This window comes from Pantoea sp. BRR-3P (genome assembly GCF_039621635.1).
Classification (GTDB): Bacteria; Pseudomonadota; Gammaproteobacteria; order Enterobacterales; family Enterobacteriaceae; genus Pantoea; species Pantoea floridensis.
Window position 1 is genome coordinate 2,471,971 of record NZ_CP155066.1, and the last position, 461,373, is coordinate 2,933,343.

Genomic DNA, 461,373 nt, shown 5'->3' on the forward strand with positions numbered 1-461,373 from the left:
GGATAACGCTTACCGCTCATGGGCACCTCTCTTTAAGTCATTTTAAATGACCCTGAGGTGTCTGTTAAACCCGTGGCGATTCACTACGAAAAGTTTGGTAGCTTCACAATAAACAATATGGGTAGAAACAAAATATGCGTTTCCCAGCTTCTAGTGGCGGTTTTGTGGCCCCATCTCTACTGTGTTAGCTCGCTATTTATATAATTTACATATGTAACCATACTGCTATATCAGATCAACATGACGGGCTGAATTGATGCCAGAGTGATGTGAGAGGTGAAAATTCAAATATTTTTAAATCACATCCTTGTCATAAAAAGTAATGTGTAGCAACATAGTCTATCCCCACTTTGACCAAATTAACAATGAAACTTAACATTCCCATCTCATTGACTTTGCTTAGGTTTTTTTTGATTCCATTTTTTGTAATTACAAATTACATGGATTCAGCATGGTCAACGGCTATGACAGCCATAATTTTTCTTGTCGCTTCAGCCACAGACTGGCTTGATGGTTTCCTAGCTCGGAAGCTCAATCAGACTACAAAGTTTGGTGCGTTTCTCGACCCAGTAGCTGATAAGGTTCTTATCACCATCGCCTTAGTTCTCATAGCCGAACATTTTCACTCATGGTGGGTCACCATCCCTGCAGCAATCATAATCGCCCGTGAGATTATTATCTCAGCACTCAGGGAGTGGATGGCTGAACTTGGAGAGCGAAGCTCGGTTAAGGTTTCAAGGGCAGGTAAGGTTAAAACATCATTGCAAATGATATGCCTGACTGCGCTACTGTGGCGAAGTGGGTTAACCATAACATCAATCGGGATAATTGCCTTGTATGCTTCAACTGCTTTAACGATATATTCAATGTATGATTATCTTAGTTCTGCTAAAAACATGCTTATAGCCCGTTAAAATTAAACCGTGATTATTTTTAATAATATCAAGATGAGATTTCAAAATGCTTAGCCTGTTTATTTCACTAATTTTTCTGGCCATTTCACTACTTTTGGCAAGGAAGCTTTTATCACAAAAATTGACAGAAAAAATCTTTATCATTGCGTTGTATACGATAATATTATTCATTAGCTTTTTTTATGTTGGAGCCAACTACTTTACAGGGGCGGGGATAAACGAATCTGTTGTTTACACTCTTCTTAGTGACCTGAAAGGGGCTGGCGTTCAAAAATACATCTTACCATTCTCAATTATATTGATCACGTTCCTGTGCATGGTTTTCATGATGTGGAAGTCGGTGAATGTAAAAAAAATCATTCCAGAAAAAGCAAATAGAAAAGATTTACTTAAGATATTCATCTTAATTTTGGCATCGATAATTATCAACCCGGGAGTCGTTGGGCTATATAAAATTATCAACTCAAGACTTCACGAATCAAAAGATTTTTCAGAGTATTATGTTGATCCTTCAAACCAGACAAAGAAACCAACTAAAAATGTAATTTATATCTATGGCGAAAGTCTGGAAAGAACTTACTTTGATAAATCATGGTTTCCTAACTTGACCGATGATCTTTCATCTATAAAAGAACAGTCATACGATTTTAATAACACTATTCAATTACCAGGTACAGATTATACTATCGCAGGGATTGTCTCATCACAATGTGGCATCCCATTATTCGCTCCTTTCTCTGGAAACTCGTCTGACTCTCTGGCTTCGTTCTTCCCCGGAACAACCTGCCTTGGAGATATACTTAAAAAGTCAGGTTATGAACTCTACTTTTATCAAGGTGCAGATCTTGATTTTGGAGGAAAAAGATTATTCTTTGATAATCATGGGTTTAACCATGTTTTTGGCCGCCAAGAATTAGCCGCCAGTGTGGCTGACCGTTCTTATGTGAATGATTGGGGCTGGTATGACGATACTATTTTGGAACTAGCTTTCAAGCAGTATCAGGAACTTTCAAAATCAAACAAGCCATTTGGTCTTTTCTTGTTGACTGTAGATACTCACCATCCTGACGGATTTGTTAACAAATCATGCAGCAAAGATGAGTACATGTACAATGCGAAACTCAATTCATCTATGTCAGCAGTTTTCTGCTCACAGGAACAAATAGCCAAATTCATTAACAAAGTCAGATCGTCTCCAGAGTTTAAAAACACTATTATTGTTGTGACCTCCGACCATCTGGCCATGAACAATACAGCCCATGACGCGTTGATTTCTCATCCTCGCAGAAACCTGTTCATGCTTATTGACAGCGATGGCATTGCGCGGAAAGTTGATTTAAGCAAAGAGAGAAGCAGTCTCGATAACGGTGCAACGGTTCTTGATGCTATGGGGGGGGATTCACTGATCGGCCTTGGAAGAAGCTCCTTTAAAACTGAAACTCTTTATGAGAAGTTCCCAGATATGACTGAAAAGGTCAACTCATGGAAAAACTCAGTAATTGCCTTGTGGGGTTTCCCGAAATCAATAAAAAATTTCGTGATTAATAAGAATGCAATGCAGATTGAACTTCCTGAGACTTCTTTTAAACTTCCGGTTCTTCTGAAAATCACCAAGGATTCAATAGAACCTTACTTTGACAGAGATGTAAGCGTACCATTGACTACGCAACTCTCTGAGTTTGATAAGGGAACCCAGTTTTTATGGGTTGATGATTGCTTCAAGATAACACATGTATTCACTGATAAAATAGAGCCTGGATTGTGCGTCGCTTATGGCAAAAATGACGGCGGAATCTTCCTGAGCAAAATCGATAATGATAATAATCAATTCACCTATGATTTATCAAAGGCTACAAATTCTGAAACTAGCTTTAAAGATCGAATGTCTCAACTGCAAACCCCATTAAGCGAACTGCGGTATCCGGGCAAAAAAATTGACTTTAGTTACCCCGGTATGCCCGAGTATGTAAAAAATATGACTGGCTTATCTCATCGAGAAGATTGGGGAAGATGGAGTGATGCTTCTAAAGGTAAGTCCGTTATCATCCAGACAAAACGCCCTCTCCCAGAGAACGTGAGCATAGAGTTAGAAGCAAGCGCCTATAAAGATGGTGAAAGAGGATTGGTCGATATCAAGGTGGGGAGTGAAACAAAACGAGTAGATTTCAAAACAATCGGAAACATACAAGGATTATCGTTTGCTAATAATCAGCACTCTAATGAGATAGAAATTACGCCTGTGCACCCCTCATCTCCTCTTTCAAACGGTGAGAGTGGAGATGCCAGAGTTTTGGGTATAGGGTTGAGAAATTTAGTTGTTAACAATCTTGATTTAAGATGAAAAACGATTGAGGCTTTGAATTTTGCTGTTTTATACCGGTTAGGTCTTGTAATATGTGCCGCAATGATTAGTTATTAGAAGTTCAGGCCCGGTCATCCCGGGCCTCAAATGTCTTGCAATTAATTTGATTAAGCTTACGGTAAATTAGGCCATTAAATACCAGCAACTTTGGACGCATGTGTTTTCATTAAAAAATTCGTTTTTTTACGCTGCCAGATATGGTTCTTAGCTTTCTGCATCCTCTTCAAAACCAACCGAAAACTGAAATAGTGCAATAGCTTTAAGGCCTAGGTCATAAGATTGCTCTTTATATTTTGAGAAATTGAAATGACTTCCTCTCTGTTAGGCTCTGAAGGAACTGTTATTATCGAATTACCATTCGAGTGAGTAGCATCCATTATCTTTCTGCTACCGCATCATTCAAGAGCGCCAACCATTTTTCATCAGATGTTCCAACACCGTATTTTGGCTTGTTATCATCTGATTAGAATCCTAATTTAGAGGAAGAAAAATATTTCATCATTAAATATCGATCGCAATTGGCCTGCCCCCAGTATTAGATACAACTTTCAGTTAGTAATGTCGGTTGGTTTTTCTTAATATTTCCCGTTTCGCCAGCATGCTGCAAATTCAAACGGTGTCTGGTAATTCAGCGATGAATGAGGTCTGGACTCGTTATAGTCCTGCCGTCAGTCATTAATGATATTCCGGGCATGAAGAATATTGCTGAACCAGTGCTCATTCAGGCATTCATCCCGATAGAGTCCGTTAGAACTCTCAATAAATCCGTTCTGTGTTGGCTTACTCGGCTGGATAAGTCGCAGTTCTACGCCATGCTCAAAAGCCCACTGTTCGAGCGCACGGCAGGTAAATTCCAGGACCTGATCGGTTCTTATCATTGCCGGATAGCCACGAAACAGCGCAATGCCGTCCAGAATACGCACGACCTGAACGCCTGAAATACCGAAAGCGGCGGTTATCGTCAGACACTCCTTCGTGAAATCATCCACGCAGGTAAAGCACTTAATCCGGCGGCCGCTGGCAAGTGCATCCAGGACAAAATCCATCGACCATGTCAGGTTCGGCGCATCCGGGCGAAGAAGCGGAAGCCACTCAGTCGCCAGACCCTTACGGCGTCGCCTGCGTTTTACACCGAGACCGTTAAGGTGATAGATGCGGTAAACCCGCTTGTGGTTGACGTGAAGGCCCTCCCGGCGCAATAACTGCCAGATACGCCGGTAACCAAATCGGCGACGTTCAAGTGCCAGCTCTGTGATACGCAGAGATAGCTGTGCGTCAGCAGCCGGACTCTGAGCCGAATAACGGCAGGTTGAAAGGGACAGATCAGCCAGTCTGCAGGCACGGCGTTGCGACAGACCCGTTGTCTCACACATGATTTTCACGGTTTCCCGCTTCTGGTCTGTCGTCAGAACTTTCGGCCCAAAGCCACCTGAAGCGCCTCCTTATACAGTATGGCTTTAGCGAGCAGCTTCCTGAGGCGGGCGTTCTACTCTTCAAGTGACTTGAGCCGCTTCACTTTAGGGACTTCCATGCCGCCTAACTCCTTGCGCCTAGTATATAAAGGTAGCATCTGAAATAGCATGCTTGCGGCAGAGTTCCCGGCCCCCCGTCTTGTGTACAGTCCGGGGAGATCGTGAACACTTGTTCGGGGACATGGTAGGCACTTACAACTAAGGCATAAGAACCCGTTTATGGAGTCGCTTATGCCCTAGGATGCGAGAGATACCATGTCATTACGTACTGAGTTTATTCTGCTCGCCTCGCAAGGCGGGGCGAACATCCGCAAGTGTCAATAACGGTTTATAAGTGATTCACTTTTCACCAACACTAACGGTCCAATATTGATCCACCGTTTTACTCAGGATTAGCCTCAGCTATTACTCCGGCTTTCCTTTTCTGATTCGCCAGGATGATGCACGTGTGCGTGCCCGTATTCGGGTAATCAGTAAGCGGCTGAGTGGAAAGTGTGGCGATCAACTTCCTGTGCAGGATTGCCCATGTGAAGGCGAGGCAGCGTGCTGGGCTAATCGCGACTGGCATGAAACCAAATTAACTCTGTGACATGTCACAGCTATTACACCTGTTGCAGCAGGTACGCGTGGAGGGAATGTGATTATGCAGAACGACATTATTTCTGATGCTGATATCGAAAAAATAACCGGCTACAAGATTCCGTCAAAGCAATGCCATTGCCTTAAGCAGGCGGGTATTTTCTTTGTTGTAAGACGTGATGGAAGACCAAGAACCACCTGGCAGCATTTCAACTATCCGATTACACATCGGAAGATTGCTGATCAGGAGACCTATGAACCAAAGTTCGGTGCTCTCGATTAATGGCAAGAACACGTAAAAACACAGCAGATGCTTGGATGCCACCCCGCGTGTATCGCGGCAGGTCAGCATTCGAGTTTCATCCCAAAAATGGGGGCTATTCGCTTGTGCGGCTTCGATGCACCTCAGTCAAAAGTTTGGGCGGCATATGAAGCGCTCATTAATGAGATACCAGATGACAAGCTTTTAACGTCATTGGCTGAGCGCTTCTTCAAGTCTGCTGATTTCTTCGAACTGGCTAGGGAAACACAAAAAGACTATCTGAAATATTCTAAACACGTTCTTGCCGTTTTCGGCGCAATGCCATCAGATGCAATCAAGCCTGAGCACATAAGGAAATATATGGATAAGCGCGGCTTAAAAAGCCGTGTACAAGCTAACCGCGAGAAAGCTTTTATGTCACGCATGTACCGCTGGGGATATGAGTGCGGCATGGTTAAAGGGAATCCGACTAAAGGCGTTAAAAAGTTCAAGGAAGAATCCCGAGATCGGTACGTTACCGACGCTGAATATAAAGCTCTTTATTCATGTGCTCCAGACATCGTTAAAATTGCGATGGGGTTAGCGTATCTATGCTGCGCCAGACAGGCAGATGTTTTGTCTATGAAAAAGAGCCAGATTATGGAAGAAGGTATTCTGATCAAGCAGAGTAAAACTAGTGTTGCACAAATAAAAGGCTGGTCCCCTCGCCTTACAGCGGTCATCGGAATGGCTTCACAACTTCCACTTAAGCCTGGAATGAGCAGCATTTTTATAATCCACCAGCCAAACGGTTCAGGATATACGCGTGATGGTTTCAACAACCGATGGAGTGCAGCGCGTGAAGAGGCCCGTATTAAATTCCCAGAACTGCTTTTCGATTTCACCTTCCACGATCTGAAAGCAAAAGGTGTGTCTGACCTTGAGGGTGATATTTATGAGAAGAGAGCCATCACCGGGCATAAGAACGTCGAACAAACAGCAGCATATGACCGTAAGATCGTTGTAGTTCCGGTTGTCGGTGGGCAGAAAAAGAGCGTCTGATATTAGGAAGCGATATTAGGAAGAAAGCAGCAGGCACAAAAAAACCGCCCTTGGGCGGTTACGACATTACTGCTTATTGTATTGCTTTTATTAGGTTTTTTACTACTTCGAATATGGTGCCCGGGGCGGGACTTGAACCCGCACAGCCATAAGCCGAGGGATTTTAAAGACCTTAATAGAAGCAATGATTTCAATAAGTTAAGAAAAATCAGCACTTTCCTAAGGTCAATATGGGGTTACTTGGGTCAATGTGGATGAATGTAGTCATTTAACTTAACGTGATACAATAAACCATTCCTAACTTCAGCTTATTCTTATCGCACCAAAGTTTAAGTCTAGGGAACTGACTATCTACTACTCCATATTCATCGAAATCAAGAACGTAGGTGGTCCTATGTATAGTAAACAAACTATTTTGGTTAATAGCAAAGTAAGTGGTAGAGATTAATTCTTCAACTATTTCATCAAGCTCATATCCTGCTTGTTTACATAATAATCTATTTTCATCATTAATCGCATACCCGTCTGATTTAAAAGATAAACGTTGAACAATGTAAATTGCGGCCTTAGATATTCTAAATGGTTCATATTTAATCGGTACTAATGATCTTAACTTCTTAGCTGATAATTCAAAAGATCTATAATGCCAACCTAAATGTTCATCCTTGCGAACAACCTTTGCAAAAATTAATGGTGCTAAGTTTTCAGCCTGATCATCATCTCCCCACGGCATATTCGCTCCACAAAAAACTGAGATCTTGCTCCATATAAGCTCTAGCATAATTCGAAGTGGATTATCTCTGCATGAAGCTATTACGACCCAGTCATCTTTATTATTTTGCATTGAAAATGAATAAGGAAGACCATTTATTTTAACCAAAGAGAATTCATTCGATATTATTAGTGTCGGTAGGCTATTCATACCACGAATCATAGTAACTGAATCGCCTTTTTTTTCCTCTTGAGCGCGCTTCTTCTCAGTTAGCTGTTTTAGATAATTTTCCTCATCTAAATAATCAACGAAAACATCCCTAAGCCCTTTTTCAGTTTTATAGCCACCATATCCATGAATTATGGTTACAGGCGCGAGTTGTTCGACCACTAACGAGTAAAAGAGCACTTGATGCTGCTCCGGTAAAGAATAAATATCATCGTAGCATTGTGGACCCGCTATGCCGGTAAGCTTGGAAAATATTTCAGAGGCAACATCTATGTTGGGCCTCTCCTCCATGGCATCCATTTTTTTTGAAAAATACTCACTGTACTTCTTCCTCAATACGGCCAAATGCTCGTATGCATCAGTGAAATCATCTTTACTAAGATTTTTTTTAACTTCGAAAATAGCTAGTACGTTTTCAATGTCACATATGTATTCATCTGTTATGCCATATCTCTCGGCCTCACCTCTGATTAGCATGCAGTCAATTTGGTTTGGTATGAGCTCATCTCCAACCCTTATGAACCCACTAACAACATTGAGCTGCAATCCCTTGGGGATTGCAAAATTCTGATTAATACCTTGTTTAGTAATTTCCTCATAAGCTTTACCCAAAGTAGGCATATGAGGCATGCTCTGCTTGTTCAGCTTATCTTGTTCAACACGAACGAAAATACTCAATAATTCGGTTGCTTCATTTATCATTTTTAAGCACTCTGTCAAAGGGATTGAGTTGTATAGCTGCCTCAAGATGTTCAGGTGAAAAATGACTATATCTCATTGTCATTTGTATAGTTGAATGTCCCAAGATCTGCTGAAGAATTAATATATTTCCACCATTCATCATAAAGTGACTTGCAAACGTATGTCTCAAAACATGGGTGCGTTGACCGTCCGGCAATTCAATATTTGCTCTTTCGATCGCAAAGCCGAATGCATCATAAGCATTGTCAAATAGTCGACCACGAATTTTGGGAATTAATGCATGAAGTTCTTTCGATATTGGAATAGTGCGATTCTTTTTACTTTTCGTATTGGTATATGTGATTCGAAATGGCATAACTTGAGATTGCCTCAACTGCTCGGCTTCACTCCAACGGGCGCCGGTTGCGAGGCAAATACGTACAATAATGCCAAGATCTTTATTTGATGATGCGTCACACTCATGGAGTAATCTTTTAATATCCTCCGCGTATAAGAATGACAGTTCGTTCTCACTCTCCCGAAAGAGACGCACACCATCGAGTGGATTATCGCCTTTCCAACGCCCTAGCCTTTTTAATTCATTGAACACTGCACGTAAGTAAGCGTGTTCACGGTTTACTGTGGCTTCTTTCGGTAGTTTCTTGATACCATGCTTTGGATTGGCGGTGAAGTCTCCCGCCAATCGCTGCTTACGATAGCCCGCAAACATTTCTTGGTTGAGTGTGAAAGCATCTGGATCACCCAAGTTATGACAGAGTGATTTCAATTTTTGCAGCCTTGCATCGCCATCGGTCAAAGACCTTCCGTGTAATTCATACCAATCATTAACTAACTCACTAAGCCGAACCGCGCGGGCTTCCGCCTCAATCGTGTTTATGCTGGATTCGCTGTTTTTAGCGAGCTGCTCTCGCTCGTAACGTAAAGCCTCGCCACGAGTTGCAAAGCTTTTGCGAATTCGCTTACTTCCTCTGCCCGCCGAGTAAAAATCACAAACCCACTTTCCGTTTTCGGCTTTTCTAACAGACATACAGTTTCCTCAAAAAACAAATGAGGACTTTTTACTGTATATAAAAACAGTGGTCAATGTTTGATTTCTGGCTTTTAAACATGACCACATAATGAGCATCAAGCGGAATGCTGACGCCAATGTTCTTCGCTAATGATCTTCAAAGAGTGTCCCTTTTCACGGTACTCGATGGCTTTTTCTATTTTTCGGCCATAGCTTTGATAGCGCCAATCTCTTGAACTCAAAGTTCCTATAATCAGGTAGTCTAATTTTTGAGTGATGTCATCGATTACAATTCCGCCTGCCGCTTCAATTTCAGCGGCACATGAGGAACGCGATCCGCAAAGAAACTTTCCTGTAAGACAAACTACAGAGCCTTTGATTTTTAACTCATCCACATGTTCAAGCGGTGAACGAATTGAAAGACCGTCAACCGATCCAGTGGCTAAATCGCAGCCCGTAAAGGCTATCATGGCCTCTTTCAGTTCTTCTCTTTCATCAGGTGTTACAACACCATCAGCCAAGATGTTCTCAATCAGAAGATAAAGGTCTTTACCGGGGAAGTTTGTTTTTAACAAACCATTATTGGATAACCACCAACGAAGATAGCGGATCTCATCTTCCGATAACTCATGATTGGCTAACATGCCTTTACACAGACCTTCAAGAAGGTGTTTATCAGATTCGGTTGAATAGAAGTCAACGTCAGGGGTATCGAGAAGGTTTTGTTGAATATTTAGTAAGTCATCTTTGAATTGCTTCAGTTCAGCTTCTTCGATGATGCCATCTTCTAAAATGGCTGCAATTTTATCCCGAATAACCTGGACGCAATAATTTTCGCTGATTGCTTCAGCTTCCAATAACCAAGTATCAAGGTAAAGTAATTCTTTGGCATCAACCTGTCCGTCACATGTCATACCCTCTATGATATTGACTAGATTTGCCAGTAACTTATCTCTGTTGCGTGTGTAGTTATAAACACTGAGTTTTCTGTCCATAGCCCCCCCAATTACATTTTATGTTTGATACTTCCTATAACCTTCGCGATTAATTTAACTTCATCAACAGGCCAATCCACACCTTCGATACGCCAGTGATTGCCCGGCGTTCTCTGCAACGTTTCGCATCGCACAACATCAGCGCGCTGAGTGATCCATATTCCATCGGTCGGTTTGGCAAAATCTTTATCGACCAAATAAAACGTGCTGACTTCCGGCACCTGAATGACTTCAACCTTCTTGTGACCTGACGGCAATAAAGAAGCCTGTATTGAAACCGGCTCCCGCAGCTGCAGATGCCCAGAATCGATAGAACTAAATGGCAGGTTTTCAACTTTAGAGGACTGTTGTTCACTTTCGCGAACAACAGCGATTGCTGGCTCACCTTTTCCCGTGGCAAGCCATTCAAGTGAAACTCCAGTATCTAAGGCGCATTGCACTACGGCTTCACCGGCAAAGTATTCACGGCGAATCCATGTACTGACCGTGCCATGACCAACACCAATCTTTTCGACTAATTCTCTCTGCGTGGAAAAACCGTAGGCTTTCAATAATCTATCAACTAAAGCTTGCCCGCCTGAAAATTCCATTCAACTTTTCCACCATGTGAACGTTGACTGATTCAAATTTGAAATGTAACGTAGTCAATATTGAATCAACGAACGCAATTACCCGCATTTACCTTAACGAACAAGGATGCACGATGAATTCTCCACTTTCAATTACCTTGAGCAGCCCTTATTTGTCGCTGCCGGAATTCGCAAAAGTGACCGGAATACCTTACGAAACCTGCCGCCTGATGGTGAAAGATGGTCGCCTACCAATCAGGTCAAAAGCTCGCAAGATGGAAAAAGTGCTCATCAACATGATCGCTTTAACGAAAGAAGCTGACTTTCAGTCACGTTAACATTCAACTTTGCCAATGATTGTGTTCGGCAGTGAGGAATTTGACTATGTTTGATTTCAAAGTTTCTACCCATAACTATTACGACGATGCATGCCGCAAGTTCGCGCTAACGCACAACTTGGAAGACGTTGCGCAGCAGGCAGGCATGCGAGCACAAACGCTGCGTAACAAGCTGAATCCCGATCAGCCTCATCAGCTCACCGTACAAGAAGTGTTAGTGCTTACCGATGTTACCGAAGACGCGACGCTCATTGATGGCTTACTTGCGCAAATCCAGTGCTTGCCTTGCGTGCCGGTCAACGAAGTTGCCAACGACAAACTACCGCTGTATGTGATGAAAGCCACCGCTGAGGTTGGGCAGTTAGCGGCTGGCGCAATCTCCACTGAGCAATTGAGCGCTAGCTGCAAACGTAGTCTGCTGCAAAACGTTAACAGCGGTATTCGTTGTTTAACTCTCGCCGCACTGGCCGTCCAGGCGCGCATACAGGCTAACCCGGCTTTGTCTTCAACTGTCGATGCGATCAGCGGTCTTGGCGCGTCATTTGGCGTGGTCTGAGGTGCAGTCATGATTTCTTTTGCTGCACAGCTCAAAAGACGCAGCCCGTCAATGTCCTACGGACATGGCTGGATTTTAGGTGACAACGGTAAGCGCTGGCATCCGGTTAAAGAAGTTTCAAGCGCACCACAAATTCAAGCAACACCCAAGAGAGGCAAATCATGGCTATCGAAGGCGATTCAATGCTTGTCGAATTGAGCGCCGGTCAACGTGTCGCGGCACTCAACCACGTCGCCTTGTTGCGCTCGCAATTTAAGGGCGGCGACAGTGAAAAGGATTTAACGCGATTCTTCGACTCAATGCGTGATGTAAGAGACAGCAACTATCAGGACAATAAGCGCGCGCTGAGCGCCATCTTTTTCCTGGCAAATATTGGCAAAGACCGACACAGCGCCGATTTTAGCGAATTAAGCACCGATGAAAAAACCGCCGTCATACGTGCAATGAACCAATTAAAAGCCGTCGTGAGTTTATTCCCCAAGCGAATGACGCTTTCTAACTAAATAACCCAAAGCAATTAACTGGCGTAAACCCGCCGGGATTCTCTTTGCCCAAAAACAGGAAATTACATGCAACGTAAATTATTGGAAGCCACACAAACTGAGTCGTACATCGAACTCGACATGATGCTCAATGACGCGCGAAAAGAGGAACGTCGCAACCGAGCAGAATTAATGATCTCACGCCTCAATGTGCTTGCCTGGACTATTCGCCGTGAGGAAATGTCATGTGTTGAGGCTGCTGAGTTGTTACAGCAAGAAGTTGAAAAACTGCAGACACAAATCGCGGAGGCGCACTAATGGCCGATTCAATGGATATAGTGCAGCAGCGCACCGAGGAAATGCTCGAACGTAACATCGCGCTCATCGTTAACCGCGCCCCTGCGATTAACGCTTCTTTCTGCGAAGACTGTGACGCCCCAATTCCTGAATTGCGGCGGCGCGCCTATCTTGGCGTTACTCGCTGCGTTTCTTGTCAGGAGATTGAAGAGCAGCGCGTAAAACATCTGCAGGCCAATGCCTGATGACAGAGACATATGCTTACCCGTGGAATGCCCCACGGGAAGCCATTGCCAGCCCCTATCCTACTTATAAGGAACTGCGAAGCCGCGACCAGTTGATTGCGGCTTTGGCGCATGCTGAGCAGTTACTCGCTCAGCAGCCAACGCTGATTCAGCTCGATGTCAGGCGACGCGTCGCCGAACTGGAAAAATCACAGGGCATTGCCCGTGCCAATGCGTACTTAACGAAGACTTTTGTTGAGCGCACATTGCCACGCGTCGAATGTGTAAATGCAAAGTATCGGCTCGACGAAATGAAGGCCGGCACGTTTAATTTGCTGACAGAAAATGCCACTAAGGATGTCGGTGCGGCGAGAGCGTGTGGCGCACTATGGGAGTTAATGCGTCGTTTTAACCGCTTGCCGGATATGGCTCGCGCCGATGTTGATTTGCTGGCTGGCGACATTGCCAACTTTGCCCTGGCTGAGCTGGTACAGGCGCATGCTCAATCTGACAACGAATCAGATTATAAATACACGCACCGCATTTACATGACCGCCGCCACCATCACTCGCGAGTTTAATCAGACACCGCCATTGTGGGAAAAAGTCACATCACGCCTATTCGATCCGGAAGAAGTCACCCCCGCGATCTTGCGCATGCAAACCGAGAAATGGTGGAAAGGCCGCCTGCGTCGTATCGCGGCGTCCTGGCGTGAACATCTGCAAATCGCTCTCGCCAACGTCAGCAAAAAACATACACCCTATGCCAGCAATATGACGGTGTCAGAGTGGCGCGAGCAAAAACGCCGCACGCGAGAGTTTCTTAAAGGGCTAGAGCTGGAGAATGAGGAAACCGGCGAGAGGATCAGCTTAATCGACAAGTTTGATTCCAGCGTGTCCAATCCCGCCATTAAGCGCTGCGAATTGATGAACCGCATTCGCGGATTTGAAAATATCTGCAACGAGATGGGCTTTGTCGGCGAGTTTTATACGGTTACCGCCCCTTCTCGCTACCACGCCACTATCAAGACCGGTCATCGTAACCGCAAGTGGAATGGTGCCAGCCCGGCAGACACGCAGCGTTATCTGTGCAACGTGTGGCAGAAAATACGCGCCAAGCTGCATCGCGAAGAAATCCGCATCTTCGGCATTCGTGTTGCCGAACCCCATCACGATGCAACTCCACATTGGCACATGCTGATGTTTATGCTGCCTGAAAATGTTGATCGCGTGCGTGAGGTGATCAGCGACTATGCATGGCGCGAAGATGGCACTGAACTAACTACCGAAAAGGCCCGCAGAGCGCGCTTTCATGCGGAAGCCATCGATCCCGATAAAGGCAGTGCCACCGGCTACGTGGCGAAATACATCTCAAAGAATATCGATGCCGACGCCATACTGGCGTCAACGGAATCGACGGTAAACCTGTCGTTGGCGTCTAAGGTCGATATTGCCGAGGCGGCTGACATCGTTACCAACATGCAGACCGCTTTCAAAATCCCGATGGCGGAGATCCAGCGTGTTTCCGACGTAATGACGAAGGGTTTCACCAAGTCAAATACCAACCTGCTTGAGCTGGGCGAGGCAATGAAATACGTCGCACCGGTTGCGCGTGCGGCTGGTGCCGGCATTGAAGACACCACCGCCATGCTTGGTGTGATGGCAGATAACGGCATCAAGGGTTCGATGGCGGGAACCGGTGGAAGCGCAGTATTTAGCAGATTACAGGCCCCTGTCGGGCAAGCCCCCGCAGCGCTAAAAGAGTTGGGTATTAAAACCCGTGACAGCAAAGGCAACATGCTGCCGGTGTTTGGCATCCTGAAAAGCATTGATGCCTCATTCAAAAAGAATCGGCTCGGCACAGCGCAGCAGGCGGAATACATCAAAACCATTTTTGGCGAAGAAGCGATGAAAGGTGCTATCAACCTTATCGACGCAGCCGGGAACGGTAAGCTTGATGAAAAGCGCGGCTACCTCATGAACGCAGGCGGAGCCGCTAAACAGGTGGCAAATGTTCAGGTTGATAATCTTGATGGCGATCTGCTCAACCTCTCATCGGCTTGGGAAGACGTGCGCATAGAAGTGTTTGAGCAGCAAGACAAATCCCTTCGCAAGCTGACGACCACCGCCAACAAATGGCTTATTACCGCTGGCAATTGGGTGAAAGCCAATCCTGAACTTACAACCAAAATTGTCATGCTGACGGGCGCAGCTACAGCGCTTGTCGCGGGGCTGGGATTGATTGGTCTGGTTGCATGGCCGGTCGTTGCAGGGATCAACGCATTGATTGCAGGCGCAGCTTTACTTGGAACAGCATTCAGTATCGCTGGCGGCGCTATAACAGCGGCGCTTGGTTTAATCACGCTGCCGGTCGTAGCTGTCGTGGCGGTCATCGTGGCCGGTGCATTGATGATTCGTAAATACTGGGAGCCTATCAGCGCATTTATGGCAGGCGTTGCAGAAGGGTTTACCACTGCATTGGGGCCAATCAGCGAATCCTTTGGCACCCTCAAGCCGCCATTTGAATGGCTCGGCGGCAAGGTCAAAGAACTATGGGGGTGGTTTGGAAAGCTGCTTGACCCGGTTAAGTCCACGCAGACGGAGCTGGCCTCTGCCGGGGAGATGGGCAAAAAATTCGGCAACATGCTGGCCGAGGCTTTGAAAATTCCCAGCCATGCGCTCGACCAGCTACGGAGCGGCATTGATTGGGTGCTGGAAAAGCTCGGCATCATCGATACGAAATCTGATGGCCTTAAAGACAAGGTGCCTTCACCCGATCCAATGGCTACCGGTGGCGCTGGCGTAATTACGGGCGGCTTGCAATACAGCCTGGCAACGGGCGGTGCGCCTTATCGACCCGTGTCGGCACCGTCCGCAGGCGGCGGATTTACCGACCGCAGCCAGAACAGTTACCAGTATGAAATCAACATGCATGAAGGCATGAGCAAAGACGATGCGCTGGCACTTATGGCGCAGCATCAGGCGCGTGAGCAGCGTAACCGACAGGCGCAGAATCGCAGCAAAATGAGTTGGGAGGATTAAGCGATGATGATGATCTACGGCATGATGCCGTTTATGCGACAGACGCTGCCTTATGGCGAGTTGCAGCAGAACATCGATTATCGCTGGCCGACTAACAACCGCGTTGGTCAGCGACCGGCGGCGCAGTTTATTGGGCCGGGTGATGAGAAAATTACGCTGTCGGGCGAGCTTCGCCCGGAAATTACCGGCGGCGCTGTATCACTGATGACCGTCAGACTACTTGCCGATCAGGGAATGGCATGGCCGTTGATTGGTGGCAGCGGCATGATTTACGGCATGTATGTTATAGAAAGCATTTCCAATACCCACAGCGAATTTTTCCCCAACGGTGCCGCCAGTAAAATCATGTTCACCCTTAGCCTTCTGCGCGTGGATGAATCCCTTACCTCGATGTTTGGTGATCTGAAAAAGCAGGCAGATGGACTGATTAGCGGAGTAGGCAATCTGCCAAGGCAGATAACATCGACGATCGATAATGTTAAGTCCGCTGCCGGCAGTCTCATTTCACAGGCGGGAGGGCTTATCGGATGACGGGTATCAGTGGCCTGCCGGTGCAGATGGGCGCGCGGTTAACACCTGATTTTATGCTTACGGTAAATTCAAAGGATGTCACAACGAACATACGGGATCGCCTGATATCGCTCACGCTGACCGATAACCGTGGCTTTGAGGCTGACCAGCTCGACGTCGAGCTGGATGACGCAGACGGTCAACTGGCAATGCCGGTACGCGGTGCTGTAGTAACGCTGTTTCTCGGCTGGAAAGGACAAGCGCTTATCGGTAAAGGCAGTTTTACCGTTGATGAGGTTGAGCACCACGGCGCGCCGGACACCATGACGATTCGCGCCCGCAGTGCTGATTTTCGCGGCTCGCTGAATTCCCGCCGTGAAGTTTCCTACCACGAAACAACCCTGGGCGATATTGTCACGCAGATTGCCGGTCGCAATAAACTTAAACCCATGCTGGCCGATGGCTTTGCCGGGATTGCGGTGGCGCATATTGACCAGACACAAGAGACCGACGCCAAATTCCTGACGCGCCTTGCCACGCTCTATGGAGCGGTGGCCGCAGTAAAAGCCGGTCGCCTGTTATTTATCCGACCGGGTAATGGCGTCACCATTAGCGGCAAACCCATCCCACAAATGACCATCACACGTAACGATGGTGATCGGCATACTTTCAGCATCGCTGACCGTGGCGCTTATAGCGGCGTATCGGCAAGCTGGCTTCACACCAAAGACCCAAAGCCAAAGAAAGTGAAGCTGCAGCGTAAAATGAAAGTGCGCCAGCTTCGCGCGCTTGAACATCCCGCAGCAAAGAAATCGAAAACAAAAGTTGTTAAGCCACCGGAAGCAAAAGAAGGTGATTATCTGGCAGGCAGCGAAGACAACGTGTTTACGCTTACGACAGTCTATTCCAGCAAAGCAACGGCGATGCGCGCCGCTAAAGCTAAGTGGGAAAAACTACAACGTGGCGTCGCTGAATTTTCGCTTACGCTGGCAATGGGGCGAGCTGATCTCTATCCCGAGACACCGGTCAAAGTGAGCGGCTTTAAATCGGTGATCGATGCGCAGCCTTGGCTCATTAGTAAAGTGACGCATAGCCTGAGCAACAACGGCTACACCACACAACTCGATTTTGAGGTGTTACTTAATGACGTTGAGTATGACTCGTTCACAAATGACTAGTTATTAGTTTGCAAATGCCTACTGTCATGGTCAAAATAGTAATCGGTACTCTTAATTATTCATTCAGGTAGCGCTTATATGATGCATTGTCCGCTTTGCCAGAACGCAGCACACACCAAATCGAGCCGTTATATCTCGAAGGAAACGAAGGAACGTTATCATCAGTGCCAAAATATAAACTGCAGTTGCACATTCAAATCACATGAAACTGTGGCACAGATAATCGTTTCACCAGGTCAGATCAAATCTGTCCCACCGCATCCACAGCGCGGAAGTCAGCAAATTTCCTGGTGGTAAAATTAAGCCCGCAAAGCGGGTTTTCTTTTGTCTGTTGAATGGGAAATTATGGGGGCAAAAAGTGCCGTAGACGCAATGTAGTCATTTTGTAGTCATTCGCAGCTAAGCTGCAAATTCCATGCACAAAAAAACCGCCTGGCGGCGGTTACGACATTGCTTATACTGCTTTGTTTTAATTAGGTATTTTGAATATGGTGCCCGGGGCGGGACTTGAACCCGCACAGCCATAAGCCGAGGGATTTTAAATCCCTTGTGTCTACCGATTTCACCACCCGGGCAGGGTGTAAATTGGAGGCGCGTCCCGGAGTCGAACCGAGGTAGACGGATTTGCAATCCGTTGCATGGCCACTCTGCCAACGCGCCTTTAATCTGATATGTAATCCGTTGGATACGAACTACTAAATTTGGAGCGGGAAACGAGACTCGAACTCGCGACCCCGACCTTGGCAAGGTCGTGCTCTACCAACTGAGCTATTCCCGCATAATCTCTGTATTTGAGTTTGCGACTGCATTGCTAACTCAACTACTCGATCCTGTTCTTTCTTCATCAAACCTGCTGATTTCATTCAGCTTCTTGCAGGCCAGCTGCCGTTCGATGCGATGCATTCTACTTATCTGACGCAATGAGTCAATAGAATTATCCACACACTGCGTCCGTTTGCTGCTTTTTAAATCGCATCGATCAGCTATCGAGCAAATCGCCACGTGCCGCGCTTAAATACTGGAACATTGACCAGAAAGTCAGCACCGCTGCGATATACAGCGCAACCACACCCACGCCGACTACCGTCGCCTCCGGACGCCACAGTAAGGCAAACAGTGAGAACATTTGCGCGGTGGTTTTTACCTTACCGATCCAGGAAACCGCCACACTGCTGCGTTTGCCAATCTCAGCCATCCACTCACGCAGCGCAGAGATAATAATTTCACGGGCAATCATGGTTGCCGCTGGCAAAGTGATCCACCATGCGTGGAAATGCTCAGCCACCAGCACCAGGGCAATTGCCACCAGCACTTTATCCGCCACCGGATCGAGGAATGCACCAAACCGTGTTGTTTGCTTCCAGCGGCGAGCTAAAAAACCATCAAACCAGTCAGTTACCGCAGCGATGACGAAGATCAGTGCAGTGGCAAAGGGAGCCCATTGAAATGGCAAATAGAACGCCAGGACAAAGAAGGGAATAAGTACGACTCGAAACAGGGTAAGACACGTCGGAATGTTAAATTGCATATGCCAGTAACTGTCTGGTGTGAGTAGGATTTCATGTATGTTCCTACATTGCCCACCCTGTTTCAATGTTAGTGTTTCAGTGAGTAGTATATTTTTTCTGCCAGAGCGACAGAAATCCCCGGTACTTTGGCTATCTCTTCCACGCTGGCATTCATTAGCGGTTGCAGCCCACCCATATACTTAAGCAGCTGTTGGCGCCGTTTTGGTCCCACTCCTTCAATGCTTTCCAGCGCACTGGTGTTCTTCACTTTGGCGCGTTTTTTCCGATGACCTGAAATCGCATGATTGTGAGAGTCGTCACGAATATGCTGGATCACATGCAGCGCTGGCGAGTCCGGAGGTAAAGAAACGCCCTCACCTTCCGCTTCAAAGAACAGGGTTTCTAATCCCGCCTTACGATCGCTGCCTTTGGCAACACCGAGTAAAATGGGACGATCTTTATCCCAGGGTACATTGAGCTCGGCAAACACCTGTTTCGCCTGGGCCAGCTGACCTTTACCGCCGTCGATGATAATGACGTCGGGGATTTTATCCTCTTCCAGCGCTTTACCGTAACGACGCCGTAGCACCTGATTCATCGCCGCATAATCATCGCCCGGCGTAATGCCTTCAATGTTATAACGACGATAATCCGAGCGCAGCGGGCCATCGCGGTTGAATACCACACATGAAGCGATAGTCTGCTCGCCCATGGTATGGCTGATGTCGAAGCACTCCATCCGATTGATGCTGTCGAGCTCAAGGAATGTCGCCAGCGCCGCCAGACGCTGCTGAATAGTAGAGTGTTGTGACAGTTTGGTGGTCAACGCTGTCGCCGCGTTGGTGCGCGCCAGCTTAAGATAGCGCGCGCGGTCACCACGCGGTTTACTCTGAATATTGACTTTGCGTCCCGCCAGGGCGCTGAGCGACTCGGCCAGCAATTCGCGCTCGGGCAGGTAAAAGTCCAGCAGGATTTCAGCCGGTAAGGTGCGCGCTTCGCTGCCTTGCAAATAGAATTGGCCGACAAAAGTTTGCACCACTTCCGTGAGTTCAGTATCCGCTGGCACTTTAGGAAAATAGCTGCGGCTGCCGAGCACTTTGCCCTGGCGAATAAACAGCACGTGCAGGCAGGCCATGCCGGCATCAAATGACACGCCCATCACGTCAAGGTCATCACCTTGATTGGAAACAAACTGCCGCTCGGTAACACGCCGCACGGCCTGAATTTGATCGCGCAAACGGCCCGCATCTTCAAAACGCAACGCCTGGCTGGCGTCTTCCATACGTTTAACCAGCTGATTAATCACCTGATCATCTTTGCCCGCAAGGAACAGCCGCACATAATCGGTTTGCTGCGCATACTCCTCTTCGCTCACCAGGCCCGCAACACAAGGCCCCAGGCAACGCCCAATCTGATATTGCAGACAGGGCCGCGAACGGTTGCGATAAACACTGTTTTCGCATTGGCGAATAGGGAAAACTTTTTGCAGCAGCGCCAGTGTTTCCCGCACCGCGTAGCCGTTGGGGAATGGCCCAAAGTATTCACCTTTGGCATGCTTCGCACCGCGATGCATCGCCAGACGTGGATGGCTATCGCCGCTGAGAAAAATATAGGGGTAAGACTTGTCATCGCGCAGCAATACGTTATAGCGCGGCTGATAGAGCTTAATGTAATTATGCTCGAGCAGCAGTGCTTCCGTTTCAGTGTGCGTTACGGTGACGTCAATATTCTGGATGTTACTGACCAGCACTTCCGTTTTGCGACTGCCCACCTGCGTCCGGAAGTAGCTGGTCAGGCGCTTTTTGAGGTCTTTGGCTTTACCAACATAGATCACCGTGCCGGCCGCATCGTACATGCGATAGACGCCGGGTTGACTGGTCACGGTGCTGAGAAAGGCTTTGGGATTGAAAACGTCACTCACTACTGATTAATGGCTCCGCATTGAACAGGCCATGTCGAATGGCCAAATGCGTTAACTCTACGTCACCGCTGATGTTTAACTTGCTGAACATACGATAACGGTAACTGTTAACGGTTTTCGGGCTGAGATTAAGCTGTTCGGAAATCTCCGTCACTTTCTGCCCGCGGGTAATCATCAGCATAATCTGCAATTCCCTTTCCGACAAACAGCTAAACGGTGATTCGGCTTTTTGTGGCTCAATCTGGCTCAGCGCCATCTGTTGAGCAATATCTGAGGCGATGTAACGCTGCCCCGCATGTACTGAGCGAATTGCACTCACCACTTCCTGCGGCGCAGCGCCTTTACTCAGGTAACCTGCAGCACCCGCCTGCATGACTTTAGCGGGTAGAGGATTTTCGGTATGAATGGTCAGCATGATGATGCGGATATCAGGGTTGTAGCGCACGATTTTACGCGTTGCTTCAAGTCCGCCGATACCGGGCATGTTCATATCCATTAACACGACGTCAACCGGATTGTTGCGGCACCATTTCACGGCGTCTTCGCCACAGGCCACCTCACCTGCAATGACAAGTCCCTTCATATCTTCCAGAATGCGGCGAATACCGGCGCGTACCAGTTCATGGTCATCAACAAGAAGCAGGCTGATCAACGGGACGTACTCCGCAGGTTAGTGAAGGGAAATATATTATTGGTGAAACATCTTACCGGGTTTCAGGTGGAAAAAACATCTATCACACCAGATAAATCTCAAATGAAATGATGCAAATCAATTACATTGGGCTGTTAAAGGCATTTAAGGAAAAATGCATTAGCATGCGCAAATTATGAAGTAAAATTGTGACTAATATCATTATGTTATAATTTATAGCTCGATTTTATTGCTTTCTTCTGTTTGCCGAATAAATAACGGCTTCTCCCCCTTTTCAATAGCGGCAAAATAGCACCAGGTCCAATTAAACCCCACGCGTAGTTTTACCGTTTCGTCTGCATTAAATTCGTTGAACAACCCTATGATATACTCTCTTCTTTACGCACAGGAAGAATGTGTCCCCATTGAGTAACACCACCAAGGAGCCAATTATGAGTGATGAAGATTTTGCAACTTCACGTGAGACACAAGCGCTGGCAGACGAAGTCGCCTGTCTGAAGATGATGGTGACATTAATTCTGAAGGGAATGGGTCAAGCCGATGCCGGTAAGGTGATCATCAACATGGAGCGTTATGTACAGGCCTCTTTAGGCGATAAGCCTCAGGCGGAAGTGTTTAACAACACCATTCGTCAGATCAAAACCGCTTACCGCCAATAAGCAGTATGCCCCGCGCGCGATGCGCGGGGTGTTTAACTGTGTGATTGCCAGTTCACCGATACGCCCAGCGACGGCAACACTTCTTCCGGGCTAAAGCGTCTTGTACCGCGGTATTTCTCCGCCAGTGCCGGTTGGTCAACCGGAATGCGAATAGCAAAAAGATTATCTTCTGATTGGATCAAGCCCGGAGACAGCGGCTCGTACACCACTTGATGCTGTTCAAACATCTTCTCCAGCATCGGCGTTGCCGAGCTGATTAAATACTCCATCCCGCTCAACTCGGCTAACTGTACCGAGTGCCACAAAATGCTTAACGGCAGCTCCGCATCCACTTCAAGGCGCGCCGAAAAGCGCGACATTTCCCACACTTTCTCCTGATCAAAGGGTAGAACAAACCCTTCTGGCACTTCAGGCTCATGCCATGGCAGCAGGCGTGCACAGCCGCATATCCCCTGACGCGCGTTCCAGGCGATCAGCCAGGTCACATCCGAACGATCAAAACGATCGTATTCCTGCCCAGGCGTACTTAATCTTGGTGGAATCGACCACCCTTCGCCGCGCGCAAAAACGCTATACCGATACGTTCCAAGTTCTGCCAATAGTGAGGACGGCATATCCTTAAGCTGTGTTTGAATTACTTTCATCATGCGCCTCTGACATCCCCATGTATGCAATGATTTATTTGAGCCAGCCTGGCAACATTGCGCGCAGGGTAGACAACTGACTGTGGAGAAGGAACTACTAAAATTGGTAGTTGCCTTTTCGCTAAATCAGGCCAATCGCTGCCGCATAACAGGCAATCTGCGTTTTATTGGAAACATTAAAACGCTTTTGCATATTCTTTTGGTGAAAATTCACCGTATGTTCAGATATTGCTAAAATAAGTGAAATTTCCGCAGAGGTTTTTCCTTCTGCCGTCCATTTCAGGATTTCCAGCTCACGCTGACTAAAATCACTCGATAAAACGACCATTGAATTGTCGTTAAGACGCTCTAACACGCGCAAACTCAGTTCCGCCAGAAGATGCAGTTTTACTTCTAGCTGTAGGCGCAAATGCTGAGTCTTACTGTGAAACTGTGATGCAATAGATAATATACCAATGGTTCGATTTGGTGCCATTGCTGAGCAGGAAAAGCCACTTAGCAAACCTGCAGCGTTGGCTTCAGCCCATAAATTACCCGCATTGGTAAATAAATCGTGCGTCCACTCCACTCCTCTGCCCGGTCTCTGGCAGAGTAATAACACCGGATCGACCGCATAATAGTTCTCAGTTTCGTAGCGTTTCACCCAGCTTTCGGGATACGTACTAAACAAAAAGAGTCGTGGTCGGGTAAACGGCACCGGATGCTGGACCAAAAAAGCAAAGTAATCAAAACCCAGCATTTCAATCTGGGTTTGTAAAAGTGATTTCAATTGCATCACTTCTGTCACTGCCTGAAATTCATTTTCCATTTCGCCTCGCCAGGCGAAATAATTATCGGTCGTCATTATTGCCTTAGCGCTGTTTCACGCTTTCACGCCTTGTAATTTGTTCGGGTTAACGCAAAAAATAAATTAACTAGAGTAAAAATATTGATTGAAAAGAGAGCAAACCTGTAAGCAATGAGTAAAACCCTATTATTGTCAACGCGTTAACATCAGAAAAAGGAATCAGCTCACGCTATTTGTAAGCGAGCTCACAACTTTAATTCCTTATCAGATTAGAATAGGATTTTTCTGAAGTAGTTTCAATCACCCTATTCATCGAAAATGAACATCCAACCGATAAATTTCAGCATCGTCATTAACTAAAATTATCAAAGGTCGGAGCAGATTCTTTTGCTGAGAAAGGGGGTTATACAGAGAATGAGTTTCAACTTAATCTTAATTCCACTTATTTCTGCGGATGAGGTAAGGCAGCATCGCACGGTGTGATTTATCTCAATCTAATTTGCGGCTACGCTTATTACTTGAGAACAGTGTTGTGTATCACCCGTTGCAAGGGGAGACAATGCCGCTGGGTACGAAAGGCGCTTTGTCACAGGTAGTTGGGAAAATCAGCGGAACAGACTATGTTGAACCAGTTGGCATTACCTTTCCTTGTGTTGGGCGGTTGCACTGCCCTAATGATTCTTAAAGACCTTTTTCGCCATCCCCATCCGGTTGCGGTTATGAATATCATTTGGCCCTTAACCGGTTTGTATATGCCTTTTATTGGATGGCTTGCCTGGTGGTATCTGGGCCGCAAACCTTCTCATCAGCTGAAAATTGCGCTGCTGATCCCACGTAAAATGCAAAAAACGACGAACTGGCAAACCATTTTTATTTCCACCTCGTTAACCGCAGCGGCTTGTATATTCGGCGATATAATGACAATCCCGATAGTCACGCTGCTGAAACACTTTGCAATTACACCTGCCCTTTGGATGCAAGCAATTATTTGCGTGATAGTTTCATTGTTTATTGGATTACTTTTCCAGTTTCTCGCCATTCGCCAACGTGAAAAACATTCATTTTATAGCGCCTTATTGCTCGCTCTGAAAACCGAAGTTTTCCCTGTGCTGATATACCAGTTAGGGATTTTTTTCTTTATGGCATTGGCTCTGAAATTCGTTCTTGCGCAGCAGATTAACCCGCTGCTGATCGTATTCTGGTTTATGCTGCAACTGGCGATAATGATTGGCTTTCTTTTCTCATGGCCAGCTAATCATTTTCTGATAAAACGTGGACTTAATCCCGTTGTGTAACTAACGGCAATAACCGGTCCCGCGCATGCCAAGATGGAAGTGACTGGCATGCGCGGCGTTGTAATCAGGCCCCAGCGCATTGCCGAATGTCGCGCAACCATTGCGCCACAGCGCATGCAATCCTGCAGCAGCATCCTCTGGCTGCTGCCAGTTCTTACCTACCTGTAACCAGCGACCGTTCGCCAATTGAAAGCCGGTAACATCCCAGGCATCGGCGCTGGCGTGCTCACTTAATCTTCCTTCCTGTCGATGATAAATATTACGGCAGGCATAACTCCCTACGTGGGAAATCCGTTTCAGCGGACTGGTGATACCTGCCTGGCGCAAAGCGTTCTGGCTATTAATCACGAACAGCGTGCTGGTCACCGCCATCGGGCAGCTAGCAAGAAAGCTACTGCTAAGGGTGACGTCACCGTAACCGCTAATACGCAGCGGCTGTTCAATGGGGCAATCACCTTGCATTGGCGGCACCGCGCGGAATTGCACCAGCCGCTGTTCGCTGGCCTGCCGCATCACCGCCATACAGGCAGCCGGATCATTACTTAACCTCTTTAGCTTGTAGCGCGTCATCCAACCTGGCGGATCGGTTACGTTAAGCGGCGTAAAGGGATTCCACTGCGGCGGCAGATGGATCTTCAACCACGGTAAACTGAGCCAGCCGCAAACAGCCAGCAATGCCACGGCGAACAGAGCGCGCACAGTGCCTCACTTTTCCTGACGAAATGAATAAACAAGTGTAGAGGTCGCGTGGCAGGAGAGCGGCGTAAATGTCTTACTTGTTGAAGATTTACGCAAAATGACGCTGCTTTATACCCTGTAAATATTTGCTGACAGAGCAAAGCTCGTAAAAGGTCACAAAAGGTAAAAAACCATTACCGAAACAGCCTGGCTTTCCACTATCTTATGCCCCTTGCCCTTACAAAGGCACATACCTTATCAGCCAAAAGAGCTGACACAACATCCCGACAGGAAAGAAAAACTTATGGTTGATCAATCGAAAGAGGCGCTAGTTGAGGCCGAACAGCCGGATAAGCTCCAGCGTAACCTGCATAATCGTCACATCCAGTTAATCGCTATCGGTGGTGCCATCGGCACCGGGCTATTTATGGGGTCGGGTAAAACTATCAGCCTGGCCGGCCCTTCGATCATTTTTGTCTATATGATCATCGGTTTTATGTTGTTCTTCGTCATGCGCGCCATGGGCGAACTGCTGCTCTCCAACCTCGAGTACAAATCCTTCAGCGATTTTGCCGCCGATTTACTCGGACCGTGGGCGGGATATTTTACCGGCTGGACCTACTGGTTCTGTTGGGTGGTGACCGGCATCGCCGACGTGGTGGCGATCAGCGCCTATTTCCAGCTATGGTTCCCGGATTTCTCCATCTGGATGAGCGCCCTGCTGTGCGTCTTTGTCTTCCTGGCGTTGAATATCGCCACGGTGAAGTTATTCGGTGAGATGGAGTTCTGGTTCGCGATTATCAAAATCGTCGCCATTGTCGCGTTGATCATTACCGGTGTTGTGCTGGTGAGCATGCATTATCCCTCCCCGAACGGCGGCACCGCCTCATTGAGCAATATCTGGGATCACGGCGGCATGTTCCCGAAAGGGCTGAGCGGTTTCTTTGCCGGTTTTCAGATTGCGGTTTTTGCTTTTGTTGGTATTGAACTCGTAGGTACCGCCGCGGCTGAAACTAAAGATCCGCATAAAGTCTTACCGCGTGCCATCAACGCTATTCCGCTGCGTATCATTATGTTTTACGTGCTGGCGCTGATGGTAATCATGGCGGTAACACCGTGGAATCAGGTGTTGCCGAATCGCAGCCCGTTCGTTGAGATGTTTGTGCTGATTGGCCTGCCTGCCGCGGCCAGCATCGTTAACTTCGTGGTGCTGACATCTGCGGCCTCGTCCGCGAACAGCGGCATCTTCTCTACCAGCCGTATGCTGTATGGCCTGGCAGAACAGGGCGTGGCGCATAAAGCCTTTGGCCGCCTCTCGGCGCGTGCGGTGCCGACGACCGGTCTGTTCTTCTCCTGCCTGTGCCTGCTGGCGGGCGTGGCGCTGATTTATCTGATTCCGGATGTGATGACCGTATTTACCATGGTCACCACGGTGTCGGCCATTCTGTTTATGTTTGTCTGGACCATCATCCTGTGCAGCTATCTGGCATACCGTAAGCAGCATCCGCAGCGTCATGCGGAATCGAAATTCAAAATGCCGCTGGGTAAATTTATGTGCTGGGTCTGCATGGCGTTCTTTGCCTTTGTACTGGTGCTGCTCACGTTGCAGGAAGATACCCGTCAGGCGCTGATGGTGACGCCGCTGTGGTTTGTGATTCTGACGATGGGATGGTTGTTGCGTCGTCGTAAGGCTTGATTTTCACAGCCAAAGGCCCGGTGATTTCACCGGGCCTTTCTCGTTATAACCTCTCTAGCAATTTTCGCCACGCTTCGCCTAAAGCGGGACGCAGCGAAGGTTCACGCTGTGGCGCCACCTCAGGCGACTGCGGCGATCCCAGATTGAAGGTGAAGGTGTAATTCGGTTCTTCCCCCATGCGCAAATCGCTAATCAACGTTCGCTCGCCCTGCTGCTGCATCGCGTAGAAACCATGGCTAAACCACGCCACGCGTTCGGCGTGCCATTGGCCTTTAAACGGGACAAACAATTCAGGTTGACGATCGTGCCAGCTTATGTGCAGCGGGCGACCCGGTGATAACAGCGACCAATACGCTTCGCCATAACGATCCGGCGTCATAATCACCGTGCGCCACACCAGCGTATTAAACGCCGTCGGCGTCACCAGAACCTGCTCAGGCTGCACCGCTTGTTGCGCCAAATCCTGCTCAATGTGCTGCGTGGCGATGTGTTGTGCCACCATGCTCCAGCCGAGATACAGCGTACTCACTAATAATCCCATCCGATTCCAGCGCAAGCCCACGGCATCACGTCGCCACAGGGCGATCAGCAGTGCAATTAACAATGGCAAGGTATAGAGCGGATCGACGATATACATGCTGCCAATAGCATAGGGGAAATCGGTAAGCGGCAGACCCAGCTGGGTGCCGTAAACGGTAGTAAGATCCAGCAGTGGATGCGTCACCAGCGCCAGCCAGATTGCCAGCGTCCAGCCGCGCCAGTGAGTTCGACTGCGCATCGCGCCCGCCACCAGCCAGCCGAGAAGCGGCGCGATTAAGGTGAGAAATATCAGCGCATGACTTTCGGTGCGATGCAGCGTCATATTGCGGATGGCATCGCCGTGATCGATAAACACATCGAGGTCCGGCAACGTGCCGGCGATCGCGCCCACCAGCGCCGCCTGCCAAACCGGCACGCGTTTGCCCATCACGGCGACGGTAACTGCCGCACCTAACGTCAGCTGCGATAAGGAATCCATGCTCTCTCCTTGAAAAAGCGGGATCAGCGCACGCGGATCCCTTCAATAATCATGCGCTGTACATTCTCCAGCGTCTGTTCAAAGAACGCCGCATCGTGCAACGTTTGGCCAGTAATCGCTTCCACCTGCGAGGCGAAATCCGCGTAGTGCTGAGTCGTGGCCCACAGTAGGAAAAACAGGTGCTGTGGCTGCACGCCCGCCAGGCGACCTTCGGCGATCCACTGCTCGATAATCGCCGCCTTCTCATCCACCAGCGCCTTTAAATCACCGGCCAGTTCACCTTTCAGCAACGGCGCACCCTGCAACATTTCCAGACAGAACAGGCGCGAGGCCTGCGGGTGATCGCGCGAGACTTCCAGTTTGAGGCGAATATATTGGCGAATTGCCGTCAGCGGATCGTGATCGTGCTGCAGCGCACGCAGCGGTGCCAGCCACACATCGAGGATCTCTTTCAGGACCGCCACATACAGCACTTCTTTCGACGGAAAGTAATACAGCAGATTGGTTTTGGAGACATCGGCACGCTCGGCCACTTTATCCAGGCTGGTGCCGTGAATGCCGAATTGCGAGAAGAAGGCTAAGGCCGCTTCGAGTATGGCCGCCCGTTTTGCGGCGACCGCACGCGAGCGGCGTCCTGGTTTTTTTTCATCGCTTTTCACACTGTTACCTCATCCGTACTGCGTAAATGCATCATAACAAAGGCCTCCTTTCCTGCCTAATCGCCCATCTGCACCTTTTTTGACCATGCGGCGCATGAAAAACGTGCAGAAGTTTTTGACCAAACGGTCTGTTTTGGACCAATCACTCCAGTTTAAAACCGCCAATATTTTTAACACATTGTTGTATAAGCCTTTTAAAAATGTGGCACAGCCTTTGCAGAATTGTGACCGAGCGCCGCCCGTAGGATGCGTGCAGGAAGCAGCGCAGCGCGTGAAGCAATCCCCGTCTAATGCAGAGAGGTTTCACATGAAAATTGGCGTCTTTATCCCGATTGGTAATAACGGCTGGCTGATCTCCACCCATGCGCCGCAATACAAGCCAACCTTTGAGCTGAACAAAGCGATTGTGCTGAAAGCAGAGCATTATCATTTCGACTTTGCGCTTTCGATGATCAAGCTACGCGGCTTTGGCGGTAAAACCGAGTTTTGGGATCACAACCTCGAATCCTTCACGCTGATGGCGGGCCTCGCGGCAGTGACCTCACGTATTGAGATCTACGCAACCGCCGCCACGCTGACGTTACCGCCAGCGATTGTCGCGCGTATGGCATCCACCATTGATTCCATCTCGAATGGCCGCTTTGGCGTCAACCTTGTCACCGGCTGGCAGAAGCCGGAATACGAGCAGATGGGCCTGTGGCCGGGCGATGCCTACTTCTCCAGCCGCTACCAATATCTAACCGAATACGTCACCGTGCTGCGCGATTTATGGGGCACCGGCCAGAGCGATTTCAAAGGCGAATTCTTTACCATGAACGATTGCCGCGTCAGCCCGCAGCCGCAAAAACCGATGAAGGTAATCTGTGCCGGGCAGAGCGATGCTGGCATGGCGTTCTCGGCGCAGCATGCCGATTACAACTTCTGCTTCGGCAAAGGCGTCAACACACCAACCGCCTTCGCACCTACCGCCGCGCGCATGAAACAGGCCGCCGATAAAGCCGGTCGTGATGTCGGTTCCTATGTGCTGTTTATGATTATCGCCGCCGAAAGCGACGACGCCGCACGCGCCAAATGGGAGCACTACAAAGCCGGTGCCGATGAAGAGGCGCTCGCCTGGCTCACCACCCAAAGCCAGCAGGACACCAAATCCGGCAGCGACACCAACGTGCGCCAGATGGCCGATCCCACCTCCGCCGTCAACATCAATATGGGCACATTAGTCGGCTCTTACGCCAATGTGGCACGAATGTTGGATGAAGTTGCATTAGTCGATGGCACGCAAGGCGTGCTGTTGACCTTCGACGACTTCCTGCAAGGCATCGAAGATTTCGGTGAACGTATCCAACCATTAATGCAGTGCCGCCACAATTTGATTGCATCCCAGCAGGAGGTTGCCTGATGAGTACCGTTGTTTGCGCCCATACCGAAAGTTTACCGAACATCACTTTGCCTGCGCGCCCTGAAGCTATCGCGTTGCCGCCGGCGCAAAGTGCGCTAATTGTGGTGGATATGCAGAACGCCTACGCCACCGAAGGAGGCTATCTCGACCTGGCGGGCTTTGATGTCTCTGCCACTAAACCGGTAATTGCCAAAATTCACCAGGCAGTGACCGCCGCGCGCGCCGCCGGTATACAGATCATCTGGTTCCAGAATGGCTGGGACGATCAATACGTGGAGGCTGGCGATGCCGGTTCCCCCAATTTCCACAAATCCAACGCGCTGAAGACCATGCGCAAACGTCCGGAACTGCAGGGCACGCTGCTGTCGAAAGGCGGCTGGGATTATGCGCTGGTGGATGAACTGGTACCGCAGGCCGGCGACATCGTGCTGCCGAAACCGCGCTACAGCGGCTTTTTCAATACGCCGCTCGACAGCATGCTGCGCAGCCGCGGCATTCGCCATTTGGTGTTTACCGGCATCGCCACCAATGTCTGCGTGGAATCGACGCTGCGCGACGGCTTCTTCCTTGAGTATTTCGGCGTGGTGCTGGAAGACGCGACTTATCAAGCGGGTCCGGCGTTCGCCCAGCAGGCCGCAATTTTTAATATCGAAACGTTTTTTGGCTGGGTAAGCGATACCGATACGTTCTGTGAAGCGCTAAAAAGCTAATGCGCCGTTGCACCTGCAAACCGATAAAAAGAGGATTTCGCCATGCCTAAGAGTGTGATTATTCCGCCCGGCAGCGGTACGCCGATTGCCCCGTTCGTGCCCGGCACCTTAGCCGATGGCGTGGTGTATGTTTCCGGCACCTTGCCGTTCGATGCCAGCAACAATGTGGTGCACGTGGGTGATGCAGCGGCGCAAACGCGCCACGTGCTGGAAACCATCAAAAAGGTGATTGAAACCGCTGGCGGCACCATGGACGACGTGACGTTCAACTCGATATTTCTCACCGACTGGAGCAACTACGCGGCGATAAACCAGATTTATGCCGAATACTTTCCCGGCGATAAACCGGCGCGCTTCTGTATCCAATGCGGACTGGTGAAGCCAGATGCCTTGATCGAAATCGCCACGGTTGCCCACATCGGCAAGCAGGAGGCCTGATGCATCTGGAGATCCAGGGTTTAACCGATAAAGATGCGCCGACGCTCGTGCTCTCTTCGGGCTTAGGCGGCGTAGCCGGTTTTTGGCAGCCGCAGCTGGCAGCACTGACGCCGCATTATCGCGTAGTCACCTACGATCAGCGCGGCACCGGCCGCAGCGCGGCTACGTTACCGGATGGCTACAGCATGGCGATGATGGCGGCGGAACTGGCCGACGCGCTGGAACAACGGGGCATTGAATATTACGACATTATCGGTCATGCGCTTGGCGGTTTGATTGGCCTGCAGCTGGCACTGAATTTCCCCTCGCGCGTGGGCCGCGTGGTGGTGATCAACGGCTGGCTGTCGCTGGATGCGCATACGCAGCGCTGCTTCCAGGTGCGTCAGGATCTGTTGATGAACGTCGGTGTTGAAGCCTTTGTACGCGCGCAGCCGCTGTTCCTGTATCCCGCTGAATGGCTGGCGCGTAATCAGGCGCGTATTGCGGCGGAAGATGCGCACCATGTGGCCCATTTTCAGGGCATGGAAAATCTGCTGCGCCGTTTACACGCGCTTAAAAGCGCCGATTTCCGTGCGCAGGCGGCGCGGATCGCGCAGCCGGTATTGGCGATTTGCAGTCAGGACGACCTGCTGGTGCCGTGGAGCTGCTCGCCACAGCTGGCGCAAGCCTTGCCCAACGGCAGCCTGATTGAGATGGCCTGGGGCGGTCACGCCATGAGCGTGACGGATGCCGACAACTTTAACGCGCTGCTGTTGCGCTGGCTGGCCGATACGGCTACGCCTGCCCAACGTGCGGCCAGCTAATCACAGGAGCCGCTGATGAGCGTGCACGAACTACCTATTTTACCCCTTGTGGAGCGCGATGCGTTTCGTAACGCCATGGCGTGCTTAGGCGCAGCGGTGAATATCATCACCACCGATGGCCCCGCCGGACGCGCCGGTTTTACCGCTTCAGCGGTGTGCAGCGTAACCGATACACCGCCAACGTTGCTGGTATGCCTGAATCGATCGGCATCGGTTTGGCCGATTTTTCGCGATAACGGTTATCTGTGCGTCAACACGCTGGCCGCCGGGCATGAAGCACTCTCGACGCTGTTTGGTGGCAAAACGCCGATGGGAGAACGCTTCGCGGCAGCCGAGTGGCATACGCTCGCCAGCGGTTCCCCGCTGTTAGAGGGCGCGCTGGTGTCGTTCGACTGCAAGGTCGCGCAGGTGGTGAGCGTTGGCACACACGACATTCTGTTTTGCGAAGTGCAGGCGCTGGTGCGCAACGATGAGACGCACGGCCTGGCATGGTTTGACCGTGGATATCATCACCTTTTACGGCAGGATGCCCGCTAACGCCGCACTGTGCGGCCCGCTTTCACTGACACCCTGGAGATGACGATGGCGAGTTCCTGGTTCCCCCGCTGGCAGAAAAAGTCAGCCTTGACCGATGATGGGCTGATCGCGCCGGATGAAACGCTGCCGTTGGCGCAGACGGTCATCCTTGGCCTGCAGCATGCTGTGGCAATGTTTGGCGCAACGGTATTGATGCCGTTGCTAATGGGACTTGACCCCAATCTGGCGATTCTGGTTTCCGGTATCGGTACGCTGCTGTTTTTTGTCGTCACTGGCGGTCGCGTACCCAGCTATCTCGGCTCCAGCGCGGCGTTTGTGGGCGTGATTATTGCGGTAACCGGCTTTAACGGCCAGGGGCTCAATCCCAATCTGGCGCTGGCACTCGGTGGCGTAATCGCCTGCGGCGCGCTCTATACGCTGATTGGTCTGGTGGTGATGAAAGTCGGCACCGGCTGGATAGAACGCCTGATGCCGCCGGTGGTGACCGGTGCGGTGGTAATGGCAATTGGCCTCAATCTGGCACCGATTGCGGTACACGGCGTATCCGGCTCGATGTTCGACAGCTGGATGGCGGTGATGACGGTGCTGTGCATTGGGCTAGTGGCGGTGTTTACGCGCGGCATGATCCAGCGCCTGCTGATTCTGGTAGGACTGATTGTAGCGTGGGCGATCTACACGCTGCTGACCAACGTGCTGGGTTTCGGCAAACCGGTGGATTTTAGCGGTCTCGCCAATGCGGCGTGGTTTGGTCTGCCGCATACCACCGCGCCGATCTTTGATATGCAGGCCATCGTGATGATTGCGCCCATAGCGATTATTCTGGTGGCGGAAAATCTTGGACACATCAAAGCCGTGGCAGGCATGACCGGACGCAACCTCGATCCGTGGATGGGCCGCGCATTCGTCGGCGATGGATTAGCAACCATGCTATCCGGCTCGATGGGCGGCAGTGGCGTGACGACGTATGCCGAAAATATCGGCGTGATGGCGGTGACCAAAGTCTATTCGACCTTAGCTTTCGTCGCGGCGGCGGTGATTGCGCTGGTCCTCGGCTTTTCACCAAAATTTGGCGCGTTGATTCACACCATTCCCGGTCCGGTGATTGGTGGCGCATCGATTGTGGTGTTTGGTTTGATTGCGGTAGCAGGCGCGCGTATTTGGGTGCAGAACCACGTCGACTTCAATCAGAACGGCAATTTGATCATGGTGGCGACCACGCTGGTGTTGGGTGCCGGTGATTTTGCGCTGAAGATTGGTAGCTTCACTATTGGCGGTATTGGCACCGCGACCTTTGGTGCCATCATTCTTAACGCGATTTTGCAACGCCGCGGCGCCGCATTGGCGAACCAGGCGGCACGGCAACATCCTTAAGGTTCGAGCGGTGCCTCATCGGGCACCGCTTTCTTCCGACGGATACGCAGCTCGCTGACGATGACCCCGCACACAATCAGTGCCGCGCCCAGCAGCGCAGCGGCAGGCAAACGCTCCCCTGCGATACGTCCTACTACGCCCGCCCAAACCGGCTCCCCGGCATAAATCACCGTAGCACGCGTTGGCGATACGCTACGCTGCGCCCAGTTCATCGTCACCTGGATTAATGCGCTGGCCGCACCTAAGCCCAGCGCGCTGAGCAGCAGTGGCATTGACATGGCAGGAACCGATTCACCATTCGGGATCATCAAGACGAAGGCACAGGCGGATGCGACCATCAGCTGGATCAGCGTCACCCGACGTACATCGACTTGTCCGGCATAGCGGCTAATCAGGATGATCTCGGCTGCGATAGCCAGCGTGCTGAGTAAGGTGGCGATTTCACCTGCATTTAACGTTAGGCTACCATCCTGCGGACCGGCTACCAGCACCAGACCGGTAAATGCCAGTAAAATCCCCAGCCACGCCATCAACCCTGGTGGACGACGCAGGAACACCCACTGCAACAGCGGCACTACCGGCACATACAGCGCGGTGAGAAACGCCGATTGACTACTGGAGATGGTCTGCATGCCCCAGGTTTGCAGCCCATAGCCGCCGGCAATCGCCACGCCGATCAGCGCGCCAGCTTTAATTTCCAGCCAGGTGACCTGCTTAAGATAGCGACGGAAGAAAAACGCCAGCAGTAGCGAAGCCGTGGCAAAACGCAGCCCTACGAAGAAAAACGGACCGGAATGCGCCATCGCTCGATGCACCACCAAAAAGGTGCCACCCCAAACCATGGTAATAAAAATGAGCACCAGCTCCTGACGCGAAATACGTAAGCTGAAACGAGAGGATGAAACGGACATAACGCACCAAAAGAGTGAATTGGCGGTCAGTTTGCTTAGAGAGAATGGAAATTGCAATGATTGTTACCGCCGGGCAAACCCGGCGGTTGGGGGAATGGTGAACAGACGCGCTATTTTTTGCTGCGACTGCGTCCCCCCTTTTCACCTGCTTCAGAGGCGCGTTGCGGGTCGTTTCTAAAATTACCCCCGCTGTTTTTGCCGCCTTTACGACCTGCCTCTGCGGCTCTTTCACGATCTTCTGCGAAATTGCCTGATCCTCCACGATGTTGCGCCATCATTTCCTCCAGGATTGAGCATTCAGGTTGAGGACTTTTCACAATGCCGCTGCGAAAAGCAGGGTGAGGATATACCGCTCACCTGTTTAAAGAATAGCCAATAGCATGATAAATCCCGCCCCGTATTCATACTTTGAAACACATAATTCACTCATTTATCTGCTAAAAGCCAAATTTACCGCCGCGTTACAAGCAGTTAGACGCGCATTATTGGCGTCTGGTCATCCTCTGTACAGCAGCCTACGCAGGCTCTTCTATACTTCTGAGTACTCATCACCCCAGCAGGATGAAAACAATGGCAAAAATTTTAGTGCTCTACTATTCGATGTACGGACACATTGAAACCATGGCGCAGGCCGTGGCGGAAGGCGCAAAGCGCGTAAGCGGTTCAGACGTTACCATTCTACGCGTGCCGGAAAGTATGGACGCGGAGCGTTTTGCCCAGGTTGGCGGCAAAGTCAATCAGGCGGCTCGTGAAGCTGTGCCGGAAGATCTAACGCAGTACGATGCCATTATCGTTGGCACCCCTACCCGCTTCGGCAATATGGCGGGTCAGATGCGCAATTTCTGGGACCGCACCGGTGGGCTATGGGCCTCGGGCGCACTGTACGGCAAAATCGCCAGCGTCTTCGCCTCAACAGGCACTGGCGGCGGACAGGAACAAACCATCACCTCGGTGTGGACCACCCTTGCCCACCACGGCATGGTTATTGTTCCCATCGGCTATGGCACCAAAGAACTTTTTGACATCTCGCACGTGCGTGGTGGCACGCCTTATGGCGCAACCACGCTTGCCGGCGGAGATGGATCACGTCAACCCTCGGCGGAAGAATTGGATATAGCCCGTTACCAGGGCCAACACGTCGCCGAACTGGCGGTAAAGCTGCAAGGATAAAATCCACAACAGGAGACTTTTATGACAACAGAACAGTCGAAAGAGCATCACGTGGGCGAGTGGGCTTCGCTGCGCCATACATCGCGCGAAATTGCTGAAGCCATTTTTGAGGTAGCCAACTACGACGAACGTTTGGCAGAGCAGATCTGGAGTCAGCAAGGCAGTGATGACGTGCTGATTCGCGCTTTCAAAAAGACCGACCAGGATGTTCTGACCTGGGACGACAAAACCGTTGAGCGCAAAAACGTTTGAATTCTGGGCGGGCAATGTCCCGCCTTCGTTATCTTTACATCTCCAGGGAGTCCTGTATGTCAGCCTATCAAAGTATCAATCCGGCCAACAACCAACTGTTAAAAGCGTGGAACGAGCACGATGATGCCTATGCACAGCAGGCACTGAAAACCGCTGATGAGCTTTTTCATTCCGCGTGGAGCAAAGGCGATATTCAGCCCCGGCTGCAGGTATTGCATCGTTTAGCCGATTTGATCGATCAACGCGCTGAAGAACTCGCCACGATTGCCAGTAAAGAGATGGGCAAACTTATTGGGCAGAGCCGCGGGGAAGTGAAAATCTGTTCACAGATCGCCCGCTACTACGCCGACCATGCCGCCACGTTTTTACAGCCGCAACCCTATCAAAGTGAAGTCGGTGATGCCTGGCTTGAATATCATCCGATTGGTGTGATTGTTGCCGTCGAACCGTGGAATTTTCCTTATTACCAGCTGATGCGTGTACTGGCACCGAATCTGGCGCTGGGTAACCCGGTGCTGGCGAAACATGCCAACATTGTGCCGCACTGCGCTGATGTGTTTGAGAAACTGGTAACCGAAGCCGGAGCACCCCAAGGTGCTTGGACTAACCTGTTTATCTCTACCGATCAGGTGGCGGATTTGATTGCCGACCATCGCGTACAAGGTGTGGCGCTAACCGGCTCCGAACGTGCTGGCAGCGCGGTAGCTGAGCAAGCGGGTAAACACCTGAAAAAATCAACGCTGGAACTGGGCGGTAACGATGTGTTCGTGGTGCTGGACGATGCCGATATTGATGAAGCGGTTCGCCAGGGCGCACAGGGCCGCCTCAGCAACTGCGGCCAGGTGTGTACTGCGGCCAAACGCTTTATTCTGCATGAGAAAATTGCGGACACCTTTATTGCGAAATTCAGCGCCGCCCTGCAGTCCGCCACGCCGGGTGACCCGCTGGATGAGAAAACCACGCTGGGTCCACTTTCCTCGAAAGATGCGCGCGATCGCCTGGTAAAACAGGTGGATGACGCGGTGAAACATGGCGCGCGCGTGGAGTTTGGCGGCCGTGCGATTGAAGGTGTTGGCTGTTATTACCAGCCCACGGTCCTTACTGGGTTAACACCGGAAAATCCAGCTTACTATCAAGAGTTCTTTGGTCCAGTGGCCCAAGTGTATGTTGTGGCAGACGATCGCGCCGCGGTAGCGCTGGCTAATGACTCTAATTACGGCCTCGGGGGTTCAGTGTGGACGAAGGACATCACCCGCGGCCGTAAAATGGCCTCACAAATTGAAACCGGCATGGTATTCATCAATTCACAGAGTGATACCTCTGCCGAGCTACCATTTGGCGGGGTAAAACGTTCAGGCTATGGACGCGAACTGTCAGATCTAGGCATCAAAGAGTTTGCCAACCAAAAGCTGGTGGTCGTGGCTGGCTAAATTAATCAGCATAAAAAACCCCGCCGAGGCGGGGTTTTCTTTTGGTATCAACTTTAGTTACTGGTTGTCGGTGCCGGTTTGGCTGGTTCTGCCGGCTTGGCTGGCGTCGCATCCGCTTGTGCTTTCTGCGCTGCGGCGGCATCGGCTTTAGCTTTGTCATCCGCCGCTTTTTGAGCAGTGGCTTTCTCTGCTTTAGCCTTATCGTCAGCTGCTTTATCGGCTTTCACTTTTTCTTCTGCCGCTTTGGCCTCAGCTGCTTTTTGTGCCGCTTCTTTATCCGCCGCCGCTTTGTCTGCTGCTGCTTTGTCAGCCGCGGCCTGGTCTTTCTGCTTCGCGTCATCATTAGCAGCTGCTGGTGCAGGCTGTTCCGCCGGCGCTGGGGCCGCAGCGGGTTGCAGCGGTGTACCTTGCAGTGCACCATTCAATGCGCCAGAGAATTGATCCCAGCTGCAATAGCCGTTGGCATCCGTTTCACAACCTGCCAGTTGTAGCGTGACACGCTTTGGTGGATTCTTCAGGCTCAACACATCGGCATCGCGCAGCTGATCGGCGGTTTGATACACGTACTCAATTTTCAGCAGATCTTTATTGTTTTTCGCATCGTGCCAACGCTCAAACACAACCTGACCGCCAATTGGCGTTTTCTCATCGTTGCCCGGCAGCTCATAGGGCTTCACCTGCAGCGCGCTGAGTAAAGAGGCAATGTTGGAATCATGCCCAACCATCAGCGTCACTTTGGGCGCATTGGCTTTGTCCTGATCGACTAACTGGCTGCGGATATAATCCACCAGCGGTGCGGCCACTTCGCGCGCCACTTCAGGGGAGGCAAATAGCGCATCCTGATAACCGTTTTTGATCGCCGCCAGCTCTTTCCACTGCTCAGGTGTTTTAATCTGTCCCCACGCCACCTGATCGGCCGGGAAGCCTTCGTAATATTGCAGCGTGAACGCATCCACCAGCGAATTGCCGACCTTCAGCGGTCCATTCACGTTGGGCTCTTTACCGTTATCCGCGCTGAAAGTGTTATCACCGCTGCTCAAATCACACTGCTTTTTGCCATTACAGGCCGGTGCAGATTTGTAATCAACGATTTTTTCCAGACGCTGGAAAGCCGGCTTAAGCGCCAGTTTTTCATTCGCGGCTGTCATCGCCGCCAGCGCTTTCTTATTGAACTCATCGCTGCCGTCGGTAACCACGGGATTGAAGATAGGATCCATGGTGCCCATCGCATCCTGATGCGTAACCGCGATGTCACATCCAGGGAAAGCGCCGGTGATAAAGTACTGCGCGGTAGCAACAGTGCGCTGCAGGCTGTTAGCGTACACAAAGACATTGCTGCTATCTGGGCACGTGCCATTCTGTACCAGGCCCTGCTGCGCCAGCCACTGTCGGGTGTAATTACCCATGTAAACTTCCAGCACGCCACCTTTGGTGGTTAACTCACCACCCGCAACATCCCATTGCGGCCAGCTTTTTTTAGTGGATTGCTCCAGCACGCTACCGTTATTCGCTAACGGTGCACGCAGATTATGACGGCTTAACATCAGCACCTGCTGGAGTTGCATATCTCCATCCGCCGCGTAGGCGGACATGCCCATCGGGAGCGCAGCGATAACTGACAACGCGCAAAGACTCAGTTTCTTGATCATTGTGCCTATTCCATAATTCATCAGTGAAACACTCTGGCTTTCAAACGATTAGCTCGCCAAAGAGCGAATTACCGCACAGTGTAACCCAGCTTGCATCGGAAAATCGCCAGATGTTTGCAAAAACCGTGAATGGAATATAGCAGTAAACGCGCGTGCCGTCGGGCAACGGCAGCAGATTGAAAAGCAACGCGATGTTTTTCGGAATCTATGAACGCAGAAAAGCAAAAAGCCCGCATTGCTGCGGGCTTCTTTAATATGGCGGAGGGACAGAGATTCGAACTCTGGGATGGTTTCCCATCGACGGTTTTCAAGACCGTTGCCTTAAGCCACTCGGCCATCCCTCCGGATTGTTTTTTTGTTGCGTCACTCTGCAAGAGTGAGTGGCGGAGAGACAGAGATTCGAACTCTGGGATGGTTTCCCATCGACGGTTTTCAAGACCGTTGCCTTAAGCCACTCGGCCATCTCTCCGCAACGAGGCGCACTATAAACACCCCCCCGATAGATGTAAAGCCCGTATTGAATCGTTCGGCTGAAAAACAGCCAAATTCTATTTTTTCGGCGTCAAATTCGCCATTCTGCTCAGTGAAACAGCAATTTATCGCGTAAAGATGGGTAAAACGCCTTTTCTCTCTTTGAGACGCTGCGTATCCTCTTGCCATATTTGGTGTTTCTCTCTTTAAGGAGCGCGTGATGGAAAGAGTTATTAGCTCGTCGCAGCAGTCGTTAATCAGCACCCACAAAGTGCTGCGCAATACTTATCTCCTGCTCGGCTTTACGCTGGCATTCTCTGCAGTGACCGCCACGCTCAGTACGGTGTTTGCCCTGCCTTCACCGGGCTTAATTCTGATGCTGGTTGGTTTTTATGGCTTGATGTTCCTGACGCATCGCCTGGCCAACAGCCCAGCAGGTATTCTCGCGGCCTTCGCCTTCACCGGTTTTCTCGGTTACTGCCTTGGCCCGATCCTCAGCTCGTTCCTTACCGCAGGCATGGGTGATGTGATTGCCATGGCGCTGGGGGGGACCGCGCTGGTGTTCTTCGGTTGCTCAGCCTATGTGCTGACGACCCGCCGCGATATGTCTTTCCTCGGCGGCATGATGATGGCGGGCTTTGTGGTACTGCTGGTAGCCGTGGTTGCCAACATTTTCCTGCAGCTGCCTGCGCTGCATCTGGCCATTAGCGCCCTGTTCATCCTGTTCTCTGCTGGCGCCATCCTGTGGGAAACCAGCAACATTATTCAGGGTGGCGAAACCAACTATATTCGCGCGACCGTGAGCCTGTATGTATCGCTGTACAATATCTTTGTTAGCCTGTTGAGCCTGTTGGGCTTCGCTAACCGCGATTAAATTAGCGCAACCGTTGTTAAAACCCCGCTTCGGCGGGGTTTTTGCTTTTTGTGGCCGGGCGAACTTACAATGTGCCGATTAACGTAATGAGGAACAACTGTGATTTTTGCCGGTAAAGAGATTGCCACTGACGCGGAAGGCTATTTGAAAAATAGCGCGGACTGGAGCGAGCCGCTCGCCGCCGCTATTGCGGAGCAGGAAGCGATCGTGATGAGTGAAGCGCATTGGGAAGTTGTGCACTTTGTCAGGGCGTTTTATCAGGAATTTAATACCTCACCCGCAGTGCGCATGCTGGTAAAGGCTATGGCGCAAAGATATGGCGAGGAGAAAGGTAACAGCCGCTACCTGTTCCGCCTGTTTCCGGAAGGTCCAGCAAAACAAGCCACCAAAATCGCGGGATTGCCAAAACCGGCTAAGTGCCTGTAATCAACCGGTAGTAAAACGGGTGGGGTGCTCTGTCGGCTGATGCGGCTCCACCAGCACTTTATCCACGCGCGCGCTGCGCGGCCCACCTGCTTTTAACCAGCTGATTAATGCATCGACCTGCTGCGCTTCACCGGCAGCCAAAACCTCAACGCTGCCATCCGCCAGATTGCGTGCATAACCGTTAACATTCAATGCCCTGGCCTGGGTTTGTGTGTGATAGCGAAATCCCACGCCCTGCACGATGCCATGCACCCAAATTTTACAGCATGTGGTTGCCATTACGTTCTCCCCTCACCTTGCGTTGCAATTTGCCGCCATCCGCCGGAAAATGGCGCCTCTTTTTTTCAGGTAAGCATAGCAAACTATGACCGTTCGATTGATTCTCGCAAAGGGACGTGAAAAATCCCTGCTCCGCCGCCATCCATGGGTGTTCTCGGGTGCCGTTGCACGTATGGAAGGTAAAGCCCAGTCTGGTGAAACCATTGATGTCTGCGATAGCAATGGCAAGTGGCTGGCTCGCGCCGCGTATTCTCCGCAATCACAAATTCGCGCACGCGTCTGGAGCTGGCAGCAGGATGAGTCAATCGACATCACCTTCTTCGTGCGCCGCTTTGAGCAAGCGCAGCTGTGGCGTGACTGGCTGGCAAAACGCGATGGGTTGGATAGCTATCGCCTGATCGCCGGTGAGTCTGATGGTATGCCAGGCGTTACCATCGATCGTTTCGGCAACTTCCTCGTGTTGCAGCTGTTGTCAGCCGGCGCCGAGTATCAGCGTCCGGCCATTGTCTCAGCGTTGCAACAGTGCTTCCCGGATTGTGCTATATACGATCGTTCGGATGTCGCGGTACGTAAAAAAGAGGGACTGGAACTGGCGCAAGGGCCGGTTTCAGGTGAACTGCCGCCACCGCTGCTGCCTATCACCGAGCACGGTATGAAGTTGCTGGTAGATATACAGGGCGGTCATAAAACCGGTTATTACCTCGACCAACGTGATAGCCGTTATGCCACGCGTGGCTACTCTGAAAACGCCCGCGTGCTGAATTGCTTCTCCTACACCGGCGGTTTTGCGGTTTCTGCGTTGATGGGCGGCTGCCGCGAGGTGATCAGCGTTGATACGTCGCAGGATGCGCTCGACGTGGCGAAACAAAACGTTGAGCTGAATGGCCTCGATGTGTCGCGCGCGCAGTTCGTGCGTGACGATGTATTTAAACTGCTGCGCCGCTATCGCGACAGCGGGGAGAAGTTTGACGTAATCGTCATGGATCCGCCGAAATTTGTCGAAAACAAGAACCAGCTGATGGGGGCATGTCGCGGTTATAAAGATATCAACATGCTGGCAATTCAGCTGTTGAATCCCGGTGGCGTGCTGCTGACGTTCTCTTGCTCTGGCCTGATGCCGACCGATTTATTCCAGAAAATCATCGCCGATGCCGCCGTAGATGCTGGTCGTGATGTACAATTTATAGAGCAGTTCCGTCAGGCAGCCGACCATCCAGTGATCGCCAGCTATCCTGAAGGGCTTTATCTGAAAGGTTTTGCCTGCCGCGTGCTGTGACTTGAAAACGCTGTTCCTGCCTCCATATCGGTAGCAGGGCAGTCTTTTGGGAGGTCACAATGATTACGACTAAATTTGGAATTGGACAGCAAGTCCGGCATCGTCTCTCCGGGGTGCTCGGCGTTATCGTGGATGTCGATCCGGAGTTTTCGCTTGATGAGCCAGAAGTCGATGATGTTGCTTCTAGCGAAGCATTACGCGCCGCGCCCTGGTATCACGTGGTGATGGAAGATGAAGAAGGCGATCAGGTGCATACTTACGTCGCTGAGGTGCAGCTCGCGGGTGAAACCTCGTTCGAGCATCCTGAACAACCCTCAATGGATGAGTTAGCCGCTTCTATTCGGCAGCAGCTGCAGGCACCAAGCCTGCGACATTAACGAAAGCGGCGACTCAGGTCGCCGTTTCTACTTAATGCGTTATCCCCAGTCGCGGTATTTCAATCTTAGGACAGCGGTCCATCACTACCGTCATTCCGGCATCCTGCGCTAAAACCGCGGCTTGTTCATTTATTACGCCCAGCTGCAGCCATAAGGTATCCGCACCAATGGCGATCGCTTCCTGCGCCACGCCCCATGCCGCTTCGGCATTGCGAAACACATCAACCATATCCACTTTTCCTGGAACCTCTGCCAGCGTGGCATACGCCGTTTGGCCAAGCAGCTGCTTCCCAGCCAGTTTCGGACTCACTGGAATCACCTCATAGCCCTGATCGAGCAGATATTTCATTACGCCATAGCTTGGTCGGTCGGGGCGATCGCTGGCGCCTACCAATGCGATACGTTTAGTTTTGGTTAGCACATCGCGGATTGTTTGATCATTCATCTTTTTCCTCCTGGTTCATTCGCTTAAGTGTAGATGGCAATGCGATCTTCACTGCAAGCGCCTTGCATGAGAAGTTTGCGCAGCAGCACGAATAAATATGTTAAAATGTAAATTAACTGCCATAATGTAATAATTTGCTACACATAATCGATTTATCCCCCCTGCTGCCGGGAGTTGAAATGAAGCTGTCTTGGACTGTTACGAGTTTACTCGTGTTGCTCGTATCGGCGTCTTGCCATGCCATCACCCTTAAGCTCAATCCTGAGATTGAACTGCTGGTGCTGGATGGACGTAAAATTTCGGGTTCGCTGTTAAAAGGTGCAGGAAGTCTTGAGCTAGAACGAGGACAGCATCAATTTCTCTTTCGGGTTGAAAAACCAGCGGCAGATACCACTCACTTTCAGTCAGTGCCAATGATTGTCACTTTTACCGCCAATGCTCATTCCGTTGCGATTCGCTTACCGGCACTGAATAATCGTCACGAACGCAACGTCTTTGATAAAACACTCAACTTCCAGCTAATTGATGAAAGTGGCAATGAAATTACAAGTCTGCGCGATCGTTTACCGCGGGAAAGTGATAACGATTTCGAAAAGGCGATGCTGAACTATAACCGCGATGCACATACCGCCTCCGTGCCGCGTTTTGCCGTTCATTCGTTAACTATCACCGCAGAGCAGTCGGATCTTGACTATGCCTGGCAGGACGCCAGCGATTTGCCCGCATTGCAGGGCTGGTTTAAGCGTTTTGATGCTGCCACACGTCTGCGTTTTATTAGCTGGATGAAAACCTTACGCACAAGTTGATAGTAATGAAACGCCAGGGGTAAACTCCTGCATTAACAAATAATGCATGAGAAGAATCAGGAAGCCCTATGGAGCAAACCGTTCGTACCCTTAACGTTCAAAAACATATCGCCCTCGTTGCGCACGATCACTGTAAAGCCTCGCTGCTGGAATGGGTGCAATTCAACCAAAATACGCTGCAAACCCATGTCCTGTACGCTACCGGCACCACGGGAAATCTGATTAATCGTCATACGGGATTGGACGTCAACGCCATGCTGAGCGGCCCGATGGGCGGCGATCAGCAGGTAGGCGCGTTGATCTCGGAAGGGAAAATTGATGTGCTGATTTTCTTCTGGGATCCGCTCAATGCGGTACCGCACGATCCGGATGTAAAAGCGCTGCTTCGCCTGGCGACCGTCTGGAACATCCCTGTCGCTACTAATCGCACCACCGCCAATTTTATTATCCAGTCGCCAATGTTTGCGGAGCAGGTTGAGATCCAAATTCCAGACTATCAGCGTTACCTCGCCGATCGCCTGAAATCATAATCATCAGGCCTTACGACTTTGCGGCACGCCCAATTCGCGGAAGTGTTCAACAAAGACTGAGGGACGATCTTTATCGAACATCAACCACACCTGTTGGCGTGCGCGCGTCATCGCCACATACGCCAGACGCCGCTCCTCCGCATCCGGGAAATCTTCCGGCTGCGGTAGTAACCCCTGTTCCATGATCGATTCCCGCGCTTCGGCCGGAAAACCGTCACGTCCCTGCTGCAAACCAAGCACAATCACGAAATCCGCCTGCTGTCCTTTACTGGCATGCATCGTCATAAAATCGATCTGCAGTTTCGGCCAGCGTGTTTTGGCTTTATCCAGGATAGCCGGTCGCAAATGATGATAGCGCGCCAGCAGCAGCACCCGCTCATGAGGTTTTGCATAACCACTAAGCTTATCGAACAGCGGCTCAAGTTGATCCTGCGGTAATAGCGTCACCGATTTCTTATTGCCTTTACTCAGACTGTTAAGCGGCTTGCGCAGCTGGTGCGGGTTTTGCTGGACGAAACGATTCGCAATTTCACCAATGCGATCGTTAAAACGATATGTGGTATCGAGTATGCAGCGATCCCCTTCACCAAAATAGTGATGAAACGCTGTCGTCAGGCTCATCTCTGCGCCACTGAAGCGATATATGGCCTGCCAGTCATCGCCCACGGCAAACAAGCTGGTTCGTTTGTTTTGCTGGCGTAAAGCCGTCAGTAATGCAGCACGCTGCGGTGAGATGTCCTGGAATTCATCCACCATAATATGCTTCCACGGGCTGATGAAACGGCCTTTTTCCAGAATGGCGATTGCCTGATGGATCAGCCCGGAAAAATCGACTGCGCCTTCCTCTTTCAGGGCGCTTTTCCAGGCTTTAAGCAGGGGTGCCATCAGCTTAACGCGCTTACTAAAGCTGTCGCGCTGTTCTTCTGACACATCCGCAATCATCGCTGCCTGCGCGCCGCCATGCATACGCATTAACCCGAGCCAGCGCTCCATGCGTGAGGCTACACGCTGCGCCAGTTTGTCGTCCTGCCAAAACGGTCCTTCGGGGATCTCCCACTCAAGCTCATCCTGCAACCACTGGCGCCAACCGCTGGCCTGCGCTTTTTTGCTATTGCACTGCTCACGCCAGGTTTCTATCAGCAGATGCCGCCGCGCCTTGCTGTCGCTTTCCAGCTTACTGATTACCGGCTGTTTATTACTGCCTTCGCGGATGATATGTAGCGCCAACGCATGGAAGGTACGCGCCTGAATCGCGCTCTCGCCCAGACGCGTCTGAATGCGGTCATTCATCTCTTCAGCCGCCTGACGCCCAAACGCCAGCAGCAAAATTTGATCCGGTTGCGCTAGCTTTCGTTGCAGCAGCCAACCCGCTCGCGCCACCAGCACAGATGTTTTACCGCTACCCGCACCCGCCAGCACCAGCAGTGCATCTTCGCCATTTACCACGGCTTCACACTGCGAGGAATTCAGCGGCGTGGTTTCTACCGTGGAGAAAAATTCGTGATAATCCTTGAGGATCCTGGCGGTCCATTCGCGATTGCGCTGGCGAATGGCCGTTTCACCTTGATCCAGCCATTGCTGACAGAAGTGCCAGCGGTCACGGCAATTATCGAATTCTGCAATGCGAGCAAGAGGTAGCGGTAACGCGGAAAACTGCCGCATGATGCTCTCTTTTACCGTATTCAGCTCACTGCGTTTCAACCAGCGGTCCTGCTGGATGAAAGCATGGATTTCCTGTTCCAGCGCGACAAGCACCTCAGCGCTCACGTCGCTCATCTCCAGGCTCCACTGCTGCCATGCGTGCTGTAAATAGTGGAAAAAGCGCTGCGTTTCCTGCCACTCGGTGCCGTGCAGGCGAACAACTTTCTCATCTGGCAACTGAAATTCCAGCTCGCCCCACACCATGCCACGCTTGCAGGCAATACTGATTAACTGGTTAAACGGGATCAAATATTCATGGCGATCGCCACTGACTTCCACGCCAGCAGCCAGCAGTCGAACCCGATTATAGGGATGCTGTGCCAGACGCTTACCCATTGATGTTGCTTTCAGTTCCATTCCCGCACCGTCATATGGAATTCGATTATCGCGCAGTTTACCTGTCAGACACTTGACGCTCCAGCCTTAAAAAGCGCTAAACTTGGCGCCACATATTGCGGATTGCAAAAGGAAAATCGCGTTATGCGTACTGTTTTAAATATACTGAATTTTATTCTCGGTGGTTTTTTCACCACATTGAGTTGGCTATTTGCCACCTTAATCAGCATTGTGTTGATTTTTACGCTGCCGCTGACGCGCTCCTGCTGGGAAATTACCAAATTATCGCTGCTGCCATTCGGCAACGAAGCGGTACATGTTGATGTACTGCGTCCTGACAGCAAAAGCCATGTGATGAACACCGGCGGCACTTTCCTGAATATTTTCTGGTTAATACTGTTTGGCTGGTGGCTATGTCTGGCCCACATCTCAGCCGGTATTGTGCAATGCCTGACTATCATTGGCATTCCTGTTGGCATCGCCAATTTTAAAATTGCTGCAATTGCGCTGTGGCCAGTGGGCCGTCGCGTGGTATCGGTAGAAGAAGCGCAGGCAGCGCGTGAAGCCAATGCGCGTCGTCGCTACTGAGGCCGTTCAATGATGCATAACGCCTTGCCGGGCTGGCGCCGCTATTTTTTCAATAGCAGCTTACGCTATCTGCTACGCATCTTTTTTGCCTTGACCGGATGTGCGGCGGTGCCGTGGTGGCTGCACCAAATTGAGTGGACGATTCCGCTGACGCTCGGCGTGGTAGCGGCGGCTCTGGCCGACCTTGACGACCGCTGGATTGGGCGCGTTCGCAATCTTTTGATTACGCTTATCTGTTTCTGCATCGCGTCGGTCTCGGTCGAACTTCTGTTCCCGCATCCGTGGGCATTTGGGTTAGGCCTGGCGCTTTCCAGCTGGGGCTTTATTTTGCTCGGCGCACTGGGGCAACGCTATGCCACTATCGCCTTCGGCGCACTGCTGATTGCAGTCTATACCATGCTCGGTATAGGACTGTTTCCGCAGTGGTGGCTGCAACCTTCGCTGCTACTGATTGGCGCCCTCTGGTATAACTTACTGACGTTTATCGGTCATTTGATGTTTCCGGTGCGTCCAGTACAGGAACAACTGGCGGGAAGCTTTTCCCAACTGGCACGCTATCTCGAAGCCAAAGCAAACTTGTTCGACCCCGACGGCGGCGAACAGGATGATGCCACACTTGTCGCTACGGCAATGGTGAACAGCCAATTAGTCGCGCAGCTCAATCTCACGAAAACGACTATTCAAAGCCGGCTACGAGGCGATCGTGGGTCGCGTAGTACACGTCGAAGCCTGCACTACTATTTTGTCGCTCAGGATATCCATGAACGGGCCAGCTCTTCACATCTGCAATATCACCTGCTGCGTGATAACTGGCGCTATAACGAAGTGCTGTTCCGCTTCCAGCGATTGATGAATATGCAGGCGCAGGCGTGCCGAAAACTGGCGGAGACGATTTTACTGCGTCAATCCTGGCATCATGACAGCCACTTTGAACGGGCCTTCCAGCGGCTGGAAACCGCTCTGCAGCGTCTGCAGCAAAATGAGCCACAGGATCCCCATATTCGCGCGTTGTTTTGGCTGCTGCGTAATTTGCGCGCCATTGATGCGCAGCTGGCATCCATTGAATCGGAACAACTGCTTACTGAGCCCGCAATCCAGAGCGATAACCATCTCTCACGCGAAGGTCTTAGCGGCTGGGCGGATATTCGCTTACGTTTAAGCCGTCATCTCAGCCCCCACTCCGCGCTGTTTCGCCACGCAGTGCGAATGTCACTGGTACTTTGTGTTGGCTATGCATTTATTCAAATCACCGGCGTAGAGCGTGGTTACTGGATTTTGCTTACCAGCCTGTTCGTCTGCCAGCCCAATTACCATGCCACTCGCAGACGGCTTGCCCTACGTATTGGCGGCACGCTAGCAGGTATTGCCATCGGCCTTCCCGTGTTGTGGCTGGTCCCCTCCATTGAGGGTCAGCTGGTATTGATTGTGTTGAGTGGTGTTCTCTTCTTCGCCTTTCGACAGATTCAATACGCGCAAGCCACTCTATTTATCACCTTGCTGGTCCTGCTCTGTTTTAATTTGCTGGGTGAAGGATTTGAAGTGGCATTGCCACGCGTGGTGGATACTTTACTCGGCTGTGGTTTAGCCTGGCTAGCCGTGGCCTTTGTATGGCCGGATTGGCGTTTCCGCAAAATTACTGCGGTGGCCGATCGGACATTGGATGCGAACTGCCGTTATCTTGATGCGATAATGGAGCAATATCACCAGGGTAAGGACAATCGTCTGGCTTATCGCGTGGCGCGCCGTGATGCCCACAATGCTGATGCAGAACTTGCATCGGTGGTATCAAACATCAGTAGCGAACTTAAGCTTCAGCAACCGCTCCGTGAAAACGCATTTCGACTGCTGTGCCTGAATCACTCCTTCCTGAGTTATATTTCGGCGCTTGGAGCACATCGAGATCGTTTGGCGGATAGAACATTACTTACCTTACTGGATGACGCGGTCTGCTTTATTGAAGATGTGCTGCAGGTAGAACGCGTCACAGATTCACAGGCCACAGACATGCAGCAGGCCCTGATGCAGCGCTTAGGCGAGTTGAAGACCAGCTCAGATGGACGTGCACCATTAGTCGTCCAACAATTAGGTTTGTTGATCGCACTGCTGCCAGAGATTGCACGTCTGCGCCGTTCACTTATTAACCACTAAGGTTGCAGATGCTCCGCCGCCGCATGTTGGCGGAGCGTTTTTAGATACCAAGCATAAAGTTCCTCCCTGATTGCGCTTGGCAATGCCGCTTCATGGTGTCCTGAAATCGCGCCCTCTAATGCCAGTAGCGTTTTCAAGCCAATATGCTTATTCACCGCCCTTAACTTCAGCCAGCTTTGGCGTGACCCTATTTCACACAGAAGTCTTACCGAGCTGATACCGACTTTATGCAGCATCAACTCCAACCGCAGGCTAAGATTGGGCAAATCTTTCAAGCGCAATGAGACTAATTTGCTCGCGGCTTCATCCTGAGCGGCACGTAGAGAGCTTGCAGACAATTGCAGTAATTGTTCTGGGTCTTGCCATAGCAGCTTATCGACTTTGAAATAGCTCAGTGTTACCGGCATCCCGCGCTTACGATAGACCAGCGGTTCCAGAGAACGCTTCGCGTTATAGTGATGGAGTGCCTCACTGGCACGTAAATAGAGTGCATCCTCATTGATATAGGCGAAAACCACCTTCTCAACGGTAAGCGCATAACCACCAAATTGCGTACGGGACTCAATTTTACCTAATGCTGCTAACTGCGCTTTAGATTGCTCAACAACCGGATTATTTCTTTTCATAACGCCCCCTCATTTCAGTCCATGCACGGGAAATTTCCTAGAAAAGCTCTCAGATTCATTTGCTTAGAAGATAAAAAAAACGATTTAGCTGTTCAATGAATAAAAGCAGAAGCGAGGGATCTTGTGCAGAAATTGCGAGGCATTATCAGAAAATGAGGTTGATCTTTATCCAGGAAGCCATTACTGTATATTCATACAGTTCATTACTGAGTGATTAAAATATGCGTACTCATTTCTCTGGCCCTGCTGATCGTTCTCATCGTTTTGCTTCTTCAAGCTTAGCGCAGCCTTCGCTGGGTGGAATCACTGAACTGCGATCCAGCGAACAACCTGGAATGATGCAACTCATGCTTCTACCGGTACTAAAACAGTTGAGTGAGCAATCACGTTGGCAGCTATGGCTAACTCCTGCGCAAAAGCCGAATCGTAGCTGGATGCAACAGTCAGGATTACCGTTAGAAAAGAGTATGCATATTACTGAATCTGAGCGATTCAATACGGTAGAAAGTATGGTTAAAGCGCTGCGCACGGGCAATTATAGCGTGGTATTAGCCTGGATTCCGTACGAATTAAGTGATGAAGAGCGTGCAGAATTGGAAAAAGCAGCTGCAGAAGGTGATGCTCTTGGGCTCATTTTGCGTCCGCAGGGGCATCAATATGCTCATTCCAGACAACCTAAAGCAGCAAAAATTCCGTCAGATTTGTTTCATTAAGTAAATCCAGGAATTTTCTCAGCATTTTTTTTGCAGAAGTTGAAGCTAAGCCACTGATTCTTTTCCCGCCAGCTATGACAATGGCTTAGCTGCTTTTTTTCATTTCAGTACCGAAGATTTTGCCACGTCATTTGTTAAAATGTGTGTATAAATCCCTGTTTTTTTACTGCTCGACCTCACATCATACTTGTAACTTTCCAATCTCGTTGTAGACTTTAGCTCGCCAGGGTGCTCAATAACCTCCGTTTTTTCGGTAGAGTCAAAAGCGAGCGTTTAGACCCGGCGAAGGATTAACACAAAGAGCAACCTTTTTGCTCATTGCCTATTTGGATGATAACGAGGCGCAAAAATGAAAAAGACAGCTATCGCAATTGCAGTGGCACTGGCTGGCTTCGCTACCGTAGCGCAGGCCGCTCCTAAAGATAACACCTGGTACACCGGTGCTAAACTGGGCTGGTCTCAGTATCACGATACTGGTTACTACGGTAACGGTTACGAGAACAACGACGGTCCAACCCACGAATCTCAGCTGGGAGCTGGTGCATTCGCAGGTTACCAAGCTAACCCGTACCTGGGCTTCGAGCTGGGTTACGACTGGTTGGGCCGTATGCCTAACAAAGGTAACGTGACCAATGGCGCGTTCAAAGCACAAGGCGTTCAGCTGGCTGCTAAATTGAGCTACCCAATCACTGAAGATTTCGACGTGTACACCCGTCTGGGTGGCATGGTATGGCGTGCAGACTCTACTCAGAGCACCGATGGCGTTCGTCACAGCGATCACGACACCGGCGTTTCTCCGCTGGCTGCTGTTGGTGTTGAATACGCACTGACCAAAAACTGGGCGACTCGCCTGGACTACCAGTGGGTTAACAACATCGGTGACGCAGGTACCGTTGGTGCGCGTCCTGACAACAGCATGCTGAGCGTCGGCGTTTCTTACCGCTTCGGTCAGGATGAAGATGCAGCACCAGTTGTAGCTCCGGCTCCAGCTCCAGCTCCAGTTGTTGAAACCAAGCGTTTCACCCTGAAGTCTGACGTGCTGTTCACCTTCAACAAAGCAACCCTGAAGCCAGAAGGCCAGCAGGCTCTGGATCAGCTGTACAGCCAGCTGAGCTCAATGGATCCGAAAGACGGTTCTGTTGTCGTACTGGGCTTCACCGATCGCATCGGTTCAGAGCAGTACAACCAGAAACTGTCTGAGAAACGCGCTCAGTCTGTAGTCGATTACCTGGTATCAAAAGGTATCCCGTCTAACAAGATCTCTGCACGTGGTATGGGCAAATCTAACCCAGTTACTGGCAACACCTGTGACAGCGTGAAAGGCCGCAATGCCCTGATCGACTGCCTGGCGCCAGACCGTCGCGTTGAAATCGACGTGAAAGGTATCAAAGACGTTGTAACTCAGCCACAGGCTTAAGTTATCGCGCAATAAAAACCCCGCTTCGGCGGGGTTTTTTTATGCTGCAATTTTGCGATATCGAAAGCTTTTTTATTCGCTGTCCGATCCGCCTTTTCCCAGAATCGCCTGCAAATCCTGCTTCAACGTCGACATCTGGCTGGCATACTTCTCTTTGCGTTCAGCATCTTCAATTAATTGCACAATCGTTTCTGAAAGCGTACTACTGCGACGCTGCGCTAATCCCGCCAGACGTTGCCATACCAAATATTCCAGGTCGATCGATTTTTTACGCGTGTGCTGATGCTCGGCATTAAAGTGACGTTTGCGGCGTGCACGGATCGTCTGCTTGAGACGATTCTCCAAATCGGGGTGAATATGCTGGGCGATCCACTCATTAACCTCAACCGGGCTATTCTCCATTCCCAGCAGCATATCGACCGCGGCTTGCGCAGCACTTAATTCAAGATGACGAGTGATCAATTCACCCTCCCGATGCTTTTTCACCAGGTATTTCCACTTCCATCCACTTTCAAGATTTTCGAGTTGCTGGTATTTCATCGGAATCTCATCGTGATCACGTAACAAACTAAGAATAACAGCTTTTTTCCTGGATGCAGCAAGGAAAAACATGTTGTATCCGTCACAATCCGGCCCGGAACTCCGCCGTGATTAACCAGGTCGATTCCTGTATAATCGCGCTTTTCCTAAATCAGACTAATGCGAATATTTTGACCAGCACTCAAATTACGTGGCAAGCCCTGCAGCCGGATAGCGACCGCTACCAATCCATTTTCTCAAACGTCTCACTGGAAGATTGCGATAGTCTTGCCGCGGTTCAGCCGCGTCTGCTGAATGCGCTGGCGCATTTGCATCATCAAACGCTGGGTTTTCCACTGCTGTTGCTGCGCAGTCAGGAAAACAGCGACTATCTTGCTTGCATCGCGGATGCGGCACAACGTTTTCAGCCTGAAGAGCTCTCGCTGTACGGTGGTGACTACCATGTTATGGGCGATACCGTCAGCTTACTTGCTCCCAGCGATATCAATCGTCCGTTCACCAGCCAGGGCGGCGTACATTTCGCCGACTGGATTGAATCTGAGCAGCTGTTTGGCTGTGTGCGTCAGTATAAAGATCGTGTTCAACCTGAACCCGGCTTGTTGCACCGCGCGAATGGCGGCACGTTAATCCTTGCCGTCAACACCTTGCTGGCCCAGCCGCTGCTGTGGTTGCGCCTGCGTAAGTGTATTGAACAAGGCCGCTTCGATTGGTATTCGCAGGATGAGCGGCAACCGTTACCGGTGGCGATCCCGCCACTCCCGTTGCAACTGCGCCTGATCTTGTGCGGCGATCGTGATGCGCTGGCCGCTTTCCAGGAACTGGATGTTGAAGTGCATGAGATGGCACTTTATAGCGAGTTTGAAGAGAGCCTGCAGGTGCTGGACGAAGAGGACATGACGTCGTGGTGCCAATGGACGTTAACTCAAGCCGAACAAGCGAATTTAGCATCGCCTGAAGCCGATTTCTGGCCGGTGTTAATTACGGAAGCGGCCCGTATGACAGGCGATCAAGACACCTTGCCGTTGTGCCCGCGCTGGCTGCGTCGCCAGCTGCAGGAAGCCGCACTGCACGGCGAGAGCCTGAACGGCGAAGCGTTAAAAGACGCGCTTGAAGCACGCCAGTGGCGTGAGAGCTTCCTTGCCGATCGCATGCGCGATGAGATTCTGCTCAATCAGATCATGATTGAAACCGAAGGCGAAGTCGTTGGGCAAATTAATGGGCTTTCGGTTGTTGAGTTTCCTGGCCATCCACGTCCGTGGGGCGAACCGTCACGCATTACCTGTGTGGTTCATCCTGGCGATGGTGAATTTACTGATGTGGAACGCAAAGCTGAACTGGGCGGCAACATCCATGCGAAAGGCATGATGATTATGCAAGCCTATCTGATCGCCGAACTGGAACTTGAGCAGCAACTGCCCTTCTCCGCATCGCTGGTGTTTGAGCAATCTTATTCAGAAGTAGATGGCGATAGCGCTTCGCTTGCCGAGCTGTGCGCATTAATTAGTGCGTTGGCCAATCAGCCGGTCAATCAGCAAATTGCGGTGACCGGCTCAGTCGATCAGTTTGGTAATGTACAACCGGTTGGTGGCCTCAACGAAAAAATTGAAGGCTTCTTCCACATCTGTCACTCACGTGAACTGACGGGCAAACAAGGCGTGATTTTCCCAGCCAGTAACGCTCGCCACCTTAGTCTAAACCAGGAAGTGGTAGAGGCAGTTAAGGCGGGCCAATTCCATCTCTGGGCGATTGAAAGCGTGGATGAAGCACTGCCACTGCTGACTGGCATTGCCTGGCAGAGTGAAAGTGGAGAGTCGCTGCTTAGCGCGATTCAGGAGCGCATTACACAGCTGAATCAGCAGGAAGCACGCCTGCGTCCGTGGCCATTACGTTGGCTCAACTGGTTTAACCACAGCTGATTACATTGCTCAGCGTACAACTGTTCGCTAATATTCGGGCTTCACTAAAAGAAGGCATATTGAGAACATGGTAGATAAACGCGAATCCTATAGTAAAGAAGACCTGGTTGCCTCGGGTCGCGGCGAACTGTTTGGCGAAAATGGACCGCCGCTTCCATCTAACAACATGTTGATGATGGACCGCGTGGTTAAAATGACCGAGGACGGCGGCAAATTCGACAAAGGTTTTGTCGAAGCCGAACTGGATATCCGCCCTGACCTGTGGTTCTTTGATTGCCACTTCATCGGTGATCCGGTAATGCCAGGCTGCCTGGGCCTTGATGCCATGTGGCAGCTGGTAGGCTTTTACCTTGGCTGGCTGGGTGCAGAAGGGAAAGGACGCGCATTAGGCGTGGGTGAAGTAAAATTCACCGGACAAGTCCTGCCAACCGCCAAAAAAGTGACTTACAAAATTCACTTCAAGCGCGTTATCAATCGCAAGCTGGTAATGGGTGTGGCAGATGGGGAAGTCTTCGTCGACGGAAATTTGATCTATTCCGCGACAGATTTGAAAGTGGGTCTGTTCAAAGATACCTCCGCTTTCTAATCCTCCAAACGAAAACCTCCGCGCGTAGCGGAGGTTTCTTCTTTAACGATAGACATTCGACAATGTTAGGTCACTGCCGACCTGTCCTCCATGGCTTGACGCCAACCTCCCAACCAGTGAGACCGCGCATCGATCGTTTGATGGGGGCATAGCTCTTTTGAGCGGCCCGTAATACCCGCTTGATAGCCGCGAGAATGTGCTCGTTCCAGGCGGTCTCTCTTCTGTCTCTTCATGCCTCGTTTCCCTCATTTTAGGTCTGGTGGAATCTGGGTGGAAAGAAAGAGTGGCGATATAATGTTCAACCACAGTAATGTTCTAACCCGACGCAGAAGAAAGGTCAATGCGCAAAATTCACGCCAATGTCATGTTTTTGACGTCAAATCGACATGTAAAATTGTCAGTTAATTGTATATCTGGCTGATTCGGCAATAAAAAAGCCCCTGATTTGACTGCGATCACACTGCAGCAAATCAAGGACTTATCATAAGTATCGAACAAATCTTAATTTAGCGAAACGATACTATTGGCGATTTGTTGCGCCGTTTGCTGCCAACCCATAGCCAGAGTACGCACCAATGCGTCATAGCCATCTTCAGATTGTGGCAGTGTCAGATTAAAGCCATGTTTGATTAGACGTCCTTGATGCTGCAGCAGCCACTCGCCACTGACGACGACTTGTCCATCATAACGCCCCTGAAATCCAGTAACGTTAACTGAGAGCGTATCGTGCGTTTCGCCCAAAGGCGAACCGGCAACCAGGCGGCCGGGCAGCGCTTTGCTGAGATTGCTAATCAACGTTTGCTGGAGCTGCTGATCGAGCGGGCTAGCCCACAGGTTATTGGCCGCGATCACGTACTTCACATCGCTCGTCTGGTAAACCAGACCGTTGCCCGCCATGTAATCCGGCACTGTCACCTGCTCAACCCAAATCATCGGTTGATTACCAGACGATGCACTGTCAACGCGCGCCACATCGCTGCCCGCAGGCAGCTGATAATAGGTATTTTCAATGGTGCTGCTGCAGCCTGCCAGCAGCAGCAGCGCACCGATAATCAGCCCTTTTTTCACTGTTTCGCCCTCTTTGGCTGTGGATCCTGGCCCGGTTTGGCTTCAAACACCAGCGCGTTACTTTTGGTATTCAGCGTTTTCAATACCGGCTGCAACTCACGCAGTACCTGATCGAGTCGCTGCATATCGCCCACCAGCTTGCTATAGGCTGGCGATCCCGGCTGCAGCCCCTTCATGCTGCGGTTGAGTTCACGCAAGGTTTGCTGCATATCTGCCGGCAGCGTCTTCATCGCTGGATTGGCCGTGATTTGATTGAGGTTATCCAACGTTTTCTGCAGCTGCTGCAGTGTGCGCTGGCTCTCTTTCAACGTCCCGGTCGCTTCGTTAAGCAGAGGATTGAGTGGCAAGCCGTTAATCTTATCCAGTGCCGCCATCAGTTTCTGCTGAATCTGCGCCAGACCACCGCTAACGGTTGGGATCACTTCTAAACCTGCGACAGCATTTGGCCCTTTATAGGCTGGGGCGTTGTCGTAGAAATCAAGATCGACGAACAGTGCACCTGACAAAAGATTGCCGGTTTTCAGCGTGGCACGCAGGCCGCGTTTTTTGCCTTCCTGCAGATGCTGCTCGAGATTGAAATCGCCACCCAGACGATTAACAAAGCGATCCGGCTCAATACGAATCAGCACCGGCACACGGTAGTCATTATTCAGCGCCTGGTTAACCCCAGGAATCATATACGGTACCTGCGACACCGTACCCAGGCGAATACCGCGGAACTCAACCGGTGCCCCCACCTGCAAACCGCGAATCGAATCGGTGAAGAACAGCAGGAAATCGGTATGACTGGTATACAGCGAATCCTGAATACTGCGTTGATCGTCGAACAGATGATATTCCGCTTTGTTCTCCGCAGCTCGACCCAATTCAGCGCCGTCCGGCACGTCAAAGCTGACGCCCCCGCTAAACAGCGTGGTGAGCGATCCCATTTCCACTCGCATACCGGACGCGGACATATCCACCGCAATACCACTGTCTTTCCAGAAACGGACATTGGTGGTGATCAGTCGATCGTATGGCGCAGCAATAAACAGCTGATAGGTCATCATGCGTTTATCGGTATCAAAGTTACTGGTCTCTACCGAGCCGACGCGATAGCCACGGAACAGCACCGGATCGCCCGCATTAAGCTGACCGGCTTTTTTACTGTCAAGCGTCACGCGAATGCCTTTGGCATCCGGCGGTGCTAAAGGTGGCGCATCCAGCAGCTGGTAGCGTTCAGGTTTATCACCTTTGGAACCCGGCTGCAGCTCAATATAGGCGCCAGAGAGTAGCGTGCCGAGACCGGTAACGCCTTCGCGTCCAATCTGCGGCTTCACCACCCAAAATGCGCTGTCACCTTGCAGCAGTTTTTCCATGCCGGAGTTAAGTCGCGCTTTAATTTCTACGTGATGCAGATCGTCGGTGAGCACCGCGCTCTCCACCACGCCAACATTAACGCTGCGGCTTTTAATCGTGGTTTTGCCGGCCTCAATACCTTCAGCATTCTCGGTAATCAGCGTCACTTCCGGGCCTTGATGGCTGAAGTGATAAAATAGAATCCATCCGCCGATTAACAGCGTAACGATGGGTACAATCCAGACTGGTGACCAGCGTTTAATCTGGTCGACTTTAGCAGTCTCGTGATGGTTGTCCGTCAAGACGCGGCTCCTTACGTTCAGTTTCCCGTTGTCGATCCCAAAGCAGGCGCGGATCAAAGGCCATTGCTGCAAACATGGTGAGAATCACCACCATAGCAAACAGCAGCGCGCCCGGCGCAGGATACACACTCATCAGCCTTCCCATGCGCACCAGCGCAGAGAGAACGGCGATTACAAACACATCAATCATTGACCAGCGGCCAACAAATTCAACCACCTCATAAACCAGGTGCATTTTTTCATCGTCACGCCCGCCTCGTCCGCTGCCGTGCCAGCACAGCCAGGCAATCGCTAGCATTTTCAGCGACGGCACCATAATACTGGCGATAAAGATCACCAGCGCTACCGGCCAGGATCCATCGCTCCACAACAAAATTACCCCGGCCATAATGTTCGAGGGATATTGCGAGCCGAGCGTTTCGGTCACCATGATCGGCATAATATTGGAGGGAATGTAAAGCATCACCGAGGTGATGAGCAGCGCCAACGTCCATTGCAAACTGTGCTTGCGGCGCGCATGCGCTTTCACCCCACAACGTGGGCAAGCAAGTTGATCAGCAGGCAAAATGGCAGTACAGCATGGACAGCTGCGCAAACCTTGCTTCAGGCCGCTAATACCGGCCTGCGGCAACGTTGATAACGGCGGCATAGGATCGATGCGCTGCCAAACCCAACGGCGATCGACACATTGAAACGCGCGCAAATGCAGCACGCAGAACAAACACCATGGCCAGAAACTGCTGCCAAGGCCGATCTCGCCATACGCCATCAGCTTAACGAAGCTGACCAACACGCCTGCCATAAAAATTTCAGCCATGCCCCAGCTACGCAGCTGGAACAAAATACGCGCAAGGCCAAGTCGCAGGTTATGCGGCATGCGTACGTTATTCACCAGCAGGATAATGGTGATCATGCAGAAGGCAGGAATTCCCTGTACAAACAGCAGAAACAGCGTTGCCAGGCTGCGATAATCTTCGCGTTCCATCACCTGCGGGATTTCAAGCAGCGATATCTGGCTGCTTAATCCCGCCACGTGCATATTGATGAAAGGAAACAGATTGGCCAGCACCAGCATAAATAACGCTGAGATGGCGTAACCGGTAGGTCGTCTGCGCGGCTCCTGCCAGTTGGCCAACAGCGTTGTATGGCAACGCGGGCAACGCGCACGGCTGCCTACCGGTACTGCGGGCAGCTTTACTGTTAAATCACACTGTGGACAGAGACTCCACTGATGCGCCTGATCCGCTGCACACATGCTGACTCCTTCCAATTATGCGCCGTTCTTCAGCGCTTCCAGCTCTTCCCAACGCTCAAACGCCACTTCCAGTTCCTGTTCTGTCTGCGCTAACGCATCCAGCACCGGTTGGGTTTTATCATGTGGCTGGCTGAAGAAGTCCGGGTGACTCATTTTGGCTTGCAGCTCACCGATGCGTGTTTCCAGCTGTTCCAGCTTTTGTGGCAGCTGTTCCAGTTCCCGTGCCAGGTTATAGCTTAGCTTGCTGGCGGGACGTTTGGCGGCATCATTTTTCTCTACCGATTTGGCCGCCGGGGCTGATTTTGCTGGCGCGGATTTTAGCTGTTTGTAGGCAGCGCGCTGCTGTTGCGCATCGTGATAGCCACCTACAAAGGTGCCGATCTCGCCGTTGCCCTCAAAAATCCAGCACTCAGTTACGGTGTTGTCAACGAATTGACGATCGTGGCTCACCAGCATCACGGTGCCCTGATAACCATCCACCAGCTCTTCCAGCAGTTCCAGCGTTTCGACGTCGAGGTCGTTGGTCGGTTCATCGAGGATCAGCAGGTTGCTTGGCTTCAGGAACAGACGCGCCAGCAGCAGACGGTTACGCTCACCACCGGACAACGCACGCACCGGCGTCATGGCGCGTTTCGGATGGAACAGGAAGTCTTGCAGATAGCCAAGCACGTGACGCGGTTTACCGTTAACCATCACTTCCTGCTTACCTTCAGCGAGGTTATCCATGACGGTACGATCCGGATCCAGCTCAGCACGGTGCTGGTCGAAGTAAGCAATTTCCAACTTGGTGCCACAATGCACGCGGCCGCTATCGGCCTTCAACTGATCCAGCATCAGGCGCAGCAAGGTGGTTTTACCGCAACCGTTCGGGCCAATCAGGGCGATTTTGTCGCCGCGCTGTACCTGAGTAGAGAAGTCTTTTACCAGGATTTTGCCACCCACGCTGTAATTGACATCTTCCATCTCGAATACGATTTTGCCTGAACGGGCTGCTTCGCCGACTTGCATGTTGGCTTTGCCCATCACTTCACGGCGCGCCGAACGCTCGTTACGCAGCGCTTTCAGGGCGCGCACGCGGCCTTCGTTACGCGTACGACGCGCTTTGATGCCCTGGCGGATCCACACTTCTTCCTGCGCCAATTTGCGATCAAACTCGGCGTTCTGCATCTCTTCCACGCGCAGCGCTTCTTCTTTGCCGGTCAGGAACAGATCGTAATTGCCCGGCCATGAAACCAGCTTGCCGCGATCGAGATCGACAATACGCGTCGCCATGTTGCGGATAAACGAACGGTCATGCGAGATAAAGACAATGCTGCCGGTGAAAGTCTTTAAAAAAGTTTCCAGCCAGTCGATGGTTTCGATATCAAGGTGGTTAGTGGGCTCGTCAAGCATCAGTACGCGCGGGTTGCTCACCAACGCACGACCGAGTGCTGCTTTACGAAGCCAGCCGCCTGAGAGCGAAGACAACTCGGTATCGGCATCAAGACCAATCTGCTGTAACACATCATTGATGCGGCTATCCAGCTGCCACAGATTCTGATGATCGAGAATGGTTTGCAGGCGGCCCATTTCGTTAAGATTCTTCTCGCTCGGGTCTTCCATCACCAGATGGGAAATAGCGTGATAAGCCTTGAGATGTTCAGCCTGCTCGGCCACGCCTTCTGCGACGAAGTCGTAAACAGAACCGGTAATATTACGCGGCGGATCCTGTTGCAGACGCGCCACCACCAAATCCTGCTCATAAATGATGCGGCCGTCATCCAGCGGCTGTTCGCCGTTGATAATTTTCATCAGCGTCGATTTACCGGCGCCGTTACGACCTACCAGACAGACGCGTTCGCCTTCTTCGATATGCAGCTCGGTGTTATCCAACAGCGGCGCATCGCTGAATGAGAGGTAAGCGCCATGGATACTGATCAGTGACATAAAACTTATTCCTTACCGGCGTGGCTAACCAGCCAGCAGTTGTGAATTTGACGGTTGCGCGCGAAATCCTGCGACAGCGTTTTTTGGGTAATTTCCTGCGCCTGCAGACCCAGACGAGCTAAACCGTCGAGATCCATTTTGAAGCCGCGCTTATTGTTAGAGAACATAATGGTGCCACCGCGACGCAGCAGACGTTTCAGATTCTGCATCAGCATCATATGGTCGCGCTGCACGTCGAAATCATCTTCCATGCGCTTAGAGTTAGAAAACGTCGGCGGATCGATAAATATTAAATCGAACTGCTCATCACTCTCACGCAGCCAGCTTAGACAATCTGCGTGCATCAGCCGATGCTGACGTCCGGTCAACCCGTTCAGACGCAGGTTGCGCTCAGCCCACTCCAGATAGGTGCGCGACATATCCACCGTGGTGGTGGTCTTCGCCCCGCCCAGGCCGGCGTGTACGCTGGCGGTGCCGGTATAAGCAAACAGGTTAAGGAAATCTTTGCCTGCGCTCATTTTACCCAGCATCTGGCGCGCGATACGGTGATCGAGGAACAGGCCAGTATCCAGATAATCGGTGAGATTAACCAGCAGGCGCGCATCAAATTCCTGCACTTCGAAGAAATCGCCCTTCTCGCCCAGCTTTTGATACTGACTTTTGCCTTTCTGACGCTCGCGCGTTTTCATCACCAGACGATTGGCCGGAATCTCCAGCACGCTCAGCGTGGCGCTGATGACATCGAATAAACGCTGACGCGCTTTGTTCGCATCCACGGTTTTCGGCGGCGCGTATTCCTGAATCACCACCCAATCGGCGTAGCGATCGACCGCCACGTTGTACTCGGGCAGATCGGCATCATACAGACGGTAGCAGTCGATATTCGACTGACGCGCCCACTTTTCCAGCTTCTTCAGGTTCTTACGCAGACGATTAGCAAAATCTTCGGCAATCTGCGCGCTGCCTTCGCCACTGGTTGCGGCCAGCTGATAATTTTTCTGCACACACTCCAGCGGGCCATTTTTGGCTTTGAACTGGCGATCGGCGCGCAGTTGCAGGCAGCTTAATAGCTCGGGCGATGCGCTGAATAAGGACAGATTCCAGCCGCCAAAATTCTGCTTCATGATGCGGCCAAGCTGGCTATGCAGCGCGATCAGCGCCGGTTCACTTTCCAGACGCTCACCGTATGGCGGGTTGCTCAATACCGTACCGGTAATGTCCTGCCCGGCCAGCGGATTTTTCAGCTTGATCACGTCCTGCTGCGTGAAGGTGAACAGCTCGAACACGCCTGCACGACGAGCATTGGCACGCGCGGACTCCAGCACGCGGCTGTCGTTGTCATAACCAAAGAAACGGGCCGTCGCGGCAGCGGTTCCCACGCGAGCACGCTCTTTTGCTGCAGCGTGAACGTCTTGCCATATCGCCTGATTGTGTTTTTTCCAGCGATGAAAGCCCCAATGGGTACGCAGTAAGCCTGGCGCACGATCGCAGGCGATCAGCGCTGCTTCCAGCAGCAGCGTGCCGGAGCCACACATCGGATCGACCAGTGGCGTGCTGCTCTGCCAGCCGGAACGCATTACGATTGCCGCGGCTAACGTTTCTTTCAGCGGGGCGGCGCCCGTTTGCTGGCGGTAGCCACGCTGATGCAGTGAATCACCGCTTAGATCCAGGGCGATACTGACGCGATCTTTATTCAGCCACGCATTGATACGAATGCCCGGCTGCTCACGGTCGACGCTTGGACGTTCCAGCCCCTGACGCGTAAAGCTATCGACGATGGCATCTTTAATGCGCAGCGCGCCAAACTGGCTATTGCGGATCACCTCGTTGGTACCGCTAAAATGGATGGCAAAACTGGTGTTGCTATCGAACATGTCGGTCCACGGAATACTTTGCGCACCCACGTAGAGATCGAGATCGCTCCAGACGCCAAATTCTCCCAGCGGCAGCAAAATGCGCGAAGCCAAACGGCTCCACAGCAGGCTTTGGTACATTACGCGGTCGTCGGCCTGAAAGTGGACGCCGCCCTGCACCACCTGCAAATCCTGCGCACCCAGCGCGTCCAGCTCACTTTTCAACAGCTCTTCGAGCCCACGCGCCGTACTGGCAAACAGAGAATTCATATCGTCACTTCTTACTCTTGCTTAAATTGCTGCGCATTATAGCGAATCAGCGTGCTATGTCATAAAGTTAGCTTCTTTTTGCCGAATACCTTTACCGGGAACGCTATGATCACGTTATCTCGCCTTTTTATTCATCCCGTTAAATCAATGCGCGGCCTGCAGCTGTCGCATGCGCAGGTGCTGGAGAGCGGTCTGGCCTTTGATCGCATCTTCATGGTGACTGAACTGGATGGAACCTTTGTGACCGCGCGTCAATATCCAGAAATGGTGCGCTTCACGCCTGCGCTGCTGCCGGACGGCCTGTTTCTTCAGGCACCCGATGGAACACAAGCGCTGATCCGCTTTGCCGACTTTACTCCTGAGCAGGCGCCAACCGAAGTGTGGGGCAACCATTTCACCGCGCGTATCGCGCCCGACGAGATAAATAGCTGGTTAAGTGCGTTCTTCCCGCGTCCGGTGCAGCTGCGCTGGACCGGTGTAGAACCCACGCGTCGAGTGAAGCGATTTGATCATGTGCCGCTGAGTTTTGCCGACGGTTTTCCCTTCCTGCTGGTGAATATGGCGTCGCTGCAGGATCTGCAACAGCGCTGCCCGGCCAGCGTGCGCGTTGAGCAGTTCCGCCCCAATTTGGTGGTTAGCGGCGCGGCGGCATGGGAAGAGGACAGCTGGAAACGCCTGCAAATTGGCGAGATCGTCTTTGAGATGCCCAAGCCGTGCAGTCGCTGCGTGTTCACCACCGTGGGTACCGAAAGCGGACGCAAACATCCTGATGGCGAACCGCTCACCACGTTGCAAGGTTTTCGTAGCGCGCAGGATGGCAGCGGGGATATTGATTTCGGCCTGAATTTGATTGCGATGAATAGCGGCATTATTCGCGTGGGCGATACGGTCACGATTCTGCAGCAACAGTCGCCACGTGCTTACGGCTCAGGCGCCGTGGTTGAGACGCTGGCGCCAACCACCACTAGCCACCGCGCAGTCACTATTGATTATCAGGGCACTGCCTTTAACGGTGATAATCAGCAGGTGTTGCTGGAACAATTGGAGATGCAGGGATTTCGTATTCCCTACTCTTGCCGCGCCGGTATTTGCGGCAGCTGCAAAGTCACACTGGTTGCAGGTGAAGTGAAGGCGTTAAAGAAAAGCGCGGTGCGTGCCGATGGCACCATTCTAAGCTGCAGCTGTATTCCCGCTGGCGATATCGAACTGGCCTGAAGTAATTAAACCGCCCGCGCAAAGTGGGCGGTTTGTTCCTGCTGCTGCGGACGCAAACGATCGTTCATGATCTTAATCGCATCACCTAGCTGCATGCCCTTCCCTGCCACGGTTAACGCGTTTTGCGCTAATAAGCACAGCGCCGCATTCTCACCGCTTTCAACCACAAATAACTGCGCCTGTTCACCGCTATCCGCCAGGGTTACAGCAACCATTTCGCCCGCAGCAGGCTGCCAGCTGTGCGCATGATTGGTAAAATGCCAGCTTTTCGGCATTAAGGGTTTAAGAAAACGGCTCGCCACCAGCGCATTTAATACTAATTCAGCACGCTGATCGCCTTTTAATCCACTCTGACGGCAACGCTCTTCAAAGGTAAAATAGAGCGCGGCGTCATCAACGCAGAAACCGCTGACATTAAACGCATCGGGCGTAAGCATTTTGCGTGAGAAGCGCGAGCGAAATAACATGCCATCGGCTAAATCCAGCATCATACGGTCATGCTCTGCGTCAAAATACCAACGCCAGTTGTCATCAGGTTTGATTTTCATGATCTGCCCTGTAGTTTTTCGCTGCGCTAAATAGCGCTAAATTAGAAAAAGTAAATCTGAGAAAAGGCTGAAAAATACACCAGCAGGACAAAATATAAACGAGCCGAAGGGATAAATAAACCCCTCGGCGCAGTAAAGTGGGAAATGTCTTAGAGGTGAGTCACGATATCTTTAATTAAACCCGGGCCTTTATAAATGAATCCGGAGTATATCTGCACCAACGTTGCACCTGCGGCGATTTTCTCGCGTGCTGCAACCAGGGAATCAATACCGCCGACGCCAATAATAGGTAAGCGGCCCTGAAGCTCTTGCGACAAGCGGCGAATCACTTCAGTGCTGCGCGACTGGACCGGACGACCACTTAATCCTCCCATCTCCTCAGCATATTTCAGACCAGTCACCAGCGAGCGATCGAGCGTCGTATTGGTGGCAATCACGCCATCAATTTCATGGCGCACTAAACTGTCGGCAACCTGAATCAATTCTTCTTCTGAAAGATCCGGCGCGATCTTTACTGCCACCGGCACATATTTAAGATGGCGTTCTTGCAGCTCTTTTTGTTTTAATTTGATAGCAGAAAGAAGATCGTCCAGCGCTTCGCCATATTGCAACGTGCGTAATCCTGGGGTGTTTGGCGAGGAAATATTGATGGCGATATAACCAGCATGGGCATACACCTTTTCCATGCAGATGAGATAATCGTCTTTGCCCTTCTCTACCGGCGTGTCTTTATTCTTGCCAATATTAATCCCAAGAACGCCTTTAAAGCGCGACTTTTTAACGTTCTCAATCAGATGATCAACACCGTGATTATTAAAGCCCATGCGATTAATAATCCCCTCGGCGGCAACCAGGCGGAACATGCGTGGCTTATCGTTACCAGGCTGCGCCAGGGGTGTCACCGTACCGACTTCGACAAAACCAAAGCCCATGGCGCCGAAGGCATCAATGCATTCGGCATTCTTGTCGAGACCGGCGGCTAAGCCGAGCGCATTCGGGAACGTCAATCCCATGCAGGTAACCGGACGTGATGGCAGCGACTGGCGAATCAGCCCTTCAAGCGGCGTACCGCTGATAAACCGCAGCTGCTGAAAGGTGAGTTCGTGCGCTCGCTCAGGATCAAGCTTAAACAGCGCCGGCCGGACGATAGGATATAACATGCACTCTCCTCAATGACGGGAACCAGGGAAGTCGGGGTGCACGGGAATTTGTGCGCCAGAATGGTAAGGTGCTCTGGCGCAAAAGTAAATTCTATTGAGAGACGGAGAGTTGATCGAAATCAGCGCTTGCCGGTATAGCGCGCCAGCAAACTGCGGCTGGCTTTCAAACCGTTGTACAACGTTGGGTAATACCACTGCAATTTCATGCGCCTGCTTTCACCCGTCACCTTGCGGATCAGCTGATCAATCGTGACGCGCCACGCCTGCGGAACTTCAATGTTATTTTTGCGCATTTCAATCAGACAGCCATACATCACCGGTTCGTAGTAACGATCAAGGAGTGACTCATCTGCGGGCAAGCCCCACTGCTGCATAAAGCTCTCGCTGTTGCCGCGCGCAATGAAGTAATTCTCCACCCAGGAAAAGGTCGCTTTGCGCTGCGACAAAGACGTGACCATAAAGCGTTTGAAGTAATAGCTTTCACTGGAGAGCACCACCGTGTTCGCCTGCATATAGAGTGCAAACATATAAGGCGCATCTTCATGGTTCTGAATTGGCAGAAAGTGCACGCCCACACGCTTAATCAGAGCGCGTGAAACGATGCTGCTCCACAGCACGCGATGTGCCGACTGGTTGGCAATCATTTTGCGCAGCGTTGCGCTGCCACCCGCGAAGGCGCCGCTAATACGGCGCTGATGAAACAGCTGATAATCGCGCTGCTCAACCGGTAGATCAGTGAACATTTTGGCACCAAAGCAGAACATCTCCATCTCTGGATGTTGCACGAGGGCGTTACGGAAATCGGCGAACAGCGTGTTGCCAACGAAATCATCCGCATCCATAAAGTAGATGAAGTCACCGCTAGCGATCTCCAGCCCGCGATTACGTGCGGCGCTTACTCCCCCGCGCTCTGCTTGCAGCAGAACGATTTCAGGATGTTTGGCGGCCATGGCGCGCAGCAGCTCAACACTGTTATCGGTTGAACCGTCATCAATGACGATGATCTGCTCGGGTGGCGAGGATTGTCCAAGCAGTGACGCCATCGCTTCCGTCAGCCAGGGTGCGCAGTTCCAGTTCGGGACAATAACCGTGATGGTTGCAGCGGATGCAGCGTGATTCCGTGCGATCATTCTCTTTCCTCAACGTTAAAGCCTTTATTAAACGGTCGCGGCAAACGCTTGATGACCAAACTATGAAGCAGACAGCATACGGCAAGGTTGACCATGCCAATCAGTCCCAGCCACAGCAAATTGAGCCAGCGGTTTTGGTCCCAGGCAATCGGTAGCAGGGTTGCCAGGCCGGCGATAACGCCCGCCACCAGCCAAATCAGCAACACATCGCGCGTCAACCAGGTGAAATGGATACCCGGTGCAAAGCGACGATGTACCAACCACGCCCAGCCAAACAGATAAAAGACGTTCTGACCCAGCCAGAGCCAACCCGTGCCGTGCGCACCATAGTGAATGGCCGCCCAGATATTCAGCGGCACCAGCACAACGGCAAAACAGGAGAAACCTTTGATATGCAGCTTAAGATTGCCATTAACGTATTGCAGATGATAAAGCAGACCGCAAATCGCCTGCACGCCGCTCCCTATCGCATACAAGCTGAGAACAAACGACATCTCAGTGACAACCTGAGTATTCTGCGTCCAGGCCCAAAGCAGAGGGGCGGAGAAACAGGCAATCGTAATGCTAAGCGGCGCCATAAAGATGGACACCGCCTGCGTGGTATAGCGATAGAGGATTAGCGATTGTGAATCGCCCTCTTTTTTGGTTTTCATGCCCGTCATACGCGGCACAATGGCCTGCATGATCGGGCTGCTCAACAGAATAATGCCGGTTGCCGCCGTAGCGACCACGGTAAAGGATCCGTATTCACTCAGCGGCAGGGTTTTCGATAAAACCAGGCGATCTATCTGCGAAATAAACGTCCACACTGCGCTGGCATAAGCGGCGCTCAGTGCAAAACGAATAAAAGGTTTTAACACCTCTTTAAGGTCTGAACGTTTCTCTTTACGCGCGGATGCCGGCACCAATTGGAGGCACTTGTAGATAAGACATGCCGCCTCGGCAATCGAGACCAGCAGCTGCCATATAAAGAAGCTCAACACCGGGTTGGAGAATAATTGAATCACTAGCACTGCGCCAAAGGTGCGCAATGTCACGATGATCAGGTTGACACCATTCAGCCACACCTGATGTTCAAAGCCGACAATGACGCTGCGATAAGGACTGGTCCGCCAGCGTATCGCGGCAGTAATCACCATAATTGCAACCGCAGTAACCACATCACCTGAAGGCAGGTGCTGTGCGTCCAGCCAGTTGTGTGCAATCCACGGTGTTGCTAGCCAGCCAATGACCACCAGTACAAGCGTTGAGAGCAGGAAGAATTTTGACAGCGCGGCAAACAGCGGAGGGAACCAAATGAATTCGGCTTGATTAGCGCGATAACGCGCCGCTTCCCGCATTAAGGTGGTTGAAACACCTGCGTCTAATAGCTGAAGCCAGGTTAATAAAATCGAAAAAAATCCGACTAAACCGTAAGCCTCCATGCCCAAATGTTGAATATAGAGCGGTACAACCAGAATACCCGATAGCGTCAGGTAAATCTGACCAACATAGTTGGCAATCGCGTTACGTTTTATTGACATAAGTATGGCGGCGTCTAAAAATTAGCTGAAAAACCAAGACTGACACAGAACAACATAGCTGCCTACCAGACTTAATCTTAAATTTATCAGTGGTGCTGAGGCGAGTAACTAATCTTAGTTTACAAGCCGTAAATCGCTTATTTCGGTTATCCCGAAAAAACAGGCCACCTTTTTATTATAAAAATGTGGCCTGCATATGAGGTAAACATCATCTGTAACAGAGTTTGCAGAAGTGACGATCTTTTTTACATACAGATGCAATTAACGCTATTCACTTTCTGCCTCCACCATTATTTGTTACTGATGGAATAATCACGAATCAGGCGGCGCGTTTCAACTCTTTCGTCACTTTTAAATTTTGCAGCATGATAAATATTTGCGGCCGATTGATTAACAACCACTCTTTAATATTTGCTGGCTCATGCTGCCCACCCATAAAGCGAATGGCATTAATAACATATTCGGGTACAGGCGTACCGTTATAAAGCGAGAGATAAATCATCAACCGGAAAGAGTGCATGAGATAGTCTTTCTCCAGCGCTTTGCTGGCCGGCGATGTATCAAGTGCATGCTTGAGCGTACTGAAGGCATGCATAAAGGCGTTATAGCGCTGCAGGAAGTACTCTTCACTCTTGCGGCTGTTGGTTAATGAACCGTTTCGCACCCGCTGGTAGTAATAAACATGCTTACTCACCCATGCATGACGAGCGCGGACAAATGCAGACAGCGTGTATTTGTGATCTTCGTGGACGCGGTCGACAAAGCGTAAATCATACTGGGTTACCACACTCTTTTTCAGCGCATAGTTCCACGCTGCGGAAGTGTACGAGCCATTACGCAGCAGGCTTGAGAGGACGTTTTGCGGCGGCTGCAGACCAAAAACCTCGTGGCGCACTTTGGGCCGGATGCGCTCACGGTGTCCATCTTCAAACATCTGTGAGCTAAAGCAGAACAGGTCAATTTCCGGATGTGCCTGATAAACCTGCTGCAGTTCAGCCAGGAAACCGTCGGCGACGATATCATCGGGATCACAGAAGAATACAAATTCTCCGAGTGCTGCATCTAACCCGATATCACGCGCTTTACCGGCTCCGCCATTACGTGTGGTAATAATTTTTACCTGCGGTAGATGCCCATAGTGCTGCTCCACCAAAGCCAGCGTGCCATCGGTAGAACCATCATTAACAATAATGATCTCACTGGATGCACCCTTTTGCTTCAATAACGAATCCACACACTCGACAATATAATTCTCTACGTTGTAGGTAGGGATAATGATGGATAATAGGATTTTAGCCATAAACCTTTCCTGGAGTAGATAGAAAAAAGCAAGTCTTAAGCTGCCGACATCACGGCATAAAACATTACGCCAATTATTTAAACGCAATATAAACGGCAAGAGTTTTGATTTCGCTCTCAGTTAAGCAGATTGTTATTTTAAATCACAGGACCAATCATAATTAAGAAAAATAAATCAATGCAGATACATTACCCCCTCTAAACACTTCGCTTTGATTTCGTAAAAAAACATTACCACTCTTAAGCTTTGTGTCATCTCAGCGAATAATGACACACATTTTTTCACGGAAAATCTTACGAGGGTTTACTCAATAAAAAATAAAGAGATAGCCTTTGCGACACTTTTTTTGCCTGGAAGATAAAAGCGTCGTTTAAAAACGCGTTCTTCAATTGATTTAACACTGTTTTTTAACGTTGCTCAGCCACATTTGCTATTGAATCTATTTCGCTGTCCGATACAAGACGAATTTGACCAAACGTAACCGCAGTTACAATTACATCTGACGTGCAGTTCAGGGTTAAGCGTAACGGTAAAACGGTTTTTAAATCATGGTTTGTAATCAATGCTAATGGACTTAACGGCGGTTTTTAAGACTAATCGTAAATGCGTATGCGCTGAAAACTGACTTGTTTTTATCCCCTCTTATTCTTTTTGCATTTTCCACCTTTTGATTGCCGGATAAATCATTTAAGCCATCCCCCCTGCTCTGACAGTATTGAACCTATCAGTTCTGAATATCAGATAATCAATAACTTTCAGTTATAAGGAGTGACCATGCGGGTTATTACGCTGGCGGGCAGCCCTCGCTTCCCTTCACGCTCTACTGCGCTGCTAAGCCTTTGCCAGCACGCGCTGGAAGCACGCGGTGTTGAGGTGATCCCGTGGAATATTCACAACTTTCAGCCTGAAGATTTGCTCTACGCGCGTTTTGATTCTCCAGCATTAGCTGCTCTAAAAGCCGATTTAGCGCTGGCGGACGGCTTAATCGTCGCCACACCTATTTATAAAGCATCATTTTCAGGGGCGCTGAAAACGCTGCTCGACTTGCTACCTGAGCGCGCGCTGGAGCATAAAGTGGTGCTGCCACTGGCCAGCGGCGGCAGCGCTTCCCATTTGCTCGCGGTTGATTACGCGCTTAAGCCGGTGCTCAACGCGCTCAAGGCGCAGGAAGTTCTGCACGGCGTATTTGCAACGGATGTGCAGATTACCCATTACGATCGTCAACCACAGTTAGATCCGCTGCTGTCACAACGTATAGATGAAGCGTTAGATACGTTCTGGCACGCGCTGCATCGTCGCCACCAACCCTATGCACAAGCGGTATAAAGGAAGCGTTATGAAACGGATAGTAACGGGCTGGCTGATGCCAGCGATGGTCGCTCTGCTCTCTTTAAGCATTACTGCACACGCCGCTGATGCTCCCGAGCAACTGCGCATCGGTTATCAGAAAGGTTCAGTGAGCATGGTATTAGCGAAAAGCCATAAGCTACTGGAGCAGCGTTTTCCACACACGCAAATTAAATGGGTGGAATTCCCGGCTGGCCCGCAGATGCTGGAAGCGCTCAACGTCGACAGTATTGATTTAGGCAGTACCGGCGATATTCCACCGCTGTTTGCGCAGGCCGCCGGTGCGGATCTACTTTACGTCGGTTCCGAGCCGCCTAAACCGCAGGCAGAAGTGATTCTGGTGCCAAAGGACAGCCCGATTCACAGCGTAGCCGACCTCAAAGGCCGCAAAGTGGCATTCCAGAAAGGCTCCAGCTCGCACAACCTGCTGTTGCGCGCACTTGAGCAAGCTGGGCTGAGTTTTAAAGACATTCAGCCAACCTATCTGACTCCCGCCGACGCGCGCGCCGCGTTCCAGCAAGGTGACGTGGATGCCTGGGCGATTTGGGATCCCTACTACTCGGCTGCCCTGCTGCAAGGCAACGTACGCGTGCTGGTTGACGGCAGCAAACTCAATCAAACCGGCTCCTTCTATTTAGCGACGCGCAAATACACCGAGGCGAACGGGGCATTCGTACAGCACGTGTTGAATACCTTCAGCGATGCCGATGCATTAACCCGCAGCCAACGCGACCAAAGTATTGATTTACTGGCACAGGCGATGGGCTTGCCGAAACCGGTCATTGCCAGCTATCTCGACCATCGTCCGCCTACCACTATTACGCCGGTCAGCGCCCATACCGCGCAGGCCCAACAGCAAACGGCCGATCTGTTTTATGCCAATCATCTGATGCCGGTGAAAGTGAATATCGCTGACCGCATCTGGCAGCCACAATCTGCCCAGCCGAAAGGAAATTAATCATGAGCGTATCCGTATTTTGGTTTCTCCCGACTCACGGCGATGGTCACTATCTTGGCACCGCGGAAGGCGCGCGCCCGGTTGATCATGGTTACCTGCAACAGATTGCCCAAGCGGCAGATCGTCTCGGCTTCGGCGGGGTGCTGATTCCCACCGGCCGCTCCTGTGAAGATGCCTGGCTGGTGGCGGCTTCATTAATCCCGGTCACCCAGCGTCTGCGTTTCCTGGTGGCGCTGCGCCCGGGGGTGATTTCGCCGACTCAGGCGGCGCGTCAGGCGGCCACGCTCGATCGGCTGTCGAATGGCCGTGCGCTGTTTAATCTGGTGACCGGCGGCGATCCGGAAGAGCTTGCTGGCGATGGCGTGTTTCTCGATCACCGTGAACGCTATGAAGAGTCTGCCGAATTTACTCGCGTCTGGCGTCGCGTCTCGGAAGGTGAAACCGTCGATTACGATGGCAAGCACGTCAAAGTGCGCGGTGCGCGCCTGATGTTTAAGCCGGTGCAGCAACCGCGTCCGCCGCTGTGGTTTGGCGGATCGTCGGATGCGGCACAGGATCTGGCCGCCGAGCAGGTGGATGTTTATCTCACCTGGGGCGAGCCGCCGGCGTTAGTAAAGGAGAAGATTGAACAAGTGCGTGCTAAAGCCGCCGCGCAGGGCCGCACCGTACGCTTCGGCATTCGCCTGCATGTGATTGTGCGTGAAACCAATGAAGAAGCCTGGCAAGCAGCGGACCGCCTGATTGCCCATCTCGACGATGCCACCATTGCCAAAGCGCAAGCCGCATTTGCGCGTACCGATTCGGTTGGACAGCAGCGCATGGCCGCACTTCACGGTGGCCGGCGCGATAAGCTGGAGATCAGCCCGAATCTGTGGGCCGGTGTTGGCCTGGTTCGTGGCGGCGCAGGCACGGCGCTGGTGGGCGATGGCCCAACCGTGGCGGCGCGCATGCAGGAGTACAGCGATCTCGGCATCGAAACCTTTATTCTCTCTGGCTATCCGCATCTGGAAGAAGCTTATCGCGTGGGTGAGCTGCTGTTCCCGCACCTCGATCTGGCGATTCCGCAAGTGCCACAGCCGCGTGTGGTGCAGGCGCACGGCGAAGCGGTAGCCCATGATTTCACGCCGCAAAAAGTGTCGCAGAGCTAAAGGAGCCGAGGATGGCAAACGTAAAAAAACAGCTGGGTAATGCCGTGCTGCCCTGGGTGTTGCCGGTGGTGCTGATCGCGTTGTGGCAATTGGCATCGCAGGTGGGTTGGCTGTCGACGCGTATTCTGCCGTCGCCGGAAAATATCCTCATCACCTTCTGGAAACTGACGGTGAGCGGTGAGCTGTGGCAGAACCTGGCCATCAGCAGCTGGCGCGCCGCCATTGGTTTTGCCATCGGCGGTTCCATTGGTTTGATTCTGGGATTAATCACCGGTACATCACGTGTGGGTGAACGCCTGTTGGATACTTCCGTACAGATGCTGCGTAACGTGCCGCATCTGGCGCTGATCCCGCTGGTCATTTTGTGGTTCGGCATCGACGAATCCGCCAAAATTTTTCTCGTGGCGCTCGGCACCCTGTTTCCAATTTACCTGAACACGTATCACGGTATTCGTAATATTGACCGTGGCCTGGTGGAGATGGCGCGTAGCTATGGTTTATCCGGCTGGAGCCTGTTCATTCAGGTCATTCTGCCGGGTGCGCTACCTTCTATTATGGTTGGCGTTCGTTTTGCTCTTGGCCTGATGTGGTTGACGCTGATTGTGGCCGAAACCATTTCAGCCAACTCCGGCATCGGTTATCTGGCGATGAATGCCCGCGAATTCCTGCAAACCGACGTGGTGGTGGTAGCCATCATTCTCTATGCCCTGCTCGGCAAATTGGCCGACGTCGCGGCACAACTGCTTGAGCGCGTGTGGCTGCGCTGGCATCCGGCTTACCAATTAAAGGAGAACGCATGAGCAACGCAACCCTAAATCCGGCGCGTTTGAATCGCGGTACGCCGGTTGGTGTGAATGGTGTCAGCAAGCAATATGGCGATCGCACCATCCTGAACAATATTGATCTGCATATTCCGTCCGGGCAATTTGTCGCGGTGGTGGGTCGCAGCGGCTGCGGTAAAAGTACCCTGCTGCGCCTATTAGCTGGCCTGGAATCGACTACGCGCGGTGCGCTGCTGGCGGGCAACGCGCCGTTATCGCAAGCACGTGAAGATACGCGTTTGATGTTCCAGGATTCACGTCTGCTGCCGTGGAAAAAGGTGATTGATAACGTTGGGCTCGGGCTAAAAGGTCGCGAATGGCGAGCCGCCGCCCTGGAAGCGCTGGAGGCCGTTGGCCTTGCCGATCGTGCTAACGAGTGGCCGGCAGCATTGTCCGGTGGCCAGAAACAGCGCGTGGCGCTGGCGCGTGCGTTGATTCATCGTCCCGGTTTGCTGCTGCTTGATGAGCCGCTGGGGGCGCTGGATGCGTTAACGCGTATTGAAATGCAGGGCTTGATTGAGTCCTTGTGGCAGCAGCATAACTTTACCGTGCTGCTGGTGACGCACGATGTCAGCGAAGCCGTCGCCATCGCCGATCGCGTTTTGCTGATTGAAGAAGGAAAGATTGGTCTGGATTTGATCGTCGACTTGCCGCGTCCGCGCCGTCGCGGCTCTGCGCGTCTGGCGGAACTCGAAGCCGAAGTGCTGGATCGCGTGATGAAACGGGGTTCATCAGAGCAGCCGTTGAAGTTTGCGCAGCAGAGTTGAAAAAGGTGCGCATAAATGCGCACCCGGTAAAATCCGCGTAGGGTCGCCATTCATGGCGACCACTATGATTAAGCGTTCAATGCCTTAGTGATCTTCTCGTACAAATCACCCGACAGCTTATCCAGCCCTTTCAACGTCTCCAGCGCCTTACGCATTAGCGCCTGACGATCGGCATCGTAACGTTTCAGACGAATTAATGGCTCGATCATGCGCGCAGCAACTTGTGGATTGCGCGTATTGAGATCGGTCAACATCTCCACCAGGAACTGATAACCGCTGCCATCTTTGGCGTGGAATGCCGCCGGATTAGCGGAAGCAAATGCACCAATCAGCGAACGAATACGGTTCGGGTTGCCCATGGTGAACGAGCGGTGATGCAGCAGTTCGCGCACCTTGCTCAGCACGTCCGCCGCCGGGCTGGTGGCTTGCAGCACAAACCATTTGTCCATCACCAAACCATCCTGATGCCAGCGCTCGTCGTAAGCGGCCAGCAGCGTATCGCGGCATGGCAGATTTGCAGCAACTGCCGCGGCCAGCGCTGCTAACGCATCGGTCATGTTGTTCGCCTGCTGATATTGCGCCTGCACCAATTTGTCCGCTTGGGCAGCATCGGCAAAGGCCAGATAACCGAGGCAGACGTTTTTCAACGTGCGCTTGCCAATTTCTGCATGCTCAATTTTGTATTCACTGCTTTGGTTGGCCAGATAGAGCGCAAAGAACTCGTCATTTAACTCAGTGGCGAGCGTACGCACCAGCGCATCGCGCACCGCAGCAATGGCCAGGGGATCGATGACATCAAACAGTTCCGCAATTTCATTCTCAGACGGCAGCGAAAGAATCAACGCTTTCAGCGCCGGATCGCCCTGCTCATCCAGCAGCACCGCACGGAATGCATCGGCGACATGCAGCGGCAGCGACAGCGGCTGGCCCTGCTGATGACGTGCGACGTTCAGGCGAATGTAGGTTGCCAGCAGGCTTTGCGCCGCATCCCAGCGGGCAAAATCGTTGCGTGCGTGACGCATCAGGAAGGTGAGCTGCGCGTCGCTCCATTTATAGTCAAGCTTCACCGGCGCGGAGAATTCGCGCAGCAGTGAGGGCACCGGCTGGAAATAGACTTTGTCGAAGATGAAAGTCTGGAACTCTTCGGTAACATTCAGCACATGATGCACCGGATGACCGTTGTGCTGCAGCGGGATCACCTTGCCTTCATTATCATACAGCTCGATATCCAGCGGAATGTGCAGCGGCAGCTTCTCTTTCTGCTCGGCGGTGGCTGGCGTACGTTGCGTGACGTGCAGCGTGTACTGCTCAAGCTCAGGATTGTAGTCATCGCGCACCGTCAGGATCGGCGTACCCGCCTGGCTATACCAGCGGCGGAACTGAGAAAGATCAACGTTGGAGGCATCTTCCATCGACTGCACGAAATCATCACAGGTTGCAGCGCTACCATCATGGCGTTCGAAGTACAGCTGCATCCCTTTCTGGAAATTCTCTTCGCCCAGCAGAGTGTGCATCATGCGGATCACTTCCGAACCTTTCTCGTACACCGTTAAGGTATAGAAGTTGTTCATCTCGATCACCTGATCCGGGCGGATCGGATGCGCCATCGGGCTGGCATCTTCCGCAAACTGCGCGCCGCGCATCACACGTACGTTATCGATACGATTAACCGCGCGTGAGCCCAGGTCTGAACTGAACTCCTGATCGCGGAACACCGTTAGCCCTTCTTTCAGGCTAAGCTGGAACCAGTCGCGGCAGGTCACGCGGTTACCGGTCCAGTTATGGAAATATTCGTGACCGATAACCGCTTCAATACCGAGATAATCTTTGTCGGTGGCCGTTTCGGCTTTTGCCAGCACGTATTTAGAGTTAAAGACGTTGAGGCCTTTATTCTCCATCGCACCCATGTTGAAGAAATCCACCGCGACGATCATAAAGATGTCGAGGTCATACTCAAGATTGAAGCGCTCTTCATCCCACTTCATGCTGGCTTTCAGTGACGTCATCGCCCAGTCGGCGCGATCGAGATTGCCGCGGTCGACAAAGATTTCCAGCGCCACATCGCGGCCCGAACGGGTGGTAAAACTGTCGCGTAGTACGTCAAAATCTCCGGCCACCAGCGCAAACAGGTAGCAGGGTTTCGGGAAAGGATCCTGACACTTCACCCAATGGCGGCCATCTTCATGGCGTCCGCTCTCCAGCTTATTGCCGTTTGACAGCAAATAAGGATAGCGTGCGGCATCCGCAATAATGGTGGTGGTGAAACGCGCCAGCACATCCGGGCGGTCAAGATACCAGGTAATATGGCGGAAACCTTCCGCTTCACACTGCGTGCAAAGCGCCTCGCCGGACTGGTATAACCCTTCCAGCGCGGTATTTTTATCCGGGTGGATGTCATTAATGATGGTCAGCGTAAAATTGTCCGGCAGCTGGCTAATGAACAACGCGCCCTCTTCCTGGCGGTAATGCGGCCACGGATTGCCATCCACTGCCAGCGATACCAGCGTGAGATCTTCACCATCCAGACGCAGATCCGCATCCGCCGCGCCAAGTCGCTTCACCTGGCTCACTGCGGTAACGCGCGTTGCGGCGGCATCCAGATCAAAAGTCAGGTCGATATCGGTAATGGTGTAATCCGGCGCACGGTAATCGTGGCGATATTTAATTTGCGGCTGTTGCGTCATAAATCCTTCTCGCATCTTTTAATCGTTAATATGTTGACCCGTCAAAGTCTAAGCGGGTTGTGCCTTCGTTGCCACGTACAATGCGTGCGTTCGTTGAAAAGGCTACAATTCATTAACAATGGCACAAATGACCCTCGACCTGCCACCCGCAATTATGGTGTGATCGCGGTCATTACTGTTTTATACTCCTGCGTCTTTATGACTTTGTTGAACACCGGGCTCTGCTCCGCGGAAGAGGATGCTGAAACGCACCATGACTGGACATGCTTCCCCGATTTTAACCACGCTGCTTGATACCGATGCGTACAAGCTTCATATGCAGCAGGCCGTATATCATCGCTATTACGATGTCCCGGTGACGGCTGAATTTCGCTGCCGTGGCGATGAACTGCTGGGCTTCTATGCGGACGAGATCCGTGAACAGATTGAAACCCTGCAAGCGCTCGCACTGAGTGACGATGAATACCACTACCTCAGCGGTCTCCCTTTCTTTCAAGCCGATTACGTTAACTGGCTGCGCCAGTTCCGCCTCGATCCTTCGCAGGTTAATGTGCGTAACGATCATGGCCGGCTGACGATTCAGATTCATGGCCCATGGCGCGAAGTCATCCTGTGGGAAGTCCCGCTGCTGGCGTTGATCAGTGAAGTCGTGCATCGTCATCGTACCCCGCAAATGGGCGTGGAGCAGGCGGTGTCGCATTTGCAGCGCAAGCTGGTGGATTTCCGTGAGCAGGTAGGCGATTTGGATATGTCGCGCTTCCAGCTGATGGATTTCGGCACGCGACGCCGCTACTCCAAAGCAGTGCAGGAAGCGATAGTTAGCACGCTGAAAACCGAATTTCCGTGGCTGGTGGGGACCAGTAACTACGATTTGGCACGTCGCCTGCAGCTTAATCCGGTGGGTACGCAAGCGCATGAGTGGTTCCAGGCGCATCAGCAAATCAGCCCGGTGCTGGCGAATAGCCAACGCGCCGCGCTGCAATCCTGGCTGGATGAGTATGACGATCAATTGGGCATCGCGCTGACCGACTGCATCACCATGGATGCCTTCTTGCGCGATTTTGGTCCAGGCTTTGCCCATCGTTATCAAGGCCTGCGCCATGACTCCGGCGATCCGGTGGAATGGGGTGAAAAAGCCATTGCGCACTATCAGCGTTTGGATATTGATCCGAAAAGTAAAACGCTGGTGTTCTCAGATAATCTTAATCTGGATAAAGCGCTGGCGCTCTATCGCCACTTTGGTCAACGTGCGAATGTGGTGTTCGGCATCGGTACGCGCCTGACGTGCGACATTCCCGGCGTTACGCCTCTGAACATCGTGATTAAACTGGTGAGCTGCAATGGCAAACCGGTGGCAAAGCTTTCCGACAGCCCCGGCAAAACCATTTGTCAGGATAAAGCCTTTGTACGCGCCCTGCGTAAGGCCTTCGATCTCCCGTTGGTCAAAAGAGCCAGCTAATTCTTAATGCAGGGTGCTTGCACCCTGCTCCTCGTCAACAAATCTCCCTTTCTCCTGCCAATTTTGCTTGTTTCCTGTTGGCTCGCAAGTAACATATCAAAACCCCGGAAAAGGGGCTTTTTATCAACCTCCTTATATAAAGAGAGAAATTTATGAGCGTAGTGCCTGTAGCGGATGTACTGCACGGCCGTGTCGCGGTTGACAGTGAAGTCACCGTACGTGGTTGGGTGCGTACCCGAAGAGATTCAAAAGCCGGTCTTTCCTTTATCGCCGTTTATGACGGTTCCTGCTTTAATCCCGTTCAGGCTGTCGTCAATAATTCTCTGAATAATTATCAGGACGAAGTCCTGCGTCTGACCACCGGTTGCTCGGTAATCATTACCGGCAAAGTGGTGGAATCCCCGGGCGAAGGCCAGGCGTTTGAACTGCAGGCGACCCAGGTTGAGGTCACCGGCTGGGTTGATGATCCGGATACCTATCCGATGGCGGCCAAACGTCACAGCATCGAATATCTGCGTGAAGTCGCCCATTTACGCCCGCGTACTAACCTCGTGGGAGCCGTGGCGCGCGTGCGTCATACGCTGGCGCAGGCGCTACATCGCTTCTTCCATGAAAACGGCTATTTCTGGGTGTCGACCCCGCTGATCACCGCATCGGACACCGAAGGCGCAGGCGAGATGTTCCGCGTTTCCACGCTGGATCTGGAGAACCTGCCGCGCGACCCGCAGGGAAAAATTGATTTCGACAAAGATTTCTTCGGCAAAGAAGCCTTCCTGACCGTATCGGGTCAGCTCAACGCTGAGACCTATGCCTGCGCGCTCTCCAAGGTGTACACCTTCGGTCCGACTTTCCGTGCGGAAAACTCCAATACCAGCCGTCACCTGGCGGAATTCTGGATGCTGGAACCGGAAGTCGCTTTTGCCACGCTGGATGATGCGGCCGCGCTGGCTGAAGCCATGCTGAAGTACGTATTCCAGGCCGTGCTGAATGAACGCGCCGATGATATGGCGTTCTTTGCTGAGCGTGTAGACAAAGATGCGGTTGCCCGTCTGGAACGTTTCGTTCAGACCGACTTTGCGCAGGTGGATTACACCGATGCGGTAGAGATTCTCCTGCAGAGCGGCCAGACCTTCGAGAACCCGGTTTCATGGGGTGTGGATTTGTCATCCGAGCACGAACGTTATCTGGCAGAGCAGCACTTCAAAGCGCCGGTCGTTGTGAAAAACTACCCGAAAGACATCAAAGCCTTCTACATGCGTATGAACGACGATGGCAAAACCGTAGCGGCGATGGATGTGCTGGCGCCGGGTATCGGCGAAATCATCGGTGGTTCACAACGTGAAGAGCGTCTGGATGTGCTAGATGCGCGACTGGCAGAAATGGGCCTCAATAAAGAAGATTATTGGTGGTATCGTGACCTGCGTCGTTACGGCACCGTGCCACATGCTGGCTTTGGATTAGGTTTCGAACGATTAATCGCCTATGTCACCGGCGTACAAAATGTAAGGGATGTTATCCCCTTCCCACGTACTCCACGCAATGCGAATTTCTAAATTTCGCGATTAATTATAAGTAATTCATATATATAAAGAGGTCGGCTTAGCCGGCCTTTTTTTATTTTTGTAAATTTAGAGTTCTCTCACAAAGTTCCCGGATTTTTACAAATTGTCATACAATTTTTCCTTTTGATACTTAATTGCGAGATTTGAATCATCTTCGGGCTAGAATTAGCAACCCCGTGATGGAAAGATGCGTGCAGACACAGGAGACATCAAACTTCTCTCAAGGTTCTGTAAAGATTTCTTGGCAGCAGTGGCAGATGTCCAAATAACTCCAATGAGGGTAATAAAAAATGATGAAGCGCAACATTCTTGCAGTGGTTATCCCAGCTCTGTTAGCTGCTGGTGCAGCAAACGCAGCAGAAATTTATAACAAAGACGGCAACAAGCTGGACCTGTACGGTAAAGTTGATGCGCGCCACACTTTCTCCGATGACGCTAATAATGATGGCGATGCAACGTATGTTCGCTTCGGCTTCAAGGGTGAAACTCAGATCAACGACCAGCTGACCGGTTACGGCCAGTGGGAATACAACGTTCAGGCTAACAACACCGAAGGCGCTGACGCGCAAGACGGCAACAAAACCCGTCTGGGCTTCGCGGGCCTGAAATTTGGTGATGCAGGTTCATTCGACTACGGTCGTAACTATGGCGTTATCTATGACGCAATGTCTTACACTGACCAGCTGCCAGTGTTCGGTGATGATACCCTGTATCAAGACAACGACAACTTCATGATTGGTCGCTCAAGTGGCCTGGCTACCTACCGTAACAGCAACTTCTTCGGTCTGGTTAACGGCCTGAGCTTCGCTGCACAGTACCAAGGCAAAAACGAAGGTTCTCGTGATCCACTGGCGCAGAACGGCGACGGCTGGGGTACTTCTGTAGCGTATGACACCGGTATGGGTATCAGCGCTGTCGGTTCTTACTTCTCTTCTGACCGTACCAACGCTCAGATTGCAGATGGCAACGGCGACAAGGCTGACGCATACGGTTTCGGTCTGAAATATGACGCGAACAACGTATACCTGGCAGCATTCTACGGTGAATCACGTAACACCACCGCTTACGGTAGCTTCGCTCGTCAGACTGCTAACAAAACACAGAACTTCGAAGTGGTTGCACAGTACCAGTTCGACTTCGGTCTGCGTCCATCCATCGCTTACCTGCAGTCAAAAGGCAAGCAGCTGAATGGCAACACTAACACCGACAACGGTGCAACCTTTGCTGGTGGCGATGCTGACCTGGTTAAATACATCGAAGTGGGTACCTACTACTACTTCAACAAAAACATGTCTGCGTATGTTGACTACAAAATCAACCTGCTGGACGACAACGATTACACTCGCGCTCAGAACGTGAGCACCGACGACGTTGTTGGCGTTGGTCTGGTATACCAGTTCTAATCACTCGATTAGCAATGCGGATTACCTAAAAACGGAGCCTTCGGGCTCCGTTTTGCTATTCAGTGATCGGCTTCTCAATTAGCGCCACTACTTTATACACGGGAGTTATTTCTTTTTTATTTCAGCGGTTGGAAATCTTCTCGTCTGACGCTAACCTGATAGCTCATTTCGCTAAAGTTCACCCAAACGGAACTGACTCATGTTTGAATCGATCTCTGCCGCACCCGCCGATCCTATTCTTGGACTGGCTGACCTTTTTCGCGCCGATGACCGCCCGAATAAAATCAACCTTGGTATTGGCGTCTATAAAGATGAAACCGGTAAAACGCCGGTGCTTACCAGCGTTAAGAAAGCCGAGCAGTATCTGCTGGAAAACGAAACCACCAAGAACTACCTGAGCATTGATGGTCTGGCAGATTTCGCGCGGTGTACACAGGAGCTACTGTTCGGAAAAGAGAGCTCGCTGATTTCTGACGGGCGCGCCACAACAGCACAGACGCCAGGCGGCACCGGTGCCCTGCGCGTTGCAGCCGATTTTCTGGCGAATCAAACCAGCGTAAAACGCGTTTGGGTGAGCAACCCTAGCTGGCCAAACCATAAGAATGTGTTCAACGCTGCCGGTCTGGAAGTGTGCGAATACCACTATTACGACGCAGCAAGCCATAGCCTTGATTTCGATGGCATGGTGGCATCACTGCAGGAAGCCAAAGCGGGCGACGTGGTGCTGTTCCACGGCTGCTGCCATAACCCAACCGGCGTTGATCCTTCTGCAGAGCAGTGGCAGCAACTGGCGCAGCTGTCGCAAGAGAAAGGCTGGCTACCGCTGTTCGATTTCGCTTACCAGGGTTTCGCTCGTGGTCTGGATGAAGATGCGGAAGGCTTGCGTATTTTTGCCGCCTCTCACCAGGAACTGATTGTTGCCAGCTCCTTCTCGAAGAACTTTGGTTTATACAACGAGCGCGTAGGCGCGTTAACGTTAGTTGCAGCTAACAGCGACATCGCAAAAACGGCGTTCAGCCAGGTGAAATACACCATTCGCGCCAACTATTCAAACCCGCCTTCACACGGTGCGGCAGTGGTGGCGACAATCCTCAGCAATGAGGCATTGCGTACTATCTGGATTCAAGAGCTAACCGATATGCGTCAGCGTATCCAGCGTATGCGTCAGCTGTTTGTGAACACGCTAGCGGAGAAAGGTGCTAAGCAAGACTTTAGCTTTATCATCAAGCAAAACGGTATGTTCTCGTTCAGCGGCCTGACCAAAGATCAGGTGGTACGTTTACGTGAGGAGTTCGGCGTTTACGCCGTGAACTCCGGTCGCGTTAACGTGGCGGGAATGACGCCAGACAATATGTCTGCGCTATGTGAGGCGATTGTCGCGGTGCTGTAATCCTTTTCAGCGAAAAAAATGGGCCATATTGGCCCATTTTTTATTGCAGGAACGGATTGCTGATACGTTCACGGCCGAGCGTTGAGATAGGTCCATGACCCGGCACGAAGGTGACGTCATCGCCGAGCGGCAGCAGCTTGGTTTTAATCGCGTCGATCAAATCGCTGTGGCTACCCTGTGGAAAATCGGTACGTCCCACGCCACCGTTGAAAATCACATCGCCTGAAATGAGCAGACGCCCCGCGCGATCCAGCAACACAATATGCCCCGGCGTATGACCCGGACAAAGCAGCACTTCCAGTGTGATGTTGCCCAGCTGCACGGTTTCGCCCTCTTCCAGCCAGCGATCGGGAGTAAGCGGTGCGCATTCAGGTAAACCAAACATACGGCTTTGAGTGGGCAGATTATCCAGCCAGAAGGCGTCAAGCGGGTGCGGGCCGACAATCGGCACCTGGTAATGTGCGGCGAGTTCAGCAGCAGCACCTACGTGATCGAGATGTCCATGCGTAAGCAGGATCTGTGACGGCGTTAAACCGCGTTCTGCCAGCACAGCTTTAATGGTTTCCGCATCACCGCCGGGATCGACTAAGGCCGCTTGTTGGGTTTCGTCATCCCAAATCACTGAGCAGTTCTGGGAAAAGGCGGTAACCGGAATAATTTGGTAATTCATAGCGCTCCATGACCGACACACGCAGCGCTGCCGGTATCAGGACCAGTGCCTTGCAGGCCCGGTATCTATGTGTACGAAGTTGCTGCGCGGGTAATATCCTACACCACCAGCGCGCATAGATAACGCCGCTTTGCGAACATTGCTCAATGAAATCCCTTCAATATGGAAATCCATCGCTTGTCCTTTGGTGTGATAACTATGCTTGGCGACGCCCGGCCCTGATTCACGCAACATATTATTGGTTGCCAGCGTGCGATATCCCGAAATGAGCTGCACCGGTTTACGCGTATCAAGCAGCGCCTGCAGGCGATAAAGCTGATCAAAAAGATGGGGATCGATGTTCTTCACCTGATTAGCACGATAATCGCGGAAGAAGTGATTTAAGCGGACTAACTCATCCTTGTCATAACGCTTACCGTTGAAAAACTCAGTTTTAAGGGTTTCACCGGTGTGAAGGTTACTAAGCGTCAATACTCGAGGGCGGGAGGTGGAAAGCGAAGCCAGTGCGGAGCCAGGAAGCAGTGATAAGCCTGCTGCTGCCCCTCCAATCAGGAGTAATCGACGACGTTGAGAATCAAAATTAGCCATGAAGCGGAGTTACCTAATCTAAAGCGGATAAAATATGTGCGAAAAGTACACAAGGCCGAACATTAACCGCAGCCAAAATCTCAGTCAACCCGGAATACGGCTCAGAATGAGCAAAACCCGCGCGAAGTCAAATTTTCGCCACGGGTTTTGAAGAGTTTACGCCGCTAAGAAAACAGCCAAATCAAGCACTAGAGCAGCAGTTGCCCCGCTTTTTTGAGTGCCTGACTGCCTGAACGGGCAGGATTATCATAATTGTAAATATCTGTACGATATTGCGGTTGCCCATCATCTGCCACCCAGGCGGTTAAATAGTAAAGGTTGACCGGAATGCGATGACGAATCGGCACATAGCGAGTATCACCCTGTTTCAGCGTGTCTGAAATACGACCATCATTCCAGCCGACATCCTGCAGCAGAAGGTCGGCCAATTCCGAGGCTTTATTAACGCGTACGCAGCCCGAGCTAAGCGCACGAATATCACGCTGGAACAGCGCATGATTTGGCGTATCGTGCAGATAAATGGCATCCGAACTAGGCATATTGAACTTGTAACGTCCCAGTGAGTTGGTCGCGCCCGGCGCCTGACGAATGCGGTAAGGGAAATTCGCGGCTGACACCATGTGCCAATCAATCATCGACGGATCGATCACCTCGGCGTCCGCACTCCAGCCCGACAGCAAGGTATAGCCATGCTTATACAGATAAGAGGGGTCCTGCTTCACCTTCGGCACAATATCCTGACGCACCAGCGTTGTCGGCACGTTCCACGGCGGGTTAAGCACCACATTATTCAGTGCGCTGCGCATTAGCGGCGTTTTACGATCGGGACGACCTACAATCACCCGTGACGACAGGATAGTGGCACCATTGTTGTAGTAGGTGAGTGAATAGTTGGGAATATTCACCATGATGCCATTATGCATATCATCCGGCAGTAGTCGCAGGCGCTGGATATTCAGCGCCAGTAGCGATGCTCGCATCTGTGGTGGCACATTCAGCCACTCACGTGTGCGCGGGCCAATCGCGCCATCATCGGCCAATCCCTGCCAGTGCTGGAAGCGTTTCACCCCTTCCACTAGCGCGGTGTCATACACGTTGGGGCCGGATGCTGTCGGATCTGCAGCAACATTATTGGCCACTTCGGGTGTTGTGGCGAGCGCCGAACCGGCATCAATATCATCAAAGTTTGCGGCAGACGGACTGACCGCCACCGGCTGATTGCTTTGCCCCACCGGAACGGGCGCCGTAGGCACCGCATCTTCCGCCGGCGTTGGTGTCGTACTGTGGCTGGCGGTTAACATGCCGGTACGTTGCAAAATCTCGCGCAGCGCAGGCACGTCATTACTGATTTGCCCCGGGCGCAGCGTAGCGCTGTCGCGTAGTTGCGGCCACGGACGATTATCAGTTAGTAACATTTTCAACGCGTTGTGCATGGGCGCATATTGTGGATGCTGCGGCTGCAGTGAAACGACAAATGTACGGCTGTTACCGGCATTGACCGCATTCTGCCATTGGTTAATAGCCGCCAGCGTTGGCATGGTCAACTTATAGGGCACATTGCTGTAAAGCCAGGTTTCACCCTGCGTTGGTACATTCGCTACAAATTGCAGGTAGCCCAGCATGGCATCGCTGAGCACGATATCGCGCGCTAAGCCTTTAATATTGGGATTCGTTAACCGCTCCACCCACCGGGTAAACTGCGGCTGTACACCGGAGAGTGCGACTTCCGCCAGCTGCTGCTGGAAAACCTGCACTGCCTGCTGGTCTTGCCATAACGGCGCCATATCGCGCGCCGCATAAATGCCCGCAAGGCCAGGTAAATAGAAAGGTTGTTCAGTTGGGCTAAACGCCTGCTGGATCTGCTGCTGGCTCGCAGCAACCGAGAGGGTATTGTGCGTTGACTTCGGCAACGTTGAGGTGATCGCCGCATAGCTTACTGCTAACGGAGACAACAGCAGTGATAAACCGAGTGCTACTGCAGCACGACTCATTTTGATCTTATTGTTTAGCAACATCCCTGCCCCCTTCTCACCAAAGACACGGCGCCCTGTAATCGCCATGTACAGCCACACTCTTAATATTGAGTATACGAATAAAAAACGGCATCTGCCTCTGAGTGCAAATGCCGCTTACAGATTAAACGTAGTGCCGTTTTTTAACCAGATTCAGCGCTAGGTATTTTCGGTTTGCAGTCCTATTCCCGTATTTTCCTGTTTCACTGGCGAAGGATCTGCCGAGAAGCCGCGCAGTCCCACCACATGCACATGTTCAGTGTTGTTAAATACCTTACGCACCAGCTTATAGGTGGTGCCTTTCTCAGGACTGATATTTTCTGGTGCAGCAATCACCAGCTGCATCTCGAGTCGTTCGCAGAGTTCAAACAGCGTGGCGATAGAGCGTGCGTCAAGGCGTGCCGCTTCATCGAGGAACAGCAGGCGGCAGGGTGAAATATCTTTGCCACGCAGGCGACGCGACTCTTCTTCCCAGCTCTGCACCACCATCACCAGAATTGACATCCCGGTACCGATCGCTTCACCGGTCGAGAGCGCCCCACTTTCTGCACGCAGCCAGCCATCCGAACCACGGTTGACCTCTACTTCCATCTCCAGATAGTTGCGGTAATCAAGCAGCTCTTCACCGATGGTCTGCGGCGTACGCTGCCCCATATCGATCTGCGGATTCAGACGTTGATAGAGTTTCGCCAGCGCTTCCGAGAAGGTGAGGCGATTGCTGGTGAACAGATCCTGATGCTGCTCATGCTCTTCCGACAGCGTATCCAGCAGCGTGGAGTGCGCTTCACGTACGTTCACGTTGAGACGCACGCTGCGTACCTGGCCAAAGCTCACGGCCTGCAAGCCTTGGTTCAGCTGACGAATACGGTTCTGCTCGCGCTGGATGGTTTTACGAATGATGTTCGCCGCGCTGCGTGAGCTGATTGCCAGCGTCTGTTCGCGCGCCGTCAGCTCTTCCGTCAGACGATTCAGCTCAATCTCCATCTGCTCAATCGCTTCAACCGGATCGTCGGTACGAATGATGTCTTGACGAATACGCTCGCGCAGATGCTGATACACCGCAATAAAGAACTGAATCTTGCGTTCAGGACGCTTCGGATCTTCTGACATACGCAGCACATCGCGCAGATGTTCGTTATCCGCCACCGCCAGACGCAGTGCACCGAGCGCCTTATCCGACATGGATCGCAGCTCATCACCGCTGAGGTACGCCAGTTCACGACGATGCAGACGACGCTCAACGCCGTTCTCTTTAACCATGCGCAGCACCGTACACCAGCCCGCTTTGGCGCTCACCACCTGCTCACGAATCTGGTGATAGTCGCGCTCCAGCTTGCGCAGTTTCTTCTGCAAACTCTCCATTTCGGCTTCACAGAAGGTGATCTGTTTTTCCAGCTGGTTACGACGCGCACGGTTGTGGCTCAGCGCGGTATACAGCTCATCACGACGAATACGCGCCCGCTCTTCCGCACTGGCATCTGCATGCACACCAATGTCCTGCATCTCTTGCTGCAGCTCTTTTAGCATGTCGCGTTTAGCATCGTAAGAGCTTTTCAGCGATGCCAATACCTGCGAATACTGCGTCAGCTGCGCCTGATGTCCGCGCAGACGTTCGCGCGCGCGGCTGCGCTCGCCTTCCGCCTGCTCCAGACGCTGACGCAACTGTTCATTGAGATCGGTATTACCGCCTAACATTCCCGCTGAACTTTCGTAGCTGAAGTGCGCCCGACGCTGCACCACTTCTGTCAGCGCAAAGGCCTGCTGGCGCGCATCACGCTGCTGCTGCTGGGCTTGCTGATAATCACGCTGCAGCTGATCATGCTGCTGCGGATCGCTCTGCAATACCGAAATCAGCGGCTCCAGCTTGCTGAGTTTGCTGCCATGCTGATGCAGGAAACGCGCGGCTTCCTGCGCTTCTTCCACGCGCTCACGGATCTCTTCACAACGGTCGCCGAGCGTGTCGTCGAGCAGCAGATTAACGCGCGGCAACAGGCGGTTCAGCTGGCTGACGCCCTCTTTTGCCTGCTCAAACTGCGCGCGCTGCTGTTGATTGTCGTTTTCATGCTGCGCCAAAGCCCGCTCTAACTCGCCGCGACGGCTGTTGAGTTGACGAATCAGCGCTTCGGGATCTTCATCAAAGGCCACCGCTAAATGGCTACCAATAAAGCGGCTAAAGGATTGGTGCAGACGCTGAGTTTTCTGTACGTCAAACGACAGCGTGGCATAACGCTCAGCCAGCTGTTCACGTTCATTGTTCAGCAGTTCCAGCTGATTTTCACGCGCCGCACGGCCAAACAGCGGCACTTTCGGGAAGCGGGAGTAGCGCCATTGCCGCTCCGCCACTTTGACGACCACCGCTTTTTCCAGCTCTTCAACGCTGAATACGCTATCGTCAAACGCCTGCGGATCACCCTCAATCAGATAGAGATCTTCCGGGCACTCGTCTAAACCATCGAGCAGTTCGCGCACCAGCGACAGATCCGGCACCACAATGGCGTGACGCGAAGGACCATACAACGCGGAGAAGTAAGGCGCGTCATCCAGCGTGACATCATCATAAATTTCAGAGAGCAGCACGCCGCCAAAACGTTCCGCCAGCTGCGTCAGGCGCGCGTCTTCCGCACCGCCCGGTTGGCTCAGGCGTTCAATCTGCTGCTCAACTTCACGCTTACGCGCCGCCAGTTCATCGCGCTCAACGGTGGTTTCACGCTCACGCTCCAGCAGCTGCTGCATAAATTCAGTGATTTGCTGGCTGCTGGTCAGCTCCTGGCCGGTCTGCTCGCTGAGTTGGGTGAGGATCTCCTGCGCCGCCAGCCAGTGCGGTGCACGCGCGGTAAGCGCGGTAATCCGTTCACGCAGCTGCTCCAGCTCCTGACGCATCAACATGCGGCGTTCGCCAGCATCCGATACGCTCTCATTCAGCTGTTCAATCTGCGCTTCAAGCTCACGCTGCAAACCTTCCAGCGCATCCGCATCGTATTGCTGTCCCTGACGTTTACAAAAATCCGCCAGTAAACGTTCGGCATCGTGCTGCTCGCGCAGACGCGTTTCTAATTCATTGAGGCGTAAACGCAGCGAGGAGAGTTGTTCGGCATGGTGGCGCTGATTGCCCGCGTCACGCAGTAATTCGCGCCCTACCTGCCACGCATCCTGACGACTCACGTCACCCGCGATGCTGGTCACTAATGCTAACGCCTGTTCAAACTGGCTGTGTGCCGCTTCAGCAACGCTCAGTTTTTGTTCCAGACGCAACAGTTGCTCGGTGGCTTCCTCTTCACGCGCCTGGAAGGTCTCCTGCCATTCAGCGGCGTTATCAATGCTGAGGTCAGGCAGCTGGCACTGCGTACGCGCTTTTTCCAGCGCCTGTAAGGCCTGCTGATATTGAATAGCACGCGTTTGCTGTACGTCGAGCGCCTGCTGGAAGTCGGCGAGCTGGCTTTTCAGCTCATCCACTTCAATTTCAGCCGCTTCGGCACGCGCTTCATTCTCTTCCTGCACGTCACGCGCTTCGGCAACAACTTCGTTCTGCTCTTCAAGGCGGTAAGTCAGCTCTTCCAGATCGGCATCGTAACGCTCGATTTTCTCCTGCTGACGCATCGCGGTTTGCACCAGATTCAGGTGATCGCTGGCGCCCTGATAATCGGTTTCCAGATCGCTCTCGGCGCCGTTGTGTTCAGAGAGTTCTCGCGCCATTTCAATATGGCGATACTGCTCGGAGATCAGCTGATTGCGACTGGTGAACAGCTCATTACGCAGCTGCAGCGCGCCGTCGAGATGAATACGTCGCTCGTTGGCGTGGCGCATATAGTCGGCCGAAACATAGCTGGTGGCTTCCGAGATCAGATGCTTAAACAGATCGCGATCTGACTGCGTGACGCGGATGGCTTCGAGCGTCATGCGGTTTTCGCGCAGCGCCGCTTCCATATCCTGGAAGGCTTTGCGTACGCCGCCGTTTTCCGGCAGCAGGTAGTCGCGCAGCGAGCGGGTAATGGCGCTAGAGATACCACCATAGAGTGAGGCTTCGATCAGGCGATAGAACTTGCTGCGATCGCTAGCGTTACGCAGGCGACGCGGCACCACGCCAAGCTCGAACAGCACCGCATGATAGTCGGTTACGGAGTTGTACTGTTTGAATTGCACGCCTTCCTGCGATTCAACGCGTTCCTTCACTTCCGACAGCGGTAACACTCGCGCCTGACGGCTATTAAGGATTTCAGTCAGCATATCGGTCGGCTGCGAATCGGTCGGCAAACCGTGAATACTGAACGGTTTGATATCGACTTTTTTATCGCGTCCCGCCACTTGTTGCAGACGCACGCCCACTATCACGCGCTGGTGGCGGGAGTTGACCACATCCAGCACTGAATAGCAGACGCCGGCACGCAGTTTGCCGTGCAGACCTTTATCGCGAGAACCCGATGTTGCACCGGCTTCGGTGGTGTTACGGAAGTGCAGCAGCGTTAAGTCTGGGATCATCGCCGTGACGAAGGCGGCCATAGTGGTGGATTTGCCGGCACCGTTACCGCCCGACAGCGTGGTCACCAATTCATCAAGATCAAAGGTACGGGCAAAGAAGCCGTTCCAGTTGATCAGCGTTAGCGAACGAAATTTACCGCGTTCAATCATGCTTGCTCATCCTCCGCGTTATCACTCGCGTCGCTTTCAGCGTCAATATCATTATCCGCTTCATCGTTTTCTGCCGCAGCTGGCGCACTTTCCAGCGTCATCGCTTCGCCGTCACGAATCAGGCGCAGCTGCGCTTCACGCGCATCGTCACCGCTACGCACGTCAGCGCCAAAGCGGAATACCGATTCGGTGATGCGGAATTTGCTGCTGTCGTTGCCCATAAACCACACCATGCCGAGGCGGCGAAGGCGGCTGAGCGAGGCGCGCATTTTTTCCTGCAGCTTGGCGCGATCGAGATCGGAACCCGTGGAACGCTGGTTTACCAGCTTGAGCAGTTTGCTCTCATCCGCCAGCGACAGCAGTTCGTCGTACAGCTCCTGCTGGGTAAAAATCCCCTCATTCGCCAATCGTTCCGGGCTGAGATAGAGATAACAAAGAATTTTGCCCACCATCATGTCCAGTTCGGAGAGCACCGAGCGTGGAATCAGCGTGGTAGAACGCGGACGCAGGTAGAAAAAGCCTTCCGGCGCGCGGATCAGCTCCACGTTGTAGCGCGCGTAAAACTCTTCAAGATATTCCTGGTAATCCATCAGAAAAGCGTGATTATCCAGCTCTTCAATACCAATGTGGCGACCCGCGCGTAACTGGCTATCAAGCGCCGGGAAAATCGGGTTTGCCAGGGCCAACGCCAGTTTAACTGGCATCACTTGTTCAATATTTGTCGATGACATGTGCCTGCACCTTGGCTCCGTAATCATTAATGGCCTGCCATTGCGCGGGCAGACCGGCTAAATCAGCTTCGGCCACGCCGAGTCGTACTGCTTGATCAATGACGATACGCGCCAGATCAAAATGACGCGCGCGTGGATACTGCGACAGGTAGTCGCGCATCACCGTGGCAAGATGGAGTGGCTTCTGCTCCAGCTTGTAGATCTGCAGCGCCTCTTCGATCATCGCGGCCAGCTGTTCGCGAATCTCATTAAACTCTTCATATTCCATTTCCGGCGGCAGCTCGCCCATCACTTCGTCATTACGCAGTGTCATCTCTTCGTCGCGCATATCATAAAGACGATCGGCATTGGCGTATGTCAGCGCCCACGGCTGGTCGAAATAGTTTTGCACCGACAGGCGCAAACGCTGCGCAAAAACGCGGTTTTTATCCATGTCGATGGCGGTACGAATAAATTTATGTACGTGGCGGTCGTAACCGATCCACAGATCGATAGCCTGCTGACCCCAGCTGATGATGCGATCCAGCTTGTTTTGCAGATCAAACACCAGCTTATCGACAAAGCCGAGATCGGGGCTGCTGAGAGTGGCGTCCTGAATGCGCAGTAGATTGGCCTGCAGTTTATCACCCGCGGCTTCCAGCGTATCCTGCAGCTCGCGCAGGGTACCGGAGGTTTCTGACAGCAACATTTCACAGCTGGAGATCGCCGCGCGCCAATCTTTGTTGAGCAGATCGGCGATATCGGTTTTCACCGCCTGCTGCTGCTCATCCATCAGGCGTTGCGTCATATCGATGCTATCGAAGATTTCCGCTACCGAATATTTGAGCGGCGCAAAGACGTTGCGATGCCAGTGGAATTCGTCGCCATCTTCTTCGGCGGCATCGGCGGCGCGTTTCAGCTCCTGCGCCACGATCGACAGCTGCATCGAGAGACGCAGCGTAGAGAACTCACGCTGACGAATGTAATAGTCGGTAATGCCAATGGCCAGCGGCGTCAGGCGATAGATAGCGTGCCCTTCCGTCAACTCGCTGGTAAAGCGGTTGAGCAAGCGCTGGCGCACCATGTCATTGATGGCGTTGTTAGCGCGCACCTGCACGGTTTCGTGGGTTTGCTCGAAAGCCTTGCTAACGTGACGAAACGCGTCAATCAGCTCGCCTTCACTCATTTCGCCGTCCATGCGCTCACCGTTTAAGGTGGCGATAGCCAGCAAAAAGGCCAGACGTTCTACCGGCAACGCAAGCGAAAAGTCGTTCTTGCGCGCCCATGCCACCAATTCGGGGACCGTCTGGGAAAATTCGCTCATAGTTGATCCTTCTAGCTGGGTTTGCGCGCGGTCACGTGGATATAGCGCCCTAAACTTAAAAAGGGCTCCTGGCGACAGAAACGCCGTTCCATCTCAATGATTTCCTCAACGCTCTTCCCTGCGCCGGGTTGCGGCTTCATGTAATCGCAGAAGACGCGAATGCCCGCACGTCGTTCAATTTCAAATCCGCAGTGTGTTAGCCAGCGCGTCACATCATCAGGATCGCGTGGGAAATCCGGCGACAAAGTACGCTTTTTGCGTTTGCTCATATTGGCGCGCATATAGCCGAAATTGCCGAGCGTCAGGGTGCGGAAGGTTAAGCCGTGTGCGTTATAAAACATCAGTGACAGTACGCCGCCGGGCTTTAATGTATGCCATAACGCCTGCAGCACCTCTTCTGGCTGCGCGACCCATTCCAACACCGCGTGAAACAATACCAGATCAACCTGCGTATCCAAATGTTCGCCCACCTGCTGGGCGCTAATTTGTTTGAATTGCATGTTGTGGCTCACACCCGCGTTATGCGCATGGGCTTCCGCCAGCTTCAACATCTCGGCAGAGAGATCGCATAGCAGCACCTGATGACCGCGCGCGGCCAAGCCGCTGGAGATTTGTCCAACGCCCCCACCGGCATCCAGCACCGAAAGCGGCCCGGCGGGCAACGTTGGCAGCAGAGCTTCCAGCTCGTCCCAAACAATCGCCTGCCGTACCTGACCTTTGCGCGTGCCATAAATGTTCTGTGAGAATTTGTCCGCCAGATCGTCAAAGTTACGATCCTGCATGATGATGGCTCCGCTTTGCTGCATTCAACTTGTGCTATTTTGTCACAGGCTCATCAAGAATGAACCTTTCATGCCGCAGTAACTGTCTGGCTGCTGTTTTTTCGGACAAAAGGAGCAATATTCAATGTTTTTCGCATTAAAAAAAGTCATTGGTGGGATGTTGCTACCCTTGCCGCTGCTGTTATTACTGATGGCAGCGGGACTTTTGCTGCTCTGGTTCAGCCGCTGGCAAAAAAGCGGTAAAATCTTCATCTCTTGCAGCTGGCTGCTGCTGTTGCTGCTGAGCCTGCAACCGGTGGCCGATCGCCTGCTGTCGCCGCTGGAAACGCACTATGCGACCTGGAACGGTCATGAGCCGGTTGATTATATCGTGGTGCTGGGTGGCGGCTACACCTTCAATCCGAATTGGGCGCCGAGTTCCAACTTAATCAGCAATAGCCTGCCGCGCGTGGCCGAAGGTGTTCGCCAGTGGCGACGCTATCCGCAGGCAAAAATGATCTTTACAGGTGCGGCCGCAGGAGAGAATCCACGCAGCAGCGCCAGCGTTGCCGCTGAAGTGGCAGAAAGTCTTGGCGTGCCGCGCAGCGCGATAATCCAACTGGATCAGCCCCGAGATACCCTTGGCGAAGCGCGGGCGGTGAAACAAACCATTGGCGAACATCCCTTTCTGCTCGTGACCTCTGCCAATCATTTGCCACGCGCAATGCAGTTCTTCCAAAGCGCCGGCATGAATCCGCTCGCAGCACCGGCTAATCAACTGGCGGTAACCTCGCCATTGAACTGGTGGGAACGCGCAATCCCGTCGCCATTGTGGCTTGGCCACAGTGAGCGCGCGATCTATGAATCGCTGGGGCAAATCTGGCAGAAACTGCGCGGTGACGAGCTCAGCTCAACCCAACCAGGGGAGTAATTGCGTGCGCGCGTGATCGAAGCGCGGACGGTCAAACTGTCCGCTACTCACCAGCGTGTCGACGCAATCCCACAGCTGATATAACCAGCGTCGCCAGATAAACCCTTCTGCAACAGGCGCACGCTGTAAATAGTGTTGCAATAATGACGCTTCGGCTCCGCTATCCGCCAGCCGCATCAGCTCATATTCGCGCGGAGCCCAGAGAATATTGCCAGGCTGCATCATCGCAATCAGCTGATCGCTATGTGCATCTTTTAGCATGCTGGCGAGGCGAAGGTTGCCGTGAATTAACACGCACGGATCGTCAAATCCATTAAAAAAACGCGGCAATAGTTGGCGACTGCGGAACAAAATCTGCCGATCTTCCAGCGTGAAAAAGGGCGGCGTCAGATATCCTAGCGTCGACCACAGCACATCAACTCGCTGGCGATACCATGCAGGCCAGGTATTTTCTTGTACGCTGTCGACGCTGCCGACTAAACCCTGACTGTCGATGCGGTGCCAGGCCAGCACGCCTTCCACAATTTGTTCGCATAATTGCTCCCAGCGCGCGGCGTTGCGCGTTGGGGCTTCCGCCGATACGCCATTAAAACGCGCCATTAGCAGCATCTCATGCGCGGGTTTTTGCTGGCTAAGCACCAATCCAAATACCGCAGGCACGGCGATCAAGCCATCATGGCCCAGCATCGTGAGTTTCTTCGCTTCCAGCGCGGCGCGTCCCTGATGACGAAAATACTTCGCCACCAGCGGCATCGGCTTGCCGGCGTTATCGTAAAGCGCGTACAGCCGCGTATGCGCCTGCTCGCTAATAGTTTCGAGGCGGCTGATGCTTTCACCCAGCACCAGCGCCAGTTCTGAACGGAGCTGTTCCATGCGATATCCTCCGAAGTCAAAAGGCTAGAATATGCTGGAGGTGATGGTGGCGAGAAACTTAGCGCCAGATCAAACTTTAAGGCCAGCGAGAGCCGCTGGCCGGTCGGAGATTAACCTTGCATCGCGAGGCGAACCCGCTCAAGGTCTTCCGGCGTATCCACCCCAACACTGGGTATGGCTTTTGCCACCGCGACGTGAATTTTCTCACCGTACCATAGCACCCGCAGCTGTTCGAGTAGCTCAATGTGCTCTAACGGACAAGGTTCCCATGCTATATAGCGACGAATAAAACCGGCGCGATAGGCGTAAATACCAATGTGCCGTAGTAACGTGTCGCCAATCTGCTCACGCGAATGGGCATAACGTTCACGATCCCATGGAATGGTGGCTCGCGAGAAGTACAGCGCGTAACCTTTAGCATCCATGACGACCTTAACGGCGTTAGGATTGAATGCCTCTTCCGCATCGATAATCGGTACCGCCAGCGTTGCCATGCCCGCCTCGGACTGTGCCAAATTGGTGGCCACCTGGCGTACTATTTCCGCCGGGATCATTGGCTCGTCGCCCTGAACATTGACGATAATGGTATCGTCAGCAAACTGATACTTCTCAACGACTTCGGCCAGACGTTCGGTACCCGATTGATGATCCACGCGCGTCATGCAGACTTCGCCACCCGCTGCCGTTACGGCCGCAGCCACATCAGGATGATCGGTCGCGACAATCACCCGATCGGCTCCCGATTCACGGGCGCGTTCCATTACGTGCAGCACCATGGGTTTGCCCTGAATATCCACCAGCGGTTTACCCGGCAGGCGTGTTGAGGCGAAACGCGCCGGAATAATGGCAACAAAACTCATGGATGGATCTCTTCAACAGAGAGCGTACGAGCTTCTACTTCGAGCAGTACCGGAATCCCGTCACGTACCGGGAAAGCCAGGCCATCAGGTTTACAGATCAGCTCTTGCTGCTCTTTGTTGAAATACAGTTTTCCGTTGCAAACCGGGCAGGCAACGATTTCGAGTAAACGATGATCCATTATCTTCTCCTTCAGGACCGATTCAGACGATTAGCATATCATAATAGCGTGTGCGAAATGGGCGTACCGACGCCCGTATCTCAACGGCTTCAGCATCCAATCAACCAGCGGCTTGACCACGCTGCCAGCAATTCAGCAGGCGCATTTTCGATAATCACTTCTGTAGCACCTTGCCACTGAGCAAAGCGATTAATGGCCTTCTTTACGTCATTAAGAAAGGTGTTGCTCAGGCGCACACCCGGCTCCAGCCAGAATGCGCGAATGACCAACTGCTGTGCCTGGCGCTCCATTTTGGCATCGATGCGAGCCTTCAGTGCCCCGCGATGCAATACCGGCAATACAAAATAGCCATACTTGCGCTTCTCGGCGGGCGTGTAACACTCAATACGGTAATCAAAATTAAACAGTTCTAGCGCGCGCCGCCGATCCCAAACCACCGGATCAAACGGCGAGAGCAGGACGGTATGCGTTGCCGACAGCGGCTTTTCCAGCAACGGAAGCAGTGTTTGGTGCAGCCACATTTCCCCGAGCTGCTCCACCTCAACGCGAACTATCTCCCCACGCGCTGCAGTTTCCGCCAGCCACGCTTTTAGCGGCGCACGTTTAAGACGATAATAATCCGCTAACCAACTGACGCGAAAAATGCCAAGACTGCGCGCGCTGTGATGCAACATCTGTATTACCGCTTCCTCTTCGCTTAACGCATGCTGTTCATCAATCCAGTCTGGCATCACGCGGCTATGCAGATCGTAAACCCGCTGGAAATTGCGTCGCTCCACCACCATCAGCTCACCGGCGCTAAATAAGTTTTCTAAATGCCGTTTGTGAGGCTTCCACGCCCACCAGCCGGGTTTGGTTTGTTTATCATGGCTAAAGTCGGCGGCGCGTACCGGACCATTAGCTGCAATGTGCGCCAGTAGCTCAGCAATTTCCTGCTGATGTTCATCTACCCATTGCGCGCTGTACTTCCAGCCAAGTCGTTGTGGCTGCAACATACGATGGCGAAGCAAGGGGTAATCTTCGAAGGGGATAAAGCAGGCTTCATGCGCCCAGTACTCAAACAACTCACCGGCTGCCAGCGCCTCCTCCAGCCAATGGGCAGGATAAGCGCCAAGACGGCTATACAGCACCAGATAAGGGCTACGCGCTACAACATTTATTGTGTCAATCTGCAGCAAGGACATCTGGCGCACGGTAGCGTGAATATCGGTGAAACGTGCGCGCCGGCCCAAAGGACGTAACAGTCCCTGGGCAGCCAGGTGCAAATGGCGAGCGGTTTGTAATGACAGGGAAGCAGTGAGGTTCATAACTCTTTTCCCATTGCGAAGATTAGTGCGAGCGGGCGTAGCGCGCCATCGAACAGAGTTGGACGATATCGTCTAACAAGGTTGAAACGGTTGCACCTTGCAAATGAGCATCTACTGGCAGGTACCACCAATTAGGTTGGGCAAACTGACGGCATTTCACCGCATCTTTTTCCGTCATGAGCAGGCATTGTTTAGCATCTGTCAGCCGGGATAATTCGTCTTCGCTGTATGCGTGATGGTCGGCAAAGGCGATTTCTGCTACCGCCTTGATGCCTTGCTGTTTGAGCGTATTGAAGAAGCGAGGAGGATGTCCAATGCCAGCCATTGCCACGATTTCAGGTAATTGGTCCAGTGATGCGGTGGCACCACTCACGAGATTTATTGCCTGGCCCGGCCGCAATGTCATAGCGATTTCGTCGCCTTGCGCCTCCCCACCGTTAACGATCACCGCATTGACTTCCCGGAGCCGAGAGGCGCGCTCTCGCATTGGCCCAGCCGGTAACCACCAGCCATTACCAAAGCGGCGCATACCATCCACCACCACAATTTCGCGATCGCGCTGCAATGCATAGTGCTGCAGGCCATCATCGGTAATGATGACGTCCAAATCGTGTACAGCAAGCAAGCCTTCCACAGCCAGCCGACGCTGGGGTGCAACGGCAACTGGCGCCTGAGTACGCTGCGCGATCAATACCGGTTCATCCCCGGCTAATGCCGTAGAGGTCTCCCCCGTTACCAGTAGTGGATAACGAGCTGCCTTACCACCGTAACCACGCGACACTACGCCAGCGCGTAACCCGCGTTGTTGTAATGCCTGCACCAGCCAGATCACCACCGGTGTTTTACCATTACCACCCGCGGTAAGATTACCGACTACCACAACGGGGCATGGCGCACGCCAGCTTTTGCGCCAGCCGCGTTGAAAGCTGAGGCGAATCAGCCAGGTGATCGCCCCATACAATACACTCAACGGCCAGAGCAGCAGCCATAACGGTGAGCGCCCGCTCCAGATGCGTTCAATCATTGACCGAACTGCAGCTTGTGAAGTTGCGCATACGCGCCCTTCTGTTCTAACAGCACACTGTGCGTGCCGCGTTCCACGATGCGACCATCTTCCACAACGACGATTTCATCGGCTTTTTCGATGGTCGACAGGCGATGCGCAATAACAAGCGATGTACGATTTTTTTGCAGCTCATCCAGCGCGGCCTGAATCGCACGTTCTGATTCGGTATCGAGCGCGGAGGTTGCCTCATCAAGAATCAAAATTGGGCAGTCACGCAGCAATGCACGGGCAATGGCAATGCGCTGGCGCTGTCCCCCTGAGAGCAGCACACCATTTTCACCGATCACTGTATCCAGACCATTATCCATCTTTTTGATGAAGTCCATGGCATGTGCCATGGTTGCGGCCTGTTCAATCTGTTCACGGGTGTACTGACCGTTGCGGGCATAGGCGATGTTGTTGGCAATGGTATCGTTGAAAAGATGCACATTCTGAGAAACCAGAGCCACCTGATTACGCAATGAGCGCAGCGTATATTCACGCAGATCGTGACCATCAAGCAGAATTTCACCGCTATCAATATCATAAAAACGCGTCAGCAAACTGGCCATAGTGGATTTACCAGAACCTGAACGGCCCACCAGCGCCACTGTTTTGCCAGCAGGCAGCGACAGATTAATATCGCGCAGCGCGGGGATTTCACGCCCTGGATAAGTAAAGGTCACATTCCGGAATTCAACATCACCATGAGCACGTTCTATTTCACGTTTACCTTCGTCAATTTCCTGTTCGCTGTCGAGAATCGAGAACAGGGTCTGACAAGCTGCCATACCGCGCTGGAACTGCGCGTTTACGTTGGTTAACGACTTAAGCGGTCGCATCAGCGCAATCATGGAAGAAAACACCACGGTAATGGTACCGGCGGTGAGCGTATCCATTACGCTTGGGAAGCTTGCTGCATATAACACGAAAGCAAGCGCCAGCGATGCAATCAGCTGAATAACAGGGTCAGAGATAGAAGATGCAGACACCAGTTTCATGCCCTGCTGACGCATTTTATTGCTCACCTGAGAAAAACGGTTGGCTTCCACTTCCTGGCCACCAAAGATCAATACTTCTTTATGACCTTTCAGCATTTGCTCGGCACTGGTGGTGACTTGTCCCATCGTGTTCTGCATATTTTTGCTGATGCTGCGGAAGCGTTTGGAAACAGTACGAATCGCAAAGGAGACAATTGGAGCTAACACGATGAGAATCAGTGAAAGTTGCCAACTGTAGTAAAACATCATGATGAACAGGCCGATGATCGAAGCACCTTCACGCACGACCGTGACCAGTGCGCTCGAAGAAGATGAGGCAACCTGTTCAGAATCATAGGTAATGCGTGACAGCAAGGTACCCGTTGATTGCTGGTCAAAAAATGTTACCGGCATGCCCATCATATGGCCGAATAAACGACGGCGCATGTTCATTACCACATTGCCGGAAACCCAGGATATGCAGTAGCTTGAGATATAGCTGGTTACGCCACGGACCAACATCAGGCCGATCACCACCAGCGGCATCCACAGCATTACGGATCTGTCAGCTTTACCGAAGCCGTCATCCAGTAAAGGTTTCAACAGAGAGAGCATCAGGGTGTCGCCTGCCGCATTGAGTATCAGCGCCACTGCTGACACATAGAGGCCAGCCTTGTGGGGCGCAATCATCGGCCAGAGTCGGCGGAATGTCTGCCACGTTGAGAGATCTTTATCTTGATGCATTATTTATTCACGCTGTTTGAAATAGCCGCTCATTCTACCTGGAATCACGTTTGACGCCAAACCACTGATGATACCAACGAGGCTTTATTTGTTCTCTTAACCCCTTAATTTGCCAATGCCCCTGCCTGACACTGATATGAATCTGCCCAGATTGAGCGGTGTCAAACCACATGTAACCCTGCTGAAGATAGCGCTGGACTACGGCTTGTGCCGGCATACGCCAGGCGTTATAACGTGCCACCGAAGCAAATGCCGCCTGCCCTGCAACATTACGTAACAGTAATGGTCCCGAAGATGTGCGACTGCCATGATGAGGAACCTGTAACAACGTCGCTTTCAGCGACTCTTTTTCCAGCGCGACAATTTTTCTCTCCGCTTCTAACTCAATATCTCCCGTGAGTAAAAGACTCACTCGTCCATCGTCGACGCGTACCACGCATGAATCATTATTTTGCCCTTCCGTTTGATTAACTAGCGGCCATATGGCGGTGAATTGCAATTTACCCCATTGCCATTGCTGCCCGCGATGGCAAGGCATATGCCCCGCTTCTGACAAGGCGCTACGAATTTCTATGCTCGGATTAGCGCTAACGAGTGAGTGTAGTCCACCGCGGTGATCCAGATGCTTGTGGCTTAATATCAGTGAATGCAGCTTGCGGCCGTGATAGTGCAGCCACGGCAGAATAACGCGCGCCCCCGCATCATCCTGCTTCCAACCGGGGCCAGTGTCATACAGCATCACGTCATCACCCTGCGTAATGGCAATCGCTAAACCGTGGCCTACATCAATCATGTCGATTTGCCAATCATCACGCTGTGTATTACTACGCCAAAGGAAAAGGACGACGGTCAAACTAATACAAGGCATTATGCTGCGATAAATCAACCCGCTACGCCAGAACAGCAATCCCCCCCAAATCAGCATGAGAGCGGGTAACGTATCGCTCCATGCCCACCAGCCCGCAGGTAACCACTGTAATCCTTGCATCACTTTACTTACCGAAAAATCGGCCAGGTGCCACAACCCATTCGAAATCGATGGCAAAGGAAAGAGCATGGCCAACAATATCAATGGCACCGTGATAAAAGAGACGACGGGGACCGCGATAAGATTCGCGATCAGAGCACTTAGGCTAATTCCCTGGAACAGAAAAATCTGTAACGGTGCCATCAGGATCATCATGCCTAACTGGAGGTGCAGCAGTTGCAGAGGTAACCATCGTCGCTTACTGCGAAAATGATGCGCTAAAGCAAACCACTGATACCATGCAATCAACATTGCCACCGCAAGTGCCGATAACCAAAAGCTTTCTGATAACACGGTTAGCGGATCAAGCCACAGTAATCCCGCAATGCAGAGCGTCCAAACTTGCCATCCACTCATTTGCCAACCGGCAGCACGGATTGCTATCCAGAGCATGAGGGCTAGCAACGCGCGCTGTGCCGGGGCATGGTTGCCGGAGATCCAGCCATAAGTTACTGCGGTAAAAGCGCTGACTGCTAGCGGAAACAAATAGCTCATTAAATGTGCCGGTAGGATCCCCTGTATGACACGCGCCAACAGCCACCCCACGCTAGCCGCAAGCGCGATATGCATGCCAGAGATTGCCATCAAATGAGCCGTTCCGGTTTCACGCAGCAGCCGTCGCTGCTCATCGGTCATATTGTCACGTATACCAAACGCGAGGGCCTGCACAATTGCAGGTTGCTGTAATGCAGAAAAAGCAGGCAAGTGATAATTGATTAAGCGCGTTCGCCAACTACAAGTTAGCGATTCTGGCCGCTGGCTGATAATTCGACCTTGCAGCGGTATATGGTTGGATAATGCAAAGCGCTGAATATCGAACTCGCCTTCGTTTAGCCTGCCGTGAATAGCACGTAATCGCAGCCTCATCTGCCAGCGTTGACCGGCGCAGAATGGTTGTTCCGCCGCGGCATAGTTAAGTGAGGCATATATTGGCGGAAACTGATAACGCTCGCCGACACGAATGATTTGTACGGTTAACTGCTGCTTTTCTTCGCGAACGTCGGTGATACGTACTGTTGCGTCTACAGGGGCAGCAGCCAAATACTCGATGGTATTGATAATATGCCGGGCTTCCATCAGCGCCCAAGCCAGCATTAATAAGCCAACGCCGGCCAGACGTAACCATTGCTGCGGCATCAGTCCGAGCAGAACAGCAAATCCCACGGTGGCGATTATTACGCTGGTTTGCGGTATATGCGGCAATACTCCTAATGGCAACGCTGCCACTATCATTATTCTGGCCAGCACTATCCAGCTCATCTGCATTGTTACTCTCCTTGAGAAGAGTAAGAGTTTGCATCGCAGGCGAACATTTAGCTTTGGTGAAAAAGTGGCTTACAGAGAGGGATTCAGAAGTTTTTCAGATATTACATTTGCTGCAACAGCATTTTGGGAGCTAAAGCACACGCCTGGTTACAGTCAAAAAAAACGACACTCAAAAGTGTCGTTTTATCGTTCGGTAACGGCTTAGCCGTAGATGTTCGCACGGTCACGCAATTCTTTGCCCGGCTTAAAGTGGGGAACGTATTTACCTTCCAAATCCACTTTATCACCCGTTTTCGGGTTACGCCCGGTACGTGGTGCACGGTAATGCAAAGAAAAGCTGCCGAATCCCCGGATTTCAATGCGCTCGCCCTGTGCCAACGTAGTGGCCATGTGCTCAAGCATCTCTTTGACTGCATCCTCAACGACTTTCGCCGGAATATGAGTGTGCTGGCCAGCAAGTCTTTCAATCAGTTCTGACTTGGTCATGTAACCTCCGGTTAATCCTTGTTTGGAAAGGTATGACAGCTTTTACCGAAACCGGACGATTTGCATCGTCCGGTGCTTTAGGTCGATTACTCGCCTTTAGCCGCTTTGAACGCTTCAGCCATTGCGCTAGAGAAGTTGCTGCCTTCATCCTGTTTAGTGTTAACAGTGTTGATAGCTTCTTTCTCATCAGCCTGGTCTTTAGCACGAACAGACAGGCTTACAACGCGGTTCTTACGGTCAACGCCGGTGAATTTCGCTTCAACGTCGTCACCAACACTCAGAACCAGAGTTGCGTCTTCGATGCGGTCCAGAGAAGCTTCAGAAGCGCGCAGGTAACCCTCTACGCCGTCAGCTAATTCTACTGTAGCACCTTTCGCGTCAACTGCAGTGACTTTACCCGTCACGATAGCGCCTTTCTTGTTCAGGGTGATGTAGTTGTTGAATGGATCTTCAGCCAACTGCTTCACGCCCAGAGAGATGCGCTCGCGCTCTGCATCAACCTGCAGTACAACGGCAGCGATTTCGTCGCCTTTTTTGTACTCACGAACGGCTTCTTCGCCAGTCGCGTTCCAGGAGATGTCAGACAGGTGAACCAGACCGTCGATGCCACCGTCCAAGCCGATGAAGATACCGAAGTCAGTGATTGACTTGATTTTACCTTCAACACGATCGCCTTTGTTGTGGGTCTCTGCGAACAGCTGCCATGGGTTAGATTTGCACTGCTTCAGACCCAGGGAGATACGACGACGTTCTTCATCGATGTCCAGAACCATTACTTCAACCACGTCGCCTACGTTAACAACTTTAGACGGATGGATGTTTTTGTTGGTCCAGTCCATTTCTGAAACGTGTACCAGACCTTCAACGCCTTCTTCGATTTCAACGAAGCAGCCGTAATCAGTCAGATTGGTTACACGACCGGTCAGCTTGGTGCCTTCCGGATAACGCTTAGCGATAGCTACCCATGGATCTTCGCCCAGCTGTTTCAGGCCCAGAGATACGCGGGTACGCTCGCGGTCGAACTTCAGCACTTTAACAGTGATTTCGTCGCCCACGTTGACGATTTCGCTCGGATGCTTAACGCGTTTCCAAGCCATATCGGTAATGTGCAGCAGGCCGTCAACACCACCCAGATCCACGAATGCACCGTAGTCAGTGAGGTTCTTAACGATACCTTTAACTTCCATGCCTTCCTGCAGGTTTTCCAGCAGCTGATCACGCTCAGCGCTGTTCTCAGATTCGATAACCGCGCGACGTGAAACCACGACGTTGTTACGTTTCTGATCAAGCTTGATTACTTTGAATTCAAGCTCTTTGCCTTCCAGGTGCAGTGTGTCGCGAACCGGACGAACGTCTACCAGTGAACCTGGCAGGAACGCACGAATACCGTTCAGCTCAACTGTGAAGCCACCTTTAACTTTGCCGTTGATAACACCGGTAACAGTTTCAGCGTCTTCGTAAGCTTTTTCCAGCGTGATCCAAGCTTCATGACGTTTAGCTTTCTCACGGGACAGCAGGGTTTCACCGAAGCCGTCTTCTACTGCGTCCAGCGCAACGTCAACTTCGTCGCCCACCTGGATTTCCAGTTCGCCGGCTGCGTTCTTGAACTGCTCTGCAGGAATAGCAGATTCAGATTTCAGACCCGCATCAACCAGAACTACGTCTTTGTCGATAGAGACAACAACGCCACGAACGATGGAACCCGGACGGGTTTCGATTTCTTTCAGGGACTCTTCAAAGAGTTGAGCAAAAGATTCAGTCATATTGATAATCTTAGGATTCTTCAATTTAACGTCCACCTGACTTCATTGTCGGATGGGGTTGTTTCACATGCCCTGCACCGGGTCCTTGGTACAGGGTTACAGCAATTCATTTGCCGACGATTAAATGCCTAATTTACTTTTGGCATAATCAAGTGCCTTTTCAATCACTTGCTCGATAGACATACTGGTTGAATCCAGTACCAAAGCATCTGTGGCAGGCACTAAAGGCGCGATTGCGCGACTACGATCGCGGTCATCACGTTCCTTTATCTCGGATAAAAGGCGATCAAAGTTAACATTAAAGCCCTTCTCCTGCAACTGTAGCATACGGCGGTGCGCGCGCTCTTCCGAGCTGGCGTCGAGGAAGATTTTCACTGGAGCATCAGGGAAAACCACCGTGCCCATGTCTCTTCCATCGGCGATTAAACCGGGCTCTTCGCGGAAGGCTCGTTGGCGGCGCAAAAGCGCTTCACGTACACGTGGAAAAGCGGCAACCCGCGATGCGGTATTACTCACTTCTTGCGTACGTATTTCACCAGTGACATCTTCACCTTCCAATACAACCTGCATTTCACCCTCTACCGATAAAAAACGCACGTCGAGGTGCGCAGCCATCGGCACCAATGCTTCTTCAGATTCGATATCAACCTGATGGTGAAGGGCAGCCAGCGCCAAAACGCGATAAATGGCGCCTGAATCCAGCAAGTGCCACTGCAACGACTCCGCCATCGCTTTACATAATGTCCCTTTACCCGCGCCACTTGGCCCATCGATGGTAATAACCGGGGCGATTGCCGTCATTGTTCTCTCCTGTTGCTGCGTGCTTATTGTCAGCCTTCTTGGCCGCCTTGGATTGCGCGGCATTATACGCTGCCTGCGAGAGGTTCGTTACCCTTTAGCTTAGACAGCGCTAGAAATATAGACAGATTCAGAGAAATTTCCGCCTGATAAGGCCAGGTGAGAACAAAGAAGCCCGGTACGATGCACCGGGCTGGGTCATTAAGAAGCGTGGCTAATTTTCGCCAGCTGCTGGAAATAGTCCGGGAAGGTTTTCGCCGTACAGCCGGGATCAAGGATCGTTACCGGCGTATCGGAAAGCGCGACAAGAGCGAAACACATTGCCATCCGGTGATCGTTATACGTACCGATGTCCGCATGCTGCAGTTGTTCAGGTGGTGTAACGCGAATAAAATCGTGTCCCTCTTCCACTTCAGCGCCGACTTTACGCAATTCAGTAGCCATGGCAGCCAGACGATCGGTCTCTTTCACGCGCCAGTTATAAATGTTACGCATCAGGGTGGTGCCTTGAGCGAACAAAGCGGTCGTGGCAATAGTCATCGCCGCATCGGGAATATGGTTCATATCCATGTCGATAGCGTTAAGTGAACCACGTGTGCAAGAGATGTAGTCATCTCCCCATTCAATCACTGCGCCCATTTTTTCAAGTACATCTGCAAAACGGATGTCACCTTGAACGCTGTTGCGACCAATGCCCGTCACGCGCACCGTACCACCTTTAATGGCTGCCGCAGCGAGAAAATATGAGGCTGAAGACGCATCACCTTCCACAAGGTATTCACCCGGCGACAGGTACTGCTGTTGTCCCTGAACGACAAATCGCTGATAGTTTTGGTTATCAACATCTACGCCGAAACTACGCATCAGATGCAGCGTGATGTCGATATAGGGCTTGGAAACCAAATCGCCTTTGATGGAGATAATAGTATCTTGCTCTGCCAGCGGTGCAGTCATCAGCAATGCGGTTAGGAACTGGCTGGAAACACTGCCATCTACGCTAACTTCACCGCCCACAAATCCACCATTGAGACGCACGGGTGGATAGTCGGTCTGCTCCAGATAATCGATATTCGCCCCACCCTGACGCAGTGCGTCAACCAGATGGCCAATCGGGCGTTCTTTCATACGCGGTTCGCCAGTCAACACTACCGATTGCTGGCCCAAACACAGCGCAGCCGCCAATGGGCGCATTGCCGTTCCTGCATTACCGAGAAATAGCTCGAGCGATTTTTCTGCTTGCAAAGGTCCAGCGTTACCTACAACTTCACACACCGTGCGATCGGCTGAGAGAGTGAATTGGACACCTAACGCATGTAGCGCGTTCAGCATATGTTTGACGTCATCGCTATCAAGCAAATTGGTCAGGCGCGTAGTGCCTTTTGCAAGTGCAGCCAGCAAAAGTGCGCGGTTAGAAACACTTTTGGAACCCGGCAAATTTACCGTGCCGTCAACGCGAGTAATCGGTTGTAGAGTCAGGGAGTCCTGCATGTGAAACCAAATCTCCAGAAAATACGAGACCCCATCGTGTGACGGGGCCTGATACCAGTCAGACTGGCATGAAAAGAGGGATTAACCGTGGCGACGTTCGAAGTCGACCATAAATTCAGTCAGTGTTTTAACGCCTTCCAACGGCATCGCATTGTAGATCGATGCACGCATACCGCCAACCACGCGATGGCCTTTCAACGCGTGCAGACCGGCGTTGAGAGACTCCTCAAGAAACACTTTATCCAGAGCCGAATCCGCAAGCTGGAATGGCACGTTCATACGCGAGCGGTTTTCGGTTGCGACATCGTTGCGATAAAACGTACTGTTATCAATCACGCCATATAAAAGATCGGCTTTAGATTGATTCAGCTTGTCCATCTCAGCAACACCGCCCTTCTCTTTCAGCCATTTAAATACCAGCCCAGAGAGATACCACGCAAAAGTCGGCGGGGTATTAAACATTGATTCGTTTTCAGCTAGTACTTTGTAATCAAGAATTGAGGGCACATAACGCTGTGCTTTACCTAGCAGATCCTCACGCACAACGACTAGCGTCAAACCCGCCGGACCGATATTTTTTTGCGCACCGGCATAGATAACGCCGTAGCGGCTGATATCAATTGGACGCGATAAAATAGTTGAAGAGAGATCCGCAACCACAACTTTATCGCCAAAATCGGGTTCTTCATCAATAGCAATACCATCAATGGTTTCGTTCGGGCAGAAATGAACATAAGCCGCATCATCGTTCAACTGCCATTCGCGCATAGGCAACAGAGCGCGTTTACCGTTACGCGTGGTTTTTACATCAATAGTATTGGGTACGCAGAATTTTTCGGCTTCTTTGATGGCACTATGAGCCCAGTAACCGCCGTCGATGTAATCCGCAGTTTTGGCGTCACCCAGTAAGTTTCCTGGGATCGCCGCGAACTGCGCACGCGCACCGCCGTGGCAGAACAAAACTTTGTAGTTGGCTGGGATCTTTAGCAGATCGCGAAAATCTTGTTCGGCCGCTTCCGCGACAGCAATAAACTCTTTACTGCGGTGACTTATTTCCATCACCGAGGTGCCTAATCCATGCCAGTTTGTCAGTTCTTGTTCTGCGCGACGGAGCACTTCCACCGGCAGCATAGCCGGACCGGAGCTAAAATTATAAACCTGCGTCATTTCCCCTCACCACTGTCATATCGAACGGTTATGAATACTTCCCCGGTTTTATCATTGCCTCCGAATGGCTGCAATCATTAATCCGGCAGCGATCACATTTCCAGAGCCGGCTCCACCGCAGCTTATGTCATAAATGCATTAAGCTTTGGAATTTTGTGAGGCGGCTTCCTGAAGTCAAAATCAGAAGGGCAGATGGCGTATACGCCATCATCATGCCGAGATAAATTTGGCGGACTGAATAGCGAAGCATGCGTAAAACCCGTATTATTGCGCGCTTTACGCCCACCCCATTGACTTGAGAGAGCGCCATCATGACGCAAACGTTTATCCCCGGTAAAGACGCCGCATTGGAAGATTCCATTGCCCGCTTTCAGCAGAAACTGCAAGACCTGGGTTTCAACATTGAAGAAGCTTCCTGGCTGAACCCGGTACCACACGTCTGGTCAGTGCACATTCGCGATCGCGATTGCCCGCTGTGCTTTACGAACGGCAAAGGTGCCAGCAAAAAAGCGGCACTGGCTTCAGCGCTGGGCGAATATTTTGAGCGCCTCTCAACTAACTATTTCTTCGCGGATTTTTGGTTGGGTAAATCTATTGCGAACGGTGACTTCGTTCACTATCCAAATGAAAAATGGTTCCCGCTCACGCAAGATGACAGCTTGCCGGAAGGCATTCTGGATGCGCGTCTGCGCAAGTTCTACGATCCTGAAGAGAGTCTGGGTGCATCAGAACTGATTGATCTGCAATCGGGCAACAACGAGCGCGGTATTTGCGGCCTGCCTTTTACCCGCCAATCAGATCAGCAAACCGTTTATATTCCGATGAACATCATCGGTAATCTGTACGTTTCGAATGGTATGTCTGCGGGTAACACCGCCAATGAAGCGCGCGTGCAAGGGCTGTCTGAAGTGTTTGAGCGCCATATCAAGAATCGTATTATCGCAGAATCCATTAGTCTGCCAGAGATTCCTGAAGCGGTGATGCAACGCTATCCGGGCGTGATTGAAGCGATAGAACGTCTTGAAGCTGAAGGTTTCCCCATCTTCTCCTATGACGCTTCGTTGGGTGGCAAATATCCGGTTATTTGCGTTGTGCTATTTAATCCCAAAAACGGCACCTGCTTCGCCTCGTTCGGTGCACATCCAGACTTCGGCGTTGCGCTGGAGCGTACCGTAACTGAACTATTGCAGGGTCGTGGTCTGAAAGATCTCGATGTCTTTACGCCACCTACTTTTGATGATGAAGAAGTTGCAGAGCACGCGAATCTCGAAACGCATTTCATCGATTCCAGCGGCCTGATTTCCTGGGATCTGTTTAAAGACGATGCGGATTATCCCTTTGTCGACTGGAGCTTTGCGGGTACAACTCAGGAAGAGTTCGATACACTAATGGCAATCTTCCGTGCGGAAGATAAAGAAGTGTATATCGCTGATTACGAGCATTTGAGCGTTTACGCCTGTCGCATCATCGTGCCTGGCATGTCCGATATCTATCCTGCTGAGGATCTTTTATTAGCTAATAACAGCATGGGCGCATCGCTGCGTGAGACCTTGCTCGCATTACCAGAAAGCCAATGGGAACCTGAAGCCTACCTCGAGCTTATCGAGCAGTTGGATGAAGAAGGTCACGATGATTTTACCCGCGTGCGCGAGTTATTAGGTCTGGCATCGGGCAAAGACAATGGCTGGTACACACTGCGTATTGGTGAGTTAAAAGCGATGCTGGCTCTGGCCGGTGGTGATTTGGACCAGGCGTTGATTTGGACTGAATGGACAATGGAATTCAATCAGTCGATCTTCAGCGAAGAGCGCGCTAACTATTACCGTTGCCTGCAAACTCTGCTGCTGCTGGCGATGGAAGAAGAACGCGATCCGCTTCAATATCATCGCGCCTTTATTCGTATGTATGGCGAATCAGCTGTTGATGCGGCTTCCGCGGCAATCAGCGGCGAAGCACCATTCTATGGATTGCAAGCTGTAGACCTGGATTTGAAAGCGTTCCCTGCGCATCAATCACTGTTAGCAGCTTATGAAAAACTGCAGGCCGCTAAGCGTCGTTATTGGTCACAAAAATAATCATCATTATTTAATTTTTAAACATGCTGATTAGCTCAAACGTAAATGGCACTGAAAGAAATCAGTGCCATTTTTATATAATGCAAATTCAGCAGCCGTTTTGTCGAAAAATAAATAACAATTGAGCTTTATTTATTAATGTAATTTAACAATTCACAGTAAGAAATAGATAGTCATTCAACTTATTTCGCATAAATTAAAAATTATTTATTCATTTATATTCAGGTGCTTAACTAAAAATTTCACTCCAAAACGTTTCGCTTACTACCTACCCTTCTGGCAAATATGATCCATGTCAATTTCTGACCTATACTCCTTTGTTAGTATCTTTACAGGCAATTTTTGGAGAGCGTTAGTGTGAAAGCTGACAACCCTTTTAATTCATTATTACCGGCAGCCATGGCGAAAGTTGCAGAAGAGGCCGGCATTTATAAAGCAACAAAACACCCTTTAACCACTTTCTTCCTGGCCATCACTGCTGGCGTATTTATTTCAATTGCTTTTGTTTTCTACATCACTGCGACAACCGGTAGTGGAGCGATACCCTATGGTGTAGCCAAGCTCATCGGCGGTGTGTGTTTTTCATTAGGTTTAATGTTGGTCGTTGTATGCGGTGCGGATCTCTTCACCTCGACCGTACTGATCGTGGTGGCTAAAGCTAGCGGACGTATTACCTGGCTGCAACTGGGTCGACATTGGTTAAACGTCTATGTCGGCAACCTGTTTGGCGCGTTGTTCTTCGTGGCACTAATTTGGTTCGCTGGTGAACACATGGTGGCGAATGGAGCCTGGGGCTTAAATGTTCTGCAAACGGCCGACCATAAAATGCATCACACCTTTATTGAAGCTGTCTGTCTTGGTACGCTGGCTAACCTATTGGTTTGTCTGGCTGTCTGGATGAGTTATTCCGGCCGCAGCTTAATGGATAAGATGTTCGCGATGATCTTACCCGTCGCGATGTTTGTTGCTTCTGGCTTCGAACACAGTATCGCCAACATGTTCCTGATTCCGATGGCCATTGTTATTCGTGATTTTGCCAGCCCTGAGTTCTGGCAAATGGCCGGGGCAAGTGCAGCACAATTTCCAGCACTCAGTATTAGCGATTTTATTCTTAACAACCTCATTCCAGTGACCATCGGCAACATTATTGGCGGAGGATTGCTCGTCGGTTTGACCTACTGGGTAATTTATCTGCGCGGCAATGAGTCGGTGCATTAATTAATTGATACGGGCGTGCTGAGTTAGCGCGCCATCGTCAAAGTCTCCCTAAATAAGGCAGGTATATCATGTCCGAACTGAATGAAAAAATGGCGTCAGCCTGGGAAGGATTTAGCGCCGGCGAATGGCAGAATAGTGTCAACGTCCGTGATTTTATCCAGAAAAACTATACACCGTATGAAGGCGATGAGTCCTTCCTGGCCGGTGCGACTCCGGCAACCACTAAATTGTGGGATAGCGTGCTTGAAGGCATCAAAATTGAGAACCGCACCCATGCTCCGGTTGATTTTGATACCGACCTGGCATCAACCATTACTTCTCACGACGCCGGTTACATTAACAAATCGCTGGAAAAAATCGTCGGTCTGCAAACTGAAGCGCCTCTTAAACGTGCCATCATACCGTTTGGCGGCATCAAAATGGTTGAAGGTTCTTGTAAGGTTTATGGCCGCGAGCTGGACCCAGCGCTGAAAAAAGTCTTTACAGATTATCGTAAAACCCATAACCAGGGTGTTTTCGATGTTTATACTCCAGATATCATGCGCTGCCGTAAATCAGGTGTATTGACCGGCTTGCCAGATGCTTATGGCCGTGGCCGTATCATTGGTGACTATCGTCGCGTTGCGCTGTACGGCATCGACTACCTGATGAAAGATAAGGTAGCGCAGTTCAATTCACTGCAAAGTGACATGGAGAATGGCGTTAATCTGGAAGCCACCATCCGTTTGCGTGAAGAGATCTCTGAACAGCATCGTGCGCTGGGCCAGATTAAAGAGATGGCGGCAAAATATGGTTCGGATATCTCTCTGCCAGCCACGAACGCACAAGAAGCAGTACAGTGGACCTATTACGGCTACCTGGCGGCAGTGAAATCGCAGAACGGTGCGGCAATGTCCTTTGGTCGCGTATCCACTTTCCTTGATGTTTACATCGATCGCGATATTCAAGCAGGTAAGCTCACCGAAGAAGCTGCACAGGAACTGATTGACCATCTGGTGATGAAACTGCGTATGGTGCGTTTCCTGCGTACCCCTGAATACGATGAGCTGTTCTCAGGTGACCCAATCTGGGCGACAGAATCGCTGGCAGGCATGGGCGTAGATGGCCGTACGCTGGTCACCAAAAGTACCTTCCGTTTCCTGAACACGCTGTACACTATGGGTCCATCTCCGGAACCTAACATGACCATTCTGTGGTCAGAAAAACTGCCGGTTAACTTTAAAAAATACGCAGCAAAAGTCTCCATCGATACCTCTTCATTGCAGTATGAAAATGATGACCTGATGCGTCCTGATTTTGATAACGATGACTATGCTATCGCCTGCTGTGTGAGCCCGATGATTGTCGGCAAACAGATGCAATTCTTCGGTGCGCGTGCCAACCTGGCAAAAACACTGCTGTACGCAATCAACGGCGGTGTGGATGAGAAACTGAAAATGCAGGTTGGCCCGAAAGAAGCGCCAATCACTGACGAAGTGCTCGATTACGATACCGTAATGGCTCGCCTGGATCATTTCATGGATTGGCTGGCGAAACAGTACGTCACTTCCCTGAACATCATTCACTACATGCACGATAAGTACAGCTATGAAGCTTCACTCATGGCGCTGCATGACCGCGACGTCTATCGCACCATGGCCTGTGGTATCGCTGGCCTATCGGTTGCGGCTGATTCCCTGTCTGCAATTAAGTATGCCAAAGTTAAAACCATCCGTGATGCTGATGGCTTAGCGGTAGACTTCGAAATTGAAGGCGAATATCCGCAGTTCGGTAACAATGACTCGCGTGTTGATGACATGGCTTGCGATCTGGTTGAGCGTTTCATGAAGAAAATTCAGAAACTGCAAACCTACCGTAACGCGGTTCCAACCCAGTCGGTACTGACCATTACTTCTAACGTGGTTTACGGCAAGAAAACCGGTAATACCCCAGATGGCCGCCGTGCTGGTGCGCCATTCGGACCAGGTGCTAACCCAATGCATGGTCGTGACCAGAAAGGTGCCGTTGCATCACTGACTTCAGTCGCGAAACTGCCGTTCGCTTACGCTAAAGACGGTATCTCTTATACCTTCTCCATCGTGCCAAATGCGCTGGGTAAAGATGATAACGTGCGTAAAACCAACCTTGCTGGCCTGATGGATGGTTATTTCCATCACGAAGCCAACATTGAGGGCGGCCAGCACCTTAACGTCAACGTGATGAACCGTGAGATGTTGCTGGATGCAATGGAACATCCTGAGAACTATCCTCAGTTAACCATCCGTGTATCTGGTTACGCTGTTCGCTTCAACTCGCTCACTAAAGAGCAGCAGAAAGATGTAATTACTCGTACTTTCACTCAGTCGTTGTAATCGCTTTTCGCTAAGATTAAAGGCTCCTGCGGGGGCCTTTTCTTCACAAGTCTGTTTTGCCAGCTTGCTTGTTCCGGCAATCTGGCAAAATCGACTTTCACTTTAAGCACAACAAAGATTGTGCTGCCTGATACTCAGGCTTACCTGGAGAATACATCGCAATGTCAACCATCGGTCGTATCCACTCTTTTGAATCCTGCGGTACCGTTGACGGCCCAGGCATACGGTTTATCACCTTTTTCCAGGGCTGTCTGATGCGCTGCCTTTACTGCCATAATCGCGATACCTGGGATACGCATGGCGGTAAGGAAATCACCGTTGATGAGTTGATGAAGGATGTCCTCTCCTATCGTCACTTTATGAATGCATCAGGCGGTGGCGTTACGGCATCAGGTGGTGAGGCGATTTTACAAGCCGAATTTGTACGAGACTGGTTTCGCGCCTGCCAGGCAGAAGGGATCCATACTTGCCTGGACACGAATGGCTTTGTTCGCCGTTACGACCCGGTAATTGATGAACTTCTGGAAGCCACTGATTTAGTGATGCTCGACCTGAAACAGATTAACGATGATGTGCATCAGATTCTGGTCGGTGTTTCCAATCATCGCACGCTGGATTTTGCACGTTATTTGCAGAAGAAGGGTAAGCGCACCTGGATTCGTTTTGTCGTCGTACCCGGTTACTCCGATGATGATGATTCTGTTCACCGTCTGGGCGAGTTCACCAAAGATATGGATAACATCGAAAAGATTGAACTCCTTCCCTACCACGAATTAGGCAAACACAAATGGATTGCCATGGGTGAAGAGTACAAGTTAGACGGCGTTAAGCCGCCGAGCAAAGAAACTATGGAGCGAGTAAAGAATATTCTCGCCAGCTACGGTCACGAAGTGATGTACTAAACGTAAAATAAAAGGGGAGCCACATTGGCTCCCCTTTTTAATATGTTGATTACGTTACGCATGGGCAACGGGCGTTGCCTGATGATCGGCCTTACGCAACAGCATAACCAAATAAACCAGCGCGACAGCAGCAATCATCACAAACAGTAGACGATCAGAGTAATTCTGCATCAGTAGCGCGGTCATCCCGGGTCCCACTAAGCTTCCTACGGTATAGCTGAAGAGTAAGGCCTGATTCATCGCCACCAGCTCATGGTGGGCCACAGTTTCACATGCCCATGACATCGCCACCGGATAGAGCGTAAAACCAGCAAGACCGAGTACGAACAGCGCTGGTGCCATCGCGGCACCGCTAAGCATGGCGATAGCCCCCAAAATGACCACAAAAACCTGCACGCGCAGTACCATCAGACGTCCGAAACGGTCGGCAAGACGTCCAACCGGCCATTGGCCAATAATGCCTGAGCTGACTAGCAGCGCCATCCAATAACCGACGGTAGCATCGCTCATGCCCTGATGAGACAGATAAAGTGGCATCAGGCCATATAAAGAACCCAGAACGATACCGGAAATGATGCAGCCATTAATTCCTAAACGAGAACTGCGACGGCGCAGCATAATCCAGATGCGCCCAGTTGATGCCTCTTCGGTTGCCGCAGTGACAGTAACCTGTACAAAAACCACCGGTAATACAGCACAGATAATCAGAGCAGTAACCCACGGAATAACATGCAGCAGCTCTGTAGAGACACGGCTGACCAGCAACTGGCCAGCGACAGTCCCCAGATAGTAGATGATCATGTAAGCAGCGAGCAGTTGGCCCCGATTACGTACGGTACCGCTGCACAACAAAGCACTTTCCACGACAACCCAAATCAATGCACAACCTACACCTGCGGTGAAACGCAGCATCGTCCAGCTGTAGAACCCATCAAGCAGTACCATACCCATGGTCGCCAAGGCAAACAGAACACTGGCCAGATAGAAGCAGCGATTAAAACCATAACGATTGATCAACCAGCCAGCCAACAGAGTGCCCAGCAAATTACCGGTGTAATACGATGAGCTCGCCATACCGACTTGCCAGGTTGGCAGCAGATCGTGAGTAAGCCATAGCGGTACCAGCGTATTGAGCACAGCGATAGACACCGTCATAAGCATTAAGCCACAGAGCAGCAAAACGACGGGGCGCGACCAGGTTGACATAGGGAGTAAAACCAAAAGAGATGAAGATAATTGCGCGCAGTTTGCCATCCGCTAATGTAAAGTCAACGTGCAAAAAATAGTCGCAGCACGATTTGCTGCGGAACAATTTATTTTTCTTATCTTCAGCAGGTTAGAAGAGATAAGAACGGTCTTGAGTGGATATCTATCTACTTGAATTTAGTGTTTTTAGCCATTGGCATGCAAATAATGTCGATAACGTTTATTTGTGATTAATTTCGACTAAAAAATAATTATTTTACCGCTTAAGTTATAAAAAAACCCGGCATTGCCGGGTTTGTATATCAGAGTGTTAATTAGCCTACAAATTCCAGGCCACCCATGTAGGGGCGCAACACTTCAGGTACCTCAATACGGCCATCAGCTTGCTGATAATTTTCCAGCACCGCAACCAAGGTACGGCCAACCGCTAAGCCTGAACCGTTAAGGGTATGCAACAAACGTGGCTTTTTGTCGGTTTTACTGCGGCAGCGCGCCTGCATACGGCGCGCCTGGAAATCACCCATGTTGGAACATGATGAGATTTCGCGATAGGTATCCTGCGCAGGTAACCACACTTCCAGGTCGTATGTTTTGGCTGAACCAAAGCCCATATCACCCGTACATAGCAACACTTTGCGGTAAGGTAGATTCAGCAGCTGCAGCACTTTCTCTGCATGGCCGACTAGCTCTTCGAGTGCATCCATTGAGGTTTCAGGCGCAACAATCTGCACCATCTCAACTTTGTCGAACTGGTGCATACGAATTAAACCACGCGTATCGCGTCCGTATGAGCCCGCTTCTGAACGGAAGCATGGCGTGTGCGCGGTGAGTTTAATTGGCAGCGCTTCTTCCTCAACAATCTCATCACGCACCAGATTAGTCAGTGGCACTTCCGCCGTTGGGATCAGAGCATAATTACTGCTTCCCGCTTCTTCACCCAAAGGTTTGGTATGGAACAGGTCTTCACCAAACTTGGGCAACTGCCCGGTACCAAATAACGTTTCCTGATTCACCAGATACGGAACATAGGTTTCGAGATAACCGTGCTGCTGCGTATGAAGATCCAGCATAAATTGGCTCAGCGCACGATGCAGACGCGCGATTTGCCCTTGCATCACAATGAAACGTGAGCCGGTCAGTTTTACCGCTGCGGCAAAATCCAGGCCTTTGGCGGCCTCACCCAGCTCGACGTGATCTTTTACCGGGAAATCAAACTGACGCGGCTGTCCCCAACGGCTGATTTCCTGATTCTCACTGTCATCTTTACCCAGTGGAACTTCATCAACCGGCAAATTTGGCAACGCGAGAGCAAAATCACGAATTTCATTCTGCAGGACATCCAGTTCTGCTTTAGCCGCATCCAGGCGTTCGCCCAGTGCGTTCACTTCCTGACGCAGCGGCTCGATATCTTCCCCACGTGCTTTGGCCTGACCGATGGATTTGGATCGGGAGTTACGCTCAGCCTGTAGATTTTCAGTTTCTACCTGCAAGACTTTACGACGCTCTTCGAGCGAACGTAACGTTTCCACATCCAGTTTGAATCCTCGGCGTGCCAGTTTTTCTGCGACTGCGTCTGGCTCATTACGCAGCAGGTTGGGATCGAGCATGCTAATCCTGTGTAATAAAAGGTTGATTGAATGAAAGGCGGGACGCATCCCTATGGAATGCAATGAAATCCTTGCTCACCTTACCGTAAGGTGTTTATCAGCGGTAGCGTTTTATCGGGCTATTTTGATCCTGCTCAGCGAGCCAGGCGAGTTTTTCACCAATTTTTCCTTCAAGCCCGCGATTGGTAGGTTGGTAATATCGCGTCTTAGCCATTTCAGGTGGAAAATAGACTTCCCCGGCCGCATAGGCGTTGGTTTCATCATGTGCGTAGCGATACTCTTTGCCCAGTCCCATCTCTTTCATCAACTTGGTTGGAGCATTGCGTAAATGTTCCGGCACATCATAATCTGGAAATTCGCGCGCATCACGCATCGCTGCTTTGAAAGCGGTGTAAACGGCATTACTTTTGGGGGCGCTGGCGAGGTAAACAATAGCTTGTGCAATAGCTCGCTCGCCTTCAGCAGGACCAACGCGAGTGAAGCAATCCCAGGCAGCAAGCGCAACCTGCATGCCTCGTGGATCGGCGTTGCCGACATCTTCCGAAGCGATAGCCAGCAAACGACGTGCGACATACAGAGGATCGCCACCTGCAGTGATGATACGGGCATACCAATAAAGCGCAGCATCCGGTGCAGAGCCACGAACAGATTTATGCAAGGCGGAAATCAAATCGTAGAAACGGTCGCCTTTATTATCAAAGCGCGCCGCCCTTTCACCTGATACTTCATTGAGCAGTTGTGGCGTTAGTTCACGCTGGCCTTGCGCATTGTTCTCTGCCATATCCGCCATCATTTCCAGCGTGTTCAACGCACGCCGTGCATCACCGTTCACCAGCTCGGCAATCATGCGACGCGTATTATCCGGTAGCAGAATATCGCTCTTACCGTAACCGCGATCGTCATCTTGCATGGCTTGCAGCAAAACCTGCTCAATGTCGGCCGTGGTAAGAGATTTGAGTAAATATACGCGCGCACGCGAAAGCAGCGCCGAGTTCAGCTCAAATGAGGGGTTTTCTGTCGTGGCACCAATAAAGGTTATCGTGCCGTCTTCGATGTGTGGAAGGAAAGCATCCTGCTGGCTTTTATTGAAGCGATGCACTTCATCGACAAACAGAATAGTACGCCGTCCCACCTGTCGATTTTGACGTGCTCGCTCAATGGCTTCACGTATCTCTTTGACACCAGAGGTCACGGCAGAGATGCGCTCCACATCGGCTTTGCCATAATGACCAATAATTTCTGCGAGCGTTGTTTTACCTGTCCCTGGTGGTCCCCATAAAATCATTGAATGCAGATGTCCTGCCTCAATGGCGCGCGGCAGTGGTTTGCCAGGCGCCAGCAGATGCTGCTGCCCAATATATTGTTGCAACGTAGCCGGCCGCATGCGTGCGGCCAGCGGTTGAAACTCATTTGATGGGGCAAAATCCAGAGACAGATTACTCACCATTACCTCATTGTCGTTGATCGTCCACCGTTACTCCTTTTGGCGGAGTAAAGGTGAATTTATCCGGGCTAATTGCGCCATTATTCTGACTTTTTAGCTGATAATCGCTGTGCTGACCATCTTGCTCAACAGCACTGAACTTATTGATTGTGCCGGAGGAGGTAACATTGATAGTGAACTGCTTAAGATTGCCGTCACTACTTTTTGGAGTCAGCTCGAAGTTATCGCCTTTCTGCGAGATATTGTATTGCTTCCAGTCACTTGGCTGATTACGAGCAATAAGCATAAACGGGGTATTACTCGCGGCATTTTGCAGCAGGCTGACACTCGCTTGCTCAACGAATGGATTATAGAACCACAGGTTCTTACCATCAGAAATAATTACGCTTTCGTCTGGCGCAGTCATGTGCCAGTTAAACAGACTCGGGCGTTTGACCCAAAGTTCGCCTTCACCGTCCTGCACATTCGCACCGCTGCCATCAGTCACTTTCTGACTAAAGCTGGCGTGGAAGCTGTTCACTTTATTCAGACGCTGTTGTAAATCGCTAGACGCATCCGCCAAAGCTGAAGCGGAAACAAAACTGGCCAATAGGCCGCAGGCAATAACGCGTAATTTCATCTGATTCGATTCCTTATTCATTGTTTCCCGACACTTACAATATTAAACGTAGTTGCCGCCTTGTCTCTTCGACAGGAGAAAAAGCCGAAAGCTCCCGAAAATATGGGGATCGACCAACAGATAAACAATGGGCCAGCATTAACTGGCCCATGAGCAAACAACTGTATGCAGAAATTACATCTCGTGTGGCGGCGGCGAAAGCACTTCGCGGTTACCATTGTGTCCTGGTTCAGAAACAATGCCTTGCGCTTCCATCTGCTCGATGATGCGCGCTGCACGGTTATAACCAATGCGGAATTGGCGCTGAACTCCGGAGATTGATGCACGCCGTTTTTCCACCACGAAAGAGACGGCCTGGTCGAACAGCGGATCTAACTCTTCATCGCCCATCATCCCACCCGCAGCGCCCTCGCTCTCTTCACCGGCGGTGATACTCTCGATGTACTGCGGACGACCACGTGCTTTCCAGTCCTGAACCACTGCATGCACTTCCTGATCGCGTACAAACGCACCGTGCACACGCACAGGCATGGAGGAGTTAGGCGGCATGTAGAGCATGTCACCCATCCCCAACAGTGATTCCGCGCCACCCTGATCAAGAATGGTGCGTGAATCAATCTTACTGGAAACTGTAAAGGCAATACGTGTTGGAATGTTGGCTTTGATCAGACCGGTGATGACGTCAACTGAAGGACGCTGCGTCGCCAGCACCAGGTGAATACCCGCCGCACGCGCTTTCTGTGCCAGACGAGCAATCAACTCCTCGACTTTCTTACCCACGGCCATCATCAGATCGGCAAATTCATCGACCAACACCACAATGTACGGCAGTTTTTCCAGTACCGGTGGCGTGGTATCCATACTATCGCCCGGCTTCCAGAATGGATCGGGGATTGGTCGGCCCATCGCTGCAGCTTGCTCAATCTTTTCGTTGTAACCCGCAAGGTTACGCACGCCCAATGCTGACATCAGCTTATAGCGACGCTCCATCTCACCTACACTCCAGCGCAGCGCATTCGCCGCATCTTTCATATCGGTAACGACTTCGGTCAGCAGATGCGGAATGCCTTCATAGACTGACAACTCCAGCATTTTGGGGTCGATCATGATAAAGCGCACCTCTTCCGGGGTAGCTTTATACAACATACTGATGATCATGGTGTTAACGCCCACTGATTTACCGGAACCGGTAGTACCAGCAACCAGTAAGTGAGGCATTTTCGCCAAATCAGCCACGACCGGCTGGCCAGCGATGTCTTTACCCAACACCACCGCAAGCGGAGAAGGATTTTCACGGAACTTAGGGCAATCCAGCACTTCGCGCAGATAAACGGTTTGACGATGTTTATTAGGTAACTCAAGCCCAACGTAAGGTTTACCGGGGATCACTTCCACTACGCGTACTGCGACGGCAGAGAGTGAGCGGGCCAGGTCTCGCGACAGATTTGAGATGCGTGAAGCCTTAACGCCCGGCGCCAAATCGAGTTCGAAACGGGTAATAACTGGGCCCGGTGAAATACCAACGACTTCGGCCTTCACACGATAATCGGCCAGTCGCGCTTCAACCAAACGCGCCGTTTGCTCGAGCGCAAACATATCAACGGGTTCTTCCTCTGATGGCGGCGGCGTGAGCAAATCCAATGTTGGCAGCGGCGTAGACGGTCTTTCCAGCGGCTGCTCATGGCGAACCAGGAACGGGTGGAACAAACTGTCCTGAACCGGCGCGGCAGGTTTTACGGGGGCCGCCGGCGCAGAATACGCTTCCTGCTCGGGCGAAGACCAGGGGCTGCTTTCTTCACTCAATGAAGGCATCGGTTTAGGTTGTGACGGCTCAGGTTGCTGCCAATGCGCTGGCTCTTCAGCCTCTGGAGCTGCAGAAAGCGTGAACAGCGGCTCGCTTGGGCTATCATCAACCAAATCTTTCATTGGTGAGAAATCAAAGGCAGAAGACGTATCCAGATTAAAGACTGGAGTCTCCTTTTCCGCAGGTTCGTTATAGCGTTGCTGCTGCTGATCGGCAAACTGACGAGCAAGTTGCGCTTGCTGCAACGCATCTTCATCTTCGGGCTCAGCCACATTCTGCCAGCTTTCACCATAACGATTCTGCTGCTGAGACTGGAAGGCCTCACGCAATTGCGCTTCCTGTAACGCAACATCATCCTCATGCGACGTCGCGCTATAGCTGGCCGTCACCTCAGGCTGCTGCTGTTCAGCTTCTTTTGCCTGCTCTTCCGCCATACGTTGTGAAGGCAGCTTAATACCATACGACGCCAATTCACGACGCGTTGGTAATTTGACTTTGTTCGGACGCGGCAATTCTGGGCCAATGCCCTGCTTCACTTGCGGGTTGTAATCACGCTCGGGCACGATATCAAATGCTGGCGAGTAGGCCGAAGTTGATGACGCCGTTTTTATCGCCCCCGCGGCCAATGATGCGGCAGCGGCGGTATTTAATGGCGCTGAAGACGGGGCTGCATCCTGCCAGTTTCCCATGCTTGGGCCTTCGTCATCCTCTGCAGGTGAAAAGGGTGAAGGCACCGGTTCATTTGGCACTTCGAAGCGATAACGCGGTGTCGAGGATTGCACGACCGGTTCCGGTGTCGCAGTAACGGGCTCGGGAGCAAAAGTCGACGCTGGCACGGGTTCAACAGAACGTGGTACAGGCGCAGGTTCTACGGACGCGCTGTTCCCTGGCTGCGCGGCTGCTGGCGCTTGTTGTGCGGCTTGCGTGGTGACAGCAATTGCAGCGGCAGTTGCGGCACTGGCTTTGGCCAGCAGCGGATCATCACCTAAAGCTTCTGTAACGGGTTCGCTAATTTTGCGGGGTTTCGCCAACAATACATCATCGTCTGCGCTTTCAAACTGAGCTGCAGGCAATGAAACCGGCACATCATCAGACTGCTCCTCGTCGTCATACTCCTCTTCCTGCCACGGTTCTTCATGTCGTGAGCGATTACTGGCAAACGTCAGAACGCCCATCACGACACCGCCGATTCTTTCAGCGATAGTCAGCCAGGACCAACCGGTATACAGCGTGATGCCTGCCGCCCATACACACAGCAGCGTCAGCGTGCCGCCCGCTGAACTAAACCAAGGTGCCATGGCATTGCTTACCAGGCTGCCAATAACGCCGCCTGAGGCAAAATACCAGATGTCATCGACGTTCAGCGCAGCAAGACCGCAAGTCGTCACGACTAATGCCAGCACACCAATCAGGCGCAGACCAACGGCAAAGTAGTCGATGTAATCCTGGCGGTCACGCTGACGGAAAGTGATCCAACAAAGACCAATAATGACCGGAGGAATGGCGTAGGCCATCACGCCGAAAATGAATAACAGCGTATCTGCCAGCCATGCGCCGACGCTGCCACCCAGATTATGGATGGGCTCGTGCCATGCGGTTTGTGACCAGCTTGGATCTGAAGGGTTAAAACTAACCAGCGACACCATCAAATAGATGGCGAACAAGGCCACAAGAATGAGCAACGCTTCCAGTAGACGACGTCCACTGCTCAGCGGTTGTAACGAAACATCTTTATCTTCTGTATATTCCTGGCTCAAGAGAACTCTCCAGGTGCCTGTAAATTAAGAAGGCAACAACGTCGGGCATGCCCGACGCTGGTCCTGTATGAATTCACAGGAGTGTACCGAAATCCTGCAAGCTTTGCACCTGCCCTGCACTACCGGGTTTTGATCACCAGACGATTGCTCTGTTTGACCTCTTCCATCACCACGTAGGTACGGGTGTCGTTTACGCCCGGCAGGCGTAGCAAGGTTTCGCCCAGCAGCTTACGATAGGCGGACATATCAGGTACGCGCGTTTTCAGCAGGTAGTCAAAGTCACCTGAAACCAGGTGACACTCTTGAGTTTCCTCAAGTTTTTGCACTGCGGCGTTAAATTGTTCAAACACATCAGGCGCGCCACGATTCAGAGTAATCTCAACGAATACCAGCAGTGAAGCGTCCAGATAATGTGGGTTGAGCTGAGCGGTGTAACCCAGAATGAAGCCCTGACGCTCCAGGCGACGCACGCGCTCAAGACAAGGTGTCGGCGATAATCCAACCCGTTTCGATAGCTCGACATTGGAAATACGACCGTCTTTCTGCAGCTCATTCAGAATATTTCTGTCGATACGATCTAAATCTTTTCCGGGGCGTTTCTTATTGTCTACCATTATTATTGTCTCTCTTAATTCCTTCCCTTTACCTGCCACACCCTGAAAACGCTCATTGTTCAGGGCCTTACTGAAGTGAAGACATTAAGCCTGTGCAGTGATGCATCCATCCGTATGACGCATGTTGTCTGTCCACACCATGCGTCATTACCAATGTCAGGCTGAGTTTATTCGGCTAAAAAGCCCAAAACAGAAAGGAAATTCTGTTTCGAATCGCTAAATATTCTCTGCTTCTCCCAATGTTTTCGCAAAAGCGCAGGCGATTGTCAAAGTAAAACATCCAAATTCAGTACAAGATGCCAGATAGAGATCTGGGTTGCTGTTTTTAAATGAGAATTTTTATGCTGCTGCACCACTAATTGCCGAGCATTGCCCCCTTTTAGCGCAACGCGCGTGCAGAATCTCCGCTCATCGTCTACGCCATTTGCAGTGATTGTTAACAAAATTGCTGAAACCTTTTTTTGCAGCGTTAATTTCCCTACAATCAAAAACTATGTTGTCAAAAATATTGAGGAACGTATGAGTACGGCCAAACACAGTAAGCTGCTCATTCTGGGCTCCGGTCCTGCCGGTTATACCGCTGCGGTTTATGCAGCGCGCGCTAATCTGAACCCGGTTTTAATTACCGGACTGGAAAAAGGCGGCCAGCTCACCACCACTACCGACGTAGAAAACTGGCCGGGCGATCCCAACGACCTGACGGGGCCAGCGCTGATGGAACGCATGCAAGAGCATGCCGAAAAGTTCAACACCGAGATCATTTTTGACCATATTCATACCGTTGATCTACAGAACCGCCCGTTCCGTCTGGTGGGAGATAGCGGAGAATACACAGCGGACGCGTTGATCATTGCGACAGGCGCATCAGCACGCTATCTCGGCTTACCGTCTGAAGAGGCCTTCAAAGGTAAAGGCGTCTCAGCCTGCGCCACCTGCGATGGTTTCTTCTATCGCAATCAGAAAGTTGCCGTGATAGGCGGGGGTAACACCGCGGTTGAGGAAGCCCTCTATCTGGCAAATATCGCTGCTGAAGTACATCTGATTCACCGGCGCGATAGCTTCCGCGCCGAAAAAATTCTCATCGATCGTCTGATGGAAAAAGTACGCAGTGGCAATATCGTTTTGCACACCAACCGTACACTCGACGAAGTGGTTGGCGATCAAATGGGCGTAACGGGGGTAAAACTGCTGTCGACGCAAGGCGAGGCATCAGAGTCCCTCGACGTCGCGGGACTCTTTGTCGCCATCGGCCACAGCCCAAATACTGCGATTTTTGATGGTCAGCTGGATTTAGAAAATGGCTATATCAAAGTGCAGTCCGGCTTGCACGGCAATGCCACGCAAACCAGTATTCCTGGGGTGTTCGCTGCCGGTGATGTTATGGACCATATCTATCGTCAGGCGATCACTTCCGCTGGCACCGGTTGTATGGCAGCACTGGATGCCGAACGTTTCCTCGATGGCTTGGTTAAAAACGATAAGTAAGTTGTTAATAACCTGATCATAATCGCTACGAGGCGGCCAGTTTTGGTCGCCTTTTTTGTTACCTGCATGCTACAGTTCAGGCGCCCGACATTGCTGGGTTTTCATCCGGGATTCACATCTCTTTTGAGTTACCAAACGGCATCGCATGAACAAATCACGGCAACAAGAACTTCTCCGCTGGCTTCGTCAGCAACGGCATCATGGTGCGCGCAGCTTACGCGTGGCTTCACTGTTGGGTTTTGCTGGCGCATTAGTGATTATCGCGCAAGCCTGGCTACTGGCGTCGCTTTTACAAAATCTGATTGTGGCGCAACAGCCTCGCGCAACGCTTCTCAACGATTTCCTGCTATTACTGCTGTGCTTTGTTCTACGAGCAGGTTTGCACTATGCACGCGAAATGGCAGGGCATCGTGCTGGCGTCGCGATTCGTCGTGCGCTACGTCAGCAGGTGCTGGATCGGCTCAGTGCATTAGGTCCTGCCTGGATACAGGGCAAGCCCGCTGGTAGCTGGGCTACACTGCTGCTCGAACAAATCGAAGAGATGCAGGAATATTACGCGCGCTATTTGCCGCAAATGTCACTCGCTGTCTTTATTCCGCTGGCCATTTTGATTGCCCTATTCCCAATCAATTGGGCAGCCGGGCTGATTCTACTCGTGACCGCACCGCTCATTCCGCTGTTTATGGCAATGGTCGGTATGGGGGCAGCGGATGCGAATCGTCGTAACTTCCTGGCCCTGGCAAGGCTTAGCGGCGATTTCTACGATCGTTTGCGGGGTCGTGAAACGCTGCGCCTGTTCCATCGTGCCGCCGCCGAAGAACAGGCAATCGCCAATAGCACTACAGATTTCCGCCAGCGCACCATGGAAGTGTTGCGCCTGGCTTTCCTCTCTTCCGCCGTGCTGGAGTTTTTCGCTTCTCTGGCGATAGCGGTCGTGGCGGTCTATTTCGGCTTCTCCTATCTTGGCGAATTAAATTTTGGTCATTACAGTACCGGCGTTACGCTCTTTGCCGGATTCCTGGCGTTGATTTTGGCACCGGAGTTTTTCCAACCCTTGCGCGATTTAGGCACCTTCTATCACGCTAAAGCCCAGGCGATTGGTGGAGCAGATGCGCTGGATCAGTTTCTCCGCGAAAGCCCCGATGCCGCTACTGAACAAGATTCGACTGTGCTTTCCCTCGCTGCACCGCTGGTGATACAGGCGAAGAATTTGGTCGTGATGACCGCCAGAGGTGAAGCATTATCGCAGCCGCTGAATTTCACCCTTGCTGCCGGTAAGCGTGTCGCTTTGGTAGGACAAAGCGGTGCCGGGAAAACGGCGTTGATGTACGTACTGCTCGGCTTCCTGCCTTACCAGGGTTCTCTGTGGATAAATGGTCAGGAACTGCGGGAGATCAATCGCGATAGCTGGCAACACCATCTCGCATGGGTAGGACAAAATCCGCATTTACCTGCCTTAACGCTGCGTGAAAACTTGCTGCTGAACAACCATGTGGATGACGTCACGCTTAAAGCTGTGCTTCAGAAAGCGGGAGTAACTGAGTTTTTAGACCGTCTGCCACAAGGATTAGATACCGTTCTGGGCGATGGAGGAATTGGCCTTTCCGTTGGTCAGGCGCAGCGTGTTGCTGTTGCGCGTGCGCTACTTAAACCCGCGCAACTATTGCTGCTTGATGAGCCCGGATCTGGCCTTGATAGTCAAAGTGAACAACACGTTATCAACGCATTACACGAGGCGGCAACACAACAGACCACGCTCATGATCACCCATCAACTTAACGATCTGGAGAACTGGGACGAAGTGTGGGTCATGCAGGCGGGGCAGTTGATCCAGCAAGGTCATTGGCAGCAGTTGATTGCACAGGATGGACCGTTACGCCAAATGGTTAAACATCGTCTGAAGGAGATCGCATGATGAACAGCTTATTGCCCTTTCTGCGTCTTTTTCGTCGTCACCCGTGGCGACTGGGACTTGGCATTATTCTCGCGATCGTCACCTTACTCGCTAGCATTGGACTACTAACGCTATCAGGCTGGTTTCTCGCCGCATCTTCCCTGGCGGGTGTCGCTGGACTTTACAGCTTCAATTACATGCTGCCTGCCGCAGGCGTGCGAGGCGCGGCTATCACGCGGACGGCAGCACGCTATTTTGAGCGTTTGGTAAGCCATGATGCCACCTTCCGCGTACTACAACATTTACGGGTATTCACCTTCAGCAAACTTATTGCGTTGGCACCTGAACAGTTAGCGCGTTTTCGTCAGGGTGAATTACTGAACCGCTTCGTCAGCGATGTGGATACGCTGGATCACCTTTATCTGCGGGTGATCTCCCCCCTGGTTGGCGCAGCCGTCGTCATCGTGGTCGTCACCTGCGGTTTAGCCCTGCTGGATGTCCCGTTAGCACTGCTGTTGGGAGGCGTCATGCTACTTACGCTGCTACTTATGCCACCGCTTTTCTGGCGTTTAGGTACGGCATCTGGACATCAAATTGCGCAACATCAATCCCGCTGGCGCATGCAATTAACACATTGGCTTACCGGATTATCTGAGCTGAAGATCTATGGCGCAGCGCAGCTATGGCGCAAACATCTCAATCTAGAAGAGTTCCGCTGGCAACAGGCACAACGCCGGCAGCATCGTTTGCAGGCGCTGGCGCAAAGTCTGTTAATGCTGATCAGTGGAGCTACGGTCACGCTTCTGCTGTGGATTTCTGCCAACGGCGTAGGCGATAATTCTGCTCCAGGTGCACTGATTGCGCTGTTTGTATTCTGTGGATTAGCGGCCTTTGAAGCCCTTGCACCGGTTGCCGCCGCCTTTCTGCCTCTGGCGCAGGTGAGCGGCGCTGCACAGCGCGTGCAGGAGATCATTGAACAACCCGCAGCCATTCGTTTCCCCAGCGTTAAGGTTGAAAGCGCTGCGGGTATTCACTTAAAACTGGAAAACATCTGCTTCAGCTATCCGCAACGTCCAGAACCCGTATTACAGCATTTCTCCTTATCACTTCGTGCTGGCGAACATGTGGCACTCCTTGGGCCGACTGGCTGCGGCAAATCGAGTCTGTTAGCCCTGATTACCCGAGGATGGGAAGCACAACGAGGCTCAATCACGTTGAATGACATCGCGCTGGCTGATTGGGATGAAGCAACGTTGCGAAGCCGCATTAGCGTCGTTACGCAGCGCGTACATTTGTTCAGCCAAACATTGCGCGATAATTTGTTGCTGGCCAAACCAAACGCCACTGATGAGCAGTTAGTTGAGGTGCTGCATCACGTTGGTTTGCCACAGCTTGTCGAACAGAGCGAAGGTTTGAATGCATGGATGGGTGATGGCGGCCGACCGCTATCCGGCGGCGAAATGCGTCGCCTGGCGATTGCTCGTGCATTGCTGCACGATGGCGATTTATGGTTACTCGATGAGCCCACCGAAGGTTTGGATGCCAGCACCGAACAGCAGATTCTTGCGCTGTTGCGGCACGTGAGCAGCGGTAAAACGTTGATTATGGTGACGCATCGCTTGACCGGTTTAGACGCAATGGATCGTATTTGCGTGATGGATCAGGGGCAGATTGTTGAATCCGGTACCCACGCCGAATTAATCTCAAAAGCAGGCCGCTACTGGCGTTTCCATCAGCGCTTTACGCTATAGTCTTAGCCAACAGCACTGAGTGTGATTAATGCAATGAGACTGATACAGCTTTCACGGGATTCATTAAATTTCCCCCCCCCTGAAATGGCACTGCGCGAGCCAAATGGATTATTGGCGATGGGCGGCGATCTCTCCCCTGCCCGTTTAATGAATGCTTATCAGCGTGGCATTTTCCCGTGGTTTTCTCCTGGCGATCCCATACTTTGGTGGTCGCCGGATCCTCGCGCAGTGATGTTGCCGGAATCATTCCATCTCAGCCGCAGTATGGCGCGCTTCCATAAGCGATCGCCTTATCGTGTCACCATGAATCATGCCTTTCCTCAGGTGCTGGAAGGCTGCGCCAGCAATCGCCAGGAAGGTACCTGGATCACTTTTGAAGTGAAACGCGCCTGGTTACGTTTATACGAATTAGGCCATGCGCATTCGATTGAGGTGTGGAACGATCAGCAACTGGTAGGTGGCATGTATGGATTGGCGCTGGGACAAATCTTTTGCGGCGAGTCGATGTTTAGCCGCCAGGAAAATGCCTCAAAAACTGCGCTTTGGGTGTTCTCGCAGCATTTTCTTGCTCATCATGGGCGGTTAATAGATTGCCAGGTACTGAATCCGCATACTGCCTCGCTGGGAGCGGTTGAAATCCCCCGTGTCGATTACTTACAGTACGTGCAAACGCTGGCGTGGCAACCCGTTTTAGATCATTGCTGGCAAACACAAACCCTTTTTTGACATTGCTCCCAGATGTTTTGCACACAATTCCCGACAAAAGTGATACAATAAGCGAGTTTGGTATGTCGTCCGCGCTTCGCTGTGGCGAGCCGGAATTGCCAGGTTGGGAATCTCACACATTTCCCGAAGCTGTTTTGATTGTGCACCTGATGCCGATTGCTACAGATTCTTAGCCCGCTAATCCCCCGCAGACGTCAAAAAACACCCTAATTTATCCGTACTGCACGCGCAACGGCGCGACGCACGGCGAAGCGTTGGCAAAATCATCAACGGTTCTTTACATAAATCATGGAATTCGGCATTATCTTGCCGGTTCAACAGTTTGGTAGTACACCCAGAGGATTCGATGGCCAAAGAAGACAATATTGAAATGCAAGGTACCGTACTGGATACGTTACCGAACACCATGTTCCGCGTAGAGCTTGAAAACGGGCACGTGGTTACCGCTCATATCTCCGGTAAAATGCGCAAAAACTACATCCGCATCCTGACGGGCGACAAAGTGACTGTCGAGTTGACCCCGTACGACCTGAGCAAAGGCCGCATTGTCTTCCGTAGTCGCTAAGTAACTGTTCACACCTCGCGTTGGTTACCTTTATTTAGCGCGAAAAAAAGGCCGGATTCGCATCCGGCCTTTTTCATATCTACGCCACAATCAGTGAACGGTACCTTCGGTTTTACGTTTTTCCGCACTCAGGAAATGATAAGTAAGCTGGTTTTTCTCTTTATCCAGCGCGACTGACACCGATCCACCATCAACCAGCGAACCAAACAGCAGTTCATTCGCCAACGGTTTCTTCAGATTTTCCTGGACGGCACGTGCCATCGGACGCGCACCCATCGCTTTGTCATAACCTTTATCAGCCAGCCAATCTCGCGCATCATCACTCACTTCAAGCGATACGCCCTTAGCATCCAGCTGGGCCTGCAACTCGACGATAAATTTGTCCACTACCTGATGAATCACCTCCTGTGACAGGTGACGGAACCAAATAATGTTATCGAGACGGTTGCGGAACTCTGGCGTAAAGATCTTTTTAATCTCTTCCATCGCGTCTGTGCTGTTGTCCTGATGAATCAGGCCAATCGACTTACGTTCCGTTTCACGCACGCCAGCATTGGTGGTCATCACTAGCACCACGTTGCGGAAATCTGCTTTGCGGCCGTTGTTATCGGTCAGCATACCGTTGTCCATCACCTGCAGCAGCAGGTTGAACACATCCGGGTGTGCTTTCTCGATTTCATCCAGCAACACCACAGCATGTGGATGCTTAATCACCGCATCGGTCAGCAAACCACCCTGATCGAAGCCGACGTAACCCGGAGGTGCACCGATCAAACGGCTAACGGTGTGACGCTCCATATACTCGGACATATCAAAACGCAGCAGCTCAATGCCCAGCGCTTTTGCCAGCTGAACCGTGACTTCGGTTTTACCCACACCCGTAGGTCCAGCAAACAGGAACGAACCCACCGGCTTACGATCCTGCCCCAAGCCTGCTCGGCTCATTTTGATTGCTTCAGTTAGTGCTTCAATCGCATTATCCTGACCAAACACCAGCATCTTCAGGCGATCACCGAGGTTTTTCAGCGTATCACGATCGGTTTGTGACACGCTCTGCTCGGGAATACGTGCAATACGCGCCACCACCGTTTCAATATCAGAGACATTGACCGTTTTCTTACGCTTACTCACCGGCACCAAACGCGCACGCGCACCAGCTTCATCAATCACGTCAATTGCCTTATCGGGCAGATGACGATCGTTGATATATTTCACCGCCAGCTCCACCGCCGCACGCACCGCTTTCGCGGTATAGCGCACGTCATGATGCGCTTCGTACTTCGGCTTCAGACCATTGAGGATCTGCACGGTCTCTTCCACAGAAGGCTCGGTGATATCGATCTTCTGGAAACGACGCGCCAGCGCACGATCTTTCTCAAAGATGTTGCTGAACTCCTGATAAGTAGTTGAACCCATCACGCGGATTTTACCGCTGGAGAGCAATGGCTTGATCAGGTTTGCCGCATCCACCTGGCCACCCGATGCCGCACCGGCACCGATAATGGTATGGATTTCGTCAATAAACAGGATGCTATTGCTGTCCTGTTCCAGCTGTTTCAGCAGCGCTTTGAAGCGTTTTTCAAAATCACCCCGATATTTAGTACCGGCCAGCAGCGAGCCGATGTCGAGAGAGTAAATGGTGCACTCTTTCATCACCTCAGGCACGTCGCCCTGCACAATACGCCAGGCAAGACCTTCAGCAATCGCGGTTTTACCTACGCCCGATTCGCCCACCAGCAGCGGGTTATTCTTACGACGACGGCATAATACCTGTACGGCACGCTCCAGCTCTTTATCGCGGCCGATCAGCGGATCGATTCCGCCGACACGAGCAAGCTGATTAAGATTGGTGGTGAAGTTTTCCATACGATCCTCCCCGCCTGCTTGCTCTTCGTTAACCGGATTCTCCGCATTGTTCTGCGGCTGGCCGGGTTCATCTTTACGCGTACCATGGGAGATGAAGTTCACCACATCGAGACGGCTCACTTCGTGTTTCCGTAGCAGATAAGCCGCTTGTGACTCCTGCTCGCTGAAAATCGCGACCAGCACATTGGCGCCGGCGACTTCGCTGCGACCGGAGGACTGGACGTGGAATACTGCACGCTGCAGCACACGCTGGAAGCTGAGCGTAGGTTGGGTATCGCGCTCCTCTTCAGTGGCTGGCAGCACCGGTGTGGTTTGTTCGATGAAGGCTTCGAGTTCCTGACGCAGAGCCACGATATCCACCGAACAGGCTTCCAGTGCCTCTCTGGCCGACGGGTTACTGAGCAATGCCAGCAACAGATGCTCGACGGTCATAAACTCATGACGGTGCTCGCGCGCTCTGGCGAAAGCCATGTTTAAACTGAGTTCCAGTTCTTGATTGAGCATTTGGCACCTCCCACAATTATCGCTCTGACAACCTATTTCCTATATGGAGATGGTCTCAGGCTTTTTCTAGCGTACACAGCAACGGATGTTCATTATCTCGTGCGTAATTGTTCACCTGGGCTACTTTGGTCTCCGCCACTTCTGCAGTGAATACACCACAGATTGCTTTTCCATGGTAGTGAACTTTCAACATCAGCTGCGTTGCACGTTCAATATCATAAGAAAAGAACTTTTGCAGAACGTCAATAACAAATTCCATAGGTGTATAATCGTCATTATTCAGAATGACTTTATACATTGAAGGCGGCTTTAACCCTTCGCGTACTTTATCTTCGGCGAGATGTTCAAAATTAAGCCAGTCGTTTGTGTTTGCCATAATGTTCCGTCGAAATTCTGCGTTACGGTTGTGCACATTTCTGCGCCCATTCCTAAAGTTTAACATGCCTGTCAAGCCGGCTTTTACTTGCTAAAAAGTGGCCCTAAAAGCACATGCGCGACCTGTATCACAAAATTTGCAATAGCGTTAACTGCCTCAAATTTTGATGAATTTATCCCCATCCGCCAGGGCCGTTTGCTTGACGATAAGGTCCGTTTCTCTACATTCTACTAACACAAGCTGATTGAGTTTTAAACAAGCTCGACTCACAGCTTCAATGACCTCACCTACTTATCAAAATGTCTTGCGAGGGAAGTAAAAGCATGGAGACGGGTACAGTAAAATGGTTCAACAACGCCAAAGGCTTCGGTTTTATCTGTCCGATTAGCGGCGGCGACGATATCTTCGCACACTACTCCACGATCCAGATGGAGGGATACAGAACGCTGAAAGCTGGCCAGCAGGTTCAGTTTGATGTCCATGAAGGACCAAAAGGCAATCACGCCAGCTTGATAGTGCCCTGTGAAGCCACGCAAGCCGCGGTCGCTTAACGCGCATGCTGTTTCACGTATTCTGACCACTCCCGAAAAAAAATGCCAGCCGCAGACGCTGGCATTTTTATTTGGCGAACTCCGCCTTCCTTAATCTGCTCGACCACGCGCTAACCACATTACGCGGGAAAACAACTGTTCAAGCAGAGGCGGGATGGCGCCAGGCCCACGTTCTGCCGCGGCCATGGCAACGGCAATCGCTAACTCAGGCTTTGAGCTGTGTTGAATCGCTTTAGTAATAATACGCCGCGGATTCATGGGGACGTTTAACGGCAGGTGCGCCATTTGATGATAAATATCGCTAAAACCCTGCTTGTAGAGAAAATGTTCAATGTCCGGTGCCGGAAATTGTGTGAGATGTTCCTCTTCGCGACCGTGCGAAGGGAGCTGACTGCGGGCGGTAGCAGCATATTTGCTGCCCGCCTGATCTCCATCGGTGAGAACATGCCAGGCGATGCCCATTCGTTGGGCAAACTTCAGTAAAGGCTTAAGACCCGACTGCGCAAACTCAATCACTTTTACGCCTTCCGCCGCAAAGTGATAGCCGTGTTGCCGTGCCAGTTCATTAATGATCCACACTTCCGTTTCGCCCTCCACCAAAAGCCAGCAGCGGGCAAAGAGCGCGGAGGGACGATTAACACGAATATGAAAACCGATGCGACGACTCTCTTCAGCACTCAAGCCTTCAGGACCAATGCGCCATGCCGCCACGCGGGTAGGTTCACGCACCAGGCGACACACGTTCTCCAGCGGTACTTGCGAAAGCAGTTCACCCGAGTTGGTGGTCGCAATTTTTTGGAGTGGCATCAGCTCCAGTAAATTCCACGCCACTGACAGCATAATAGGATGCAGCCGCGTTTCAGGATCTTCCACCAACAGCAGCGGGTGCGCACCCGCGGGCAGCGCCTCGTTACCGTGTGCCTGAATAAGTAATGAAAACATGCGCAGCAAAATCACCTGACGGCTCCGCGATTCCGTGCCCGCAATAAGATGGTTGAGCTTGTCGAGTGAGCGCCAACCCTGGCTCCCCTCCCGCATTTCCGGGGCAACCCTTACCGCGCTACTACTTGATTGCTGCACCAGAAAATAGTGCTCCAGCAGTTGCTGCATGGTGTGTAATCCCTGCCGAAGAAGATCATCACTGAGAGTCTGCGGCCGCACGACCAAATCTCGCGTCAGTTTTTCCACTTCCTGCGCTAACGCTGTCAGCGTTGTGGCACGATATTCAGCGTCGTGTTCAGTATGCCGGGCCCGGCGGCCAAACCGCGCATCACGTAACCGCAGCACCGGATAATAAGCGCGCAGGTGTGCCAGCGCTGCGTCGGTGCCCGGCATGGGTAACACATCACCGCGTTGATCGATAAAACGCCACGAGGTTTTTACCCCCTGATCCTGACGTTTAGCGCGCGTACTAAAACGGATAAAGCGTCCCTGCTCATCGCGCTGCCAGAAGGGCTGAAACACAGCGTCTTCCTCGTTGCTCTGGGCGCGAAAACAAAATATCAGCTGCAACTGCCGCATGCGGGCATCCACATCGCCAGGCGGGAAATGAAAGTCGTGCTCGGTGAATTGATAAGGTTCAGCGGCCGGTGCCAGCAATAGCGTCAGCGCGTCCAGCAGGCTCGATTTACCCCAGGCATTTTCCCCAATCAACAAATTGGTAGCGGTGAGCGGCAATGACAGCCGATTAATACCGCGAAAACCGTGAATTTCGATATGTTCCAGAATCATCATACAATCCATCCGCTGCTTTGCCTGAGCATGGTCCGCCGCGTGGCGTTGGTCAAGTCAGTACCGGGGGAAAAGGTTTACACTTCAACTGTTTTTCGCTAGCGTGGCAACCCTTCACACATGGATAGAAACCCAACATGTACGGATTGATCATCATCCTTTTGCCGCTGATTCTCGGCTACCTGCTGCCGCTGCGGAATACCACCCTTTTGCACGCCGTCGCCCGCACATTAAGTGCGCTGGTGTATATCATTCTGTTCTTCATGGGCACCAGCCTGGCCTTTCTGGATAACCTCAGCAGCAATTTGCTCACTATTTTCCACATCGCGCTCGTCAGCATGATGAGCATTCTTGCCTGTTCGCTGCTGGCTTTGTGGCTACTGGAACGACGCTGGCCGTGGCATCATCAGCACAAACCCCAGACGCTGCCGTCGCGCCTGCATATGGCACTGGAATCACTCAAGCTTTGCGCATCGGTGCTGGCGGGTTTTCTTCTGGGGTTGAGCCAATGGGATCCGCTGCGTCACGCCACCACCATCAGCGAATATGCTTTAATGCTGATGCTGTTGCTGGTCGGTATTCAACTGCGCAGCAGCGGTATGACGCTGCGTCAAATCACCCTTAACCGTCGCGGGATGGTGGTGGCAATGGTGTCGCTATGCAGCGCGCTGTTTGGCGGCATCCTTGCCGCATTTCTGCTGGATTTGCCGATCAAAACCGGTCTGGCGCTGGCGAGCGGTTTTGGCTGGTATTCGCTTTCAGGGATTTTGATCAGCGAATCGTTCGGCCCGGTGGTGGGTAGTGCGGCCTTCTTTAACGATCTATTACGTGAACTGATCACCATAATATTCATCCCGCTGTTGATCACCCGCCAGCGCAGCATGACGCTGGGACTGAGCGGCGCAACCTCAATGGATTTCACCCTGCCAATCCTGCAACGCACCGGTGGTATAGAAATTGTCCCGGCTGCGATTGTGCACGGTTTTATTATGAGCCTGCTGGCCCCTATCCTGATTGCGCTTTTCTCAGCCTGAATAGTGAAGCGCATTTTTTCACGGCTGCGCCCCAGCGACATCGTCTACGCTTTCTGACTGACACGTTTCCGCCATCGGCATGGATGGCTCAACACCAGAAAGGAGCAAACGATGAAGCAAACTGTGGCCTCACTGCTGGCGAAAACACTCGAAAGCGCTGGCGTAAAACGCATCTGGGGCGTCACCGGTGACTCGCTCAACGGGCTAAGCGATAGCCTGAATCGTATGGGAACCATCGAATGGATGCCCACACGCCATGAAGAAGTAGCCGCCTTTGCGGCCGGCGCTGAAGCGCAAATCAGCGGTGAACTGGCGGTGTGCGCCGGTTCCTGTGGTCCGGGCAACCTGCATTTAATTAATGGTTTGTTTGATTGTCACCGCAACCACGTCCCGGTGCTGGCGATTGCCGCGCATATTCCCTCCAGCGAAATTGGTAGCGGCTACTTCCAGGAAACCCATCCGCAAGAGCTGTTCCGCGAGTGTAGTCATTACTGTGAACTGGTCTCCAATCCAGAGCAGCTGCCGCAGGTGCTGGGTATTGCGATGCGTAAAGCGATTCTCAATCGCGGCGTGTCGGTGATTGTGATCCCCGGCGATGTCGCGCTGCAGCCTGCGCCGGAAAGCGCACGTAGCGAATGGTATCCGCCTCAGCTGCCGCATGTGGTGCCGTCCGCCAGCGAAGTGGCGCGCTTAGCCGAAACGCTGAACGCGGCGGAAAATATCACCCTGCTGTGCGGCAGCGGTTGCGCCGGTGCGCACGCTGAAGTGGTTAAGCTGGCGGAAACGCTGAAAGCGCCGGTGGTGCATGCAATGCGCGGTAAAGAGCACATTGAATACGATAATCCTTATGATGTCGGCATGACCGGCCTGATCGGCTTTTCGTCCGGCTTCCACGCGATGATGAACGCCAACACGCTGGTGCTGCTTGGAACACAATTCCCCTACCGCGCGTTCTATCCTGCGGATGCCAAAATCATTCAGATTGACATCAATCCTGGCAGTCTCGGCTCGCACAGCCATGTCGATATGGCACTCGTCGGCGATATCAAAACGACCCTGCATGCACTGCAACCGCAGCTCACCAGCAAAACCGATCGTCAGCATCTGGACAAAGCACTGGAGCATTATGTCGATGCGCGTAAAGGGCTCGACGAGCTGGCAACCGCCAACGATAAACTGCCGATTCACCCGCAGTATCTGGCACAGCAAATCAGTGAATATGCCGATGATGACGCCATCTTTACCTGCGACGTGGGTACGCCTACCGTGTGGGCAGCGCGCTATCTGAAGATGAACGGTAAGCGTCGCCTGATTGGCTCGTTCAATCACGGTTCAATGGCCAACGCCATGCCCCAGGCATTAGGCGCACAAGCGCTGAATAAGCAGCGTCAGGTGGTTGCGCTATGCGGGGACGGTGGATTTAGCATGCTAATGGGTGATTTCATTTCAGTGGCACAGCTGAAACTGCCGGTGAAACTGGTGATTTTCAATAACAGCGTGCTGGGCTTTGTGGCGATGGAGATGAAAGCCGGTGGCTATCTCACCGATGGCACCGATCTGGAGAACCCGGATTTTGCCGCCATTGCCGCCGCCTGCGGCATTAAAGGTATCCGTGTGGAGAAAGCCTCCGAACTGAACGGCGCGCTGCAGGAAGCCTTTGCCCATGATGGTCCGGTGCTGATTGACGCGATTACCGCGAAGGAAGAGTTGTCGATGCCGCCGCAGATCAAAGCCGAACAGGCCAAGGGATTCAGCCTGTACATGATGCGCGCCATTCTGAATGGGCGCGGTGATGAGATCGTGGAGCTAGCGAAAACCAACTGGTTAAGGTAAAACAATTCAAGCCAAATATGATGATAACGCGGGCGCTTCGCCCGCTTTTTTATTTCAGGAGAGCGACGTGATCGATTTACGCAGTGATACCGTAACCCGCCCCAGTGCCGCCATGCTGGATGCCATGATGGCGGCCGAAACCGGCGATGATGTCTACCGTGATGATCCTACCGTTCACGCACTGGAAGTTGAAGCCGCACGTTTGAGCGGCAAAGCCGCTGCCCTGTTCTTCCCAACCGGTACGCAAGCGAATCTGGTTGCGCTGCTGTGTCACTGCCAGCGCGGAGATGAATACATCGTTGGCCAGCAGGCGCACAACTACAAATATGAAGCCGGTGGCGCAGCGGTACTTGGCAGCATTCAGCCCCAGCCGATTTTGCACGCTGAAGATGGATCACTGCCGCTGGCCGACGTGGCTGCCGCCATCAAACCCGATGATTTCCACTTCGCCCGTACGCGCCTGTTGAGCCTGGAAAATACCCATCACGGTAAAGTACTGCCGCTGAGCTATCTGGAGCAGGCGTGGAAATTCACCCGCGAGCGTAAGCTGGCGCTGCACATTGATGGCGCCCGTATTTTTAACGCCGTGGTGGCGCAGAATGTTGCGCTGGAAGCGATTGCGCGCTATTGCGACACCTTAACTATTTGCCTGTCAAAAGGCCTTGGTACGCCGATCGGTTCGCTGCTGTGTGGCAGTGAAGCCTATATTGAAGAAGCGCGCCGCTGGCGCAAAATGACCGGCGGCGGCATGCGTCAATCCGGCATTCTGGCCGCAGCGGGGCTGTATGCATTAAAGCATAATGTGGCGCGTCTTAAGGACGATCATGATAACGCTGCGTGGCTGGGCGAGCAGCTAAGCGCCATCGGCGTTGAGGTGGTCAATCAGCACACCAATATGCTGTTTGTGAAAGTGCCGGCAGAGAACGTTGAAGCACTGAAGAGCTGGATGCAATCGGGCGACGTGCTCATCAGCGTCGGGCCGGTAACGCGCATCGTGACGCATCTGGATGTCAGCCGTGAGGATCTGCAACGGCTGGTGGCGCACTGGCAGGCATTCCTGCAGCAGTAAATCCTGGTACGCATCAATGCTGCAAGGGTCGCCAATGATGGCGCCCCTTGCACTACATCACTGCGCCGCACCGTACTTCGCTAATAACGCGCGGGCAATCGCCAGAGTTTCGGCATCGGCGCTACCGCGATAATCACGCGGGCGGAAATGCATCTGAAACGCCGCAATCAGCTTGCGCTGCATCTGTGGCGTTGTCGCTGCCGAGACATCGTAACCATAGCGCTGCAGCGCATCCAGTAATTCTGCTTGATCCACTGCGTCTTCCGCTGCACGACCATACAGATAACGCTTTACCGTTCCGGGCTCTGGCCAGGCACCCAGGCCATGTTCCGCCAGCTGCTGCCAGGGAAAAAGTGGCCCCGGATCTTGCTTGCGCTGCGGCGCAATATCGCTGTGACCCACCACATTTTCCGGCGTGATACCATAGCGCTGGGTAATATCTTGCACCAGCGCTACCAGCGCACTGATTTGCGTCGGAGTGAAAGGCTGCCACTGTAACCCCGTTAGGGTACGGCGGTAGCCGCTATTAACCATTTCAATGCCAATCGAGGTGTCATTGATGCGCGTTGCGCCGCGCCAGAAGCTGGGCCCCGCATGCCAGGCTAACTGGCTCTCCGGCACCAGTTGCCAGATCACGCCCTGGCCTTTTTTCTGCGGAGGATGCTGCGGAATCAGGTAATGCGCGCTAACTTCACGATCGGTCAGCGTTGCCAGTGAACTGGAAAAATCCTCAGCGGTGTAATGAATGACCACCACTTTAATGCGCGGCCGCGCGCCCTGGGCTGGATGAGCGGTATCCACCCAATACCCGTGACGCGCTTCAATCGATGAGTGACAAGCGCTCAACAATAGCGCCATCACCAGCAGGACCACTCCGCGCATTAGCGAATAATCACGGCTGTGCCGGTAACGCTCACCATCAACATGCTGCCTTCTTTACCTACCGTTTCGTAGTCAATATCGATACCTACCACCGCATTGGCGCCAAGCGCTTTGGCCTGCTCTTCCAGCTCTTGAAAGGCGATCTGCCGCGCTTTGCGCAACTCTTTTTCGTAAGCCCCCGAGCGCCCACCCACGATATCGCGGATACCCGCGAAGAAGTCGCGGAAGATATTGGCCCCCAGAATCGCTTCCCCAGCGACGACACCGCAATATTCACTGATGCTGTGCCCTTCCAGCGTTGGCGTAGTGGAAAACTTCATCAACTTCTCCTTTTCTGAATCAGCGAGTTATAGCTCTTACGGCGTAAAAGCAAGGCTATACTCTATGCTAAAAATGGCGCTTTGCCAGTGAACAATAAGGAAATCGAGATGAGAACCCATGCCTTTGCGCTGCTTATTCCCGCGGCGTTGCTGCTAAGTGCTTGTACCACCGTTGAACCGGTCATTAAGGATAATGGCCCGCGCACCGCGGCCTGTATTGATGGCGGCCCGGATAGCGTGGCGCAGCAGTTCTACGATTTACGCGTCAGCCAGCCAACGCAGGGCTTACCGGATAGCACCCAGCTGGCGAAATACCGCCCTTACCTGAGCGATCGTTTGTATCAGAAACTGCTGAGTGCCAGCAGCCAGAACCCGAAACCGGCGGCGTGGACCAGCGGCGACCTGTTCTCCAGCCTCGCGCAAGGCCCGACGTCGGCCGATGTGGCCAGCGCCTCTTCCATTCCTAATCGCGACGCGCGCAATATCCCGCTGCGCGTGGATTTGAGTCGCGACGATAAAAAGTGGCATGACGAAGTACTGATGATCCACGAAGGCACCTGCTGGGTGGTTGATGACGTGCGTTATGTCAGTGATGTACCGCACGTCAATGGCGGTTCATTGACGCAGCTGCTGGAAGCGAAAAAGTAGTCGTTCACTTTTCCAGCACTCAGTTCTAATGATTAGCGCGCCGCATCCTTGCGGCGCTTTTTGTTTATATTTTGTGAACTACATTCGCCTCCTCAGCCCTTACCCGCCGTGAGTGGCGCGATAATGTGCTACGCTTTGGGAGTTTTACTGCTGTTAAATAAATTTTAACCCACCGCAATTGCATAACTATTCTGGTGACGTTAAGATTCACGACACTAATTACTATTCATTTTTTGCGCATGAGTATTCAACTAAACGCCATAAACTGTTTTTACGGTGCCCACCAGGCACTGTTCGATATCAACCTGGCTTGTCCGCAGGGAGAAACGCTGGTGTTGCTCGGCCCGAGTGGCGCGGGTAAAAGTTCGCTCCTGCGCGTCCTTAATTTGCTGGAGCAGCCGCGCTCCGGCAGCCTGCACATTGCCGGTAACCAATTTGATTTCGCCAAGCCACCTTCTGACAGCGCCATTCGTGAACTGCGCCAGAATGTCGGCATGGTGTTTCAGCAATACAATCTGTGGCCGCACCTTACCGTGGTGCAAAACCTGATTGAAGCGCCCTGCCGCGTGCTCGGCCTCAGCAAGGATGCCGCGCGTGCGCGTGCTGAAAAGCTGCTGGATCGCCTGCGTCTGACGCCCTATGCAGATCGCTTTCCGCTGCACCTTTCTGGCGGTCAGCAGCAGCGCGTCGCCATTGCGCGTGCGCTGATGATGGAGCCGCAGGTGCTGCTGTTCGATGAGCCAACTGCCGCGCTCGACCCGGAAATCACCGCCCAGATCGTGAGCATTATTCGTGAGCTGGCACAGACCAACATCACGCAAGTGATCGTGACACATGAAGTGGAAGTGGCGCGTAAAACCGCCAGCCGCGTGGTGTACATGGAAAACGGTCATATTGTTGAGCAAGGCGATGCCAGCCACTTTACACAGCCGCAAACCGACGCGTTTGCTAATTATCTTTCGCATTAAGTCAGGATGCTTCTAATGAAAAAAGTTGTACTTGCTGCATTACTTGCTGGTCTGAGCCTGAGCGCTTCTGCTGCGCAGACGCTGCGTTTCGCTACTGAGGCTTCTTATCCTCCCTTTGAGTTTGTCGATACCGATAACAAAATTCAGGGCTTTGACGTCGATCTGGCGAACGCGCTATGTAAAGAGATGGATGCCACCTGCACCTTCACTAACCAGGCCTTCGACAGCCTGATTCCGAGCCTGAAATTTCGTCGTTTTGACGCGGTAATGGCCGGAATGGACATCACGCCAGACCGCGAAAAACAAGTGCTGTTCTCCAAGCCTTACTACGATAACTCTGCCATCTTCATCGCGCAGAAAGGCAAAGTGGCAGACGTAGCCGCGCTGAAAGGCAAACGTGTTGGCGTGCAGAATGGCACCACGCATCAGAAATACCTGTCTGACAAGCACAGCGACATCACCGTCGTTCCTTACGACAGCTACCAGAATGCGGTGCTGGACCTGAAAAATGGTCGTATCGATGCCGTCTTCGGTGATACTGCCGTCGTGAATGAGTGGCTGAAACAGAACACCAATCTTGCACCGCTGGGTGAGAAAGTCACCGACAAAGAGTACTTCGGCACCGGACTGGGCATTGCCGTACGTCAGGGCAACACTGAGCTGCAGGGCAAGTTCAACGCCGCGCTTGAGAAGATCAAAGCGGACGGCACCTACAAAACCATCTACAGCAAATGGTTCCAGCAGTAATTTCAAATGAATGAAATGATTCCACTCGCAAGCGCCGCCGGCATGACCGTCGGCCTTGCCGTTTGTGCACTGATCGCCGGCCTTGTGCTGGCGATGATTTTTGCTGGCTGGGAATCGATGCGCTGGAAACCGCTGGCGTGGATTGGTACTGGCCTGGTGACACTGATTCGTGGCCTGCCGGAAATTCTGGTGGTGCTGTTTATCTATTTCGGTGCATCACAGCTGCTGCTCACCCTGTCCGATGGCTTCCACATTAATCTTGGCCTGTTCAACATCCCGGTGCAGGTGCAGATCGAGAACTTCGACGTCAGTCCCTTCCTGTGTGGCGTGATTGCGCTGGCGATGCTCTATTCCGCCTATGCGTCACAAACCCTGCGCGGCGCGCTTAAAGCGGTGCCGGTAGGACAATGGGAATCGGGCCAGGCGCTGGGCATGAAAAAATCGGCAATTTTTCTGCGCCTGATTATGCCGCAGATGTGGCGTCACGCCTTACCTGGCCTCGGTAACCAATGGCTGGTGCTGCTGAAAGATACGGCGTTAGTCTCGCTGATCAGCGTTAACGATTTGATGCTGCAAACCAAAAGCATTGCCACGCGCACGCAAGAACCTTTTACCTGGTATTTGGTGGCGGCGGCGATTTATTTGATTATTACCCTGTTCAGTCAGGCAGTGCTGCGCCGTATTGAATTGCGCACCACGCGTTTCGAGCGGGGGGCCTAACGCATGCTGGATTATTTACCCGAGCTGCTTAAAGGGCTGCATACCAGCCTAACGCTGACCGTGGCCTCGTTGATTGCTGCGCTGGTGCTGTCCGTGCTGTGCACCATTGTACTGGCACTCAAAGTCCCGGTACTGAATTGGCTGGTGAAAGGCTATATCACGCTGTTTACCGGCACGCCGCTGCTGGTACAGATCTTCCTGATTTATTACGGACCCGGACAGTTCCCCAGCATCCAGAATATTCCGTGGCTGTGGCATCTGCTGTCGCAACCCTGGCTGTGTGCGCTGCTGGCGCTGTCGCTTAACAGTGCCGCCTACACCACCCAGCTGTTTTACGGTGCGGTGCGCGCCATTCCATCCGGTCAATGGCAATCCTGCGCTGCGCTGGGAATGAATCGCAAAGACACGCTGCGTATTCTGCTGCCGTACGCCTTCAAGCGCGCCCTTTCGTCTTATTCCAACGAAGTGGTGCTGGTGTTTAAAAGTACTTCACTGGCCTACACCATTACGCTGATGGAAGTGATGGGGCACGGGCAGCTGCTGTATGGCCGCACCTACGATATCTCGGTGTACGCTGCCGCGGGCCTGATCTATCTGGTGGTTAACGGTTTGCTGACGCTGATGATGCGCCTGGTAGAGAAGCGCGCGCTGGCGTTTGAACGTCGCAACTGATGTACCAAGCGGGTGCAAATTAACGCACCCGCCCAATGATATCTTTAAGCAAAAATATTGCATACAAATTCATTTACTGGCATCGTGTAACCCGTTCCGTCTCTGGCATGGTTTACAGGAGTTATATAATGAAAAAATGGATCGTTGCTGCTGCACTGGCAACTCTGGCAATGAATGCTTATGCGGCCGAAAAAATCCGCTTTGCCTCTTCCGCAACTTACCCGCCATTTGAATCCCTCGATCATGACAACCAGATTGTGGGTTTTGATATCGATCTGGCAAAAGCCTTGTGCCAGCAAATGAAAGCGGATTGCACCTTCACCAACAACGCCTTTGATAGCCTGATTCCGTCGCTGAAATTCCGCCGCTATGACGCAGTAATTTCAGGTATGGATATCACTGCCGATCGCAGCAAGCAGGTCGATTTCACCCAGCCTTATTATGCTAACTCCGCCATCGTTATTGCCCATAAAGGTCAGTTCACAGACTTCAGCCAGCTGAAAGGCAAGCGCGTCGGCGTGGAGAACGGCACCACGCATCAGAAATACCTGCTGGAGAAACACACTGAAGTGATCGCGGTGGCCTATGACAGCTATCAAAATGCGATTCTCGATTTGAAAAATGGTCGCCTGAATGGCGTGTTTGGTGATACGGCGGTGGTCAATCAGTGGCTAAAGGCCAATGACGATCTCAGTGCGGTGGGCGAGCACATCACCGATACCGACTTCTTCGGCACCGGCTTAGGCATTGCGGTACGTAAAGGCAACGAACCGCTGCTGAACGAGCTGAATAGTGCGTTAGTCGCGCTGAAGGCCAACGGCACCTGGCAGCAGATCAATCAGAAGTGGTTCCCGGAATAAGCGTTATTTGCTGAGCAAACACAGCACTTCAAAATGCGCGGTATGCGGAAACATATCGAACAGCTGCACGCGGCTAATGCCGTAATCCGCCAGACGCGCGATATCCTGCGCCATGCTGGCCGGATTGCAGCTGGAATAAAGAATGTAATCGGGTGCCATCTCAGTAAGATAAGCACACAACTCTGCACCAATGCCGCGACGCGGCGGATTGACCAGCACCAGCTGCGGCACGGCTTCGCGTGATGTCGCAAACTGCGTTGAATCCAGTGCGGCAAAACTCACCTTCTCCAGACCCAATTGCTGCGCCGACTGCTGCGCGCAGGCAATGGCTTCGGCGCTGATTTCGATGCCGGTCAGCTGCATCTCAGACGTGGCGCAGTGCAAACCAAATCCGCCGACGCCACAAAACAGATCCCACATACTGCTCACCGGCAGCTGTGCGACCCAATCACGTGCGGTGGCATACAGATCCGCGGCAACATGGGGATTGGTCTGGAAGAAGCTTTGCGGGCGAATATAGAGCGGCACCTGATTAAATTTTTCCACCAGCGCCTGATCTGGCGTCAGCGCAATCTCTTCATCCCCTTCAAGAATCGCCATATGCACCGGCTGAATATTGGCAGAGATGACTTTCAGCTGCGGCAACTGCTGCTGCAGCCAGGGCAGTGCCGCACGCAACTGCGCCAGCTTACTGGTGGAGCGCAGTACAAAACGCAACATCATGCCGCCCTGCGTGCTTTCGGTCAGCAGCAGAAACTTCAGCTCACCGCGTTTGCGCGCTACGTTGTAGGGTGTTAAACCCGCACGCGCGATAAAGGGTTTGAGTACCTCAAACACCGCGCTAAAGCTAGCGGGATAGAGCGGACAGGCGCACAGATCAACCGGTTCACCGTCGCGCGCCACCATGCCGAGAATGGGCCGCTCAACGCTGCCACTGACCACCATTTTGGCTTTATTACGAAACCCCTGCTGCCCGGATGCCACCGGCGGCAGCCATTCGGCGACTGGCCTTTCCGCCAGCAGCTGCTCCAGTAACGACTGCTTATCATTGAGCTGTTGCGGGTAGGGTTTTTCCAGCCACTGGCAAGAGCGACAGCGGCCGGCATCATAAAGCGCGCAATGCATAGCTTGGCCTGTATTCAGAATCGGGAGAAAAAATGGGGGGCGATTGTATCACCGGTTTCGGAAAAAAGCGCGGCTGCTGGCAGGCACAAACAGCAGCAGCAGAACCAGCACCTCCGGCAGCTTTTGCAGCAGGGTGTGATGAATAATCTGCGCATTGCTTTCGCCGGGAATGCTAAAAATCTCCGGGTAGATCCACCCCACGGAGGCCATCAACATATAGATCAGCACAACGATTTGCGTGGCAACATAGCCCCAGCGTCCGCGGTTGCTGCCGCGCATCAGCGTAAAGGCACAGCGCAGTTCAAACAGGAAAATCAGCTGGCTGGCGATAAAAATCAGCGTGGAGTCCCAGGCTTGTGCGCTACGATGCACAAAGTTGGCGAGTTCGTCGAAACCCAGTTCGTTAGCCAGCATCAACACGCTGAGGCAGCGGGTAATGATGATGGCGCAGCCCGCAACCATCACTGGCACCGGCGTGGTGTTAATCATTGAACCGTTTTTCAGGGTTTCCGACATGGTTTAGCTCCGTCACCATAATAAAACGGGCCGAAATAATCAGCCCGTTCTTATGGTGGCAAATGTTACGATGTTCAGCCACGTTTTGCTTTCTGAATATCGCGTAATCGCTGCTTTTCTTCGTGCGCCATAAAGCGCCAGGCGATAAAACCGACTAAACCGACGACAAACAGAATCAGCGAAGCTAAGGCGTTGATTTCCGGATTCACACCACGACGTACGGTGGCGAAGATCGCCATCGGTAACGTGGTAGCGCCTGGGCCGGTGACAAAGCTGGCGATCACCAAATCGTCGAGCGATAAGGTAAACGCCAGCAGCCAGCCGGTAACAATCGCGGGTGCGATCATCGGCACAGTGATCACGAAGAACACTTTCACCGGCGTGGCGCCGAGATCCATCGCCGCTTCTTCAATCGAGCGATCCAGTTCACGCAGACGCGAGTTGATCACCACCGCTACGTAAGCGGTACAGAAGGTCACGTGCGCCAGCCAAATAGTCAGCATGCCGCGATCGCTTGGCCAGCCCAGCGTATTGCCCATCGCCACAAACAGCAGCAGCAGTGACAAGCCGGTGATCACGTCCGGCATCACCAGCGGTGCCGTCAGCATAAAAGCAAAGCCGTTATGCCCGCGGAAGCGGCCAAAGCGCACGATCACCACCGCCGCCATAGTACCAAGCACCACCGCCATGGTGGCCGAGAGCGCGGCGATGGTCAGGCTAAGCCCCACCGCATCCAGCATCGCCTGATCCTGGAACAGCACGTTGTACCAGTGGAACGAGAAGCTCTCCCACACCGTCACCAGCTGCGAACTGTTGAAGGAGTACACCACCAATAGCAGCATCGGCGCATACAGGAACATAAAGCACAGCACCAGAATTACGCTGCGCCACGGAGAGCGAATGGTCGGTAACTGGCTCATTCCTTCTCTCCCATTTCACGATTTTGATGCTTATGGAACCAGATGATCGGCAGAATCAGGATCAGCAAAATGATCACCGCCAGCGCGGACGCCACCGGCCAGTCGCGGTTGTTAAAGAACTCCTGCCACAAAATACGCCCAATCATGATGCTGTCCGGACCGCCGAGTAGTTCGGGGATCACGTACTCGCCCACCGCCGGAATAAATACCAGCATCGAACCGGCAATAATCCCGCCTTTGGTCAGCGGCACAATCACGCTGAAAAAGGTCTTCAGTGGACGCGCGCCAAGATCCAGCGAGGCTTCTACCAGCGAATAATCAATTCGCGTCAGCGCGGTATAAATCGGCAGCACCATAAACGGCAGATAGCAGTAAACGATACCGATATACACCGCGGTATTGGTATAGAGAATCACCAGCGGGTGATCGATCACGCCGAGCCACATCAGGAAACGGTTAAGAATGCCGTTGTTGTTGAGCAGCCCCATCCATGCATAAACGCGCACCAGGAACGAGGTCCACGACGGCAGGATCACCAGCAGCAGCAGAATGGTGCGCATTGAAGGCTTACTGTGCGCCACCGCCCACGCCAGTGGATAGCCAATCATCAGGCAGATGATGGTCGAAATGCCCGCCACTTTCAGCGACGTCAGATACGCATCGGCGTAGAGCGGATCGTCGGTCAGCGTAAAGTAGTTGCCGAGATTGAGCACCAGATTGAGCTGACCATCCGCCCAGGTGACCAAATCGGTATACGGCGGAATGGCGCGCGCGATATCAGCGAAGCTGATCTTCAGCACGATCAGGAACGGCAGCAGGAACAGCAGAATCAGCCACAGATAAGGCAGTGCAATCACCAGCTTGCGACCGTGCTGCATTTTAATGCGTGTGGCCCAGCGCTGCAGCGGCGTGCCCACCACTTCTGGCGCGCTGCGTTGAGAAATCTGGCTCATATCGCCCCCTTAAACCGTCAGAACCACACAGCTGTCGGCGTCCCAACAGAGGCGGACTTCATCGCCCCAGGTTGGTGCGCCTTTGCGGTAGCGATGGGCGTTTTGCAGCTGTGCGCTAATCATTTGGCCGCTGCGCAGACGCACGTGGTAAATCGACAGATCGCCAAGATAGGCAATGTGCACCACTTCTCCCACGGCAAAGTTGCAGCCATCGGCCGGCACCTCTTCGCACAGCATGACTTTTTCCGGACGCAGCGCGACGTGCACCGGCACGTTATCGACGACGGACACATCGGTCTGCACTTTTAGCGGATGTACCAGGCCAGGCGCATCAATGATCAATGCATCCTCGCCACGCTCACGCAGTAACCCGTCGAACACATTCACCGAGCCGATAAATTCAGCGCTGTAACGGCTGGTGGGATGTTCATAAATCTCTTCCGGTTCACCAATCTGCACGAATTTGCCGCGGTTCATGATGGCAATGCGGCCCGCCATGGTCATCGCCTCTTCCTGATCGTGCGTCACCATCACGCAGGTGGCGCCAACGCGCTCAAGAATATCAACCACTTCGTGCTGCATGCGGTCACGCAGCTTTTTATCCAGCGCGCCCATCGGTTCGTCGAGCAGTAACAGCTTAGGGCGCTTCGCCAGACTGCGTGCCAGCGCTACACGCTGACGCTGACCGCCCGACAGCTGATGCGGTTTACGTTTGGCAAACTCTTGCATATGCACCAGCGACAGCATCTCTTCGACGCGGCTGTTAATTTCGCCTTTCGGCAATTTGTCCTGCTTCAGGCCAAAGGCGATGTTTTGCTCTACCGTCATGTGCGGGAACAGCGCGTAAGACTGGAACATCATGTTGATCGGGCGCTGATAGGGTGGCACGTGCGAGAGATCCTGACCATCCAGCACAATCTGGCCGCTGGTCGGCGGTTCAAATCCCGCCAGCATGCGCAGCAAGGTCGATTTGCCACAGCCGGAGGCACCCAGCAGCGCAAAAATCTCGCCTTTGTAAATGGTTAGACTGACATCATCCACGGCGTGTTGGCCGTCAAACGATTTGGTCAGGTTGCGAATTTCCAGCAGCGGCGTCAACGCCTTAGCCGTTTTATTTGGGGGGCGGGGAATCGCGTCGTTCACTAACATTTCTCCGGCGCTACAATCGCGCGGCACAGCCAGCCGCTAAAAATGGCACAACAGAGGCCAGTACAGCACCTCTGTCGTCGTCTTCAGGCAATACTCGTTCAGAACGAGTTACTTACCACTTTTTACTTTAGTCCATGAGCGCGTACGCACACGATCCAGTTTCGGATCCTGGACCTTGAGCACAAACAGCTTCGCCATCACCTCCGGCGTCGGGAAGATGCCCGGATTATTCCGCACATCAGCATTGATCAGCGGCAGCGACGCTTTGTTGCCATTGGCGTAGTTCATCTTATTGGACACATCAGCGATCACTTTCGGATCCATGATGTAGTTCAGCCATTGGTAAGCCGCGTCCAGATTCTTCGCGTCTTTTGGAATTGCCATCATGTCGAAGAAGGCCAGTGCGCCCTGCTTCGGCACGCTGTAGCCCAGATGCACGCCGTTGTTGGCTTTATCGGCACGATCTTTCGCCTGCAGGATGTCGCCCGACCAGCCAATTGCGACGCAAATGTTGCCGTTGGCCAGGTCATTGATGTACTGCGACGAGTGGAAGTAACGGATGTTCGGACGCAGTTTCAACAGCAAATCAGTGGCGGCGCCAGAGTAATCTTTCGCATCAGAACTATTTGGATCTTTGCCAAGGTAGTTCAGCACGGTGGCGAAAATCTCTTCCGGCGCATCAAGGAAGGAGACACCGCAGCTTTTCAGTTTTTCCAGATTTTCGGGTTTCAGCACCAGATCCCAGCTATCCACTGGCGCATCGGCCCCCAGTGCAGCTTTCACTTTATCGACGTTGTAGCCGATACCGGTGGTGCCCCACAGATAAGGAATCGCGTATTTATTGCCCGGATCGTGCTGGGCCACTTTCGCCATCAGATCGGGATCGAGGTTTTTGTAATTCGGCAGCTTGCTCTTATCCAACTCCTGGAACACACCGGATTGCAGCTGACGCGCCAGGAAGCTCGACGATGGCACCACCACGTCATAACCGGTGCTACCGGCCATCAGTTTGCCTTCCAGCACTTCGTTGGAATCAAAGACGTCGTAGACCACTTTGTCACCGGTCAATTTTTCAAAATTCGGCACCGTGTCAGCCGAAATATAATCTGACCAGTTATATACATGCAGCGTTTTATCTTCTGCCTGAGCACCAGCGGCCGCAGCCATCAGCACACCAGCAACCACACCTGGCAACCATTTTTGACGTTGGTTGAACATGTTTTCCTTCCTCCTGAGCGGGTCATTACAACGCTGTATACACGCGATCCGAACGTTGCGTTTTCTGTAAAAATTACAGGCACACAATGAATCAATATTCAGCGGGAGTTTAATAGCAAAAACCTATACATGTGCTGAAGTGGTACGTCCCAAGCAGCCCCGCAAGAATAGCCCCCCCTTACCCACCGCACCAGATCCCAGCTTAAAAAACGCCTTTTCGCGATAAGTTATGCATGTTTCTGCTATGGGGTTTGGCATTAGCGGCATAAAGCACGACTAATATCTGGCAATAAAGGGCAAAGTGCAGAATAAAAAGCGGTGGGGCTAAAATGAAAACTGCCGCAAAAAGCGGCAGTTAGCGAGGCGGGGAACTCAATGCAGCATCGCGTGGCTGCTGGAGCTGGGTTGTCGCTCCTCTTCCTCTTCCACAATCAGCAGGTGGTTAGCGAAGGCCTCCATAATCACCATGGAAACGCCCTCTTCACTCTGCTTCATAAAGTGCGAGAACTGACCGAAGGTGAGTCCGGCGGTGGTACTGATCGACTGGCAGACAATCAGCTTCGGCAGATTGTCGTCCTGAATATCAACGAAAGCTTTAATCGTGAGCGAACTGGCGTTGATCTGCGATAGATCGCCTACCAGCGGAATCAGCGCCGTGGGTTTTACTTCTGCCAGCGCGGAGAAGAGGATAACGTTATCCACCAGGTCGATTTTTGCATCAAACACCCCGTCAAAATTCTGCATGTGCGGCAGGTGCAGTGCCTGACAGGCATCGCATTCGAACCAGGTGATATTTTGTTGATCCAGCCAGCGACGCAGCACGTCAATGTCCGGAACGACCAGTGAATCCATCGTTATATCCTGTGGGGTGAAGAAATGAGCGCCTTAGCTTACGGAAAAACCGATCTGGATGCCACGAAAACCGCTGAAAAGCGCAGGTCAGCCGCCGGTTTTAGGACGATAGCCGGGGCAAGCATGCTGCTCTATCCAATGGATCATCATCGTCGCGATATCTAAACCGGTAATGCCCTCAATGCCTTCCAGCCCTGGCGAGGCGTTCACTTCCATCACCAGCGGCCCGCGATGGGCACGCAGAATATCCACGCCGGCGACTTCGAGGCCGAGCGTGCTGGCGGCTTTCACCGCGATTTCCCGCTCTTTATCAGTAATGGCTACCGCTCGGGCTTTGCCGCCGCGATGCAGATTGGAACGAAAATCGCCCTCTTTCGCCTCGCGCTCAATGGCCGCCACCACTTCATGGCCAATCACCAGACAGCGGATATCGCGCCCCTGCGCTTCTTTGATAAACTCCTGCACCAGAATATGCGCGTTAAGGCCACGAAAGGCATCGATCACGCTCTCCGCCGCCTGACGCGTTTCCGCCAGCACAACACCAATGCCCTGCGTGCCTTCCACCAGTTTCACTACCAGCGGCGCTCCGCCCACCATGGCGATCAAATCATCGGTATCATCCGGCGAGGAGGCAAAGCCGGTAATCGGCATATCAATCCCTTCACGCGCCAGCAGCTGCAGCGATCGCAGTTTGTCGCGCGCACGGGTGATCGCCACCGATTCATTCAGCGGATAGCTGCCACGCACCTCAAACTGGCGCAGAACGGCCGTGCCGTAAAAAGTGGTGGCGGTGCCGATACGCGGGATCACCGCATCAAAGTGTCCCAGCGTCTCACCGCGATAGTGCACTGCAGGGGAATCAGAGTTGATATTCATGTAGCAGGAGAGCGGATCGATGATCTGCACCTGATGACCACGCTCTTCCGCGGCGTCGCGCAGACGTTTACACGAATAAATCGATCCATCGCGGGTGAGAATGGCCATCTTCATTGCAGAGTTCCTTGTGCTTAGCGTGTCGCCCAACCCTGCTGATGCAGGTAATCCAGCATAAACGGACGTGTTTCTTTAATAATCAGACGCTGTATCAGCTGGCTCCAGGTTTCGGATCGCTGGTTACTGTCGCGCTGCTGATAATAGGCGGTCAGTTGCTCATCGTACTGTGCCAGCACGCGTTTATCGACGGGCTGGTAGTGATTCTCATGCACCAGCATCGCCTGTGGCATACGCGGTTTAACGTCTGGCGTATCTGCCGGATGGCCGATGCAGAAGCCGAACAGCGGCAGCACGAACTTTGGCAGCTCGAGTAACGCGGTTACCTCAGCGATGCTATTACGAATGCCACCAATAAACACGCCGCCAAGGCCAAGCGATTCCGCCGCAATCATGGCATTTTGCGCCATTAACGCCGTATCAACGCAGCCGAGCAGCAGCTGTTCAGCACGTCCCAGCTGCGCATCCGGGCAGATTTGCTGATGACGATTGAAGTCAGCGCAGAATACCCAAAATTCCGCCGCAGCGCTGACCCATGGCTGGCCGCCAGTTAGCTGTACCAGCTGCTCGCGTTTTTGCCGATCGGTAATGCGAATAATGGAGGAACACTGCAAAAAGCTTGAGGTTGAGGCCGCTTGTGCCGCGCTGATAATGGCGCTGCGTTGCGCCTCTTCAATGCCCTGTTCAGTAAAGGCGCGAATGGAACGGTGGCTGCACAGTAAATCGATAGTCGGCGTCATAATCCTCTCCGGTGGTTACTTCTTTTTGTTGGATTGATTAAACAATTGCGGTGCCATCGCCTTCGCCGTCCGCCACATCATCATCCATGCAGCTGGCAGCATCAACGCAATACCGAGAAAAAACAGTAGCGTCGCCAGCGGCTTTTTCGCCATAAAATCGGGGGCGCTCACCCAGTCGTTAGTCAGCAGTAGCGCACCGATTACGGCAAGCACGCCGAGCACTTCGAGCAGTAACACGGGTTTGGGTAATGTGGCGAGATTACGCATGCGATGGTTCCTCAGTTGTTCTATCAGCGTTAACCGCATTTTTACCCAATGTATAGGCGGTAAGTATTAGAGTAACAGGTATATTCTTCTTCCTTTAAGCAGGATGGGCGGGCATGATGTTACGCATTATTCACGCTGTGATGTGATTCTAGTCACAAAACAGCAGCGGAAGGAGAGAAGCAATGATTGCAGTAATTTTTGGCCGTTCTAGCTGCCCTTACTGCGTACGTGCAAAAGAGTTGGCTACTAAGCTGACCAGCGAGCGCGACGATTTTAACTATCAGTACGTGGACATTCAGGCCACCGGCATCACCAAAGCCGATCTGGAAGCGCGCGCTGGCAAACCGGTCACCACCGTGCCGCAGATTTTCCTCGACGATCGGCACATCGGTGGTTACACCGAATTTGCTGCCTGGACGAAAGAAAATCTGGGTATCGAAGCGTAAGATAACGGGCCTGCGGGCCCGTTTTTGATGCGGCTATCCGGCACGCATCGCCAGCATAATCCGCAGCAAACGGATCAGCAGCGCACCGCAGCCCGCCCAAAACAGCGCACTTAAACTCCAGGCTACCATCAGCAAACCGCTATGTATCATTGGCGTCGCCAGTATTAACCACAGCATCCCCAGCAGCGTACCGCCCAATGCCACCCATAACGTACTGAGCAGCGGCCTTTCCGGCTGTAATAGCGCCATAAAAATGCCCGGCAATAAAAATAGCAGCAATTCTGGTTGTCCACGCACCGCCTGTTCACTGGCTGCGCCCCAGAAATGATGTGCATAAATAAACACCAGCGTATAAAGCACCACGCCCAGAATTGATGCTGGCCAGCGATTATTGCGCTGCAACATAATTATCCTCAACTTTGATGTTAACAATTATGAAACTTTTACGGCCCTGATGCGCAAGGTGGAAATAAAAAGAAACAGCTGGCTGTGGAAGGAATGAAAACTGCCGATAGCTGAAGGTGTTAATTATGATTAGAATACGCCGCTTTAGAATTTGCTTGCGCTATATTGTTGCACGTCGCTTTGCGTTCGGCACAAGATAGCGAAAAAAGCCTCTCTCATCAACCCGTTACAGGTAAAGAAGAAGTTAAACAGTGAACATTAACGTCGCAGAATTGTTAAGCGGAAATGACGTTCTGTTATTATTTGTCGTTTTAGCGCTCGGACTCTGCTTAGGTAAATTACGCCTTGGCTCAGTTCAACTCGGTAATTCTATTGGAGTCCTGGTTGTTTCATTGATTTTAGGCCAGCAGCACTTCGCCATTAATACCGATGCCTTAAGTCTGGGCTTTATGTTGTTTATTTTTTGTGTCGGTGTAGAAGCCGGGCCAAACTTTTTCTCCATATTTTTCCGTGACGGTAAAAACTACTTCTTTTTGGCGATTGTAATGGTGGTGAGTGCGTTATTAATCGCTCTGACGCTTGGCAAATTGTTCGGTTGGGACATTGGTTTAACCGCAGGCATGCTAGCCGGTTCGATGACCTCGACGCCGGTGCTGGTCGGTGCCGGCGATACACTGCGGCAAAGCATCACCGATAGCCATCAACTTACGCTGATGCAGGATAATCTCAGCCTGGGTTATGCCCTCACCTATCTGGTCGGTTTAGTCAGCCTGATTTTTGGCGCGCGCTATCTGCCGCGCCTGCAGCATCAGGATCTGCCCACCTGCGCGCAACAAATTGCCCGCGAGCGCGGCCTGGATGCCGACAGTCAGCGCAAAGTGTTTCTACCGGTCATCCGCGCCTATCGCGTCGGTCCTGAACTGGTGGAGTGGAGCGGGGGCAAAAATCTGCGCGAGCTGGGCATTCATCGTCAAACCGGCTGCTACATTGAGCGTCTGCGCCGTAATGGCATTCTTGCCAGCCCGGATGGTGATGCGATGCTGCAACTGGGCGATGATATCTCACTGGTTGGCTATCCCGATGCGCACGCCCGTCTTGATCCCAGCTTTCGTAACGGCAAAGAAGTGTTTGATCGTGATCTGCTCGATATGCGTATTGTTACCGAAGAGATTGTGGTGAAAAACCACAATGCGGTAAACAAACGTCTCAGCCATCTTAAACTGACCGATCACGGCTGCTTCCTCAACCGGGTGATTCGCAGCCAGATTGAGATGCCCATCGACGACAGCATCATGTTGAACAAAGGCGATATATTGCAGGTAAGCGGTGAAGCACGTCGCGTGAAGCGCCTTGCCGATCGCATTGGCTTTATCGCTATTCATAGCCAAATTACCGATCTCCTCGCCTTCTGCGCCTTCTTTATTGTTGGTCTGATGATCGGCATGATCACTTTCCAGTTCAGCAACTTTAGTTTCGGCATCGGCAATGCCGCCGGGTTGCTGTTTGCCGGCATCATGCTCGGCTTTATGCGCGCCAACCACCCCACGTTTGGCTACATTCCGCAGGGTGCGCTAACCATGGTGAAAGAGTTCGGACTGATGGTCTTTATGGCCGGCGTTGGCCTGAGCGCGGGCAGCGGCTTGCAGCATGGTTTTGGCAGCGCGGGTGCGCTGATGTTGCTGAGCGGTTTACTGGTGAGTTTGCTGCCGGTGGTAATCTGCTATCTGTTTGGCGCTTACGTACTGCGCATGAACCGGGCGCTGCTGTTTGGTGCCATCATGGGAGCCCGCACCTGTGCACCTGCAATGGAAATCATTAGCGATACTGCGCGAAGCAGCATTCCTGCTCTGGGCTATGCGGGAACCTACGCGATTGCCAATGTGCTGTTAACACTGGCAGGCACGTTGATCGTGATTGTTTGGCCGCTGCTGCCCTTCTAAAAAATATATTTACAAGCGTAAAGAACTTTCTTTAGGGGACGCAGTCTGAATAAGTGCCACTGCTTTTCTTTGAAATCCCCAAATTGTGGAGCCCGCCGGTCACTGACTTGCGGGTTTTTTTATGGCTCTCGATCCTGTGGCTTAAGGTTCTCTTCAGCGAAAATTGTCATCCTTCCCACCGCTAACGCTATTTTCCAATATTCATGCAACTTTCATCAAAGTTAAACACTCCAACAACCCGCAATAAGATTAAGAGCGCGACTATTTATTCCAGAGGCGCGCGCTTTTAGGCTATCAGTTTTATTTTGCTGGCAATTTTTATGCTGGTGTTGTTTGGGTAAACAAGTCGAGGATACGCCATCGTGATGGAAGCACTTAACCACACGCTTTTTTTATGGATCAACGCCACGCAGGATTCGCCGCAGTGGCTGATCGTTCTGGCGACATTTATCGCCAAAGATGTGATTGCCATTGTGCCGCTGCTCATCGTAACGCTTTGGCTGTGGGGACCGCGCGAACAGGTGCAGTCACAGCGCGCGCTGGTGCTGAAAACCGGTATGGCGCTGCTTTATGCGCTGAGTATCTCGTGGTGCGTTGGGCAACTGCTGCCGCATCCGCGTCCGTTCGCCATTGGTTTCGGCCATCAGTTCCTGTCACATCGACCCGATGACTCCTACCCAAGCGATCATGGCACCACTATTTTCACGTTTGCACTGGCATTTATCTTCTGGCATCGCATGTGGTCGGGTGTGCTGCTGTTAGTGGTGGGGAGCGCCATTGCCTGGTCACGCGTCTATCTCGGCGTGCACTGGCCGCTGGATATGCTGGGTGGATTCCTGGTGGGCATGCTGGGTTGTCTGGCATCGCACATGGCGTGGCAGCTGTATGGTGAGCGGATGCTGGCGTTTACGCATCAGGTGTATCGCGCGCTGTTCGCCATGCCGATTAAGAAGGGTTGGATTCGCGAGTGAGCGATGTGGTCGCCATGAATGGCGACCCTACAAATGTTAAAGGTGCGCATTGATGCGCACCATTTATTTCCTGACACTTAACTAAACCACTTCCCGAACCAGCCGTGAAATTTCATCATCACGAAATCCCAAATCCGGCCAATAAACCCACCTTCCGGCACCGCTTCCATCGCCACCAGCGGACGTTGCTCAATGGTTTTGCCATCCAATTGGAAGTCGATGGTGCCAACGACCTGATTTTTCTCCAGCGGTGCTTCCAGCTGTGGTGAATTCAGCTTAAAGCTGGCTTTGAGATTTTTCATCTGTCCTTTCGGCACGGTAATGGCCGCGTCTTTAGCGACGCCAAGATTGACCTGGCTATGCTCGCCAAACCATACGCGCTGCTGGGCAAACGGCTTATCGGCTTTAATCGGCGTGACGGTTTCATAAAAACGGAAGCCCCACGTCAGCAGCTTTTCACTTTCACGGAAACGCGTCGCATCGGTCGCCGCACCCAGCACCACGGAAATCAGGCGCATATCACCTTCAGTTGCCGATGCCACCAGATTATTGCCGGCACCTGACGTATGACCGGTTTTAATGCCATCCACCTTCAGATTAGAGCTCCATAGCAGGCGATTGCGGTTCATCTGCTTGATCTTATTGAAGGTGAACTCTTTTTCACTGTTAATCGCATACTCTTCTGGCACATCACTGATCAAACGCTGGCCAATGATCGCCATGTCGCGTGCGGTACTGTACTGTCCGTCGGCATCCAATCCGTGCACCGTCATAAAGTGCGTGTTTTGCAGGCCAAAGGCTTTGACGTAGTTGTTCATCAGGCCGATGAACGAATCCTGACTGCCCGCCACGTAATCGGCTAGAGCGATACAGGCATCGTTGCCGGACTGAATCACCACACCTTTATTGAGCTCCGAAACCGGAATGCGATCGCCCGGTTTCAGGAACATCAGCGACGAACCGCGCAGCTTTGGATTACCGGTTGCCCAGGCATCCTGGCCGATGGTCACCATATCGTCGTTAGTTATCTTGCCCGATTTCAGCGCCTGGCCCACCACGTAGCTGGTCATCATTTTGGTCAGGCTGGCCGGATCGAGACGCTGATCGGCATTAGACTCCGCCAGCACTTTGCCGCTGTTGTAGTCCATTAAAATCCAGGCTTTGGCATCAATTTGCGGTGCCGCAGGCGCCTGTTCAGCCAGCGTGGTGGCGGGAATAATAAGCAATAGCAGTGAAGAGGCGGCCAGCGGCCGCCAGACAGAAGCGAAGGTGTTTTTTCTCATGAGCGTGACCAGATTGTCCTTGTTAAATCTTGGTTTTCTTGCAGGCAAGACATGTCTTGCCCAACGCTAACGGTTCACGCCAGCGAAAAAAACCGTCCAATCGTAAAGTTTTATAGAGTTTATTAGAGTAACCCTGGCACCAACCGCGTAGCGTCGCCACTTTTGCTCCAATACCCGCCAATAAAAATTGCGTGTAATTCCGATTTTTCGCAGAACAGTTAAGCCAGTCACATTTTTCCGCTAACCTGATTTCAGTCTGCCTGAGGAGAGCCGCGATGGACTTAGCCATTTTCGATCTGGACGAAACCCTGATTTGTGAAGACAGCACCAGCCTATGGCTGCGCTGGCTGGTTTCTCAGGGGTTTGCCCCTGAAGCAATCATCCAGCAGGAGCAAACCCTGATGGAAAAATATCACGCCGGTACGCTATCAATTGAAGAGTATATGAACACCACGCTGGCCCCGTTAGCCGGCATGGCAACGTTAACCGTTGAAGGTTGGGTGCGACGCTTTATTCATCGCGACATTATGCCCCGCGTCTTCCCTGCCGCGCGCGAGCGTATTGAGTGGCACCAGCAGCGCGGCGACACGGTAATGATCATCACCGCCAGCGGCGATCATCTGGCCGTGCCGATTGCCAATCGCCTTGGCGTGCACGGTGCATTAGCAATTGGCGTGGAAGTGGTCGATGAACGCTACAGCGGCCAAACCTACGGCACCATGACCTACCGCGAAGGTAAAGTGACACGCCTGCGTGACTGGAAGGCGCTACAGCAGGATCGGCACTTCGAACGCACCTGGGCCTACAGCGATTCAATGAATGATTTGCCGCTGCTGGCGCATGCCGATCATGCCTGGGTGATTAATCCCAACCCGCTTCTGCTGCAGGAAGCGCAGCAGCGCGGTTGGGAAGTGTGTAACTGGGTACGCTGAGTTAACCGCGCGGGGTGCTGGCATCATCCGTCAGCCCCACTTTCAGTAGCTTACCGTTGGCTTCATCGGTCAGCACATACAAATAGCCATCCGGCCCCTGACGGACATCGCGAATGCGCTCGCCGCGGTCCTCCAGCAGTCGCTGCTCTTCTATCACCTTCTCACCGTTAACCTGCAAACGAATCAGGCTTTTCTCTTTCAAGGCACCGATAAACAGTGAATTTTTCCACTGCGGGAAACGTGCGCTGTTGTAAAACGCCATGCCGCTGATGGCAGGTGAGACTTTCCAGTAATGCAGCGGCTGTTGCGTGCCCTCAACGGCCGTACCTTGCGCTTCTGGCACTTTTTCACCGCTGTAATCGATACCATAGGTGGCGAGCGGCCAACCATAGTTTTTGCCTTTTTCCGGGATATTCACCTCATCGCCGCCGCGTGGACCATGCTCGCTTTCCCACATTTGCTGCGTCCACGGATTGAGCGCCAGACCTTGCGGATTGCGCATGCCGTATGACCAGATTTCCGCGCGGGCATTTTTGCGATCAACAAACGGATTGTCCTGAGGAATGGCGCCATCCTGGGTCAGACGGATGATTTTGCCGGAGAGCTTATCCAACTGCTGCGCACTGCTGCTGGCAAAGTTGTCACCAAACGCGACATAGAGAAAACCCTGATGATCAAAGGCCAGACGCGTCCCCATGTTTGCGCCGCTCGAGAGCTTCGGCATTTGCTCCAGTACCACCTTAAAATCGCTTAACTGACGATTGTCATCACTGAGTCGCCCATAGCCCACTACGCCACCCGCGCGCCCTGTGTTATCGGCGGTGGTATAACTCAACCATACGCGACGGCTCTGGGCAAAGTCCGGCGCCAGCACCACGTCCAGCAAACCACCTTGTCGATTGGCCCACACTTTCGGCACACCGCCAATCGGCTGTGACAAGCCTTTGCCCAGCTGCCAACTGCGCAGCTGACCAGATCGTTCAGTAATTAACAGCGTTTGATTGTCGGGCAGAAATGCGACTGACCACGGATGATCGAGCTTATCCTGCAAAACCTGGACCTGTACTTCGGCGGCAAATAACGGCAATGAAGAGCTTAAGGCGCCAAACAGCAGCGCGGCGGGCAGTAAACGCATGGCATTCTCCTTGATCACAGTCTGCCGTTAAGGGTAGTCAGCGTGTGACAAAGGATGTGCAGGATTTACAAAACATTAAGCCCGGCGTTAAGCCGGGCCATACTTTATGGTGCGGAGAACGCCACCACATCGCGCACCATCTCATCAATCCCCGGGCGGAGATCGTTGAGCGTGATTGGCGCGCTGCTATTCGGTAACGGCTTACCAAAGGCTTTACGCACCACTTTGATCAGCGGCTTGCCAGTTTGCCCATCTATCGCTTCCACTTCGAGGAACAGCGCACTCTCCTGCGTGCGATGTCCAGTGGCCGCCATGGTGCTGGCGACTACCGCCGCAATCGGCACCACTTCGTAGAACTGCATGCCTTCATTTTCCGCAGAGACTGCCGTGATGGCCGTTTTCACTACCAGCGTGTGTGGGCCTTTTTGCGCCACCAGCGGTTTGCGCTCAGAGATTGCGCGCTTTAGCTGGCTATCGGTATAGGCGCGTATTTGATCCAGCGTTTGCTGGCTAACGCGCTCAGTAGGATGCGGCACCGGGTAATAAACCACCGGCGTATACACCACGCCACGGTAATCGGCGTCATGATAGTCGGGAGAGACCCAGCGCAGCGTCGGTTTGCCGCTCGGTGATTGCGCCGACTGCAGCTGGCTGTAATCACCGAGAAAGCCGGAATATTGTTTTTTGTCAGCAACATGAGAGGTACATCCCGCCGCCAGCAACGCCAGCGTTAAGACAGGAACAGAAAGGGAAAATCGCATGAGAAAGCCCTTAATAGAGGTAATTGCTTCTCAAGTGTAGAGGCTGGTTATGAGCGAGGGGAGATATTTTCGCGAAATGCGAGGAAAAACCACCTGCATTGCAGGTGGTTAGGCGGGAATTACTCGAAGCAGGTTTCCGGGTTTTCCGACAGCGAAATGAAGGATTCACCGCCTTTTGTCAGGGCGATAATTCCGCCGCTCTCAATATCATAAACCCACCCGTGCAGACGCACTTTGCCTTTACGCAGCGCCACTGCCACGGAAGGGTGTGTTTTGATATTGTGCAGCTGCGCAATCACGTTCTCTTTCACCATCTCATTGAGGCGTTTCTCTACGGAGTCATAGTTGCGTTCTTCCACCACTGCTTTCGCCGCATTGGCGTAGTGCAACCAGTGATCGACCGCAGGCATCGTCTCGAGATCGGCATTGGAAGCAATCGCGTTCATCGCCCCACAGTTGGAGTGGCCGCAGATAATAATTTCGGTCACGCCCAGCGCCAACACGGCGTACTCGATGGTGGCCGACACGCCGCCTGGCTCTGGACCAAACGGCGGCACGATGTTACCGGCGTTACGGATCACGAACAGCTGACCCGGCTCCGATTGCGTGACCAACTCCGGCACCAGACGACTGTCGGAACAGGAGATAAACAGGGCTTTGGGATTTTGGTTGGATGCCAAACTTTTGAAAAGATCCTTCCTTTCAGGGAACACATTCTGTTGAAAATTCAGAAAACCTTTGACGATCTCTTGCATTTGTTTGCTCTCACATTATCCACTTCTGCCCTGGCAGTGAGGATTCACCGTCAGCGCGATTTGAAATTTGCAGTGAAGATAACAACTTACATTCACCGACCCAACATTTAAGCAAAACACGCCTCTTTACACAACTCGGATGACCGTTTGCCGCCGGGTATCTAAGCGCTGTGCCACAACGATTTGGCCGCCTCGCCAATTGAGTTAAGCACAATCACAGCACATTGGTTGCCCCATAAGGAGATTCTTACACAGCCTATACATTTTCCTCCGCAACCTCTGTACAATCGCCCCCCTATCCACACTAATTATGATGAATTTTTATCCTTATGAGCCATGTCAAAAATCCACCACGCGTGGGATTCGTCTCCCTCGGCTGTCCGAAAAACCTTGTCGACTCTGAACGCATCCTGACGGAACTGCGTACGGAAGGCTATGACGTGGTACCACGCTACGACGATGCAGAGATTGTCATCGTTAACACCTGTGGATTTATTGATAGCGCCGTACAGGAATCCCTGGAAGCGATTGGTGAAGCGCTGAACGAAAACGGCAAAGTGATCGTCACCGGCTGCCTCGGTGCCAAAGTGGATCAGATCCGCGAAGTGCACCCCAAGGTACTGGAGATCACCGGCCCGCACAGCTACGAACAAGTGCTGTCGCACGTGCACACTTATGTGCCAAAGCCGGAACACAACCCGTTCCTCAGCCTGGTGCCGGAGCAAGGTGTCAAACTAACACCGCGCCATTACGCTTATCTGAAAATTTCTGAAGGCTGCAACCATCGCTGCACCTTCTGCATTATTCCTTCGATGCGTGGCGATCTCGATAGCCGCCCAATTGGATCGGTACTCGACGAAGCCAAACGTCTGGTGGAAGCCGGCGTGAAAGAGCTGCTGGTGATCTCGCAGGACACCTCGGCTTACGGCGTGGATGTTAAACACCGCACCGGTTTCTGGAACGGTTCACCGGTGAAAACCAGCATGGTCAGCCTGTGCGAGCAGTTAGCCAAGCTCGGCGTGTGGGTGCGTCTGCACTACGTGTATCCCTATCCGCACGTGGATGACGTCATCCCGCTGATGGCAGCAGGCAAGATTCTGCCGTACCTGGACATTCCGCTGCAGCACGCCAGTCCGCGCATCCTCAAGCTGATGAAGCGTCCAGGCGCCGTAGAACGTACGCTGGAACGCATCAAGCGCTGGCGCGAAATTTGCCCGGAGCTGACGCTGCGCTCAACCTTTATTGTCGGCTTCCCGGGTGAAACCGAAGAAGATTTCCAGATGCTGCTCGACTTCCTGCAGGAAGCACGCCTCGATCGCGTCGGTTGCTTCCAGTACAGCCCGGTTGAAGGCGCCACCGCCAACCAGCTGCCGGACCAGGTACCGGATGACGTGAAGCAAGCGCGCTTTGACCGCTTTATGCAGCTGCAGCAGAAAATCTCCAGTGAACGTCTGCAGGAGAAAATTGGCCGCGAAGTGCTGGTGATCATCGATGAAGTCGACGAAGAAGGCGCAGTTGGCCGCAGCATGGCGGATGCGCCAGAAATCGATGGCGCGGTATATCTGAATGGCGATCGTCAGGTAAAAGTCGGCGACGTGGTGCGCGTTAAAGTGGAACACGCCGACGAATACGATCTTTGGGGCACGCGCGTTTAACCATACTTCTGCTGGTGCGCGCGTTTGCGCGCCAGATAGTCAGTATCTGCCCTTATCTTGTCCCAGCATGCTTTAAAAACGGCCGCCGCAGCGGCCTTTTCTTTTTCTGTGGTGCGCGGCAATACCTTGCCCTCCCCATCATATTTGCGTCCGCCCTGATGATTGCTGTAGCGGCGTGCTCGCGTATAACCCATTTGAATATATTTACGCGCCATGTCCATGCCGACAAAATCGTCCTGCGCGCGATACGCCTCAAACATCTGCATAATCTGCTGCGAAGAGTGCTGCGCCAGCTCCACGGTGCGAAAACGCCAGTGCGGCAGAATTTCACTTTTGTAGGGCTCAACCATCAGCACGCCCTGCTCACCGCGTCCCACCTGATATAACTCGGGCTGGCGACGAAAATCGATGTGCTTGAAATCCTGCTCATAATCAAACGGTTTCATCTGTTTTTCCCACCTTTCATCGTCCCGTGACGTAATTATTTCCAGACGGCGCTTAAGCGATTTGCTTTTACACCGATAACATAACTATCAGCCTACTTCCTCAGAGATGCCCCTATGTTTAAACGAATGAAAATTGTGACCGCCATCATGATGATTCTGGTGGTTTTCACCGCGATGCAGGCGATTTCCGGCTCGCTGTTTTTATCATCCCTGATTGCCGGGCAGCATAATTTCACAACCAGCAATCAGCTGTCACAGCAGCAGCGTGAAGTGGCCGATGGCTGGCAAACGCTGGTGAAAACGCGCGTCATCATTAACCGCGTCGCTATTCGTATTCTGAAAAATCAAACTGATGAGTCATCACTTGCGGCGATCAATAAACTGCTGCTGTCCGCAGGCGCGTCGCTTGATGAAGCTAATCAGCACTATCAGCTGTATAAAACCATGCCGCGCCTGCCCGGACAAAGCGCCGACGCAGCCAGCGTCATTGAGGCTAAGTTCACCGCTTTCGCTGACATACTGAAACAGTCCGCCGTGTTCCTGAAGGCAAATGACTATGCCGCCTACGGCAATCTGGATGCACAGCAGGCACAGGACGATCTGGAAGCCGCTTACAAACAGTGGCGCGAGCAGAATGTTCAACTGCTAGCGGAACGTAATGCAGAAAACAATAGCACCTATCAGCAGATGTTGGTGATGGTGGGCGTCATGATCGCCGTGGTGTTGCTGTTGCTGATTGCCGTGTGGGTGCTGGTACGCCGTATTCTGCTGGCCCCGATGAAACAGGTTCAGCAGCAGCTGGAGCGTTTTGCAGACGGCGATCTCTCCGCCAGCTTGCAGGTGGAAGGACGCAGCGAAATGGCGTCGATCGCCGCCAGCCTTAACCATATGCAGCAGGCGCTGCGCAACACCATCAACAACGTACGTGATAGTGCTGATGCCATTTTCGGCAGCGCCAGCGAAATCGCGACCGGTAATAACGACCTCTCTTCGCGTACCGAGCAGCAAGCGGCGTCGCTGGAAGAGACAGCGGCAAGCATGGAAGAGCTAACCGCAACCGTTAAACAGAACGCTGATAACGCGCGTCAGGCTACGCAACTGGCAAAAACAGCGTCAGAAACGGCCGACAAAGGTGGCAATGTGGTTGATGGCGTGGTGAAAACCATGCGCGACATCGCCGATAGCTCGAAGAAAATTGCCGACATCACCAGCGTCATTGACGGCATTGCTTTCCAGACGAACATTCTGGCACTGAACGCGGCGGTAGAAGCGGCGCGCGCTGGTGAACAGGGCCGCGGCTTTGCCGTGGTGGCCGGTGAAGTACGTAATCTGGCGCAGCGCAGCGCACAGGCGGCGAAAGAGATTAAACTGCTGATTGAAAATTCGGTGCAGCGCGTGAATATCGGTTCACAGCAGGTGAGCAGCGCGGGCGATACGATGCAGGAGATCGTCAGCGCCGTCACGCGCGTCACCGATATCATGGGCGAGATTGCTTCAGCGTCTGATGAGCAGAGCCGTGGCATTGATCAGATTGGTCAGGCGGTGAATGAGATGGATCGCGTCACGCAGCAGAATGCCACGCTGGTGCAGGAATCCGCTAACGCCTCGGCATCTCTGGAGCAGCAGGCGAGCAGCCTCTCCTCTGCGGTTTCGCGCTTCAATACCGGCACGCGTCAAGCGACGGTACCTGCTACCAAAGCGGTAAAACCTGCACTTACTCCTACCCGCGCGCTGCCTGCGGTGGCAGCACACAGTAACGATAACTGGGAAACGTTCTAAAGCAGTTATCTTACAGTTGATGAAAAGGTCGCCATAAATAGCGACCTTACGGATGATCGATGCAGGTATTGTGCGGCTGAAATCAGCACGTTTTTGTAGGGTCGTCATTCATGGCGACCCAATCTCACATCAAGTTTTCAGTTTCGGATCGAGCGCATCACGCAAACCATCGCCCAACAGATTAAACGCCAGCACGGTGAGGAAAATCGCCAGGCTAGGGAAAATCGCCACGTGCGGCGCAATCACCATATCGGCGCGCGCTTCATTGAGCATCGCCCCCCACTCAGGCGTAGGCGGCTGCGCGCCCAAGCCGAGAAACGACAAGCTCGCCGCAGTAATAATTGACGTACCGATACGCATGGTGAAATAGACCACAATCGACGACACCGTACCGGGTAAGATATGTCGCATGATGATGGTCCAATCCGACGCGCCAATACTGCGCGCCGACTCAATATAGGTTTGATGTTTCAGCACCAGCGTATTGCCACGTACCAAACGGGCAAACGCCGGAATGCTGAAAATCGCCACCGCGACAATGACATTGCTCATGCCGCTGCCCATGATCGCCACCACCGCAATCGCCAGCAGAATGCCGGGAAAGGCAAACAGCACGTCACAAATACGCATGGTGATACGATCCCACCAGCCTTCGTAATAGCCCGCCAGCAAACCCAACACCGTGCCAATCAGCGCGCCAATCGCCACGGAGAAGAAGCCCGCAATCAGCGAGATGCGCGTTCCCACCAGCACGCGACTGAAGATATCGCGCCCCAGCGAATCGACGCCAAACCAGTGCATCAGCGACGGTCCTTCATTCAGCCGGTCGTAATCAAAATAGTTTTCCGCATCAAACGGCGCAATCATCGGCGCAATAAACGCCACCACAATCAGCAGCAGTACAAACAGTCCGGCCAGCAGCGCCACATGTTGCCGGCGAAAGCGCCGCCAGAATTCACGCCACGGCGTGCGCACCCGGTTTTCGGTGATGGTCGGCAGAGTTTTTAATGCCGCGGCACGTCGCCAGTTCTTCAATTGCGACTCCTTACTTGTAGCGAATTGCCGGGTTGATTGCCGCGTACAGCACATCGACAATCAGGTTAATCAGGATGAACTCCAGCGAGAACAGCAATACTTCGGCCTGAATCACCGGGTAATCGCGCATCTCTACCGAATCCACCAGCAAGCGGCCTAAGCCAGGCCAGTTGAACACCACTTCCACCACAATTGAGCCGCCCAGCAGGAAACCGAACTGCAGGCCCATCATGGTTACCACCGGAATCATCGCATTACGCAGGCCATGTTTTACCACCACCAGCGATTCGCGTACCCCTTTGGCGCGCGCGGTGCGCATATAATCTTCCTGCATCACCTCCACGAACGAGGCGCGGGTGAAGCGCGCCATCACCGCCGCCACCGCGGCACCCAGCGTGATTGACGGCAAAATGTAGTGTTTCCAGCTATCTGCGCCCACGGTCGGTAACCACCCGAGTTCGACGGAAAACACCTGCATCAGCAGCATGCCGAGCGCAAACGCCGGGAACGAGATGCCCGACACCGCCAGCGTCATACCGATACGATCCGGCCAGCGATTGCGCCATACCGCGGAGGTAATGCCAATCGCCATACCGAAAATGACCGCCCACACCATACTGCTCAGCGTCAGCCATAGCGTAGGGAAAAAGCGCGCGGCAATTTCATCAATCACTGGACGCTTCGAGACCAGCGAATGACCGAAATCGCCCTGCACCGCATTGAGCATGAAGTGCCAGAACTGTTTGATCAGCGGCTGATCGAGGCCGAGATCCTGACGCACCAGCGCCACTACCGAGGCATCCGCTTCCGGGCCAGCAATCAGGCGCGCCGGATCGCCCGGCAGCAGGTGAACAAACAGGAATACCAGCACCGCAACAATCAGCAGCGTGGGAATCAATCCCAGTAATCGTTTGAGAAAATAGTTGAGCATGCAAAGTCCTGCGCAGCATCGGCCAGCCCCGCAGGGCTGGCCGCGTCTGTTACTTCAGATCGGCCTCATCAAAATTGAATGAGGTATCGGGCATGACATAAAAACCGCTGAGGTTTTTATTGTTGGCAGACAGCAGTTGCTCGACCACCAGTGGGATCCACGGATGATCGTTCCAGATGCGATCCTGCGCGTCTTTATACAGTTTGGCCTTCTGATCGCGATCGGTGGTTTTCAGCGCATCGGCGAGATCTTTATCCACCTGCGGATTGCTGTAGAACGCGGTGTTAAAGATCGCTGGCGGCCAGGACGTCGTGGCGAACAGCGGCGTCAGCGCCCAATCGGCTTCACCCGTTGAAGCGGACCAGCCGGTGTAGAACATGCGCACACCGCTCTCTTTCTGCCCTTTGCTCTCTACTTCAGCCGCGCGCTGACCGGCATCCATCGCCGTCACCTTCACCTTCACGCCCACCTGCGCCAGCTGCTGCTGAGTGAACTGCAGCACTTTCTGCGCGGTGCTGTGGTTATGCGATGACCACAAGGTGGTTTCGAAGCCGTTCGGGAAGCCGGCTTCTTTCAGCAATTCACGCGCTTTAGCCGGATCGTATTTGATCGCCGGATAGCTCTGGGCAAAGTCGATGGTTGGCGGCACGATGCCGGTAGCTGGCGTGGCGTAACCGGCAAAGGCCACTTTCGCCAGCGCCTGACGGTTAATCGCGTACTCCAACGCTTCACGCACTTTCGGATTATCAAACGGCTTTTGCGTGACGTTGAGGCTGATATAGCGCTGCATGATCGACGGCGTGGTCACCACATCGAGCTTGCTGTTGCCTTGCAGCAGTTTGGCCTGCTCAAAGGGTACCGGGAAAGCAAAGCTTGCTTCACCGGTTTGCAGCATTGCCGCGCGGGTGTTGTTATCCACCACCGGACGCCAGGTAATGCTATCCAGCTTCGGATAGCCTTTTTTCCAGTAGCCATCCCACTTCTTCACTTTCACGAAGTCGGTCTGATTCCAGGTATCAAAGGCAAACGGGCCGGTACCCACCGGATGGAAGCCAATATCCTTGCCATATTTCTTCAACGCGGTCGGTGAAATCATCACCGCCGCCGGGTGCGCCAGGTTGTTGATGAAGGCTGAGAACGGCTGTTTCAGGGTGATCTTCACCGTGCTCGGATCAACTACTTCGGTAGTGGCGATATATTTGAACAGGTTATAGCGCTTGAGGTGGTTATCCGGATTGCTGGCGCGATCGAGGTTAACTTTCACCGCTTCGGCATTGAAATCGGTACCATCCTGGAATTTCACGCCGGAACGCAGCTTGATGGTGTACGTCAGGCCATCGCTGCTCGCCTGATAGCTCTCCGCCAGTACGTTGGTCAGCTTCATGTCTTTATCAAAGCCGAATAAGCCCTGATAGAAAGACTTCGCTACCGCCTGCGACAGCGTATCGTTGGCATCGTAAGGATCGAGCGTGGTAAAGGTTGAGGCCACCGCAATCACCGCATCTTTCGCCGCCCACGCGGGCAGCGCCAGCGCCGAACTCAACAAACCGGCAGTGATAACCCCTTTTCGCATAATATGGTGCATCGTTATCGTTCTCCTGTAATCCCTGTCATGCGCGACATCCAAAGATGTGCGGTTATTTGCTGCTCAGGCGCCGCTAATTGCGTGGCGGGCAACAAAATGGCCCGGTGCCACTTCCAGTAAGGGCGCCACTTCCGGCTCATCACCCAGCGGGCGAATCGGGCTGGGGATCTCATCCACCATCAGCGCTCGCTCACGATGCCGGTGGGCCGGATCGGCCACCGGCACCGCGGCCATCAGTTTTTTGGTGTAAGGATGACGCGGCTGTTCGAACACGGCCTGGCGCGGTCCCATCTCCACAATCTGTCCAAGATACATCACCGCCACGCGATGGCTGATACGTTCTACCACCGCCATATCGTGCGAGATAAATAAGAAGGCGATACCAAATTCGCGCTGCAAATCGAGCATCAGGTTGATGATCTGCGCCTGAATTGACACATCCAGCGCCGACACCGATTCATCGGCAATCACCACTTTGGGATTGAGCGCCAGCGCACGCGCAATGCAGATGCGCTGCCGCTGCCCGCCGGAAAACTCGTGCGGATAGCGCTGCGCATGTTCCGGCAGCAGGCCAACACGTTCCAATAGCCAGGCGACGCGCTTCTCCGCCTGACGGCGATCCATGGTTTGATGCACCAGCAGCGGTTCCATAATGGAAAAACCCACGGTTAACCGCGGATCGAGTGAGGCGTACGGATCCTGAAAGATAAACTGAATATCACGGCGCAGCGACGCCAGCGCATTGCCCTGCAACGCATCAATGCGCTGGCCATCAAAGGTAATCGTGCCGCCCTGGCTGGCTACCAGCCGCAGCAGTGAACGTCCGGTAGTAGATTTACCACAGCCGGATTCGCCCACCAGCGCCAGCGTTTCACCGGCGTAGAGATCGAAACTGACTTTCTCCACCGCGTGAACGCGACGCTTCACGCGATTGAGCAACCCGCCGCGAATATCAAAGCGCGTAACCAAATCACGGACCTGTAAAATCGGCGGTCGATCGTGGCGTACCGTATCCTGCGGTGCTGCAATTTCTTCGCGACCGTTAGCATGCAGTAAGGGAAATTTTGCCGGTAACGGCTGGCCGTGCATGGCGCCGAGCTTTGGTACCGCCGCCAGTAATGCGCGGGTATACGGCTGCTGCGGATCGGCAAACAGCTGCTGCACCGACGCGCGCTCTACTACATCGCCGCGATACATCACCTGCACGCGATCGGCCATCTCCGCCACCACGCCCATATCATGGGTGATGAAAATCACCCCCATCTGCATCTCTTTTTGCAGCACGCGGATCAGCTGCAGAATTTGCGCCTGGATAGTGACGTCGAGTGCGGTGGTGGGTTCATCGGCGATCAGCAGCGCCGGTTTGCACGACAGCGCCATGGCGATCATCACGCGCTGGCGCATACCGCCGGAAAGTTGATGGGGATAGCGTGCCAATACATTTTGCGCTTCCGGAATACGCACCAGGTCGAGCATGCGGCGCGCTTCGGCCAGCGCCTGCTGGTGGCTTTTGCCCTGATGCAAACGGATGGATTCCGCAATCTGCTCGCCCACGGTAAAAACCGGGTTAAGCGAGGTCATCGGCTCCTGAAAAATCATCGCCATATCAGCGCCGCGCACCTTGCGCATCTGACCGCTGGAAGCGCGCATCACATCCAGCACGTCGCCATTACGGCGACGTAGCTGGATTTCACCGCTCACCTCGCCACCGGCCTGCTGGATTAAACGCATCAGCGCCAGTGAGGTGACGGATTTGCCCGAACCCGATTCACCCACCAGCGCCAGCGTTTCACCGCGATGCAGGTCGAGCGACAGGTTGCGCACCGCTTCGGTAATGCGTCCTTCATGCTCAAAGCGCACGTTAAGATCGCGCACCGCCAGAACCTGCTCCGGCGCAAACTGCAGCTGTTGGTCCGTCATGCCTGCTCCTTAGCTGTCGCGGTAGATCGCTACCTCAACATCGCCATCAACATAGGCGAATCCGCGATACATACCTTCGCTGTTAAACGGCAGCGCGACATTACCTGCGGCATCCACCGCAATCAGCCCGCCGCTGCCGTCCAGTTCCTGCACTTTGTCGTGAATGACATTGGCGGTGGCCTGCTGCAGCGAGCGTCCAGCGTAGTGCATCTGCGCCACCACGTCATAGGCGGCGAGCGTACGGATAAACACTTCACCGGTGCCGGTACAGGAGACGGCAACGCTGTCGTTACTGGCATAGCAGCCCGCGCCGACCAGCGGTGAGTCACCAACGCGCCCGGCCTGTTTATTGGTCATACCGCCGGTGGAAGTGGCGGCTGCCAGATTACCCTGAAGATCGAGCGCGACTGCGCCAACCGTACCGAATTTGCGATCCGGATCCAGCGGATCGTCGCTGTGACTGCTTGCTTCGCCGTCGTGATCGAGCACCATCTGCTGGCTGTGCAGCGCGCGCTGCAGCTGTTCCCAGCGCTCCGGCGTGGAGAAGTAATCGGCCTCAACCGGCGTTAAGCCCTGTTCTGCGGCGAACGCTTCTGCGCCTGCACCAATAAACAAAACGTGCGGACTGTTTTCCAGCACCTTACGCGCCGCCAGGATCGGATTGCGGATATGGCTGACGCCCGCCACGGCACCCACGTCCCGCGTGCGGCCATCCATGATGCTGGCATCCAATTCGTGGGTGCCCTGATGCGTGAAGACCGCCCCTTTACCCGCGTTGAACAGCGGGCACTCTTCCAGCAGGCGTACGGCTTCTGTCACCGCATCCAGCGCACTGCCGCCGGCCGCCAGAATCTGCTGGCCAGCGGTAACGATTGCGTTCAGTTGTTGACGATAGTGCTGCTCTTTTTCGGCGCTCATTGCCGCACGCGTAATCGCGCCCGCGCCGCCGTGAATTGCGATAACTGCTCTGGCCATAACCGGTACCCTGTAAAGAAATCAGAACCAAAAACACTGATTTAGAATGGTTTTCATCTTTTTTTGGCAATTTTCGACTATAGAAAGCCCCCCTCATCTTGTAAAGCAGAAACTGCCTTCACGGTCATAACCTTTTATTGTGGATTATGCTTTTTTGGTCGCTATGTGTTTACTCGCTGCATAGTTACAAACCAAGACAAGCGATATCACAGATCGCACGCATCGTAGCGACGCAATTTATTGCGCGATAAATCGCGCCGCTGCGGAATGTGCGGTGAATGAGTAACGTGCGCGCTCGCTTAACGGCCACGCATTACCCATAATAGACCGCATCTGAAATTAACCAGGCAGAGATGGACATGGAACCTTTTACCGCAGGATTAATCTCCCTCGAAGACGCGCAGCAAAAGATGCTGCAGCAGTTAACGCCCATTAGCGATTCGCTCAACGTTTCGCTGTTTGAAGCCGCCGGGCGCATCACGGCTAAACCGATTAACTCACCGCTCGATGTGCCCTCTTTTGATAACTCAGCCATGGACGGTTACGCCGTTCGTCTGGCGGATAGCGCACCCGAGCGCCTGCTGCCGGTTGCCGGCAAAGCGTTCGCCGGTGCCCCCTTTAACGGCGAGTGGCCAGCGGGCAGCGTGATTCGCATTATGACCGGCGCGCCCATTCCCGCCGGGTGCGATGCCGTGGTCATGCAGGAGCAAACTGAGCAGCGCGATGGTGGCATTGTCATTACCGCGCCCGTGCAGCGGGGCCAGAATATCCGTCGCATCGGTGAAGATATCCAGGCAGGAAAACAGGTTCTCGACGCTGGCGTACGCCTCGGCGCCGCTGAACTGCCGCTGCTGGCCTCTCTCGGCATCGCCGAAGTGAATGTGCTGCGCAAATTGCGCGTCGCCATTTTCTCTACCGGCGATGAATTGCAGGCCGTTGGCCACCCCCTGGCGGCGGGTCAGATATACGATACCAACCGTTTTACCGTGGCATTGATGCTCAATAAACTCGGCTGCGAAGTGATCGACCTGGGTGTGATTGCCGACGATCAGGCTGCGCTGCGTAATGCCTTTACTGAAGCCGATCGCCAGGCCGATGTGGTGATCAGCACCGGCGGCGTGTCGGTCGGCGAAGCCGATTTCACGCGGTCGATGTTGGAAGAGCTCGGCGCTATTACCTTCTGGAAGCTGGCCATCAAGCCGGGCAAACCCTTTGCCTTTGGACGGCTGGCAAACAGCTGGTTCTGCGGCCTGCCGGGAAATCCGGTCTCTGCGGCAGTGACGTTCTATCAGCTGGTACAGCCGCTGCTGGCGACGCTGACCGGGCAAACCACGCGCATCATGCCGCTGCGTCAACGCGCGCGCGCCACGCAGCGTTTGAAAAAGTCGCCGGGTCGTCTCGATTTCCAGCGTGCGATTCTCAGCCGCGGTGATGACGGCGTGCTGGAAGTCCGCAGCACCGGCGCGCAGGGTTCACACGTATTCAGTTCGTTTGCATTGGCTAACTGTTTTGTGGTGCTGGAGCGCGATCGCGGCGATGTGGAAGCCGGCGAATGGGTGGAGGTTGAAGCCTTTAACAGTCTGCTGGAGGGCTAGTGCACATGGAGCTGAGTGATGAAGAGATGCTGCGCTATAACCGCCAGATCGTGCTGCGCGGCTTCGATTTTGACGGCCAGGAGAAACTTAAGGCTGCATGCGTGTTGGTCGTCGGGCTGGGCGGACTGGGCTGTGCAGCCGCACCTTATCTGGCCTCAGCGGGTGTAGGCCATCTCACGTTGCTCGATTTCGATACCGTCAGCCTGAGTAACCTGCAGCGCCAGATTCTGCACAGCGATGCAAAAATTGGCGTGGCGAAAGTAGCCTCCGCGCAGCAGCTGCTGGCGGCCATCAATCCCCATTGCCAGCTGGAAGCGATTGATGCTCAGCTGGATGATGCACAGCTAAGCGCACTTATCGCACGGCACGACGCGGTGGTGGATTGCACTGACAACGTTACTACGCGCGAGCAGATCAACCGCCTCTGTTTTCAGCACAAGGTGCCGCTGATTTCTGGGGCAGCGATTCGTATGGAAGGTCAGCTGAGCGTATTTACCTGGCAACCCGGCGAGCCCTGCTATCGCTGCATCAGCCGTTTATTCGGCGATCAGGTATTGAGCTGTGTCGAAGCGGGCGTAATGGCACCGCTGGTGGGTATCGTCGGGGCTATGCAGGCGATGGAAACCTTAAAGGTGCTGACTGGATTTGGCACCCCCGCGAGCGCGAAGTTGCTGATGTACGACGCAATGAGTGCAGAATTTCGCAGCATGAACGTGGCGCAGGATACGCATTGCGAGGTTTGCGGCAAATAGGTCGCCAGACATGGCGTATGCCGCTCACCTAAGCAAAAAAATGCCTTTTTATGCAGGTGCGCATGAATGCGCACCCTACGAAAATCCGGCGATATCCACGTAGGCTCACCATTGATGGTGACCGGTTTACGCTTAACTGACGAGCATTACGCCATTCATAGCGACTCGCTCATCTTTATTCCTGCGGGAAAATGGTGCCTTTATTCATAATCCCATTCGGATCGAAAGCGGTTTTCAGCGCCTGCAAAATAGGCCATGCGCTGCCGTGCTCCTCTTTCGCCCACTGTACGCGATGTTTACCAATGCCGTGATGATGCACCATGGAGCCACCCAGCTTCAGCGTCTCTTCCACAATCATGCCGTTCAGCGGTACATGATATTTCGCCATCTCCTCTTCCGGGCGGCAATCCACCACGTTGTAGTCATAGACAAAATACATATTGGTACCATTGATATAGCTATGTGAGGAGTGTCCACCGAGCATGGTGATATCTTTCGCATGCGGAAATTCAGTACGGATGCGTTTTAGTACGTTTTCATAAATCGCGTTGATGGTTGACCAATCTCCCGACACCTCGGTGGTGAAGCCCATATTACCGGTACGCAAGATGACGTCGCGCTCGGCCTGCACTTTGTCGGGTCCCCAGTTGAGATTTTCGAACCAGTTCTGAATCAGCGTGCTCTCGACCGGCTGACACGCTTTATGTTGCGCCACTATCGCTTCAATCCCTTTGCCCGTCGCTTCACTGATGCCGCGCGTCCCTTCTGCCATAAATATCAGAACGCACTTATTCTGCGAGAAGTGGCTAAAGTGCTGATTGGCATCTTCCGGATCGTACAGACGCGCAATCGAAGGGCGATAACCTTCAACCATCACTTCGCGCAGGATTGAGAAGCCGGTTTTCATTGAATCAAGCAGATAACCATAGAAGCGGTTGTTCTCTGGCTGGTATTTGAACATCTTCACCGTGACCTCGGTGATGAAGCACAGCGCGCCTTCATTACCAATGATCACATGACGGATATCCGGCCCCGCCGCGCGACGTGGCACATTTTTGATGCGAGTGATATCACCATTGGGGAATACCGCTTCCAGACCAACGACCATATCCTCAATCGCACCGTATAACGTTGAGAATTGACCAATGCTGCGTGTTGCCACCAAACCGCCCATCTGCGCCAGCGGTTTGGACTGCGGCGAATGACCGGTGGTATAGCCCTGCGCGCGCAGCTGATTCTCCAGTACCTCCAGCGTCACGCCGCACTGCGCGGTAACCTGCATGTTTTCAATGTCGATCTTGATGACCTTATTCATGCTGGACCCGTCCAGCACCACCGAATTCGGTGCCGCCGTTTCTAATCCCCCTTCGGTGGCAGAGGCGCCGGTGCGTGGCACACCATTGATCTGGTGACGATTCATAAACGCCAGCACATCCGCGACCTGCTGCGTATTTTGCAACTTCACCACCGCCGCAGGAATCGGCATGGTATAAACGCCGTGAATATCGGCATATTTGCGAAAACGGTCATGGCTGCTGCGGCGTAACTCTGCCTCATCGGTAATAATCTGCTGCGGGCCAGCGATCTCTTTTAACTGCTCGACAATGGCTTCACGTGAAAGCGTCATAATATATTCCTCTAAATCTTCAAGTATCACGGGTATAAATTAACGAACCCGATATCCACCATCGACCACCAATAAATGGCCGTTGACATAATCTGATGCACGACTGGCTAAATAGACCATCGCCCCCATTAAATCCTGCGTATTTCCCCAGCGATTAGCGGGAATATGATCCAGTACGCGCTGATTAGTAACCGGATTACTGCGCGTCGCCAACGTAATAGGCGTGGCGTAATAACCGGGAGCAATCCCGTTGACCTGAATATTGTGTTGTCCCAACTCATCACAATAGGCTTTGGTTAAGCCGGCAATAGCATGTTTAGTGGCCGCATAAGCGGGCGATCCTTGCCCACCCAGCCAGGAAAAGAGGGAACAAATATTAATAATTTTACCGTGCTTTTGCGGCACCATTATTTTCGCTGCCTGATGGCTCATTTCAAATGCCGCGGTAAGATTTACCTGGATCATCGGATCCCAATCCGCGCGATCAAATTCCAGCACGGAATTCAGCTTACAGATCCCAGCATTGTTCACCAGAATATCCAGCTGACCCAATCGCTCCAGACACTCCGCGACAATGCGCGCCGGTTCACCGGCCTGAGTGATATCGGCCTGCATGAATTCGGCACGCACACCACAATTTTCAATCAGTTGGCGTGTTTCCGGATTCGCAGCGGCGAGGTCAGGAATAAACACATTGGCGCCGGCTTTGGCCAGCGCCACGGCAAATGCCTGGCCTAATCCGCTGTTGCCGCCGGTGACAATCGCGCTTTTTCCATGCAACCCAAAGAAGTCGAGAGAAAAACTCTCCAGCGCTTCCATCGTCATTATTAACCTCCTGGCTGAATAACGGGCAATAAAAAAGGAGAAAAGCAAGCTCCTTCGCGGTGAAGCGAAGAAGTTACTTTTCTCCTAATCTCGAGTAACTGTTAATTACGCTAACATGGGCTTTTCTAAATTTAAAGCGATCGCCATCACAAAATTCCGGCAGAATAAAAATCATAAAAAATGCCCGGATTTTATTAAGCGAAATAAGAAAAAGCTGAAATATCCACTTCCTTTTAATTTGTGATTTTCTTCACAACACCTTTCTCGGCTGCCGTGTTAAAAATGCGGTCCGTTACTGTCTGAGACGAAGAGAAAAGTAACTTTCCGCGAAAGTGGAGAGGACGCTTTTCTCTTTTTTTTTGTTTTTAATTTGGGGATCGAAGATGCAAACTCAAAATATTACCCGCTGGTTAACGTTGGCGGTAATTAGCATCAGCGGCGGCATTAGCTTCGACCTGGCCTATTTACGCTACATTTATCAGATTCCGATGGCAAAATTCATGGGCTTTTCGAATACTGAAATCGGTATCATTATGAGCACCTTTGGTATCACCGCTATTTTGCTGTACGCGCCTGGCGGCATTATTTCCGATAAGTTTTCGCACCGAAAAGTCATGTCCGGTGCGATGATCGCCACCGGCCTTCTGGGTGCTGTGATGGCAACCTATCCGCCGCTGTGGGCAATGTTGTTAATTCAGGTTGCCTTCGCCATTACCACCATTTTGCTGCTGTGGGCGGTCTCAATCAAAGCCGCATCGTTACTCGGCACGCGTGATGAGCAAGGCAAGATCATGGGCTGGATGGAGGGGCTGCGTGGGGTTGGCGTCATGGGGCTGGCGCTGTTTACCGTGTGGGTCTTCGCGCAGTTTCATCCCGACGATCCGAACAGCTTAAAGGCGGTCATTCTGATCTACAGCGGTACCTACATTACACTCGGGATCGCCTGCTGGTTTCTGGTGAGTGATGGTTTTGTACCCGATGAGCAGGAAGAAACTTCGGCCTTTAGCCTGCAGCACGCGCTGCAGGTGTTGAAAATGCCGACCACCTGGTACTGCAGCATGATCATCTTTGGCGTGTATACCATCTACGCCATTCTCAGCTACTCCACCAACTATCTCTCTGAAATCTATGGTATGTCTCTGGTGGCGGCAAGCTATATGGGCATCATTATCAACAAAGTGTTTCGCGCTATCTGCGGCCCGCTTGGCGGCATGGTCACCAGCTACAGCCGCTGGCGTTCACCTACGAGAGTGATCCAATTTTTCGCCGCGATCTGCCTTGTCGTGGTGGCACTGTTATATATGGTCACGCGGACACCCGTGAGCCTGGCGCTGGCGATTGGTTTAATCCTGCTGATGGGATTTACCTGTTACGCCTCACGTGGCCTTTACTTTGCCTGCATCGGCGAAGTGAATACGCCAAAACAGATTCTTGGCACCACCATTGGCATCTGCTCGGTGATCGGCTTCTTGCCAGATGTGTTTGTCTATCCCATCGTTGGCTACTGGCAGGACGCATTGCCTCCCGCCCTCGCCTATCGAAATATGTGGGTGATGGGCGGCATTGCCAGCCTGATGGTGTTGCTGTTTACCGCATTATTGATGGGTCAGATTAAGCGGATAAGCCCCGCCGCTAGCACCGCGCCAGTAAAAGGAGTGTAACTATGTCAGCGCGTTATTTAATGGGAATTGATGTCGGTACCCAAAGTGCCAAAGTGGTGATCTTCCACACTCATGGCGACGTGATGTGCAGCGCGCAGCAGCCGCTTCGCACGCTGGAAATTCCACAGCCGAACCGTGCGGAGCATCCGGATGACGATCTCTGGACAGCGGTGCAGCAGGCGTGTCGCGCAGCCATGGCTCGCTTTCATCAGCTGGGCGGCCAGGATCATCAGCTGCTGGCCGCCGGATTATGCGTCATTCGTTGCTGTCGCGTATTAATGCGTGCCGATGGCGAACTGGCATGGCCGGTCATCAACTGGATGGATGCGCGTCTTAATCAGCCTTATCAGCATGCCGATGAATACGGTAACGTGCGCTGGGTGACCACCACCTCAGGTTACATTACGCACCGTTTAACCGGCCAGACGCAGGATACCAGCGCCAACTACATTGGCTGGTGGCCGATGGACGATCTCCGCCAGGATTGGGATGCCGGTAAAATGGCGGCGTGTAACCTGCAGCGCGCTCAGCTGTTCGACGTGGTGCGGCCGGGCGAAATCCTGGGTGAGGTGACCTCGGCCGCCGCGCAGGCCAGTGGATTGCCCGCGGGGTTACCGATTATCGCCACCGCGCATGATAAAGCGGTAGAAGCTTTGGGTTCCGGGGCGCTGGCAGGCGGTGAAGCGCTGATATCACTCGGCACCTACATTGGCGCAATGGTGCATGGCGACGCAGAACCGCGCAGCAGCGATCGCTTCTGGCCCTTCCAGGCCGCGCTGCCGGGACGGTTTCTTTATGAATGCATGGGCGTACGGCGTGGCATGTGGACCGTCAGCTGGTTCCGCGATCAATTTGGTGCCGCTGCGGTACAGGATGCGCGCGATAAGGGCGTGGATATCGAAAGCCTGCTCAGTGCTGAGGCCAGCACGGTGCCGCCTGGCAGTGATGGCTTGATCACCCTGCACGACTGGGCCGCGCCAGCAGAAGCTCCCTGGCGCAAGGGCGCCATCATCGGTTTTGACGGACGCCACACGCGGGCGCACCTGTTCCGTTCGCTGCTCGAAGGCATTGTACTGACGATGAAGAACCATGTGGATCCGATGATGCAAGCCCTTGATCGACCGTTAACGCAACTGGTGATTTCAGGTGGTGGTGCTAACAGCGATCTGTTTATGCAGCTGTTTGCCGACATATTTGGTGTCCCGGCACGGCGCAATGCCATGCGCAGCTCGGCGGCGATTGGCTGCGCCATCAATGCCGGTATGGCCGTTGGGGTTTGGCAGAATTATCAGGATGCCGTGGCGGCGCTGGTGAAACCGGGCGAGACCTTTACGCCAGATGCTCGCCATCATGCGCATTATCAACGGCTTAACCAGCAGGTTTATCAGCAGCTGCACGCGGTACTCGATCCGCTGCTTCAGCGCTTAAGCCCGCTGGCTAACGTTTAGCGCCGCTGCGCCAGCGGCCAAACGCTGGCGTTGGTGGTAGACACCGCCAGCGCCCCGGCCGCCAGCGCCAGCCGCGCATCTTCTTCATCACACACCAGACCGCCCGCAATAATTGGCTGGCTGATGCGTTCAGTGATCCAGCCCAGCACTTTAGGCATACAGCCAGGCAGGATCTCCACGATATCCGGCGACGACTGCGCCACCTGTTTATCGATGTTATTGAACGAGATGGAATCCAGCACAAATAGGCGGTGAATAGCCCAAAAACCATGCTGACGCGCCGCTTTGAGCATCGCCGGCTTCGTGCTGATGATGCCGTCCGCCTGGGTGACGATTTTCAAAAACTGGATGACCACTTCCTGACGCGAGCTGCCTTCCAGCAGATCGACATGAACGAAAGCGATTTTCCCGGCCTGTTTGATCTGGCCGACGATGCGTCCAATGTTGCAAATATTGCCATAGAGCACCGAGACCACCTGACAGGGTGAATCAAGCGCCAGTTGCAGGCTCTGAGCATCCTTTACCGCTGCCACCACTGGCGCGTTCTTTAACAAATCAATTAACTCCACTGCACACCACCCTTTCGTTTAAAGCGTAAGACTGGCCGCTGGCATCGCAGCGGTAAAACGCTGCATCTCCGCCAGCAACCAGTCGCGAAATACCGTGACGCGCGGCAGCGTTTGCTTGCCGCCCGGCACTTCCAGCCAGTAGCCATTGGCGCTGGAGAGCAAATGGGGCGATACCAGCGCCAGCACGCCACTGTTAAGTTCATTGCGCACCATCGCACGATCGAGCACCGCGTAACCGGCGCCGGTCACACAGGCATTGATCACCTGATCCTGCGTGCTAAAAGCCAGCCCGTTATCTTCCAGCGGTGGGGCTGCACCGCACGCCTGATACCAGCGCGACCAGTTATCCAGACGGCTGTCGCCATTCAGCACGTGCAGCTGCGGCATCAGGCTGATCTCTGGCCACAGGCCATCCAGCATCAACAGCGGACTGCCCACCAGCACCAGCGTTTCATGGCACAGCCACTCACCGGTGGTGCCCGCCGCGTGCGCTTCCTCCTGTGATCCAAAGCGGATGGCGCAATCGAAATCGCTGTATTTCTGGCGCGCCTCACTGATCAGCATAATTTGCAGCTGGCGATGCTGTTGCCGCAGCGTAACCAGGCGCGGGGCCAACCAGCGGGTGGCAAAAGTCGGCGCAACCTGCAGACGCAGATGCTGACGCGGATTGTGCTGCTGTACGTTGCGCACGCCCTCCTCCAGCAGATCCAAAGACTGGCGTACCACCGGCAGCAGCTGGATCGCTTCTGGCGTAAGCAGCAAACCGCTGTGGCTGCGCACGAACAGATCCTTACCTAGAAAGGTCTCCAGCTGCCGCATCTGCCGGCTGGCGGCACTTTGCGTCATGAACAACGCATCGGCAGATTTACTGAAACTCAACGTGCGGCAGGTCTCTTCAAACAGTCGCAACATACTGAGAGAAGGTAATTTTCTCATCCCTGCCTCCGGCAGACATGGCAGCAAAACAGAGCGCCAATCTAATCACAGCCCTTACTAACACGGAGAACCGACATGCAATTTTATGAGTGCAATCACAGGAAATTGCGGAATAGGGGTATGACTTTTTCGCACTGGCCTGCCCCTTAAGCAAGTGTCACAGTAATTTCTCATCCAGATAACAATAAAATAACAACCATCTCTCCCCGAAGGAGGAAGGAACATGACGCAAACGACTCTGATGGATGATGTACCCTTAAATCGCTTTCACCTGAAAATCACCGGGCTGACGTTTGGCGCCCATCTTACTGATGGCTACATTCTCGGTTCGGTTGGCTTCGCGCTGACGCAAATGACGCCGCAGATGGCCCTGACCCCGTTCTGGCAAGGCATGATCGGCAGTTCAGCGCTGCTAGGCCTGTTTCTCGGCAGCCTGATTTTGGGCTGGATCGCCGATACCGTCGGTCGCCAGAAGATCTTCTGCTTTAGCTTTATCCTTATTACGCTGGCATCCGGTATGCAGTTTTTCGTCGAGTCGGCAGAACAGCTTTTCCTGTTACGCATGCTGATCGGCTTTGGGCTCGGCGGAGACTTCGCCGTGGGCCACACCATTCTGGCTGAATTTGCACCACGCAAACATCGCGGCGTGCTGCTTGGCGCGTTTAGCGTGCTGTGGACTGTCGGCTACGTGGCGGCAAGCTTTGTCGGCCATCTGGCGCTGCAAACCGACGCAGAAGGTTGGCGCTGGCTGCTGGCATCGTCAGCGCTGCCCGCCTTTGCCATTTTGCTGCTGCGTATTGGTACGCCAGAATCACCGCGCTGGCTGCTGCGGCGCGGCCGTCGAGACGAAGCAGTGAAAATTGTGCATCGCCTTTTCGGCCCAAACGTCACGCTCCAGGAGGAGCGCCAACAGACCCAGGATGGCAGCCTGAGCGCCCTGTTCCGTCCGCGCTATCGCCGCCGCACCGCATTTAACTGCCTGTTTTTTGTTTGCCTGGTGATCCCCTATTTCGCCATCTACACCTTTCTGCCGGCCATTTTGCGCCAGATGGGACTGGATCAGGGCTTCGCAACCGATCTGCTGCTGAGCGGCCTGCTGCTGGTTGGCGCCGTGCTTGGCATTGTGCTGACCGCGCTCTGTTCTCGCCGCGGTTTCCTGATTGGCTCATTTGTGTTTCTCGCGGCTTGCCTACTGCTTCTGAGCCTGCTGCATAACAGCGCGGGCATCTGGCTGATTGTGCTGTTTGCCGCTTTCACGCTGGTGATGTCGGCGGTAAGCAATCTGGTTGGCGTCTTCCCGGCCGAGAGCTTCCCCACCGATGTTCGCTCCCGTGGCGTAGGCTTCGCCACGTCAATGAGTCGACTCGGCTCGGCCGTAGGTACGCTGCTGCTGCCACTTGCCATCGTCAATTATGGCATTGCCGGCACCATGGCGCTGCTGGCCGCCATTCTGGTTCTGGGTGCGCTGGTTTCCATTGCCTGGGCGCCGGAAACCAAAGGGTTGACGCTCACCGATGCATCGCAGGAAACGCCAGCGGCTGAGCCTACGCTCAATCCCCCCCCTTCAACTTCAACGCAACATCTGTAACGAGAGGCAATGATGGAAATGTATATCGGTGAAGGCTTCGCAGGCGACGGCGTAAATGCCTCACACATCAATATCATGATTGGACCGCGCAATGGCGTGGTGGGCCAGGCGTTCGCCACGAGTCTGGCCACGCCATCGCAGGGACATTGTCCGTTTATGGTGGTGATCAAACCCAACGTCCCCGCGAAACCCATGACGCTGTATGTCAACAAAGCGGCCATCGACAGTGATTTACACGGCAACGCCACGTGGGGCGCATCGCAAGCGGCAATTGCGAAAGCGGTCACCGAAGCGCAGCTGCAGGGCACGCTGCCGCCGGAAGCCGAAGATGAGTGGTGCATCGTTACCGCCAACTGGGTCAATCCCGGCTGTAGCGATCTGGATGAAGTGTTCGCCAATAATTATCGCGCCTGCACGGTGGCGATTGCGGCGGCGATGGAGAAACTGCCGGGGCGTCAGCAGCTGATCCGCGCGTTGCCCGAGCTGGGCAATCCATTCTATTCCCCGAAGTGACAGGAGTTGCAGCCATGGAATATATCAAACTGGGCCACAGCGGTTTACAGGTATCACGCCTCTGCCTCGGTACCATGAACATGGGCAGTAAAAACTGGAAACCGTGGATTTTCGACGAAGCGCAAAGTGAGCCTATCATTCGCCACGCGCTGGAAAAGGGCATCAACTTTATCGATCTGGCGGACTTCTACTCCAGCGGTGCGGGTGAAGAAGTGGTAGGCCGCGTACTTAAACGCCTCGCCCAGCGCGATGAGCTAGTGCTGACCACCAAAGTCGGGTATCCGCTGGGCGGTGGTCAGAATAATCAGGGCCATTCACGTAAGCACATTCTCGATAGCATCGACGGCAGCCTGCGCCGCCTCGGCACCGATTATGTCGACATCTACATGCTGCATTATTTCGACGTGAATACCCCGATTGAAGAGACCTGGGAGGCGATGAACAGCATCGTGCGCAGTGGTAAAGCGCGTTATGTGGGTGTCTCCACCATGTATTGCTGGCAACTGGCGAAGATTCTGTGGTGCTGCGAGCGTAACGGCTTCGTCAAGCCAATCAATATGCAGCTACAGCTTAACTGCGCCTACCGTGAAGAAGAGCGCGAGATGATGCCCTTCTGTCGCGATCAGGGACTGGGCGTGTCGGTGTTCAGCCCGCTGGCGCGCGGCTTACTCAGCGGCGATGTGCAATCCGTGCGTAATCAAACCGACTTCTTCACTCGCGAAATGTACGCCGACGAAACCTCGTTGCAGATTGCAGAATCGGTGGCTCGCGTGGCCGCCGCGCGCGGTATGTCGAGTGCGCAGGTTGCGCAAGCGTGGGTGCTGTCTCATCCCGGCGTTGATGCGATGCTGGTGGGAGCCGATAGCGTCGCCCAACTCGATAGCGCCATTGCGGCGTTACATACCCCGCTGGATAGCGAGGAGCGTTTTGAACTGGAACGCAATTATACGCCTTGCGATCTCATCAACGATTACACCGCAGGAAAACGCATCGCGCGCCATAGCCGCGCAGCACGCACCCTGTTTGCCAATCCCGATCTGCAAGGAGTTTCGCATGACAACATCACTGCTGCGTAGCGGCTGGTATTGCAATGGACAATGGCTGGAGAGCGATCGTACTTACGAAGTGACCAACCCCGCCGATGACACCCGGGTGGCGCAGGTCGCCTGCGTGGGTGCAGCTGAGACCACGCGCGCCATTGAGGCCGCCGCCGCCGCCCTGCCCGCCTGGCGGGCGCAGACGGCCAAAGCACGCGCCGCTATTTTGCAGCGCTGGTATCACCTGATCGTCGAAAACCAGGAAGCGCTGGCCCAATTAGTGGTGCAGGAACAGGGCAAAGTGCTGGCAGAAGCGCGTGGCGAAGTGCTGTATGCCGCCAGTTTTATTGAGTGGTTTGCCGAAGAAGGCAAACGGGCCAACGGCAAAACGATTCCCACTACCAAACCGGGCAACCTGATCCTGACGCTGAAACAGCCGGTGGGCGTTGTCGCCGCGATTACGCCGTGGAATTTCCCGCTGGCGATGCTCACGCGCAAACTCGGTCCAGCACTGGCTGCTGGCTGTACCGCCGTTGTAAAACCGGCCAACGAAACGCCGCTTTCGGCATTTGCTCTGCTGGTACTGGCAGAACAGGCTGGCGTGCCGCCGGGCGTGTTGAATGCAGTCAGCGGCGAAACGGTGGAGATTGGTCATACGCTAACCCATAGCGATGTGGTGCGTAAGATATCGTTCACCGGCTCGACAGCGGTGGGCAAGTTACTGATGCGTGATGCGGCAAGTTCGGTGAAAAAACTCTCGCTCGAGCTCGGTGGCAACGCGCCCTTTATTGTGTTTGATGATGCCGACCTTGATGCTGCGGTGGAGAGCGCAATGGCGGCGAAATTCCGCAACAGCGGCCAAACCTGTATCTGCGTGAATCGCTTTTACCTGCAGGATGGGATCTACGATCGCTTCGTCACCCGGCTGGCTGATGCGGCGAGTGCGTTGAAGGTCGCGCCCGGCCTTACACCCAACGCGCAGCAGGGACCGCTTATCCATCATCGTGCTGTCGAGAAGGTTGAAGCACATGTGCAGGATGCATTGCAGCAGGGAGCGCGTCTGGTTTGCGGTGGAGAACGCCATGCGCTGGGTGGCAATTTTTACCAGCCAACGGTGCTAGCCGATGCGAATGAAAATATGCGTTTGGCACAGGAAGAGACCTTTGGTCCGGTGGCCGCGTGTTTTCGTTTCAGCACGGAGGAGGAAGTCATTCAGCGCGCGAATAACACACCTTATGGGTTGGCCGCTTATCTATTTACCCGCGATCTGGCGCGTGCGCTGCGCGTTACACCGCAACTGGAGAGCGGAATGGTCGGGGTGAATGAAGGCATGATATCCACCGAAGTGGCGCCGTTTGGCGGCGTGAAAGCCTCGGGGCTGGGACGCGAAGGTGCGGATGTTGGGCTGGAGGAGTATCTGGAGACCCAGTATGTGAATATTGGGCAAATCGGTTAACGCGTTTATCGGGTTAAGAGGCGATAATTCAATAGCCAGGTGCGCATCTCTGCGCACCTGGCTATTACGGTTTACACAATACCCTGACTGCGCAGGTAATCTTCATAGTTGCCGGTGAAGTCGACAATACGATCACCTTTCATCTCCATTACGCGCGTAGCCAGCGAGCTGACAAACTCACGGTCATGTGAGACGAAGACCAGCGTACCTTCATACATCTCAAGCGCCATGTTGAGCGACTCAATCGATTCCATATCAAGGTGGTTAGTCGGTTCATCCATAATCAGGATGTTCGGCTTCTGCATCATCAGCTTGCCAAACAGCATGCGGCCCTTCTCACCACCTGACAGCACCTTAGCGGGCTTGTTGATCTCATCATGCCCAAACAGCAGACGCCCCAGAATGCTGCGCACCGCCTGCTCGTCATCGCCTTCCTGCTTCCACTGGCTCATCCAGTCGAACACCGTCAGATCATCGGCAAAATCTTCCGCATGATCCTGTGCGTAATAACCAATACGCGCATTCTCAGACCATTTCACCGTGCCGTTATCGGGTGCCAGTTCACCCACCAGCGTTTTTAACAGCGTGGTTTTACCAATACCGTTGGCACCCAAAATCGCTAATTTTTCGCCGACTTCTAGCATCAAGTTAAGTTTATTAAACAGCGGGCCGTTATCAAAACCTTTGGTCAGCGCTTCGACTTCCAGCGCATTACGGAACAGCTTTTTATCCTGATCAAATCGGATAAACGGGTTTTGACGGCTGGATGCTTTTACCTCTTCCAGTTTAATTTTATCAATCTGCTTGGCACGCGAAGTCGCCTGACGCGATTTAGAGGCGTTGGCGCTGAAGCGACTCACAAACGATTGCAGATCGGCAATTTGCGCTTTCTTCTTCGCGTTATCTGATAATAAACGTTCACGCGATTGGGTCGCCGCGGTCATATATTCGTCATAATTACCCGGATAAACGCGCAGCTCACCGTAATCCAGATCGGCCATATGCGTACAAACCATATTCAGGAAATGGCGGTCATGCGAAATGATGATCATGGTGCTGTTACGTTCGTTGAGCACTTGCTCCAACCAACGAATGGTATCTATATCCAGGTTGTTGGTCGGTTCATCGAGCAACAAAATATCTGGATTGGCGAATAATGCCTGTGCTAACAGCACACGCAATTTCCAGCCTGGCGCAATTTCACTCATTGGGCCGTAATGCTGCTCCACCGGAATGCCAACGCCCAGTAATAATTCGCCGGCACGTGATTCAGAACTGTAACCATCCATCTCGCCGTATTCGACTTCCAGGTCGGCCACTTTATAGCCTTCCTCTTCGCTCATTTCTGGCAAGGCATATATACGATCGCGCTCTTGCTTCACCGCCCACAATTCATTGTGGCCCATGATAACGGTATCCAGCACACTATATTGCTCAAAGGCAAATTGGTCCTGGCGTAACTTACCGATACGCTCATTCGGATCGAGGGAAACATTTCCACCCGTCGGCACCAGGTCGCCGCCCAGTATTTTCATAAAGGTAGATTTACCGCTGCCGTTCGCACCGATTAAACCGTAACGATTACCGCCGCCAAATTTAACGGAGATATTTTCGAACAGCGGCTTACTGCCGAACTGCATGGTGATATTGCTGGAAACTAACACGGCATTGACCTTTGTTACGCAGTGGAGGAAAAAACAGCGGGCATTATGCCAGAAGCGGGCACCTGGGCGCTACCTCTGCGCCTGAAGCAGAGGGCGTAATCCACTGAACGTGTTGAGCTGATACACAAAATAATTCGCGTTACCGTAGGTGAGTCGCCGGGGGCTTGCAGCAGTAAGCGACAGGGGCGAGCATCGGCAGCTAACGCAGCTGCAATGTGAAGAATAAAGTGAATTAAATAAATAAAAAAGCCGAAGACATTTGCCTTCGGCTCCCACTTACAAGGATTGTGCGGATTATTTGATCAGGAAAGTATCCAGGCTCTTACCGGAATCCAGCGCTTTCTTAATCGCTGCTGGAGTACGGCCCTGGCCAGTCCATGATTTTACTTCACCGTTTTCGTCGGTGTAAGAATATTTTGCTGGACGTGGTGCACGCTTAGCGCGTTTTTTACCAACTTCTAAAGCGCCCAGTAATTCGTTCGGGTCAATGCCATCAGCCAGCAGCATTTCGCGATATTTAGACAGCTTCTCTTCTTTTTCGCGGTTCTGCGCTTCTTCTGCATGAACTTCGTCACGACGCTCGGTCACAACAACGGTTAATTTTTCCAGAATTTCTTCCAGATCGGTCAATGGCAGCTCACGAGCTTGCGCACGTAATGTGCGAATGTTGTTCAGAACTTTAAATGCATCACTCATCACAATGTCCTTGCTTAAGGGGTTAAATAAACTGTAGTGGCAAGATTACCTAATTCAAATAAAAAAATAAATTAATTTTATAGCCTGGATTAATCTGAAGTCGCTTACATATTACTTACGTTGAGGGTTATGCCGACGAGGTTGGCTTTAATTAACCATGAATTAACACGCCTCTTTTGTTGCTTAAGCAGAACTGGAATCGATTTCAAACCAATATTCCCAGGTTATAAACAACCATTTAGCTACTATTGCGCGCTGCAGCATAAGTGAGCATAAAGGTAAAAAAGGATTAATGGTGTAACGGAAAACCCCATGATATAGGCGTTTATTATATTGCGGAGGATGAGAGAGAAATCTCATTTTTTTTCGTTGCGGTGAAAAAAAGCCGGTGGTTAACCGGCTATCAAACAAAAATTAATGCACTTCCGTTGCGGGACCAAACACAGAATAGTCGGGAAGGTTGACGTTTTGATAAGGCTCCCAGCCGCCGCCCAGCGCTTTATATAATGCCACCAGATCAAGCGCACTTTGCATCCGCGCCTGCGTCGATTGCGCTTTAGCCTGCGCCAGCTGACGTTGTGCATCTAACACATCAAGGAAGGTTGAGATGCCCTGGCGATAACTGTCGCTGGCAAGATCGAAGGCGCGTTGCAGTGCACTTGTGGTCTCATCCAGCGCGATGACCTGTTGCTGATCGGCGCGATAACTCACCAGCGCATTCTCAACATCCTGCAGCGCGGTTAACACCGTTTGGCGATAGTCCAGCGCCGCATTTGCCTGCTGAGCGCGCGCCAGTTTAACGCTGGAGACTAAACGCCCGCCCTGGAAGATGGGAATCGAGAGTGATGGCCCAACGCTGAAGAAGTGGCTGCTCCAGTCATCCAGATAGCTGGCATCGGTGTTGCGCACACCGAGCTGCCCGGTGAGCGAAAGGCTTGGGAACAGATCGGCCACCGACACGCCAATATTGGCCGTTTGTGCATGCAGCGTGGCTTCCGCCTGACGAATATCCGGACGGCGCCGCGCCAGCGTAGAAGGAATACCGACCGGCACCATTTTCGGCAACGCGGGCAGCGGTTTTTCCGACATTAACTCGTTATCCAGCGCCCCCGGCGTTTTGCCCAGCAGCACTGCCAGGCCGTTCATCGCCTGTAACTGCTGCGCCTGGTATTGCGGCAGCTGCGCGTTAAGCGAAGCTAACTGTGCCCGGGCATTTTCCACATCCGTGGTGGGTGCCAAACCGTTCCTCTGCTGGCTTTGCGTCAGTTCCCAGGTTTGCTGCGCCACCGCAATCTGTTGCTGCAAGGTCGTTAACACCGCCTGCGAACCACGTAACTGGAGATAGGCACGCGCGACTTCGGCTTCCAGCGAAACCAGCGCATCGTTACGCTGCTCGATAGCCGCCTGCTGTTGTGCGTCCGCCGCTTCCATCTGGCGACGAACTTTGCCCCACAAATCGAGCTCCCAGCTGGCATCAAAACTGCCCTGATACAAGGTGACCGAGTGATCTAATCCATTCAGTTGATTAGCAACATCGCTGTCCACCTGATCGTAAACGCCGTTCGACTTCAGCAGGCCTTTTAATCCCAACTGCTGCCGCGTGACTTTTGCCGAGCCGTTAAGCGAGGGGAACAACCCTCCGCGCGCTTGCGCCAGCTGTTCGCGTGCGCCGGCAATGCGCAGCACGGATTGCTGCAGCGTTAAGTTACCGGCAATGGCGCGCTCAATCAGGCTGTCCAGCTGCGGATCGTTAAAGCTTTTCCACCACAGCGGATTGGTCGCTGCCGCCAGCGGCTTTGACGCCTGTTGTGAAGGTAAGTCATGGTAACCGCCCGGCGTATGCGCCTGCGGTGGCTGATAATCCGGCCCAACGGCGCAACCGGCCAGCAGCAATGACAGCGCCAGCAACGTCAGCGACGGCTGAAATCGCGAAAACTTGTTCATTTTAATGTGCTCCTGCACCGCCTTCGCTCTTAATCGGCGAAAGCAACCAACAAAATGGAATCAATAGCAAAGCCACGATACTCAAGCCCATAAAGACGTCGATATACGCCAGAATACGCGCCTGGGCAATCATCTCCTGGTAGAGCTGTCCACCCGCCAGCGTCAGCGGGTCGCCTACCGCCGTGGTGAAGTTACGGATGGCATCGGCCCAGTGTTGTAGCGTGAGGTTGTAAGGCTCATTCAGCGGCGACATGTTGTGCACCATGTTTGCCGATTGCGTCTGCATGCGTTCCGTAATCCCCGCGGTTGAGAGCGAAATCCCGATCGAACCGGCGACGTTACGGAACATAGTGAACAGCGCCGAGGCATCGGCATTTAACCGTTGCGGCACGGTAATAAACGCAATGGTGGTGAGCGGCACAAACAGGAAGCCAAGTCCGATTGACTGCGCGCTTCGCATCATCACCAACGTTTTGAAATCGACGTCAGGCGTAAGCGTGGAGGAGTAGAAGAAGGCACAGGCAAGGCAGGTAAAGCCGAACGCAATGATGTAGCGCGTTTGCACAATTGGCATCAACTTCAGCACCAGCGGAATGGTCAGCACAATTAATATCGCGCCAGGCGACAGCACCAGCCCCGACCAGGTGGCGGTGTAGCCCAAATCCTGCTGCGCCAGCTGGGGAAGCACCACCGAGCTGCCGTACAGAATCATCGCCATGCCCGCCATTAGCAAACCCGCTACCCAGAAGTTGCGGTCTTTCATTACCATGATATCGACCACCGGCTTGCGCGCATACAGTAGCCAATACACGGCGCCGACAATACCCACCAGCGCCAGCGTGGCGAACAGGATGATAAAGTGCGAAGCAAACCAATCCTCATCTTCACCGCGATCGAGGAATACTTGCAAACAGCCAAGCCCAAGCGTGATCAGGCTGATACCAATGTAATCAATCTTCAGCCGGCCTTTCGCCCACTTACGTTCCCACGGCGGATCTTCCAGCAGCTGATAAATCGCCATCACCGTTAAAATACCCACGGGAATATTAATGAAGAACACCCAGCGCCAGCTGTAGTTATCGGTGATCCAGCCGCCGAGCGTCGGACCAATCACCGGCGCAACGATGATGGCAATCGACGACAGGCCAAACGCTTTGCCGCGATCTTCCGCTTTGAAATAGTCGAGCAGCACCGATTGCTGTACCGGCTGCAACCCACCACCAAAAAAGCCCTGCAGGACGCGGAACAAAATGATTTGCCACAGTTCGGTAGCGATACCGCACAGGAATGAGCAGATGGTGAACATCACAATGCAGATCAGGAAGAACTGCTTACGACCGAACAGTCGACTAAAAAACGCCGAGATCGGCAATACGATGCCGTTGGCCACCAAATAAGAGGTTAAAACCCAGGTGGATTCGTCGTAACTGGAGGAGAGCGAGCCCGCAATGTGCGGCAGCGCCACGTTGACGATAGTGGTGTCGAGGATCTCCATAAACACCGCCAGCGTAACCGTGATGGCAACCAGCCACGGGTTGCTGGCCGGACGCCAGCTTTCGCTCGCACTCATTCCACTGTCACCTTCGGCTCAACCGACAGGCCCAGCGGTAGCGGATGATTCGGATCCAAACCTTTATCGATAACAATTTTCACCGGTACGCGCTGCACGATTTTCACGTAGTTGCCGGTGGCGTTCTCAGCGGGGAAAGTGGAGAAGCGCGAACCCGATCCCATCTGTACGCTATCAACGTGCCCTTCCAACTTCATATCTGGCCAGGCATCAACGCTGATCTCCACTTTATTACCCGGCTTCATTCGTTCCAGCTGCGACTCTTTGAAGTTAGCGTTAATCCAGATTTCCGGTGAAACCAGCGAGAATAGCGCGCTGCCAGCCTGAACCAAGGTGCCAAGCTGCACATTTCGCTTGGTCACAAAGCCGTCGTAAGGCGCACGTACCTGGGTATAAGAGAGATTTAATTCGGCCGTATTGAGCTGCGCTTTAGCCTGCTCAACTTGCTGCTCGCGCGCTTCAACGTTGGTTTCTTGCTGGCGAATCTGCAACTGAACCTGCGAAGCCACTTCAACCTGCGCTTTGGCGCTCTGTAACTGTGCTTCGGCGGAACGCAACTGAGCGGCGGCGGTATCAATATTGCGCTGCGAGGTTGCTCGGGGATCAACACCGCGCTGGCGACGATAATCGGCCTGGGCATTTAACAGGTTTGCCTGCGCTTTGGCCTGATCGGCAAGCGCCTGATCGCGCTGTGCCGGATACTGCACGCGTGATAAGGCTAACTGCGCCTGCGCCTGATGCAGCTGAGCTTCTGCGAGGCCCAACTGCGCTTTGGCCTGATCGCGCTGTGCCGCGGTGTCACGCGTATCAATCTCCACCAGCAAATCGCCCTGCTTCACCCGCTGGTTATCGCTTACCAGCAGCTTCACCACATAACCCGAGGCTTTAGGGGCGATGGTCACCGCGTTACCTTCTGTAAAGGCATCATCGGTGCTTTCAATGTTGCGCGTGGTGAGCCAGAACCATAATGCCACCACGATCATAATCACCACCACGATGGCGAGAAAAATCAGGGGCTTCTTTCCGGGGCGTTTACGTTCTGGTTCGTTGTTATCTTGATTCGATTGTGCAGAGTTTTGCGGATCTTGCTGATCGCGTTCGGACGGCTGATTCTGGTTTTCACTCATAATTTTTCATCGTAGGCGGTTGTCCCGATTCCCGGGCAAAAACGGTCAACATAACCTTAGATGGGAAATTGACAAATGCCAATGCAACTTTACACAAGCCGACACTGGCTGGCCGTCTAACGCATTAAGTGCAAAAGCAGCCATCCACCCAGCATCGACCAGGCAAGCATTGGCAGGGAGAACAGATGGAATCGCCACCACACCCGCGCATCCTGCGCCATGCGCAGGGCAATCAGGTTGGCAAGTGAGCCCGGCAATAAACCAAAGCCGCCGATGTTCACCGACCACGCCAGCACATCGGAAGGTGGCACTTTCTGCAAAAGCAGGATGGTGGCCGGCACATTACTGATGACCTGTGACAAACCGATGGCTAACAGATAAAGTCCGCCCTCGCCTAACTGCCCAATGGCGGCAAAATGGGGTTGCAGCCATGGCAAGTGCATCAGCAGAAAGACATCGATAAACATCGCGACAAATACCAGCAGCAAACTCCAGTCGATACTGATCAACACGCTGCGCGCCATGATCAGGAAACAGGTCGCTACGAGCAGCAGCGCCCAACCGGTCATTTTTAGCTCCAAAGCGACAATGAAGACGATATAAAGCAGCACGCTGATCAGAAACAGCGGCTTGTGCCACGGCTGGCTTTCGCCTTGTTCATGCTTTTGAATGCTGCGGGCCGGGAAACTCCACCAGGTGAGCGCCATTAACGTCAACATCAGAAATGCCGCCAGCGGCGCCATCTGCGCAATAAAAGCGGGAACGCTGAGCGCTCCATGACTCCACAGCAGAATATTTTGCGGGTTGCCGACCGGGGTTAATAACGAACCCGCATTGACGGCCAGCGCTTCAAAAATAATCAGGCGTGAGATCGGCAGACGTGAGAATTTGCGCAGGGTTAACGTTAGCGGCACCAAAATAAACAGCGCAACATCATTGGTGAGAAAGGTTGAGAGCAACGCGGCCGCGCAAACCATAAACAGCGCCAGCGCGCGCTCATGCTGGAAACGCTGGATCAAACGCGCGCCGAGTACATCAAAATAGCCGCTGTTCTCCAGCCCTTTGGTCAGCATCAATAAGCCGGTAAGCGTCATGATGGTATGCCAGTCAACCGCGCCAGGCAGCTGCGACCAATGGAAATTCGCCAGCGGCACCATAATCACGCCCAGCAGCAACAGCAAATGCAAGATACGATCGCGCATTAAGGAACGAAGCACTATGGGCATGATGGCGGAAGCCTTGTGGTTAGCGACTCTCGTAAAATTTCTGGAAGACGGCCAGCGTTTCATCACTGACGTGATGCTCCAGGCCTTCTGAATCACGGCGCGCGGTTTCCGGGCTAACACCCAGCGCCAGCAGGAAGGTTTCAACAATGTGGTGGCGGACGCGGCTCGCTTCAGCCAGCTTCTCACCTTCAGCGGTGAGGAACACGCCACGATATGGCACTTGCTCCACTAAACCGGTGGTACCGAGGCGCTTAAGCATTTTCGCCACCGTCGGCTGAGAAACGCCAAGGCGTGCAGCCATGTCCACCTGACGCGCCTCGCCAAATTCACGAATCAAATCAGAGATTAACTCAACGTAGTCATCAATCAGCTCACGACGATGCGCTTCGCGCACCTGCCGAAATCCTTCGACATGCTCCTCAATTTCTTTCAGCGGCCCCTGGGGCATGTTGGTGGCGATTTTTGCACGACGACTCATTCAACTTCCTCTTTATTATCTGCCGCACTGTACCTGCGATGCGGTCTGGCTGCGCCCATTGTAAACCAGGCACAAATAAGCACAAATTTTTCCTAAATAGTGTTGGCTAAAGAGTATAGCCAGTGCTATCTTTGTTGATAATGTAAGCGAATAGCTTATAAAGGATGCAAAGACGAACACCGTTTCGCTGCTCCTGCTTGTTTTATGTCGTAATTCACTCGGGAGGTGAACATGACTACCATGAAAAACTGCCTCGACTGTGGTAAATGCTTCCAGACAGAACAGAGCAAACCGGCTTTCGAGCTGAAATCGCTGCTGTGCCTGTTTACTCGCTCGCCGTTTGCACTGCGTTTGATGCTGATTGAAAAGCTCACGGGCAAACAGCTGGTTGAACGTCCGTGCCCAAACCTGATCTGGCGCGGCTAACGCTCTCCCTACTCACGCTTATTCCTACAAAGCCCGCCTCTGTCGCGGGCTTTGTGCTTTTTGATGTGGTAAAGCCTGCTGAACGGTGAATTGCACCCATAAAAAAACGGTCCCGAAGGACCGTTTATTGTGCAACTGGTCTAAGCAAAAACTTAGAAGCTGTAACCTACGCCAGCAATCCAGGTGCCAACGTCGACGCTGCGGATACGGCTCTGCTCGTAACCTACATCCAGTGCGACGTTTTCGATTGGGTTGAACTGCATACCCGCGCCGTAAGAGAAACCGTAGTCGCTTGTATCAGACTTAGAACGTACTGCAGTATCGTTCTGCTGGAATTTACCGTAGCCTACACCCACAACACCGTAGATGCTTGCCCAGTCATTCAGACGGTAAGCTGGACCACCGGTGATGCCGTAGTATTGACCTTTGTTGTAAACGCCAGCGTCAGTACGATCTTTCTCGGTGTAAGTGAAAGAACCGATCCAACCCAGTGGGTTAGTACCGTCTTCGTAACGATATTTCAGGTTGAAGCCGTTTGCTTTGTTAGCAACGCCTTGATAATCGCTCTGAGCGTAACCACCGGTAACGGTGCTTTGTGCCATGGCAGAACCTGCAGAAACTGCAAGTACACAAGCCAATGCTGAAAGACATGCAATTTTTTTCATAACCACCTCAAATGTGAATATACTTCTCTCCTGACAACGCTATAAATATAACAAAAAACAGCAAGAAACTCTGCCCGCAATTTGTTGTCTAACAGATTGTTTGGTGTAACAGAAAGTTAATGAAGCTTCCTATGTCATTCATTTTACTTATAAAAACCTTCATATTCCTGCAACATAAATTTCGATCACAAAAAATGCGTTTAAGTAAATTCCTAAACTAACCTGACATTTCTTTACGGAAATGGCCCTGAAAATGGCCAAATTCCAACCACTCATCACGTTTTTTTTCCCCGGATCGTATCTCCTTATTTACTGAAGATTCCTTTACACTGAGCTCTTGTTGCTCCGCTGTTAATAAATAAAGGAATGAATAACAGGATGTCTGCGCCTTTCACGACTAAAAATCTGGCCCCGGTTTTGTTCCCCATCGCTGTTCTTCTCATTGCGATGCTTTCGCTGCAGGGTGGAGCTTCACTGGCGAAATCGCTGTTTGCTACCGTTGGTGCTCCAGGCATTACTGCGCTGCGACTCGGCTTAGGCACCCTCATTCTTTGCGTCATCTTTAAACCCTGGCGTTTACGTTTCACACGTGAACAGCGCAAGCCGCTGCTGATGTATGGCCTTGCGCTCGGCTGCATGAATTATCTCTTCTATTTAGCGATTCGCACCGTGCCGCTTGGCGTGGCGGTCGGATTAGAGTTTCTGGGTCCGCTGACGCTGGCTCTGATTGGCGCGCGCCGTCCGCTGGACTTTATTTGGGTACTGCTCGCGGTAGTGGGCTTATGGTTCCTGTTGCCAATCGGTGATGGTGTGAGCCATATCGATCCGCTCGGTGCGCTGCTGGCGGTAGGTGCGGGTGCCTGTTGGGCAGTTTATATTCTTGCCGGCCAGCGTGCTGGTGCCGAACATGGGCCGGCAACGGTGGCGATGGGCTCGCTCATCGCCTCCGTAATCTTTGTTCCTCTTGGCCTGACATTTGCCGCGCCGGGCATCTGGCATTGGGAAATCCTGCCGCTGGCGCTGCTTATCGCCCTGCTCTCCAGCGCTATTCCTTACTCTCTTGAGATGATGGCGCTGACGCGTCTTCCTGCCCGTATTTTCGGCACCCTGATGAGCCTGGAGCCGGCAATGGCAGCGCTTTCGGGCATGTTGTTCCTCGGTGAACTGTTAACGCTGCAGCAGTGGATTGCGCTGCTGGCGATTATTATCGCCTCTGCCGGTTCAACTCTCACCATGAAGCAAAAAAGCGCGCAAATAAACGAAGTAGATATTACTCATCAGTAATAAATAAGTGATTATTCAGCCTGCTATATAGCAGGCTGAATATAAAAGCGTTCTCATTATCATTTCACCGGTTACCCCACCGGTGCTTATTATTATTTTGCAACACGATTAATAAATAATTAACATATAGATTAACTCGTTGTTTTATAAACCTTAAAAATAATAACGCACAATTCCTGAGCAACAGTAAGGTTTATCTATTCCTGTCATTGATCTAATCATTCCTGCAGAACTTAAATGTGCTGCTATACTTATTTCCGTGCTTGATTAGGACAACCATCAATAAGAGGACATTAATGATGAGTACCGCAAAACTGGTTAAAACTAAATCGTCTGATCTGATTTACACCCGTAATGACGTCGCTGACAGCGATAAAAAAGCGACCATCGAGGTGCTCAACCGTCTGGTAGTGGAATTTATTGACCTGTCGCTGATCACCAAGCAGGCGCACTGGAATATGCGTGGCGCCAACTTTATTGGCGTGCATGAGATGCTTGATGGCTTCCGTACGGCAATTACCGATCACCAGGACACTATCGCTGAACGTGTGGTTCAGCTAGGCGGTGTGGCGCTGGGTACGACTCAGATCGTCAACGATAAGACACCACTGAAAAGTTATCCGCTAAACATTCATAGCGTACAGGATCACCTGAAAGCGCTGGCCGATCGCTATGCCGTTGTCGCTAATGACACGCGCAAAGCGATTACTGAAGTGAGCGATGAAGATACTGCGGATATTTTCACTGCGGCATCGCGCGATCTGGATAAATTCCTGTGGTTCATTGAATCCAACATCGAATAATTTTCAGCGTAACAGTGAAGGCGGGTTATCCCGCCTTTTTTTATGCCTGTAACATTCTGGTGCTTTTTTTGACGTTGTTAACAATTCCTTAATCCCTTCTTTCGCTTGCCACGCCCTTGGTGCACACTGTTCCTGCACCACAACGGCACTACGCACCATTATGGTGCCCACCACTGGTGCAAAATTTTTCTTCTGCGCAAAATCGTGTCAGCAAGTGCTTAAAACGACTGATTTCGTGAAAAATGAAAAGTTGGCATAATTTTTTCATATGATAAGCCGTACATTGGGCCACCAGGCCTGAAGGGTAATAAGGAAAATAATGATGAAGTCATTGATTAAAGTCTCCGTGGCCGCGCTGGCGCTGGCCTTCTCGCTTTCCTCCACCGCAGCAGATAAAAAACTGATTGTCGCCACTGACACCGCATTCGTTCCCTTCGAGTTTAAACAAGGCGATAAGTACGTCGGTTTTGATATCGATTTGTGGGACGCGGTCGCCAAAGAACTGAAGCTGGATTACACCTTCAAACCGATGGATTTCAGCGGCATTATCCCCGCTCTGCAAACTAAAAACGTGGATCTGGCATTAGCAGGTATCACCATCACCGAAGAGCGTAAGAAAGCCATTGAGTTCTCAGACGGCTATTACAAAAGCGGCCTGCTGGTGATGGTGCGCGAGAATGAAAAAGACGTTAAAAGTATCGACGATCTCAACGGCAAAGTGGTGGCAGTGAAGAGCGGCACCGGTTCGGTGGATTACGCCAAAGCGCACATCAAATCGAAAGACCTGCGTCAGTTCCCGAACATCGATAACGCTTACATGGAACTGGGCACCAACCGCGCTGACGCCGTCCTGCACGACACGCCAAACATTCTTTACTTCATCAATACCGCCGGTAAAGGCCGCTTCAAAGCGGTAGGCGAGTCAATTGAAGCGCAGCAATATGGCATCGCTTTCCCGAAAGGCAGTGACGATCTGCGTGAAAAAGTGAACGGCGCACTGAAAACGCTGCGTGATAACGGCACTTACAACACTATCTATAAAAAATGGTTCGGTACTGAACCAAAATAATGCCGGCTTAAGTCGATATTCCAGCAGGGAGCTTTGCCTCCCTGTTTTTTACATTTCCACGCAACAGATTTTGGAGTCACACCATGGAGTTTGACTGGAGCGTCATTTGGCCCGCACTGCCGATTTTAATCGAAGGCGCCAAAATGACCCTGCTGATCTCGGTCCTCGGCCTGGTCGGCGGTTTAATTATCGGCCTGGTCGCCGGTTTTGCCCGCGCTTACGGCGGCTGGATCACGAATAACATCGCCCTGGTATTCATCGAACTGATCCGCGGTACACCTATCGTGGTACAGGTGATGTTTATCTACTTCGCCCTGCCCATGGCCTTCCCCGACCTGCGTATCGATCCGTTCAGCGCGGCGGTGGTCACCATCATGATCAACTCCGGTGCTTATATCGCAGAAATCACACGCGGTGCGGTGCTATCCATTAACAAAGGCTTCCGTGAAGCGGGTCTGGCGCTGGGCTTATCGAGCCGCGAGACGCTGCGTTATGTGATTATGCCACTGGCTCTGCGCCGTATGCTGCCACCGCTGGGTAACCAGTGGATTGTGAGTATTAAAGATACTTCCCTGTTTATCGTGATTGGCGTGGCTGAACTGACGCGTCAGGGCCAGGAAATCATCGCCGGTAACTTCCGCGCGTTAGAAATCTGGAGCGCCGTTGCCATCATCTATTTGGTTATTACGCTGGTGTTGAGCTTTGTGCTGCGCCGTATTGAGAAAAGGGTGAAAATCCTGTGATTGAATTTAAAAACGTCTCGAAGAATTTCGGCCAGACCCAGGTTCTGCACGACATCAACCTGAAAATTAATCAAGGCGAAGTGGTGGTGATTATTGGACCATCCGGCTCCGGGAAATCTACGCTGCTGCGCTGCATCAACAAGCTGGAAGAGATCACGACCGGCGAGCTGATTGTCGATGGCATGAAGGTCAATGATCCGAAAGTCGATGACCGCCTGATTCGTCAGGAAGCGGGCATGGTGTTCCAGCAGTTCCATCTGTTCCCGCAGATGAGCGCACTGGATAACGTCGCCTTTGGCCCCATCCGCGTTCGTGGTGCGAAGAAAGAAGAAGCCCACAAGCTGGCCCGTGAGCTGCTGGGTAAAGTGGGCCTCGCCGAACGCGCGCACCACTTCCCTTCTGAGCTATCCGGTGGTCAGCAGCAGCGCGTCGCGATTGCGCGCGCGTTGGCGGTGAAGCCGAAAATGATGCTGTTTGATGAACCTACCTCAGCGCTCGATCCTGAGCTGCGTCACGAAGTATTGAAAGTGATGCAGGATCTGGCCGAAGAAGGCATGACCATGGTCATCGTAACGCATGAAGTCGGATTCGCGCAGAAAGTGGCTTCCCGTCTGATCTTCATCGATAAAGGGACCATAGCTGAAGACGGTAACCCGGATGAACTGATCACCAACCCGCCAAGCGATCGCCTGCGCGAGTTCCTGCAGCACGTTTCCTGATAGCCTGGTCGCCATCGTTGGCGACCGATTCTGTAAGGTCGTCATTGATGACGACCTTCTTTCCCCACCGCCTCGCGCGCAAATCAATTTTCCTTGCAGAATCTGTACCTTCCATCACTGACTATACTTCTCTCTTGTGCCGTACAAGGAGAAAGCGATGTTGTCTGCCAGCCCACCAGGTCGTGCCACCCTGTGGTTACTCTTCAGTTTGCTCACCCTGTTTCTCATGTCTTCAGCGCAGGCCGTCAATCTGCCTCAGGCCGCCGTCGCGGCACAGCAGTCACAAACGCCGGCCGCGAGCAGCACCGCCGAAGGCGAACCCAGCGTAGAAGAGAAAAAAGCCGCTTACGCCGCGTTGGCCAATATTCTGGATAACAACGCCTCACGTCAGGAACTGATCGATCAGCTGCGCCAGGCCGCCAACAGCCAATCCTCCAGCGAACAGCCGGTGCTGGCGCCGCCGCAGGCGGATCAGGAAGATCCGACGGTGCTGGAGAGTATCACCAGCGTCACGCGTGAATATGGCGGCGCGGTGGCGTCACAATTCGTTCAGCTGCATGACAACATCACCAATGCGCCGCATAAGGCCTTTAACCAGCAAACCTTTTTCAATGCGCTGAAATACTTCGCCGCCCTCGCCGTGGCGGTGTTTGCTTTCTACTGGCTGACGCGCCGTTTGATGTGGCCAGTCTGGCAGCGCATGGGCCGCTGGGGACGCAAGCAAAATATTGAACGCACCAAATGGCTGCACCTGCCCGCTATGATCGTACTGGCCTTTATCCTCGATCTCCTGCTGCTGGCGCTGACGCTGTTTGTCGGCCAGATCATCAGCGACAACTATCACAACGGCAACCGCACCATCGCCTATCAGCAAGGACTGTTCCTCAACGCCTTCGCGCTGATTGAATTTTTCAAAGCGGTATTGCGCCTGATTTTCTGCCCGCACTTTCCCGCGCTGCGCTTCTTCCACCTGGCGGACGCGCGCGCCAGCTACTGGAATACCCGGTTAAGCTGGCTGAGCGGGATTATTGGTTATGGTTTATTAGTCGTGGTGCCCATTGTTGCCAATCAGGTCAACATTCAGGTGGCTGCGCTGGTTAATATGCTGATCATGTTCATCATGACCGGCTGGGCCCTGTGGCTGATTTTCCGCAACAGAAGCAATATTCAGCATGAGCTGTCGCGGCTGGCCGATCGCAGCATGACGTTTTTCGCGCTGTTTATTCGCGCCTTTGGCGTGGTGTGGCACTGGCTGGCAAGCGCCTATTTTCTCACGCTGTTTCTACTCTCGATCTTCAATCCTGGCGACAGTCTGAAATTTATGATGTCCGCCACGGTGCGCAGTCTGGCGATCGTCGTGATTGCCGCACTGATTTCCGGCATCCTCACGCGCTGGATAGGTAAAACCGTCACGCTGTCGCCGGATCTGCGTCGCAACTACCCTGAATTGCAAAAGCGCGTTAATGATTGGGTAAAAGCGCTGCTGAAACTGGCGCGTGTGCTCACCGTGTTTGCCACGCTGCTGCTGCTGCTGAACGCGTGGAATCTGTTTGATCTCTGGCACTGGCTGACCCTCGGCAGCGGACAGAAAATGGTGGATGTGCTGATTCGCATCGTGATGATTGTGCTGCTGTCGGCGGTAGGCTGGACGCTATTGGCCAGCCTGATTGAGAGCCGCCTGGCCTCAGATTCGCACGGTCGTCCCATGCCCAGCGCGCGCACCCGTACGCTGCTGACGCTATTCCGAAATGCGCTGGCGGTGGTCATCAGCACCATCACCATCATGATTTTGCTGTCAGAAGTCGGTGTGAACATTGCGCCGCTGCTGGCCGGTGCCGGTGCGCTCGGTCTGGCGGTCTCATTCGGCTCACAAACGCTAGTGAAAGACATCATTACGGGCATCTTCATTCAGTTTGAAAACGGCATGAACACCGGCGATCTGGTGACGATTGGGCCGATTACCGGCACGGTGGAGCGCATGTCGATTCGCTCGGTGGGCGTACGTCAGGATACTGGCGCCTATCACATTATTCCGTGGTCTTCGATCACCACCTTCGCCAACTTCGTGCGCGGCATCGGCTCATTCGTCGCCAACTATGATGTGGATCGCAGTGAAGATACCGAACGCGTTAACGCGACGCTGCAAGCGGCAGTAAAAGAGTTGCTGGAGAACCCGGAGATTCGCGGCATGGTGATCGGCGAGCCAAGCTTTGCCGGCCTGGTGGGATTAACCAATCAATCCTTTACCGTGCGCGTCTCCTTCACCACTCAACCGCTGAAGCAGTGGACGGTGCGTTTTGCGCTGGATGATAAGGTGAAGAAGCATTTTGATGCGGCCGGCATTAAAGCGCCGCACCAAACGGTGGAGGTGATGCAAACCGGCAGCGATATCACCTCGGCTGCCAGCTTACCGGCGTTGCCACCGGCGCAATAAGCTTAGCGTTTCAGCCGCTTCGCGCGTGACGCGGGCGGCTGGAATGTCCAGGCGATAAAGCGGCTCTGCTTCTGCCCTTGTGCCATTTCGATGATGCGCACTTCATAGGCTTCCCGATCGCGCAGCTGGTCACGCAGCGCCGGTAGATTCTCTTTACGAGAGACCAGCGAGGTGAACCACACAATCTGGTCCGCGTGCGTCACGCTTTCATCGATCATCTGACCCACGAACTTACGTTCACCGCCGTCGCACCATAATTCGCTGTGATGACCGCCAAAATTGAGCGGCGCGTTTTTGCCCAGGCCCAGGTTACGCGTTTTACGCTGGCCAACGCTGGCTGCTTCTTCTGCAGAGGAGTGGAACGGTGGATTACACAGCACCGCATGGTAGCGTTCGTTTTTATGCACTACGCCCGCGAAAATGGATGACGCATCCTTTTGTCGACGCAAACGAATTGCGCGCTGCAGGCCAGAATTACTCGCCACGATCTGTCCCGCCGCGGTAATGGCCTCCGCGGTGATGTCGGTACCGGTAAAGCGCCAGCCATATTCGGCATTGCCAATCAGCGGATAGATGCAGTTCGCGCCGCAGCCGATATCCATCACATCCAAATCACGCGGGATCACGCCGCCGTTATCGCTCGCCAGCAGATCGGCCAGCGCATGCACATAGTCAGCGCGGCCCGGCACCGGCGGGGTGAGGTAGCCTGCCGGCAGCTGCCAGTTCAGGTTATAGAAAAGTTTTAATAACGCCTGATTCAGCAGCATCACTGCCTCAGGATCGGCGAAATCCACCGACAACTCGCCGTAGCCGTTGGGACGCACTTTCACCGCCAGCGGCGGATGGGCTGCGGTAAGAGCCGCAAAATCATAACGGCCCTGATGGCGGTTACGCGGATGGAAAGGTGACGTGGCGGCTGGCTTGTTCATAGTTTCTCCGGAAAATAGCGCGGGCGTAAGATACCCCGCTGCGCGCGTAAAAGAAATTATCAGCCGCCGTTTTTTGCCATTATTTCTGTGCGCGAGCCAGCCATTGCTGCATCTGCGCCAGGGCATAAGTGCGTGAACTCACCACCTGATGCGGAATGCCGAACATTTTGCGCATCTTACGCAGTTCCGCACAGCGCGATGCCTCACTCTCAATACTCAGCATTCCTTTGCAGCGTTGACTCAGCAGTTGGCGATGGCGAATCAGCCAGTCCCCCCGCTGCCGCCGGTCGGCCTCGGTTTCCTCTACCCGCATATGATCATAGACCACCACAAACGGCGACTCTTGCTGTAGCAGCGCCAGCATTTCGGCTTCCCATTGGCTGGCGTAACCTGGCAGCACGGCCTGCTGGTTAAGATAAACCAGCGGGAAATCCTGAACATCATAGACGGAAAAATCGTTTTGGTTTAAAGACATACAACCTCCTGAGAAGGATTAAAGCCATTTCGCCAGCAGCGTTGTCAGACGCCCGTGCGCGGGCGTTTCACCCGCCACCGCAATGCTGCAACTCATGCCAGCCGTGAGTAATTTATCTTTCGGTAACGCATCCAGTTCGATACGCACCGGAATGCGCTGCGCCAGGCGAATCCAGCTGAAGGTGGCCTCTACGCCGGGCAAGCCCTGCGCATCAACCTGCTGATTGGTGTCACTGATGCCACGCCCAAAGCTGGCAACGTGGCCGTTGAGCGTTTGGCTATCGCCCATCAGATGAACATCAACGCGGTCGCCAATTCGGATGGCATGTAATTTGGTTTCTTCGAAGTAGCCGGTGATCCAGAAGCTATGTGCATCCACCAGCGCCACCTCCGGCGTACCGGCCACCGCGTAATCACCCGCCTGCAAGCGCAAATGCGTCACGTAGCCATCCACCGGCGCCCGCACCGTAGATCGCTGTAAATTCAGCTGCGCGAGGGCCAGCGCCGCACTCGCCTGCTGCTGCTGCGCCTCCGCTACCTGCAACGCTTCGCGTGCGCGCTGGACCTCCTCGGCCGCCAGTAATGCAGCCATCTGTCGCCGCCGCTGCGCCTCATCGCGTTTTTGTTGCAACGTGGCATTGGCCTCCCTGAGCTGGGCTTCCGCCTGCGCCAGCGCCAGCTGAAAGCGCAGCGGATCAATCACAAACAGCGTGGTGCCGCGCGCGACAAACTGGTTATCCGCTACCGGCACCGCCTGCACCGTGCCAGAGATCTCCGGGGCGATACGAATCACCTGCGCACTGACGCGACCATCACGTGTCCAGGGCGCCAGCACGTAGGCGCGCCATAACACCATCGCCAGCCAGAGTGCGGCCGCCACCACGGCCAACGTCATTAAGACCTTAAGGGAAGACTTCCATGAGAATGTTGAATCAGACATAGAGAATGAACACCGCCAGTAAGAGAAACGACAAAGCAAATTCGAACAGCGCCGGATGCCAGACCCAACGCAGCACACCACAACGCAACAGCAGCGCGCGTGCTGCAAGGAACAGCGGGAACGTGGCACAGAGATAGATAAAGAAAGGCGGCAGATAGATGCCCGCAATCGACACCTCACTTAACATGCGATCCCCCTATCTGCTGCGGCGAGAAGTAGTCGGCATGCTGCTGTAAAACATGGGCGATGGCGGTTAAACAGGCCGCCGAGGCGGCATCTTCCCGCAGGATGCGTGCCGTGCGTTGGGCATGTTTTGCCGCCTGGCGCGGGTTGCCAACGCGCCGTGCGATGCGCTGTTGAGCGCGAACCATTTGCGCCTGCCATTGAGAATTCAGCGTCAGGGCGCGTAGGCGCAGGATTTCACGCCCTAATTGCAGGCTGGCTAATCCCTGCTGCAATACGCGATCGTGCTCTTCTGGGTGCGTGCGCAGCAGTGCGCCAAGTTGCGCCAATCGATGCTGCTGTTGCTGCTGCCAGCGCAGCGGCCTGGCGGGCTTTCCTGCCAGCAGTGCAAGGCTACTGAGCCGAATCCGCGCCTGCAGTCTCTGCACATGCCGCGCCGGGTTGCGGGGCATTAACTGAAAGGCCAGCAGCGTCAAGGCCGTGCCCGTCAGCCACGCCAGCGACCAATTGAGAAGTTGGGAAATGTCATACACCATCGGATTGCTGGCCGCAGTTAAGGTGTTGAATCCCACCAGATACGCCAGTCCGCTCAATAGATGCTGTGGAAAACTGGTGGCATAAATGCCCGGCAGCCAGAACAGACTCAATACCAGTAACAACAGCGGCAAACCATTAATCAGCGGCAGCACCACAAAGGCGCAGATCAATGCCATTGGCAGCGCATAGAAGGTTCCACGCAGAAACTGGCGCGCACCCGCGGCGGGATGAGGAGATGTAGAGAGCAGCGCACAATAAGGCGCAATGATCAGCAGCATGATGTCCCCGGCTGGCCAGCCGCTGCCAAGCCACAGAGATGATGCCGCTAGCAAGGTTACAAAAGCGCGTAATCCATTGCGCCGCGCACCGCTCCAGTCACGATGAAAACTCGGTGCAACCAGGCGGGGCGAAGAAGAGGTATACGGCAGATAGCTGAGCACCTGCACCACGCGTTGCATGGCGATGATATGAGACTGATGAGATTGCGCTTCATCGGCACGCGCCTCCTGCAGCAGATGTCGTGCCGCCGCTAATCCCGCCCGGCCCTGCGCGAGCGCAGCGGCGACATCCTGCCAAACTGTCTGTTGCGAGTGTTGGCAAGACGCCACCATTTCAGCCAACGCATCCATCGCCTGTTGGATCGCGCGCGTATGCTGCGCCAGCGTGACGGACTCGTGACGTGCCGCCGCCAGCAAATCATCAACGCTGTAGATTTCTGTCATCAGCCGATGTTGCGCCGTAGCGGGCCCTTGGGCGGCCAGCAGCGCGGCGGTTTGTTGCGTTAACCGCAGGAGTAAAGCATCAAGTTTGCTGCTGAGCGTGCGCCGACTGAACAGCGCCGTCACCAAACCCAGCGACATCACGCCGATCGCGACGGTCGAGGCGCGCCCCACCGCATGTTCAAAGGCCAGTTCGGGATGCTGCATGGCACCAAGCGTTGCCAGCCCAATGGTGTATCCGGCCACCGCCGCGCCTGAGGCGCGAAAGTGACGCAGCACGCTCATCGCCAGTACGCAGATGCCGAGCCACAGGCTTTCTGTCAGGACGAATAGCCAGGGAAGCTGAGCGAAAGCGGCCATCAGCGCCAGCGCCACCACCATGCCGGCGAGCGTGCCGATCAAACGCCATTTTCCCTTACCCAATACCGCCCCCTGAACGGGGTTCAATACCAGTAATACGGTGGTCGCCGCGGAATACGGCATATCCAGTTCCAGCGCGTAGGCCACCACCAGCGCGAGATTGGCGGCCAGCAAGGCGCGCAATACATAGGTCGCGCGCGGCGTCGTGAAATCGCATTGCGACACGAGCCGGTGGATAGATGAGAGAATACGGGACTGCATGGATGATCCTCAACCGTGAAAGTTGGGCTCACTGTAGGGAAAGGAATCCATGCGTAAAAGTGACGATTATTAAATTGATGAGTGCGTTAAACGCACGGGTTAATCACTCTTCAGCTGTCGTTGCTGCATAACTGGCGGAGGGTCTGACGCAACCAGCGATGCGCCGCATCCTGCTGAAAGCGTGGATGCCAGGCTTGCGTCAGCAGCACGGTCTCTAGCGGCACCGGAAGCTCAAACATGCGCACCCGCATTCCGGCGGTAATGGCACTGCGCGCCAGATGTTCCGGTAGCGGCAGCAGCAGATCCGAATCCTGCAGCGCAAAAATCGCGCTATAGGGTGTTGCTACAATTAGCGAGACCTGACGCTGCAACCCCTGCTGCTCCAGCGCACTATCAATCGGCCCGCTGGCTTTACCACGCCGGGAAATGCTGATATGTCCCCAGCGCGTCAGCTGTTCGGGGGAAATATCGCTGGCGAAAATGGGATGGTCGTTACGCGCCAAGCCGACAAAACGTGTGGTAAACAGCGGCTGTACGCGAATCTCTGGCCCCAGTTGACGAGCGGCGCTGATAAACAGATCGACACGGCCACTGCGCAGTAATTCAACATCCACATCATCCTCTTCCGGAGCGAAATGCAGCAGCGCATGCGGCATCTCCTGCGCCATCGCCTCTAATACGCGACCAGAATAAAAGCCGGTGAAGGTGTCATTGGCGCGCACATTAAAGCGGCGCTCGAGCTCCGCCAAAGGCGCATCCTCCCCTTGCGTCAGTACCTGCGTCGCCTGTTCAACTGCCGCGCGCACCTGCTCACGCAGCGCCAGCGCGCGCGGTGTCGGTACCATTTTGCGCCCTGCCTGAACAAAAATCGGATCGCCCAACGTCTCGCGAATTCGGCCGAGCGTGCGGCTCATGGCGGGTGCGCTAAGATGCATGCGCCGGGCAGCCGCCGCCACGCTGCCCTCTTCCAGCAGGATATCTAGCGCAATTAATAGATTTAAATCCGGATGTTTCATTATCGCTCCCTGCCCTCACAAAAAGGCCATACTAGCCGCATTACGCTTGGGTAAACAACGGGGAGCAATGCGTGCGCTGTATGCAACTGCTGGCTATGGCGGCAGAAGCTAACCCGCTAAGATAAAACATTGATCATCATCGGGAGCAGAAATGACACGCCAACGTTACTCTTATCAGCCACGCGCTGGACACGGTTTGCCGCACGATCCGCTGAATGCCATCGTCGGTCCACGCCCCATTGGCTGGGTCAGCTCACAGAGCGCCAGCGGTACGCGCAATCTGGCGCCGTACAGCTTCTTTAACTGCTTCAATTACCATCCGCCGATTATCGGTTTTGCCAGCAGCGGCTGGAAAGACAGCGTACAAAATATCTCAGAGACCAAAGAGTTTGTCTGGAACCTGGCAACGCGCCCGCTGGCTGAAGCAATGAACGAGAGTTCCGCCTCGGTGGCTGCGGATCAGGATGAGTTCGCGCTGGCGGGATTAACGCCGCTTGCGGCGTCACACGTGAATGTCAGCATGGTGGCGGAAAGCCCGGTAAATTTTGAGTGTAAATTGACACAGCTGATTCAGCTGCAGGATGCGCAGGGTAACCCGATTGATAGCTGGCTGGTGCTGGGAGAAGCCGTCGCCATTCATATTGATGAAGCACTGCTGGAAAATGGCATCTATCAAACTGCCAAAGCGCAACCGATCCTGCGTGCCGGTGGCCCGTCGGCCTATTACGGCATCAGTGAAGCGCTGCGCTTTGATTTGGTGCGCCCGGACGCCCGCCGCTCCTCGTAAGCCCGGTCGCCATCAATGGCGACCCTACGATGGGCTCATGCGGTTTGTAGGGTCGCCATTCATGGCGACCGCCTTAAAAACCACGCGTTACAACCCGTTTTTCAACACCGCTACCGCGCGCGCGATCTCCGGTGCCAGCCAGCGATCTTCCTGCCAGTTAGCGACCACCGCGCGCAGGCGGCGTAATGCCTGCGCCGTACCCTGCGCCAGCTGCGCTTCACCGTGGAAATCCAGCGCCTGCGCCGCCAGCAGATACTCAATCGCCAGAATCTGCCACACATTGCCCACCAGCTTCAGCAGCTTCAGCGCCGCGCCGGTACCGAGACTGAGATGATCTTCCTGCAAACCGGAGGTGACATAGTTATCCAGCACCGCCGGTTGCGCTAGCTGACGGTTCTCCGCACACAGCGACGCCGCCACATACTGCGCAATCATCATGCCGGAGTTGACGCCCGGCTGCGCCACCAGAAACGCCGGTAAGCCGCTAACCAAAGGATTGACCAGGCGATCGAGGCGACGCTCGGCGATACTGCCCACTTCCGCCATCGCAATCGCCAGCAGATCCGCCGCCATCGCCACCGATTCACCGTGAGGATTAGCCTGCGACACCACGCGCCACGCATCCGGCGTGCCGAGCACCAGCGGATTGTCGGTGCAGGCATTGAGTTCGGTAGCAATCTGGCGCGCGGCGTGATCGAACTGATCGCGGCTGGCGCCGTGTACCTGCGGCATGGAACGCAGGCTCAGCGCATCCTGGGTGCGAATACCCACGCTTGCCGCCAGCAGCGGGCTGTCGCTGAGCAGCTGGCGCAAGCGCTGGCCGCTCAGCTGCATACCCGGACTGGCTTTCAGCGCAATCACTTCGGCATCAAAGGCCACCAGCTGTCCGCGCAACGCCTCAAAACTCATCGCGCCGGTCACGTCCGCCCAATCAAGTAGACGCGCCGCATCATCCAGCGCAAGGCAGGATAAACCGGTCATGCACGGCGTACCGTTGACCAGGCTCAATCCCTCTTTGGCGCCAGGACGATAGGGCGTTAGCCCTGCTGTTGCCAACGCCTGCGCGGCAGGCATAATCTGGCCCTGATACTCCACGTCACCCACACCAATCAGCGCCAGGCCAATATGTGCCATGTGGCTGAGATAACCGACCGATCCCTGCGACGGCACCTGCGGCGTAATCTGCTGATTCAGCAGCGCCAGCAGATGCTGCACCAGCGCTACCGACACGCCAGATTTGCCATGGCTGTAGTTGGCAATCGCCGCGCACAGAATGGCGCGCGCCTGTTCACGCGTTAGCAGCGGGCCCACGCCACACGCATGGCTCAGCAACGTATTGCGTGAAAGCTGGCTGAGCTGGTCTTCCGGCAGCGTGATGTTGCACAGTGCGCCCAATCCGGTATTGATGCCGTAAGCGATGTGGCCGCTCGCCACAATCTCATCAACAATAGCGCGCCCTTGCGCGATGCGCTGCCAGGCGCTGACGCTCAGACCGAGTTCCGCATCGTGCCGCGCCACCTGCACCAGTTCTTGCCACGTTAAGGGGCCATCGCCCCACACCACGGTCATGCTTGCGGCTCCGCGCCATGATGGCTGGAGATAAACTGCTTGAAGCGCTGCGATCCCTGTTCACCAAACATCTCTTCCGGCGCGCCCTGGCAATCAATGGTGCCCTGATGCATAAACACCACGCGGTTAGAGACATTACGCGCAAAGCCCATTTCGTGGGTCACCACCAGCATAGTGCGCCCCTCTTCTGCCAGGCTGCGCATCACTTTCAGCACTTCGCCTACCAGTTCAGGATCGAGTGCAGAAGTCGGTTCATCGAACAACATCACTTCCGGATCCATCGCCAGCGCGCGGGCAATCGCCACACGCTGCTGCTGGCCGCCGGAGAGCTGCGCCGGGTAGAAATCTTTGCGATTCAGCAAACCCACGCGGTCCAGCAGCTGCTCCGCTTGTGCGATGCAGCTTTTCTTATCGCGTTTCAGAACAAAGTGCGGGCCTTCAATGACGTTTTGCAGCACCGTCATGTGCGACCACAGGTTAAAACTCTGGAATACCATGCCAAGGCGCGAGCGCAGACGCTCAATCTGTTTGGGATTCGCCGCCAGGCGGTGCCCACGCGCATGGTGTTTCATCTCAATGGTTTCACCACCGACGCTCACCACACCGGCATCCGGTGTTTCCAGCAGGTTGATGCAGCGCAGCAAGGTACTTTTGCCCGAGCCGCTGGCACCGAGAATCGAGATGACATCGCCTTTATGGGCCTGCAGCGAAATGCCTTTCAGAACTTCCATCGCGCCAAAAGATTTATGGATATCGGTGGCGGATAAGGTAACGGGTGATGTGTGGTGCATATTACTCTCCGGCAAGCGGTTTAACGGCGGGCAACGGCTTTTTTGCGGCACGATGTTGCGCACTCAGACGGCGCTCTAACAGCGCGTACAGCTGGACGATAATAAAGTTAAGAATCAGGTAAATAGCCGCGGCGCAGATAAACACTTCCATGGTGCGATAGGTGCGCTGAATAATCTGCTGTGCGACGCCAGTGACGTCCCAAACGGTAACGAGGCTGGCTAACGCGGTGGATTTCACCAGCAGAATCGCCTCGGTGGAGTAAGCCGGCAGCGCATAGCGCAGCATGATCGGTGCGATGATGCGGCGCAGCAGCAGCCAGCGCGACATGCCGCAGGCCAGCCCGGCTTCCACCTGTCCGGCAGGCACTGCCAGCAGCGCCCCGCGCAGAATTTCCGCGGTATAGGCCGCCGTACACAGCGACAACGCCAGCACCGCGCAGGTGAACGGCTCACGCAGGAACGGCCAGACAAAGCTATGGCGAATCACACCAAATTGGCCGAGACCGTAATAGATCAGAAACAGTTGGATCATCAGCGGCGAGCCGCGAAACACTAAAATGTAGCCGCGCGCAAAGCCGCTCAGCACCCGCCAGCGACTCATGCGCAGCGACAAAATGCCAATCGCCAAAATGCCGCCGCAGAGAAAGGCGCTGATAAACAGGCCGAGCGTCACCGGCAGCGCCGCACTGAGCTTGAGAAAGGTGTCGGAGAGAAAGGCGAAATCGATCATGCTGCTGCTCCTTAATGCTGTGCCGCAGTGCGACTTTGCCACGCACGACCCAGGCGCGATTCCGCCCGACGGAACGCATGATTAGACACTAATGTCAGCACCAGATAGCAGGCAGCGCCGACCAGATAAAAGGTGAAGTAATCGCGCGTGGATCCGGCCGCGACCTGGCTGGCGCGCATCAACTCAACGATGCCGGTCACCGATACCAGCGCTGAATCTTTCAGGCTCATCTGCCACACATTCGACATGCCCGGCAGCGCATAGCGCACCACCTGCGGCAGCAGAATGCGCTGCGCAATACGCCAACGCGGCATACCAATCGCCACGGCCGCCTCTACTTCACCTTTGGCCAGCGCCAAACGTGCCGCGCGATACACTTCCCCCTGATATGAACCGGAGATGAGCCCAATCGCTAGCGCACCAATTAGAAAAGGTGGCGCTTCAATGAAGCCATCCGCGCCGAACATCTGTCCCACCAGCGTAATCAGGCCCGATCCGCCAAAATAGAACAGATAGATCACCAGCAGTTCCGGGATGCCACGAAACACCACCGAATAGCCTTCACCCAACCAGCGCAGCCAGCGCTGAGGCGATAACTTAGCCGCCGCGACCCCGGAACCGACTACCGCACCAATCATCAGCGCCGCCATCGACAGCAGCAGCGTGGTGCAGGCAGCACTCAGGATCAGGCGGCCCCAGCCATCAGCACCAAAACTCAGCAGGCTCATCATCTTTCACCTCACTTACGGGGTTACGTCAGTTTTAAACCACTTCTCGCTGAGCTTTTTGACAGTACCGTCAGCCAGCGCCGCATGAATGGCCTCATCGAGTTTGGCTTTCAAATCGTTATCCGCCATGCGTACGCCCATCGCTTCACCCTCGCCCCAGATTGGGCCGCCGAGCTGTGGACCGCTGAAGATCAGGTTGCTGTTCTCTTTGCGCGCCAGCATCGATTGCGCAAAAGTCACGTCATCAAACACCGCATCGATACGTCCTGATTGCAAATCGAGGATGGCATCCGCGGATGAGGTGTACTCGCGTACGTCGGCATCACCTTTGAAGTACTTATCAATAAACGGCGTGTAGACGGTGCCGGAGGCGATACCGATGGTTTTGCCTTTCAGCGCCGCTTTCAGCGGGGCAATCGCTGCGTTGATCTCTTTTTCATCGTCATGCAGCTTGATGATGTTGTGATCGGCCGGCAGCAGCGGGCTGTCCTTGGTGGTGATAAAGGTGGCGGGCGTTGAAGCATAAGGCGCGGTGAAGTTGACCACTTTTTTACGATCTGGCGTGATGACAATCGCATCCATGATTACGTCATATTTACCGGCATTTAGGCCGGCGATCATGCCGTCCCAGTTCTGCACCACCAGTTTGCATTGCACACCCATGCGCTTGCACAGATCTTCCATCAGCTCAGGTTCAAAACCGCCTAACTTGCCGCCCGGCAGCGTCAGGTTCCAGGGTTCATAGCTGCCTTCGGTAGCGATAGTGATCGATTTCCACTCTTTAGCCTGTGCAGCAACGCCGCTGATCATCAGGCTGGCAAACAGGGTCGTGAGGCAAAAACGGCGAATCTGAGCGCGGTGCGTCATGCGGCTTCTCCTGGTCATTAATCGAATGAGGCGGTCTCTGCTGAAGGTGAATTTGCAGATGACCTTTCATGTATATACAAGTTAGCGTGCGGCAGATCATTGTCGGCATAAGCTTTTTGTGAGCCAGCCACTATAAAAAAACATAATCGCTACGTGGTCTTTACTTGTACATACAACCTAGCAAGCGCTATGCCAAAATAGCAAAGCCGCAAAATCAGGGGGATAATCACGCGATGAACGTAAATAGTGCACCACAAGGAGGCGAGGCGCGCATCACTATGGTGCACGTAGGGTCGCCATTCATGGCGACCGTCTGGATGACGCACAGGGTAAACCGGTCGCCATAAATGGCGACCCTACAGATGTTGGGAGCGTGTTTAAACCGTTTTACCCGCTTCAATAAACGCCTGCAGCAGCGGTTTCAGCACCTTCTGTAGCTGCGCAGCACGATCCTGTTGCCACGCAAACGGCGGCGTCTCATCCATATAATTGAGCTGCGCCAGTTCCAGCTGCACCGCCTGCACGCCCTGCTCGGGTTGACCATAAGCGCGCGTAATATAGCCACCTTTGAAGCGACCGTTAACGATCCAGCTGTAATCCTTCTGTGCATTGCACACGTGTTTAATCGCATCGATCGCCGCGCTGGAGCAGCTGACGCCATCATTAGTCCCGATGTTGAGATCCGGCAAGCGTCCCTCAAACAGGCGCGGAATCACCGAAGCGATGGAGTGCGCATCAAACAATAATGCATAACCGTGCTGCGCTTTCAGGCGCGTCAGCTCTTGCTGCAGCTGCTGGTGATACGGCTGCCAGATCGTGTCCAGATAGCCCTGGCGCGCCTCGGCACTCGGCGTTTTACCGGCGGCAAAGGTTGGCGTGCCGTCGAATAACGTTTCCGGATACAAACCGGTGGTGGCCGTGGCGTAGAGCGGTTGATTGTCCGCCGGCCGATTAAGATCGATGACAAAACGCGAATAGTGGCCAATTAACACGCTGGCGCCGAGATCGCGGACAAAGTCATACAGCAGCGGGATATGCCAGTCAGTGTCCGGTAAACCGCGCGCCACGTCGCTCAATCCGGCCTCCACTTCTGGCGTTAATTGGGTGCCCGCATGCGGAATGCTGACCAGCAGCGGAATCTTACCGGCCGTGAAATGAAAAGATGTCATTGCGCTTCTCCACGATAAATAACCTGGCACGGCAGTTCGCCGCCCAGCCAATAAACCAACTCAGCCGGGCGCGCCAGCGGCCAGTGGACAAAATTCGCCACCTTGCCCACTTCCAGCGAACCGTGCGACTGCTGAAGTCCTAACGCTTTGGCCCCCCACAAGGTCACGCCTGCCAGCGCCTCTTCCGGCGTTAAACCAAACAGCGTGCAGCCCATGTTGAGCATCAGGCGCAGCGATAATGCCGGTGAAGTGCCCGGATTGGCATCGCTGGCCAGCGCCATCGGCACGCCGTGCTGGCGGAAGAGTTCCACCGGCGGGCGCTGGGTTTCACGCAGCAGATAAAACGCGCCCGGCAGCAGTACTGCAACGGTACCGTGCTGCGCCATGGCTTTCGCATCCTCTTCGGTAGCGTATTCGAGGTGGTCGGCGGAGAGCGCGCCGTAACGCGCCGCCAGCGCCGCGCCGCCCAGCGCCGACAACTGTTCAGCATGAAGTTTCACCGGAAAATCCAGTGCCTTAGCTGCATCAAATACCGCGCGGACCTGCTGCGGCGAAAAGGCTAAATGCTCACAAAATGCATCCACCGCATCCGCCAATCCTTCGGCTTTCACCTGCGGTAACAGGCGTTGGCAGATGATATCGATCCAGCCTTGCGGGTTATCTTTAAACTCCGGCGGGAAACCGTGCGCGGCTAAGCAGGTGGCCTGCACATCGGCGGGTACCGTTTCCGCCAGCTCGCGGATGGCACGCAGCATGGTCAGCTCGCTGGCTTCATCAAGACCGTAACCCGATTTGATCTCTACCGTGGTCACGCCTTCCGCCAGCAGCCGATCCAACCGCCAGCGCGCGCTCGCCACCAGCTCTTGCTGCGATGCAGCGCGGGTAGCACGCACCGTGGAGAGAATGCCGCCGCCCTGCGCCGCGATCTCCGCGTAGCTTACGCCATTCAAACGCTGCTCAAACTCCTGGCTGCGATCGCCGCCAAACACCAGATGCGTATGGCAATCCACCAGACCGGGCGTGATGATGCCGCCGCTAAATGCATGCTCTTCGCGTGCAGTAAACGCCGGGCATTCGCTGCGCGGCCCTAGCCAAATCAGTTTCCCCTGATCGACCGCCAGCGCGCCGTCGGCAATCAGATTGTAGTGCCCGTCACGCATCGTAACGATGTCGGCCCCCAGCCACAGGCTGTCGATCTGCTTCGTTTCTGCCATCCCACTCCCCTTCACGTTCGGCGATTTACACTGCGCATCAAAGTATGTATATGTATATACAACTTTCCGCCATGGAGGATCAACCATGACAACTTTTTTTGCCCCCCGCGCGCTGCTGGCCGATGGCTGGCACGAACACGTGCTGATCGCCACCAACGCGACCGGACACATCACTGACCTTACACCCAACAGCGAGCCCGGCACGGCGACGCGCCTGGTTGGATCGGTTATCCCGGCGATGGCCAACCTGCACTCCCACGCCTTCCAGCGTGCGATGGCCGGGCTGGCCGAAGTGGCGGGCGATCCGCAGGATAGCTTCTGGACGTGGCGCGATCTGATGTATCGCATGGTGCAGCGACTGTCGCCAGAGCAGGTCGGTGCTATCGCTACCCATCTCTACATCGATATGCTGAAAGGTGGCTACAGCCAGGTGGCGGAATTCCACTATTTGCACCACGATCCGCTCGGCCAACCCTATGCTGATGATGCGATGCAGCTCGCCCTGATGGCTGCGGCCGACACCGCCGGCATTGGCCAAACGCTGCTGCCGGTGTTGTACAGCTACAGCGGCTTTGGTTCGCAGCCCGCCAGCGACGGCCAGCGCCGTTTTATCCAGCAAACTGCGGCCTACCTGCAACAGCAGCAGCGCGTGGCGAGCTGGAGCGCGGATAAGCCGCTGCTTAATCATGGCATCTGTTTCCATTCGCTGCGCGCGGTGGATGAAGCGCAGATGCACGAGGTGTTAGCCGCCTGCCCGCAGGATGTGCCGGTGCACATCCACGTTGCCGAGCAGGAAAAAGAGGTGAATGACAGCCTGGCGTGGAGCGGCGAACGTCCGGTGGCCTGGCTACTCAATCGCTTCGATGTCGATCAACGCTGGTGTTTGATTCACGCCACCCATCTGGATGACGATGAGATTGAGCGCATGGCGGCGAGTGGCGCAGTGGCAGGTTTATGCCCAACCACCGAGGCCAATCTCGGCGACGGCATTTTCCCGGCGGTGGAGTACATCGCACGCGGTGGCCGCTGGGGCATTGGTTCCGACAGCCATGTATCGCTTAGCGCGCTGGAGGAATTACGCTGGCTGGAGTACGGCCAACGGCTACGCGATCGTCGGCGCAACCGCATTACGTTGCCGAACCAGCCGTCGGTGGGCGATCTGCTGTGGCAGCAAGCCGCGCAGGGTGGCGCGCAGGCGTGCGGCGTGCAGGCTGGCGAATTAGCCATCGGCAAACGTGCCGACTGGCTGGTGCTGGCAGAAGATGCGTTTCTCGGCAGCGTTAGCAGCGCTTCGCTGCTGAATCGCTGGCTGTTTGGTGGGCAACGCGAGCAGATTCGCGACGTGTTTGTGGCGGGCAAGCAGGTCATTCATCAAGGCCATCATGCGGCAGAACACCAGGCGGCAGCGCACTTTGCCGAAGCGATGAGGGCGTTACAATGAGAACGCGCTTTGCCTATGACCAGCTACCGGTGAGCCGCTGGCGCAACGGCGGCGGTGAGACGCGTGAAATTATCAGCTATCCGCCGGGCGAAGCGCAGTTTGAGTGGCGCGCCAGCATCGCGACCATTTCCGCCGACGGCCCCTTTTCCCCCTTCCCCGGCATTGATCGCGTGATTACCCTGCTGCACGGCGACAGCGTCTTGCTGGAAAGTGCCCACCTTCAGCAGCGGTTACAGCCGCTGCAGCCGTGGGCATTCCCCGGTGAATGGGCGATTGACGCCAAAATTAGCGGCAGCTGTCAGGACTTCAATATTATGACGCGGCGCGGCAGCTGGCGCTCTGCGGTCAACCTTGCGCAAACAGCGGTTAGCGGTGAAAACGGTGTGGCGTGGGTGGTAGCGGGCTCATGGCAAACGCCAGCCGGGGAAACGCTGGCAGTGAATCAGGGGATTTGGTGGCTGGATGAAAAGCTACAGCTGGCACCGCAAACGCATGATGCCAGGCTGCTGTTCGTGGCGCTTACCCGTGGCCTCTAAACCGTCCCAGCAACTTATAGCGCGAGCCCGGATAAAGCAGACGCGCGTAAGTCACAATCTTGTTATCGCTCCACGTCTGACGGCGAATCAGCAGGCAGGGTTCGTGCTCATCCAGCGCCAGATGCTTACGCTGGCGCAGATCCGGCAATACGGCTTCCACAATATGTTCACCCGCCGTCAGCGGCGCCACGCGCATCAAATAGGTATAGGGCGTCAGCTGATGGTAATCCTGGCTAAGATAATCCGGCGCCACCAGCGGGTTTACCAAACGGTCTTCCAGCTGTACCGGCAGATCGTTTTCGTAATGCACGATCAGCGAGTGGAATAGCGTTTGTCCGGTAGACAAGCCCAGCACCGCCGCCTGTTCCGGATCGGCCTTCATCTGCCCAATCGACAAAATCTGGCAGCTGTGCTGATGCCCACGTTGGGCAATTTCATCGGCGATGTTGTGCACTTCCAGCATCGCGGTGTAGCCCTTCATCTCCGCGACAAAGGTGCCAACTCCCTGCATGCGCACCAGAAAACCTTCGCTGGTTAACTCACGCAACGCGCGATTAATGGTCATACGGCTTACGCCTAGCTCATTGACCAGCTCACTTTCAGAGGGCACACGCTGGTTGGCTTTCCAGTGACCTTCACGGATCTGGCTAACGATCGCCTGCTTCACCCGCTGGTAAATTGGCGCGGGTTCATCCCCCATCGCCGCAGCCAGCTGTGCTACTGCCGTTTGCTCCGCCATTTCCTGTTCCTTTTTCCAATAATGTCTAAAGTTTACTGTCTCAGGGCGTAAATGTATATACATCCAATAGTGCAGCGCGCCCAGCGCTGGTGCAGCTTTCGATCCAGTTTGGTGCAGCCGGTTTACCGTTTCGCCTGTTAACGCGCATTGCGGCACATTTCACAGAATACGATCAATCTGGCATAGCGCTTGCTACTTGTATAGACAAGATTAGACACTTATGCTTCACTCATCGCAATCCACGGCAAATTGGTCAGCTACATCGCAAAGTATCGGCGTCCAATACCTGCCAGCACACTTGTATAGACAGGAGTAGACTATGTCAGGTTCGGTTCAGGAAATTCGCCTCATTCCCGGTGAAGTGGACCTCGCGACCTTGCGCAGTATTTATCAGAGCAAGGTGACGCTTACATTGGCAGATGAAGCGCGTGCGGCCATCGACCGTGCCCATGAAACCGTTGATGCCATTGTGGCATCCGGCAACGTGGTGTACGGCATTAATACCGGTTTTGGCAAGCTGGCACAGACGCAGATTCCTTCGGCGCGGCTGGCGGAGCTGCAGCGTAATCTGGTGCTGTCGCACAGCGTTGGCCTGGGTGATTTGTTGCCGGATAATGTCGCACGCCTGGTGGTAGCGACCAAAATTATCAGCCTGGCGCGCGGCCATTCTGGCGTGCGCATCGAACTGATCGAAGCACTGCTGGCGCTATTCAACGCGGGTGTGATGCCCTGCATTCCGGAGAAAGGATCGGTCGGCGCGTCCGGCGATCTGGCGCCGTTGGCACACCTTTCACTGATGCTGCTGGGCGAAGGCCAGGTGCGGGTTAATGGTGAATTGATCCCCGCCACCGAAGGTTTGGCGCGCGTTGGCTTACAGCCAATTGTGCTGGGGCCTAAAGAGGGCCTGGCGCTGCTAAACGGCACCCAGGTCTCGACTGCGCTGGCGCTGCGCGGTCTGTTTGAAGCAGAAAACCTGTTCGCAGCGGGCTTGATGGCCGGTGCGCTATCGCTGGAAGCGATCAAGGGCTCAGTAAAACCGTTTGATGCGCGGATTCATGAAGCACGCGGTCAGGTGGGACAGATCAACGTCGCCGCCGCCATCTCTTCTTTATTATCCGGCAGTGAAATTCTCAGCTCACACACCCACTGTGGTCGCGTGCAGGATCCCTACTCGATTCGCTGCGTACCGCAAGTGATGGGCGCCTGCCTGGATAACCTGACGCACGCTGCACGGGTATTGCAGATTGAAGCCAACGCCGCCTCCGATAATCCGCTGGTGTTCAGTGACAGCGGCGATGTGATTTCCGGCGGTAACTTCCACGCCGAACCGGTGGCCTTTGCCGCCGATATTCTGGCACTGGCGATTGCCGAGATTGGTGCCATTTCTGAGCGTCGCCTGGCGCTGCTGTTGGATACCGGTCTTTCAGGCCTGCCGCCGTTCCTCGTACACGATGGCGGTGTCAACTCCGGCTTTATGATTGCCCAGGTGACGGCGGCGGCGCTGGCTTCCGAAAACAAATCGCTGGCGCATCCGGGCAGCGTTGACAGCCTGCCCACCTCGGCGAACCAGGAAGATCACGTCTCCATGGCGACCTACGCGGCACGCCGCCTCGGCAGCATGTGCTTCAACACCGCAGCCGTGGTGGGCATTGAAGCGATGGCTGCCGCACAAGGTATTGATTTCCATCGCCCGCTGCAGAGTTCGCCGACGCTGGAACAGGAGATGAGCCGCATCCGTGAAAAAGTGGCCTTCCTCGATCACGACCGTTTACTGGCGCCGGATATTGAATCTATGCGCCTGTGGGCCAGCGATTCTGTCTGGCCACAATCCCTTACCGCGCTGCTGCCAAGTCAGCGTAAGACTGTTAATTAAGGAATCGATGATGAGCGAAACTTTGACTCAGGCTGTAGCCCGTGAAATCCGTGCACCGCGCGGTAATGAATTACACTGCGCCAACTGGTTGATTGAAGCGGCGTACCGCATGATCCAGAACAACCTCGATCCTGATGTGGCAGAGCGCCCGGAAGATCTGGTGGTGTACGGCGGCATCGGTAAAGCCGCGCGTAACTGGGAGTGCTTTGAACAAATTCTGCGTTCGCTGCGTGCATTACAGCCGGAAGAGACACTGCTGATCCAGTCTGGTAAACCGGTTGGCGTGTTCCGCACCCATGCCGATGCGCCGCGCGTGCTGCTGGCTAACTCCAACCTCGTGCCGCATTGGGCAACGTGGGATCACTTCCACGAGCTGGATAAAAAAGGCCTGATGATGTACGGCCAGATGACGGCCGGATCGTGGATCTACATCGGCGCGCAGGGCATCGTGCAGGGTACGTTTGAGACCTTTGCCGAAGCCGGTCGCCAGCATTACGCCAGCGATCTGCGCGGCCGCTGGATCCTCACCGCCGGTTTAGGCGGCATGGGGGGCGCCCAACCGCTGGCGGGCGTATTGGCCGGTGCCAGCGTGCTGGCGATTGAATGCCAGGAGTCACGCATCGATTTCCGTATTCGTACTCGCTACGTCGACCATAAAGCCTATACGCTGGACGACGCGCTGGAACTTATTGATCAGGCAAATAAAGAGAAACGTGCTATTTCTGTTGGCCTGCTAGGCAACGCGGCTGAAATCGTGCCAGAGCTGGTTAAGCGCGCCAAGGCGGGCGGCATGAAGCCGGATATTGTTACCGATCAGACCTCTGCGCACGATCCGATTAACGGCTATCTGCCGATCGGTTGGGATGTGGCACGCTGGGAATCTGAGCGCATCAGCAACCCGAAAGCGGTAGAAAAAGCCGCGCGCGCCGCCATGGCGGTGCATGTGCAGGCGATGCTGGATTTCCATCATATGGGCGTGCCAACCGTGGATTACGGCAATAACATCCGTCAGGTCGCGCTGGAAGAAGGCGTGCAGAATGCCTTCGATTTCCCGGGTTTTGTACCGGCCTATATACGTCCACTGTTCTGCGAAGGCAAAGGCCCGTTCCGCTGGGTAGCGCTGTCGGGCGATCCAGAAGATATCTACAAGACCGATGCCAAACTGAAGGAGCTGTTCCCGGACCATCAAAACCTGCATCGCTGGCTAGATATGGCGCAGGAGCGCATCGCCTTCCAGGGCTTACCGGCACGTATCTGCTGGCTCGGCCTTGGCGAACGTCATAAAGCGGCGCTGGCGTTCAATGAAATGGTGCGCAACGGCGAGCTGAAAGCGCCTATCGTGATTGGGCGCGATCACCTGGATTGTGGTTCCGTTGCATCACCTAACCGTGAAACCGAAGCGATGAAAGACGGGTCAGATGCGGTATCGGATTGGCCGCTGCTGAATGCCCTGCTGAACACCGCAGGCGGCGCAACCTGGGTGAGCCTGCATCATGGCGGCGGCGTCGGCATGGGCTTCTCGCAGCACTCCGGCGTAGTGATTGTATGTGACGGCACGAAAGAAGCCGATGCACGCTTGGGTCGCGTGCTGTGGAACGACCCGGCGACCGGCGTGATGCGTCACGCGGATGCGGGTTACGAGCAGGCGCAGGCCTGTGCGCAACAGCATGACTTAAACCTGCCGATGCAGAAGTAACGTCTAACCCACGTTCTCCAATCAGTCCCCTCTCCCGCCAGCGGGAGAGGGTTAGGGTGAGGGCCAGCACGCACTATCTGAACATTGCCCCATTCCCCTCATCCCAGCCTTCTCCCGCTCGCGAGAGAAGGGGCCGATCGAGCCAAACCTTTATTCCATTCCGCTATACCCTATAGCCAAATTCTTACGCTCCACGATAGACGCCGCCATGCGCTTGCCACTACAGTAAATACATTATTTTGCAGCCCTTGCTGCTGATGGAGAGCCTTATCTTATGAGCCTGCCTGCTGTCCTGCTGGAAAACGCCCTGCACTGGCGTCGTCAGTTACATCAACATCCTGAACTGGGTTACCAGGAGCAGCAAACCAGCGAGCTGGTCGCTAACGTCCTGGCTGATGCCGGATTACAGGTGTTTCGTGGCCTGGCGGGCACCGGCGTCATTGGCACGTTAGAAAACGGTCCCGGCCCAATAATTGGTCTGCGTGCTGATATGGATGCGCTGCCGATCACCGAAAAAGGCGATCCCCAGTGGAAGTCACAGCAAGCGGGGGTGATGCACGCCTGCGGTCACGATGGCCACACCGCTATCCTGCTGGCGGCGGCGTGTCATCTGGCGACAACGCGTAACTTTAGCGGCACCCTTCACTTTATCTTCCAGCCCGCCGAAGAGAATCTCGGCGGCGCGCGCAAGATGGTGGAAGAAGGTCTGCTTCAGCGCTTCCCAATGGATGCGGTTTACGCCATGCACAACTGGCCGGGTATGCCGGTGGGCACGCTGGCAGTGAATCCTGATGCGATGATGGCGTCACTCGACTCGTTTGAAATTACGCTGCACGGTAAAAGCTGCCATGCAGCGATGCCGGAAAGCGGTGCCGACCCAATGGTGGTGGCGGCGGAACTGATTCTGGCGCTGCAAACCATTCCGTCGCGTCGGCTGTCGCCGCTGGCATCGGCGGTAGTGAGCGTAACGCAGATCCACGGTGGCGAAGCGATTAACGTTATCCCCGAGCAGATTGTGTTGCGCGGCACGGTGCGATGTTTGCAGACCGACGTGCGCAATCGCGTGCGCGGTCTGATTGAGGATTTTGTGACGACATTGCCGCGCCCGTTTGGCGTCAGCGGCGAGATTCATTGGTATCCCGGCTATCCGGTTACTGCCAACCATGCCGAGCAGGCAGAGCAGGTGCGCGCAGTTGCCGTGGATATGCTCGGCGAGGCGCAGGTTAGCTGGCAGGTTAACCCTTCTATGGCATCAGAAGATTTTGCCTGCATGCTGGAAGCCTGCCCCGGCGCCTATTTCTGGCTGGGTGCCGATGGTGCGACGCCGTCCGCACCACTGCACAACGCTCATTACGATTTTAATGATGAGCTGCTGCCGATTGGTATTACCTTCTGGCAGCAGTTAGTGGAGCGCGTGCTGGCGAAAGCCTGATCGCGGTCGCCATAAATGGCGCCCCTACAACAATGATTACGCCTTTTGGGCGCCATGAATGGCGCCCCTACAGCAATGATTACGTCTTTTGGGCGCCATAAATGGCGCCCCTACGAAACCTGTAGGGTGCGCATTAATGCGCACCGGGCAGCGACATCCATTCGATTAAATCTCTGCCAATTGCAAACGCGCTTCCGCGTCCGCCAGGTTGGCCGATTCACCGGTCGCCACCAAACAGCATGCCAGCTGCAAACGCAGCGCCTGCGGCACGGCACGTTCACCGGCTAACACCTGCTTGATCCACGCGGCGGTATCCGGTGCGCTTTTGCTTTCCGGCAGCTCCACGCTCACTTCCGGCTGGCGCTCAACCCACACTTCCGCTTCGGCACCTGCGCCGCGAATGTGGTTAATCGCCGGACAGCGCTGCGGATTGGCATACACCTCACCTTCCGTGCCATTCAGCAAAATCGCCGGTGCATCAATGTCCTGGAAGAATTTACCGACGCGCGGCACATATTCCGGATGCGACACGCTGGCCAGCCGCAGCGCGGCGCGCTCAGCAAACGGGGTCGCCAGCTTCGCCAGCGTATGCGCGCTGTTGCGCACGCCCATACGCCAGCGTAGCGCCAGCTGTTTCGCCATCGGCGCACACAAATGATCGATGGTGATAAACGCCAGCTCGCCGTTATCCAGCTTTGCCTGCGCCTGTTCCGCTGTCGTGACGGGCGCGATATCCAGCGCCGCCAGCACCGCTTCGCTGGTGACGCGCGTCGGGTCGTCGCTCACGCCGTGCAGCAGCACCGGGAAGCCGAGTTTCACCAGCAGCAGCGCCAGCAGCGGCGTCAGATTGCCCTGACGACGCGCGCCATTGTAGCTGGGAATGACGATCGGCATTGGACGATTAGCGGGCGCCTGCAGCGGCATCATCTGCTGCTGCATGGCGTGATAAAAACCACGCATCTCCTCTTCACCTTCGCCTTTAATGCGCAGCGCAATCAGGATGCCACCCAGCTCCAGTTCCGGTACTTCACCCGCCAGCATCGCGCTGTATAGCGCCTGCGCCGTGTCGAAATCGATATCGCGCGCGTGATTTTTGCCACGCCCAATCTCTTTAATGATTTTGTTCAGTTCCATCAGGCATTCCCGCTTCCAGGGCGCGCCGCCGTGCGGCTGCCAACATTGATAATTAGGTTTTTTTACTGCGGCTTTTTTTTGCTTTTTCACCGCTGGCTTCCGGCATCGGCGGTTGCTCAATCGGGAACACCGGTAATGCGGCCAGCAGTCGACTGCCGTAAGCCTTGTTGAGCAGGCGGCGATCGTAAATCACGATTTCGCCAAAGCAGCTGTGGCTGCGAATCAAACGCCCGACCTGCTGAATCAAGGTAAACGAGGCGCTCGGCAAGCTCTGCACCTCAAATGGATAACGTTTCAGGCTCTTCAGCCATTCGCCTTCGGTCAAAATTACCGGACTGTCCACCGGCGGAAAAGCGATTTTGTGGATATGCACCTGCGATAGCAGATCGCCCTTCAAATCCAGCCCTTCCGCAAAAGATTGCAGCCCGACCAGAATGCTGGTTTTGCCCGCTTCCACACGTTCGCGATGCAGCGCCACCAGGCGCGAACGTGGCTGATCGCCCTGCACCAGCATCGACAAGCGCAAATCGGTAACGTGGCTAACAAACTGCTGCATCGCGCGTCCGCTGGCGAACAGCACCAGCACGCCTTTGTGTTTCTCTTCGGCAATCTGCTGACGGAAGAAACGCGCCATCTCGGCGATGTGTTCGGCTTCCTGCGCCATCAGCGGCTCAAACTGCATTTGTGGGATAACCAGCTTACCCTGATCGATATGGTTAAACGGTGAATCCAGCGCCACAAAGCGGTCGCCGGCTTTTTCGCTCAGCCCCGACATCTCTTGCAATCGATTAAAGCTGTTGAGCGAACGCAGCGTCGCCGAGGTCACCACCACGTGCGGGATTTTGCGCCACAGGATTTTTTCCAGCTGATCGCTAACGCGAATGCCCGCGCAGTGGAACAGCAGATGCGCCTGTCCTTCACGGATTTCGCGCGTGATCCACTTCGATACCGGCGCATTCGAGGCTTTCTCCATCGCCGCCAGTCGCCACAATTTGCTGATCGATTCGAACCAGCCGAAATGGCGATTGAGCTGAATGATGGCTTTATGCAGCCGCATGATGTCGGCTTTACCGGTTTGATCGCCGAGCTCGTTAAGCAAGCCTTCGCTTAAACCGCGCAGCGCATCGCTAAGCTTGAACAGCCGCGCGCACATCGTCAGCAATTCTTCGGGCAGCTCTCCCAGCACAAAGCGGAATTCGCCCGGCTGATTGTTGCCCGGCAGCAGAGGATTGAGGGCATCGCAAAGCATCTGCAACAGCTCGCGCATTTCGTCGCAGTGGCCTTTGAGGCGTTCCGGATTGGTGAGCGGCGGCGGCGATTTTGGCCGAAACTGCGCCATAATAGTTTCCACCAGCCGTACGAACAGGTCGAGCTGCAAACTGCTCCAGCCCGGCGTGATTTCTGCACTCATCTCCAGCGCATCGCGTGCCACTTCTGGCAGATGATGGCCTTCGTCCAGCACCAGCATCAGGTTTTTTGCCGGCGGCAGCACCGATTCATTCTCCATCGCCGCCATCACCAGCGCATGGTTCGCGACCACCACATCCGCCTGCTCAATTTCGCGACGTGCAACGAAAAACGGACATTCGCGATACCAGCGGCAGTGATGGCCGAGGCAGTTGGCTTTGTCGGTGGAGAGGCGTTTCCATAAGCTGTCTTCAATGTTCACATCGGTGTGATCGCGCAAGCCATCCCAGCGGTAACTACTGAGCTGTTTCTCTAATTTGGCGCAGAATTTCTGCTCCTCTTTCGAACCGGTCACCGCCTCTTCATCAAGATAGAGCAATAAATCGCCCTGTTGATCTTCGGTGGCCGCCAGCGCCGCAAGATTACGCGGGCACACATAGCGTCCGCGGCCAAAGGCGGCGGTGAAGGTGAGATCGGGAATGATTTTCTTCAACAGCGGCAGATCCTTGCTGAAGATTTGGTCCTGCAATGCCACATTGGCGGTGCTGATCACCAGGCGCTTTTCTTCGGCGCGACTCACCGCAATGCCGGGAATCAGGTAAGACAGCGTTTTACCCACGCCGGTTGGGGCTTCAATCGCCAGATGGCGCCCCTCGTCACCGGCCAGGCTTTTTGCCACTTCGGCAATCATCTGCCGCTGCGGCGCGCGCGGGATAAAGTCAGGAACCTGCTGCTGCAGCGCCTTATACCATTGCGCAATCTGGCTTTTTATCGCTGCTGTCAGGGCCATATTCATTACTGTTTGCTGAATTGGCCTGTATTTTTACACAGTATTGGCGCAGCGTCAGCTTTCGCTGCTATTTTTTCGCGCTGGATTCAGAATTTCACGCATCGCGCGGATCAGCATTTCGCGCGCACGTCCGCGGCGAAAAGCAAAGGAGAACGGCGCGCGGAAGTGGAAATGCTGCGGCAGCAGGCGGCATAACGCGCCTTGCTGTTCCCAGCCGCGCGCGTAGTGTTCGGGCAAATAGCCGATAAAACGACCGGAGAGAATTAAGGTCAGCTGCGCTTCGATGCTCTCTACCGACGCGTTGCTCTGGCGGAATCCGCGCTTGTTCAGCTCCTGCTGATTCCAGTAACGCCGCGTCACCATGCCGGTTTGCTGCACGGTACGCACATCTGGATGGCCCTCAGCCAGCGGATGTTCAGGGCTGCAATAGAGCCAATGCTGCTCTTCATACAGCGGAACGGTGACCAGATTGCTGGCGCGCAGCGGAAAGTGACCAATCGCCAGGTCGAGCCGATCTTCCAGCAACTGCTGCTGCAACTCATTGGGATCGCGCACGCTCAGATTAAAGAACACCGCCGGAAAGCGCTGGTTGAAGCGGGCAATCGCGGCGGGCAGATCCAGCGTGCCGTCGGTGACGGTCGCATCGACTACGCCAAGGGAAAAAGTGCCGCCCTGCGCGCTTTTCAACGTTTCTACCTGCTGCTGCCATCCCGCCAGCGTCGCCAGCATCTCCTGGCTGTAGCGATAAAACTGTTCGCCTTTGCTGGTGAGCGTAAAGCCGCCGCGTCCGCGCTGACACAGGATAAAACCAAGCTGGCTTTCCAGTTCGCTCATATAGGCGCTGATGGCCGGAGTGGTCATGTTCAGCGCCTGCTGCGCGCGCGAATAACCCTGATGTTCCACCACGCTGGCAAACACCTGCAGCAGTTTGAGATTGGGAAGCGTCTGCACCGATTATCCTTCAGAGATTGCTGGCTAAAGTTAAGTAATCTCTGAAGTGATTATCTGCTGTCAAGGATTTTTCCTGCGCAACGCCTGGGTAAAGATGGGCTTCACTTAGCCGCAGGAGCCCGTGATGACCGATTTCCCTCAGCCGCAAGGCGGCAATGAAATGCCCCGTTTCGCCGGACGCGGCACCATGATGCGTTTGCCCGCCGTAGAGTCCCCAGCCAATCTGGACGTCGCTTTTGTCGGTATCCCGCTGGACATCGGCACCTCGCAGCGCAGCGGCACGCGCTATGGTCCGCGCGCCATTCGCGCCGATTCGGTGATGATTCGCCCGTACAACATGGCCACCGGCGCAGCGCCGTTTGATTCGCTGCGCGTTGGCGATCTCGGTGATGTGCCGATTAACACTTACAGCCTGCTGAAATCGGTCGATATCATTGAAAACTATTATACCGAACTGAATAACTGGCCGATTATTCCCTTAACGCTCGGCGGCGATCACACGCTAACGCTGCCAATTCTACGCGCGCTGGCGAAGAAGCATGGCCCAATGGGATTGATTCATATTGATGCGCATACCGATACCAACGACGAGATGTTTGGCGAGAAGATCGCGCACGGCACCACTTTCCGCCGTGCGGTGGAGGAAGGGCTGCTTGACTGCCAACGCGTGGTGCAGATTGGCCAGCGTGCGCAGGGTTATGCCGCCGACGATTTCCAATGGGGCGTCGATCAAGGCTTCCATCTGGTGCCTGCCGAGCAGTGCTGGTATCGCTCGATGACGCCGCTGATGGCCGAGGTGCGCGCGCGCATCGGCGATGGCCCGGTGTATCTCTCCTACGACATTGACAGCTTCGATCCCGCCTGGGCGCCCGGTACCGGCACGCCCGAAGTGGGCGGTTTGACCTCAATGCAGGGGCTGGAGATCGTGCGCGGCTGCCGTGGGCTGAACCTGGTGGGCGGCGATCTGGTAGAAGTGTCGCCGCCGTATGACCTCAGCGGCATGACCTCACAGCTGGCGGCCAATATCCTTTATGAGATGCTGTGCGTGTTGCCCGGCGTCCGTTACACAGAGAACAAGTGATGACACAACAGAATCTGGTGTTTCCGGCGCGCGTGCTGCGCGGTGCGGGCGTGATCAATCAACTGGGCGCGATTTGCGCCGGACTCGGCCAGCGTGCGCTGCTGATTGGCGGCCATCAGGCATTGCAGGCGGTAGAAGCGCAGGTACGCGCGCAGCTGCTGACGGCCAACGTCACGCTGCTGGCACAGGAATGGTTTGGCGGCGAAACCTCGATCACGCACATCAATCGTCTGGCCGCCATCGCCAGCGAGTTGCACGCCGAGGTGCTGATTGGCGTTGGGGGCGGTAAGTCGCTGGATACGGTGAAAGCGGTCGGCGCGCAGCTCGGCTTGCCGGTGGTGACGCTGCCGACCATCGCCGCCACCTGTTCAGCGGTGACGCCGCTGAGTATTCGCTATGACGATAACGGCAATTTCTTCGATATCTTCCCGCTGCCGCAGGCACCGGCGGCAGTGATTATCGACAGCGAACTGCTGGCCAACGCGCCGCCGCGCTGGCTGGCGGCTGGCTTGGGCGATACGCTGGCGAAATGGTACGAGTTCCGCGCGGTCAGTGCACGTCATCCGGCGCGCGCAGGCAATGCGTTATCTTCTCTGGCGCACAGCCAAATCTGTTATGACGTGATTGCGGAACACGGCCCAGCGGCCTATGCCGCAGTACAGCGCAGTGAGAGCAGCGCGTCGCTGGATCAGGTGCTGGATGCGATTTTTACCTGGGCGGGATTGACCTCGCTGATGAGCAACGGCGCGCACGCGGCGGCTTCGCATGCGATTTATGAAGGCTTCACCTTCTGCGATAAAACGCGTGAATTTGGTCACGGTTTGCTGGTGGGCTTCGGCAACCTGTGCTTGCTGGCGCTGGAGCACCGCGCGGATGAAGAGGTGCTGGATGAGATGCGCCTGGCGCGCGACTGCGGCGTGCCGCTGACGCTGGGCGAGATTGCAGAACTGGATGAGCGTGAGCTTGCACTGATTGTGCGTGAATCGGTGCACGCGCCGGATATGGCGAATATGGCCGAAGCGGTGACAGAGGCGCGTTTGCTGGCGGCGATTGAGCGGGTTGAAAGGTTATCCTCCGCGGTTTGATGCCCTCACCCCGGCCCTCTCCCACTGGGAGAGGGAGACGCTGCCCTATGCATGTTTTGGCTCGGTCGGTTCCCTCTCCCGCTTGCGGGAGAGGGTTAGGGTGAGGGAAAAATCACCTCACAGCCAACAGCCCCACCACTTCGCGTACGTCGGCCACTTCATCCAATTCCAGACACACCGCTTCCAGCTGTTCGACCTGCGGCAGCGGCAGCACGCGCCCCGCCAGACTGCGGTACTTCGTCAACAGCGCCTCAAGGCTTAACGGATTGGTCGGCGCGCCCGATGGCACCGGTACATGCTGCTGCCACTGTGCGCCCTGCTGCGTTTCTAGCCGCACCCACGGCTCGTCGTCGCGGCTCTGCTGCTCATCAATCACCAGCTCAATCCGCGCCAGCAGCGCTTCCACATCCGGATGCAGGCGTTTAGCGTCGTCATAGCTCGCCAGCTCCGCCGAGCCATACAGCGCGCGCGCTGCCAGCGCATAGGGCAAGCTCATTTGCGCCGCTGCCAGACTGCGCAGCTCGCGTCCGCCGCACATCTCCAGCAGGAACGAATTCACCCCCACCACGATGCGCGCAATCTGCTCCACGCGCACATCATGCTGTTGCAGCAATATATTCAGCGCATCAATCGCCGCATGGGTGCCACGGCACGAAGCGTACGGCTTGATTGAGCAGCGCGCCAGCTTCCACACCTCGCCAAGATCCGCCGTCAGCGCCTGCGGCTGCTGCGTTTCTGGCGCTACGGTTTGCAGAAAACCGCCCCAGCGATCCTCGAATACCGCGGCAGGCCCGTTAATGCCGCGCTGCGCCAGCAATGCCGCCTGCACGCCGCCTTCTGCGGCACGCGCGGCATGCAGTTTTTTGGTGTGCGAACCGTCGTGGATAAAGCCCCATAAACCGCCGCTAAAGCTGGCGGCAATCCCCAACGCTGAAGCACTCTGTGCGCGATTTAACTGCAGCAGCGAACAGACCGCCGCTGCCGCACCAAACACGCCGCAGCTGGCGGTGGAATGCCAGCCCGCACCGTTATGAGCAGAATAGCCGCCGCAGGCTTCCAGCACCCGGCGGCCAACATCATAGCCAATTATCATCGCAACGATCAGCGCCTGCCCATCCACCGGCTGCGTCGCCAGCGGCAGTGCCGCCAGCAGCGCCGGGATCACCACCGCACCGGAGTGATCGCAACCGCCGGTATCATCCAGTTCATACATGTGCGCCGCCACGCCGTTCAGCCACGCCGCCTGACGCGCATTGACCTGCTGCGCGCAGCCCCAAACCTGCGCCTCTTCGCGTCCCCCTTCAGCATTGACCAGTGCCAGACACTCACGCCAAATCGGGCTATCGCAGCCCGCCAGTGAAGCGCCGAGCGTATCCAACAGATGGCGTTTCGCCTGCTCCACCAGCGGCGCAGGCAATTGCGCAAAACGGGTTTCGGCGATAAAGGCTGCCAGTTGATCAAGCGTGCTCGTCATATGCAACTCCAATGATGCGGCTGAACACCTCCGCCGGATGCGAGAAATCGTTCTCCGGCTGCGTCTGCCAGTGCGCCGCCACCTGCTCAGCGGTGGCGATCCACACGTTGTGCTGTTGCAGCGTGTCGAGCAGCGAACGCAGCAGGCCAATGCGTCCGGCGGTACCGATGATTTCCGGATGCAGCCGCAGCAAATAGCACAGACCAAAGCGGTGGAAGCCGTGAAAATCCTGCGTCATGTTCGCCAGCGTTTCACCGTAGGGCGCGATGCGCGATTGGCCTGGCGGGATCGCCGGGCTGAGATTAAAAGCAAAGTACGGCTCATCTTCCAGCGTGTAGTGCATCGGCAGCTCAACTAAGCGCGTGCCGGGATGGAAGTACGGCAAATCGTCGCCGCGCCAGCTCGATGACCAGCGGATGCCCCGCTCAACCAGCGCCTGCGCCAGCCCTGGTTTCCACTGTCCGGCGGGCGTGCGAAAACCGGTGATGGCGCGACCGGTGAGCTGCGCCAGCTTGTCACAACCGCGCGTCACGCTGGCGATCTGCTGCTCCAGCGTTAAAGCCGAGAAATCTTCATGCCCATCGCCGCTACAGGCGATTTCATGGCCATCCGCCACCATGCGCTGCACTAATTCCGGCTGCTCTTCGGCAACCATCGCCGGCATGCACCAGCTGGCTTTGAGTTGCTTTTCCGCCAGCAGCGCCAGCAGGCGATCGACGCCGCGCAGCGTGCCGTAACGCCACACCGACAGGGTTTTATCGCGCCCCGCCACCGCCGGTGCCTGGGTGAGAATGCCGTGGATATCGTTGAAATCGATGGTGAGGATCGCCGCCGACTGGAAGCCCAGCGGCCAGCGTGAAGGTTCAGTCATGCTGTTGCTCCTGCAGATACCACTGCGCCACTGCGTCGCAGCGCGCAAACCACACGTCATCGCGCGCCGTCATCTGTTCAAACAGCTGCTCCAGCAGCAAAAGTCGTCCCGGCTGGCCGGAGATTTTCGGGTGGAACAGCGTGGTGAGGCACAAGCCCTCATCCATCGCGCCATCAAACTCGCGCTGCCAGTTATCGCGCGTGTGCGCATAGCTGGCGATACGATCGCCGCCTTTGGGGAAATCGGGCTGGCGCGTATAAGCCAGCGAGGCGTAATCGTCCATCTCCCACTTGCCGGGAATCTCCACCAGCGGCGTATACCCCGCCACCGGAATGCTGTAGGGACGATCGTCACCGCGCATGCTGCTGGAGTAGATCACACCCGCGTCGCGCAGAATCTGCGGCGTTTCGGCATGCCAGTCGCCCGATGGCGTGCGAAAACCGCAGGCGGTGATGCCGAGATACTGTTTAAAAATCTCAGCGGACTTCGCCATTACTGCGCGTTGTTCATCCGGCGAGATCGACCAGAACGATTCGTGGCGATAGCCGTGATAGGCCACTTCGTGGCCCTGTTCGATAATCGCCTGACACTGCTGCGGCCACTGCTCCACCACCCACGCCGGAACGAAAAAGGTGGCGGGAATCTGGAAGGCGCGCAGCAGGTCGAGCAGACGCCCGAGCGCGCGGTACGGCCCGTAGGCTCCAAAGGTGAAATACTCTGGCGTTGACCACAGGCTGCCATTCAACATGGCATCGCCGGTGGGACCGTCGAGGTCAAACGCCAGCGCCATACAGCCGCGTTTTCCCTGCGGCCAGCGCACTGCGCCCGGTTGTTGCATCTGCTCGCTCCTTTAGCCCTGGTTGACCGTTGCCTTGGTCACGCCGTTATCGGCCAGGCCCCATTTGCCGAGGATTTTCTGGTAAGAGCCATCGGCGATCATGGCATCAATCGCTGCCTGAATTGCCGTGGTCAGTTCGCCCGCATCTTTGCCCACCGCCATGCCGGTGTACTGGAAGGAGAAGGCTTTATCGAGCGGCTTATATTTGCCCTTCTCCAGATCCATGATGTACGGCAGGGTTTCGCTGCCCTGCACCACGCCATCCAGACGGTTCTGACGCAGCTGGGTGCGCGCATCGGCGGTACCTTCGGCGCCGACCACGATGATGGCGGGCTTGCCAGCCGCCTCGCAGTGGGCTTTAGACCAGTTGGCAATTTCTAACGGGAAGGTGGTGCGACGGCTGGTGCCGACTTTCTTACCGCACAGATCCATCGCGCTATTGATATCGCTGCGCGCGGTTTGGGTATAGAACTGCGGGCCGGTTTTGAAGTAGTCGATAAAATTCACTACCTGCTGGCGCTCTTTGGTGTCGGTCATGCCGGACATCACCAGATCGACGCGCTTGGTTACTACCGCGTTCACCATCTGTTCAAAGGCGATCTCCTGCCAGTTGATCTTCACACCGAGTTTTTCACCAATCGCCTGGCCGAGATCGTAATCCACCCCGGTTAGCTGGTTGGTGGCCGGATCTTTGAAATCCATTGGCGGATAGTTCGGCATGATCGCTACCGTCAGCCCTTTCTCTTTGATGGCGGCAGGCACGGCGATATCTGCCCAGGCAGACGATTGCAGCAGCACGGCGGCACTGATGGCACTCAATAACAGCTTTTTCATATTCACCCCGGTCACGTTAAAGAAGAATCGCGTTAATAAAGTTTTTCATCCGTGGATTTTGCGGGTTCAGCAGAATGTCTTCCGGTGCGCCCTGCTCGATAATGCGTCCCTCATCCATAAACACCACCTGATTGGCCACCTCACGGGCAAAGCCCATTTCGTGGGTGACCACCAGCATGGTGGTGCCCTCTTTTGCCAGCTGACGCATCACCGCCAGCACTTCGCCCACCATCTCCGGATCCAGTGCCGAAGTGGGTTCGTCAAACAGCATTAGTTTGGGTTTCATCGCCAGCGCGCGGGCAATCGCCACGCGCTGCTGCTGGCCGCCGGAGAGCGACTGCGGATAGTCATGCGCTTTATGCGCCATGCCCACGCGCTCCAGCAGCGCCATCGCCTCTTCGCAGGCTTCACGCTTCGGGCGCAGCAGCACGCGACACGGCCCTTCGATGATGTTCTCCAGCGCGGTTTTGTGCGGGAAGAGATTGAAGCGCTGGAAAACCATGCCGGTTTGCAGGCGCTGACGCGCAATCTGCTTGTCGCTTAAGGCATGCAATTTGTTGCCAGCGATGCGATAGCCCGCCAGTTCGTTGTCGACCCAAATCCCGCCTTTATCGACCTTTTCCAGCTGATTGATACAGCGCAAAAAGGTGCTTTTGCCGGAACCGGACGGGCCGAGGATGCACATCACCTCGCCGTAGTTCACTTCGAGGCTGACATCCTTTAGGGCGTGGAACTGGTCGAAATATTTGTTCACCTTCACGGCGCGCACGATGTTTCTCATGTTTGGCTCCTGCTTACTGACGCTGACGATGGCCGCGTGAGAAGTAACGTTCCAGTCTGCTTTGCCCAAACGACAGCAGCGTGACCACTATCAGGTACCAGATGCCCGCCACGAACAGCAGCTCCATTACGCGCGCGTTGGCGAAGTAGATGGTTTGCGTGTTGTAGAGCAATTCGGAGTACTGAATCATGCTGGCGAGACTGGTGGTTTTGATCATGCTGATAAATTCGTTGCCGACCGGCGGCAGAATCACGCGCATCGCCTGTGGCAGAATGATGCGGTGCAGCGCCTGCAGACGCGGCATGCCGATGGCTTTCGCCGCTTCGTACTGTCCGGTATCCACTGACAACAATCCGGCACGCACCACTTCCGAGGTGTACGCCCCCTGATTGATGCTCAACCCAAGCAGCGCGGCGAGGAATGGCGTCATAAAGGTGACGGTTTGCACGCTGAACAGACCGGGAATGCTGATGGTGGGAAACACCAGCGCGAGGTTGAACCACAGCAGCAGCTGCAAAATCAGCGGCGTACCGCGGAAGATCCATGCATAGCCAACGGCGATGTAGTGCAGCACCGGATTCGGCGACATATACATGATGGCGGTGATCACGCCGAACAGCACGCCAAGCCCCATCGCCAGCACCGACATGATCAGCGTATTCACCACGCCGTTGAGAATCGCCTGCGCGGTGAAGAACTGCGCTACAAATGACCACTCAATATTGCCGTGGGCAAACGCATTCACCAGCAGCGCTAACAGGATCAGAATCACCGCCGACGCCGTTATGCGGCCGTAGTAGCGGCGTGGCACCACCTGATAGCGATCGAGATCGTAATGCGTCTGCTCGCGGCTGTTGTTTAAACTCGGCTCAATAGGCGTTGACGACATAAAAGCCTCCTCAGGCGCGCGGGCCAGCGTAATCTTCGGTCCAGCGCTGCTGGTCCTGCATCAGGGTTTGCAGACGCGCCAGTTGCTCACGCACCCGTGCCGGCGCGGTGCCGCCGTAACCGCTGCGCGCCGCCAGTGCGGCTTCCAGCGTCAGGGCGTGGCGCACCTCTGGCGTTAAGCGGGCGTCTACCGTCTGCAGCTGCGCATCGCTGAGATCCGACAGCCCGCAGTTTTCGCGCTCGCACAGCTGCACCAGCTGTCCGGTGATCTCATGCGCCTCGCGGAACGGCACGCCGTGCATCGCCAGCCAGTCGGCCACTTCCGTCGCCAGCGTAAAGCCATCTGGCGCCTGCTCGCGCATCACCTCGGTATTGAACGTTAGCGTTGCCATCATCCCGGCCATCGCCGGCAGCACCAGCAGCAGGGTATCTACCGCATCAATCACGTTGCGCTTGTCATCGCTGAGATCGCGGTTGTAGGAGAGCGGCATCGCTTTCATGGTGGTCAGCAGCGCCATCAGGTTGCCAACCAGGCGGCCAGAGCGACCACGCGTCAGCTCGGCGATATCCGGGTTTTTCTTTTGTGGCATGATTGAGCTGCCGGTGGCGTAGCTGTCGTGCAGCTCCACCCAGCGGAACTGGCGCGAGGCCCACATGCACACCTCTTCGCACAGGCGCGACAGGTTGATGCCGATCATGCTGGTGACAAACAGGAATTCAGCGGCGTAGTCGCGGCTGGCAACGGCATCAATCGAGTTTTCGCACGGCGCGAGGTAGGCAAGATCGGCGGCGGCTTGCGCCGGCTGACGCGCAATGGCGGAACCGGCCATGGCGGCGGCGCCGAGTGGACAGCGCGCGCTGCGGCGATCCCAATCCTGCATGCGTTCGATGTCGCGAGCAAAAGATTGCGCATGGGCCAGCAGCTGGTGACCAAACACAATCGGCTGCGCCTGCTGCAAATGGGTAAAACCGGGCGCGACGCTTTCGGTGTGCTGCGCCGCCTGCTCCACCAGCGCCTGCTGCAATGCCAGCAGTGCACTCACCACCTTGCGGCCGTTATCGCGCAGATAGAGACGCAGATCGTTGACGGTTTGATCGTTACGCGAACGTCCGGCGCGTAGCTTGCCGCCGAGCGACCCTAAGCGTTCGGTGAGCGCGCGTTCGATAAAGGTGTGCACATCTTCATCGGCGGCAATCGGATGCAGCTGACCGGCACGATAATCGGCATCCAATGCGTCAATCGCTGCCAGCATGGTGCTGAGTTCTTCTGCGCTCAGCAGATCGCCGCGCGCCAGCTCACGGGCATGCGCCCGGCAGCCCGCCAGATCGTAAGGTGCCAGCGCAAAATAATAATCCGGGCTACGAGACAGCGCGGTTAAACTCGCCGCCGGTGCCGCTTTAAAACGCGCGCCCCATAACAGTTCGGCATTATCAGACATGCTATTTCCCCTTACAGATAATCATCAGCAATATGAAAAAGATATGGATGCGCCACTAGCGATAATAAAAACTTATTTTATGAACAAACTAGTAAATACCGCGCATTTCAGGTTCACTGTACAATTACCGCAATTATTCCGGAGTTGAATAGCAAAAATGGAAAGTAAAGTTTCCCAGTCCGGAAACAATGCAAATAATCGTAGTGATAATGCGGTTCTGGCACTGAGTAATATCGATTTAAAATTGCTGCGCGTATTTAAATGCGTGGTGGAAGCCGGCGGATTAACCGCTGCCAGTCACGAATTGAATATTGGTCTGGCGGCCATCAGTAAACAGGTTTCCGATTTAGAGATACGTCTCGGCATGACGTTGTGCAGCCGCGGGCGCGAAGGTTTTGAGCTGACGCAATACGGCATTAACGTGTATCAAGCCACGCTAGAGCTGTTCGTGTCGCTGAATCTGTTTCGTGAGCGGCTGCACAATAGCCGCAACGAACTGCTGGGCGATATTGCCATTTGCGTCGTCGATAACACCATTTCCGATGCGCAATCCCCGGTCACCGCGGCGGTGCAACAGCTGCACCAGAAAGCGCCAAAGGTACAAATCCGCCTGCAAACCGCGCAATTAGATGATATTGAGCGCGGCATCAGCGAAGGTCGTTTTCATTGTGGCATTGCCCCGGTTTATGAAATGAAAAGCGACTTTGATTACTTCCCGCTTTATAAGGAATATTCAAAATTATATTGCTCCATGTCACATCCTTTATATTCAGGATCACATGATAAAAATATATCGCTGGAAACATTACGTGAGCAGAAGATTATTAATCATTTATATGTGACCCCGCGTGACGATCGTCGCATCATTCCTTTGCAGGAGAGCGGTGCGCAAGCGGTACAGGTCGAATCGGTGGCGATGCTGATTTTAACCGGCCATTTTATTGGTTATTTACCCGAGCATTATGCCGCCGCGTTTATTGCGCGCGGTCAATTATGCGAACTGGGCGATGAGTCGATTCGCCGCGAAAACCCGTTTTGTTTGATCATGAAAAAGGGCCGCAAAATAAATCCGATTATCCGTTTGTTTATGCAGGCGCTGGGGATTGCCGAGGCGGATGCGGCGCACTGAGTTGGTGCATTTTGGGATTGTGCGGCCTGATGCCCTCACCCCGGCCCTCTCCCACAGGGAGAGGGAGATGCTGCCACATGCTCGCTCCGATCGGTTCCCTCGCCCGCTTGCGGGAGAGGGTTAGGGTGAGGGGAAAATCAGCGCAACACCTTATACATCACCGTAGTCGCATCCAGCACACCTTCGGTTGACTCCGCATAGAACGGAATTGACCCGGCAATGTGCCAATCCATCGACAAATACAATGTGGTTGCCACGTCACCGCTGCGGGTATCCAGCACCAGCAGGGTTTTCCCCTGCTGCGCTGCCAGCTGTTCCGCCTGCTGCATCAGGCGACGCGCAATGCCCTGACGTCGCGCGCGGGGATGCACCAGCAACTTGCTGATTTCAGCGCGATGACGCCCATTCGGCATCGCGCTGAAACCCACCAGTACCGTTGCCATAATCACACCCTGCTGATACGCCACCAGCAGCTGATTGTCGCCGCTCGCCAGGCTGAAGATTTTATCCTGCCAGAAGCGCTCAATCGCCGAGCGATCGTGCGCATCAATAAAGCCCACGCTGGCGCCATCGGCCACGCACGCCTGTAATACATCACACAATGCCGCCAGCAGCGGCTGCGCCTGGGTGGCGCTTAACAGTTCGATATCATTCATGGTTTGCATACCACTAAAAAATAGCGCGCACCGCCTTCGTGATGGGCTGCGAAGGTGGATTTGCCAGTGAGATGAAAGCGCAGGCAATCGCCCGCGTGTAGTGTCCAGCGCTGAGCATCCATGCTGATGGTAAGCTCGCCTGATTGCAGCCAGATATGCTGCTCCAGCCCCTGCACCGGCGGCGCGTCGTATTCAATGCGCGCACCGGGACGAAGCACGCCTTCCACCAGCTCCGCTTTAAAGTGGTTGGCGGGTGGCGATACGTTGCGGCGCTGGAAACCGCTGGCATCGTCATGCCAAACCGGCTGTTGATCTGCTTTTAGCAGCAGCGCCGCCTCTTCTTCCACTTCACTTAGCAGGCGCGACATGGTCAATCCGTAGGCCACGCATAGCCGATTAAGCAAAGCGGCTGTGGGGCTAGTTTCGGCGCGTTCAATGCGCGACAATGATGCCCGACTGATGCCGGTCGCCATCGCTAATTCATCTAATGACCAACCGCGTTGTACACGTAATTCGGCCAGTCGCGACGCCAAACGGTCGTCGGTATCCGTCACAGACATGTTAACCTCTCACTTTTGGGAATTAAATCTCATATATGAGATAACACTACGAATCCGCCACACGGTCAAGTTGTACAACTAAAAAATCGTTGTACAACCCAAGTTGGGGGGTTAAGGTGTTGTAATGCAGGTCAGAATTTTCGAGGGCACTATGGCCTTATACAGTATCGGGGATGTTGCCGAACGCTGTGGAATCAACCCGGTAACGCTTCGCGCATGGCAGCGACGTTACGGTCTGTTAAAACCCCAGCGCACCGAAGGTGGTCATCGGCAATTTGATGATGAAGATGTTCAGCGTATTGAAGAGATAAAACGCTGGATAGAGAGTGGCGTGCCTGTTGGCAAGGTAAAAGCGTTGCTGGAAGGCGAAACCGTTAATGCACATGACGGCTGGAGCGCCCTGCAGGAAGAGTTGATGAGCGTGTTGCGTCACGTTCGTCCGGCAAAACTGCGCGCGAAAATTGCCACCATCGGCCGGGAACATCCGGTTGATGCGCTGATCGATCACGTGTTCGTGCCGGTTCGTCAGCGCCTGGGCTTAGATCAAAACACCGCGCGCACGATGTGCAGCCTGCTTGATGGCGCCTTGATTGATTATGTGACGTTTTGTTTGACAGGCGCACGCAAGAAAGCCGGAAAAGATGCGCTGATGATTGGCTGGGGCGTGGAAGATCGCACCCGTATCTGGCTGGAGGCCTGGCGCTTGTCGCAGCAGGGCTGGCGTATGGATGTGCTGGCAGAGCCGCTCGACATGCCGCGGCCTGAACTGTTCCCCGGACAAAACCTGTTTATCTGGACCGGTAAAAAGCCGACGCGTCGCCAGATTGAGCAGTTTGAACATTGGCAGGCACAAGGTTTTGCCATCCACCTGCACGATCCCGCGTAAGTAAAAATCGCACACACGGCCTTTGCCTGGCCAGGTGTGCGCGTTATGATGCCGCCCTCAATTTCTTTTTTCAGGTCCCGTTATGAACTGGAATAAACTGCTTGTCGGTTCTCTGTTTGCCATTATGGCAATTGGCGGCATGGGCGGCATGATGCTGGTCGGCTACAGCCTTATTGTGCATACCAACTAAGTTTGCGCTGCACGCGCTCTAGCAGGCGATCGCAAATCAACGCCAGCAGCGCCACCAGCAGCGCCCCCTGAATGACGTACGCGGTGTTAAAACCGCTCAGGCCAATAATCACCGGCGACCCCAGGCTCTCAGCTCCCACCGTGGAGGCGATGGTCGCGGTGCCGATGCTGATCATTACCGACGTCCGCACCCCCGCCATGATCACCGGCGCAGCCAGCGCCAGCTCAATCTGCCACAGACGTCGCCATGGCCCCATGCCAAGGCCCATGGCAATTTCGCGATTGCTGGCCGGAACGCTATCTAATCCCGCCAGCGTGCCCTGCAGGATCGGCAGCAGCGCGTAGAGAAATAGCGCCATGATCGCGGGCGTTGCGCCAAATCCCATCACCGGCACCGCAATCGCCAGCACCGCCACCGGTGGAAACGTCTGACCTGCCGCGGCCACCGTTTCCAGTAACGGACGAAATGCGCGCCCGGCATGACGAGTGGCAAACACCGCGCAGCCCACGCCCACCACCAATGCCAGCAGGCTGCCGCTCACCACCAGCGCCAGATGCGCCAGCGCCAGTCGCCAGAAACTCTCCTGCTGATAGAGTGGACGCTCAAGCTGGGGGAACCAGTGCGCAAACAGCGGACCGCTGTGCGGCAATCCCCACAGCAACAGCAGAAAGGCCGCCAGCAGCCAGTAGAGCGGATCGCGTAACAGGCGCATCAGCTCGCCTCCCGCTGGCGCAGCAGATCGCTAAAGTGCAGCACGCCAAGCGGCTGTTGCTGCTGATCAACCACCGGGAGTTTGTCGGTGCGGCGCGCAATAAACTGCGATAGCGCTTCACGCAGCGTCAGTGATGCCGCTATCGGCTCGGCATCAAGCCACTCGCCGCGTCGGGCGGCACTGCCTGCACGCCCCAATGCCAGCAAACGTACGCCCAACTCGCTGCGACCAAAGAATTCGCGGGCAAAGTCATTCACCGGCTGCGTCAGCAAATCAATCGGTCTGCCCTGCTGCACAATTTCACCACCGTCCATCAGCACCAATTGATCGGCCAGCGTGAGCGCTTCGTCAATGTCGTGCGTCACCAGCACCACGGTGCGGCCGGTCATTTTCTGGATGCGCAGCATCTCGTGTTGCAGCGCCAGACGATTGACCGGATCGAGCGCGCCGAACGGTTCGTCCATCAGCAGCAGTTCCGGATCGGCCGCCAGCGCACGCGCCACCCCCACGCGCTGCTGCTGTCCGCCTGAAAGCTGATGCGGCATGCGCGTTGCCAGATGGCTATCGAGATTGAGCAGCACCAGCAGTTCCTCGACGCGTTGATTGATCTTCGCCTGTGGCCAGCCGAGCAGCGCCGGCACGGTGCCAATGTTCCGGGCGACGTTCCAGTGCGGGAACAGGCCTATCGACTGAATGGCGTAACCGATGCGGCGACGTAAGGCGCGTGCATCCATGCGCTCAATGGGTTCGCCGGCAAAGCGGATTTCCCCGCTATCGTGCTCCACCAAGCGGTTGATCATCTTCAGCGTGGTGGATTTACCGGAACCCGAGGTGCCAATCAACACGGTAAAACTGCCCTTCTCAATCTTTAGCGATAAGTTACGTATCGCCTCTTTCCCGGCGAACACTTTGCTCACCTGGTGAAATTCAATCATGACGTCTCTCCAGCAATGCCGACAGTAAACGCAGCAGCGCATCAAAAATCACCGCCAGCGCCACAACCGGAATCACGCCAAGCAGCACCAGATCCAGCGCGCTGCTGAGCAATCCCTGAAAAACAATGGCACCGAACCCGCCCGCGCCAATCAAAGCCGCCACCACCGCCAGGCCAACGGTTTGCACCACGACCACGCGCAAGCCAGAAAGCCACACCGGCAGCGCCAGCGGCAGCTCGGCGTGCCAGAACTGCTGCCACGCGCTCATGCCCATACCGCGTGCAGTTTCACGCACCTCCTGCGGCACCTGCTGCAAGCCGGCCACTACGCTGCGCACCAGCGGCAGCAGCGCATACAGCACCAGGGCAATCAGCGCCGGTGCAATGCCGATGCCGCTAATCCCCCAGCGCGCCAGCACGGGAAAGTGCGCCACCAAGCCGGCCAGCGGCGCAATCAGCAACCCAAACAGCGCCACCGATGGCACAGTCTGAATCAGATTAAGCACGCTGAAGGCGGCATTTTGCCAGCGCGGACGGCGAGCAATCGCCAGACCGAGCGGCAAACCGATGAGCACTGTTGGCAGCAGCGTGCCGCCAAGCAGCCACAAATGCTGAGTGAAGGCCGCGTCAAATACCGCCGTCCGGTTGGCGTACTCTTTCAGGAGAGAGAGCCGATCGAGATGACCGCTGAGCAGAAGCAGTAGCGGCAGCAGCCAGAGTTGCAGGTTGAGTACGATGCGCCACGGCGTACTGCGCGTGATCTGACGCACCGCTTCCGCCGCCAGCAGCAGTGACAGCGCAGCCGCGCACCATAGGCCGCTGCCAAACGCGGTGCGCGCCAGCGGACTGCCGCTGTTGGCCAGCTCGGTGGCCTGATTTCCCGCCAGCCAGAAGAGCAGCGCCAGCAGGATTTCGGCATCCAGCAGCACCATCACCGCGCTAAGGCGGCGTGCGGGCCACCATAATCCTTGCCACAGCCACAGTAGCGGCAGCAATACCAGCCAGCTGTTCGACACCTGCCAAAACAGCAGCGGCTGGCCGGAAACCAGCCGATTGGCCGCAAAGCTCAGAAGCGGCAAGGCAAATAGCGCCAGCGTGATAAGCGTGGTTAACACCAGCAGCACCGGCTGCTGGCGTGGTCTGAGTAACAGCGACAGCACTGCTTACAACAACTTATTCTGCTGTAGCCACTGTTTCGCCACCTGGCTGGCATCCTGGCCATCGACAGCAATCTGCGCATTCAGCTGCTGCAGGGTTTTCTCATCCAGCTTGCTGAATACCGGCTGCAGCCAGTTGCCAATGTCGGGATATTGCTTGAGGACGCTTTCACGAATCACCGGCGCAGGCGCATAAATTGGCTGCACGCCTTTCGGATCGCTGAGGGTTTGCAGGCCCAGCGCCGCCACCGGACCGTCGGTACCGTACGCCATCGCCGCATTCACGCCCGAGGTTTGCTGTGCAGCGGCTTTGATGGTCACCGCGGTGTCGCCACCGGCCAGCGACAGCAGTTGCGACTGCTCCAGCTTGAAGTTGTAGGCTTTTTCAAATGCTGGCAGCGCATCGCTGCGTTCGATAAATTCCGCCGAGGCCGCCAGTTTGAAGGTGCCGCCTTTTTTCAGATAGGCGCTCAAATCGTCGAGTGAATTGAGGTTATTCTTCTGCGCCACGTCACCGCGCACCGCAATCGTCCAGGTGTTGTTCGCGGGCGCAGGTGCCAGCCACACGAGGTGATTTTTCTCGCTATCGAGTTTTTTCACCTTCTCATAGCCCTGCTGGGCGTTTTTCCACGCAGCGTCTTTCTCATCGTTGAAGAAGAACGCACCGTTGCCGGTATACTCCGGATAGATATCCAGCTCACCAGCCGTAATGGCGCCGCGCACCACCTGAGTGGTCCCCAGCTGAATTTTATTGACGGTTTTCACCCCATGCTTATCCAGCACTTGCAGGATGATGTTGCCCAGCAGCGAGCCTTCGGTATCAATCTTGGAACCGACTTTTACCGGGTCCGCTGCCTGTGCCGCACTTACGCTCAACGCCAGTGCCATCATCCCCAATAACCCCTGCTTTATCATTGTGCTTCCCTCATTTGTTTTCATTGTGTGACTATCAAGCGTAGCCTGGCGAAAGCGGATGGGTGCGGTCAAGCGCTGCATTTCGTTCTTTTTCTGCTATCAATAGCGCGCTGGTTATAACCCAAACGCAGCACTTATAACCAAATGGAATTTTTAATGGCGTGGCGGCGGCTTATTCTCACAGTCCCACTCATTACAATAAATTACATAACATCATGTCCGACTTAGCTTCTCCCGCGCATGTCGCGCAGGCAGGGAATACACCAGGCGGTGAGACGAAATGGATCCGCAGCGCGGCCGACGTCTCTGGTTTGGTCAATAACAGCAACGAATCGCGTAGCAATGCGCGTATCGTTATCGCCATTGCGCTGGGCGGCGTGTTCCTCGACGCCTACGATCTTGGCGCACTCGCCTTTGGCATCAAAGACGTGACGCGCGAGTTCCAGCTCACGCCAGCGGGCACCGGCATGGTGGCCTCGGCGATCACATTTGGCGCGATAGTCGGTGCCTTGATCGGCGGCTATCTCACTGACAAAATTGGCCGCTATCGCGTGTTTATGGCCGACATGTTCTTCTTCGTGGTGGCGGCGTTAGCCTGTGCGTTTGCACCTAACGAATACGTATTGGCCGCTGCGCGCTTCGTGATGGGCTTGGGCGTCGGTATCGATTTACCGGTGGCGATGGCGTTTCTGGCGGAGTTCTCCAAGCTTCGCGGACAAGGGAATAAAGCGGCCAGCATCGCGATGTGGTGCCCGACATGGTATGCGGCGATCAGTATTTCCTATTTGCTGGTACTGCTGCTGTATGCGGTGCTGCCGGCAACCCACACCGATTGGCTGTGGCGCTTGATCCTGGGTTTTGGCGCAGTGCCGGCGCTACTGATCATTGCCATTCGCAGCCGCTATATGAGTGAATCGCCGATTTGGGCCGCCAATCAGGGTAACCTGAAAGGTGCGGCGGAGATTCTGCGCAGCGCCTATAACATCAATGCGCAGGTGGCGGAGGATGCCGATTTAACGCCGCAGAAGGTGGTGCGTAAGGCCAGCTGGCGCAACTACGGCGCGCTGCTGCAGGGCGTTTATCGCCGTCGCACCCTGTTAGCGACCGTCACCTCTATCGCTTCTTCCTTTGCCTATAACGCGGTGGCGTTTGGCCTGCCGGTGATAATCTCCAGCTTTTTTGCCCAATCGATGCTGACCACCATTCTGGTGTCGCTGGCGCTGAATCTGCTGTTCGCTTTTGTTGGCGGTCTGTTGGCGGTGCGGCTGGTGCCGCGTCTTGGCGCGTGGAAAATGTCGGTTGCCGGTTATGCCTGCCAGTGCATAGCGCTGCTGGGCCTGGCGCTGATTGGTCGTCCAGAAGGTGGCGAACAGGCCGCGGTGGCGATTGCCATGCTGGCGCTGTTCTTGTTTGGCCAGGGCTTTGGTCCCGGCTCGCATACGATGACCTTTGCCTCGCTGAGCTATCCCGCTTCGCTGCGGGGCGTTGGCGTGGGTTTCAATCAGACGCTGATGCGCGGGAGTTCAACCGTGTCGCTGTTTGCTTTCCCGCTGCTGGTCGCCGCCTTTGGCACCGGCGTGTTCTGGGTGATTTTCCTCGCCCCGCTGATTGGCTTACTGGCGCTGCTGGCGATTCGCTGGGAGCCGTCGGGTTACGACGTGGATGCGGAAGATTTTCAGTGATTGATTAACAGAGGTCGCCATTAATGGCGACCTTACATCACGTCGCAGAGTCGCCATCAAGGGCGACCTTGCATCACGTCGTAGGGTCGCCATTGATGGCGACCTCCAGCATTATGCGGTCAGGCGGAAATCGCCGAGCGTATTGGGGATGCGCGGGAAGGTGTGCAGGAACCACGGCGTGAACTGCTCGGGATTCTCTACCATCTCCTGCTGAATTTGCGCAATCGAACGATAGCACCATGCATCGGCTTCATCCGGATTGAGTTCCGGTTGCTCATCGCTGATGGCAAAAAACACGTGACCATACTCATGCTCAGTTAAGCCGTTGCTGAGCGGCAAGTTATAGCTCAACTCAAACACCGGCGTCAGCGCCAGGTTCATGCCCATCTCTTCACGCAGACGGCGTTCGGCGGCATCGCGCGTCGATTCCTGCGGATAAGGATGGCTGCAGCAGGTGTTACTCCATAATCCACCGCAGTGATATTTACCGCTGGCCCGGCGTTGTAACAGCACTTCATGGCGCGAATTGAACACGTAAACCGTTACCGCACGATGCAGCAATCCTTTCTCATGCACTTCCAGCTTTTCCATCTGGCCGATAGGACGATCGAGGTGGTCAACGAGAATAACTTCAATGGCGGACATGACAACTCCTTCGGAAAATTCGCAGCTATTGTACACAACCGCCAAAAGTTTGATGGAGGAAATAGCGCACATTCCGTGCGTTAACGGGGGCAACGTAAAGCGTAGCAGCCTGCGGGCGTTTCAGCATAAAAAGGCGGAAAAAGGCGTTAACAGAGGAGATGTGGGCAGAGTGTGAGCGGATCGCCATTCATGGCGTAATATCGATCAGTTAAGCACGGTACCAAATCACCGCACATTCCGTAGCGGCGCGATTTATCGCGCAATGAATTGCGCCGCTACGACATATGCGCTTGTTAAGAAGGTTTTTCATCTGTTAACTGCCCAACATTATGCCATAAATGGCGACCCTACAATTGTTGGGTGCGCATCCATGCGCACCGTTTGGCACAGGATTAAAGTTTAAAGCTCTGCACCACCAGCTCCAGCTGTACGCTCTGCTGCTCCATCGCCTGAGCGGCGGCTGAAACCTGCTCAACCAGTGCGGCGTTCTGCTGGGTGCTGCCATCCAGCTGAGTAATCGCCACGTTGACCTGATCGATCCCCATGCTCTGCTCGCGGCTCGCCGACATGATCTCACTCATCAACGTGGTAACGCTGCTAACCCCCTGCATCAGCTCATCCATGGTTTGCCCGGCCTGCTGCACCAGATCGCTGCCGGTATCGATATTGGCCACCGACTCCTCAATCAGCTTCTTAATTTCACGTGCGGAGTTGGCCGAACGCTGCGCCAGATTACGCACCTCCGATGCCACCACGGCAAATCCACGGCCCTGCTCGCCCGCTCGCGCCGCTTCTACCGCGGCGTTGAGCGCCAGGATATTGGTCTGGAAGGCGATACTATCAATGACGCTGATGATATCGACCACTTTACGTGAGGATTGGTTGATCGCGCCCATGGTCGTGACCACCTGACGCACCACTTCGGTACCGCGCGCCGCCACCTGTGACGCACCATCCGCCAGCTGATTGGCATGAGTGGCGTTGTCGGCGTTCTGGCGCACCGTGCCGGTGAGCTCTTCCATCGACGCGGCGGTTTCGACAATAGAGCTGGCCTGCGATTCGGTTCGCGCCGAGAGATCGGCGTTGCCGCTGGCGATTTCACGTGAAGCCGCAGTAATCGCCAGCGCGCTATCCCCCACCTGGCGCATCAGCCCTTGCAGATAGGAGATGAACTGGTTGAAGCTTTGCGCCACCGCGTTAAATTCCGGGCTGTTGCTGGCCGGCAGACGCTGCGTCAGATCGGCACCGCCGGTTGAAAGCGTTTCAATGTTGCGATGCAGCAAGGCAAGACGCTTCATCATCGCCCGCACAAAACCGAGCAGCACCAGCAGCAGGATCACCGCCAGCGGAATCTGCACCAGGCCGAGGCGCGTTAACATGCTGTGCGTCTGCGCATCCAGCAAACTGGAGGGCACATCGCTGGCGAGATACCACGGACTACCGGCAATCGCCTGCAGGAACAGCGTGTGTTCGCCATCTTCACCGGCAAACGTGGTTTGCGTCGGCTGGCTACCCGCCTGTGCTAACAGACCTTTCAGCGCCGCCGCCATCGGCAGCTGCGTATCGGCAAGGTTTTCCAGCTTCGGCGCGCCATCCACCAGCGCGGCGTTGCCAACCACTTTGCCGTCGGCTTCAACAATCAGCACGCGTCCTTTAATCGCTTCACCCATCTGTTTTGCCAGCTGGTTAAAGAAGCCGAGCGTCACGTCAATGGTCGCTACGCCCCATGCGTTGCCATCGCGATAGATCGCCATCGCGCAGTTAGTACGCGGCTGCGGGCTGGCCGCATCCTGATAGGCTTTCGCCCAGGCACACTGTCCTTTCGGCGCAGCTAAACCGTCTTTGTACCAGGATTGCTCCCAGTATTTGTCGGCGGCATCCGAGTTCCAGTAGGTATTGACCTGCAGCTGGTTACTGGCGTTACGCGCGAAGAACGAGCTGTTTTTCTCTTTGGCGGGATCGCGGCGGTTGGGCAACGGCCAGATGCCGCCGCCAAACACGTTGCTATCCTGATACTGGTTAACTAAGGCGGGCAGCAAGGTGTCGATGGCAGCGCTATCCATCACGCCTGCGGCTTCGGTGATTGCACGCTGCTGCGCTTGTACGCGGTTCATCTGCTCTACGATGCGTCCGGCCAGGCCGTCCACTTCGTAACGCACTAAACGGCTCTCGTTTTGCGTGAGCTGCGGTGCGATAAACTGATTGATCACCAGCACGGTAACCAGCATCAGCACCGCAAAAAAGGCGACCAGCGTCGCGGTGAAACGGGATTGTGTCGTTTTTAACATGTTGTGTGCCCTTACCCTGGTTGGCGAGTTGCCTGATCGAGGTTAACGGCGTGTTAATGAGGATCTTGAGGTGAGCGAGATCACAAAGAAGTGAAATAGTTGATTTGAGTGATAATTTAAAATTGTAGGGTCGGCATGTATGCCGACCTGGTTTACGGTGCGGGCGGCGCTACCACTTCCTGGCGCGGGCGAAACACGTGATTGTTGCCTTCCGTCAGCAAACGCTGTAACAGCTGCTGGCCACCGCGATCGTCCGCCTGGGCAAACTGGCGTTCGGCTTCGGTAATCGGCGTTGACCACAGCAAATTCACCCGGTCGCCCTCGCGTTTCGGCAGACGAAACTGGGCGGTTTCCGGCGCTAAATCATTGGCTAGCAGGAAGCTTTCAAAACCCACTGGCGCGACTTCTGACGCCAGCGTATGCCCTTCACCAATCCAGGTGAGGCGCGCCCACGGTAAATGTGCAAATTCCGCCAGCGCGCTGGCCATCTGCACCGCATTGGCTTCGGTCATCACTTCGCCGTCCACCGCCATCGCCAGCTCAACGCGACGATACTGCGGTGCCAGCTCATCAAATAGATGATCCACCTGCGGCATCGGCCGGATACTCATGCCGAGGGTCACGAAGTACCAAACGCCATGATGCAGGTGCTGCGAAATGGCCATCGGTGGCCAGCTGCCCTGATCGATGGCGTAATATTTTACCGACTCGCCAAACTGCGCCTGATAGCACTGCATCAGTTCGCGCTGCACCCGATCCCATAGATGGCCATCGTGCCAGTCGCGCCAGAAGTGGCGCTGCTGTTCGGCACGCGCGTAGTAATCATTGGTGGAGGCGGAGCCGAGCGGCGCGGTGAGGCGGTTCTCTTTGATGCAGGCCGCGGAGAAACTGACCTGCTTGTCCTGATAGAGGCTCCAGCCGGGGATCACCGCCAGCAGCTGGCCGTAATACCACAGCGCCGCCCCGTCATCACTGGGTTCCCACAGAATCTGCAATCCGGCCGGATCGAGCATCGGCTCGGCTTCCAGCGTACGGCAATATTCGGCACTCAGCAGCGGCGCAATGCCCTGCTCCATCGCTTCACGATCCTCCTGCGCTGGCGCAGGCAGTAGATTACGTAGCCAGCAGCCGCGCACCGCATACTGGCTGCGAAACAGATCGTTAGGCCAGATATAAAAATAGGCCGTGCGCGCATCCTGCTCGACGATCGCGGTTAATGTGTGTTGCTGATTAGGCACCTCAGCAATCAGAGGTTGGTGGGTCATAGCGCCTCGATATTACCTGGAGGAATCCATTTTCCCCGAGAATAGAGCAGGATCGGCACTCGCGCCATGTGACACAAGGGTAAAACTCTCAAAGTGCATGCGCACCCTTGATGCTCAGCGCCCCATGCGCTGCATAGCGCGTGAGTAAGCGCCGCGCTGAATTGACCAGCGCAGCAACCCGCCAATCACCGCCATTTCTTTATCCACCAGCCATTGATGCGCTGGCCCAATCGGCCGCTGGATCTGCTGCTGTGCCCACGGCGGCAGCAATCCCATACCGGCTGTTAGCATCACGCGCATGGCGGGTTTCGCCTGCCAGCTTGGCGCAGGTGCGTTGATTAATAGCTGCAACACTTCCCGCGTTCGTTCATCGTAAATCAGCGCCGGGCGCATCATGTGTAAATAGTCCTCTACCGCCTGCACGCTTTTCGGCACCTGCTGAGCGCCAAGCGCTTCCGCAACGCGTGCCGCCTCCTGGTAATAACGATTCTGCTCGGCCTGGCTGAGCTGGGGATTTTTATAGCGCAGATGCGCCGCCAAAAAGCGGCTGGTTTCCGCCACGTGTACCCAGGTGAGCAGATGCGGATCGCTAGCGGCATAAGGCTTGCCCGCGTTATCGCAGCCGGTGACGCGCAGATGAATACGTTTGACGCGTTCGATGAGGGTATGGGCATCAGCGGTGTTGCCGAAAGTGGTGACGGCGATAAATTGGCTGGTGCGGCGCAAACGCCCCATCATGTCCTGACGGAAGTTGGAGTGATCCCATACGCCGGCCAGTGCAGCCGGATGCAGCATTTGCAGCATTAAAGCGCTGATGCCGCCGCAAAGCATCGAGGCAAAGTCACCATGCACGCGCCAGATGACGTGGTCTGGGCCAAATAATCCCGGATCGCCGGGTGGCTGCGAGATATCAAATTCGTTGAGGGATAAGCCGTTGAGGCGGAAGACTTGCTGTTGGATGCGGTCGCGGATGTTCATTGATTTCGATTTGTGCGGTTAGGCCCTCACCCCGGCCCTCTCCCGCAAGCGGGCGAGGGGGAAGATCGAGCAAAATATCAACAATCGCACCCATCGGTTCCCTCTCCCGCTTGCGGGAGAGGGTTAGGGTGAGGGCATAAGTGCATCAGCGACTATAAATAATCAAACTGCGCATCTTGCGTACGCACCGAATCCAGGCCAATCATCACGTTGATTTTGCCTGGCTCCGCCACCTGCTGCATCTTCTGATTCCAGAACTTCAGCGCATCAACATCGATCTTAAACTTCACCGTCTGCGATTCGCCGGCTTTCAGCATAATGCGCTGGAAACCACGCAGCTCCTGCACCGGGCGACTGATGCTGGCGACCGGATCGTTGAGATACAGCTGCACCACGGTAGCACCATCGCGTTTACCGGTGTTGGTCACGGTAACTGACGCCTCCACCGAGCCATTACGCGGCATGGTACGCGATGACATCTTCACCGGCGATACGCTAAAGGTGGTGTAGCTCAGGCCATAGCCAAACGGATAAAGCGGGCCGTTGATGGCGTCGTAATAGTGCGACGTATACTTGTTCGGCTTGGCGAAGTTGTAAGGACGTCCGGTTGGCAGATGGTTGTAATAAATCGGGATCTGTCCCACTGAACGCGGGAAGGAAACCGGCAGTTTGCCCGACGGGTTGTAGTCACCAAACAGCACATCGGCAATAGCGTTACCGCCTTCGGTGCCGCTGAACCAGGTTTCCAGCATCGCATCAGCCTGTTTATCTTCATTTACCACCGTCAACGGACGGCCGTTCATCAGCACGATCACCAGCGGTTTGCCGGTGGCTTTCAGCGCCGCCAGCAATTTTTGCTGGCTTGGTGGGATCACCAAATCGCTACGGCTTGAGGCTTCATGCGCCATGCCCTGCGCTTCGCCGACGGCAGCCACCACCACATCGGCTTTTTTCGCCTGTGCTACCGCTTCGTCAATCAGCGCCTGCGGCGAACGTTGATCCACGCTCACCGCCTGCTCGTACAGATTGAGGAAATCCTGAATGCCTTTGTTGTCAGTGATGTTTGCGCCCTTGGCATACAGCACGGTGCCTTTGCCCGCCATCGCATTACGCATGCCCTGTAGCAGCGGAATCGATTGTTTGGCGACGCCCGCCGCTGACCAGCTGCCCATGATGTCGCGTTGGCTGTCTGCCAGCGGCCCCACTAACGCCACGGTGGCGTCCTTCTTCAGCGGCAACGTTTCATGCCAGTTCTTTAACAGCACAATACTTTTACGCGCCACATCACGCGCTTCGGCACGATGCAAACGGCTTTCGGCGTTAGTATCCTGCGGATCGCTGCCTTTTGGCCCTAAATGGCTATAAGGATCGTTAAACAGCCCCATATCATATTTGACGTTCAGCACATGACGCGCGGCATCATCAACTTCCGCCATGCTCACCGCGCCGCTTTTCACCAGGCCCGGCAGATATTTGCTGTAGTACTCGTCACTCATGCTCATATCGACGCCCGATTTCACGGCGATGCGTACCGCGTCCTGCGGATCGCTGGCCACACCATGTTTCAGCAGCTCTTTGATCGCGCCGTGATCGCTAATGGTAATGCCTTTAAACTTCCAGTCACCGCGCAGCAGATCTTTCAGCAACCAGCTATCGGCCGTGGCCGGGGTGCCGTTGATCGAGTTAAGCGCCACCATCACGCCGCCGCTGCCCGCATCAAGCGAGGCTTTGTACGGCGGCAGATAATCCTGGAACATGCGCTGCGGGCTCATGTCGACGGTGTTGTAATCACGCCCGCCTTCCACCGCACCGTAAAGCGCAAAGTGCTTTACGCTGGTCATGATATTGAAGCGATCCGCCGGGCTTTTGCCCTGCATGGCCTTCACCATGGTGCCGCCCATTTGTGACGTCAGGAAGGTGTCTTCACCGAAACCTTCCGAAACGCGACCCCAGCGCGGTTCGCGTGATACATCCACCATCGGTGCCCACGTCATGTTCAGGCCGTCATCCGCCGCTTCATAGGCCGATATGCGCCCGACTTCCGCCACCGCATCCAGATCCCAGCTGGCCGCCAGGCCAAGCGGAATCGGGAAGATGGTGCGCTGACCGTGCACCACGTCATAGGCAAAGAACAGCGGGATTTTCAGGCGGCTGAGCTGCATCACCTGATCCTGCATGGCGCGAATATCCTGTCGCGTTACGGTATTAAAAATGGCCCCGACCTGACCGTGTTGAATCATGTCGCGAACCGCCGTTTTCGGCGTATCCGGTCCGACGCTAATCAAACGCATCTGCCCGATTTTTTCATCAAGGGTCATTTTGCTAAGCAGCTGATTAACAAAGGCGTCGCGCGCCTGCTCGGTCATGGCATGTGGGCCAAACAAATCGTCTGCAAACGCAGGTTGCATGGCTAAGGAAACAGCGAGGCTAACAGAGTAAATCCATTTCATCAGGTCGGGCTCTCTTAAGTGACTGCGCAATATCGAAATAACCGGGGCAGTTTGCCACAAGATGAGGATAGCAGGTAGCTGCCGATGTCACACCGCGACCCTACCGCAGACGCGTGCTACAGTAGAAGCGCCATGTTAAAGACAAGGATAGGCCAATGAATAACAACACTTCGCACCCTACTCTGCTCGCCGAACTGCGTCGTCTGGTGGGTTCGTCACACCTGTTAACCGATGCAGAACAGACCGCGCGCTACCGCAAAGGTTTTCGCTCGGGCGAAGGCGACGCGCTGGCGGTGATTTTTCCCGGCTCGCTGCTGGAGTTATGGCGTGCGTTGCAAGCGCTGGTTAGCGCCGATGCCATTATTTTAATGCAGGCCGCCAATACCGGTCTGACGGAAGGTTCCACGCCGCACGGTAATGATTACGATCGTCCGGTGGTCATCATCAGCACCTTGCGGCTGGATAAGTTGCAGCTGATCGATGACGGCAAACAGATCCTCGCCTTCCCTGGCAGCACGCTGTATCAGTTGGAAAAAGTGCTGAAACCGTTAGGACGTGAGCCGCATTCTGTTATCGGTTCCTCCTGTATCGGCGCATCGGTAATGGGCGGAATCTGTAATAACTCAGGCGGTTCGTTGATCAAACGCGGTCCGGCCTACAGTGAAATGGCCCTGTACGCGCAGGTTGATGCCAGCGGCAAACTCAAGCTGGTAAACCATCTTGGCATCGATCTTGGCCATTCGCCGGAGGAGATGTTGGGGCGTTTGGATGACGATCGCTGGCAGCAGAACGATGTGCGTTGGGATGAGCGCCACGCCTCCGATCATGAATATGCCGAGCGCGTGCGCGATATCACTGCCGACACCCCGGCGCGCTTTAATGCCGATGAGCGCCGCCTGTTCGAAGCGTCTGGCTGCGCGGGCAAGCTGGCGGTATTTGCCGTGCGTCTCGACACCTTCCCTACCGAACCGCAACAGCAGGTATTTTATATCGGCACTAACGATCCGGCTGAGCTGGGCGATATTCGCCGTCATATTCTGGCAGAATTTACGCATCTGCCGGTGGCGGGTGAATATATGCACCGCGACATTTTCGATATCGCTGAGGTGTATGGCAAAGATACCTTCGTGATGATCGACAAGCTCGGCACCGATAAAATGCCGCTGTTTTTTACCCTTAAGGGCCGCATTGATGCCTGGCTGAGCAAGCTGAGTTGGGTAAAACCGCATCTTACCGATCGCCTGTTGCAGCGCGTCAGCGGCTGGTTACCGGCGCATCTGCCCAAACGCCTGAAGCAGTATCGCGACAAATATGAACACCATCTGATGCTGAAGATGTCCGGCGACGGCGTTGCTGAAGCGCAGGCGTATCTGACCGAATATTTCCGCGAAGGCGGCGGCGCCTTCTTCGCCTGCGATGCCAAAGAGGGCGCGCACGCGTTCCTGCATCGCTTTGCCGCTGCCGGTGCGGCTGTGCGCTATCACGCGGTGCATGCTGACGAAGTGGAAGATATTCTGGCGTTGGATATTGCGCTGCGCCGTAACGATGAGGAGTGGTTTGAGCGCCTGCCCGCCGAGTTTGATAAGGATCTCAGCCACCGTCTCTATTACGGCCACTTCTTCTGCCATGTGTTCCATCAGGATTACATCGTCAGAAAGGGCGTCGACGCGCATGCGTTGAAAGAGAAGATGCTGGCGATTTTAGCCGAGCGTGGCGCGGAGTATCCTGCCGAGCATAACGTTGGACATCTGTATCAGGCGAAACCGCAGCTGCAGGCGTTTTATCGTCAGCTGGATCCTACTAATAGTTTCAATCCGGGAATTGGTAAAACCAGCAAGCACAAGGGTTGGGCGGTAAAAATCTAAGTGCGGTTGTTAAAAAAGTGGCCATCAATGGCCACCTTACATGTAGGGTCGGCATTCATGCCGACCTGGTCACATGACGCGCTGAAATTAAGGCAGTTGCTCGCCCTGCTGCTCTTGCGCGGCCGCCGGAAGCGCGCGGCGTTCAATGATCATGGTTTGCGGCGTGGAAAGCACAATACCCTCCTTGCGCAGACGCGTGAGAATATCAAACAGCAAATCACTCTTGGCACCGGAAATCTGGCGCTGGCTGGCAACGTTGCCGGTGACGCTCAACACGATCCCCGCTGGCGTTAAATCTTTGAACGAAACGGACGGCTCAGGCGTTTCCAGGATGCGCTCGTTCTCCTGATACACTTCCAGCAGAATTTCCCGCACCCGCACCGGATCAATATCCAATGGGAACGTCAGCAGAATGGTCACCACGCCCTGCGCGTTACCCATGGTGGCGTTACGCACGTTTTGCGAGATCAGCTGGGAGTTCGGCACAATCACCGTGGATTTATCGCTGAGCTGAATTTCCGTGGCACGCACGTTGATACGACGAATATCGCCCTCGATGCCGCTGATGCTCACCAAATCGCCCACCTTCACCGGACGCTCGGTCAACAAAATCAGACCGGAGATGAAGTTCTTCACAATCTCCTGTAAGCCGAAACCGATACCGACCGATAGGGCGCTGACGATCCACGCCAGTTTGTTCCACTGCAAGCCCATAATCGACAGCGTCAGCAGAATAACCAGCACGTAACCAATGTTGCTGAACAGCGTCACCAGCGACACGCGCATGCCGACATCCATGGTGGTTTTTGGCAGGAAGTCTTTATCCAGCCAGCGACGCACCGAGCGCAGCACATAAATGCCCACCACCAGGCAGAGAATCGCGTTAACCATGTGCGCCGGCACAATGTTCAGCGACTCCATCCCTTTGCCGCCCCAGAACTCAATCACCTTCTGAATCAGCTCTATCGGCGTTGAGGAGGCGAAGGTGCCGTTGAGCAGCGCCAGCGCGAGGATAGCAATCAGCAAGGTTTTACCCAGCGCGCTCAGCAGCGTAGCCGCCTGTTGCAAGTGGCGCTCATCAATATTGAGTGAGCTTTGCAGCCGCTTGCCCGTTGCATTGCTGGTGGAGAACAGACTTTCACAGCCGTCCTGTACCAGATGGCTGAGGAAGTAGAACGAGCCAAACAGAATGCCGCACCAAATCACCTCATAGCTGAGGAAGCGTGCCAGCGTAACGTAGCCAATGATCAGAGAGATCAGGATCGCCAGCGCCGTAAGCATCAACGCCAGCTGTACTAACCCAACAAGGGTAGAGCGTGCTTCAGGCTGGTGGCCGGCCTGCGCCATGCGACGACGCACGCGGTTCACGCGCATGCTGATAGCAAGGCCGGTGCAGCCAATCAGCAATGCGGTCAAGCCGTTAGCAAAAATCGTGGTATTGAGGCTGGTTCCCACGCTGTAGTTAAACGCCTCAACCGTCTGGAAAACAAACACCAGCGCCGCGGTAAAGGGCGGGAACGGTTTCAGCGCCTGCGCCACTTCATTGGAGATGGCAGGCAAACGCCAGCTGGGACGACGCGTAGACAAAAACGCCCGGCCCAATCCAGCAATTAAGCCGCAGTAGACGCTGAGCTGCACCAGGCGCTCAACAAAATCCTGCACGTCGCCAGAGACCTCATCGCGGCGCGTAAAGGCCAGCGCAAGGAAGTTGAAGGTGAGCACAACGGCCGCAAGTGTGGTCAAGGCTATCGCGGCAGCCAGGAAGCTACGACGTAAACGCCCTTCCGGCATTTTGTTAATGCTCACCCACGCCAGAAACTCTTCGCCGTAGCGACGGCCGAGCGTCATCACCAGCATCGCGGCGACCAGCCAACCGATGGTGCCAAAGCGCCAGCCCGATTCCCACGATAGCGCGGCGGTGTCTTGTAATTCATCGCGAAAATCACTGATTTTCTCGGCGTCGAGATCCTGGCTGCTGAAGATCGGTGACCAGAAACGCGGGCCGAAAATACTGCCCGAGTTCAGTGCCAGCTGGCTTTTTAACTGGTCACGACGCAGGTTAACGATCTGCGATGACAGCACCAGCGCACCGTTTTTGATGCCATCGGCCTGCTTGATTTGGTCGTCTAGCTTACCTTTTTGGTTCTCCAGCGCCGCACGCTTGCGCGTCACCTCCGGCGTCTCTTTCACGCCGCTGTCGGCTTTGGGCGCCGGACCGAGTACCGCCAGCTGTGCATCCAGCTGCTGACGCTGCGGAATGAGTGCCTGACCAAGGGTTTCGGCATTCCCCGAAAGCTCCAGCGCCATCTCATTGAGCTGGTTGAGCTGGCTTTCGTTGGTATCGCCCGAGACCTGGCCTTTAATTTTATCGAGGATTTTCTGCATTTTAGGCAGCTCGGCCGAGGCGTTAACTTTGGGGGCAGCGTCCTCTTGCTGATTCGCGGCCGCGCTGTCGTCTGCAAAACTCAGCGCCGGGGTTAACAGCACCAGCAACAGTAAAAATGGCGTAAGTAAGGAACGGAACTTGAACATGTTTAATAAGATTCCAGCGTAATAACAGCCGATAAACGCACGTGTGCAGATGAATGGCGGCTAGTTTAAGACGTTGCCGACACTGAAACTATAGGAATGAAGGTGTAAAACATTGGCGCTAACGATAAGCGTTTTTGCAGGTAAACCGAGGTGAATGGAGTCGCCATGAATGGCGACCCTACGACATACCGCCGATGACCTGTAGGGACGCCATTCATGGCGACCAAAACAAGCGCGCTATTCGGCCTCGCTATTGCTGGCAGTCAAGCCTGACTTCTGCTTTTTGTACGCCAGCGCCGCGGCCGGAACCGGTGCGGCTTTACCGGTTTCCAGCCAGTCACGCAGACGGTTGGCATCGGCAAAATGGGTGTATTTTCCAAACGCGTCCAGTACCACCAGCGCCACCGGACGGTTATTGATCACCGTGCGCATCACCAGGCAGTGCCCCGCTTCATCGGTATAACCGGTTTTGGTCAGCTGGATACGCCAGTCATTTTTGTACACCAAATGGTTGGTGTTACGGAACGGCAGCGCATAATTCGGATGTTTAAATACCGCCGTGTCTTCTTTGGTGGTGCTTAACTCACCAATCAGCGGGTATTGACGTGTGGCCTTCGCCAGCTTTATCAGGTCTTCCGCGCTGGAAACGTTCTGAATCGACAAGCCGGTCGGTTCCACATAACGCGTATGCGTCATACCGAGCGCACGTGCTTTGGCATTCATGGCACGAATAAAAGCATCGTAACCGCCCGGATAGTGGTGCGCCAGGCTGGCGGCCGCACGGTTCTCTGACGACATCAGCGCCAGCAGCAGCATGTTGCGGCGGCTGATTTCACTGTTCAGTTTGACGCGGGAAAATACGCCGCGCATTTCAGGCGTGTGGCTGATATCGACCGACAGCATTTCATCCATCGGCAGTTTGGCATCCAGTACCACCATCGCCGTCATTAGCTTGGTCAGCGAAGCAATTGGGCGTACGCGGTTAGGATGACTGGAAAACAACACTTTGTTGTTTTCCAGATCGACGATCATCGCGCTGCCGGAGGCGATTTGCGGTTGGGCAATCGGCGCCAGGTTTGAGAGTGCGGCCGGCGCAGCGAGCGCGGGTGTCACAGCGGCTGGCGCGGCGACAAACAGCGCCAGCGACAGCAGGGAAATACGCATTTTTGCAGACATCGTGTCAAAAAAATCCGGTCAGGAGTTTTGCGCTGTGTAAACACACAGGCCGCCCACATCAAGCCAGACGGGATGCGGGCTGGCTGCAGTATCATACGCACTTCCCTGAGAAATTTCTTAACGAGATTGTTTCCAGGCGTTAAAAGGCCGCCATGAATGGCGACCTTTTGGGTTGAGTGCGATTTCGTTTGTCGGTCGCCATGAATGGCGACCTTACGGGGGCGGTTTTGTAGGGTCGCCATTCATGGCGACCAGGATAGCCTCAGAATAACCGTGGACCATATCCCCAGATAACCACCGTCAGCGCCAGCAGCACCTCGAACACCAGCACCCCTATCGCCAATGTTGAGCCGGAGAAGCGCAGACTTTCATCACGGTCAATACTCAGGAATACCGGGATCCCGACGTAAAGCAGATAACCGGTGTAAACCAGCGCAATCGCGCCGACCAATACGCACAGCCACACCAGCGGATAGAGCGCCACCAGACCACTAAGGAACAGCGGCGTTGCCACATAGCCCGCAAACACGGTGCAGCGTTGCAGGCTCGGGCGCTGCGGATAATTACGCGCCATCCAGTGAATCACACGCCCCATCACGGCAACGCCACCAAGAATCATCAGGTAGAACAGAATGCCCAAACCGATACCGGTCAGCCTGTTGAGTAGTACGAACTGCCCTTCGCCCAGATTCCAGCCCAGTTGCGTGGTGCCGATGAAGGCGCAGATCACCGGGATCGCCGCCATTAGCAGAACATGATGGGTGTAATGGTGCGAAACGCTCTCATTTTCCTGTTTAATATCGCGCATTTCCTGACCAGGATGCGCCAGTAAACCCCAGACATGATTCATACGGTTACTCCTCTAATGCAAGGGGCTGCCCCTAAAGCAAAAGACCTCGACAACGCAGGCAGCGTCTCTCAAGTATAATCGTCGCCGCTGTTTTTGCGGCTAACCCTACAAATAAAGGCGCTGGCGTATAAACTGGTAACAGTCTCAACATTTACAGGGAGGATGATTTGCATCTCGATATCAATGGATTAATTAGCCAATACGGCTATCTGGCGCTGCTGATTGGCTGTATCGCCGAAGGAGAAACCTTCACCTTACTGGGCGGGGTCGCGGCGCATGAAGGCTTGCTGCACTTCACCGGCGTGGTGTTGGCCGCGATGATTGGCGGCATTATTGGCGATCAGCTGTTGTTTTGGCTGGGACGCCGCTACGGTACACGCATTCTGCGCCGTTTCCGCAAACATCAGGAAACCATTGGCAAAGCCAATCGGCTGATTCAGAAACACCCTAGCTTATTCGTCATCGGCGTGCGCTTTATGTATGGCTTCCGCATTGTGGGGCCAATCATCATTGGCACCAGCCGCCTTAAGCCGCTGCGTTTCTTTATTCTTAACGTCATCGGCGCCGCGCTATGGTCACTGATTTTTGTCTCTATCGGCTACTTTGCTGGCGAGATCGTTGCGCCGTGGCTGCATAAGATCGATCAGCACCTCAAACCCGTATTGTGGTTAGCGGCGGCGGTTATTTTTGGCATCGTGCTGCGCTACATTATTCGCCACTGGAACCGCCGCCGCGCGGGTTAGTTACGAGTGATAACCTTTAAACTGCGGATTCGCCAGCATAAAACCACCGTCGACAATGAAAGATTGTCCGGTGGTGTAGGTTGCCCATTCCGAGCAGAGCCAGGCCACTAAGCTCGCCACCTCACGCGTATCGCCGGGACGTCCAATCGGGATCTCCGGCATACGTCGGCCTTGCTCGTCATCTTTCATATCATTCATCGCCGTGGCAATTGCGCCCGGCGCCACCGCGTTGACCAAAATATGGTGCGGCAATAAGCTCAACGCCATTGATTTGGTCAGGCCACCGAGTGCATGTTTCGCGGCCGTATAGGCGCTGGCGTCCGGTAGCGGCGTGTGTTCATGCACCGAAGTGATATTGATAATACGTCCACCGTCGCCCTGATCGACCATATGCCTTGCGGCAATCTGCCCACAGATAAAAGCACCATCAACATCCACATTAAACACTTTGCGCCAATCCTCAAAAGTGACATCGAGAAAGTCAGCTTTGGTCATCACGCCCGCGTTGCAAACCAGCACGTCAATGCGCCCCAGCGAGTTGATCAGCTGCGCCAGTTGTTGCCCGCCGGCTTGCGGATCGGCAAGGGCAACCTGCCGCACCTGCGCCATCTGTCCACGACTCTCCACCATACGAGCGGTTTCCTGGGCGCCCTCTTCATCCGAACTCCAGGTGATGCCAAGCGTATAGCCCGCTTCGGCCAGCATCACCGCACAACTGCGACCAATGCCAGAACTGGAACCGGTAACCACGGCGACTTTCTGTTTTCCTGAACTCATAACATTCTCCTGATTGAGGGTGTCTTAACAGTATAGAAGTTATCCTTCTGTGCCTCAGTGCCGCCGAATCTGCCGTTGCGTCTATAGTTAACCATTACATACCGCAAAGGGGGCAAGATGAGCGACATTAAACGCAGAATAGACGACCACGGTGTGATTGGTGATTTACGCACCTGCGCACTGATCGCCAACGACGGCACCATCGATTATCTCTGCTGGCCAGAGCTTGATAGCCCTTCGGTATTTGCTGCGCTGCTCGATAGCGACGAAGCCGGACTTTTCTCTCTCGCCCCCGACTGGAAAAATGCCCGCCAGCAGCAGCTCTATCTGCCCGATACCAATATTCTGCAAACCCGCTGGCTGGACGATGCGGGCGTGGTGGAGATCACCGATTACATGCCGATCTGCGACGAGCACAGCAAAGTGCCGCGTCTGGTACGTCGCGTGAAAATGGTGCGCGGCACGGCGAAGTTCCATCTGCTGTGCGCGCCGCGCCACGATTATTCGCGCGCAGAAACCACCACCGAAGTGCGTCCTGGTGGTATCGCTTTTCTGGCCGCAGGACAACCGGCTTTACGCCTCAGCGCCACGGTGGTGATGACGCGCGAGAACCACAGCGCAGTGGCGGAGTTCACCCTGAAAGCCGGTGAGTGCGCCGAGTTTGTTTTTGGTAACGATGACGATCCAAACGTGGCGAAAATTGCCACCGAACAGTGCTTCCGCGACACGCTGGAATACTGGCGACGCTGGAGCAGCCACAGTTCGTATCGTGGGCGCTGGCAGGAACAGGTGACGCGTTCGGCGCTGGCGCTCAAGCTGTTGACCTCACATCAGCACGGTTCAATTGCCGCCGCCGCCACCTTTGGTTTGCCGGAGGAATTGGGTGGTGAGCGCAACTGGGATTATCGCGCCTCATGGATTCGCGACGCCTCGTTCAGCATGTATGCGCTGATGCGCCTTGGCTACACCGAAGAAGCGCGAGATTTCACCAAGTGGGTGGGCCGCTGCGTCGAGCACAGTCACGACGACACCCCACATCTGCAGGTGATGTATCGCCTGGATAGCGGCACCGAGCTGCACGAAACCGAGCTGCTCAATCTTTCCGGCTACGCTAATTCACGTCCGGTGCGCATCGGCAATGATGCCTGGCGCCAAACCCAACTCGATATTTACGGCGAGCTGATGGATGCCATTTATCTCGCCAACAAATATGGCGAGGCGATTTCGCAGCGCGGCTGGAAGTATGTCTCCGACATGATCGATTATGTCTGCGTGAACTGGAATCAACCCGATGCCGGCATCTGGGAGATGCGCGGTGAACCGGAGCATTTCCTGCATTCGCGTTTAATGTGTTGGGTGGCACTCGATCGCGCACTGCGGCTGGGTATGAAGCGTTCGCTGCCAATGCCCTATGAACGCTGGGATCGCGTGCGCAGCGAGATCCGCGATGATATCTGGCAAAACTTCTGGAATCCTGAGCTGGGCCACTTCACCGCGACACGTGGCGGAAACTTCCTTGATGCCTCGATGCTGCTGATGCCGCTGGTGCGTTTTGTCAGCTCAACCGATCCAGATTGGCTGGCCACGCTGGATGCGATTAAAACCCATTTAGTGAGCGATGGTTTAGTGCGCCGCTATAACATTCATGAGACCCCTGCCGATGCATTAAGTGGCGGAGAAGGCTCCTTTGCGGCCTGCTCCTTCTGGTACGTAGAGTGTCTGGCGCGCGCCGGGCGGGTGCATGAAGCACATTTTGAGTTTGAGAAGCTGCTGAGCTACGCCAATCCGGTTGGCCTGTACGCCGAAGAATTTACCTCTCACGGCAATGCATTGGGTAATATGCCGCAGGCGCTGTCGCATCTGGCGCTGATCAGTGCCGCTTTTTTCCTCAATCGTAAACTGAGTAATGAAGTGACGCTGTGGCAGCCTTAAAAATTCACATTTTGGGCTGAGGAGCTAAGAGAATTGTCTGGTAATCACAAGGAATTGCGTAAAGTATCTTCAGCCAGCGAAAATCCTGATTTCCATCAATGCACCAATGCACATATAATGCGCAGCGGGTCATACTGACCACGATGGATTCGACACACTGACAAGCCTGAAACATGGCCATAACGACTTGAAAAACATGAAAATGAGCATTCGCGCGTTCGCTTCACTCGCCCTCGCACTGGCGGCGTTCAGCCAGTCGGCATTTGCAGTAGTCTATCCGCTGCCGCCGGCTAATAGCCGTCTGATCGGCGAAAATATTGAAATCACCGTTCCTGATGACAGCAAACTTCCGCTGGAAGCCTTTGCTGCGCAGTATCAGATGGGCCTCAGCAATATGCTCGAAGCCAATCCGGGTGTTGACGTTTATCTGCCGAAAGCTGGCACTAAAATGATCATCCCGCAGCAGCTGATTTTGCCTGACGCGCCGCGTGAAGGCATCGTGATCAACAGCGCTGAGATGCGTCTTTACTATTACCCGAAAGGCACCAAGACCGTGGTCGTGCTGCCAATCGGCATCGGCGAATTGGGTAAAGATACGCCAATGAACTGGATCACCAAGGTTGAGCGTAAGAAAGATGGCCCAACCTGGACGCCAACCAAAGCGATGCACGCGGAATACGCAGCGCGTGGTGAAAGCATTCCAGCCGTGTTCCCGGCGGGTCCAGATAACCCGATGGGACTGCATGCGCTCTACATTGGCCGCCTGTATGCCATTCACGGTACTAATGCCAACTTCGGCATCGGCCTGCGCGTGAGCCACGGCTGTGTGCGTCTGCGCTCTGACGACATTAAATGGCTGTTCGACAACGTGCCAGTCGGCACCCGCGTCCAGTTCATCGATCAGCCGGTGAAAGCGAGCGTTGAGCCAGACGGTTCGCGCTACATTGAAGTCCACAATCCGCTGTCGACCACCGAAGAGCAGTTCAACTCTCGTGAGCTGGTGCCGATTAACCTGACGTCTGCGGTGACCAAAGTGATTGCCGATGCCAGCACCAACCAGGATGCGGTGAATAACGCAATCCAGGCGCGTAACGGTATGCCGATCAAAATTAATGGCCCAGCAGGTGAAGCCCAGCCAGCACCGGTGCCGGTACAAGAATCTTCTGACGCAACGCCGAAAGAAGAACCGATGACGCCGCAGGGTGTTAACGGCGCAGCGCCTGCTGCTCAGCCGGCTACCAGCCTGTAATTACGTGTTGTGATGAGCCAGCCTGCGGGCTGGCTTTTTTGTGCGTGCGATTAGCCAGGTCGCCATGAATGGCGACCCTACGAAAAAATCATCAGGGTTATGTAGGGGCGCCATTTATGGCGACCTGGTCACCTCAATCGCGCGGGCGTCGAAACGCCAGCCAGCCCGCCACTAACGTAAACGCCAGCACCACTAATACCAGCAGCAGAAAGCCATGCGGATTGCTCGCCAGCGGAATGCCGCCGACGTTCATGCCAAAGAAACCCGCCACGATATTGATCGGCAGCGCCAGCACGGTTATCACCGTAAGCAAGAACAGCGTACGGTTGCTCTGCTCCATCAGACGCGCGGCAATCTCTTCCTGCAACAAACGGATCCGCTCCATTAGCCCAGCCAAATCATTCAGCGCCACACTGAACTCTTCGGTGAAGATACGCAGCTCACCCAGCGGTTCGCGCTTTAGCCATTGAGGCGGGCGATTTAGCAAACGAAACAGCGCCGCGGGTTCGGGTGCCAGCAGGCGCTGCACGCGCAACAGCATGCGGCGTAAATGACCCAGTTCATGACGGTTAGTTTTGATCGCCGCACTCAACAGGCGCTCTTCAATGGCGTCCACCGCCTGACTGGAGCGACGCACCACCTGTTCCAGCTGCGCCTCCTGCTCGCCCAGCAGCCACAGCAGCATCGCATCGGACTCCGCAAACATCAGCTTGTCGATCTGCTGATGCATACGCTCAATCATGCCAACGGGCCGAAAGCGCGCGGTGACAATCACATGCGGGCAGCACCACATCCACAGCGTGGCATTCTGGGTGCTGCGCTCCTCTTTACTGAAGGTGACGTCATTGAGCACCGCCAGCAGCGCATCGTTTTGATGGGCTAAACGGGTGCGCGGTGAAGCTGAATGTATCTCATCGAAAAAATCGCGGTCTACGCCAAAGTGGTCCTGAACCCAACGTTCAGCACGTGCGTGATTAAGATTTATGTGCAGCCAAAGAAAGGTCGATTCCGGCAGCTGTTGCTGCGCCAATTGTGAGGCTTCACGCGCATTTAACCGCTGTGGCGGCGACGCCGGGGTAAACAGATAACCATGAATCAGTCCGGCCACTTCGTTATTGAAGTCCGGCAGGGAGGCAAGCGGTAACACGGGCTGGAGCATAGCAGCAGGTCATTCCGAAGCGGTCAGATCCACAGGGTGCGACAGGGATGTTGCAGCAATATGACACTGGCCGTTCACCATCATCATTCTGTCATACAAACCCCGTATCACACTGGAAGTCAAAGGGTGCCGTTCGAGCATCGTGATTTAACACTGAGGTGTTTTATGGCTGAAAACAGTTTACCCGCATCGACCTCCTCGTCCCATAACGGACGCCCGAACCTTAATCGAGGCAACGGTCCTGCCTCACGCCTGATCTTTGTGCTGCTGCTGATGGCTGGCCTGCTGTATGCGGGCATCAACCTGTTTAACGACGTTGAAGAGACTGGCGCACCGGTGACCAGCTACACGCCATTCCTGCTGCTTGGCGTGGCGCTGATTATTGCGCTCGGCTTTGAATTTGTGAACGGTTTCCACGATACCGCCAACGCCGTCGCCACGGTGATTTACACCCATTCGCTGTCGCCCGGCGTGGCGGTGATGTGGTCCGGTTTTTGTAATTTCCTCGGCGTGCTGCTCTCCAGCGGCGTGGTGGCGTTCGGCATCATTTCGCTGCTGCCGGTAGAACTGATTCTGCAAGCGGGCAGCGGCCACGGTTTTGCCATGGTGTATGCGCTGCTGTTTTCGGCAATTATCTGGAACCTTGGCACCTGGTATTTCGGCTTGCCCGCCTCTTCATCCCATACGCTAATCGGTTCGATCATCGGCGTTGGCGTGGCGAATGCGTTGCTGCACGGGCGCAGCGGCACCAGCGGAGTCGATTGGGATCAGGCGATTAAAGTGGGCTACGCGCTGCTGCTGTCGCCGGTTGTCGGCTTTATCTGCGCTGGGTTGTTGCTGCTGGCGATGAAAGCGTTTATCCGCAATCGCCAACTGTATGAAGCGCCGAAAGGCAATCAGCCGCCGCCGGTGTGGATCCGCGGCTTGCTGATCCTCACCTGCACCGGCGTCTCCTTCGCGCACGGTTCGAATGACGGGCAGAAAGGCATGGGCTTAATCATGCTGATTCTGGTCGGCACCATGCCGATTGCCTATGCCCTGAACCGCTCGCTGCCGCCGGAGCAAATCCCGCGCGTCGCCGCCTTAACACAGGTCACCGAACAGCAGCTACTGACGCTGCAACCGGCGCCCGCCGCGATGCCTGCGCCGCGCGAGGTACTGACCGAATTCGTGCGCACCAGCCAAAACCGTCCGCAGGTATTACCTGCACTCGGCATGATGCTGGGCGATATCGGTGACCAGATTCGCCGCTATGGCGCGGTGGAGAACATCCCGGTGCAGGCGGTGACCAACACGCGCAACGAGATGTATCTGGCGTCGGAAACCATTAAACATCTGCAAAATGCCAAAGTGGCGCTGCCGGAAGAGACCGCGCGCAATCTGACGGCGGTGAAAAAAGAACTGGATGCCGCCACGCGCTTTATCCCGATGTGGGTGAAGGTGGTAGTGGCGATTGCGCTGGGCCTTGGCACCATGGTGGGCTGGCGCCGCATCGTGGTCACCGTGGGAGAGCGCATCGGCAAAACGCATCTCACCTACGCGCAAGGTGCCAGCGCCGAGCTGGTGGCAATGGCGACCATCGGCGCAGCCGACGTCTTCGGCCTGCCGGTTTCCACCACCCATGTACTCTCCTCTGGCGTCGCCGGATCGATGGCCGCCAACCGCTCAGGTCTGCAACTCGCCACCATTCGCAATCTGGCGATGGCCTGGGTACTGACGCTGCCGGTTTCTGTCTTACTTTCGGGGCTCCTTTACGCCCTGTTTATCCACCTGTAATGGGAGAAAATGATGGCGACACACGACAACAGCTTCCACAGCGAGACCTTTAATCAGCGTCTGCTGCAGGAGTTTTACGACAGCTACGACGAAGAGCTGGAGATGGAGCTGGACGATCTGCGCTTCAATGATAACGGTGAGACGCAGGCCGAGGGCGACAAAGCGTTTCGCCGCCGCTATTTCCGCGAGCTGCTGCATCTGCAGGGCGAGCTGGTGAAGCTGCAGGATTGGGTGATGCGCACCGGCCATCGCGTGGTGATTCTGTTTGAAGGGCGCGATGCGGCGGGGAAAGGCGGCGTGATCAAACGTATTACTCAACGTCTGAATCCGCGAACCTGCCGCGTAGCCGCCCTGCCCGCGCCTAACGATCGCGAAAAAACCCAGTGGTACTTCCAGCGTTACATAGCGCATCTGCCGGCTGCTGGTGAGATCGTGATGTTTGACCGCAGCTGGTATAACCGCGCAGGCGTGGAGCGCGTCATGGGTTTCTGCAATGAAGAGGAAGTGGAAGAGTTTTACCGCAGCGTGCCAGAGTTTGAAAAAATGCTGACGCGCAGCGGCATCCAGATCGTTAAATACTGGTTCTCAATCACCGATGAAGAACAGGAGCTGCGTTTCCTCAGCCGCATTCACGATCCGCTTAAGCAGTGGAAACTGAGCCCAATGGACCTCGAAAGCCGTCGCCGCTGGGAAGATTACACTGAGGCGAAAGAGGAGATGCTGGAGCGCACCAACATCCCCGAAGCACCGTGGTGGGTGGTGCAAGGCGTGGATAAAAAACGTGCGCGTCTCAACTGTATTAGTCATCTGCTGCAGCAGATGCCGTACGAAGAGAGTGAAGCCAAACCGGTTATGTTACCGCCGCGCGAACGTTCGGAAGACTATCGCCGCGCGCCAGTACCTGAGCACATGGTGGTGCCAGAGAAGTATTAATCGCTCGCAGTTTGCACGGCTGGCTGGCGGCCGTGCAGCTGTTGCAGACGCAGCGTCAGGCCAAAGGCACCCAGCACCATTAACGCCGCCGCCAGATACACCGACTGCATGCCCCAGTGACCAATCAGCAAACCCGCCACCGGACCGGTTAATCCCAGCCCTAAGTCGAGGAAGGCCGAATAGGTACCAAGCGCCGAGCCCTGATCCTGCTGCTGCACCCGCTTCACCGCCTCAACGCCAAGCGCCGGGAACACCAGCGAGAAGCCGCCGCCGGTGAGAAATGCCCCAACATCTACCAGCCACACGCTGTCGGCCTGCCAAATCAACAGCAATCCAGCACACTCCAGCACCAATGACACCAGCGACACTTTCAACCCACCAAAGCGGGTGATATAGCGGCCAAACCCGAGGCGAACCACCACGAAGCCCAGGCTGAATAAGGTGAGCGCAAACGCCGCGCCGCTCCAGTCGCGGCTGGCGAAATAAAGGGTGATAAAGGTGGAGATAACGCCAAAACCAATAGTGCCAAAGCCGAGCGCCAGACCAAACATCCACACGCGGCTGACCACGCGATGAAACGGAATACGCACGCCGGCCGTGACGCTGACGCTCGCTTTGCGGCTCGCCATCCAGAAGCCCGCAACGCCCATGATCGCCACCAAACCGGCAAAGCCGCTGATGCCAAACCACTGATTCAGCAGTACGCCGAGCGGCGCACCAATCGCCATGGCGAAATAGGTGGCTACGCCGTTCCACGAGATGACGCGCGCGGTTTGCAGCGGACCGACGATGTTCATGCCCCATAAGGTGGATCCGGTGCTGCTGAAGCTTTCACCTACGCCGAGGAACAGACGTCCGGCCGCCAGCAGCGCCAGGCTCAACATCGGCACGTCGCTGCACAGTGCGGCGAGAATCGATAGCACACCGCTCATGCCGCAGAACAGCAATCCCATCATCACCACGCGTTTTGGACCCAAGCGATCCGCCAGACGCCCCGAATGTGGGCGGCTTAATAGGGTGGCGAAGTATTGCAGACTGATGATCAATCCGGCGATGAATGAGCTGAAACCGAGCTGGTTATGCACGAATCCCGGCAGCACCGCGAGCGGTAAACCCACCGAAAGGTAGCAAAAGAAAGTGAAAATAATGACGGAGAGAATGCGTTTATTTAACTGAGCGTTACTCAGTACAGCGGCGTCAGACATGGGAAATGGCATCGAAAACAATGATGAAAGGAGTCAACCACTATAACCTTAGCCTGCTAATAGATCGCAGATTTTTTAGTTATAAAGTTTTAACCACATTTGAATAATACGGTCGCCATGAATGGCGCCCCTACGGCTATGTGGCGAGGGTTTCGTAGGGTGCGCATTGATGCGCACCGGCATACACAGGCAATTTTTTGCGGTATTAAGCGATTATCGCGGCCGCATGCCGCTCTATCGCTGTGGCGATCTCGGCGGAGACTTTGAGGGTGCGAACTTCACTGAATAAGCCGTCGGCTTCGTGATAGGCCTTGCGCAGATAGCCAAGCCACTGCTTGATGCGTGCCACGTGATACATGCCGGTATCGCCCTGCTTCTCCAGCTGGGTGTACTTCAGCAAGAGTGCCACCACTTCGGACCACGGCATCGGTGCTTCGTTGTACTTCACCACGCGCGCCAGGTTCGGCACGTTGAGCGCTCCGCGGCCAATCATCACCGCATCGCAGCCGGTAATGCGCATGCAATCCTGCGCATCCTGCCAGTTCCAGATTTCGCCGTTAGCGATCACCGGAATGCGCAGACGCTGACGAATTTCGCCAATCGCCTGCCAGTTGATACTTTCGGCGCGATAGCCGTCTTCTTTGGTTCGACCGTGCACCACCAGCTCGCTGGCTCCAGCTTGCTGCACGGCATCGGCGATTTCAAAGCGACGATCGCTGGCATCCCAGCCAAGGCGCACTTTCACCGTTACCGGCAAATGATCCGGCACCGCTTCACGCATCGCTTTCGCGCCGCGGTAGATCAGTTCAGGATCTTTCAGCAAAGTGGCGCCGCCACCGCTGCCGTTCACCAACTTCGATGGACAGCCGCAGTTGAGATCCACGCCCCACGAACCGAGTTCCACCGCACGCGCGGCGTTCTCTGCCAGCCATTCGGGATATTGCCCAAGCAGCTGCATGCGAACGCGCGTGCCTGATGGCGTGCGGCTATGGTTATGCAGCTCAGGACATAAACGATAGAAGGATTTTACCGGCAGCAGCTGATCGACCACGCGCAAAAACTCGGTCACGCACAAATCATAATCATTCACCCCGGAGAGCAGCTCACGCACCAGCGAATCGAGCACGCCCTCCATCGGCGCCAGCAAAACCCTCATGACGTTAGGCGTTCCCGGTTTTCTTCGGTGCCGGACGACGACGACCGCTGTTCGCCGCTGGAGCCGCCTGACCTGCGCCCTGCGCTGGACGACGCGCTGAACGCGCTTCACCCTGCGGACGTGGCGCATTGCCGCTGTGCGGGCGCGAGACGTTGCCGCCCTGACCGCGGCCCTGGCCTTGACCACGGCCCTGACCGCGACCACCGCCCTGCTGCTGACGACCGTTCTGAATCGGTTCCGCTTTAATGCTTGGATCGACTTCGAAACCTGGCAGCTCAATGCGCGGGATTTCACGCTTCAGCAGGCGCTCAATATCGCGCAGCAGTTTGTGTTCATCCACGCACACCAGCGACAGTGCAACACCGGTTGCGGCCGCACGACCGGTACGACCGATACGGTGCACGTAGTCTTCGGCCACGTTTGGCAGCTCATAGTTCACCACGTGCGGCAGCTCTTCGATGTCGAGGCCACGCGCCGCGATGTCGGTGGCCACCAGCACGCGAATGCCGCCAGATTTGAAGTCAGCCAATGCGCGGGTACGTGCGCCCTGGCTCTTGTTGCCGTGGATGGCGGCGGCGGTAATGCCGTCCTTGTTTAGCTGCTCAGCAAGATGATTCGCGCCGTGTTTGGTACGGGTGAACACCAGCACTTGCTGCCAGTTATCACGACCAATCATCAGCGACAGCAGTTCCCGCTTGCGCTTCTTATCCACGAAATGCACTTGCTGTGAAACCTGCTCAGACGCGGTGTTACGACGCGCCACTTCAACCTGTTCTGGATTGGTGAGCAGCTTTTCCGCCAGCGTTTTGATCTCATCAGAGAAGGTCGCGGAGAACAGCAGGTTCTGACGCTTCGCAGGCAAACGCGCCAGCACGCGACGGATGTCATGGATGAAGCCCATGTCGAGCATACGGTCCGCCTCATCCAGCACGAGGATTTCGACCTGCGACAGATCAACCGCGTTCTGGTGCGCCAGATCGAGCAGACGACCCGGTGTTGCCACCAGCACGTCAACGCCGCCGCGCAGCTTCATCATCTGCGGGTTAATGCTCACGCCACCGAAGACTACCAGCGAACGGATATCGAGATATTGGCTGTACTCGCGCACGTTCTCGCCAACCTGTGCCGCAAGTTCGCGGGTCGGGGTGAGGATTAACGCACGCACCGGACGGCGGCCACGCGCCGTCGACGGTTTTGCAGTCAGACGCTGCAGCAACGGCAGCGTAAAGCCGGCAGTTTTACCGGTGCCGGTCTGGGCGCTTGCCAGCAGGTCACGACCAGCCAGCACCACGGGGATTGCCTGACGCTGAATTGGCGTCGGCTCTTGGTAGCCTTGTTCTGCTACCGCACGCAAAATATCGGCACTTAAGCCGAGAGAGTCAAATGACATGCAGGTGTATTACTCCGAACCGTCCTGACCGCCGTTAGCGGTGTAGTTTTCAGGAGGGATATGACGCAAGCGCGGGGCTCACGTGTGAAAAGGGCACAAACTACCATGCGTAAGGGCGCGAGTTTAGCAGCTTTCCGCGGCCACAGCATCCATAAAAAAAGGAGCCGCATTCGGCTCCTTTTCGTCAGGTCCGCATTACTGCGGTCCTTAAGCGATCAACTGCGCTTCTTCTCGATGCGCTGCACTGGCTCTTTCGCCAGCAATGAAACCAGCGCCGGACCAACCAACATCACTACGCCGAGCAAACCGATCAGCAGGTTGTTGTGGATAAAGCGGGAGATCAGGAACAGCGTTAACATGGCTGCACCAAAGTAGTAAGTGGTGGTTACCTCTTCAAGGGAATCACCCATTCTACGTAAACGGGCACTACGCTGCATGACCAGCATGGTAATAAATACCACCGCATAAGCTGCCACCAGGGTACTGCTCACTTCAACCAGCGCCCTATGTTTCCAGCCCCAAACCAGCGCTGCAACCACCAACAGGTGCATCGCAATGTGCAAACAGGTTTGTCCGGTAACAATCTGAACACGATTAGACCATTTCATTCTCTTCTCCTGGCAGACCCAACAGGTCGCCCAAGTGTATCTGGCTGGAGGCCAGACGAACTTCCTCAATGTAAAGCAAATTTCAGATTACGCCCTAATTTTCAGCCCTCAACACCACTCATTTGTGACAAAGACTACACTTTGGGCTGTTGATGATGAAAAGGAGCGCGTCGCAGTATGCCACAAAATACGCAAGGATTTTCATTTAAAGTCCTGACGATCAATACCCACAAGGGGTTCACCAGCTTCAATCGCCGCTTTATCCTGCCGGAATTGCGCGATGCTGTCCGCGCAACCTCCGCGGATATCGTCTTCCTGCAAGAGGTGATGGGCACTCACGCGATCCATTCGCTGCACATTGAGAACTGGCCGGAAACCTCACACTATGAGTTTCTGGCCGATACCATGTGGGACGATTTCGCCTATGGCCGCAACGCCGTTTATCCTGAGGGACATCACGGGAACGCGATATTGTCACGTTTCCCCATCGTTGAATATCAAAACCGCGATATTTCTGTGGCAGGAAGTGAAAAACGCGGCATGTTGCACTGCCAGATCCGCCTGCCGGATCGTAGCGAACCGCTGCATGTGTTCTGCGTGCACCTGGGGTTGAAAGAGAAGCACCGCCAGGCACAGATGAAGATGATGTGCGACTTCATTGCTACGCTGCCGCCAGATGCGCCTGTCGTGGTGGCCGGTGATTTTAACGACTGGCAGGTGAGCGCCAACCGCTTTCTTAAACGTGCCGTCGGGTTAGAGGAAGTGTTCAGTATTAAAACTGGCCGCCCTGCCCGCACTTTCCCGGCACGTTTCCCGCTGTTGAGGCTCGATCGCATCTATATCCGCAATGCTACGGTGAGTAAACCCTGGGCGTTACCGGTGAAACCCTGGTCCCACCTGTCCGATCACGCGCCGTTAGCGGTGGAGATTTTCCTATGAGTTTTAGTTGGCGCGACGGTAATCAGCTCCGTCTATTAGAAAATGGTGACCAGTTCTTCCCGCGCGTGCTAGGCGCTATCGCGCGCGCCGAACGCACGCTGCTATTGGAAACCTTTATTCTGTTCGAGGATGAAGTCGGTACCGATCTGCACGAAGCCTTGCTGCAGGCGGCTCAGCGCGGCGTGAAAATAGAGGTAATGGTGGATGGTTACGGCTCGCATGAACTATCTGACCACTTTGTCGATAGCCTCACGGCCGCCGGCGTGCGCTTTATCTATTACGATCCGCGCCCGCTGGTGCTTGGCATGCGCACCAATGTGTTCCGCCGTCTGCATCGCAAAATTGTGGTGATCGATGAGGTGATCGCCTTTGTTGGCGGCATTAACTTCTCCGCTGAGCACAATACCGATTACGGCGCCCAGTCCAAGCAGGATTATGCCGTAGAAGTAAAAGGTCCGGTGGTGCTGGATATTACCCAATACGTGCAGCAGCAGATGGGCAGCGAACAGCACACGCGGCGCTGGTGGGGCGGGCGATCGCATCGTCCGGCAGTCAACGCCCTGCCTGGCGAGGCTCAGGTGCTGTTTGTCTATCGCGATAACGATGAACATCGCGACGATATCGAGCAGCACTATCTCGCTATGCTACGCAAGGCGAAGAAGGATGTGATTATCGCTAATGCCTACTTCTTCCCCGGCTATCGCCTGCTGCGTGAGATGCGCAGCGCGGCCCAACGCGGCGTGCGCGTCAGGCTGATTGTGCAAGGCGAACCCGATATGCCGATCGTCAAAGTGGGCGCTGAGCTGCTGTACAACTATTTAGTCGACGGCGGCGTGGAAGTGTATGAATACTGCCGTCGCCCGCTGCACGGCAAAATTGCGGTGCAGGATGAGCAGTGGTCAACGGTAGGATCGAGCAACCTCGATCCGCTGAGTTTATCGCTCAATCTGGAAGCGAATTTGATAGTACACGATCGCGGGTTCAATCAGGCGCTGCGTGAGAATCTGGAACTGCTGCTGCAGCACGATTGCGTGCGCGTAGACGATGACAAGCTGCCGCCGCGCAATTGGTGGCAGCTGACCAAAGGCATCATTGTGTTCCACTTTTTACGCCACTTCCCTGCCATCGCCGGTTGGTTGCCTGCCCATACGCCGCGCCTGTCACAGGTTGCTCCGCCCGTACAACCCGAAATGGAAACTCAGGATCGGGTCGAAGCCGATAATCCAGGAGCAAAATCCTAATGTCGAAAAAGAATCCACGCTGGCAACTGGCAAAGAAGATCCTTACTGCGCTCTTTTTTATTGCGGTGATCGTGCTGCTGGTGATCTATGCGCGCAAGGTGAACTGGGAAGATGTCTATACGGTTATCGTCGGCTACAACCGTTACGTGGTGCTAAGCGCCGCCGCGCTGGTGATAGTGAGTTATCTAACGTATGGCCTGTACGATCTGATTGGACGCGCCTACTGCGGGCATAAGCTGGCGAAACGCCAGGTAATGCTGGTGTCATTTATCTGCTATGCCTTCAACCTGACGCTCAGCACCTGGGTGGGCGGCGTGGCGATGCGCTATCGGCTTTATTCGCGGCTTGGCCTGCCGGGCAACACCATCACACGCATTTTCTCACTGAGCATCGCCACCAACTGGCTCGGTTATATTTTGCTGGCTGGCGTGGTATTCGCGGCGGGCATGGTGCCCATTCCTTCCGGGTGGTTTATTGGCGAAACCACGCTGCGCATCATTGGCGCAGTGCTGTTAGTGACAGTGGCGATCTATTTATGGGCCTGTGCCTTCGCGAAGAAACGCCGTTGGACGGTGAAAGGCCAGCATCTGCAGCTGCCGTCGCTGCGTATGGCACTGTTTCAGTTTGCAGTTTCCTGCGCCAACTGGATGGTGATGGGGATGATCATTTGGCTGCTGCTGGCACGTCAGGTTGATTATCCTGTCGTGCTGGGCGTGCTGCTGATCAGCAGTATTGCCGGCGTCATTATTCATATCCCGGCCGGGATCGGCGTGTTGGAAGCGGTTTTCCTGGCGCTGCTGAGTGGGCAACATGCCTCGCACGGCACCATTATCGCGGCGCTGCTGGCCTATCGCGTGCTCTACTTTATTCTGCCGCTGTTAGTCGCGCTGGTGCTCTATTTGTGGCTGGAGAGTCGCGCAAAACATTTGCGCCAGAAGAATGAGCAGAAGATGGAGAAATCAGTGTCGCGCTGAGTGGGTGCGGATTTCCCCTCACCCTAACCCTCTCCCGTAAGCGGGAGAGGGGACAGTTTGGAGCGAACCACAAGTGGTGTTTTGAAGCGGCGGTTAGCGGCGGTTGCCGAAGATGCGGAGCAGCATCAGGAACAGGTTAATGAAATCGAGATACAGCGTTAGCGCGCCCATAATTGAGGTTCGACGCAGGTTCTCTTTGTCATTCACGTTGATGTTCTCACCAATCGCTTTCAGCTTCTGCGTGTCATACGCGGTGAGACCAACAAACACCACCACGCCGATATAGGTAATTGCCCACATTAACGCCGGGCTTTTCAGCCAGAAGTTTACCAGCGACGCCAGCAGAATACCTATCAGCGCCATAAACAGCAGGCTGCCAAAACGGCTCAGGTCGCGCTTGGTGGTGTAACCGTAGAAGCTCATCGCCCCGAACATCCCGGCCGTTACAAAGAAAGTGCTGGCAATGGATGAATAGGTGTAGACGAGAAAAATACTCGCCATCGTCAGCCCGGTGAGCGCCGAATAGAGCATAAACAGCCCGGTTGCCAGCGTGCCGCTTAGACGATGCACCATACCCGACAGCACAAATACCACCGCCAGCTGCGCGATGATCAGTCCAAAGAAAGTAATACGGTTCGCAAACACCAATTCCATGACAGGCGGTGTGCGAGCAGCGAACCACGAAACAAACGCGGTGAGCAGTAAGCCGCAGGTCATCCAGCCATACACCTGCGCCATATAGGTCTGCAGCGAGGTGGATGCCTGCTGCACGATTGAATCATTACGTGGATATCGGTCCATGAAGCACCTCATTAATGCGAAACAATAGGTAAGTGTGGAGTGTACACCCGTTTGCGTCAACGGCGCGTCAAGCACTGTTGATAGCGGCCATTTACGCGCTGGGCAAACCACGCGGTGGTGAGGTTGCGGGTGATTTTCGGGCTCTCCAGCTTAATGCCCGGCAGCATTTCACGCGGCACTCGTTTGCCGGCCATCTTATCGGCAAGAATAAAGGTCTGTTTCCACAGCGTGCTGGTGGCGAAGTCGGCGGTGTCGCCCTTCTCCAGATCGCGGCGAATTTCGCGGTTGCTCATATCCAGCTGCTTGCTCAGGCTGCGCACCGCCAGTTCGGTGGAGCTGGCCTGCTCGCTGCCATACATGATCAAATCGCCATCCAGTGCCAGCTTGATACCGCTGGCGCGTGCGATCGCGGCCTGGAAGGCGGCATTGCGGCTGGCGTACCAGCCGGCATTGAAGTCGGCGAAGCGGTACAGCATCTGGCTGTAATCGGCTGGATAGCCGAGCAAATGCAGCGTACCGAAGTAGATGCCACCGCGTCGGGTGAAGACCTCGCGGCGAATCGATCCATCCACCGCATACGGATACCCTTTGGCATGCGCTTCGGCAAACGCAATGCTGACCTGCATCGGCCCACCGGTGTGGATCGGGTTGAGATTGCCAAATAGCTTCTGCCCCATCGGCACCATATCAATGAAATCATCGAAAATGGCGCTCAGCTCTTTCTCGCTGCGCACGTTATCCAGTCGTGCCGCATAGCTTTCGCCATTCGGCGATTTAATCAGCAGCGCGGTGCGCACCAGAAACGCCGGAACGTGCACCTTGGCGGCGCGGCGATCGATTTCACCCCAGGCAATTTTAGGTAAGCCCGGCACTTCCGCATCGGCACTGAAGTTGGATTCCTGATCGGTAACCGCAATCACCGCGCAAATGTTGCTGGCGCTGGGATCGATTTGCTGCACGCGGAAAGCGGTATAGATATCGTCAGCCCAGGCGGATTTCTGTTTCACGTCGCTGGGCAACAGCTGCTGGATCTGACTTTTGACATCAGCAGGCTGACGCGCCGGTGCCTGCGGCTCTTTTTTCGTGCTACAACCGGCCAGCACCAGCGCAGCCAGCACTGCTGCGCCCTTCACAATCTTCGTGGTTTTCATCCTGCTCCCTGACGCCAACAAAAACCGTACCTTAACGTTTTCAGTGGCCTGCCGCTATCGGAGCGGGAAGATTTTGCGCGCTAGCTCCAGCGCTCAGCGGCTTGATGATCGCTGTCACGCGCATCAACCCAGCGATCGCCTTCGGCGGTGGCTTCGCGCTTCCAAAACGGCGCGCGGGTTTTCAGGTAATCCATAATGAACTCGGTGGCGGCGAACGCGCTGCTGCGATGGGCGCTACTGACGCCAACAAACACGATTTCATCACCGGGGAACAGTTCGCCAACGCGATGAATCACCGTTACCTGCTGTAGCGGCCAGCGCTGACGCGCCTCGACGACGATATCCGCCAGCGCTTTTTCCGTCATGCCGGGATAATGTTCCAGCGTTAACGCCGCAACAGCATCGCCGAGATTGTGATTACGCACTTTGCCGGTGAACGTGACGACCGCACCATCGCTATCGTGGGCGGAGAGTAAGCTATATTCCTGGCCAACGTCGAACAGCTCAGTGCCGACACGAATTCGCGTTTCCATGCTCAACCTCCGGTAACCGGCGGGAAAAACGCCACTTCATCACCCGCACGCAGCGGATGGCTCATGGGCACCAGCGTTTGATTCACTGCCGCCAGCAATTTGCCAGACTCCAGCGCCAGCGCCCAGCGGTCGCCCTGCCCGGCTAACGCCGCACGCAGCGTGGCAACATCGGCATAGTCCGGTGCCAGTTCCAGCGCGCTGGTGCCGGTTAATTCCCGAACCTGAGCAAAAAACAGCACCTTAATCATGGCTCACCGCCTTGAAATCCCCGGATTTCCCGCCGCTTTTGCTCAGCAACCGCAGCTGATCGATGACAATGTCTTTTTGCACCGCTTTGCACATGTCATAGATGGTGAGCGCTGCGACCGACGCCGCGGTTAAGGCTTCCATCTCGACGCCGGTTTTGCCCGTCAGGCGACAGAGTGAAGTGACGCGCACGCGGCTGTGTTCCGGTTCAGCAATCAGGGTCACTTCCACCTTGCTCAGCATCAGCGGATGACACAGCGGAATCAGTTCCCAGGTGCGTTTCGCCGCCTGAATGCCGGCGATACGCGCGGTGGCGAACACGTCACCTTTATGGTGGCTGCCGTCGATAATCATCTGTAGCGTTTCTGCGCTCATCAGCACCAGCGCTTCCGCTTGTGCTTCGCGCACCGTTTCAGTTTTACCAGAGACATCCACCATGTGGGCTTCGCCTGCGGCATTGATATGCGTTAAGGATGACATACTTACAACTTCTTCAAATGAGAGACAAAATTACACGGACGGGTACGCGCATCCAGCTGATCTTCAATGATGCGCTCCCAGCCGCTGCGGCAGGCGTTGGTCGAACCCGGCACGGCAAAAATCAGCGTCTGATTGGCCAAACCGGCAACGGCGCGCGACTGCAGCGTTGAGCTTCCGATCTCTTCATAGGAGATCATGCGGAACAGTTCACCAAAGCCTTCAATCTCACGATCGAACAGCGGCAGCAAGGCTTCAGGCGTACTGTTTTTGCTGTTGAAACCGGTGCCGCCATTGATAATCACCACCTGCACATCGTCGCTGGCGATCCAGCGCGATACCGTGGCACGAATGCGATAGCGGTTGTCCGGCACCATCGCACGGTCCACCACCTGATGCCCGGCTTCTGCCAGCGCTTCACGCAGGTAATCGCCGGATGTGTCATTACTGGCATCACGGCTATCAGAGACGGTCATTACCGCTACATTTAAGGCGATAAATTCGCCGGAAGGTTTACCCATGGCCATAACTCCTGTGTTTAGCCACCAATAAAGGAGAGGTTTTGCGTGATGCCGGTATTGCCCTGATGCAAAAAGTGCGTCTGCTTTTTCTGCCCAAGGCTGTGCGTAATGCGCGCCTGCAGCTCTGCTTGTTGATCGTCAGACGCCAGCAAATCGCGCAGCGACACGCCGCCGTCGCCAAACAGGCACAGATGCAATTTACCCATCGCTGAGACGCGCAGGCGATTGCAGCTGGCGCAGAAATCTTTCTCGTACGGCATGATTAGGCCCACTTCACCCTGATAATCGGGATGACGAAACACCTGCGCCGGTCCATCGCTGCGGCCGCGCGGCTGGCGCTGCCAGCCCTGCATAATCAGCTGGTCGCGAATCACTTCACCGGAGATATGATGACGATGGAACAGATCGCTGCCTTCACCGGTTTCCATTAGCTCGATAAAGCGTAGTTGAATCGGCCGCAGGCGCAGCCACTCAAGGAAGGTGCTGAGGCTGTGGCTGTTCACATCGCGCATCAGCACGCTGTTAACTTTCACTTTCTCGAAACCGGCATCGAAGGCGGCATCTATGCCCGCCATCACCTCGGCAAATTTGTCTTGTCCGGTAATGGCGTGAAACTGGCGTGCGTCGAGGCTATCGACGCTGACATTGATGTGGGTGAGACCGGCTGCGCGCCATGCTCGCACGTCGCGCGCCATGCGGTATCCGTTGGTGGTCATGGCAATCTGGCGGATGGCATCGTTTTCCCGCACCGCAGCGATGATGTCGGTAAAATCACGACGCATAGAGGGTTCACCGCCGGTCAGCCGCACTTTTTCAGTGCCCGCCGCCGCAAAGGCACGCGTCACGCGACGAATCTCATCCAGCGAGAGAAAGCTTTTGTTGTGCGTGCCGCTCGGCTTATAGCCGTTCGGCAGGCAGTAGGTACAACGGAAGTTACACACATCCGTGACCGACAGGCGCAAGTAGTAAAAGCTGCGCGCGTAGGCATCTGTAAATTGTGGCACCTGAACACCTTTCCAAAGTCGGGAGATGCAGGCATTTCTTTCTGCACCCTGGCAGCTCAATGCTGCGGCCTGTATTCCATATCTTTCACGACTTAGGAAACCAGGCTTGGGAGTTTGTTGTCATTGTGGACAACACGGTTAAAACGAATGGTAGCGCGATTAGCGATTAGCATCCATCAGTGAATTTCGCTATATATATTGATACATAACGTATTTTTCACCGCATTTTCGCGACAGGATACGGTAAAATACGCCGCAGATATTGATGCACATCAGTTCAACTACGCCTCAATGCGAGGACGGCAGTGACAAAGGAGAAACATGAATCGAACCCTGGCAGATTTGGATCGCGTAGTGGCGCTGGGCGGCGGGCACGGTCTTGGACGCGTGATGTCAGCGCTGGCACCGTTGGGCTCGCGCTTAACCGGTATTGTCACCACCACCGATAACGGCGGATCCACCGGCCGCATTCGCCGCTCGGAAGGCGGCATTGCCTGGGGCGATATGCGTAACTGTATCAATCAGCTGATCACTGAACCGAGCGTCGCCACCGCGATGTTTGAGTACCGCTTTAGCGGCAATGGCGAGCTGGCCGGGCATAACCTTGGCAACCTGATGCTGAAAGCGCTTGATCACCTGAGCGTACGTCCGCTGGAAGCCATCAACATTATCCGTAATTTGCTTAAAGTGGATGCGTTTCTCATTCCGATGTCAGAACAGCCTGTTGATCTGGTGGCACAGGATGGCGAAGGCAACATGGTATACGGGGAAACCGCTATTGATGAGATGAAGCAGCCCCCCGAGGAGTTGATGCTGCACCCGAACGTGCTGCCCACGCGCGAAGCGATCGAGGCGATAGGCGAAGCGGATTTGATTCTGATTGGCCCCGGCAGTTTTTACACCAGCCTGATGCCAATATTGCTGATGGAAGATATGGCGCGCGCGCTGCGCCGTACGCCCGCTACCATGGTATTTATTGGCAATCTTGGTCGTGAACTGAGTCCAGCAGCGGCCAGCCTGAATGTTGCTGACAAACTGGCTATCATGGAGAAAGCCATTGGCAAACGGGTGATTGATGCGGTGGTGGTAAGTCCAGCCGCAGATATTAGCGGAGTGGAAGATCGTTTAATTATTCGCGAACCGCTGGAAGCCGCCGATATTAAATACCGTCACGACCGCCAACTGCTGCGCATTGCGCTAGAACACGCGATTCAGGCCGTTTAATTTCCAGGTGCGCATGAATGCGCACCCTACGAAAACCACGCTGAATTCCTGTAGGGTCGTCATTCATGGCGACCTGGATACCACGATCACGAAGCCGCAATAAACAGCTCGCGCAATTGATGCAACTGATCGCGCACGCTGGCAGCCTCTTCAAACTCCAGATTCTGCGCGTGCTGCTGCATCTGCCCTTCCAGCTCGTGAATTTTCTTTTGCATCGCCTGTGGCGTAAGCGCCATATAGTTGGCTTCCGCCTCTGCCGCAGTGCGCGATGCGGTTTTACCTTTACCGCGCGTTTTAACCACGTTTTTGCCCAGCTCAAGAATATCGGTGATCTTCTTATTGAGCCCCTGCGGCACAATGCCATTCTCTTCGTTATATTTTTGCTGCTTCTCGCGACGACGTTCCGTTTCACCCATCGCGCGTTCCATTGATGGCGTGATTTTATCGGCGTAGAGAATCGCGCGCCCATTGATATTACGCGCGGCGCGACCAATGGTTTGAATCAGTGAACGCTCAGAGCGCAGGAAACCTTCTTTGTCGGCATCGAGAATCGCCACCAGCGACACTTCCGGCATATCCAAGCCTTCACGCAGCAAGTTGATGCCCACCAACACATCAAACTCGCCAAGGCGTAAATCGCGGATGATTTCCATACGTTCTACGGTATCGATATCCGAATGCAGATAGCGCACCTTCTCACCGTGTTCCACAAGGTATTCGGTGAGATCTTCTGCCATACGCTTGGTCAAAACGGTAACCAGCACGCGCTCATTAATCTCGACACGCTTGCGGATTTCCGACAACAAATCGTCGACCTGGGTCGCGACCGGTCGCACTTCGAGGATCGGATCAAGCAGGCCGGTTGGACGCACCAGCTGATCGATCACTTCGCTGCCTGATTTTTCCAGCTCGTAATTGCCGGGCGTGGCCGACACATAAATGGTTTGCGGCGCGGACGCCTCAAACTCTTCAAACTTCATCGGGCGGTTATCCAGCGCCGACGGTAAGCGGAAGCCATACTCCACCAGCGTCTCTTTACGCGCGCGGTCACCGCGGTACATACCGCCAATTTGCGGGATCGTCACGTGCGATTCGTCAACCACCAGCAAACCGTCAGCCGGCAGATAATCAAATAAGGTTGGCGGCGGCTCGCCCGGTCCGCGACCGGACAGATAGCGTGAGTAGTTTTCAATACCGGAGCAGTAGCCCAGCTCGTTCATCATTTCGAGGTCGAACTGGGTACGCTGAGAAATACGCTGCTCTTCCAGCAGCTTATTGTTCTCCAGCAGCACCTTGCGGCGGTCCACCAGTTCAACTTTGATATCTTCCATCGCCTGCAGAATACGCTCGCGCGGCGTGACATAGTGCGTTTTAGGATAAACGGTAAAACGCGGGATCACCGAGTCAATCTGCCCGGTAAGCGGATCAAACAGCGACAGCCGCTCAACTTCTTCATCAAACAGCTCAATACGCAGCGCAATGTCGTCTGATTCGGCCGGGAACACATCGATCACTTCCCCACGCACGCGGAAGGTGCCGCGCTGGAAAGCCTGATCGTTACGGGTATATTGCAGCTCTGCCAGACGACGCAGAATGCTGCGCTGGTCGATAATCATGCCGCGCGTTAAGTGCAGCATCATTTTCAAATAGAGATCGGGATCGCCCAGACCGTAAATAGCGGAAACCGACGCCACTACGATCACATCACGACGCTCCAGCAGCGCTTTGGTCGCCGAGAGACGCATCTGTTCAATGTGCTCGTTCACCGAGGCATCTTTTTCGATAAAAGTGTCGGAGCTGGGAACATAGGCTTCAGGCTGATAGTAATCGTAGTAAGAGACGAAAAACTCCACCGCATTGTCCGGGAAGAACTCTTTCATCTCGCCGTACAGCTGCGCCGCCAATGTTTTGTTCGGTGCCAAAACCATCGTCGGGCGATTGAGATCCGCAATCACATTGGCAACGGTAAACGTTTTACCTGAACCGGTTACGCCCAACAGCGTTTGATGGGCGAGTCCATCCTCCAGCCCCTCTTCCAGGCGGCGAATGGCCTCAGGTTGGTCGCCTGAAGGCTTGAAAGCGGAGTTGAGTTTAAAGGCTTTGCTCATGTTTTAGCGGTTCCAGCAGATGAAGACGGCGGGCAGGCTGCTAATTCTACTCTGCTGTGGCGAATTTGCCAGAAAAAAATACTGGACATAATCACAGTACCGTTGCACGATAATCGTTCCTGCAGGGAAATTTCTTCCGTGCATTTTAAGCGGCATGAGGCAAATGCTTGTTGCGCAATGTTATCCCCAGAGCGAGGATGCTTTTAACATTTGTCAAGAGAGTGTCATTAAATTGCAGTCCGATGACAAGGCAGATAAATCGCATGCTTGATTTTAACTAACCTGCTGTTTTAATTGAATTACACCTAAAAGCCCAGATTCTCATCATAATGTATGAAGGCCGCGAATTTACTCGCTTGCGCCCGGTTTTCAGTCGCTAATGCACAAGGTTATCCACAGTAATGGTGGATAAGTGAATCCAGCCCAAAGCCCATCAGCTGTGTATAATTTTCTTGCAGGTCGTCTTCAGGGCAAAAAAAATTTTTTTCGTCTTTTTTTTCTCACCTGTCGGATAGCCTTAACTCCCTTTTTCTCCTCTCTGCTCCCCCATTGTGAAGGGGAAACGCGCCTTTTTAATACCACTTTTTCCTAAGTTATTGCCTTACGAACGATCATATGCACCAGAAACGTTAAGCCATCAGCACTGTCGAAGTGCAGCCGGTTTGTCACCGCATGGAATTGTTAAGCATTTCTCAACTTTTAAACCTTGATTTTGCCGTTTTTAGGCGCTGCTCGGTTTCTATTTCCAACCTGGCCTGGGAATTGCAGTGTTTAAAGCCAGGGAGTAACGCGTCCTCCTCGGCTTTTGCCGACGACAGCGGTGTCCATCAATCGTGCACGACTGTATGCCAGACGACACAGAGCGGGAGCATTCAGGCTAATAATCTGGAAGGAGTATGTCAGATGCTGAGTTTACGTTCGGTGAATCAGTTTTACGGTCAAAATCACATCCTGTGGGATGTGGATCTCGATCTGCCGCCGGGTACCTGTACCGGCGTGTTAGGCAGCCCAGGCATGGGTAAAACCACGTTGGTTAATTGCATTATGGGCCGCTTGCCGATCAACAGCGGCTCGATGACCTGGCAAGAAGATGGCTCGCCGCCGGAGGATTTACTGCTGCAACCGGCCGAGATGCGTGCCCGCACCGGGATTGGTTATGTCCCGCAGGGGCGGCACATTTTCTCGCAGATGAGCGTGGAAGATAACCTGCTGATTGCCCTAATGGCAGCGCAGGACGATCGCAGCCGTGCGATTCCGGAAATGGTCTTTGATCTGTTTCCGGCGCTCTATTCGATGCGCCACCAGCGCAGCGGCGAACTGCCGATGGAGCAACAGCAGCATTTGGCCCTGGCGCGCGCATTGGTGCTGCAACCCAAGCTGGTGATTCTCGATGAACCAACGGAAGGCATGTCGCCGTGGCTGGAAGAGGAGATGGGCAATCTTATCCGACGGCTTAACCGCGAATACGGTCTGACGATTCTGTTGCTGGAGCAGCACGTGTCATTCATCCGCCGCGTTGCCGACTATTTTCTGCTGCTGCATCGTGGACGCAACGTGGCGCACGGCAAAATGGCGCAGTTGGATGACATCACCGTCAATAAGTGGTTAACGGTGACGTAGATAGCCAGGTCGCCATGAATGGCGACCGTACAAAACGACATCTGGCATCGTAGGGTCGCCATTCATGGCGACCGTATAAAACGGCATCTGGCATCGTAGGGTCGCCATTCATGGCGACCTGGATTATTGCGGCAGTGTCAAATAGCGCCCACAATCGCCTTGCTGCGCCTCATCGCTGAGGTGCGGGATCTCACCGAGGAACGGCGCGTCAATGCGCTGACGCAGCGTGGCCATATATTCCTGATGGCGTTTGCCCGGCGGCTGGATATCATTGGCAATCCAGCCCGCCAGGCATAAACCTCGCGCTTTCACCGCTTCGGCGGTAAGCAGCGCATGGTTGATGCAGCCTAACTTTACGCCCACGACCAGAATTACGGGTAGCTGCTCGGCTTCAACCCAATCTGCATAGGTCTGCGTGTCCGATAGCGGCGTGAACCAGCCGCCCGCCCCCTCCACTAACACCCATTCCGCCTGCTGCTCAAGCACACGTAAGCCAGCAGAAAGTGCGGCAAATTCAATTGGCCTGCCCTCTTCTGCACTGATGATATGCGGTGAAGTCGGCTCGACAAACGCCAGCGGATTCACCTGCTCGTAGCGTAGCGGCACGCTGCTGTAGCGCTGCAATGCCAATGCATCACTGTTGCGGACGCCTTCTTGTGTGATCTCACAGCCGGACGCCACCGGTTTATAGCCGGCGGTGCGCAATCCTGCGGCGCTCGCCGCCTGCAAAAGTGCGCCGCTGGCCACGGTTTTGCCTACTTCGGTATCGGTTCCGGTAATAAACCAGCGTGTCATTTCGTTAAAACTCCATACATCAAATGGTAGCTCAGGCGGTAACCGGCCTCATCCTGCGGCCAGTGCTGCTCAAGTGTTGCTAACTGAGTACGTGTCAGCACGCTGCTGCCGCGTCCGTCGTGCAGATGCGTAGCACCAATGCCTTTCAGGGAACGCATGGCGCTAAGCGCACTGGGGAAATGCAGCGTAACGATCTGCTGCTCTGCCTGCATCGGTAGCGTTGCGGTGGTCGCGCGCAACTGCGCTGCGCTGAGAAAACGATTGGCGTGGCGGCGACCATCCAACTGCGCCCATGCGTGATGCACTTCGTGTAGCGAACCGTCGAGCAGCGTGGAGAACAGCACCGTGCCGCCTGGGCGCGTGACGCGCAAAAACTGCTGCAGCGCAGTGCACAAATCACTGCTCCACTGCACTGCCAGGTTGCTCCACACGCCGTCAACGCTGGCATCCGCTAGCGGCACATCATCAATATCACCCAGCAGATAATGCTGCGCCGATTGCTGTTCGCGCGCCGTTTGCAGCATATCGGGTGAGAGATCGAGCGCGGTCAGCGTACGCCCGCGATCGCGCCAGTAGCGGCTATACCAGCCGGTGCCGCAACCGGCATCCAGCAGATGCGGACCAAAACCGGCCGGTGCCCGCGCCAGCAGCGCATCACCGCTCAGTCGCTGCAGCTGCGCATGCTGTTCGTAATGTGCGGCCGCACGACCAAAAGCCTGCGCCACGGCCTGCTTGTTAACCTGCAGCGTCATACAGCGCCTCCAGCAGTCGATCGATATCATCGATGTGATGCGCAGCGGTAAGCGTGATGCGCAGCCGCGCGGTACCCGGTGGCACGGTGGGCGGACGGATCGCGCTCACCCAACAGCCGGCCTGCGCCAGCCGCTGCGACAGCGCCAGCGCAGCGCTATTTTCGCCAACGATCAGCGGCTGAATCGCACTGTCTGAAGCGACCAGCTGCCACGGTAAATCCGCGGCACCGGCGCGAAAGCGCGCAATGTGACTGTGCAACCGTTCACGCAGCGCATCGCCTTGTTGAATCTGCCGCAGCGCCGCCAGCAGCGCATAGCACTGCGCCGGCGGCATGGCGGTGGAATAGATCAGATGGCGGGAAAATTGTTCAACGTAATCGGCGGTCGCATCATCGCACAGCAACGCGGCACCGCTGACGCCAAACCCTTTGCCAAAGGTGACAATCAGCAGCTCCGGCTTCACCTGTTGCTGCCAGCAGCTGCCGCGCCCTTGTGCACCGGTAACACCGATGCCGTGCGCATCATCCACCAGCAGCCAGCCGTTGCCATGCCGCGTCTGTTCTGCAATAGCCGCGAGCGGCGCGCTGTCGCCATCCATACTAAAAACGCCTTCGGTGACCACCAATGTGCCACCGTCTGATGGCGTCGCCAGCAGTTTCGCCAGGCTTGCCGGCTGATTATGGGCAAAGCGGCGCAGGCTGGCCGGACTGTGGCTGGCGGCATCCAGCAGCGACGCGTGCGCCAGCTTATCGGCAAAGATGCGATCCTGCTTTTCCGCCAGCAGATGGATCACCGCCTGATTGGCGGCAAATCCCGAAATGAACAGCAGCGCGCGCGAATAGCCCAGCCAATCGGCCAGCTGTTCCTCCAGCTTGGCGTGATGGCGGCTGTAGCCGGTAACGTGACCGGATGCACCTGCACCTGCGCCCGCCTCAGCCGCGCCCTGCTGCCACGCGGCGATGACCGCCGGATGCTGGCTCAGGCCGAGATAGTCGTTACTGGAGAAGTGCCGATAGCGTTGGCCGTCGAGCGTAATTTCCCGCACGTTGTTATGTTCGATGGGACGCCGCTGCCGCCAGCCATCGGCGGCCCGCCGCGCCGCCAGCGCGTGATCGATACGTTGTGACCAGCCCATTTACACAGCCGCGTTGTAGAACTGCTCGGTATCCGCCTGTAGCAGCTGTTCGCTGAGCTGATATTGCTGCTCATTATCCCCCGCCGTTGTCGCGGTATGTTCCGGATTGAGGCCGAGTTTGCGGAACAGAATCAGATCTTTATCCTCTTCCGGGTTTGGCGTGGTGAGCAGTTTGCAGCCGTAGAAGATCGAGTTAGCCCCGGCCATAAAGCACATTGCCTGGGTTTGCTCACTCATCTGCTCGCGACCGGCAGAGAGACGCACGTGCGACGATGGCATCATGATGCGCGCCACCGCGATGGTGCGGATAAAGTCGAACGGTTCCACATCCTCGTTATCCGCCAGCGGCGTGCCTTTCACCTTCACCAGCATGTTGATTGGCACGCTCTCCGGTGGCGTCGGCAGGTTAGCCAACTGCACCAGCAAACCGGCGCGATCTTTCACCGTTTCCCCCAGGCCCACGATGCCGCCCGAGCACACTTTGATGCCCGCGCCGCGCACTTTGTCCAGTGTATCCAGGCGCTCCTGATAGCTGCGCGTGGTGATGATGTTGCCGTAGAATTCTGGCGAGGTATCGAGGTTGTGGTTGTAGAAATCGAGGCCGGCTTCAGCAAGGCGCTGCGCCTGGCTGCCATCCAGCGTGCCGAGCGTCATGCAGGTTTCCATGCCCATCGCTTTCACCCCCTGCACCATCTGCTGCAGATAGGGCATGTCGCGCTCGTGCGGATTTTTCCACGCCGCGCCCATGCAGAAACGGCTTGAGCCGGCGGCTTTGGCTTTGCGCGCCGATTCCAGCACCGCATCCACCTCCATCAGACGCTCGGATTCGAGACCGGTTTTGTAACGCGCGCTCTGCGGACAGTATTTACAATCTTCCGGGCAGGCGCCGGTTTTGATCGACAGCAGCGTGCTGACCTGTACCTGACGCGGATCGAAATGTTGACGATGCACTTGCTGCGCTTCAAACATCAACTCAAGGAAAGGTTTTTCGAAAAGTGCCTGAGCTTGTGCCAGTGTCCAGCGGTTTGCCATTGCTTACTCCAAAAAAAAGGGGGTTCATCCCGACGATTAACGTGGTTATACTTGTAAACTAAATCTTTTTAAAATGGTTTACAATACGCATGTTCACTCAGGACGACCTCAACTTTGACCGCCAGCATATCTGGCATCCCTATACGTCGATGCGCGATCCCCTGCCCTGTTATCCGGTGGTGGCAGCGCACGGCTGCCAGCTACAGCTGGCCGATGGACGTGAACTGGTGGATGGCATGTCGTCATGGTGGGCAGCGATTCACGGCTACAATCATCCGCGTCTTAACCAGGCACTGCAGCAGCAAATGGCGCAGATGTCACACGTGATGTTTGGCGGGATTACGCATCCGGCAGCAGTTGAGCTAAGCCGCCAGCTGATTGCCATGACGCCCGAGGCGCTTGAGTGCGTATTTCTTGCTGATTCCGGTTCGATCGCTGTCGAAGTGTCGATGAAAATGGCTCTGCAATACTGGCTGGGACGTAATCAAACGCGACAGAAATTCCTCACGCTGAAACGCGGTTATCATGGCGACACCTTTGCCGCGATGTCGGTGTGCGATCCGCAAAACTCTATGCACAGCCTGTGGCGTGGCTATTTGCCGGAGCACCTGTTTGCCGACGCGCCGCAGTGCGCATTCGATGCTGAGTGGAATGAGGCCGATTTCGCCGATTTCGCGCAGCTGGCCGAAACTCATCATCGTGACATCGCGGCGGTAATTCTGGAGCCGATTGTGCAAGGCGCAGGCGGCATGCGCTTCTACCATCCGCGCTACCTGCAACAGGTGCGCGAACTGTGCGATCGCTACGGTTTACTTTTGATTGCTGACGAAATCGCCACCGGCTTTGGCCGCAGCGGCAAGCTATTTGCCTGCGACCATGCGGGTATCACGCCGGACATTCTCTGCCTCGGCAAAGCGCTGACCGGGGGCACTCTGACGCTATCCGCTACGCTCACTACGCGTGAAGTCGCCGATACTATCAGCCGCAGCGCGGCAGGCTGCTTTATGCATGGTCCAACCTTTATGGGCAACCCGCTGGCCTGCGCGGTGGCGGTGGAAAGTCTGGCGATGATTAATGAAGGTCACTGGATGACACAGGTGCCCCACATTGAACAGCAGTTACGCGCGGAACTGTTGCCGCTGCGCAGTCATCACGCGGTAGCCGATGCCCGCGTGCTGGGGGCGATTGGCGTGATCGAAACGCATAAGCCGGTGAACATGGCGGCGCTGCAACAGTTCTTTGTGCAATGTGGGGTGTGGATCCGTCCGTTTGGCCGTTTGATTTATCTGATGCCACCTTATCTGATTTCTACCGCCGAGCTGACGCAGCTCACACGGGCGGTCAGCGCGGCACTGGATGTTGCGGCGCATTTCCACCATGATTGAGAACACTGCACAACTACAAAGGAGCGATCATGCGTGTATTCAGCCAGGATTTTAACGATGGCGATAAGATGCCAGAGCGGCACGTTTTCAATGGGATGGGTTATCAGGGCGACAATTTGTCACCGCATCTGGCATGGGATGATGTCCCGGCGGGCACCAAAAGCTTTGTCGTGACCTGCTACGATCCCGACGCGCCAACGGGCTCCGGCTGGTGGCACTGGGTGGTAGCGAACATTCCCGCTGAAGTAACCGTACTGCCGCAAGGTGCCGGTTCTGGCGTGGCGGAACTGCCAGAAAGCGCCATTCAGACACGCACCGATTTTGGCCAAAGCGGCTATGGCGGCGCCGCTCCACCGCAGGGCGAATCGCATCGCTACATCTTTACGGTGCATGCGCTGGATACGGACAAGATTGAGGTGGATGAAGGTGCGAGTGGCGCGATGGTTGGTTTTAACGTGCATTTTCATGCGCTAGCCAGCGCGTCGATTACGGTGAAATACGCATAATAAGAAAGGTCGCCATTAATGGCGACCCTACGACGGATTTTGTAGGGTGCGCATTTATGCGCACCTAATATCACAGTTGGTGGATGACGACCCACATCGGGCCTTGTCCTACCGCGTAACGCGCCAGCGGATGCAGCAGGCCGCGCTCCTGGATTTTATACACCTCGATATGGTGCGATTTCTGCCCTGCCGCGACCAGATATTGTCCGCTATGGTCAATGTTGAAACCGCGTGGCTGCGTTTCCGTTGGCTGGAAACCTTCAATCGCCAGCACGGCACCATCTTCACTGATGCTGAACACGGTAATGGTGCTGCTGGTACGGTCGCAGGCATAAAGGAAACGGCCATCTGGCGTAATGTGAATATCGGCGGCCCACCGCGTGTCGCTGAAGTTTGGCGGCATCATATCAAGGCTCTGCACGCGCTCGACCTGGCCGTGTACGTTGTTTAATGCCCAGACATCCACCGTGCTATCCAACTCATTGACCACGTAACCGTAGGCACCGTTCGGGTGGAACGCCATATGCCGCGGACCCGCACCTTCAACGGTGGTGACCTGCGCCTGCTCGCGCGGCGCCAGCGTTCCATCTGCATTCAGCTGATACAGGCAGATGCGATCCTGCTTCAGTGCCGGTACGAACAGCGTTTGGTTGTTCAGGTCAATATTTGCTGAATGGCAGCCGTCTAAACCGTTAATCACATGGCTTGGTGCCTGCGGCAAGCCATCGCTACCAATTGGGCTGACGCTGACGCAGGCATCGTTATACGAGCCGCAGAACAGATAGTTGCCGTGACGATCGGTGGAGATGTGCGTTGGGCTGCCCGGCAGCGGCGCTTCGCCGGCCAGGCTCAACGTACCGTCGGCCGCAATGCGGAACGCCAGTACGCGAAAATTCGGACGAGCACCGACATAGAGAAAATCTTTTTTCGGGCTCACCACCATCGGCTGCACCTGCCCGGCAACATCCGTTACCTGCAATAACGTCAGTGCGCCATCTTCCTGTAACTGCCAGGCGTGGATCTGCTGGCTCTCGGGACTGGCGGTATACACGACTTGTTTCATGCGTTTTCCTTATTCGCTGCCTGATGAAAGGGATAACTGTAGCGCGTTTCATTTTGTCGCGCTGGATTCATTTGTGCCCTGTTTTTTGTCTCAGGGCCGCTGCCGGGTGTAGACTTAACGCTTTGCTAACTCCCGGACGGAAAGTGTAATGAGCTACCGCGTAATCGCCCTTGACCTCGACGGCACCCTGCTGACCCCGAATAAAACCATTCTGCCAGAATCCATTGAAGCGCTGTCCCGCGCGCAACAGGCGGGCGTCAAAGTGCTGATCGTTACCGGTCGCCACCACTGCGCTATCCACCCTTTTTATCAGGCACTTAAGCTGGATACACCCGCAATCTGTTGTAATGGCACCTATTTGTATGATTATTCGGCGAAGAGGGTGCTGGCTGCCGATCCGCTGGATAAAAGCAAAGCTGCGCGTGTGATTGAGATGCTGGATGAAGAGAATATTCACGGCTTGCTGTATGTCGATGACGCGATGCTGTATCAAACGCCAACTGGCCACGTAACGCGTACGCTGAACTGGGCGCAGTCACTGCCGGAAGCGCAGCGCCCGCTGTTCCTGCAGGTGCCAAGCCTGGCGCAGGCCGCCATTGAAGCCAAATCGATCTGGAAATTTGCGCTGTCGCACCCCGATACGCGCGCGCTGCAGCAGTTTGCCGAGCGCACCGAAGCCGAACTCGGTCTGGCGTGCGAATGGTCGTGGCACGATCAGGTGGATATCGCGCAGGCAGGAAACAGTAAAGGCAAGCGCCTCGCTCAGTGGGTGGAGAGCCAGGGCTTCAGCATGCAAGACGTGCTGGCGTTTGGCGACAACTATAACGATCTCAGTATGCTGGAACAGGTGGGATTAGGTGTGGCGATGGGCAATGCCGATGACGCGATCAAAGCGCGCGCCAAAAAGGTGATTGGTACCAATGTGGAACCGGGCATCGCGGAAGTGATCAACCAGGAAATCCTGTAACCGAAGGATGTTGCGGCGCAATTTATTGCGCCGATTTTATCAAACCGTGCAATAAATCATGCCGTAATCGACACGCTTTTAATCTGGGCATACAGCCACTGATCGGGACGAATCCCCAGCTCATCTCGCGCCCACGGCGAAATACGCGCCCACAGCTCGCTGATGCCAATGCGCAGTTTCACTTCCACCTGATCATCAATCTCCAGCAGCTCGACCACCTTCGCCGGCAGGATATTGCGAATCGACGTATTTTGCGGTGGCTGTAGCGCCAGCGACACATCGGCCGAGGCGATGCGAATACGCAGCGGCGTTTTCAGGGGATGATTCACGCGGCTGACCCAAATGTGCTGATCGCCGAGCGACAGCGCCGTCATCGGGTAATTCGGATGCTGCTCCAGCACCTGCACACGCAGTACGCTGGTGCGTTCAGCCATCGGCAGCCACAGTCGCATTGCCGAGCTGCTCCACACTTTCTCCAGTGGCCCAAACGCCTTTACCTGGCCCGCGTCCAGCACCAGCACGTTATCCGCCAGCTGCAAAATCTCATCAAGACTGTGTGTGACGTAAAGGATGGGAATATCCACCTGCTTCGCCAGCTTTTGCAGATAGGGCATCAGCTCACGTTTGCGCGGCAAGTCCAGCGAAGCCAGTGGTTCATCCATCAGCAAAATATCTGGCGCAGTCAGTAATGCGCGGCCAATCGCCACGCGCTGTTTTTCCCCACCCGACAATGAGGCCGGAAAACGACTGAGCAACGGCTCTAAACCGAGCAGCGCTACCAGCGCGTTGAACTGCGGTTTCATTGATGCCGCCATGCCATATTGAAGGTTGCCGCGCACGCGATAGTGCGGGAACAGCCGCGCATCCTGGAACACATAGCCAATACGGCGCTTTTCCGGCGGCAAATTGACCTGCGTTTCCGCATCAAACAACAGACGATCGTTCAGCTGAATCTGACCGCGCTGCGGCTGAGTCAGGCCGCCAATGGCATTAATTAATGAGGTTTTACCTGCACCGGAGACACCGAAAATCGCCGTGATACCGCTGCCGGGGATGCTGACGCTGATGTCGAGCTGGTGATCGCCCAGCTGTTGAGAAATTTGCAGATTGAGCATTATGCGGCTCCCAGCCGTTTGCGGCCCCAGCGCGCCAGCAGTTCGGATGCCACCAGCGACATCAACGCCAACGCAATCGCCACAGCACACAGGCGGGCAGCCGTGCCTTCCGCACCGGGCGTTTCAATCAAAGTAAACATCGCCGACGGAATGGTGCGCGTTTCGCCGGGAATGTTGGAAACAAAAGTGATGGTCGCGCCAAATTCGCCCAGCGAACGGGCAAAGGCCAGTACTGTCCCGACAATAATGCCCGGCAAAGTGAGCGGAATGGTGATGGTGAAGAACACACGCCAGCGTCCGGCGCCAAGCGTACGCGCCGCCTGCTCCAGTTTGGTATCGACCGCTTCAAGTGCGAGGCGAATCGCCCGCACCATCAGCGGAAAGGCCATCACCGCGGATGCCAACACCGCACCGCGCCAGCTAAAGGCAAAGGTGAAGCCGAACCAGTCATATAACCATTCGCCGATAAAGCCGCGTCGGCCCAGCGCGATCAGCAATAGGTATCCCACCACCACGGGCGGTAATACCAGCGGCAGGTGAATAAGGCTATCCACCAGGGTTTTGCCTGGAAACCGGCAGCGCGCCAGAATCCAGGCCATCATGATGCCAAACGGCAGGCTGCACAGCACCGCTACACAGGAAACTTTCAGGCTGAGAAACACAGCCTGCCATTCGGGATCGCTCAGTATCATTTCTTCGGCGTAAATCCATACTGTTTAAACACTGCAGCGGCATCCGGCCCCTGCAAATAGTTGTAGAAGGCTTCTACCGTTGCGTTCTGATGATCTTTGACAATCGCCATCGGATATTCCACGGGTTTGTGGCTATCTTCCGGGAAACGTCCCACTACCTGCACTTTTTCGCTGGCAACGGCATCCGATCCATAAACGATGCCGTAAGGCGTTTCGTTACGTTCAACCAGTGCTAGCGCAGCGCGCACATTATTCGCTGGCGCCAGCTGCGGGGATAAAGCGTCCCACGCGCCCAGTTTCTGTAATGCTTCTTTGGCATAAATTCCGGCTGGTACGTGATCCGGATCGCCCACCGCCAGCCGCTCGCCTTTTAGCAAACTCTTCCAGTCGGTTTGGTTATTAATGGTAACCGTTTTCGCTGCGTCACTTTTGGGTGTAATCAGTACTAAATCATTGCCGAGCAGCGTGTAGCGCGTGCGGGTTACTACGCTGTTTTTACCGACGACATCGTCCATCCACTGCTGATCGGCTGAGATGAACAGATCGGCAGGTGCCCCCTGATCAATCTGGCGCGCCAGCACCGATGAAGAGGCAAAAGAAGAGACCACTTCAACGCCGGTTTTCTTCTGGTATTGCGTGGCGATCTCCTGCAGCGCATTAGTCAATGACGCGGCGGCGAACACGGTGATCTTCTCCGCGGCCACAGCCTGACCGGCCAGGGTCACACTTAAAACTGTTGCAGCTGCCCAGCAGTAATGATTTTTTTGCATTTGTTGCTCCTTGTTACGTTATATATTTGATAATACAACGTGAGCACGCATGCGTCATGAGATTGTTATCGGCAGGATTTTTCGGAAGTTAAAAAACAAAACGCCCGCGAGATGCGGGCGTTGAGGAATTAGTGTTGTGAGCTATTGGCAGGGCGGTCTTCGCGGCGACCAAATTTAGAGATGACGTTAAAAACTTCACCCAGGCCATAAATCAGACCGAGCATAATCGCCATCACAATCGGCACCATGATGATAGCCACGGCCAGGCTTTTTAGCAGTTCCAGCATGGAAACCTCACGCAGAAAATAAAAAAGTGATTGTAACGGTTAGAGAAAAAAACGCACTGCCCTTTTCGTGCTTTTACTTTTAAGCAGTAAACTGAGCTGATTAACCAAAGGAGCTGACATGCAGGCAGAACTTTCTCTTCATATTCGTCTTCAGCAGAAGCTGTTTGCCGATCCGCGCCGTATCGAGCTACTGAAACGCGTGCAGCAAACCGGCTCCATTAGCCAGGGCGCGAAGCTGGCGGGCATCAGCTACAAAAGTGCCTGGGACGCGATTAACGAAATGAACCAGATGGCTGATCAAATCTTAGTTGAGCGCGCTACCGGTGGCAAAGGCGGCGGCGGCGCGCAGCTAACGCAGTATGGCGAGCGTCTGATTCAGCTGTTCCTGCTGATGGAGCAGATTCAGCAGAAGGCATTCGATGTGTTGCAAAACGACAGCTTGCCGCTCGACAGTCTGCTGGCGGCGATTGCGCGTTTCTCGCTGCAAACCAGCGCGCGTAACCAGCTGTTTGCTACAGTGCTGGCCAGCGATCACCAGCATGTACAACAGCATATTGATGTGCTGCTCGCCGACGGCGTTACGCGTTTACAGGTGGCCATCACCGAACGCAGCGCCGAGCGGCTGCAACTCGATAGCGGCAAAGAGGTATTGGTGTTGATTAAAGCGCCGTGGATTCACGTCAGCAGCGCGCCAGGCCACAACGGTAACCAGCTGGCGGCACACATTAGCGCCATTGAGCCTGGCGAGCTGGTTAGTGAAGTGCTAATGGCGCTGCCGAGCGGAGAGACGCTATGCGCCACCGTCACCAACGACGAGGTTAAACAGCAGAATCTACAGGTTGGCGCCAGTGTGACCGCCAGTTTTAATGCCGAACACGCCATCATCGCCACACTGCTCTGAATTCAGCGCCATGATTTGACTTCGCGGGTATCGCTGGTTAAAACAGAACGACACGATGCAAAAAACGGAATGAATCATGGCTTCATTGCAAATTTCGCAAGGCACATTTCACCTTAGCGACTCCCGAGCACTGTCCCTTCACGATTTAACCCTCAACAGCGGCGAAAGCTGGGCCTTCGTCGGCGCGAATGGCAGCGGTAAATCGTCGCTGGCGCGCGCCCTCTCCGGCGAGTTATTGCCGGGTAAAGGCAGCGTGCGGCAGGATTTCCAACGCCGTGCACGTCTTTCACTCGAGCAGCTGCAGAAGCTGGTGAGCGATGAGTGGGAACGCAATAACACCGACCTGCTAAGTGATGGCGAAGACGATACCGGTCGCACGGCTGCGCAGATCATCCAGGACGAAATTAAAGATGACGCGCGCTGTCAGACGCTGGCGCAGCAATTTGGTATCAGCTATTTGCTGGATCGCCGCTTTAAATATCTCTCCACCGGTGAAACGCGCAAAACGCTGCTGTGTCAGGCGCTGATGGCGCGACCGGATCTGCTGATCCTCGATGAACCTTTTGATGGGCTGGATGTGGCATCACGCGCCAGCCTGGCACACACTCTCAACGATCTGCATCAAAACGGTTACACCGTGGTGCTGGTGTTGAATCGCTTTGACGATATTCCCGATTTCGTGGAGAAAGTGGGCGTGCTGGCGGAATGCACGCTGACGCATGTGGGCGAGCGTCGTGCCGTGCTGGCCGAGGCGCTGGTAGCACAGCTGGCGCACAGCGAGACGCTTTCCGGCATGGCGCTGCCGGAAGCAGATCAGCCCGATCAACTGCCGCAGCTGGCCGAAGATGCGCCGCGCGTGATACTGCGTAACGGCGTGGTGTCGTACAACGATAAAGCGGTAATTGATGGTTTAACCTGGCAGGTGAATCCCGGTGAACACTGGCAGATTGTTGGGCCGAACGGCGCAGGAAAATCGACCCTGCTCAGTTTGGTCACCGGCGATCATCCACAGGGATACAGCAACGATTTAACACTATTCGGTATCCGACGCGGTAGCGGCGAAACCATCTGGGATATCAAGCAGCATATCGGCTACGTTAGTAGCAGCTTGCACCTTGATTATCGCGTCAGCTGCAATGTGCGCACGGTGGTGCTTTCCGGTTTCTTCGATTCCATTGGCCTGTATCAAGCGGTGTCCGATCGGCAAAAAGCCCTGGCGCGGCAGTGGCTGGCGCTGCTCGGCATGGATAATCAGCTGGCCGACGCGCCATTTCACAGTTTGTCGTGGGGACAACAGCGGCTGGTGCTTATTGCGCGTGCGCTGGTCAAACATCCCACGCTGCTGATCCTCGATGAACCACTGCAAGGACTTGATCCGATTAACCGCCAGCTGGTGCGTCGCTTTGTCGATGTGCTGATTGGTGAAGGCCGTACACAGCTGCTGTTTGTGTCCCATCACGCCGAAGATGCTCCGCAGTGCATCACGCATCGTTTAAGTTTTGTCGCGCAAGAACAGGGTTACGGTTTCCTGCAGGAAGCACTGCGGTAATTGGCGGTCGCCATTAATGGCGACCCTACGAAAGCGCTTAGTAGGGTGCGCATTCATGCGCACCGGAATTAAAATCCCCCCTTAATGTAACCGCTACCATTTCATTGCCTGGTAATTCAACAATCACACGCGATAACCCCACAAAATGAGAATCGTCACCTTGTGTAAACGATACCATTTATCCAGACTGGATCACGCTTTCACGCGGGTCTTTGTGCTACTTTGATCAAAACCATTTTTATCTTTTTGCCGTTTACCAGGACTTATCATGGAAAAATTTAACCCGGTTGATCATCCGCATCGCCGCTATAACCCATTGATCGACCAATGGGTGCTGGTTTCGCCGCATCGCGCTAAGCGTCCGTGGCAGGGCGCGCAGGAAACGCCGGCGCTGGAACAGCTGCCCGCTCACGATCCTGATTGTTTCCTGTGTGCTGGAAACACCCGCATTACCGGCGACAAAAATCCCAACTACAAAAGCACCTATGTCTTTACCAACGACTTTGCTGCGCTGATGACCAATACGCCCGACGCGCCGCAGAGCGAAGATGTGTTGATGCGCTGCGAAAGCGCGCGCGGCACCAGTCGCGTAATCTGCTTCTCGCCGGATCACAGCAAAACGCTGCCTGAGCTGCCGCTGAGCGGCCTGGAAGACATTGTGCGTACCTGGCAGGAACAAACCGCCGACCTCGGGCAGCATTACCCTTGGGTTCAGGTATTCGAAAACAAAGGTGCGGCGATGGGCTGCTCTAATCCCCATCCGCACGGCCAGATTTGGGCCAACAGTTTCTTACCTAACGAAGCGCAAAAAGAAGACAACAATCAGCGCCGTTATTTTGATGAGAAAGGTTCGCCGCTGCTGGTTGATTACGCGGCGCGCGAACTGAAAGATGGCAGCCGCACGGTGGTGGAAACCGAGCACTGGCTGGCGGTCGTGCCCTGGTGGGCCGCCTGGCCGTTTGAAACGCTGCTGCTGCCAAAAGCCCATGTGAAGCGCATTACCGATTTAACGGAACCGCAGCGCACCGATCTGGCGCTGGCGCTCAAGCAGCTGACCAGCCGCTACGATAACCTGTTCCAGTGCTCATTCCCCTATTCGATGGGTTGGCACGGTGCGCCGTTTAACGGTGAAGCCAACGATCACTGGCAGCTGCATGCCCATTTCTATCCACCGCTGCTGCGTTCAGCCACGGTGCGCAAATTTATGGTTGGCTATGAAATGCTGGCCGAAACCCAACGTGATTTAACGGCGGAACAGGCAGCTGAACGTCTGCGTTCTGTCAGCGATGTCCATTTCCGCGAGGCGCAATAAATGTCATTAAAATCCATTACTCAACAGGTATTCGCTGACACTTTCGGCTATCAACCCACCCACAGCATTCAGGCGCCGGGCCGCGTGAATTTGATCGGCGAACACACTGACTATAACGATGGCTTCGTGCTGCCGTGCGCTATCGATTATCAAACCGTGATTGCCTGCGCCAAACGCGATGATCGTGAAGTGCGCGTGATTGCCGTTGATTACGACAATCAGCAAGACAGTTTCTCGCTGGACGCGCCCATTGAGCCGTTAAAAGAGCCGATGTGGGCCAACTACGTACGCGGCGTGGTGAAACATCTGCAGAAACGCGATGCCAGCTTTGGCGGCGTGGATATGGTGATCAGCGGCAACGTGCCACAGGGCGCAGGCTTGAGTTCATCGGCATCACTGGAAGTGGCGGTCGGCACCGTGTTCCAGCAGCTGTATGCGTTGAAGCTGGACGGCGCCGCCATTGCGGTGAACGGCCAGGAAGCCGAGAACCAGTTTGTAGGCTGTAACTGCGGCATTATGGATCAGCTGATTTCTGCGCTCGGCCAACCCGATCACGCCATGCTGCTCGATTGCCGCACGCTGGGTACGCGCGCGGTCTCCATGCCGGAAGACATCGCGGTGGTGATCATCAACTCTAATTTCAAGCGCACCCTGGTGGGCAGCGAATACAATACGCGTCGCGAACAGTGTGAAACCGGTGCCCGCTTCTTCAACAAACCCGCACTGCGTGATGTCTCGCTGGAAGAGTTTGCAGCCTCCGAAGGTGAGCTGGATGCGCTGGTAGCGAAGCGCGTGCGCCACGTCATTACGGAAAATGCGCGCACGCTGGAAGCGGCCGATGCCTTAAGCGCGGGCGATCTGAAGCGTATGGGCGAACTGATGGCTGAATCACATGCCTCGATGCGTGATGATTTTGAAATCACCGTACCGCAAATCGATCAGCTGGTTGAAATTGTGAAAGCAGAGCTCGGCCCACGCGGCGGCGTGCGCATGACCGGCGGCGGTTTCGGGGGCTGTATTGTGGCGCTGATGCCAATCGATCTGGTCGATGCCGTGAAGGCGGCAGTGGCCGCAAAGTATGAAGCGCAAACCGGCATTAAAGAAACCTTCTACGTGTGCAAAGCCTCCGCAGGAGCAGGCCAATGGTAACTGACGTTAATTCACACGCGCCAGATGGGCAACCGTGGCGCATCACCGTGTTGCGCAATCGCAACGGCATGGTCGCCACCTTTATGGATTGGGGTGCCACCTGGCTATCGGCACGCGTGCCAATGCGCGATCACAGCGTGCGTGAAGCGCTGCTCGGCTGCGCTTCACCGTCCGATTATCTGCATCAGGATGCCTATCTCGGCGCTACCATCGGCCGCTACGCCAACCGCATCGCCTCGGCAGAACTTAAGCCACTTAATCTGCTGCTGGCCGCTAATCAAGGTGCACATCAGCTGCACGGCGGACCGGAAGGTTTTGATAAACGTCGCTGGCAAATTCTTAGCCAGAGCGAAAGCGAGGTGCACTATCGCCTCGATTCGCCCGATGGCGATCAGGGTTATCCCGGCAATTTGATTGCTGACGTGATCTATCAACTGGATGATGATAATTGCCTGTCGATTCGCTATGAAGCGAAGACGGATAAGCCCTGCCCGGTCAATCTGACCAATCATGCTTACTTTAACCTTGATGCGCATCATGGCGATGCGCGCCAGCATCGCTTACAACTGCACGCCGATCGTTACTTGCCGGTGGATAGCGAGGGAATCCCCAACGCACCGCTGAAAGAAGTGGCTGGAAACAGTTTTGATTTCCGCCAGCCGAAGCGCGTCGCTGATGAGTTCCTTGCCGATGACGATCAAAAAGCGGTGAAAGGTTATGACCATGCCTTTTTGCTCAACACGGCAGGCGACAGCAGCCAGCCCGCGGCCCATTTGTGGTCTGCGGATGGCAAGCTGGAGTTGAGCGTTTTTACCGCCGCACCGGCGCTGCAATTTTATACGGGTAACTATTTGGCGGGCACCCGCGCCCGTGAGCAAGACAGCTATACTGCTTTCCAGGGCATTGCTCTTGAAAGTGAATTTTTACCGGATTCGCCCAACCATGCTGAATGGCCGCAGCCCGATTGCTGGCTGCAACCTGGCGACAGCTGGCAGTCCGTGACGCGTTATCGCTTCACGCCGCACTGAGCCGCCGGATGAAAAACGCGCACTGCGTCACCGACAGGCTTACGCAGTGCGCTGTTTTCGGCTATGGTATGGCGCTATTAGTGAGCCGCTTCTTAGGCGGCCGCAGCCGGTTTCAATACTAATCGTAAATCGAGCATTAAGGAGTAAAGCTATGGCCGTAACTAAGCTGGTACTGGTGCGACACGGCGAAAGCCAGTGGAACCAGGAAAACCGCTTCACCGGATGGTACGACGTGGATCTGTCTGACAAAGGTCGCACGGAAGCCAAAGCAGCTGGTCAGCTGCTGAAGAAAGAAGGTTTCGTGTTTGATTTTGCTTACACCTCAGTGCTGAAGCGCGCTATCCACACGCTGTGGAACGTGCTGGATGAGCTGGATCAGGCCTGGCTGCCGGTTGAGAAAACCTGGCGTCTGAACGAGCGTCACTACGGTGCGCTGCAAGGTTTGGATAAAGCAGAAACCGCCGCTAAATATGGTGACGAGCAAGTTAAACAGTGGCGTCGTGGCTTTGCCATCACGCCACCGCAACTGGATCGCGCTGATGAGCGTTTCCCAGGCCACGATCCGCGTTACGCTTCACTGACTGACGCGCAGCTGCCAACCACCGAAAGCCTGGCGCTGACCATCGAACGTGTTATTCCTTACTGGAACGAAAGCATTCTGCCGCGCATCAAGAGTGGTGAGAAAGTGATCGTTGCCGCACACGGTAACTCCCTGCGCGCACTGGTAAAATACCTCGATAACCTGAGCGAAGATGAAATCCTCGAACTGAACATCCCAACTGGCGTGCCGTTGGTGTATGAGTTCGATGAGAACTTCAAGCCGCTCAAACGTTACTATCTGGGTGATGCTGACGAGATCGCTGCGAAAGCAGCAGCCGTTGCCAACCAGGGTAAAGCCAAGTAAGCGAACGCTGAAACGCAAAAAGGCCAGACTCACGTCTGGCCTTTTTTATTGCACGCCGCGATTAACCGCGACGCTGTTTAACCGCCTGCGCCAGTTGACGCAATGCTTTCTCGGTATCTGCCCAGCCGATGCACGCATCGGTCACGCTCTGGCCATACACCAGCGCTTTACCGCTTTCGAGGCTCTGGTTACCTTCTACCAGATGGCTCTCAATCATCACGCCGGTAATCGCCTGCTCGCCGCCCGCAATCTGCTGCGCCACGTCGTCAGCAACCACCATCTGACGCTGGAACTGCTTGCTGCTGTTGGCATGGCTAAAGTCGATCATCACCTGTGGACGCAGACCCGCTTTCTCCAGACCGATTTTCACCGCGGCTACATGTTCAGCGCTGTAGTTCGGCTCTTTGCCGCCGCGCAGAATGATGTGGCAATCTTCGTTACCGCTGGTTTCGACAATGGCCGAGTGGCCATACTTGGTGACGGAGAGGAAGCAGTGTGGCGCGCTGGCCGCACCAATGGCGTCAATCGCCACTTTAATGGTGCCATCGGTGCCGTTTTTGAAACCAACCGGGCACGAAAGGCCAGAAGAGAGTTCACGATGCACCTGTGATTCGGTGGTACGCGCGCCAATTGCGCCCCAGCTCATCAGATCGGCCATATATTGCGGTGTGATCATATCGAGGAACTCACCTGCCGCTGGCAAACCCATATCGTTGATATCCACCAGCAGCTTGCGCGCCAGGCGCAGACCGTCGTTGATCTGGAAGCTGCCATCCATAAAGGGATCGTTGATCAGCCCTTTCCAGCCGACCGTGGTACGCGGTTTTTCAAAATACACGCGCATCACCACTTCTAAATCATCTTTGAGCTCTTCACGCAGTTGCAGCAGGCGCGCCGCATACTCTTTCGCCGCTTTAGTATCATGAATTGAGCAAGGACCGATGACCACCAGCAAACGATCATCCTGACCGTGCAAAATGCGGTGAATCGCCTGACGTGATTGGGCAACGGTTTCGGCAGCTTTATCGGTGGCGGGGAATTTTTCAAGCAAGGCAACAGGAGGAAGTAACTCTTTGATCTCTCTGATGCGCAAATCGTCGTTCTGGTAATCCATACATAATTCCATTCAAATTTCTGGCCCAACGTCCGCCGGGCGCAACCCGCCCACTTTAGCCCTTCGTGCGTCGGGTGTAAATTACGCGCGGAGGTTAAATGTACATCTCAAATTTGCATTTACCCATCCCTGCGCTAAGCTTTTTAAATGTAAGCACTAAGGATCGATGTGTTTGCAAAATTTAATATTTAAGCGAAGCGTATAAGGTGGAATTTTATTCCATCGCGGCACGCTATTTTCGTCAATCAACACCAGCCGGTGTTAGACGGCAACTATCCATTAATTACCGGAGCATAATGATGAATAAGTTTGCAATTATCTTTCTGACGGCAGCGATGACTTTAAGTAGCGGTGCGGTCATGGCTGCAGATAACTCTTCAGACAATAATGGCTCAGCTAATGCTGCAGCTGAAGCGGGCGCAGCAGCAGGCGATGCAAAACAGAACCTGCCACCGAATAACGTTGATAACAGCAAAATCAACAACGGCAGCACCAATACCAATAGCGCGGCAACCTCAGGCACTGATTCAAGCAATATGTCAGCAAGCCAGGTTCACAAAAACAGCATGTGTAAAGATGGCAAATGCCCGGATATGAATAAGAAAGTCGACACTAAAGAAGGTGGCGGCCACGTTAAACACAAAACTGATGGTACTTCTCAGTAAGCTTACCCGCAGTTTTAATAAGGGAGAGCTTCGGTTCTCCCTTTTATTTTGCCCGGTGCCCTTTTCCGCTATGCTGAAGCAATGAAATTCACAGGAAATGTTTCATGGCTTCACTGCTGCTTATTGATGATCACCCGTTAGTCGAAGTCGCACTGGAAGCGGCCTGCGTCAACGCCCCCATTACGCTCAACATCCATGCCGCTGGCGATGAAGCTCAGGCGCGTCAGCTGTTGCAGCGTCACGCCATCGATTTGATTGTGCTCGACATCGGCTTACCGGATTGCGACGGGTTGGAGCTGCTTCGCCGTTTACGCATGCGCCATCCGCATTGCCCCGTGCTGATCTATTCAGCACAGCAGAGTCGCCATACGCTGCTCACTGCGGTTTCACTCGGCGCCGCCGGTTACGTGGTGAAAAGCCAAAGTATGGCGCAATTATTGAGTGCGATTCTGGCGGTGCTGGGCGGTCAACAAGCTTTTCCACCGCTACCTGAACGTATCGAACTGCCGCTGACCGAGAAAGAGCAGCAGATCGTTGCGCTATTGGTGCGCGGACTGTCAAATTTACAGATAGGCGAACAGCTGCATATCAGCAATAAAACCGTCAGCACCCATAAGAAGAACATCCTGGAAAAAACCGGCGTGCACTCGGTGGTTGAGCTGGCTGAGCTGTGGAAAGCGCAGCAGTGAGAAAACTCTTTCTATTGGTTTTGCTATTGCTGAGTCTGCCGGCGAGAGCCGATTTGCTACCCGCCAGCAGCGTGATGTTACCCGCGATGATGCCCGCGCCGCATGCCGAGCCATGGTCTGGCGCGACATTACGGGTGGCGGTACCAGCGCAGAATAGCGCCCCCTGGGCGATGCGTATTGGCGATCGCATCTGGGGTATTGATGCCGATTATCTCAGCGCACTCAGTCAGCTCACCGGCACTCGCTTTACGCTGCAAAGTTATGCGGATCGCGCGCAGCAGCTGGCGGCGCTACAGCGCGGCGACGTGGATTTCGTGTTAAGCACCGAGCACGCCGCCTCACCTCCTGAGGCGCTTCTCAGCGATAGCTGGTACAGCAGCCCGATTCGCATCTATCGCAATCGCGATAATCAGCGTGCGGTGATGTTCAACAGCGATACCGCACAGCTCACCATTGCCGATGCCACGCTGGCGCAGCTGCCAACCGCGTTTGTGCAGCAACATCGCTGGCATAGCTTACCGGGCGATTTGCAGGCGCTATACGCGTTGCTTAACCAACAAAGTGATTATCTGATTGCCGATGACGCCAGCGCAGGTTTTCTGCTTGACCAGTTGCAACAGGGACAAATTTACCAGATTGCTGCCGATCCCGGTGCGGGTGAGCTGACGTTACGCGCACTGGCCAAAGACGCCGCCTTGATTCACTGGCTTAACGGCCAGCTTCGTTTGCTGCCTGCCGAGTTTAGCAATCGCGTGCAGCAGCGCTGGAGTCCGCCGCTGCTGCGTTATCAGGACACGCAAACGCTGATGCTTTCCACCAGCGAGAAACAGTGGCTAACGCAGCATAGAGAGATTCCTTACGCGGTCGAAGCCGATAATGCACCATGGAGCTACCGCGATAGCAGCGGCAATGCACGAGGCTTTGGCATCGATTTACTCAATGCGCTAAGCCAAAGTACCGGCCTGCATTTTACGCCGCGCTGGGTTAACAATGCGCAACAGGCCGCCACGTTATTGCAGCAGCAGCAGGTCATGCTAAACCTGTTGCAGCCGCTGTTCGGCGACGATGCCAGCAGCAATACCTTGCCTGTGTGGCGTGCGATTTGGGGAATTTACACGCTCTCAACGCATCCACCAATGAGTTGGCAATCCCTGCAAGGACAGCGTGTGGGCGTATTGCGTGGCGATTTGGCGCAGCGTTTACTGCCCTCCAGCATCACGCCACAGCTTTTTGACGATCGTGCACAGCTCTGGCAGGCGCTAAATAACGGCCAGATTGATGCGTTAGTCGATAATGTCCTTTCCGCCCGCTGGCGTATGGCGAGCCATACCGACAATCGTATTCATTTGGCTTTCGCCGCCAGCGATATTGCCTGGCCACTGGCGCCGCAGGTTAGCGTTGCGCAGCCGGAACTGCGTGCGCTGCTCGATCACGCGCTGCAGCAGATTCCCTCTGATACGCTGAGCCAAATGCGTTTGAGCTGGTCGCAGCCTCCGCAGCCGGGCACCACTATGGCGATGCGTAATATCCCGCTGATGATCCTCATTGCGGCTGGCATTACTATCCTGCTGCTGCTGGCGCTCCTGCTGCGGCGCTATTGGCAACAGCGCCGCGATAGGCTGCAGCGAGAGCAGGCCGAGCGCGCCAATGCCGCCAAAAGCCAGTTTCTCGCCACCGCCAGCCATGAATTGCGCACGCCGATGCAGGCGATCCTCGGCTTGCTGGAGCTGGAACAGCAGCAGCATCCGAGTGAACGATTAACGCTGATGCACAGCAGCGCGCGATCGCTGATGGCGCTGCTTAACGATTTACAGGATCACGCGAGGATTGAGAGCCAAAGTTTCCGCCTGGCGCCACGTCCGCTTAACCTGGCGCATTGGCTGCACCAGCAGCAGCAGCTCTACCACCCTTTAATGCGGGATGCGGGACCGAATTTGGTCGCTGAAGCGCTCACGCCGCTGCCGGCCTGCGTGCTGCTGGATGGCGATCGCCTGCAGCAGGTGGCGAATAATCTGGTGGCTAACGCGCTGAAGTTTACCCGCGAGGGAGAAGTGCGCATTACGCTGGCCGTTGATCAACATATCCAGCTTACCGTGGCCGACAGTGGTAGCGGTATTCCGCTCAGCGAGCAGGCGCAGCTGTTCGAGCCGTGGTATCAGGCGCCGTCCGGCAAAAGTCATGCGGTACAAGGCAGCGGGCTAGGTCTGTTTATCTGTCGCGAAATCGTGCAACGCATGGGCGGTTCGCTGGCGCTTACCTCAGCGCCAGGCCACGGCACCACGGTAAGCGTGCAGCTCCCGCTGGTATTAAGTGATGAGCCGTTGACTGAACGTGCGGAAAGCTGGCCACATTATCCCCAATTACGTGTCGCAATCGTTGACGATCATCCCACCAATCTTTTAGTGATGCAGCAGCAGCTGGCGAACTTTGGGGTGCAGGCTGAGGTGTTTGAAGATGGCCGCAGGCTGCTGCAGGCCGATGCCCGGATGCCGTTTGACCTTCTGTTTATTGATCAAATGATGCCACGTCCCGATGGTTTGACCCTGCTGCGCATCCTGCGCCGTCGTCAGCGCCAGCGTGGTAAAACCATGCTACGCGTGCTCTGTTCCGCCGATGTGCTGCTGTTGAAAATGGCGCTGCGGAACGATGAAGCGTTGCTGCTTAAACCCATCGAACTCGATCATCTGGCGCCGCTGCTGGCGCGTGCGGTAAAGGATCCCCTGGAAGTGCTGCCAAACAGTCTGCTGACTCTGGCGCAAAACAATCCAGCTTTTATCCCCCGTATCGGGCAAACATTGCAGCGCACGCTGCAACAGGATCGCGATGCCCTGTTAAAAGCCCACCATACGCAGAATTGGGCCGAGCTGGAACACGCTGCGCACCGGATGAAAGGAAGCTGGCTAATGCTGGGCATTGATGAGGTTGCCGAGCAGTGCCAGCAGCTGATCGCACAGGCTAGACAGCAGCAGTTGAACGTTGATGATCTCAATTTACTGATATCATTAACAAACAGGTTACTTAAACAACTGGAAAATTATGGCACACACTCACTCGCACAGCGCATCTAACAGCAACCGCACGCGACTGGCGGCTGCATTCGGCGTAACGGCGCTGTTTATGGTGGCCGAAGTGGTCGGCGGGATCGTTTCCGGCTCGCTGGCGCTACTGGCCGATGCTGGACATATGTTGACCGATGCCGCTGCGCTGCTAATGGCATTACTGGCCGTACAGTTTGCCCAACGCAAACCTAACGCGCGTCATACCTTTGGCTTACTGCGTCTGACCACGCTGGCGGCGTTCGTCAATGCCATCGCGCTGCTGGTGATTACGGTTCTGATTGTTTGGGAGGCGCTACGTCGCTTCTATCAGCCACAGCCGATTGCTGGCGGTTTGATGCTCGGTATCGCCATTGCCGGGCTGCTGGCTAACCTGCTGTCATTCTGGCTGCTGCATCGCGGCAGTGAAGAGAAAAATCTCAACGTGCGCGCTGCAGCGCTGCACGTGCTCGGCGATTTACTCGGTTCGGTTGGTGCGATTGTCGCCGCTGTGATCATTATGCTGACCGGCTGGACGCCAATCGATCCGATTCTGTCGCTGCTGGTGTCATTGCTGGTGGTGCGGAGCGCCTGGTCGTTACTGCGCGAAAGTCTGCATGAGTTACTGGAAGGCGCGCCAGCCCATATTGATGCCAATAAACTTTCACGCGAGCTCACACGCACTATTGATGAAGTGCGTAATGTGCATCACGTGCATCTTTGGCAAGTGGGCGAAAAACCGGTGTTGACGTTACATGTGCAGGTCATTCCGCCTTACGATCACGACGGCCTGCTACAGCGTATACATCACTTTTTGCACCAGCATTATCAGATTGCCCATGCCACGGTACAGATGGAGTATCAGCCGTGTAGCGGAACAGATTGTGAGCTCGGTTTAGATGGCCATTCCGCGCAGCACGATCATCATGATCATACCGCGCTGGAAGGCCACGCCCATCATCATTAATGTGACAGCGCACGCGAGCCCTGTTCGCGTGCGCTTTGCATCCACAGCCGCGAACCATTAAGCGCAATCAGCGTGAGAATGACGTATTCAAGCGACATCGCATACACGCCCTGGCGCGCGAAGATCATCACGCTGATGACGTTGATGACCACCCAAAGCAGCCAGTTCTCGACGTATTTACGCGTCATCAAAATCATCGCCACAATCGACAGCACCATCATGCATGAATCCCAGAACGGGAACGCATCCGGCTGCAATTGTGGCATCGCGACGTTCAGGCCGACACTCTGCATAATGCCCACCGCCGTTTTGGTCAGGAAGGCAAAAACCGGGTCGATGTAAACCGTCATTAGCGCTATCGCTAACACGCATGCAACGCCCCAGCCCATCGCTTTCGGCAGCGGCAGCCAGCGGATTCGCAACTCGGTTTCGTTATTGCTGGTTTGTCGGCTCCATGCATACCAGCCATAGACGTTGGCGACAAAGAAAAACAGCTGCAGCAATAGGCTAGCGTAAAGCTGAATTTGGAAGAAGATCACCGCAAACAACGTGACGTTGATCAGGCCGAAAAAGTAGTTAATGATTTTTTCGAGGCTGGCTAGCCAGATACACAACAGGCCCGCGACGGTGCCGACGGCTTCAATCCACGACAGATCGTAGCCGCCAACGCCCAGCGGAATGTGAACCAGAATATTTTGTGTGCTAAAGAAGTCCATGTGAGGTACCTATAGCCTAAATATGCAGGGTACGCGTCATGCGTTCCCTTTTACCTTGAGTTTAAGATCTGCAGCGAAAGATAGCATGCGATTGAGTGGGATCAACGCAGCCTCACGCAGCGCGTCTTCAACATGAATTTCATGCTCGCTGCCGCCGCGTGCTAATCCTTCGGCAATAGCTTTAAGGCCGTTCATCGCCATCCACGGACAGTGCGCACAGCTGCGGCAAGTGGCGCCTTCACCGGCGGTTGGCGCTTCCAGCAGCTCTTTATTCGGTACCGCCTGCTGCATTTTATAGAAGATGCCGCGATCGGTGGCGACGATCATCTGCGGATGCGGCAGGCTCTGCGCCGCCTGAATCAGCTGGCTGGTGGAACCGACCGCATCGGCTAAATCGACAATCGCCTGCGGTGATTCAGGATGCACCAACACCGCCGCATCCGGATAGAGCGCTTTCATACGTTGCAGCGCCTGGGTTTTGAATTCGTCATGCACGATGCACGCGCCCTGCCAGCACAGTACATCGGCACCGGACTTCTGCGTGACGTAACGGCCAAGATGGCGATCCGGCGCCCAGATGATTTTCTCGCCGAGACTATCCAGATGTTCAATCAGTTCAACCGCAATACTCGACGTCACCACCCAATCGGCGCGCGCTTTAACCGCCGCCGAGGTGTTGGCATACACCACCACGGTGCGATCGGGATGCTGATCGCAGAAGCGGTTGAACTCTTCAATAGGGCAACCAAGGTCAAGCGAACATTCCGCCTGCAACGTAGGCATTAGCACGGTTTTTTCCGGGCTGAGGATTTTTGCTGTTTCGCCCATAAAACGCACGCCCGCCACCAGCAAGGTTTTTGCTGGATGCGTGCTGCCGAAACGCGCCATTTCCAGCGAGTCTGATACGCAGCCACCGGTCTCTTCCGCCAGCGCCTGAATCTCTGGATCGGTGTAATAATGGGCCACCATCACCGCATCACGTTCTTTTAGCAAGCGTTTGATTTCGTTCTTGTAGTAGGATTTTTCATCCACACTGAGACGCGCCGGTTTCGGCGGGAAAGGATAGATCGCGTTTTCAGGATCAAACATCAGACTCATGACACGGCTCTCGTTTTCTCAATTTAACAAAATCGCCTACTGCGGCGATGATGCGGCATTAAAACCGCCATCGTGTTTTATATGCTAAACACGATAGCGGAAATACACGAGAGTGTCGTCTCTTTTTTGCGCGCTCTATAGCAACAATACGCTGCCGATAGATTTCTGTGGGCTTTCCAGTTCAAGCAGGAACGCTTTAACGCTGAGACCGCCCGCAAAGCCGGTCAGTTTTCCGTTGCTGCCAATCACGCGATGGCACGGCGCCATAATCGAAAGCGGGTTTTTACCGTTCGCCGCCCCTACCGCGCGCACCGCTTTGGGATTGCCAATTTGTTCGGCGATTTGCTGATAGCTACGGGTTTCACCAAACGGAATAGTGAGTAACGCTTGCCACACTTTTTTCTGGAATTCGGTGCCTACCGTGTCGTACGGCATATCAAACTGCTGGCGTTCACCGGCGAAATATTCGCGCAGCTGGCGTTCTGCCTCACAGAGTATCGGGTGTTGATCGTTACGGCTGATCGGCGTTAACGGCACGCGCTGCGAACCTTCGTTTTCCCACAGAATGGCCGACAATCCGTTGTCAGTAGCAATAAGCGTGAGCTCCCCAACAGGGGTGGCGATAATTTTGGCATGATACATAGTGCACCTCCGGCGTAATCTCTGTTAGCGATTATCGCATTTCCGCCGCAAGAAACTGGCTGTTTTCGGTCATCAGCATAAACTGGTTAGCTGTCCGAAAGCAGCGAGTTTTCCGGTTGAGCTTGCGCGACCATGCCGTTTATTTGCTGGAGATGATGATGTTTGATCCTGAAATTGCTTACCAGGCGCTAACCTCGCGCGATAGTCGCTTTGACGGGCTGTTTTTTGTCGGCGTAACGTCAACCGGCATTTATTGCCGACCGATCTGTCCGGTGAAAGCACCGATGCAGAAGAACTGCCTGTTTTTCAGCAGCGCAGAAGCCGCCGAGAAAGCGCATTTTCGACCATGCTTACGCTGTCGCCCGGAACTGGCGCCCGGTTTTGCGCCGGTGGATAGTCATCATCGCATTGCCGATCGTTTGATCCGCCGTATTGAAGAGGGCTTGCTGGAAGAGCAGGAGACGCTCGCAGAGATCGCCAGCGAGTTCAACCTCAGCGAACGTCAATTACGGCGTGTGGTGCAGCAGGAGCTCGGTGTTTCGCCCTTAGAATTGCGTCAGACGCGCCGTATGCTGCTCGCTAAGCAGCTTCTGACGGAAACCTCGCTACCGGTAACGGAAATTGCCTACGCCAGCGGCTTCCGTAGTCTGAGACGTTTTAATGATGTGTTTCAGGCGCGCTACCGCATGACACCTTCCCGCCTGCGCAAGCAGAGTCAGCCCGATTCTACTACTACGGTGCAGGAAAGCGCCGAACTGCGCCTCAGTTATCGGCCGCCTTACGATTGGGATGCGATGCTCGATTTCCTGCAGCAGCGCGTAATGAAAGAGGTGGAATGGGTCAACGACGGCCTGTATCACCGCACCGTGGCGCTGGGCGGCTGTCGCGGTTGGGTGCGCGTGAGCCATCTCGCAGAGAAACAGTCATTGAACGTGCAATTCACGACTTCGCTAACGCCGGTACTGCCCGCCCTGTTACGTCGTCTGCGCGATCTGTTTGATTTGGATGCGCAGCCACAGCGCATAGCAGAGCACCTCAGCCACGATGCGCTGCTGGCGGAGAGTTTATCGCGCTTTCCCGGTTTACGCGTTCCTGGTGCGTTTGACGGCTTCGAGCTAGGTGTTCGGGCGATACTCGGCCAACAAGTGACGGTGAAAGCCGCAACGACGCTGAGTAGTCGCATGGCACAACGCTTTGGCGAACCGCTGGCAACGCCGTGGCCAGAGCTGTCTCGTCTGCCGCCCAATGCCGAGGCGCTGGCGGCGGCAAGCATTGATGATATCGCTAGCCTTGGGATTGTGAGTGCGCGTTCTCATGCTATTCAGGCATTGGCGCAGGCGTGTACTTCTGGTGCCTTGCGCTTTAACGGAGCGGTGAATCCTGATGTGGTTCAGCAGCAGTTGCTGGCGCTGAAAGGGATTGGGCCGTGGACGGCGAGTTATATTGCGATGCGCGCGCTGCGTTGGCCTGATGCGTTTCCCAAAGAGGACATTGCGATTCGTAATAATCTCGGCGGCGTGAGTGCCAAAGTGGCGGAGCAGTTATCGCAGGTTTGGCGACCGTGGCGCAGCTATGCGGTGCTGCATATTTGGAAAAGTCTGACGCCGGTTAAGAGCAAGTAAACCGAGTCAACAGCCGAAAGGACCTAACATTTAAAAAACATAGAAAAGCAAAAAGGCGCCTTTAGGGCGCCTTTCTACATAACTGGTGGGTCGTGCAGGATTCGAACCTGCGACCAATTGATTAAAAGTCAACTGCTCTACCAACTGAGCTAACGACCCGCTGGGGGCTTACAACCTGATTTGATGGTGGGTCGTGCAGGATTCGAACCTGCGACCAATTGATTAAAAGTCAACTGCTCTACCAACTGAGCTAACGACCCATCAAGGTTGTGAAGCTTACTGAAGAAATCATCTCACTAACAACGGGTTGAGATGGTGGGTCGTGCAGGATTCGAACCTGCGACCAATTGATTAAAAGTCAACTGCTCTACCAACTGAGCTAACGACCCATCTTCAGTGCTGCCGATACTTGTTAAGATATGTCCCGGCAACGGCGGCATATATTACTGATTTAGCGGGGCGGCGCAACCCTTATTTATCACCAAATCACTCAATCGCTTACCTTTCATGCTGCAAGACCAGAAATCACACGAAATCCGGTCTTTTATGCACAAATTACAACCCGGCAAGGCGTTTTTGCGCCTGCTTAGCAGAATCACTATTTGGGAATTGTTTGATCACCTGTTGGAAGACCGCTTTGGCTTTCGCCGTGTCGTTCTTCTCTTGCATGATCACGCCAACCTTAAACAGCGCTTCCGGGGCTTTTGGCGATTTCGCATAATTTTTTACCACAGTGGCAAAATAATAGGCCGAATCGTCTTTTTTACCCTTGTTGTAAAACAGCTGACCGAGCCAGTAATTGGCATTCGGCTGATAGGTAGAATCAGGATATTTCTTCACCCAAGCCTGCAGGGCTGTAATGGCCTGATCGTACTGCTTCTTCTCCAGAATCAATGCAACCGCAGCATTGTAATCCGTGTTGGCGTCGCCGGTTTGAGCTGGCGCTGCCGCACTGGCATTATCGCTGCTAGCGCTATTCGCAGCTGCTGCGCCTGCCGCCGCATCTGCACTACCGCTCGCCTGCGCACCATTACTGCCGGAGCTTAGGCTATCGATCTGCTGATAGAGCTGTTTCTGGCGCTCAACAACCTGGTTAAGCTGATAGCTGTTTTGCTGGATTTGCCCGCGCAGCGAATCGATATCGCTTTGGTTATCGCTCATCTGCTGCTGCAACTGCTGCAAAAGCTGAGCCTGGGCATTAGAGATACGTTCAAGAGTGGTGACGCGGTCTTCGACCGAGCCTGAGCCAACGCTACTGATTGACACCTGGGCATTAGCGGCCCAGGGGGCCGCTAAACCAACCAGTAACGACAGACTCAATAGATGAAGTCTGAAGTTACTCATCATACGATTATCTTAGTAAACCAGTACGGCACGACGGTTTTTAGCGTATGCCGCTTCGTCATGACCCAGTACAGCTGGTTTTTCTTTACCGTAAGAAACGATAGACATCTGGTCAGCAGAAACGCCTTTGCCTTGCAGATACATCTTAACGGCGCTTGCACGACGTTCGCCCAGGGCGATGTTGTATTCTGGGGTACCGCGCTCATCCGCATGACCTTCGATGGTCACTTTGTAAGACGGGTTGCTACGCAGGAATGCAGCGTGCTGATCCAGCATCTGAGCGTAATCAGACTGCACGTCATACTTGTCCAGACCGAAGTAAACGATGTTGTTCTGCTGCAGCTGCTGCATCTGCAGGCGCGCTTGCTCGTCAGAAGACATGTTACCGTTCTGGCCCGCACCAGCACCGTAAGCACCGTCGTTAGCGCCCATACCAGTCTGATCGTTGTTGTTGTTTTTGTGTGAGCTACATGCAGCTACTGCGATAACCGGCAGAGCCAGCATCAAACCCTTCAGCACTTTATTCAGTTGCATTTCTTTATCCTATTATTTTGTTTGCCATACATTTTAATCCCCCGCCGTGCAGGGGACCTATGCATCACAGATACGGCGACCAGGCAGGGAATTTGACCTGTCCATCAGTTGCCGGAAGACGCGCTTTGAAACGCCCGTCGGTTGAAACCAACTGCAACACGGAACCCATCCCCTGAGTAGAGCTATAGATTACCATTGTGCCGTTTGGCGCCAGACTTGGCGTTTCATCCAGGAACGTATCCGTTATTGTTTGAACGGCTCCCGTTACCAGATCCTGTTTGGCGACGTGCTGCGCGCCACCGGCGCTGCTGATCATCACCATGGTTTTGCCGTCGGTAGACACATCCGCATCCTGGTTTTGCGCACCTTCCCAGGTAATACGTTGTGGCGCACCGCCGTTAACTCCAACTTTATAAATCTGAGGCGCACCGGCCTGATCCGAGGTATAAGCCAACGTCTGGCTGTCCGGGAACCACGTCGGTTCTGTGCTGTTATAACGGCCGTCCGTTACCTGACGCGTCTGGCCAGAAGCCAGATCCATCACATACAGGTTAAGGCTACCGGTTTTCGACAGCGCGAAGGCCAGTTTAGAACTGTCCGGTGAGAAGGCTGGCGCACCGTTGTGGCGCGGATAAGAAGCGACCTGACGAATTGCACCGTTAGACAGCGTCTGAACCACCAGCGCAGATTTACCACTTTCAAAGGTCACGTAAGCCACTTTGCTGCCATCTGGTGACCAGGCTGGCGACATCAATGGCTGCGGTGAACGGTGAACCACAAACTGGTTGTAGCCATCGTAATCCGACACGCGCAACTCATACGGGAACTGACCGCCATTGGTCTGAACCACATATGCAATACGGGTACGGAATGCGCCTTTGATACCGGTCAGCTTCTCGAACACTTCGTCACTGGCGGTGTGCGCGGCATAGCGCAGCCACTGCTTCGTCACTTTGTAAGAGTTCTGCGCCAATACAGTGCCTGGTGCGCCACCGGTATCCACCAGCTGATAGGCAATTTGATAGCTGCCGTCAGCGTTTGGCGTTACCTGGCCCACTACAACCGCATCAATGCCCAAGGCGCTCCATGCAGCAGGCTGGACTTCCTGCGCACTCGCGGGTTGCTGCGGCAGACGGGAACGATCCAGCGGGTTAAATTTGCCGCTGTTACGTAAGTCGGCACCTACAATACCGCCGATATCTTCTGGTGCCGCACCAGGGCCTGCCCATTGGAACGGAACCACACCAATAGGACGTGCGGTGTTAACGCCCTGCGTAATTTCAATACGTACTTCTGCATGGAGCATAGCTGCCCACAGCAGTACAAAAAAACCTAAGGTTACACGAAGTGCCTGCTTCATCTTATCTCCCTTACCTGAACCAGAGGTTCATGATAATTCGCACAGTTCCTGAAAAACACGAGTACTCATAGAGTACGGCAAGCTAACCATAGTTCAACCTGCCATACGTTACTGCATTATTCCGGTTTGAAACGCATAGGTGCGTTTTTAAACACTTCATACACTGCCTGAGAAGGCGGTTTAGGAATACGAGCCTGCTTCGCAGCAGCGATAGCCGCCTGACACAAGGCTGGATCACCACCTTCCGATTTAACATCAATCAGCAAACCATCCGGTGCCAGCTTAATGCGCAGGTTGCACTCTTTACCTTTATACAAATCAGCATCGTAGAAACGGCTCTGAATCGCGCCGACTACTTGCCCCATGTAATTATTGATATCTGCGCCTGACGCTCCGGCCTTCTTCTGATTGCCCTGCCCTGCCGCGCCACCAGAAGCGGTACCGCTTTTCGGTGCATTCTTACCAGAAGACAAACCACCCAACAGATCGTCAACCGCATTTTCGTTCTTAGCCGCTTCAGCAGCGGCTTTTTTTGCATCAGCCGCCGCTTTTGCTTTTGCCTTGGCTGCCGCATCGGCCTTAGCTTTCGCTTCAGCTGCCGCTTTCTCTTTCGCTTCCGCCGCCGCTTGCTCTTTAGCTTCTTTCGCTTCCTGAGCCGCTTTAGCCTTCGCATCGGCAGCGGCCTGGGCTTTCGCTTCAGCGTCCGCTTTGGCTTTCGCTTCGGCGGCGGCTTTTGCCTGCTGCGCCGCTTTCTCTTTTGCCGCTTCAGCAGCAGCAGCCTTCGCTTGCTCTTCCGCTTTTTTCTTCGCGTCAGCCGCAGCTTGTTTAGCCTCTTCTACCGCTTTGGCTTTGGCATCAGCGGCAGCTTTTGCCTGCGCATCCGCTTCTGCTTTGGCATCGGCCTTGGCTTTTGCGGCAGCTGCTTCGGCAGTTTTCTGCTGTTCCTGCGCCTGCTTCGCGGCAGCCTCAGCGGCTTTCTGCTGCTCAGCCTGCTGTTTCGCCTGCTCTTTCGCTTCTTGCTGAGCCTGCAAACGCTCTTTTTCCATCTGTTTCAAGCGTTGCTGCTCGGCGGCCTGTTTCTGCTGTAACTCTTCGGCCTGCTGCTGCGACTGTTTCTGACGCTGCTGCTCGGCACGCTGACTGTCTCTTTGCTGATTCTGCTGGCGGTTATATTGTTCAACCACGGCGCCGGAATCGACCATTACTGCGTCAATATCACTGCCACCGCCACCGCCGCTGGATTCGATTTTCTCGTTAAACGAGCTCCAAATCAGTAAGGCGATCAGCACAATGTGCAGAATCACCGACACGATTATCGCGCGCTTTAACTTGTCGTTCTGCTCGGTTGCCTTCGACACTCTCGGTTCCCAAAAACGGTTGGCTTTAAATCGGCTGCGTCATCAAACCGACAGATTTCACGCCAGCCTGATGCAACAGGTTCAGCGCCTTGATGATTTCGTCGTAAGGGACGTCTTTCGCACCGCCGATCAGAAAGACCGTTTTCGGATTGGCTTCAATCCGGCGCTGCGCTTCACTTACCACCTGTTCCGGCGGCAATTGCGTCATACGATCGTGATCCACCACCAGGCTGTACTGCCCAATGCCCGCCACTTCAACAATCACCGGTGGATTATCATCGGTCGAAACGGTTTTCGAGTCTGTTGCATCCGGCAGGTCCACTTCCACGCTCTGCGTAATAATCGGCGCCGTTGCCATAAAGATGAGCAGCAACACCAACAGCACGTCCAGAAGAGGAACAATGTTGATTTCCGACTTAAGTTCGCGGCGTCCACCGCGACCACGGGTTCTGGCCATCGTTAACCTCGACTTACTTCGTGTTGTCGGTGGAGAAAGCCTGACGATGCAGGATAGCCGTGAACTCTTCCATAAAGTTGTCGTAGCCCTGTTCCAGTTTATTCACGCGCTGGTTCAGACGGTTGTACGCCATAACGGCAGGAATGGCCGCAAACAGACCGATGGCGGTAGCGATCAACGCTTCGGCAATACCGGGTGCAACCATTTGCAGCGTTGCCTGTTTTACCGCCCCGAGGGCGATAAAGGCGTGCATGATCCCCCACACCGTACCAAACAGACCAATATACGGACTGATGGAACCCACGGTGCCAAGGAAAGGAATGTGGTTTTCCAGCGCTTCCAGTTCACGATTCATAGAAATACGCATTGCACGGCTCGCACCCTCCACCACTGCTTCCGGTGCATGGTTATTGGCACGATGCAAGCGCGCAAACTCTTTGAAACCCGAATAGAAAATCTGCTCAGAGCCGCCCAGTTCATCACGGCGCCCCTGGCTTTCCTGATAAAGGCGTGAAAGCTCAATACCCGACCAAAACTTATCTTCAAATGCTTCGGCTTCACGCCCGGCAGCATTCAAAATGCGCGTGCGTTGAATAATGATTGCCCAAGAGGCAATGGAAAAGCCGATCAAAATCAACATGATAAGTTTGACCAGAAGGCTTGCCTTCAGGAACAAATCAAGAACATTCATGTCAGTCACTGCTTGAACTCCGCGACAATAGACTTGGGAAGCGCAATTGGCTTCATTAGATGTGGGTTGATGCAGGCAATCAGGACTTCTGCTTCATTTAGCACTTTGCCTTCTGCATTCACGATACGCTGTGAGAATGTCATGGTTGCACGGGTCATTGCGGTGACTTCTGTTTGAATCTCCAGAAGGTCGTCAAGACGTGCGGCCGCAACAAAATCAATCGTCATGCGTCGTACCACAAAAGCGACCTGCTCTTCCAACAGGACTTGCTGATTGAAATGATGCTGGCGCAGCATTTCGGTACGTGCTCGTTCATAGAAAGCAAGATAACTGGCGTGGTAAACCACACCACCAGCATCGGTGTCTTCGTAATAGACCCGAACCGGCCAGCGAAACAGCGTAGTACTCACTCTACATCCCGGTCTCATTTTAAACGTTGCTACTATACGCAAGAGAGATCGGCTTGGGAATGGTCCGCCAGAGCCAGGAGAAAATAATTATCACAGGTTAACAACTGGAAGGATTTTTAGGATGTTTCTTGACCTGACGCTGACAAAACCTCACGTCAGCGCCTGAAAAAGCAGCATTTTTAAGTCCTGATTCAGAACTTAATGATAGAACCAGACGATACCGATCAGCAGTACCAGCACCGCCGGTAGCGGAGAGAACAGCGCCTGCCAGCGTAAACGCTGCGGACGGAATCCGCTGCCGTGAATAACGCCAGCGCAGACGGCCCAAATCAGCAAAAGTCCATGCCATATCGCTAAATCACTGGTTCGCGCGGCAAAGCGTGAGGGCTGCCAAATAACACAGCCCGCCAGCCACAGCGCAAGGATCAACGAAAGGGCCCGTAACGGGCCCTTGTCCATCAGACGATAGAGTGTCTGAATCACTGCGCGCATCAGGCTTGTTTATCCTTCGCGCTGCTCTCTTCAACATGCTCCAGCGCCAGCGCCGTGATCACACCGAACGCACAGGCCAGCAAGGTGCCAAGAATCCAGGCAAAATACCACATGCTCAATCTCCTTAATCAGTACAGGGAGTGCGTATTGCTCTCAATGTGTTCTTTAGTGATACGGCCAAACATCTTGTAATAACACCAGGCGGTGTACGCCAGGATAATCGGTACAAAGATGATGGCGGCAATGGTCATCACTTTCAGCGTCAGCAGGCTAGACGTGGCATCCCACATGGTCAGGCTGATGCCCGGCACGGTGCTGGAAGGCATGATGAATGGGAACATCGCGATACCAGCGGTCATAATGACGCAGGCCAGTGTCAGTGAAGAGAAGATAAATGCCCAGGCACCTTTCTCCAAACGCGAGCAGAGAACGGTCAGCAGTGGCAGCACGACGCCCAACAGCGGGAACAGCCACAACACCGGCGTCTGCTCAAAATTCACCATCCATGCACCGGCTTCACGCACGACATCTTTACCCAGCGGGTTGGATGCGGCGTGATGATCGATGACGCTTTTCAGTACATAACCGTCAATACCATATTTCACCCACACGCCGGCAAGCACGAAGCACACCATCATTACCAACGCTGAGATCTGTGCGGTACTGCGGGTGCGCAGGTGTAATTCACCGGTTGTACGCATTTGCAGGTACGTGGCCCCTTGCGTCAGGATCATCGCCACACTCACCACACCCGCTAACAGGCCAAACGGATTCAGCAGCTGGAAGAAGTTACCGGTATAGAAGAGGCGCAGATATTCATCGGCATGGAACGGCACGCCTTGCAGCAGGTTACCGAACGCTACACCAATCACCAGCGGCGGCACAAAGCTACCAATGAAGATGCCCCAATCCCACATGCCGCGCCAGCGCATATCCTCAATCTTCGAGCGGTAGTCGAAACCCACCGGGCGGAAGAACAGTGAAGCAAGCACCAGAATCATCGCTACGTAGAAGCCAGAGAAGGCGGCGGCATACACCATCGGCCAGGCCGCGAACAGCGCACCACCGGCGGTGATCAGCCAAACCTGGTTTCCGTCCCAGTGCGGCGCAATGCTGTTAATCATGATACGGCGCTCGGTATCGGTGCGGCCAAGCACACGCGTTAGCATGCCCACGCCCATATCAAAGCCGTCGGTAACCGCAAAACCGATCAGCAACACGCCAATCAGCAGCCACCAGATAAAGCGCAAAACTTCATAGTCAAACATGGTAGCTCTCCTTATCCACGCACCGGCTGAGATGATGATTTCAGCGTTTCATGATGATAGCGGCCGGTTTTCAGGCTGCTTGGACCGAGGCGCGCAAACTTGAACATCAGGTACATTTCCGCCACGAGGAACAAGGTGTAGAGACCGCAAATCAGAATCATCGAGAACAGCAGATCGCCGACGGTCAATGAAGAGTTGGCTACCGCTGTTGGCAGCACCTCACCAATCGCCCATGGCTGACGACCATATTCGGCAACAAACCAACCGGACTCAATTGCAATCCATGGTAGCGGAATGCCGTATAGCGCCGCTTTCATCAGCCAACGAGATTTACCAATACGGTTGCGAATAACGCTCCAGAAGGAGAGAGTGATGATTCCCAGCATCAACACACCGCCCAGCACCATGATGCGGAAGGCGAAGTACAACGGCGCCACACGCGGGATAGAGTCCTGAGTTGCTTTCTGAATTTGCGCTTCAGTAGCGTTAGCCACATCCGAGGTATAGCGTTTTAACAGCAGACCATAACCGAGATCTTGCTTGCTGCCTTCAAACTGGCTACGCACCGCCGGATCTTTGCTACCTGCACGCAATTCGTTCAGCAATGCATAGGCTTTCATGCCGTTACGGATACGCACTTCATGCTGCGCCAAAAGATCTTTCAGCCCAGTAACCGGCGTATCAACTGAACGCGTCGCGATCAGGCCAAGCAGATACGGGATCTGAATGGCATATTTATTTTGCTGTGTGTCCTGATCCGGGATACCAAACAGGGTAAACGCGGCCGGTGCCGGCTGGGTTTCCCACTCCGCTTCAATTGCGGCCAGTTTGGTTTTCTGCACGTCGCCGATTTCATAACCGGATTCATCACCCAGTACGATAACGGACAAAATCGCTGCCATGCCGAAACTTGCTGCGATAGCAAAAGAGCGTTTAGCAAAAGCGATATCACGCCCTTTCAGCAGATACCATGCGCTAATACCAAGAATGAACATGGCTCCGGTGGTGTAGCCCGCAGCTACGGTGTGCACGAATTTCACCTGCGCCACCGGATTGAGGATCAGCTCGGAGAAACTCACCATCTCCATGCGCATGGTTTCGAAATTAAATTCTGATGCGATGGGATTTTGCATCCAGCCGTTCGCCACCAAAATCCACAGCGCCGACATATTCGAACCGAGTGCCACCAACCAGGTCACCGCAAGGTGTTGAACCTTGCCCAGGCGATCCCAGCCGAAGAAAAACAGGCCGACAAAGGTGGATTCGAGGAAGAACGCCATCAAGCCTTCGATGGCCAGCGGCGCACCGAAAATATCGCCGACGTAGTGGGAGTAATATGACCAGTTAGTACCGAACTGAAACTCCATTGTCAGACCGGTAGCCACGCCTAGCGCAAAGTTAATACCAAATAACTTGCCCCAGAACTTGGTCATATCTTTATAAATTTGTTTCCCCGTCAGGACATATACGGTTTCCATGATCGCCAGCAAAAACGCCATACCTAGCGTTAAAGGCACGAACAGGAAATGGTACATCGCCGTTAGGGCAAACTGTAAACGCGACAGCTCGACAATATCTAACATGATGACTCCTTGCTCCTCGCATGAACTCGCTCTGCGGATGACAACGGCAAACAACAGACATTGACGCGCAGAATAAGATTCAGGAACGACTGATTATTGATTCCAGTTTTGTTACTGATAGAACAGAGAAACCTGCTGCCCGAAGAGAGCGAGTAACAGTGACGAAATTCCCTGAAAATCCGATCATTTCAGTCAATTTCGAGCAGGAGTGATATGGGGAGGCGGCAGAATTGATATGACAACGCCTGACACAAACTCCTGAAAAATTATGAAGAAGACTGAATTGATGCAGCGCAATTTATACTGGTTAGGTTGCGCTTTGCCAGCGGTAAAGTTTCCTTTAAGTCGCAAATTATTGATCTGGATTAAGACAATAAATTTCCAAATATGTATTGATAAAGTCGTTGTTAATTAATTGTCAAAACCACAAAATTTAATTAAGAATATAATTACCTTTCCCGCAAATATTTAACCTCATTGCGGGAATCTATCTTTCAACTTTTTGGCTTAAATCCAGCGAATTTTCCCTTCTTTACCTGGATGACAGAGTAAGCATAGCCGCAGTTTTTCAAGTTGTTAGGATTTTTTTCCCTGCGGTTTGATGGGTTATCACATAAAAAAAGCCACCCGAAGGTGGCTCTTTTACATCTGACCGATGACTTATTTAATGGGCAGAACCGCTTTAACCGCATCACCAATATCGGCAAGGCTACGAACGGTTTTCACACCGGCCGCTTCCAGTGCAGCAAACTTCTCATCAGCAGTGCCCTTACCACCGGCAATGATGGCACCTGCGTGACCCATACGCTTGCCTTTCGGTGCAGTTACACCGGCAATGTAGCCCACAACGGGTTTGGTCACGTGTGCTTTGATGTAGGCAGCCGCTTCTTCTTCCGCGCTACCACCGATCTCACCGATCATCACGATCGCTTCGGTCTGTGGATCTTCCTGGAACAGTTTCAGGATGTCGATGAAGTTAGAGCCTGGGATCGGGTCACCACCGATACCGACGCAGGTAGACTGGCCGTAGCCGATGTCCGTAGTCTGCTTAACGGCTTCATAGGTCAGCGTTCCTGAACGCGAGACGATACCTACGCGGCCCGGCTGGTGAATGTGGCCCGGCATAATACCGATCTTACATTCGCCTGGGGTGATCACGCCTGGGCAGTTCGGGCCGATCATACGTACGCCTGCTTCATCCAGCTTCACTTTCACGGTCAGCATATCCAGGGTTGGAATACCTTCAGTGATGGTGATGATCAGCTTGATACCCGCATCGATAGCTTCCAGGATACCGTCTTTGCAGAACGGCGCCGGAACGTAGATCACGGTGGCGGTTGCGCCAGTCGCTTCTACCGCTTCGCGCACGGTGTTGAACACGGGCAGGCCAAGATGCGTGGTGCCGCCTTTGCCTGGCGTGACACCGCCAACCAGCTGCGTACCGTAGGCCAGCGCCTGCTCAGAGTGGAATGTCCCTTGACCACCGGTGAAACCCTGGCAAATGACTTTGGTGTTTTTGTCGATCAAAATGGACATTATTTACCCTCCGCTGCAGCGACAACACGCTGTGCTGCGTCTGTCAGGCTGGTTGCTGCAATGATATTCAGACCGCTGTCCGCCAGTTTCTTAGCGCCCAGCTCGGCGTTGTTACCTTCCAGACGTACCACCACTGGCACGCTCACACCCACTTCTGCTACCGCACCAATGATGCCGTCTGCGATCAAGTCGCAACGCACGATGCCGCCGAAGATGTTAACGAATACCGCTTTAACGGCATCGTCAGACAGGATGATTTTGAAGGCTTCAGTCACGCGCTCTTTGGTTGCGCCGCCGCCAACATCAAGGAAGTTTGCCGGCTCACCACCGTGGTGTTTCACGATGTCCATGGTGCCCATCGCCAGACCGGCGCCGTTCACCATGCAGCCGATGTTGCCATCCAGCGCAACGTAGTTCAGTTCCCACTGTGTTGCGTGCGCTTCACGTGGATCTTCCTGGCTTGGATCGCGCATTTCACGCAGCTCCGGCTGACGGAACAGTGCGTTACCGTCTGCGCCTAATTTACCATCCAGGCAGATCAGGTCGCCCTGCTTGGTGATCACCAGCGGGTTGATCTCAACCATTGCCAGATCGCGCTCGAGGAACATGGTCGCCAGACCCATGAAGATTTTGGTGAACTGGCTGACTTGCTTACCGGTCAGGCCCAGTTTGAATGCCAACTCGCGCCCCTGATACGGCTGAGGACCTGCCAGAGGATCCAGCGCCATCTTGTGGATCAAGTGTGGCGTTTCTTCTGCCACTTTCTCAATCTCAACACCGCCTTCCGTCGAGGCCATGAAGATCACGCGACGGGTTGCACGGTCAACCACCGCGCCCAGATACAGCTCCTGATCGATATCAGTGGCGGCTTCAACCAGAATCTGGTTTACCGGCTGGCCGTGCGCGTCAGTTTGATAGGTCACCAGACGTTTGCCCAGCCAATGCTCAGCGAAAGCACGAATATCTTCTTTACTGTTAACCACTTTCACGCCGCCCGCTTTACCGCGGCCACCGGCATGAACCTGACATTTCACTACCCACGGACCGGCGCCAATTTTAGACGCGGCTTCTTCGGCTTCACGTGGCGTGGTGCAGGCGTAGCCTGTCGGTGCTGGCATGCCATAGCGTGCAAACAGCTGCTTCGCCTGGTATTCATGTAAGTTCATGATGTTCTATCCATTCAGGTAAGATTTTGGGTGCGCCTTTATCACCGCGCACCCGGCGAAATTAGACGTCGAGCAGCAGGCGCGCTGGATCTTCCAGCATCTCTTTCACCGCGACCAGATAGCCAACGGATTCACGACCATCAATCAGACGGTGATCGTAAGAGAGCGCCAGATACATCATTGGCAAAATCACCACCTGACCATTGACCGCCATTGGGCGCTCTTTGATGGCGTGCATGCCCAGAATGGCGCTCTGCGGAGGGTTAATGATTGGCGTGGACATCAGCGAACCAAACACACCACCGTTGGTGATGGTGAAGTTACCGCCGGTCAGCTCTTCAACCGTCAGCTTGCCGTCACGGCCTTTCACTGCCAGCTCTTTAATCTTCTTCTCAATGTCGGCCATGCTCAGCGCATCAACATCTTTCAGCACAGGCGTTACCAAGCCACGCGGGGTAGAAACCGCAATGCTCACATCGAAATAGTTGTGGTAAACCACATCTTCGCCATCAATAGACGCGTTGACTTCCGGGAAGCGTTTCAGCGCTTCAACCACCGCCTTGATGTAGAAGGACATGAAGCCCAGACGCACGCCGTGACGTTTTTCAAACGCATCACCGTACTGCTTACGCAGATCCATGATTGGCTTCATGTTGATTTCGTTGAAAGTGGTCAACATAGCGGTGCTGTTTTTCGCTTCCAGCAGACGCTCGGCCACACGCTTACGCAGACGCGTCATCGGTACGCGTTTTTCGCTGCGGTTAGCCACAGCAGCCTGCGGTGCCGCGGCAGCGGCTGGCGCTGATGCAGCTTTGCCGCCGTCGGCTTTCTTCGCCAAATGTTTTTCCACATCTTCACGCGTCAGACGGCCGCCAACGCCCGTGCCTTTGATCTGGCTGGCATCAAGGTTGTTTTCAGCAATCAGACGGCGTACCGCTGGGCTGAGCGCATCGTTGCTCTCTTCTTCCAGCGAAGCAGTCTGGCGCTGAGCCGGAGTAGACTCGTTGCTTTCTGCTTTTGCCGCTGTCTCTTTCCCGCCGCTGTTGCCCTCTTTCAGGCGACCCAGAATCTGGCGCGAAGTCACGGTAGCCCCTTCCTCTTCCAGCACGGCTTCCAGAATGCCGTCCGCTGAAGCAGGCACTTCCAGCACCACTTTGTCGGTTTCAATTTCAACCAGTACTTCATCGCGGCTCACAGAGTCGCCAGGTTTTTTGTGCCAGGTTGCAACCGTTGCGTCCGCTACGGATTCAGGCAAATCGGGAACGAGAATTTCTACGCTACTCATTTTCTTTCCTTTTTATTAACCAAGGTTCAGCGCGTCATTAACCAGGTCTTGCTGCTGTTTTTGATGTACGGACATGTAGCCCACGGCCGGTGAAGCAGAAGCCGGACGGCCTGCATAACGCAGTGACGCACCAAATGGAACCACTTCGCGGAAATGATGCTGACTGCAATACCATGCGCCCTGATTCAGCGGCTCTTCCTGACACCACACGAAATCCTGCACATGAGCATAGTTTTTCAATACGTCCTGCACGACTTTGTGCGGGAACGGATAGAGCTGTTCGATACGTACGATGGCCACGTCGGTCTGCTCGTTCTTACGGCGCTGCTCCAGCAGATCGTAATAAACCTTGCCCGAACACAGCACCACACGCTTAACCTGCTGCGGATCCAAATCGTCGATCTCACCGATCGCTGGCTGGAAGCTGCCGGTCGCTAACTCTTCCAGCGTGGAAATTGCCAGCGGATGACGCAGTAGAGATTTCGGCGACATCACGATCAGCGGACGGCGCATACCGCGCAACGCCTGACGACGCAGCATGTGGTAAACCTGCGCTGGCGTTGAAGGCACGCACACCTGCATGTTCTGCTCAGCACAGAGTTGCAGATAACGCTCCAGACGCGCCGAGGAGTGCTCAGGGCCCTGGCCTTCATAACCGTGTGGCAGCAACATCACCAGGCCACACATCCGGCCCCATTTCTGCTCGCCGGAGCTGATGAACTGATCGATGACCACCTGTGCACCGTTGGCGAAGTCGCCGAACTGCGCTTCCCAAATGGTGAGCACGCGCGGCTCGGCGGTGGCGTAACCGTATTCGAAGGCCAGTACCGCTTCTTCAGACAGCACGGAATCCCACACTTTAAACTGACCCTGACCGTTATGGACATGGTGCAGCGGCGTGTAGGTTGAGCCGTTAGTCTGATTGTGAATCACCGCATGACGATGGAAGAAGGTGCCGCGACCCGTATCTTCACCGGACAAACGCACCGGAATGCCTTCGTCAACCAGCGTGGCGTAGGCGAGGTTTTCTGCACCGCCCCAGTCGAACGCTTTGTTGCCTTCGGCCATCTCTTTACGATCGTTGTAAATCTTGGCGACGCGTGATTGCACTTCTACCGATTCCGGTACGCTGCTGATGCGGCGCGCCAGCTCCTGCAGGCGTTTCAATTCAACGGTTGCGGGGTAGCTCTCATCCCACTCGTGGTTGAGATACGGCGACCAGGTGAAGGAATGCAGGCTCATCGGACGCCATTCCGGCACCACGCATTCGCCTTCATCCAGCGCATCGCGGTAGAGATTCACCATTTCGGTGGCATCTTCGCTGGTCGCTACGCCTTCGCTTTCCAGCTGGTCGGCATAGAGTTTACGCGGCGTTGGATGCTTTTTGATTTTCTGGTACATCAACGGCTGAGTGGCACTTGGCTCATCGGCTTCGTTGTGGCCGTGACGGCGATAGCACACCAGATCGATGAAGACATCGCGTTTGAAGGTGTTGCGATAATCCAGCGCCAGGCGAGTGACAAACGCCACCGCTTCTGGATCGTCCGCATTGACGTGGAAAATCGGTGCTAGCACCATCTTGCCGATGTCAGTACAGTACGGCGTAGAGCGCGCATCTTTCGGGTTGGAGGTGGTAAAGCCAACCTGGTTGTTGATGACGATGCGAACGGTACCGCCCACTTCGTAACCACGCGCCTGCGACATGTTCAGGGTTTCCTGCACCACGCCCTGGCCGATAACCGCAGCATCACCGTGAATGGTGATAGGCAGAACTTTATTGCTGCTTGGTTCAGCCAGACGATCCAGACGCGCACGCACCGAACCCATGACGACCGGGCTAACGATTTCCAGATGCGACGGGTTGAACGCCAGTGCCAGATGCACCAGGCCGCCTTCGGTTTCCACGTCAGACGAGAAGCCCATGTGGTACTTCACGTCGCCGGTGCCGAGATGTTCTTTGTGCTTGCCGGAGAATTCGTCGAACAGATCCTGCGGTTTTTTACCCAGGACGTTAATCAGCACGTTCAGACGACCGCGGTGCGCCATACCCAGCACCACTTCGCGCGTACCGCTCTTACCTGCGTGACGAATCATCTCACGCAGCATCGGTACCAGCGCATCGCCACCTTCCAGCGAGAAGCGTTTTGCACCCGGGAATTTGGCACCCAGATATTTTTCCAGGCCTTCTGCCGCGGTCAGCTCTTTCAGGAAACCTTTTTTCTCGTCGCTGCTGAAAGACGCATGGCCCACCACCGATTCCAGACGCTGCTGAATCCAGCGCTTCTCATCGGTGTTGTTGATGTGCATGTACTCTGCACCAATCGAGCCACAATAAGTCTGCTGCAGCGCCGCGAACAGATCGGCCAGCTTCATGGTTTCTTTGCCGATAGCAAAAGAACCTACGTTAAAGCTTTCCTGAAAATCGGCGTCGGTCAGATCGTGATAAGCCGGATCGAGATCCGCTACGGTTTCCTGCTTCCACAGGCCAAGAGGATCGAGGTTTGCATGCTGATGGCCGCGGAAGCGGAACGCATTAATCAGCTGCAGCACTTTAACCTGTTTTGAGTTGGTCGCCGGATCGGTCACGGTTGACGTGTAACGCGTAGCGTCTTTTGCCAGGCGGCGGAAGTAGTCACGCGTGGTGGAGTGAAATTGCTCAGGTTTCACGCCAGTGCCCGGCAGCAGCTGGAACAGCTCGCGCCACATGTCATCAACTGAGTCAGGATCGGTCAGGAAATCCTCATAGAGTTGCTCTATGTAAGATTGGTTCGCGCCGGCCAGCCAGGAGGAGTCCAGCCAGGGTTTCATCGCGCTGTTCTGCATTGTGATCCCTTAAGCATTAATCTGCTTTTTATGAGGTTTCATTTGTTACCGCTTACGCGGCTTGCCGTAGTGAGTTCAGCGATACGAACCTGTGCGCTACCGGCGCCTGGCTCGTAAGGGAACCTTTATAAGCGTGGTCAGTACCGCGCTTATAGAGGCTTCCGTAAACATCCGGGAACCTCAGTACCCGGACAGTGACTTACTGTTACGCCCCGCGTTGCAGCAGCATCGACTTAATATGGCCGATAGCGCGCGTTGGGTTTAGGCCTTTCGGGCACACGCTCACACAGTTCATGATGCTGTGACAGCGGAAAACACTGAAAGCATCGTTTAGATTGTCGAGACGCGCATTGGTTTCCGTGTCGCGGCTGTCAATCAGGAAACGGTAAGCGGCCAACAGGCCAGCCGGACCGATGAACTTGTCCGGGTTCCACCAGAACGACGGGCACGAAGTGGAGCAACAGGCGCAGAGAATACACTCGTACAATCCATCCAGATGCTCACGCTCGGCTGGGCTCTGTAAATGCTCGCGCGCCGGTGGATTTTCCCCATTATTCAATAGGAAAGGCTTAATCTTCTCATACTGTGCGTAGAATTGTCCCATGTCTACCACGAGGTCGCGGATCACCGGCAAACCTGGCAATGGACGGATGACAATTTTCTTCGAACCGTTGCCGAGTGCAGAAATCGGTGTGATGCACGCCAGGCCATTTTTACCGTTCATGTTCAGACCATCTGAACCGCACACGCCTTCACGGCATGAGCGACGGAAAGCCAGCGTCGGATCTTTCTCTTTCAGACGGATCAGCGCATCCAGCAACATCATGTCGCGACCATCTTCCGATTCCAGCGTGTACTCTTGCATACGCGGCTTGGCATCGACTTCCGGGTTATAACGATAGATTGAAAATTCGAGTCTCATGATGATCTCCGCAATTAGTAAGTACGCGCTTTCGGCGGGAAGGCCGCACGCAGTTTCGGTTGCATGTTCACCTCACGGCGCGTCATGCTTTCCGTCTGCGGAACATAGAGACTGTGGCACAGCCAGTTTTCATCATCGCGCTCCGGATAGTCGAAGCGGCTGTGCGCACCACGGCTTTCGGTACGGAAGTTGGCGGCAACAGCGGTGGCGTAAGCGGTTTCCATCAGGTTATCCAGCTCAAGGCACTCGATACGCTGAGTATTGAAATCGGGCGAACGATCATCAAGGCGCGCCGATTTCAGGCGCTCACGAATCACTTTCAGCTCTTCCAGACCTTCACGCATCGCATCACCTTCGCGGAATACCGAGAAGTTGTTCTGCATGCAGCGCTGCAGCGCTTTACGGATTTCGACCGGGTCTTCACCGGTAGTGTTGTTTTCCCAGCGGTTAAAGCGCGCCATCGCTTCATCAATATTTTCTTGCGTGGCCTCGCGCAGCTCGCCCTGCTCTTCAATGCACTCAAGCAGATGCACACCGGCTGCGCGGCCGAACACCACCAGATCGAGCAGCGAGTTACCGCCAAGACGGTTAGCGCCGTGTACCGATACGCAGGCAATTTCGCCGACGGCAAACAGACCCGGAATCACCACATCTTCGCCCTGCTCATTCACGCGCAGCGCCTGACCGGTTACTTTGGTCGGCACGCCGCCCATCATATAGTGGCAAGTTGGGATGACGGGGATCGGTTCTTTAATGGGATCAACGTGGGCAAAGGTACGCGACAGCTCAAGAATACCCGGCAGACGCGACTCCAGCACTTCAGCACCAAGATGATCGAGTTTCAGTTTGATGTGCGGGCCCCATGGGCCGTCGCAACCACGACCTTCACGAATTTCCACCATCATTGAACGTGCAACGACATCACGACCCGCCAAATCTTTGGCGTTCGGTGCATAACGCTCCATGAAGCGTTCACCGTGCTTGTTCAGCAGGTAACCGCCTTCACCACGGCACCCTTCGGTGACCAGCACGCCCGCGCCAGCAATGCCGGTTGGGTGGAACTGCCACATTTCCATATCCTGCACCGGAACGCCTGCGCGCAGCGCCATACCGACACCGTCACCGGTGTTGATGTGTGCGTTGGTGGTGGATTGATAAATACGTCCCGCACCGCCCGTGGCCAGAATGGTGGCTTTGGCTTTGAAGTAGACGGTTTCACCGGTTTCCATGCAGATAGCGGTACAGCCGACAATCGCACCGTCTTCGTTTTTCACCAGATCCAGCGCATACCATTCGGAGAAGATGGTGGTTTTGTTCTTCAGGTTCTGCTGATACAGCGTATGCAGTAAGGCGTGGCCAGTACGGTCGGCAGCCGCAGCGGTACGCGCTGCCTGCTCACCGCCAAAGTTTTTCGACTGGCCACCAAACGGACGCTGATACACGCGGCCGTCATCAAGACGAGAGAATGGTAAACCCATATGTTCCAGCTCCAGAATCGCTTCTGGACCAACATGACACATATATTCGATCGCGTCCTGGTCACCGATATAGTCGGAACCTTTGACGGTGTCATACATGTGCCATTCCCAGTTATCTTCATGGGTATTGCCCAGCGCAACGGTAATACCGCCCTGCGCCGATACGGTATGGGAACGGGTTGGGAAAACTTTGGATAACAGGGCACAAGTCTGGCCCGATTGGGAGATTTGCAGAGCGGCACGCATTCCTGCCCCACCCGCGCCGATCACCACGGCATCAAATTCTCTGACTGGCAAACTCATTTACACACCCCACACTACAACGGTTCCATAAATCGCGTATGACAACAGCGCAACCACAATCACAAACTGCAGCAGCAAACGGGTTGCTACTGGTTTCACGTAGTCAGTCAGCACCTGCCACATCCCAATCCAGCCGTGGATCAGAATCGAGAACAGCGTCAACATGGTGAACACTTTGGTGAAGGCAGAAGAGAAGAAGCCATGCCAGACGTCATACGTCAGCGTGCCTGTCATCACGACAAAACCGAGGATGTAGAGAATGTAGAGCGTAATTAAGATTGCAGCAGCACGCAGTAACAGCCAGTCATGAATACCGTTGCGTCCTAATGCAGAAGCATTGCTTACCATACGAGGACTCCAGCCAAAATTGAGAGCACGACAGTGATAACAAAAGCCGCTTGCGCGGAACGGGTTCCCACCTGCAGGGTTTCTGCCGTCACACCAAAATCAGCCAACATATGACGAATACCGCTCACGGCGTGATACGCCAGCGCAGTTAAAATGCCCCACATGATGAATTTGGCGAAGAAGCTATCCATGATGGATGCCGCTTGCAGGAAACCTTCTGGAGAGGAGAGAGAGAGACCCAGTAACCAGAGCAGAATTCCGAGAGCGACAAAGGTGATCACGCCGGAGACGCGGTGGAGAATGGACGATATTGCAGTAACGGGAAACCGGATCGTCGAGAGATCCAAGTTAACAGGTCTTTGTTTTTTCACGGTTTTGCCCACACAGCTCTTTTTTATTTTGCTTCCTCCGGTCCTGAGTTGCATCAGAGACACAGCGTGTGTTCAGACTGCAACCGCCACCAAAATAGCAACATCCAGTGTTAAATAAAGCGGGTAAAACGCTGGGTGGCTCCTGGTGTCAGGGTGTTCCGGAGACCTGGCCGCAGTATAGGAGGATCACATTCTGATTACAATTCCCCTACAATCTCTTTGGTCACATTTAGGCTGAACAGTGATCATCCTCACGAATTTCACAATTCATACATTTTTAATTATCTGATTTGACAAAAGATCAACATTTCAGTTACAAACAATCGCATTAAAGCCCTATGATGCACAAAAGTTATGGGGATACACTTTCCCCTAAGCTCAAGTTATGTAACATTGCCACTACAAGCAATGCAAAGCATCAGGTTATTGGTTACCAAGAAGTTATGTCGTGACAGGATCTTTAACATCCGCGATGTGCAGCATGTCATGCCCCGACGCCACCGAATGGCCCAAATTCAGCGTTCACACTGTAACCCTGCACGACAAACGTTACCGCAGAGTGATGCTGTGAAGATTGTGGTTTTATGCAATATGAAGGCTATTCTGGTGTCTAAGATCCTTACCTACTAAGGCGCTATGGAGACGAAATAATGACAGATAAAAAAGTGACGCTAACCCTACAAGATAATACTTCTGTTGAACTGGATGTGATGCAAGGCACGCTGGGACAAGATGTTGTTGATGTCCGCGCCCTTGGCTCACAAGGCCTGTTCACCTTCGATCCCGGCTTCACCTCTACGGCGTCATGCGAATCCAAAATCACTTTCATTGATGGTGATGAAGGCATTCTGTTACACCGCGGTTTCCCGATTGACCAGCTGGCAACCCACTCTAATTACCTTGAAGTGTGTTACATTTTGCTGAATGGCGAAGCCCCGACTCAGGCTCAGTTCGAAGAATTCCGCACCATCGTTACCCGCCACACCATGATCCACGAGCAAATCACCCGACTGTTCCACGGCTTCCGCCGCGATTCACATCCAATGGCGGTGATGTGTGGGGTGACTGGCGCGCTGGCCGCGTTTTATCACGACTCTTTAGACGTCAACATTGAGCGTCACCGTGAAATCGCCGCCTTCCGCCTGCTATCGAAAATGCCGACCATGGCAGCGATGTGCTACAAATACTCCATCGGCCAGCCGTTTGTGTATCCACGCAACGACCTCTCTTATGCCGGTAACTTCCTGCACATGATGTTCGCCACGCCGTGCGAAGAGTACAAAGTTAACCCGGTGCTGGAACGCGCCATGGACCGTATTCTGATTCTGCACGCCGACCATGAGCAGAATGCATCAACTTCAACCGTGCGTACCGCAGGCTCTTCCGGCGCGAACCCGTTTGCCTGTATCGCCGCAGGTATCGCTTCACTGTGGGGACCGGCACACGGCGGTGCCAACGAAGCGACGCTGCGCATGCTGGAAGAGATCAGCACCGTTGAGCACATTCCAGAGTTTGTAAAACGTGCGAAAGACAAGAACGATTCGTTCCGTCTGATGGGCTTTGGCCACCGCGTTTATAAGAATTACGATCCGCGTGCCACCGTAATGCGCGACACCTGTCACGAAGTGCTGAACGAGCTGGGGATGAAAGATGACCTGCTGGAAGTGGCGATGGAGCTGGAACATATTGCGCTGAACGACCCGTACTTCATCGAGCGTAAACTCTATCCAAACGTCGATTTCTACTCAGGCATTATCCTGAAAGCGATGGGCATTCCGTCTTCCATGTTTACCGTCATCTTCGCCATGGCGCGCACCGTGGGCTGGATTGCACACTGGAAAGAGATGCACGACGAAGGCATGAAAATTGCCCGTCCGCGTCAGCTGTATACCGGTTACACCGAGCGTCCATTTACCTCGGAGCTGGACAAATAAACAAAAGGCGGCCACATGGCCGCCTTTTTTATTGTGCGCGAGATCGCACCGCTACACCTGGCATCCCGGACACCAATAAAATGGCCGCGATGACAATACCCCCTTCTCAATCACCGCCCCGCAACGCCGACATTTTTTGCCTTGACGATGAAACACCTCAAAGCGAAACGCGGCATCTTCGTGATATTTCTTCATGCTGCCACGCATCTGATAAGACAAACGCGGCACCGCCAGCATCGCTTCACTCAGCGCCGTGAGCTGCTGCTCACTTAAATCCTGCGCACGATGCGACGCCAGCAATCCGGCGTGCCACAAAATCTCCACGCGCAGATAATTGCCCAAGCCGGCGAGAAAAGCCTGATCGAGCAGCAGGCCGCTGAACTGACGACGTCGAAAGCGCGGCGATAACAGGCGCTCGCGCACGTCATCCACGGTTAAGCTGGCATCTAACACATCCGGTCCAACCCGTTGTAAAAAGGGATGTGCCGCTAAGGTATCAGCGTTGAGCAACTCAATGTCTGAGGCGCTGTAGAGCAAAATGGTGTTATCGGCATTGGCGAGCCGCACGCGCAGCTGTCGCGTGGTATTCGGCTGCGTACCGGTTGGCACCACGCGCCAGACGCCGTATAGCTGATTGTGACTGTAGAGTGTCAGGCCGTTTGAGAAGTGCGTTAGCAGCGCTTTGCCGCGCGTTTCAAAAGCGTTGACGGTGGCTCCCATCAGCGCCGGTTCGTAGGTTTTCAGCTCGGGAAAAGCAAACCACACATCGGTGAGTGGCTTGCCTTCCATTGCCTCTGCCAGCTGATCCGCCGCGCGGCGGATCTCCGGTCCCTCTGGCATAACAACTCCTGTTAGTGGGTGGCGCCACCGACGACGCGGATATCATTTTCGGTACTCAAAACCACCTGTAGCGAGGTTTCCAGCGCCTTAATCACGCTGGCGGTTGCCATACTTGCCACACCAGGATGATGCACCGCTTGTTCCGGCATATACGGAATATGAATAAAACCGCCGCGCGCCTTACTGTTCGTGGTGTGAATCCAGTGCAGCAGGCTGTACATCACGTGATTACAGGTAAAGGTCCCGGCGGTTTGCGATACCGAAGCCGGCACCCCCACTTCACGCAAGGCCGCAACCATGGCTTTGATTGGCAGCGTGGAGAAATAGGCCGCCGGGCCATCCGCCACGATGGATTGATCGATTGGCTGCTGCTGGTCGTTGTCCGGAATGCGTGCATCATCAACGTTAATCGCGACGCGTTCAACGGTAATGTCGGATCGTCCCCCCGCCTGACCAACACAGAGCACGCGATCGGGCTGAATCTCTTCCAGCGCGCGCGTCAGCACTTCACCGCAGGTGGCAAACACCACCGGCAGCTGGCGCACCACAATGCGCGCACCAGCAATTTCTTTGCCATCAAAAGAGCGTACAGCCTCCCATGAAGGGTTAATGTTTTCACCGCCAAACGGCTCGAACGCCGTCATTAACACCGTTTTCATTGTGACCTCACAAGAACATCAGGAAGTAGAGCAGGAAAATATTTACCAACAACAGTAGCACACCGGTTGGTACCTGAGCCTTGATCACCGCGTTACGATCCGGCAACTCTAACAGGCGCGCCGGTACAATGTTGAAGTTGGCTGCCATTGGTGTCATTAACGTACCGCAGTAACCGGAGAACATGCCGATTGCTGCCATCACCGCCGGATTGCCACCGTGTTGCAGCACCAGAATCGGAATACCAATCCCGGCGGTAACAATCGGGAACGCAGCGAAAGCATTGCCCATCACCATGGTTAGCAATGCCATGCCAATGGCATACACGGCCACGGCAATCAGGCGATTATCCACCGCCAGATACTGCTCTGTGAGGTGTGAAATCGCGCTGCCGACACCGGCGCTGGTGAACAGCAGGCCGAGCGTGGCGAGAATCTGCGGCAGAATAAACGCCCAGCCGACCGCATCCAGCAGACGGCGGGTTTCCTGCATCGACTGCAGCGGTTTTTCGTGGGTGATGTTCAACGCAATCAGCCAACCGAGCAGACAGCCAATCATCATTGAGAACAACGTCACCAGCGTGGAGTGATTGCCGGGTCCAAATACTTTTTCCTGCAAACCAGGAATATGGTTGAACGCCAGCACACCCACTACCGTCACCAAAGGTATCGCCAGCGCTGGCAGGAACAGTTTATTGCGCAGACGTTTGGCGCTCTCCTGTTTTTGCTCATCGCTGCGCTGATGGTAACGCCCCAGCCGTACGCCACCGAAACCGGCAATCAGCGCCATCACCACCACGGCAACGCCTACGGCGATGTGCAACCCGCGGCGGCCCAGTTCGGCATCACCCGCCCACTGTCCCATCAATTGATAAGCACCGTCGCCAATCAAAAAAATCAGGCCATATAATGCCCAGAACAGCCCGGTAGTAAAACGGCGCGGGTTGGCGCTATCACGCCAGGAGAGAACGGCAACCACCAGCAGGATCACGCCTGCCAGCCACATCAAATATTGTTGCTGGAACATTACTGCCCTCCTTTGGCATTAAGAGCTTGCTGGTTCAACGCGCCCAGTTCACGCGAAAGCTGACGGTCAAGACGCACCAGACGCGCCGAATGGATGAGGAAAGCGCAGAGTGCGGTGGGGATGCCCCACAGTGCGATATGCAGCGGTTCGGTGCTAATTCCCGCAGACTCCTGCATGAAGTTGTGCATAAAGATGATCGCGCCGAAGGCAACAAAGATATCTTCACCAAAGAACAGACCAATATTATCGGTGGCGGCGGACATCGCGCGCAGGCGATGGCGCACCTCCGGCGAGACCTCACCGTAACGGTTTTCCGTTGCGCCTTCGGCCATCGGCGCCAGCAGCGGGCGCACCATTTGCGGATGGCCGCCAAGGCTGGTTAAGCCTAACGCAGCGGTAATTTCACGCACAAACAGGTAGACGATCAGCAAACGGCCTGCGGTGGCCGTTTTGATCTGCGCGATCCAGCTTTGCGCCCGCTCCTTCAGGCCATGACGCTCCAGCAAACCGATAACCGCCAGCGGCAGCAGCAAAATTAGCGGAAGATTGCGTGTATTAAGGAAGCCGGAGCCGAGCTTTTCCAGAATATCCGTTAACGGCATATGCGCCGCCAGGCCGGTGACGAAACCCGCGACAATGACTACCAGCACCGGGTTAAAGCGCAGCATAAAACCCAGAATGATGGCGGCAATGCCAAGTAACGGCCAGAGATTTACCACGTTGTCCATCTTGTTCCCTCGTCAAAAATACAAAGCCCGGCGTGATGCCGGGCAATGAGTAAAATCGTTATGCGCTCGTCACCGCAATCTGATTTGTCGCAAATGCCGCGCGCAACGTGCGGGCAAATTGCAGTGCGTGTGCACCATCGCCATGTAGACAGACAGTTTCGGCATTCACGCTCACCCATTCGCCGCTGATGCTTTGCACCTGGCGCTGCTGCACCATCGCCAGCGTTTGTGCCAGCGCCTGGTCAGCATCCTCAATCATGGCATTGGGCTGACTGCGGGGTACCAGCGCCCCGCTCGCCAGATAGCCTCGGTCAGCAAACACCTCTTCGCGGGTGCGCAAACCATGGTGGGCAGCCGCCGCAATAGATGCGCTGCCCGCCAGCCCAACCAGGATCAATCCGTCATCTACCGCTTTTACCGCACGCGCAATAGCATCCGCCAGCTGCGGGTCGCTCGCCGCTTGGTTGTACAGCATGCCGTGTGGCTTAACGTGTACCAGACGCTCGCCTTCGCTTTCGGCAATACTTTTCAGTGCACCAATCTGGTAAATCAGCTGTGCATATACGGTTTCTGGCGGCAGCTGCATCGCGGTACGGCCAAAGTTTTCACGGTCGGGGAAACTCGGGTGTGCGCCAATCGCCACGCCTGAGGCTTTCGCCCAACGCACCGATTGCAGCATGGTTTGTGCATCGCCGGCGTGGAAGCCGCAGGCGATATTGGCTGAACTGACCAACGTCAGCAGCTCCCGATCGCTGGCACTGCCCTCGCCAAGATCGGCGTTAAGATCAATCTTCATGTCCCAGCCCCCAGGCTATTTGGTCGAACGAACGTTGTTGATGCTGCTTCGCGCTGATGGCGTCTTCCAGCGTGCAATGAATAAAGTGGATAGGTTCCCCAAGGCGAATTTGCGCCAGATGATAGAGGTCGGCTTCGATGATGCAGGCAATACGCGGATAGCCGCCGGTGGTCTGCGCGTCTGCCATCAATACGATCGGTTGACCGTTGGGCGGGACCTGTACCACGCCTGGCACCAATCCGTGTGACAGCAAATCGCGTGTCGCATCGCGCTTCAGCTCGCGCCCCTGCAGGCGATAGCCCATGCGGTTGCTTTGTGGGCTAAGCTTCCACGGGCTGCGCCAAAAACCCTGCTGCGCTTCACGGCTGAACTCGCTGTATTCCGGGCCCGCCAGCGCGCGAATGCGATTGCCCCACAGCAGTTGGCGCACGCCGGCTTTGTCTTTAAAGTCACGCGTGGGTTTACCTAAAGGCAATTCGTCTCCGTCTTGTAATTTTCGTCCCTGCCAGCCGCCAAAGGCCGCCTTGAGATCGGTACTGACCGAACCGAGCATTTCCGGCGCGGCAAAGCCACCGTTTACCGCCAGATAGCTGCGCATGCCGCGTGTGGGCGTTGCCAGCGACAGCACCTGACCTTTTTTCACCGGCAGTCGCCAGCCGGTCCAGACCGGTTTGCCATCCAGATCGGCATTACAGCCAGCCCCCGTCAGGGCAAACCAGCCATCGCGAGTAAACTGCGCTTTGAATTGGCCAAGCACGATTTCCAGCACCGCACTCTGCTGCGGATTGCCCACCAGCATATTGGCCGTGCGCATCGCCGGTTGATCCAGTGCGCCACCTACGCTAATGCCATATTGCCGAAAACCGGTGCGCCCCTGATCCTGCAGCGAGGTCATCATGCCCGCGCGAAGAATTCTTAACATACGCCCTCCTGCTGCGGCACAAAGCGCACGCTATCGCCGGGACGTAACAACGTTGGCGGCTGCTGCAAGGGATCAAATAGGCTGAGCGGCGTATGACCAATCAACTGCCAGCCGCCAGGTGCAGCCAACGGATAAATACCGGTTTGGCTGCCACCAATGCCCACGGAGCCACTCGGCACAACCACACGCGGCTCGGCGCGGCGCGGCGTATGTAAACGCTCATCCAGTCCACCGAGATAAGGAAAACCAGGCTGGAAGCCGATGAAATAAACCACGTAATCAATGCTGCTATGGAGTTCCACCACTTGTTTGGGCGTCATGCTGGCGCGATCCGCCACCAGCGGCAAATCCGGGCCACCCGCGCCGCCGTACACCACCGGGATTTCTACCCGGCGCGATTCTGGCAGCTGCGCTTCGCTCTCCTCCCACCATTGCTGCAAGCGTTCAATGGCATCAAGCGCATTTTGTTGCGGATCGCGCAGCAGCAACGTCAGGTTATTCATGCCGGGAATGACTTCTTCCACCTGCTCATTGTGCTGCAGTCGCTGACACAATCCCCAGATGCGCTGCTGGCTGGTGAGGGAAACAGGAGGTTCCAGCTCCAGCACCACCGCGCGTTCACCTAGCAGATAACAACGTGCTCGTTGCAAAAACGACCTCCTGGTAAAAATATCTCAAAAAAAACAGATGATTAAGGTGCGCATTAATGCGCGCCCTGCACAACCTTCCCCCTTTAGTTATAGGGGTACCATGATGGCGACCGGGTACGCGTTTATGCGTAAAGGCAATAAGTTATGCGAAAGTGACAGAGTTGTGTCAACAGATTTGCGCCCTTAACGCGTGTTAAGGGCGTGAGAAAAGAAGAATCAGGCAGGATTATCGATGTCGATGAAGGTCACATCGAGACCATGGTGTGCGGCTAACCACTCGCCCAGCGCCTTGATTCCGCCACGCTCGGTCGCGTGATGTCCGGCAGCAAAGAAGTGTAATCCTTGCTCACGTGCGCTGTGGATGGTTTGTTCAGAAACTTCGCCAGTGATGAAAGCATCGACGCCGAATGCCGCCGCGCTATCGATAAAGCCCTGACCGCCGCCGCTGCACCAGGCAACGCGTTTAATTAGCGCTGGCGCATTATCGCCGCAGTGCAGCGGTGTACGGCCTAAACGCTGGGCAATCTTTTCCGCCAGTGCCGCACCGCTCAGCGGTACAGCCAATTCGCCCCACGGCACCAGCGGCTGAATGTCGCCTTTAACTTCAATATCAAACAGACGCGCCAGCTGCGCGTTGTTGCCCAACTCGGGATGCGCATCCAGTGGCAGATGCCAGCCGTACAGGTTGATATCATTGGCCAGCAGCGTTCGCAAGCGCTGGCGCTTCATGCCTTTAATCACCCGTGCTTCACTCTTCCAGAAGTAACCGTGATGCACCAGTACCGCATCAGCATTACGCTTCACCGCTTCATCCAGTAACGCCTGACAAGCGGTAACGCCGGTGATGAGGGTTTTTACTTCGGCGCGTCCTTCAACCTGCAAACCGTTCGGTGCGTAATCGCTGAAGGCGCTAGTGTTAAGCTGCTGGTTGACGATTTGTTCTAATTCAACATTGTTCATTACGGCTCCCTGATCGCTTCAAGCCGCGCTGCGAGCGCGCTCAAAGGCGTCTAGTGTCTTTTTACGTGCGTCCTTATGTTCCACGATTGGCGCGGGATAATCGAGTTTCTTATGGTTTTTCTGCGCCCAAAGCTGCGGCTGGTGGATATCACTGTCTGGCACCGCGCTCAGCTCTGGCAGCCACTGGCGAATAAAGTCGCCCTGTTTATCGAAGCGCTCGCCTTGGGTTGTGGGATTGAAAATGCGGAAATAAGGCGCGGCATCGGTTCCGGTTGACGCCGCCCATTGCCAGCCGCCGTTATTGGCCGCCAGATCACCATCGATCAGTTGCTGCATGAAGTAACGTTCACCTTCACGCCAGTCAATCAGCAGATCCTTCACCAGAAAACTGGCGGTAATCATGCGCAGGCGATTGTGCATCCAGCCGAGCGTGTTGAGCTGGCGCATCGCTGCATCTACGATGGGATAGCCGGTTTTTCCCTGCTGCCACGCCGTTAAATGCGCTTGGTTGTTTTGCCAACCTACGTTGCGCGTCCAGTCAACAAAAGGCTGATGCTTGCACAGCGCTGGAAAGGCCACCATCAAATGGCGGTAAAACTCACGCCAGATCAGCTCATTTAACCAGGTAAACGCCTTGCCTTCGTTGAGCGCATCAGGATGCTCTTTAAGTACGCGATGTAGACACTGACGCGGCGACAGCACGCCAATCGCCAGATAAGCCGATAAACGGCTGGTACCATCGATGGCCGGAAGATCACGTCGTTCGGGATAATGTTGCACCGCCTGTTTGGCGAAATGGCGCAGCTGGTTTAACGCCGCCTCTTCTCCCGCCGGAAACCCGCTTTCATCAAAGGCTTCACAGGGGTAGTTAAAGGCAGGAATCTTCTTTTCGATACTGATAGGCGCACCCGATCGCGCTTTCGGCGCATGATAGCATTCCGGCAGGCCTTGATGCAGGCGGCGTACAAAGGCTTTGCTGAACGGGGTGAACACTTTGAACATGGAGCCGTTACCGGTTTGTACACTTCCCGGCGGCAATAGCAAACTGTCGTCAAAACCCTGACAAATCACACCCTGCGCATCAAGCCGTTTTTCAGCAAGCGCATCGCGTTCGCGTTCGTTAATTTCATACTGGTAGTTGTAATAGAGCGCATCAACTTGCTGCTGCTGACAAAATTGAGCCAAATACTTAACCGAGGCAGCAAAGTCATCACACTGATGGTAATGCAAAGGGATGCCGCGCTCAGCCAATGACGCTTGCAACAAACAGAGATTTTTATGGATAAACTCCGCTTGCTTCGGCGCCATGTGATGCTGTTGCCATTGCTTCGGAGTAGCGATAAACAGCGCCACTACTCTGGCATCGCCGTCGCGGCAGGCAGCAGCTAGCGCGCTGTTATCGTTAATGCGCAGATCGTTACGCAACCAAACTAAGTGGGTGGTCATAAAACCCCGAAATTATTGCCCGTAGCGCAAACGTAGCGCTTCTGGATAGGGATCAAAGTAACGTTGCTGAGCCAGCCACGGATGCGGATATTCCGCCATGTAGTGTTTCAACATGGTGATTGGTGCTAGCAACGGCTGCACGCCGAGACGATAACGATCGATCAACTGCGCCAACTCCTGACGCTGCGGCGAACTCAGCTGCGGACGGAAATAGCCTTGCACGTGCATCAGCACGTTGGTGTGATTGCGGCGCGATGCCTGGTGGGACATCAGATGCATCAGGCGATTGCGATACTCGAAGGCGTAATCTTCCAGCGAATCCCACTGATCCATGGCCGCCACAAAACGCCCCATTTCACGGTACTCATCCTGCGCATGCGAAAGCAGCAGTAATTTGTAGCGGCTGTGAAATGCCATCAACTTGTGGCGCGAAAGGCCACTGCGCCACATCTGGTTAAATTCATGCAGCGCATAAACGCGTCCGATGAAGTTTTCTCGGATGGCATCGTCGTGCAGGCGACCATCCTCTTCCAAAGGTAGCCACGGCATCTCTTTTTGCAAGAAAGCAGTAAACATACCGGTACCAGCCTTACGGTTGTTATTGGTTTCAGGCTCATAAACCCGCACGCGCTCCAGCCCGCAACTTGGCGATTTGGCGCAAAGAATATAGCCGCAAAGATGATGCAAAGACTTCACACGCTCAGCGGACCAGCGCTGCATTTCAGCGGTGACTTCTTCTCCGCCATCTTTACTGAAACAAAGATGAATGTTGTCGTCGCCCTCTTTTACCAACCGTAATGCCGGACGTGGCGTAGGCAAGCCAATTGCCATTTCAGGACATACTGGCTCAAAGCGCACAAATGGCACGAGTTCATCTGTGGCGAAGGCAAAGCGTTTATGGCCGCCATCAAATCGGACGTTATCCCCGAGCAGGCAAGCGCTGATACCAACAGGAATTTTCTCGCTCATACTTGTACAACCTCGTAAATCTTGTAGAGGTTTAAGTGTAGCTGAAATGAGATGGGATAACAGCGTCAGAGATAAGGAGAGGTGAAAATTTACGATAAAAAAAACCCGACGCTTCAGGCGAAGTCGTCGGGTTATTGAGTGTACAAACCGCTTACCAGTGAATACCTGCCGCGGCTTCCGTCTGGGCTAGCCAAACAGGCTTGGTGCTGGTTTTACACCACATGCGGTGCAGATAACTGTAAAAGCGCGCCCGATCCTGACGGAACAGCATAACGGGTAGCGCCAGCAAACCGATTGATACCACCAGCACACGGCGTAGCATGATTTTATAGAGTGGATATGCCTGATACATCTTTGCCCCCTCGTGGTAAATATTGCGTTGAAATGTGATCTAACGCAGATATTACGCCTGATTGTGTAATTTTACTACTCATCCGACCACTTTATTTGATCTTTTTTCGGTCAATTTCCCTAGGGGTGAAAGTTAGTTACATAATTGTGAAAATTTAGAATCAAATGAGTTAAAAACATCATGACGGACGCCGGGCCGCTTTATTGGTAAAGTGATGCGTTAACTTTTTTGCCGCTGGAGGCAGCGTGACGACCATCTTGATAGTGGAAGATGAAAAAGAAATTCGCCGTTTCGTGCGCCTGGCGCTGGAGAGCGAAGGCCTAAAGATTGTGGAAGCGGAACAGCTTCAGCGGGGCCTGATTGAAGCGGCAACGCGTAAGCCCGATCTGGTTATTCTTGATCTCGGGTTGCCCGATGGCGATGGCAACGACTTTATTCGTGAAGTGCGCCAGTGGAGCAGCATGCCGGTTATTGTCCTTTCGGCCCGCAGCGACGAGCAAGATAAGATTGATGCGCTGGATGCGGGAGCTGATGATTATTTAACCAAGCCGTTTGGCATTGGCGAATTACTGGCGCGCGTGCGCGTGGCGCTGCGACGTCATCAAAGCAGCCAGCCAGAGCCGGTGGTGAAATTTGGCGAGGTAAGTGTTGATTTGGCCGCGCGGCGCGTATTGCGCAATGAGCTGGAAGTACATCTAACGCCCATCGAGTTTCGCCTGCTTAGCTTGTTGCTGAATAATGCCGGAAAAGTGCTGACACAACGTCAATTGCTTAATCAGGTTTGGGGGCCAAACGCCGTGGAGCATAGCCACTACCTGCGCATCTACATGGGACATTTGCGTCAGAAGCTGGAAACCAATCCCACGCAGCCCAGCCATTTACTCACCGAAACCGGCATTGGTTACCGATTTATGCCATAAAAAAAAGGCCGCTAAGCGGCCTTTTTCTGCAAAGCTCAATCAGGCGTTCTTCAATACTTCGCTAACAATCTCAACCGCTTCTTTCTCGATCTGCTGACGATGCTCAGCACCCAGGAAACTTTCGCAGTAGATTTTGTAGGCGTCTTCCGTGCCTGACGGACGTGCGGCAAACCAGCCGTTTTCCGTCATCACTTTCAGACCACCGATTGACGCGCCGTTACCCGGTGCAGCAGTCAAGCGTGCAGTGATTGGATCACCCGCTAGCGTATCCGCGCTTACCATTTCAGGCGAGAGCTTAGACAGCGCTGCTTTCTGAGCTGAGGTTGCGGGTGCCTGCAGACGGTTGTAGCTTGGCGCACCAAAGCGCGCAGCCAGTTCATCATAATGCTGCTGCGGGTTCTTACCGGTTACTGCCGTGATTTCTGCGGCCAGCAGGCACAGAATGATGCCATCTTTGTCGGTTGACCAGGCTGAGCCGTCAAAACGCAGGAAGGAAGCACCTGCGCTCTCTTCACCGCCGAAACCGAAGCTGCCATCGAACAGGCCATCAACGAACCATTTGAAGCCAACCGGCACTTCCACCAGCTTACGGCCAATGTCGTTGACTACACGGTCGATCATCGCGCTGGAAACCAGCGTTTTACCCACGGCAACCTCTTTGCCCCACTGTGGACGATGCTGGAACAGGTAGTTGATCGCTACCGCCAGATAGTGGTTCGGGTTCATCAGACCGGCTGGCGTGACAATGCCGTGGCGGTCGTAATCGGGGTCGTTACCAAAGGCCAAATCGAATTTGTCTTTGTAGGCCAGCAAACCGGCCATCGCGCATTCGGACGAACAGTCCATACGCACCACGCCATCTTTATCCAGATGCATGAAGCGGAAAGTTTGATCAATCGCATCGTTGACGATGGTCAGATCGAGTTTGTAGTGCTCAGCAATGCGCTGCCAGTATGCAATACCCGAGCCGCCTAATGGATCGACGCCGATTTTCAGGCCCGCTTTCTGGATGGCCGCGAAATCGATCACCTGCGCCAAACCTTCAACATATGGCTGGATCAGATCCTGCTCGACGATGTGACCGCTTGCCCACGCCTGATCCAGCGGCAGACGTTTAACGTCCTTCAGCTCGCCTTTAATCAGTTGGTTAGCACGGTCTTCCACCACTTTGGTGACGTTGGTATCTGCCGGTCCACCGTTTGGCGGATTGTATTTGATACCGCCATCTTCCGGTGGGTTGTGCGAAGGCGTGATAACGATGCCGTCCGCCTGCGCGCCACCGCGTTTGTTGTGCTCAAGAATGGCGTTAGAGATCGCAGGCGTCGGCGTATAGCCGTTATCCTGCTGCACGATCACATCAACGCCGTTGGCTGCCAGCACTTCCAGCACTGACAAAATCGCCGGCTCAGACAGCGCGTGCGTATCTTTACCGACGTAGCACGGCCCGGTGATGCCATTCTTTTTGCGCTCTTCAGCAATCGCCTGGGCAATCGCCAAAATGTGCGGTTCGTTGAAGCTATGGCGTCCCGCGCTACCGCGGTGGCCTGAAGTGCCAAATTTCACCGCATGATCCGGATTCGCCACGTCGGGCTTCAGGACGTAATACTGCGAGGTTAATTGTGCAACGTTAATCAAATCGCTCTGCTGGGCAGGCTGCCCGGCACGGGGGTGATTGGCCATTGGCGCTTCTCCCTGACGCTTCAGTTAAATGGTGCCGCGAACTTTCTCTGTCAGTTCCTGTGGGAACTGCATAGCCAACATGATGTGTTCCACCATGCTGCATTTGCGACCTGTATTGGTATTCGTGATCACCCAGTACGGCGTGCCGGGAACATGCTTCGGCTTGGTATGGGTGCCATTTTGCAGCAGCGTGTGCTCGTCCCCCGCGAAATAGACGCGGGTACGGCCCTGAAGCGAAGCTGTAGCTTCAGCAAACGCAGCCGGATCAAGACGATAGAGCGTTGACAGTACCAGCATGAAGCGGTTAACCGCCTTATTTTGCTCGGCATATTCGTCGGAAAGCAGCAGTTCACGCACGGCGCGGACACGATCCTGAGGACGCGCTTCGCGGCTGGCTGGCTGTGCATCTTTCCCTGACGTACCAACGGCAGGCGCAGCCGGTGCGCTCTGGCCGGCGGTAAACTTCAACATGCGGCGCAAAATGTCGGAGGCGCTTTCACCAATGTGCTGCGTGTGGCTGGCAATATAACGGTAGAGTTCTTCGTCAACTTCAATCGTTTTCATCTTTTTCCGTACGATTCTGGCAAATGACAGAACCACGCAGTAGTGCAACGGCCTTAGCAAAATCCAGTCGTGCAAAATGTGAGCGGGTTCTAACATAAGGATTATAAAGTTAAATCCGTGGCAGCCGATAGCGTTGGCAACGTTTACGGGCAAAAGTCGGAATATGCCCTAATGCCCACCGGCCTGACTGCTGGACAGGTGAATCCATGATAACCTAAGCCAAGGTCACAACCGTAAGAACTTTAGCCATGATTTTGAACGCTCGTCTGCAAACTGAACAATCTGCTCCCGCTGCCATACCGATTCTGTTAATTCATGGTCTTTTTGGCAGCCTCGATAACCTTGGCGTGCTGGCGCGTGGCGTACGTGATGCCCGCCCAACGCTGCAGGTTGATGTTCGTAACCATGGTTTGTCCGCACGCAGCGACGTGATGAATTATCACGTTATGGCACAGGATATTGTTGAAACGCTGGATGCGCACAACATTGATCGCGCTGGCGTTATCGGTCATTCGATGGGAGGAAAAGTTGCTATGGCGCTGAGCGCTATTGCGCCTGAACGCATTGAGAAAATGGTGATGATCGATATCGCGCCCGTTGATTATCAAACGCGCCGCCATGACGAAATTTTTGCCGCCATCCGAGCCGTTACTACCGCTGGCGTCACACGTCGTAGTGAAGCGGCAGAGGTGATGCGTCAGCATATTAATGAGGACGGCGTGATTCAGTTCATCCTCAAGTCATTCGTCGAAGGTGAATGGCGCTTTAACGTGCCGGTGCTGTGGGATAATTACACCACCATTTCCGGTTGGGAAGAGGTGCCTGCCTGGCCGCATCCGGCGCTGTTTATTCGCGGCGGTGACTCGCCTTATCTGGATAATCAGCATCGCGATGCGCTGCTGCGTCAATTCCCTCAGGCACATGCGCACGTTATCAGCGGGGCCGGACATTGGGTGCATGCCGAGAAACCTGATGCGGTTTTGCGCGCGGTTCGGCGGTTTTTTAATCTGTAAAAGCAAAAGCTTGCCGCGCGTGCTTTAGGGTTGGCGTCAGAGAAGGCGCTGGAGTATGATGTCGCGCTAAAAATTTGCCACGGATATTTTTACCGTGGTCGGGCCGATAATGTTTTAATCGCGCAGCGCCTTTCCGCCGTTCGCGCCCACTCAGTTTTACAAACCATGGCAAAAGAACAGACAGACCGCACCACGCTTGATCTCTTCGCAGACGAGCGGCGTCCTGGTCGCCCGAAAACTAGCCCGTTGACGCGTGATGAACAGCTACGCATCAATAAACGTAATCAGCTCAAGCGCGATAAAGTGCGTGGGTTGCGTCGTGTTGAGCTGAAAATGTCCAGCGAGGCGGTTGACGCGCTCAGTACGCTGGCCGATCAGCAAAACATCAGTCGCAGCGAATTGATTGAACAAATGCTGCTAGCACAGCTCAAACTGTCGTAGCGTGCCCAAACCGCACGCTGGAACAAAAGTCACGGCTTTACAAGTTCCGCACTTTTTACCGGTCTGCTATTATTCGCATAACTGTGCAGTCAACTGACTTACTTTCACAATCAGGATTTAAGAGGTTACCTAACCCATGGCAATCGTAGGCATTTTCTTCGGCAGCGATACCGGCAACACTGAAAACATTGCAAAAATGATCCAGAAACAACTGGGTAAAGATGTCGCCGAAGTGCATGACATTGCTAAGAGCACCAAAGAAGATCTCGATGCATTCGACATCCTGCTGCTGGGCATCCCGACATGGTATTATGGTGAAGCGCAGTGTGACTGGGATGATTTCTTCCCAACGCTGGAAGAGATTGATTTCAATGGCAAGCTGGTAGCACTTTTTGGCTGTGGCGATCAGGAGGATTACGCCGAATACTTCTGCGACGCGATGGGTACCATTCGCGACATCATCGAGCCAAATGGTGCCGTTATCGTCGGCCACTGGCCTACCGAAGGCTACCATTTTGAAGCATCTAAAGGTTTGGCCGATGATAAACACTTCCTCGGTCTGGCGATTGACGAAGATCGTCAACCCGAACTGACCAATGAACGCGTTGAGAAATGGGTGAAACAGATCTTCGATGAGCTGCAGCTGAAAGAGATTATTGAAGCCTAATCCCCTTCTCTGCCCGATGTGGGCGCTATCTCACATCGGGTAACGGAATTTCCTATAAAAATAATAGCTACGGTTTTTTAACTTTTCCCCGCAAATCTGTAGAATACCCGCAATGGTCACCCGCTTATTCCTCTGGCTGTAGAATGAGGCTGAGTGAAATGGAATCCAAAACTTACCGGTCTTGAAGACGTTAGTGACATTATCCTTACCCTCTTTATTGATTAAGGACGTTGCCTTGGTTTTCATTTCACTGCTTGAGTTCTATAATGAGACGCAAATGAGAATGCGCGTTGACCTAAACATTCAAGGCCCCTGCGCCGCAAGTGACTAGCAAAGTAACAGGACAATATCCGCATGACTGACAACAACTCCGCATTGAAGAAGGCTGGCCTGAAAGTCACGCTCCCCAGACTGAAAATTCTGGAAGTGCTTCAGGGACCCGGACCCGAGTCCCATCACGTCAGTGCGGAAGATTTGTATAAACGCCTGATTGATATGGGCGAAGAGATTGGTCTGGCCACGGTATATCGCGTTCTTAACCAGTTTGACGACGCGGGCATCGTAACCCGTCATAACTTCGAAGGCGGTAAATCCGTATTCGAACTGACCCAGCAGCACCATCACGATCACCTGATCTGCCTGGATTGTGGCAAGGTTATCGAATTCAGCGATGAATCAATCGAAACGCGCCAGCGTGAAATTGCCACTCGCCACGGTATCAAACTCAGCAACCACAGTCTGTACTTGTACGGTCACTGTGCTCTGGGAGACTGCCGCGAAGACGAGACGCTCCACGATAAGTAATTAAGTGTGCTATGCAGTATAAAAAAACCGGCGCTTGAGCCGGTTTTTTTATACCTGAATTCAGGCAATGAGGGTTTCTTGCAGGTAACGCCAGCGTGGAATGCTGGTGCTGCAATCAAGAACCGCCAGTGAAATACGGCTCTGATTGATGCCATTCATCATTTGTAATTCACGATACTGAATCGTCACTTCCTCACTTTGCTGCGAGATAATGGCGTGCTCGCTGGTCGCAATCCGCATACCTTCGCGTTGACCATTTAACTGGCGAAACAGCGCTTCCATCTCATTAAGATCCAACTGTTTACCTTGCGGTGTCACCATTTTAAATTCGGGATGAAAGTGCGACAAAAACAGGTCGATGCTGTCATCACTGCCTTCGACCTGATTGAAAATACGTTCGATAAGTTGATGTAAAACAACCACACTGTGCTTGGCTTCCAGAGCGAGACTTGTCATTTTTTTTCCTTTGGTAACCCGCGAAGCAACGTTTAAGAGCGCATAGCCTACCTGAAAAAAAGTTTTTCACACGGCCAAATGGATTAATTTTTCTAAAGTCAGAATAGTCGTAAACGACAAAAGAAACCTATTAACTGGCATGCAGAATAATTGATTACCCATTGCCAAATGCAGACAATAAAAAAGGGCGATTGCTCGCCCTTTCATGATCTTATCGTACTATCAGCAAAAAAGATTATTCGCCGATTTTTGCCCAGGTGTCACGCAAACCTACGGTGCGGTTAAACACCAATTTGGACGGCTGCGAATAGACGCTGTCAGCACAGAAATAGCCTTCGCGCTCAAACTGATATGGCGCCATTGGCTCAGCAGCACGCAAGCCTGGCTCAACGAAGCCCTGTTTAGTTTCCAGCGAGTTCGGGTTGATGGTGGTGAGGAAATCCTCTGCCGCTCCCGGATTTGGCACACTGAACAGACGATCGTACAGACGGAATTCCGCCGGTAGCGCGTGAATCGCAGACACCCAGTGAATAACGCCTTTCACTTTACGACCATCAGCAGGATCTTTGCTTAACGTATCTACATCACATGTGCAGTAGATGCAGGTGATATTACCTTCATCATCCTTCGCCACGCGTTCAGCACGAATCACGTAAGCGTTACGCAGACGTACTTCTTTGCCCAGCACCAAACGTTTGTATTGCTTGTTGGCTTCTTCACGGAAGTCTGCGCGATCAATCCACACTTCGCGGCTGAACGGTACTTCACGCGTGCCCATCTCCGGTTTGTTCGGATGATTCGGCATGCTGATGATCTCTTCATGCCCAGCTGGCAGGTTCTCAATTACCACTTTCAGTGGATCCATAACTGCCATCGCACGCGGCGCGTTTTCATTGAGATCGTCACGAATGCACGACTCCAGTGATGCCATCTCGACGATATTATCCTGCTTAGTCACACCGATACGACGGCAGAATTCGCGGATTGATGCGGCGCTGTAGCCACGACGACGCAGACCAGAAACGGTCAACATACGCGGATCGTCCCAACCTTCCACAACCTTCTCGCTCACCAACTGCGTCAGTTTACGCTTCGACATCACCGCGTATTCCAGATTCAGACGGGAGAACTCGTACTGGCGCGGATGCACAGGAATGGTGATGTTATCCAGCACCCAATCGTACAGGCGTCGGTTATCCTGGAATTCAAGTGTGCAGAGTGAATGCGTAATGCCTTCAATGGCGTCCGAAATGCAGTGCGTGAAGTCGTACATTGGATAGATGCACCACTTGCTGCCAGTCTGATGGTGATCGGCAAACTTAATGCGATACAGCACAGGATCGCGCATCACAATGAAGCTAGAGGCCATATCAATTTTGGCACGCAGGCAGGCTTTACCCTCTTCAAAACCACCGTCGCGCATCTTCTGGAACAGCGCTAAGTTCTCTTCCACGCTGCGATCGCGATAAGGGCTGTTTTTGCCTGGTGCAGTCAGCGAACCGCGGTATTCACGGATCTCATCTGCCGATAATTCATCGACATAGGCCAGACCTTTATTGATCAGCTCAACGGCGTAGTTAAAGAGTTGGTCGAAGTAATCTGAGGAGTAACGAATGTTGCCGCTCCACTCAAAGCCCAGCCATTGCACGTCATGCTTGATGGATTCGACAAACTCCAGATCTTCTTTCACTGGGTTGGTGTCGTCGAAACGCAGATTGCACTGGCCTTGGTAGTCTTGCGCAATACCAAAGTTCAGGCAGATTGATTTCGCATGGCCAATATGCAGATAACCATTGGGCTCAGGCGGGAAACGGGTATGCACACTATTGTGCTTACCGCTCGCCAAATCTTCGTCGATGATCTGACGAATAAAGTTCGTTGGGCGGGCTTCAGCCTCACTCATCTCAAAATCCTCAAAAACTATAGCGGGTGATTTGTACCACGAAGTAACGGAGTATGATCCACAAAGCGCAGGCGGGAAACAACCGTTTGTTGGTCGTTTTAAAACAAAAAAGGCAGGAATTGCTTCCTGCCTTCTGACCAATCACAAGGACTTAGCCTTTAACCTCATACAGCGGGGTCTGACCTGCAACCACTGAACCTGTTGCAAGGATATTCAGACCGGCAAAATCATCGCTATTGCTTACAACGACCGGACTGATCATCGAGCGTGCATTGGCGTTGAGGAAATCCAGATCCATTTCCAGGATTGGCTGACCTGCAGTTACCGTTGCCCCCTCTTCTACCAGACGCGTAAAGCCTTTACCTTCCAGCGCTACCGTATCCAGCCCCATGTGCACCACAATCTCAACGCCGTTTTCCGCTTCAAGGCAGAACGCATGGTTGGTATTGAAGATTTTCACCACGGTACCGGCGGTTGGCGCAACGACAGTTTTGTCCGTTGGCTTGATTGCCAGGCCATCGCCGACCGCTTTGCTCGCAAAGGCTTCATCCGGCACATTTTCCAACGCAACGATGTCGCCTGTTACCGGCGCCAGCAGCGTGGCGATTACCGCCTTCTCAGAGTTCAACACTGCCTGTGGTTTTGCCACTGGAGCAGGTGCTGCAGCTGATGTCACCACCGATGCGGCAACCGGGCCTTTGCTCAATACTGTTTTCATTGCCGTAGCAATGCTTTCAGCTTGAGTACCAACGATAACCTGTACGCTCTGCTTGTTCAGGCGAATCACGCCAGATGCACCCAGACGTTTAGCGACGCCCTCATTCACCTGAGCGGAATCTTTCACATTCAGACGCAGACGGGTAATGCAGGCATCAATGTTGGTGAGGTTTTCAGAGCCACCTACCGCTGCAATATAACGACGCGCCAGAGACTCAGTTTGGCTTTCACCGTTGCCAGTGGTATCGACATTAACGTCATAACCATCGGTTTCATCGCCGGCTGAAAGTTCACGGCCCGGTGTTAACAAGTTGAATTTCTGGATAGTGAAACGGAACACTGCATAGTAGATAACGAAGAATACCAGGCCCTGCGGAATCAGCATCCACCAATGTACGGCCAGCGGGTTGCGCGTTGACAGCACCATATCAACCAGACCCGCACTGAAGCCGAAACCGGCAATCCAATGCATGCTTGCGGCGATGAATACCGAGATGCCGGTCAGTACTGCGTGAATCACATACAGTACCGGTGCCACGAACATGAAGGAGAACTCCAGCGGTTCGGTAATACCGGTAAAGAAGGCTGCAAATGCCGCTGCCAGCATGATCCCGCCGACTTTGGCGCGGTTTTCAGGGCGTGAGCAGTGATAAATTGCCAGCGCAGCACCAGGAAGACCAAACATCATGATTGGGAAGAAGCCCGCCTGATAACGACCGGTAATACCCGGAATACCGGTACCTTCAGCGATAGACTGCGCGCCGCCGAGGAACTTAGGAATATCGTTAATACCTGCAACGTCGAACCAGAATACAGAGTTCAGTGCGTGATGTAGGCCAACAGGAATCAGCAGACGGTTAAAGAAGGCGTAGATACCCGCACCCACTGACCCCATTTTCTGAATGTGTTCACCAAAGCTCACCAGTCCACCGAAAATGAGCGGCCAGATATACATCAGGATGAACGCAACCACGATCATCAGGAATGAGACCAGGATTGGAACCAGACGGCGGCCGCTAAAGAACGACAGCGCTTTTGGCAGCTCAACGTGACTGAAGCGGTTATAGACTTCAGCAGAGAGGATACCCACAAGGATACCGACAAACTGGTTATTAATTTTACCGAAGGCGGCAGGAACCTGCTCCACCGGCATTTTCTGAATCATTGCTACCGCAGCCGGCGAGCAGAGTGTGGTTACCACCAGGAAACCTACAAAGCCCGTTAATGCTGCTGCACCGTCTTTATCTTTAGACATACCGTATGCCACACCAATGGCAAACAGCACTGACATATTGTCGATGATAGCTGAGCCGGATTTAATCAGCAGTGCCGCCAGCGCATTACCTGCGCCCCAGCTGTCTGGATCAATCCAATACCCAACGCCCATCAAGATTGCCGCTGCCGGCAAAGTCGCTACCGGCACCATAAGCGCGCGGCCGACCTTTTGCAGATATCCTAGAATACTCACCTTATTCTCCCCCTATGAGACTGGCGTTTTGCCGTAGCGCAGGTTGATTTTATTATCCCGTCGCCCGGTACCTTGATGACACTTTTCACCACGATGCGCAGTGTAAAGATAAATTAATTCGCCTCGCAAATTAAAACCGTTACAACTGTGACTTTAATCACCAAATTGGTGGTTTGATCACGCGAAATGCTAGCCAGCACCACAAACTTATTTTATGATGAAAAATATCGAGGCGCACTTTTCCCGGATGGCTACGCTTAAACGCATTACGCTTAAGGACAGGTAACTGTCAGCGAAAAGGCAACTCCACATTTCCAATCTTAACTGAGGTGAAGACATGAGACTGATCCCTTTGGCCACACCGACCCAAGTGGGTAAATGGGCTGCACGCCATATTGTTAACCGCATTAATGCGTTTAAGCCTAGCGCAGAACGTCCTTTCGTGTTGGGCTTACCCACCGGTGGAACGCCGCTGGAAGCCTACAAGCACCTGATTGACATGCACAAAGCGGGCCAGGTCAGTTTCAAACATGTTGTGACCTTCAATATGGATGAATACGTAGGTCTGCCCAAAGAGCATCCAGAAAGCTATCACAGCTTTATGTACCGCAACTTTTTCGATCATGTTGATATTCAAGAGCAAAATATCAATCTGCTCAATGGCAATGCGGAAGATATTGACGCAGAATGTCGCCAATACGAAGAGAAGATCCGCTCCTACGGTAAAATTAACCTGTTTATGGGCGGCGTAGGTAACGATGGTCACATCGCTTTCAATGAACCGGCCTCTTCCCTTTCATCCCGTACTCGCATCAAAACCCTGACGCACGACACGCGCATCGCAAACTCTCGTTTCTTTAACGGTGATGTGGATCAAGTGCCAAAATATGCGCTGACCGTGGGTGTTGGCACATTACTGGATGCTGAAGAAGTGATGATTCTGGTTACGGGTCATCTGAAGGCACAGGCTCTGCAGGCCGCTGTTGAAGGTAACGTTAATCATATGTGGACCATCAGCTGCCTTCAGCTGCATGCCAAATCTGTCGTGGTCTGTGACGAACCAGCCACCATGGAACTTAAAGTGAAAACCGTGAAATATTTCCGCGAAATGGAAGCGGAAAACATGAAGGGTGTGTGAGAACACATTGTATTAAAACCTGCTGCTGATAAGCGGCAGGCCTAGCCGGGAGAGATAAACGATGTACGCATTAGTAAACGGCCGGATTTTTACTGGTCATGAGATTCTGGACAATCATGCGGTCGTGATTGCGAATGGCCTGATTGAGCGCGTGTGCCCACGCGCTGCCCTGGACGCGTCAATTGCACAGCAGGATGTGGCTGGTGCGTTTATCGCTCCTGGTTTTATTGATCTGCAGCTTAACGGCTGCGGCGGTGTGCAGTTTAACGATGATATCAATGCACTCAGCGTTGAGACGTTAGAGATCATGCAGCGTGCCAATGAAAAATCGGGCTGCACCAGTTATTTACCAACGTTAATTACCAGTACTGATGCGCTGATGAAACGCGCAATTGAAACCATGCGCGCCTACCTGGCAAAACATCAGCATCAGGCGCTGGGCCTGCATCTTGAAGGTCCGTGGTTGAATAAAGCCAAGAAAGGCACGCACAATCCTGAACTGATTCGCCTGCCGGATACCGCGCTGGTGGATTTCCTCTGTGCGAATGCCGACGTCATCACTAAAGTGACATTGGCTCCTGAAAATGCAGGTAGCGAGGTGATCCGTCAACTGCGCGATGCAGGCATTATCGTCTCTGCTGGCCATTCAAATGCCACCTATGAAGAAGCCAAAACGGGCTTTAGCGCAGGCGTGAGTTTTGCTACGCATCTTTATAATGCGATGCCGACGTTTGCGGGGCGCGAACCCGGTCTGATCGGTGCGCTGTTTGATTCACCTGATGTATACTGCGGCATCATTGCAGATGGTTTACATGTCCATTACGCTAATGTGCGCAATGCAAAACGCATCAAAGGCGACAAGCTGGTGTTAGTGACCGATGCTACGGCACCAGCAGGCGCTTCGATTGATCAATTCATTTTTGCAGGCAAAACAATATACTATCGTGATGGTCTGTGCGTTGATGAAAACGGTACGCTCAGTGGTTCTGCGTTAACCATGATTGAAGCAGTACAAAATAGCGTGGAACATTGTGGTATCGCTCTTGATGAAGCGCTGCGTATGGCAACGCTTTATCCGGCGCAGGCGATGGGTGTGGAGAAACAGTTAGGTACAGTTGAAGCAGGAAAAGTCGCTAACCTGACTGTCTTTACCCGCGATTATCAAATCACTAAGACGTTAGTCAATGGAGACAACGTCCTCAGCGAGTAAGTATTGAATGACCACTGGCGGCCAGTCTCAAATAGGAAATGTCGATCTTGTCAAACAACTCAACAGTGCAGCCGTTTATCGGTTAATAGATCAACAAGGGCCCATTTCGCGCATTCAGATTGCCGAACACAGTCAACTTGCGCCCGCCAGTGTCACCAAAATTACTCGTCAGCTCATTGAGCGCGGGCTCATCAAAGAGGTGGAACAACAAGCCTCCACCGGTGGACGCCGCGCAATTTCCATCATCACCGAAACCCGTCATTTTCATACTATCGGCGTGCGCCTGGGGCGCAATGACGCGACCTTAACGTTATTTGATCTCAGCGGAAAGTCATTGGCGCAGGAAGATTATCCCCTGCCAGAACGCACTCAGGAAACGCTGGAAAATGCGTTATTCAATGCCATCAGCGCTTTTATGGCAGCACATCAGCGTAAAATCCATGAGCTGATCGCCATCGCGGTTATTCTCCCAGGATTGGTCGATCCGATTAACGGCATCATTCGTTACATGCCGCATATCGCGGTAAGCCATTGGCCGCTGGTCTCCAACCTGAAGAAACGCTTTAACGTCACGAGTTTTGTTGGTCATGATATCCGCAGTCTGGCACTTGCCGAGCACTACTTTGGTGCAAGTCGCGATTGCGCAGACTCCATTCTGGTGCGTTTACATCGGGGTACTGGCGCCGGCATTATCGCCAACGGACATATTTTTCTTGGCAGTAATGGTAACGTTGGTGAGATTGGCCATATCCAGGTTGATCCATTAGGCGAGCGCTGCCACTGCGGCAACTTTGGCTGTCTGGAAACCATTGCTGCTAACGGCGCGATTGAAAACCGGGTGCGACACCTGCTTAATCAAGGCTATCCCAGCTCGCTCACACTGAACGATTGTTCGATGCCACAAATTTGCCGTGCAGCTAATCATGGCGATGCGTTGGCTTGCGAAGTGATTGAATATGTTGGCCGCTATCTGGGCAAGGCAATTGCCATAGCCATTAACCTGTTCAACCCACAAAAAGTGGTACTGGCCGGTGAAATCACCGAAGCCGATAAAGTGCTGTTCCCCGCTATTGAAGGTTGCATTAATACGCAAGCGCTCAATGCCTTCCGTAAGAATCTTCCGGTGGTGCGTTCTGAGCTCGATCATCGCTCAGCAATTGGCGCTTTTGCGCTGGCAAAACGCGCTATGCTGAATGGCATTCTGTTGCAACATCTTCTGGAAGAGTAATCACCAGCCTGCCCTTTGGCAGGCCCGACCGGATGCAATCTATGACGATTAAAAGCGTAATCTGTGACATCGACGGCGTGTTGATGCACGACAATACCGCCGTTCCCGGCGCAAATGAGTTTCTGCAGCGTATTCTGGCGAAGGAGATGCCGCTGGTCGTGCTGACCAACTATCCGTCGCAAACGGCGCTGGATCTGGCTAACCGCTTTGCCAACGCAGGCGTTGAAGTGCCCGATTCGGTGTTTTACACCTCGGCGATGGCCACGGCTGACTTCCTCAAGCGTCAGGAGGGGAAAAAAGCCTACGTGATTGGCGAAGGCGCGCTCATTCACGAACTCTATAAAGCCGGTTTTACCATCACCGACGTCAATCCCGATTTCGTCATCGTAGGGGAAACACGCTCGTTTAATTGGGATATGATGCATAAAGCCGCCTTTTTCGTCGCCAACGGCGCACGCTTTATCGCCACCAATCCTGACACGCACGCGCGCGGCTTTGTGCCTGCCTGCGGTGCACTATGTGCCGGGATTGAAACCATCTCTGGCCGTAAACCGTTTTATGTGGGCAAACCCAGCCCGTACATCATGCGCGCCGCTTTAAACAAAATGCATGCACATTCGGAAGAGACGGTGATTGTTGGCGATAATCTGCGTACTGACATTTTGGCTGGCTTCCAGGCCGGTCTGGAAACCATTTTGGTGCTGTCCGGCGTTTCAACGCTGAGTGACATTGATGCCATGCCATTCCGCCCGGATTGGATTTATCCGTCAGTCGCGGATATCGATCTTTTCTGAATCCCGCCATTACGTCCTCTTATAGCCCTGCACCCGCAGGGCTTTTGTTTTTATTACACGGCTCCACCTCCCTGTCACTTATCTTCTGCTTACAAGATGAACAATACTGCAAATAGATTAGACAACATCTAAAATAACCGCCTTTAAATTGAATAAAATTCAACATTAACGACAACTAAACATTCTTTTTATCAAAGAATCGCAATTTCACTTGCGTTAACACCACCACTTAGCGCATTTTCTTATACATCACGCAGTCAAGGCTGCCGGACAAACAGAAATAACGTCACCACAAGGTGAGATCAGGAGTCAGTTATGTGTTCAATTTTTGGTGTGCTGGATCTGAAAAGCGATCCTGTTGAGCTGCGCAAGAAAGCGCTGGAATCTTCTCGTTTGATGCGTCACCGTGGCCCAGATTGGTCAGGTGTTTATGCGGATGACAAAGCTATTCTGGTGCATGAGCGCCTATCAATTGTTGACGTCAACAACGGCGCCCAGCCGCTGTATAACGCCGATCACACCCACGTACTGGCTGTTAACGGTGAGATCTACAACCATCAGGCGCTCCGTGCGGAGCTGAGCGATCGTTATGCATTCCAGACCGGTTCCGACTGCGAAGTGATCCTCGCGCTGTACCAGGAAAAAGGCGTCGATTTCCTTGATGAACTGCAAGGTATGTTCGCCTTCATTTTATGGGACAGCGTCAAGCAGCAGTATCTGATCGGCCGCGACCATATCGGCATTATCCCGCTGTATATGGGTAACGACGAACATGGCAACCTGTTTGTGGCTTCGGAAATGAAAGCGCTGGTGCCAGTTTGCCGCAGCATCAAAGAGTTCCCGCCGGGAAGCTATATGTCGAGTGCCGATGGTGAAATCCATCGTTACTGGCAGCGTGACTGGATGGAATATTCCGCCGTTGAGCACAACAAAACCGACGCGGCAGAACTGAAACATGCGCTGGAAGAGTCAGTGAAAAGCCACCTGATGTCAGATGTGCCCTATGGCGTGCTGCTGTCTGGCGGCCTCGACTCCTCTATTATCTCAGCGGTGACTAAGCGCTTCGCCGCAAAACGTGTAGAAGATGCCGACAAGAGCGATGCCTGGTGGCCACAGCTGCACTCCTTCGCCGTGGGCTTGGAAGGCTCTCCGGATCTGAAGGCCGCGAAATCGGTCGCTGAACACCTTGGTACCGTGCACCACGAAATCCATTTCACCGTTCAGGAAGGTTTGGATGCAATTCGTGACGTGATTTATCACATCGAAACCTACGATGTGACCACCATTCGCGCTTCAACACCGATGTATTTAATGTCGCGTAAGATCAAAGCGATGGGCATCAAAATGGTATTGTCCGGCGAAGGCGCTGATGAAGTATTCGGCGGCTACCTTTACTTCCACAAAGCGCCAAACGCAAAAGAATTCCACGAAGAGAACGTGCGTAAGTTGCTGGCTCTGCATATGTTTGACTGCGCGCGAGCCAACAAAGCGATGTCCGCATGGGGCGTGGAAGCACGTGTACCGTTCCTGGACAAAAAGTTCCTCGACGTAGCGATGCGCATCAACCCGGAAGATAAACTGTGCGGCAGCAACGGCAAGATGGAAAAACACATCCTGCGTGAATGTTTCTCTTCCTATCTGCCGGAAAGCGTGGCGTGGCGCCAGAAAGAGCAGTTCTCCGACGGCGTTGGCTACAGCTGGATCGATACGCTGAAAGAAGTGGCGGCGAAACAAATTACTGACCAACAGTTGTCTACTGCCCACTTCCGCTTCCCGTACAACACGCCAAACTCGAAAGAAGCGTATTTGTATCGCGAAATCTTTGAAGAATTGTTCCCAATTGCCAGCGCGGCAGAGTGTGTGCCGGGCGGTCCATCGGTGGCCTGTTCTTCAGCTAAAGCGATTGAGTGGGACGAAGCATTTAAATCGATGGATGACCCATCAGGCCGTGCTGTTGGCGTACATCAGTCTGCGTATAAATAAGGTTTTTACTCAATAAGATAAAGGGCTCAACCGAGCCCTTTTTTTGTGCAACTCACCCTGCAATGATTGAAAATTGCCGAATAAAGCACCAGCCTGGTCACAAGCCAGACAAACAGGCGTTTTAAGGCAAAAAACGACAAAAAAATTGTTGACGCTACAAGACTCAATACGCATAATGCGCCCCGCAACGCCGATGAAGGTTACGCGAAAAAGATGGCTACGTAGCTCAGCTGGTTAGAGCACATCACTCATAATGATGGGGTCACAGGTTCAAATCCCGTCGTAGCCACCATATTTTGCGGGAGTGGCGAAATTGGTAGACGCACTAGATTTAGGTTCTAGCGCCGCAAGGTGTGCGAGTTCAAGTCTCGCCTCCCGCACCATTTCATTCTTCGGCAGCCGGATGGGGTATCGCCAAGCGGTAAGGCACTGGTTTTTGATACCAGCATTCCCAGGTTCGAATCCTGGTACCCCAGCCAATCCGGAAAATGTTGTGGATACAAACTCGACGAATGGGATATCGCCAAGCGGTAAGGCACCGGTTTTTGATACCGGCATTCCCTGGTTCGAATCCAGGTATCCCAGCCATCGTTGGATGCAGTAAGCAGTAAAAAGGCTACGTAGCTCAGCTGGTTAGAGCACATCACTCATAATGATGGGGTCACAGGTTCAAATCCCGTCGTAGCCACCAAATTATTGGGGTGTCGCCAAGCGGTAAGGCTCTGGTTTCTGATACCAGCATTCCGGGGTTCGAATCCCTGCACCCCAGCCATAAAAAGACAATTTGATTAAACACCTATTGGGGTGTCGCCAAGCGGTAAGGCACTGGTTTCTGATACCAGCATTCCGGGGTTCGAATCCCTGCACCCCAGCCAAATTGCACAATAAAGCCCGCTTTTGCGGGCTTTATTGTTTTCTGCGTTCGGGTTTAAATCAGGAGCGCATTATTGCGCTCCCTACACATCATAAACCTAATGCATAACGCAGCACCTTGCGCTTCAATGCTCCGGCATTCTCCGCGGCAATCAACGCCAGATTACGTGCAAAACGCAACGGCGGCAGTTTATTGCTAAACGCGAAGTAGAACAGATCCATGCCGCCCTGCATCAGTAAGTTGTCTTTATAACGCTGACGATGATAACGCTGCAGCACGGCATCAGATGACCAACGCTGTGCCTGGCTGCGCGCCTCAACTAGCGTAGTGATCAAAGCATCCACATCCCGATAGCCCAAATTGACGCCCTGCCCGGCCAATGGGTTAATGGTGTGCGCCGCATCCCCCACCAGCGCCAACCCCGGCATCACATAACGCGTAGCATGACGTCGCACCAGCGGGAACGAAGCGGCAGTTTTGACCTTAACATTCCCCACGCGGTCTGGAAAATGCGCATAGATCTCTTTCTCCAGCTGTGGCAGTGGCAAGCTTTGCAGCTGACGAATACGCGCTGGTGCGTCATACCACACCAGCGAAGCACGACGATCAAACAGCGGCAGGAAAGCACGGGGGCCTTGGGGCGTAAACTGCTGCCAGGTTGAGTCTCCGGCATCGTGTTCGCACTCTACGCTTATCAACATGCATGATTGCGCATAGTGCCAGCCACGCACGCCAATTCCCGCCAGTTGCCGCACGCGCGAGTTGGCGCCATCCGCACCAACCACTAAACGCGCATCCAGCGTTTGTCCGTTGTCGAGTTGCACATGCCAGCCTGCACTGTGCGGCCGTAAATCCTGCAAAGTGGCGGGGCAGATTAACGTGATGCCCTCTTCCTGCATCTTTTCCCACAGCGCACGTTGCAGCACACTGTTTTCCACCATAAATCCCAGCTCAGGCAAGCCCAGCGACGCCGCATCAAACCGCACATGCGCGCTTTGCCATTCCCAGGTTTCCAGTTGGCGATAAGGTGCACATCGCATCGCCTGCACTCGCGGCCATACGTTCAGTTGCTGCAGCAAGGCCACCGAAGAGGCTCCAATCGCAGAAATACGTACGTCCGGATCGCTGTTGGCATCAAAGGCTGCAGGCTCTACACGCTCAACAACCGCCACGCGAAACTGCTGCTGTGCCAAACCGCACGCCAGTGCTGCCCCCACCATGCCACCGCCCACGATCACCACATCAAAATGTGAATCCTGCATCGACTCTAATCCTTCTTTTGTCGTGAAACCTTACAGCATCACGTTGATAGCTAAAGTGTACCGGAAATTCATCATACGATGCGATGTACATGCGTGAAGTATGCAGGGTTAGCTGGTCACAGCAGCAGCGAGGCATTACAATACGCGCCCTGCACTCCGCTTTAATCAATGGCTAGTTCGATGACCAAAAAACTGCATATCAAAACCTGGGGCTGCCAGATGAATGAATACGATTCATCGAAGATGGCCGATTTGCTGAACAGTACGCACGGCTACATCCTCACAGAGGAAGCTGAAGAGGCGGACGTTCTGCTGCTCAACACCTGCTCTATTCGTGAAAAAGCGCAGGAGAAGGTTTTTGCTCTGTTAGGCCGTTGGAAAAAGCTGAAAGCGGACAACCCAGATGTGATCATCGGTGTGGGCGGCTGCGTAGCCTCGCAGGAAGGTGAACGTCTGCGCCAGCGCGCCAATTACGTTGATATCGTGTTTGGTCCGCAAACGTTGCATCGCCTGCCGGAGATGATCAATACCGTGCGCGGCAGTAAAAGCCCCGTTGTTGATATCAGCTTCCCGGAAATCGAAAAGTTTGACCGCCTACCAGAACCGCGTGCAGAGGGTCCAACCGCTTTTGTTTCCATCATGGAAGGCTGCAATAAATACTGTACTTTCTGCGTGGTGCCTTACACCCGCGGCGAGGAAGTGAGTCGCCCAAGTGACGATATCTTGCTGGAAATCGCCCAACTGGCGGCTCAGGGCGTGCGTGAAGTTAATCTGCTCGGCCAAAACGTCAACGCCTATCGCGGTGCGACTTTTGATGGTGATATCTGTACTTTTGCCGAGTTACTGCGCCTGGTGGCGGCGATTGACGGTATTGATCGTATTCGCTTCACCACCAGCCATCCAATTGAATTTACCGACGACATCATTGATGTTTACCGCGATACGCCAGAGCTGGTGAGCTTCCTGCATCTGCCGGTACAAAGCGGTTCGGATCGCATCCTGACATTAATGAAGCGTGCGCACACAGCACTGGAATATAAAGCCATCATCCGCAAGCTGAAAGCGGCGCGTCCGGATATCCAGTTAAGCTCTGATTTCATCATCGGCTTCCCCGGTGAAACGCAGCAGGATTTCGAGCAGACCATGAAGCTGGTGGGTGAAGTGAATTTCGATGTCAGCTTCAGCTTTATCTATTCTGCGCGTCCCGGCACGCCAGCAGCCGATCTGCCTGATGATGTGTCAGAAGAGGAGAAAAAGCAGCGTTTGTACATCCTGCAGGACCGTATCAATCAACAGGTAATGGCGTGGAGCCGCCGCATGTTGGGCACCACGCAGCGCGTGCTGGTCGAAGGAATTTCCCGTAAGAATGTGATGGAGCTGACCGGCCGTACCGATAATAACCGCGTAGTGAACTTTGAAGCGCCGGTTGAGCTAATTGGTAAGTTTGCCGATGTCGAGATTGTCGATGTTTATGCTAACTCACTGCGTGGCGTTCTGGTGCGCACCGAAGAGCAGATGGCGCTGCGCGTAGCTGAAAGCCCGGCCTCGGTCATTGCCCGTACCCGCAAAGAGAACGAGATCGGCGTCGGACTGTTCCAGCCTTGAAACCTCGAACGTTGAGCGACAGCGCACAAAGCGTTGTCGCCTGTTTCATCCTATCGCCCTTGCTTTCCGCAAGCACTGCCCAAATATCGTTTCTGAAGCTTGCGCCTCTGCGCAGCGCCATAAATAATTCCATAAAGATGCTGAAGAATCACTCCTCAGTATCCGACACACCTTTTCAACTGGCCCTGAGTGACCTTAAGGATTCATTTGAATATCGAAACGCGTGAAATTGCCCTTGAACCGGCAGATAACCAACGACTGATGAGTTTGTGCGGTCCAATGGATGACAATGTGAAGCAGCTGGAGCGCCGTTTGGGTATCGAAATCAAACGCCGTGATAACCAGTTCACGCTGACCGGCCGCGAAATGTGCGTCGATGCCGCCGTGAATATCCTGCGTACACTCTATGTTGATACCGCACCGATGCGCGGCCAGATCAAAGACATTGAGCCGGACCAAATTCATCTGGCGATCAAAGAGAGCCGTGTACTGGAGCAAAGCGCTGAGAGCGTGCCGGAATTCGGCAAAGCAGTGAATATCAAGACCAAGCGTGGCGTAATAAAACCGCGTACGCCTAATCAGGCGCAATACATTGCTAACATCTTTGGGCATGACATTACCTTTGGCATTGGTCCCGCCGGTACCGGTAAAACCTACCTTGCGGTAGCCGCGGCCGTCGATGCGCTGGAGCGTCAGGAAATTCGCCGTATTCTGCTAACGCGTCCGGCGGTAGAAGCGGGTGAAAAACTTGGCTTCCTGCCCGGCGATCTGAGCCAGAAAGTGGATCCGTATCTGCGTCCGCTGTATGACGCCCTGTTCGAAATGCTCGGTTTTGAGCGGGTAGAAAAGCTGATTGAACGTAACGTAATTGAAGTTGCCCCGTTGGCCTACATGCGCGGACGTACGCTGAACGATGCCTTCGTCATACTTGATGAGAGCCAGAACACCACTATCGAGCAGATGAAGATGTTCCTGACGCGTATCGGCTTTAATTCAAAAGCGGTAATCACCGGTGACGTAACGCAGATTGACCTGCCGCGCAGCACCAAATCCGGCTTGCGCCACGCCATTGAGGTGTTAGCGGAAGTTGATGAGATCAGCTTTAACTTTTTCCACAGCGAAGACGTGGTGCGTCATCCGGTTGTCGCGCGCATCGTAAATGCTTATGAAGCCTGGGAAACCGCCGATCAGAAACGCCGTGACCAACAGGCAGAAGAGCGTAAACGCGAAGCTATCGCGGCTCAGCTTGCCACTCAAACCAGCCCGCAGGAGCGTTCATGAGCGCGGTGATTTTAGATTTACAACTGGCCTGCGCCGATGAAAGCCATCTGCCTGCGGAGAGCGATTTTCAGCGCTGGCTCGAAGCGGCGGTAACGCCCTTTCAGCCGGAAAGCGAAGTCACTATTCGCCTGGTGGATGAAGCGGAGAGTAATGAGCTTAATCTGACTTATCGCGGTAAAGATAAGCCGACTAACGTGCTCTCATTCCCGTTTGAAGCCCCCCCGGGAATTGAACTGCCGCTGCTTGGCGATCTGATCATTTGTCGTCAGGTTGTTGAGCAAGAGGCTGCTGAACAAGGCAAAACCGTTGAAGCTCACTGGGCGCATATGGTGGTGCACGGTACGTTACATCTGCTGGGTTACGACCATATCGACGATGACGAAGCCGAAGAGATGGAGGCGCTGGAGACCGAGATAATGCTTGCTCTTGGTTATCCTGATCCGTACATTTCGGAGAAAGAAGACGCCTGAGCCGTTGGTTCAGGTTATTGCGCTGCTGGCGCGGATGCCGGCAGCCCCAATCCCTCATTAGAGAGAACGAAATTAAAACGCCATGAGCGACGACCATTCTCAAAACAGCGACGCACCCAGTAGTAAAAAGGGATTTTTCTCCCTGCTAATCAACCAACTGTTCCACGGTGAACCCAAAAACCGTGACGAACTGCTGGGGTTAATCCGCGATTCTGAGCAGAAAGAGCTGATCGACCAGGACACGCGCGACATGCTCGAAGGGGTGCTGGATATTGCCGAACAGCGCGTGCGCGATATCATGATCCCACGCTCGCAAATGATCACCCTGAAACGCAATCAAACTCTGGAAGAGTGCCTTGCGGTGATCATTGAATCCGCGCACTCCCGCTTCCCGGTGATCAGTGAAGACAAAGATCACGTCGAAGGTATTTTGATGGCTAAAGATCTGCTGCCGTTTATGGCCAGCGCGTCTGAACCTTTTAGCATCGAAAAAGTCCTACGTACTGCCGTAGTCGTACCTGAAAGCAAGCGCGTTGATCGTATGCTGAAGGAGTTCCGCTCGCAGCGTTATCACATGGCGATTGTCATTGATGAGTTTGGCGGTGTCTCTGGTCTGGTGACCATCGAAGATATTCTTGAGCTGATTGTCGGTGAAATTGAAGATGAGTATGACGATGAAGAAGATCGCGATATTCGCCAGCTCAACCGTTACACCTATACCATGCGCGCCTTAACGCAAATTGAAGATTTTAATGAAGTCTTTGGCACCGATTTCAGTGATGACGAAGTCGATACCATTGGCGGATTGGTCATGCAGGGATTCGGCCACCTTCCCGCTCGCGGTGAAAGTATCGTCATTGATGGTTACCAATTCAAAGTCGCTATGGCTGACAGTCGCCGTATTATCCAGGTGCATGTAAAAATTCCGGAAGACTCACCACAACCGCAACTGGAAGACGAATAATTCTATGGCTTTAGCCTCTCTATACTCGCAGCAGCGGGTTCGACTGCTGCTGGCGTTAATAATGGGTGCCATTGGCACCCTTTCCTTTTCCCCTTACGATTTCTGGCCTGCTGCAATAATTTCGCTATTTGGCCTGCAGCTTGTGTTGCTGGAGCGTCGTACTCCGCAGGCGGCGGCGATCGGCTTCGCCTGGGGCTTTGGGCTGTTTGGCAGCGGCATCAATTGGGTGTACGTCAGTATCGCCACCTTTGGCGGCATGCCGGGCCCGGTCAATATCTTCCTGGTGATCCTGCTGGCGGCGTATTTGTCGCTTTATCCGCTATTATTCGCCACTCTGCTCAACCGCTTCTGGCCACGCGCTTCGCTATGGCGTTTGGCGCTAGCGGCGCCGGCGTTATGGCAAATTAGCGAATTCCTGCGCGGTTGGGTGCTTACCGGCTTTCCATGGCTGCAGTTCGGCTACAGCCAGATCAATGGACCGCTAAAAGGTTTAGCACCGTTGGCCGGGGTGGAAACCATCACCCTCCTGATGATGGTCATCGCGGGGCTGCTGGTGCATGCATTACATCATCGTAAGGTAAAAAGTCTGGTTGCCGCCGCGCTACTGCTGGTGCTGCCCTTGCCGTTGCGTATGGTGCAGTGGTACCAACCGCTGCCGGAGCGCAGCGTTGATGTCGCGATGGTGCAAGGCAACATACCGCAGTCAATGAAGTGGGATCCCCAGCAGTTGCTTAACACGCTGCGCGTTTATACCTCCTCCAGCCAGCCGTTTATGGGCAAGGCTCCCATCATTATCTGGCCTGAATCGGCAATTACCGATTTAGAGAGCAATCAGCAGCCGTTTCTGCAGGCGCTGGATGCAGAACTGCGCGCGCGCGGCAGTTCGCTGATTACGGGTATCGTGGATTCTCGCGTGGAAGGCGATAATCGCTATCACGATTACAACTCAGTGATTGTGCTGGGTGGTGAACAACCTTATAGCTATCAAAGCCAGAACCGCTATCAGAAAAACCATCTGGTACCGTTTGGTGAATTTGTTCCGCTGGAAGATCTGCTGCGTCCGCTGGCCCCGTTCTTCGATCTCCCGATGTCTTCCTTTAGCCGTGGCGCCTACGTTCAACCGCAGCTGAAGGTGTCGGGTTATAACCTGACCAGCGCCATCTGCTATGAAATCGTGCTGGGAGAACAGGTGCGAGCCAACTTCCGTCCGGATACCAATTTCCTGCTCACGGTCTCCAACGATGCCTGGTTCGGCCATTCGATCGGGCCATGGCAGCATTTCCAGATGGCGCGTATGCGTGCGCTGGAACTGGGACGTCCGCTGCTGCGATCAACCAACAATGGCGTTACCGCAGTGGTAAACGCCAACGGCGAAGTGGAGAAGGAGCTGCCGCAGTTCACGCGTCAAGTGCTGGAAGCCAAAGTGACGCCAACCAGCGGCGAAACGCCGTATGCCAAAGCAGGTATCTGGCCGGTGTGGATTCTGACATTAATCGGTATTGTGCTGGCGATTCTCCGTCGTCATCGCTAACGCGAGCCCCTCTCCAAACAGGCGAAGTGAATACTTCGCCTTTTTTATACGCTGCTTTCTCTTCCCTGCGCTGTGCTTTTCCCGATTCTCTGCTGCCTTTTTACACTTATTCATCGTACTGGCACGATCATTGCTATTTATTTCAGTGATTTTCGCAAACATCGGCTTTTGTCAGCGTAATGCAACTTTTACGCACTACTTTAAGGCAATTGCGCGCACTGCATTGGCGCAACCGTGGATTTTTGCCTTTTATTGGTGCGGAGCGGCTCGCAAAAAAGAAACTTTTTTGTTTCATTGCGTTAACAATTCGCTATGTTAATCACTATCCTGCGCGCAGTTGCGCTATGGGATAACTAAAAAAGCAGCACGAAATACACACAACATCACAATCTGCGCAGTTTATGTTCTGCGCGACATCCATACGAAGGAGTTGGAACATGCAGATACGCAAAGTGGCATTATCTCTTTTGCTGTTGGGAGCAGCAGCGGGAGCGGCCCAGGCGGAAGATCTCACCGGTACCCTGAAAAAAATCAATGATAGCGGCGTGATCGTCGTTGGGCATCGTGAGTCATCAGTTCCCTTTTCTTACTATGACAACCAGCAAAAAGTGGTTGGCTATTCACAGGATTATTCCAACGCTATCGTGGCTGCCATTAAGGCCAAGCTGAATAAACCCGATTTGCAGATCAAAATGCTGCCGATTACTTCACAAAACCGTATCCCACTGTTGCAGAACGGGACGTATGATTTTGAATGTGGCTCGACAACCAACAACCTGGAGCGCCAACAGCAAGCGGCATTCTCTGACACCGTATTCATCATCGGCACGCGTCTGCTGGTGAAGAAAGGCGGGGACATCAAAGATTTCGCTGACCTGAAAGGCAAAACCGTTGTTGTCACCTCCGGTACCACCTCTGAAATTCTGCTGCACAAGCTGAACGACGAGAAGAAAATGGATATGCGCATCATCAGCGCCAAAGACCATGGCGACTCTTTCCGTACGCTGGAAACCGGTCGTGCCGTGGCCTTTATGATGGATGACGCGCTGCTGGCGGGTGAACGAGCTAAAGCCAAGAAGCCGGATAACTGGGATATCGTTGGTACACCGCAATCGAAAGAAGCCTACGGCTGCATGCTGCGTAAAGAAGATCCGCAGTTCAAACAGCTGATGGATGAAACCATCGCCAAAGCGCAAACCTCAGGCGAAGCGTCAAAATGGTTTGAAACCTGGTTCAAACAGCCGATTCCACCGAAGAATCTGAACCTCAACTTCGAATTGTCTCCAGATATGCAGGCCCTGTTCAAAGCACCGAACGATAAAGCACTCTGAATTAACAACGACAACAAGGGCAGCCCCGCTGCCCTCTCGATTGCTGAACATGCGGTGCGGACAGACAGACTGTAACAGGCCGTTCCCCTGAAGCAGGATGCAAGACACCGCTCAACAATCTTATGGGTAGCCTCGCTACCCTTTTTTTACCGGAGCTCGTTATGGGTATCGATTGGAACTGGGGCATTTTTTTAGAGCAGGCTCCGTTCGGCAATACGACTTACCTTGGCTGGCTGTGGTCCGGATTTCAGGTCACCATTGCGGTGTCCTGCTGTGCCTGGATTATCGCCTTCCTGGTAGGTTCCCTCTTTGGCATTCTGCGTACCGTGCCCAACCGCCTGTTGGCGACGATTGGTACCTGCTACGTGGAGCTGTTTCGTAACATTCCGCTGATCGTACAATTCTTCTTCTGGTATCTGGTGGCACCTGAACTGGTGGGAGAAAAGCTCGGCATGTGGTTTAAGTCTGAGCTGGATCCGAACATTCAGTTCTTCCTCTCCTCCACTATTTGTCTTGGCTTGTTCACTGCGGCCCGCGTTTGTGAGCAGGTACGTGCGGCCATTCAGTCACTGCCGCGTGGCCAGAAAAATGCTGGCTTAGCGATGGGTCTAACGCTGCCGCAAACCTACCGCTATGTGCTGCTACCGAATGCTTATCGCGTCATTGTGCCGCCGATGACGTCGGAGATGCTCAACCTGGTAAAAAACTCGGCGATCGCCTCAACCATCGGTCTGGTGGATATGGCCGCGCAGGCGGGCAAGCTGCTGGATTATTCCGCGCATGCGTATGAATCCTTTACGGCCATCACCCTGGCATATGTGGGCATTAACCTGGTCATCATGCTGATTATGAGTTTGGTTGAGCGCAAAATCCGCCTGCCTGGCAACATGGGAGGCAAATAATGTACGAATTTGACTGGAGTTCGATTGGTCCCAGCCTGCCTTACTTATGGAATGGGTTGATCATTACCTTCAAGATCACCGCAATCGCCGTCGTGTTTGGCATTATCTGGGGCACGATTCTGGCGGTGATGCGCTTATCGCCAATTGCGCCGGTGCGCTGGTTTGCCAAGCTGTACGTCAACCTGTTCCGCTCCGTACCGTTGGTGATGGTGCTGCTATGGTTCTATTTGGTTGTCCCTGCGTTCCTGCAGCAGGTGCTGGGCTTATCGCCTAAATCGGATATCCGCCTGATTTCAGCCATGGTGGCATTTGCACTGTTTGAGGCCGCGTACTACTCGGAGATCATCCGTGCCGGTATTCAGAGTATCGCGCGCGGCCAATCCAACGCCGCATTGGCGCTGGGCATGACGCATTGGCAATCAATGAAGCTCATCATCCTGCCGCAGGCGTTTCGCGCCATGGTGCCGCTGCTGCTGACACAGGGCATTGTGCTGTTTCAGGATACGTCGCTGGTGTATGTGTTGAGCCTGGCCGACTTCTTCCGTACCGCCTCAACCATCGGTGAGCGTGACGGAACCCAGGTTGAAATGATTTTGTTTGCCGGTTTGGTCTACTTCGTGATCAGCCTGAGCGCTTCGCTGTTGGTTAGCTATCTGAAAAGAAAAAGGACGGTTTAAATGATTAGCCTGAAAAATGTTTCTAAGTGGTATGGGCACTTTCAGGTGCTGACCGACTGCTCCACTGAAGTGAAAAAAGGTGAAGTGGTGGTGGTCTGCGGTCCGTCTGGCTCAGGAAAATCAACGCTGATTAAAACCGTAAACGGTCTGGAGCCGATTCAAAAGGGCAGCATTGAGGTAACTGGCATCGAGGTGAACAACAAAAAAACCAACCTCGCGCAATTACGTAGCAAAGTGGGCATGGTGTTTCAGCACTTCGAGCTGTTCCCGCATCTGAGCATCCTTGAGAACCTGACGCTGGCACAGGTGAAAGTGTTGAAGCGCGACAAGACAGCATCGCGTGAGAAAGCGCAAAGCCTGCTGAAGCGCGTAGGACTCTCTGCGCATGCCGATAAGTTCCCGGGCCAGCTTTCGGGTGGTCAGCAACAGCGTGTGGCCATCGCACGTGCGTTATGCATGGATCCCGTCGCGATGTTGTTTGATGAACCCACCTCGGCGCTCGATCCAGAAATGATCAACGAAGTGCTAGACGTCATGGTTGAGTTGGCTCACGAAGGGATGACCATGATGGTGGTGACCCATGAAATGGGCTTCGCGCGTAAGGTTGCCAACCGGGTGATCTTTATGGATGAAGGGAAAATTATTGAAGACACGAATAAAGATGACTTCTTTAACAACCCACAATCTGACCGTGCAAAAGACTTCCTGGCGAAGATACTGCACTGATTAGCGCAATAAATTGCGCCGCTACGGTATGTGCGCGTATCCGCAGCGGCGCGATTCATCGCGCGGGGTTTATTCATTCACACAATCAGGGTTCAAACGGCTGACGCTGAAACTGGTCGTGGCCACACTCTGGGCAGCGCGTTAAACTTTCTGGCGTATAAATTGCCCGCGTGAAGCCGCACTTCTCACACACCAGATTCCCCAACCCCACCACTTCACCGCTCTGGTAGACGCCGTGATGGCGTAAATCCTGAAACACCTCACGCCACTCCAGCTGACTTTTATCGGTGATATCCGCCAACTCCTTCCACAGGCTTTCACGGATCACGCGCAAAAACACCGAATCGCCCACCACATCGGAAGACTCCTGATAGCTCAGCGCAAACTCGTGTAAATCACGCCGCACCGCGCGCATCACTTCATTGACCTCAGCCGGCGAGAGCGTTTTTTTCGCCAGCAATGTTTGCCGCGCCTCAGCCACTAACGCATCAACATCGCGTTCGCCATGGTCCAGTCGCTGGGATAATGCTTCAATCGTTGCACGGTATTCCTGCGCCACGTTATTCATTTTATTCTCCTTTCCGCTGCGGATACTGCTGTTAAGTTTAGCTGTTTTGTCATATTTGCATTGCCAGCTGCAGTAGAAATCACAAAAGGGTGAAAGCGGTGGCGCATTCAGGAGAAATCATGCTGGTAGGGGCGCGAAAAGTTGTTGAGGGGCAACCTTATGGGTATGCTATGCGGATCTAAAAGTATGCTTCGCGATTTTCACAAAGGACCACAGGCAGCCATGCAAGAGCAATACCGCCCGGAAGAGATAGAAACCCGCGTCCAACAACACTGGGACGAAAACGAAACCTTTAAAGTGACCGAGCAGGAAGGCAAAGAGAAGTACTACTGCCTTTCCATGCTGCCCTATCCTTCTGGCCGCCTACACATGGGCCACGTGCGTAACTACACCATTGGCGATGTGATTGCGCGCTATCAGCGTATGCTCGGCAAAAACGTGCTGCAGCCAATCGGTTGGGATGCGTTTGGTCTGCCAGCAGAAGGTGCCGCAGTGAAAAACAACACTGCGCCTGCGCCGTGGACATACGACAACATCGCATACATGAAGAACCAGCTTAAATTGCTGGGCTTTGGCTATGACTGGAGCCGTGAACTGGCAACCTGTCAGCCAGAATACTATCGCTGGGAGCAGTGGTTCTTCACCAGGCTGTATGAAAAAGGCATGGTCTATAAAAAGACTTCAGCCGTGAACTGGTGTCCGAACGATCAGACCGTACTGGCCAACGAACAGGTTATTGATGGCTGCTGCTGGCGCTGTGACACCAAAGTTGAGCGCAAAGAAATTCCACAGTGGTTCGTCAAAATCACTGCCTATGCGGAAGAACTGCTGAACGATCTCGACAATCTTGAAGATTGGCCAGAGCAGGTCAAAACCATGCAGCGCAACTGGATTGGCCGCTCTGAAGGCGTAGAGATCACCTTCGACGTCGCCAACAGTGCTGAGAAGCTGACAGTTTACACCACGCGTCCTGACACCTTTATGGGGGCGACTTACGTCGCTGTCGCCGCCGGTCATCCGCTGGCACAGCAGGCTGCCGCCACCAATCCTGGCCTGGCTGAGTTCATCGACGAATGCCGCACCACCAAAGTGGCCGAAGCCGACATGGCAACGATGGAGAAGAAAGGCGTAGCCACCGGCCTGTTTGCCATCCATCCGCTGACCGGTGAAGAAATTCCGGTTTGGGTAGCCAACTTCGTACTGATGGAGTACGGCACTGGCGCAGTCATGGCGGTTCCAGGCCACGATCAGCGCGACTGGGAATTTGCCACTAAATACAATCTGAACATCAAGCCAGTGATCCTGAATCTGGACGGTTCAGAGCCAGATATCAGCACCGCAGCAATGACCGAAAAAGGTTCTCTGTTCAACTCTGGTGAATACAACGGCTTGGATCATCAGGCAGGCTTCAACGCTATTGCTGATGCGCTGGCCGCAAAAGGTGTGGGCGTGCGTAAGGTAAATTACCGTCTGCGCGACTGGGGTGTTTCTCGTCAGCGTTACTGGGGCGCGCCAATTCCAATGGTGACGCTGGAAGATGGCACCGTAATGCCAACGCCAGAAGATCAGCTGCCGGTCATCCTGCCAGAAGACGTGGTCATGGATGGCATCACCAGCCCGATTAAAGCCGATCCTGAGTGGGCAAAAACCACCGTTAACGGCCAGCCAGCGCTGCGTGAAACCGACACCTTTGACACCTTTATGGAGTCATCGTGGTATTACGCGCGTTACACCTGCACAAACTACCACGAAGGCATGCTGGATCCGGCGGCGGCAAACTATTGGCTGCCGGTCGATCAGTATGTTGGCGGTATCGAACACGCCATCATGCATCTGTTGTACTTCCGCTTCTATCACAAACTGCTGCGTGATGCAGGCCTGGTCAACTCGGATGAGCCAGCCAAACGCCTGCTGTGCCAGGGTATGGTGCTGGCTGATGCGTTCTATTATCACGGCGTGAATGGCGAGCGTAACTGGGTTTCTCCGGTTGACGTCACCGTTGAGCGTGATGAGAAAGGCCGCATCATAAAAGCCACCGATACCGAAGGCCGTGAGGTGGTTTACGCTGGTATGAGTAAAATGTCGAAGTCGAAAAACAACGGCATCGATCCACAGCTGATGGTTGAGCGCTACGGTGCAGATACCGTTCGCCTGTTCATGATGTTTGCTTCTCCAGCAGAGATGACGCTGGAGTGGCAGGAATCAGGCGTTGAAGGGGCTAACCGCTTCCTGAAGCGCGTGTGGAAACTGGCTTACGAGCACGTTGCCAAAGGCGCGACCGTGGCGCTCGATGTCAACAGCCTGAATGACGATCAGAAAGCACTGCGCCGCGATCTGCACAAAACTATCGCTAAAGTGGCGGATGATGTGGGTCGTCGTCAGACGTTTAATACCGCTATCGCCGCCATCATGGAGCTGATGAATAAGCTGATTCGTGCCCCGCAGGAAGGCGAGCAGGATCGTGCACTGTTGCAGGAAGCGCTGATGGCTGTAACGCGTCTGCTCTATCCGTTCACCCCGCACGCTAGCTACGTATTGTGGCAGGCACTTGGCGGCGAAGGCAGCATTGATGAAGCCAGCTGGCCGGTGGCTGATGAAGCGGCCATGGTGGAAGATTCTCTGCTGGTCGTGGTGCAGGTGAATGGCAAAGTGCGCGGTAAGATTACCGTTGCAACGGATGCCACGCAGGAACAGGTGCAGGCGCGCGCTGCGCAGGAGCATTTGGTGGCGAAATATCTGGATGGCGTCACCATTCGTAAAGTGATTTATGTCCCTGGCAAACTGCTTAACCTGGTCGTGGGTTAAGTTCAGGAGGAACTGTGCGACAACTGATTATCAGGCTGTTTGTCCTGCTTGCGGTAATGATTACCGCAGGCTGTGGTTTTCACCCGCGCGGCACCACATCGGTGCCGGCCGAGATGAAAACACTCATCGTCCAAAGTGGCGACCCGTATGGTCCACTGTCACGTGCCGTGCGCCAGCAGCTACGCATCAACAATGTGAACATCATTGAAGACAGCAAAGCGGCCAGCGCTAAGTACCCAACGCTGCGCCTGGGTGCGGAAGGCCAGGGACGTGATACCGCATCGGTGTTTATCAGCGGAACCACCGCGGAATACTCACTGGTGATGACGGTAACCGCCCAGGTTCTGCTGCCGGGTAAAGGAATCTATCCAATCAGCACTACCGTGTATCGTTCTTTCTTCGACAACCCGAACGCCGCATTGGCCAAGGATGCGGAGCAGGACATGATTGTGCAGGAGATGCGCCAGCGCGCGGCCGAGCAGCTAGTACGTAAATTGCTTACCGTTCACGCCGCGCAGGAAAGCAACAAAGAGACCTTACCGCAGCCTGAGACGATTGCACCGGGAGAGAATTCACCGGAAGTGTCTTCTTCGTCAGCTACCAGTCTGCAATGATCAGGATTTATCCTGAACAACTGAGCGCGCAGCTTCGTGAGGGGCTGCGCGCCTGTTATTTTCTCACCGGTAATGAACCGCTGCTGATTCAGGAAAGCGCCGATGCTATCCGCGCAACAGCCACCGCGCAGGGGTTTGAAGAACATTTTAGCGTCACCGTGGATGCGCAAACTGACTGGGATGCCCTTTTTGTCAGCTGCCAGTCACTTAGCCTTTTTACCCAACGCCAAACCTTAACGCTGCAACTGCCAGAAAATGGGCCAAACGCGGCCATTGCTGACCAGCTGATAAAACTGGCTACGCTACTGCACAGCGACATTCTGCTAGTGCTTCGCATGGCGAAGTTGACCAAAGCCCAGGAGAACAGCGCCTGGTTCAAAGCACTGAGTGCACAGTCAGTGTTAGTTCCCTGTCAGACGCCGGAACAAGCTCAGCTGCCGCGTTGGGTCGCCGGCCGCGCCAGGGCGATGAAACTCAACGTTGATGACGCCGCCATTCAGCTGCTCTGCTACTGCTATGAAGGCAATCTGCTGGCGCTGGCGCAGGCGTTAGAGCGCCTGTCGCTGCTGTGGCCAGATGGCAAACTGACGTTGCCGCGCGTAGAAGCCGCCGTTAACGACGCTGCGCACTTTACGCCATTCCACTGGGTTGATGCATTGCTGGCGGGTAAAAGCAAACGTGCCCTGCACATCCTGCATCAGCTGGAAAAAGAGGACAGCGAAGTGGTGATTCTGCTGCGTACGCTGCAACGCGACTTGCTCACGTTGCTCCATCTGCAGCGTAATCAGGCTAAACAAGCACTGCGCACGTTAATGGACCAGCAGCGTATTTGGCAAAATCGCCGCGCACTGTTTACCGAAGCACTGCAGCGCCTTGATGCGCGCCGTCTACAACGCGTGGTCCATCTGCTGGCAGAACTGGAGCTGAGCATGAAGCAGGATTACGGGCAAAATCTCTGGCCGCAGCTTGAGACCTTGTCGCTGCTGCTCTGTCATCGCGATTTCCCCATAAGCTTTACCGATGTCTAAACTTTACGCCCTCTTTGGCGGCACTTTCGATCCCATTCATTATGGCCATCTGCGCCCGGTAGAAGCGCTGGCGCAACAGGTGGGCCTGAAAAAAGTCACGCTGCTGCCAAATAATGTGCCACCCCATCGCCCGCAGCCCGAAGCCAGTGCCCAGCAGCGCGTGGCAATGTTGCGCTGTGCTATCGCCGATCGTCCGCTGTTTGAGATTGATACGCGCGAACTGGAACGTGACACGCCCTCATGGACGGTCGCCACGTTGGAAGCATTGCGTGCCGAGCGCGGCGCAGAACAGCCCCTCGCGTTTATCATTGGTCAGGATTCTCTGCTAACGTTAGCCAAATGGCATCGCTGGCAAGATCTGCTGTCGCTGTGTCATTTACTGGTGTGTAAACGTCCCGGCTATGCGACGCAGATGGATACACCAGAGATGCAGCGCTGGCTTGATGAGCATCTTGCCGATGACGTGCAGCAGCTGCATCACTCATCCGCTGGACGGATTTGGCTGGCCGATACGCCGCTGCTCAATATCTCCGCCACAGAGATCCGTCAGCGCCGCCACGCGGGTGCCTCGTGCGCTGATTTGCTGCCTGATGCAGTCATCGACTATATCGATAGCGTTGGCTTATATCGCGGTTGATCGCAGCATGCTATACTGCGCCGCTTCATTTTCGGCTACTTTTTTCCAATCGCTAGCCCGTCCGTAATCACCTGTTTTTAAGGGGAACCTTTTGCAAGGTAAAACACTCCAAGACTTCGTTATTGATAAGATTGATGATCTCAAAGGCCAGGACATCATTGCTATCGATGTTCAAGGCAAATCCAGCATCACCGATTGCATGATTATTTGCACCGGCACCTCGACGCGTCACGTCTCCTCAATCGCCGATCACGTGGTGCAGGAATCACGCGCTGCGGGCCTGAAACCGCTAGGTGTAGACAGTAAAACGGCCTCCGATTGGGTGGTGGTTGACCTCGGTGACGTGATTGTACACGTGATGGAAGCAGAGAGCCGCCAGCTGTATGAGCTGGAAAAACTCTGGAGTTAAGCCTTGAAACTGCAGCTTGTGGCCGTCGGCACCAAAATGCCCGACTGGGTTCAGACCGGTTTCATGGAATATCTGCGCCGCTTCCCCAAAGATATGCCGTTTGAATTGATAGAAGTCACTGCCGGTAAACGCGGCAAGAACGCAGATATCAAACGCATTCTGGAAAAAGAGGGTGAAGCGATGCTGGCCGCCGTAGGTAAAGGAAATCGCATCGTCACGCTGGATATTCCAGGAAAACCGTGGGAAACGCCGCAGCTGGCGCAGCAGCTCGAACGCTGGAAGCAGGATGGTCGTGATGTCAGCCTGTTGATCGGCGGTCCGGAAGGCCTGGCGCCCGCATGCAAAGCCGCTGCCGAACAAAGCTGGTCGCTTTCCGCACTCACGTTGCCACATCCGTTGGTGCGTGTGCTGGTAGCAGAAAGCCTGTATCGTGCGTGGAGCATCACCACGAATCATCCTTATCATCGTGAATAAACGCCTGACAACCCCAGACAAAAAATGTAGCGGATGAAATTACAGAGCAACGCCTTTCGCGATTACACTGCCGAACAGAAACTTTTTGTCCGCCGAGCGTTGGTGGCCTTCTTTGGCATTCTGCTGCTCTCCAGCATACTGGTGGTCAATCTGTACCACCTGCAAATCCTGCGCTTTGACGACTACAGTACGCGTTCGAATGAAAACCGCATCAAACTGGTGCCGGTTGCGCCCAGCCGCGGCATTATTTTCGATCGGAATGGCGTGCCGTTGGCGTTGAACCGCACTATCTACCAGGCTGAACTGATGCCGGAAAAGGTCGAAAACCTGAAGCAGACCTTACAGGATCTGCGACCGGTACTGGATCTGACCGATGACGACATTGATGCCTTTGAAAAAGAGCGCAAACGCTCGCGTCGCTTTACCTCAATTCCGGTAAAAATCGGTTTGAACGAGGTGCAGGTAGCACGTTTCGCCGTCAATCAATACCGTTTTCCTGGCGTGGAAGTGAAAGGCTATCAACGCCGCTACTATCCTTACGGCCAGACGCTGACCCATGTGGTCGGCTATGTATCTAAAATCAACGATCGTGATGTGACGCGTCTCGATCAGGAAGGAAAATGGCCAAACTATGCGGCAACGCATGATATCGGCAAGCTCGGCATTGAGAATTACTACGAAGATGTGCTGCACGGCAAAACCGGCTACGAAGAGGTTGAGGTTAACAACCGTGGCCGCGTGATCCGTCAGCTGCACGAGCAGTCGCCGCAGGCCGGACGCGATATTTATCTGACGGTAGACCTCAAGCTGCAACAGTACATCGAAACGTTACTGACCGGCAGCCGCGCGGCGGTGGTGGTGAGCGACCCACGTACCGGCGAAATCCTCGCGTTAGTATCAACGCCCAGCTATGACCCGAACCTGTTTGTCGACGGCATCACCAGCAAAGATTATAAAGCGCTGCTAAGCGACGAAAACCGTCCGCTGTATAACCGTGCGCTGCAGGCCTCCTATCCACCGGCTTCCACCGTTAAACCTTACGTTGCCGTCTCGGCGTTAAGCGCGGGCGTCATTAATCGCAATACCAGCCTGTTCGATCCCGGCTGGTGGCAGTTGCCGGGTTCGGAAAAGCGCTACCGTGACTGGAAAAAATGGGGTCATGGCCGTCTGAACGTGACGAAATCGCTAGAAGAGTCAGCGGATACCTTCTTCTATCAGGTCGCATATGACATGGGCATCGATCGCCTTTCAGAATGGATGACCAAGTTCGGTTACGGCCATCGTACCGGTATCGATCTGCCGCAGGAGAGCGCGGGCAACATGCCGACGCGTGAATGGAAACTTAAGCGTTTCAAAAAACCCTGGTATCAGGGTGACACCATTCCCGTTGGCATCGGTCAGGGTTACTGGACCGCCACGCCGATACAGATGAACAAAGCGATGATGATTCTGATTAACGATGGCGTGATTAAGGTGCCGCATCTGCTGCGCGCCACTCGTGAAGGGCAGACCATGGTGCCTTATCGCCAGCCGCCGGATGCGCCGATTGGCGACATTCACTCTGGCTACTGGGAAATTGCTAAAGATGGTATGTATGGCGTCGCAAACCGCGCCAACGGAACGGCGCATAAAAGCTTTGCCGATGCGCCGTATAAAATCGCCGCCAAGTCCGGTACAGCGCAGGTCTTCGGCCTGAAAGAGAATGAGACCTATAACGCACACAAGATTGCTGAACGTTTACGCGACCACAAATTGATGACGGCTTTCGCACCGTACGATAAGCCGCGCGTGGCGGTCACTATGATTCTGGAAAACGGCGGTGCGGGCCCGGCAGTGGGCACCGTGATGCGCCAGATTCTCGACCACATTATGTTAGGCGACAATAATACCGTGCTGCCAGAAGCCACACCGACGCCGCCCGGCTACGAAGGTGAATAAAGATGTCCATGAACGATAATCCGCAGAAAAGGTCGATCTGGACGCGTATCCATATTGACCCGTTATTTATGCTGATCATTCTCAGCCTGCTGGCCTATAGCGCCGTCGTCATCTGGAGCGCCAGCGGACAGGACCCGGGCATGACTGAGCGCAAGTTCGGACAAATAGCCATGGGTATTGTGATCATGCTGGTGCTGGCACAGGTGCCGCCACGCGTCTATGAAAGCTGGGCGCCCTACCTCTACATTGTCTGCGTGATTTTGCTGGTCGCGGTCGATGCCTTTGGCCATATCAGTAAAGGCGCGCAGCGCTGGCTCGATCTCGGTTTCGTGCGTTTTCAGCCCTCGGAAATTGCCAAGATTGCCGTGCCGCTGATGGTGGCGCGCTTTATCAACCGCGATGTGTGCCCGCCAACGCTGAAAAATACCGGCATCGCACTGGTGCTGATTTTCATGCCCACGCTGCTGGTGGCGGCGCAACCTGACCTCGGCACCTCGATTCTGATCGCCGCATCCGGTCTGTTTGTACTGTTCTTATCCGGTATGAGCTGGAAGCTGATTGGCGTGGCAGTGCTATTAGTGGCGGCTTTCATCCCCATTCTGTGGTTCTTCCTGATGCATGATTATCAACGTGACCGCGTGATGATGCTGCTGGATCCGGAAAGCGATCCGCTTGGCGCTGGTTACCACATCATTCAGTCGAAAATTGCCATCGGCTCGGGCGGCCTGCGCGGTAAGGGCTGGCTACACGGTACGCAGTCTCAGCTCGAGTTCCTGCCTGAGCGCCATACCGACTTCATCTTTGCGGTGTTAGCGGAAGAGCTCGGCCTGGTTGGCGTATTGTTATTGCTGGTACTCTATTTGCTGCTGATCATGCGCGGCCTGATTATCGCCGCTCGCGCGCAAACGACCTTTGGCCGCGTAATGGCTGGCGGTTTGATGCTGATTTTATTCGTTTATGTTTTCGTTAACATTGGCATGGTAAGTGGTATCTTACCGGTGGTTGGCGTACCGCTGCCGCTGGTGAGTTACGGCGGATCGGCATTGATTGTGTTAATGGCTGGGTTTGGCATCGTGATGTCGATCCATACTCATCGAAAAATGTTATCTAAAAGCGTTTAAGAGGCTGCACATGCGTAAGGACTGGCTTGGGGTTGCACTGGCATCATTGGTACTGGCTGCCTGTTCCACACCGGAACCGCAGAATAACACTGCGCCGCCGCAACCGGCCTATAACGGCCCGGTGGTGGAAATCCCCGGCGTAGAACCGCGTTATGAACCGATCAATCCTTCTACCAGCCAGGATTACAGCGTCAATGGTAAAAGTTACCGCGTGATTAAGGATCCGTCGAACTACAGCGAAGTGGGTTTGGCGGCCTGGTATGGCGATGAAGCACAAGGTAATCGCACCGCTATCGGTGAATCTTACGACCCTGAAGCAATGACCGCCGCGCATCCCACGCTGCCACTGCCAAGCTATGTGCGCGTGACCAACCTCGCTAACGGCCGCCAAATTGTGGTGCGGGTTAACGATCGGGGTCCTTACACGCCGGGACGTATTATTGACCTGTCGCGAGCCGCAGGCGATCGCCTGAATATTTCCAACAACACCCGCGTGCGCGTTGATTACATTAAAGTGGCACCCGATGGTTCCGTCTCCGGGCCCGGAACCATTGGCACTACCGTTGCCAAACAGAGCTATGCCCTGCCCGCTCGTCCAGACCTGGGTGGCGGCATGGTCATGACCGGTGGCAGTGCCCCCGCGCCTGCACCGCAAGATGTACGCCCCGTGGATAACAGTACGCTGCAAAGTAATGGCAACATGGGCGCCCCCGTGCAGAGCAGTGGTTTTCTTGGCGCACCGCAGCCCTTAGCCAACGGCGTGCTGGAAGGCAGCGAACCGCCACCAGCGGCACCGGTTCCCTCGTCACCAGCAGCAGCAAGTGCCGCACCCGCCAGCAGCCAAAATGCCCATGCAGGCAGCGGCTATGTGGTGCAGGTTGGTGCCATTAACGATGCCACGCGTGCGCGTCAGCTGGCGGATAGCCTGGGCAAACGCTTTGGCGTACCGGGTGCAGTTGAAGCCAATGGCAACGTCTATCGCATCCAGCTTGGTGGCTTTAAAAGCCGCGCCGATGCAGTTGCGTTGCAGCAGCGCCTGAACACGGAAGCGCAAATGAGCTCATTTATTACCACTGCCCGTCCTTCGATGTAACGGACAGTGACATTTCCTGCTGAAACTGATTTGCAAAGCAAGATGTCGCCCGATCGGACGTTTGCTATAGTTAGGCACTTTTTTCACTCTAAACCCACGGATGTTGTAGTCCTGAACATGAATACGCTGAAACCTTCTCGTTTTCTGAAACGCCTGACAGTGGGATCACTGATCGCCCTTTCTCTCAGCCACGTCGCTTTTGCGGACGATGTGAACCTTAAGACTATGATTCCGGGCGTGCCGGACATTGATGCCGAAGCTTATGTGCTGATCGACTATAACTCCGGTAAAGTGCTGGCCGAAAAGAACGCGGATGCACGTCGCGATCCGGCGAGCCTGACCAAAATGATGACCAGCTACGTGATTGGTCAGGCGGTCAAGGCGGGCAAAATCCATAACGATGACATCGTTACCGTGGGAAAAGATGCCTGGGCTACCGGTAATCCCGTATTCAAAGGTTCATCGCTGATGTTCCTCAAACCGGGCGATCGCGTACCGGTTTCACAGCTGACGCGCGGTATCGTGCTGCAGTCGGGGAACGATGCCTGCGTAGCCATGGCTGACTACGTCGCAGGTAGCCAGGATGCATTCGTCAACCTAATGAACAACTACGTTGGTGCGCTGGGCCTGAAAAACACCCACTTCCAGACCGTGCATGGTTTGGATGCAGAAGGCCAATATAGCTCGCCGCGCGATATGGCGCTGATCGGTCAGGCGCTGATCCGTGACGTACCGGATGAGTATGCGGTTTACCGTGAAAAAGATTTCACCTTCAATAATATCCGCCAGACCAACCGTAATGGTTTGTTGTGGGATACCAGCCTGAACGTTGATGGCATCAAAACCGGTCATACAGATGCAGCAGGCTACAACCTGGTGGCCTCTGCAACAGAAGGCCAGATGCGTTTGATCTCAGCGGTAATGGGCGGCCGTACCTATAAAGGTCGTGAAACCGAAAGTAAAAAACTGCTGACATGGGGCTTCCGCTTCTTCGAAACGGTGGCGCCACTGAAAGCAGGCAAAGAGTTCGCCTCTGAACCGGTTTGGTTTGGTAATAGCGATCGTGTGCAGCTCGGCGTGGAAAAAGATGCCTATCTGACCATCCCGCGTGGCCGCATGAAAGATCTGAAAGCCAGCTATGTGCTGAACAACACCGAACTGCACGCACCGCTGCAGAAAAATCAGGTGGTTGGCAGCATCAACTTCCAGCTTGATGGCAAAACCGTTGAGCAGCGTCCGTTGGTGGTGTTGAACGAAGTACAGGAAGGCGGTTTCTTCGGCCGCATTATTGATTACATCAAATTAATGTTCCATCACTGGTTCGGCTAAGGCGCGCTTGAAAAAACGCCAATTTGCCCCCAAATAAGTTACTATCTTTGCTCCCGCCCCGGCGGGAGCCTGTTTTTTTAAGCACCGGAGTGAATCTATGAAAACCAAATTGAATGAACTGCTCGAATTCCCTACCCCTTTTACCTATAAAGTGATGGGTTTGGCGCAGCCGGAGCTGGTTGATCAAGTGGTTGAAGTGGTGCAGCGCCACGCGCCAGGCGATTACAAACCTGACGTTAAACCAAGCAGCAAAGGCAACTATCACTCAGTGTCGATTACCATCACCGCCACCCACATTGAGCAAGTTGAAACCTTGTACGAAGAGCTGGGCAATATCGAAATCGTGCGTATGGTGCTGTAATTCTGGCGCTGGCAAAGTCCACTTTGCCAGCGTTATACTCTGCCCTCCACTCTCTATCGGATCTTCGCTTTGTCAGCTAATACGCTTCTTGTTCGTCAACTCGGCCAGCGCGATTGGCAACCCATCTCAGATGCGATGCATCACTTCACCGATCGGCGCGACAGCACCACGGCCGATGAAATTTGGCTGGTTGAGCATCATCCCGTGTTTACTCAAGGCCAGGCAGGCAAAGCGGAACATTTGCTGATGCCGGGCGATATTCCGGTGGTACAAAGCGATCGTGGCGGCCAGGTCACCTATCACGGGCCAGGCCAACAGGTGATGTATGTGCTGATTGACGTGAAACGCCGCAAGATGGGCGTACGTGAATTAGTGACAGCGTTAGAAGAGACGGTAATTGCGACGCTGGCCGACTATGGCATTAACGCTCGTGCTCGCGCGGATGCGCCGGGCGTGTATGTTGGCGATGACAAGATTTGCTCGCTCGGTCTGCGCATTCGCAAAGGCTGCTCATTTCATGGTTTGGCGCTCAATGTGGCGATGGATTTAGCCCCCTTCTTACGCATCAATCCCTGCGGATATGCGGGCATGCAGATGACGCAACTCAGCCAGTTCCAGCCAGGCGTTACGCCCGCAGATGTACAGCCGCCACTGGTCGCGCATTTTGCGCGTTTAACCGGATTTAGCCAGCTGGAATGGCGCAGTGAGGACGCGATTCAACCTTGACTGTACGTGCGAATTTACAAAATTGTAACTTTTGCACCGGCTAATCGGCTGCTTATGAGCAGACGAGATGATATAATTTTTGCCATATTTTCAAAAAAAGTTGAAAGCCTGGTTCTCAGTTTGAGTGAGGAAGCTTTCAAATCGCAATCCCGACCGGAACCTGCAGATTTATGAGTAAACCAATTCAGATGGAACGTGGCGTCAAGTATCGCGATGCCGACAAAATGGCGCTCATCCCGGTGAAAACCGTGGTGGTTGAGCGTGAAGAAATTCTGCGTAAGCCGGAATGGATGAAGATCAAACTGCCTGCGGATTCAAGCCGCATTCAGGGCATCAAAGCCGCGATGCGTAAAAATGGTCTGCACTCGGTGTGCGAAGAAGCCTCTTGCCCTAACCTCGCAGAGTGTTTTAACCACGGTACCGCAACCTTTATGATTCTCGGCGCAATCTGTACCCGTCGCTGCCCCTTCTGCGATGTGGCACATGGCCGTCCAAATATGCCGGATGCCAACGAACCGCTGAAACTGGCACAAACCATCGCCGATATGGCGCTGCGTTATGTGGTTATCACGTCTGTGGATCGTGATGACCTGCGTGACGGCGGTGCACAGCACTTTGCCGACTGCATCACGGCCATTCGCGAAAAAAGCCCAACCATCAAAATTGAAACGCTGGTGCCTGACTTCCGTGGTCGTATGGATCGTGCGCTGGAAATTCTTAATGCCACGCCACCGGATGTGTTCAACCACAACCTGGAAAACGTACCGCGCGTTTACCGTCAGGTACGCCCTGGTGCGAACTATGATTGGTCACTGAAATTGCTGGAGCGTTTTAAAGAAGCGCATCCGGAAATTCCAACCAAATCAGGTTTGATGGTTGGCCTTGGCGAAACGAATGCCGAAATCATTGAAGTGATGCGCGATTTGCGTCGCCACGGCGTCACTATGCTGACGCTGGGACAGTATTTGCAGCCAAGCCGTCATCACTTGCCCGTGCAACGTTATGTCAGTCCAGCTGAGTTTGACGAGATGAAAGAAGAAGCGATGGCGATGGGCTTCACCCATGCGGCCTGCGGCCCGTTTGTACGCTCTTCGTATCACGCTGACATGCAGGCAAAAGGCCTGGAAGTGAAATAATATTGCGTCTTCAAAACGCGCTATGAGATAAAAAACAAAAACCAGACTGGCAACAGCCTGGTTTTTTATCAACGTAATAAATACTTACACTTATTGACCTTCAGCGCAGTAATTACTCTTTGTGGCTTACCCGATCGGCGGGCACTTCTTCAGCGCTACTTTTGGATGCGCCGGATTCATCATCTTTCATGGCTTTTTTAAAGCCTTTGATTGCGGAACCCAGATCGCCACCCAGTGAACGTAACTTGTTGGTGCCAAAAAGCAGTACGATGAGCGCACCGATGATCAGCAGTTTGGCAATACTGATACCTTCCATAATTTACCTTTCAACCATTGTGAAAAACGGACCTGCCTATTAACGCGCAGTTTATAGCCGGCCTCAACTGCAATCTGTAACAGAGTGAGACCACGGGCTAGATAAAGCGGCTGAGAAAGGCCTGCGTCCGCGGATGCTGTGGATTGCCAATCACCTGTTCTGGCGCGCCCTGCTCCACCACCACGCCGCCATCCATAAATACCACACGATCGGCTGCTTCACGCGCAAAACCAATTTCATGCGTGACCACAATCATGGTTAGGCCTTGATCGGCTAAGGTCCGCATGGTGGCTAGCACTTCGCCAACCAACTCAGGATCGAGCGCCGAGGTGGGCTCATCAAATAGCATCAGCGCCGGTTTTATCGCCAGCGCACGAGCAATGGCCACGCGCTGCTGCTGCCCGCCTGAAAGATGACGCGGCCAGGCATCCGCTTTATCACTCAGTCCCACCGTAGCGAGCAGTTCGCGTGCATGCTTTAGCGCGTCTTGCCGTGGAAACTTGTGCACGCCAATCGGCGCCTCAATGATATTTTGCAGCACCGTCATATGCGGATAGAGATTGAACTGCTGAAATACCATGCCAATTTTCTGACGCTGATGCGCAATTTTACGCGCCGATAAACGGTGCAAGATGCCACGTTTAAGTTCGTAACCGATCTGATCCTCACCAACCATGATCGAACCGGCATTCATGTCCTCCAGATGGTTAATGCAGCGCAGGAAAGTCGATTTACCCGAACCTGACGGCCCCAGAATCACCACCACTTCGCCAGGAAACACATCGAGATCAATGCCTTTCAGCACTTCATTATCGCCATAACTCTTCTGCACATTACGTGCTCGCACCAGCGGCTGAACCTGATTCATACATCCTCCTTCAACCGCTGTGCGACGGCCGGGGTTTGATCGTTTGCCACGCTGCGGCGTTTATTCATCACTCTGCGCGTAGTGCCGCGTGCGTAGTAACGTTCAATCGCGGATTGGCCCACGTTGAGAATAGAGGTGATAAACAGATACCAAATCACCGCCACCATCAGCATCGGGATAATTTCAAAGGTGCGGTTATAGACAGCCTGCACCGAATACAGCAGATCGCCCATGGCGATCACGCTCACCAGCGACGTGGCTTTGATCATGCTGATCAGCTGATTGCCCGTCGGTGGAATAATCGAACGCATCGCCTGTGGGATAATGACCCGGCGTAACGCACGGCTGCGGCTCATGCCAAACGCCTGCGTGGTTTCCACCTGACCGTTATCCACTGATAGCAAGCCCGCGCGAATGATTTCGGCCATGTACGCCGCTTCATTGAGCGCCAGCCCGGCAATCGCGGCGGTGAGTGGCGTAATCAGATCGTTGGTGTTCCAGCTGGCAAAGGTGATATCCGTCCAGGGAACACTGATTGAAAGTGTAGGAAATAGCGTCGACAGGTTGTACCAGAAAATCAGTTGCACCAGCAGCGGCGTACCGCGGAAAAACCAGATATAGAGCGACGCTATGCCACTCAGCAATCTGTTTTCCGATAGTCGCCAGACACCGAGTAACAATCCCAGTAGCGTGCCGAGAATCATCGACACCACCGTCAAGCCAAGCGTGACCTGAAGCCCCTTCATTACCGAACCTTCGGTAAACCACTGCAGCACCACTTTCCATTCGAAATTGGGGTTAGTCGCCACCAGCCAGAGGAAATCAGCGGCGATAACCAGCACCACAATCCATGAGATCCAGCGCCCATACGTGGGTGCACTGCGGGCGAAAGCCACATCGCGCTGCTGCACGTCGGCCTTATCCCTGGCTCGCGAATTGTTGGTGATGAGACTCATTTTGCTGCCCCTTGCGCCAGATTACGACCTGGTTGCTGTAATACGTTACCGTCTAGTTTCCACTTCTTCATGATCGCCGCGTAAGTGCCGTTGCTAAACAGCTCTTTGTACGCGTCCAGTACCACGTTCCCCAGTTCCGAACCTTTCGGCATCACGGTGCCCTGGAAAATATCGCCAAAGCCGTTTTTCTTGCCTTTGCCCGATAATTCCAGTTGACCGTTAGCCTGCTCGATAAAGTAAGTCAGCGGCGCCTGTGATGAGAAGAACGCATCGGAACGTTTAGACCGAACGGCTAAAATCGACGAAGGCTGATCGGTAAACGATTGCACGACCACTGCCGGTTTACCCGCCGCAACACAGGCATCTGACTGCTTGCGAATCACCTGTTCAGCTGAACCGGCTGCCATTACCGCAATGCGCTTGCCGCAGGTATCTTCCAGCCCGTTGATCTTTGACGGATTACCTTTCTGTACGCCAAACACCACAAACTCCTGCACAAAATCGATAAAGTCGACCTTCTGCTGACGATCCGGATAATCACCAATGGGGCCAATCGCCATTTGATAGCGGCCAGAATTGATGCCGGTGAGCACACCGGATAGCCCGCTCACGGTTGCATGCTCTATCTTCACGCCCAACAGCTGCGCCAGCGCTTCGGTCAGATCGGCGGATGCGCCGTCCATTGTGTGCGGCCCATTAACGATTTCATACGGAGGAAAAGATCCGTTATTTACTGAGATCATCTTTCCACTGCGCTTAATTTCCGCTGGCAGGCGATCGTGCAGTGCCTGATCCATTTTTTGCGCAGGAATAGCCTCCGCGGCCTGAGCGAAACAGGCCGTCAGACCTAATGAAAGCGCGATGGCGGTAGCAAAAGTTTTCATCAGTCGATTCCCCAGCATTCAAAGTGGTTTAAGTTCAGGACGCGCAAAACAGCGATTTTCCAGCACCGGCAGCACACTGCGCGCATAGGCGATGCGCTGTGGATCGAGATCGGCAAACACCAGTGCGGCCGATTCAGGTGCTTTGGCTATCGCTACGCCGAGGGGATCGATCACCAGGCTGTTACCGATATTGCGTGGACCACATTCGCCCACCGCCACCATGTAACAGGTATTTTCCAGCGCCCGCGCTGTGGTCAGTAACTCCCAATGCATCTCTTTCAGCGGGCCTTTCACCCACGCGGCCGGCAGCACCAACACCTCGGCGCCATCCAGCACTAAACGGCGCGCCAGCTCCGGGAAGCGCACGTCATAACAGGTCATCAGGCCCACTTTCATGCCGGCTACTTCGACCAGCGGCGGAATTTCTCGTCCGGGGTTAACACGCTGTGACTCCTGCATGGCAAAAGCATCGTACAGATGCAGCTTGACGTACTTTGCGATGATTTCACCGTTGCGGATGGCGATCAGCACGTTGAGCGCTTTCTCTCCTTCGGTCGGCACATGCACGCTCATCATGGTGGTGAGCATGTTGCCTTTGCTGACAGCCAGCAGCTGCGTAACGAAAGGACCATCAAGCGGCTGCGCGGCTTTCAGTACCAGATCGGGATCGGCGATATCGCGCGCCAGCACGCCCTCTGGCAGTACCAGCAGATCCGCGCCACCCGCCAGCGCCTTATTCATCAATCCGATGCAAATATCGGTGTTTTCTTGCCATTCACGGCTGACGGCAAATTGCCCCATTGCGACTTTCATGATTATTCTCCTCGTGCCGCCGCCGGAAAGATCGCCTCTGGCGTTAGCAATGTTTTCGTTAGGCTTTGCTGGAATAGCTCATTAGCAAAGTCGGCAATCATCTTTTTGTTAGCGGCAAAGCCGTTTTGATTCCAGTCGGCAGGTAATTCCTGCGCGGTACGTCGCAAATCATCCAGCAGCCACGGCGTGGTATCCGCGTATTTTTCGCGCTTCTTCATCCACATATGGTAGGAGCGATCGATAATCTCGCTCAGTGCCTGGGGCAGCCAGGGATGCGCGTCTGCCAATGCAGGTTTTATTGCCAGGATATGAATGCCTGGCACGTAACCAACACGATTAAAGTAGTCACGCTCAGCAGCGGCGAAATCTAGCTGCAGCTGGCGCAGCCCTGAATCGGCAAGGAAAAAACCTTCCGGCATAAACGGCGTGAATACCGCATCCAGCTCGCCCGTTTTCAGCAGGTCGATCAGTGGACGCTCCCCCGGCGCTGGCTCGATGCGACCCGGACGACCAAAACCGGCCAGGCGATCGACAACAGGATGTTCCGCCGTCAAACGCCCGGCAAACCAGTAGGCATCATCGATCTCAACACCCGCTTCACGCAGTACGGTGCGCGTCCAGGTGTTGCCGGAATCCTGCCATCCCGTCACGCCAATCTTTTTACCCTTCAACTGTGCAGGCGAAGTAAGCGGGCTCTCACGCGTGGTGATGATGCAGCGCTGACGGAAACCGCGCATGAGAAAATGCGGTAGTCCCAGCAATGAGGAGTCGCCTTTCGCGCGGGCCTGGGCAAAGCGGCTGAACGACACTTCACCCGCATCATATTGATCGCTGGTTGCCAGGTTATCAACCAATGTGCCCACGCGATCAATTTCCAGCGAAAACCCTTCTGGCTTGATGTCGCCAAGTGCCAGCGGGGTGAAGTAGTCCCAGTCACGCACCGCCAGTCTAATGGTTACCATAGTTATGCTTTCCCCGTCTGTTTTGCCAGCTTTACAGCTGTGATGGTTTTTGCAGCAAATAGTGCTTGAATTTGAGTCTAAAACGCGAATACTAATCTGAACAATCTATTATTTGTTACTGAACAAAGGATTTTCTTATGACGCAAATTGTGGATTTGGCGTGGCTGAGTCAGCACATCACTGACGCTTCGGTGAAAGGCATTACGCATGCCACATCAACCTTGATTCGCGATGGCGAGATTGCTGTGGGCATGCAAATGCCCGCCGTGCGTGAGCTGGCAGAACGATTGGGGGTGAGTCCGGCCACCGTGTCGGCGGCCTGGGCGCAGCTAAAAAAGCAGAAAGTGCTGGCGGGGAAAGGCCGCAGCGGCGTGTGGGTGAGCGGCAATAGTGTGATGCCGCGCCCTATACGTTTTGAGAAAATTGGCAATTACGGTGAAAATGTTCGGGCATCATTGGCAATGGCTTCGCCCGATCCGTCCCTGCTGCCAGATCTGCGTCAGGCGATGCTGGCAGGCCTTGCCTCCCCTCAGTTGAACAGCTATCAACGTGAGGCGATTTCCCCCCAGTTGCAGACCGCGATTACGCCACGTTGGCCTTATCCCGCTGAAGCCTGGCTGGCAACCGATGGCGGATTTGATGCCATGAATCTGATTGTGCAAACGTTGCTATCACCAGGCGATCGCGTGGTCATTGAAGATCCTACCGCCACACGTCTGTTGGACATTCTCGACAATATCGGTGCGGAAATTCTGCCGCTGCCGTGCGATGAACAAGGACCGATAGCCACCGCTCTCGCTACGCTGCTGCAAAAATCTCCGGCGATGTTTATCTATCAACCCCGTACCCATTCAGCCACCGGACACAGCGTCAGCCAGCGGCGTAGCGCCGAGTTAGCCCGCGTGCTGGCGAACAGCACAACTATCATCGTGGAGGACGATGGTATTGGCGATCTATCGAGATGGCCAGTATGGAGCCTTGGCTTCCACTACCCCGAGCGCGTGCTGCACGTACACTCGTTTTCCAAAGCGTATGGCCCGGATTTGCGTCTGGCGGTGCTGTCTGGTACTTCAGAAATGGTGAAACGTTTACAGGCCTGGCGTAACTTTGGCGTTAGCTGGACCAGCCGTATTCTGCAGGATGCCGTGGCGTGGATGCTCAATGATGAAGATACTCAGCAGCGTGTTCAGCATGCGAGGGCCACCTATGCGCAGCGTCGTCAACAGTTGCTGGCCGCGTTGGCGAAACGAGGACTTCTCCTCGAGGAACGCGATGGATTGAGCGTGTGGATCCCCGTGCAATCTGAACAATACGCGATGATCACGCTGGCAGCACGTGGCATTGCCGTGCTGCCAGGCGAACGCTGTAGTATCAATAGCAGGCAATTCATTCGCGTCAGCGCGGCGCTGCTACCTTTCGCACAACTTGACAGTATCGCCGACGCCATCGTGATTGCCAGCGGCCGTGAACTCAATCTTAGCTCAGAGCTTTAATGTGGTAGCGCGGAGACTCCACATAGCCTTCGCGTGCATAGAACTGATTAGCTTTAAGGCGTGAAGAGTGGCAATGCACTTCCATACGGTCACAGCCGTGCGAACGCGCCAGCTGTTCAGCATGATTCAACAATTGCTGGCCACTGCCCTTACTGCGTTCGCCTTCGGCAATACAGAAATAGCTGATGCGGGCAAAATCGCCGGCCAACGCCAGCTGAGGAATAAAATGAAGTGAAAGAAAACCCAAGACCTGGCTGCCATGTTCAGCGACCAGCAATATTTCGTCTGGATGATGACAAAGCTGCTCCAGACGCTTATCAATAAACCCTTCCGTCGCGCTGTAGCCTAATTCGGTTAGCAACGCACTCAACGCAAAACTGTCTTTTGCCTCTGCCTGACGTATGTTCATCCTGCCTCCTGACATTTCCCTGAGCAGTTATATAGCGTTGCCAGCGAAAAATCTGCAAGTAAGGATTGTTGTAGGGTTGTTACGGGAATTATCTGTGAGATGCGCCGCAGAATCTGCCTTGTCATAGTAACGTCATGTCGGCTTAAGGCTGGCTTAATCTGGGACTGCCATGCTGTGGAAAATCACTCTCTGAGGCAAGAAAATGAAGAATCTGATTCCACATGATTTTAACGAGTTAATGGCGCTCAGCGTCAGTACGCTCGCCGTGGTTGCATGGATGATTCTCTGGTGGCAGGCATAAAAAAAACCCGCCATTAGGCGGGTTTTCAGAATTCGAACTGTTAATTACAGTGCGATAACGTTAGCAGCTGATGGGCCTTTAGCGCCGTCAGTGATTTCGAACTCAACGCGTTGACCTTCAGCCAGAGTTTTGAAACCGTTGCTGTTGATAGCAGAGAAGTGTACGAACACATCTTTGCTGCCATCTTCTGGAGTAATGAAACCGAAGCCTTTCGACTCATTAAACCACTTTACGTTACCTTTGATCTTAGACATCTATATTACCTTTACATGAAAAAAGGACACTAAACTGTGTCGACGTCTAGTACAGCAATTGCGGTGACATTTGTCCAGTGCGATTTGATGAAAAAGTGATAAATATTGATTTTTTGCGTCCTGATCACACTTTCTGCGCATCGCTAACGCTTAAAACTCCACCCTCAACCAGGCAAAGTAAACGTTGCCGTTATTGTGCGTTCCAGGAATATACGTCATCTGGAACGTCGCAGGTCCATATCCGATTGATGCCAAAGGTAAAATAAAGGGAACGGGAATATATTTCCAATTATCCCTCGCCGTCACGCCTACGGTATAACCTGCGCCCAGATGAAAATCTTGATTGTTTAAGGGGCGCCAGGTGGCCTCCCAGCCGTAGCCGGTTATCGGCTCCCATTTGTTAAAAGAGTCTTTAAATGCCATGGCATAGATGCCGTGCCAATTACCCTTTTCATCCCAGCGCGATACACCAGCACCCGCGCCCCAGGGACGTTCATTGTATTTTTTGATGTGTCTGTCGTCGTAAGTCCAACGATTATGCCAGGTGATTGCAGGTAAATAAAAATCGTAATTCTGCGGTTGTGACCATGTTTGGGAAACATTGTCGCTGAAAGTACTCCAGCCAGATTTAACGGCTTGCGATGTGGTTTCTGCTGATGCCGAAAACGAGACCGATGAGGTCAAAATACAACCCAACAGGGCTGCAGAAATTTGCCGATTCACAACGATATTTCCTATGGGTCATTCTAAAACTTCAGCCCCACAGCGATGAGGTTTTCGTCTACATGCAGAACTGAGTTTTTATTTTAATGTGCTGAAAGTGTATTAAAAAAAAGACGCCACTCTCTCCAGGCCTTTTCTTGTTTCTTAAACATTCGAGCGGTTAATTTTGCCTTAAGAAGAAGAAGTGATTTGAAATGGCAGGTAAACGAATGAGTGATGTGGCTTTATGTACAAAAAATGCAAACTCTGAGAAACGGTCACATGGTGCAACCATATTGTATTCAACAAGTTAGAGAGAATTATTCACGCGCAGAATAAATTAATAAAATTTACCATTTGAACTCAGCGCACGAATAAGATAAATCTCGACTTTCCAGGACGGAGAGGGAAGGAACAAAGATGACGATTCGTTGCAGCCGCTGTGGTTGCGCTAAATTCTTTTACACTTCATACCATCGTGAAAAGGTGGATTTGCCAGACCATCATGGGGCCTGTTGTGCACAATGTTATAAGCCGCTGAATCTCGCCGATATCTGTGAATTGGTGATGGACGATCAGAATGCCACTAAAGCCTGTGCCGAATAAAGCATGAAGGCACCCGAAGGTGCCTGTCTATATCAGAAGATAAGTTTAAATACGCCGGTTAAAGTTAATAACCCAACGATGAAGATGATGGCTATGACCCACAGGATTATTTTCATTGTTCGCTCCTTCTTGTATGAAAAATAAGGTATCTGTTATCCAGTATAGATGATGATTCTGGTTTCGCTTCCCGCCTTAAACGTGCCCATGCCTATTAACGCCGCTGCGCTTGTCTGAAAATTAATTTCTGCGAGACAGGTCGCAGCGTTCAATTTTCATCCGCCTTGTTAGTGCATTTACCGCCTATCCACAGTCTAAACTTATAGCGCCTGAAGAGGCCTCAATTGTTATCAATGCCTACGTAACAAGGAGATGATTATGAGCACAATTAATACCAGCATGGGGCGTTATAGCCTTAAGGCAAAGGATTACGGCAACCACATAAGTGGCAGCATTGCCATCAACGACGAAGGTGGTACGCAACTCACCATGCAGGAGTTTGAAGAGCATTATCTTGACGATGTCGTCAACAATGTCATTTACCCTATCACGGGTGGGAACCGTGAAATCACGCGTGCACTGCGCGATCAAATGGTCAAAGCGGGCTTCGAACAGCCGCACTGAGTTTTTGGGCCACAGCTTGTGGCCCTTTACTTAATTTGCTGACTTGCGGTTATCGCCGTTTTCGTCGCAGGATGCGTTATTGACCATGATAAGGAGATTAACCGCGTGAGTACTCAACATCGCATTCCCCCTTCCCACCTGCATCAGTTTGTTCAAGCCATTTGGCTCCATGCTGGCAGCAGCGCGCAAGAAGCTCAATTAGTGGCTGAACACCTGGTTGCCGCAAACCTGGCGGGACATGATTCGCACGGCATCGGCATGATCCCAAGCTATATGAACTCGCTGGCGCAAGGCTTCCTGCAGCTGAACCAACACCCAACTGTCGAAAAAGATGCTGGCGCGGTACTGACGCTTCATGCTAACAACGGGTTTGGTCAGGTTGCTGCATATGAGGCGATGCAGCTTGGCATTGAGCGTGCAGCCAAATTGGGCATCGCAGCAGTGGGACTCCATCATTCGCATCATATTGGTCGCATCGGTCATTGGGCGGAACAGTGCGCCGCAGCGGGTTTTGTCTCTTTCCATTTCGTGAACGTGATGGGCGATCCGATGGTTGCCCCTTATAACGGCAGCGATAGACGTTTTGGCACCAATCCCTTCTGTGCAATTTTCCCGCGCCGTAATACCAAACCCCTGTTGCTCGATTTCGCCACCAGCGGTATCGCCTTCGGTAAGACTCGGGTGGCGTGGAACAAAGAGCAGCAGGTTGCGCCGGGTTATCTGATCGATCATCAGGGCAAACCGACCATGGAACCGGGCGTAATGCACCAGGCACCTTATGGTTCGCTGATGCCGTTTGGCCTGCACAAAGGTTATGCGCTGGCGACGATGTGTGAAATTTTCGGCGGTGCGCTGTCGGGCGGTCGCACCACGCATGATGAGACGCTGGTCACCAGTCACGATGCCATTTTCAACTGCATGACAACCATTATCGTAAACCCGGAGGCGTTTGATGCACCAGCCATGCAAGAAGAGGCTGAATCATTCCTCGATTGGGTGAAACAGTCACCTCAAAGTGGCAATGAAGCCATTCAGGTGCCCGGTGAATGGGAAGAACACAACAGAGTGGCGCGCTATCGCGACGGTATTCCGCTTGATAACAACAGTTGGCAGCAAATCTGTGCAGCGGCGCTGCAAGCGGGTATGCCTCAGGAAGAACTCGCGGCTTTCCGTGCGCTAACGCAGTAAACGGCGCAAGGCTGAGGCGCGCAGCCTCAGCCTGAATGCTTATATAACGCTGGCCAGCAGCAAACATCCCACCAAACCACATACAGAAATGATGGTTTCCAGCGCTGACCATGAGCGGAAGGTTTCGCCGATGGTCAGGTTGAAATACTCTTTGAAGAGCCAGAAGCCCGGATCGTTCACATGCGAGAAAATGACGCTGCCTGAGCCAACGGCAATCACCATCAATTCTGGGCTGGCACCACTGGTAACAATTAGCGGTGCGACAATCCCGCCTGCGGTGATCGCCGCAACGGTGGCCGACCCTAATGCAATGCGCAGCACGGCGGCAATCGACCACGCCATAAAGATCGGCGACAGATTGGTTGCATGCATCATATTAGCGATGTATTTATCCACACCGCTGTCCACCAGCACCTGTTTAAACGCCCCGCCGCCGCCAATAATCAGCAGCATCATGGCGATAATTTTAATGGAATCTGTAATGGTAGCCATCACCTCATCCATGCTGCGTCCACGGTTTAGCCCGAAGGTAAAGATGGCAATCAGTACCGCGATCAATGTAGCCATAATCGGGTCGCCGAAAAACTCCGCATAAGGCAACAGCACGTGACCTTTTGGCAACAGCATTTCCGCCACCGCACGCAATGCCATAAGTACTACGGGCACCAATGCTGTCCAGACGCTGACGCCAAATCCTGGCATCTCTGCCTCGGTAAAAGTTTTCGGATTCCACAATCCTTCCGGGATCGGTTTATCAATTCCTTTCAGGAAACGCGCATAAACCGGACCAGCAAGAATCACGGTAGGAATACCCAGCAGCGTACCGTAGAGCAGCGTTTTACCCATATCTGCGTTAAACAGTGTGGCAATCGCTGTTGGACCCGGATGCGGTGGCAGGAAACCGTGCGTGACGGAGAGTGCCGCCGCCATCGGTACCCCCACGTACAGTAAAGGAACTCGCGCGGAGGCGGCGATGCTGAATACCAGCGGCAACATCAGCACAAAGCCCACTTCATAGAACAATGCAAAGCCCACGGTGAAGCCCGTTAGCACCAGCGCCCACTGAATATGCTTCTGCCCGAATTTGGCAATCAGCGTGGTGGCAATACGTTGCGCCCCGCCGCAATCTGCCAGCAGTTTTCCCAGCATCGCACCAAAGCCCATGATCAACGCCAGACTGCCCAGGGTACCGCCTACCCCGTTTTTAATCGAGATAATAACTTTATTGACCGGCATGCCCTGCATCACGCCCACGGCCAGCGCGACCAGAATCAGCGCAATAAATCCGTTCAGTTTGAAACGGATCATCAGCAGCAGCAGTAACGCTACGCCAATCGCCACATAGAGTAATGGCATAATTTTTCTCCACTTTTGCGCACGGTAATCTACCGGCAGCGGTTTATTTTGGTTATCCCAGAGGATGTTGGATACAGCAGCGTGCGGGATGAATAATCACCACGGCCACGATGTTACGGGTATCATGTTAAGGGTAACATTGTGCACAAAGCACCTGGCGCAGCGGCGGAATTTCTGTTTTGCGAAGGTGATCAACTTTTTGCCTGTGCGTTATCAGAATGTTTGCAGCGGGAGTGTCACGGCTTTTCGTTACACTAGGGTCTTTCGCCATTTAAGAAGGACATGCAGGTGAGTGAGAATCTGATCGCGTTGTACAGTAATCAACAAACCCTGTTTGGTCGCGGCAGTATCGACCAGTTAATTCCCCTGCTGGCAGCCGATACTCAGCCAACGCTGCTGTTTTGCGGTCGCTCTTTCCTCAACGGTCCGGCTTGGGCGCGCCTGGGCGCTGCGCTGAACGATCGGATTATCGGCTATGAGATTGTCAGCCATGAAGCCTCGCCGGATGAGATCGACGCCTGGGTGCGGCGCTGGCGCGGTCACGTTGATCGTGTGGTGGCGATTGGCGGCGGCAGCGTACTGGATGCCGCCAAAGCTTTCAGCGCGATGATGCAACATCCACTCAACACGGCACGCTATCTGGAGAAAGTCGGTGATACCCCGGTGCAAGCCGTAACCTTACCGCTGATCGCCATTCCCACCACCGCGGGCACCGGCAGCGAAGTCACGCAAAATGCCGTCGTCACCGATCAGCAACACATTCAGGTCAAAGCCTCGCTGCGTCATCCGGTATTTGTGCCACAGGTGGCGATTCTCGATCCCGATCTGCTAAAGGGCGCGCCGGATAGCGTGTTGGCAACCTGCGCTATTGATGCCTTTACCCATTTATTTGAAGCTTATCTGTCACGCAAAGGTAATTTATTTACCCAGCAAACCGCGTTAAATGGGCTGCAGCTGTTCTTCAAAGCCTGGCCGGATTTGAATCGTGACGATGAGCGTGGGGATGCGGCACGCGAGGCGATGATGATGGCATCGTGGTTGGGTGGCGTGTGTCTGAGCAGTGCCGGTTTGGGCGTGATCCACGGTATTGCTGGTGAACTGGGAGCGATTAAACCCTTTCATCACGGCGAAGTCTGCGGACGCTTACTCTTCCCATTCCTCGATGTGCTGGCGGAAACCGAACATGCTGAACAGCAGCGTTTGATGGCACAACTCGGCCAGCTGCTGCTGCCAGACGATCCGGCTCCGCCGGCATTAGCGTTGAAAGCCTGGATTCAACAGCACGCGATTGTGCCTTTCTGGCTTGATGGACCAACGCTCTCTGCCAGCGACGTTGAATGGATCGTGACGCGCGCCAACAGCAAAAACGGCTGGATCAGCTACGATGCCCCCACATTAATGGAGATGATCGCCGCAGCCTGGCGCATTATTTAAGTGATAGCGGGCAGCCGATGCTGCCCGTTTAATCATTAGCCGGTAAACGGGGCTTTGCCCGCCAGCATGTGCTCAATCACCTGCAAAACCCCCTCTTCGTTATTGCTGGGCGCTTCGAAGCGTGCCGCGTTTTTCACCTTCTGTGGCGCATTCGCCATCGCAAAGCTAAAGCCCGACTGCTGCAGCATTTCGAGGTCGTTACCGCCATCACCAAACACTAAAATTTCACTGCGTTCGATGCCCCAGCGCTTGCCCAGCAGATCAAGCCCGTGGCCCTTATGGTTGCCGGGCACAATCAAATCCACCGAACCGTGTCCACTTGAGGTCGCGGCGGCTGCGCCATGATGCAGGCGTTCGATGTCCGCCATCAGCGGTTCCACATAATCATCTGACAAATTTAGCGCGAACTTGAACAGCTTATCATCGGCTACTTCATCCAAGCTGCGGATAGGCTTCAGCCGATGGCAGTAGTGACGCATTTTCACCAGCCATGATTCATCGAGACCATCGAAGTAGTACGCACTTTTACGTCCGCACAGGATGTAGCGCAGTTCGGGATAATTGCCGTTGTGCAGCGTATCCAGCACCGCATCAATGTCCTGTCGTGAGAAAGCACCGCAGAACAACTCTTCATCACGATCGATAATCCATGCGCCGTTCTCCGCCACAAAGGCTATTTCACTGGCAATCTCAGGGAAGAAGGATTTGAGTTGGTAATATTGGTTGCCGCTGGCCACGACAAATTTGATACCGCGCCGTTTCATTTCCTGATAGCAGGCGTTAAAACGCGTGCGGTTGAACTGTTTTTTGTCATCTAGGAAGGTGCCGTCTTTGTCCACCGCCACCATTTTTACCACGGTCATCATCACTCCTTAACGTATAGAAAGGAAAAACGGGTCGGATAGAGAATAACCTGGTGAGCGGATAAAGCGGAGAGAAACACGGATGGCCGCGACCATCCGTTTGCAAACGTTAGTTGAAAGCGCCGTTGAGCAAAATGGCAGTGATGATGCCAGTTGCTGCCGCTACCAACACATAATTACCATCGATATATGCCCAATGTTCGCCGCGTGGCGGCTCATAAAGACCGCGATTGCGCCAGTCATCTACGCGATAGTGCGGTCCGCGAAACTCTGGTGGCGCAGGGTAGCCGCGACGGAAGTCATGACCGCCCCAGGCAAAGCGATCGCCGCCATGATGGCCTTCCGGCATGCGATGTTCAGCATAATGATCGTGACGATCGGGGCCCGGGCCGCGATCGTGATGGTCGCCACGATCCGGTCCACGGTTATCGCCACGATCGGGACCGCGTCCGTGATCCTGATGTTGATCGCCGCCGTGTGACTGCCAGCGTTGATCGCTAGGGCCATCCGCCCATGAGGCGCCAGAAAACAGTGTGCTGCATGTAATAAGTGACGCAATAAGAGTTAATGTTGTTTTTTTCATGGTGTTGCCTCCAATAATAACGGCGGTTGCTGTGCCGTTGAGCATTACTATTGATTAAATGGAGGCGGAAAAGCATTTCCAAAATTCTTAAAAAACGAAGACTTACAAGAAATTACGTCAAATTATCACTTTCTTAACGATTGTGTATTCTTTGACATTAATTCATTAAATGAAGTACGCAGGCATGTAATCGTAATAGCCGGTGGAATAAAAAATCCCGACCACAAGGATCGGGAGGATAATTCATTTCCGTAAATGACATAAAAGGGTAAACCCTGCAAACATGAGGGTAAAACTGAAGCACACAACGCCACATCACTAGCATTGCCGATAAATAATATCATTTAAAATTGAAAAACTCTGTTGAAACGTGCTGATTTTCAGAAAAATACGCAAAAACTCATCAAAGGTAAGAAATAACATTTATCGCGAGAGAATCGGCATCAAATAAGGTCTGTGCTCTGACCAGCCCCTCGTGCATGAAGAAAACCAAATTAGACTGCTGGTGCCAGCATAAGATAAAAAACAATAAAATCAACAAAATGAATGTAAGCCATCACTTACCTTCGCTTTCCCCTTTCAAAGTTTAGCGTTATTCATTAATGAACTCAGTATTAATAAGATAGAATCACTCCTAAGAAAGATTAATGCACAACAGTGATTACTATCGCACTTAATATTACGTATGTTGTGCAGTGCTTTAATACGTCAGCGTGATTTTCCACCTTATTTAAGGAGAAAGATCTCATGGAAAGAATATTAGTCAGCGCCTGCCTCATGGGATATGCAGTCCGTTATAATGCCAGTGATAAAGCCTTGATATCAGAAACGCTAGTGCGCTGGCGTGCTGAACAGCGCCTGATCATTCACTGCCCAGAGCTGGCCGCCGGTTTGAACACGCCACGTTTACCCGCCGAAATTCGGGGTGGTAGCGCAGCGCACGTTTTATCCGGAGCGGCGCGCATTGTTGAATCAGATGGTCATGATGTCACCCAACACTATATTTTGGCGGCGTGGTTAGCGCTGCGCACAGCGCAGGAGGCGAACTGTCGTTTTGCTCTGCTTACCGATGGCAGCCCGACTTGCGGTAGTCGACGCATTTATGACGGTAGCTTTAGCGGCCAGCAGCTCGCCGGTCAGGGCGTTGCGGCAGCATTACTGCGCCAGTACGGCATTGAAGTTTTCGCTGAATCACAGCTTGCTGAACTCATTCATCGTGTGGATGATGCGGACAAATGTCGCGTTGTCGATGCAGGATGACGTACCAATGCCGCGGCAGGCCGAATGGGGCGCCGCACCAGTTCACCGCTGCAATTAGGACAGCGCTGCGCCAGCCTCCCTTCCGCACACGTCACGCAGAAGGTGCATTCAAACGAACAGATGCGTGCATCAGATGCATCCGGCGGCAGATCTTTATCGCAGCATTCGCAGTTAGGGCGTAGTTCCAGCATCTTTTTCTCCCGTTCATTTCCAGCCTCTATCTTCACTAGAATCACGCTTGCGTACCAGTCAGCCTACAGACATCAGATAGCCAAATTGGGACATCAGGTGTCCGCTATCGCTACAAAACATTTGTGACCTGTCTCGCACTCCGCTTCTTCCCTGCTTGCTGCTCGAGGTAGAATAAAACATCATTTAAATGTTCACAAAAATGAAGATTAAGCATGAGTAAAGGTTTTATCAAAAAAGAAGGTCTCGCCTTAGTCAGTCTGGCTCGCTATTTATTCAGGCTCAAACCCGGCGACCGTTTGAAAACCATTGATGTGCTGTCCAGTGAACTGGCGCTCTCTGTGGGCGTAGTGCAGAACGCGCTGAAGAGTCTTGAAGCGGCCCAGTGCGTCACGCTGGATCGCCGCGGACGCAACGGCACGGTGCTTAGCAAGATGGATTTTCCTCTGCTGCTTGAGCAGGCCGATATCGGCAACATTTTGTGTGCAATGCCGCTGCCTTATACCCGACTCTACGAAGGGTTAGCCAGCGCCATTAAAACGCAGTTCAGTGGTTACCCGCTCTATTTTGCTCACATGCGTGGTGCTGAAGTGCGTATCGATTGCTTAATCGATGGCGTCTACGACATGGCGGTAGTTTCACATCTGGCAGCGGAAAGTTATTTGCAACAGGGCGACGTCACGGCGGTGCTGAATTTTGGTTCCGGTAGCTACGTGGCCGGTCACCAGCTGCTCTACCGCAAAGGCAGTAAAGCCAGCATTCGCCGCGTCGGCATTGATCCACGCTCGCCGGATCAGCGCCTGCTCACTGAACGCGTCTTTGCAGGACAAGAAATTGAACGCGTTTCGCTGCCTTATAACCTGACGCTGGCAGCGCTACAGCGGGGCGATATTGATGCCGCGATTTGGAATATAACAGACGAAGCGGCAGAAGGATTGGTGCAGGAACCGATTGAGTGTGCCGATGCAATGAAAGCCTCTGAAGCGGTGCTGCTGATTCATAACGAGGCAAAAGTGATTCAACATTTAGTGCAGTCGCTGATTGATATTCCACAGCTGCTGCGTCATCAACAAGATGTCGCGCTTGGCATCAGGGAACCGAGTTATTAGCAGGTATCAACATGGAAACACGTTTACAGATTTTACACGACGCGCAGGTTATCGATAAGGATGTCTATCACGGCATGCTGGCGGTAATTGCGCGACTGGAGCAGCACTGGAATCTGCGTATCCGCCATGCGCAGGGAGAAATGATGATTACGCACATGGCCAACGCCATGATGCGAGCACGCCAGGGCGATATTATCCCGGCGATCGACGCTGAGATTTTAGCGGAGATCACCCGTTCCGACTTTTACGCCAACATCCAGGAAATGCATCACGATTTGCTCAGCCTCTTTGCTTTTACCGTTCCAGAGTATGAGCAAGGCTATCTGCTTGCCAACCTCTATGGACTGGTACTGGCGCAACAAGAAAGCGCAGCGTGATGTTATTTACACCATAAATATTCAAAAAAATGAAAATAAAGGACGTTATTGATGTTCCTTAATGCGCTGGAAAAACAAAATCCAGCCCTGATGGAAGCCGCGCTACGTTTTTGGCAGCGCGGCGAAATCCGCCCCGACAGTTATGTGATTGATGTCGATCAGGTGCTGGAAAACGCCAGATTGTTGCACGCTACCGCTGCATACTATGGTCTTAAACTCTATCTGATGAGCAAGCAGTTTGGACGTAATCCACTGTTGTGCAAGCTGATTTTACAACAGGGCTTTCACGGCATTGTCGCCGTGGATTTCAAGGAGGCCCAGCGACTGTGGCAGCACGGTTTACCGGTAGCCCATGTGGGTCATCTGGTGCAGTTGCCAGAACAGCTGATTGATTATGCCGTGGCACAACGCCCAGAGGTCATCACTGTTTACAGCCTCGAGAAGGCAGAGAGCATTGCCGCCGCCGCACGTCGCCATAATCATATCCAGCCGCTGCTCCTAAAAGTGGTCGATCAGGGTGATGTGGTTTATCCCAATCAGGAAGCCGGTTTTACGCTAGCCGAATTGCCAGCCGTGTTGACGCACCTGCAGGCGATTGAGGGGATCACTATCATCGGCGTTACCCATTTCCCCTGCATGGCATTCTGCGATGCGGCGCAACAAACGCGCCCCACTCCCAATCTGCAAACCTTACTGACCGCCAAAACGCTGCTACAGCAACACGGCATTGCCGTGCAGCATGTCAACGCGCCATCCGCCAGTAGCGTATCGACGTTGCCGCTGCTTGCCGCTCACGGCGTAACGCATGCCGAACCGGGCCATGCGCTTACCGGCACGCTGCCGGCCAATCAGCACGGCGACGGCGCGGAGAAAATCGCCATGCTCTATCTCTCCGAAATCTCGCATAACCACCAGGAGAGCAGCTATTGCTACGGCGGCGGCCACTATCGTCGCAGTCATATGCAGCGCGCTGCGGTATGGCATCAAGGTTGGCAGCACTGCGCAGTGAAAGCGATTGACAGTGACAGCATTGATTACACCTTACCGCTGGCCGGTCATTGGCCAATTGGCAGCGCCGTCGTGATGTGCTTCCGCACCCAGATATTTGTGACACGCAGCGACGTAGCGTTAATCGGGGGAATTAGCCACGGCAACCCCCGGCTGCTCGGCTTGTTCGACAGCCTTGGCAACGCACTGCAAGAGGCGACAAATGAATAAATTTTTGGTGCTGGTTATCGACAGTTTTGGCGTGGGTGCCATGGAAGATGTCGCCAAAGTACGTCCACAAGATATCGGCGCAAATACCTGCGGCCACATTCTGCAAACTTTCCCCGCGCTGCGTCTGCCGGCGCTGGAAAAACTGGGGCTGATTAACGCGCTGCATATGGCTGCGCCTGACTTCAACGATAGCGTTATGTGTGCCAATCCCGCGGCAGCGTTCGGTGTGGCGCAGTTGCAGCATGAAGGCGGCGACACTTTCATGGGTCATCAGGAGATCATGGGCACGCTCCCCTTGCCGCCGGTGCGCATGCCTTTCTCCAGCGTCATCGACAATGTGAAAGCAGCGTTAATCCACGCGGGATATCAGGTTGAGCAGCAGCGCGTCAGCGGCTTATCTCTGCTTTGGGTTAATGATGCTGTCGCGATTGGCGACAACCTCGAAGCTGATTTAGGTCAGGTGTTTAATATTTGCGCAAATCTATCCGCAATATCTTTTAGCGACGTAGAAAGCATTGGCCGCATTGTTCGGGCACACGTCGAAGTGGGTCGCGTTATTGCCTACGGCGGATTGCTGGAGAGCAGCGCGCAGATCCTCGCAGCCATTGAAACTAAGCAAGATACCTACATTGGTATCAACAGCCCGAAGGCGGGGGTTTACCAGCACGGTTTCCAGGTGGTGCATCTCGGTTACGGTGTGGATGCCAGTACCCAAGTGCCACAGCAATTACATCAGCAAGGCATCCCCACCGTGTTGGTGGGCAAGGTGGCGGACATCGTTGAGAACCCGCACGGTCGCAACTATCAGCGTCTGGTCGATTCACAAACCATTCTGGATATCACCGCTGAAGAAATGCAGCGCCCAGAGGCTGCTTTTATCTGCACCAACATTCAGGAAACCGATCTTGCAGGGCACGCCGAGGATGCGGCGCGCTATGCGGAACGGCTGACACTGGTCGACAACGCCCTTACCAGCCTGATCATGCAGATGGATAGCAGCGACTGCCTGGTGGTGATGGCCGACCACGGCAACGATCCCACCGTCGGCCACAGCAAACATACTCGCGAGCAAGTCCCGCTTTTAGTTTATCGCCCAGGCCAGCAGGCTTGCGCGCTCGGTATACGCAGCACCTTGTCTGATGTCGGTGCCACCGTGTGTGAATTTTTCCATGCTCGCGCACCGCAAAACGGCCGCGCGTTTCTGGCGGCGCTTAATGCCACCAGACTTCTATCAGCTTAATCAAACCAGGTGACAACCATGATCAACATTGCCATTGGCGGACAGTTAAACAAAAACGAAATCAAAGAGTGTCTGGAGAAGTTCGGAAAGGACAAGTTCACCGCCCATATCTTCACCGACATGGATGCAGCGATGAAGGTGAAAATCGGTAGCTATGACTACTACCTCGGTGCTTGTCAGAGCGGTGCAGGTGGCGCGTTGGCCATGGCGTATGCGCTGCTTGGCCGCGATAAATGCGCCACCATCGCCAATGCCCTCACACAGCCCAGCGAAGAGAAAGTTGCGCAGCTGCTGGCGAGTGGTACCAAAGCCTTTGGTTTTACCAACGATCGCGCCGAAAACGCCGTGAAAGCGTTCGTTGCGGCACTACTAAACGCATAAAAACAGGGGCCGGCGTCGCGATGACGTCAGTTCCAGCTAAAGCACCACGCAGCTTTTTACAGGGTGACACCATGGAATCCATCAATCTTATAAAAATCCTCCTCTTTGCGATGATGGGAGGCTATGCCACTTTTCTCGCGAATCGCTCAATCGCGGTGTATCACGACGGTCTGCGTCCGATTATGCCGGAGTTTATCAATGGCAATATGAGCCGCAAAGAGTTGGCGGGAATCTCGTTTGCGATCAGCATCGGCTTCATTACCGGTTTCGCCATGCCCATCACGCTGGCCACCGGGGTGATTGTTATCCATATCGTGTTATTAACCGCCGATATCATCGGCGTCTCGTTCAACAACACCAAGCTGGCGGTGCTGCTCGGCACGATTTATGGCGCATTAGTGACCGTAGCGCTGGACGGTATTATCAAAGGCTTTGCCTATTTGCCGGTGAATTTCCTGGACGCGCTAGCGGCGGTGGGCGATCCGATTATCTATGCCTTCGTAGCATTCCCGGCTATTGCCGTTGGTTATCAGTTTGGTAAAAAAGCCGGCCTGATTACCATCATCTTCTCGTTCTTAGGCCGCGTGGTGATTGAACGCATCAATCCGCTGACCGTGGCCGGCAACGAAATATCACTGAGTCCGGAAGGCATTGCGATGCTGGTCGGCATGATCTGCCTGCTTTTCTTTGCCTCTCGTGATAAATCTCGCAGCGAAGAGATTGAGCACAGCATGTTTGATGACAACATCAAACGTATCCGCAAAAACATCTTCTATCTGATGCCGATGGCAGCGCTGATCGCCATCACCGCGCACTATCACTGGCTGGCAGGCGAACCGATTGCCGCCGCACTCGTGGGCAAAGGCAGCATGACTTCGGCAGCGATTGTCGCTATCGTCCAGGCACTTGCCTTTATGCCGTTAATCATTACCACCGCGATGATCAGCGGCGTCTATGGCACCAATGGCTGGTGCGACTGGTTCCTTGGCCTCGGCTATCTGGCGCCTAATCCGCTGGTGGCCGGTATTCTCGGTGCCAGTGCGATGGGCATTGAAGTAAAAAGCCTGAGCCGAATCGGGCGTGCCATGAACCGCTTCCCGGCGTTAAAGATGTCCGGCGATAACATCCGCACGTCTATGACGCAGATTCTGGAGATCGCTCTGCTGGTAGGCGGCGTAAATGCCGGTAATCAGATTTGGGCTGGAACCGGCATGTTTGTGGTGGTCAGTCTCTATATTCTCAATGAAATCAGCGGACGTCCGGTGATGAAGTTAGCGGCAGGCCCGATTGCTGCCATTATCGTCGGTGTGCTGGCCAATATTTTTGCCGTGTTGGGATTGCACATCGTTGCCTGATTGAGCGCTGAAGCGACGTGCTCAGGCACGTCGCTTTGACGTTCAAGCGAACCATCTTTCCTAAAAACATTACATTCCGCGTCAGGCGTTCTATAGTTCAGTCGCCATATCTACTAACGAGACTATGTAATGCGTATTAAAGGACTTAATTTAGGCTTCTTTATCGTAATTTTGGCGATTGTCACTTTCGCCTTTTTTGATGTGCTAACACCCTATTTCTCTGCCATTTTCTGGGCCGCAATTCTGGCGGTCATTTTCCATCCGTTGAAGACACTGTTACGAAACAAAATGGGCGATCGTAATGGTTTAGCCTCGTTCGCGACGCTGCTGATTATCTGCCTGATTGTGTTTACACCGTTGGCGCTAATCACTTCATCGATGGTGGTAGAGGTCAATACGGTTTACACCAAGCTGCAAAATAACTCCGCGCAATTCCCGGCGGTGTTTGCCGATCTGCTGCAGCATCTGCCCTCCTGGGCGCGCAACTATCTCGCCGAAAACAATCTGAACAATGCGCAGGAAATTCAGCAGAAGCTCTCAGGTTTTGCGCTGAAAGGCGGTCAATACATGGCGGGCAGCGTATTCCTTATTGGTAAAGGCACATTTACCTTTACCGTTGGTTTCGGCGTGATGCTTTATCTGCTGTTTTTCCTGCTGAAAGACGGCGCCTGGCTGGTGAATTTAATGCTGGAAGCGCTGCCGCTCTCTACCTACGTGAAACATCACCTGATGATGAAATTCGCGGCAGTATCGCGTGCCACGGTAAAAGGCACGGTGGTCGTTGCGGTCGTGCAAGGGGTGCTTGGCGGCATCGCCTTCTGGATCACCGGCATTGATGGCAGTTTGTTGTGGGGAACCTTGATGGCGTTTCTGTCGCTGATCCCGGCGGTGGGTTCGGCGATTGTTTGGGTACCGGCGACCATCTTCTTTTTCGCCACCAGCGCGATATGGAAAGCGCTGTTCCTGATTGGCTTCTTCGTGGTGGTCGTTGGCCTGGTGGATAACATTCTGCGTCCGCTACTGGTAGGCAAAGACACCAAAATGCCTGACTACCTCATCCTGATCTCCACGCTAGGTGGCATGGAAGTTTACGGCATTAACGGCTTTGTGATTGGTCCGCTGATTGCCGCGCTGTTCATTGCCTGCTGGAATCTGCTTTCCGGTCGCGATAACCGTGAGAATTCCGAAGAGATTGACGAAGAGTTTATCGAAGAGGGAAAAACTCGCGAGTAAGCGTTGAGCGTGGCTACCTTCACCGGTAGCCACGTTGGTGCATGAGAATATCTGTCAGCCATTTGTTATCATCGCTGCATCGAGTACAGCCTGCGACGAAACGAGAAAATTATGTCCATGGATTCCCCCCTGCCGCGTGCAAATCAGATCCTGTCCGTGTTCGATTTTGACGGCACGTTGACCATCCACGATAGCTTCATCCCCTTTCTACGCTTCAGTTTTGGCAAGCGCGTATTTGCACGTAAATTGACGAAACTGATGCTGCCAACCCTGCGCTGTATGCGAAAAAAGCTCACGCGTGACGAATTAAAAGAAGTGTTGATTAAGACATTTTTAACCGGGGTTGAGGAGCAGTGGCTACTCCAGCAGGCACAACGTTTCTGCGAAGCAAACTGGCATAAATTGATGCGCCCAGCTGGATTGCTGGCGGTTGCTGCGGAGGTTAATGCCAGCGCGGAAGTGACCATCTGCTCAGCCTCACCGGCGATGGTGCTCGCCCCTTTCGCAGAACGTTTGGGCATCAATCTTATCGGTACCCAATTAGAGGTCGTTGACGGCATTCTTACCGGAAAGATAACCGGCCATAACTGCCGCTGTGGACAAAAGGTCAAGCGGCTGGAGCATGTTTATGGCCCGCTGCATAACTATCACCTGCGCGCCTGGGGCGACACACGCGGTGATTTTGAATTATTGGCCGCTGCACAAGATCCACACTGGCGCCATTTCCACCCAACGTGGAAAAAACGCCGTATGCCATTGGAAAAACTGCGCATGCTGCGGCTTGATCCTTAGCGACGCAGGCGTCGTCAGAAGAGTTTCAGTGACCTTCTTTTTCCTCGGGTTTAGCCGGGAACATGACGCTAAGCACAATACCCACCGCAAGCACGCCCAGTACGACAAACAGACTGGCGTTGGCAGAGAGACTATAACCGTGATGCCAGAGATGATCGCTGGCGTTGAGCCCCAGTTTCACCGCAATGAAAAACAGCAGCACGATAACGGCTTTTTCAAGATGAACCAGATACTGCTTCAAGGCTTCGAGCACAAAGTAGAGGGTGCGCAAGCCAAGAATGGCGAACATCATGGCGCTGTAGACGATCAGCGGTTCGCGACTTACCGCGATGATGGCAGGAACGGAATCGAAGGCGAACATCACATCAGAGAGCTCAACTACCGCCACACACAGCATTAACGGCGTGGCATACAGTGCCGCTTTCTTCCCGCGTCCAATCACCACGTCGTGGTTTTCTGGCTTTTGCAACTCAGCATCGATTGTTTTTTGATGAAGCAGAAAAGCGTTGCCGTGCATTTTAGGCCAGATGGGAAAGAAGCGCTTAACCAGGCGGTAGGCCAAATGCTGTGAGTAATCCTCGATCTCATCACTGTCGCCGCCGCTTTTTAGCATCATCACCGCCGTCCAGGCAACAATCACTGCAAACACAAGCTCGACGTAGGGGCCAAGGCTTAGCAATCCGGTACCAATCGCAACAAAGATGCCACGAAAAACAATCGCACCAATAACGCCCCAATAGAGCACGCGATGACGATAGCGATCCGGTATGGCGAACCAGGAGAAAATCGCCATCATCACGAACAGATTATCGACCGATAGCACTTTCTCCAGCGCGTAGCCGGTTATAAACAGGCTGGCAACTTCGGCACCGTGATGAAGATAGAGGAAAGCGGCGAAGGTCATGGCGACAATCACCCAAAATACAGACCATAATGCCGCGCTCTTCAGCGTAATGGGCTTGTCGTTACGATGCATGAACAGGTCGATAAAAATAGCCCCAACGGACAGTGCGAGAAAAACAATCACTGTCTCTGGTGGGAATCCAATGTGCGTAGATACCATGAGTAACCCTTAGAAGACCAAAAACTTATCGGCCAAATTCTACAGGATAAAAGCCAAGAGTAATGGCAATTTCACGCAGCGCATTTTGCCGCGTGTGATAGCAAAAATCAGCACTGCGAAAATGATCCGCCGCTCATGATAGCGGAAGGAAACGCTAATGGCCTCGCTGATATTCGTGCAGAAGCCGAAAGCTTGCTGTGAAGTGAGAGCGTTATTTTTTTGAATTAATTAATCCAACAAAAAACTCGCGGAGCACCTTAAAAACATGGCGGTGAATTATAGTAACTTTCAGTGAAACTCAGGAGTCATTTAAATAACTCGTCGTGAATTTTAAAAAGCTCGGGATCTGAATTGATACCCAATTTCTTCATGCCAGCCTGCTTATGGCCGCTGATGGTTTTGCGGCTTCGCTTTAATTTTTTTGCAATTTCCAGCACGGTCATGCCGTTCAGAAAACAGTAAATAACCTCAGCTTCGCGTGGGGTCAGGAGTAAATTCAGACGCTCACGCATCGGTAGCGAGGGCTTATCGTCGTTTGTTAGCCCAGCGGCGCGCCGTTTACAACCCGACAGTTGTGATAATTCTACGTCAAGATCAGTGGGAATGTAGAGCTTATTTGCAGCAAGCGTTCGTATCGCTTCGAAAAAATTGGCACTCTCCTCTCGCTTGTTAATGTACCCCCTTACACCAAGCTGAAAAGCCGCACGGATAAGCGCCAGTGTTTCCACAGAAGAAGCCATCAGAATGCGCATATCCGGGTAATGGGCAAGAATCTTACGGATCAGAGAAAGGCCATCCAATTCGCCTTCATTCAAAATATAGTCAAGCACCAGAACATCTGGCTTTTCAACCAAAAGTGAATTCATTAATTCGCTGCTGCTGCTGAAACAGCCCAGCACAACGATATCTGGATGCTGACATGCCATATATTCGAACGAATAACGTATCATCGGATGATCATCCAAGAGAATGACAGAAATCTTGGTGGGTATAATGGAGTATTTCATTGGTTTCACACACATCAGCTTCTGTAATGCGTTCAGATGATACCGATAACCCTGATAATCCGTGCTCATCCTATGCTTATGCATTTGTAAGTAATGACTTACACTTTTCAGCAGATAATGTAAACAAGACTAACCTTGGAGGTTTATTCATCAATAATAGGCAAAATAATAAATACAAATTCGCTTAAAAAGTAATGCCTGCATCCTAAACATGAAATTCATTGCACCGATAATCTCTTTGTTGCTACTGTTTCTTCCTTTTATGCTCATTGCAACTCCTCAAACGCTGCAGCTATTACCTCGCATGAAAGTCGATCCCCCTATAGTGAAATTTTCTCCCAAGGTGAGCACCTGGCTGAAAATACATCCGGTAATTAATGTCGGCGTGTGGGGAATGTCGCCTCCTCCGCTCAGTTTTGGTATCGAACGTGGCGTACTGACTGGAATAGATGCGGATTATCTGCAGGTCCTGGAAAATGCGCTGAAAGTCCATTTTCGTCTGCAGTACTATGAAGACAAAGAGCAGGCGTTGGCGGCATTAAGTAAAGGGGCAATTACTCTGCTGGCAGTGTGGAATCCGGCAATTAATAATTGGCAGGATGTGAGATCATCATTGCCATGGTTATACGATTACAATGTTCTAATAACCGCTGCTAATAATGAGTTGAACTCACAAACGTTAAAAGAGGATATTCTGGCAAAGCTTGATAACGTCGCCGTTGTGCCTCAGGATTTGCCCGTGAGTTCGCCATTCCCCTTTAAAAATGATCATCACGTTGCTAACGATGTCCTTCCCGGCCAAACCAGCAGCTTGCTGATTAATCCTGCTCCAGCCCATATTCTGACCCGAAATCAGCAGGCCGATCATATTTGGCTAGTGCCCCATCCTCTGCAGAGTGACACTAATTTTAGCTTTGGCGTGAATAAGGCTTCACCCGAACTATTGGCTGCAATTAATGAAGTTTTGCAGCACTTACCGGCCGCTAGCCGCTTACGTATTGCACAGGGCTGGGGACTGGGCGATATCCCATCACCTATTCCCAGCCAGCTTGGGCTAACGAAACCCATGCAAGATTGGCTGCAATCCCATCCAAAAATGATCGTCATCGTCGATTCACGCCGTGCCCCCTTTAGCTACGTGAATGCTCATGGGCAACCCGATGGTTTGGCCATCGGTATATTACGGTTTTTTACTGAGCACTACGGCCTGAAGTTTGACTACAAAATCGTACATAGCGATCGTGAAAAGACCAGGCTAATAAAGCGCCATCCTGAAGCCATTATTGCCGGTGAGCTTACCCTTCCCGATTACCAGGATACGGCGACATTATCACCGCAACACAGTACGCCATGGTTAATGACACCCGCTGTATTGTTGATGAAAACGGATATTATGCGCCCCAGTTCATTGCACGACCTGAGTGGTGAACATATTGCATTGCCGCATTACAGTCCTTTGCGCCCCTGGCTTGAGACCTGGTTTCCACTGCTGCAATTAGAATTGAGCGATAGCACAGCACAGGCAATGGCCTGGCTAGAAGAGGGCAAGGTAAGGGGCGTCATTACCAATCAATTTACCGCACACTATTATCGCTACCGCCAGCATGGCGAGCGCTTTTCACTGGTACTGCCAATCAGAGCGCTAAATGCCAGCTTTGCCGTTGCAGACAGTGATTCTATGGTTCTTTCTATTCTCGATCTTGCGCTGCAGCAAACCCCGCCAATCACTTTTCTTGAGATGGCACAGCGCTGGCGCAACGTATCACGACCGTTAAATGACGATTCAAACTGGTCTCCCTCGTTTGGCTTATTGCAAATCATTTTTAGCGCGGTGCTGCTGACAGCGCTGGCGGCAGCGCTATGGATCGGTTATCTGCGCCAAAGACTGCGCGAACTAGTCAGGAATTTGCACGGCCGGCAAACCTTGATTGAACAGTTGCAATCCGCGCGCGAAGAGAATGTGAAAATCGTCAAATCTCACGGTGTATTTATGAAGAGTATGGGCCACGAGGTACGAACACCGCTAAATTCACTGTTGGGTTTGTTGGAAGTAGAGCTGACAAGATATCAGGATAAAGGCCAGCATAATGAAAATCTGCAGGCTGCTTATGAGTCGGCCTGTTCGCTACAAATGCTAACCAGTGATGTATTCGATATTTTCCGCGCCGAAAATGATGATTTCGAACCTGCCCCGCGTGTTGTCAACCTGCCCTCGCTGGTTAACAGCACGGTTGCACTTTATCGCCAGCAAGCCGAAGAAAAGGGTCTGAAAATCAGTACCGATGTTGAAACCAGCACGCCGCTGGTTGAGTGCGATCCATTGCTGGTAATACGTATGCTCTCCAGTCTGCTGCGTAATGCCATCAAACATACAACACAGGGCGAAATAAAAGTGTTGCTGTGTCAGCTGACAGAACCGGTTGAGGGGCGAGTTTGTATGGTGCTGGAAGTGGGAGATCAGGGAAACGGTCAGCCCGAACATTTCACCCTCACCCACTCACCGGCCACTTCCGAGCAGGTAGCAGCGTGGGCTGAGTCGGGCTTTAGTCTTGCCGACTGTCAGCTTCTGGCGCAGAGCGCAGGTGCAACGCTCAGTATCGATCGTAATGATCAAGGTGGGACACTCGTCTCATTACAATTTTGTGCTGCTTCAGTCAGCCTAACCTCCTCTCAACCGTTGGTATTGCCGGCTAAGCCAGGCCTGATCTTGATTGTGGATGACTACCCTCCCGCCTGCATGCTTCTAAGGCAGCAGTTGAATAAGTTGGGATATAGCGTGCTGGCCGCCAGCAATGGCCGTGATGGGCTAGCGCTGTGGCAGCAGCATCGTCAAAAAATAAAGGCGGTTATCACCGATTGTACAATGCCAGAAATGGATGGTTTCACGCTAACTCAGGCGATTCGCCAGCGGGAGAGTGAAAGCACACGCTTACCTTTAGCCATATTTGGACTGACAGCCATGAGCCTGCAAGATGCTGAGCAAGCCTGCCTGGCCGCAGGCATGAATGCCTGTCTCACCAAACCCATTTCAGTAGAACAGATTAAGTCGTTATTAACACCACTATCCGAGGGGCTTGTCGATGCCACGACTTATTAAAATCGCACTTCATTTTTTAATATTACAAGGAGGTCTCACCGATGAAAATAATCATTTATGATGGTCACCCACTGATGCGTGATGGACTCAAACGATTGATCACCGATCGGGGAGATGTGGTGGTAACGGCTACCTCCGACGCAGATCAATTGCTTGCCGCCGCGTGTTCAGGCGAAGCTGATTTATTGTTGATCGACCCGGTCACGCTGCCTGCAACCGTGCTGGATAACCTGCGCCAACCGGGTGAGCGAGAAGACTATCTACGCTGTTTGGTTTACACCGCTTCGGAAAGTGCAGCCTATCTCCTGCGCGGTGCAAGCGTTGCACTCCAGGGATGTCTGAGTAAAAAGTACTGCGCAGAAGCGCTGAACGAAGCGCTGGATGGATTGGCGAAAGGAAAATTGGTTTCATTGCCCCTCTCCTCGCTACAACCAGATAACAGCGATCGCAGACGTGCGGATAAGCGTTTACTGAATGGACTGACGCGACGTGAGCTACAAATACTGCGTCAATTAGGTGCCGGAAAATCAAATAAAATGATTGCTGAAGAGATGGAACTGAGTAATAAAACTATCAGTACCTACAAACGCAATATAATGCATAAGATGAAAACCAGTAATTTCAGCGAGCTTATTGATTTTGCCCGACGCAATGGCTTTTAATCTTCCGCATAATGACGCCAACATTCTTACTCAGAAATGGTTAAAGATGCTGGCATTATTAAAAAAGCTATTTTAAAGATGTTCCTCTGAAACATCTGCCAATTTCTTCGCACTGTGTAAACGAGTCAAATAATGTTCGAGGCGAATTATCAAGTCCCTGAGCATTGAATCCAGCATTTCACTATTTAAAGATTCATTACGACAATCAGCTTCAAGTTGCAAACACGCCTCCGCCAGGGCGTTTTGTCGAGCAATTCGCACACTACCGGTAATGCGGTGCGCCAGGTCAGCTATTTTGAACTTATCTTTCGGCAGCCTCAACCGCTTCATCTTAGTGAGATCTTCCTGCAGCGTGGTGACCATCAATTCAATCATGGTCGCTTCCATTTCTCGATCTGCTTTTTGCATTTCAACCTCTTTGGATTCCTGTATCAACGGCGGAAGTTCATCCCCCGACTGATGCAGATGTAGTGCGCGCGTCAGGCTGGTAATTGAGCAGGGTTTAAACAAACAACTGTCCATACCCGCTTCCAGACAGCGCTGCATCACTTCATGCATGGCACTGGCAGTAAAACCAATAATCCACGCACGTTTCCGGTTTAGTTCCTCTTCTGATTCACGCAAAATTCGCGTAAGTTGATAACCGTTCAGATTAGGCATGTTGCAATCGGTGATGATGATATCGAAAGTCTGCTTTTGCCATAGGTCCAGCGCTTGATAACCGTCTTCCGCGACCTCTGCCTCCTGGCCTAACCAGCTTAATTGACGAGCCAGTAACAACCGATTTGCAGCATTATCATCAACCACCAATATTCGCATCGCCGGCAGTTTCTTTTCCTGCTCACACTCAACTTCTTCTTCAATAGTGCTGTTTTCTTCACGCACGCGTGGCAGCGTCATGGTCGCACTGGCGCAGGTCCCCGCCCCTTTATCAGAACTGAGCGTAAGGGTTCCCCCCATATTTTCACAAATACTGCGACTGATATAGAGCCCAAGCCCAGTCCCGGAACGACGATTTTCAGCCTGACTGAACGGACGGAATAGATTTAATTGCTGGACCGGATCAATGCCAATTCCGCTATCCTGAACCTCGATGCGATAGTGCACCATATCGGTAGCTTCATCATGTGTCTGGTGGAGCGTTAGCGTCACGCCACCTAAATCAGTAAATTTAATCGCATTGCTTAATAGATTGGACAGTACTTGCTTAATACGCAGCGGATCCACCATTACGCGGATAAGGGGTTCTGAGGGGAAATGCTTGGTAAGGCTGATATTTTTATCCAGAGCCAGCCCCTGAAATACCTTCATCAAATTGTCTATCAATTTTCCCAGATGCACGGGTTCCGGATGATATTCCAGATGTCCGCCTTCAATACGCGACAGATCGAGAATATCACCAATCAAACCCACCAGACTTTCGGCCGATTCATATGCAACCTCTAACGCCTGTAAATCATGTTCGTCACGGCGACCCTTTTTGAGCGCCATATCCAGCATGCCAATAATCGCGTTCATCGGCGTGCGGATTTCATGGCTCATGGTAGAGAGAAACACGGACTTGGCGCGATTTGAATCTTCTGCTCGCTGTTTAGCTTCGCGAAGTTCTGCGAACAGAGCCTCACGTTCAGAGATATCAAGCCATCCTCCGATAATACCGATCACCTCACCCTTACTATTGTGATAGGGCTGGATCCACTGATAAACAGTGATGCCAATGGAGCTATTCGGGTTATCCCACAAGTCGTAACGGCGATCTTCGAATATCGGCTTATTACTCGCAATCACCTCCATCATTTGATGATGATAAAAGGCGGCTTGTTCAGTCGTACGTAAGCCCGGATGTTCTTTGATGGTTTTTCCCAGCGCTTCTTCATAGGCCACGCCGGTTTCAATCAGATAGCGCTCATTACAGTAGGTCAGGCGTCCTTCCCGATCGCGTAACGACACCGGAAAAGGCATGCTGGTCACGAGGCTCTCCAGTTGCCCCAGCTGATCATTCAACTGGCGACGGAGCGCCGCTTTGCGGCGTATCACAAGGCGTAAATAGTAAGCCCAGCTCGCCAGCAAAATCATCATGATGCCGCCCCCAATGGCACAGGTAAAAATCACAGGGCGAAAGCGTGTCCATGTGGTGTCCACAACCACCAGATCGCTGGGGCGCCAGCGGTTGGCCATATTTTCCAGTTCAACGGGAGGAATGGACAGCAGAACCTTGTTAAGCACATCGCGTAGCTCCGGGTCCGCCCGGCCAATAGCAAAAGCCAGCCACACAGGATGATCGTGAAGCGTGCCAACGATTTTTAGCTTTGAGCCGTAAGTCGTTTTGATCTGGTACTCTGCCATTGAAAGAACATTAGTCGCAGCATCCGCTTTTCCGTCCAGAACACTTTGCAGCATCTCCTGTCCGTTCTCGAGCTCCAGAATGTTGATTTCTGGATAACGCTTACGCAGCATATCCTCTACCGCCGACCCTTCGAGAATAGCCAGCGTTTTACCGCGTAAATCTGGCAAGGCGCGAATGTCATTTCGATCGCCACGGACGACCAGCGCATAAGGAGTACGCAAATAAGGGCGGGTGAGCAAAATTTGCTTATCCCGCTCAACGCTACTTGAAAGCGTGGTGATCATATCGACAGCTGAGGTATTGACCAGTTTCATCATTTCACTGGTGGTATCGACGGCTTCGAAACTAAAACGCATGCCGGTTTGAACGCCCACGACCGTAAGCAAATCGCCGACCATGCCACGTAAAATACCGTTGCCATCAATAAATGAGATCGGGGCTGTCATATTGCCGCTGTAAAGCGCAACTTTGACGATAGGGTGCGCTTTCATCCATGCTCGCTCAGCGGGAGTAAACTGCAGCGGCTGGTTCCAGTAATCAAAGCTGCTTAAATCAGGGCGCCACTGTCGCAGCAGCTCAAGAGATTCATATTCCGAGACGCTATCAAGCGCTTTGTTCATTAAAGCCAGCAGCTGAGGATTACGACGACTCAGGGCAAAACTGATTTCTTTGGTGGGAATAGAGTTAAAACGGGTGATATTCAAATCACTCAGTAAATTACGATTGAGAGCATACCGATTCCCAAGAAATGCTCTGGCTTGACCGAAATTTACGGCATTAAGCGCATCCTGAAAATTATCGTAGAGACGGAAATTGGCCTTCGGATAGAAACCTTGTACCTCTTCAAGTGGCAAATAATCACGCACCATCGCGACACTAACGCCGGCAAGATCGTCTGGCAATGGCAGCCCGTCTACCCGCTCAATGGCCAGGATCGGCTTTTCAGTGGCATAAGGCTTCGTCAGCACAAAATTACCATGGCTATAAAAGAGGCTAACTGAAGGAAGAAAATCAATTTTTCCTTCAGCTAGCGCATTCCATGCCTGCTCTCTGGTTTCAAACATCTCGACCCGCAATGGCAGACCCAATTGGTGCTCTACAATGGCGGCATAATCAGCACTCAATCCTTCGTATTCGCCTATCGGATTACTCATACCAAACGGCGGAAGATCGTAACGAAAGATGCCCATCACCAACTGCTGTTTGTGCAATAGCCAGGCCTGTTCAGTAGTTGAAAAACTAAGCGGCTTCAGCTCCTGAAGGGGGGCACGCGCGAGTAACTTATAATCATGTGCTGCCAGCGGCATGCTGGACAAGAGGAGCAAGAAGGCGAAGAGTAGGCAAAAGGTACGCATTTGTCCGTCGTTTACAGCAATTCATTACGTCGGGCAAAATCAATCAATTCAATCAGCGTCTGCGCATTCAGCTTCTGCTTCAGGCGATGCTTATAGGTACTAATGGTCTTTTCACTGAGTAACAACTGGTCGCCAATCTGCTTATTACCCAAGCCTTTAGCAATAAGGATCAGCACACTGAGCTCACGATCGGAGAGATCGCCCAAGAGTTTATTATCATCGCCAGCACCTGCTGGTAAAAGTGGCGAGTACTGGTCATAACGAGGAAAATAGCTGTAGCCACGCATGACGACGCGAATAGCGTCAGTGAGCTCACTAAGATCATCTGTTTTTGTTACAAAACCATCGGCTCCAGCTTGTTGGCAGCGCTGAGCAAAATGCGCACTAGCCTGTGAGGTCAACACCAGAATCTTGAGCGGCAACGCAAGGGAGCGCAAACGCTCCAAAACTTGCAGCCCATCTATTTTAGGTAGGCCAATATCCAGCAGCACTAAGTCAGGTGAGAGGTCGCGTGTTTTTTGTACAGCATCCACGCCGTTATCGGTCTCACCAACCACAATCATCTCGGTACGCTCCAGTAGCATTTTCACTGCGAACCGAATCACAGGATGATCGTCAACGATGATCACTTTTTTCATTTTCGTCAGATGTCCTGGAAAATAGGGTTAAAAATCACGAACGTAACGCCGTACAGAGGCTGGCTAAGATAGCGGTTCAATACAGATGAATCTGTAGGAGATTGCTTATCCTGTTGCCAGTCAGTACGACTCGCCATTACATAGCGACGTAAATTACGGGGCTTTTTAATCCCAGGGTAAAAAAATAAACCCCAAGACCTTTCGCAACTTTTTCGGATAAAAATCGGCAATTAAACGGACATAACTAAAGCCACTCCAGGGTTATCTGCATTAGCTAACTCACTGTTTAGAAAAAGTATCTGTGAATGCCGATGGCAATTAAGCGGTAGCCTTGTGTGAGGAGGGTAAAATCCATGCATTCCTAAACGTCCGAGCACTTGATTCGCTAAGCGCTTGCACACTAACGTTATACTTTGCCGCTCATAATCGCTCTTTGCGCCAATGATTTTTTCAACAAATATATTACTGATTTGCAGAAGACTGTTTGAGATTACCTCTTTTCGAGCACAGAACAACGGATATGCCACAGGCAGTAACCATGGAGATGAACGGCAGAATTATTGTTTTAAAACAATGAGTTAATTTTCACTGAGCGTTATTTCCCGCCAGTCAATTAGCGCTACATTTTTTGGAAAATTACTATGTGGATAATAAAAGCCCCGACGGAGAGCCGGGGCAAGAGGTAAATCGTTCTTTTTTATATTTATAGGCTTGTAGTTATCACCGGGATGGTAATTTTTGCTACGTGATACAAGGTACGGTATTTTTTATAAAAATAATGTCAGCAAATGACGGTAGCTGTGTCAGAAAATACTCACTCCTGCTTTATTCTTTTTCTTCTTCAATCCTTTTCTTGCTGAAAATAAAATGTTCAGCTTGCTGTTTTTCGTACTCCCAGTCGTGCATTGATAAACCAGCGAATTCAAAGCCAATCATATGGACATCGGGACCGGCAATAGGTAACTGAAGATAATGATTGAGAATATAAAGTAAGGTATATCCTGAGGAGGCCATTTTATCCCCTGAAACATAGGGGATAAAATCCGTACAGAAAACAGCGTCGAAGGGATCCAGGAATTTTACATTATCGACATTCACAAAATCATAATAATCAGAGAGAGCGAAGTATCGAAGGCGACCTTCTTCTCTATTCAGAGGGCTGTGATGACCATGAAAAAGAGGTTGTGCAGAGAACTGACGACGAATAACCACCGTGTCTCCAGTGTGTTGCGCCACTATTTCATGGTTAAAATAATTAAATACAATAAGCAGGTCCTGAGAACCGGTAACAATGTGTTCAGAACGTACCTTTGAAGAGTTAGCGATAACAAATATATTCTTATATTTTGGCACTACCTCCATCCAATCAAAGAAGTAATTTATTTTCTCCATAACACTTTTGCATTTAACAGGAGGTATATTTTCTATGGTTTCTAATCTCATTATTTACCCCCCTTACTTTAGACCAACTGTAAGTTAATGCTTTCCGTTTCAACTTCATAGCGAGCCCCTAAGCTTAAATCAAAGGGATGCGGCGACCATGCCACCAGTGCATGAATATTGAAACTGATTATCCCCTGCTTAATGGGAGATCGACGCTCCCCATTCAGACTGACAATAATACTTTCCGGAATGAGCCGGGGTTCAAAACGAATTAAAGCATCACGTATTAGATACTCGAGTCTCGTCCAGTTATGCGTATTGGTATAACTTCCTACTTGAGGTGACACGCCGTAGTTAATGACCGAACGTGCAACTTCACTATGTTTTGCAGGCTCGAGCTGAGGCTCAATATTTGCATTATTTAAAATTTCACTAATATTTTGCAGAATCAGCGTTTTCATCATCCGCTGATCGAAGTGAAATTTATCCCACGGCTCATCCACTCTTTTTGGCTCGTCATCGAGTAAACGCTCAAGCAGACAGGGTAAAAAGGGCTTTTTTTCTTTCATAAGATGACGGCCATATTAAATGCTAATTTCGCCCGCTTCAAACAGTGAGCATTCACCACTACTGCTTACCCACATTTTACGGCCCTGCCCGATATAACGGTCACTTTCGCTTTCCTGCCATTCCGTGCGAGAGCCAGTCAGTAAACTCACGTCACTTTCACTGTTAAGTGGATAGCGCGAAGGGATATAACCCTTATGCGTTTGACCTTTTACCACCACTGTAGCTGGAGCCCAGATCAGATCGGTTAGGCTGGTAGGCTTCTCAACGTTGAGCACTTCAATGTCAGAGAACGGTACCCAGCGATAGCCGCCAGCAAAGATGAACTCACACACTGGGCCCAGGCGGTCGTCACCATCGGCAATCCAATCAAATGTTTCTAATCCTTCACTTTTTCCTGACATGGCGGTAGCCGCTTCCAGCGCTCGGTGACGATACTCCTCACCCTTCGTGGCTTCTCCCTCGTGATAAAAGGCATTCGCTTTATTCAGCAGCTCACACCATTCAGGTAATGCATCCCCCAGATTGCCGGCCTCGCGTTGTCCTGCTAACACTAACTGACGCAAACGTTCACTGAGAATAAGATTTTTAAAAAGTTCACACTGGCGTTGAGTATCGTCATCGGTCTTCTCTACGATATCAAGCTGGCGTAGTGCGCGATCCCAATCAGCCTGTAAGCAATAAAGTTTGAACAGCCTCATGCGTAAATCACTGCTAGCTGGCTGTGATTTGACAGCAGCGACAGCCTGAGCAATGGCCTGAGGCAAACTATCAATGCCGGTAAATTCGTTATTAGTGTTCAGATTAATTTTCATTTCTCTTCCTGATTATTTTTACAAGTGGCTATCCAGCCCCATTTTATAAAGTTCGCGATACAGTAATTCTGAAACGACACGTTTTTCAATCTGCTTAAGATGTTCTGGTGCAATTTCTCGCAGTAGCTCAATCTTAATATCCTGCTCAGTTTCAAAAATATCATCGTGATCAATCATTAACTCTCTAAATACCCGCTCCATCATGACTTCTGCTTCGACGACACATTCGGAAACGGTCTTATTCTTAAGGCATTCGTTCACATTTAAGTTATCACTTAAACGCTCGCGCTTTGAATAGACATTCTTTTTCTCAACATCTCGCGGCGTGTGATGTTGCTCACCCCATAAGAGATAATGCTTATATTCTTGCGTTAATGATTTTAAAGGATCAATTTCTTCAGCGTGATGATTCTCTTGCTTTGCATCATCACCATAAGGCGTGTAATGGCCGCCGTGGTTGATCAGTAACTCTAGCTCAGGAAGATCTCCCTCAGCCGGTAATAGGCTATTTGCCAGTTCATCTGCAGGTGGAGCAATGACCTGAAGCAGGTAATGCCCAATCTGTATTAGCATCCCTCCTCGTAGCAGGCGAGTTGTACCGTTTTCAAATGGCTGCCCGTCTATAAGGCAAACATAGTCATGTGCTTCAACACATAACATCAGTTGCTGCTGCTGAAGCCAGAAAATAACCTGATCTTCTTGTTCAACAGCTTGATCATTAAAGCCGCCTGTCGACGGGCTAAACCATACAGGGCTATCACGTTGATGGTGTTCATCTAACGTAATATCATTATGCAGCTCCGGCCAGATGATCTGAATCTGCATGTTAACCGCCGATCAAGACATTGCCTGAGCCACTCACAATCGTTGCTCCACAGGCTGTTGAGTCACTAATACGAGCCGCAGGTTGATTATTGATAAATACCGTACCAGAGCCTGAAGCGACGACTGTTGAACCATCAATGCTACACACCGCATTACTTATTCCGACAGCTGCAGCCGGCAAGCTATTTATCATCACATTCCCTGAACCACTAATAATGCTACCACCATGACTTATTGAGTCACTTATCCGAGCTGCTGGTTTCATTTCACTATTCCTTTATTTAGCGCTCTATAAATGGGGGGAAGAGTTCTCCCCCCAAGGTTTATCTACCTAAACAGTCCCATTACGGCTCTGGCGTCTGCGAATCCGTCGGCGTCGGCGTTGGGGTTGGCATCGGCGTGTCCGTCGGCGGCGGCGTATCCGTCGGCGGCGGCGTGTCCGTCGGCGGCGGCGTGTCCGTCGGCGGCGGTGTATCCGTCGGCGGCGGCGTGTCCGTCGGCGGCGGCGTGTCCGTCGGCGGCGGCGTATCCGTCGGCTTCGGCGTGTCCGTCGGCGGCGGCGTGTCCGTCGGCGGCGGCGTATCCGTCGGCTTCGGCGTGTCCGTCGGCGGCGGCGTGTCCGTCGGCGGCGGCGTGTCCGTCGGCGGCGGCGTGTCCGTCGGCGGCGGCGTGTCCGTCGGCGGCGGCGTGTCCGTCGGCGGCGGCGTATCCGTCGGCGGCGGCGTATCCGTCGGCTTCGGCGTGTCCGTCGGCGGCGGCGTATCCGTCGGCTTCGGCGTGTCCGTCGGCTTCGGCGTATCCGTCGGCGGCGGCGTGTCCGTTGGCGGCGGCGTAATCGGCGGCCGCGTAATCGGCGGCTGTGTGATCGGCGGCTGCGTAATCGGCGGCTGCGTGATTGGTGGATCAATGATTGGCGGTGGTACCGGCGGATCAATAACAGGCGGCCATACAGGCAAGACTGGCAGTGGAATAGGTAAAGCCATGCCACCCATGATTGCTTTCGGTGACATCAGCCCGCCTACACCTTTAAGCCCTGCTAATGCGCTCAGCCCTAATCCACCGCCAACGGCACCGGCGGCGGCGGCAATGCCTGCACCGGCACAACCCGCCCCATCACCTGGGTTAATCTGAACGATGCCCCCTTCAATGACCACGCGCGATTTACCAATAATTTTGACGGTATCACCCGACAGTATCAGCTCACCTAACGTACCCACGCTGACTATTGCACCACCAAACAGCGTGGCGGCGCCCCCAACGGAGGTCATCTGCGCACCACCGACGTTAATCAACTGCGCACCGCCAACGTTGGTCAGGATCGCCCCGCCTACGTTGGTATTAATGGCTCCGCCTACGTTGGTGATGATGGCGCCTTTTACATAATTTTTGACTGTGCAGGCGACGTTCTTTTCAACTGACCCGGTTATGTTGGTGATAACGGTGCCACCAATGTTGGTGTTAACGGCACCGCCAACATTGGTATTGTGCGCACCGCCAATATCCGTCTTAACTGCGCCGGCAACACTCGTTTTATGCATTCCTCCCACAATCATGTTGTAGCCAGAACCAATTTCCATGCTTGCCTGGCTACCGATCAATTTGGAGTAACTGCCCCCCACATTTTTGCTGTAATCGGCCCCAACGATGATGTCACGATTAGCGCCCACCTCAAGGTTGTAATTGGAACCAATAGCATAAGTGGCATTCGCACCTACGTTCTTGGTGTAATCCGTTCCCACCACCAGAGTGCGATTCTTACCGACGCTAATATCAGAATTAACACCGATGGTTTGCGTTTCATCATTCTTGGTCAGGCGATCCATGTCGCGTTCCGCCTGTTCCCAGTACAATTCCTGGCCAGGCTTATCTTCGAAACGCACACCGTTGTAATTACTTTTACCACCACCAATAGTGCGGCTGATAAGCCCACTTTGTGTAGCATTTACCGGAAGATCCCAGGGCGGCATGGTGACGTTGTTATACAAGCTACCGGTGATCATTGGACGATCGGGATCGCCATTGATAAAGTCCACCACCACTTCATGGCCGACGCGTGGAATATAAATACCACCGAAGCTATTACCTGCCCACGCCTGGCTAACGCGCAACCAGCAAGAGTCAGATTCACGGTTAATGCCGTAACGATCCCAGGTAAAACGCACTTTTACCCGGCCATATTCGTCGGTCCAGACTTCTTCACCTGGCGGTCCCACTACAATCGCGTTTTGCGGACCATAAGTACGTGGCTTTGGAACTATCTGGGGATGACGATAGATTTTTGTCGTCGGCTGCACGGTAAATTTGCAGTGAATACTGAACATATCTTTATTGGTGACTTCGTTGATCTCCTGGATGTCCAGTTCACTGGAGATCACCATATATTCGCGGTTGACTTTGTTGACCGGATAACCGACCAGCTCAAAATGCGTTCCGCAAACAATCCCTCTTAGCTCGCCACTCCCGACCGCGCGTGAGCCCTTTGATCCACGCTCTTCGGTACGAATACGCGCTAACTGCTCACCAATAGCAGGTTGCTCGTAATCACCAGGCCAGTGGAATACCTCCATCTCATTGAAGCTGGTTTTTCTTGCTTTGACATCAATGGAAAGGATATCGGCGCGCGACTTAGTGAAGTCATAATCGTTGGTTACCCAGCGACCGCTGGTTAACATCTCCTGATGTTCAAATACAGAGATATACTCGGCATCGGCTTTAGGATTTTCCGGCTGATAATCAATAACATGGTAAGCTTCACTTGGGCTGGCTTTGTGTGCACCAACGTGATCCACCAGGATCAACTTATGCTTTTGGTCCTGATGTTCGTAGAACCAATAGATCCCCCACTCTTCCATCAGACGCTCAATAAAATTGAAGTCTGTCTCGCCATACTGGACCTGATAGTCCATCGTCGGATAACTGGTTGTCAGCCGCTTCTCATAAGAGAAGTGGTAGTCAGCCAGCACCTCATCGATAATATCGACCACTGATTTTTGTTGGAAAATTTTGTAGTCAGTGGTTAACGTGGTCAGCCATAGCCAGGGGCGGATAACAATCTCGAAAAGTGCCTGATTGGCATCGCGCCCTTTAAAGCGCGCTTTTTCAACCAATCCTGAAATCTCGCGTTGACCGCGTCCAATCCCGATGAGGTGATCGAGACCGTTTCCATCCAGTTCGATGAAGACGGTCATCTCTTTGCCAATTAACGCCTTGATATCCACATTCGAGGCAGATTGCCATGGAATAAGCGGATTTGCGGGCGTTTTTACCAGCAAGGTATAGCTGTATAAAGTGGAGAAGGTTTCTTCCCCCTTTATTCTATTCAGTACCAGAGCAGGTTCACCCAGTAACATGGGCATCGCTGGACTGCTTAGTGTTATCGTCCTAGACATAGTCATTCCTGATATCAGAAAAGTAACGTTGAGCGCGTTGCACTCAGGTCACCGGGTTAACAACTGCTTTCCGTTGTGATTCAATTATTTTTCCATGCCTGTTCTGCCTCCAGAGCCAGAGAAACTCTGAATCCGAAACGCACTCAGGCCAACTCCTCCATGGCATGACATCAACACATCGTTTCCCTTCCAGCTCAAAATCCGCATCGCATCGCATGTCACTGAGGCGGGTATGAATGTGTGAAAGCTGTGCTGAATTCGATAGTTTTGACCGCCAGCCGGAAGACAAACTCGATGCCACCAAATCACGGCAATCTGCCTCTATTTGTTCGCAAATATGGCGAGGGTTGTCATGTTGCGCTAGCGTGGACAGCGAGCGCATCATCCAAAACGGTAGACTGTCTTCTATTGTCAACAGCCGCACCATCTCTGAGGCCCGAAGCAATACGCAAACGCCATGTGGCGTTTCAGTGTTGTCATCGAATACAAGGGCACCGGTCAGATAATGATCCGCCGATATGCCATCTGCAGACATAACAAAGCACCATGGGTAACGACACAGTTCTGGTTGCGTTAATAACGAAGGTTCTGCAGGAGCAAGCGTCGAAATTAAAGAGGCAACTTCTGCCTTAACCCGCTGCATCTCTCCTTTTTTGCGTTGACTCTTTTCCCCGGAAAGCTCAGGCAAAAAACTCAGCAAATGCGCATGCTGCTTGCTGCGTTTCATCCACATATTTCCTCCCTTATCATCCCGGGCAGCGGAATCCGCGCAACATGCCCTGCAGATTCTGATTGCCATTACCCAGCCCACCAATTTCCAGCTCTACTGGCTTGCCACCCAGTGACCAGCGATAAATTCGACTGTCTGCCCCCTGGCTCGTTACGCGTTCGGCGCTGTCCAGCCAATGCATAACCGACCATGCACCGTGGAATGTCAGATCTGGCAGTGCCGATGATGGGAGCCTCTGGCCGGTCATCGTAACGGAAGAGGTCAATCCACCTGATGGCCAGTGAAACGCCATCGGCATGACCGGGCCATGTGAGTAACGCAGCGTCTCTCCGCCAACGCTCAGCATCAGTTGCGCTATGTCCGGAGAGAGGTAGTGCACGCGGGTAGATAAATTCAATGACACTTTGCGTCCATCCGCGTCAAAGAATGCATCACGGACGGCGGCAGCTTGCTGGAAGAAGGAGAGTCCTTCACCGCCGCCATTGCCTTTATAGCGCCATGGGTAAGTTGATGTATCAACCTTGTCGGCCATGTTCTGTTTGAACCAGCTATCAACCACACCATCCACGGCAAAGAAGCGCTCAAAATCATTGAGTGATACCTCTTGCTGGCTTTTAGCAAAGGGATAGCGTCCTTGCAGCGTTTTACGACAAACCTGGCCAATGCCATTATCAATGGCTGTAACACTCAACTTTACAATGCTCTTTTGGATGCTTTCATTGGAACGTCCCAGCAGAGGCATCAAAATCCCCTTCACTGGCTCAGGCCACGTCCGCGATTCCGCCGCCAGGCGGGAACTATCCATTCCCATAACCGGGATGTCACCCTCATCAAGCGCACTGCTGTAAACCACATAGCGGGTATACTGATCGGTGAGTAGATTCATCAGCCGGTTAAGCCCAACGGTTTGGTTCGGGTTATATCCCGTGCCGTCTTGATCGCCTTTCACGAAAAGTCGTAGTGAACTGAACGGAAAATCAACATATTGATGAATAAGCCGTTGTTCACGGAAATCGACACTGTCTTTTAATCGCGTAGCTTGCTGTACCAATCGGCCGGTTCTCAGCTCAGTCTGCAAAGCTGTTTGCAGCGTTTTATCCTTGGTTTCCGCCAGAGTCGTCTCACTGACGGCACGTTCCAGCAAACCGCGCAGTGGCGAATTATCTGCGACCAGAGTTCTTAACAGCGATACATCCATACTGAGATTCTGCTGTCCCCCCATCGGTATCAGACGAATACTCGAGAGGAATTGCTGCCACTGATGCGCATATTCCTGCAGATAAAGAATCAGTACCTCATCACGCAGCGTGAGAGGATTTACCACGCGCCCCGTCTTTCCCAGTACCCAACTATCCTCACGCTGTAAGCCGATCAACGACGTAGCGAGCTGCTTCTTTACCAGGTTTCGCCACCCGTCACGGGTGAAAATGCCGGGAACCCCCTCAGGCTGATTTTCGATAGCATTTTGCTTAAAAATCATCGGCGCCTGAGGGTCAACCATCGCCTGCAGGGTGACACTTGGCGGTGCTACCAGCTGCAGTTTCTGCTTTAAATGCTGCCAAATTCTGGTGGTTTGCGGGATCTGCACCAGCATATCCCTGGCGCGCTTAACCAGCGGTTGATCGATTGGCGATGATTTTTCTCGCCATCCTTTCGAGGAGAAAAGAGCATTCAGATGACTGTCAAACGTCTTCTGTTCACCATAAGCATCGATCATGCCTGAGGCTTTCCATTGCTGGTTGATCTGGGCAATCAGGAAGCCGGCATCGGCATCTCCCTCACCATTCAGCATGAGGTAAAGCTTCAGCGCATCCCACGCAGCAAGCGGATCGTTATCGACTACGGCTTTGTTCAGAGAGATGGCTGCCTGCAACTGCAATTTTGGCAGCAACGCATTCTGTAAAAAGAAGGTGTAGAGTTTGTCCGCACGACGTTCAACGGTGGCAGGTGTGTAAAGACCATAGCGCCAGTTCAGCGGAGGATTACTGATATCCAGCCCCAAATACTGCTTCAATGCCAACGTGCTATACAGGACGCCCGGTAACAGCTGCTGTTCAGGATGATCAACATATTCAACAACTTTTTCAGTCAGTTGAGTCGTGCGAACACCAATAGTCGCCAGATAATCGTCATTCAGGTGGAAACTGGTAACAATTCCCCATATCAGCCAGACAGCGAGCAACGTTGCCGCAAGATGGCCTGCGAAGTTCTGCAAGCGATCGCGCGTACGCATGCGCAGGCTGGAACTGACTAAATCACGATCGGCACTGATCACATCACTGAAAAGCTGACGCAGGAAGTAATGTTTTCCCCAGGGAGAGTTATCGATAACTCCGCCCTCTGCTTGTTGAAGGCCATATGATGCTGCTGTTTCAGGATATTGATGTTCCACAACATTACGCCAGCGCTGAACAACCGTGTTGTTATTGAGCAACCCTTTTTCGGCTGGCTGACAGCTACTCATAAAGTAGATGCCACGCAATGTGGTATTGAACTGTGTTTCGTCATAGCGAGATGACAGGAAAATATGCTGCAGCATTTCGGTCACGCCCTGCGCTAATAAACGAAAATCCTGCGGTACGGCATACATCTGTTTGCGATCGGTGACGTCATATTCTTCCAGCTGACGCTGGCAAAGCGTACTACCAAGACGGCTTTCCAACTGAGCCAGCGTTTCGCTGATCTGCTTACCCAGTTCGGCTCCGCTGTCGTGTGATTGACGTTCAAAGGGAAGCGTTACACCAAGAACCTGTTCACGCTCAATCGCTGTGAGATTACGGAAATAAGCGCTAAAACCGGTCAACATATCCATTCGGGTGATATTGACGTATACCGGAAAACGTAATCCCAGAGTTTCTCGCGCCTCGCTGAGCCTTGAGCGTAATGCCGCGGCGATACCGAGGCGCTCAGACTGAGTACGGTGCAAAATATCTTCAACCGAGAGCGTCACAACCACGCCATGAATACTGTGTTTAGGACGGTACTTTTTCAGTGCGCCTAAGATGCCACGCCACTCCTGCTGAACATGCTCTGCTTCCTGCAGATATTTACCTGAGGTATCCAGGAAAAGCGCGTCATTGGTGTAAAGGCACTCAATATTATCGGTAGAAGGATTTTCACGATCCTGACGATTCAGCTGTTCTGGCAATGGGAAATCGAGTCCCGATGAGAACAACATGGTGGTTTTACCGGCGTTTTTAGGTCCAATTATCATGAACCACGGTAAGCGTGTTTTACTGTCGCTGAAGCTGAAAAAACGGCGCCACAATGGCAAGGCACGATGAACACGCTGGGTATGTTTCACACCCGCTGCAATGATCTGCGTGATAGCGCTCATGTCTGGTTTAGCTTCTACCGCAGCTGACCTTTTACTCATCAGTGAGTTAAGTAACGCCGGGTTTACAGCCAGCGCCTGCAACAGCCGCCAAAGTCCATACAGCCCCGTCAATACCAGCAGCCCAGCAATGACTGCACCGCGGTTTATATTGCTTTTGAGCGGATAGTTTTCCCCAATCATAATATGGGGACCCAGAGTCCAAACCATCGCCATCGCAAAGAGCGAGAGATCTAAAAACAGTGGCAGACGATTCCAGCGCAGAAGCAGCATCACAAACAGCATCACCAACATAATGATGCGGTTTTCAGCACCCGCCCAAGGGGTAGCCTCACCAAAACCAAACCAGGGGCCGAGGTACCAAACCGCCGCCGCCAGCACGCAATAAACAGCGATCAGAGAAAAGCGTCTTAATCCTGTTCCTGAGAAAATTCGATTAAACACTGACATGTTTCATCCATTAATAATTAACTAATATTTCGACGCGACGGTTTTGTGCTCGTCCCTCAGGCGTGGCGTTACTGCCAACGGGCTGACTATCCCCTTTTCCTTCAACTCGAATATTTTCAGCAGGGATGCCGGCCTGTTGCAGCCATTGCGCCACACTGGCAGCGCGTTTTTCCGAGAGAACCTGATTACTCGGAAGGCCAGGCTTATTGATGGGTTGCGAGTCGGTGAAACCAACAATCAGCGTCTTGCCATTTACGCGATGGATCTCTTCAGCCACACGCTTGAGGATACTTTGCATGCTTTCCAACACATCAAATGTGCCGGTTTTGAACATGCCGTCACCGCGGAATATCACCAGGCTGCGCTCAGGCGTTTCGTCCACAGTAACCAGCTTGCGGGCGATCTCTTCCTTAAGTAATTCGGCTAACCTTAGCTTTCCAACTGCCGGTTCTGGAGGCAGGGTTATGGGTGAACGTGCAGAAGCATCAATGCGAGTGACGATATCGCTAAGCGGGATCATCAAGTGATATTTGGCATAGATAAAACTACCGGCGATCAATACTCCGGCGACAAGCATGGAAATACGGACAGGAACATAAAACTGATAGCGTTTTTTGCCACTGCGCACCGGAACGCCTTGCGGTGACAGAGCCATGCCTCGGTCTTCCCGAGAGCTTTGTAATAGTGTCAATAGACGTTGGCGAATGCGATTAAGTTGGCGCTCACCGTTTTCAATAATGCTATAACGCCCCTCGAAGCCAAGGCCGAGAATAATCAACTGAACTTCAAGAACGTCGGCATATTCCTGAGGTGACATGGACAAGCGGCCCACCAGCAGGAAGAATTTTATGCCGCCATCGTTATCGCCTTCAAAGTGATTAAGCAGGTTGCCTTGTGACCAGTTAACATCTTTACTCCACGAACGCGCCAGAACGGCTTCGTCCAGTGCGGTACACATGCAATAGCGCACAATGGCCATTTTCTTCCAGGAAATATCTGCCTCATCGCAGACGACGCTGAAGAGCGTGATCTCTTTTTTCAGCGTCTCCTTCAGCAAATTAGCTTCATCTTTCCCGTTCACTTTTTCGGGCATTTCGCTTAACGCACGCAGTAATGGCTGCGCCGCTTCAAGTAATGGCAGGGACGCATTTTTAACGCGATTAACCCGCTCATGAATGCTTTCACTTCGCAGACGACTGCTGTCATAACGTTCATTTATTGCGTCATGATTTATCGCCGGATTGGTCTTGAAATCTGAAAAGCTGGTCGATTCATCGAGCAGGAAATGTCCCAACTCCTGGCCGTTACTATCGGTATCCGCCTGGTTATCAAAAAACGTGCTGTTCAGGTTAAAATTGTCATGCTCGCTCATTAGTCACGAATCCCCCACAGTTCCATTTTCAGGTCAGGGAAATCACCGGCAATGTGCAATGCAATAGCGCCGCTACTGGCAATGCGATCCCAGAATGGACCACTCTTAGCCAGTTCAAAGTAAACGTGGCCGGCGCTGTAGGGAATCTGACGCGGAGGGACAGGCAGAGGATGGATTTCCAGGCCAGGCAAGTGCGAACGTACCAGTTCATGCAATTGCTGCGGTGCGCTGAATTTTGCCTGAGCCAGGTATTGATGCTGCAGAATATCCATAGGTAGCTGCGCAGATACCGCGACAACCAGATTACTGAAACCGCGCAGTTCATTTGGCAGCACATTCGCCGACCAGACACCGTTACCACGTGATTCCAGCGTGATCATTTGGCCCGCACGCACCAGAATCTGGTTGAGCTGTTCATGAATATCATCAACCAGTGGGCGGATAGAGGCATAAAGGCTAGCGTGCTTGTAGCCTGGCGCCGATCGTGGTCTGCGTGTTTTCACCCGTATAAAGGTAGAAAGTTCGCCCGCAAATTTGGCCAGTTCCTGGTAGAGCATGATGGGTGGTAACTCAGGAATGGTGCGCAGATGGTCGAGCAATGGCTCATATTTATTAAAGATTTGCAGTAAAAGATAATCAACGATTTCTGCACTCGCACTCGCTTTACCGTCACTGTTTGATAATCGCGTTGCCAACATTCCCGCACGCATTTTTACCAGACCGTTCAGATGCGTCAGCCATTCGCTGAGCAACTGGTTCGCGCCATAACCTGTCACGGGTGGGATGTAATCATCAACATGCAGTAATACGCTGCCATCAGGCTGGATAGCGCGTACGCGCGTCAGCGGTAATCCAATCCACGACTCCGTCATTTCGCTTTCTGACACCAAACGGAGGCGCAACTGCGCCAGCTGCACAGGTTTAGGTCCCTGGTGAATGGCATTGGTATCATTCAGCTCAGCTTCATTGCCGTAAAAACGCGCCAGAGAACCGCTATCGTACTCATCGAAAATAGTTTCATTACTATTATCCAGGCGCAGCGGCACGGCCAAATAAATCATCTTGCCAAGATGTTCAGGTGCGATAGTTAATGGCTGCGGCAGATCGGCATGTCCTGGAATATCAAATGGCGTACCATCCGGCAGAACACCGCTCGCAGCGCGGAGAACCAGTTTTCCATATGAAAGCGCTTCACGATCAATTTCATAAGCTGAAAAACCCCAAAAAAAGGGCGTAAGGGTGAGAGCTCGCTTATGAGAGTAATATTCCAGGTAACGCTCTTGCTGTTGAAAGAGTTGAGGGCGCAGAAAAAGACCTTCACTCCAGACGACTTTTTTTGTTCTCATAATTAATTTACCGGTTTAACTGAAGTTGTCAGATTATTCATTCTGACTTGAATATGAGGCTGCCAAACTTTGTCTCGTTTAAAATAACGTTGAAACCAACTGCGCTTGGGTTTCTCAGGAATAATATAAAGTACCTTCCATTCCGAGTCGGATATGTCTCGATAGGCCGTTATCACACCCAGAGCAGTAACATTTTTAGGCGTCTCAATAACTTTATCTTTTTTCTCACCGGGGACAATCATTGTGTCGTAAATAAGCGAAATCTGACTAGTAAGTTCAGGATCCCTACTCTCAGTAAGAGTAATGAAATCACTGGCCATAAATGCTTGCTGTTGATTCAATTGATACACCGTAATACGAAGAGGGTTTGCTTCTCCTGCGTCATTTTTATTTATAGTGTTGGATGCATCAAAAGTAATTTTTACGGATTCCGTATGTGCACTCGAATCATTATTCGGCGTGCTTTGGCAAGACGTTAGCATACTGGTCATCGATAAAATGATTAACATCGTTAGCCAACGCCGATGGGAGGCGGCAGCATGATGCATTATTTTAGTAATCATTACGTCCTCCTTTAATATGAATAAGTAAAAGTAAAATTAAGGCGAGCGTTCCTTAACCCTGCCACACTTAATGTGGCAGGGCTTGTAACAAGAACTTAATTAGCTATGCTGGTTTGCTTTTACATCATAAGTCGCAGAGATAACACCAGACTTATGACCTTCAGCATTCTGCATTACATAATCTTCAGTTACTTTGGTGAAGGAGAAGCTAACTTCTTCACGTGGACGAGTTTCGTCTTTATGAGATCCACCCATTCCAACTTTAGTAATGATTACGTCAGTGAACTTCAGAATCATGTATTCCAGTGGATCGCCACCAGCTTTACGCACGGTGAAAGCGATATTTTTAATATGCTTACCAGTCAGACAGTAGCTCAACAGGTTTGGACTTGCTTTGTCGGTATAATGCTGGAACACGAAGTCAGCAACAGTAGCACGACCAGAACCACCGCCTGAACCGCTGTGCATATTCTTAGGCTGCAATACGTCCCATTTCCATTCCAGAACCTGGATCTCGTTTTTATGAGTAGCATCTAAAGATTCACCTTCGATGCCATCAATTTTAATAAACATATCTTGGGCCATAATTTCCTCTCATGGACTAGTTGTGTATAGATTATTCAATGCGATGCATTGAATGATACGAGACTACTGCACTGAATATATCCAGCACGTATTCTCAATTAATTCAAAGTAATTACATTTACTTTGAGTCTTAAATATTCGATTCAGACATTGTCCTTAATGTCCATTGTCAAACCGAATAGTTAAATCAGGCTCCGCCTTTAACAGAAGGAAGTTTGGCTACCATACGCAGAGATACGGTTAAACCCTCCAACTGGAAATGCGGGCGCAGGAAGAATTTGGCTTGGTAATAGCCAGGGTTGCCTTCAACATCTTCAACAATAACTTCAGCAGCAGCCAGTGGACGGCGAGCTTTAATTTCAATTGAGGAGTTAGACGGATCACCATCGACGTAATTCATTACCCAGTCGTTTAACCAGCGCTGCATATCGTCGCGTTCTTTAAACGTACCGATTTTGTCACGCACAATACATTTCAAATAGTGTGCAAAACGTGAACAAGCGAACAGGTAAGGTAAACGCGCTGAAAGCGTGGCGTTAGCTGTTGCGTCAGCATCATAATACTCTGCTGGCTTCTGCAGTGATTGGGCGCCAATGAAGGCGGCAAAATCGGTATTTTTACGATGCACCAGCGGGATAAAACCGTTTTTAGCCAGTTCAGATTCACGACGGTCTGAGATAGCGATTTCGGTCGGACATTTCATGTCTACGCCGCCATCATCGGTCGGGAAGGTGTGGCACGGTAAACCTTCAACTACACCGCCACTCTCAACACCACGAATCATGGTGCACCAGCCGTTCTCTTTAAAGGAACGGTTGATATTTACCGCCATCGCATAGGCAGCATTCGACCAGACATACTTGCTGTGGTTTTCGCCGTCGGTGTTCTCTTCGAAATGGAAGGCTTCAACCGGGTTGGTAACGGTGCCATATGGCAGACGAGCCAGGAAGCGCGGCATTGCCAGGCCAATATAACGAGAATCTTCAGACTGACGCAGACTGTTCCAGGCCGCGTATTCCAGATTCTGAGTAAAGATTTTAGTTAGATCGCGTGGATTAGAAAGTTCCTGCCAGGAATCCATCTGCAATACGTTCGGCGATGCACCTGCAATGAATGGCATGTGTGCAGAAGCGGCCACTTTACCAATCGATGACAGCAGATCCACGTCGGCAGCAGAGTGATCGAAGAAATAGTCCGCCACCATACAGCCGTATGGCTCACCGCCGAGTTGGCCATACTCTTCTTCATAGATCTTTTTGAAGAGTGGGCTTTGATCCCATGATGTCCCTTTATAGCGTCGCATGCTGCGACGTAATTCTTCTTTGGATACATCCATAAAGCGCAGCTTTAACTTTTCATCGGTCTCGGTATTGGTTACCAGGTGATGCAGACCTCGCCAGGCACTTTCCAACGACTGAAACTCTTCATGGTGAAGAACCAGGTTAATTTGCTCTGACAGCTTGCGATCAATTTCGGCAATAATTGAGGCGATACTTTTATAAGCATCGTCAGATACCGTCACCGAGTTTACCAAGGCCTGTTCAGCCAGCGTTCTCACTGCGCCTTCAACTGCTGCTTTGGTCTGTTCGGATTTAACTTTAAACTCTTTATTCAGCAAAGAACTAAATGCACTTGCCTGAGAAGCGGCTTGTGCTGCCGCATTTTGTTTTTCCATCATTCGTGAAGTTGACATCATGTCTCCTTATTTACTCTACGCAGGTTTCGCTTCAGAGCCGTCATTGCTCTTTTTAGGCGCAGAGGCCAGAGAATTTAACAGCGCTTTATCCTGCAGAAGTTTCATCACTAACTCTTCCGCTCCCGCTTTACCGTCCATATAGGTCTGCAGGTTGGCAAGTTGAGTACGTGCTTCTAGTAGTTGGGAAAGAGAATCAACTTTTCGAGCAATTGCATCAGGCTCAAAGTCACTCATACTTTCAAAAGTTACATCAATCATCAGCTGACCTTCACCGGTCAGTGTATTCGGTACCGCAAATGCCACACGTGGACGCATTGCTTTCATACGCTCATCGAAATTATCGATGTCAATTTCCAGGAATTGACGATCGGCAACCAGTGGCAACGGTTCAAGTGGTTTACCCGATAAGTCTGCAAGTACACCCATTACAAATGGAAGTTCAACTTTCTTTTCAGAACCGTATATTTCAACGTCGTATTCAATTTGAACGCGAGGCGCTCGATTTCGCGCAATAAACTTCTGCGAATTATTTTTATTAACCATGATAACCTTTCTGCATTTTATTATTTAAACGTACCCGAATGTTAATCCGGAATCATTAATCACTCATTTCTTACTGCAGTTACTTGTAAGTCAGGTCAATGGTGGAGCGAGTTTGCACAAGCCCCGCACTCACTGCTCCATTACTCTTAGCATAATAACTGGCGATAAAGTTGTGTGTCACTTCATCACCACTTGCAGGAATTAAATACTCCTGAAAGCTGTTATTATCGTCGATACTCAGTTGTGTACCGTCAATTTTCCGCACCCGCACTTGAACATCATTGCTGTAATCGTTGCCGGTGCTATTCACCAGGTTACCCGTCTCACTGTCTGATGTATTTCCACCACTGGTGGTAAAACGCATCTCAATGGTACGGTTAAGCGGACAATTTCTCAGAGAAATAGGGAATTGCGTGCTCCCTACCTCATCTCCACTTTTTTGTAATAATTGCGATGATACCGTGGGCAATACCACCGTTCCTGATTCACCACCATTATTAACGCTAACGTCGCAAGTCTGCGCCAAGAACGTTCCCAAAAATGTCACATCAATATTGCAGCTGCCTTTGATTGCGCAGCTCTCTGCAGCCGCGGAAAAACCAATCAGCATTAAGGTCATGCCAAGTAAAGGTTGCAGCACGTTTAATGAAGTTTTCCCACCTAGTTGCGTAAACATGTCACCTCCAGTTGGACCATATTCAGATCCTCAGAAACAGCCTTATTCACAGGTGCAGCATCTTTCGCTATACATTTAAGCTTCTCTTCACCAACCGTTGCTAATAGCGGCCCTTGCGCCGGATCCCAGCCACGGATAAAGGCTTGACCACCTTGCCCTACCACGCTTTGACTCTTGCCGTTCGCATCCATAAGATCGGTCCCAATAGGCAGGTAACTATGAGAACTGTCGCGTAATGTCAGAATCATTGGGGTCCCGGTGATCGTATTCATCACGACAGATAATGCCGCTCCCTGGCGCGGATACACGCGTTTTTCATTATCAAGAACATCAACTGTATCGGGTAAACCTTTCGCATCGAGTTGAACTGCGTTCTCACGGTATGGATAAAGAGAAGGCTGAATGGCATAACCAAAACGGTTAATCTTCGCTCCCTGTCCATTAAATATTCTTGCCCCTGCTGCGCCTTTTGCCTCAATAATGGCAAACGGTGCATCGTTAATTGGAGGTCCCAGCGTTACTCCACCCGCATGGGCGACTACGCTTCCCCTCATTGATCCAGAAAATTGCGTGTTCGAATCATTTGCCGTTGCACTCAGGCCAACCTGACCAACAGAAGATTGATATTGAATATTTCCGTTTACCGCGTTATCACTTGATTTATTGCCAGTATTCGCACCTACACCATATGTAAACTCACTCTGGTCGCCCTGAGAACCTGTAGCATTAGTTTGGAACTTCGTACCACTTTGGTTACTTTTGCTCACCGTGCTGTATAAAGAATTAAACAATGGCTTATTGGTATAACTTCCACCAAGAGGTATATTAATTGCCAGTTGAATAACATTCTCATCACTACCATTACCAGCACGCGAGCGTGACCCGGTGATTGAATAACTAAATTTCTCAAGTGAGTGGTTAAAGCTTACTGAATACTGCCGTGATTCAGTCTGGGATCCCCAATAACTCGCCAAACTCCCGCTAAACCATAGCGATTTATTATCATCTATTTTCTGATTGACGCTGGCTGTAAAGCGATTCTGCGTACGATAATTAACATATGGTGAGTCATATCCATTACGCTCTTGCGTGTTTACTGCCTCACGAGCCAGCGCCATTTCACGAAAGCTGTAATAGCCACGAGAAGAGTATCGATAAGCCGCCAGCGTAATGTTGGTATCGGTTGGTCCTAAATATTTACTGTAATTAACCTGGTAACTGTTTCCTAAGCGCTGAGTATTATTTGCCAAAACGCTACGGGCATTGATGACATCAAACGAGAGTCCCCCTATTGGCGTATTGAACGCTTGTCCTGCGCCAAAAGCTTTATAATGCTCACCAATCAGCGCGCCGCCATACATGGTCCAGAAGTTCATTAGGCCACGATGATAAGTTGCCTGAAAGAGATCGGGATGTGCACTTATTTGCTCCTCTTTTAACTGACCAAGAGCTAAAGAGAAGCGCGACGAACCCTCACGTAACAACATAGGTGGTGCTGAGAACGGTATAAGCTGCTGTCTGGTTCTTCCATCGGCTTCCGTTATTGTCATCACCAAATCACCACCGTACCCCATTGCCCCGAGATCGGTAATAGCGAAAGGTCCAGGAGGTACGATAGTTTCATACAGTAACTGCCCACGCTGGCGAACGGTGATTTTGGCGTTAGTTTCAGCCACACCACGCAGTATGGGCGAATAGTTACGCATTTCAGTGGGTAGCATCCGTTCATCCGTCTGTAGGATTACGCCACGCATACTAAAACTATCAAACAGCTGGCCATTACTGCTGGTTTCACCAACAGTGAGAACGCCTTTTAAGGGCGTAATATCACGCTGTGCATAGGTATAACTATTTTGTGTGGTAAATGGCGATTGATTACTCCAGCCAAAATTACTTCTTTTACGTAAGCGCCACTCCCCCGCATTAAACCCAGCCGTCACACCTAAGTTTGCAGTATTATTACTATTCCCTTTAACTACACCTTGATTAACCTGCCAAAAGTTGGCGGCATAATCGATAAAACCAGCGGTTTGACCAGATTCCCATAAACTTGGATCAACATAATCATCACTGCGATGGCGCACATAAAGCTGAGGCACTTGCATATTGAGTTCAAAATCGCCGCTATTATAGTTACTGCTAACGCCTTCAATCCAGCGGTCAATGAAATAGCAATGATCCGCGCCATCTGGGCGCATTATTCTGAGTTGTTTTGCGCGTTTCTCATCAGGCACCAATCCTAACTGGCTCAGCTGTCCTTGAGTGAAACAGGGTTGCGCATTGTCGCTAGTGTTTGATTGGATAAAGCTTAATTTCAGATAGCCGCGAGCCCTTCCATTTACATTGGTAGTAACATTATAAACACCAGGAAACGTCATATTTCCTTCAGTAAATCGGGAAATATCGATGTTCGATCCGTGCAAAAAACCACTATTGAAATTTATTTTCTCTGGCGTAACTGCACTATCTGAGACCTGTGGAACTTCCTGCACATTTGTTTGACCTTCAGCAATCAATGGGAAGCAGAGCGCCAATTTTATTAGCACACTAATCTTCTTAAACTTACTGAGAGGTCCATTCCCTGAATATTTACTAGGCACCACAGTGTAAACTCCTTTTAAGGGGTTTTATAATCCATTAATTAAGGCTTGCGGCTAAGCATTCATAGAGATCTTTTTTCAAAAACTCACTTTTTATCTTTTATGAAACCACCACCCTGTGACTGAAGTTTCTCGGAGATAATCCCACCAAACTCATTAATATACTGAAAATCCATAGAGGTAATAGATGACAACTTAGACTTGTTTTCTGGATAAAAAACCTTCTCAGATTTTGGTGCAATCATATCTGATGTCATTTTCACTTTTTTATTTTGAGAGAAGGCATTAATGGTATTAAAAGAATAATAGTAAGGTGTAGGGTTCTTCAATTTTATTCCTGCACCATGATTACTATCATTTACTAGTGACCACTCAAGCTTATCCAGCTCAGTTGAGACGGAGCCTTTAAGCAGTGCTTTGGGGCGATAAAAAATCTTTATTCGCGTACGAAACGCCAGCTCCAATTTTTGCCCACCACTATCGTTACTGGCCTTAGGCGGTATTTCCAGCAAGTTAAACCAGAAAATAGATTCACGATCCTGCGGAAGCGCCATACCGTTGTAAATCATACGGACACTCTGACCTTTATTAGGCTCTATGCGAAAGACCGGGGGCGTAACAATAAAGGGGACTTTTGTATTTTGCACGTCAACCTTAGTGTCTCCGTCATCAACCCAAACCTGGGCCAACGCGGGTGTATCACCTCGGTTAATGGTACGAACATTGACTTCAGTTTGATCACCTGGAAAAACGACGCGCGTCCCACTGATTATAATGGAAGAGAATGCCGGTGACACCACACTAATTAATAGTGAAGCTAAAAGGATTTTTTTAAACATAATATTTACCAGCCGCATAATATTTCATGAGCAAACAAACTATAACTGATTAATTTACTAATTTTAAAAGTGGTGCCCATTAAGGGCACTCACTTTAATTTTTCTTAGTTGTATGCCAGTGAGTACAGAACTTTCGCTTCAACATTACCCGCTGAGGAAGCTCCGCTCGCATAATAACCCGCTACGTAAGTTGTAGTCGCGGTTCCGGTAGCAACATCGATTGGGAAGTACTTACCGGTATCACCCAGCTTAATAACACTGCTGTCACCATAGTTATACAAACGAACCTGAACCTGACTAGCTGCATCGGTCAAAGCAGCGTTTGTCAGGTTACCTGTTGTTGCATCAAAACCGGTGCTACCAATCGCTTCAAAATGGACAGCCACCTCTGTCGGGTTTGCTGGATCTGCAGTTCGTGGGCAGTTTTCTACACTAATAGTAAAGTTTTTAGAGCCAGCCTCATCCCCTGGGTTCGCCAATGATGTGGTATTCACTGTTGGCAGAGTAACCACTTTATTTACGTCCGTAGGAACGATCGAGCAGGTCGAGGTGATAACTTTACCTTTAAAGGTGATATCACCACTGGTTGCTGCTGCTGCATTACCTGCTGCGATCAAAGCCAAAATTGCAACTGAAGTTTTCAACATGCGCATTATTACTATCCTCAAATAGATATTCCGTTAAAATTAAAACTACTTTGACATCCCATGTCAGGTATCACCTGAGCAATGAAATATTTTTTCTGAGCTATGATGACGCGTTTGCTAATGTCACCACATACTGATCACTTATTCTGTCTAAGGTAATGAGATTGTTTTTCAGCTTCGCGTGATGAGCCAAAATTTCCTTACCTAGTAGCGTTGTGATAGTTTGCTCAATAATTCGAATAATCAGACGAGCCCCTGTTTCTGCAACTCGGCACTGTGAAACCACATGTGCAACAACAGCATCGGTATAATGCAATTCACACTGATATTGCGTTGTTACACGATGTTGAATACGAGCAAGGTGCAGTCTGACAATTTTATCTAATGAACTTTGTTGCAGCGGTAAATAAGGCACCACATTGACTCGGCCCAAAAATGCCGCCGGGAATACCTTCAATAATTCCGGCTGCAATGCGGCTAATAAGCCTTCCTGATCCGGTGCAGTCTCTTCATCTGCATACAGTTGGCTGATCAATTCGCTTCCGGTGTTGCTGGTTAGCAGCAATACCGTGTTTTTGAAATCAATGCTGCGTCCTTCACCATCTTCCATCTGGCCTTTATCAAAGACCTGGTAGAAAAGTTCATGAACATCTGGGTGCGCTTTTTCTACTTCATCCAGCAGCACCACGCTATAAGGTCGACGGCGCACAGCCTCCGTTAACACCCCACCCTCGCCGTATCCGACATAACCAGGAGGTGATCCTTTTAACGAAGAGATGGTATGCGACTCTTGATACTCGCTCATGTTTACGCTGATCAAATTCTGATCGCCGCCATACATGCTTTCCGCAATCGCCAGTGCAGTTTCGGTTTTACCGACACCTGATGGCCCCACCAGCATAAACACGCCCAGTGGTTTTCTTGGATCGGCCAGTCCTGCGCGAGCCGTCATAATGCAGTCGCTAAGTTGATCCAGAGCGGCGGATTGTCCAATCACGCGCTGATTAAGACGCGCAGGCAACTCCATCACTTTTTTGAGTTCATCTTTCAGCATCTGGCCTACGGGAATCCCCGTCCAATCGCCAACGATGTGCGCAATGACCTCTTCATTAACCTCAGCCTGAACCATTTGCTCATCAGCCGAGATTAGTCTCAGATTTTTTTCTTCGTACTGAAGCTGTTCACGTAATATGGCCAGCTCAACTGAGCTTTCTTCTTCCTGCGACAGAGACTGGGCAATCTGCTGACGTAGCGCCACAATACGGCTAACAGTCTCACGCTCGTTCTGCCAACGCTTCTCAAGTGCCTCACCTGATTCAGCCCACTCCTTTAAAGAAGCGGTCAGCGAGTTCATTCGTTCTGAAGCGTCGCGACCAAACTGATGAGCTTTCTCTAAAGATTTAAGCTCTGTTCGTGCGGTTTCCTGCTGCCATACCAATTTCTGCAGCTCGGCTGGGGCGGCAAATTGCGCTACCGCGATACGAGCACAGGCGGTATCCAGCAAGCTGATCGCTTTGTCGGGTAGCTGACGCGCCGGAATGTAACGGTGCGACAACTTGACTGCAGCCTGTACGGCTTCGTCGGTGATCCAAACCCCGTGATGTTTTTCCAGCGCCGGCACGAGCCCGCGCAGCATCGACATTGCCACTTCCTCATCAGGTTCACTCACCTGCAACACCTGGAAGCGACGAGTCAATGCCGGATCTTTTTCTATATGCCGCTTATATTCACTCCAGGTGGTTGCGCCAATGGTTCGCAGCTGACCGCGCGCCAGGGCGGGTTTAAGTAAATTCGCCGCATCACCCGTCCCGGCATTTCCGCCCGCCCCAACAAGGGTATGAATTTCATCTATAAAAAGAATTACGGGCTGCACTGAGGCCATCGCCTCATCAATGACAGCTTTCAGGCGTGCCTCAAACTCGCCTTTCATGCTCGCACCCGCTGAGAGTGCGACAACATCCAGCGTTAATAAGCGTACTTCTTCAAGCGCAGGGGGAACGGCGCCTGACACTATCGCTTGTGCCAGCCCTTCAACGACAGCCGTTTTACCCACGCCTGCATCACCCGTCAGTAACGGATTGTTCTGGCGACGACGTAACAGGATGTCGATCATGGTGGTAATTTCCTGGTTACGCCCAAGAACAGGATCGATTTTTCCTTCACGCGCCAGTGACGTCAGATCTGTGGTGTATTGCGCTAACGAAGCAGTGCTGCTCTGCCCCATCGCCTGACTCGCTTCACCCGGCATGGAGCCTTCATAAAATGCGGTGCCATCACTCGCATCTTCCGTTGCTTCTGGCGACTCACGAGTAATGTATTTCAGATCACTACTCAGCACGTCTAGCGCGACTTTATCGAGCACGGGAGCAATGCCCAGCAACGTGCGACGAAGTTCCATATTACTCAGAAGTGCGAGGACTAAATGGCCGCTACGAATGCGGTTATCGAGGCATTCGAGGCTTGCACATACCCATGCGCGTTCAATCGCTAGCTCAATGTGATATGAGAAATCCGAAATTGAGCTGGCTCCCGTTGGCAGGCGCCCCAGAGCCTGGGCAATCCCGCGCTCAACTTGTTCACCATCAATATCGAAGTAACGGACAATATGCTTAATATCGTTATCATCGCTATGCCAAAGCTGATTTATCCAATGAACTAGCTCAACATATGGATTACCGCGCAATTTGCAAAAGGTGGTTGCGCTCTCAATAGTGGCGAATAAGGTTTTATCCAGCTTTCCAAATAAGTTCTTTCTGATAATAGCCACGTTTGTCACCTTTAACTCTATTTTAAGTGGATGAACCACTTTGTTATGTTGTTATGCTATCTGTGTGTAGTGAAGTGCAATCCCTAAGCACTCAATGCGAAGAAATTTATCTCCATAAACTATTTTTGTGAAGACCTAAAATGCACATTAGGAATAAAATCAACAAAATTCCTATGTACTGAAATTATCACAAAAGATGAAGGCTCACGTTGAAAACGCTATTTAAACCTGAAGATAAAACATTAAAGTCACTAACAAAAATAACTAACATACATTAAAAATAATCAATAAAATCAATTACATAAAAGACAATCATCTATTGCTTTTATTTTTATAATATTGCAAAGAGAAAAGACCAATAAGCATAAACCTACAAATTCGTAATCCATCGACTATTTCATTCATCAAGTTAATCCTTAGAATAAATTCACTCTAAGGTGGGTATTAAACTAATAAAAATAATGAACTCTTCACGGAGTGAGACAGACCAGTTTAATGAAAAGATTACACACAAGATAAAAACGCTGGCTGTCCTATCTAAACCGTCAAGACAGTAATTCAGAGAACGCAAATGGAACATAATTTCCTCGATTATTACAACAAAGAGCTTACGTTCATGCGTGAGATGTCGCGTGAATTTGCTACGCAGCATCCTAAAATAGCCAAACGTCTTGGCATGCATGGTATTGAAGTCGCCGATCCTTTTGTCGAGCGCTTAATTGAAGCCTTTTGCTTTATGTCGGCGCGTACGCAAATTAAGTTGGATGCTGAATTTCCCCTCTTTACACGTCGACTGCTGGATATTGTTTACCCGAACTATACGGCGCCTACTCCTTCAATGGGTGTTGTGCAGTTGCAACCCAGCCTGAAAGAAGGCGATCTCACTCAAGGTTATACCGTTCCCCGCAATAGCGCTTTTCTCACGCCAATTGCGCCAGGAGAAGTTACGCGGTGTGAGTTTCGAAGTGGCCAGGACGTCCAGCTATGGCCCTTTGAAGTCACAGATGCACGCCTGACCAGTCTGCCACCTGATATGCCCTCACTTGAGCGCCATCGAATTTCGGCGCAGCGACTTAAAGAAACGCTCCGCATCAAGCTAAAACTGCCTGCGGGTTTGTCCTTCTCGCAGCTCGAAGGGCTTGATCGTCTGCCGATCTATATCAATGGTGATGAACGTGTGGTGTCACATATCTTCGAGTTGCTGTATAGCAACCACGTTGCCACTATTCTTCGCGGTAAACATGATGGCCAGGTACATGATACCGTCATCAGCAAAGATGCATTGAGCTTCGATAGCCTGAAACCCGAGCAGAGCTTGTTGCCTGTCGCATGGAACATGTTCCATGGTCACAATCTGGTACATGAGTACTTCTCCTGCCGTCAGCGTTTTTACTTTTTTACCGTTACGCAACTGGCCGCGGCGGCGAAGTACAACACTTCAGATGAAATGGAAATCATCTTCCTGCTTGATCGCCAGTCACAAGCGCTGGCCAGCCATGTCACGGCATCACGCTTTTTACTGCATTGCACCCCGGTGATTAATCTGCTGCCACGCCGTATGGATAAGTTGGAAATCAATCGCAAACTGAATGAATTTCACGTGCTACCCGATCGGAGTCGGCCACTGGATTTTGAAATTTATTCCATTGAAAAAGTATTTGGTCAAAAGGCTGAAACAAGTCAGGAGATCAACTTCAATCCTCTTTTCCAAACCCGCCATAGCGATAAAGGCAACTACGGCCGCTATTTTTCGACCATCAGGAAAAATCACACGGGTAAGCGCAACACGCGTAAATACGATACCCGTACCGCGTATGCCGGCACTGAGGTGTTCCTGTCATTAGTTGATCAGCAGAACGCGCCCTTTAGCGATGATATTCGTTACCTTTCCATTGAAGCATTGGTGACAAACCGCGATTTACCTCGCCTGATTACGGCAGACGGCAATTTCACACTCACGATGACTGAATCGGCTCCTGTCAGCGGTGCTCGTTTTCTGTTTCAGCCAAGTGCACCTCGCCCACCCTTTGCTAAAGGTGAATCGGCCTGGCGCCTGATCAGGCAACTTAGCTACAACTATCTCCCTCTCTCAGATATGCCTCACAGTGAAGGGGGCGAAGCGATGCGTAACATGCTTCGCTTGTTTGTTAACAGCGCGGACCATGAAGCAAATACCCAGATTGATGCGTTGGTAGGGTGCAAAAGTGAACCGGTTATTCGTCGTTTACCGGGCAATGGCCTGTTGGTATATGGCCGGGGGATTCGCTGTTCACTGACTATTGATGAAGAGGGCTTCTCCGGCATTAGCCCCTATTTGTTCGGCATGATCATGGAAAACTATCTGGCGCGTCATGCCGCCATAAATGTTTTCACAGAAACCGAATTGCTGACGATGCAACGTGGCCGAATTGGTCTCTGGCAACCGCGTCACGGTCGCAGGGGAGTGTTGTAATGCCTGCAGAGCATCCGGCTCCACTCCCTTTGGGGCTTGAAAATTGGTTTGATGAGTCCAAACCCTGGGATAGCGGTTTTATCAGTTTAATGCGGACCCTGGCAGCGCGTTCACCTGAACTGCCCGCTCCCGGTACGTCTGCGCTGCCCGATAATGAAAATTTCATCATTGGCCAGTCACCACATATGGTGTTTGCCCCACGAGAAATTGAAAGCGTTAGTCAGCAAGATGATAAGACACACCTGAAGTTGTTTAGCCTGGGGATCTGGGGACCGCAGGGTGCAATGCCGCTCCATCAGACCGAAATGGCCTACATACGGAATGAACAGCATGATACGACGCTAACGAATTTCGTAGACCTTTTTCATCATCGTGCGCTTTCCAAACTCTACCGGGCATGGGCTGTTTCTCAGGACACTGCGGCACTTGATCGTCCACATGAGGAACGCTTTTCGTTTTATACCGGCAGTCTGATGGGTATCGATCCTCAGGAGCTAGCAGAAAGTGTCCTGCCACAGCACCCTCGTCTCTCCGCAGCCTCGCACCTTGTGCGTGAAGCGCGTAATCCTGAAGGTTTGCTCGGCGCACTGAATTACTACTTTGGACTGCCGGTACAAATCAGAGAATACGTCGGCCAATGGATAACGCTACAGCGTGACGATCAAACTCAACTGGGCTTTGGTCAGGAGAGTGCACTGCTCGGTGATGGCGCCATGCTCGGTGATACCGTCCTGGATCGTCAGCATAAGTTTCAGCTCATTTTTGGCCCACTGACGTTGAAGCAATACATCCGCTTTAGCCCATGGGGTCAGGATTTACCGGTGCTGTGTGAATGGATTCGGCAGTTCGTCGGTTTTGAATATGCATGGGAAGTCAGCCTGGTGCTCAATGCCAGCGACGTACCCTGCGCAACCCTCGGCGATGCCTACCAGCTCGGTTACACCAGCTGGCTTGAACGCGAAAACCACGATTCGCCACTGCCAGGAATGAGTTTTGAACCGGAGACGTATCACAATGCTTCATGAAGCAGGACCTGATCTGAATGCCATTAACGCTAGCTTATTAAGGAATGATTGTGAGTGACCTTATGACACCGATGTGCCCTGAATGGTATCAACCCCTGTTGATGCCCGTCACAGACACGTTGCCATGCGGAGAAAATCTGGAAGATGACGCGGCGTTTCTCCTGCTGGAGACCCGCATGCAGCCGAGAATGGGTGCGGAGTATGGCGACTTCGTTGAAACGGTTGATCCCATTAACTGGGGTGAAATCGAGCGCGAGGTCAAAACGCTACTCACGCGTAGCCTGGATCTAAGACTGGTTCTGGTATTAATCCGCTGCCGTTTCCGAAAAATTGGCATTCCAGCCCTGGATGAAGGCTTGTGCGCCCTACTCTGGCTACTTAAACAGTGGCCAGAGCAGGTGCATCCACAGCTATATGATGAGGGATCTTTTGAGCCCCTCATGCGCGCCAACGTGCTGGCAGAATTAGAGTCATCGAATGGCATTCTCGCAGATTTAAGAATGCAGCCTCTGCCAAAAGTGTCGGGCTTGCAACTGAACGTGCGCGACGTTGAGCGGGCCACACTAAACCCACAAGCTGAACAATCTCTTGATGAGAATGCGCTTTCACTGGCCCGATTGGGATGGCAGGAGCAGCAAGCAGACGTCATCTTCTCCTTAAGGCATGCGGAGCAACATCTCAATCAATTGCGGTTGCTGCTGATAGAGATGCTGTCTGATGATGCGCCTGATTTTAGCGGCTTATTTAAAGTGCTCGCTCTTTTTGGCTTTGCTGGAGCCCCACCGGCGCCCGTTGTAGATCAGGCAGAGCTGCCAGAAGTGACTATCGCAACACCCGCAGTCCAGCCTTTAGATGTGAGCTTGCCGGAGTCAGACCAGGTAGCAGCAAGGGTGGTGACGACGCCCACGATAGAAACATTAACCATGTTGCCCGTTCGCAATATTCAGGATCGTACGGATGCGCTGATGCGCTTACGTGAGATTCAGCAGTGGTTTGTGCGCTACGAACCCAGCAGTCCAGTGGGTGATTTGCTGACATTGACGGAACAAATGGTAGGTAAACGTTTTGCCGAATTGATGCAGATTCTGCCGCAGGATCTCATCGCCAGACTGAGTAATGGACAGGAGTCCTGAGTATGAGATTACGCAATAGCTTTTTGTTCGTCACGGGTGCATTTCTTAGCCAGTCAGCCCTTGCAGTGTGTACGGTGGATACAGACCCGCAATTTGGTGGGGCAAACCGCACCACGCTGACCATCCCGGGATATACCTTTTATGTTGATGCGGGAGCCCCCATAAGCGATACACCGCTGAATACCAGTATATCTAATAATCAAAACGTCATACTCAGTTTTAAAGATTGTGAAATTGGTGAGGCTTATGGCAAATCGACACTGCCACCGTTGGCTCCAACGGCGAAAGCCAAATATTTCACCACCAGCGTTGAGGGCATTAGCGTTCGTCCCCTCTGGAGCAATGGCGCTAATACTGGACAATTTCCTTCAGTTAACTATATGGATAAGAATCGCTTTAACTATCCTGTCAATTCGCATTTCGAGCTTGAGTTTGTCAAAACCTCTCGGCGCTTAAAGTTAACCGATCCTAATGGTGATGTAGTGTTACCACCGGGGGTTATCCTCAGGCACTGGGTAACCAGTGATACGCCGGCTAATTACGGCCAACTTCTTGAAATAGGCGAAATCAGAGTTATCAGTATCCCCAACTGCACTATTGATGGCCCAAAAACGGTGAACTTTGGCCAGCTGGGAGAGCGAGACCTAATAAGCGGCGTAGAAAAAAATCTAGATTTCAGCCTGAGGTGTGCCACGGATTACGGTAGCTACAGTGCATCCGCATCATTAATCACGGCCTCCCCGAATGCCGATGGCACCATCCCGGTAACGGATAGTGCTGGTAATAATGACCGTTTAAAAATTCAGATTACCGACAGTAACAATCGCAACATGCCTGCAGATGACAGTGCAAAAGAGGATCGCGCCCAGGTTGCCGATGAAGTGCCAGTGAATTACAGCTGGAAAGCCACCTTAATGAAAAATGGCAATGTATTACCAGAGGAAGGGAATTTTACCGCCAAGGCGGAGATTCTATTAGTTGTGAACTGATTTTATCAAAGGAATTGATACAGTTACCATGAATAACAATAAAACAATTTTCATCGGCATCGCCAGCTACCGGGATGCTGAATTAGTGCCAACGCTGCTCGACATACTTGCTCGAGCGCAGCACGCTGAACGACTACACATCGCTATTTGCTGGCAGGACAATGGTAAACTTCACCCATTTATTGACAGCGGTTTTATCCCCCAGCTCGTGGGTGAACATCATGGGCACACGCTTTACCGATTAATTAAAGGCAATGCTCAGATTCAACTCTTAGCCGTGGATTACTTAAAAAGTCAGGGTGCCTGCTGGGCGAGACATATGAGTAATACGCTTTACAACGGTGAGAGCTATCATCTGCAGATCGATTCACACAGCCGTTTCACTGCTCACTGGGACAGTGAAATGATCGCTATGCTGGAAAGCTTACGATCGCAAAGTCCTCGGCCAATACTCACGCATTATCCGCCACCTTATACCCCTGAACAAAAAAAAGAACAGCGTAGTAATAAGGTGAGTCGCCTGATATTTAGTCAGTTTAATGATAAAGGCGTTGTGTCTCTCAATTCAGTAGACATGGTCGAAGAGCAGCCACGGAGAAGTGGTTATCTGGCCGCAGGTTATCTTTTTAGCGACGGTCATTTCATTGAAAACGTCCCGTACGATCCTCAGCTTTTCTTTATCGGTGAAGAAATTTCGTTAGCCGCTAGGGCCTTTACCCACGGTTACGATCTGTATACTCCCCATAAAGTTCTGCTCTGGCACTACTACGGCCGCGCAAAATCACCGAAATTCTGGAGCGATCATACCAACGAAGCGAAGAAAAGTGGTCAGGTGGATCAGGTGTGGTGGGAGCGCGATAATATCTCTTATCAACGCATTCTCAGCTTGCTGGGGATCAGTGATAAGCAAGTGGATCTCGGGCACTGGTGTTTAGGTACGCATCGCACCCTGCAAGAGTATCAGTACCGCATTGGGGTCGATTTTCGCCAGCAACGGATTCATCCATTAATTAAAGCCAAAGAAAAACTAACCTGGTTTGATCACTTACCGGAAGAGCATGAACTTTGGCAACAACAACTGGTTAGCCCCCATCTGCGCATGTGGCAGTTGACGCATGCGGATGTCGATATCCTTCGTAAGGATGTGCTTTGGTGGCAGCTCAGCGTGTATCAAGCTGACAACACCCCGCTTATAAATCAGCAGCTTTCGCCTGAAGAACTCTTAAAACTTAAGAGTAATGATAATGGCGAAAAATTTGATCTTCGCGTGTATTTTGACACCCAACGCCCGGTGGCTCCTCACTGCGTACGTCTTTGTCCGTATATAGATGGTGAAGGTTGGGGTGACATCAAGGAGCGCGCGTGGTGAGCGGACATTCAGCACTTCAAGGACTCATCTCCAGCTGCACGCTGCTCGCAATGAAAGGTGTCGTCCCCTCTCTTCTGGATTTTCAGCAGCAGTTGCAGCAGCAAATTATACTTTATTGCCAGCACCTATCTGATGAAGCCTATCCACACGAAGAGATTATCGCCATCCAGCGGCTACTTTGCCGCGTGGTCGATAGTCTCGCCATGAGTAGCTTCTCCACACATGGAATCAGCTGGGCGAACTATCAGCTAGGCCACCATTTTTTTGGTTACCAGCATGACGAACTGTTTAACCCTGCGCACAGCGACTTGCTGTTCAACTCCGTACACCAGGAAATAAAAAACACCACGTTGATAATGTTCGCATTATCACCCTTATCTTTACCCGGTAAGGAGCGTATTGAGAAAAAAGTCACTGTGACTGAATCTGATGTCATTGAAACGGCAGATGACGAAAGTGAACCACTTGCCATTCAGGTTGAAGCCCAGGGTCCAACTATTCGCTGGATGTCATTAATGTGCCAGTTCGCCATCGCAGGATTTTTACTGGGGATATTCTGGTACGGATGCCGAATGTTTCAGAGTGGAGGACTGTAACATGAGCTATCAAAAATTAAATATGATGCTGGTTGCAGTCGCATTGCTTATTACTTCAGCGCTTTCCTGGCTACAACAAGACAAGCTCACCGGCGAACTGCTTATGTTCGGATTTGCCGTGCTCGCTGTACTTCTCATCATCAAGCAATTGCGCTGGGAAACGCGTGAATTACCTCAACCGCCCAAAGAACCACAACCGGAACCCGAGCAGCTCTCCCCTGTTGTCCTGATTTTGGGACCTTATGCAGAGAAATGGTTTACCGAAAGCAATTACACAGACAGTACTCGCTACTGTGAAAAGTCGACCTGGCTATTAATCAAAAATCCCGATGAATTAGCCTGTCGCCTTGACTATATTAAGCAGCATTCTCCAAATACGCCGGTTGCCGCTTTTTTTCCATTTCTGCCAGATGGACATGAAACGTCAGCATTATTGAATCACCACCTTCTCAACTGGCTGAGAGATTTTTCCGGGGTCATATCTGATATTAAAATCCCCTGCACAATAGGGATTTATGCGCATATCAGCACTGAACTCCGCAAACATTCCTCATCTAACGCGAGCTGGAGTGGTGAACTCGATTTCAATCGTCTGCAGGCGCAAAATATGCCGGACGAAATCAATCGGCTAAAAAATTATCTTAAAAATCAGGATAATTCCGCAAGTGATATACAACGTGCTGCGCTGGGCTATGACTTACTCTGCTGGCTAGAAGAACAAGAAATTAGTGCCGCGCTGACTAAGATATTTACCCATTCCACGCTTAAGCTGAGCGCTTTGCTATTGTGTGATTATGGTCATGGCTTTACACGGCATGGCGCATGGTCGATATGGCTGGAAGAACGTTACGCCATTCTTCCTGCGCTGGGTAACAGAATGCCGATGCCGCCGTTGCCCGCCATCAAACAGCTTTATATACCCAAGCCCGCAGTGGTTCCCGTTATTCCTATTTACGGTAAGCAGCCGGCTTTACTCTGGAGTATTTGCTTAATTACTTTGCTGCTATTAACCCAGATAGGAGTTGCTGGCTGGCAATCTTTGCAGCAGCAAAAAACCTACCAGCATGAAATAGCGCTACTCGAAGAACAACGTGAGTTATCGGTTGCAAGGTTGAATCAAAAAATTGCTCAACTACAGCAGCTTGATGAGCAATCGCAGCGCTGTTCCGCTGAAGTGTCCCTACAAAATTGGGGACTCAGCCCATGCGAAGCCATTAGCCGAACGTTGAATAAAAAGATGGCAAATTTGCAGGCGGTAAAAGTAGTGACGTCTGCAGGAGTCATTCCTTTATTTGATCCGGGTAAATCTGACATCTCAGCAAAAGCCACGCCTCCGCTGGAAGAGATGGCACACAAAATCGCGCAAGCGCCAGGCTACCGGATTCTGATTATTGGCCATTCAGATAGTACCGGAGGCGACGCACTAAATGCCTCTTTATCTCTGGAGCGAGCGGATGCTGTTCGCCACTGGCTCATCAAAAAAAATATCGATCCTTCGCTGATTCAAGTGCGAGGTGTTGGTGCAACCGAACCAATGACCAGCAATGTGACAGCGGAAGGGCGACAAATAAATCGGCGCGTCGAAATGTTGCTGATACCTATAGAAAATACAAAGGAGACCATTCTCAATGGATAATAAAAATACTATGTATCATATTGCTGAGGGAGTCTTTATGACGGCACCTCCGGTTATGGATCGTTCTATTCAGTTGCTGATGTTTCGTGATCCAGATGATAAAGAATACCGCGTCATCATTACTCGCGCGGGTTTAGCAGAAGAACAAACTCAGGAAGAGTGGGTAGAAAAAGAGATGGAAAATTTACGTTTCCGCCTGCCTGGTTTTCAAACTGAAGGAAAAATGTTGAGACATCAAATCGGTCCGGCAAAACTTGACGTTATCCAGGTTGCTAATCGCTATCTGGATGACGGTGAAATTGTGCGACAGGTTCAATCGGTAGTCAAACTTCCCAAGCACTCGCGTTATAACCCGATTGAACGTGATGTACTGGTATTTACCCTTCAGGCAAACGAAGAATTTACTGAATATCAGCGTAAGCACTACGTTCAAATCATCAATAGCTATTCACCTGCCGTCTGACATAACGAAAAAGAGACGCCGGAGTTGCAGTCTTTTTAAAACAATAAGGATAATAAGAATGTTAACCGTCGCCGTTGAGTCGCAAAATGTCTTCTATCGCCAGGGGATGATTAGCATGCTTGACTACGTCAAGCAGAGTAAATCGTTGAATGATTATAAAATCCTTGACGCCGATGTGAAGAACTTTAACGAAACGGCGAACATCATCTTCACCGACAATGCAGTAATAATAAATATATTCAGCAAAGACAAGACTATTACTCAACCCGGAAAAAAGAGCGGACAGCCGTCCGCCATTCACATTACATTTAACGTTTCCGGGTTATTTATTGAAGATATTCACAGCTTCATCGTACGTATTTTTACTGCTGCAACACTTCCACATGACGGAGTGGAAAAGAGCGATTTTTATCGACATTTCAAAATACGGAAAAACGCACAATTGTCTGAACCAGAAAAGAGGCTGGTATTGCTCAGTGGGCATGGGCATGATATTCGAAACATTTCGCACATTATGCGTTGCTCAACCAACAGTTCTTATACCTATCGGCGTAATGCTATAAAAAAGCTAGGAATGGATAATCGATTACAGTTTTATAAATACGTACAGATTTTGAATAAATTTGAAAAGCATAACAATATATTCATATGCCTTTAAGAAGAGAAATCAGATGAATAGCAATGATATTCAGTCATGGGACTGGAGCTTTGTGGACAGGATAGTTTATATTAACTTAGATGTTCGCAAGGATCGTGATGCACAATTACGGGATAATTTTAAACTCATTGGCATTCCAGAAGAAAAATATCATCGTTTTGCAGCCATTTCACATGAAGTTGGACAATATGGTTGTGTACTCTCTCACATAGCCGTGCTAAATGAAGCAAAAAATAATGGCTGGAGAAACATTTTAATTATCGAAGATGATATGGTTTTCAATAATTCCCCAGAAGACCCCGAGCGCTGGTTAACGTTTATTAATCATCTGACACAGCAAGCCTCCTGGGATGTGGCGATGCTTTCAGGTAATCATTACATTCTTAACACAATAACCACGGGATTTACCCGGACTAAATTTTCGTATTGTAGTAACTGTTATATGGTCAACGCACATTATTATGACAGGCTAATTGAAAATTTAAACGAAACCAAAGAGAACCTGGAGAAGGACTTAACGAATAAAAAACTCCATCTTGACGCCAATTGGATTAAAATAATGGAGAAAGATAACTGGTTTGCCATTTACCCCTGTCTGGGCTATCAATCGAATGGTTTTAGCGATATTGAGAGTAGAAATATTGATCATACAGGAACCTTTACGCGAAAAATTGACGATATAAAGATATATGGTTCATATTGATGTTTTAAGGTCATACTTTTTAAACTTAAGGACTATGGCCTACTAAACATAGATTCATATTTTAGCATCAACACTGAACTCTCGAATGACAGAACTACTCTCTCCTTGCTGTGATTCTACCATTTTCCCAAATACGCATTTGAAGGATAACTCCTACAAATCAGGAGTAGATTACTTAAACCAAATGAAAATCAGCGGATTGACGGCCAGTAAGAATAATCAATATAAGCGAACACCACTTAATCACTAAGAACTTTCTCTCAGAAATATCCTGCCAACATTTTCTTGAACTATCTTAATAAAATTTCCAGCTGATCTTGCAAACGTTTTAATTACGCTTTTATATGATAAACCCCTATTTAAATCCCTCCTGGAATTATGCTACGTTCTGCAACATCGGGAAAAAGTCGTGCGGTTAAGTTATGAATAATCCGGTAAACACAGTGTTAACAATGAATTAATACACTCATCAAATCAATAAGTTGCAGGAGTAACATTCATTATTACTGCTTCCGGGCGCAGCTGGACTGGTGCAATAAAGGCTTTAACGACTAAAGGAATGTCAAAGGGTTGAAGCCGCTGGCTTAATGTCGATTTTGCTCCGCAAAGATAATCGCCGGGTAAGTCAGGATTAACGTTCAAAGGGAATTAAACGATGGGCATTCAGGAATACATTATTGCCGGCAGTAAATTACCGTTCCATAACCATTATCAGCTCAGATTAACCCGACTGGAATCTCAGCTGCCCGGCGTAGATATTTCTGTGCTCAGGTTCAGCGGCAGCGAAGCCATCAGCGACATTCCCCGCTACCACATTGAGTTCACCAGCGCGGTGAAGGATCTCCCCGCCCACCACATCATTAACTATTCCGCCCTGTTTCTGATGTATCCCGACGGCAAGCCTTACGAGTCAGTCAAACCGCGCATTGTTCCCGGCGTCATTACGCAGTTTCGTCAGTGCGGCACATCAGCCGATGAAACCCGCTACGTCGCGACGCTCGAACACCGCGTTACCCGCTTAAATCAGGGCTGCAACAACGCGATTTACCAGAATGACAGCGTTGTCGCAATCCACTTCGTTGAACCTGACAGTGCCCCTTATCGTGCTCCTAACCATGTGTAGTACGTAATAGGTCACTTTGGACCGCTATGGAGCATAAATGAGTGTTATCTGCTGAATTTTATAGGAAAAGTAGAATTTAAAAGAACTGAATGGAAGAAAATATGGTACGCCCTACAGGATTCGAACCTGTGACCTA

Annotated in this window: 416 protein-coding genes, 16 tRNA genes, 5 pseudogenes and 1 riboswitch (2 of these 438 cut by a window edge); of the genes and pseudogenes, 193 read left to right on the forward strand and 244 right to left on the reverse strand. The window is 53.2% G+C overall.

The annotated features are described in order from the left end of the window. Positions 1-20 (reverse strand): annotated as a pseudogene (locus tag AAGR08_RS11490) (IS3 family transposase) (it extends 1,153 nt beyond the left edge of the window). A gap of 345 nt (positions 21-365) precedes the next feature. On the opposite strand from AAGR08_RS11490, the gene pgsA (AAGR08_RS11495) reads away from it, so the two are divergent. Both pgsA (AAGR08_RS11495) and opgB read left to right on the forward strand, forming a co-directional pair. Further along, positions 366-914: a CDP-diacylglycerol--glycerol-3-phosphate 3-phosphatidyltransferase gene (gene pgsA, locus AAGR08_RS11495; protein ID WP_345826905.1), complete on the forward strand. Its 549-nt coding sequence runs from the start codon at positions 366-368 to the stop codon at positions 912-914. A gap of 46 nt (positions 915-960) precedes the next feature. After that, on the forward strand, positions 961-3,255 hold the full coding sequence (gene opgB, locus AAGR08_RS11500) for a phosphatidylglycerol--membrane-oligosaccharide glycerophosphotransferase (RefSeq protein WP_345826906.1): 2,295 nt from the start codon (positions 961-963) through the stop codon (positions 3,253-3,255). A gap of 596 nt (positions 3,256-3,851) precedes the next feature. Here the strand turns inward: opgB and AAGR08_RS11505 are convergent. Continuing rightward, positions 3,852-4,877, reverse strand: a pseudogene (locus tag AAGR08_RS11505) (IS3 family transposase); the annotation flags it as partial. Positions 4,878-4,967: 90 nt separating this feature from the next. Here AAGR08_RS11505 and AAGR08_RS11510 point away from each other — a divergent pair. From AAGR08_RS11510 to AAGR08_RS11520, 3 genes and pseudogenes are all read left to right on the forward strand, one after another. Continuing rightward, a pseudogene (locus AAGR08_RS11510) lies at positions 4,968-5,060 on the forward strand (hypothetical protein); the annotation flags it as partial. A 331-nt stretch (positions 5,061-5,391) separates the two neighbouring features. Then, positions 5,392-5,610 carry a DUF4224 domain-containing protein gene (locus AAGR08_RS11515; RefSeq protein ID WP_345826907.1) on the forward strand — a complete coding sequence of 73 codons (219 nt, stop codon included), beginning with the start codon at positions 5,392-5,394 and terminating at the stop codon, positions 5,608-5,610. Further along, a pseudogene (locus AAGR08_RS11520) lies at positions 5,610-6,630 on the forward strand (tyrosine-type recombinase/integrase). Before AAGR08_RS11515 ends, AAGR08_RS11520 begins: the two are co-directional and overlap by 1 nt. Before the next feature lie 268 nt (positions 6,631-6,898). Here AAGR08_RS11520 and AAGR08_RS11525 read toward each other — a convergent pair. The 4 genes from AAGR08_RS11525 to AAGR08_RS11540 all read right to left on the reverse strand — a co-directional run bounded on the left by AAGR08_RS11525 (position 6,899) and on the right by AAGR08_RS11540 (position 10,866). Next, on the reverse strand, positions 6,899-8,272 hold the full coding sequence (locus AAGR08_RS11525; protein WP_345826908.1) for a DUF6602 domain-containing protein: 1,374 nt from the start codon (positions 8,270-8,272) through the stop codon (positions 6,899-6,901). Beyond that, on the reverse strand, positions 8,262-9,299 hold the full coding sequence (locus AAGR08_RS11530; RefSeq protein WP_345826909.1) for a tyrosine-type recombinase/integrase: 1,038 nt from the start codon (positions 9,297-9,299) through the stop codon (positions 8,262-8,264). Before AAGR08_RS11530 ends, AAGR08_RS11525 begins: the two co-directional genes overlap by 11 nt. A 98-nt stretch (positions 9,300-9,397) precedes the next feature. After that, positions 9,398-10,276, reverse strand: coding sequence for a BRCT domain-containing protein (locus AAGR08_RS11535; protein ID WP_345826910.1), 879 nt, complete (start codon positions 10,274-10,276; stop codon positions 9,398-9,400). 11 nt (positions 10,277-10,287) lie between these two features. After that, positions 10,288-10,866: a helix-turn-helix transcriptional regulator gene (locus AAGR08_RS11540; RefSeq protein ID WP_345826911.1), complete on the reverse strand. Its 579-nt coding sequence runs from the start codon at positions 10,864-10,866 to the stop codon at positions 10,288-10,290. Positions 10,867-10,979: 113 nt separating this feature from the next. On the opposite strand from AAGR08_RS11540, the gene AAGR08_RS11545 reads away from it, so the two are divergent. The 10 genes from AAGR08_RS11545 (at position 10,980) to AAGR08_RS11590 (ending at position 17,768) form a co-directional block, all read left to right on the forward strand. Beyond that, on the forward strand, positions 10,980-11,183 hold the full coding sequence (locus AAGR08_RS11545; RefSeq protein ID WP_154152823.1) for a DNA-binding protein: 204 nt from the start codon (positions 10,980-10,982) through the stop codon (positions 11,181-11,183). 46 nt (positions 11,184-11,229) lie between these two features. Continuing rightward, the gene (locus tag AAGR08_RS11550) at positions 11,230-11,739 is read left to right on the forward strand and encodes a phage regulatory CII family protein (RefSeq protein ID WP_345826912.1); all 510 of its coding nucleotides are present in this window, start codon (positions 11,230-11,232) and stop codon (positions 11,737-11,739) included. A gap of 9 nt (positions 11,740-11,748) precedes the next feature. Next, positions 11,749-11,937, forward strand: a complete 189-nt coding sequence (locus AAGR08_RS11555) for a phage filamentation protein Fil family protein (RefSeq protein ID WP_345826913.1) — start codon at positions 11,749-11,751, stop codon at positions 11,935-11,937. After that, a complete protein-coding gene (locus AAGR08_RS11560) occupies positions 11,901-12,242 on the forward strand; it encodes a DUF5347 family protein (RefSeq protein ID WP_345826914.1) in 342 nt (113 codons plus the stop codon). The genes AAGR08_RS11555 and AAGR08_RS11560 overlap by 37 nt, the downstream gene beginning before the upstream one ends. 66 nt (positions 12,243-12,308) lie before the next feature. Continuing rightward, positions 12,309-12,539, forward strand: a complete 231-nt coding sequence (locus AAGR08_RS11565) for a DUF2732 family protein (RefSeq protein ID WP_345826915.1) — start codon at positions 12,309-12,311, stop codon at positions 12,537-12,539. Beyond that, positions 12,539-12,763 carry a TraR/DksA family transcriptional regulator gene (locus tag AAGR08_RS11570; RefSeq protein WP_345826916.1) on the forward strand — a complete coding sequence of 75 codons (225 nt, stop codon included), beginning with the start codon at positions 12,539-12,541 and terminating at the stop codon, positions 12,761-12,763. Before AAGR08_RS11565 ends, AAGR08_RS11570 begins: the two co-directional genes overlap by 1 nt. Beyond that, positions 12,763-15,783, forward strand: a complete 3,021-nt coding sequence (locus AAGR08_RS11575; RefSeq protein ID WP_345826917.1) for a phage tail tape measure protein — start codon at positions 12,763-12,765, stop codon at positions 15,781-15,783. Before AAGR08_RS11570 ends, AAGR08_RS11575 begins: the two co-directional genes overlap by 1 nt. A 3-nt stretch (positions 15,784-15,786) precedes the next feature. Then, the gene (locus AAGR08_RS11580) at positions 15,787-16,314 is read left to right on the forward strand and encodes a phage tail protein (RefSeq protein ID WP_345826918.1); all 528 of its coding nucleotides are present in this window, start codon (positions 15,787-15,789) and stop codon (positions 16,312-16,314) included. Continuing rightward, positions 16,311-17,471, forward strand: a complete 1,161-nt coding sequence (locus AAGR08_RS11585) for a phage late control D family protein (protein WP_345826919.1) — start codon at positions 16,311-16,313, stop codon at positions 17,469-17,471. The genes AAGR08_RS11580 and AAGR08_RS11585 overlap by 4 nt, the downstream gene beginning before the upstream one ends. Positions 17,472-17,549: 78 nt before the next feature. After that, entirely contained in the window at positions 17,550-17,768 is a 219-nt protein-coding gene (locus AAGR08_RS11590; RefSeq protein ID WP_154152917.1) for a DNA-binding transcriptional regulator, read from the forward strand. A gap of 192 nt (positions 17,769-17,960) precedes the next feature. Here AAGR08_RS11590 and AAGR08_RS11595 read toward each other — a convergent pair. The 6 genes from AAGR08_RS11595 to uvrY form a co-directional block, all read right to left on the reverse strand. Next, a tRNA-Leu gene (locus AAGR08_RS11595) sits at positions 17,961-18,046 on the reverse strand. An 11-nt stretch (positions 18,047-18,057) separates the two neighbouring features. Next, positions 18,058-18,131, reverse strand: a tRNA-Cys gene (locus tag AAGR08_RS11600). A 42-nt stretch (positions 18,132-18,173) separates the two neighbouring features. Further along, a tRNA-Gly gene (locus tag AAGR08_RS11605) sits at positions 18,174-18,249 on the reverse strand. A gap of 201 nt (positions 18,250-18,450) precedes the next feature. Then, entirely contained in the window at positions 18,451-18,999 is a 549-nt protein-coding gene (gene pgsA, locus AAGR08_RS11610; RefSeq protein ID WP_008102316.1) for a CDP-diacylglycerol--glycerol-3-phosphate 3-phosphatidyltransferase, read from the reverse strand. Positions 19,000-19,067: 68 nt separating this feature from the next. Next, positions 19,068-20,900 carry an excinuclease ABC subunit UvrC gene (uvrC, locus tag AAGR08_RS11615; RefSeq protein ID WP_345826920.1) on the reverse strand — a complete coding sequence of 611 codons (1,833 nt, stop codon included), beginning with the start codon at positions 20,898-20,900 and terminating at the stop codon, positions 19,068-19,070. Further along, positions 20,893-21,552 carry a UvrY/SirA/GacA family response regulator transcription factor gene (gene uvrY, locus AAGR08_RS11620; RefSeq protein ID WP_097094301.1) on the reverse strand — a complete coding sequence of 220 codons (660 nt, stop codon included), beginning with the start codon at positions 21,550-21,552 and terminating at the stop codon, positions 20,893-20,895. The genes uvrC and uvrY overlap by 8 nt, the downstream gene beginning before the upstream one ends. A 431-nt stretch (positions 21,553-21,983) precedes the next feature. On the opposite strand from uvrY, the gene AAGR08_RS11625 reads away from it, so the two are divergent. Then, the gene (locus AAGR08_RS11625) at positions 21,984-22,211 is read left to right on the forward strand and encodes a DUF2594 family protein (protein ID WP_345826921.1); all 228 of its coding nucleotides are present in this window, start codon (positions 21,984-21,986) and stop codon (positions 22,209-22,211) included. A gap of 32 nt (positions 22,212-22,243) precedes the next feature. Here AAGR08_RS11625 and AAGR08_RS11630 read toward each other — a convergent pair whose 3' ends face one another. Then, a complete protein-coding gene (locus AAGR08_RS11630) occupies positions 22,244-22,855 on the reverse strand; it encodes an acyl-homoserine-lactone synthase (RefSeq protein ID WP_008102322.1) in 612 nt (203 codons plus the stop codon). Positions 22,856-22,976: 121 nt separating this feature from the next. Then, positions 22,977-23,699 carry a transcriptional regulator SdiA gene (gene sdiA / locus AAGR08_RS11635; RefSeq protein ID WP_345826922.1) on the reverse strand — a complete coding sequence of 241 codons (723 nt, stop codon included), beginning with the start codon at positions 23,697-23,699 and terminating at the stop codon, positions 22,977-22,979. 563 nt (positions 23,700-24,262) lie between these two features. On the opposite strand from sdiA, the gene AAGR08_RS11640 reads away from it, so the two are divergent. Next, on the forward strand, positions 24,263-24,937 hold the full coding sequence (locus AAGR08_RS11640; protein WP_345826923.1) for a DUF4396 domain-containing protein: 675 nt from the start codon (positions 24,263-24,265) through the stop codon (positions 24,935-24,937). Here the strand turns inward: AAGR08_RS11640 and AAGR08_RS11645 are convergent, their stop codons facing one another. Then, positions 24,938-25,636, reverse strand: coding sequence for an extensin family protein (locus AAGR08_RS11645; RefSeq protein ID WP_345826924.1), 699 nt, complete (start codon positions 25,634-25,636; stop codon positions 24,938-24,940). Between the two features lie 283 nt (positions 25,637-25,919). Here AAGR08_RS11645 and cycA point away from each other — a divergent pair, with 283 nt between their 5' ends. Next, positions 25,920-27,311 carry a D-serine/D-alanine/glycine transporter gene (cycA, locus tag AAGR08_RS11650; protein ID WP_097094305.1) on the forward strand — a complete coding sequence of 464 codons (1,392 nt, stop codon included), beginning with the start codon at positions 25,920-25,922 and terminating at the stop codon, positions 27,309-27,311. A gap of 43 nt (positions 27,312-27,354) precedes the next feature. Here the strand turns inward: cycA and AAGR08_RS11655 are convergent, their stop codons facing one another. After that, on the reverse strand, positions 27,355-28,329 hold the full coding sequence (locus AAGR08_RS11655; protein WP_345826925.1) for a metal-dependent hydrolase: 975 nt from the start codon (positions 28,327-28,329) through the stop codon (positions 27,355-27,357). Between the two features lie 23 nt (positions 28,330-28,352). After that, on the reverse strand, positions 28,353-28,988 hold the full coding sequence (gene rutR / locus AAGR08_RS11660; protein ID WP_345826926.1) for an HTH-type transcriptional regulator RutR: 636 nt from the start codon (positions 28,986-28,988) through the stop codon (positions 28,353-28,355). Between the two features lie 307 nt (positions 28,989-29,295). Between rutR and rutA the strand changes: the two genes are divergently transcribed. Genes rutA through rutG form a run of 6 tightly spaced genes read left to right on the forward strand, consistent with a single transcriptional unit; the run spans position 29,296 to position 34,246 of the window. Further along, positions 29,296-30,387: a pyrimidine utilization protein A gene (rutA, locus tag AAGR08_RS11665; protein ID WP_097097557.1), complete on the forward strand. Its 1,092-nt coding sequence runs from the start codon at positions 29,296-29,298 to the stop codon at positions 30,385-30,387. Continuing rightward, positions 30,387-31,097 carry a pyrimidine utilization protein B gene (gene rutB / locus AAGR08_RS11670; RefSeq protein ID WP_097094308.1) on the forward strand — a complete coding sequence of 237 codons (711 nt, stop codon included), beginning with the start codon at positions 30,387-30,389 and terminating at the stop codon, positions 31,095-31,097. The genes rutA and rutB overlap by 1 nt, the downstream gene beginning before the upstream one ends. Before the next feature lie 42 nt (positions 31,098-31,139). Beyond that, on the forward strand, positions 31,140-31,535 hold the full coding sequence (rutC, locus tag AAGR08_RS11675; RefSeq protein ID WP_097094309.1) for a pyrimidine utilization protein C: 396 nt from the start codon (positions 31,140-31,142) through the stop codon (positions 31,533-31,535). Beyond that, positions 31,535-32,338 (forward strand): pyrimidine utilization protein D, encoded by an 804-nt coding sequence (rutD, locus tag AAGR08_RS11680; RefSeq protein ID WP_345826927.1) that lies wholly within the window; start codon positions 31,535-31,537, stop codon positions 32,336-32,338. The genes rutC and rutD overlap by 1 nt, the downstream gene beginning before the upstream one ends. A gap of 15 nt (positions 32,339-32,353) precedes the next feature. Then, on the forward strand, positions 32,354-32,875 hold the full coding sequence (gene rutF / locus AAGR08_RS11685; protein WP_345826928.1) for an NADH-dependent FMN reductase RutF: 522 nt from the start codon (positions 32,354-32,356) through the stop codon (positions 32,873-32,875). 45 nt (positions 32,876-32,920) lie between these two features. Continuing rightward, a complete protein-coding gene (gene rutG, locus AAGR08_RS11690; protein WP_097094312.1) occupies positions 32,921-34,246 on the forward strand; it encodes a pyrimidine utilization transport protein G in 1,326 nt (441 codons plus the stop codon). Here the strand turns inward: rutG and AAGR08_RS11695 are convergent. Next, entirely contained in the window at positions 34,243-35,157 is a 915-nt protein-coding gene (locus AAGR08_RS11695) for a DMT family transporter (protein WP_345826929.1), read from the reverse strand. The two genes, rutG and AAGR08_RS11695, sit on opposite strands and share 4 nt — an antisense overlap. A gap of 110 nt (positions 35,158-35,267) precedes the next feature. After that, positions 35,268-35,432, reverse strand: coding sequence for a general stress protein (locus AAGR08_RS11700; protein ID WP_071845623.1), 165 nt, complete (start codon positions 35,430-35,432; stop codon positions 35,268-35,270). Positions 35,433-35,727: 295 nt separating this feature from the next. On the opposite strand from AAGR08_RS11700, the gene wrbA reads away from it, so the two are divergent. From wrbA to AAGR08_RS11715, 3 genes are read left to right on the forward strand one after another with little or no spacing between them, the layout of a single operon-like run. Next, the gene (gene wrbA, locus AAGR08_RS11705; protein ID WP_345826930.1) at positions 35,728-36,327 is read left to right on the forward strand and encodes an NAD(P)H:quinone oxidoreductase; all 600 of its coding nucleotides are present in this window, start codon (positions 35,728-35,730) and stop codon (positions 36,325-36,327) included. A gap of 21 nt (positions 36,328-36,348) precedes the next feature. Next, complete coding sequence (locus AAGR08_RS11710; RefSeq protein WP_097094315.1) at positions 36,349-36,579, forward strand: YccJ family protein; 231 nt, start codon at positions 36,349-36,351, stop codon at positions 36,577-36,579. Positions 36,580-36,635: 56 nt separating this feature from the next. Continuing rightward, complete coding sequence (locus AAGR08_RS11715) at positions 36,636-38,009, forward strand: NAD-dependent succinate-semialdehyde dehydrogenase (RefSeq protein ID WP_345826931.1); 1,374 nt, start codon at positions 36,636-36,638, stop codon at positions 38,007-38,009. Positions 38,010-38,062: 53 nt separating this feature from the next. Here AAGR08_RS11715 and agp read toward each other — a convergent pair whose 3' ends face one another. The 3 genes from agp to AAGR08_RS11730 all read right to left on the reverse strand — a co-directional run bounded on the left by agp (position 38,063) and on the right by AAGR08_RS11730 (position 40,127). Further along, on the reverse strand, positions 38,063-39,658 hold the full coding sequence (gene agp / locus AAGR08_RS11720) for a bifunctional glucose-1-phosphatase/inositol phosphatase (RefSeq protein WP_097094317.1): 1,596 nt from the start codon (positions 39,656-39,658) through the stop codon (positions 38,063-38,065). 256 nt (positions 39,659-39,914) lie between these two features. Continuing rightward, positions 39,915-40,002, reverse strand: a tRNA-Ser gene (locus tag AAGR08_RS11725). A gap of 37 nt (positions 40,003-40,039) precedes the next feature. Next, positions 40,040-40,127, reverse strand: a tRNA-Ser gene (locus AAGR08_RS11730). A 222-nt stretch (positions 40,128-40,349) separates the two neighbouring features. On the opposite strand from AAGR08_RS11730, the gene yccA reads away from it, so the two are divergent. Both yccA and tusE read left to right on the forward strand, forming a co-directional pair. After that, complete coding sequence (gene yccA, locus AAGR08_RS11735; RefSeq protein ID WP_097094318.1) at positions 40,350-41,003, forward strand: FtsH protease modulator YccA; 654 nt, start codon at positions 40,350-40,352, stop codon at positions 41,001-41,003. Between the two features lie 99 nt (positions 41,004-41,102). Further along, the gene (gene tusE, locus AAGR08_RS11740) at positions 41,103-41,429 is read left to right on the forward strand and encodes a sulfurtransferase TusE (protein WP_345826932.1); all 327 of its coding nucleotides are present in this window, start codon (positions 41,103-41,105) and stop codon (positions 41,427-41,429) included. Here the strand turns inward: tusE and yccX are convergent, their stop codons facing one another. Beyond that, positions 41,430-41,708: an acylphosphatase gene (gene yccX / locus AAGR08_RS11745; protein WP_097094320.1), complete on the reverse strand. Its 279-nt coding sequence runs from the start codon at positions 41,706-41,708 to the stop codon at positions 41,430-41,432. It abuts the gene before it with no gap. Between the two features lie 85 nt (positions 41,709-41,793). Between yccX and rlmI the strand changes: the two genes are divergently transcribed. After that, a complete protein-coding gene (gene rlmI, locus AAGR08_RS11750) occupies positions 41,794-42,984 on the forward strand; it encodes a 23S rRNA (cytosine(1962)-C(5))-methyltransferase RlmI (RefSeq protein ID WP_345826933.1) in 1,191 nt (396 codons plus the stop codon). A gap of 59 nt (positions 42,985-43,043) precedes the next feature. Continuing rightward, positions 43,044-43,361 carry a heat shock protein HspQ gene (hspQ, locus tag AAGR08_RS11755; protein WP_097094322.1) on the forward strand — a complete coding sequence of 106 codons (318 nt, stop codon included), beginning with the start codon at positions 43,044-43,046 and terminating at the stop codon, positions 43,359-43,361. Between the two features lie 31 nt (positions 43,362-43,392). On the opposite strand, the gene AAGR08_RS11760 is transcribed toward hspQ, so the two are convergent. Beyond that, positions 43,393-43,806: a CoA-binding protein gene (locus tag AAGR08_RS11760; RefSeq protein ID WP_097094323.1), complete on the reverse strand. Its 414-nt coding sequence runs from the start codon at positions 43,804-43,806 to the stop codon at positions 43,393-43,395. Between the two features lie 179 nt (positions 43,807-43,985). Between AAGR08_RS11760 and AAGR08_RS11765 the strand changes: the two genes are divergently transcribed. Both AAGR08_RS11765 and AAGR08_RS11770 read left to right on the forward strand, forming a co-directional pair. Next, positions 43,986-44,612, forward strand: a complete 627-nt coding sequence (locus AAGR08_RS11765) for a DUF2057 family protein (RefSeq protein WP_345826934.1) — start codon at positions 43,986-43,988, stop codon at positions 44,610-44,612. Positions 44,613-44,680: 68 nt separating this feature from the next. Beyond that, complete coding sequence (locus tag AAGR08_RS11770; protein WP_097094325.1) at positions 44,681-45,142, forward strand: methylglyoxal synthase; 462 nt, start codon at positions 44,681-44,683, stop codon at positions 45,140-45,142. Between the two features lie 3 nt (positions 45,143-45,145). On the opposite strand, the gene helD is transcribed toward AAGR08_RS11770, so the two are convergent. Then, positions 45,146-47,200 (reverse strand): DNA helicase IV, encoded by a 2,055-nt coding sequence (gene helD, locus AAGR08_RS11775; protein WP_345826935.1) that lies wholly within the window; start codon positions 47,198-47,200, stop codon positions 45,146-45,148. A 123-nt stretch (positions 47,201-47,323) separates the two neighbouring features. Between helD and AAGR08_RS11780 the strand changes: the two genes are divergently transcribed. Both AAGR08_RS11780 and yccS read left to right on the forward strand, forming a co-directional pair. Beyond that, positions 47,324-47,767 carry a YccF domain-containing protein gene (locus AAGR08_RS11780; RefSeq protein WP_097094327.1) on the forward strand — a complete coding sequence of 148 codons (444 nt, stop codon included), beginning with the start codon at positions 47,324-47,326 and terminating at the stop codon, positions 47,765-47,767. A 9-nt stretch (positions 47,768-47,776) separates the two neighbouring features. Beyond that, positions 47,777-49,915 carry a YccS family putative transporter gene (gene yccS / locus AAGR08_RS11785; protein WP_345826936.1) on the forward strand — a complete coding sequence of 713 codons (2,139 nt, stop codon included), beginning with the start codon at positions 47,777-47,779 and terminating at the stop codon, positions 49,913-49,915. On the opposite strand, the gene AAGR08_RS11790 is transcribed toward yccS, so the two are convergent. Then, positions 49,912-50,541 carry a TfoX/Sxy family DNA transformation protein gene (locus AAGR08_RS11790; protein ID WP_345826937.1) on the reverse strand — a complete coding sequence of 210 codons (630 nt, stop codon included), beginning with the start codon at positions 50,539-50,541 and terminating at the stop codon, positions 49,912-49,914. The genes yccS and AAGR08_RS11790 overlap by 4 nt on opposite strands. 221 nt (positions 50,542-50,762) lie before the next feature. Between AAGR08_RS11790 and sulA the strand changes: the two genes are divergently transcribed. Both sulA and ompA read left to right on the forward strand, forming a co-directional pair. After that, positions 50,763-51,254 (forward strand): SOS-induced cell division inhibitor SulA, encoded by a 492-nt coding sequence (sulA, locus tag AAGR08_RS11795; RefSeq protein ID WP_097094330.1) that lies wholly within the window; start codon positions 50,763-50,765, stop codon positions 51,252-51,254. Positions 51,255-51,603: 349 nt separating this feature from the next. Continuing rightward, complete coding sequence (gene ompA, locus AAGR08_RS11800; RefSeq protein ID WP_097094331.1) at positions 51,604-52,671, forward strand: porin OmpA; 1,068 nt, start codon at positions 51,604-51,606, stop codon at positions 52,669-52,671. A gap of 72 nt (positions 52,672-52,743) precedes the next feature. On the opposite strand, the gene matP is transcribed toward ompA, so the two are convergent. Then, positions 52,744-53,211 (reverse strand): macrodomain Ter protein MatP, encoded by a 468-nt coding sequence (gene matP, locus AAGR08_RS11805; protein ID WP_141400221.1) that lies wholly within the window; start codon positions 53,209-53,211, stop codon positions 52,744-52,746. A gap of 53 nt (positions 53,212-53,264) precedes the next feature. Here matP and AAGR08_RS11810 point away from each other — a divergent pair, with 53 nt between their 5' ends. Together AAGR08_RS11810 and fabA are read left to right on the forward strand one after the other, a co-directional pair. Beyond that, a complete protein-coding gene (locus AAGR08_RS11810) occupies positions 53,265-55,127 on the forward strand; it encodes a Lon protease family protein (RefSeq protein WP_097094333.1) in 1,863 nt (620 codons plus the stop codon). Positions 55,128-55,194: 67 nt separating this feature from the next. Next, entirely contained in the window at positions 55,195-55,713 is a 519-nt protein-coding gene (gene fabA / locus AAGR08_RS11815; protein ID WP_007887361.1) for a bifunctional 3-hydroxydecanoyl-ACP dehydratase/trans-2-decenoyl-ACP isomerase, read from the forward strand. A 65-nt stretch (positions 55,714-55,778) separates the two neighbouring features. On the opposite strand, the gene rmf is transcribed toward fabA, so the two are convergent. The 6 genes from rmf to rlmKL form a co-directional block, all read right to left on the reverse strand. Next, entirely contained in the window at positions 55,779-55,946 is a 168-nt protein-coding gene (gene rmf, locus AAGR08_RS11820) for a ribosome modulation factor (RefSeq protein ID WP_097094334.1), read from the reverse strand. 268 nt (positions 55,947-56,214) lie between these two features. Then, positions 56,215-56,781 (reverse strand): membrane integrity-associated transporter subunit PqiC, encoded by a 567-nt coding sequence (gene pqiC / locus AAGR08_RS11825; protein ID WP_345826940.1) that lies wholly within the window; start codon positions 56,779-56,781, stop codon positions 56,215-56,217. Then, positions 56,778-58,421: an intermembrane transport protein PqiB gene (pqiB, locus tag AAGR08_RS11830; protein ID WP_097094336.1), complete on the reverse strand. Its 1,644-nt coding sequence runs from the start codon at positions 58,419-58,421 to the stop codon at positions 56,778-56,780. Before pqiB ends, pqiC begins: the two co-directional genes overlap by 4 nt. After that, the gene (gene pqiA, locus AAGR08_RS11835) at positions 58,393-59,676 is read right to left on the reverse strand and encodes a membrane integrity-associated transporter subunit PqiA (protein WP_345826942.1); all 1,284 of its coding nucleotides are present in this window, start codon (positions 59,674-59,676) and stop codon (positions 58,393-58,395) included. Before pqiA ends, pqiB begins: the two co-directional genes overlap by 29 nt. A 15-nt stretch (positions 59,677-59,691) precedes the next feature. Continuing rightward, positions 59,692-61,602 carry an ABC transporter ATP-binding protein gene (locus AAGR08_RS11840; RefSeq protein ID WP_345826944.1) on the reverse strand — a complete coding sequence of 637 codons (1,911 nt, stop codon included), beginning with the start codon at positions 61,600-61,602 and terminating at the stop codon, positions 59,692-59,694. Positions 61,603-61,607: 5 nt separating this feature from the next. Then, on the reverse strand, positions 61,608-63,725 hold the full coding sequence (gene rlmKL, locus AAGR08_RS11845; RefSeq protein ID WP_097094339.1) for a bifunctional 23S rRNA (guanine(2069)-N(7))-methyltransferase RlmK/23S rRNA (guanine(2445)-N(2))-methyltransferase RlmL: 2,118 nt from the start codon (positions 63,723-63,725) through the stop codon (positions 61,608-61,610). Between the two features lie 105 nt (positions 63,726-63,830). Here rlmKL and AAGR08_RS11850 point away from each other — a divergent pair, with 105 nt between their 5' ends. Continuing rightward, positions 63,831-64,940 (forward strand): YcbX family protein, encoded by a 1,110-nt coding sequence (locus AAGR08_RS11850; protein ID WP_097094340.1) that lies wholly within the window; start codon positions 63,831-63,833, stop codon positions 64,938-64,940. A gap of 5 nt (positions 64,941-64,945) precedes the next feature. Here the strand turns inward: AAGR08_RS11850 and AAGR08_RS11855 are convergent, their stop codons facing one another. From AAGR08_RS11855 to AAGR08_RS11875, 5 genes are all read right to left on the reverse strand, one after another. Continuing rightward, positions 64,946-65,488: a cell division protein ZapC gene (locus AAGR08_RS11855; RefSeq protein ID WP_097094341.1), complete on the reverse strand. Its 543-nt coding sequence runs from the start codon at positions 65,486-65,488 to the stop codon at positions 64,946-64,948. Positions 65,489-65,637: 149 nt separating this feature from the next. Further along, on the reverse strand, positions 65,638-66,648 hold the full coding sequence (gene pyrD, locus AAGR08_RS11860; RefSeq protein ID WP_097094342.1) for a quinone-dependent dihydroorotate dehydrogenase: 1,011 nt from the start codon (positions 66,646-66,648) through the stop codon (positions 65,638-65,640). Between the two features lie 119 nt (positions 66,649-66,767). After that, positions 66,768-67,778 (reverse strand): glycosyltransferase, encoded by a 1,011-nt coding sequence (locus AAGR08_RS11865; RefSeq protein WP_345826946.1) that lies wholly within the window; start codon positions 67,776-67,778, stop codon positions 66,768-66,770. Next, positions 67,775-69,301 carry a teichoic acid transporter gene (locus AAGR08_RS11870; protein ID WP_345826948.1) on the reverse strand — a complete coding sequence of 509 codons (1,527 nt, stop codon included), beginning with the start codon at positions 69,299-69,301 and terminating at the stop codon, positions 67,775-67,777. Before AAGR08_RS11870 ends, AAGR08_RS11865 begins: the two co-directional genes overlap by 4 nt. Positions 69,302-69,620: 319 nt before the next feature. Beyond that, positions 69,621-70,601 (reverse strand): glycosyltransferase family A protein, encoded by a 981-nt coding sequence (locus AAGR08_RS11875; protein ID WP_345826950.1) that lies wholly within the window; start codon positions 70,599-70,601, stop codon positions 69,621-69,623. Positions 70,602-71,375: 774 nt separating this feature from the next. On the opposite strand from AAGR08_RS11875, the gene ssuE reads away from it, so the two are divergent. The 5 genes from ssuE to ssuB are packed head-to-tail and all read left to right on the forward strand — an operon-like array spanning position 71,376 to position 75,642. Further along, positions 71,376-71,927, forward strand: coding sequence for an NADPH-dependent FMN reductase (gene ssuE, locus AAGR08_RS11880; RefSeq protein WP_097094346.1), 552 nt, complete (start codon positions 71,376-71,378; stop codon positions 71,925-71,927). A gap of 10 nt (positions 71,928-71,937) precedes the next feature. Beyond that, entirely contained in the window at positions 71,938-72,906 is a 969-nt protein-coding gene (locus AAGR08_RS11885; RefSeq protein ID WP_141400222.1) for a sulfonate ABC transporter substrate-binding protein, read from the forward strand. Positions 72,907-72,908: 2 nt separating this feature from the next. Next, positions 72,909-74,054: an FMNH2-dependent alkanesulfonate monooxygenase gene (gene ssuD / locus AAGR08_RS11890; protein ID WP_345826952.1), complete on the forward strand. Its 1,146-nt coding sequence runs from the start codon at positions 72,909-72,911 to the stop codon at positions 74,052-74,054. An 11-nt stretch (positions 74,055-74,065) separates the two neighbouring features. Next, the gene (gene ssuC, locus AAGR08_RS11895; RefSeq protein ID WP_097094348.1) at positions 74,066-74,854 is read left to right on the forward strand and encodes an aliphatic sulfonate ABC transporter permease SsuC; all 789 of its coding nucleotides are present in this window, start codon (positions 74,066-74,068) and stop codon (positions 74,852-74,854) included. Beyond that, complete coding sequence (gene ssuB, locus AAGR08_RS11900) at positions 74,851-75,642, forward strand: aliphatic sulfonates ABC transporter ATP-binding protein (RefSeq protein WP_097094349.1); 792 nt, start codon at positions 74,851-74,853, stop codon at positions 75,640-75,642. Before ssuC ends, ssuB begins: the two co-directional genes overlap by 4 nt. A 68-nt stretch (positions 75,643-75,710) precedes the next feature. Here the strand turns inward: ssuB and pepN are convergent, their stop codons facing one another. Continuing rightward, positions 75,711-78,326 carry an aminopeptidase N gene (pepN, locus tag AAGR08_RS11905; protein ID WP_345826954.1) on the reverse strand — a complete coding sequence of 872 codons (2,616 nt, stop codon included), beginning with the start codon at positions 78,324-78,326 and terminating at the stop codon, positions 75,711-75,713. 253 nt (positions 78,327-78,579) lie between these two features. On the opposite strand from pepN, the gene pncB reads away from it, so the two are divergent. From pncB to AAGR08_RS11925, 4 genes are all read left to right on the forward strand, one after another. After that, on the forward strand, positions 78,580-79,785 hold the full coding sequence (gene pncB, locus AAGR08_RS11910) for a nicotinate phosphoribosyltransferase (protein WP_345829905.1): 1,206 nt from the start codon (positions 78,580-78,582) through the stop codon (positions 79,783-79,785). A 152-nt stretch (positions 79,786-79,937) separates the two neighbouring features. Continuing rightward, positions 79,938-81,338 (forward strand): asparagine--tRNA ligase, encoded by a 1,401-nt coding sequence (asnS, locus tag AAGR08_RS11915; RefSeq protein ID WP_345826956.1) that lies wholly within the window; start codon positions 79,938-79,940, stop codon positions 81,336-81,338. Positions 81,339-81,637: 299 nt separating this feature from the next. After that, a complete protein-coding gene (ompC, locus tag AAGR08_RS11920) occupies positions 81,638-82,750 on the forward strand; it encodes a porin OmpC (protein ID WP_345826958.1) in 1,113 nt (370 codons plus the stop codon). A 199-nt stretch (positions 82,751-82,949) separates the two neighbouring features. Continuing rightward, on the forward strand, positions 82,950-84,140 hold the full coding sequence (locus AAGR08_RS11925) for an amino acid aminotransferase (RefSeq protein ID WP_345826960.1): 1,191 nt from the start codon (positions 82,950-82,952) through the stop codon (positions 84,138-84,140). 40 nt (positions 84,141-84,180) lie between these two features. On the opposite strand, the gene AAGR08_RS11930 is transcribed toward AAGR08_RS11925, so the two are convergent. The 7 genes from AAGR08_RS11930 to cmoM all read right to left on the reverse strand — a co-directional run bounded on the left by AAGR08_RS11930 (position 84,181) and on the right by cmoM (position 94,852). Beyond that, positions 84,181-84,810: an MBL fold metallo-hydrolase gene (locus tag AAGR08_RS11930; RefSeq protein ID WP_345826962.1), complete on the reverse strand. Its 630-nt coding sequence runs from the start codon at positions 84,808-84,810 to the stop codon at positions 84,181-84,183. 36 nt (positions 84,811-84,846) lie between these two features. Next, positions 84,847-85,398 carry a YcbK family protein gene (locus AAGR08_RS11935; protein ID WP_097094356.1) on the reverse strand — a complete coding sequence of 184 codons (552 nt, stop codon included), beginning with the start codon at positions 85,396-85,398 and terminating at the stop codon, positions 84,847-84,849. Positions 85,399-85,586: 188 nt separating this feature from the next. Further along, on the reverse strand, positions 85,587-87,413 hold the full coding sequence (ldtD, locus tag AAGR08_RS11940) for a L,D-transpeptidase (protein ID WP_345826963.1): 1,827 nt from the start codon (positions 87,411-87,413) through the stop codon (positions 85,587-85,589). A gap of 156 nt (positions 87,414-87,569) precedes the next feature. After that, positions 87,570-92,036: a chromosome partition protein MukB gene (gene mukB, locus AAGR08_RS11945; RefSeq protein ID WP_345826964.1), complete on the reverse strand. Its 4,467-nt coding sequence runs from the start codon at positions 92,034-92,036 to the stop codon at positions 87,570-87,572. Continuing rightward, a complete protein-coding gene (mukE, locus tag AAGR08_RS11950; RefSeq protein ID WP_097094359.1) occupies positions 92,033-92,767 on the reverse strand; it encodes a chromosome partition protein MukE in 735 nt (244 codons plus the stop codon). The genes mukB and mukE overlap by 4 nt, the downstream gene beginning before the upstream one ends. After that, on the reverse strand, positions 92,748-94,070 hold the full coding sequence (gene mukF / locus AAGR08_RS11955; protein ID WP_097094360.1) for a chromosome partition protein MukF: 1,323 nt from the start codon (positions 94,068-94,070) through the stop codon (positions 92,748-92,750). The genes mukE and mukF overlap by 20 nt, the downstream gene beginning before the upstream one ends. A gap of 11 nt (positions 94,071-94,081) precedes the next feature. Beyond that, positions 94,082-94,852 carry a tRNA uridine 5-oxyacetic acid(34) methyltransferase CmoM gene (gene cmoM, locus AAGR08_RS11960; RefSeq protein WP_097097559.1) on the reverse strand — a complete coding sequence of 257 codons (771 nt, stop codon included), beginning with the start codon at positions 94,850-94,852 and terminating at the stop codon, positions 94,082-94,084. 124 nt (positions 94,853-94,976) lie between these two features. On the opposite strand from cmoM, the gene elyC reads away from it, so the two are divergent. Continuing rightward, positions 94,977-95,762 (forward strand): envelope biogenesis factor ElyC, encoded by a 786-nt coding sequence (gene elyC / locus AAGR08_RS11965; protein WP_345826965.1) that lies wholly within the window; start codon positions 94,977-94,979, stop codon positions 95,760-95,762. Here elyC and AAGR08_RS11970 read toward each other — a convergent pair. From AAGR08_RS11970 to serC, 12 genes are all read right to left on the reverse strand, one after another. Further along, complete coding sequence (locus AAGR08_RS11970) at positions 95,742-96,635, reverse strand: YcbJ family phosphotransferase (protein ID WP_097094362.1); 894 nt, start codon at positions 96,633-96,635, stop codon at positions 95,742-95,744. The genes elyC and AAGR08_RS11970 overlap by 21 nt on opposite strands. 110 nt (positions 96,636-96,745) lie before the next feature. After that, entirely contained in the window at positions 96,746-97,495 is a 750-nt protein-coding gene (gene kdsB, locus AAGR08_RS11975; protein WP_345826966.1) for a 3-deoxy-manno-octulosonate cytidylyltransferase, read from the reverse strand. Further along, complete coding sequence (locus AAGR08_RS11980; protein ID WP_039332435.1) at positions 97,492-97,674, reverse strand: Trm112 family protein; 183 nt, start codon at positions 97,672-97,674, stop codon at positions 97,492-97,494. The genes kdsB and AAGR08_RS11980 overlap by 4 nt, the downstream gene beginning before the upstream one ends. 89 nt (positions 97,675-97,763) lie before the next feature. Beyond that, entirely contained in the window at positions 97,764-98,981 is a 1,218-nt protein-coding gene (locus AAGR08_RS11985) for a winged helix-turn-helix domain-containing protein (protein WP_345826967.1), read from the reverse strand. Positions 98,982-99,003: 22 nt separating this feature from the next. Further along, the gene (lpxK, locus tag AAGR08_RS11990; protein WP_345826968.1) at positions 99,004-100,005 is read right to left on the reverse strand and encodes a tetraacyldisaccharide 4'-kinase; all 1,002 of its coding nucleotides are present in this window, start codon (positions 100,003-100,005) and stop codon (positions 99,004-99,006) included. Further along, positions 100,002-101,750, reverse strand: coding sequence for a lipid A ABC transporter ATP-binding protein/permease MsbA (gene msbA, locus AAGR08_RS11995; RefSeq protein ID WP_097094366.1), 1,749 nt, complete (start codon positions 101,748-101,750; stop codon positions 100,002-100,004). Before msbA ends, lpxK begins: the two co-directional genes overlap by 4 nt. 34 nt (positions 101,751-101,784) lie before the next feature. Continuing rightward, entirely contained in the window at positions 101,785-104,043 is a 2,259-nt protein-coding gene (locus AAGR08_RS12000) for a DNA internalization-related competence protein ComEC/Rec2 (protein WP_345826969.1), read from the reverse strand. A gap of 201 nt (positions 104,044-104,244) precedes the next feature. Beyond that, positions 104,245-104,529 (reverse strand): integration host factor subunit beta, encoded by a 285-nt coding sequence (gene ihfB / locus AAGR08_RS12005; RefSeq protein ID WP_003849360.1) that lies wholly within the window; start codon positions 104,527-104,529, stop codon positions 104,245-104,247. Between the two features lie 86 nt (positions 104,530-104,615). After that, entirely contained in the window at positions 104,616-106,292 is a 1,677-nt protein-coding gene (gene rpsA / locus AAGR08_RS12010; protein WP_049851017.1) for a 30S ribosomal protein S1, read from the reverse strand. Positions 106,293-106,412: 120 nt separating this feature from the next. Next, entirely contained in the window at positions 106,413-107,093 is a 681-nt protein-coding gene (gene cmk, locus AAGR08_RS12015) for a (d)CMP kinase (protein ID WP_097094368.1), read from the reverse strand. A 198-nt stretch (positions 107,094-107,291) separates the two neighbouring features. Beyond that, positions 107,292-108,578 carry a 3-phosphoshikimate 1-carboxyvinyltransferase gene (gene aroA, locus AAGR08_RS12020; RefSeq protein ID WP_345826970.1) on the reverse strand — a complete coding sequence of 429 codons (1,287 nt, stop codon included), beginning with the start codon at positions 108,576-108,578 and terminating at the stop codon, positions 107,292-107,294. Between the two features lie 81 nt (positions 108,579-108,659). Then, a complete protein-coding gene (gene serC / locus AAGR08_RS12025) occupies positions 108,660-109,745 on the reverse strand; it encodes a 3-phosphoserine/phosphohydroxythreonine transaminase (protein WP_345826971.1) in 1,086 nt (361 codons plus the stop codon). A 311-nt stretch (positions 109,746-110,056) separates the two neighbouring features. On the opposite strand from serC, the gene ycaO reads away from it, so the two are divergent. The 4 genes from ycaO to pflA all read left to right on the forward strand — a co-directional run bounded on the left by ycaO (position 110,057) and on the right by pflA (position 116,291). Further along, positions 110,057-111,820: a 30S ribosomal protein S12 methylthiotransferase accessory factor YcaO gene (gene ycaO, locus AAGR08_RS12030; RefSeq protein WP_345826972.1), complete on the forward strand. Its 1,764-nt coding sequence runs from the start codon at positions 110,057-110,059 to the stop codon at positions 111,818-111,820. Positions 111,821-112,177: 357 nt separating this feature from the next. Next, positions 112,178-113,038, forward strand: a complete 861-nt coding sequence (gene focA / locus AAGR08_RS12035; protein ID WP_345826973.1) for a formate transporter FocA — start codon at positions 112,178-112,180, stop codon at positions 113,036-113,038. A 68-nt stretch (positions 113,039-113,106) separates the two neighbouring features. Further along, positions 113,107-115,389 carry a formate C-acetyltransferase gene (gene pflB, locus AAGR08_RS12040; protein ID WP_097094372.1) on the forward strand — a complete coding sequence of 761 codons (2,283 nt, stop codon included), beginning with the start codon at positions 113,107-113,109 and terminating at the stop codon, positions 115,387-115,389. 161 nt (positions 115,390-115,550) lie between these two features. After that, on the forward strand, positions 115,551-116,291 hold the full coding sequence (gene pflA, locus AAGR08_RS12045; protein WP_097094373.1) for a pyruvate formate lyase 1-activating protein: 741 nt from the start codon (positions 115,551-115,553) through the stop codon (positions 116,289-116,291). A 54-nt stretch (positions 116,292-116,345) separates the two neighbouring features. Here pflA and AAGR08_RS12050 read toward each other — a convergent pair whose 3' ends face one another. From AAGR08_RS12050 to lrp, 6 genes are all read right to left on the reverse strand, one after another. Beyond that, the gene (locus AAGR08_RS12050) at positions 116,346-117,497 is read right to left on the reverse strand and encodes an MFS transporter (protein ID WP_345826974.1); all 1,152 of its coding nucleotides are present in this window, start codon (positions 117,495-117,497) and stop codon (positions 116,346-116,348) included. A gap of 314 nt (positions 117,498-117,811) precedes the next feature. After that, on the reverse strand, positions 117,812-119,104 hold the full coding sequence (serS, locus tag AAGR08_RS12055) for a serine--tRNA ligase (RefSeq protein ID WP_097094375.1): 1,293 nt from the start codon (positions 119,102-119,104) through the stop codon (positions 117,812-117,814). A 97-nt stretch (positions 119,105-119,201) separates the two neighbouring features. Further along, positions 119,202-120,548, reverse strand: a complete 1,347-nt coding sequence (locus AAGR08_RS12060; RefSeq protein WP_345826975.1) for a replication-associated recombination protein A — start codon at positions 120,546-120,548, stop codon at positions 119,202-119,204. Positions 120,549-120,555: 7 nt separating this feature from the next. Beyond that, positions 120,556-121,167 (reverse strand): outer membrane lipoprotein chaperone LolA, encoded by a 612-nt coding sequence (gene lolA / locus AAGR08_RS12065; RefSeq protein ID WP_097094376.1) that lies wholly within the window; start codon positions 121,165-121,167, stop codon positions 120,556-120,558. A gap of 174 nt (positions 121,168-121,341) precedes the next feature. Then, positions 121,342-124,728 (reverse strand): DNA translocase FtsK 4TM domain-containing protein, encoded by a 3,387-nt coding sequence (locus tag AAGR08_RS12070; protein ID WP_345826976.1) that lies wholly within the window; start codon positions 124,726-124,728, stop codon positions 121,342-121,344. A gap of 119 nt (positions 124,729-124,847) precedes the next feature. Beyond that, a complete protein-coding gene (lrp, locus tag AAGR08_RS12075; protein WP_006118610.1) occupies positions 124,848-125,342 on the reverse strand; it encodes a leucine-responsive transcriptional regulator Lrp in 495 nt (164 codons plus the stop codon). Positions 125,343-125,861: 519 nt separating this feature from the next. Here lrp and trxB point away from each other — a divergent pair. The 5 genes from trxB (at position 125,862) to infA (ending at position 131,763) form a co-directional block, all read left to right on the forward strand. Beyond that, positions 125,862-126,827 (forward strand): thioredoxin-disulfide reductase, encoded by a 966-nt coding sequence (trxB, locus tag AAGR08_RS12080; protein WP_345826977.1) that lies wholly within the window; start codon positions 125,862-125,864, stop codon positions 126,825-126,827. Positions 126,828-126,972: 145 nt separating this feature from the next. After that, the gene (gene cydD, locus AAGR08_RS12085) at positions 126,973-128,742 is read left to right on the forward strand and encodes a cysteine/glutathione ABC transporter permease/ATP-binding protein CydD (protein WP_345826978.1); all 1,770 of its coding nucleotides are present in this window, start codon (positions 126,973-126,975) and stop codon (positions 128,740-128,742) included. Further along, positions 128,742-130,472, forward strand: coding sequence for a cysteine/glutathione ABC transporter ATP-binding protein/permease CydC (gene cydC, locus AAGR08_RS12090; protein ID WP_345829906.1), 1,731 nt, complete (start codon positions 128,742-128,744; stop codon positions 130,470-130,472). Before cydD ends, cydC begins: the two co-directional genes overlap by 1 nt. A 33-nt stretch (positions 130,473-130,505) precedes the next feature. After that, a complete protein-coding gene (aat, locus tag AAGR08_RS12095) occupies positions 130,506-131,198 on the forward strand; it encodes a leucyl/phenylalanyl-tRNA--protein transferase (protein WP_345826979.1) in 693 nt (230 codons plus the stop codon). Positions 131,199-131,544: 346 nt separating this feature from the next. Beyond that, positions 131,545-131,763, forward strand: coding sequence for a translation initiation factor IF-1 (infA, locus tag AAGR08_RS12100; RefSeq protein ID WP_002211347.1), 219 nt, complete (start codon positions 131,545-131,547; stop codon positions 131,761-131,763). A gap of 90 nt (positions 131,764-131,853) precedes the next feature. Here the strand turns inward: infA and clpA are convergent, their stop codons facing one another. Continuing rightward, complete coding sequence (gene clpA, locus AAGR08_RS12105) at positions 131,854-134,133, reverse strand: ATP-dependent Clp protease ATP-binding subunit ClpA (protein WP_097094380.1); 2,280 nt, start codon at positions 134,131-134,133, stop codon at positions 131,854-131,856. A gap of 55 nt (positions 134,134-134,188) precedes the next feature. Further along, on the reverse strand, positions 134,189-134,509 hold the full coding sequence (gene clpS / locus AAGR08_RS12110) for an ATP-dependent Clp protease adapter ClpS (protein ID WP_007887621.1): 321 nt from the start codon (positions 134,507-134,509) through the stop codon (positions 134,189-134,191). A 323-nt stretch (positions 134,510-134,832) separates the two neighbouring features. Here clpS and cspD point away from each other — a divergent pair, with 323 nt between their 5' ends. Beyond that, positions 134,833-135,060 carry a cold shock-like protein CspD gene (gene cspD / locus AAGR08_RS12115; protein ID WP_007887624.1) on the forward strand — a complete coding sequence of 76 codons (228 nt, stop codon included), beginning with the start codon at positions 134,833-134,835 and terminating at the stop codon, positions 135,058-135,060. A 90-nt stretch (positions 135,061-135,150) separates the two neighbouring features. Here cspD and AAGR08_RS12120 read toward each other — a convergent pair whose 3' ends face one another. Further along, positions 135,151-136,791, reverse strand: a complete 1,641-nt coding sequence (locus tag AAGR08_RS12120) for an ATP-dependent endonuclease (protein WP_097094381.1) — start codon at positions 136,789-136,791, stop codon at positions 135,151-135,153. Between the two features lie 137 nt (positions 136,792-136,928). Between AAGR08_RS12120 and AAGR08_RS12125 the strand changes: the two genes are divergently transcribed. The 3 genes from AAGR08_RS12125 to ltaE all read left to right on the forward strand — a co-directional run bounded on the left by AAGR08_RS12125 (position 136,929) and on the right by ltaE (position 140,727). Next, the gene (locus AAGR08_RS12125; protein WP_097094382.1) at positions 136,929-137,825 is read left to right on the forward strand and encodes a lysine exporter LysO family protein; all 897 of its coding nucleotides are present in this window, start codon (positions 136,929-136,931) and stop codon (positions 137,823-137,825) included. A gap of 111 nt (positions 137,826-137,936) precedes the next feature. Beyond that, positions 137,937-139,658, forward strand: a complete 1,722-nt coding sequence (gene poxB, locus AAGR08_RS12130) for a ubiquinone-dependent pyruvate dehydrogenase (RefSeq protein ID WP_345826980.1) — start codon at positions 137,937-137,939, stop codon at positions 139,656-139,658. A gap of 67 nt (positions 139,659-139,725) precedes the next feature. Continuing rightward, positions 139,726-140,727 (forward strand): low-specificity L-threonine aldolase, encoded by a 1,002-nt coding sequence (ltaE, locus tag AAGR08_RS12135; protein ID WP_345826981.1) that lies wholly within the window; start codon positions 139,726-139,728, stop codon positions 140,725-140,727. A gap of 57 nt (positions 140,728-140,784) precedes the next feature. Here ltaE and AAGR08_RS12140 read toward each other — a convergent pair whose 3' ends face one another. Together AAGR08_RS12140 and AAGR08_RS12145 are read right to left on the reverse strand one after the other, a co-directional pair. Further along, on the reverse strand, positions 140,785-141,609 hold the full coding sequence (locus tag AAGR08_RS12140) for an N-acetylmuramoyl-L-alanine amidase (protein ID WP_097094385.1): 825 nt from the start codon (positions 141,607-141,609) through the stop codon (positions 140,785-140,787). After that, positions 141,609-141,929, reverse strand: coding sequence for a heavy metal-binding domain-containing protein (locus tag AAGR08_RS12145; protein ID WP_097094386.1), 321 nt, complete (start codon positions 141,927-141,929; stop codon positions 141,609-141,611). Before AAGR08_RS12145 ends, AAGR08_RS12140 begins: the two co-directional genes overlap by 1 nt. Positions 141,930-142,037: 108 nt before the next feature. Here AAGR08_RS12145 and AAGR08_RS12150 point away from each other — a divergent pair, with 108 nt between their 5' ends. The 6 genes from AAGR08_RS12150 to artJ (AAGR08_RS12175) all read left to right on the forward strand — a co-directional run bounded on the left by AAGR08_RS12150 (position 142,038) and on the right by artJ (AAGR08_RS12175) (position 146,544). Further along, complete coding sequence (locus AAGR08_RS12150; RefSeq protein ID WP_345826982.1) at positions 142,038-142,577, forward strand: lipoprotein; 540 nt, start codon at positions 142,038-142,040, stop codon at positions 142,575-142,577. A 239-nt stretch (positions 142,578-142,816) separates the two neighbouring features. Then, a complete protein-coding gene (gene artP / locus AAGR08_RS12155) occupies positions 142,817-143,545 on the forward strand; it encodes an arginine ABC transporter ATP-binding protein ArtP (protein ID WP_097094388.1) in 729 nt (242 codons plus the stop codon). A gap of 15 nt (positions 143,546-143,560) precedes the next feature. Continuing rightward, positions 143,561-144,292, forward strand: a complete 732-nt coding sequence (gene artJ / locus AAGR08_RS12160; protein WP_345826983.1) for an arginine ABC transporter substrate-binding protein — start codon at positions 143,561-143,563, stop codon at positions 144,290-144,292. A 6-nt stretch (positions 144,293-144,298) separates the two neighbouring features. After that, positions 144,299-145,012 (forward strand): arginine ABC transporter permease ArtQ, encoded by a 714-nt coding sequence (artQ, locus tag AAGR08_RS12165; RefSeq protein ID WP_345826984.1) that lies wholly within the window; start codon positions 144,299-144,301, stop codon positions 145,010-145,012. Between the two features lie 3 nt (positions 145,013-145,015). Beyond that, a complete protein-coding gene (gene artM / locus AAGR08_RS12170) occupies positions 145,016-145,684 on the forward strand; it encodes an arginine ABC transporter permease ArtM (protein WP_008102451.1) in 669 nt (222 codons plus the stop codon). Between the two features lie 128 nt (positions 145,685-145,812). Then, positions 145,813-146,544, forward strand: coding sequence for an arginine ABC transporter substrate-binding protein (gene artJ, locus AAGR08_RS12175; protein ID WP_345826985.1), 732 nt, complete (start codon positions 145,813-145,815; stop codon positions 146,542-146,544). Between the two features lie 3 nt (positions 146,545-146,547). Here artJ (AAGR08_RS12175) and rlmC read toward each other — a convergent pair whose 3' ends face one another. The 10 genes from rlmC to AAGR08_RS12225 all read right to left on the reverse strand — a co-directional run bounded on the left by rlmC (position 146,548) and on the right by AAGR08_RS12225 (position 155,274). Further along, positions 146,548-147,669: a 23S rRNA (uracil(747)-C(5))-methyltransferase RlmC gene (gene rlmC, locus AAGR08_RS12180; protein WP_345826986.1), complete on the reverse strand. Its 1,122-nt coding sequence runs from the start codon at positions 147,667-147,669 to the stop codon at positions 146,548-146,550. Between the two features lie 48 nt (positions 147,670-147,717). Further along, positions 147,718-148,185 carry a YbjO family protein gene (locus tag AAGR08_RS12185; protein WP_097094393.1) on the reverse strand — a complete coding sequence of 156 codons (468 nt, stop codon included), beginning with the start codon at positions 148,183-148,185 and terminating at the stop codon, positions 147,718-147,720. 74 nt (positions 148,186-148,259) lie between these two features. Then, on the reverse strand, positions 148,260-149,105 hold the full coding sequence (potI, locus tag AAGR08_RS12190; protein ID WP_097094394.1) for a putrescine ABC transporter permease PotI: 846 nt from the start codon (positions 149,103-149,105) through the stop codon (positions 148,260-148,262). Further along, a complete protein-coding gene (gene potH / locus AAGR08_RS12195; RefSeq protein ID WP_345826987.1) occupies positions 149,102-150,058 on the reverse strand; it encodes a putrescine ABC transporter permease PotH in 957 nt (318 codons plus the stop codon). Before potH ends, potI begins: the two co-directional genes overlap by 4 nt. A gap of 9 nt (positions 150,059-150,067) precedes the next feature. Beyond that, entirely contained in the window at positions 150,068-151,201 is a 1,134-nt protein-coding gene (gene potG, locus AAGR08_RS12200) for a putrescine ABC transporter ATP-binding subunit PotG (RefSeq protein WP_176519190.1), read from the reverse strand. 114 nt (positions 151,202-151,315) lie between these two features. Then, positions 151,316-152,425, reverse strand: a complete 1,110-nt coding sequence (gene potF / locus AAGR08_RS12205) for a spermidine/putrescine ABC transporter substrate-binding protein PotF (protein WP_097094397.1) — start codon at positions 152,423-152,425, stop codon at positions 151,316-151,318. 372 nt (positions 152,426-152,797) lie between these two features. Continuing rightward, complete coding sequence (locus AAGR08_RS12210) at positions 152,798-153,277, reverse strand: YbjN domain-containing protein (protein WP_097094398.1); 480 nt, start codon at positions 153,275-153,277, stop codon at positions 152,798-152,800. Positions 153,278-153,364: 87 nt separating this feature from the next. Next, a complete protein-coding gene (rimK, locus tag AAGR08_RS12215; RefSeq protein WP_345826988.1) occupies positions 153,365-154,267 on the reverse strand; it encodes a 30S ribosomal protein S6--L-glutamate ligase in 903 nt (300 codons plus the stop codon). Positions 154,268-154,284: 17 nt separating this feature from the next. After that, on the reverse strand, positions 154,285-155,007 hold the full coding sequence (gene nfsA, locus AAGR08_RS12220) for an oxygen-insensitive NADPH nitroreductase (protein ID WP_097094400.1): 723 nt from the start codon (positions 155,005-155,007) through the stop codon (positions 154,285-154,287). A gap of 15 nt (positions 155,008-155,022) precedes the next feature. After that, the gene (locus AAGR08_RS12225) at positions 155,023-155,274 is read right to left on the reverse strand and encodes a DUF1418 family protein (RefSeq protein WP_345826989.1); all 252 of its coding nucleotides are present in this window, start codon (positions 155,272-155,274) and stop codon (positions 155,023-155,025) included. 182 nt (positions 155,275-155,456) lie between these two features. Between AAGR08_RS12225 and AAGR08_RS12230 the strand changes: the two genes are divergently transcribed. Continuing rightward, the gene (locus AAGR08_RS12230) at positions 155,457-155,720 is read left to right on the forward strand and encodes a GrxA family glutaredoxin (RefSeq protein ID WP_097094402.1); all 264 of its coding nucleotides are present in this window, start codon (positions 155,457-155,459) and stop codon (positions 155,718-155,720) included. 33 nt (positions 155,721-155,753) lie between these two features. Here AAGR08_RS12230 and ybjM read toward each other — a convergent pair whose 3' ends face one another. Then, positions 155,754-156,125 (reverse strand): inner membrane protein YbjM, encoded by a 372-nt coding sequence (ybjM, locus tag AAGR08_RS12235; RefSeq protein ID WP_345826990.1) that lies wholly within the window; start codon positions 156,123-156,125, stop codon positions 155,754-155,756. A gap of 251 nt (positions 156,126-156,376) precedes the next feature. On the opposite strand from ybjM, the gene AAGR08_RS12240 reads away from it, so the two are divergent. Continuing rightward, entirely contained in the window at positions 156,377-158,065 is a 1,689-nt protein-coding gene (locus AAGR08_RS12240) for an aspartate:alanine antiporter (protein WP_345826991.1), read from the forward strand. A 365-nt stretch (positions 158,066-158,430) separates the two neighbouring features. After that, positions 158,431-159,036: an undecaprenyl-diphosphate phosphatase gene (ybjG, locus tag AAGR08_RS12245; protein ID WP_097094405.1), complete on the forward strand. Its 606-nt coding sequence runs from the start codon at positions 158,431-158,433 to the stop codon at positions 159,034-159,036. Between the two features lie 77 nt (positions 159,037-159,113). On the opposite strand, the gene AAGR08_RS12250 is transcribed toward ybjG, so the two are convergent. After that, on the reverse strand, positions 159,114-160,319 hold the full coding sequence (locus AAGR08_RS12250; protein WP_345826992.1) for a serine hydrolase: 1,206 nt from the start codon (positions 160,317-160,319) through the stop codon (positions 159,114-159,116). Between the two features lie 275 nt (positions 160,320-160,594). Between AAGR08_RS12250 and AAGR08_RS12255 the strand changes: the two genes are divergently transcribed. Then, entirely contained in the window at positions 160,595-161,251 is a 657-nt protein-coding gene (locus AAGR08_RS12255; protein WP_097094407.1) for an HAD family hydrolase, read from the forward strand. A gap of 1 nt (position 161,252) precedes the next feature. Here AAGR08_RS12255 and AAGR08_RS12260 read toward each other — a convergent pair whose 3' ends face one another. The 3 genes from AAGR08_RS12260 to AAGR08_RS12270 all read right to left on the reverse strand — a co-directional run bounded on the left by AAGR08_RS12260 (position 161,253) and on the right by AAGR08_RS12270 (position 163,902). Then, positions 161,253-162,386, reverse strand: a complete 1,134-nt coding sequence (locus AAGR08_RS12260) for a PQQ-dependent sugar dehydrogenase (RefSeq protein ID WP_097094408.1) — start codon at positions 162,384-162,386, stop codon at positions 161,253-161,255. Positions 162,387-162,490: 104 nt separating this feature from the next. Beyond that, positions 162,491-163,147 carry a DUF3313 domain-containing protein gene (locus AAGR08_RS12265; RefSeq protein ID WP_097094409.1) on the reverse strand — a complete coding sequence of 219 codons (657 nt, stop codon included), beginning with the start codon at positions 163,145-163,147 and terminating at the stop codon, positions 162,491-162,493. Between the two features lie 119 nt (positions 163,148-163,266). Continuing rightward, complete coding sequence (locus AAGR08_RS12270; RefSeq protein WP_097094410.1) at positions 163,267-163,902, reverse strand: carbonic anhydrase; 636 nt, start codon at positions 163,900-163,902, stop codon at positions 163,267-163,269. Between the two features lie 329 nt (positions 163,903-164,231). Here AAGR08_RS12270 and rimO point away from each other — a divergent pair, with 329 nt between their 5' ends. Further along, positions 164,232-165,557 carry a 30S ribosomal protein S12 methylthiotransferase RimO gene (gene rimO, locus AAGR08_RS12275; RefSeq protein WP_097094411.1) on the forward strand — a complete coding sequence of 442 codons (1,326 nt, stop codon included), beginning with the start codon at positions 164,232-164,234 and terminating at the stop codon, positions 165,555-165,557. Here the strand turns inward: rimO and AAGR08_RS12280 are convergent. Next, positions 165,554-166,003: a DUF4385 domain-containing protein gene (locus AAGR08_RS12280; RefSeq protein WP_097094412.1), complete on the reverse strand. Its 450-nt coding sequence runs from the start codon at positions 166,001-166,003 to the stop codon at positions 165,554-165,556. The two genes, rimO and AAGR08_RS12280, sit on opposite strands and share 4 nt — an antisense overlap. Before the next feature lie 114 nt (positions 166,004-166,117). On the opposite strand from AAGR08_RS12280, the gene AAGR08_RS12285 reads away from it, so the two are divergent. Continuing rightward, positions 166,118-167,782, forward strand: coding sequence for a methyl-accepting chemotaxis protein (locus AAGR08_RS12285; RefSeq protein WP_097094413.1), 1,665 nt, complete (start codon positions 166,118-166,120; stop codon positions 167,780-167,782). Positions 167,783-167,911: 129 nt separating this feature from the next. Here the strand turns inward: AAGR08_RS12285 and gsiD are convergent, their stop codons facing one another. The 5 genes from gsiD to AAGR08_RS12310 all read right to left on the reverse strand — a co-directional run bounded on the left by gsiD (position 167,912) and on the right by AAGR08_RS12310 (position 174,228). Continuing rightward, positions 167,912-168,817: a glutathione ABC transporter permease GsiD gene (gene gsiD / locus AAGR08_RS12290; protein WP_097094414.1), complete on the reverse strand. Its 906-nt coding sequence runs from the start codon at positions 168,815-168,817 to the stop codon at positions 167,912-167,914. 10 nt (positions 168,818-168,827) lie between these two features. Next, positions 168,828-169,748: a glutathione ABC transporter permease GsiC gene (gene gsiC / locus AAGR08_RS12295; protein WP_097094415.1), complete on the reverse strand. Its 921-nt coding sequence runs from the start codon at positions 169,746-169,748 to the stop codon at positions 168,828-168,830. Positions 169,749-169,797: 49 nt separating this feature from the next. Then, on the reverse strand, positions 169,798-171,333 hold the full coding sequence (gene gsiB / locus AAGR08_RS12300) for a glutathione ABC transporter substrate-binding protein GsiB (protein ID WP_097094416.1): 1,536 nt from the start codon (positions 171,331-171,333) through the stop codon (positions 169,798-169,800). A 63-nt stretch (positions 171,334-171,396) separates the two neighbouring features. Next, positions 171,397-173,253, reverse strand: a complete 1,857-nt coding sequence (gene gsiA, locus AAGR08_RS12305) for a glutathione ABC transporter ATP-binding protein GsiA (protein WP_345826993.1) — start codon at positions 173,251-173,253, stop codon at positions 171,397-171,399. 9 nt (positions 173,254-173,262) lie between these two features. Next, the gene (locus AAGR08_RS12310) at positions 173,263-174,228 is read right to left on the reverse strand and encodes an isoaspartyl peptidase/L-asparaginase (RefSeq protein WP_345826994.1); all 966 of its coding nucleotides are present in this window, start codon (positions 174,226-174,228) and stop codon (positions 173,263-173,265) included. Between the two features lie 359 nt (positions 174,229-174,587). On the opposite strand from AAGR08_RS12310, the gene moeA reads away from it, so the two are divergent. Continuing rightward, a complete protein-coding gene (gene moeA / locus AAGR08_RS12315; RefSeq protein ID WP_345829910.1) occupies positions 174,588-175,823 on the forward strand; it encodes a molybdopterin molybdotransferase MoeA in 1,236 nt (411 codons plus the stop codon). After that, entirely contained in the window at positions 175,823-176,575 is a 753-nt protein-coding gene (moeB, locus tag AAGR08_RS12320) for a molybdopterin-synthase adenylyltransferase MoeB (RefSeq protein ID WP_345826995.1), read from the forward strand. The genes moeA and moeB overlap by 1 nt, the downstream gene beginning before the upstream one ends. Before the next feature lie 175 nt (positions 176,576-176,750). Here the strand turns inward: moeB and AAGR08_RS12325 are convergent, their stop codons facing one another. Together AAGR08_RS12325 and AAGR08_RS12330 are read right to left on the reverse strand one after the other, a co-directional pair. Further along, positions 176,751-178,202, reverse strand: a complete 1,452-nt coding sequence (locus tag AAGR08_RS12325) for an FAD-binding oxidoreductase (protein ID WP_097094421.1) — start codon at positions 178,200-178,202, stop codon at positions 176,751-176,753. Positions 178,203-178,241: 39 nt separating this feature from the next. After that, the gene (locus tag AAGR08_RS12330; RefSeq protein WP_345826996.1) at positions 178,242-179,027 is read right to left on the reverse strand and encodes an SDR family oxidoreductase; all 786 of its coding nucleotides are present in this window, start codon (positions 179,025-179,027) and stop codon (positions 178,242-178,244) included. Positions 179,028-179,410: 383 nt separating this feature from the next. Between AAGR08_RS12330 and AAGR08_RS12335 the strand changes: the two genes are divergently transcribed. Then, positions 179,411-180,688 (forward strand): MFS transporter, encoded by a 1,278-nt coding sequence (locus AAGR08_RS12335; RefSeq protein ID WP_345826997.1) that lies wholly within the window; start codon positions 179,411-179,413, stop codon positions 180,686-180,688. Positions 180,689-180,690: 2 nt separating this feature from the next. Next, positions 180,691-182,136, forward strand: coding sequence for an FGGY family carbohydrate kinase (locus tag AAGR08_RS12340; protein ID WP_345826998.1), 1,446 nt, complete (start codon positions 180,691-180,693; stop codon positions 182,134-182,136). Here the strand turns inward: AAGR08_RS12340 and AAGR08_RS12345 are convergent. Both AAGR08_RS12345 and AAGR08_RS12350 read right to left on the reverse strand, forming a co-directional pair. After that, the gene (locus tag AAGR08_RS12345; RefSeq protein ID WP_345826999.1) at positions 182,133-182,705 is read right to left on the reverse strand and encodes a glycerol-3-phosphate responsive antiterminator; all 573 of its coding nucleotides are present in this window, start codon (positions 182,703-182,705) and stop codon (positions 182,133-182,135) included. The two genes, AAGR08_RS12340 and AAGR08_RS12345, sit on opposite strands and share 4 nt — an antisense overlap. 18 nt (positions 182,706-182,723) lie before the next feature. Continuing rightward, positions 182,724-183,641 (reverse strand): LysR substrate-binding domain-containing protein, encoded by a 918-nt coding sequence (locus tag AAGR08_RS12350; RefSeq protein ID WP_345827000.1) that lies wholly within the window; start codon positions 183,639-183,641, stop codon positions 182,724-182,726. Positions 183,642-183,864: 223 nt separating this feature from the next. Here AAGR08_RS12350 and AAGR08_RS12355 point away from each other — a divergent pair, with 223 nt between their 5' ends. The 4 genes from AAGR08_RS12355 to AAGR08_RS12370 are packed head-to-tail and all read left to right on the forward strand — an operon-like array spanning position 183,865 to position 188,235. Further along, the gene (locus tag AAGR08_RS12355) at positions 183,865-185,229 is read left to right on the forward strand and encodes an MFS transporter (RefSeq protein ID WP_097094427.1); all 1,365 of its coding nucleotides are present in this window, start codon (positions 183,865-183,867) and stop codon (positions 185,227-185,229) included. Positions 185,230-185,241: 12 nt separating this feature from the next. Further along, on the forward strand, positions 185,242-185,742 hold the full coding sequence (fae, locus tag AAGR08_RS12360; RefSeq protein ID WP_097094428.1) for a formaldehyde-activating enzyme: 501 nt from the start codon (positions 185,242-185,244) through the stop codon (positions 185,740-185,742). 14 nt (positions 185,743-185,756) lie between these two features. Next, the gene (locus AAGR08_RS12365; RefSeq protein WP_097094429.1) at positions 185,757-186,818 is read left to right on the forward strand and encodes an aldo/keto reductase; all 1,062 of its coding nucleotides are present in this window, start codon (positions 185,757-185,759) and stop codon (positions 186,816-186,818) included. Continuing rightward, the gene (locus AAGR08_RS12370) at positions 186,796-188,235 is read left to right on the forward strand and encodes an NAD-dependent succinate-semialdehyde dehydrogenase (RefSeq protein WP_345827001.1); all 1,440 of its coding nucleotides are present in this window, start codon (positions 186,796-186,798) and stop codon (positions 188,233-188,235) included. The genes AAGR08_RS12365 and AAGR08_RS12370 overlap by 23 nt, the downstream gene beginning before the upstream one ends. A gap of 71 nt (positions 188,236-188,306) precedes the next feature. Here the strand turns inward: AAGR08_RS12370 and AAGR08_RS12375 are convergent, their stop codons facing one another. The 7 genes from AAGR08_RS12375 to mntR form a co-directional block, all read right to left on the reverse strand. Beyond that, positions 188,307-189,899 carry an ABC-F family ATPase gene (locus tag AAGR08_RS12375; protein ID WP_345827002.1) on the reverse strand — a complete coding sequence of 531 codons (1,593 nt, stop codon included), beginning with the start codon at positions 189,897-189,899 and terminating at the stop codon, positions 188,307-188,309. Positions 189,900-190,193: 294 nt separating this feature from the next. Then, positions 190,194-190,595 carry an H-NS family nucleoid-associated regulatory protein gene (locus tag AAGR08_RS12380; protein WP_097094432.1) on the reverse strand — a complete coding sequence of 134 codons (402 nt, stop codon included), beginning with the start codon at positions 190,593-190,595 and terminating at the stop codon, positions 190,194-190,196. Positions 190,596-191,009: 414 nt separating this feature from the next. Then, positions 191,010-192,539 (reverse strand): efflux transporter outer membrane subunit, encoded by a 1,530-nt coding sequence (locus AAGR08_RS12385; protein ID WP_345827003.1) that lies wholly within the window; start codon positions 192,537-192,539, stop codon positions 191,010-191,012. A 1-nt stretch (position 192,540) separates the two neighbouring features. Beyond that, positions 192,541-194,109, reverse strand: coding sequence for a DHA2 family efflux MFS transporter permease subunit (locus tag AAGR08_RS12390; protein WP_345827004.1), 1,569 nt, complete (start codon positions 194,107-194,109; stop codon positions 192,541-192,543). Next, positions 194,106-195,236 (reverse strand): HlyD family secretion protein, encoded by a 1,131-nt coding sequence (locus AAGR08_RS12395; protein WP_097094435.1) that lies wholly within the window; start codon positions 195,234-195,236, stop codon positions 194,106-194,108. Before AAGR08_RS12395 ends, AAGR08_RS12390 begins: the two co-directional genes overlap by 4 nt. Before the next feature lie 116 nt (positions 195,237-195,352). After that, positions 195,353-196,462 (reverse strand): SLC13 family permease, encoded by a 1,110-nt coding sequence (locus AAGR08_RS12400; RefSeq protein ID WP_345827005.1) that lies wholly within the window; start codon positions 196,460-196,462, stop codon positions 195,353-195,355. A 19-nt stretch (positions 196,463-196,481) separates the two neighbouring features. After that, positions 196,482-196,940, reverse strand: a complete 459-nt coding sequence (mntR, locus tag AAGR08_RS12405) for a manganese-binding transcriptional regulator MntR (RefSeq protein ID WP_008102536.1) — start codon at positions 196,938-196,940, stop codon at positions 196,482-196,484. Between the two features lie 231 nt (positions 196,941-197,171). Here mntR and AAGR08_RS12410 point away from each other — a divergent pair, with 231 nt between their 5' ends. Continuing rightward, positions 197,172-197,366: a hypothetical protein gene (locus AAGR08_RS12410; protein ID WP_097094437.1), complete on the forward strand. Its 195-nt coding sequence runs from the start codon at positions 197,172-197,174 to the stop codon at positions 197,364-197,366. 152 nt (positions 197,367-197,518) lie between these two features. Here AAGR08_RS12410 and ompX read toward each other — a convergent pair whose 3' ends face one another. Beyond that, positions 197,519-198,031 carry an outer membrane protein OmpX gene (ompX, locus tag AAGR08_RS12415; RefSeq protein WP_097094438.1) on the reverse strand — a complete coding sequence of 171 codons (513 nt, stop codon included), beginning with the start codon at positions 198,029-198,031 and terminating at the stop codon, positions 197,519-197,521. Between the two features lie 378 nt (positions 198,032-198,409). Here ompX and rhtA point away from each other — a divergent pair, with 378 nt between their 5' ends. The 6 genes from rhtA to ybiO all read left to right on the forward strand — a co-directional run bounded on the left by rhtA (position 198,410) and on the right by ybiO (position 205,083). After that, complete coding sequence (gene rhtA / locus AAGR08_RS12420) at positions 198,410-199,315, forward strand: threonine/homoserine exporter RhtA (RefSeq protein ID WP_097094439.1); 906 nt, start codon at positions 198,410-198,412, stop codon at positions 199,313-199,315. 299 nt (positions 199,316-199,614) lie between these two features. Then, positions 199,615-200,118, forward strand: coding sequence for a DNA starvation/stationary phase protection protein Dps (gene dps / locus AAGR08_RS12425; protein ID WP_097094440.1), 504 nt, complete (start codon positions 199,615-199,617; stop codon positions 200,116-200,118). A gap of 322 nt (positions 200,119-200,440) precedes the next feature. Beyond that, positions 200,441-201,187, forward strand: coding sequence for a glutamine ABC transporter substrate-binding protein GlnH (glnH, locus tag AAGR08_RS12430; RefSeq protein ID WP_097094441.1), 747 nt, complete (start codon positions 200,441-200,443; stop codon positions 201,185-201,187). A gap of 83 nt (positions 201,188-201,270) precedes the next feature. Beyond that, complete coding sequence (glnP, locus tag AAGR08_RS12435) at positions 201,271-201,930, forward strand: glutamine ABC transporter permease GlnP (RefSeq protein ID WP_097094442.1); 660 nt, start codon at positions 201,271-201,273, stop codon at positions 201,928-201,930. Next, entirely contained in the window at positions 201,927-202,649 is a 723-nt protein-coding gene (gene glnQ / locus AAGR08_RS12440) for a glutamine ABC transporter ATP-binding protein GlnQ (protein WP_097094443.1), read from the forward strand. The genes glnP and glnQ overlap by 4 nt, the downstream gene beginning before the upstream one ends. Positions 202,650-202,806: 157 nt before the next feature. After that, on the forward strand, positions 202,807-205,083 hold the full coding sequence (ybiO, locus tag AAGR08_RS12445) for a mechanosensitive channel protein (protein ID WP_345827006.1): 2,277 nt from the start codon (positions 202,807-202,809) through the stop codon (positions 205,081-205,083). A 2-nt stretch (positions 205,084-205,085) separates the two neighbouring features. Here ybiO and rlmF read toward each other — a convergent pair whose 3' ends face one another. The 6 genes from rlmF to AAGR08_RS12475 form a co-directional block, all read right to left on the reverse strand. Then, entirely contained in the window at positions 205,086-206,012 is a 927-nt protein-coding gene (gene rlmF, locus AAGR08_RS12450) for a 23S rRNA (adenine(1618)-N(6))-methyltransferase RlmF (RefSeq protein ID WP_345827007.1), read from the reverse strand. A gap of 79 nt (positions 206,013-206,091) precedes the next feature. Beyond that, positions 206,092-206,487, reverse strand: a complete 396-nt coding sequence (locus AAGR08_RS12455; protein ID WP_345827008.1) for a hypothetical protein — start codon at positions 206,485-206,487, stop codon at positions 206,092-206,094. A gap of 18 nt (positions 206,488-206,505) precedes the next feature. Further along, the gene (locus AAGR08_RS12460; RefSeq protein WP_345827009.1) at positions 206,506-207,426 is read right to left on the reverse strand and encodes an efflux RND transporter periplasmic adaptor subunit; all 921 of its coding nucleotides are present in this window, start codon (positions 207,424-207,426) and stop codon (positions 206,506-206,508) included. Then, complete coding sequence (locus AAGR08_RS12465; RefSeq protein ID WP_097094448.1) at positions 207,419-207,613, reverse strand: DUF1656 domain-containing protein; 195 nt, start codon at positions 207,611-207,613, stop codon at positions 207,419-207,421. The genes AAGR08_RS12460 and AAGR08_RS12465 overlap by 8 nt, the downstream gene beginning before the upstream one ends. Then, positions 207,603-209,486 (reverse strand): FUSC family protein, encoded by a 1,884-nt coding sequence (locus AAGR08_RS12470; protein WP_345827010.1) that lies wholly within the window; start codon positions 209,484-209,486, stop codon positions 207,603-207,605. Before AAGR08_RS12470 ends, AAGR08_RS12465 begins: the two co-directional genes overlap by 11 nt. Before the next feature lie 110 nt (positions 209,487-209,596). Beyond that, positions 209,597-210,502, reverse strand: coding sequence for a LysR family transcriptional regulator (locus tag AAGR08_RS12475; RefSeq protein WP_345827011.1), 906 nt, complete (start codon positions 210,500-210,502; stop codon positions 209,597-209,599). A 151-nt stretch (positions 210,503-210,653) separates the two neighbouring features. Between AAGR08_RS12475 and AAGR08_RS12480 the strand changes: the two genes are divergently transcribed. Beyond that, positions 210,654-211,289: a flavin reductase family protein gene (locus AAGR08_RS12480; protein WP_097094451.1), complete on the forward strand. Its 636-nt coding sequence runs from the start codon at positions 210,654-210,656 to the stop codon at positions 211,287-211,289. Between the two features lie 87 nt (positions 211,290-211,376). Here the strand turns inward: AAGR08_RS12480 and hutH (AAGR08_RS12485) are convergent, their stop codons facing one another. The 7 genes from hutH (AAGR08_RS12485) to hutI all read right to left on the reverse strand — a co-directional run bounded on the left by hutH (AAGR08_RS12485) (position 211,377) and on the right by hutI (position 218,357). Beyond that, entirely contained in the window at positions 211,377-212,858 is a 1,482-nt protein-coding gene (gene hutH, locus AAGR08_RS12485; RefSeq protein ID WP_345827012.1) for a histidine ammonia-lyase, read from the reverse strand. Then, positions 212,855-213,649 (reverse strand): ATP-binding cassette domain-containing protein, encoded by a 795-nt coding sequence (locus tag AAGR08_RS12490; RefSeq protein ID WP_097094453.1) that lies wholly within the window; start codon positions 213,647-213,649, stop codon positions 212,855-212,857. The genes hutH (AAGR08_RS12485) and AAGR08_RS12490 overlap by 4 nt, the downstream gene beginning before the upstream one ends. 1 nt (position 213,650) lies before the next feature. Continuing rightward, positions 213,651-214,379: an ABC transporter permease subunit gene (locus AAGR08_RS12495; RefSeq protein ID WP_097094454.1), complete on the reverse strand. Its 729-nt coding sequence runs from the start codon at positions 214,377-214,379 to the stop codon at positions 213,651-213,653. An 11-nt stretch (positions 214,380-214,390) separates the two neighbouring features. Further along, a complete protein-coding gene (locus AAGR08_RS12500; protein WP_345827013.1) occupies positions 214,391-215,110 on the reverse strand; it encodes an ABC transporter permease subunit in 720 nt (239 codons plus the stop codon). A gap of 12 nt (positions 215,111-215,122) precedes the next feature. Further along, a complete protein-coding gene (locus AAGR08_RS12505) occupies positions 215,123-215,974 on the reverse strand; it encodes a transporter substrate-binding domain-containing protein (protein ID WP_097094456.1) in 852 nt (283 codons plus the stop codon). 377 nt (positions 215,975-216,351) lie between these two features. Then, a complete protein-coding gene (hutG, locus tag AAGR08_RS12510; RefSeq protein WP_345827014.1) occupies positions 216,352-217,143 on the reverse strand; it encodes an N-formylglutamate deformylase in 792 nt (263 codons plus the stop codon). Then, positions 217,140-218,357 carry an imidazolonepropionase gene (gene hutI, locus AAGR08_RS12515; RefSeq protein ID WP_345827015.1) on the reverse strand — a complete coding sequence of 406 codons (1,218 nt, stop codon included), beginning with the start codon at positions 218,355-218,357 and terminating at the stop codon, positions 217,140-217,142. The genes hutG and hutI overlap by 4 nt, the downstream gene beginning before the upstream one ends. Positions 218,358-218,442: 85 nt before the next feature. Here hutI and AAGR08_RS12520 point away from each other — a divergent pair, with 85 nt between their 5' ends. Both AAGR08_RS12520 and AAGR08_RS12525 read left to right on the forward strand, forming a co-directional pair. Then, positions 218,443-219,798 carry a formimidoylglutamate deiminase gene (locus AAGR08_RS12520; protein ID WP_345827016.1) on the forward strand — a complete coding sequence of 452 codons (1,356 nt, stop codon included), beginning with the start codon at positions 218,443-218,445 and terminating at the stop codon, positions 219,796-219,798. Beyond that, on the forward strand, positions 219,795-220,334 hold the full coding sequence (locus AAGR08_RS12525) for a HutD family protein (RefSeq protein WP_345827017.1): 540 nt from the start codon (positions 219,795-219,797) through the stop codon (positions 220,332-220,334). Before AAGR08_RS12520 ends, AAGR08_RS12525 begins: the two co-directional genes overlap by 4 nt. Here the strand turns inward: AAGR08_RS12525 and hutC are convergent. After that, positions 220,318-221,073, reverse strand: coding sequence for a histidine utilization repressor (gene hutC / locus AAGR08_RS12530; protein ID WP_097094461.1), 756 nt, complete (start codon positions 221,071-221,073; stop codon positions 220,318-220,320). The genes AAGR08_RS12525 and hutC overlap by 17 nt on opposite strands. A 319-nt stretch (positions 221,074-221,392) precedes the next feature. On the opposite strand from hutC, the gene hutH (AAGR08_RS12535) reads away from it, so the two are divergent. From hutH (AAGR08_RS12535) to AAGR08_RS12545, 3 genes are all read left to right on the forward strand, one after another. Then, positions 221,393-222,946 (forward strand): histidine ammonia-lyase, encoded by a 1,554-nt coding sequence (gene hutH, locus AAGR08_RS12535; protein WP_345827018.1) that lies wholly within the window; start codon positions 221,393-221,395, stop codon positions 222,944-222,946. Positions 222,947-222,956: 10 nt separating this feature from the next. Beyond that, positions 222,957-224,642, forward strand: coding sequence for a urocanate hydratase (gene hutU / locus AAGR08_RS12540; RefSeq protein ID WP_345827019.1), 1,686 nt, complete (start codon positions 222,957-222,959; stop codon positions 224,640-224,642). Between the two features lie 274 nt (positions 224,643-224,916). Next, positions 224,917-226,074, forward strand: a complete 1,158-nt coding sequence (locus AAGR08_RS12545; RefSeq protein WP_345827020.1) for a M20 aminoacylase family protein — start codon at positions 224,917-224,919, stop codon at positions 226,072-226,074. Between the two features lie 165 nt (positions 226,075-226,239). On the opposite strand, the gene ybiB is transcribed toward AAGR08_RS12545, so the two are convergent. Genes ybiB through AAGR08_RS12560 form a run of 3 tightly spaced genes read right to left on the reverse strand, consistent with a single transcriptional unit; the run spans position 226,240 to position 230,356 of the window. Further along, complete coding sequence (gene ybiB / locus AAGR08_RS12550) at positions 226,240-227,208, reverse strand: DNA-binding protein YbiB (protein ID WP_345827021.1); 969 nt, start codon at positions 227,206-227,208, stop codon at positions 226,240-226,242. A 52-nt stretch (positions 227,209-227,260) separates the two neighbouring features. After that, positions 227,261-229,405, reverse strand: coding sequence for an ATP-dependent DNA helicase DinG (gene dinG, locus AAGR08_RS12555; RefSeq protein WP_345829912.1), 2,145 nt, complete (start codon positions 229,403-229,405; stop codon positions 227,261-227,263). A 54-nt stretch (positions 229,406-229,459) separates the two neighbouring features. After that, positions 229,460-230,356 (reverse strand): LysR family transcriptional regulator, encoded by an 897-nt coding sequence (locus tag AAGR08_RS12560; protein WP_345827022.1) that lies wholly within the window; start codon positions 230,354-230,356, stop codon positions 229,460-229,462. Between the two features lie 121 nt (positions 230,357-230,477). Between AAGR08_RS12560 and speB the strand changes: the two genes are divergently transcribed. Continuing rightward, positions 230,478-231,437, forward strand: coding sequence for an agmatinase (speB, locus tag AAGR08_RS12565; RefSeq protein ID WP_345827023.1), 960 nt, complete (start codon positions 230,478-230,480; stop codon positions 231,435-231,437). Beyond that, entirely contained in the window at positions 231,437-232,522 is a 1,086-nt protein-coding gene (locus AAGR08_RS12570) for an iron-containing alcohol dehydrogenase family protein (protein ID WP_345827024.1), read from the forward strand. The genes speB and AAGR08_RS12570 overlap by 1 nt, the downstream gene beginning before the upstream one ends. 112 nt (positions 232,523-232,634) lie before the next feature. Here AAGR08_RS12570 and AAGR08_RS12575 read toward each other — a convergent pair whose 3' ends face one another. The 7 genes from AAGR08_RS12575 to argH are packed head-to-tail and all read right to left on the reverse strand — an operon-like array spanning position 232,635 to position 239,647. After that, positions 232,635-233,996: an MmgE/PrpD family protein gene (locus tag AAGR08_RS12575; RefSeq protein WP_345827025.1), complete on the reverse strand. Its 1,362-nt coding sequence runs from the start codon at positions 233,994-233,996 to the stop codon at positions 232,635-232,637. Further along, positions 233,980-234,867: a polysaccharide deacetylase gene (locus AAGR08_RS12580; protein WP_345827026.1), complete on the reverse strand. Its 888-nt coding sequence runs from the start codon at positions 234,865-234,867 to the stop codon at positions 233,980-233,982. Before AAGR08_RS12580 ends, AAGR08_RS12575 begins: the two co-directional genes overlap by 17 nt. Beyond that, positions 234,860-235,705 (reverse strand): polysaccharide deacetylase, encoded by an 846-nt coding sequence (locus AAGR08_RS12585; protein ID WP_345827027.1) that lies wholly within the window; start codon positions 235,703-235,705, stop codon positions 234,860-234,862. The genes AAGR08_RS12580 and AAGR08_RS12585 overlap by 8 nt, the downstream gene beginning before the upstream one ends. A gap of 12 nt (positions 235,706-235,717) precedes the next feature. Then, positions 235,718-236,539, reverse strand: coding sequence for an ABC transporter substrate-binding protein (locus tag AAGR08_RS12590; RefSeq protein WP_097094472.1), 822 nt, complete (start codon positions 236,537-236,539; stop codon positions 235,718-235,720). A gap of 16 nt (positions 236,540-236,555) precedes the next feature. After that, positions 236,556-237,320, reverse strand: coding sequence for an amino acid ABC transporter ATP-binding protein (locus AAGR08_RS12595; protein ID WP_097094473.1), 765 nt, complete (start codon positions 237,318-237,320; stop codon positions 236,556-236,558). Positions 237,321-237,333: 13 nt separating this feature from the next. After that, entirely contained in the window at positions 237,334-238,209 is an 876-nt protein-coding gene (locus AAGR08_RS12600) for an amino acid ABC transporter permease (RefSeq protein WP_097094474.1), read from the reverse strand. A 10-nt stretch (positions 238,210-238,219) separates the two neighbouring features. After that, the gene (gene argH, locus AAGR08_RS12605; RefSeq protein WP_345827028.1) at positions 238,220-239,647 is read right to left on the reverse strand and encodes an argininosuccinate lyase; all 1,428 of its coding nucleotides are present in this window, start codon (positions 239,645-239,647) and stop codon (positions 238,220-238,222) included. Positions 239,648-239,804: 157 nt separating this feature from the next. On the opposite strand from argH, the gene AAGR08_RS12610 reads away from it, so the two are divergent. Next, entirely contained in the window at positions 239,805-240,776 is a 972-nt protein-coding gene (locus AAGR08_RS12610; RefSeq protein WP_097094476.1) for a LysR family transcriptional regulator, read from the forward strand. A gap of 137 nt (positions 240,777-240,913) precedes the next feature. Here AAGR08_RS12610 and AAGR08_RS12615 read toward each other — a convergent pair whose 3' ends face one another. Together AAGR08_RS12615 and AAGR08_RS12620 are read right to left on the reverse strand one after the other, a co-directional pair. Beyond that, on the reverse strand, positions 240,914-241,432 hold the full coding sequence (locus tag AAGR08_RS12615) for a GNAT family N-acetyltransferase (protein ID WP_097097565.1): 519 nt from the start codon (positions 241,430-241,432) through the stop codon (positions 240,914-240,916). After that, the gene (locus tag AAGR08_RS12620; RefSeq protein ID WP_097094477.1) at positions 241,429-241,992 is read right to left on the reverse strand and encodes an XRE family transcriptional regulator; all 564 of its coding nucleotides are present in this window, start codon (positions 241,990-241,992) and stop codon (positions 241,429-241,431) included. The genes AAGR08_RS12615 and AAGR08_RS12620 overlap by 4 nt, the downstream gene beginning before the upstream one ends. A gap of 151 nt (positions 241,993-242,143) precedes the next feature. On the opposite strand from AAGR08_RS12620, the gene AAGR08_RS12625 reads away from it, so the two are divergent. Next, complete coding sequence (locus AAGR08_RS12625) at positions 242,144-242,878, forward strand: MerR family transcriptional regulator (RefSeq protein WP_345829913.1); 735 nt, start codon at positions 242,144-242,146, stop codon at positions 242,876-242,878. Positions 242,879-243,048: 170 nt separating this feature from the next. Here the strand turns inward: AAGR08_RS12625 and AAGR08_RS12630 are convergent, their stop codons facing one another. Genes AAGR08_RS12630 through AAGR08_RS12645 form a run of 4 tightly spaced genes read right to left on the reverse strand, consistent with a single transcriptional unit; the run spans position 243,049 to position 246,786 of the window. Beyond that, on the reverse strand, positions 243,049-243,780 hold the full coding sequence (locus tag AAGR08_RS12630; protein ID WP_345827029.1) for an ABC transporter permease: 732 nt from the start codon (positions 243,778-243,780) through the stop codon (positions 243,049-243,051). Further along, entirely contained in the window at positions 243,780-244,715 is a 936-nt protein-coding gene (locus tag AAGR08_RS12635) for an ABC transporter ATP-binding protein (protein WP_345827030.1), read from the reverse strand. Before AAGR08_RS12635 ends, AAGR08_RS12630 begins: the two co-directional genes overlap by 1 nt. Beyond that, entirely contained in the window at positions 244,708-245,874 is a 1,167-nt protein-coding gene (locus AAGR08_RS12640; RefSeq protein ID WP_097094480.1) for an ABC transporter permease, read from the reverse strand. Before AAGR08_RS12640 ends, AAGR08_RS12635 begins: the two co-directional genes overlap by 8 nt. A 3-nt stretch (positions 245,875-245,877) precedes the next feature. Continuing rightward, entirely contained in the window at positions 245,878-246,786 is a 909-nt protein-coding gene (locus AAGR08_RS12645; protein ID WP_097094481.1) for an ABC transporter substrate-binding protein, read from the reverse strand. 215 nt (positions 246,787-247,001) lie between these two features. Between AAGR08_RS12645 and AAGR08_RS12650 the strand changes: the two genes are divergently transcribed. Continuing rightward, positions 247,002-248,468: an MFS transporter gene (locus tag AAGR08_RS12650; protein WP_345827031.1), complete on the forward strand. Its 1,467-nt coding sequence runs from the start codon at positions 247,002-247,004 to the stop codon at positions 248,466-248,468. Positions 248,469-248,579: 111 nt separating this feature from the next. On the opposite strand, the gene idi is transcribed toward AAGR08_RS12650, so the two are convergent. The 5 genes from idi to bglX form a co-directional block, all read right to left on the reverse strand. Then, positions 248,580-249,113 (reverse strand): isopentenyl-diphosphate Delta-isomerase, encoded by a 534-nt coding sequence (gene idi / locus AAGR08_RS12655; RefSeq protein WP_345827032.1) that lies wholly within the window; start codon positions 249,111-249,113, stop codon positions 248,580-248,582. 392 nt (positions 249,114-249,505) lie between these two features. Further along, positions 249,506-251,401, reverse strand: a complete 1,896-nt coding sequence (locus tag AAGR08_RS12660; protein ID WP_345827033.1) for a methyl-accepting chemotaxis protein — start codon at positions 251,399-251,401, stop codon at positions 249,506-249,508. Positions 251,402-251,553: 152 nt separating this feature from the next. Continuing rightward, positions 251,554-252,666 carry a suppressor of fused domain protein gene (locus tag AAGR08_RS12665; protein WP_345827034.1) on the reverse strand — a complete coding sequence of 371 codons (1,113 nt, stop codon included), beginning with the start codon at positions 252,664-252,666 and terminating at the stop codon, positions 251,554-251,556. Between the two features lie 114 nt (positions 252,667-252,780). Beyond that, the gene (locus tag AAGR08_RS12670) at positions 252,781-253,644 is read right to left on the reverse strand and encodes an oxygenase MpaB family protein (protein ID WP_345827035.1); all 864 of its coding nucleotides are present in this window, start codon (positions 253,642-253,644) and stop codon (positions 252,781-252,783) included. A 152-nt stretch (positions 253,645-253,796) separates the two neighbouring features. Beyond that, positions 253,797-256,094 carry a beta-glucosidase BglX gene (gene bglX / locus AAGR08_RS12675; protein WP_097094486.1) on the reverse strand — a complete coding sequence of 766 codons (2,298 nt, stop codon included), beginning with the start codon at positions 256,092-256,094 and terminating at the stop codon, positions 253,797-253,799. A 155-nt stretch (positions 256,095-256,249) separates the two neighbouring features. On the opposite strand from bglX, the gene dld reads away from it, so the two are divergent. Next, positions 256,250-257,959: a D-lactate dehydrogenase gene (gene dld, locus AAGR08_RS12680; protein ID WP_345827036.1), complete on the forward strand. Its 1,710-nt coding sequence runs from the start codon at positions 256,250-256,252 to the stop codon at positions 257,957-257,959. Between the two features lie 87 nt (positions 257,960-258,046). On the opposite strand, the gene AAGR08_RS12685 is transcribed toward dld, so the two are convergent. The 3 genes from AAGR08_RS12685 to AAGR08_RS12695 all read right to left on the reverse strand — a co-directional run bounded on the left by AAGR08_RS12685 (position 258,047) and on the right by AAGR08_RS12695 (position 262,517). After that, positions 258,047-260,491: a DUF3772 domain-containing protein gene (locus tag AAGR08_RS12685; RefSeq protein ID WP_345827037.1), complete on the reverse strand. Its 2,445-nt coding sequence runs from the start codon at positions 260,489-260,491 to the stop codon at positions 258,047-258,049. Positions 260,492-260,728: 237 nt separating this feature from the next. After that, a complete protein-coding gene (pbpG, locus tag AAGR08_RS12690; RefSeq protein ID WP_345827038.1) occupies positions 260,729-261,667 on the reverse strand; it encodes a D-alanyl-D-alanine endopeptidase in 939 nt (312 codons plus the stop codon). 262 nt (positions 261,668-261,929) lie between these two features. Continuing rightward, positions 261,930-262,517 carry a Yip1 family protein gene (locus AAGR08_RS12695; RefSeq protein WP_097094490.1) on the reverse strand — a complete coding sequence of 196 codons (588 nt, stop codon included), beginning with the start codon at positions 262,515-262,517 and terminating at the stop codon, positions 261,930-261,932. 167 nt (positions 262,518-262,684) lie between these two features. On the opposite strand from AAGR08_RS12695, the gene AAGR08_RS12700 reads away from it, so the two are divergent. Then, the gene (locus AAGR08_RS12700; RefSeq protein ID WP_097094491.1) at positions 262,685-263,260 is read left to right on the forward strand and encodes a DedA family protein; all 576 of its coding nucleotides are present in this window, start codon (positions 262,685-262,687) and stop codon (positions 263,258-263,260) included. On the opposite strand, the gene AAGR08_RS12705 is transcribed toward AAGR08_RS12700, so the two are convergent. Beyond that, positions 263,261-264,037, reverse strand: a complete 777-nt coding sequence (locus tag AAGR08_RS12705; RefSeq protein ID WP_097094492.1) for an SDR family oxidoreductase — start codon at positions 264,035-264,037, stop codon at positions 263,261-263,263. It abuts the gene before it with no gap. A gap of 117 nt (positions 264,038-264,154) precedes the next feature. On the opposite strand from AAGR08_RS12705, the gene AAGR08_RS12710 reads away from it, so the two are divergent. Further along, positions 264,155-265,969, forward strand: a complete 1,815-nt coding sequence (locus AAGR08_RS12710) for a glycoside hydrolase family 15 protein (protein ID WP_345827039.1) — start codon at positions 264,155-264,157, stop codon at positions 265,967-265,969. Between the two features lie 196 nt (positions 265,970-266,165). Next, positions 266,166-267,218, forward strand: coding sequence for a L,D-transpeptidase family protein (locus AAGR08_RS12715; protein WP_345827040.1), 1,053 nt, complete (start codon positions 266,166-266,168; stop codon positions 267,216-267,218). A gap of 133 nt (positions 267,219-267,351) precedes the next feature. Here AAGR08_RS12715 and AAGR08_RS12720 read toward each other — a convergent pair whose 3' ends face one another. Further along, positions 267,352-268,377, reverse strand: coding sequence for a transporter (locus AAGR08_RS12720; protein WP_345827041.1), 1,026 nt, complete (start codon positions 268,375-268,377; stop codon positions 267,352-267,354). 165 nt (positions 268,378-268,542) lie between these two features. On the opposite strand from AAGR08_RS12720, the gene AAGR08_RS12725 reads away from it, so the two are divergent. Both AAGR08_RS12725 and ppk2 read left to right on the forward strand, forming a co-directional pair. Further along, positions 268,543-270,153 (forward strand): inorganic phosphate transporter, encoded by a 1,611-nt coding sequence (locus AAGR08_RS12725; protein ID WP_097094496.1) that lies wholly within the window; start codon positions 268,543-268,545, stop codon positions 270,151-270,153. A 12-nt stretch (positions 270,154-270,165) separates the two neighbouring features. After that, positions 270,166-271,086 (forward strand): polyphosphate kinase 2, encoded by a 921-nt coding sequence (gene ppk2 / locus AAGR08_RS12730; RefSeq protein ID WP_097097568.1) that lies wholly within the window; start codon positions 270,166-270,168, stop codon positions 271,084-271,086. Here ppk2 and AAGR08_RS12735 read toward each other — a convergent pair. From AAGR08_RS12735 to AAGR08_RS12750, 4 genes are all read right to left on the reverse strand, one after another. Continuing rightward, the gene (locus AAGR08_RS12735) at positions 271,083-272,291 is read right to left on the reverse strand and encodes an MFS transporter (protein ID WP_097094497.1); all 1,209 of its coding nucleotides are present in this window, start codon (positions 272,289-272,291) and stop codon (positions 271,083-271,085) included. The two genes, ppk2 and AAGR08_RS12735, sit on opposite strands and share 4 nt — an antisense overlap. 205 nt (positions 272,292-272,496) lie before the next feature. After that, positions 272,497-273,447: a tRNA dihydrouridine(16) synthase DusC gene (gene dusC / locus AAGR08_RS12740; RefSeq protein WP_097094498.1), complete on the reverse strand. Its 951-nt coding sequence runs from the start codon at positions 273,445-273,447 to the stop codon at positions 272,497-272,499. 4 nt (positions 273,448-273,451) lie between these two features. After that, positions 273,452-274,837: an ATP-dependent RNA helicase RhlE gene (gene rhlE / locus AAGR08_RS12745; protein WP_097094499.1), complete on the reverse strand. Its 1,386-nt coding sequence runs from the start codon at positions 274,835-274,837 to the stop codon at positions 273,452-273,454. Positions 274,838-275,052: 215 nt separating this feature from the next. Beyond that, on the reverse strand, positions 275,053-275,445 hold the full coding sequence (locus AAGR08_RS12750; protein WP_097094500.1) for a YbhQ family protein: 393 nt from the start codon (positions 275,443-275,445) through the stop codon (positions 275,053-275,055). Positions 275,446-275,622: 177 nt separating this feature from the next. Here AAGR08_RS12750 and AAGR08_RS12755 point away from each other — a divergent pair, with 177 nt between their 5' ends. From AAGR08_RS12755 to AAGR08_RS12765, 3 genes are read left to right on the forward strand one after another with little or no spacing between them, the layout of a single operon-like run. Further along, positions 275,623-276,384 (forward strand): endonuclease/exonuclease/phosphatase family protein, encoded by a 762-nt coding sequence (locus AAGR08_RS12755; RefSeq protein WP_097094501.1) that lies wholly within the window; start codon positions 275,623-275,625, stop codon positions 276,382-276,384. Beyond that, positions 276,381-277,625, forward strand: coding sequence for a cardiolipin synthase ClsB (gene clsB / locus AAGR08_RS12760; protein WP_345827042.1), 1,245 nt, complete (start codon positions 276,381-276,383; stop codon positions 277,623-277,625). Before AAGR08_RS12755 ends, clsB begins: the two co-directional genes overlap by 4 nt. Beyond that, a complete protein-coding gene (locus AAGR08_RS12765; RefSeq protein ID WP_345827043.1) occupies positions 277,625-278,599 on the forward strand; it encodes a lysylphosphatidylglycerol synthase domain-containing protein in 975 nt (324 codons plus the stop codon). The genes clsB and AAGR08_RS12765 overlap by 1 nt, the downstream gene beginning before the upstream one ends. Positions 278,600-278,692: 93 nt before the next feature. Here the strand turns inward: AAGR08_RS12765 and AAGR08_RS12770 are convergent, their stop codons facing one another. The 7 genes from AAGR08_RS12770 to moaA all read right to left on the reverse strand — a co-directional run bounded on the left by AAGR08_RS12770 (position 278,693) and on the right by moaA (position 283,332). After that, positions 278,693-279,400, reverse strand: coding sequence for a Bax inhibitor-1/YccA family protein (locus AAGR08_RS12770; RefSeq protein WP_345827044.1), 708 nt, complete (start codon positions 279,398-279,400; stop codon positions 278,693-278,695). A gap of 56 nt (positions 279,401-279,456) precedes the next feature. Continuing rightward, positions 279,457-280,551: a DUF1615 domain-containing protein gene (locus AAGR08_RS12775; RefSeq protein ID WP_097094505.1), complete on the reverse strand. Its 1,095-nt coding sequence runs from the start codon at positions 280,549-280,551 to the stop codon at positions 279,457-279,459. Positions 280,552-280,631: 80 nt separating this feature from the next. Next, positions 280,632-281,084 (reverse strand): molybdopterin synthase catalytic subunit MoaE, encoded by a 453-nt coding sequence (moaE, locus tag AAGR08_RS12780; RefSeq protein WP_097094506.1) that lies wholly within the window; start codon positions 281,082-281,084, stop codon positions 280,632-280,634. A gap of 2 nt (positions 281,085-281,086) precedes the next feature. Continuing rightward, a complete protein-coding gene (moaD, locus tag AAGR08_RS12785; RefSeq protein ID WP_097094507.1) occupies positions 281,087-281,332 on the reverse strand; it encodes a molybdopterin synthase sulfur carrier subunit in 246 nt (81 codons plus the stop codon). Continuing rightward, positions 281,325-281,810: a cyclic pyranopterin monophosphate synthase MoaC gene (gene moaC, locus AAGR08_RS12790; protein WP_345827045.1), complete on the reverse strand. Its 486-nt coding sequence runs from the start codon at positions 281,808-281,810 to the stop codon at positions 281,325-281,327. The genes moaD and moaC overlap by 8 nt, the downstream gene beginning before the upstream one ends. Before the next feature lie 2 nt (positions 281,811-281,812). Further along, a complete protein-coding gene (gene moaB, locus AAGR08_RS12795) occupies positions 281,813-282,328 on the reverse strand; it encodes a molybdenum cofactor biosynthesis protein B (protein WP_097094509.1) in 516 nt (171 codons plus the stop codon). 17 nt (positions 282,329-282,345) lie between these two features. Continuing rightward, on the reverse strand, positions 282,346-283,332 hold the full coding sequence (moaA, locus tag AAGR08_RS12800; RefSeq protein WP_345827046.1) for a GTP 3',8-cyclase MoaA: 987 nt from the start codon (positions 283,330-283,332) through the stop codon (positions 282,346-282,348). Further along, positions 283,322-283,457, reverse strand: a riboswitch (molybdenum cofactor riboswitch). It overlaps the preceding gene by 11 nt. A gap of 196 nt (positions 283,458-283,653) precedes the next feature. Here moaA and yvcK point away from each other — a divergent pair. Then, positions 283,654-284,556: a uridine diphosphate-N-acetylglucosamine-binding protein YvcK gene (gene yvcK, locus AAGR08_RS12805; protein WP_097094511.1), complete on the forward strand. Its 903-nt coding sequence runs from the start codon at positions 283,654-283,656 to the stop codon at positions 284,554-284,556. An 86-nt stretch (positions 284,557-284,642) separates the two neighbouring features. Here the strand turns inward: yvcK and uvrB are convergent, their stop codons facing one another. After that, positions 284,643-286,664: an excinuclease ABC subunit UvrB gene (uvrB, locus tag AAGR08_RS12810; protein WP_097094512.1), complete on the reverse strand. Its 2,022-nt coding sequence runs from the start codon at positions 286,662-286,664 to the stop codon at positions 284,643-284,645. 903 nt (positions 286,665-287,567) lie between these two features. Between uvrB and AAGR08_RS12815 the strand changes: the two genes are divergently transcribed. Then, complete coding sequence (locus AAGR08_RS12815) at positions 287,568-288,284, forward strand: ATP-binding cassette domain-containing protein (protein ID WP_097094513.1); 717 nt, start codon at positions 287,568-287,570, stop codon at positions 288,282-288,284. Positions 288,285-288,407: 123 nt separating this feature from the next. On the opposite strand, the gene bioD is transcribed toward AAGR08_RS12815, so the two are convergent. The 4 genes from bioD to bioB are packed head-to-tail and all read right to left on the reverse strand — an operon-like array spanning position 288,408 to position 291,998. Next, on the reverse strand, positions 288,408-289,079 hold the full coding sequence (gene bioD / locus AAGR08_RS12820; RefSeq protein WP_097094514.1) for a dethiobiotin synthase: 672 nt from the start codon (positions 289,077-289,079) through the stop codon (positions 288,408-288,410). Next, positions 289,076-289,831 (reverse strand): malonyl-ACP O-methyltransferase BioC, encoded by a 756-nt coding sequence (gene bioC, locus AAGR08_RS12825; protein WP_345827047.1) that lies wholly within the window; start codon positions 289,829-289,831, stop codon positions 289,076-289,078. The genes bioD and bioC overlap by 4 nt, the downstream gene beginning before the upstream one ends. Then, positions 289,815-290,966, reverse strand: a complete 1,152-nt coding sequence (gene bioF, locus AAGR08_RS12830; RefSeq protein WP_345827048.1) for an 8-amino-7-oxononanoate synthase — start codon at positions 290,964-290,966, stop codon at positions 289,815-289,817. Before bioF ends, bioC begins: the two co-directional genes overlap by 17 nt. Continuing rightward, complete coding sequence (gene bioB, locus AAGR08_RS12835) at positions 290,967-291,998, reverse strand: biotin synthase BioB (protein ID WP_345827049.1); 1,032 nt, start codon at positions 291,996-291,998, stop codon at positions 290,967-290,969. Positions 291,999-292,087: 89 nt separating this feature from the next. Between bioB and bioA the strand changes: the two genes are divergently transcribed. Together bioA and AAGR08_RS12845 are read left to right on the forward strand one after the other, a co-directional pair. Beyond that, positions 292,088-293,383, forward strand: coding sequence for an adenosylmethionine--8-amino-7-oxononanoate transaminase (bioA, locus tag AAGR08_RS12840; protein WP_097094518.1), 1,296 nt, complete (start codon positions 292,088-292,090; stop codon positions 293,381-293,383). Between the two features lie 29 nt (positions 293,384-293,412). Continuing rightward, entirely contained in the window at positions 293,413-293,889 is a 477-nt protein-coding gene (locus AAGR08_RS12845; RefSeq protein WP_097094519.1) for a kinase inhibitor, read from the forward strand. Between the two features lie 70 nt (positions 293,890-293,959). Here the strand turns inward: AAGR08_RS12845 and pgl are convergent, their stop codons facing one another. Beyond that, on the reverse strand, positions 293,960-294,952 hold the full coding sequence (gene pgl, locus AAGR08_RS12850) for a 6-phosphogluconolactonase (protein ID WP_345827050.1): 993 nt from the start codon (positions 294,950-294,952) through the stop codon (positions 293,960-293,962). A 148-nt stretch (positions 294,953-295,100) separates the two neighbouring features. Between pgl and AAGR08_RS12855 the strand changes: the two genes are divergently transcribed. After that, a complete protein-coding gene (locus AAGR08_RS12855) occupies positions 295,101-295,919 on the forward strand; it encodes a pyridoxal phosphatase (protein ID WP_345827051.1) in 819 nt (272 codons plus the stop codon). A 56-nt stretch (positions 295,920-295,975) separates the two neighbouring features. Here AAGR08_RS12855 and modC read toward each other — a convergent pair whose 3' ends face one another. The 4 genes from modC to AAGR08_RS12875 form a co-directional block, all read right to left on the reverse strand. Beyond that, entirely contained in the window at positions 295,976-297,034 is a 1,059-nt protein-coding gene (gene modC, locus AAGR08_RS12860) for a molybdenum ABC transporter ATP-binding protein ModC (RefSeq protein ID WP_345827052.1), read from the reverse strand. Further along, the gene (gene modB, locus AAGR08_RS12865) at positions 297,034-297,726 is read right to left on the reverse strand and encodes a molybdate ABC transporter permease subunit (RefSeq protein WP_097094523.1); all 693 of its coding nucleotides are present in this window, start codon (positions 297,724-297,726) and stop codon (positions 297,034-297,036) included. Before modB ends, modC begins: the two co-directional genes overlap by 1 nt. Next, positions 297,723-298,496 carry a molybdate ABC transporter substrate-binding protein gene (gene modA, locus AAGR08_RS12870; protein WP_345827053.1) on the reverse strand — a complete coding sequence of 258 codons (774 nt, stop codon included), beginning with the start codon at positions 298,494-298,496 and terminating at the stop codon, positions 297,723-297,725. The genes modB and modA overlap by 4 nt, the downstream gene beginning before the upstream one ends. A gap of 128 nt (positions 298,497-298,624) precedes the next feature. Further along, on the reverse strand, positions 298,625-298,783 hold the full coding sequence (locus AAGR08_RS12875) for an AcrZ family multidrug efflux pump-associated protein (RefSeq protein WP_097094525.1): 159 nt from the start codon (positions 298,781-298,783) through the stop codon (positions 298,625-298,627). Between the two features lie 118 nt (positions 298,784-298,901). On the opposite strand from AAGR08_RS12875, the gene modE reads away from it, so the two are divergent. From modE to gpmA, 6 genes are all read left to right on the forward strand, one after another. Continuing rightward, complete coding sequence (modE, locus tag AAGR08_RS12880; protein ID WP_345827054.1) at positions 298,902-299,684, forward strand: molybdenum-dependent transcriptional regulator; 783 nt, start codon at positions 298,902-298,904, stop codon at positions 299,682-299,684. Positions 299,685-299,760: 76 nt separating this feature from the next. Next, complete coding sequence (modF, locus tag AAGR08_RS12885; RefSeq protein ID WP_345827055.1) at positions 299,761-301,233, forward strand: molybdate ABC transporter ATP-binding protein ModF; 1,473 nt, start codon at positions 299,761-299,763, stop codon at positions 301,231-301,233. Between the two features lie 268 nt (positions 301,234-301,501). Then, positions 301,502-302,545, forward strand: coding sequence for a galactose-1-phosphate uridylyltransferase (gene galT / locus AAGR08_RS12890; protein ID WP_097094528.1), 1,044 nt, complete (start codon positions 301,502-301,504; stop codon positions 302,543-302,545). Next, positions 302,546-303,694, forward strand: a complete 1,149-nt coding sequence (gene galK / locus AAGR08_RS12895; RefSeq protein ID WP_345827056.1) for a galactokinase — start codon at positions 302,546-302,548, stop codon at positions 303,692-303,694. It abuts the gene before it with no gap. Continuing rightward, on the forward strand, positions 303,688-304,722 hold the full coding sequence (gene galM, locus AAGR08_RS12900) for a galactose-1-epimerase (protein WP_345827057.1): 1,035 nt from the start codon (positions 303,688-303,690) through the stop codon (positions 304,720-304,722). The genes galK and galM overlap by 7 nt, the downstream gene beginning before the upstream one ends. A gap of 151 nt (positions 304,723-304,873) precedes the next feature. Beyond that, positions 304,874-305,626, forward strand: a complete 753-nt coding sequence (gpmA, locus tag AAGR08_RS12905; protein ID WP_345827058.1) for a 2,3-diphosphoglycerate-dependent phosphoglycerate mutase — start codon at positions 304,874-304,876, stop codon at positions 305,624-305,626. A 61-nt stretch (positions 305,627-305,687) separates the two neighbouring features. On the opposite strand, the gene aroG is transcribed toward gpmA, so the two are convergent. Further along, positions 305,688-306,740, reverse strand: coding sequence for a 3-deoxy-7-phosphoheptulonate synthase AroG (gene aroG, locus AAGR08_RS12910; protein ID WP_345827059.1), 1,053 nt, complete (start codon positions 306,738-306,740; stop codon positions 305,688-305,690). A gap of 299 nt (positions 306,741-307,039) precedes the next feature. Between aroG and AAGR08_RS12915 the strand changes: the two genes are divergently transcribed. The 4 genes from AAGR08_RS12915 (at position 307,040) to zitB (ending at position 312,096) form a co-directional block, all read left to right on the forward strand. Beyond that, entirely contained in the window at positions 307,040-307,405 is a 366-nt protein-coding gene (locus AAGR08_RS12915) for a YbgS-like family protein (protein WP_345829915.1), read from the forward strand. A gap of 104 nt (positions 307,406-307,509) precedes the next feature. Further along, on the forward strand, positions 307,510-308,094 hold the full coding sequence (locus AAGR08_RS12920) for a response regulator transcription factor (protein WP_097094533.1): 585 nt from the start codon (positions 307,510-307,512) through the stop codon (positions 308,092-308,094). Continuing rightward, the gene (locus AAGR08_RS12925) at positions 308,076-311,162 is read left to right on the forward strand and encodes an ATP-binding protein (RefSeq protein ID WP_345827060.1); all 3,087 of its coding nucleotides are present in this window, start codon (positions 308,076-308,078) and stop codon (positions 311,160-311,162) included. The genes AAGR08_RS12920 and AAGR08_RS12925 overlap by 19 nt, the downstream gene beginning before the upstream one ends. Then, complete coding sequence (zitB, locus tag AAGR08_RS12930) at positions 311,131-312,096, forward strand: CDF family zinc transporter ZitB (RefSeq protein WP_345827061.1); 966 nt, start codon at positions 311,131-311,133, stop codon at positions 312,094-312,096. The genes AAGR08_RS12925 and zitB overlap by 32 nt, the downstream gene beginning before the upstream one ends. Here the strand turns inward: zitB and pnuC are convergent. The 3 genes from pnuC to AAGR08_RS12945 all read right to left on the reverse strand — a co-directional run bounded on the left by pnuC (position 312,093) and on the right by AAGR08_RS12945 (position 314,552). Beyond that, positions 312,093-312,812, reverse strand: a complete 720-nt coding sequence (gene pnuC / locus AAGR08_RS12935) for a nicotinamide riboside transporter PnuC (protein ID WP_345827062.1) — start codon at positions 312,810-312,812, stop codon at positions 312,093-312,095. The two genes, zitB and pnuC, sit on opposite strands and share 4 nt — an antisense overlap. 36 nt (positions 312,813-312,848) lie before the next feature. Next, positions 312,849-313,910: a quinolinate synthase NadA gene (gene nadA / locus AAGR08_RS12940; RefSeq protein WP_097094537.1), complete on the reverse strand. Its 1,062-nt coding sequence runs from the start codon at positions 313,908-313,910 to the stop codon at positions 312,849-312,851. A gap of 135 nt (positions 313,911-314,045) precedes the next feature. Continuing rightward, a complete protein-coding gene (locus tag AAGR08_RS12945) occupies positions 314,046-314,552 on the reverse strand; it encodes a methylated-DNA--[protein]-cysteine S-methyltransferase (RefSeq protein WP_097094538.1) in 507 nt (168 codons plus the stop codon). A 158-nt stretch (positions 314,553-314,710) separates the two neighbouring features. Here AAGR08_RS12945 and AAGR08_RS12950 point away from each other — a divergent pair, with 158 nt between their 5' ends. Beyond that, positions 314,711-316,174 carry an AlkA N-terminal domain-containing protein gene (locus AAGR08_RS12950; RefSeq protein WP_345827063.1) on the forward strand — a complete coding sequence of 488 codons (1,464 nt, stop codon included), beginning with the start codon at positions 314,711-314,713 and terminating at the stop codon, positions 316,172-316,174. An 83-nt stretch (positions 316,175-316,257) separates the two neighbouring features. On the opposite strand, the gene AAGR08_RS12955 is transcribed toward AAGR08_RS12950, so the two are convergent. The 22 genes from AAGR08_RS12955 to sdhC all read right to left on the reverse strand — a co-directional run bounded on the left by AAGR08_RS12955 (position 316,258) and on the right by sdhC (position 335,915). Further along, positions 316,258-316,333 (reverse strand) — tRNA-Lys (locus tag AAGR08_RS12955). Positions 316,334-316,358: 25 nt separating this feature from the next. After that, positions 316,359-316,434: transfer RNA gene (locus tag AAGR08_RS12960), tRNA-Lys, on the reverse strand. Positions 316,435-316,487: 53 nt separating this feature from the next. Next, positions 316,488-316,563, reverse strand: a tRNA-Lys gene (locus AAGR08_RS12965). Positions 316,564-316,729: 166 nt separating this feature from the next. After that, the gene (gene cpoB, locus AAGR08_RS12970) at positions 316,730-317,521 is read right to left on the reverse strand and encodes a cell division protein CpoB (protein ID WP_345827064.1); all 792 of its coding nucleotides are present in this window, start codon (positions 317,519-317,521) and stop codon (positions 316,730-316,732) included. A 9-nt stretch (positions 317,522-317,530) separates the two neighbouring features. Further along, the gene (gene pal / locus AAGR08_RS12975) at positions 317,531-318,052 is read right to left on the reverse strand and encodes a peptidoglycan-associated lipoprotein Pal (RefSeq protein WP_097094541.1); all 522 of its coding nucleotides are present in this window, start codon (positions 318,050-318,052) and stop codon (positions 317,531-317,533) included. 64 nt (positions 318,053-318,116) lie between these two features. Then, on the reverse strand, positions 318,117-319,412 hold the full coding sequence (tolB, locus tag AAGR08_RS12980) for a Tol-Pal system beta propeller repeat protein TolB (RefSeq protein WP_345827065.1): 1,296 nt from the start codon (positions 319,410-319,412) through the stop codon (positions 318,117-318,119). A 116-nt stretch (positions 319,413-319,528) separates the two neighbouring features. Next, positions 319,529-320,770 (reverse strand): cell envelope integrity protein TolA, encoded by a 1,242-nt coding sequence (gene tolA, locus AAGR08_RS12985; protein ID WP_345827066.1) that lies wholly within the window; start codon positions 320,768-320,770, stop codon positions 319,529-319,531. A gap of 25 nt (positions 320,771-320,795) precedes the next feature. Next, entirely contained in the window at positions 320,796-321,227 is a 432-nt protein-coding gene (gene tolR / locus AAGR08_RS12990) for a colicin uptake protein TolR (RefSeq protein WP_097094544.1), read from the reverse strand. 13 nt (positions 321,228-321,240) lie between these two features. Continuing rightward, positions 321,241-321,927 (reverse strand): Tol-Pal system protein TolQ, encoded by a 687-nt coding sequence (gene tolQ, locus AAGR08_RS12995; protein ID WP_034829162.1) that lies wholly within the window; start codon positions 321,925-321,927, stop codon positions 321,241-321,243. After that, on the reverse strand, positions 321,924-322,328 hold the full coding sequence (ybgC, locus tag AAGR08_RS13000) for a tol-pal system-associated acyl-CoA thioesterase (RefSeq protein WP_097094545.1): 405 nt from the start codon (positions 322,326-322,328) through the stop codon (positions 321,924-321,926). Before ybgC ends, tolQ begins: the two co-directional genes overlap by 4 nt. A gap of 198 nt (positions 322,329-322,526) precedes the next feature. Further along, positions 322,527-322,820, reverse strand: a complete 294-nt coding sequence (gene ybgE / locus AAGR08_RS13005) for a cyd operon protein YbgE (RefSeq protein WP_345827067.1) — start codon at positions 322,818-322,820, stop codon at positions 322,527-322,529. Next, a complete protein-coding gene (gene cydX / locus AAGR08_RS13010) occupies positions 322,820-322,933 on the reverse strand; it encodes a cytochrome bd-I oxidase subunit CydX (RefSeq protein WP_097094547.1) in 114 nt (37 codons plus the stop codon). Before cydX ends, ybgE begins: the two co-directional genes overlap by 1 nt. A gap of 15 nt (positions 322,934-322,948) precedes the next feature. Further along, positions 322,949-324,088 carry a cytochrome d ubiquinol oxidase subunit II gene (cydB, locus tag AAGR08_RS13015; protein ID WP_097094548.1) on the reverse strand — a complete coding sequence of 380 codons (1,140 nt, stop codon included), beginning with the start codon at positions 324,086-324,088 and terminating at the stop codon, positions 322,949-322,951. 11 nt (positions 324,089-324,099) lie between these two features. Then, entirely contained in the window at positions 324,100-325,671 is a 1,572-nt protein-coding gene (cydA, locus tag AAGR08_RS13020) for a cytochrome ubiquinol oxidase subunit I (protein ID WP_097094549.1), read from the reverse strand. A 660-nt stretch (positions 325,672-326,331) separates the two neighbouring features. Further along, positions 326,332-327,207, reverse strand: coding sequence for a succinate--CoA ligase subunit alpha (sucD, locus tag AAGR08_RS13025; RefSeq protein WP_101763214.1), 876 nt, complete (start codon positions 327,205-327,207; stop codon positions 326,332-326,334). Beyond that, complete coding sequence (gene sucC, locus AAGR08_RS13030; RefSeq protein WP_345827068.1) at positions 327,207-328,373, reverse strand: ADP-forming succinate--CoA ligase subunit beta; 1,167 nt, start codon at positions 328,371-328,373, stop codon at positions 327,207-327,209. The genes sucD and sucC overlap by 1 nt, the downstream gene beginning before the upstream one ends. Before the next feature lie 61 nt (positions 328,374-328,434). Beyond that, complete coding sequence (odhB, locus tag AAGR08_RS13035; protein ID WP_097094550.1) at positions 328,435-329,658, reverse strand: 2-oxoglutarate dehydrogenase complex dihydrolipoyllysine-residue succinyltransferase; 1,224 nt, start codon at positions 329,656-329,658, stop codon at positions 328,435-328,437. A 15-nt stretch (positions 329,659-329,673) separates the two neighbouring features. After that, on the reverse strand, positions 329,674-332,481 hold the full coding sequence (sucA, locus tag AAGR08_RS13040; RefSeq protein WP_345827069.1) for a 2-oxoglutarate dehydrogenase E1 component: 2,808 nt from the start codon (positions 332,479-332,481) through the stop codon (positions 329,674-329,676). Between the two features lie 205 nt (positions 332,482-332,686). Further along, entirely contained in the window at positions 332,687-333,403 is a 717-nt protein-coding gene (locus AAGR08_RS13045) for a succinate dehydrogenase iron-sulfur subunit (protein WP_097094552.1), read from the reverse strand. Positions 333,404-333,417: 14 nt separating this feature from the next. Then, positions 333,418-335,184: a succinate dehydrogenase flavoprotein subunit gene (sdhA, locus tag AAGR08_RS13050; protein WP_097094553.1), complete on the reverse strand. Its 1,767-nt coding sequence runs from the start codon at positions 335,182-335,184 to the stop codon at positions 333,418-333,420. Continuing rightward, complete coding sequence (gene sdhD / locus AAGR08_RS13055) at positions 335,185-335,532, reverse strand: succinate dehydrogenase membrane anchor subunit (protein ID WP_049850912.1); 348 nt, start codon at positions 335,530-335,532, stop codon at positions 335,185-335,187. It abuts the gene before it with no gap. Further along, positions 335,526-335,915, reverse strand: coding sequence for a succinate dehydrogenase cytochrome b556 subunit (gene sdhC / locus AAGR08_RS13060; protein ID WP_097097569.1), 390 nt, complete (start codon positions 335,913-335,915; stop codon positions 335,526-335,528). Before sdhC ends, sdhD begins: the two co-directional genes overlap by 7 nt. Before the next feature lie 638 nt (positions 335,916-336,553). Between sdhC and AAGR08_RS13065 the strand changes: the two genes are divergently transcribed. After that, entirely contained in the window at positions 336,554-337,837 is a 1,284-nt protein-coding gene (locus AAGR08_RS13065; RefSeq protein WP_345827070.1) for a citrate synthase, read from the forward strand. Between the two features lie 51 nt (positions 337,838-337,888). Here the strand turns inward: AAGR08_RS13065 and nei are convergent, their stop codons facing one another. The 11 genes from nei to AAGR08_RS13120 form a co-directional block, all read right to left on the reverse strand. Then, the gene (gene nei / locus AAGR08_RS13070; protein ID WP_345827071.1) at positions 337,889-338,677 is read right to left on the reverse strand and encodes an endonuclease VIII; all 789 of its coding nucleotides are present in this window, start codon (positions 338,675-338,677) and stop codon (positions 337,889-337,891) included. An 11-nt stretch (positions 338,678-338,688) separates the two neighbouring features. Next, positions 338,689-339,336 carry a pyroglutamyl-peptidase I gene (gene pcp / locus AAGR08_RS13075; RefSeq protein WP_345827072.1) on the reverse strand — a complete coding sequence of 216 codons (648 nt, stop codon included), beginning with the start codon at positions 339,334-339,336 and terminating at the stop codon, positions 338,689-338,691. Positions 339,337-339,343: 7 nt separating this feature from the next. Next, positions 339,344-340,360, reverse strand: coding sequence for a DUF979 domain-containing protein (locus AAGR08_RS13080; RefSeq protein ID WP_345827073.1), 1,017 nt, complete (start codon positions 340,358-340,360; stop codon positions 339,344-339,346). Beyond that, positions 340,360-341,088 (reverse strand): DUF969 domain-containing protein, encoded by a 729-nt coding sequence (locus tag AAGR08_RS13085; protein ID WP_345827074.1) that lies wholly within the window; start codon positions 341,086-341,088, stop codon positions 340,360-340,362. Before AAGR08_RS13085 ends, AAGR08_RS13080 begins: the two co-directional genes overlap by 1 nt. A 58-nt stretch (positions 341,089-341,146) precedes the next feature. Further along, complete coding sequence (gene pxpA / locus AAGR08_RS13090) at positions 341,147-341,884, reverse strand: 5-oxoprolinase subunit PxpA (RefSeq protein ID WP_345827075.1); 738 nt, start codon at positions 341,882-341,884, stop codon at positions 341,147-341,149. Further along, entirely contained in the window at positions 341,874-342,806 is a 933-nt protein-coding gene (gene pxpC, locus AAGR08_RS13095) for a 5-oxoprolinase subunit PxpC (RefSeq protein ID WP_345827076.1), read from the reverse strand. The genes pxpA and pxpC overlap by 11 nt, the downstream gene beginning before the upstream one ends. Then, positions 342,800-343,456, reverse strand: a complete 657-nt coding sequence (gene pxpB / locus AAGR08_RS13100; protein WP_345827077.1) for a 5-oxoprolinase subunit PxpB — start codon at positions 343,454-343,456, stop codon at positions 342,800-342,802. The genes pxpC and pxpB overlap by 7 nt, the downstream gene beginning before the upstream one ends. A 216-nt stretch (positions 343,457-343,672) precedes the next feature. After that, positions 343,673-344,416, reverse strand: a complete 744-nt coding sequence (locus AAGR08_RS13105) for a type 2 GTP cyclohydrolase I (protein ID WP_345827078.1) — start codon at positions 344,414-344,416, stop codon at positions 343,673-343,675. An 18-nt stretch (positions 344,417-344,434) separates the two neighbouring features. After that, positions 344,435-345,862 carry a deoxyribodipyrimidine photo-lyase gene (gene phrB, locus AAGR08_RS13110; protein ID WP_345827079.1) on the reverse strand — a complete coding sequence of 476 codons (1,428 nt, stop codon included), beginning with the start codon at positions 345,860-345,862 and terminating at the stop codon, positions 344,435-344,437. Positions 345,863-345,874: 12 nt separating this feature from the next. Beyond that, complete coding sequence (locus tag AAGR08_RS13115) at positions 345,875-346,831, reverse strand: 2-thiouracil desulfurase family protein (RefSeq protein WP_097094564.1); 957 nt, start codon at positions 346,829-346,831, stop codon at positions 345,875-345,877. Between the two features lie 151 nt (positions 346,832-346,982). Beyond that, positions 346,983-347,183, reverse strand: coding sequence for a YbfA family protein (locus tag AAGR08_RS13120; RefSeq protein WP_097094565.1), 201 nt, complete (start codon positions 347,181-347,183; stop codon positions 346,983-346,985). Positions 347,184-347,428: 245 nt separating this feature from the next. On the opposite strand from AAGR08_RS13120, the gene kdpE reads away from it, so the two are divergent. Beyond that, complete coding sequence (kdpE, locus tag AAGR08_RS13125) at positions 347,429-348,103, forward strand: two-component system response regulator KdpE (protein WP_097094566.1); 675 nt, start codon at positions 347,429-347,431, stop codon at positions 348,101-348,103. A 39-nt stretch (positions 348,104-348,142) separates the two neighbouring features. On the opposite strand, the gene pgm is transcribed toward kdpE, so the two are convergent. Continuing rightward, positions 348,143-349,783, reverse strand: a complete 1,641-nt coding sequence (gene pgm / locus AAGR08_RS13130) for a phosphoglucomutase (alpha-D-glucose-1,6-bisphosphate-dependent) (RefSeq protein WP_345827080.1) — start codon at positions 349,781-349,783, stop codon at positions 348,143-348,145. Between the two features lie 24 nt (positions 349,784-349,807). Then, positions 349,808-350,347: a replication initiation negative regulator SeqA gene (seqA, locus tag AAGR08_RS13135; RefSeq protein WP_097094568.1), complete on the reverse strand. Its 540-nt coding sequence runs from the start codon at positions 350,345-350,347 to the stop codon at positions 349,808-349,810. Positions 350,348-350,595: 248 nt separating this feature from the next. Here seqA and ybfF point away from each other — a divergent pair, with 248 nt between their 5' ends. From ybfF to fur, 4 genes are all read left to right on the forward strand, one after another. Beyond that, complete coding sequence (gene ybfF / locus AAGR08_RS13140; protein ID WP_345827081.1) at positions 350,596-351,360, forward strand: esterase; 765 nt, start codon at positions 350,596-350,598, stop codon at positions 351,358-351,360. Between the two features lie 165 nt (positions 351,361-351,525). Next, positions 351,526-351,801: a LexA regulated protein gene (gene ybfE / locus AAGR08_RS13145; protein WP_007890670.1), complete on the forward strand. Its 276-nt coding sequence runs from the start codon at positions 351,526-351,528 to the stop codon at positions 351,799-351,801. Between the two features lie 136 nt (positions 351,802-351,937). Then, positions 351,938-352,468: a flavodoxin FldA gene (gene fldA, locus AAGR08_RS13150; protein ID WP_097094570.1), complete on the forward strand. Its 531-nt coding sequence runs from the start codon at positions 351,938-351,940 to the stop codon at positions 352,466-352,468. 354 nt (positions 352,469-352,822) lie between these two features. After that, positions 352,823-353,272, forward strand: a complete 450-nt coding sequence (gene fur, locus AAGR08_RS13155) for a ferric iron uptake transcriptional regulator (RefSeq protein WP_058962149.1) — start codon at positions 352,823-352,825, stop codon at positions 353,270-353,272. 60 nt (positions 353,273-353,332) lie between these two features. On the opposite strand, the gene AAGR08_RS13160 is transcribed toward fur, so the two are convergent. The 3 genes from AAGR08_RS13160 to nagE all read right to left on the reverse strand — a co-directional run bounded on the left by AAGR08_RS13160 (position 353,333) and on the right by nagE (position 357,810). After that, positions 353,333-353,728, reverse strand: coding sequence for a hypothetical protein (locus AAGR08_RS13160; protein ID WP_097094572.1), 396 nt, complete (start codon positions 353,726-353,728; stop codon positions 353,333-353,335). 235 nt (positions 353,729-353,963) lie between these two features. Beyond that, positions 353,964-355,631, reverse strand: coding sequence for a glutamine--tRNA ligase (gene glnS, locus AAGR08_RS13165; protein WP_345827082.1), 1,668 nt, complete (start codon positions 355,629-355,631; stop codon positions 353,964-353,966). A 151-nt stretch (positions 355,632-355,782) separates the two neighbouring features. After that, positions 355,783-357,810, reverse strand: a complete 2,028-nt coding sequence (gene nagE / locus AAGR08_RS13170) for an N-acetylglucosamine-specific PTS transporter subunit IIBC (RefSeq protein ID WP_345829917.1) — start codon at positions 357,808-357,810, stop codon at positions 355,783-355,785. 343 nt (positions 357,811-358,153) lie between these two features. Here nagE and nagB point away from each other — a divergent pair, with 343 nt between their 5' ends. The 12 genes from nagB (at position 358,154) to AAGR08_RS13230 (ending at position 365,044) form a co-directional block, all read left to right on the forward strand. Next, a complete protein-coding gene (nagB, locus tag AAGR08_RS13175) occupies positions 358,154-358,954 on the forward strand; it encodes a glucosamine-6-phosphate deaminase (protein WP_097094574.1) in 801 nt (266 codons plus the stop codon). Positions 358,955-359,015: 61 nt separating this feature from the next. Beyond that, the gene (nagA, locus tag AAGR08_RS13180) at positions 359,016-360,164 is read left to right on the forward strand and encodes an N-acetylglucosamine-6-phosphate deacetylase (RefSeq protein ID WP_097094575.1); all 1,149 of its coding nucleotides are present in this window, start codon (positions 359,016-359,018) and stop codon (positions 360,162-360,164) included. A gap of 7 nt (positions 360,165-360,171) precedes the next feature. Further along, a complete protein-coding gene (locus AAGR08_RS13185) occupies positions 360,172-361,392 on the forward strand; it encodes an N-acetylglucosamine repressor (protein ID WP_097094576.1) in 1,221 nt (406 codons plus the stop codon). A 41-nt stretch (positions 361,393-361,433) separates the two neighbouring features. After that, positions 361,434-362,186, forward strand: a complete 753-nt coding sequence (locus AAGR08_RS13190; RefSeq protein ID WP_097094577.1) for an HAD-IIA family hydrolase — start codon at positions 361,434-361,436, stop codon at positions 362,184-362,186. A gap of 315 nt (positions 362,187-362,501) precedes the next feature. Continuing rightward, entirely contained in the window at positions 362,502-364,169 is a 1,668-nt protein-coding gene (gene asnB / locus AAGR08_RS13195) for an asparagine synthase B (RefSeq protein WP_097094578.1), read from the forward strand. A gap of 215 nt (positions 364,170-364,384) precedes the next feature. Further along, positions 364,385-364,461: transfer RNA gene (locus AAGR08_RS13200), tRNA-Met, on the forward strand. A gap of 6 nt (positions 364,462-364,467) precedes the next feature. Further along, positions 364,468-364,552: transfer RNA gene (locus tag AAGR08_RS13205), tRNA-Leu, on the forward strand. A gap of 21 nt (positions 364,553-364,573) precedes the next feature. Beyond that, a tRNA-Gln gene (locus AAGR08_RS13210) sits at positions 364,574-364,648 on the forward strand. Between the two features lie 34 nt (positions 364,649-364,682). Further along, positions 364,683-364,757, forward strand: a tRNA-Gln gene (locus AAGR08_RS13215). A 26-nt stretch (positions 364,758-364,783) separates the two neighbouring features. Then, a tRNA-Met gene (locus AAGR08_RS13220) sits at positions 364,784-364,860 on the forward strand. 6 nt (positions 364,861-364,866) lie between these two features. Continuing rightward, positions 364,867-364,941 (forward strand) — tRNA-Gln (locus tag AAGR08_RS13225). Between the two features lie 28 nt (positions 364,942-364,969). Next, positions 364,970-365,044, forward strand: a tRNA-Gln gene (locus tag AAGR08_RS13230). 88 nt (positions 365,045-365,132) lie between these two features. Here AAGR08_RS13230 and ubiF read toward each other — a convergent pair. Continuing rightward, entirely contained in the window at positions 365,133-366,305 is a 1,173-nt protein-coding gene (ubiF, locus tag AAGR08_RS13235) for a 3-demethoxyubiquinol 3-hydroxylase (protein WP_345827083.1), read from the reverse strand. Positions 366,306-366,485: 180 nt separating this feature from the next. On the opposite strand from ubiF, the gene miaB reads away from it, so the two are divergent. The 9 genes from miaB to AAGR08_RS13280 all read left to right on the forward strand — a co-directional run bounded on the left by miaB (position 366,486) and on the right by AAGR08_RS13280 (position 375,792). After that, positions 366,486-367,910, forward strand: coding sequence for a tRNA (N6-isopentenyl adenosine(37)-C2)-methylthiotransferase MiaB (gene miaB, locus AAGR08_RS13240; protein ID WP_097094580.1), 1,425 nt, complete (start codon positions 366,486-366,488; stop codon positions 367,908-367,910). Between the two features lie 207 nt (positions 367,911-368,117). Further along, positions 368,118-369,191, forward strand: a complete 1,074-nt coding sequence (locus AAGR08_RS13245; RefSeq protein ID WP_345827084.1) for a PhoH family protein — start codon at positions 368,118-368,120, stop codon at positions 369,189-369,191. Further along, positions 369,188-369,661, forward strand: coding sequence for an rRNA maturation RNase YbeY (gene ybeY, locus AAGR08_RS13250; RefSeq protein WP_097094582.1), 474 nt, complete (start codon positions 369,188-369,190; stop codon positions 369,659-369,661). The genes AAGR08_RS13245 and ybeY overlap by 4 nt, the downstream gene beginning before the upstream one ends. An 82-nt stretch (positions 369,662-369,743) precedes the next feature. Beyond that, positions 369,744-370,625 carry a CNNM family magnesium/cobalt transport protein CorC gene (gene corC / locus AAGR08_RS13255; RefSeq protein ID WP_008103653.1) on the forward strand — a complete coding sequence of 294 codons (882 nt, stop codon included), beginning with the start codon at positions 369,744-369,746 and terminating at the stop codon, positions 370,623-370,625. Positions 370,626-370,629: 4 nt separating this feature from the next. Continuing rightward, the gene (gene lnt, locus AAGR08_RS13260; RefSeq protein WP_345827085.1) at positions 370,630-372,156 is read left to right on the forward strand and encodes an apolipoprotein N-acyltransferase; all 1,527 of its coding nucleotides are present in this window, start codon (positions 370,630-370,632) and stop codon (positions 372,154-372,156) included. Positions 372,157-372,593: 437 nt separating this feature from the next. Next, positions 372,594-373,487, forward strand: a complete 894-nt coding sequence (locus AAGR08_RS13265) for a glutamate/aspartate ABC transporter substrate-binding protein (protein ID WP_097094584.1) — start codon at positions 372,594-372,596, stop codon at positions 373,485-373,487. Positions 373,488-373,648: 161 nt separating this feature from the next. Beyond that, positions 373,649-374,389: an amino acid ABC transporter permease gene (locus tag AAGR08_RS13270; RefSeq protein WP_097094585.1), complete on the forward strand. Its 741-nt coding sequence runs from the start codon at positions 373,649-373,651 to the stop codon at positions 374,387-374,389. Continuing rightward, positions 374,389-375,066 carry a glutamate/aspartate ABC transporter permease GltK gene (gene gltK / locus AAGR08_RS13275; RefSeq protein ID WP_097094586.1) on the forward strand — a complete coding sequence of 226 codons (678 nt, stop codon included), beginning with the start codon at positions 374,389-374,391 and terminating at the stop codon, positions 375,064-375,066. Before AAGR08_RS13270 ends, gltK begins: the two co-directional genes overlap by 1 nt. Next, a complete protein-coding gene (locus tag AAGR08_RS13280) occupies positions 375,067-375,792 on the forward strand; it encodes an amino acid ABC transporter ATP-binding protein (protein ID WP_345827086.1) in 726 nt (241 codons plus the stop codon). Positions 375,793-375,877: 85 nt separating this feature from the next. Here AAGR08_RS13280 and AAGR08_RS13285 read toward each other — a convergent pair whose 3' ends face one another. Then, the gene (locus AAGR08_RS13285; RefSeq protein ID WP_097094588.1) at positions 375,878-376,360 is read right to left on the reverse strand and encodes a zinc ribbon-containing protein; all 483 of its coding nucleotides are present in this window, start codon (positions 376,358-376,360) and stop codon (positions 375,878-375,880) included. Positions 376,361-376,582: 222 nt separating this feature from the next. On the opposite strand from AAGR08_RS13285, the gene leuS reads away from it, so the two are divergent. From leuS to lipA, 13 genes are all read left to right on the forward strand, one after another. Further along, entirely contained in the window at positions 376,583-379,165 is a 2,583-nt protein-coding gene (gene leuS / locus AAGR08_RS13290; protein ID WP_345827087.1) for a leucine--tRNA ligase, read from the forward strand. 14 nt (positions 379,166-379,179) lie between these two features. Next, positions 379,180-379,779 carry an LPS assembly lipoprotein LptE gene (gene lptE, locus AAGR08_RS13295; RefSeq protein ID WP_097094589.1) on the forward strand — a complete coding sequence of 200 codons (600 nt, stop codon included), beginning with the start codon at positions 379,180-379,182 and terminating at the stop codon, positions 379,777-379,779. Next, on the forward strand, positions 379,776-380,807 hold the full coding sequence (gene holA, locus AAGR08_RS13300) for a DNA polymerase III subunit delta (protein ID WP_097094590.1): 1,032 nt from the start codon (positions 379,776-379,778) through the stop codon (positions 380,805-380,807). Before lptE ends, holA begins: the two co-directional genes overlap by 4 nt. Continuing rightward, on the forward strand, positions 380,800-381,444 hold the full coding sequence (gene nadD / locus AAGR08_RS13305; protein ID WP_345827088.1) for a nicotinate-nucleotide adenylyltransferase: 645 nt from the start codon (positions 380,800-380,802) through the stop codon (positions 381,442-381,444). Before holA ends, nadD begins: the two co-directional genes overlap by 8 nt. A gap of 91 nt (positions 381,445-381,535) precedes the next feature. Continuing rightward, positions 381,536-381,853, forward strand: a complete 318-nt coding sequence (rsfS, locus tag AAGR08_RS13310; protein WP_097094592.1) for a ribosome silencing factor — start codon at positions 381,536-381,538, stop codon at positions 381,851-381,853. A 3-nt stretch (positions 381,854-381,856) separates the two neighbouring features. Next, positions 381,857-382,327: a 23S rRNA (pseudouridine(1915)-N(3))-methyltransferase RlmH gene (gene rlmH / locus AAGR08_RS13315; protein WP_097094593.1), complete on the forward strand. Its 471-nt coding sequence runs from the start codon at positions 381,857-381,859 to the stop codon at positions 382,325-382,327. 33 nt (positions 382,328-382,360) lie between these two features. Further along, positions 382,361-384,265 carry a peptidoglycan DD-transpeptidase MrdA gene (mrdA, locus tag AAGR08_RS13320; RefSeq protein WP_345827089.1) on the forward strand — a complete coding sequence of 635 codons (1,905 nt, stop codon included), beginning with the start codon at positions 382,361-382,363 and terminating at the stop codon, positions 384,263-384,265. Between the two features lie 8 nt (positions 384,266-384,273). Continuing rightward, entirely contained in the window at positions 384,274-385,386 is a 1,113-nt protein-coding gene (gene mrdB / locus AAGR08_RS13325; protein WP_097097572.1) for a peptidoglycan glycosyltransferase MrdB, read from the forward strand. A gap of 10 nt (positions 385,387-385,396) precedes the next feature. Beyond that, positions 385,397-386,479 carry an endolytic peptidoglycan transglycosylase RlpA gene (gene rlpA, locus AAGR08_RS13330; protein ID WP_345827090.1) on the forward strand — a complete coding sequence of 361 codons (1,083 nt, stop codon included), beginning with the start codon at positions 385,397-385,399 and terminating at the stop codon, positions 386,477-386,479. Positions 386,480-386,596: 117 nt separating this feature from the next. Next, positions 386,597-387,808, forward strand: coding sequence for a D-alanyl-D-alanine carboxypeptidase DacA (gene dacA, locus AAGR08_RS13335; protein WP_007890701.1), 1,212 nt, complete (start codon positions 386,597-386,599; stop codon positions 387,806-387,808). Between the two features lie 97 nt (positions 387,809-387,905). Further along, entirely contained in the window at positions 387,906-388,169 is a 264-nt protein-coding gene (ybeD, locus tag AAGR08_RS13340; RefSeq protein ID WP_097094596.1) for a DUF493 family protein YbeD, read from the forward strand. Between the two features lie 69 nt (positions 388,170-388,238). Continuing rightward, positions 388,239-388,895, forward strand: coding sequence for a lipoyl(octanoyl) transferase LipB (lipB, locus tag AAGR08_RS13345; protein ID WP_345827091.1), 657 nt, complete (start codon positions 388,239-388,241; stop codon positions 388,893-388,895). A 170-nt stretch (positions 388,896-389,065) separates the two neighbouring features. Beyond that, a complete protein-coding gene (lipA, locus tag AAGR08_RS13350) occupies positions 389,066-390,031 on the forward strand; it encodes a lipoyl synthase (protein WP_097094598.1) in 966 nt (321 codons plus the stop codon). A 112-nt stretch (positions 390,032-390,143) separates the two neighbouring features. On the opposite strand, the gene tatE is transcribed toward lipA, so the two are convergent. From tatE to AAGR08_RS13380, 6 genes are all read right to left on the reverse strand, one after another. After that, positions 390,144-390,347: a twin-arginine translocase subunit TatE gene (gene tatE, locus AAGR08_RS13355; RefSeq protein WP_345827092.1), complete on the reverse strand. Its 204-nt coding sequence runs from the start codon at positions 390,345-390,347 to the stop codon at positions 390,144-390,146. A 97-nt stretch (positions 390,348-390,444) separates the two neighbouring features. Continuing rightward, a complete protein-coding gene (locus tag AAGR08_RS13360; protein WP_097094600.1) occupies positions 390,445-391,215 on the reverse strand; it encodes an amino acid ABC transporter ATP-binding protein in 771 nt (256 codons plus the stop codon). Beyond that, complete coding sequence (locus tag AAGR08_RS13365) at positions 391,212-392,171, reverse strand: amino acid ABC transporter permease (RefSeq protein ID WP_345827093.1); 960 nt, start codon at positions 392,169-392,171, stop codon at positions 391,212-391,214. Before AAGR08_RS13365 ends, AAGR08_RS13360 begins: the two co-directional genes overlap by 4 nt. After that, positions 392,168-393,055 (reverse strand): ABC transporter substrate-binding protein, encoded by an 888-nt coding sequence (locus AAGR08_RS13370; RefSeq protein WP_345827094.1) that lies wholly within the window; start codon positions 393,053-393,055, stop codon positions 392,168-392,170. The genes AAGR08_RS13365 and AAGR08_RS13370 overlap by 4 nt, the downstream gene beginning before the upstream one ends. A gap of 18 nt (positions 393,056-393,073) precedes the next feature. Then, positions 393,074-393,868 carry a deaminated glutathione amidase gene (locus AAGR08_RS13375; RefSeq protein ID WP_097094602.1) on the reverse strand — a complete coding sequence of 265 codons (795 nt, stop codon included), beginning with the start codon at positions 393,866-393,868 and terminating at the stop codon, positions 393,074-393,076. Positions 393,869-393,870: 2 nt separating this feature from the next. Further along, positions 393,871-394,830, reverse strand: coding sequence for a nitrate ABC transporter substrate-binding protein (locus AAGR08_RS13380; RefSeq protein WP_176519121.1), 960 nt, complete (start codon positions 394,828-394,830; stop codon positions 393,871-393,873). A 137-nt stretch (positions 394,831-394,967) separates the two neighbouring features. Here AAGR08_RS13380 and AAGR08_RS13385 point away from each other — a divergent pair, with 137 nt between their 5' ends. Then, a complete protein-coding gene (locus AAGR08_RS13385) occupies positions 394,968-396,323 on the forward strand; it encodes an aminotransferase class I/II-fold pyridoxal phosphate-dependent enzyme (protein ID WP_097094604.1) in 1,356 nt (451 codons plus the stop codon). Here the strand turns inward: AAGR08_RS13385 and AAGR08_RS13390 are convergent. From AAGR08_RS13390 to pagP, 3 genes are all read right to left on the reverse strand, one after another. Continuing rightward, on the reverse strand, positions 396,307-396,732 hold the full coding sequence (locus tag AAGR08_RS13390) for a GNAT family N-acetyltransferase (RefSeq protein ID WP_097094605.1): 426 nt from the start codon (positions 396,730-396,732) through the stop codon (positions 396,307-396,309). The two genes, AAGR08_RS13385 and AAGR08_RS13390, sit on opposite strands and share 17 nt — an antisense overlap. A gap of 345 nt (positions 396,733-397,077) precedes the next feature. Then, positions 397,078-397,287, reverse strand: coding sequence for a transcription antiterminator/RNA stability regulator CspE (gene cspE, locus AAGR08_RS13395; RefSeq protein WP_007890714.1), 210 nt, complete (start codon positions 397,285-397,287; stop codon positions 397,078-397,080). Between the two features lie 150 nt (positions 397,288-397,437). Continuing rightward, entirely contained in the window at positions 397,438-397,986 is a 549-nt protein-coding gene (pagP, locus tag AAGR08_RS13400; protein WP_176519192.1) for a lipid IV(A) palmitoyltransferase PagP, read from the reverse strand. Positions 397,987-398,409: 423 nt separating this feature from the next. On the opposite strand from pagP, the gene AAGR08_RS13405 reads away from it, so the two are divergent. From AAGR08_RS13405 to AAGR08_RS13415, 3 genes are all read left to right on the forward strand, one after another. Beyond that, positions 398,410-398,595: a hypothetical protein gene (locus AAGR08_RS13405; RefSeq protein ID WP_097094607.1), complete on the forward strand. Its 186-nt coding sequence runs from the start codon at positions 398,410-398,412 to the stop codon at positions 398,593-398,595. 375 nt (positions 398,596-398,970) lie between these two features. After that, positions 398,971-399,216, forward strand: a complete 246-nt coding sequence (locus AAGR08_RS13410; RefSeq protein WP_007890717.1) for a hypothetical protein — start codon at positions 398,971-398,973, stop codon at positions 399,214-399,216. A 105-nt stretch (positions 399,217-399,321) separates the two neighbouring features. Beyond that, a complete protein-coding gene (locus AAGR08_RS13415) occupies positions 399,322-400,404 on the forward strand; it encodes a malate/lactate/ureidoglycolate dehydrogenase (RefSeq protein WP_345827095.1) in 1,083 nt (360 codons plus the stop codon). A gap of 39 nt (positions 400,405-400,443) precedes the next feature. On the opposite strand, the gene gntT is transcribed toward AAGR08_RS13415, so the two are convergent. Continuing rightward, positions 400,444-401,760, reverse strand: coding sequence for a gluconate transporter (gene gntT / locus AAGR08_RS13420; protein WP_097094609.1), 1,317 nt, complete (start codon positions 401,758-401,760; stop codon positions 400,444-400,446). Between the two features lie 124 nt (positions 401,761-401,884). Here gntT and AAGR08_RS13425 point away from each other — a divergent pair. After that, positions 401,885-403,194: pseudogene (locus AAGR08_RS13425) on the forward strand (iron-containing alcohol dehydrogenase). A gap of 35 nt (positions 403,195-403,229) precedes the next feature. Here AAGR08_RS13425 and AAGR08_RS13430 read toward each other — a convergent pair. Both AAGR08_RS13430 and AAGR08_RS13435 read right to left on the reverse strand, forming a co-directional pair. Beyond that, positions 403,230-404,057 carry a Cof-type HAD-IIB family hydrolase gene (locus AAGR08_RS13430; RefSeq protein WP_345827096.1) on the reverse strand — a complete coding sequence of 276 codons (828 nt, stop codon included), beginning with the start codon at positions 404,055-404,057 and terminating at the stop codon, positions 403,230-403,232. Positions 404,058-404,166: 109 nt separating this feature from the next. Further along, the gene (locus AAGR08_RS13435) at positions 404,167-404,640 is read right to left on the reverse strand and encodes an RcnB family protein (RefSeq protein ID WP_345827097.1); all 474 of its coding nucleotides are present in this window, start codon (positions 404,638-404,640) and stop codon (positions 404,167-404,169) included. A 747-nt stretch (positions 404,641-405,387) separates the two neighbouring features. Here AAGR08_RS13435 and AAGR08_RS13440 point away from each other — a divergent pair. Further along, positions 405,388-405,900, forward strand: coding sequence for a DUF523 domain-containing protein (locus AAGR08_RS13440; protein ID WP_345827098.1), 513 nt, complete (start codon positions 405,388-405,390; stop codon positions 405,898-405,900). On the opposite strand, the gene AAGR08_RS13445 is transcribed toward AAGR08_RS13440, so the two are convergent. Beyond that, positions 405,852-406,091: a DUF1272 domain-containing protein gene (locus AAGR08_RS13445; RefSeq protein ID WP_097097575.1), complete on the reverse strand. Its 240-nt coding sequence runs from the start codon at positions 406,089-406,091 to the stop codon at positions 405,852-405,854. The two genes, AAGR08_RS13440 and AAGR08_RS13445, sit on opposite strands and share 49 nt — an antisense overlap. Positions 406,092-406,304: 213 nt before the next feature. On the opposite strand from AAGR08_RS13445, the gene yhfZ reads away from it, so the two are divergent. From yhfZ to AAGR08_RS13485, 8 genes are all read left to right on the forward strand, one after another. Continuing rightward, positions 406,305-407,198, forward strand: a complete 894-nt coding sequence (yhfZ, locus tag AAGR08_RS13450) for a GntR family transcriptional regulator YhfZ (protein WP_097094612.1) — start codon at positions 406,305-406,307, stop codon at positions 407,196-407,198. Between the two features lie 11 nt (positions 407,199-407,209). Next, positions 407,210-407,575 (forward strand): PRD domain-containing protein, encoded by a 366-nt coding sequence (locus AAGR08_RS13455; RefSeq protein ID WP_345827099.1) that lies wholly within the window; start codon positions 407,210-407,212, stop codon positions 407,573-407,575. 51 nt (positions 407,576-407,626) lie between these two features. Next, the gene (locus AAGR08_RS13460) at positions 407,627-408,793 is read left to right on the forward strand and encodes a YhfX family PLP-dependent enzyme (protein WP_345827100.1); all 1,167 of its coding nucleotides are present in this window, start codon (positions 407,627-407,629) and stop codon (positions 408,791-408,793) included. Further along, positions 408,786-410,033 carry a phosphopentomutase gene (locus AAGR08_RS13465; RefSeq protein ID WP_345827101.1) on the forward strand — a complete coding sequence of 416 codons (1,248 nt, stop codon included), beginning with the start codon at positions 408,786-408,788 and terminating at the stop codon, positions 410,031-410,033. The genes AAGR08_RS13460 and AAGR08_RS13465 overlap by 8 nt, the downstream gene beginning before the upstream one ends. Before the next feature lie 18 nt (positions 410,034-410,051). Next, on the forward strand, positions 410,052-410,414 hold the full coding sequence (locus tag AAGR08_RS13470) for a DUF2620 domain-containing protein (protein WP_345827102.1): 363 nt from the start codon (positions 410,052-410,054) through the stop codon (positions 410,412-410,414). 20 nt (positions 410,415-410,434) lie between these two features. Continuing rightward, the gene (locus AAGR08_RS13475; RefSeq protein ID WP_320204456.1) at positions 410,435-411,769 is read left to right on the forward strand and encodes a YhfT family protein; all 1,335 of its coding nucleotides are present in this window, start codon (positions 410,435-410,437) and stop codon (positions 411,767-411,769) included. A gap of 129 nt (positions 411,770-411,898) precedes the next feature. Next, entirely contained in the window at positions 411,899-413,002 is a 1,104-nt protein-coding gene (locus tag AAGR08_RS13480) for an AI-2E family transporter (protein ID WP_097094617.1), read from the forward strand. Positions 413,003-413,113: 111 nt separating this feature from the next. Further along, positions 413,114-413,794 (forward strand): HAD family hydrolase, encoded by a 681-nt coding sequence (locus tag AAGR08_RS13485; protein ID WP_345827103.1) that lies wholly within the window; start codon positions 413,114-413,116, stop codon positions 413,792-413,794. 25 nt (positions 413,795-413,819) lie between these two features. On the opposite strand, the gene AAGR08_RS13490 is transcribed toward AAGR08_RS13485, so the two are convergent. Then, positions 413,820-414,857: a TerC/Alx family metal homeostasis membrane protein gene (locus AAGR08_RS13490; protein ID WP_097094619.1), complete on the reverse strand. Its 1,038-nt coding sequence runs from the start codon at positions 414,855-414,857 to the stop codon at positions 413,820-413,822. A gap of 305 nt (positions 414,858-415,162) precedes the next feature. Beyond that, the gene (locus tag AAGR08_RS13495) at positions 415,163-415,933 is read right to left on the reverse strand and encodes a response regulator transcription factor (RefSeq protein WP_320204457.1); all 771 of its coding nucleotides are present in this window, start codon (positions 415,931-415,933) and stop codon (positions 415,163-415,165) included. Between the two features lie 142 nt (positions 415,934-416,075). On the opposite strand from AAGR08_RS13495, the gene AAGR08_RS13500 reads away from it, so the two are divergent. Continuing rightward, positions 416,076-418,961, forward strand: a complete 2,886-nt coding sequence (locus AAGR08_RS13500) for a transporter substrate-binding domain-containing protein (protein ID WP_345827104.1) — start codon at positions 416,076-416,078, stop codon at positions 418,959-418,961. 41 nt (positions 418,962-419,002) lie between these two features. Beyond that, on the forward strand, positions 419,003-419,623 hold the full coding sequence (locus tag AAGR08_RS13505; protein WP_097094621.1) for a response regulator transcription factor: 621 nt from the start codon (positions 419,003-419,005) through the stop codon (positions 419,621-419,623). Positions 419,624-419,695: 72 nt separating this feature from the next. On the opposite strand, the gene AAGR08_RS13510 is transcribed toward AAGR08_RS13505, so the two are convergent. The 21 genes from AAGR08_RS13510 to tssH form a co-directional block, all read right to left on the reverse strand. Then, positions 419,696-423,325: a transporter substrate-binding domain-containing protein gene (locus tag AAGR08_RS13510; RefSeq protein WP_345827105.1), complete on the reverse strand. Its 3,630-nt coding sequence runs from the start codon at positions 423,323-423,325 to the stop codon at positions 419,696-419,698. An 11-nt stretch (positions 423,326-423,336) separates the two neighbouring features. Beyond that, positions 423,337-423,963, reverse strand: a complete 627-nt coding sequence (locus AAGR08_RS13515) for a response regulator transcription factor (RefSeq protein ID WP_097094623.1) — start codon at positions 423,961-423,963, stop codon at positions 423,337-423,339. Between the two features lie 825 nt (positions 423,964-424,788). Next, on the reverse strand, positions 424,789-425,406 hold the full coding sequence (locus AAGR08_RS13520; protein ID WP_345827106.1) for a hypothetical protein: 618 nt from the start codon (positions 425,404-425,406) through the stop codon (positions 424,789-424,791). A gap of 17 nt (positions 425,407-425,423) precedes the next feature. Next, entirely contained in the window at positions 425,424-425,915 is a 492-nt protein-coding gene (locus AAGR08_RS13525; RefSeq protein ID WP_097094625.1) for a GPW/gp25 family protein, read from the reverse strand. A gap of 15 nt (positions 425,916-425,930) precedes the next feature. Continuing rightward, entirely contained in the window at positions 425,931-426,728 is a 798-nt protein-coding gene (locus AAGR08_RS13530) for a type VI secretion system accessory protein TagJ (protein ID WP_345827107.1), read from the reverse strand. An 18-nt stretch (positions 426,729-426,746) separates the two neighbouring features. Then, the gene (locus tag AAGR08_RS13535; protein ID WP_345827108.1) at positions 426,747-427,553 is read right to left on the reverse strand and encodes a TagK domain-containing protein; all 807 of its coding nucleotides are present in this window, start codon (positions 427,551-427,553) and stop codon (positions 426,747-426,749) included. A 1-nt stretch (position 427,554) separates the two neighbouring features. Then, positions 427,555-427,818 carry a PAAR domain-containing protein gene (locus AAGR08_RS13540; RefSeq protein ID WP_097094628.1) on the reverse strand — a complete coding sequence of 88 codons (264 nt, stop codon included), beginning with the start codon at positions 427,816-427,818 and terminating at the stop codon, positions 427,555-427,557. Positions 427,819-427,897: 79 nt separating this feature from the next. Next, positions 427,898-430,942 (reverse strand): type VI secretion system tip protein TssI/VgrG, encoded by a 3,045-nt coding sequence (gene tssI / locus AAGR08_RS13545; RefSeq protein ID WP_345827109.1) that lies wholly within the window; start codon positions 430,940-430,942, stop codon positions 427,898-427,900. Between the two features lie 43 nt (positions 430,943-430,985). After that, complete coding sequence (locus AAGR08_RS13550) at positions 430,986-431,675, reverse strand: hypothetical protein (protein WP_097094629.1); 690 nt, start codon at positions 431,673-431,675, stop codon at positions 430,986-430,988. Between the two features lie 13 nt (positions 431,676-431,688). Then, positions 431,689-435,456 (reverse strand): type VI secretion system membrane subunit TssM, encoded by a 3,768-nt coding sequence (gene tssM, locus AAGR08_RS13555; protein ID WP_345827110.1) that lies wholly within the window; start codon positions 435,454-435,456, stop codon positions 431,689-431,691. 10 nt (positions 435,457-435,466) lie between these two features. Then, positions 435,467-436,828: a type VI secretion system protein TssL, long form gene (gene tssL / locus AAGR08_RS13560; RefSeq protein ID WP_097094631.1), complete on the reverse strand. Its 1,362-nt coding sequence runs from the start codon at positions 436,826-436,828 to the stop codon at positions 435,467-435,469. Beyond that, positions 436,828-438,174 (reverse strand): type VI secretion system baseplate subunit TssK, encoded by a 1,347-nt coding sequence (gene tssK / locus AAGR08_RS13565; protein WP_097094632.1) that lies wholly within the window; start codon positions 438,172-438,174, stop codon positions 436,828-436,830. Before tssK ends, tssL begins: the two co-directional genes overlap by 1 nt. A 2-nt stretch (positions 438,175-438,176) precedes the next feature. Further along, complete coding sequence (gene tssJ, locus AAGR08_RS13570; protein ID WP_097094633.1) at positions 438,177-438,737, reverse strand: type VI secretion system lipoprotein TssJ; 561 nt, start codon at positions 438,735-438,737, stop codon at positions 438,177-438,179. A 99-nt stretch (positions 438,738-438,836) separates the two neighbouring features. After that, complete coding sequence (locus tag AAGR08_RS13575; protein WP_097094634.1) at positions 438,837-439,322, reverse strand: Hcp family type VI secretion system effector; 486 nt, start codon at positions 439,320-439,322, stop codon at positions 438,837-438,839. 187 nt (positions 439,323-439,509) lie between these two features. Then, positions 439,510-441,015, reverse strand: coding sequence for a type VI secretion system contractile sheath large subunit (tssC, locus tag AAGR08_RS13580; RefSeq protein ID WP_097094635.1), 1,506 nt, complete (start codon positions 441,013-441,015; stop codon positions 439,510-439,512). A gap of 18 nt (positions 441,016-441,033) precedes the next feature. Next, entirely contained in the window at positions 441,034-441,561 is a 528-nt protein-coding gene (gene tssB / locus AAGR08_RS13585) for a type VI secretion system contractile sheath small subunit (protein WP_097094636.1), read from the reverse strand. Between the two features lie 79 nt (positions 441,562-441,640). Then, complete coding sequence (locus AAGR08_RS13590; RefSeq protein ID WP_345827111.1) at positions 441,641-442,237, reverse strand: fimbrial protein; 597 nt, start codon at positions 442,235-442,237, stop codon at positions 441,641-441,643. After that, the gene (locus tag AAGR08_RS13595) at positions 442,222-444,840 is read right to left on the reverse strand and encodes a fimbria/pilus outer membrane usher protein (protein WP_345827112.1); all 2,619 of its coding nucleotides are present in this window, start codon (positions 444,838-444,840) and stop codon (positions 442,222-442,224) included. Before AAGR08_RS13595 ends, AAGR08_RS13590 begins: the two co-directional genes overlap by 16 nt. A gap of 83 nt (positions 444,841-444,923) precedes the next feature. After that, entirely contained in the window at positions 444,924-445,676 is a 753-nt protein-coding gene (locus AAGR08_RS13600; protein ID WP_345827113.1) for a fimbria/pilus periplasmic chaperone, read from the reverse strand. A gap of 104 nt (positions 445,677-445,780) precedes the next feature. Beyond that, positions 445,781-446,329 (reverse strand): fimbrial protein, encoded by a 549-nt coding sequence (locus tag AAGR08_RS13605; protein ID WP_345827114.1) that lies wholly within the window; start codon positions 446,327-446,329, stop codon positions 445,781-445,783. 94 nt (positions 446,330-446,423) lie between these two features. Continuing rightward, on the reverse strand, positions 446,424-449,090 hold the full coding sequence (tssH, locus tag AAGR08_RS13610) for a type VI secretion system ATPase TssH (RefSeq protein WP_345827115.1): 2,667 nt from the start codon (positions 449,088-449,090) through the stop codon (positions 446,424-446,426). A gap of 571 nt (positions 449,091-449,661) precedes the next feature. On the opposite strand from tssH, the gene tssF reads away from it, so the two are divergent. The 11 genes from tssF (at position 449,662) to AAGR08_RS13665 (ending at position 461,237) form a co-directional block, all read left to right on the forward strand. Continuing rightward, on the forward strand, positions 449,662-451,542 hold the full coding sequence (tssF, locus tag AAGR08_RS13615; RefSeq protein ID WP_097094640.1) for a type VI secretion system baseplate subunit TssF: 1,881 nt from the start codon (positions 449,662-449,664) through the stop codon (positions 451,540-451,542). After that, a complete protein-coding gene (gene tssG, locus AAGR08_RS13620; protein ID WP_097094641.1) occupies positions 451,542-452,567 on the forward strand; it encodes a type VI secretion system baseplate subunit TssG in 1,026 nt (341 codons plus the stop codon). Before tssF ends, tssG begins: the two co-directional genes overlap by 1 nt. 50 nt (positions 452,568-452,617) lie before the next feature. Further along, complete coding sequence (locus tag AAGR08_RS13625) at positions 452,618-453,700, forward strand: type VI secretion system ImpA family N-terminal domain-containing protein (protein ID WP_345827116.1); 1,083 nt, start codon at positions 452,618-452,620, stop codon at positions 453,698-453,700. A 2-nt stretch (positions 453,701-453,702) separates the two neighbouring features. Next, positions 453,703-454,689 (forward strand): fimbrial protein, encoded by a 987-nt coding sequence (locus AAGR08_RS13630; RefSeq protein ID WP_345827117.1) that lies wholly within the window; start codon positions 453,703-453,705, stop codon positions 454,687-454,689. Between the two features lie 28 nt (positions 454,690-454,717). After that, positions 454,718-456,058: a GlcNAc-transferase family protein gene (locus AAGR08_RS13635; RefSeq protein ID WP_345827118.1), complete on the forward strand. Its 1,341-nt coding sequence runs from the start codon at positions 454,718-454,720 to the stop codon at positions 456,056-456,058. After that, a complete protein-coding gene (locus tag AAGR08_RS13640) occupies positions 456,055-456,654 on the forward strand; it encodes a DotU family type IV/VI secretion system protein (protein ID WP_345827119.1) in 600 nt (199 codons plus the stop codon). The genes AAGR08_RS13635 and AAGR08_RS13640 overlap by 4 nt, the downstream gene beginning before the upstream one ends. A 1-nt stretch (position 456,655) precedes the next feature. After that, a complete protein-coding gene (locus tag AAGR08_RS13645) occupies positions 456,656-458,290 on the forward strand; it encodes an OmpA family protein (RefSeq protein WP_345827120.1) in 1,635 nt (544 codons plus the stop codon). After that, a complete protein-coding gene (locus tag AAGR08_RS13650) occupies positions 458,283-458,753 on the forward strand; it encodes a DcrB-related protein (protein ID WP_097094647.1) in 471 nt (156 codons plus the stop codon). Before AAGR08_RS13645 ends, AAGR08_RS13650 begins: the two co-directional genes overlap by 8 nt. A gap of 58 nt (positions 458,754-458,811) precedes the next feature. Beyond that, complete coding sequence (locus AAGR08_RS13655) at positions 458,812-459,411, forward strand: hypothetical protein (RefSeq protein WP_345827121.1); 600 nt, start codon at positions 458,812-458,814, stop codon at positions 459,409-459,411. Between the two features lie 13 nt (positions 459,412-459,424). Beyond that, positions 459,425-460,114: a glycosyltransferase family 25 protein gene (locus AAGR08_RS13660; RefSeq protein WP_097094649.1), complete on the forward strand. Its 690-nt coding sequence runs from the start codon at positions 459,425-459,427 to the stop codon at positions 460,112-460,114. A 655-nt stretch (positions 460,115-460,769) separates the two neighbouring features. Beyond that, the gene (locus AAGR08_RS13665) at positions 460,770-461,237 is read left to right on the forward strand and encodes a contractile injection system protein, VgrG/Pvc8 family (protein ID WP_345827122.1); all 468 of its coding nucleotides are present in this window, start codon (positions 460,770-460,772) and stop codon (positions 461,235-461,237) included. A 102-nt stretch (positions 461,238-461,339) separates the two neighbouring features. Here AAGR08_RS13665 and AAGR08_RS13670 read toward each other — a convergent pair. Continuing rightward, positions 461,340-461,373: transfer RNA gene (locus tag AAGR08_RS13670), tRNA-Arg, on the reverse strand; it runs 43 nt beyond the window's last position.

Coding starts and splice junctions, on each gene's coding strand:
- pgsA (WP_345826905.1), top strand. CDS start 366: ATGAAACTTAACATTCCCATCTCATTGACTTTGCTTAGGTTTTTTTTG.
- opgB (WP_345826906.1), top strand. CDS start 961: ATGCTTAGCCTGTTTATTTCACTAATTTTTCTGGCCATTTCACTACTT.
- AAGR08_RS11515 (WP_345826907.1), top strand. CDS start 5,392: ATGCAGAACGACATTATTTCTGATGCTGATATCGAAAAAATAACCGGC.
- AAGR08_RS11525 (WP_345826908.1), bottom strand. CDS start 8,272: ATGATAAATGAAGCAACCGAATTATTGAGTATTTTCGTTCGTGTTGAA.
- AAGR08_RS11530 (WP_345826909.1), bottom strand. CDS start 9,299: ATGTCTGTTAGAAAAGCCGAAAACGGAAAGTGGGTTTGTGATTTTTAC.
- AAGR08_RS11535 (WP_345826910.1), bottom strand. CDS start 10,276: ATGGACAGAAAACTCAGTGTTTATAACTACACACGCAACAGAGATAAG.
- AAGR08_RS11540 (WP_345826911.1), bottom strand. CDS start 10,866: ATGGAATTTTCAGGCGGGCAAGCTTTAGTTGATAGATTATTGAAAGCC.
- AAGR08_RS11545 (WP_154152823.1), top strand. CDS start 10,980: ATGAATTCTCCACTTTCAATTACCTTGAGCAGCCCTTATTTGTCGCTG.
- AAGR08_RS11550 (WP_345826912.1), top strand. CDS start 11,230: ATGTTTGATTTCAAAGTTTCTACCCATAACTATTACGACGATGCATGC.
- AAGR08_RS11555 (WP_345826913.1), top strand. CDS start 11,749: ATGATTTCTTTTGCTGCACAGCTCAAAAGACGCAGCCCGTCAATGTCC.
- AAGR08_RS11560 (WP_345826914.1), top strand. CDS start 11,901: ATGGCTATCGAAGGCGATTCAATGCTTGTCGAATTGAGCGCCGGTCAA.
- AAGR08_RS11565 (WP_345826915.1), top strand. CDS start 12,309: ATGCAACGTAAATTATTGGAAGCCACACAAACTGAGTCGTACATCGAA.
- AAGR08_RS11570 (WP_345826916.1), top strand. CDS start 12,539: ATGGCCGATTCAATGGATATAGTGCAGCAGCGCACCGAGGAAATGCTC.
- AAGR08_RS11575 (WP_345826917.1), top strand. CDS start 12,763: ATGACAGAGACATATGCTTACCCGTGGAATGCCCCACGGGAAGCCATT.
- AAGR08_RS11580 (WP_345826918.1), top strand. CDS start 15,787: ATGATGATGATCTACGGCATGATGCCGTTTATGCGACAGACGCTGCCT.
- AAGR08_RS11585 (WP_345826919.1), top strand. CDS start 16,311: ATGACGGGTATCAGTGGCCTGCCGGTGCAGATGGGCGCGCGGTTAACA.
- AAGR08_RS11590 (WP_154152917.1), top strand. CDS start 17,550: ATGATGCATTGTCCGCTTTGCCAGAACGCAGCACACACCAAATCGAGC.
- pgsA (WP_008102316.1), bottom strand. CDS start 18,999: ATGCAATTTAACATTCCGACGTGTCTTACCCTGTTTCGAGTCGTACTT.
- AAGR08_RS11625 (WP_345826921.1), top strand. CDS start 21,984: ATGAGTGATGAAGATTTTGCAACTTCACGTGAGACACAAGCGCTGGCA.
- AAGR08_RS11630 (WP_008102322.1), bottom strand. CDS start 22,855: ATGAAAGTAATTCAAACACAGCTTAAGGATATGCCGTCCTCACTATTG.
- sdiA (WP_345826922.1), bottom strand. CDS start 23,699: ATGACGACCGATAATTATTTCGCCTGGCGAGGCGAAATGGAAAATGAA.
- AAGR08_RS11640 (WP_345826923.1), top strand. CDS start 24,263: ATGTTGAACCAGTTGGCATTACCTTTCCTTGTGTTGGGCGGTTGCACT.
- cycA (WP_097094305.1), top strand. CDS start 25,920: ATGGTTGATCAATCGAAAGAGGCGCTAGTTGAGGCCGAACAGCCGGAT.
- AAGR08_RS11655 (WP_345826925.1), bottom strand. CDS start 28,329: ATGGATTCCTTATCGCAGCTGACGTTAGGTGCGGCAGTTACCGTCGCC.
- rutA (WP_097097557.1), top strand. CDS start 29,296: ATGAAAATTGGCGTCTTTATCCCGATTGGTAATAACGGCTGGCTGATC.
- rutB (WP_097094308.1), top strand. CDS start 30,387: ATGAGTACCGTTGTTTGCGCCCATACCGAAAGTTTACCGAACATCACT.
- rutC (WP_097094309.1), top strand. CDS start 31,140: ATGCCTAAGAGTGTGATTATTCCGCCCGGCAGCGGTACGCCGATTGCC.
- rutD (WP_345826927.1), top strand. CDS start 31,535: ATGCATCTGGAGATCCAGGGTTTAACCGATAAAGATGCGCCGACGCTC.
- rutF (WP_345826928.1), top strand. CDS start 32,354: ATGAGCGTGCACGAACTACCTATTTTACCCCTTGTGGAGCGCGATGCG.
- rutG (WP_097094312.1), top strand. CDS start 32,921: ATGGCGAGTTCCTGGTTCCCCCGCTGGCAGAAAAAGTCAGCCTTGACC.
- AAGR08_RS11695 (WP_345826929.1), bottom strand. CDS start 35,157: ATGTCCGTTTCATCCTCTCGTTTCAGCTTACGTATTTCGCGTCAGGAG.
- AAGR08_RS11700 (WP_071845623.1), bottom strand. CDS start 35,432: ATGGCGCAACATCGTGGAGGATCAGGCAATTTCGCAGAAGATCGTGAA.
- wrbA (WP_345826930.1), top strand. CDS start 35,728: ATGGCAAAAATTTTAGTGCTCTACTATTCGATGTACGGACACATTGAA.
- AAGR08_RS11710 (WP_097094315.1), top strand. CDS start 36,349: ATGACAACAGAACAGTCGAAAGAGCATCACGTGGGCGAGTGGGCTTCG.
- AAGR08_RS11715 (WP_345826931.1), top strand. CDS start 36,636: ATGTCAGCCTATCAAAGTATCAATCCGGCCAACAACCAACTGTTAAAA.
- agp (WP_097094317.1), bottom strand. CDS start 39,658: ATGATCAAGAAACTGAGTCTTTGCGCGTTGTCAGTTATCGCTGCGCTC.
- yccA (WP_097094318.1), top strand. CDS start 40,350: ATGGAAAGAGTTATTAGCTCGTCGCAGCAGTCGTTAATCAGCACCCAC.
- yccX (WP_097094320.1), bottom strand. CDS start 41,708: ATGGCAACCACATGCTGTAAAATTTGGGTGCATGGCATCGTGCAGGGC.
- rlmI (WP_345826933.1), top strand. CDS start 41,794: ATGACCGTTCGATTGATTCTCGCAAAGGGACGTGAAAAATCCCTGCTC.
- hspQ (WP_097094322.1), top strand. CDS start 43,044: ATGATTACGACTAAATTTGGAATTGGACAGCAAGTCCGGCATCGTCTC.
- AAGR08_RS11760 (WP_097094323.1), bottom strand. CDS start 43,806: ATGAATGATCAAACAATCCGCGATGTGCTAACCAAAACTAAACGTATC.
- AAGR08_RS11765 (WP_345826934.1), top strand. CDS start 43,986: ATGAAGCTGTCTTGGACTGTTACGAGTTTACTCGTGTTGCTCGTATCG.
- AAGR08_RS11770 (WP_097094325.1), top strand. CDS start 44,681: ATGGAGCAAACCGTTCGTACCCTTAACGTTCAAAAACATATCGCCCTC.
- helD (WP_345826935.1), bottom strand. CDS start 47,200: ATGGAACTGAAAGCAACATCAATGGGTAAGCGTCTGGCACAGCATCCC.
- AAGR08_RS11780 (WP_097094327.1), top strand. CDS start 47,324: ATGCGTACTGTTTTAAATATACTGAATTTTATTCTCGGTGGTTTTTTC.
- yccS (WP_345826936.1), top strand. CDS start 47,777: ATGATGCATAACGCCTTGCCGGGCTGGCGCCGCTATTTTTTCAATAGC.
- AAGR08_RS11790 (WP_345826937.1), bottom strand. CDS start 50,541: ATGAAAAGAAATAATCCGGTTGTTGAGCAATCTAAAGCGCAGTTAGCA.
- sulA (WP_097094330.1), top strand. CDS start 50,763: ATGCGTACTCATTTCTCTGGCCCTGCTGATCGTTCTCATCGTTTTGCT.
- ompA (WP_097094331.1), top strand. CDS start 51,604: ATGAAAAAGACAGCTATCGCAATTGCAGTGGCACTGGCTGGCTTCGCT.
- matP (WP_141400221.1), bottom strand. CDS start 53,211: ATGAAATACCAGCAACTCGAAAATCTTGAAAGTGGATGGAAGTGGAAA.
- AAGR08_RS11810 (WP_097094333.1), top strand. CDS start 53,265: ATGCAGCAAGGAAAAACATGTTGTATCCGTCACAATCCGGCCCGGAAC.
- fabA (WP_007887361.1), top strand. CDS start 55,195: ATGGTAGATAAACGCGAATCCTATAGTAAAGAAGACCTGGTTGCCTCG.
- rmf (WP_097094334.1), bottom strand. CDS start 55,946: ATGAAGAGACAGAAGAGAGACCGCCTGGAACGAGCACATTCTCGCGGC.
- pqiA (WP_345826942.1), bottom strand. CDS start 59,676: ATGTGTGCAGCGGATCAGGCGCATCAGTGGAGTCTCTGTCCACAGTGT.
- AAGR08_RS11840 (WP_345826944.1), bottom strand. CDS start 61,602: ATGTCACTGATCAGTATCCATGGCGCTTACCTCTCATTCAGCGATGCG.
- rlmKL (WP_097094339.1), bottom strand. CDS start 63,725: ATGAATTCTCTGTTTGCCAGTACGGCGCGTGGGCTCGAAGAGCTGTTG.
- AAGR08_RS11850 (WP_097094340.1), top strand. CDS start 63,831: ATGATCACGTTATCTCGCCTTTTTATTCATCCCGTTAAATCAATGCGC.
- AAGR08_RS11855 (WP_097094341.1), bottom strand. CDS start 65,488: ATGAAAATCAAACCTGATGACAACTGGCGTTGGTATTTTGACGCAGAG.
- pyrD (WP_097094342.1), bottom strand. CDS start 66,648: ATGTTATATCCTATCGTCCGGCCGGCGCTGTTTAAGCTTGATCCTGAG.
- AAGR08_RS11865 (WP_345826946.1), bottom strand. CDS start 67,778: ATGATCGCACGGAATCACGCTGCATCCGCTGCAACCATCACGGTTATT.
- AAGR08_RS11870 (WP_345826948.1), bottom strand. CDS start 69,301: ATGTCAATAAAACGTAACGCGATTGCCAACTATGTTGGTCAGATTTAC.
- AAGR08_RS11875 (WP_345826950.1), bottom strand. CDS start 70,601: ATGGCTAAAATCCTATTATCCATCATTATCCCTACCTACAACGTAGAG.
- ssuE (WP_097094346.1), top strand. CDS start 71,376: ATGCGGGTTATTACGCTGGCGGGCAGCCCTCGCTTCCCTTCACGCTCT.
- AAGR08_RS11885 (WP_141400222.1), top strand. CDS start 71,938: ATGAAACGGATAGTAACGGGCTGGCTGATGCCAGCGATGGTCGCTCTG.
- ssuD (WP_345826952.1), top strand. CDS start 72,909: ATGAGCGTATCCGTATTTTGGTTTCTCCCGACTCACGGCGATGGTCAC.
- ssuC (WP_097094348.1), top strand. CDS start 74,066: ATGGCAAACGTAAAAAAACAGCTGGGTAATGCCGTGCTGCCCTGGGTG.
- ssuB (WP_097094349.1), top strand. CDS start 74,851: ATGAGCAACGCAACCCTAAATCCGGCGCGTTTGAATCGCGGTACGCCG.
- pepN (WP_345826954.1), bottom strand. CDS start 78,326: ATGACGCAACAGCCGCAAATTAAATATCGCCACGATTACCGTGCGCCG.
- pncB (WP_345829905.1), top strand. CDS start 78,580: ATGACTGGACATGCTTCCCCGATTTTAACCACGCTGCTTGATACCGAT.
- asnS (WP_345826956.1), top strand. CDS start 79,938: ATGAGCGTAGTGCCTGTAGCGGATGTACTGCACGGCCGTGTCGCGGTT.
- ompC (WP_345826958.1), top strand. CDS start 81,638: ATGATGAAGCGCAACATTCTTGCAGTGGTTATCCCAGCTCTGTTAGCT.
- AAGR08_RS11925 (WP_345826960.1), top strand. CDS start 82,950: ATGTTTGAATCGATCTCTGCCGCACCCGCCGATCCTATTCTTGGACTG.
- AAGR08_RS11930 (WP_345826962.1), bottom strand. CDS start 84,810: ATGAATTACCAAATTATTCCGGTTACCGCCTTTTCCCAGAACTGCTCA.
- AAGR08_RS11935 (WP_097094356.1), bottom strand. CDS start 85,398: ATGGCTAATTTTGATTCTCAACGTCGTCGATTACTCCTGATTGGAGGG.
- ldtD (WP_345826963.1), bottom strand. CDS start 87,413: ATGTTGCTAAACAATAAGATCAAAATGAGTCGTGCTGCAGTAGCACTC.
- mukB (WP_345826964.1), bottom strand. CDS start 92,036: ATGATTGAACGCGGTAAATTTCGTTCGCTAACGCTGATCAACTGGAAC.
- mukE (WP_097094359.1), bottom strand. CDS start 92,767: ATGTCATCGACAAATATTGAACAAGTGATGCCAGTTAAACTGGCGTTG.
- mukF (WP_097094360.1), bottom strand. CDS start 94,070: ATGAGCGAATTTTCCCAGACGGTCCCCGAATTGGTGGCATGGGCGCGC.
- cmoM (WP_097097559.1), bottom strand. CDS start 94,852: ATGCAGGATCGTAACTTTGACGATCTGGCGGACAAATTCTCACAGAAC.
- elyC (WP_345826965.1), top strand. CDS start 94,977: ATGTTTTTCGCATTAAAAAAAGTCATTGGTGGGATGTTGCTACCCTTG.
- AAGR08_RS11970 (WP_097094362.1), bottom strand. CDS start 96,635: ATGGAACAGCTCCGTTCAGAACTGGCGCTGGTGCTGGGTGAAAGCATC.
- kdsB (WP_345826966.1), bottom strand. CDS start 97,495: ATGAGTTTTGTTGCCATTATTCCGGCGCGTTTCGCCTCAACACGCCTG.
- AAGR08_RS11980 (WP_039332435.1), bottom strand. CDS start 97,674: ATGGATCATCGTTTACTCGAAATCGTTGCCTGCCCGGTTTGCAACGGA.
- AAGR08_RS11985 (WP_345826967.1), bottom strand. CDS start 98,981: ATGAACCTCACTGCTTCCCTGTCATTACAAACCGCTCGCCATTTGCAC.
- lpxK (WP_345826968.1), bottom strand. CDS start 100,005: ATGATTGAACGCATCTGGAGCGGGCGCTCACCGTTATGGCTGCTGCTC.
- msbA (WP_097094366.1), bottom strand. CDS start 101,750: ATGCATCAAGATAAAGATCTCTCAACGTGGCAGACATTCCGCCGACTC.
- AAGR08_RS12000 (WP_345826969.1), bottom strand. CDS start 104,043: ATGCAGATGAGCTGGATAGTGCTGGCCAGAATAATGATAGTGGCAGCG.
- ihfB (WP_003849360.1), bottom strand. CDS start 104,529: ATGACCAAGTCAGAACTGATTGAAAGACTTGCTGGCCAGCACACTCAT.
- rpsA (WP_049851017.1), bottom strand. CDS start 106,292: ATGACTGAATCTTTTGCTCAACTCTTTGAAGAGTCCCTGAAAGAAATC.
- cmk (WP_097094368.1), bottom strand. CDS start 107,093: ATGACGGCAATCGCCCCGGTTATTACCATCGATGGGCCAAGTGGCGCG.
- aroA (WP_345826970.1), bottom strand. CDS start 108,578: ATGCAGGACTCCCTGACTCTACAACCGATTACTCGCGTTGACGGCACG.
- serC (WP_345826971.1), bottom strand. CDS start 109,745: ATGACGCAGGTTTATAATTTTAGCTCCGGTCCGGCTATGCTGCCGGTG.
- ycaO (WP_345826972.1), top strand. CDS start 110,057: ATGACGCAAACGTTTATCCCCGGTAAAGACGCCGCATTGGAAGATTCC.
- pflB (WP_097094372.1), top strand. CDS start 113,107: ATGTCCGAACTGAATGAAAAAATGGCGTCAGCCTGGGAAGGATTTAGC.
- pflA (WP_097094373.1), top strand. CDS start 115,551: ATGTCAACCATCGGTCGTATCCACTCTTTTGAATCCTGCGGTACCGTT.
- AAGR08_RS12050 (WP_345826974.1), bottom strand. CDS start 117,497: ATGTCAACCTGGTCGCGCCCCGTCGTTTTGCTGCTCTGTGGCTTAATG.
- serS (WP_097094375.1), bottom strand. CDS start 119,104: ATGCTCGATCCCAACCTGCTGCGTAATGAGCCAGACGCAGTCGCAGAA.
- lolA (WP_097094376.1), bottom strand. CDS start 121,167: ATGAAATTACGCGTTATTGCCTGCGGCCTATTGGCCAGTTTTGTTTCC.
- lrp (WP_006118610.1), bottom strand. CDS start 125,342: ATGGTAGACAATAAGAAACGCCCCGGAAAAGATTTAGATCGTATCGAC.
- trxB (WP_345826977.1), top strand. CDS start 125,862: ATGAGTACGGCCAAACACAGTAAGCTGCTCATTCTGGGCTCCGGTCCT.
- cydD (WP_345826978.1), top strand. CDS start 126,973: ATGAACAAATCACGGCAACAAGAACTTCTCCGCTGGCTTCGTCAGCAA.
- cydC (WP_345829906.1), top strand. CDS start 128,742: ATGAACAGCTTATTGCCCTTTCTGCGTCTTTTTCGTCGTCACCCGTGG.
- aat (WP_345826979.1), top strand. CDS start 130,506: ATGAGACTGATACAGCTTTCACGGGATTCATTAAATTTCCCCCCCCCT.
- infA (WP_002211347.1), top strand. CDS start 131,545: ATGGCCAAAGAAGACAATATTGAAATGCAAGGTACCGTACTGGATACG.
- clpA (WP_097094380.1), bottom strand. CDS start 134,133: ATGCTCAATCAAGAACTGGAACTCAGTTTAAACATGGCTTTCGCCAGA.
- clpS (WP_007887621.1), bottom strand. CDS start 134,509: ATGGCAAACACAAACGACTGGCTTAATTTTGAACATCTCGCCGAAGAT.
- cspD (WP_007887624.1), top strand. CDS start 134,833: ATGGAGACGGGTACAGTAAAATGGTTCAACAACGCCAAAGGCTTCGGT.
- AAGR08_RS12120 (WP_097094381.1), bottom strand. CDS start 136,791: ATGATTCTGGAACATATCGAAATTCACGGTTTTCGCGGTATTAATCGG.
- AAGR08_RS12125 (WP_097094382.1), top strand. CDS start 136,929: ATGTACGGATTGATCATCATCCTTTTGCCGCTGATTCTCGGCTACCTG.
- poxB (WP_345826980.1), top strand. CDS start 137,937: ATGAAGCAAACTGTGGCCTCACTGCTGGCGAAAACACTCGAAAGCGCT.
- AAGR08_RS12140 (WP_097094385.1), bottom strand. CDS start 141,609: ATGCGCGGAGTGGTCCTGCTGGTGATGGCGCTATTGTTGAGCGCTTGT.
- AAGR08_RS12145 (WP_097094386.1), bottom strand. CDS start 141,929: ATGAAGTTTTCCACTACGCCAACGCTGGAAGGGCACAGCATCAGTGAA.
- AAGR08_RS12150 (WP_345826982.1), top strand. CDS start 142,038: ATGAGAACCCATGCCTTTGCGCTGCTTATTCCCGCGGCGTTGCTGCTA.
- artP (WP_097094388.1), top strand. CDS start 142,817: ATGAGTATTCAACTAAACGCCATAAACTGTTTTTACGGTGCCCACCAG.
- artJ (WP_345826983.1), top strand. CDS start 143,561: ATGAAAAAAGTTGTACTTGCTGCATTACTTGCTGGTCTGAGCCTGAGC.
- artQ (WP_345826984.1), top strand. CDS start 144,299: ATGAATGAAATGATTCCACTCGCAAGCGCCGCCGGCATGACCGTCGGC.
- artM (WP_008102451.1), top strand. CDS start 145,016: ATGCTGGATTATTTACCCGAGCTGCTTAAAGGGCTGCATACCAGCCTA.
- artJ (WP_345826985.1), top strand. CDS start 145,813: ATGAAAAAATGGATCGTTGCTGCTGCACTGGCAACTCTGGCAATGAAT.
- rlmC (WP_345826986.1), bottom strand. CDS start 147,669: ATGCATTGCGCGCTTTATGATGCCGGCCGCTGTCGCTCTTGCCAGTGG.
- AAGR08_RS12185 (WP_097094393.1), bottom strand. CDS start 148,185: ATGTCGGAAACCCTGAAAAACGGTTCAATGATTAACACCACGCCGGTG.
- potI (WP_097094394.1), bottom strand. CDS start 149,105: ATGAGCCAGTTACCGACCATTCGCTCTCCGTGGCGCAGCGTAATTCTG.
- potH (WP_345826987.1), bottom strand. CDS start 150,058: ATGAGCCAGATTTCTCAACGCAGCGCGCCAGAAGTGGTGGGCACGCCG.
- potF (WP_097094397.1), bottom strand. CDS start 152,425: ATGTTCAACCAACGTCAAAAATGGTTGCCAGGTGTGGTTGCTGGTGTG.
- AAGR08_RS12210 (WP_097094398.1), bottom strand. CDS start 153,277: ATGGATTCACTGGTCGTTCCGGACATTGACGTGCTGCGTCGCTGGCTG.
- rimK (WP_345826988.1), bottom strand. CDS start 154,267: ATGAAGATGGCCATTCTCACCCGCGATGGATCGATTTATTCGTGTAAA.
- nfsA (WP_097094400.1), bottom strand. CDS start 155,007: ATGACGCCGACTATCGATTTACTGTGCAGCCACCGTTCCATTCGCGCC.
- AAGR08_RS12225 (WP_345826989.1), bottom strand. CDS start 155,274: ATGCGTAATCTCGCCACATTACCCAAACCCGTGTTACTGCTCGAAGTG.
- AAGR08_RS12230 (WP_097094402.1), top strand. CDS start 155,457: ATGATTGCAGTAATTTTTGGCCGTTCTAGCTGCCCTTACTGCGTACGT.
- ybjM (WP_345826990.1), bottom strand. CDS start 156,125: ATGTTGCAGCGCAATAATCGCTGGCCAGCATCAATTCTGGGCGTGGTG.
- ybjG (WP_097094405.1), top strand. CDS start 158,431: ATGGAAGCACTTAACCACACGCTTTTTTTATGGATCAACGCCACGCAG.
- AAGR08_RS12250 (WP_345826992.1), bottom strand. CDS start 160,319: ATGAGAAAAAACACCTTCGCTTCTGTCTGGCGGCCGCTGGCCGCCTCT.
- AAGR08_RS12255 (WP_097094407.1), top strand. CDS start 160,595: ATGGACTTAGCCATTTTCGATCTGGACGAAACCCTGATTTGTGAAGAC.
- AAGR08_RS12260 (WP_097094408.1), bottom strand. CDS start 162,386: ATGCGTTTACTGCCCGCCGCGCTGCTGTTTGGCGCCTTAAGCTCTTCA.
- AAGR08_RS12265 (WP_097094409.1), bottom strand. CDS start 163,147: ATGCGATTTTCCCTTTCTGTTCCTGTCTTAACGCTGGCGTTGCTGGCG.
- AAGR08_RS12270 (WP_097094410.1), bottom strand. CDS start 163,902: ATGCAAGAGATCGTCAAAGGTTTTCTGAATTTTCAACAGAATGTGTTC.
- rimO (WP_097094411.1), top strand. CDS start 164,232: ATGAGCCATGTCAAAAATCCACCACGCGTGGGATTCGTCTCCCTCGGC.
- AAGR08_RS12280 (WP_097094412.1), bottom strand. CDS start 166,003: ATGAAACCGTTTGATTATGAGCAGGATTTCAAGCACATCGATTTTCGT.
- AAGR08_RS12285 (WP_097094413.1), top strand. CDS start 166,118: ATGTTTAAACGAATGAAAATTGTGACCGCCATCATGATGATTCTGGTG.
- gsiC (WP_097094415.1), bottom strand. CDS start 169,748: ATGCTCAACTATTTTCTCAAACGATTACTGGGATTGATTCCCACGCTG.
- gsiB (WP_097094416.1), bottom strand. CDS start 171,333: ATGCACCATATTATGCGAAAAGGGGTTATCACTGCCGGTTTGTTGAGT.
- gsiA (WP_345826993.1), bottom strand. CDS start 173,253: ATGACGGACCAACAGCTGCAGTTTGCGCCGGAGCAGGTTCTGGCGGTG.
- AAGR08_RS12310 (WP_345826994.1), bottom strand. CDS start 174,228: ATGGCCAGAGCAGTTATCGCAATTCACGGCGGCGCGGGCGCGATTACG.
- moeA (WP_345829910.1), top strand. CDS start 174,588: ATGGAACCTTTTACCGCAGGATTAATCTCCCTCGAAGACGCGCAGCAA.
- AAGR08_RS12325 (WP_097094421.1), bottom strand. CDS start 178,202: ATGACGCTTTCACGTGAAGCCATTGTCGAGCAGTTAAAAGAGATCGCT.
- AAGR08_RS12330 (WP_345826996.1), bottom strand. CDS start 179,027: ATGACGATGGAAGCGCTGGAGAGTTTTTCTCTCGACTTCTTTGGGTTG.
- AAGR08_RS12335 (WP_345826997.1), top strand. CDS start 179,411: ATGCAAACTCAAAATATTACCCGCTGGTTAACGTTGGCGGTAATTAGC.
- AAGR08_RS12340 (WP_345826998.1), top strand. CDS start 180,691: ATGTCAGCGCGTTATTTAATGGGAATTGATGTCGGTACCCAAAGTGCC.
- AAGR08_RS12350 (WP_345827000.1), bottom strand. CDS start 183,641: ATGAGAAAATTACCTTCTCTCAGTATGTTGCGACTGTTTGAAGAGACC.
- AAGR08_RS12355 (WP_097094427.1), top strand. CDS start 183,865: ATGACGCAAACGACTCTGATGGATGATGTACCCTTAAATCGCTTTCAC.
- fae (WP_097094428.1), top strand. CDS start 185,242: ATGGAAATGTATATCGGTGAAGGCTTCGCAGGCGACGGCGTAAATGCC.
- AAGR08_RS12365 (WP_097094429.1), top strand. CDS start 185,757: ATGGAATATATCAAACTGGGCCACAGCGGTTTACAGGTATCACGCCTC.
- AAGR08_RS12370 (WP_345827001.1), top strand. CDS start 186,796: ATGACAACATCACTGCTGCGTAGCGGCTGGTATTGCAATGGACAATGG.
- AAGR08_RS12380 (WP_097094432.1), bottom strand. CDS start 190,595: ATGAGTGATGCATTTAAAGTTCTGAACAACATTCGCACATTACGTGCG.
- AAGR08_RS12385 (WP_345827003.1), bottom strand. CDS start 192,539: ATGAACAAGTTTTCGCGATTTCAGCCGTCGCTGACGTTGCTGGCGCTG.
- AAGR08_RS12390 (WP_345827004.1), bottom strand. CDS start 194,109: ATGAGTGCGAGCGAAAGCTGGCGTCCGGCCAGCAACCCGTGGCTGGTT.
- AAGR08_RS12395 (WP_097094435.1), bottom strand. CDS start 195,236: ATGAGTGAAAACCAGAATCAGCCGTCCGAACGCGATCAGCAAGATCCG.
- AAGR08_RS12400 (WP_345827005.1), bottom strand. CDS start 196,462: ATGCCCATAGTGCTTCGTTCCTTAATGCGCGATCGTATCTTGCATTTG.
- mntR (WP_008102536.1), bottom strand. CDS start 196,940: ATGAGTCGTCGTGCAAAAATCGCCACCAACATGCCCCAGGGGCCGCTG.
- AAGR08_RS12410 (WP_097094437.1), top strand. CDS start 197,172: ATGACTACCATGAAAAACTGCCTCGACTGTGGTAAATGCTTCCAGACA.
- ompX (WP_097094438.1), bottom strand. CDS start 198,031: ATGAAAAAAATTGCATGTCTTTCAGCATTGGCTTGTGTACTTGCAGTT.
- rhtA (WP_097094439.1), top strand. CDS start 198,410: ATGTCTGCGCCTTTCACGACTAAAAATCTGGCCCCGGTTTTGTTCCCC.
- dps (WP_097094440.1), top strand. CDS start 199,615: ATGAGTACCGCAAAACTGGTTAAAACTAAATCGTCTGATCTGATTTAC.
- glnH (WP_097094441.1), top strand. CDS start 200,441: ATGAAGTCATTGATTAAAGTCTCCGTGGCCGCGCTGGCGCTGGCCTTC.
- glnP (WP_097094442.1), top strand. CDS start 201,271: ATGGAGTTTGACTGGAGCGTCATTTGGCCCGCACTGCCGATTTTAATC.
- ybiO (WP_345827006.1), top strand. CDS start 202,807: ATGTTGTCTGCCAGCCCACCAGGTCGTGCCACCCTGTGGTTACTCTTC.
- rlmF (WP_345827007.1), bottom strand. CDS start 206,012: ATGAACAAGCCAGCCGCCACGTCACCTTTCCATCCGCGTAACCGCCAT.
- AAGR08_RS12455 (WP_345827008.1), bottom strand. CDS start 206,487: ATGTCTTTAAACCAAAACGATTTTTCCGTCTATGATGTTCAGGATTTC.
- AAGR08_RS12460 (WP_345827009.1), bottom strand. CDS start 207,426: ATGTCTGATTCAACATTCTCATGGAAGTCTTCCCTTAAGGTCTTAATG.
- AAGR08_RS12465 (WP_097094448.1), bottom strand. CDS start 207,613: ATGTTAAGTGAGGTGTCGATTGCGGGCATCTATCTGCCGCCTTTCTTT.
- AAGR08_RS12470 (WP_345827010.1), bottom strand. CDS start 209,486: ATGCAGTCCCGTATTCTCTCATCTATCCACCGGCTCGTGTCGCAATGC.
- AAGR08_RS12475 (WP_345827011.1), bottom strand. CDS start 210,502: ATGAAACATCCGGATTTAAATCTATTAATTGCGCTAGATATCCTGCTG.
- AAGR08_RS12480 (WP_097094451.1), top strand. CDS start 210,654: ATGACACGCCAACGTTACTCTTATCAGCCACGCGCTGGACACGGTTTG.
- hutH (WP_345827012.1), bottom strand. CDS start 212,858: ATGACCGTGGTGTGGGGCGATGGCCCCTTAACGTGGCAAGAACTGGTG.
- AAGR08_RS12490 (WP_097094453.1), bottom strand. CDS start 213,649: ATGCACCACACATCACCCGTTACCTTATCCGCCACCGATATCCATAAA.
- AAGR08_RS12495 (WP_097094454.1), bottom strand. CDS start 214,379: ATGATCGATTTCGCCTTTCTCTCCGACACCTTTCTCAAGCTCAGTGCG.
- AAGR08_RS12500 (WP_345827013.1), bottom strand. CDS start 215,110: ATGATGAGCCTGCTGAGTTTTGGTGCTGATGGCTGGGGCCGCCTGATC.
- AAGR08_RS12505 (WP_097094456.1), bottom strand. CDS start 215,974: ATGACGCACCGCGCTCAGATTCGCCGTTTTTGCCTCACGACCCTGTTT.
- hutG (WP_345827014.1), bottom strand. CDS start 217,143: ATGACATCTTTTCATTTCACGGCCGGTAAGATTCCGCTGCTGGTCAGC.
- hutI (WP_345827015.1), bottom strand. CDS start 218,357: ATGGCAGAAACGAAGCAGATCGACAGCCTGTGGCTGGGGGCCGACATC.
- AAGR08_RS12520 (WP_345827016.1), top strand. CDS start 218,443: ATGACAACTTTTTTTGCCCCCCGCGCGCTGCTGGCCGATGGCTGGCAC.
- AAGR08_RS12525 (WP_345827017.1), top strand. CDS start 219,795: ATGAGAACGCGCTTTGCCTATGACCAGCTACCGGTGAGCCGCTGGCGC.
- hutC (WP_097094461.1), bottom strand. CDS start 221,073: ATGGCGGAGCAAACGGCAGTAGCACAGCTGGCTGCGGCGATGGGGGAT.
- hutH (WP_345827018.1), top strand. CDS start 221,393: ATGTCAGGTTCGGTTCAGGAAATTCGCCTCATTCCCGGTGAAGTGGAC.
- hutU (WP_345827019.1), top strand. CDS start 222,957: ATGAGCGAAACTTTGACTCAGGCTGTAGCCCGTGAAATCCGTGCACCG.
- AAGR08_RS12545 (WP_345827020.1), top strand. CDS start 224,917: ATGAGCCTGCCTGCTGTCCTGCTGGAAAACGCCCTGCACTGGCGTCGT.
- ybiB (WP_345827021.1), bottom strand. CDS start 227,208: ATGGAACTGAACAAAATCATTAAAGAGATTGGGCGTGGCAAAAATCAC.
- dinG (WP_345829912.1), bottom strand. CDS start 229,405: ATGGCCCTGACAGCAGCGATAAAAAGCCAGATTGCGCAATGGTATAAG.
- AAGR08_RS12570 (WP_345827024.1), top strand. CDS start 231,437: ATGACACAACAGAATCTGGTGTTTCCGGCGCGCGTGCTGCGCGGTGCG.
- AAGR08_RS12575 (WP_345827025.1), bottom strand. CDS start 233,996: ATGACGAGCACGCTTGATCAACTGGCAGCCTTTATCGCCGAAACCCGT.
- AAGR08_RS12580 (WP_345827026.1), bottom strand. CDS start 234,867: ATGACTGAACCTTCACGCTGGCCGCTGGGCTTCCAGTCGGCGGCGATC.
- AAGR08_RS12585 (WP_345827027.1), bottom strand. CDS start 235,705: ATGCAACAACCGGGCGCAGTGCGCTGGCCGCAGGGAAAACGCGGCTGT.
- AAGR08_RS12590 (WP_097094472.1), bottom strand. CDS start 236,539: ATGAAAAAGCTGTTATTGAGTGCCATCAGTGCCGCCGTGCTGCTGCAA.
- AAGR08_RS12595 (WP_097094473.1), bottom strand. CDS start 237,320: ATGAGAAACATCGTGCGCGCCGTGAAGGTGAACAAATATTTCGACCAG.
- AAGR08_RS12600 (WP_097094474.1), bottom strand. CDS start 238,209: ATGTCGTCAACGCCTATTGAGCCGAGTTTAAACAACAGCCGCGAGCAG.
- argH (WP_345827028.1), bottom strand. CDS start 239,647: ATGTCTGATAATGCCGAACTGTTATGGGGCGCGCGTTTTAAAGCGGCA.
- AAGR08_RS12610 (WP_097094476.1), top strand. CDS start 239,805: ATGGAAAGTAAAGTTTCCCAGTCCGGAAACAATGCAAATAATCGTAGT.
- AAGR08_RS12615 (WP_097097565.1), bottom strand. CDS start 241,432: ATGAATGATATCGAACTGTTAAGCGCCACCCAGGCGCAGCCGCTGCTG.
- AAGR08_RS12620 (WP_097094477.1), bottom strand. CDS start 241,992: ATGTCTGTGACGGATACCGACGACCGTTTGGCGTCGCGACTGGCCGAA.
- AAGR08_RS12625 (WP_345829913.1), top strand. CDS start 242,144: ATGGCCTTATACAGTATCGGGGATGTTGCCGAACGCTGTGGAATCAAC.
- AAGR08_RS12630 (WP_345827029.1), bottom strand. CDS start 243,780: ATGCGCCTGTTACGCGATCCGCTCTACTGGCTGCTGGCGGCCTTTCTG.
- AAGR08_RS12635 (WP_345827030.1), bottom strand. CDS start 244,715: ATGATTGAATTTCACCAGGTGAGCAAAGTGTTCGCCGGGAAAGAGGCG.
- AAGR08_RS12645 (WP_097094481.1), bottom strand. CDS start 246,786: ATGATAAAGCAGGGGTTATTGGGGATGATGGCACTGGCGTTGAGCGTA.
- AAGR08_RS12650 (WP_345827031.1), top strand. CDS start 247,002: ATGTCCGACTTAGCTTCTCCCGCGCATGTCGCGCAGGCAGGGAATACA.
- idi (WP_345827032.1), bottom strand. CDS start 249,113: ATGTCCGCCATTGAAGTTATTCTCGTTGACCACCTCGATCGTCCTATC.
- AAGR08_RS12660 (WP_345827033.1), bottom strand. CDS start 251,401: ATGTTAAAAACGACACAATCCCGTTTCACCGCGACGCTGGTCGCCTTT.
- AAGR08_RS12665 (WP_345827034.1), bottom strand. CDS start 252,666: ATGACCCACCAACCTCTGATTGCTGAGGTGCCTAATCAGCAACACACA.
- AAGR08_RS12670 (WP_345827035.1), bottom strand. CDS start 253,644: ATGAACATCCGCGACCGCATCCAACAGCAAGTCTTCCGCCTCAACGGC.
- bglX (WP_097094486.1), bottom strand. CDS start 256,094: ATGAAATGGATTTACTCTGTTAGCCTCGCTGTTTCCTTAGCCATGCAA.
- dld (WP_345827036.1), top strand. CDS start 256,250: ATGAATAACAACACTTCGCACCCTACTCTGCTCGCCGAACTGCGTCGT.
- AAGR08_RS12685 (WP_345827037.1), bottom strand. CDS start 260,491: ATGTTCAAGTTCCGTTCCTTACTTACGCCATTTTTACTGTTGCTGGTG.
- pbpG (WP_345827038.1), bottom strand. CDS start 261,667: ATGTCTGCAAAAATGCGTATTTCCCTGCTGTCGCTGGCGCTGTTTGTC.
- AAGR08_RS12695 (WP_097094490.1), bottom strand. CDS start 262,517: ATGAATCATGTCTGGGGTTTACTGGCGCATCCTGGTCAGGAAATGCGC.
- AAGR08_RS12705 (WP_097094492.1), bottom strand. CDS start 264,037: ATGAGTTCAGGAAAACAGAAAGTCGCCGTGGTTACCGGTTCCAGTTCT.
- AAGR08_RS12710 (WP_345827039.1), top strand. CDS start 264,155: ATGAGCGACATTAAACGCAGAATAGACGACCACGGTGTGATTGGTGAT.
- AAGR08_RS12715 (WP_345827040.1), top strand. CDS start 266,166: ATGAAAATGAGCATTCGCGCGTTCGCTTCACTCGCCCTCGCACTGGCG.
- AAGR08_RS12720 (WP_345827041.1), bottom strand. CDS start 268,377: ATGCTCCAGCCCGTGTTACCGCTTGCCTCCCTGCCGGACTTCAATAAC.
- AAGR08_RS12725 (WP_097094496.1), top strand. CDS start 268,543: ATGGCTGAAAACAGTTTACCCGCATCGACCTCCTCGTCCCATAACGGA.
- ppk2 (WP_097097568.1), top strand. CDS start 270,166: ATGGCGACACACGACAACAGCTTCCACAGCGAGACCTTTAATCAGCGT.
- AAGR08_RS12735 (WP_097094497.1), bottom strand. CDS start 272,291: ATGTCTGACGCCGCTGTACTGAGTAACGCTCAGTTAAATAAACGCATT.
- dusC (WP_097094498.1), bottom strand. CDS start 273,447: ATGAGGGTTTTGCTGGCGCCGATGGAGGGCGTGCTCGATTCGCTGGTG.
- rhlE (WP_097094499.1), bottom strand. CDS start 274,837: ATGTCATTTGACTCTCTCGGCTTAAGTGCCGATATTTTGCGTGCGGTA.
- AAGR08_RS12750 (WP_097094500.1), bottom strand. CDS start 275,445: ATGAAATGGTCTAATCGTGTTCAGATTGTTACCGGACAAACCTGTTTG.
- AAGR08_RS12755 (WP_097094501.1), top strand. CDS start 275,623: ATGCCACAAAATACGCAAGGATTTTCATTTAAAGTCCTGACGATCAAT.
- clsB (WP_345827042.1), top strand. CDS start 276,381: ATGAGTTTTAGTTGGCGCGACGGTAATCAGCTCCGTCTATTAGAAAAT.
- AAGR08_RS12765 (WP_345827043.1), top strand. CDS start 277,625: ATGTCGAAAAAGAATCCACGCTGGCAACTGGCAAAGAAGATCCTTACT.
- AAGR08_RS12770 (WP_345827044.1), bottom strand. CDS start 279,400: ATGGACCGATATCCACGTAATGATTCAATCGTGCAGCAGGCATCCACC.
- AAGR08_RS12775 (WP_097094505.1), bottom strand. CDS start 280,551: ATGAAAACCACGAAGATTGTGAAGGGCGCAGCAGTGCTGGCTGCGCTG.
- moaE (WP_097094506.1), bottom strand. CDS start 281,084: ATGGAAACGCGAATTCGTGTCGGCACTGAGCTGTTCGACGTTGGCCAG.
- moaD (WP_097094507.1), bottom strand. CDS start 281,332: ATGATTAAGGTGCTGTTTTTTGCTCAGGTTCGGGAATTAACCGGCACC.
- moaC (WP_345827045.1), bottom strand. CDS start 281,810: ATGTCATCCTTAACGCATATCAATGCCGCAGGCGAAGCCCACATGGTG.
- moaB (WP_097094509.1), bottom strand. CDS start 282,328: ATGGGTAAACCTTCCGGCGAATTTATCGCCTTAAATGTAGCGGTAATG.
- yvcK (WP_097094511.1), top strand. CDS start 283,654: ATGAATCGAACCCTGGCAGATTTGGATCGCGTAGTGGCGCTGGGCGGC.
- uvrB (WP_097094512.1), bottom strand. CDS start 286,664: ATGAGCAAAGCCTTTAAACTCAACTCCGCTTTCAAGCCTTCAGGCGAC.
- AAGR08_RS12815 (WP_097094513.1), top strand. CDS start 287,568: ATGCTGAGTTTACGTTCGGTGAATCAGTTTTACGGTCAAAATCACATC.
- bioD (WP_097094514.1), bottom strand. CDS start 289,079: ATGACACGCTGGTTTATTACCGGAACCGATACCGAAGTAGGCAAAACC.
- bioC (WP_345827047.1), bottom strand. CDS start 289,831: ATGACGCTGCAGGTTAACAAGCAGGCCGTGGCGCAGGCTTTTGGTCGT.
- bioF (WP_345827048.1), bottom strand. CDS start 290,966: ATGGGCTGGTCACAACGTATCGATCACGCGCTGGCGGCGCGGCGGGCC.
- bioB (WP_345827049.1), bottom strand. CDS start 291,998: ATGGCAAACCGCTGGACACTGGCACAAGCTCAGGCACTTTTCGAAAAA.
- bioA (WP_097094518.1), top strand. CDS start 292,088: ATGTTCACTCAGGACGACCTCAACTTTGACCGCCAGCATATCTGGCAT.
- AAGR08_RS12845 (WP_097094519.1), top strand. CDS start 293,413: ATGCGTGTATTCAGCCAGGATTTTAACGATGGCGATAAGATGCCAGAG.
- pgl (WP_345827050.1), bottom strand. CDS start 294,952: ATGAAACAAGTCGTGTATACCGCCAGTCCCGAGAGCCAGCAGATCCAC.
- AAGR08_RS12855 (WP_345827051.1), top strand. CDS start 295,101: ATGAGCTACCGCGTAATCGCCCTTGACCTCGACGGCACCCTGCTGACC.
- modC (WP_345827052.1), bottom strand. CDS start 297,034: ATGCTCAATCTGCAAATTTCTCAACAGCTGGGCGATCACCAGCTCGAC.
- modB (WP_097094523.1), bottom strand. CDS start 297,726: ATGATACTGAGCGATCCCGAATGGCAGGCTGTGTTTCTCAGCCTGAAA.
- modA (WP_345827053.1), bottom strand. CDS start 298,496: ATGCAAAAAAATCATTACTGCTGGGCAGCTGCAACAGTTTTAAGTGTG.
- AAGR08_RS12875 (WP_097094525.1), bottom strand. CDS start 298,783: ATGCTGGAACTGCTAAAAAGCCTGGCCGTGGCTATCATCATGGTGCCG.
- modE (WP_345827054.1), top strand. CDS start 298,902: ATGCAGGCAGAACTTTCTCTTCATATTCGTCTTCAGCAGAAGCTGTTT.
- modF (WP_345827055.1), top strand. CDS start 299,761: ATGGCTTCATTGCAAATTTCGCAAGGCACATTTCACCTTAGCGACTCC.
- galT (WP_097094528.1), top strand. CDS start 301,502: ATGGAAAAATTTAACCCGGTTGATCATCCGCATCGCCGCTATAACCCA.
- galK (WP_345827056.1), top strand. CDS start 302,546: ATGTCATTAAAATCCATTACTCAACAGGTATTCGCTGACACTTTCGGC.
- galM (WP_345827057.1), top strand. CDS start 303,688: ATGGTAACTGACGTTAATTCACACGCGCCAGATGGGCAACCGTGGCGC.
- gpmA (WP_345827058.1), top strand. CDS start 304,874: ATGGCCGTAACTAAGCTGGTACTGGTGCGACACGGCGAAAGCCAGTGG.
- aroG (WP_345827059.1), bottom strand. CDS start 306,740: ATGGATTACCAGAACGACGATTTGCGCATCAGAGAGATCAAAGAGTTA.
- AAGR08_RS12915 (WP_345829915.1), top strand. CDS start 307,040: ATGAATAAGTTTGCAATTATCTTTCTGACGGCAGCGATGACTTTAAGT.
- AAGR08_RS12920 (WP_097094533.1), top strand. CDS start 307,510: ATGGCTTCACTGCTGCTTATTGATGATCACCCGTTAGTCGAAGTCGCA.
- zitB (WP_345827061.1), top strand. CDS start 311,131: ATGGCACACACTCACTCGCACAGCGCATCTAACAGCAACCGCACGCGA.
- pnuC (WP_345827062.1), bottom strand. CDS start 312,812: ATGGACTTCTTTAGCACACAAAATATTCTGGTTCACATTCCGCTGGGC.
- nadA (WP_097094537.1), bottom strand. CDS start 313,910: ATGAGTCTGATGTTTGATCCTGAAAACGCGATCTATCCTTTCCCGCCG.
- AAGR08_RS12945 (WP_097094538.1), bottom strand. CDS start 314,552: ATGTATCATGCCAAAATTATCGCCACCCCTGTTGGGGAGCTCACGCTT.
- AAGR08_RS12950 (WP_345827063.1), top strand. CDS start 314,711: ATGTTTGATCCTGAAATTGCTTACCAGGCGCTAACCTCGCGCGATAGT.
- cpoB (WP_345827064.1), bottom strand. CDS start 317,521: ATGATGAGTAACTTCAGACTTCATCTATTGAGTCTGTCGTTACTGGTT.
- pal (WP_097094541.1), bottom strand. CDS start 318,052: ATGCAACTGAATAAAGTGCTGAAGGGTTTGATGCTGGCTCTGCCGGTT.
- tolB (WP_345827065.1), bottom strand. CDS start 319,412: ATGAAGCAGGCACTTCGTGTAACCTTAGGTTTTTTTGTACTGCTGTGG.
- tolR (WP_097094544.1), bottom strand. CDS start 321,227: ATGGCCAGAACCCGTGGTCGCGGTGGACGCCGCGAACTTAAGTCGGAA.
- ybgE (WP_345827067.1), bottom strand. CDS start 322,820: ATGCGCGCAGTGATTCAGACACTCTATCGTCTGATGGACAAGGGCCCG.
- cydX (WP_097094547.1), bottom strand. CDS start 322,933: ATGTGGTATTTTGCCTGGATTCTTGGCACCTTGCTGGCCTGTGCGTTC.
- cydB (WP_097094548.1), bottom strand. CDS start 324,088: ATGTTTGACTATGAAGTTTTGCGCTTTATCTGGTGGCTGCTGATTGGC.
- cydA (WP_097094549.1), bottom strand. CDS start 325,671: ATGTTAGATATTGTCGAGCTGTCGCGTTTACAGTTTGCCCTAACGGCG.
- sucD (WP_101763214.1), bottom strand. CDS start 327,207: ATGTCCATTTTGATCGACAAAAACACCAAAGTCATTTGCCAGGGTTTC.
- sucC (WP_345827068.1), bottom strand. CDS start 328,373: ATGAACTTACATGAATACCAGGCGAAGCAGCTGTTTGCACGCTATGGC.
- odhB (WP_097094550.1), bottom strand. CDS start 329,658: ATGAGTAGCGTAGAAATTCTCGTTCCCGATTTGCCTGAATCCGTAGCG.
- sucA (WP_345827069.1), bottom strand. CDS start 332,481: ATGCAGAACAGCGCGATGAAACCCTGGCTGGACTCCTCCTGGCTGGCC.
- AAGR08_RS13045 (WP_097094552.1), bottom strand. CDS start 333,403: ATGAGACTCGAATTTTCAATCTATCGTTATAACCCGGAAGTCGATGCC.
- sdhA (WP_097094553.1), bottom strand. CDS start 335,184: ATGAGTTTGCCAGTCAGAGAATTTGATGCCGTGGTGATCGGCGCGGGT.
- sdhD (WP_049850912.1), bottom strand. CDS start 335,532: ATGGTAAGCAATGCTTCTGCATTAGGACGCAACGGTATTCATGACTGG.
- AAGR08_RS13065 (WP_345827070.1), top strand. CDS start 336,554: ATGACAGATAAAAAAGTGACGCTAACCCTACAAGATAATACTTCTGTT.
- nei (WP_345827071.1), bottom strand. CDS start 338,677: ATGCCAGAGGGACCGGAGATCCGCCGCGCGGCGGATCAGCTGGCAGAG.
- pcp (WP_345827072.1), bottom strand. CDS start 339,336: ATGAAAACGGTGTTAATGACGGCGTTCGAGCCGTTTGGCGGTGAAAAC.
- AAGR08_RS13080 (WP_345827073.1), bottom strand. CDS start 340,360: ATGTTCCAGCAACAATATTTGATGTGGCTGGCAGGCGTGATCCTGCTG.
- AAGR08_RS13085 (WP_345827074.1), bottom strand. CDS start 341,088: ATGGACAACGTGGTAAATCTCTGGCCGTTACTTGGCATTGCCGCCATC.
- pxpA (WP_345827075.1), bottom strand. CDS start 341,884: ATGAAGATTGATCTTAACGCCGATCTTGGCGAGGGCAGTGCCAGCGAT.
- pxpC (WP_345827076.1), bottom strand. CDS start 342,806: ATGTTAAGAATTCTTCGCGCGGGCATGATGACCTCGCTGCAGGATCAG.
- AAGR08_RS13105 (WP_345827078.1), bottom strand. CDS start 344,416: ATGAACAATGTTGAATTAGAACAAATCGTCAACCAGCAGCTTAACACT.
- phrB (WP_345827079.1), bottom strand. CDS start 345,862: ATGACCACCCACTTAGTTTGGTTGCGTAACGATCTGCGCATTAACGAT.
- AAGR08_RS13115 (WP_097094564.1), bottom strand. CDS start 346,831: ATGAGCGAGAAAATTCCTGTTGGTATCAGCGCTTGCCTGCTCGGGGAT.
- AAGR08_RS13120 (WP_097094565.1), bottom strand. CDS start 347,183: ATGTATCAGGCATATCCACTCTATAAAATCATGCTACGCCGTGTGCTG.
- pgm (WP_345827080.1), bottom strand. CDS start 349,783: ATGGCCAATCACCCCCGTGCCGGGCAGCCTGCCCAGCAGAGCGATTTG.
- seqA (WP_097094568.1), bottom strand. CDS start 350,347: ATGAAAACGATTGAAGTTGACGAAGAACTCTACCGTTATATTGCCAGC.
- ybfF (WP_345827081.1), top strand. CDS start 350,596: ATGATTTTGAACGCTCGTCTGCAAACTGAACAATCTGCTCCCGCTGCC.
- ybfE (WP_007890670.1), top strand. CDS start 351,526: ATGGCAAAAGAACAGACAGACCGCACCACGCTTGATCTCTTCGCAGAC.
- fldA (WP_097094570.1), top strand. CDS start 351,938: ATGGCAATCGTAGGCATTTTCTTCGGCAGCGATACCGGCAACACTGAA.
- fur (WP_058962149.1), top strand. CDS start 352,823: ATGACTGACAACAACTCCGCATTGAAGAAGGCTGGCCTGAAAGTCACG.
- AAGR08_RS13160 (WP_097094572.1), bottom strand. CDS start 353,728: ATGACAAGTCTCGCTCTGGAAGCCAAGCACAGTGTGGTTGTTTTACAT.
- glnS (WP_345827082.1), bottom strand. CDS start 355,631: ATGAGTGAGGCTGAAGCCCGCCCAACGAACTTTATTCGTCAGATCATC.
- nagB (WP_097094574.1), top strand. CDS start 358,154: ATGAGACTGATCCCTTTGGCCACACCGACCCAAGTGGGTAAATGGGCT.
- nagA (WP_097094575.1), top strand. CDS start 359,016: ATGTACGCATTAGTAAACGGCCGGATTTTTACTGGTCATGAGATTCTG.
- AAGR08_RS13185 (WP_097094576.1), top strand. CDS start 360,172: ATGACCACTGGCGGCCAGTCTCAAATAGGAAATGTCGATCTTGTCAAA.
- AAGR08_RS13190 (WP_097094577.1), top strand. CDS start 361,434: ATGACGATTAAAAGCGTAATCTGTGACATCGACGGCGTGTTGATGCAC.
- asnB (WP_097094578.1), top strand. CDS start 362,502: ATGTGTTCAATTTTTGGTGTGCTGGATCTGAAAAGCGATCCTGTTGAG.
- ubiF (WP_345827083.1), bottom strand. CDS start 366,305: ATGCAGGATTCACATTTTGATGTGGTGATCGTGGGCGGTGGCATGGTG.
- miaB (WP_097094580.1), top strand. CDS start 366,486: ATGACCAAAAAACTGCATATCAAAACCTGGGGCTGCCAGATGAATGAA.
- ybeY (WP_097094582.1), top strand. CDS start 369,188: ATGAGCGCGGTGATTTTAGATTTACAACTGGCCTGCGCCGATGAAAGC.
- corC (WP_008103653.1), top strand. CDS start 369,744: ATGAGCGACGACCATTCTCAAAACAGCGACGCACCCAGTAGTAAAAAG.
- lnt (WP_345827085.1), top strand. CDS start 370,630: ATGGCTTTAGCCTCTCTATACTCGCAGCAGCGGGTTCGACTGCTGCTG.
- AAGR08_RS13265 (WP_097094584.1), top strand. CDS start 372,594: ATGCAGATACGCAAAGTGGCATTATCTCTTTTGCTGTTGGGAGCAGCA.
- AAGR08_RS13270 (WP_097094585.1), top strand. CDS start 373,649: ATGGGTATCGATTGGAACTGGGGCATTTTTTTAGAGCAGGCTCCGTTC.
- gltK (WP_097094586.1), top strand. CDS start 374,389: ATGTACGAATTTGACTGGAGTTCGATTGGTCCCAGCCTGCCTTACTTA.
- AAGR08_RS13280 (WP_345827086.1), top strand. CDS start 375,067: ATGATTAGCCTGAAAAATGTTTCTAAGTGGTATGGGCACTTTCAGGTG.
- AAGR08_RS13285 (WP_097094588.1), bottom strand. CDS start 376,360: ATGAATAACGTGGCGCAGGAATACCGTGCAACGATTGAAGCATTATCC.
- leuS (WP_345827087.1), top strand. CDS start 376,583: ATGCAAGAGCAATACCGCCCGGAAGAGATAGAAACCCGCGTCCAACAA.
- holA (WP_097094590.1), top strand. CDS start 379,776: ATGATCAGGATTTATCCTGAACAACTGAGCGCGCAGCTTCGTGAGGGG.
- nadD (WP_345827088.1), top strand. CDS start 380,800: ATGTCTAAACTTTACGCCCTCTTTGGCGGCACTTTCGATCCCATTCAT.
- mrdA (WP_345827089.1), top strand. CDS start 382,361: ATGAAATTACAGAGCAACGCCTTTCGCGATTACACTGCCGAACAGAAA.
- mrdB (WP_097097572.1), top strand. CDS start 384,274: ATGAACGATAATCCGCAGAAAAGGTCGATCTGGACGCGTATCCATATT.
- rlpA (WP_345827090.1), top strand. CDS start 385,397: ATGCGTAAGGACTGGCTTGGGGTTGCACTGGCATCATTGGTACTGGCT.
- dacA (WP_007890701.1), top strand. CDS start 386,597: ATGAATACGCTGAAACCTTCTCGTTTTCTGAAACGCCTGACAGTGGGA.
- ybeD (WP_097094596.1), top strand. CDS start 387,906: ATGAAAACCAAATTGAATGAACTGCTCGAATTCCCTACCCCTTTTACC.
- lipA (WP_097094598.1), top strand. CDS start 389,066: ATGAGTAAACCAATTCAGATGGAACGTGGCGTCAAGTATCGCGATGCC.
- tatE (WP_345827092.1), bottom strand. CDS start 390,347: ATGGAAGGTATCAGTATTGCCAAACTGCTGATCATCGGTGCGCTCATC.
- AAGR08_RS13360 (WP_097094600.1), bottom strand. CDS start 391,215: ATGAATCAGGTTCAGCCGCTGGTGCGAGCACGTAATGTGCAGAAGAGT.
- AAGR08_RS13365 (WP_345827093.1), bottom strand. CDS start 392,171: ATGAGTCTCATCACCAACAATTCGCGAGCCAGGGATAAGGCCGACGTG.
- AAGR08_RS13370 (WP_345827094.1), bottom strand. CDS start 393,055: ATGAAAACTTTTGCTACCGCCATCGCGCTTTCATTAGGTCTGACGGCC.
- AAGR08_RS13375 (WP_097094602.1), bottom strand. CDS start 393,868: ATGAAAGTCGCAATGGGGCAATTTGCCGTCAGCCGTGAATGGCAAGAA.
- AAGR08_RS13380 (WP_176519121.1), bottom strand. CDS start 394,830: ATGGTAACCATTAGACTGGCGGTGCGTGACTGGGACTACTTCACCCCG.
- AAGR08_RS13385 (WP_097094604.1), top strand. CDS start 394,968: ATGACGCAAATTGTGGATTTGGCGTGGCTGAGTCAGCACATCACTGAC.
- AAGR08_RS13390 (WP_097094605.1), bottom strand. CDS start 396,732: ATGAACATACGTCAGGCAGAGGCAAAAGACAGTTTTGCGTTGAGTGCG.
- cspE (WP_007890714.1), bottom strand. CDS start 397,287: ATGTCTAAGATCAAAGGTAACGTAAAGTGGTTTAATGAGTCGAAAGGC.
- AAGR08_RS13405 (WP_097094607.1), top strand. CDS start 398,410: ATGACGATTCGTTGCAGCCGCTGTGGTTGCGCTAAATTCTTTTACACT.
- AAGR08_RS13410 (WP_007890717.1), top strand. CDS start 398,971: ATGAGCACAATTAATACCAGCATGGGGCGTTATAGCCTTAAGGCAAAG.
- gntT (WP_097094609.1), bottom strand. CDS start 401,760: ATGCCATTACTCTATGTGGCGATTGGCGTAGCGTTACTGCTGCTGCTG.
- AAGR08_RS13430 (WP_345827096.1), bottom strand. CDS start 404,057: ATGACCGTGGTAAAAATGGTGGCGGTGGACAAAGACGGCACCTTCCTA.
- AAGR08_RS13435 (WP_345827097.1), bottom strand. CDS start 404,640: ATGAAAAAAACAACATTAACTCTTATTGCGTCACTTATTACATGCAGC.
- AAGR08_RS13440 (WP_345827098.1), top strand. CDS start 405,388: ATGGAAAGAATATTAGTCAGCGCCTGCCTCATGGGATATGCAGTCCGT.
- AAGR08_RS13445 (WP_097097575.1), bottom strand. CDS start 406,091: ATGCTGGAACTACGCCCTAACTGCGAATGCTGCGATAAAGATCTGCCG.
- yhfZ (WP_097094612.1), top strand. CDS start 406,305: ATGAGTAAAGGTTTTATCAAAAAAGAAGGTCTCGCCTTAGTCAGTCTG.
- AAGR08_RS13455 (WP_345827099.1), top strand. CDS start 407,210: ATGGAAACACGTTTACAGATTTTACACGACGCGCAGGTTATCGATAAG.
- AAGR08_RS13460 (WP_345827100.1), top strand. CDS start 407,627: ATGTTCCTTAATGCGCTGGAAAAACAAAATCCAGCCCTGATGGAAGCC.
- AAGR08_RS13465 (WP_345827101.1), top strand. CDS start 408,786: ATGAATAAATTTTTGGTGCTGGTTATCGACAGTTTTGGCGTGGGTGCC.
- AAGR08_RS13470 (WP_345827102.1), top strand. CDS start 410,052: ATGATCAACATTGCCATTGGCGGACAGTTAAACAAAAACGAAATCAAA.
- AAGR08_RS13475 (WP_320204456.1), top strand. CDS start 410,435: ATGACGTCAGTTCCAGCTAAAGCACCACGCAGCTTTTTACAGGGTGAC.
- AAGR08_RS13480 (WP_097094617.1), top strand. CDS start 411,899: ATGCGTATTAAAGGACTTAATTTAGGCTTCTTTATCGTAATTTTGGCG.
- AAGR08_RS13485 (WP_345827103.1), top strand. CDS start 413,114: ATGTCCATGGATTCCCCCCTGCCGCGTGCAAATCAGATCCTGTCCGTG.
- AAGR08_RS13490 (WP_097094619.1), bottom strand. CDS start 414,857: ATGGTATCTACGCACATTGGATTCCCACCAGAGACAGTGATTGTTTTT.
- AAGR08_RS13495 (WP_320204457.1), bottom strand. CDS start 415,933: ATGAGCACGGATTATCAGGGTTATCGGTATCATCTGAACGCATTACAG.
- AAGR08_RS13500 (WP_345827104.1), top strand. CDS start 416,076: ATGAAATTCATTGCACCGATAATCTCTTTGTTGCTACTGTTTCTTCCT.
- AAGR08_RS13505 (WP_097094621.1), top strand. CDS start 419,003: ATGAAAATAATCATTTATGATGGTCACCCACTGATGCGTGATGGACTC.
- AAGR08_RS13510 (WP_345827105.1), bottom strand. CDS start 423,325: ATGCGTACCTTTTGCCTACTCTTCGCCTTCTTGCTCCTCTTGTCCAGC.
- AAGR08_RS13515 (WP_097094623.1), bottom strand. CDS start 423,963: ATGAAAAAAGTGATCATCGTTGACGATCATCCTGTGATTCGGTTCGCA.
- AAGR08_RS13520 (WP_345827106.1), bottom strand. CDS start 425,406: ATGAGATTAGAAACCATAGAAAATATACCTCCTGTTAAATGCAAAAGT.
- AAGR08_RS13525 (WP_097094625.1), bottom strand. CDS start 425,915: ATGAAAGAAAAAAAGCCCTTTTTACCCTGTCTGCTTGAGCGTTTACTC.
- AAGR08_RS13530 (WP_345827107.1), bottom strand. CDS start 426,728: ATGAAAATTAATCTGAACACTAATAACGAATTTACCGGCATTGATAGT.
- AAGR08_RS13535 (WP_345827108.1), bottom strand. CDS start 427,553: ATGCAGATTCAGATCATCTGGCCGGAGCTGCATAATGATATTACGTTA.
- AAGR08_RS13540 (WP_097094628.1), bottom strand. CDS start 427,818: ATGAAACCAGCAGCTCGGATAAGTGACTCAATAAGTCATGGTGGTAGC.
- tssI (WP_345827109.1), bottom strand. CDS start 430,942: ATGTCTAGGACGATAACACTAAGCAGTCCAGCGATGCCCATGTTACTG.
- AAGR08_RS13550 (WP_097094629.1), bottom strand. CDS start 431,675: ATGTGGATGAAACGCAGCAAGCAGCATGCGCATTTGCTGAGTTTTTTG.
- tssM (WP_345827110.1), bottom strand. CDS start 435,456: ATGTCAGTGTTTAATCGAATTTTCTCAGGAACAGGATTAAGACGCTTT.
- tssL (WP_097094631.1), bottom strand. CDS start 436,828: ATGAGCGAGCATGACAATTTTAACCTGAACAGCACGTTTTTTGATAAC.
- tssK (WP_097094632.1), bottom strand. CDS start 438,174: ATGAGAACAAAAAAAGTCGTCTGGAGTGAAGGTCTTTTTCTGCGCCCT.
- tssJ (WP_097094633.1), bottom strand. CDS start 438,737: ATGATTACTAAAATAATGCATCATGCTGCCGCCTCCCATCGGCGTTGG.
- AAGR08_RS13575 (WP_097094634.1), bottom strand. CDS start 439,322: ATGGCCCAAGATATGTTTATTAAAATTGATGGCATCGAAGGTGAATCT.
- tssC (WP_097094635.1), bottom strand. CDS start 441,015: ATGTCAACTTCACGAATGATGGAAAAACAAAATGCGGCAGCACAAGCC.
- tssB (WP_097094636.1), bottom strand. CDS start 441,561: ATGGTTAATAAAAATAATTCGCAGAAGTTTATTGCGCGAAATCGAGCG.
- AAGR08_RS13590 (WP_345827111.1), bottom strand. CDS start 442,237: ATGTTTACGCAACTAGGTGGGAAAACTTCATTAAACGTGCTGCAACCT.
- AAGR08_RS13600 (WP_345827113.1), bottom strand. CDS start 445,676: ATGTTTAAAAAAATCCTTTTAGCTTCACTATTAATTAGTGTGGTGTCA.
- AAGR08_RS13605 (WP_345827114.1), bottom strand. CDS start 446,329: ATGCGCATGTTGAAAACTTCAGTTGCAATTTTGGCTTTGATCGCAGCA.
- tssF (WP_097094640.1), top strand. CDS start 449,662: ATGGAACATAATTTCCTCGATTATTACAACAAAGAGCTTACGTTCATG.
- tssG (WP_097094641.1), top strand. CDS start 451,542: ATGCCTGCAGAGCATCCGGCTCCACTCCCTTTGGGGCTTGAAAATTGG.
- AAGR08_RS13630 (WP_345827117.1), top strand. CDS start 453,703: ATGAGATTACGCAATAGCTTTTTGTTCGTCACGGGTGCATTTCTTAGC.
- AAGR08_RS13635 (WP_345827118.1), top strand. CDS start 454,718: ATGAATAACAATAAAACAATTTTCATCGGCATCGCCAGCTACCGGGAT.
- AAGR08_RS13645 (WP_345827120.1), top strand. CDS start 456,656: ATGAGCTATCAAAAATTAAATATGATGCTGGTTGCAGTCGCATTGCTT.
- AAGR08_RS13650 (WP_097094647.1), top strand. CDS start 458,283: ATGGATAATAAAAATACTATGTATCATATTGCTGAGGGAGTCTTTATG.
- AAGR08_RS13655 (WP_345827121.1), top strand. CDS start 458,812: ATGTTAACCGTCGCCGTTGAGTCGCAAAATGTCTTCTATCGCCAGGGG.
- AAGR08_RS13660 (WP_097094649.1), top strand. CDS start 459,425: ATGAATAGCAATGATATTCAGTCATGGGACTGGAGCTTTGTGGACAGG.
- AAGR08_RS13665 (WP_345827122.1), top strand. CDS start 460,770: ATGGGCATTCAGGAATACATTATTGCCGGCAGTAAATTACCGTTCCAT.